Source organism: Xanthomonas nasturtii (assembly GCF_023337365.3).
In the GTDB taxonomy this organism is placed as follows: Bacteria; Pseudomonadota; Gammaproteobacteria; order Xanthomonadales; family Xanthomonadaceae; genus Xanthomonas; species Xanthomonas nasturtii.
Map to the genome: position 1 here is coordinate 1 of NZ_CP142084.2, position 461,373 is coordinate 461,373.

At 65.1% G+C, this 461,373-nt stretch carries 367 protein-coding genes, 1 tRNA gene, 4 other RNA genes and 24 pseudogenes (1 of these 396 only partly in view); 213 read left to right on the forward strand and 183 right to left on the reverse strand.

Going from position 1 to position 461,373, the window contains the following annotated elements; translation table 11 throughout:
* The 12 genes and pseudogenes from dnaA to M3O59_RS00060 form a co-directional block, all read left to right on the forward strand.
* The gene (dnaA, locus tag M3O59_RS00005) at positions 1–1,326 is read left to right on the forward strand and encodes a chromosomal replication initiator protein DnaA (protein WP_220375937.1); all 1,326 of its coding nucleotides are present in this window, start codon (positions 1–3) and stop codon (positions 1,324–1,326) included.
* Positions 1,327–1,603: 277 nt separating this feature from the next.
* On the forward strand, positions 1,604–2,704 hold the full coding sequence (gene dnaN, locus M3O59_RS00010; protein WP_064629571.1) for a DNA polymerase III subunit beta: 1,101 nt from the start codon (positions 1,604–1,606) through the stop codon (positions 2,702–2,704).
* A 1,059-nt stretch (positions 2,705–3,763) separates the two neighbouring features.
* Entirely contained in the window at positions 3,764–4,870 is a 1,107-nt protein-coding gene (recF, locus tag M3O59_RS00015; RefSeq protein WP_116906012.1) for a DNA replication/repair protein RecF, read from the forward strand.
* Between the two features lie 114 nt (positions 4,871–4,984).
* Positions 4,985–7,429 (forward strand): DNA topoisomerase (ATP-hydrolyzing) subunit B, encoded by a 2,445-nt coding sequence (gene gyrB / locus M3O59_RS00020; protein ID WP_064629567.1) that lies wholly within the window; start codon positions 4,985–4,987, stop codon positions 7,427–7,429.
* 64 nt (positions 7,430–7,493) lie between these two features.
* Positions 7,494–8,333 (forward strand): CPBP family intramembrane glutamic endopeptidase, encoded by an 840-nt coding sequence (locus M3O59_RS00025; protein WP_116906013.1) that lies wholly within the window; start codon positions 7,494–7,496, stop codon positions 8,331–8,333.
* Positions 8,334–8,535: 202 nt separating this feature from the next.
* A complete protein-coding gene (locus tag M3O59_RS00030; protein WP_064629563.1) occupies positions 8,536–9,342 on the forward strand; it encodes a M48 family metallopeptidase in 807 nt (268 codons plus the stop codon).
* Positions 9,343–9,619: 277 nt separating this feature from the next.
* Positions 9,620–10,816: a tetratricopeptide repeat protein gene (locus tag M3O59_RS00035; protein WP_064629561.1), complete on the forward strand. Its 1,197-nt coding sequence runs from the start codon at positions 9,620–9,622 to the stop codon at positions 10,814–10,816.
* 151 nt (positions 10,817–10,967) lie between these two features.
* A complete protein-coding gene (locus M3O59_RS00040; protein WP_039518127.1) occupies positions 10,968–11,639 on the forward strand; it encodes an energy transducer TonB in 672 nt (223 codons plus the stop codon).
* Positions 11,640–11,724: 85 nt separating this feature from the next.
* On the forward strand, positions 11,725–12,486 hold the full coding sequence (exbB, locus tag M3O59_RS00045; RefSeq protein ID WP_005912445.1) for a TonB-system energizer ExbB: 762 nt from the start codon (positions 11,725–11,727) through the stop codon (positions 12,484–12,486).
* A 59-nt stretch (positions 12,487–12,545) separates the two neighbouring features.
* Complete coding sequence (locus tag M3O59_RS00050; protein WP_005912447.1) at positions 12,546–12,968, forward strand: ExbD/TolR family protein; 423 nt, start codon at positions 12,546–12,548, stop codon at positions 12,966–12,968.
* Positions 12,969–12,971: 3 nt separating this feature from the next.
* Positions 12,972–13,385, forward strand: coding sequence for an ExbD/TolR family protein (locus M3O59_RS00055; RefSeq protein WP_039411682.1), 414 nt, complete (start codon positions 12,972–12,974; stop codon positions 13,383–13,385).
* Between the two features lie 133 nt (positions 13,386–13,518).
* Positions 13,519–13,617, forward strand: a pseudogene (locus tag M3O59_RS00060) (biopolymer transporter ExbD); the annotation flags it as partial.
* 274 nt (positions 13,618–13,891) lie between these two features.
* Here the strand turns inward: M3O59_RS00060 and M3O59_RS00065 are convergent.
* From M3O59_RS00065 to cls, 3 genes are all read right to left on the reverse strand, one after another.
* Positions 13,892–14,659, reverse strand: a complete 768-nt coding sequence (locus tag M3O59_RS00065) for a pyridoxine 5'-phosphate synthase (protein ID WP_116906822.1) — start codon at positions 14,657–14,659, stop codon at positions 13,892–13,894.
* A gap of 10 nt (positions 14,660–14,669) precedes the next feature.
* Entirely contained in the window at positions 14,670–14,939 is a 270-nt protein-coding gene (locus M3O59_RS00070) for a hypothetical protein (protein WP_116906823.1), read from the reverse strand.
* Positions 14,940–15,014: 75 nt separating this feature from the next.
* Entirely contained in the window at positions 15,015–16,475 is a 1,461-nt protein-coding gene (gene cls, locus M3O59_RS00075; RefSeq protein WP_064629555.1) for a cardiolipin synthase, read from the reverse strand.
* Positions 16,476–16,507: 32 nt separating this feature from the next.
* Between cls and M3O59_RS00080 the strand changes: the two are divergent.
* Positions 16,508–17,146: pseudogene (locus M3O59_RS00080) on the forward strand (radical SAM protein); the annotation flags it as partial.
* 68 nt (positions 17,147–17,214) lie between these two features.
* Here the strand turns inward: M3O59_RS00080 and M3O59_RS00085 are convergent.
* Together M3O59_RS00085 and M3O59_RS00090 are read right to left on the reverse strand one after the other, a co-directional pair.
* A pseudogene (locus M3O59_RS00085) lies at positions 17,215–17,936 on the reverse strand (2OG-Fe(II) oxygenase).
* 280 nt (positions 17,937–18,216) lie between these two features.
* Positions 18,217–19,557, reverse strand: coding sequence for an outer membrane protein transport protein (locus M3O59_RS00090; RefSeq protein ID WP_064629532.1), 1,341 nt, complete (start codon positions 19,555–19,557; stop codon positions 18,217–18,219).
* Positions 19,558–19,775: 218 nt separating this feature from the next.
* On the opposite strand from M3O59_RS00090, the gene M3O59_RS00095 reads away from it, so the two are divergent.
* Complete coding sequence (locus tag M3O59_RS00095; protein WP_064629529.1) at positions 19,776–20,468, forward strand: rhomboid family intramembrane serine protease; 693 nt, start codon at positions 19,776–19,778, stop codon at positions 20,466–20,468.
* 110 nt (positions 20,469–20,578) lie between these two features.
* Positions 20,579–20,899: a DUF1820 family protein gene (locus M3O59_RS00100; protein WP_116906824.1), complete on the forward strand. Its 321-nt coding sequence runs from the start codon at positions 20,579–20,581 to the stop codon at positions 20,897–20,899.
* A gap of 359 nt (positions 20,900–21,258) precedes the next feature.
* Here M3O59_RS00100 and M3O59_RS00105 read toward each other — a convergent pair whose 3' ends face one another.
* Positions 21,259–22,767, reverse strand: a complete 1,509-nt coding sequence (locus M3O59_RS00105) for a S41 family peptidase (protein WP_116906825.1) — start codon at positions 22,765–22,767, stop codon at positions 21,259–21,261.
* Positions 22,768–22,945: 178 nt separating this feature from the next.
* Positions 22,946–24,244: a murein hydrolase activator EnvC family protein gene (locus M3O59_RS00110; protein ID WP_181920666.1), complete on the reverse strand. Its 1,299-nt coding sequence runs from the start codon at positions 24,242–24,244 to the stop codon at positions 22,946–22,948.
* A 97-nt stretch (positions 24,245–24,341) separates the two neighbouring features.
* Here M3O59_RS00110 and M3O59_RS00115 point away from each other — a divergent pair, with 97 nt between their 5' ends.
* Together M3O59_RS00115 and M3O59_RS00120 are read left to right on the forward strand one after the other, a co-directional pair.
* Positions 24,342–24,941 carry a DUF4097 family beta strand repeat-containing protein gene (locus tag M3O59_RS00115; RefSeq protein ID WP_116906826.1) on the forward strand — a complete coding sequence of 200 codons (600 nt, stop codon included), beginning with the start codon at positions 24,342–24,344 and terminating at the stop codon, positions 24,939–24,941.
* 145 nt (positions 24,942–25,086) lie between these two features.
* Positions 25,087–26,895 (forward strand): M28 family metallopeptidase, encoded by a 1,809-nt coding sequence (locus M3O59_RS00120; protein ID WP_116906827.1) that lies wholly within the window; start codon positions 25,087–25,089, stop codon positions 26,893–26,895.
* Here M3O59_RS00120 and M3O59_RS00125 read toward each other — a convergent pair.
* From M3O59_RS00125 to M3O59_RS00150, 6 genes are all read right to left on the reverse strand, one after another.
* Positions 26,890–26,966: non-coding RNA, sX9 sRNA (locus M3O59_RS00125), on the reverse strand. The two genes, M3O59_RS00120 and M3O59_RS00125, sit on opposite strands and share 6 nt — an antisense overlap.
* Before the next feature lie 405 nt (positions 26,967–27,371).
* Positions 27,372–27,818: a PepSY domain-containing protein gene (locus M3O59_RS00130; protein WP_147308585.1), complete on the reverse strand. Its 447-nt coding sequence runs from the start codon at positions 27,816–27,818 to the stop codon at positions 27,372–27,374.
* Positions 27,819–28,074: 256 nt separating this feature from the next.
* Positions 28,075–29,433 carry an IS5 family transposase gene (locus M3O59_RS00135; RefSeq protein WP_330462279.1) on the reverse strand — a complete coding sequence of 453 codons (1,359 nt, stop codon included), beginning with the start codon at positions 29,431–29,433 and terminating at the stop codon, positions 28,075–28,077.
* A gap of 188 nt (positions 29,434–29,621) precedes the next feature.
* The gene (locus tag M3O59_RS00140; RefSeq protein WP_116906725.1) at positions 29,622–30,737 is read right to left on the reverse strand and encodes a glycoside hydrolase family 5 protein; all 1,116 of its coding nucleotides are present in this window, start codon (positions 30,735–30,737) and stop codon (positions 29,622–29,624) included.
* 448 nt (positions 30,738–31,185) lie between these two features.
* The gene (locus M3O59_RS00145) at positions 31,186–32,181 is read right to left on the reverse strand and encodes a glycoside hydrolase family 5 protein (protein ID WP_181920658.1); all 996 of its coding nucleotides are present in this window, start codon (positions 32,179–32,181) and stop codon (positions 31,186–31,188) included.
* A gap of 557 nt (positions 32,182–32,738) precedes the next feature.
* On the reverse strand, positions 32,739–33,812 hold the full coding sequence (locus M3O59_RS00150; RefSeq protein ID WP_064629512.1) for a glycoside hydrolase family 5 protein: 1,074 nt from the start codon (positions 33,810–33,812) through the stop codon (positions 32,739–32,741).
* Between the two features lie 309 nt (positions 33,813–34,121).
* Here M3O59_RS00150 and M3O59_RS00155 point away from each other — a divergent pair, with 309 nt between their 5' ends.
* Positions 34,122–35,180, forward strand: coding sequence for an NAD(P)-dependent alcohol dehydrogenase (locus tag M3O59_RS00155; protein ID WP_116906727.1), 1,059 nt, complete (start codon positions 34,122–34,124; stop codon positions 35,178–35,180).
* An 83-nt stretch (positions 35,181–35,263) separates the two neighbouring features.
* Here the strand turns inward: M3O59_RS00155 and M3O59_RS00160 are convergent, their stop codons facing one another.
* The 4 genes from M3O59_RS00160 to M3O59_RS00175 form a co-directional block, all read right to left on the reverse strand.
* Positions 35,264–35,803, reverse strand: coding sequence for a hypothetical protein (locus M3O59_RS00160; protein ID WP_349756894.1), 540 nt, complete (start codon positions 35,801–35,803; stop codon positions 35,264–35,266).
* A gap of 111 nt (positions 35,804–35,914) precedes the next feature.
* Positions 35,915–37,396 carry an FAD-dependent oxidoreductase gene (locus tag M3O59_RS00165; protein WP_116906729.1) on the reverse strand — a complete coding sequence of 494 codons (1,482 nt, stop codon included), beginning with the start codon at positions 37,394–37,396 and terminating at the stop codon, positions 35,915–35,917.
* Between the two features lie 127 nt (positions 37,397–37,523).
* A complete protein-coding gene (gene gltB, locus M3O59_RS00170; protein WP_116906730.1) occupies positions 37,524–41,996 on the reverse strand; it encodes a glutamate synthase large subunit in 4,473 nt (1,490 codons plus the stop codon).
* A 202-nt stretch (positions 41,997–42,198) separates the two neighbouring features.
* Complete coding sequence (locus M3O59_RS00175) at positions 42,199–42,579, reverse strand: I78 family peptidase inhibitor (RefSeq protein ID WP_064629503.1); 381 nt, start codon at positions 42,577–42,579, stop codon at positions 42,199–42,201.
* A 56-nt stretch (positions 42,580–42,635) separates the two neighbouring features.
* Between M3O59_RS00175 and M3O59_RS00180 the strand changes: the two genes are divergently transcribed.
* On the forward strand, positions 42,636–43,907 hold the full coding sequence (locus M3O59_RS00180) for a DNA topoisomerase IB (RefSeq protein WP_181920659.1): 1,272 nt from the start codon (positions 42,636–42,638) through the stop codon (positions 43,905–43,907).
* Between the two features lie 100 nt (positions 43,908–44,007).
* Here M3O59_RS00180 and M3O59_RS00185 read toward each other — a convergent pair whose 3' ends face one another.
* Complete coding sequence (locus M3O59_RS00185) at positions 44,008–44,352, reverse strand: hypothetical protein (RefSeq protein ID WP_064629499.1); 345 nt, start codon at positions 44,350–44,352, stop codon at positions 44,008–44,010.
* 434 nt (positions 44,353–44,786) lie between these two features.
* Between M3O59_RS00185 and M3O59_RS00190 the strand changes: the two genes are divergently transcribed.
* Positions 44,787–45,026, forward strand: coding sequence for a pirin family protein (locus M3O59_RS00190; RefSeq protein WP_249047131.1), 240 nt, complete (start codon positions 44,787–44,789; stop codon positions 45,024–45,026).
* Positions 44,954–45,489, forward strand: a pseudogene (locus tag M3O59_RS00195) (ROK family protein); the annotation flags it as partial. The gene M3O59_RS00190 and the pseudogene M3O59_RS00195, both read left to right, overlap by 73 nt.
* 203 nt (positions 45,490–45,692) lie before the next feature.
* On the opposite strand, the gene M3O59_RS00200 reads toward M3O59_RS00195, so the two are convergent.
* Together M3O59_RS00200 and M3O59_RS00205 are read right to left on the reverse strand one after the other, a co-directional pair.
* On the reverse strand, positions 45,693–47,153 hold the full coding sequence (locus tag M3O59_RS00200) for a ribonuclease H-like domain-containing protein (RefSeq protein ID WP_116906732.1): 1,461 nt from the start codon (positions 47,151–47,153) through the stop codon (positions 45,693–45,695).
* Positions 47,150–49,645 carry a DEAD/DEAH box helicase gene (locus M3O59_RS00205; protein ID WP_181920657.1) on the reverse strand — a complete coding sequence of 832 codons (2,496 nt, stop codon included), beginning with the start codon at positions 49,643–49,645 and terminating at the stop codon, positions 47,150–47,152. Before M3O59_RS00205 ends, M3O59_RS00200 begins: the two co-directional genes overlap by 4 nt.
* A gap of 177 nt (positions 49,646–49,822) precedes the next feature.
* Between M3O59_RS00205 and trhA the strand changes: the two genes are divergently transcribed.
* Together trhA and M3O59_RS00215 are read left to right on the forward strand one after the other, a co-directional pair.
* The gene (gene trhA, locus M3O59_RS00210; RefSeq protein WP_116906733.1) at positions 49,823–50,485 is read left to right on the forward strand and encodes a PAQR family membrane homeostasis protein TrhA; all 663 of its coding nucleotides are present in this window, start codon (positions 49,823–49,825) and stop codon (positions 50,483–50,485) included.
* 338 nt (positions 50,486–50,823) lie between these two features.
* Positions 50,824–51,772 (forward strand): annotated as a pseudogene (locus tag M3O59_RS00215) (IS481 family transposase).
* An 81-nt stretch (positions 51,773–51,853) separates the two neighbouring features.
* On the opposite strand, the gene M3O59_RS00220 reads toward M3O59_RS00215, so the two are convergent.
* The 3 genes from M3O59_RS00220 to M3O59_RS00230 form a co-directional block, all read right to left on the reverse strand.
* Complete coding sequence (locus tag M3O59_RS00220) at positions 51,854–53,035, reverse strand: MFS transporter (protein WP_064630137.1); 1,182 nt, start codon at positions 53,033–53,035, stop codon at positions 51,854–51,856.
* Positions 53,036–53,673: 638 nt separating this feature from the next.
* Positions 53,674–53,853: a CsbD family protein gene (locus tag M3O59_RS00225; RefSeq protein ID WP_047693228.1), complete on the reverse strand. Its 180-nt coding sequence runs from the start codon at positions 53,851–53,853 to the stop codon at positions 53,674–53,676.
* 132 nt (positions 53,854–53,985) lie between these two features.
* Positions 53,986–55,506 carry a helix-turn-helix transcriptional regulator gene (locus tag M3O59_RS00230; RefSeq protein WP_116905804.1) on the reverse strand — a complete coding sequence of 507 codons (1,521 nt, stop codon included), beginning with the start codon at positions 55,504–55,506 and terminating at the stop codon, positions 53,986–53,988.
* 162 nt (positions 55,507–55,668) lie between these two features.
* On the opposite strand from M3O59_RS00230, the gene M3O59_RS00235 reads away from it, so the two are divergent.
* Positions 55,669–56,637, forward strand: a complete 969-nt coding sequence (locus tag M3O59_RS00235) for a hypothetical protein (RefSeq protein ID WP_116905805.1) — start codon at positions 55,669–55,671, stop codon at positions 56,635–56,637.
* A gap of 294 nt (positions 56,638–56,931) precedes the next feature.
* Here M3O59_RS00235 and M3O59_RS00240 read toward each other — a convergent pair whose 3' ends face one another.
* The 3 genes from M3O59_RS00240 to M3O59_RS00250 form a co-directional block, all read right to left on the reverse strand.
* Positions 56,932–58,053 carry an XVIPCD domain-containing protein gene (locus M3O59_RS00240; RefSeq protein ID WP_147308488.1) on the reverse strand — a complete coding sequence of 374 codons (1,122 nt, stop codon included), beginning with the start codon at positions 58,051–58,053 and terminating at the stop codon, positions 56,932–56,934.
* 14 nt (positions 58,054–58,067) lie between these two features.
* Positions 58,068–58,523 (reverse strand): hypothetical protein, encoded by a 456-nt coding sequence (locus M3O59_RS00245; RefSeq protein WP_147308489.1) that lies wholly within the window; start codon positions 58,521–58,523, stop codon positions 58,068–58,070.
* Between the two features lie 124 nt (positions 58,524–58,647).
* Positions 58,648–59,817: an HDOD domain-containing protein gene (locus tag M3O59_RS00250; RefSeq protein WP_147308490.1), complete on the reverse strand. Its 1,170-nt coding sequence runs from the start codon at positions 59,815–59,817 to the stop codon at positions 58,648–58,650.
* Positions 59,818–60,021: 204 nt separating this feature from the next.
* On the opposite strand from M3O59_RS00250, the pseudogene M3O59_RS00255 reads away from it, so the two are divergent.
* Positions 60,022–60,291: pseudogene (locus M3O59_RS00255) on the forward strand (SRPBCC domain-containing protein); the annotation flags it as partial.
* A 318-nt stretch (positions 60,292–60,609) separates the two neighbouring features.
* On the opposite strand, the gene M3O59_RS00260 reads toward M3O59_RS00255, so the two are convergent.
* The 3 genes from M3O59_RS00260 to M3O59_RS00270 form a co-directional block, all read right to left on the reverse strand.
* Positions 60,610–60,921, reverse strand: coding sequence for a protealysin inhibitor emfourin (locus M3O59_RS00260; RefSeq protein ID WP_064630146.1), 312 nt, complete (start codon positions 60,919–60,921; stop codon positions 60,610–60,612).
* Positions 60,918–61,979 (reverse strand): M4 family metallopeptidase, encoded by a 1,062-nt coding sequence (locus M3O59_RS00265; protein ID WP_116905808.1) that lies wholly within the window; start codon positions 61,977–61,979, stop codon positions 60,918–60,920. The genes M3O59_RS00260 and M3O59_RS00265 overlap by 4 nt, the downstream gene beginning before the upstream one ends.
* A gap of 109 nt (positions 61,980–62,088) precedes the next feature.
* Positions 62,089–62,745, reverse strand: a complete 657-nt coding sequence (locus M3O59_RS00270) for an SDR family oxidoreductase (RefSeq protein WP_116905809.1) — start codon at positions 62,743–62,745, stop codon at positions 62,089–62,091.
* A 258-nt stretch (positions 62,746–63,003) separates the two neighbouring features.
* Between M3O59_RS00270 and M3O59_RS00275 the strand changes: the two genes are divergently transcribed.
* From M3O59_RS00275 to proP, 4 genes are all read left to right on the forward strand, one after another.
* Positions 63,004–63,447: an NUDIX domain-containing protein gene (locus tag M3O59_RS00275; RefSeq protein WP_116905810.1), complete on the forward strand. Its 444-nt coding sequence runs from the start codon at positions 63,004–63,006 to the stop codon at positions 63,445–63,447.
* A 787-nt stretch (positions 63,448–64,234) separates the two neighbouring features.
* On the forward strand, positions 64,235–64,633 hold the full coding sequence (locus M3O59_RS00280; RefSeq protein WP_064630151.1) for a host attachment family protein: 399 nt from the start codon (positions 64,235–64,237) through the stop codon (positions 64,631–64,633).
* Positions 64,634–64,778: 145 nt separating this feature from the next.
* Positions 64,779–65,108, forward strand: coding sequence for a thioredoxin family protein (locus tag M3O59_RS00285; RefSeq protein ID WP_064630360.1), 330 nt, complete (start codon positions 64,779–64,781; stop codon positions 65,106–65,108).
* A 408-nt stretch (positions 65,109–65,516) separates the two neighbouring features.
* Positions 65,517–67,007, forward strand: a complete 1,491-nt coding sequence (gene proP / locus M3O59_RS00290; RefSeq protein ID WP_116905811.1) for a glycine betaine/L-proline transporter ProP — start codon at positions 65,517–65,519, stop codon at positions 67,005–67,007.
* A 22-nt stretch (positions 67,008–67,029) separates the two neighbouring features.
* On the opposite strand, the gene M3O59_RS00295 is transcribed toward proP, so the two are convergent.
* Entirely contained in the window at positions 67,030–67,503 is a 474-nt protein-coding gene (locus M3O59_RS00295; protein ID WP_064630362.1) for an SRPBCC family protein, read from the reverse strand.
* A 172-nt stretch (positions 67,504–67,675) separates the two neighbouring features.
* Between M3O59_RS00295 and M3O59_RS00300 the strand changes: the two genes are divergently transcribed.
* Entirely contained in the window at positions 67,676–68,470 is a 795-nt protein-coding gene (locus M3O59_RS00300; protein WP_064630155.1) for an EcsC family protein, read from the forward strand.
* 191 nt (positions 68,471–68,661) lie between these two features.
* A complete protein-coding gene (locus tag M3O59_RS00305; protein ID WP_064630157.1) occupies positions 68,662–69,309 on the forward strand; it encodes a DUF938 domain-containing protein in 648 nt (215 codons plus the stop codon).
* A gap of 183 nt (positions 69,310–69,492) precedes the next feature.
* Here the strand turns inward: M3O59_RS00305 and M3O59_RS00310 are convergent, their stop codons facing one another.
* From M3O59_RS00310 to M3O59_RS00350, 9 genes are all read right to left on the reverse strand, one after another.
* On the reverse strand, positions 69,493–71,286 hold the full coding sequence (locus M3O59_RS00310) for a hypothetical protein (RefSeq protein ID WP_064630160.1): 1,794 nt from the start codon (positions 71,284–71,286) through the stop codon (positions 69,493–69,495).
* Positions 71,283–71,447: a hypothetical protein gene (locus M3O59_RS00315; protein WP_161945018.1), complete on the reverse strand. Its 165-nt coding sequence runs from the start codon at positions 71,445–71,447 to the stop codon at positions 71,283–71,285. The genes M3O59_RS00310 and M3O59_RS00315 overlap by 4 nt, the downstream gene beginning before the upstream one ends.
* A complete protein-coding gene (locus tag M3O59_RS00320) occupies positions 71,444–73,726 on the reverse strand; it encodes a hypothetical protein (RefSeq protein ID WP_181920543.1) in 2,283 nt (760 codons plus the stop codon). The genes M3O59_RS00315 and M3O59_RS00320 overlap by 4 nt, the downstream gene beginning before the upstream one ends.
* A complete protein-coding gene (locus tag M3O59_RS00325) occupies positions 73,723–74,922 on the reverse strand; it encodes a BatA domain-containing protein (RefSeq protein ID WP_116905813.1) in 1,200 nt (399 codons plus the stop codon). Before M3O59_RS00325 ends, M3O59_RS00320 begins: the two co-directional genes overlap by 4 nt.
* 145 nt (positions 74,923–75,067) lie before the next feature.
* Positions 75,068–75,958: a DUF58 domain-containing protein gene (locus tag M3O59_RS00330; protein WP_283160917.1), complete on the reverse strand. Its 891-nt coding sequence runs from the start codon at positions 75,956–75,958 to the stop codon at positions 75,068–75,070.
* A gap of 19 nt (positions 75,959–75,977) precedes the next feature.
* Positions 75,978–76,970 carry an AAA family ATPase gene (locus M3O59_RS00335; RefSeq protein ID WP_064630170.1) on the reverse strand — a complete coding sequence of 331 codons (993 nt, stop codon included), beginning with the start codon at positions 76,968–76,970 and terminating at the stop codon, positions 75,978–75,980.
* 106 nt (positions 76,971–77,076) lie between these two features.
* The gene (locus tag M3O59_RS00340) at positions 77,077–77,904 is read right to left on the reverse strand and encodes a DUF4159 domain-containing protein (RefSeq protein WP_116905814.1); all 828 of its coding nucleotides are present in this window, start codon (positions 77,902–77,904) and stop codon (positions 77,077–77,079) included.
* The gene (locus M3O59_RS00345) at positions 77,901–79,235 is read right to left on the reverse strand and encodes a TldD/PmbA family protein (RefSeq protein WP_116905815.1); all 1,335 of its coding nucleotides are present in this window, start codon (positions 79,233–79,235) and stop codon (positions 77,901–77,903) included. The genes M3O59_RS00340 and M3O59_RS00345 overlap by 4 nt, the downstream gene beginning before the upstream one ends.
* Before the next feature lie 14 nt (positions 79,236–79,249).
* The gene (locus tag M3O59_RS00350; protein WP_181920544.1) at positions 79,250–80,884 is read right to left on the reverse strand and encodes a TldD/PmbA family protein; all 1,635 of its coding nucleotides are present in this window, start codon (positions 80,882–80,884) and stop codon (positions 79,250–79,252) included.
* 198 nt (positions 80,885–81,082) lie between these two features.
* Between M3O59_RS00350 and M3O59_RS00355 the strand changes: the two genes are divergently transcribed.
* Positions 81,083–82,185 (forward strand): IS3 family transposase gene (locus tag M3O59_RS00355; RefSeq protein ID WP_373418987.1). Its coding sequence is split into 2 segments (ribosomal slippage): positions 81,083–81,332 and positions 81,332–82,185, totalling 1,104 coding nucleotides; the frame shifts between segments, so codons are not numbered across the junction.
* Positions 82,186–82,237: 52 nt separating this feature from the next.
* Here the strand turns inward: M3O59_RS00355 and M3O59_RS00360 are convergent.
* The 5 genes from M3O59_RS00360 to M3O59_RS00380 all read right to left on the reverse strand — a co-directional run bounded on the left by M3O59_RS00360 (position 82,238) and on the right by M3O59_RS00380 (position 88,345).
* Complete coding sequence (locus M3O59_RS00360; RefSeq protein ID WP_181920620.1) at positions 82,238–83,866, reverse strand: TldD/PmbA family protein; 1,629 nt, start codon at positions 83,864–83,866, stop codon at positions 82,238–82,240.
* A 468-nt stretch (positions 83,867–84,334) separates the two neighbouring features.
* On the reverse strand, positions 84,335–84,862 hold the full coding sequence (locus M3O59_RS00365; protein WP_064630368.1) for a hypothetical protein: 528 nt from the start codon (positions 84,860–84,862) through the stop codon (positions 84,335–84,337).
* Positions 84,863–85,102: 240 nt separating this feature from the next.
* Positions 85,103–85,555: a hypothetical protein gene (locus tag M3O59_RS00370; RefSeq protein WP_147308539.1), complete on the reverse strand. Its 453-nt coding sequence runs from the start codon at positions 85,553–85,555 to the stop codon at positions 85,103–85,105.
* A 310-nt stretch (positions 85,556–85,865) separates the two neighbouring features.
* Positions 85,866–86,876, reverse strand: coding sequence for a class 1 fructose-bisphosphatase (locus M3O59_RS00375; RefSeq protein ID WP_064630175.1), 1,011 nt, complete (start codon positions 86,874–86,876; stop codon positions 85,866–85,868).
* Between the two features lie 266 nt (positions 86,877–87,142).
* On the reverse strand, positions 87,143–88,345 hold the full coding sequence (locus tag M3O59_RS00380) for an amino acid aminotransferase (protein ID WP_116906417.1): 1,203 nt from the start codon (positions 88,343–88,345) through the stop codon (positions 87,143–87,145).
* Between the two features lie 156 nt (positions 88,346–88,501).
* On the opposite strand from M3O59_RS00380, the gene M3O59_RS00385 reads away from it, so the two are divergent.
* Together M3O59_RS00385 and M3O59_RS00390 are read left to right on the forward strand one after the other, a co-directional pair.
* The gene (locus tag M3O59_RS00385; RefSeq protein ID WP_181920621.1) at positions 88,502–90,640 is read left to right on the forward strand and encodes a TonB-dependent receptor family protein; all 2,139 of its coding nucleotides are present in this window, start codon (positions 88,502–88,504) and stop codon (positions 90,638–90,640) included.
* 278 nt (positions 90,641–90,918) lie between these two features.
* Positions 90,919–91,353 carry a hypothetical protein gene (locus M3O59_RS00390; RefSeq protein WP_330462253.1) on the forward strand — a complete coding sequence of 145 codons (435 nt, stop codon included), beginning with the start codon at positions 90,919–90,921 and terminating at the stop codon, positions 91,351–91,353.
* Between the two features lie 32 nt (positions 91,354–91,385).
* On the opposite strand, the gene M3O59_RS00395 is transcribed toward M3O59_RS00390, so the two are convergent.
* Positions 91,386–91,453: non-coding RNA, sX9 sRNA (locus M3O59_RS00395), on the reverse strand.
* A gap of 63 nt (positions 91,454–91,516) precedes the next feature.
* Between M3O59_RS00395 and adh the strand changes: the two are divergent.
* Both adh and M3O59_RS00405 read left to right on the forward strand, forming a co-directional pair.
* Positions 91,517–92,140, forward strand: a pseudogene (gene adh, locus M3O59_RS00400) (aldehyde dehydrogenase); the annotation flags it as partial.
* Positions 92,141–92,284: 144 nt separating this feature from the next.
* Positions 92,285–92,680 (forward strand): DUF779 domain-containing protein, encoded by a 396-nt coding sequence (locus M3O59_RS00405; RefSeq protein WP_116906433.1) that lies wholly within the window; start codon positions 92,285–92,287, stop codon positions 92,678–92,680.
* 240 nt (positions 92,681–92,920) lie between these two features.
* Here M3O59_RS00405 and M3O59_RS00410 read toward each other — a convergent pair whose 3' ends face one another.
* Positions 92,921–93,100, reverse strand: coding sequence for a hypothetical protein (locus M3O59_RS00410; RefSeq protein ID WP_116906434.1), 180 nt, complete (start codon positions 93,098–93,100; stop codon positions 92,921–92,923).
* Positions 93,101–93,248: 148 nt separating this feature from the next.
* Between M3O59_RS00410 and M3O59_RS00415 the strand changes: the two genes are divergently transcribed.
* On the forward strand, positions 93,249–93,647 hold the full coding sequence (locus M3O59_RS00415; RefSeq protein ID WP_064630185.1) for a hypothetical protein: 399 nt from the start codon (positions 93,249–93,251) through the stop codon (positions 93,645–93,647).
* On the forward strand, positions 93,647–94,606 hold the full coding sequence (ku, locus tag M3O59_RS00420) for a non-homologous end joining protein Ku (RefSeq protein WP_116906420.1): 960 nt from the start codon (positions 93,647–93,649) through the stop codon (positions 94,604–94,606). Before M3O59_RS00415 ends, ku begins: the two co-directional genes overlap by 1 nt.
* Before the next feature lie 142 nt (positions 94,607–94,748).
* Here ku and lldD read toward each other — a convergent pair whose 3' ends face one another.
* A complete protein-coding gene (gene lldD, locus M3O59_RS00425) occupies positions 94,749–95,915 on the reverse strand; it encodes an FMN-dependent L-lactate dehydrogenase LldD (protein ID WP_064630190.1) in 1,167 nt (388 codons plus the stop codon).
* Between the two features lie 134 nt (positions 95,916–96,049).
* On the reverse strand, positions 96,050–96,616 hold the full coding sequence (locus M3O59_RS00430) for a methyltransferase family protein (protein WP_116906421.1): 567 nt from the start codon (positions 96,614–96,616) through the stop codon (positions 96,050–96,052).
* Between the two features lie 60 nt (positions 96,617–96,676).
* On the opposite strand from M3O59_RS00430, the gene M3O59_RS00435 reads away from it, so the two are divergent.
* Together M3O59_RS00435 and M3O59_RS00440 are read left to right on the forward strand one after the other, a co-directional pair.
* The gene (locus tag M3O59_RS00435; protein WP_116906422.1) at positions 96,677–97,876 is read left to right on the forward strand and encodes a sensor histidine kinase; all 1,200 of its coding nucleotides are present in this window, start codon (positions 96,677–96,679) and stop codon (positions 97,874–97,876) included.
* Positions 97,873–98,505 (forward strand): response regulator transcription factor, encoded by a 633-nt coding sequence (locus M3O59_RS00440; RefSeq protein WP_116906423.1) that lies wholly within the window; start codon positions 97,873–97,875, stop codon positions 98,503–98,505. The genes M3O59_RS00435 and M3O59_RS00440 overlap by 4 nt, the downstream gene beginning before the upstream one ends.
* Before the next feature lie 96 nt (positions 98,506–98,601).
* Here the strand turns inward: M3O59_RS00440 and M3O59_RS00445 are convergent, their stop codons facing one another.
* On the reverse strand, positions 98,602–99,975 hold the full coding sequence (locus M3O59_RS00445; RefSeq protein WP_064630198.1) for a hypothetical protein: 1,374 nt from the start codon (positions 99,973–99,975) through the stop codon (positions 98,602–98,604).
* Between the two features lie 388 nt (positions 99,976–100,363).
* Here M3O59_RS00445 and M3O59_RS00450 point away from each other — a divergent pair, with 388 nt between their 5' ends.
* Positions 100,364–100,861 (forward strand): hypothetical protein, encoded by a 498-nt coding sequence (locus M3O59_RS00450; RefSeq protein ID WP_239686945.1) that lies wholly within the window; start codon positions 100,364–100,366, stop codon positions 100,859–100,861.
* Positions 100,862–101,095: 234 nt separating this feature from the next.
* On the opposite strand, the gene M3O59_RS00455 is transcribed toward M3O59_RS00450, so the two are convergent.
* Positions 101,096–101,326 carry a hypothetical protein gene (locus M3O59_RS00455; protein ID WP_249047090.1) on the reverse strand — a complete coding sequence of 77 codons (231 nt, stop codon included), beginning with the start codon at positions 101,324–101,326 and terminating at the stop codon, positions 101,096–101,098.
* Between M3O59_RS00455 and M3O59_RS00460 the strand changes: the two are divergent.
* Both M3O59_RS00460 and M3O59_RS00465 read left to right on the forward strand, forming a co-directional pair.
* Positions 101,214–101,519: pseudogene (locus M3O59_RS00460) on the forward strand (hypothetical protein); the annotation flags it as partial. The gene M3O59_RS00455 and the pseudogene M3O59_RS00460 sit on opposite strands and share 113 nt — an antisense overlap.
* Positions 101,404–101,667, forward strand: a complete 264-nt coding sequence (locus M3O59_RS00465) for a hypothetical protein (protein WP_116906424.1) — start codon at positions 101,404–101,406, stop codon at positions 101,665–101,667. The pseudogene M3O59_RS00460 and the gene M3O59_RS00465, both read left to right, overlap by 116 nt.
* Positions 101,668–101,843: 176 nt before the next feature.
* On the opposite strand, the gene M3O59_RS00470 is transcribed toward M3O59_RS00465, so the two are convergent.
* Together M3O59_RS00470 and M3O59_RS00475 are read right to left on the reverse strand one after the other, a co-directional pair.
* Positions 101,844–102,242: a hypothetical protein gene (locus M3O59_RS00470; protein ID WP_064630204.1), complete on the reverse strand. Its 399-nt coding sequence runs from the start codon at positions 102,240–102,242 to the stop codon at positions 101,844–101,846.
* Entirely contained in the window at positions 102,239–105,586 is a 3,348-nt protein-coding gene (locus tag M3O59_RS00475) for an nSTAND1 domain-containing NTPase (protein WP_249047091.1), read from the reverse strand. The genes M3O59_RS00470 and M3O59_RS00475 overlap by 4 nt, the downstream gene beginning before the upstream one ends.
* Before the next feature lie 306 nt (positions 105,587–105,892).
* On the opposite strand from M3O59_RS00475, the gene fabV reads away from it, so the two are divergent.
* The gene (fabV, locus tag M3O59_RS00480; RefSeq protein WP_249047092.1) at positions 105,893–107,101 is read left to right on the forward strand and encodes an enoyl-ACP reductase FabV; all 1,209 of its coding nucleotides are present in this window, start codon (positions 105,893–105,895) and stop codon (positions 107,099–107,101) included.
* Between the two features lie 394 nt (positions 107,102–107,495).
* Here the strand turns inward: fabV and M3O59_RS00485 are convergent, their stop codons facing one another.
* Positions 107,496–108,518, reverse strand: coding sequence for a sugar kinase (locus M3O59_RS00485; protein ID WP_064630210.1), 1,023 nt, complete (start codon positions 108,516–108,518; stop codon positions 107,496–107,498).
* A 285-nt stretch (positions 108,519–108,803) separates the two neighbouring features.
* Between M3O59_RS00485 and M3O59_RS00490 the strand changes: the two genes are divergently transcribed.
* From M3O59_RS00490 to M3O59_RS00535, 10 genes and pseudogenes are all read left to right on the forward strand, one after another.
* Complete coding sequence (locus tag M3O59_RS00490; protein ID WP_116906428.1) at positions 108,804–111,572, forward strand: TonB-dependent receptor; 2,769 nt, start codon at positions 108,804–108,806, stop codon at positions 111,570–111,572.
* A gap of 244 nt (positions 111,573–111,816) precedes the next feature.
* Complete coding sequence (locus tag M3O59_RS00495) at positions 111,817–115,017, forward strand: TonB-dependent receptor (protein ID WP_116906429.1); 3,201 nt, start codon at positions 111,817–111,819, stop codon at positions 115,015–115,017.
* Positions 115,018–115,029: 12 nt separating this feature from the next.
* Complete coding sequence (locus M3O59_RS00500) at positions 115,030–116,007, forward strand: pectinesterase family protein (protein ID WP_064630215.1); 978 nt, start codon at positions 115,030–115,032, stop codon at positions 116,005–116,007.
* Complete coding sequence (gene pelA / locus M3O59_RS00505; RefSeq protein ID WP_116906430.1) at positions 116,007–117,035, forward strand: pectate lyase; 1,029 nt, start codon at positions 116,007–116,009, stop codon at positions 117,033–117,035. Before M3O59_RS00500 ends, pelA begins: the two co-directional genes overlap by 1 nt.
* 220 nt (positions 117,036–117,255) lie before the next feature.
* On the forward strand, positions 117,256–121,119 hold the full coding sequence (locus M3O59_RS00510; protein WP_181920622.1) for a LamG-like jellyroll fold domain-containing protein: 3,864 nt from the start codon (positions 117,256–117,258) through the stop codon (positions 121,117–121,119).
* 437 nt (positions 121,120–121,556) lie between these two features.
* Positions 121,557–122,399, forward strand: a complete 843-nt coding sequence (locus tag M3O59_RS00515) for a hypothetical protein (protein WP_147308540.1) — start codon at positions 121,557–121,559, stop codon at positions 122,397–122,399.
* Between the two features lie 293 nt (positions 122,400–122,692).
* A complete protein-coding gene (locus tag M3O59_RS00520; RefSeq protein WP_249054692.1) occupies positions 122,693–123,907 on the forward strand; it encodes an IS4 family transposase in 1,215 nt (404 codons plus the stop codon).
* 210 nt (positions 123,908–124,117) lie between these two features.
* Positions 124,118–125,080: pseudogene (locus tag M3O59_RS00525) on the forward strand (IS1595 family transposase).
* Between the two features lie 26 nt (positions 125,081–125,106).
* A pseudogene (locus M3O59_RS00530) lies at positions 125,107–125,322 on the forward strand (hypothetical protein); the annotation flags it as partial.
* A gap of 640 nt (positions 125,323–125,962) precedes the next feature.
* Complete coding sequence (locus M3O59_RS00535) at positions 125,963–126,319, forward strand: bleomycin resistance protein (protein ID WP_116907057.1); 357 nt, start codon at positions 125,963–125,965, stop codon at positions 126,317–126,319.
* 275 nt (positions 126,320–126,594) lie between these two features.
* On the opposite strand, the gene M3O59_RS00540 is transcribed toward M3O59_RS00535, so the two are convergent.
* From M3O59_RS00540 to M3O59_RS00570, 7 genes are all read right to left on the reverse strand, one after another.
* Positions 126,595–127,953: an IS5 family transposase gene (locus M3O59_RS00540; protein WP_330462196.1), complete on the reverse strand. Its 1,359-nt coding sequence runs from the start codon at positions 127,951–127,953 to the stop codon at positions 126,595–126,597.
* Between the two features lie 105 nt (positions 127,954–128,058).
* Positions 128,059–129,522 carry a mannitol dehydrogenase family protein gene (locus M3O59_RS00545; RefSeq protein ID WP_116906798.1) on the reverse strand — a complete coding sequence of 488 codons (1,464 nt, stop codon included), beginning with the start codon at positions 129,520–129,522 and terminating at the stop codon, positions 128,059–128,061.
* A 109-nt stretch (positions 129,523–129,631) separates the two neighbouring features.
* A complete protein-coding gene (locus M3O59_RS00550) occupies positions 129,632–132,307 on the reverse strand; it encodes a glycoside hydrolase family 3 protein (RefSeq protein ID WP_116906797.1) in 2,676 nt (891 codons plus the stop codon).
* A gap of 2 nt (positions 132,308–132,309) precedes the next feature.
* Entirely contained in the window at positions 132,310–134,004 is a 1,695-nt protein-coding gene (locus tag M3O59_RS00555; protein ID WP_116906801.1) for a glycoside hydrolase family 43 protein, read from the reverse strand.
* Positions 134,004–135,263 carry a D-mannonate dehydratase ManD gene (gene manD / locus M3O59_RS00560; RefSeq protein WP_116906796.1) on the reverse strand — a complete coding sequence of 420 codons (1,260 nt, stop codon included), beginning with the start codon at positions 135,261–135,263 and terminating at the stop codon, positions 134,004–134,006. Before manD ends, M3O59_RS00555 begins: the two co-directional genes overlap by 1 nt.
* An 11-nt stretch (positions 135,264–135,274) precedes the next feature.
* On the reverse strand, positions 135,275–137,239 hold the full coding sequence (locus M3O59_RS00565; RefSeq protein WP_116906795.1) for a sialate O-acetylesterase: 1,965 nt from the start codon (positions 137,237–137,239) through the stop codon (positions 135,275–135,277).
* Positions 137,236–139,446: an alpha-glucuronidase family glycosyl hydrolase gene (locus tag M3O59_RS00570; protein WP_283161300.1), complete on the reverse strand. Its 2,211-nt coding sequence runs from the start codon at positions 139,444–139,446 to the stop codon at positions 137,236–137,238. Before M3O59_RS00570 ends, M3O59_RS00565 begins: the two co-directional genes overlap by 4 nt.
* A gap of 161 nt (positions 139,447–139,607) precedes the next feature.
* Here M3O59_RS00570 and M3O59_RS00575 point away from each other — a divergent pair, with 161 nt between their 5' ends.
* A complete protein-coding gene (locus M3O59_RS00575) occupies positions 139,608–140,675 on the forward strand; it encodes a LacI family DNA-binding transcriptional regulator (RefSeq protein WP_064631152.1) in 1,068 nt (355 codons plus the stop codon).
* Between the two features lie 218 nt (positions 140,676–140,893).
* Here M3O59_RS00575 and xylA read toward each other — a convergent pair whose 3' ends face one another.
* Positions 140,894–142,231, reverse strand: coding sequence for a xylose isomerase (xylA, locus tag M3O59_RS00580; RefSeq protein ID WP_116906793.1), 1,338 nt, complete (start codon positions 142,229–142,231; stop codon positions 140,894–140,896).
* 624 nt (positions 142,232–142,855) lie between these two features.
* On the opposite strand from xylA, the gene ttcA reads away from it, so the two are divergent.
* The 3 genes from ttcA to M3O59_RS00595 all read left to right on the forward strand — a co-directional run bounded on the left by ttcA (position 142,856) and on the right by M3O59_RS00595 (position 146,045).
* Positions 142,856–143,773, forward strand: a complete 918-nt coding sequence (gene ttcA / locus M3O59_RS00585) for a tRNA 2-thiocytidine(32) synthetase TtcA (RefSeq protein ID WP_116906799.1) — start codon at positions 142,856–142,858, stop codon at positions 143,771–143,773.
* Positions 143,774–143,836: 63 nt separating this feature from the next.
* Positions 143,837–144,742 (forward strand): recombination-associated protein RdgC, encoded by a 906-nt coding sequence (locus M3O59_RS00590; protein WP_116906792.1) that lies wholly within the window; start codon positions 143,837–143,839, stop codon positions 144,740–144,742.
* Between the two features lie 517 nt (positions 144,743–145,259).
* Positions 145,260–146,045: a YgjP family zinc-dependent metalloprotease gene (locus tag M3O59_RS00595; protein ID WP_147308578.1), complete on the forward strand. Its 786-nt coding sequence runs from the start codon at positions 145,260–145,262 to the stop codon at positions 146,043–146,045.
* 422 nt (positions 146,046–146,467) lie between these two features.
* On the opposite strand, the pseudogene M3O59_RS00600 reads toward M3O59_RS00595, so the two are convergent.
* The 3 genes and pseudogenes from M3O59_RS00600 to M3O59_RS00610 all read right to left on the reverse strand — a co-directional run.
* A pseudogene (locus tag M3O59_RS00600) lies at positions 146,468–146,692 on the reverse strand (IS5-like element ISCARN85 family transposase); the annotation flags it as partial.
* Positions 146,689–147,750 (reverse strand): IS630 family transposase, encoded by a 1,062-nt coding sequence (locus tag M3O59_RS00605; RefSeq protein WP_330462187.1) that lies wholly within the window; start codon positions 147,748–147,750, stop codon positions 146,689–146,691. The pseudogene M3O59_RS00600 and the gene M3O59_RS00605, both read right to left, overlap by 4 nt.
* A 45-nt stretch (positions 147,751–147,795) precedes the next feature.
* Positions 147,796–148,340: pseudogene (locus M3O59_RS00610) on the reverse strand (IS5 family transposase); the annotation flags it as partial.
* 46 nt (positions 148,341–148,386) lie between these two features.
* On the opposite strand from M3O59_RS00610, the pseudogene M3O59_RS00615 reads away from it, so the two are divergent.
* Both M3O59_RS00615 and M3O59_RS00620 read left to right on the forward strand, forming a co-directional pair.
* A pseudogene (locus M3O59_RS00615) lies at positions 148,387–148,596 on the forward strand (integrase core domain-containing protein); the annotation flags it as partial.
* A 555-nt stretch (positions 148,597–149,151) separates the two neighbouring features.
* Entirely contained in the window at positions 149,152–149,643 is a 492-nt protein-coding gene (locus M3O59_RS00620) for a hypothetical protein (protein WP_147308623.1), read from the forward strand.
* Positions 149,644–149,882: 239 nt separating this feature from the next.
* On the opposite strand, the gene M3O59_RS00625 is transcribed toward M3O59_RS00620, so the two are convergent.
* A protein-coding gene (locus M3O59_RS00625) for an IS5 family transposase (RefSeq protein WP_373419007.1) occupies positions 149,883–150,681 on the reverse strand; the annotation gives its coding sequence in 2 pieces (ribosomal slippage) (positions 149,883–150,411 and positions 150,410–150,681; 801 coding nt in all).
* A gap of 58 nt (positions 150,682–150,739) precedes the next feature.
* Here M3O59_RS00625 and M3O59_RS00630 point away from each other — a divergent pair.
* Entirely contained in the window at positions 150,740–151,528 is a 789-nt protein-coding gene (locus M3O59_RS00630) for an XVIPCD domain-containing protein (RefSeq protein ID WP_116907027.1), read from the forward strand.
* 195 nt (positions 151,529–151,723) lie between these two features.
* Here the strand turns inward: M3O59_RS00630 and M3O59_RS00635 are convergent, their stop codons facing one another.
* Together M3O59_RS00635 and M3O59_RS00640 are read right to left on the reverse strand one after the other, a co-directional pair.
* A complete protein-coding gene (locus tag M3O59_RS00635; protein ID WP_116907026.1) occupies positions 151,724–152,581 on the reverse strand; it encodes an SDR family oxidoreductase in 858 nt (285 codons plus the stop codon).
* Between the two features lie 7 nt (positions 152,582–152,588).
* Positions 152,589–153,077 (reverse strand): MarR family winged helix-turn-helix transcriptional regulator, encoded by a 489-nt coding sequence (locus M3O59_RS00640; RefSeq protein WP_116907029.1) that lies wholly within the window; start codon positions 153,075–153,077, stop codon positions 152,589–152,591.
* A gap of 381 nt (positions 153,078–153,458) precedes the next feature.
* Here M3O59_RS00640 and M3O59_RS00645 point away from each other — a divergent pair, with 381 nt between their 5' ends.
* Positions 153,459–153,758 (forward strand): hypothetical protein, encoded by a 300-nt coding sequence (locus M3O59_RS00645; protein WP_116907025.1) that lies wholly within the window; start codon positions 153,459–153,461, stop codon positions 153,756–153,758.
* Between the two features lie 687 nt (positions 153,759–154,445).
* On the opposite strand, the gene M3O59_RS00650 is transcribed toward M3O59_RS00645, so the two are convergent.
* Positions 154,446–155,660, reverse strand: a complete 1,215-nt coding sequence (locus M3O59_RS00650) for an IS4 family transposase (protein ID WP_330462256.1) — start codon at positions 155,658–155,660, stop codon at positions 154,446–154,448.
* A 24-nt stretch (positions 155,661–155,684) separates the two neighbouring features.
* The gene (locus M3O59_RS00655) at positions 155,685–159,143 is read right to left on the reverse strand and encodes a hemagglutinin repeat-containing protein (RefSeq protein ID WP_249047117.1); all 3,459 of its coding nucleotides are present in this window, start codon (positions 159,141–159,143) and stop codon (positions 155,685–155,687) included.
* A 12-nt stretch (positions 159,144–159,155) separates the two neighbouring features.
* Here M3O59_RS00655 and M3O59_RS00660 point away from each other — a divergent pair, with 12 nt between their 5' ends.
* A complete protein-coding gene (locus M3O59_RS00660) occupies positions 159,156–159,803 on the forward strand; it encodes a DUF799 domain-containing protein (protein WP_064634110.1) in 648 nt (215 codons plus the stop codon).
* A gap of 199 nt (positions 159,804–160,002) precedes the next feature.
* On the opposite strand, the gene M3O59_RS00665 is transcribed toward M3O59_RS00660, so the two are convergent.
* Positions 160,003–160,170: a hypothetical protein gene (locus M3O59_RS00665; RefSeq protein ID WP_330462258.1), complete on the reverse strand. Its 168-nt coding sequence runs from the start codon at positions 160,168–160,170 to the stop codon at positions 160,003–160,005.
* Between the two features lie 220 nt (positions 160,171–160,390).
* Here M3O59_RS00665 and M3O59_RS00670 point away from each other — a divergent pair, with 220 nt between their 5' ends.
* The 9 genes from M3O59_RS00670 (at position 160,391) to M3O59_RS00710 (ending at position 173,640) form a co-directional block, all read left to right on the forward strand.
* Positions 160,391–163,507 carry a maltotransferase domain-containing protein gene (locus M3O59_RS00670; RefSeq protein ID WP_249054732.1) on the forward strand — a complete coding sequence of 1,039 codons (3,117 nt, stop codon included), beginning with the start codon at positions 160,391–160,393 and terminating at the stop codon, positions 163,505–163,507.
* Positions 163,504–166,854, forward strand: a complete 3,351-nt coding sequence (treS, locus tag M3O59_RS00675; protein ID WP_249054727.1) for a maltose alpha-D-glucosyltransferase — start codon at positions 163,504–163,506, stop codon at positions 166,852–166,854. The genes M3O59_RS00670 and treS overlap by 4 nt, the downstream gene beginning before the upstream one ends.
* A gap of 11 nt (positions 166,855–166,865) precedes the next feature.
* Entirely contained in the window at positions 166,866–169,049 is a 2,184-nt protein-coding gene (glgB, locus tag M3O59_RS00680; protein ID WP_116906553.1) for a 1,4-alpha-glucan branching protein GlgB, read from the forward strand.
* A 459-nt stretch (positions 169,050–169,508) separates the two neighbouring features.
* Complete coding sequence (locus tag M3O59_RS00685) at positions 169,509–169,808, forward strand: hypothetical protein (protein WP_064634076.1); 300 nt, start codon at positions 169,509–169,511, stop codon at positions 169,806–169,808.
* Positions 169,798–170,070: a hypothetical protein gene (locus M3O59_RS00690; protein WP_116906552.1), complete on the forward strand. Its 273-nt coding sequence runs from the start codon at positions 169,798–169,800 to the stop codon at positions 170,068–170,070. The genes M3O59_RS00685 and M3O59_RS00690 overlap by 11 nt, the downstream gene beginning before the upstream one ends.
* A complete protein-coding gene (locus tag M3O59_RS00695; protein ID WP_116906551.1) occupies positions 170,067–171,620 on the forward strand; it encodes a PepSY-associated TM helix domain-containing protein in 1,554 nt (517 codons plus the stop codon). The genes M3O59_RS00690 and M3O59_RS00695 overlap by 4 nt, the downstream gene beginning before the upstream one ends.
* A 60-nt stretch (positions 171,621–171,680) precedes the next feature.
* Positions 171,681–171,757: non-coding RNA, sX9 sRNA (locus M3O59_RS00700), on the forward strand.
* Positions 171,758–171,959: 202 nt separating this feature from the next.
* Positions 171,960–172,424, forward strand: coding sequence for a metallophosphoesterase family protein (locus M3O59_RS00705; RefSeq protein ID WP_064634083.1), 465 nt, complete (start codon positions 171,960–171,962; stop codon positions 172,422–172,424).
* A 67-nt stretch (positions 172,425–172,491) separates the two neighbouring features.
* Entirely contained in the window at positions 172,492–173,640 is a 1,149-nt protein-coding gene (locus M3O59_RS00710) for an aldo/keto reductase (RefSeq protein WP_116906550.1), read from the forward strand.
* A gap of 302 nt (positions 173,641–173,942) precedes the next feature.
* Here M3O59_RS00710 and M3O59_RS00715 read toward each other — a convergent pair whose 3' ends face one another.
* The 3 genes from M3O59_RS00715 to M3O59_RS00725 all read right to left on the reverse strand — a co-directional run bounded on the left by M3O59_RS00715 (position 173,943) and on the right by M3O59_RS00725 (position 177,778).
* On the reverse strand, positions 173,943–174,923 hold the full coding sequence (locus tag M3O59_RS00715; protein WP_116906549.1) for a rhamnogalacturonan acetylesterase: 981 nt from the start codon (positions 174,921–174,923) through the stop codon (positions 173,943–173,945).
* 165 nt (positions 174,924–175,088) lie between these two features.
* On the reverse strand, positions 175,089–176,708 hold the full coding sequence (locus M3O59_RS00720; RefSeq protein WP_147308552.1) for a carboxylesterase/lipase family protein: 1,620 nt from the start codon (positions 176,706–176,708) through the stop codon (positions 175,089–175,091).
* Positions 176,705–177,778: an alpha/beta hydrolase gene (locus tag M3O59_RS00725; RefSeq protein ID WP_249047115.1), complete on the reverse strand. Its 1,074-nt coding sequence runs from the start codon at positions 177,776–177,778 to the stop codon at positions 176,705–176,707. Before M3O59_RS00725 ends, M3O59_RS00720 begins: the two co-directional genes overlap by 4 nt.
* Positions 177,779–177,917: 139 nt before the next feature.
* Between M3O59_RS00725 and M3O59_RS00730 the strand changes: the two genes are divergently transcribed.
* The 12 genes and pseudogenes from M3O59_RS00730 (at position 177,918) to M3O59_RS00785 (ending at position 191,570) form a co-directional block, all read left to right on the forward strand.
* Entirely contained in the window at positions 177,918–178,739 is an 822-nt protein-coding gene (locus M3O59_RS00730; RefSeq protein ID WP_064634095.1) for a 2-keto-4-pentenoate hydratase, read from the forward strand.
* Positions 178,740–178,775: 36 nt separating this feature from the next.
* Positions 178,776–179,774 (forward strand): TRAP transporter substrate-binding protein, encoded by a 999-nt coding sequence (locus M3O59_RS00735; RefSeq protein ID WP_064634097.1) that lies wholly within the window; start codon positions 178,776–178,778, stop codon positions 179,772–179,774.
* 10 nt (positions 179,775–179,784) lie between these two features.
* The gene (locus M3O59_RS00740; protein ID WP_064634099.1) at positions 179,785–180,306 is read left to right on the forward strand and encodes a TRAP transporter small permease; all 522 of its coding nucleotides are present in this window, start codon (positions 179,785–179,787) and stop codon (positions 180,304–180,306) included.
* The gene (locus M3O59_RS00745; RefSeq protein ID WP_064507995.1) at positions 180,306–181,589 is read left to right on the forward strand and encodes a TRAP transporter large permease; all 1,284 of its coding nucleotides are present in this window, start codon (positions 180,306–180,308) and stop codon (positions 181,587–181,589) included. Before M3O59_RS00740 ends, M3O59_RS00745 begins: the two co-directional genes overlap by 1 nt.
* Before the next feature lie 216 nt (positions 181,590–181,805).
* A complete protein-coding gene (locus tag M3O59_RS00750; RefSeq protein ID WP_116906547.1) occupies positions 181,806–183,389 on the forward strand; it encodes a family 43 glycosylhydrolase in 1,584 nt (527 codons plus the stop codon).
* A 141-nt stretch (positions 183,390–183,530) separates the two neighbouring features.
* Positions 183,531–184,589: a LacI family DNA-binding transcriptional regulator gene (locus M3O59_RS00755; protein WP_029218312.1), complete on the forward strand. Its 1,059-nt coding sequence runs from the start codon at positions 183,531–183,533 to the stop codon at positions 184,587–184,589.
* Between the two features lie 1,128 nt (positions 184,590–185,717).
* Positions 185,718–186,572 carry a 5-dehydro-4-deoxy-D-glucuronate isomerase gene (gene kduI / locus M3O59_RS00760; protein WP_064634104.1) on the forward strand — a complete coding sequence of 285 codons (855 nt, stop codon included), beginning with the start codon at positions 185,718–185,720 and terminating at the stop codon, positions 186,570–186,572.
* 168 nt (positions 186,573–186,740) lie between these two features.
* Complete coding sequence (gene kduD, locus M3O59_RS00765; RefSeq protein ID WP_064634106.1) at positions 186,741–187,496, forward strand: 2-dehydro-3-deoxy-D-gluconate 5-dehydrogenase KduD; 756 nt, start codon at positions 186,741–186,743, stop codon at positions 187,494–187,496.
* Between the two features lie 272 nt (positions 187,497–187,768).
* Complete coding sequence (locus M3O59_RS00770) at positions 187,769–188,431, forward strand: RpiB/LacA/LacB family sugar-phosphate isomerase (RefSeq protein WP_039566719.1); 663 nt, start codon at positions 187,769–187,771, stop codon at positions 188,429–188,431.
* 245 nt (positions 188,432–188,676) lie between these two features.
* Positions 188,677–189,795, forward strand: coding sequence for a GDSL-type esterase/lipase family protein (locus M3O59_RS00775; protein ID WP_147308551.1), 1,119 nt, complete (start codon positions 188,677–188,679; stop codon positions 189,793–189,795).
* A gap of 268 nt (positions 189,796–190,063) precedes the next feature.
* Positions 190,064–190,402, forward strand: a pseudogene (locus M3O59_RS00780) (transposase); the annotation flags it as partial.
* A gap of 65 nt (positions 190,403–190,467) precedes the next feature.
* A protein-coding gene (locus M3O59_RS00785) for an IS3 family transposase (protein WP_373418988.1) occupies positions 190,468–191,570 on the forward strand; the annotation gives its coding sequence in 2 pieces (ribosomal slippage) (positions 190,468–190,717 and positions 190,717–191,570; 1,104 coding nt in all).
* Positions 191,571–191,743: 173 nt separating this feature from the next.
* Here the strand turns inward: M3O59_RS00785 and M3O59_RS00790 are convergent.
* The 6 genes and pseudogenes from M3O59_RS00790 to phhA form a co-directional block, all read right to left on the reverse strand.
* Entirely contained in the window at positions 191,744–193,450 is a 1,707-nt protein-coding gene (locus M3O59_RS00790; protein ID WP_249046781.1) for an XVIPCD domain-containing protein, read from the reverse strand.
* A gap of 30 nt (positions 193,451–193,480) precedes the next feature.
* Complete coding sequence (locus M3O59_RS00795) at positions 193,481–194,293, reverse strand: hypothetical protein (RefSeq protein WP_147308613.1); 813 nt, start codon at positions 194,291–194,293, stop codon at positions 193,481–193,483.
* A gap of 203 nt (positions 194,294–194,496) precedes the next feature.
* A pseudogene (locus tag M3O59_RS00800) lies at positions 194,497–194,923 on the reverse strand (SymE family type I addiction module toxin).
* 563 nt (positions 194,924–195,486) lie between these two features.
* Positions 195,487–196,250 (reverse strand): IS5 family transposase gene (locus tag M3O59_RS00810; RefSeq protein ID WP_116906511.1). Its coding sequence is split into 2 segments (ribosomal slippage): positions 195,487–195,935 and positions 195,935–196,250, totalling 765 coding nucleotides; the frame shifts between segments, so codons are not numbered across the junction.
* A gap of 172 nt (positions 196,251–196,422) precedes the next feature.
* Positions 196,423–197,067, reverse strand: coding sequence for a DMP19 family protein (locus M3O59_RS00815; protein WP_064630533.1), 645 nt, complete (start codon positions 197,065–197,067; stop codon positions 196,423–196,425).
* Between the two features lie 140 nt (positions 197,068–197,207).
* Positions 197,208–198,098, reverse strand: coding sequence for a phenylalanine 4-monooxygenase (phhA, locus tag M3O59_RS00820; protein WP_116906967.1), 891 nt, complete (start codon positions 198,096–198,098; stop codon positions 197,208–197,210).
* A gap of 127 nt (positions 198,099–198,225) precedes the next feature.
* On the opposite strand from phhA, the gene M3O59_RS00825 reads away from it, so the two are divergent.
* Both M3O59_RS00825 and M3O59_RS00830 read left to right on the forward strand, forming a co-directional pair.
* On the forward strand, positions 198,226–198,708 hold the full coding sequence (locus tag M3O59_RS00825) for an Lrp/AsnC family transcriptional regulator (RefSeq protein WP_116906968.1): 483 nt from the start codon (positions 198,226–198,228) through the stop codon (positions 198,706–198,708).
* Between the two features lie 293 nt (positions 198,709–199,001).
* Positions 199,002–201,215: a TonB-dependent siderophore receptor gene (locus tag M3O59_RS00830; protein WP_116906969.1), complete on the forward strand. Its 2,214-nt coding sequence runs from the start codon at positions 199,002–199,004 to the stop codon at positions 201,213–201,215.
* A gap of 328 nt (positions 201,216–201,543) precedes the next feature.
* On the opposite strand, the gene M3O59_RS00835 is transcribed toward M3O59_RS00830, so the two are convergent.
* Positions 201,544–202,581, reverse strand: coding sequence for a patatin-like phospholipase family protein (locus M3O59_RS00835; protein WP_064630527.1), 1,038 nt, complete (start codon positions 202,579–202,581; stop codon positions 201,544–201,546).
* A 458-nt stretch (positions 202,582–203,039) separates the two neighbouring features.
* Here M3O59_RS00835 and M3O59_RS00840 point away from each other — a divergent pair, with 458 nt between their 5' ends.
* A complete protein-coding gene (locus M3O59_RS00840; RefSeq protein WP_249061058.1) occupies positions 203,040–203,960 on the forward strand; it encodes an IS110 family RNA-guided transposase in 921 nt (306 codons plus the stop codon).
* Positions 203,961–204,361: 401 nt separating this feature from the next.
* Here the strand turns inward: M3O59_RS00840 and M3O59_RS00845 are convergent, their stop codons facing one another.
* Both M3O59_RS00845 and M3O59_RS00850 read right to left on the reverse strand, forming a co-directional pair.
* Positions 204,362–205,372 (reverse strand): TIGR00266 family protein, encoded by a 1,011-nt coding sequence (locus M3O59_RS00845; protein WP_116906691.1) that lies wholly within the window; start codon positions 205,370–205,372, stop codon positions 204,362–204,364.
* A gap of 198 nt (positions 205,373–205,570) precedes the next feature.
* Positions 205,571–206,416, reverse strand: a complete 846-nt coding sequence (locus M3O59_RS00850) for an ABC transporter ATP-binding protein (protein WP_116906692.1) — start codon at positions 206,414–206,416, stop codon at positions 205,571–205,573.
* Between the two features lie 148 nt (positions 206,417–206,564).
* Between M3O59_RS00850 and M3O59_RS00855 the strand changes: the two genes are divergently transcribed.
* Genes M3O59_RS00855 through M3O59_RS00870 form a run of 4 tightly spaced genes read left to right on the forward strand, consistent with a single transcriptional unit; the run spans position 206,565 to position 210,428 of the window.
* Positions 206,565–207,770 (forward strand): DesA family fatty acid desaturase, encoded by a 1,206-nt coding sequence (locus M3O59_RS00855; protein ID WP_064630549.1) that lies wholly within the window; start codon positions 206,565–206,567, stop codon positions 207,768–207,770.
* Positions 207,760–208,155, forward strand: coding sequence for an EF-hand domain-containing protein (locus M3O59_RS00860; RefSeq protein WP_116906693.1), 396 nt, complete (start codon positions 207,760–207,762; stop codon positions 208,153–208,155). Before M3O59_RS00855 ends, M3O59_RS00860 begins: the two co-directional genes overlap by 11 nt.
* A gap of 48 nt (positions 208,156–208,203) precedes the next feature.
* The gene (locus M3O59_RS00865; protein WP_116906694.1) at positions 208,204–208,941 is read left to right on the forward strand and encodes an ATP-binding cassette domain-containing protein; all 738 of its coding nucleotides are present in this window, start codon (positions 208,204–208,206) and stop codon (positions 208,939–208,941) included.
* The gene (locus M3O59_RS00870) at positions 208,938–210,428 is read left to right on the forward strand and encodes an ABC transporter permease/substrate-binding protein (protein WP_116906695.1); all 1,491 of its coding nucleotides are present in this window, start codon (positions 208,938–208,940) and stop codon (positions 210,426–210,428) included. The genes M3O59_RS00865 and M3O59_RS00870 overlap by 4 nt, the downstream gene beginning before the upstream one ends.
* A gap of 144 nt (positions 210,429–210,572) precedes the next feature.
* Here the strand turns inward: M3O59_RS00870 and M3O59_RS00875 are convergent, their stop codons facing one another.
* Positions 210,573–211,754, reverse strand: coding sequence for an aminotransferase class V-fold PLP-dependent enzyme (locus M3O59_RS00875; RefSeq protein ID WP_064630515.1), 1,182 nt, complete (start codon positions 211,752–211,754; stop codon positions 210,573–210,575).
* Positions 211,755–211,819: 65 nt separating this feature from the next.
* Here M3O59_RS00875 and egtB point away from each other — a divergent pair, with 65 nt between their 5' ends.
* Complete coding sequence (gene egtB / locus M3O59_RS00880; RefSeq protein ID WP_147308567.1) at positions 211,820–213,109, forward strand: ergothioneine biosynthesis protein EgtB; 1,290 nt, start codon at positions 211,820–211,822, stop codon at positions 213,107–213,109.
* Positions 213,106–214,092: an L-histidine N(alpha)-methyltransferase gene (gene egtD / locus M3O59_RS00885; protein ID WP_064630510.1), complete on the forward strand. Its 987-nt coding sequence runs from the start codon at positions 213,106–213,108 to the stop codon at positions 214,090–214,092. Before egtB ends, egtD begins: the two co-directional genes overlap by 4 nt.
* 58 nt (positions 214,093–214,150) lie before the next feature.
* On the opposite strand, the gene M3O59_RS00890 is transcribed toward egtD, so the two are convergent.
* The 3 genes from M3O59_RS00890 to M3O59_RS00900 form a co-directional block, all read right to left on the reverse strand.
* Positions 214,151–215,428, reverse strand: coding sequence for a type II toxin-antitoxin system HipA family toxin (locus M3O59_RS00890; RefSeq protein ID WP_116906696.1), 1,278 nt, complete (start codon positions 215,426–215,428; stop codon positions 214,151–214,153).
* Complete coding sequence (locus M3O59_RS00895; RefSeq protein WP_116906701.1) at positions 215,425–216,078, reverse strand: helix-turn-helix transcriptional regulator; 654 nt, start codon at positions 216,076–216,078, stop codon at positions 215,425–215,427. Before M3O59_RS00895 ends, M3O59_RS00890 begins: the two co-directional genes overlap by 4 nt.
* 145 nt (positions 216,079–216,223) lie before the next feature.
* Positions 216,224–219,931, reverse strand: a complete 3,708-nt coding sequence (locus tag M3O59_RS00900; RefSeq protein ID WP_116906697.1) for an indolepyruvate ferredoxin oxidoreductase family protein — start codon at positions 219,929–219,931, stop codon at positions 216,224–216,226.
* Positions 219,932–220,126: 195 nt separating this feature from the next.
* On the opposite strand from M3O59_RS00900, the gene M3O59_RS00905 reads away from it, so the two are divergent.
* The 11 genes from M3O59_RS00905 to M3O59_RS00955 all read left to right on the forward strand — a co-directional run bounded on the left by M3O59_RS00905 (position 220,127) and on the right by M3O59_RS00955 (position 232,245).
* A complete protein-coding gene (locus M3O59_RS00905; protein ID WP_116906698.1) occupies positions 220,127–220,762 on the forward strand; it encodes a tetratricopeptide repeat protein in 636 nt (211 codons plus the stop codon).
* Between the two features lie 576 nt (positions 220,763–221,338).
* Positions 221,339–222,256 carry an AEC family transporter gene (locus tag M3O59_RS00910; protein ID WP_064630502.1) on the forward strand — a complete coding sequence of 306 codons (918 nt, stop codon included), beginning with the start codon at positions 221,339–221,341 and terminating at the stop codon, positions 222,254–222,256.
* Between the two features lie 364 nt (positions 222,257–222,620).
* Entirely contained in the window at positions 222,621–223,253 is a 633-nt protein-coding gene (locus M3O59_RS00915; protein WP_116906699.1) for a ParA family protein, read from the forward strand.
* 15 nt (positions 223,254–223,268) lie between these two features.
* Entirely contained in the window at positions 223,269–223,745 is a 477-nt protein-coding gene (locus M3O59_RS00920; RefSeq protein ID WP_064630496.1) for a SixA phosphatase family protein, read from the forward strand.
* Between the two features lie 3 nt (positions 223,746–223,748).
* Positions 223,749–224,321, forward strand: coding sequence for a YceI family protein (locus tag M3O59_RS00925; RefSeq protein WP_064630494.1), 573 nt, complete (start codon positions 223,749–223,751; stop codon positions 224,319–224,321).
* The gene (locus tag M3O59_RS00930; protein WP_064630491.1) at positions 224,318–226,333 is read left to right on the forward strand and encodes a phospholipase D family protein; all 2,016 of its coding nucleotides are present in this window, start codon (positions 224,318–224,320) and stop codon (positions 226,331–226,333) included. The genes M3O59_RS00925 and M3O59_RS00930 overlap by 4 nt, the downstream gene beginning before the upstream one ends.
* A 294-nt stretch (positions 226,334–226,627) precedes the next feature.
* Positions 226,628–227,056 carry a hotdog fold thioesterase gene (locus M3O59_RS00935; protein ID WP_064630488.1) on the forward strand — a complete coding sequence of 143 codons (429 nt, stop codon included), beginning with the start codon at positions 226,628–226,630 and terminating at the stop codon, positions 227,054–227,056.
* 21 nt (positions 227,057–227,077) lie between these two features.
* On the forward strand, positions 227,078–227,977 hold the full coding sequence (locus M3O59_RS00940) for a lysophospholipid acyltransferase family protein (RefSeq protein ID WP_181920461.1): 900 nt from the start codon (positions 227,078–227,080) through the stop codon (positions 227,975–227,977).
* A gap of 62 nt (positions 227,978–228,039) precedes the next feature.
* Positions 228,040–229,026, forward strand: coding sequence for a YheT family hydrolase (locus M3O59_RS00945; RefSeq protein WP_064630482.1), 987 nt, complete (start codon positions 228,040–228,042; stop codon positions 229,024–229,026).
* A 140-nt stretch (positions 229,027–229,166) separates the two neighbouring features.
* Positions 229,167–231,239 (forward strand): tetratricopeptide repeat protein, encoded by a 2,073-nt coding sequence (locus tag M3O59_RS00950; protein WP_116905170.1) that lies wholly within the window; start codon positions 229,167–229,169, stop codon positions 231,237–231,239.
* 394 nt (positions 231,240–231,633) lie between these two features.
* Positions 231,634–232,245, forward strand: a complete 612-nt coding sequence (locus M3O59_RS00955; RefSeq protein ID WP_064630476.1) for a YbhB/YbcL family Raf kinase inhibitor-like protein — start codon at positions 231,634–231,636, stop codon at positions 232,243–232,245.
* 365 nt (positions 232,246–232,610) lie between these two features.
* On the opposite strand, the gene M3O59_RS00960 is transcribed toward M3O59_RS00955, so the two are convergent.
* Together M3O59_RS00960 and M3O59_RS00965 are read right to left on the reverse strand one after the other, a co-directional pair.
* Positions 232,611–233,420 (reverse strand): META domain-containing protein, encoded by an 810-nt coding sequence (locus M3O59_RS00960; RefSeq protein ID WP_064630473.1) that lies wholly within the window; start codon positions 233,418–233,420, stop codon positions 232,611–232,613.
* Between the two features lie 136 nt (positions 233,421–233,556).
* A complete protein-coding gene (locus M3O59_RS00965) occupies positions 233,557–234,351 on the reverse strand; it encodes an undecaprenyl-diphosphate phosphatase (RefSeq protein WP_116905169.1) in 795 nt (264 codons plus the stop codon).
* A 221-nt stretch (positions 234,352–234,572) separates the two neighbouring features.
* Between M3O59_RS00965 and glnA the strand changes: the two genes are divergently transcribed.
* The 7 genes from glnA (at position 234,573) to M3O59_RS01000 (ending at position 242,597) form a co-directional block, all read left to right on the forward strand.
* Positions 234,573–235,982 (forward strand): type I glutamate--ammonia ligase, encoded by a 1,410-nt coding sequence (gene glnA / locus M3O59_RS00970; protein WP_014509464.1) that lies wholly within the window; start codon positions 234,573–234,575, stop codon positions 235,980–235,982.
* 276 nt (positions 235,983–236,258) lie between these two features.
* Entirely contained in the window at positions 236,259–236,597 is a 339-nt protein-coding gene (locus M3O59_RS00975; protein WP_002808480.1) for a P-II family nitrogen regulator, read from the forward strand.
* A gap of 22 nt (positions 236,598–236,619) precedes the next feature.
* Complete coding sequence (locus M3O59_RS00980; protein ID WP_064630468.1) at positions 236,620–238,062, forward strand: ammonium transporter; 1,443 nt, start codon at positions 236,620–236,622, stop codon at positions 238,060–238,062.
* A gap of 264 nt (positions 238,063–238,326) precedes the next feature.
* Positions 238,327–239,382 carry a two-component system sensor histidine kinase NtrB gene (locus M3O59_RS00985; protein WP_064630465.1) on the forward strand — a complete coding sequence of 352 codons (1,056 nt, stop codon included), beginning with the start codon at positions 238,327–238,329 and terminating at the stop codon, positions 239,380–239,382.
* Positions 239,375–240,805 carry a nitrogen regulation protein NR(I) gene (gene ntrC / locus M3O59_RS00990; protein WP_064630462.1) on the forward strand — a complete coding sequence of 477 codons (1,431 nt, stop codon included), beginning with the start codon at positions 239,375–239,377 and terminating at the stop codon, positions 240,803–240,805. Before M3O59_RS00985 ends, ntrC begins: the two co-directional genes overlap by 8 nt.
* A 493-nt stretch (positions 240,806–241,298) precedes the next feature.
* Positions 241,299–241,901: a superoxide dismutase family protein gene (locus tag M3O59_RS00995; RefSeq protein WP_064630459.1), complete on the forward strand. Its 603-nt coding sequence runs from the start codon at positions 241,299–241,301 to the stop codon at positions 241,899–241,901.
* Between the two features lie 48 nt (positions 241,902–241,949).
* On the forward strand, positions 241,950–242,597 hold the full coding sequence (locus M3O59_RS01000) for a superoxide dismutase family protein (RefSeq protein WP_064630547.1): 648 nt from the start codon (positions 241,950–241,952) through the stop codon (positions 242,595–242,597).
* 131 nt (positions 242,598–242,728) lie between these two features.
* On the opposite strand, the gene xopAG is transcribed toward M3O59_RS01000, so the two are convergent.
* Both xopAG and M3O59_RS01010 read right to left on the reverse strand, forming a co-directional pair.
* Entirely contained in the window at positions 242,729–244,246 is a 1,518-nt protein-coding gene (xopAG, locus tag M3O59_RS01005; RefSeq protein ID WP_283161164.1) for a XopAG/AvrGf1 family type III secretion system effector, read from the reverse strand.
* A gap of 1,327 nt (positions 244,247–245,573) precedes the next feature.
* Positions 245,574–246,458, reverse strand: coding sequence for a hypothetical protein (locus M3O59_RS01010; RefSeq protein WP_064630456.1), 885 nt, complete (start codon positions 246,456–246,458; stop codon positions 245,574–245,576).
* 88 nt (positions 246,459–246,546) lie between these two features.
* Between M3O59_RS01010 and M3O59_RS01015 the strand changes: the two genes are divergently transcribed.
* Both M3O59_RS01015 and M3O59_RS01020 read left to right on the forward strand, forming a co-directional pair.
* A complete protein-coding gene (locus M3O59_RS01015; RefSeq protein WP_116905167.1) occupies positions 246,547–247,842 on the forward strand; it encodes an acetyl-CoA C-acetyltransferase in 1,296 nt (431 codons plus the stop codon).
* A 107-nt stretch (positions 247,843–247,949) separates the two neighbouring features.
* A complete protein-coding gene (locus M3O59_RS01020) occupies positions 247,950–248,492 on the forward strand; it encodes a hypothetical protein (RefSeq protein WP_116905166.1) in 543 nt (180 codons plus the stop codon).
* Between the two features lie 192 nt (positions 248,493–248,684).
* Here the strand turns inward: M3O59_RS01020 and M3O59_RS01025 are convergent, their stop codons facing one another.
* From M3O59_RS01025 to M3O59_RS01035, 3 genes are all read right to left on the reverse strand, one after another.
* Complete coding sequence (locus M3O59_RS01025) at positions 248,685–249,950, reverse strand: heme biosynthesis protein HemY (RefSeq protein ID WP_116905165.1); 1,266 nt, start codon at positions 249,948–249,950, stop codon at positions 248,685–248,687.
* Positions 249,947–250,924, reverse strand: a complete 978-nt coding sequence (locus tag M3O59_RS01030; protein WP_064630448.1) for a uroporphyrinogen-III C-methyltransferase — start codon at positions 250,922–250,924, stop codon at positions 249,947–249,949. Before M3O59_RS01030 ends, M3O59_RS01025 begins: the two co-directional genes overlap by 4 nt.
* Before the next feature lie 103 nt (positions 250,925–251,027).
* Positions 251,028–251,804, reverse strand: coding sequence for a uroporphyrinogen-III synthase (locus tag M3O59_RS01035; protein WP_116905164.1), 777 nt, complete (start codon positions 251,802–251,804; stop codon positions 251,028–251,030).
* A gap of 207 nt (positions 251,805–252,011) precedes the next feature.
* On the opposite strand from M3O59_RS01035, the pseudogene M3O59_RS01040 reads away from it, so the two are divergent.
* The 6 genes and pseudogenes from M3O59_RS01040 to M3O59_RS01065 form a co-directional block, all read left to right on the forward strand.
* Positions 252,012–252,398: pseudogene (locus M3O59_RS01040) on the forward strand (glycosyltransferase family 25 protein); the annotation flags it as partial.
* A 130-nt stretch (positions 252,399–252,528) separates the two neighbouring features.
* The gene (locus M3O59_RS01045; protein ID WP_064630444.1) at positions 252,529–252,999 is read left to right on the forward strand and encodes a YiiD C-terminal domain-containing protein; all 471 of its coding nucleotides are present in this window, start codon (positions 252,529–252,531) and stop codon (positions 252,997–252,999) included.
* A 29-nt stretch (positions 253,000–253,028) separates the two neighbouring features.
* Entirely contained in the window at positions 253,029–253,451 is a 423-nt protein-coding gene (locus M3O59_RS01050; protein WP_116905163.1) for a hypothetical protein, read from the forward strand.
* A 75-nt stretch (positions 253,452–253,526) separates the two neighbouring features.
* Positions 253,527–253,961, forward strand: a complete 435-nt coding sequence (locus M3O59_RS01055; protein WP_064630438.1) for a rhodanese-like domain-containing protein — start codon at positions 253,527–253,529, stop codon at positions 253,959–253,961.
* 109 nt (positions 253,962–254,070) lie between these two features.
* A complete protein-coding gene (gene secB, locus M3O59_RS01060; protein ID WP_039565876.1) occupies positions 254,071–254,583 on the forward strand; it encodes a protein-export chaperone SecB in 513 nt (170 codons plus the stop codon).
* A gap of 15 nt (positions 254,584–254,598) precedes the next feature.
* Positions 254,599–255,624 carry an NAD(P)H-dependent glycerol-3-phosphate dehydrogenase gene (locus M3O59_RS01065; protein ID WP_116905181.1) on the forward strand — a complete coding sequence of 342 codons (1,026 nt, stop codon included), beginning with the start codon at positions 254,599–254,601 and terminating at the stop codon, positions 255,622–255,624.
* Positions 255,625–255,899: 275 nt separating this feature from the next.
* On the opposite strand, the gene M3O59_RS01070 is transcribed toward M3O59_RS01065, so the two are convergent.
* On the reverse strand, positions 255,900–256,496 hold the full coding sequence (locus tag M3O59_RS01070; RefSeq protein ID WP_064630436.1) for an OmpO family porin: 597 nt from the start codon (positions 256,494–256,496) through the stop codon (positions 255,900–255,902).
* Between the two features lie 373 nt (positions 256,497–256,869).
* Between M3O59_RS01070 and poxB the strand changes: the two genes are divergently transcribed.
* The 6 genes from poxB (at position 256,870) to M3O59_RS01100 (ending at position 264,567) form a co-directional block, all read left to right on the forward strand.
* Positions 256,870–258,579, forward strand: coding sequence for a ubiquinone-dependent pyruvate dehydrogenase (gene poxB / locus M3O59_RS01075; RefSeq protein ID WP_181920463.1), 1,710 nt, complete (start codon positions 256,870–256,872; stop codon positions 258,577–258,579).
* Positions 258,580–258,624: 45 nt separating this feature from the next.
* Positions 258,625–260,067, forward strand: a complete 1,443-nt coding sequence (locus M3O59_RS01080; protein ID WP_116905162.1) for a sensor histidine kinase — start codon at positions 258,625–258,627, stop codon at positions 260,065–260,067.
* Positions 260,052–261,395, forward strand: a complete 1,344-nt coding sequence (locus tag M3O59_RS01085) for a sigma-54-dependent transcriptional regulator (RefSeq protein ID WP_116905161.1) — start codon at positions 260,052–260,054, stop codon at positions 261,393–261,395. The genes M3O59_RS01080 and M3O59_RS01085 overlap by 16 nt, the downstream gene beginning before the upstream one ends.
* A gap of 298 nt (positions 261,396–261,693) precedes the next feature.
* Positions 261,694–262,473 carry a hypothetical protein gene (locus tag M3O59_RS01090; protein WP_064630428.1) on the forward strand — a complete coding sequence of 260 codons (780 nt, stop codon included), beginning with the start codon at positions 261,694–261,696 and terminating at the stop codon, positions 262,471–262,473.
* A gap of 148 nt (positions 262,474–262,621) precedes the next feature.
* Complete coding sequence (locus M3O59_RS01095; protein ID WP_116905160.1) at positions 262,622–263,239, forward strand: hypothetical protein; 618 nt, start codon at positions 262,622–262,624, stop codon at positions 263,237–263,239.
* A 104-nt stretch (positions 263,240–263,343) separates the two neighbouring features.
* Positions 263,344–264,567: an MFS transporter gene (locus M3O59_RS01100; protein ID WP_116905159.1), complete on the forward strand. Its 1,224-nt coding sequence runs from the start codon at positions 263,344–263,346 to the stop codon at positions 264,565–264,567.
* Between the two features lie 37 nt (positions 264,568–264,604).
* Here M3O59_RS01100 and M3O59_RS01105 read toward each other — a convergent pair whose 3' ends face one another.
* Both M3O59_RS01105 and M3O59_RS01110 read right to left on the reverse strand, forming a co-directional pair.
* Entirely contained in the window at positions 264,605–265,081 is a 477-nt protein-coding gene (locus M3O59_RS01105) for a tRNA (cytidine(34)-2'-O)-methyltransferase (protein WP_116905158.1), read from the reverse strand.
* Positions 265,082–265,107: 26 nt separating this feature from the next.
* Positions 265,108–265,569: an XAC0231 family protein gene (locus tag M3O59_RS01110; protein ID WP_116905157.1), complete on the reverse strand. Its 462-nt coding sequence runs from the start codon at positions 265,567–265,569 to the stop codon at positions 265,108–265,110.
* A gap of 384 nt (positions 265,570–265,953) precedes the next feature.
* Here M3O59_RS01110 and M3O59_RS01115 point away from each other — a divergent pair, with 384 nt between their 5' ends.
* The 6 genes from M3O59_RS01115 to M3O59_RS01140 all read left to right on the forward strand — a co-directional run bounded on the left by M3O59_RS01115 (position 265,954) and on the right by M3O59_RS01140 (position 273,718).
* Positions 265,954–266,274: a DUF4156 domain-containing protein gene (locus M3O59_RS01115; protein ID WP_116905156.1), complete on the forward strand. Its 321-nt coding sequence runs from the start codon at positions 265,954–265,956 to the stop codon at positions 266,272–266,274.
* A 101-nt stretch (positions 266,275–266,375) separates the two neighbouring features.
* Positions 266,376–267,392, forward strand: a complete 1,017-nt coding sequence (locus M3O59_RS01120; RefSeq protein ID WP_064630417.1) for a 3-oxoacyl-ACP synthase III — start codon at positions 266,376–266,378, stop codon at positions 267,390–267,392.
* Positions 267,393–267,464: 72 nt separating this feature from the next.
* Entirely contained in the window at positions 267,465–268,628 is a 1,164-nt protein-coding gene (gene fic / locus M3O59_RS01125; protein WP_116905155.1) for a protein adenylyltransferase Fic, read from the forward strand.
* Entirely contained in the window at positions 268,625–270,313 is a 1,689-nt protein-coding gene (locus M3O59_RS01130) for a site-specific DNA-methyltransferase (protein ID WP_116905154.1), read from the forward strand. The genes fic and M3O59_RS01130 overlap by 4 nt, the downstream gene beginning before the upstream one ends.
* Before the next feature lie 7 nt (positions 270,314–270,320).
* Entirely contained in the window at positions 270,321–272,816 is a 2,496-nt protein-coding gene (locus tag M3O59_RS01135; RefSeq protein WP_181920460.1) for a DEAD/DEAH box helicase, read from the forward strand.
* Positions 272,813–273,718: an alpha/beta fold hydrolase gene (locus M3O59_RS01140; RefSeq protein WP_116905152.1), complete on the forward strand. Its 906-nt coding sequence runs from the start codon at positions 272,813–272,815 to the stop codon at positions 273,716–273,718. The genes M3O59_RS01135 and M3O59_RS01140 overlap by 4 nt, the downstream gene beginning before the upstream one ends.
* A gap of 152 nt (positions 273,719–273,870) precedes the next feature.
* Here the strand turns inward: M3O59_RS01140 and M3O59_RS01145 are convergent, their stop codons facing one another.
* Positions 273,871–274,254, reverse strand: a complete 384-nt coding sequence (locus M3O59_RS01145; RefSeq protein ID WP_064630411.1) for a YkgJ family cysteine cluster protein — start codon at positions 274,252–274,254, stop codon at positions 273,871–273,873.
* A gap of 328 nt (positions 274,255–274,582) precedes the next feature.
* Here M3O59_RS01145 and oleC point away from each other — a divergent pair, with 328 nt between their 5' ends.
* From oleC to M3O59_RS01160, 3 genes are all read left to right on the forward strand, one after another.
* Positions 274,583–276,250 carry an olefin beta-lactone synthetase gene (oleC, locus tag M3O59_RS01150; RefSeq protein ID WP_116905180.1) on the forward strand — a complete coding sequence of 556 codons (1,668 nt, stop codon included), beginning with the start codon at positions 274,583–274,585 and terminating at the stop codon, positions 276,248–276,250.
* A gap of 75 nt (positions 276,251–276,325) precedes the next feature.
* Positions 276,326–277,336: a 2-alkyl-3-oxoalkanoate reductase gene (gene oleD, locus M3O59_RS01155; protein ID WP_064630409.1), complete on the forward strand. Its 1,011-nt coding sequence runs from the start codon at positions 276,326–276,328 to the stop codon at positions 277,334–277,336.
* Between the two features lie 65 nt (positions 277,337–277,401).
* A complete protein-coding gene (locus tag M3O59_RS01160; protein ID WP_003468167.1) occupies positions 277,402–277,560 on the forward strand; it encodes a DUF1328 domain-containing protein in 159 nt (52 codons plus the stop codon).
* A gap of 231 nt (positions 277,561–277,791) precedes the next feature.
* On the opposite strand, the gene ddlA is transcribed toward M3O59_RS01160, so the two are convergent.
* Entirely contained in the window at positions 277,792–278,895 is a 1,104-nt protein-coding gene (gene ddlA / locus M3O59_RS01165) for a D-alanine--D-alanine ligase (RefSeq protein WP_116905151.1), read from the reverse strand.
* 286 nt (positions 278,896–279,181) lie between these two features.
* Here ddlA and M3O59_RS01170 point away from each other — a divergent pair, with 286 nt between their 5' ends.
* The 3 genes from M3O59_RS01170 (at position 279,182) to M3O59_RS01180 (ending at position 282,340) form a co-directional block, all read left to right on the forward strand.
* The gene (locus tag M3O59_RS01170) at positions 279,182–279,826 is read left to right on the forward strand and encodes a ubiquinone biosynthesis accessory factor UbiJ (protein ID WP_116905150.1); all 645 of its coding nucleotides are present in this window, start codon (positions 279,182–279,184) and stop codon (positions 279,824–279,826) included.
* Positions 279,823–281,496, forward strand: a complete 1,674-nt coding sequence (ubiB, locus tag M3O59_RS01175; protein ID WP_116905149.1) for a ubiquinone biosynthesis regulatory protein kinase UbiB — start codon at positions 279,823–279,825, stop codon at positions 281,494–281,496. Before M3O59_RS01170 ends, ubiB begins: the two co-directional genes overlap by 4 nt.
* A 106-nt stretch (positions 281,497–281,602) precedes the next feature.
* The gene (locus tag M3O59_RS01180) at positions 281,603–282,340 is read left to right on the forward strand and encodes a pseudouridine synthase (protein ID WP_116905179.1); all 738 of its coding nucleotides are present in this window, start codon (positions 281,603–281,605) and stop codon (positions 282,338–282,340) included.
* 714 nt (positions 282,341–283,054) lie between these two features.
* Here M3O59_RS01180 and M3O59_RS01185 read toward each other — a convergent pair.
* The gene (locus M3O59_RS01185) at positions 283,055–283,597 is read right to left on the reverse strand and encodes a DUF2059 domain-containing protein (RefSeq protein WP_064630399.1); all 543 of its coding nucleotides are present in this window, start codon (positions 283,595–283,597) and stop codon (positions 283,055–283,057) included.
* A 92-nt stretch (positions 283,598–283,689) separates the two neighbouring features.
* Here M3O59_RS01185 and arfB point away from each other — a divergent pair, with 92 nt between their 5' ends.
* The 4 genes from arfB to dcp all read left to right on the forward strand — a co-directional run bounded on the left by arfB (position 283,690) and on the right by dcp (position 288,189).
* Complete coding sequence (arfB, locus tag M3O59_RS01190) at positions 283,690–284,121, forward strand: alternative ribosome rescue aminoacyl-tRNA hydrolase ArfB (RefSeq protein WP_019301089.1); 432 nt, start codon at positions 283,690–283,692, stop codon at positions 284,119–284,121.
* A gap of 2 nt (positions 284,122–284,123) precedes the next feature.
* Entirely contained in the window at positions 284,124–284,753 is a 630-nt protein-coding gene (locus M3O59_RS01195) for a lysophosphatidylcholine acyltransferase (protein WP_064630397.1), read from the forward strand.
* A 90-nt stretch (positions 284,754–284,843) separates the two neighbouring features.
* Positions 284,844–285,860: an isoaspartyl peptidase/L-asparaginase family protein gene (locus tag M3O59_RS01200; protein ID WP_181920459.1), complete on the forward strand. Its 1,017-nt coding sequence runs from the start codon at positions 284,844–284,846 to the stop codon at positions 285,858–285,860.
* Positions 285,861–286,020: 160 nt separating this feature from the next.
* A complete protein-coding gene (dcp, locus tag M3O59_RS01205; protein WP_116905146.1) occupies positions 286,021–288,189 on the forward strand; it encodes a peptidyl-dipeptidase Dcp in 2,169 nt (722 codons plus the stop codon).
* 135 nt (positions 288,190–288,324) lie between these two features.
* Here dcp and xopN read toward each other — a convergent pair whose 3' ends face one another.
* Complete coding sequence (gene xopN / locus M3O59_RS01210; RefSeq protein ID WP_064630391.1) at positions 288,325–290,466, reverse strand: type III secretion system effector XopN; 2,142 nt, start codon at positions 290,464–290,466, stop codon at positions 288,325–288,327.
* Positions 290,467–290,819: 353 nt separating this feature from the next.
* On the opposite strand from xopN, the pseudogene M3O59_RS01215 reads away from it, so the two are divergent.
* The 4 genes and pseudogenes from M3O59_RS01215 to M3O59_RS01230 all read left to right on the forward strand — a co-directional run.
* Positions 290,820–291,164: pseudogene (locus tag M3O59_RS01215) on the forward strand (M3 family metallopeptidase); the annotation flags it as partial.
* A gap of 264 nt (positions 291,165–291,428) precedes the next feature.
* The gene (locus M3O59_RS01220) at positions 291,429–293,597 is read left to right on the forward strand and encodes a M3 family metallopeptidase (protein ID WP_116905145.1); all 2,169 of its coding nucleotides are present in this window, start codon (positions 291,429–291,431) and stop codon (positions 293,595–293,597) included.
* Positions 293,598–293,779: 182 nt separating this feature from the next.
* A pseudogene (locus tag M3O59_RS01225) lies at positions 293,780–293,911 on the forward strand (S26 family signal peptidase); the annotation flags it as partial.
* Between the two features lie 94 nt (positions 293,912–294,005).
* Positions 294,006–294,574: pseudogene (locus tag M3O59_RS01230) on the forward strand (TetR/AcrR family transcriptional regulator).
* A 320-nt stretch (positions 294,575–294,894) separates the two neighbouring features.
* Here M3O59_RS01230 and M3O59_RS01235 read toward each other — a convergent pair.
* Together M3O59_RS01235 and M3O59_RS01240 are read right to left on the reverse strand one after the other, a co-directional pair.
* Positions 294,895–296,145, reverse strand: a pseudogene (locus tag M3O59_RS01235) (cation:proton antiporter).
* A 361-nt stretch (positions 296,146–296,506) separates the two neighbouring features.
* The gene (locus tag M3O59_RS01240) at positions 296,507–297,463 is read right to left on the reverse strand and encodes a LysR family transcriptional regulator (RefSeq protein WP_064631680.1); all 957 of its coding nucleotides are present in this window, start codon (positions 297,461–297,463) and stop codon (positions 296,507–296,509) included.
* Between the two features lie 118 nt (positions 297,464–297,581).
* Here M3O59_RS01240 and aceB point away from each other — a divergent pair, with 118 nt between their 5' ends.
* The 4 genes from aceB (at position 297,582) to M3O59_RS01260 (ending at position 304,694) form a co-directional block, all read left to right on the forward strand.
* Positions 297,582–299,198 carry a malate synthase A gene (aceB, locus tag M3O59_RS01245; protein WP_249054662.1) on the forward strand — a complete coding sequence of 539 codons (1,617 nt, stop codon included), beginning with the start codon at positions 297,582–297,584 and terminating at the stop codon, positions 299,196–299,198.
* A 172-nt stretch (positions 299,199–299,370) separates the two neighbouring features.
* Entirely contained in the window at positions 299,371–300,666 is a 1,296-nt protein-coding gene (gene aceA, locus M3O59_RS01250; RefSeq protein ID WP_116905140.1) for an isocitrate lyase, read from the forward strand.
* Between the two features lie 305 nt (positions 300,667–300,971).
* Entirely contained in the window at positions 300,972–302,030 is a 1,059-nt protein-coding gene (locus tag M3O59_RS01255; protein ID WP_064631686.1) for a GGDEF domain-containing protein, read from the forward strand.
* 3 nt (positions 302,031–302,033) lie between these two features.
* Positions 302,034–304,694: a putative peptide modification system cyclase gene (locus M3O59_RS01260; protein WP_249045953.1), complete on the forward strand. Its 2,661-nt coding sequence runs from the start codon at positions 302,034–302,036 to the stop codon at positions 304,692–304,694.
* Here M3O59_RS01260 and M3O59_RS01265 read toward each other — a convergent pair.
* A complete protein-coding gene (locus tag M3O59_RS01265) occupies positions 304,634–304,972 on the reverse strand; it encodes an NHLP-related RiPP peptide (RefSeq protein WP_064631778.1) in 339 nt (112 codons plus the stop codon). The genes M3O59_RS01260 and M3O59_RS01265 overlap by 61 nt on opposite strands.
* Positions 304,973–305,064: 92 nt before the next feature.
* On the opposite strand from M3O59_RS01265, the gene M3O59_RS01270 reads away from it, so the two are divergent.
* Positions 305,065–306,270, forward strand: coding sequence for a putative peptide maturation dehydrogenase (locus tag M3O59_RS01270; protein ID WP_116905138.1), 1,206 nt, complete (start codon positions 305,065–305,067; stop codon positions 306,268–306,270).
* A gap of 261 nt (positions 306,271–306,531) precedes the next feature.
* On the opposite strand, the gene M3O59_RS01275 is transcribed toward M3O59_RS01270, so the two are convergent.
* From M3O59_RS01275 to M3O59_RS01290, 4 genes are all read right to left on the reverse strand, one after another.
* Positions 306,532–308,616 carry a S9 family peptidase gene (locus M3O59_RS01275; protein ID WP_116905137.1) on the reverse strand — a complete coding sequence of 695 codons (2,085 nt, stop codon included), beginning with the start codon at positions 308,614–308,616 and terminating at the stop codon, positions 306,532–306,534.
* A 100-nt stretch (positions 308,617–308,716) separates the two neighbouring features.
* The gene (locus tag M3O59_RS01280) at positions 308,717–310,744 is read right to left on the reverse strand and encodes an acetyl/propionyl/methylcrotonyl-CoA carboxylase subunit alpha (RefSeq protein WP_116905136.1); all 2,028 of its coding nucleotides are present in this window, start codon (positions 310,742–310,744) and stop codon (positions 308,717–308,719) included.
* Between the two features lie 240 nt (positions 310,745–310,984).
* On the reverse strand, positions 310,985–312,595 hold the full coding sequence (locus M3O59_RS01285) for a carboxyl transferase domain-containing protein (RefSeq protein WP_249054664.1): 1,611 nt from the start codon (positions 312,593–312,595) through the stop codon (positions 310,985–310,987).
* Positions 312,596–312,605: 10 nt separating this feature from the next.
* Positions 312,606–313,769: an isovaleryl-CoA dehydrogenase gene (locus M3O59_RS01290; RefSeq protein WP_064631698.1), complete on the reverse strand. Its 1,164-nt coding sequence runs from the start codon at positions 313,767–313,769 to the stop codon at positions 312,606–312,608.
* A 128-nt stretch (positions 313,770–313,897) separates the two neighbouring features.
* On the opposite strand from M3O59_RS01290, the gene M3O59_RS01295 reads away from it, so the two are divergent.
* The 3 genes from M3O59_RS01295 (at position 313,898) to M3O59_RS01305 (ending at position 315,499) form a co-directional block, all read left to right on the forward strand.
* A complete protein-coding gene (locus M3O59_RS01295) occupies positions 313,898–314,518 on the forward strand; it encodes a TetR/AcrR family transcriptional regulator (RefSeq protein ID WP_064631700.1) in 621 nt (206 codons plus the stop codon).
* Between the two features lie 82 nt (positions 314,519–314,600).
* On the forward strand, positions 314,601–314,975 hold the full coding sequence (locus tag M3O59_RS01300) for a DNA-binding protein (RefSeq protein WP_116905134.1): 375 nt from the start codon (positions 314,601–314,603) through the stop codon (positions 314,973–314,975).
* Positions 314,972–315,499: an RES family NAD+ phosphorylase gene (locus M3O59_RS01305; RefSeq protein ID WP_116905133.1), complete on the forward strand. Its 528-nt coding sequence runs from the start codon at positions 314,972–314,974 to the stop codon at positions 315,497–315,499. The genes M3O59_RS01300 and M3O59_RS01305 overlap by 4 nt, the downstream gene beginning before the upstream one ends.
* 39 nt (positions 315,500–315,538) lie before the next feature.
* On the opposite strand, the gene M3O59_RS01310 is transcribed toward M3O59_RS01305, so the two are convergent.
* Genes M3O59_RS01310 through M3O59_RS01325 form a run of 4 tightly spaced genes read right to left on the reverse strand, consistent with a single transcriptional unit; the run spans position 315,539 to position 318,465 of the window.
* Positions 315,539–315,874: a DUF3325 domain-containing protein gene (locus tag M3O59_RS01310; protein WP_116905132.1), complete on the reverse strand. Its 336-nt coding sequence runs from the start codon at positions 315,872–315,874 to the stop codon at positions 315,539–315,541.
* Complete coding sequence (locus M3O59_RS01315; RefSeq protein WP_116905131.1) at positions 315,871–317,487, reverse strand: PepSY-associated TM helix domain-containing protein; 1,617 nt, start codon at positions 317,485–317,487, stop codon at positions 315,871–315,873. The genes M3O59_RS01310 and M3O59_RS01315 overlap by 4 nt, the downstream gene beginning before the upstream one ends.
* On the reverse strand, positions 317,484–317,795 hold the full coding sequence (locus tag M3O59_RS01320; RefSeq protein WP_064631710.1) for a DUF3649 domain-containing protein: 312 nt from the start codon (positions 317,793–317,795) through the stop codon (positions 317,484–317,486). Before M3O59_RS01320 ends, M3O59_RS01315 begins: the two co-directional genes overlap by 4 nt.
* Positions 317,796–317,820: 25 nt before the next feature.
* Positions 317,821–318,465 (reverse strand): DUF4198 domain-containing protein, encoded by a 645-nt coding sequence (locus M3O59_RS01325; protein WP_116905130.1) that lies wholly within the window; start codon positions 318,463–318,465, stop codon positions 317,821–317,823.
* Positions 318,466–318,744: 279 nt separating this feature from the next.
* Between M3O59_RS01325 and M3O59_RS01330 the strand changes: the two genes are divergently transcribed.
* Positions 318,745–319,263, forward strand: a complete 519-nt coding sequence (locus M3O59_RS01330; RefSeq protein WP_064631780.1) for a c-type cytochrome — start codon at positions 318,745–318,747, stop codon at positions 319,261–319,263.
* Between the two features lie 395 nt (positions 319,264–319,658).
* Complete coding sequence (locus tag M3O59_RS01335) at positions 319,659–321,377, forward strand: ExeM/NucH family extracellular endonuclease (RefSeq protein WP_116905129.1); 1,719 nt, start codon at positions 319,659–319,661, stop codon at positions 321,375–321,377.
* A 69-nt stretch (positions 321,378–321,446) separates the two neighbouring features.
* On the opposite strand, the gene M3O59_RS01340 is transcribed toward M3O59_RS01335, so the two are convergent.
* Positions 321,447–322,247: a hypothetical protein gene (locus M3O59_RS01340; RefSeq protein ID WP_249046860.1), complete on the reverse strand. Its 801-nt coding sequence runs from the start codon at positions 322,245–322,247 to the stop codon at positions 321,447–321,449.
* A 624-nt stretch (positions 322,248–322,871) separates the two neighbouring features.
* On the opposite strand from M3O59_RS01340, the gene M3O59_RS01345 reads away from it, so the two are divergent.
* Positions 322,872–322,947, forward strand: a non-coding RNA gene (locus M3O59_RS01345) — sX9 sRNA.
* Between the two features lie 60 nt (positions 322,948–323,007).
* Here the strand turns inward: M3O59_RS01345 and M3O59_RS01350 are convergent.
* Positions 323,008–323,394 carry a MerC family mercury resistance protein gene (locus M3O59_RS01350; RefSeq protein ID WP_064631715.1) on the reverse strand — a complete coding sequence of 129 codons (387 nt, stop codon included), beginning with the start codon at positions 323,392–323,394 and terminating at the stop codon, positions 323,008–323,010.
* A 64-nt stretch (positions 323,395–323,458) separates the two neighbouring features.
* On the opposite strand from M3O59_RS01350, the gene M3O59_RS01355 reads away from it, so the two are divergent.
* Positions 323,459–324,784 (forward strand): GTP-binding protein, encoded by a 1,326-nt coding sequence (locus M3O59_RS01355; RefSeq protein WP_064631718.1) that lies wholly within the window; start codon positions 323,459–323,461, stop codon positions 324,782–324,784.
* 132 nt (positions 324,785–324,916) lie between these two features.
* On the opposite strand, the gene xopR is transcribed toward M3O59_RS01355, so the two are convergent.
* Positions 324,917–326,116, reverse strand: a complete 1,200-nt coding sequence (gene xopR / locus M3O59_RS01360; RefSeq protein WP_283161166.1) for a type III secretion system effector protein XopR — start codon at positions 326,114–326,116, stop codon at positions 324,917–324,919.
* A 98-nt stretch (positions 326,117–326,214) separates the two neighbouring features.
* Positions 326,215–327,090: an EamA/RhaT family transporter gene (locus M3O59_RS01365; RefSeq protein ID WP_116905127.1), complete on the reverse strand. Its 876-nt coding sequence runs from the start codon at positions 327,088–327,090 to the stop codon at positions 326,215–326,217.
* A gap of 66 nt (positions 327,091–327,156) precedes the next feature.
* Between M3O59_RS01365 and M3O59_RS01370 the strand changes: the two genes are divergently transcribed.
* The 4 genes from M3O59_RS01370 (at position 327,157) to M3O59_RS01385 (ending at position 330,169) form a co-directional block, all read left to right on the forward strand.
* The gene (locus M3O59_RS01370) at positions 327,157–327,819 is read left to right on the forward strand and encodes an alpha/beta hydrolase (RefSeq protein ID WP_064631785.1); all 663 of its coding nucleotides are present in this window, start codon (positions 327,157–327,159) and stop codon (positions 327,817–327,819) included.
* Positions 327,820–327,897: 78 nt separating this feature from the next.
* Positions 327,898–328,992, forward strand: coding sequence for a cell division protein ZapE (zapE, locus tag M3O59_RS01375; protein WP_064631726.1), 1,095 nt, complete (start codon positions 327,898–327,900; stop codon positions 328,990–328,992).
* Positions 328,993–329,174: 182 nt separating this feature from the next.
* Positions 329,175–329,636 carry a MarR family winged helix-turn-helix transcriptional regulator gene (locus tag M3O59_RS01380; RefSeq protein WP_064631728.1) on the forward strand — a complete coding sequence of 154 codons (462 nt, stop codon included), beginning with the start codon at positions 329,175–329,177 and terminating at the stop codon, positions 329,634–329,636.
* A 104-nt stretch (positions 329,637–329,740) separates the two neighbouring features.
* Entirely contained in the window at positions 329,741–330,169 is a 429-nt protein-coding gene (locus M3O59_RS01385) for an organic hydroperoxide resistance protein (protein ID WP_064631730.1), read from the forward strand.
* Positions 330,170–330,419: 250 nt separating this feature from the next.
* Here the strand turns inward: M3O59_RS01385 and M3O59_RS01390 are convergent, their stop codons facing one another.
* Positions 330,420–331,286, reverse strand: a complete 867-nt coding sequence (locus M3O59_RS01390) for a DUF2884 family protein (RefSeq protein WP_116905126.1) — start codon at positions 331,284–331,286, stop codon at positions 330,420–330,422.
* A 163-nt stretch (positions 331,287–331,449) separates the two neighbouring features.
* Between M3O59_RS01390 and M3O59_RS01395 the strand changes: the two genes are divergently transcribed.
* Entirely contained in the window at positions 331,450–331,866 is a 417-nt protein-coding gene (locus M3O59_RS01395) for a hypothetical protein (RefSeq protein ID WP_181920458.1), read from the forward strand.
* 315 nt (positions 331,867–332,181) lie between these two features.
* Here the strand turns inward: M3O59_RS01395 and M3O59_RS01400 are convergent, their stop codons facing one another.
* The 4 genes from M3O59_RS01400 to M3O59_RS01415 form a co-directional block, all read right to left on the reverse strand.
* Positions 332,182–332,484, reverse strand: a complete 303-nt coding sequence (locus tag M3O59_RS01400) for a hypothetical protein (protein ID WP_064631736.1) — start codon at positions 332,482–332,484, stop codon at positions 332,182–332,184.
* A 369-nt stretch (positions 332,485–332,853) separates the two neighbouring features.
* On the reverse strand, positions 332,854–333,657 hold the full coding sequence (gene dkgB, locus M3O59_RS01405; RefSeq protein ID WP_116905124.1) for a 2,5-didehydrogluconate reductase DkgB: 804 nt from the start codon (positions 333,655–333,657) through the stop codon (positions 332,854–332,856).
* A gap of 69 nt (positions 333,658–333,726) precedes the next feature.
* On the reverse strand, positions 333,727–334,755 hold the full coding sequence (locus tag M3O59_RS01410) for an NADP-dependent oxidoreductase (protein ID WP_116905123.1): 1,029 nt from the start codon (positions 334,753–334,755) through the stop codon (positions 333,727–333,729).
* Positions 334,756–334,886: 131 nt separating this feature from the next.
* A complete protein-coding gene (locus M3O59_RS01415) occupies positions 334,887–335,858 on the reverse strand; it encodes an aldo/keto reductase (protein WP_116905122.1) in 972 nt (323 codons plus the stop codon).
* Positions 335,859–336,090: 232 nt separating this feature from the next.
* Here M3O59_RS01415 and M3O59_RS01420 point away from each other — a divergent pair, with 232 nt between their 5' ends.
* Both M3O59_RS01420 and M3O59_RS01425 read left to right on the forward strand, forming a co-directional pair.
* A complete protein-coding gene (locus tag M3O59_RS01420) occupies positions 336,091–336,945 on the forward strand; it encodes a class I SAM-dependent methyltransferase (protein WP_064631744.1) in 855 nt (284 codons plus the stop codon).
* A gap of 140 nt (positions 336,946–337,085) precedes the next feature.
* Positions 337,086–337,658: a pseudouridine synthase gene (locus M3O59_RS01425; RefSeq protein WP_116905121.1), complete on the forward strand. Its 573-nt coding sequence runs from the start codon at positions 337,086–337,088 to the stop codon at positions 337,656–337,658.
* Positions 337,659–337,767: 109 nt separating this feature from the next.
* Here the strand turns inward: M3O59_RS01425 and M3O59_RS01430 are convergent, their stop codons facing one another.
* The 12 genes from M3O59_RS01430 to M3O59_RS01485 all read right to left on the reverse strand — a co-directional run bounded on the left by M3O59_RS01430 (position 337,768) and on the right by M3O59_RS01485 (position 351,442).
* The gene (locus M3O59_RS01430) at positions 337,768–338,199 is read right to left on the reverse strand and encodes a hypothetical protein (RefSeq protein WP_064631748.1); all 432 of its coding nucleotides are present in this window, start codon (positions 338,197–338,199) and stop codon (positions 337,768–337,770) included.
* A gap of 381 nt (positions 338,200–338,580) precedes the next feature.
* Positions 338,581–341,082 carry an ATP-dependent helicase HrpB gene (hrpB, locus tag M3O59_RS01435; protein ID WP_116905120.1) on the reverse strand — a complete coding sequence of 834 codons (2,502 nt, stop codon included), beginning with the start codon at positions 341,080–341,082 and terminating at the stop codon, positions 338,581–338,583.
* Between the two features lie 884 nt (positions 341,083–341,966).
* On the reverse strand, positions 341,967–342,440 hold the full coding sequence (locus M3O59_RS01440) for a YehS family protein (RefSeq protein WP_064631752.1): 474 nt from the start codon (positions 342,438–342,440) through the stop codon (positions 341,967–341,969).
* Between the two features lie 103 nt (positions 342,441–342,543).
* The gene (gene uraH, locus M3O59_RS01445) at positions 342,544–342,903 is read right to left on the reverse strand and encodes a hydroxyisourate hydrolase (RefSeq protein WP_116905119.1); all 360 of its coding nucleotides are present in this window, start codon (positions 342,901–342,903) and stop codon (positions 342,544–342,546) included.
* Positions 342,873–344,294 carry an FAD-dependent urate hydroxylase HpyO gene (gene hpyO / locus M3O59_RS01450; protein WP_116905118.1) on the reverse strand — a complete coding sequence of 474 codons (1,422 nt, stop codon included), beginning with the start codon at positions 344,292–344,294 and terminating at the stop codon, positions 342,873–342,875. The genes uraH and hpyO overlap by 31 nt, the downstream gene beginning before the upstream one ends.
* Positions 344,291–344,782 carry a 2-oxo-4-hydroxy-4-carboxy-5-ureidoimidazoline decarboxylase gene (gene uraD / locus M3O59_RS01455; protein ID WP_116905117.1) on the reverse strand — a complete coding sequence of 164 codons (492 nt, stop codon included), beginning with the start codon at positions 344,780–344,782 and terminating at the stop codon, positions 344,291–344,293. Before uraD ends, hpyO begins: the two co-directional genes overlap by 4 nt.
* Complete coding sequence (hpxZ, locus tag M3O59_RS01460; RefSeq protein ID WP_116905116.1) at positions 344,779–345,174, reverse strand: oxalurate catabolism protein HpxZ; 396 nt, start codon at positions 345,172–345,174, stop codon at positions 344,779–344,781. Before hpxZ ends, uraD begins: the two co-directional genes overlap by 4 nt.
* Entirely contained in the window at positions 345,171–346,061 is an 891-nt protein-coding gene (gene puuE / locus M3O59_RS01465) for an allantoinase PuuE (protein WP_116905115.1), read from the reverse strand. The genes hpxZ and puuE overlap by 4 nt, the downstream gene beginning before the upstream one ends.
* A complete protein-coding gene (locus M3O59_RS01470) occupies positions 346,058–347,314 on the reverse strand; it encodes a pyridoxal-phosphate-dependent aminotransferase family protein (protein ID WP_116905114.1) in 1,257 nt (418 codons plus the stop codon). The genes puuE and M3O59_RS01470 overlap by 4 nt, the downstream gene beginning before the upstream one ends.
* Positions 347,304–348,590: an allantoate amidohydrolase gene (locus M3O59_RS01475; protein WP_116905113.1), complete on the reverse strand. Its 1,287-nt coding sequence runs from the start codon at positions 348,588–348,590 to the stop codon at positions 347,304–347,306. The genes M3O59_RS01470 and M3O59_RS01475 overlap by 11 nt, the downstream gene beginning before the upstream one ends.
* Positions 348,591–348,807: 217 nt before the next feature.
* A complete protein-coding gene (locus tag M3O59_RS01480; RefSeq protein ID WP_064631766.1) occupies positions 348,808–350,841 on the reverse strand; it encodes a TonB-dependent receptor in 2,034 nt (677 codons plus the stop codon).
* A gap of 148 nt (positions 350,842–350,989) precedes the next feature.
* Positions 350,990–351,442 (reverse strand): hypothetical protein, encoded by a 453-nt coding sequence (locus M3O59_RS01485; RefSeq protein WP_249046855.1) that lies wholly within the window; start codon positions 351,440–351,442, stop codon positions 350,990–350,992.
* Between the two features lie 44 nt (positions 351,443–351,486).
* Between M3O59_RS01485 and M3O59_RS01490 the strand changes: the two are divergent.
* Positions 351,487–351,681, forward strand: a pseudogene (locus tag M3O59_RS01490) (MFS transporter); the annotation flags it as partial.
* Positions 351,682–351,840: 159 nt separating this feature from the next.
* Positions 351,841–352,065 (forward strand): annotated as a pseudogene (locus M3O59_RS01495) (alpha/beta hydrolase family protein); the annotation flags it as partial.
* A gap of 300 nt (positions 352,066–352,365) precedes the next feature.
* Here M3O59_RS01495 and gvpU read toward each other — a convergent pair.
* From gvpU to M3O59_RS01535, 8 genes are all read right to left on the reverse strand, one after another.
* Positions 352,366–352,824: a gas vesicle accessory protein GvpU gene (gvpU, locus tag M3O59_RS01500; RefSeq protein ID WP_064631772.1), complete on the reverse strand. Its 459-nt coding sequence runs from the start codon at positions 352,822–352,824 to the stop codon at positions 352,366–352,368.
* Positions 352,825–353,052: 228 nt separating this feature from the next.
* Positions 353,053–354,633, reverse strand: coding sequence for a gamma-glutamyltransferase family protein (locus M3O59_RS01505; protein WP_249046602.1), 1,581 nt, complete (start codon positions 354,631–354,633; stop codon positions 353,053–353,055).
* The gene (locus tag M3O59_RS01510) at positions 354,633–356,093 is read right to left on the reverse strand and encodes an AtzE family amidohydrolase (protein ID WP_116905110.1); all 1,461 of its coding nucleotides are present in this window, start codon (positions 356,091–356,093) and stop codon (positions 354,633–354,635) included. Before M3O59_RS01510 ends, M3O59_RS01505 begins: the two co-directional genes overlap by 1 nt.
* Before the next feature lie 125 nt (positions 356,094–356,218).
* The gene (locus M3O59_RS01515) at positions 356,219–357,403 is read right to left on the reverse strand and encodes a nucleoside hydrolase (RefSeq protein ID WP_116905109.1); all 1,185 of its coding nucleotides are present in this window, start codon (positions 357,401–357,403) and stop codon (positions 356,219–356,221) included.
* Between the two features lie 87 nt (positions 357,404–357,490).
* On the reverse strand, positions 357,491–359,086 hold the full coding sequence (locus M3O59_RS01520) for an adenosine deaminase family protein (protein WP_116905108.1): 1,596 nt from the start codon (positions 359,084–359,086) through the stop codon (positions 357,491–357,493).
* A gap of 128 nt (positions 359,087–359,214) precedes the next feature.
* Positions 359,215–360,528 carry an NCS2 family permease gene (locus M3O59_RS01525; RefSeq protein WP_064634053.1) on the reverse strand — a complete coding sequence of 438 codons (1,314 nt, stop codon included), beginning with the start codon at positions 360,526–360,528 and terminating at the stop codon, positions 359,215–359,217.
* A gap of 267 nt (positions 360,529–360,795) precedes the next feature.
* Complete coding sequence (locus M3O59_RS01530) at positions 360,796–361,755, reverse strand: PDR/VanB family oxidoreductase (RefSeq protein ID WP_181920457.1); 960 nt, start codon at positions 361,753–361,755, stop codon at positions 360,796–360,798.
* Positions 361,756–361,772: 17 nt separating this feature from the next.
* Complete coding sequence (locus M3O59_RS01535) at positions 361,773–362,825, reverse strand: aromatic ring-hydroxylating oxygenase subunit alpha (RefSeq protein WP_116905106.1); 1,053 nt, start codon at positions 362,823–362,825, stop codon at positions 361,773–361,775.
* 126 nt (positions 362,826–362,951) lie between these two features.
* Here M3O59_RS01535 and M3O59_RS01540 point away from each other — a divergent pair, with 126 nt between their 5' ends.
* Both M3O59_RS01540 and M3O59_RS01545 read left to right on the forward strand, forming a co-directional pair.
* Entirely contained in the window at positions 362,952–363,869 is a 918-nt protein-coding gene (locus M3O59_RS01540; RefSeq protein WP_064634048.1) for a LysR family transcriptional regulator, read from the forward strand.
* Positions 363,870–364,263: 394 nt separating this feature from the next.
* Positions 364,264–365,070 carry a TatD family hydrolase gene (locus tag M3O59_RS01545; RefSeq protein WP_116905105.1) on the forward strand — a complete coding sequence of 269 codons (807 nt, stop codon included), beginning with the start codon at positions 364,264–364,266 and terminating at the stop codon, positions 365,068–365,070.
* Positions 365,071–365,088: 18 nt separating this feature from the next.
* Here the strand turns inward: M3O59_RS01545 and M3O59_RS01550 are convergent, their stop codons facing one another.
* Both M3O59_RS01550 and M3O59_RS01555 read right to left on the reverse strand, forming a co-directional pair.
* Entirely contained in the window at positions 365,089–365,754 is a 666-nt protein-coding gene (locus tag M3O59_RS01550; protein ID WP_116905104.1) for a VOC family protein, read from the reverse strand.
* A gap of 135 nt (positions 365,755–365,889) precedes the next feature.
* Complete coding sequence (locus M3O59_RS01555; protein WP_116905103.1) at positions 365,890–366,777, reverse strand: LysR family transcriptional regulator; 888 nt, start codon at positions 366,775–366,777, stop codon at positions 365,890–365,892.
* 96 nt (positions 366,778–366,873) lie between these two features.
* On the opposite strand from M3O59_RS01555, the gene M3O59_RS01560 reads away from it, so the two are divergent.
* The 7 genes from M3O59_RS01560 to purU all read left to right on the forward strand — a co-directional run bounded on the left by M3O59_RS01560 (position 366,874) and on the right by purU (position 373,568).
* Positions 366,874–368,154: an MFS transporter gene (locus M3O59_RS01560; protein ID WP_373418989.1), complete on the forward strand. Its 1,281-nt coding sequence runs from the start codon at positions 366,874–366,876 to the stop codon at positions 368,152–368,154.
* Positions 368,154–368,534, forward strand: a complete 381-nt coding sequence (locus M3O59_RS01565; protein WP_116905101.1) for a VOC family protein — start codon at positions 368,154–368,156, stop codon at positions 368,532–368,534. Before M3O59_RS01560 ends, M3O59_RS01565 begins: the two co-directional genes overlap by 1 nt.
* Before the next feature lie 312 nt (positions 368,535–368,846).
* The gene (locus tag M3O59_RS01570; protein ID WP_116905100.1) at positions 368,847–369,728 is read left to right on the forward strand and encodes an NAD-dependent protein deacetylase; all 882 of its coding nucleotides are present in this window, start codon (positions 368,847–368,849) and stop codon (positions 369,726–369,728) included.
* Positions 369,729–369,788: 60 nt separating this feature from the next.
* Positions 369,789–370,907 (forward strand): NADH:flavin oxidoreductase/NADH oxidase, encoded by a 1,119-nt coding sequence (locus tag M3O59_RS01575; RefSeq protein ID WP_181920456.1) that lies wholly within the window; start codon positions 369,789–369,791, stop codon positions 370,905–370,907.
* Positions 370,908–370,944: 37 nt separating this feature from the next.
* Positions 370,945–371,823 (forward strand): NAD(P)-dependent oxidoreductase, encoded by an 879-nt coding sequence (locus M3O59_RS01580; RefSeq protein ID WP_116905099.1) that lies wholly within the window; start codon positions 370,945–370,947, stop codon positions 371,821–371,823.
* A 216-nt stretch (positions 371,824–372,039) separates the two neighbouring features.
* A complete protein-coding gene (locus tag M3O59_RS01585) occupies positions 372,040–372,432 on the forward strand; it encodes an XVIPCD domain-containing protein (RefSeq protein WP_064634025.1) in 393 nt (130 codons plus the stop codon).
* A 284-nt stretch (positions 372,433–372,716) separates the two neighbouring features.
* A complete protein-coding gene (purU, locus tag M3O59_RS01590) occupies positions 372,717–373,568 on the forward strand; it encodes a formyltetrahydrofolate deformylase (RefSeq protein ID WP_064634060.1) in 852 nt (283 codons plus the stop codon).
* A gap of 151 nt (positions 373,569–373,719) precedes the next feature.
* On the opposite strand, the gene M3O59_RS01595 is transcribed toward purU, so the two are convergent.
* The 3 genes from M3O59_RS01595 to M3O59_RS01605 form a co-directional block, all read right to left on the reverse strand.
* On the reverse strand, positions 373,720–375,678 hold the full coding sequence (locus M3O59_RS01595; protein WP_147308442.1) for a choice-of-anchor X domain-containing protein: 1,959 nt from the start codon (positions 375,676–375,678) through the stop codon (positions 373,720–373,722).
* Between the two features lie 288 nt (positions 375,679–375,966).
* On the reverse strand, positions 375,967–376,881 hold the full coding sequence (locus M3O59_RS01600; RefSeq protein WP_249046854.1) for a methylenetetrahydrofolate reductase: 915 nt from the start codon (positions 376,879–376,881) through the stop codon (positions 375,967–375,969).
* Positions 376,882–377,062: 181 nt separating this feature from the next.
* Positions 377,063–377,989 (reverse strand): LysR family transcriptional regulator, encoded by a 927-nt coding sequence (locus M3O59_RS01605; RefSeq protein WP_249046853.1) that lies wholly within the window; start codon positions 377,987–377,989, stop codon positions 377,063–377,065.
* 180 nt (positions 377,990–378,169) lie between these two features.
* On the opposite strand from M3O59_RS01605, the gene msuE reads away from it, so the two are divergent.
* The 3 genes from msuE to M3O59_RS01620 all read left to right on the forward strand — a co-directional run bounded on the left by msuE (position 378,170) and on the right by M3O59_RS01620 (position 380,947).
* A complete protein-coding gene (msuE, locus tag M3O59_RS01610) occupies positions 378,170–378,763 on the forward strand; it encodes an FMN reductase (RefSeq protein ID WP_064634016.1) in 594 nt (197 codons plus the stop codon).
* A 144-nt stretch (positions 378,764–378,907) separates the two neighbouring features.
* Positions 378,908–379,891, forward strand: a complete 984-nt coding sequence (locus M3O59_RS01615) for a DUF1852 domain-containing protein (RefSeq protein ID WP_064634014.1) — start codon at positions 378,908–378,910, stop codon at positions 379,889–379,891.
* Between the two features lie 27 nt (positions 379,892–379,918).
* The gene (locus M3O59_RS01620; protein WP_249046852.1) at positions 379,919–380,947 is read left to right on the forward strand and encodes a methionine synthase; all 1,029 of its coding nucleotides are present in this window, start codon (positions 379,919–379,921) and stop codon (positions 380,945–380,947) included.
* A 65-nt stretch (positions 380,948–381,012) separates the two neighbouring features.
* Here the strand turns inward: M3O59_RS01620 and M3O59_RS01625 are convergent, their stop codons facing one another.
* Positions 381,013–382,464: an OprO/OprP family phosphate-selective porin gene (locus M3O59_RS01625; RefSeq protein WP_249046851.1), complete on the reverse strand. Its 1,452-nt coding sequence runs from the start codon at positions 382,462–382,464 to the stop codon at positions 381,013–381,015.
* A gap of 754 nt (positions 382,465–383,218) precedes the next feature.
* A complete protein-coding gene (locus tag M3O59_RS01630; protein WP_064634006.1) occupies positions 383,219–384,097 on the reverse strand; it encodes an SDR family oxidoreductase in 879 nt (292 codons plus the stop codon).
* Between the two features lie 134 nt (positions 384,098–384,231).
* On the opposite strand from M3O59_RS01630, the gene M3O59_RS01635 reads away from it, so the two are divergent.
* From M3O59_RS01635 to M3O59_RS01645, 3 genes are all read left to right on the forward strand, one after another.
* Positions 384,232–384,663, forward strand: coding sequence for a winged helix-turn-helix transcriptional regulator (locus tag M3O59_RS01635; RefSeq protein ID WP_064634004.1), 432 nt, complete (start codon positions 384,232–384,234; stop codon positions 384,661–384,663).
* Positions 384,664–385,192: 529 nt separating this feature from the next.
* Complete coding sequence (locus tag M3O59_RS01640) at positions 385,193–385,690, forward strand: hypothetical protein (RefSeq protein WP_116905094.1); 498 nt, start codon at positions 385,193–385,195, stop codon at positions 385,688–385,690.
* Positions 385,687–387,786, forward strand: a complete 2,100-nt coding sequence (locus M3O59_RS01645; protein ID WP_249046850.1) for a methyl-accepting chemotaxis protein — start codon at positions 385,687–385,689, stop codon at positions 387,784–387,786. Before M3O59_RS01640 ends, M3O59_RS01645 begins: the two co-directional genes overlap by 4 nt.
* A gap of 209 nt (positions 387,787–387,995) precedes the next feature.
* Here the strand turns inward: M3O59_RS01645 and M3O59_RS01650 are convergent, their stop codons facing one another.
* From M3O59_RS01650 to M3O59_RS01670, 5 genes are all read right to left on the reverse strand, one after another.
* The gene (locus M3O59_RS01650; RefSeq protein WP_249045551.1) at positions 387,996–388,382 is read right to left on the reverse strand and encodes a YfeK family protein; all 387 of its coding nucleotides are present in this window, start codon (positions 388,380–388,382) and stop codon (positions 387,996–387,998) included.
* 69 nt (positions 388,383–388,451) lie between these two features.
* The gene (locus tag M3O59_RS01655) at positions 388,452–389,243 is read right to left on the reverse strand and encodes a hypothetical protein (RefSeq protein WP_116905092.1); all 792 of its coding nucleotides are present in this window, start codon (positions 389,241–389,243) and stop codon (positions 388,452–388,454) included.
* A 440-nt stretch (positions 389,244–389,683) separates the two neighbouring features.
* Positions 389,684–389,941, reverse strand: coding sequence for a hypothetical protein (locus tag M3O59_RS01660; protein WP_116905172.1), 258 nt, complete (start codon positions 389,939–389,941; stop codon positions 389,684–389,686).
* A gap of 619 nt (positions 389,942–390,560) precedes the next feature.
* Complete coding sequence (locus M3O59_RS01665) at positions 390,561–390,809, reverse strand: hypothetical protein (protein WP_116905091.1); 249 nt, start codon at positions 390,807–390,809, stop codon at positions 390,561–390,563.
* Positions 390,810–390,916: 107 nt separating this feature from the next.
* The gene (locus M3O59_RS01670) at positions 390,917–391,267 is read right to left on the reverse strand and encodes a SymE family type I addiction module toxin (protein ID WP_249046849.1); all 351 of its coding nucleotides are present in this window, start codon (positions 391,265–391,267) and stop codon (positions 390,917–390,919) included.
* Between the two features lie 459 nt (positions 391,268–391,726).
* Here M3O59_RS01670 and M3O59_RS01675 point away from each other — a divergent pair, with 459 nt between their 5' ends.
* Entirely contained in the window at positions 391,727–392,389 is a 663-nt protein-coding gene (locus tag M3O59_RS01675) for a hypothetical protein (RefSeq protein WP_116905826.1), read from the forward strand.
* Positions 392,386–393,741 carry a DUF6792 domain-containing protein gene (locus M3O59_RS01680; RefSeq protein ID WP_116905827.1) on the forward strand — a complete coding sequence of 452 codons (1,356 nt, stop codon included), beginning with the start codon at positions 392,386–392,388 and terminating at the stop codon, positions 393,739–393,741. Before M3O59_RS01675 ends, M3O59_RS01680 begins: the two co-directional genes overlap by 4 nt.
* Before the next feature lie 38 nt (positions 393,742–393,779).
* On the opposite strand, the gene M3O59_RS01685 is transcribed toward M3O59_RS01680, so the two are convergent.
* The 6 genes from M3O59_RS01685 to M3O59_RS01710 form a co-directional block, all read right to left on the reverse strand.
* Entirely contained in the window at positions 393,780–394,409 is a 630-nt protein-coding gene (locus M3O59_RS01685) for a hypothetical protein (RefSeq protein WP_064632849.1), read from the reverse strand.
* Between the two features lie 63 nt (positions 394,410–394,472).
* A complete protein-coding gene (locus M3O59_RS01690; protein WP_082925784.1) occupies positions 394,473–394,814 on the reverse strand; it encodes a hypothetical protein in 342 nt (113 codons plus the stop codon).
* 57 nt (positions 394,815–394,871) lie between these two features.
* Complete coding sequence (locus M3O59_RS01695) at positions 394,872–395,156, reverse strand: DUF6959 family protein (protein WP_147308491.1); 285 nt, start codon at positions 395,154–395,156, stop codon at positions 394,872–394,874.
* A gap of 62 nt (positions 395,157–395,218) precedes the next feature.
* Complete coding sequence (locus M3O59_RS01700; protein ID WP_064632854.1) at positions 395,219–395,848, reverse strand: hypothetical protein; 630 nt, start codon at positions 395,846–395,848, stop codon at positions 395,219–395,221.
* Positions 395,849–395,919: 71 nt separating this feature from the next.
* On the reverse strand, positions 395,920–396,213 hold the full coding sequence (locus M3O59_RS01705) for a hypothetical protein (protein WP_147308492.1): 294 nt from the start codon (positions 396,211–396,213) through the stop codon (positions 395,920–395,922).
* An 81-nt stretch (positions 396,214–396,294) separates the two neighbouring features.
* Entirely contained in the window at positions 396,295–396,684 is a 390-nt protein-coding gene (locus tag M3O59_RS01710) for a hypothetical protein (protein WP_147308493.1), read from the reverse strand.
* Between the two features lie 226 nt (positions 396,685–396,910).
* Here M3O59_RS01710 and M3O59_RS01715 point away from each other — a divergent pair.
* Positions 396,911–397,263 (forward strand): annotated as a pseudogene (locus tag M3O59_RS01715) (phage integrase N-terminal SAM-like domain-containing protein); the annotation flags it as partial.
* Here M3O59_RS01715 and ilvD read toward each other — a convergent pair.
* Positions 397,256–399,094 carry a dihydroxy-acid dehydratase gene (gene ilvD, locus M3O59_RS01720; protein WP_116905828.1) on the reverse strand — a complete coding sequence of 613 codons (1,839 nt, stop codon included), beginning with the start codon at positions 399,092–399,094 and terminating at the stop codon, positions 397,256–397,258. The pseudogene M3O59_RS01715 and the gene ilvD sit on opposite strands and share 8 nt — an antisense overlap.
* 421 nt (positions 399,095–399,515) lie before the next feature.
* Here ilvD and M3O59_RS01725 point away from each other — a divergent pair, with 421 nt between their 5' ends.
* Entirely contained in the window at positions 399,516–399,782 is a 267-nt protein-coding gene (locus M3O59_RS01725; RefSeq protein WP_116905829.1) for a YkgJ family cysteine cluster protein, read from the forward strand.
* Between the two features lie 22 nt (positions 399,783–399,804).
* Here the strand turns inward: M3O59_RS01725 and M3O59_RS01730 are convergent, their stop codons facing one another.
* Positions 399,805–400,350 carry a gamma carbonic anhydrase family protein gene (locus tag M3O59_RS01730; protein WP_181920548.1) on the reverse strand — a complete coding sequence of 182 codons (546 nt, stop codon included), beginning with the start codon at positions 400,348–400,350 and terminating at the stop codon, positions 399,805–399,807.
* Positions 400,351–400,805: 455 nt separating this feature from the next.
* Here M3O59_RS01730 and M3O59_RS01735 point away from each other — a divergent pair, with 455 nt between their 5' ends.
* The 5 genes from M3O59_RS01735 (at position 400,806) to M3O59_RS01755 (ending at position 407,313) form a co-directional block, all read left to right on the forward strand.
* Positions 400,806–402,119, forward strand: coding sequence for an MFS transporter (locus M3O59_RS01735; RefSeq protein ID WP_116905832.1), 1,314 nt, complete (start codon positions 400,806–400,808; stop codon positions 402,117–402,119).
* Positions 402,120–402,267: 148 nt separating this feature from the next.
* A complete protein-coding gene (locus M3O59_RS01740) occupies positions 402,268–403,536 on the forward strand; it encodes an HD-GYP domain-containing protein (protein ID WP_116905869.1) in 1,269 nt (422 codons plus the stop codon).
* Between the two features lie 452 nt (positions 403,537–403,988).
* Positions 403,989–404,519 (forward strand): MarR family winged helix-turn-helix transcriptional regulator, encoded by a 531-nt coding sequence (locus M3O59_RS01745; protein WP_147308494.1) that lies wholly within the window; start codon positions 403,989–403,991, stop codon positions 404,517–404,519.
* Positions 404,520–405,030: 511 nt separating this feature from the next.
* On the forward strand, positions 405,031–405,798 hold the full coding sequence (locus tag M3O59_RS01750; protein ID WP_116905871.1) for a coniferyl-alcohol dehydrogenase: 768 nt from the start codon (positions 405,031–405,033) through the stop codon (positions 405,796–405,798).
* A 33-nt stretch (positions 405,799–405,831) separates the two neighbouring features.
* Positions 405,832–407,313 (forward strand): benzaldehyde dehydrogenase, encoded by a 1,482-nt coding sequence (locus M3O59_RS01755; RefSeq protein ID WP_116905833.1) that lies wholly within the window; start codon positions 405,832–405,834, stop codon positions 407,311–407,313.
* A gap of 421 nt (positions 407,314–407,734) precedes the next feature.
* Here M3O59_RS01755 and M3O59_RS01760 read toward each other — a convergent pair whose 3' ends face one another.
* The gene (locus tag M3O59_RS01760) at positions 407,735–408,640 is read right to left on the reverse strand and encodes a helix-turn-helix domain-containing protein (protein WP_116905835.1); all 906 of its coding nucleotides are present in this window, start codon (positions 408,638–408,640) and stop codon (positions 407,735–407,737) included.
* A gap of 96 nt (positions 408,641–408,736) precedes the next feature.
* Here M3O59_RS01760 and pobA point away from each other — a divergent pair, with 96 nt between their 5' ends.
* Positions 408,737–409,921, forward strand: coding sequence for a 4-hydroxybenzoate 3-monooxygenase (pobA, locus tag M3O59_RS01765; RefSeq protein WP_116905836.1), 1,185 nt, complete (start codon positions 408,737–408,739; stop codon positions 409,919–409,921).
* A 459-nt stretch (positions 409,922–410,380) separates the two neighbouring features.
* Positions 410,381–410,893 carry a nuclear transport factor 2 family protein gene (locus M3O59_RS01770; RefSeq protein WP_116905837.1) on the forward strand — a complete coding sequence of 171 codons (513 nt, stop codon included), beginning with the start codon at positions 410,381–410,383 and terminating at the stop codon, positions 410,891–410,893.
* 114 nt (positions 410,894–411,007) lie between these two features.
* On the opposite strand, the gene glpK is transcribed toward M3O59_RS01770, so the two are convergent.
* The 6 genes from glpK to M3O59_RS01800 form a co-directional block, all read right to left on the reverse strand.
* Positions 411,008–412,507 (reverse strand): glycerol kinase GlpK, encoded by a 1,500-nt coding sequence (glpK, locus tag M3O59_RS01775; RefSeq protein WP_064632958.1) that lies wholly within the window; start codon positions 412,505–412,507, stop codon positions 411,008–411,010.
* A 139-nt stretch (positions 412,508–412,646) separates the two neighbouring features.
* Positions 412,647–413,471, reverse strand: coding sequence for an MIP/aquaporin family protein (locus M3O59_RS01780; RefSeq protein WP_116905838.1), 825 nt, complete (start codon positions 413,469–413,471; stop codon positions 412,647–412,649).
* 175 nt (positions 413,472–413,646) lie between these two features.
* On the reverse strand, positions 413,647–415,161 hold the full coding sequence (gene glpD / locus M3O59_RS01785; protein ID WP_116905839.1) for a glycerol-3-phosphate dehydrogenase: 1,515 nt from the start codon (positions 415,159–415,161) through the stop codon (positions 413,647–413,649).
* Positions 415,162–415,402: 241 nt separating this feature from the next.
* Complete coding sequence (locus tag M3O59_RS01790; RefSeq protein ID WP_064632886.1) at positions 415,403–416,230, reverse strand: DeoR/GlpR family DNA-binding transcription regulator; 828 nt, start codon at positions 416,228–416,230, stop codon at positions 415,403–415,405.
* A gap of 45 nt (positions 416,231–416,275) precedes the next feature.
* Positions 416,276–417,259 carry a PDR/VanB family oxidoreductase gene (locus M3O59_RS01795; protein ID WP_116905840.1) on the reverse strand — a complete coding sequence of 328 codons (984 nt, stop codon included), beginning with the start codon at positions 417,257–417,259 and terminating at the stop codon, positions 416,276–416,278.
* Between the two features lie 100 nt (positions 417,260–417,359).
* Entirely contained in the window at positions 417,360–418,436 is a 1,077-nt protein-coding gene (locus M3O59_RS01800) for an aromatic ring-hydroxylating dioxygenase subunit alpha (RefSeq protein WP_116905841.1), read from the reverse strand.
* Between the two features lie 250 nt (positions 418,437–418,686).
* On the opposite strand from M3O59_RS01800, the gene M3O59_RS01805 reads away from it, so the two are divergent.
* From M3O59_RS01805 to M3O59_RS01845, 9 genes are all read left to right on the forward strand, one after another.
* Positions 418,687–419,550 carry a CoA transferase subunit A gene (locus M3O59_RS01805; RefSeq protein WP_116905842.1) on the forward strand — a complete coding sequence of 288 codons (864 nt, stop codon included), beginning with the start codon at positions 418,687–418,689 and terminating at the stop codon, positions 419,548–419,550.
* Positions 419,547–420,335: a CoA-transferase subunit beta gene (locus M3O59_RS01810; RefSeq protein WP_116905843.1), complete on the forward strand. Its 789-nt coding sequence runs from the start codon at positions 419,547–419,549 to the stop codon at positions 420,333–420,335. The genes M3O59_RS01805 and M3O59_RS01810 overlap by 4 nt, the downstream gene beginning before the upstream one ends.
* A complete protein-coding gene (gene pcaF, locus M3O59_RS01815; RefSeq protein ID WP_116905844.1) occupies positions 420,332–421,540 on the forward strand; it encodes a 3-oxoadipyl-CoA thiolase in 1,209 nt (402 codons plus the stop codon). The genes M3O59_RS01810 and pcaF overlap by 4 nt, the downstream gene beginning before the upstream one ends.
* A gap of 114 nt (positions 421,541–421,654) precedes the next feature.
* Positions 421,655–422,383, forward strand: coding sequence for a protocatechuate 3,4-dioxygenase subunit beta (pcaH, locus tag M3O59_RS01820; RefSeq protein ID WP_064632901.1), 729 nt, complete (start codon positions 421,655–421,657; stop codon positions 422,381–422,383).
* A 4-nt stretch (positions 422,384–422,387) separates the two neighbouring features.
* A complete protein-coding gene (gene pcaG / locus M3O59_RS01825; RefSeq protein ID WP_064632904.1) occupies positions 422,388–422,951 on the forward strand; it encodes a protocatechuate 3,4-dioxygenase subunit alpha in 564 nt (187 codons plus the stop codon).
* A 350-nt stretch (positions 422,952–423,301) separates the two neighbouring features.
* Positions 423,302–424,654 carry a 3-carboxy-cis,cis-muconate cycloisomerase gene (locus tag M3O59_RS01830; protein WP_116905845.1) on the forward strand — a complete coding sequence of 451 codons (1,353 nt, stop codon included), beginning with the start codon at positions 423,302–423,304 and terminating at the stop codon, positions 424,652–424,654.
* A gap of 10 nt (positions 424,655–424,664) precedes the next feature.
* Positions 424,665–425,447 carry a 3-oxoadipate enol-lactonase gene (gene pcaD, locus M3O59_RS01835; protein WP_116905846.1) on the forward strand — a complete coding sequence of 261 codons (783 nt, stop codon included), beginning with the start codon at positions 424,665–424,667 and terminating at the stop codon, positions 425,445–425,447.
* Positions 425,448–425,474: 27 nt separating this feature from the next.
* Positions 425,475–425,900 carry a 4-carboxymuconolactone decarboxylase gene (gene pcaC / locus M3O59_RS01840; protein ID WP_116905847.1) on the forward strand — a complete coding sequence of 142 codons (426 nt, stop codon included), beginning with the start codon at positions 425,475–425,477 and terminating at the stop codon, positions 425,898–425,900.
* Between the two features lie 158 nt (positions 425,901–426,058).
* Positions 426,059–426,985 (forward strand): alpha/beta hydrolase, encoded by a 927-nt coding sequence (locus M3O59_RS01845; RefSeq protein WP_147308497.1) that lies wholly within the window; start codon positions 426,059–426,061, stop codon positions 426,983–426,985.
* A 229-nt stretch (positions 426,986–427,214) separates the two neighbouring features.
* On the opposite strand, the gene M3O59_RS01850 is transcribed toward M3O59_RS01845, so the two are convergent.
* Entirely contained in the window at positions 427,215–428,075 is an 861-nt protein-coding gene (locus M3O59_RS01850) for an IclR family transcriptional regulator domain-containing protein (RefSeq protein ID WP_064632914.1), read from the reverse strand.
* Positions 428,076–428,223: 148 nt separating this feature from the next.
* On the opposite strand from M3O59_RS01850, the gene M3O59_RS01855 reads away from it, so the two are divergent.
* On the forward strand, positions 428,224–429,084 hold the full coding sequence (locus M3O59_RS01855) for a PA4780 family RIO1-like protein kinase (RefSeq protein WP_064632916.1): 861 nt from the start codon (positions 428,224–428,226) through the stop codon (positions 429,082–429,084).
* Positions 429,085–429,733: 649 nt separating this feature from the next.
* Positions 429,734–430,472 (forward strand): annotated as a pseudogene (locus M3O59_RS01860) (alpha/beta hydrolase).
* A gap of 290 nt (positions 430,473–430,762) precedes the next feature.
* Here M3O59_RS01860 and M3O59_RS01865 read toward each other — a convergent pair.
* The 3 genes from M3O59_RS01865 to M3O59_RS01875 all read right to left on the reverse strand — a co-directional run bounded on the left by M3O59_RS01865 (position 430,763) and on the right by M3O59_RS01875 (position 434,627).
* Positions 430,763–431,473, reverse strand: coding sequence for a DUF2490 domain-containing protein (locus M3O59_RS01865; protein WP_116905848.1), 711 nt, complete (start codon positions 431,471–431,473; stop codon positions 430,763–430,765).
* A 206-nt stretch (positions 431,474–431,679) separates the two neighbouring features.
* Positions 431,680–433,584 carry a tRNA uridine-5-carboxymethylaminomethyl(34) synthesis enzyme MnmG gene (gene mnmG, locus M3O59_RS01870; RefSeq protein WP_116905849.1) on the reverse strand — a complete coding sequence of 635 codons (1,905 nt, stop codon included), beginning with the start codon at positions 433,582–433,584 and terminating at the stop codon, positions 431,680–431,682.
* Positions 433,585–434,153: 569 nt separating this feature from the next.
* The gene (locus M3O59_RS01875) at positions 434,154–434,627 is read right to left on the reverse strand and encodes a hypothetical protein (protein ID WP_064632924.1); all 474 of its coding nucleotides are present in this window, start codon (positions 434,625–434,627) and stop codon (positions 434,154–434,156) included.
* Between the two features lie 156 nt (positions 434,628–434,783).
* On the opposite strand from M3O59_RS01875, the gene M3O59_RS01880 reads away from it, so the two are divergent.
* The 3 genes from M3O59_RS01880 to M3O59_RS01890 are packed head-to-tail and all read left to right on the forward strand — an operon-like array spanning position 434,784 to position 436,807.
* Positions 434,784–435,743: a pyridoxal-phosphate dependent enzyme gene (locus M3O59_RS01880; protein ID WP_064632926.1), complete on the forward strand. Its 960-nt coding sequence runs from the start codon at positions 434,784–434,786 to the stop codon at positions 435,741–435,743.
* Entirely contained in the window at positions 435,728–436,345 is a 618-nt protein-coding gene (locus M3O59_RS01885) for a YdcF family protein (RefSeq protein WP_116905850.1), read from the forward strand. The genes M3O59_RS01880 and M3O59_RS01885 overlap by 16 nt, the downstream gene beginning before the upstream one ends.
* A gap of 42 nt (positions 436,346–436,387) precedes the next feature.
* Complete coding sequence (locus M3O59_RS01890; RefSeq protein WP_116905851.1) at positions 436,388–436,807, forward strand: nuclear transport factor 2 family protein; 420 nt, start codon at positions 436,388–436,390, stop codon at positions 436,805–436,807.
* Between the two features lie 94 nt (positions 436,808–436,901).
* Here the strand turns inward: M3O59_RS01890 and lpxO are convergent, their stop codons facing one another.
* From lpxO to bioB, 7 genes are all read right to left on the reverse strand, one after another.
* Positions 436,902–437,807 (reverse strand): lipid A hydroxylase LpxO, encoded by a 906-nt coding sequence (gene lpxO, locus M3O59_RS01895; RefSeq protein ID WP_064632934.1) that lies wholly within the window; start codon positions 437,805–437,807, stop codon positions 436,902–436,904.
* 245 nt (positions 437,808–438,052) lie between these two features.
* Positions 438,053–438,937 (reverse strand): malonyl-ACP O-methyltransferase BioC, encoded by an 885-nt coding sequence (gene bioC / locus M3O59_RS01900; protein WP_116905852.1) that lies wholly within the window; start codon positions 438,935–438,937, stop codon positions 438,053–438,055.
* 83 nt (positions 438,938–439,020) lie between these two features.
* The gene (locus tag M3O59_RS01905) at positions 439,021–439,803 is read right to left on the reverse strand and encodes an SDR family oxidoreductase (protein WP_064632938.1); all 783 of its coding nucleotides are present in this window, start codon (positions 439,801–439,803) and stop codon (positions 439,021–439,023) included.
* Positions 439,804–439,846: 43 nt separating this feature from the next.
* Positions 439,847–440,608, reverse strand: a complete 762-nt coding sequence (gene bioH, locus M3O59_RS01910; protein ID WP_116905873.1) for a pimeloyl-ACP methyl ester esterase BioH — start codon at positions 440,606–440,608, stop codon at positions 439,847–439,849.
* A 164-nt stretch (positions 440,609–440,772) separates the two neighbouring features.
* Entirely contained in the window at positions 440,773–441,147 is a 375-nt protein-coding gene (locus tag M3O59_RS01915; protein WP_116905853.1) for a DUF7079 family protein, read from the reverse strand.
* Between the two features lie 190 nt (positions 441,148–441,337).
* Positions 441,338–442,543 carry an 8-amino-7-oxononanoate synthase gene (gene bioF / locus M3O59_RS01920; RefSeq protein ID WP_116905854.1) on the reverse strand — a complete coding sequence of 402 codons (1,206 nt, stop codon included), beginning with the start codon at positions 442,541–442,543 and terminating at the stop codon, positions 441,338–441,340.
* Positions 442,544–442,744: 201 nt separating this feature from the next.
* A complete protein-coding gene (gene bioB, locus M3O59_RS01925; RefSeq protein ID WP_116905855.1) occupies positions 442,745–443,779 on the reverse strand; it encodes a biotin synthase BioB in 1,035 nt (344 codons plus the stop codon).
* A gap of 49 nt (positions 443,780–443,828) precedes the next feature.
* Here bioB and M3O59_RS01930 point away from each other — a divergent pair, with 49 nt between their 5' ends.
* Positions 443,829–444,554, forward strand: coding sequence for a ComF family protein (locus M3O59_RS01930; RefSeq protein WP_181920549.1), 726 nt, complete (start codon positions 443,829–443,831; stop codon positions 444,552–444,554).
* 376 nt (positions 444,555–444,930) lie between these two features.
* On the opposite strand, the gene ubiA is transcribed toward M3O59_RS01930, so the two are convergent.
* On the reverse strand, positions 444,931–445,830 hold the full coding sequence (ubiA, locus tag M3O59_RS01935; protein ID WP_116905857.1) for a 4-hydroxybenzoate octaprenyltransferase: 900 nt from the start codon (positions 445,828–445,830) through the stop codon (positions 444,931–444,933).
* Positions 445,831–446,000: 170 nt separating this feature from the next.
* Here ubiA and M3O59_RS01940 point away from each other — a divergent pair.
* Positions 446,001–446,077, forward strand: a tRNA-Arg gene (locus M3O59_RS01940).
* Positions 446,078–446,242: 165 nt separating this feature from the next.
* Here the strand turns inward: M3O59_RS01940 and M3O59_RS01945 are convergent.
* Positions 446,243–446,584, reverse strand: coding sequence for an HPF/RaiA family ribosome-associated protein (locus M3O59_RS01945; RefSeq protein ID WP_116905858.1), 342 nt, complete (start codon positions 446,582–446,584; stop codon positions 446,243–446,245).
* 263 nt (positions 446,585–446,847) lie between these two features.
* Between M3O59_RS01945 and M3O59_RS01950 the strand changes: the two genes are divergently transcribed.
* The gene (locus M3O59_RS01950) at positions 446,848–449,295 is read left to right on the forward strand and encodes a DUF3772 domain-containing protein (RefSeq protein ID WP_249046848.1); all 2,448 of its coding nucleotides are present in this window, start codon (positions 446,848–446,850) and stop codon (positions 449,293–449,295) included.
* A 127-nt stretch (positions 449,296–449,422) separates the two neighbouring features.
* Here M3O59_RS01950 and M3O59_RS01955 read toward each other — a convergent pair whose 3' ends face one another.
* Together M3O59_RS01955 and M3O59_RS01960 are read right to left on the reverse strand one after the other, a co-directional pair.
* Complete coding sequence (locus tag M3O59_RS01955; RefSeq protein ID WP_116905860.1) at positions 449,423–451,531, reverse strand: phosphoglycerol transferase I; 2,109 nt, start codon at positions 451,529–451,531, stop codon at positions 449,423–449,425.
* Between the two features lie 380 nt (positions 451,532–451,911).
* On the reverse strand, positions 451,912–453,558 hold the full coding sequence (locus M3O59_RS01960) for an ABC1 kinase family protein (RefSeq protein ID WP_239686996.1): 1,647 nt from the start codon (positions 453,556–453,558) through the stop codon (positions 451,912–451,914).
* A 321-nt stretch (positions 453,559–453,879) separates the two neighbouring features.
* On the opposite strand from M3O59_RS01960, the gene M3O59_RS01965 reads away from it, so the two are divergent.
* Positions 453,880–454,821, forward strand: a complete 942-nt coding sequence (locus M3O59_RS01965) for a DUF808 domain-containing protein (RefSeq protein ID WP_116905861.1) — start codon at positions 453,880–453,882, stop codon at positions 454,819–454,821.
* A 146-nt stretch (positions 454,822–454,967) separates the two neighbouring features.
* On the opposite strand, the gene M3O59_RS01970 is transcribed toward M3O59_RS01965, so the two are convergent.
* Complete coding sequence (locus M3O59_RS01970; protein WP_064633129.1) at positions 454,968–456,596, reverse strand: GGDEF domain-containing protein; 1,629 nt, start codon at positions 456,594–456,596, stop codon at positions 454,968–454,970.
* 488 nt (positions 456,597–457,084) lie between these two features.
* On the opposite strand from M3O59_RS01970, the gene glgA reads away from it, so the two are divergent.
* The 3 genes in view from glgA to treZ are tightly spaced (at most 2 nt apart) and all read left to right on the forward strand, a layout consistent with a single transcriptional unit that may run on beyond the window.
* The gene (gene glgA / locus M3O59_RS01975) at positions 457,085–458,668 is read left to right on the forward strand and encodes a glycogen synthase GlgA (RefSeq protein ID WP_064633131.1); all 1,584 of its coding nucleotides are present in this window, start codon (positions 457,085–457,087) and stop codon (positions 458,666–458,668) included.
* Complete coding sequence (locus M3O59_RS01980) at positions 458,665–460,896, forward strand: 1,4-alpha-glucan branching enzyme (RefSeq protein WP_116905862.1); 2,232 nt, start codon at positions 458,665–458,667, stop codon at positions 460,894–460,896. Before glgA ends, M3O59_RS01980 begins: the two co-directional genes overlap by 4 nt.
* A gap of 2 nt (positions 460,897–460,898) precedes the next feature.
* On the forward strand, positions 460,899–461,373 hold the 5' portion of the coding sequence (treZ, locus tag M3O59_RS01985) for a malto-oligosyltrehalose trehalohydrolase (protein WP_116905863.1). 1,283 nt of this gene lie beyond the right edge of the window; only the first 475 of its 1,758 coding nucleotides appear in the window; it begins with the start codon at positions 460,899–460,901; its stop codon lies off the right edge, out of view.

The window sequence follows — 461,373 nt, forward strand, 5'->3', positions numbered from 1 at the left end:
ATGGATGCTTGGCCCCGCTGTCTGGAACGTCTCGAAGCCGAATTCCCGCCCGAAGATGTCCACACCTGGTTGAAACCCCTGCAAGCCGAAGACCGCGGCGACAGCATCGTGCTGTACGCCCCGAATGCCTTCATCGTCGACCAGGTCCGCGAACGCTACCTGCCGCGCATTCGCGAGTTGCTGGCGTATTTCGCCGGCAATGGCGAGGTGGCGCTGGCAGTGGGCTCGCGCCCACGTGCGCCCGAGCCGGCTCCCGCGGTGGCGGTGCCCAATGCGCCGGTGGCCGCGCCGATCGTGCCCTTCGCCGGCAACCTGGATTCGCACTACACCTTTGCCAACTTCGTGGAAGGCCGCAGTAACCAGCTGGGTCTTGCGGCCGCGATCCAGGCGGCGCAGAAACCCGGCGACCGTGCGCACAACCCATTGCTGCTGTACGGCAGCACCGGCCTGGGCAAGACCCACCTGATGTTCGCCGCCGGTAACGCCCTGCGTCAGGCCAACCCCGCCGCCAAGGTGATGTACCTGCGCTCGGAACAGTTCTTCAGCGCAATGATCCGGGCGCTGCAGGACAAGGCCATGGACCAGTTCAAGCGCCAGTTCCAGCAGATCGATGCGCTGCTGATCGACGATATCCAGTTCTTCGCCGGCAAGGACCGTACGCAGGAGGAGTTCTTCCACACCTTCAACGCACTGTTCGACGGCCGCCAGCAGATCATCCTGACCTGCGACCGCTACCCGCGCGAAGTCGAAGGCCTGGAGCCGCGGCTGAAGTCGCGCCTGGCCTGGGGCTTGTCGGTGGCGATCGATCCGCCGGATTTCGAGACCCGCGCAGCCATCGTGCTGGCCAAGGCACGCGAGCGCGGCGCCGACATTCCGGACGACGTGGCGTTCCTGATCGCCAAGAAGATGCGCTCGAACGTGCGCGACCTGGAAGGCGCACTCAACACGCTGGTGGCGCGTGCCAACTTCACCGGTCGCGCGATCACGGTGGAATTCGCCCAGGAGACGCTGCGTGACCTGCTGCGTGCCCAGCAGCAGGCGATCGGCATCCCCAACATCCAGAAGACGGTGGCGGACTACTACGGCCTGCAGATGAAGGATCTGCTCTCCAAGCGGCGCACGCGCTCGCTGGCTCGCCCGCGCCAGGTGGCGATGGCGCTGGCCAAGGAACTCACCGAACACAGCCTGCCGGAGATCGGCGACGCCTTCGCCGGCCGCGACCACACCACCGTGCTGCACGCCTGCCGGCAGATCCGCACGCTGATGGAGGCCGACGGCAAGCTGCGCGAGGACTGGGAAAAGCTGATTCGCAAGCTCAGCGAGTAGGCCATTGACCTCCAGCGCGGCCCACTTGGAAAAAAGCGTGGAAACGTTGGGGTCAAATGCGGGAGAATCTGTGGATAACGTTGCGCTGCAATTTGGCCAGAAAACTATCCACAGGTTTTCCCACCAGACCAGGCGTACTAGTCCAACGAGTTTCAGGCGCTGAAATGTCCTTGGAAACAAATAGTTATGGTGGTTATCCGCTGAAAACGGCCCTACCATCACCACCAAGCTTTTGATTTATTCCATTATCTTTTAAAGCATAGGGGCACGGAACCACATGCGTTTTACACTGCAGCGCGAAGCCTTCCTCAAACCGTTGGCCCAAGTGGTCAATGTGGTCGAACGCCGTCAAACCCTGCCTGTGCTGGCCAACCTGCTGGTGCAGGTCAAGGACGGACAGGTGTCGTTGACCGGCACGGACCTGGAAGTTGAAATGATCTCGCGCACGATGGTGGAGGACGCGCAGGACGGCGAAACCACAATTCCGGCGCGCAAGTTGTTCGACATTTTGCGCGCCCTGCCTGATGGCAGCCGCGTCACCATCTCGCAGACCGGTGACAAGGTCACCGTGCAGGCCGGGCGCAGCCGCTTCACCTTGGCAACGCTGCCGGCCAACGACTTCCCGTCCGTGGACGAAGTCGAAGCGACCGAGCGCGTGGTGGTACCCGAAGCCGGGCTGAAAGAGCTGATCGAGCGGACTGCGTTTGCCATGGCGCAGCAGGACGTGCGGTATTACCTCAACGGCTTGTTGTTCGACCTGCGCGATGGCTTGCTGCGCTGTGTTGCGACCGATGGTCACCGTCTGGCGCTATGCGAGATCGAGCTGGAGAAGGCCGGCGGCGCCAAGCGCCAGATCATCGTGCCGCGCAAGGGTGTCACTGAGTTGTTGCGCCTGCTGGAAGCGGCAGACCGCGAGGTCGAGCTGGAAGTCGGCCGCAGCCATATCCGCGTCAAGCGTGGCGATGTGACCTTCACCTCCAAGCTGATCGACGGCCGGTTCCCGGATTACGAAGCAGTGATTCCGATTGGCGCCGATCGTGAGGTCAAGGTGGACCGCGAGGCGTTGCGGGCGTCGCTGCAGCGTGCGGCCATTCTGTCCAACGAGAAGTACCGCGGCGTGCGCGTGGAAGTGTCGCCGGGCCAGCTCAAAATCAGTGCGCATAACCCTGAGCAGGAAGAAGCCCAGGAAGAGATCGAGGCCGACACCAAGGTTGATGATCTGGCGATTGGCTTCAACGTCAATTACCTGCTGGACGCATTATCGGCGTTGCGCGACGAACACGTGGTGATCCAGCTGCGCGATGCGAATTCGTCGGCGTTGGTGCGTGAAGCCAGCAGCGAAAAGTCGCGTCATGTGGTGATGCCGTTGCGTCTCTGACGCTTCGTTCCACGTGGAACACGAGAAGCCCGGCGAATGCCGGGCTTCTTGTTTTGGGGTCGGAGCTGATGAATTTCCGGGTTTGAGGCGAACTGCTCGGTCAGTTTGGGCAAGGACCCGCGACGGCGTGTCTGCCTGCGGTGGTCAACCTGCTTGATTTTAGGCCGGGGATCTCGTTCGACGGTGTGTGTCCCCCTGAATGATGCAGCCTGGACCAGGTGTGGCAGAGGTGCTGGCAGTTTTAGTCACAGCAAACTCGTAGGCGCGTATGGGTCACGCTATCGCGCCTCTGTGAGACGGCGTTTCTATCACGCGTGAGTCCGGGACCTGGGATCGGTAAGCGTCTAGGGCCGGGCCATGACGTCGCAAAGGTGCAGGCCAATTGATCGTTGAGTTTTAGCCGAGCCAGCAGAAACGCAAGCCGAGAAGGACGGCCGTACGCGTCCTATGCTCGCAAGTACTGTTCGGGGCCCGGAAGTTGCGTTCCAACGTCGCGGGCGGTGGCGCCCCTCTCCGGGCTTTGGTTCCTAATGGTCCGGGCCAGCGAGAAATAAGCGTCCTTGCACGGTGTCAACCCAACGAGACCTGGTCTCACTTGAGTAGATGCATATTCCCTCACGTCTGATCTTCCAAACGACTGAATCTGTTCATTGCGCTCTACGCATTCCCCCGAGTTCGATATCTTCCGCTGTGTCCGGCAACGGGTTCATCGAGACCGGGCAAGACACCCGTTTTGACTTATGCACATCTAGCTTTGCTTTTAAATCTAGAAATAACTTAAGAGCTTGGTGGTGATGGTAGACGCAGATTTCGCCGAAAAGTAGGTTAAGCTCCTGTTTTTAATGGGTTTTATTGCATCGAAACCCTGTGTTTATCGCCTTGTTTTCGTACCCACAAGCTGTGGATAAGAGAAAATGCCACTTCGGAAGCTCTTTTTGTCCACAGGTTACCCCCAGGGTGCCCCGGGGCCATCTTCACGCAAGACGACACGGGTTCCACGCCGATCACGTATCCTCCGACGCGACCGGCATGCCGGACTCAGCCCAGAGCCACCGATCGATGCATGTAGTGCGGTTGTCCATTCATCGGCTTCGTCGTTTTCAGACGGTCGACCTTCATCCCACGCGCGGCTTGAACTTGTTGACCGGCGACAATGGTGCGGGAAAGACAAGCGTGCTCGAAGCCTTGCATCTGATGGCGTATGGGCGCAGCTTCCGTGGCCGGGTTCGCGACGGCCTTATCCAGCAGGGCGCAAACGAGCTGGAAGTGTTTGTGGAGTGGCGCGAAGGTGGCAGTGCCAGCGGCGAGCGGACGCGTCGGGCTGGTCTGCGCCATAGCGGGCAGGAGTGGACCGGTCGTTTGGACGGCGAGGATGTGGCACAGCTGGGGTCGCTCTGTGCAGCATTGGCCGTGGTGACGTTCGAGCCTGGCAGCCACGTGTTGATCAGTGGCGGCGGCGAGCCCCGCCGACGCTTTCTGGATTGGGGTTTGTTCCACGTGGAACCAGACTTCCTGGCCCTATGGCGTCGCTACGCGCGTGCGCTCAAGCAGCGCAACGCCCTGCTGAAGCAAGGTGCCCAGCCGCGCATGCTCGATGCCTGGGACCACGAGCTCGCCGAATCCGGCGAAATGTTGACCTCCCGGCGCATGCGCTACCTCGAACGACTGCAAGACAGGCTGGTCCCGGTCGCAAACACGATCGCGCCATCGCTGGGCTTGTCCGCGCTGACGTTTGCGCCAGGCTGGAAGCGCCACGAAGTGTCACTGGCCGACGCACTCCTGCTTGCCCGCGAGCGTGACCGCCAGAACGGCTACACCTCGCAAGGCCCGCACCGCGCCGATTGGATGCCCAGCTTTGACGTGCTCCAGGGCAAAGACGCCCTGTCTCGGGGGCAGGCGAAGCTCACTGCCCTCGCCTGCCTGCTCGCACAGGCCGAAGACTTTGCATTCGAGCGCAACGAATGGCCTGTCATCGCACTGGACGACCTGGGGTCTGAGCTGGACCGGCATCATCAGGCACGGGTTCTGCAGCGGCTGGCGTCCGCACCGGCTCAGGTGCTGATCACCGCTACCGAAATCCCGCCAGGTCTCGCTGATGCTGGCGCATTGTTGCAGCAGTTCCACGTGGAACACGGCCAGATTACCCCGCAGTCTTTTTCAGCCTGAGCTGCAACGGCCGGTGCGGGCCGACTGGTATAATCGACCCGCTATCCCCCTTTTCCCACGGTGCGATGCGGCTCCTGCCGCCTTCGCCCGTGTTGTGGAGCTAACGGCACGCGCATGACCGAAGATCAAAACACCCCGACCACACCGAACAGCACCTACGATTCCAGCAAGATCACCGTGCTGCGTGGCCTGGAAGCCGTCCGCAAGCGCCCTGGCATGTACATCGGCGACGTCCATGACGGCACCGGCCTGCATCACATGGTGTTCGAGGTGGTCGACAACTCCGTCGACGAGGCCCTGGCCGGCCATGCCGACGACATCGTGGTGAAGATCCTGGTCGATGGCTCGGTGGCGGTGTCAGACAACGGCCGCGGCGTGCCGGTCGACATCCACAAGGAAGAAGGCGTGTCGGCGGCCGAGGTGATCCTCACCGTGCTGCATGCCGGCGGCAAGTTCGACGACAACAGCTACAAAGTCTCCGGCGGCCTGCACGGCGTGGGCGTGTCGGTGGTCAACGCCCTGTCCGAGCACCTGTGGCTGGACATCTGGCGCGATGGCTTCCACTACCAGCAGGAATACGCGCTGGGCGAACCGCAATACCCGCTCAAGCAGTTGGAAGCCTCGACCAAGCGCGGCACCACGCTGCGGTTCAAGCCGGCGGTGGCCATCTTCAGCGATGTCGAATTTCATTACGACATCCTGGCGCGGCGCCTGCGCGAACTGTCCTTCCTCAATTCCGGCGTCAAGATCACCCTGATCGACGAACGTGGCGAAGGCCGTCGCGACGATTTCCATTACGAGGGCGGCATCCGTAGTTTCGTGGAGCATCTGGCGCAGCTGAAGTCGCCGCTGCACCCGAACGTGATCTCGGTGACCGGCGAGCACAACGGCATCGTGGTGGACGTGGCCCTGCAATGGACCGACGCCTATCAGGAAACCATGTACTGCTTCACCAACAACATCCCGCAGAAAGATGGCGGCACCCACTTGGCCGGCTTCCGCGCAGCGCTGACGCGGGTGCTGAGCACCTATATCGAACAGAACGGCATCGCCAAGCAGGCCAAGGTCGCGCTGACCGGCGACGACATGCGCGAAGGCATGATCGCAGTGCTGTCAGTCAAGGTGCCCGACCCCAGCTTCTCCTCGCAAACCAAGGAAAAGCTGGTCAGCTCGGACGTGCGCCCGGCGGTGGAAAATGCCTTCGGTGCGCGTCTGCAGGAGTTCCTGCAGGAGAATCCGAACGAAGCCAAGGCCATCACCGGCAAGATCGTCGACGCCGCTCGTGCGCGCGAAGCTGCGCGCAAGGCGCGCGACCTGACCCGCCGCAAGGGTGCGCTGGATATCGCCGGCCTGCCCGGCAAGCTGGCCGACTGCCAGGAAAAGGATCCGGCGCTGTCGGAACTGTTTATCGTCGAGGGTGACTCGGCAGGTGGTTCGGCCAAGCAGGGCCGTAACCGCAAGAACCAGGCGGTGTTGCCGTTGCGCGGCAAAATCCTTAACGTCGAACGCGCGCGTTTCGACCGCATGCTGGCGTCCGACCAGGTCGGCACGTTGATCACCGCGCTGGGCACCGGCATCGGCCGCGACGAATACAACCCGGACAAGCTGCGCTACCACCGCATCATCTTGATGACTGACGCCGATGTGGACGGCTCGCACATCCGCACCCTGCTGCTGACGTTCTTCTACCGGCAGATGCCGGAGCTGATCGAGCGCGGCTACATCTACATCGGCCTGCCGCCGCTGTACAAGCTCAAGCAAGGCAAGAGCGAGCTGTACCTGAAGGACGACGCGGCGCTCAACGCCTACCTGGCCAGCAATGCCGTCGAAGGCGCAGCGCTGATTCCGGCCACTGACGAGCCGCCGATCACCGGCGAGGCGTTGGAAAAACTGTTGATGCTGTTCACCAGTGCCAACGAGGCGATCGCGCGCAATGCGCACCGCTACGACCCGGCGCTGATGACCGCGCTGATCGACCTGCCGCCGCTGGATGTGGAAAAGCTGCAGGCCGAAGGCGACCAGCATCCGACCCTGGATGCGCTGCAGGCGGTGCTCAACCGCGGCACCCTGGGCACTGCGCGCTACCAGCTGCGCTTCGACCCGGCGACCGAGAACTCGGCGGCAACCTTGGTGGCCATCCGCCGCCATATGGGCGAGGAATTCACCCAGGTGCTGCCGATGGGGGCGTTCGAAAGCGGCGAGCTGCGTCCGTTGCGGGAAGTGTCGCTGGCGCTGCACGACCTGGTGCGCGAAGGCGCGCAGATCGTGCGCGGCAACAAGAGCCACCCGATCACCAGCTTTGCGCAGGCGCACGCCTGGTTGCTGGACGAAGCCAAGAAGGGCCGCCAGGTGCAGCGCTTCAAGGGCTTGGGCGAAATGAACGCCGAGCAGCTGTGGGAAACCACGGTCAACCCCGACACCCGCCGCTTGTTGCAGGTGCGGATCGAGGATGCGGTGGCCGCCGACCAGATCTTCAGCACCCTGATGGGCGATGTGGTGGAGCCGCGCCGCGACTTCATCGAAGACAACGCGCTGAAGGTGTCCAACCTGGATATCTGAGCCGCCTGTGTCCCGGCGCAGCGCCACCGCGCTGTGCCGCTGAGCCGGTATTGGCAGGACGACGATGCGCACAGATCTAACACCACCTCCGGCGGCGGCGCCCGGCGCTGCCGCCCGGCCAGCATTGCTGCCTGTCCTGATCGGCTTCGGGATCGATGTACTGATCGCCGTCGGTCTGTTGCTGACCCTGAGCGTGGCGGGTTTTGCAATCTGGGGCGCCATCCGTGGCGTTGGCTACGTGCAGGCAGCCAAGGCACAGGGCCTGACGCCCTCCTCTGCCGAGGTGATGGCCGCGGTCGGCCAACCTGGGGTGATGGTGCAGTTGCTCACCGCCTTGGTCAGCACCGCGACGCCCGCTGTTCTGCTGTATTTCTGGCGCCGCCGTGCCACTGCCGGCGAACAGGCGTCCTCACGCGCCGCCGCGCGTCGTGCGTCCACCTGGGGTTGGACCGCGCTGATCGCCGTGACCGTGTTCCTGCTCAGCAATCTGGTCAGCGTCGCGGCCTCGGCGTTGGGCATCAAACCGGTGCCGACCAATTTGCCGCTGATGGAAGAAGCCATCAAGCACTGGCCGTTGGCGCTGGCGCTGTTCGCGGTGGTGATTGCTCCGGCCTACGAAGAACTGCTGTTCCGCCGCGTGTTGTTCGGTCGCCTGCTGGCCGCAGGCCGCCCGTGGCTGGGGATCGTGCTCAGTGGCGCGCTGTTCGCCCTGGTGCACGAGGTGCCTGGCGTGAGCGGCAATGGCCCGGCCGCCATCGCCCAGCTTTGGCTGGTCTACGGCAGCATGGGCGCGGCCTTCGCCTGGCTGTATTGGCGCACCGGCACGCTGTGGGCGCCCATCGCCGCACATGGCATCAACAACGCCACCGCCCTGGCGGCGCTGTACTTTTTCGGCATCGGCTAGCAAGACCGACTGACGCAGCTGGGTTTCCGGCGCGCCCAATGGCACGCCGTCCGCATTGCGCACTGGCGCAGATGCCTCCATCCGCGCGCACGATCAACGCTCAGCACGTCCGGCTCGCTGCGTTTTACCGCTCGATCCAGGCGGTTTGACGAAAAGTTAAGCCGAGCCTGCCAAAATGTCCGCTTGGTTCTAGGGGGATCGAATGAAAGCCAGGCTGTTGATCGTTGTTGCCGTCCTTGCACTGACGGCGTGTGCCACCACAACTTCGCCAACCGGCCGCCGACAGGTGGTGGGAGGCGTCTCGCAACAGCAGTTGGACCAGCTGGGGGCGCAGTCCTTTGCGCAGACCAAGGCCAAGGAAAAAGTCAGCACCGACGGCAAGCAGAACGCCTACGTGCAATGCGTGGTCAACGCGCTGGTGGCGCAACTGCCGCCGCAATGGCGCGAAACCCGCTGGGAAACCGCGCTGTTCGTCGATGACGAGGCCAACGCCTTCGCCCTGCCCGGCGGGAAGGTCGGCGTAAACACTGGCATTTTCACCGTCGCCAAGACCCAGGATCAACTTGCCGCCGTGCTCGGGCACGAGATCGGGCATGTGATTTCGCGCCACCACGAAGAACGCATCACCCGCCAGCTCGGCGCCCAGACCGGTCTGGGCATCATCGGCGCGCTCGCCGGGGCCGCCTACGGCGACGGCGCGGCCAGCGCGGTCAATCAGGTTGGCGGTATGACCGCCCAGACAGTGTTCCTGCTGCCTGGCTCGCGTACCCAGGAAAGCGAGGCCGATGTGGTCGGGCAGCGCCTGATGGCGCAGGCCGGGTTCGATCCGGCCCAGGCGGTGACGCTGTGGCAGAACATGATGGCCGCCAGCGGGAACCGTCAACCGCAATGGCTTTCCACCCATCCCGACCCGACCAACCGCATCCGCGAGCTGCAGGCCGACGTCAACCAGCTCGAACCGGTGTATCAGCAGGCCAAGCAGAGCGGGCGCGTGCCGCGTTGTGGCTAGAGCCGCTAACAGCAACTGCTCGGCCTTCCTTGGCGCATGCCGACACTGACCTGGAATCAACGCATCGGCCACTACACTGCGGGCGCTGGAGTCAGCGGCCGGTCACTCGCTGTTAGCGGTGCTAAGACCTTTTCTCGCAACTCCCGATTGCCGCACCACAACATGGAAACCGTTTTCGGGAACTGAGACTTTCTGCTAAGTTTGCCGGCTCAGATTTTTCGTACAGCGTCCATTCCGCTTTTCGCACCGCCCAACGGCGGCTCGTCCGAGGTGAAACATGAAACTGCTCAACCGCAAGCAAGCCCTGTTGTCCCTGTTCATCGCAGCATCCCTGGGCGGGGCTGTCGTCACCGATGCGGTCGCGCAGTCGGAGCGTTCTTCCGAGCGTGCCGCGCGTAAGTCCAAGGGCAACGGCAAGGCCGAAGAGCTGTACCCGCAGTCGACCCGTCAGGCGCCGACGATCAAGCCCTCGTCCAAGTTGAGCAGCAAGCTGCAGAAGCTGATCGAAACCTTCAACAAGGGTGAAGACTATCCGGGCGTGCGCACCCAGGCCGACGAGATTCTGGCCAACAGCGCTGCCAACGAAGCCGACAAGGCGCTCGCCGCCCAGCTCGCTGCGCAGGCCGCCTATAACCTGGACGACACTGCGGGTGCCAAGAAGTATCTGCAGCAGGCCATCGGCCTGAACGCGCTGGACAACAACGGCCAGTTCCAGTCGATGCTGATGCTGGCGCAGTTGCAGATGCAGGACGAGCAGCAGGCCGAAGGGCTGGCCACGCTGGACAAGTATCTGGACGAGAGCAAGTCGCAGCGCCCGGAAGATCTGATTCTCAAGGGCCAGGCGCTGTATCAGGCCGAGCGCTACAAAGAGGCCATTCCGGTGCTGAAGCAGGCCATCGCCGCCTCGCCCGAACCCAAGGACACCTGGAACCAGTTGCTGATGGCGTCCTACGCCGAAGCCGGCCAGACCGGTGAGGCGGTCGCTGCTGCCGAAGCGCTTGCCGCCAAGACGCCGAACGACAAGAAGGCCCAGCTCAACCTGGCCAGCATGTATATGCAGGCAGACCAGATGGACAAGGCCGCAGGCGTAATGGACAAGCTGCGTGCTGCCGGGCAGTTGACCGAAGAAAAAGAATACAAGCAGTTGTATTCCATCTACGCCAACACCGAGAACAAGGAAAAGGACGTCATCGCGGTCATCAATGAAGGTATGCAAAAAGGCATCCTCAAGCCTGATTATCAGACATACCTTGCGTTGGCGCAGTCGTATTACTACAGCGAGGATGCGCCGAAGGCGATCGAAAACTGGCAGAAGGCCGCACCGCTTTCCAAGGACGGCGAGACCTATTTGAATCTGGCCAAGGTGCTGCATTCGGAAGGTCGTATCCCGGAGGCCAAGCAGGCCGCACAGCAGGCCATCGCCAAGGGCGTCAAAAAGCCTGAAGACGCGAAGAAGATCATCAACCTGAAGTAAAAAGAAAATAAACCCCCGAAATCCCTGTGTTTTTAGTGGTTACAGGACTCGGGATTGGTATAAGCTTGGGAGTTCCTGCGGTGTCAAAGCCGTCCGAAAACCTGGGGATCATCACAGTGATCCGGGCCCCCACTGAAAGAGCCATTGGCGCATGACGGAACAACTCGTTATCCACAGGCATGACTATGATGCCGGGAACCAGGGTCTGAGCTGGGCCCGCATTATCGGCATTGCTTTCGTAATTGCTTTGCACCTCACTGCACTGATGATGTTGCTGATCCCTGCAGTGGCGCCGAAGGCTCCGGCAGAGAAGGAGCGCACCACCATGGTCACCCTGGTGGATGCACCGCCTCCTCCCCCGCCGCCGCCGCCGCCGCCGCCGCCGGAAGACAAGCCGCCGCCGCCGGTCAAGAATCTGTCGCCGCCGAAGCCGTCACCGGTTCCGCCGCCGCCGGAAGCTCCGGTGGTCGACGTTCCCGAACCGCGTCCGAGCGATATCGTCACGCCGCCGAGCCCACCGGCTCCACCGCAGCCGCCGAGCGACATCGGCGCCAGTGTCGATATCTCGTCCAAGAACATGAACCCGCCGAAGTACCCGCCGGCTGCATTCCGTGCCGGTGTCCAAGGTGAGGTCATCCTGATCGTGGATGTGGATGCCAGCGGCAACGTGACCAATGTGTCGGTCGAAAAGTCCAGCCGCAACCGCGACCTTGACCGTGCCGCGATGGACGCAGCACGCAAGTGGAAGTTCAACGCTTCCACTGTCAACGGGCAGAAAGCCGCCGGACGTGTCCGCGTCCCGGTCAACTTTGCTCTGAACTGATCCCACGGGCCGGCTACGGCCGGCCCAGGATCCTGTCTTCCTTTCGCTCCACCCTTCATCACCACACACAACAAAGGTAAGCGTCATGCTGCAGGAATTCTTTATCGCCGCCGCTGCAGGGGGCTCCAATCCGTCGGCCGCTCTCTCGCAGATGGGCTTCGAGCACTTGATCACCGAAATGACCTCCAGCCCCGGCGATTTCGCCGTGTCGTGGGTCGTGTTGATCACCCTGATCGCCATGTCCGCTGCCTCCTGGTACTGGACGGTCATCAACATCTTCCGCGCCACCCGCCTGAAGAGCGCGGCTGACCGCGTCACCACCGCGTTCTGGGATGCCCCGAATGCACAGGACGCCATCCGCGCCATGGAAGAACAGCCGGCTTCCGAGCCGTTCTCCAAGATCGCACTGGACGCAGCGCAGGCTGCTGCTCACCACCAGCGCGCCGAAGGCAGCACCGGTGGCCTGGGCGAGAGCCTGAGCCGTTCGGAGTTCGTCGACCGCGCCCTGCGTCAGGCCGTGACCCGCGAAAGCACCAAGCTGCAGTCGGGCATGACCCTGCTGGCCACCGTCGGTGCGACCGCGCCGTTCGTCGGTCTGCTCGGTACGGTGTGGGGCATCTACGGCGCGCTGATCAAGATCGGTGCAACCGGTTCGGCCTCCATCGACGCCGTTGCCGGCCCGGTGGGTGAAGCGCTGATCATGACCGCGATCGGTCTGTTCGTCGCCATCCCGGCCGTGTTTGCGTTCAACTTCTTCTCCAAGGTCAACAGCTCGGTGATCGCCAAGTTCGACACCTTTGCCCACGACCTGCACGACTTCTTCGCCACCGGTTCGCGCGTTCGCTAATCGCGTCGCAAGATCTGGCAGTAAAGAACGCCTTCGCAACGATTTAGACGGAGCCCGTTATGGCCTTCAGTAGTGGAAACAGCGGTGGCCCGATGGCCGACATCAACGTGACGCCCCTCGTGGACGTGATGCTGGTGCTGCTGATCATCTTCATCATTACGGCACCGCTGATGTCCCATAAGGTCAAGGTGGAGCTGCCAGAGGCCAACTTGATCCAGAAGGAAGATGCGGAGAAACGTGCCGCGCCGATCACTCTGGCCGTCAAGGAAGATGGGTCGCTGTACTGGAACGACGAGCCGATTTCCAAGGAAGCCCTGGAGTCGCGCCTGTCCACCGCTGCACAGCAGACCCCGCAGCCGCCGCTCAACCTGCGTGGCGACCGCACGACCAAGATGCGTACGATCAACGAGATCACCAAGATCGCGCAGGGTCAGGGCATGCTGGACGTCGGTTTCGTTGCAACCAAAGTGAAGGGGCAGTAAGCCATGGCATTTAGTACTGGTGGAAGCCGTGGGCCGATGGCCGACATCAACGTCACGCCCCTGGTGGACGTGATGCTGGTGCTGCTGATCATCTTCATCGTGACCGCGCCGATCATGACCTACCCGATCGCCGTGGATCTGCCGCAGCGGGTGCTCAACCCGCCACCGCAGACGACCGAACCGCCGCCGCCGATCGAATTGCGTATCGACGCCAGCAACCAGGTGTTCTGGAACAACAGCCCGACGCCGGTCGATCAGTTGCAGCAGAAGATGGAAGAAGTGGTGCAGGCCGATCCGACCAATCAGCCGGAACTGCGCATCGATGCGAATCAGGATGCGGAGTACGAGGTGATGGCCAAGGTGCTGGCCGCTGCGAAGAACTCGCAGATGAAAAAAATCGGCTTCATGCAGCAGTAAACGTATCTGCAAGACCGCAACACAACAGTCATGACGCGACTGCAACGCCATCGGAAACGGTGGCGTTTTTTTATGCCTGGTGCCTGGCGTGGTGGCTTTGAACGCAACTGTGACGCAGCGATGTTGATTGCATCGCATCGCCGACAGTGCAGAGGCCGAGTACGCAGTGATGGCCGGCGTACTGGCAGCAGCAAAGAACGCGCAGGTGCAGCACATCGCGTTCGTGCAGTAATGGTGTGCTGCCTCGCTATCGACGCAGAGCAGTCAGTGCGACACCGCGCGATGCGGTTGCCCTAGCGCCGCATCGCGTCTCGGATGCTTAGGCGCAAAAGGCGGGAGACCAACGTCAGTACTCGTCGATAGCGGCTTGAAGTGGCAAATGAGACGATACGTCGTCAATCTCTTGAGCGACGCGCACCTCACGCTCAGGTGAGGTGTCGCCAACACAGCGGATTGCCAGCTGATCGAGCCGGACGGTGATCGAACGCGGGCATTCGCCCGCAAACTCAGGTGGTGACGCGACCACCGCGCAGAATGTCGACGTAGGCACGCACGGTCGCATCCAGTCCTTGATACAAGGCTTCGCTGATCAAGGCGTGGCCGATCGACACTTCCAGCACGCCCGGGACAGTGGCGAGAAAATCGCCAAGGTTGGTTTGCGCTAAATCATGCCCGGCATTGATGCCCAGGCCGGCGGCGCTGGCGCGCTGTGCGGCAGCGGCGAACAGTGCGAGCGCTGCATCCGCTTGCCCGCTCGCATGCGCATCTGCATAGGGGCCGGTGTACAACTCGATGCGGTTTGCACCGAGTGCGGCTGCATGGGCGATGTCCGGGTTACCCGCGTCGACGAACAGGCTGACACGGCTACCGTGATCCTTGAACGCGGCGATCAACACGGCAAGTTGCGTGGTGTCCTGCGCGAAATCGAAGCCGTGGTCGGAGGTCAGCTGCCCGTCGCCATCGGGCACCAGGGTGACCTGTTGCGGGCGCGTGGCCCGGCACAACTCCAGCAGCCCCGGGTAACCGGCGCGCGGCGGTGCGAACGGGTTGCCTTCGATGTTGAATTCGACCGCGTGCGCGCGCGTCAGCGCACTCAGTGCCAGCACGTCGCCGGCACGGATATGCCGCTGGTCCGGTCGCGGGTGCACGGTGATGCCGTGCGCACCGGCCGCGATGCAGGTCCGTGCGGCCTGCACCACATCCGGGTCGGTCCCGCCGCGCGAATTGCGCAGGACCGCGATCTTGTTGACGTTGACGCTGAGCTGGGTGGTCATACGCTTGTGGTCAAGCCTGCGGCTCGCCGTCACGTGCTGCGGCCACGGCGGCCGACTTGCGCGCTTCGGCCAGCGCGCGCAGGCGGCGCAGCTCGGCCGGGTCGATCATGCTGCTGGTATCGCGCTGCGTATCGTCCATGCGCGAGGCGAACCAGCCGCGCGTCCACAACAGCAGCAGCAGCAGCGCGACCACCAGCGACACCACCAGCAACCACACGTGCGGCGTACTGAAGGCCAGCACCAGCGCGCCCAGTGCCATAAGCAGAAACAGCCAGTGCATGACGAGCTCCCCCGTTGAGTGGCGGCAGTGTAGCGCCGGGCACGGCGCGGTTCCACGTGTGCGCCGCGCCGCTGGTCAGAGCAGCGGCGACAACAGCCGCGCGAACGCCTCCGGCAGGCGTGACCGCAACAACGGCCGGTGCCGCACGAAGCGGACTTCGCGCGCCTGTTGCAGATCGGTGCCGATCAGCCCGGCCATCTCTGCCGCCACTGCCTGGTCGCGGAACAGCATCGACAATTCGAAATTCAGCCGGAAGCTGCGGCTGTCGAAATTGGCGCTGCCGACGATGCAGACCTCGTCATCGGCCAGCAGCGCCTTGGTGTGCAGCATGCGCGGGCCGTATTCGTAGATGCGCACACCGGCTTCGAGCAGCTCGTCGAAATACGAACGCGCCGCATAGGTGACCAGGCGCGAGTCGCTCACCCGTGGCACCAGCAGGCGCACGTCCAGCCCGCCGAGCGCGGCCGAGGTCAGCGCCATGCGCGCCGCTTCGCCGGGAACAAAGTACGGGGTGACCAGCCACACCCGGTGCTTGGCCTCGTGGATGGCCGCGACCATCAGGCGATGGATGGCTTCCCACGACGAATCAGGTCCGGACACCAGCACCTGTGCATCCACCGTGCCTTGCGCGCGTGTGGGGACATCGTCCGGCCACAGCTGCTGGCCCTGGAAGGCCGTGCGTCCCTGGCCGGTGGCGTAGAGCCAGTCTTCCAGAAACACCAGCTGCAGGCTGCGCACCACATGACCCTGCAGGCGCACGTGCAGATCGCGGTAGGCATCGCTGCGCACCTGCTCGTTCTCGTCGTCGGTGACGTTGATGCCGCCGGTGAAGCCGATCCGGCCATCGATGACGATCACCTTGCGGTGGGTGCGCAGGTTCAACCACGGCCGCTTGAACGGTTTGAGAAATTGCGAGGGGTGGAACCAGGCGGTTTCCACGCCTGCCGCGCGCAGCGTGCGCAACGCGCGCCGCGTCATCGCCGAGGAGCCCACCGCATCCATCAGCAGGCGCACCTTGACCCCGGCGCGGGCACGTTCCATCAGCGCATCGCAGATCGCGGTACCGCTGTGGTCGGGCTGGAAGATGTAGTACTCCAGATGGATATGATCGCGTGCATGCCGGATCGCTTCGACGATTGCGGCATAGGTCGCAGCGCCATCCACCAGCCAGTGCACTTCGGTGGCAGTGCTGGGCGCCAGGCCGGTGGTGGACTGGGCGATCTTGGCCAGCTCGGTGCAGTCGGCGTCGGGTGGGCAGACGCTGCTGTAACTCTCCATGCCCGAACGCGAGCGGCCGCGGCGCAGGCGCTGCCGTTTCACCTTTTGCGGGCCGAGCCAGTAATAGATCAGCAAGCCCAGGTAGGGCAACGCGGCCAGCGACAACACCCAACTGAGCGTGGCCACCGGCTCGCGCTTTTGCAGCACGATCCAGCCGGCGATCCACAGCAGGTACAGCACGTAGGCGGCGAGAAGGAGCGCTTCGAGATGGGGAGTGTTGGCCAGCCACTCCCACGCGCCCTGAGCAAATGCGAGCATGCGCGGATTCTACGGGCCGCACGCGCCGCTGCGTGCTATGGGAGGCGCGGCACCCGTTCACGCTGATCACCAAGAACGCGCTGGTGACGCGCGACCTGGACCTGCTCGCCCCGCTGGCCCGCGAGAACCTGGTCAACGTGCATTTTTCGGTGACCACGCTGGACCCGCATCTGTCGGCCAAGCTCGAGCCGCGCGCCTCCGCCCCGCACGCACGCCTGCGCGCAATGCGTGCCCTGCACGAGGCCGGCGTGCCGGTCGGGGTGATGGCCGCGCCGGTGATCCCATGGATCAACGACCATGAACTGGAAGCGATCCTGCAGGCCGCTGCCGCTGCCGGCGCGCACAGTGCCGGTTACGTACTGCTGCGCTTGCCGCATGAAGTGGCGCCTCTGTTTCGCGACTGGTTGCAGACCCATCACCCCCAGCGCGCCGAACACGTGATGAGCACGATCCAGCAACTACGCGGCGCCAAGGACTACGACAGCGCCTTTGGCGCACGCATGCGCGGACAAGGCGTGTATGCAGATCTATTGGCGCGCCGCTTCGCCCTCGCCCACCGCCGCGCAGGATTCGGTGCGCGCGACATGCCGACGCTGGACTGCAGCGCATTCCGCCGCCCGGCCCCGCCGGCCAAGCCGGTGGCGGATTCGCCGCAGGGCGTGCTGTTTTAGAGCGGGGAATCGAGAATTGGCAATGGGGAATCGCAACAGCAACACCAACGCGTTGCCGTTGCGTTTGCCTATTCCCCATTCCCTACTCCCGATTCCCCGCCGTACAGCGCCTGCGCCGACTGAAACAGGATCCAGCTGGTGGCAATGAACTTGTCGCCGCCAACCGGGCGGTTGCCGCAGTGGGTGTGGGTGAAGGCGGTGGGAGCGATCAACAGGCTGCCAGTGCGCGGGCGCGCCTTGCGTTGCTGGAACAGGAATTCGGTCTCGCCTTGCTCGAGCTCATCGTTGAGATACAGCGTCCACAGCAGATGGCGGTGCAGCGTGTCGGCACTCGCATCGCGTGGGTACAGCTCGCAATGCCAGTACGGGTAGCCGCCCTGGTCGGCGGCATACCACTGCAGATTGATCGCGCCCTGACGCAGGCAGGTGCGTGCCTGGTCGCCCAGCGCCTGGTCGCTCATCTGCGCGATGTCTTCGGCGACCAGACGATGCGGTGTGCCATCGGCGGTGGTCACCTGCAACATCAATGGACAAATCAGCGCCTGCGGGTACTGCCGTAGATAGGTGAGCACGCCGTCGAACACGGCCTGTTGCAGCCGGCTTTCCACCGCAGCCACTCGGCCACCCCGCTGATGCGCAGATCACGGCTGTGTTTGAGGTCGGGAAACACGCCGCCGCCGATGCGGCCGGGATGCAGCTGCTGACTGTCGCGCATGCGCTGCACGATGGCCGCGCAATCGGCGGCCGAGACGGCGTTGTCGGTGATCTGGATAAAGTCGGGTTGGTTCATGCGCACGACCATCACAATCTGCAGTGCGGCCTGCACAGCCCGCTCGGCATGCCGCAGCAAAGCGCCATGCAGGGAATCAATGCGCGTGCGCGACGCGTTGTTTCAACGGCATCGCATGAGTCCTAAAGCGCGCGTTCTATGCGCCGCATGTGATTGATCGCATCTGCTTGCGGCGAAGGATGCCGTCGATGGATGGCGACGCGGTTGGCCGTGCAACGGCACGCCAAAGAAAAACCCCGCCGAAGCGGGGTTTCTGATCACACGATGCGGAGTGCGACGATCAGAACTTGTAGTTGATCGAAGCGGCCAGGATGTTGCCCTGCACATCGTAGCTACCCGCCAGACGATCGCCGGTGGCGCTGCGGCTGTCGGTGGTTGGGTCGCTGACAAACAGATGGGTGTAACCGAAGTTGTATTCGGCCTGCTGCGACGGACGCCAGCTCAAACCCAGCGAGACCCACTTGCGGCTGGCATCGGGCACGCGCACGTCGCGGTGCTCGGCGGTGGTCGGGGTCTGGTCGTAGGCCAGGCCGCCACGCAGGGTCAGCGTCTCGCTCATGCGGTAGTCGGCACCGATCGAGGCGAAGGTGGTGTCGCGGTAGGAGAAGTCCAGCACGCTGTCGGGCTGATTGGAGGCGAAGTCCACGGTCACCTGGTCGAACTTGCTCCAGGCGGTGCGGGTGACGTCGGCCATGATCGACCACTGCTCGTTCACGTTATGCGTGAAGCTGGCGGTGGCGCTAGCCGGCAGCGTGACGGTGGCACGGCCCTTGGTGTCGATGAAGGTGCCCGGTGCGGCGACGCTCAGCACGGCAGCGGCGTTAGGCGGGGTGGTGAAGTCGGCATCGCCGTCGGTGATCTTGTGTTCCACTTCCGAGCGGTAGCTGAAGCCGATGTGGGTGTTCTCGTCGATGCTGAACAAGCCACCCAGGGTAAAGCCCACTTCGGTGCTGTTGCCCTTGATGCGCGAGTAACCGTCAGCGCTGCCCGGTGCGAAGCCCGGCGCGCGGCGCGCGGCCAGAATGCTGCCGAAATCCACCGCGTTGGCAAGGTCGATATCCAGACGCTCGGCGAATACCGAGGCGCCAAAGGACACATACGGGTTCACGTCGTAGGAGAACGCGACATTGAAGTCGATCGCCTGCAGCTCGGTCTTGGTGCCGTGGTAGCGGCCCACCCAGTCACGGCCGTAGTCGGTCTTGAAGCCGAACGGCACGGTGAGCGAGGTGCCCAGGTGCATGTTGTCGTTCTCGCCGAACGGCAGGTGGAAATACATCGCCGGAACCGGCGCAATCATGCCGGCGTCGCCGCCGTCGCCGCCGGAGACCGGGGCGCCGTTGGCATAGGTGCCGCTCTCGGGCTTGAACTTGGCCGAGAAATGGATGGCGCTGACGTCGGCCTGGAACATGCGACCGTCCAGCTGGCGCATGCCGGCCGGGTTGTTGACGATAATCGAGGCATCGTCCGGGGCGCTGCCCGCACCTGCGAATGCGCGGCCGAGGCCCTTGGCGCTGTTTTCCTTCAGCTGGAATGCGGCGCCGTGCGCCTGGCCAACGGCCAGAACGCCAGCGATACCAACGGCCAACAGGGTGGCGCGGCTCAGAGTGGAAGCGGTAGACATGAGTTGTAGCTCTCCGGATAAAGACTGCAATGGTCGGTTCAGCGCCCGCGCCCAGCACCAATCCAGTGCCTGGGGCGCGCCGGAGACCCCCCCCCGACATACGACGCCGTACGCAGTATACCCACCTCGATTAACCGAACAATAACGACTTTCGTCCTGAACACGCGGTTGAGTTGGGGTTGGGTTCAGTCCCGTGGACCAGCTATTGTGCGACTCCGATGTTCGTCTCCCTCCCCTCCCGCAAGAAGCCCACCCGGCGCTGGGCGGTGCCGCTGTTGTTCACCACGGTGTGGCTGGCCTACCTGTGGTCGATCAGCCGGCCCGGCGAAGCGCGCAATACGCTGTGGCTGGACTGGGGCGCGCTGTCCAGCGGCGTCTCCAACCTGGGCGACTGGTGGGCGACCTTGCGCGATGGCAGCGTGCTGCGCTTGTTCACGGCGCTGTTCCTGCATGCCGACTGGTCGCATCTGCTCGGCAATCTGGTGTTTTTGCTGATCTTCGGGCTGCCGGCCGAGCGCATCCTGGGCCCGTGGCGCCTGCTGCTGCTGTTTCTGGTCGGCGGTGCGGCCTCTAACCTGGCGGCGATCTTTGCGATCGGCACGCCGGACCGGGTGATCATCGGTGCCTCGGGCGCGGTGTCGGCGTTGATCGGCACCTATCTGGCGTTGTTTCCCGGCGCCAAGCTGGGCGTGGTGCTGCCGCTGGGCGTATTTCTGGAATTTATCCGCGTCCCGGCGCCGTTGCTGATCGGCGCCTGGGCGATCCTGCAGGTGGTGTTCGCCTATATCGGCCCGGCCTTCGGCATGGTGGCGTGGTCGGCGCACATCGCCGGCTTCCTGTTCGGCATCGTCTACGGGCTGTATGTGCGCGCGGCCATCGCGCGACGGCTGCGCAAGCGCCACGGGTTCTGAGGAACACAGCGCGCCTCGCCGAGCAAGCAGGTTTTGATCGATACGCGCCGCGGCACCAGCGCACGCATGTTCGGGCGACGGCGGTCAGGCGCGCGCCTATAATCGGGCGCATGTCCAAGCCTCTGTACAAAGTCACCTTCCTCAATCACGGCAAGGTGTACGAGCTCTACGCGCGTGAGGTCACCGGCAGCCATCTGTGGGGCTTCAACCAGATCGGCGAGCTGGTGTTCGACGTGCACGACGGGCTGGTGGTGGACCCCACCGAAGAACGCCTGCGCGAAGAGTTCGGCAACACCAAGACCTTGTACCTGCCGATGCAGAGCATCGTGCGCATCGAAGAAGTCGAGAAAAAAGGCCAGTCGGTGATTCGCGATGCCACCACCGGCGACAAGGTGGTGACGCCGTTCCCCCCGCCGATCAAGCCACGCTGATGCGCATTGTGGTGCCCGACGACTATCAGCGCGCCGTCGCGCAGCTGCCCTGCCTGCAGCGGATGCAGGACCATCAGGTGTAGGGCGTTGGGTGAGGATCCCGACGCGCGCGATGCGCTACCGGTGCACGTTGTGGCGATTCGGGAAGGCATTCGCAACCGCGCCCTTTCCTGCAGCGCAGAGCCTTGGATGATCGAAGCGCGTGTGACCGATAATGCGATGAGCGAAGCGGCGCGTCTGCACCGACCGCCGCGATCGCTGTGCAGGCACATGAGGCCTAGGACTGCCTGCCCGTGCTCACGCAGCGGGTGAGATTCACCCGCTGCGTGGACGCCGATCATTCCGCGGTGCTGAGGTGATCATTTGGCTGGTTCGGCCGGCTTGGGCTTGGCTGCCGGCGACGCCGGCTGTGCCGGTTCGGCTGGTGCGGCGTTGCCCGCAGGTTCGGCCGCTTTGGGCTTGTCGGTGGCTGCCGGGCGCGCGGTTGCCGGCTTCGGCTCGGCTGCGGCCTTGGCCGCCCTCGCCTTCTGTGCGGCCTGGGCCTTGGCCTTGCGTGCGGCTTGCGCCTTGGCCGCCGAGCCGGGCTGCTTGAGTTCGGCCAGGGCCGCGGCGATCGGGCCATCGCCCGGCAGCACGTCGCCGGCGCTATAGCCCTCTTCGCCTTCGGCATCGCCACGCAGATGGCCCGGCAAGGTGGCTTCGCTGTAGTCGGTCAGGCTGGCCGGCAGATCGGTATCGCCAGGCTGCGATTCGGGGGTGAGCAGCACTTCCGGCACGATGCCGCTGGCCTGGATCGACTTGCCGCTGGGCGTGTAATAACGCGCGGTGGTGAGCTTGACCGAATCGCCGTTATCCAGCGGCAGCACGGTCTGCACCGAGCCCTTGCCGAAGGTGCGGCTGCCGATGATGCGTGCGCGCTGGTTGTCGCGTAGCGCGCCGGCCAGCACCTCGGAGGCGCTGGCCGAGCCGGCGTCCACCAGCACGACCACCGGCACGCTCCCGAGCAGATCGCCCGGTGTGGCATCGAACTTGGCATCGCTGATCGAGATGCGGCCGCGGGTGCTGACGATGTTGCCCTTGTCGAGCAGATCGTCTGCCACCTGCACCGCCGAAGTCAGCAGACCGCCGGGGTTGCTGCGCAGATCCAGCACCAGCCCGCGCAGTTTTCCGCCGGACTGCAGCTGTTTGAGGTTTTTCTGGAAATCGGCACCGGTGTCGGCCTGGAAGGTGCTGATGCGGATGTAGCCGTAGCCCGGTTCCAGCAGCTTGCTGCGCACGCTGGCCACGCGGATGGTCTCGCGCTGCAGGGTGACGTCGAACGGCTTGGGCGTCTTCTCGCGCAGGATTGTCAGGGTGACCTTGCTGCCGGATTCGCCACGCAGCGGCTCCATCGCCTTGCTGGCATCGATCGGCTTGCCGTCGATGGCCACGATGACATCGCCTGCGCGAATGCCGGCGCGTGCGGCCGGGGTGTCGTCGATCGGCGCGATCACCTTGAGCGTGTTGTCCTGTTGCTGCAGCAGCTCCACGCCGATGCCGTCGTAGGCGCCGTTGGCCTGTTCGTCGAAGGCTTCGGCATCTTCCTTGTCGAAATAGGTGCTGTGCGGGTCCAGGTCCGAGAGCAGCCCGCGTACTGCGGCGTGCATCAGCTTCTTGTCTTCGACCGGGTCCACGTAAGCCTGCTTGACCGCGTTGTACACCGCCACGAAGCGGCGGATCTCGTCCAGCGGCACCTTGGAGACAGCGGCTTCATTGGCTTCCGGATCGTCCGCGGTGGCCTGGACGGCAGCGGGGCCGGCCTTTTGCGCCCAAACGGGCGACGCGAACAGGGCCAGCGACAGGGCAACGGACAGGACGGCTACGCGCATGAAGCACTCCGACAAAGAGATAAGGCGCCCCGCACCGCGGAGCTGACCGGATTATGCGCGAAGCTGCGGTAAATCCGCGTTGAATCGCGGGCGTGCCACGCAGGCAGTTCGATGGTGGCCAGCTGGCAAGGCAGGGCAGAGCCGCAGGGCGGTGAGCGCAGTCGTTTTGTCTGCCGCTCTAACGCCGCTGCAACCAGCTCGATGGATCCACCGGTTGCCCGTTGCGACGCAATTCGAAATACAGCGCCGGCACGCCCTGCCCGCCCGAACTGCCGACCTTGGCCACCGCTTCGCCACGTTTGATGGCCGCACCGGCATCGCGCAACAAGGTGTCGTTGTGCGCGTACAGGCTCATATAGCCGTTGCCGTGGTCCACGATCAGGATCATGCCGTAGCCGGTCATCCAGTCGGAAAACACCACCGTGCCATCGGCCACTGCGGTGACCGTGGTGCCCTTGGGCGCGCCGATCAGCACGCCCTTGCTGGTGTGGCCATCGGGCAAGGTGGCATTGAAGCGTGCCAGCAGATTGCCCGACACCGGCCAGCTCAGCCCACCGACCTTGGGCGCCGGTGCAGTGGCGACCACTCTGGGCGGCGTCTTGCCGGGGCGCTCGGGGCGCTCGGTTTTGCCGCGTTTTGCCTGCGCGGCGGCTTCGGCAGCGGTGCGTTTGGCGGCGGCGCGACGTTCGGCCTCGGCCTTGGCCGCAGCCGCACGCAGATTGGCGAGCAGCCGCTCCAGCGACTTGGCATCCTGGCCCAGCGCCTTTTCGCGTTCGGCGCGTTGTTTGTAGCGGTCGTCCAGTTGCGCGACGGTGGCCGCCTGCTGCGAGCGATCCTTCTGCAACGTCGCGGCCTGCGCCTTTTGCTGCGCGCGCGCCGCATCCAGCGCCTGGCGCCGCGTGGCGATGTCCTGTTCCACTTTCGCCAGGGCATCCAGTTGCGTGGTCAAGGCGTGGATGCGCTGCGCACGCGCGTTCTGCACGTAGCGGTGGTCGGCCAGCATGCGCGTGGCATCGCCCACCGTGTCCTGCGACAGCAGCACCTTCAACGGCGCATTGCGGCCTACCTGGTCGGCAGCGCGCAACAACGCCGCCAGCTGCGTGCGCTGGCGCTGCAGGCCGCGCTGCAATTGCGCGCGCTCCTGCTGCAGGGTGGAAAGGTGGGCTTCCTGGGTGCGCATCGCAGTTTCGGTCTCGCTCAACGCGCGTGCGGTCTTGGCCACTTTCTCGTCGGCCTGGCGCAACTGCTGCGCAGCGGTGCCGCGCTTGCCTTCCAGGTCGCGCCGATCGGCGCTGATGGTCTTGAGCTCATCGCGCAGCTGCTGCAATTTGCGCTCGGTCTCGCGCTGGCTTTGCGCGCTGGCGCTGGCGCTGCCCAGCAGCGTGCAGGCCAGCACACCCGCTGCCAGCCACATCCGTCCACGGCCGGTGGACGGAGCGAGCGGCAGGCGCGGCAGCGGTGCGGACGAAGGGGGCAACGAAAGATCCAGTGACTTCAGGCAGGTGCGCGATTGTAGCCAAGCATGGTGTGATCGCCGCCACGCCCCAGAAAACCGCCGCCGCGCGAGGTTCAGCATGAAGTCCCAACTTCTTCTCCTGGCACTGTCCCTGGTCTGCACGAGCGCCTGGGCCGACGAGGGCATCAGCAAGGTCAACGGCCGCATCAGTGCCGAGGCCGGCAAGACCTATGGTTCCCTGGACACGGTCAACGGCTCGATCGAAATCGGCGCCGGTGCGCAGACCAATACCGTGGAAACCGTCAACGGCGGTATCCGCATCGGCGACAACGCGCGTACCGGCGGGCTGGAAACCGTCAACGGCAGCATCCTCGCCGAGCGCGGCAGCCAGATCAGTGGCGGGATGGAAACCGTCAACGGCAGCATCGGCCTGGTGGGAACCGAGCTCGGCAAGGGCATCGAGACGGTCAATGGCGACATCACGGTGGGGGTCGACTCGCACGTGCGTGGCGGCATCGAAGTGACCAAGCCGAACTTCGGTTTTTCGTTCCAGCCCTCGCGCAAGCCGCGCGTGGTGATCGGCCCGGATGCGGTGGTGGATGGACCGCTGCGGTTCGAGCGCGAGGTCAACCTGTACGTGCATCGCAGCGCCAAGATCGGCGCGGTGAGCGGTGCTACCGCGCGCAGCTTCGACAGCGACGTGGCGCCGAAGGACTGACGCATCCGGCACGCGCGGGTGTGCGTCGAGGGCGTTTGCTCCGGCGCCCTGGCCGGCGTGCAGGAAGCAGCGCGTGCTGCCGCGCGCTCACCTCAACCTCCCGCGCACGCTCTAAGATCGGAATTCCGCCACCCGAGGAGTTCCGATGCCCCGCAAGATCCTGTTGTGCCTGGCCGCGACGCTGGCCCTGGCCGGCTGCAAACGCGAACCCGCCGATGCGCCCCGCGTGGCTGACACGCAGACGCCGGCCGATAGCGCGCCCAGCGCGCCGGTCAGCCGGCATGCCTTCTCGCCGGAGCTGACCAGCGGCGACTTCGCCGAACTGGTCAAGACGCTGGCCTCGGACGATTTTGAAGGGCGCGGCCCGGGCACGCCGGGCGAAGAAAAGACCGTGACCTACATCCGCGACCAGATGCAGCGCATCGGCTTGCAGCCGGGCAATGGCGACAGCTGGTTCCAGGATGTGCCGATGGTGGAAACCACCGCCGATGCGGCCACCGCACCGAGCCTGCGCAGCGGCGAGCAGACCCGCACCCTGGCCTTCGGCACCGACATCGTGGTCGGCACCCGCACCGGCCAGCCGGAGGTCAAGCTGGACAACAGCGAGCTGGTGTTCGTCGGCTATGGCGTGGATGCGCCCGAGCAGCAATGGAACGATTACGCCGGCCAGGACTGGAAAGGCAAGACGGTGGTGATGTTCGTCAACGACCCCGGCTTCCACACCGGCGATGGCAAGCTGTTCGACGGCAAGCGCATGACCTATTACGGGCGCTGGACCTATAAGTTCGAGGAAGCTGCACGCAAGGGCGCGGTTGCCGCATTGATCGTGCACGACACGCCCGGCGCAAGCTACGGCTGGGACGTGGTGAAAAATTCCTGGGCCGGCCCGCAATACGATCTGCCGGCCAAGGACGACCCGGACCCGCGCCTGCCGGTGCAGGGCTGGATCAGCGCCGACACTGCCAAGCAGTTGTTCGCCAATGCCGGGCTGGATCTGGCGCAGGCCTACAAGGACGCCAGCAAGCGCGGCTTCAAGCCGGTGCCGTTGAAGGCCAACTGGTCGGTGGACCTGAAGAGCGCCATCGCGCAAAAGACCTCGCGCAACGTGGTCGGCGTGTTGCCCGGCAGCAGCCACGCCGACGAGGCGGTGCTGTACATGGCGCACTGGGACCACCTGGGCAAGCATCCGGGCGAGACCGGCGACAATATCTACAACGGCGCGGTGGACAACGCCACCGGTGTGGCCGGCATCCTGGAAATTGCCGATGCCTTTGCGCACCAGGACCCCAAGCCGGCGCGCTCGGTGGTGTTTGTGGCGGTGACGCTGGAAGAATCCGGCTTGCTTGGTTCCAAGTACTACGTGGCCAACCCGAGCTTCCCGCTGGACAAGATTGCCGCGGTGATCAACCTGGATGCGATGTCGGTGGCCGGGCGCGCGCGCGATGTTACCGTGGTCGGCATGGGCAGCTCGGAACTGGAAGACATCCTCAAGCCGATCGCCGCGATGCAAGGCCGCACCCTGCATGCCGAAGCCACACCGCAAAGCGGCTCGTACTTCCGCTCGGACCACTTCAACTTCGCCAAGGCCGGTGTGCCGGCGCTGTATGCCGATGGCGGCGAAGACCTGCGCGAGGGCGGCACTGCCGCCGGACGTGCCGCCGCCGAGGACTATGGACGCCACCGCTATCACGCCCCTGGCGACGAATACGACGCGGCCACCTGGAAGCTTGATGGCACCATCGAAGACCTGCAGGTGGTGTACGGCGTGGGCAAGGAGGTCGCAGCCGGCGAACGTTGGCCCAACTGGTACCCCGGCAACCCGTTCAAGGCCGCGCGCGACCGCATGATGGCCGGCAAGCCTGCAGCCACCGCGGCGAGTGCGCCTTCGGCCGATGCCGCGCCTGGCGACACAGGCACGGCGCCCACGGGTGCGAAGAAGGCCAAGAGCGACTGACCACACGTAGCGAGCCGTCGTCAGCTGGGCGCGGACGGCGCGCGCAGACCCGGAGGGTGTGCGTGGTGTCTGAGGCTTCCGAGCACTGGCCACGAGTGGCTGGTAGCTCCAGTCGTTTGATGAGCCGCTCCACGTCCACACGCGCAAGCCCATCGCTGCGGCCTGCTGCTGCAGTACTGACGCGTGGTGGGCGATGCAGCCGCAGCGTGAGGGCATTGCGGGGAATGCGGGACCACCTATCGCACAAAGGGCCTCCAAGCGGAGGCCCTTTGCGTTGCTGGGTCAGGTGAGGCACTTGGCTGATCGCCAGCTTGTGCAATGCCGACGCGATTTCGCGCTACCGGCGATTGGCGGCATCTGCCGCGACGCGCCAGCCTACCAAATGGCAGCCCGGTAACCGCCGCGTCTGCGCATGCACCTGCAACGACCGACCTGCCCTACCCGCTTGTCAGCGTACAGACGCGAGGCGTGCGCCCTCAATCGCCATCGACGCTCACCACGTGTCCGTCTTCCGGATCGACATGCAGCTCGACTTTTTGCGCATTGCGCTTGGCATCGGCCTTCCATAGGCCGTCCTTGAACTTGAGGTCGTGCACATCGCTATAGCCCCCCGTGGACAGCGACGCGCGGACGTCGGCTTCGCTGAACTTGGACGTGGTCTGGTCGCCGTAGACGCGGCCGGTGACCGGGTCGATGTGCACATCCACATCCTTGCCATCGCCGCTACGCGCGTCCGCCGTCCACACGCCATGCTCGAACTTGACGTCGTGCACCTTGGTGTAGCCCTTTGCGGTGAGCATGCTGGTGACCTCGACGGAGGTCAGCGCCTTGGCCGGTTTGTCGGCCGCCGCCTGAGCAAACGCGCCCTGCGCTGCCAGTGCCAGTGCGCCGATCAGTGCGGTCTTCATCAATCGATGTGCCATGAGAATGCTCCTGCAGTGAAGTGCGCTCATGCTGGCGGGCGTGCTATCGCTATCAGGTGAAAACACCCAAGCAATCGGGAGAAAAGTTCAGTTAGCTGAAATGCCAGGGCGCGCATTCACCTGCGATGCACGCTTTCTTTACATTGCGAATCGTTGTCATGGTCGAGCACGCATCGACAATCTTCTGCCCGCAACTGGCCTACCGGGCAATGGTCGCTGACGATCTCGCGCATTAGTCGCCCCTGAAAAACCCCCTTCAAGCACCAAAGGTCAGCGGCGACCGGTGCGCCAGGCTCAAGGATGCCCCTGCCATCGCCTGCAACCAGGCACGCAAAAAGGCGATCCAGCGCATCAGCCAGCGCAGGTTGTAGCCGGCGGCGCAGCCGAGCACGTGCAGTGCATCGCCTTGGGCACCCTTTAGATAACAGCGATTCAAGCGGCAGTCCTGTTTCAGATGTCCAATCACCGGCTCCACCGCTTGCCGGCGTTTGATCCAGCTCCATTGCCGTCGTGTCAGCGTCTTGGCCTTGCCGCGATGCAGGATCTGCACGCCATCTACCTCACGTCCGCGATACCCCAGGTCCACGATCGCTACCTGCGGGGTTACATTCACATCCTGCAGCAACCCACGCGTCTGCTCCAGCTGCTCGGCCAACGTATCGCCGTCGTAAGGATTGCCGGGAAAACTGCGCGCGCCCACGATCAAGCCTTTGCGCGCACTCACCGCAATGCCGACCTTGACGCCAAATTCGTAAGGTGTCCGTGCCTTGCCCTTGCTCATGCATTCCACTTCCGGCGCATGCAGGGCGTAGAGCTTTTGCTTGTCCTTGGGGCGTTGTGTCAACACCCGTTGTGCGCGTTCCAGCCAGACACTGATGCGCTCACGCACCAAGGGGTCCAGCTTGCGTTGCAGATCGCGTAATACGCGTCCCAGGAGCGTGCGTTGGCGTCGCAGCACCTTGTGCATGCGCTTGAACTGGCGCGCATGCGCATAGCGCCCGGCCTTGCGGCTCAAGACCGGGCCTTGCCGCGCATAGGTCTGTCGTAGTGCGATGCCGTGGCGCTTGGCCAGCAGCACCAGCTTCTTGCGCGCCACCTCCAGCAGCCGGCTGTCGGTGGGATGGGCGATCGCCTTTTCCTGCACGGTGGTGTCCACGATCACCCGCGACAACTCGCGTGCATCCACCGCCTTCATCGCATGCGCGGTGTTGATCGTGTGCGCCAATAGCTCTTCCATGCCCGCTTCGCCCAGACGCTGTCGCCAACGTGTCAGGGAACTGGGATCGCACGGCAAGCAGGTCTGGAATACCACCTCGCCGGTGAAGAACTGCCAGTACGGATTTTCCAGCCAGCGCTCGCATACGGCCTCGTCGGACAGGTCGTAGGCGTGCTTGAGGTAGAGCAGCCCGGCGATCAGACGCATCGGCAGGCCGGGCCGTCCGCCGCTGGCAGTTGTGGCCGGCAATCGCGGCAATAGCGCCTGCTCCAACGCACTCCACGGCAGCCGATGGCTCAGCTGAACCAGTGGATGGCGCAGGTCGATCTGGTTTTCCAGACGCGAACGAAACAACTCATCGGCAGGCAACTGCTCGGCGGCAGGACGGCGTGTACGCATGGGCGAAAACTGCCAGAAACCAGCGCGTACAGTAACGAAAACTGGCAGTTCCAGCACGCCGAAAATGCGGGGGACGCCCTGCAATGGATGTGGTTTGGGGGTTTTTCAGGGGCGACGCATTACTCGCAGCACGCATACGAAATGCGTCCAACAAAAAAAGCCGCCTTGTGGCGGCTTGGTGCTTTGCATCAGCGTGCAGTGCGTGCAGTGGCTTTACTTGCGGCAGCGGTACGCGCTGCTGCGGCAACCGGTGCACGCGTGGCGCGTGCGGCCTGCGGCGAGAGGATCGACATCTGTGGCTTGTCGGTGCCGTCCTTGTTGGGATGCACGTTGTACGAATAGGTGATGTTCCACCACGAGCCAGCGGCCCACCAGGTCCAGCCCAGCCACACATCGGCGTTGGTTTCCATGTGCGCCAGCATGCCTTGCAACGCCTCGTTACAGACCGGGTTATTGGCGGTGCCGAATTCGGCCAGGAACCCGCGCTTGTGGTTGGTGCGCAGCCACGCGGTGAAGTTGCGCAGCCGATCGGCGCCAATCGTGGCGCTGACACAGGTGCTGTTGGTGCCGCTGGAATCGGCATCCAGATACTGATGCACTTCGAATGCGTAGCGATTGAGCGGGTCGTCAATGGACGCCAGCGCAGTGGCGTTGGAATACCCGTCGGTGGTAGTGGAATACCAACTGTGCGCGCCGGTCCACAATGCGCCGGGGACCAGAATCAGGTTGTTGGCACCGGTCCTGCGGATTGCATCGATGGCGGCCTGGGCCGCGCCGGCCCACTCGCTGGCGGAGATGTTGTTGGGCTCATTCATCAGCCCGAAAATCACTGCATTGTCGCCGTTGAAGGCCAGTGCGAGACGACGCCACACATCGGTAAACGTCGACACCGGCACTTCCGGGCTGCCGATCTTGTAGCCGTAATATTTGGCGTAATTGTGGATGTCGATCACCAGATACATGCCGGCTGCTTTGGCGCGCGCCGCCGCCTGCTGCACCAACGCCAGCTGCGCCGGATCCAGCTCTCCGCGCGCGCTGGGTTGCAGCCGTTCCCACAGGATCGGCAGGCGAATCGTGTTCATGCCGACGCCGGCGAAATAGGTGTAATCGCTGGCCGCAGCGTACATATAGTCCTTGTTGAGGACGCCAGGCTTCTTGGAGGAGGCGAATTCGGCGCCCGACAGATTGACCCCGGCGTAGGTCAGCGCGCGCGTTTGCGCGTGGGCGAGCGGCAGGCTGCCGATCACGAGGAAGAGCAGCGCAGATCGCACAAGCGTGCGCAGCGAAAAAGACATAGCAGACATGAAACAACTCCTTCAACGACGGGGGAGATGCATGCACTGCCTGCGCGTTGTGCGCGATAATGCTGCACTCGCCTGAGTTAATGCATGTGCTGTGCCCAATCATTGCGCATAGCGAACGAAGCGCCAATCTGAGACGTGTATCGCAGTCGCATCGAATAAATACGCTCTTACGTCGGATATACCGCCCAGATGCACGCAGAAAGACGCAGCATTACCGCGCTAGCGCCGAGTTCGTTGCCGCACTGTCGACTTTGTGGCGTATGGAAGTGCTCGCCGTCAGTGGCATGACGTCATCTCTATGACGCCATGCCGTTTTGAATCACCGGGAAAGCGATAGGTAATAGCCAGGTGGATGCCGATCGCTTGGCTGGAACCGGTATACGAACAATGTGTTCAAATCGATCTGCAGTCGCGCCCGCCTGGGTTTCGCGTCGTGATGGTGCCGCGCTTAATCGGTAATTCGTCGTGCGCGTGGGCTCAATATCGACATCTGCGGCTTGTCGCGCCCTTGCGCATCCGGGTGCACGTTGAATGGATACGCCCCGTTCCACCATGCGCCTGCTGCCCACCAGGACCAGCCCAGCCAGACGTCGCTGTTGGATTCGATGTAACCCAGCATGCCGTTGAGTGCACGATTGCAGGTGGCGCTGTTGCCGGTGCCGAATTCGCCCAGAAACCCGCGTTTTTTGTTCAACCGCAGCCATTCGGTGAAGCTGCGCAACCGCTCGGCGCCGACGGTGGCGCTGACGCAATCGCCGCTGGTGCCGCTGGAATCGCTATCCAGGTACTGATGCGCTTCGATGGCATAGCGATCGAGTGGGTCGCGAATGGAGGCAAGCGCGACCGCATTGGATTGCCCGGCCACCGTGGAGTACCAGCTGTGCGCGCCCGTCCATAACGCACCGGGCACCAGAATCAGATTAGTGGCGCCGGTTTTGCGAATCGTGTCGATCGATGCTTGTGCAGCCGTTGCCCACGATTGCGGATTGATGTCGTAAGGCTCGTTCATCAGCCCGAAGATCACGGCGTTGTCGCTCTTGAAGGCGATCGCCAGCCGTCGCCACAGATCGTTGAAGGTACTGATTGGCACTTTTCTGCTGCCGATGGTGTGGCCGTAATACTTGGCGTAGTTATGCACATCCACAATCAGGTACATCTTCGCCGCCTTGGCATTGGCGACCGCCTGCCGGATCAACGCCAGCTGTGCCGGGTCCAGCTCGCCGCCGGCCTTGGGCTGCAGGCGTTCCCACAGGATCGGCAAGCGAATGGTGTTCATGTGTTTGCCGGCGAAGTACGTGTATTCATTGGCCGCCGGATAGCGATAGTCGCTATTGAGCACGCCGGGTTTTTGCGAGGATTTGATTTCGGCGCCGGAGAGATTGACGCCTGCATACTTCAGGCCGGTTGTAGTTTGCGCCTGTGCCAGCGGCAGGACGCCGAGCAATAGCAAGGACAGCGCGCGGCGGTGCAGCCGGTGCATCTGCAGGGTGGGGGGCAGCATGGGGACTCCTGAGACTTCTGCGTGCGAGTGACGTGTGCAAGGACAACGCGCCGCCGCTGGCATGAATTCGACCGACATACGACAACAACGCGTCCATCACCAGACTAGGCGTATGCGCGCGTACAAACTACGGATGCAAGGTATCAATGCATCAAGCTGTGCAGTGTCTCGCAGTTATTCAGTCGGTGCGCGCACGCGTGGCGCGAAAGCAACGCGATGTGTTGCGAACGCTTCAATCGAAACGGCAGCGCAGCATGAGGTCATCAATGGCGTACTGCACATGGCGCGAATGCTGCTGTTTGTCTGCGCACTCTCTCTAGCGTTGCAGCGCTCACTTTCAATCGAGATGCGTTGCTTCATTGGAAACGCACATGCGCCATGCGTCGTGAGTCATCGTGGAAAGCACTGCGTAGGCGATCGTCTGCACGCAGACGCGTGGAAACCGCGAAAAAAAAATGGCCGCAACGCGGGTTGCGGCCACTGCATGCCTGCGGCGCAGGTTACTTGCCGGCGCGGCGCGCGTACTTGCTCAGGATCGACATCTGCGGCTTGTCGCTGCCGTCCTTGCCCGGCTGCACGGTGAAGGGGTAGTCCGGCTTCCACCACGCGCCAGCCGCCCACCAGGTCCAGCCCAGCCACACATCGCTGTTCTTTTCCATGTAGCCCAGCATGCCTTCCAGCGCCTTGTCGCAAACGGGATTGTTGGCGGTGCCGAATTCGCCCAGGAAGCCCTTCTGCTTGTTCTCGCGCAGCCACGCGGTGAAGCCGCGCAATTTTTCTTCGCCCACCGAATTGCTGGTGCACACCGGCTTGGTACCGCTGTAGTCGTTGTCCAGGTACTGATGCGCTTCGAAGGCCAGGTTGTTACCGGGGTCGTTGAGGATTTCCAGCGCCTTGGCGTTGGAAACGCCGTAGCTGGTGCTGCGCCAGCTGTGCGCGCCGGTGTACGCGGTGCCCGGCACCAGGATCAGATTCTTCGCGCCGGTCTTGCGGATCGCATTGATCGCGCCTTGTGCGGCAGTGGCCCAGTCCGGTGCGGAGATGCCGTTGGGCTCGTTCATCAGCCCGAAGATCACCGCCTTGTCGTCCTTGAACTCCAGCGCCAGCCGGCGCCACAGATCGGCCAGTGCGGCAGCGGGCACCTCGTCGGTTCCGATGCGCTTGCCGTTGTACTTGGCGTAGTTGTGCAGGTCCAGGATCAGGAACTGCTTGTTGGCCTTTGCCGCCTCCAGCGATTTCTTGATCAGCCCGAGCTGGGCCTTGTCCAGATCGCCTTTGAGCTCAGGCTGCAGGCGTTCCCACAGAAACGGCAGCCGGATCGTATTCATGCCCTTGCCGGCGAAATAGCTGAAATCCGAGGCGGACGGGTAGGTGTAGTCCTTGAACAGGGTGCCGGGCTTCTTGCGCGAATTGAACTCGGCGCCGGACAGATTGACGCCGACGTATTTCAGGCTGCTGGACTCTTTGCCGGGGCGTGCAGGTTCTTTGGCGTGGGCAAGCGGCAGCGCGGCGAGCAAGGTCAGTGCGAGTGCGGCACTGCGCAGGGATGGGAATTTCGGGGGAGAGCGGAACATGGAAGCCTCCTTCGGCATCGACGTAGGCGGCCGCAGGGGGAGGGCACGGCCAGCAGGGATGATGGTGCAGGGCAAGACGATGGCTGGTCAGCGTAGAAGCTCCGACGTTAGCGCGCCATTCACGCCGACAGCATGGATTTGATCGTGCGCAAACACCTGCGCGGCGCACCATGCCGCGCAGGTTGCATTCGCAACGGGCAGGCAAAACGCACTGTCGCAGGTGTGCGACACGCGCCTGTTTTAAGCTAGCGCGCTTACTTTTTGTCTCCTGCACTGTCGCGGGGGACGTCATGCCCCGGAGCCCCTCCCATGAGCCAAGCCCACGCCTATGCCGCCCAGGCCGCCGATCAACCGCTTGCCCCGTTCGTGTTCGAACGCCGCGCGCCCGGCCCCAACGATGTACAGATCGACATCGCCTATTGCGGCGTGTGTCACTCGGATCTGCACACCGCACGCAACGAATGGCACAACACGCTGTATCCCTCGGTACCCGGCCACGAGATCGTCGGCCGCGTCACCGCGGTAGGCGATGCAGTCACCGGCTTCAAGGTCGGCGACCTGGCTGGTGTCGGTTGCATGGTCGACAGCTGCCGCAGCTGCGCCTCCTGCCAGGAGGGCGAAGAGCAGTACTGCGAAGCCGGCTTCACCGGCACCTATAACGGCCCCATGTTCGGTGGCGGCGAAAACACCTACGGCGGTTATTCCGACCATATCGTGGTCGACCAGAAGTATGTGCTGCGCATCTCGCATACCGACAACCTGGCCGCGGTGGCGCCGCTGCTGTGCGCCGGCATCACCACCTACTCGCCGCTGGCGCACTGGAAGGTCGGCCCCGGCCAGAAGGTGGGCGTGGTCGGCCTGGGTGGCCTGGGCCACATGGCGGTGAAGATCGCCAAGGCGATGGGCGCCACCGTGGTGTTGTTCACCACCTCCGAGAGCAAGCGCGCCGACGCGCTGCGCCTGGGCGCCAGCGAAGTGGTGATTTCCAAGGACGAGGCGCAGATGGCCGCGCAGTACAACACCCTGGATTTCATCCTCAACACCGTGGCCGCGCCGCACAACCTGGACCCGTTCCTCAACGCGCTCAAGCGTGATGGCGCCATGGTGCTGGTGGGCGTGCCGGAGCAGTCGCATCCCTCGCCGAGCGTGTTCAACCTGGTGATGAAGCGCCGCACCCTGGCCGGCTCGCTGATCGGCGGCATCCGCCAGACCCAGGAAATGCTGGACTTCTGCGCCAAGCACAACATCGTCTCGGACATCGAAACGATCCGCGCCGACCAGATCAACGCCGCCTACGAGCGCATGCTCAAGAGCGACGTGAAGTACCGCTTCGTGGTCGATATGGCGACGTTGGATAAGGCGGCCTGATTCGCGATTCGGGATTCGCAATCGCACAAGACTACGCCTGCGTCTTGGTCAGACGCAGGCGCTTGGCGGTATGTTGCTCACGACTACTTGCGATTCGTGCCGAGTCCCTGTGCGGCCATAAACTGTTCCGGGTCAGGAGAAGGCAAGCGATGCTCAACGTGCGGCAAGTATCGTGATGAGTCTGGCCCCCAATCGAAGTACAGCCCGACGCCTGGCTCATCCAACTGGCTAGCTAGCGTTGGTGAGATATCAAGCTCTTGAGAAAATAACTGTTTTGCCGCTGAATCGCCGAGTAGACGAGCGTGTACGCGAAGAACATAACGACCTGACGAGAAACGGAAGGCATTACCGTCATCTGGAGTCAGGAAGTGATGGTTTGCAGCTACTCCAGTCTCACCAACATAAAGACCGCTACCTCTAACCAATTTTTCGTCGCCGTGAACCCAAATATTAAAATTTTGGCGTTTCTCAGAACGCTCGAGAGACACATGCATAGATTCGATGACCCTGCCGCGTTTAGATGTAGCGAACAATAGTGTGCGTAGGTAGATCTTGGGCAGCGCAGCGCTGTCCCCTGCGCGAGCTGCATCGGGACCAAAAAATATGACAGTCGACTGAGTCATGCGAATCGTGCCACGCCGAAAAAGCGTTAGCCATGCAGTTACGGCCGATACGGCGAGAGACAGCACTGAGATTGTCAAAGCCACTGGATCGCTCATGTTTTGTGTGGCGCCTCACGCCGCAGCCGGCTCCTTGACCTGCGCCTTCACTCCCAGCAGTTGCACGATGCTTCCTGCCGCATCGCGGCCTTCGGCCACGGCGGTGACCACCAGATCCGCGCCGCGCACGCAGTCGCCGCCGGCGAACAGGCGTGGGTTGCTGGTCTGGTAGGGCAGGCGGCCGTTGCCGTCGGCCGGGGCGACGATGCGGCCGTTGTTGCCGGCTTCCACGCCCTGCGATGCCAGCCAGTCGGGCAGGGTGGGCGAGAAGCCGAAGGCGATGATCACCACGTCCGCTTCCAGTAGCGATTCGCTGCCTTCCACCGGTACCGCATTGCGGCGGCCGCTGGCATCGGGCTCACCCAGCCTGGTTTCCACCACGGTCACGCCGATGGCTTCGTCGTCGGCGCCGGATTCGATCGACAGCGGTTGGCGGTTGAACAGGAAGCGCACGCCTTCTTCGCGCGCGTTGGCCACCTCGCGCGCAGAGCCCGGCATGCTGGCCTCGTCGCGGCGATACGCGCAGGTGACCTTGGCCGCGCCCAGGCGAATGGCGCTGCGCACGCAGTCCATGCCGGTGTCGCCGCCGCCCAGCACCACCACGCGCTTGCCGTTGAGGTCGGGCAGGGCGAGTTGGTCTTCCCAGCCGGCGATCGGCCGGCCGTGCGGGTCGTTGCCGCTGACGATGCGGCTGTTCTGCACCAGAAACGGCAGCGCCGGCAGCACGTTCTTCAGGTCCTGCCCGGGCAGGCCGCCGTCGGTGTAGCGGTACGCACCGGTCCCTAAGAACACCGCGTCGTATTCGCCCAGCAGCTGTTCGATGCTGACGTCCTTGCCGATCTCCACGCCCAGACGGAACTGCACGCCCATGCCCTCGAGAATTTCGCGGCGCTTGCCGATCACCGACTTGTCCAGCTTGAAGCTGGGGATGCCGAACTGCAGCAGGCCGCCGATCTGCTCGTAGCGGTCGTAGACCACCGCCTCGATGCCGGCACGCACCAGGCGGTCCGCGCAGGACAGGCCGGCCGGGCCGGCGCCGATCACCGCCACGCGGTGGCCGCTGGGCTGCACGTTGCCCAGGTCCGGGCGCCAGCCCATTTTGAAGGCGGTATCGACGATGTACTTTTCCACCGCGCCGATGGTGACCGCGCCGAATTCCTCCAGCGTGCAGCTGCCTTCGCACAGGCGGTCCTGCGGACACACCCGCCCGCACACTTCCGGCAGCGGGTTGGTGGAATGGCATAGCGCGGCGGCTTCTTCGATGCGGTTTTCCTGCACCAGCTGCAGCCACTGCGGAATGGCGTTGTGCACCGGGCATTTCCAGCTGCAGTACGGGTTGCCGCAGTCCAGGCAGCGGCCGGACTGGTACTGCGCGTCGGCCTTGTCGAACTTGCCGTACAACTCGCCCCAGTCGCCGGACGTCCGCAGCTCCACCGGAATGCGCGTGGGCATGGTCCGGGGCAGGTCGAGGAATTGGAAGGCTTGCTTGCGGCTCATAAAAGAAATCCGTGGCTGATTCCCTTCTCCCACAGGGAGAAGGTGCCCCGAAGGGGCGGATGAGGGGTAGCCGGGCGAGCGCCCTCACCCCCGACCCCTCTCCCGCGAGCGGGAGAGGGGAGCACGACTAGGCGGCGCGCCGCAGCGACTCAGTGAGCGACTCGATGCTGGCGGCCTTGGGTTTGACCAGCCAGAACTTGCCGATGTAGTCGCGGAACTCGTCCAGAATCTGTTGCGCCCAGATGCTGCCGGTGAGCTCGCGGTGGCGGCTGATCAGGGTGTGCAGGTGCTGGCGATGGTTCTCGAAGCCTTCGGCAGAGACGCGGTGGATGTCGATCAATTCGTGGTTGTAGCGGTCCACGAAGTCGCGTTCGATATCCAGCACGTAGGCCAGGCCGCCAGTGAAGCCCGCGCCGAAGTTCAGGCCCACCTTGCCCAGCACCAGCACCACGCCGTCGGTCATGTATTCGCAGCAGTGGTCGCCTGCGCCTTCCACCACCGCCAATGCGCCGGAGTTGCGCACCGCAAAGCGCTCGCCGGCGCGGCCGGCGGCGAACAGCTCGCCACCGGTGGCGCCGTACAGGCAGGTGTTGCCCACGATCGGCGTGCTGCGCGCCTCGAAGCGCGCGCCGCGCGGCGGACGCACCACCAGCCGGCCGCCGGCCATGCCCTTGCCGACGTAGTCGTTGGCTTCGCCTTCCAGCTCCAGTTGCAGGCCACCGGCATTGAACGCGCCGAAGCTCTGCCCGGCGGTGCCGCGGAAGCGCAGGTTCAACGGCGCATCGCTCATGCCGTGGTTGCCGTGCACGCGTGCGATGGCGCCGGACAGGCGCGCACCGATCGAACGGTCGGTGTTGTGGATCAGGAAGCGATGGTCGCCGCCGCGCTTGTTGGCGATCGCATCGGCCAGCAGGCCGTCCATCTGCGTGGCCAGGCTGTCCGGCGATTCGTACAGGCGCTGGGCGGCGCAGTGGCTGCCGTCGTAGCGCGCATGGGTGAGCAGGCGCGACAGATCGACCTTGACCCCGGCGCGTGGCGAGACCTCCAGCTGTTCAAGCAGGTCGGTGCGGCCGACGATGTCGTCCAGCGAACGCACGCCCAGGTACGACAGCCACTGCCGCACTTCTTCGGCGAGCAGGCGGAAGAAGTGCTCCACCCGCTCCGGCAGGCCGGTGAAGTAGCCGGCACGCAGGCGCTCGTCCTGGGTGGCCACGCCGGTGGCGCAGTTGTTGAGGTGGCAGATGCGCAGGTACTTGCAGCCCAGCACGATCATCGGCGCGGTGCCGAAGCCGAAGCTGTCGGCGCCCAGCAGCGCGGCCTTGACCACGTCCAGGCCGGTCTTCAGGCCGCCGTCGGTCTGCAGGATGGTGCGCTCGCGCAGGTCGTTGGCCACCAGTGCCTGGTGCGACTCGGCCACGCCCAGTTCCCACGGCACGCCGGCATAGCGGATCGAGCTGACCGGGCTGGCACCGGTGCCGCCGTCATGGCCGGACACGGTGATCAGATCGGCGCCGGCCTTGACCACACCGGCGGCAATGGTACCGACGCCGGCATGCGCCACCAGCTTCACCGACACCAGTGCGGTGGGGTTGACCTGCTTGAGGTCATAGATCAGCTGGGCCAGGTCTTCGATGGAATAGATGTCGTGGTGCGGCGGCGGGCTGATCAGGCCGATGCCGGGCTTGGCGTAACGCAGCCGGGCGATCAGTTCGTTGACCTTGTGGCCGGGCAGCTGGCCGCCTTCGCCGGGCTTGGCGCCCTGGGCGACCTTGATTTGCAGCACCTCGGCGTTGACCAGGTATTCCGGGGTCACGCCGAAGCGGCCGGAGGCCACCTGCTTGATCTTGGAGCGCTTCTCGGTGCCGTAGCGGGCCGGGTCTTCGCCGCCTTCGCCGGAATTGCTGCGCCCGCCCAGCCGGTTCATCGCAATGGCCAGCGCTTCGTGCGCTTCGGGCGATAAGGCGCCCAGGCTGATTGCGGCGGTGTCGAAACGGCGCAGGACGTCTTCGGCCGGGGCGACTTCATCCAGCGGGGTGGGGGTGTCGGCACGCTTGAGCTGCACCAGATCGCGCAGCGTCGAGGCCGGGCGCGCATGCACCGCGTCCACGTACTTCTGCCAGTCGCCGGCGTCGCCGGTGCGGGTGGCGCGCTGCAGCGTCATGACCACGTCCGGGTTGTACATGTGGTACTCGCCGCCGTGCACATACTTGAGCAGGCCGCCCACTTCCGGCTTGAGCTGGTCGTTCCAGGCGCGTGCGGTGAGCTCGCGCGCCTCGGTGTCCAGCCGCGCCAGGCCGACGCCGCCGATGCGTGCCGGGGTCTCGGCAAAGCACAGTTCCACCACGTCCGGGTCCAGCCCGACGATTTCGAACAGCTGCGCGCCACGGTAGCTGGCGATGGTGCAGATGCCCATCTTGGAGATGATCTTGGACAGACCCTTGTAGATGCCCTTGCGGTAGCGGCGCCCGATCTGCGACTGCTCGCCGCCCTTGCTCAACTGCAGGATGCCGCGCCGGCCCAGGTCGAACAGGGTCTGGTAGGCCAGGTACGGGTACACCGCAGTGGCGCCGAAACCGAGCAGGCAGGCCATGTGGTGCGCATCGCGCGCGGTGCCGGTTTCGATGATCAGGTTGACGTCGCAGCGCAGGCCCACCTTGCACAGGTGGTGATGCACCGCGCCGGTGGCCAGCAGCGCATGCGCCATCGGCCGGTCCGGCACCGGGTAACGGTCCGAGAGCAGCAGCATCACCGCACCGGCGCGCGCTGCGGCTTCCACGTCCTGGCAGATGCGTTCCAGGCCGGCCTTGAGGCCTTCTTCCACGCTGTAGGACAGGTCGATCAGGCGGTTGCGCTCGACGTACTGCTCCATCTTCAGCAGCTGGCGCAGCTTGCGCTGGCTGAGCACCGGCGAGTTGAGGATGACGTGGTTCACCGTCTCCGCGCCGGCATGGAAGATGTTGGTCTCCTTGCCGAGCTGGGTGGTGAGCGACATCGCAATGCCTTCGCGCAGCGGGTCGATCGGCGGGTTGGTGACCTGCGCGAAGGCCTGGCGGAAGTAGTCGTACAACGGCCGGGTCTGGCGGCTGAGCACCGCCATCGGGGTGTCGTCGCCCATCGAGCCGGTGGCTTCCTGCTCGGTCTCGGCCAGCGGGCGCAGGATCTGCTCCACTTCCTCGGTGCTGAGCTGGAACAGCTTGTGGTAGCTGCGCAGGGTCTGCTCGCTGAAGGGTTCTTCCACCAGCGAGGGGTCGATCAATTCGGTCTGCAGGTAGGTCACGCCCTGCTGCAGCCATTGCTTGTATGGGGCACGCGCACGGTTGATGCGGTCGATGGCGTCCGAATCGAGCAGATCGCCGCGCTTGAGGTCGATGGCCATCATCTCGCCCGGGCCCAGCTTGCCCTTGCGGGTGATGCGCTCGGCCGGCAGTTCCCACACACCGGCTTCGGAGGCCACCAGGAAATGGCGGTCGGAGGTCAGCATCCAGCGGGCAGGGCGCAGCCCGTTGCGGTCCAGCATGCAGGCCGCATAGCGGCTGTCGCAGGCCACGATGCCGGCCGGGCCGTCCCACGGCTCGGTGTTCAGGCCATAGAACTCGTAGAACGCGGCCAGGTCGGCGTCCTTGAACTCCAGCGACTGGGTCGCCGGCGGCACCAGGATGCGCAGCGCCTGCAGCAGGTCCATGCCGCCGGCGATCAGCAGCTCCAGCATGTTGTCCAGGCTCTGCGAATCGGAGCCGTGCATGGAGATCACCGGGTCGAACTGCGCGATATCGAAGCGTGGGGTCTGCCACACCTTGCTGCGCGCCTGCGCCCAGCGCCGGTTGCCTTCGATGGTGTTGATTTCGCCGTTATGCGCGAGCAGGCGGAACGGATGCGCCAGCGGCCAGCGCGGCAGCGTGTTGGTGGAAAAACGCTGGTGAAAGACAATCGCGCTGGACGACAGATCGCTGCGCTGCAGGTCCGGGTAGAACGTGCTCAGCTTGTCCGGCAGCACCATGCCCTTGTAGCTGATGCCATTGGGCGAGAGGGTGGTGACGTAGAAATCTTCGACCGCATGCAGCGCCTGCTCGGCGCGGCGGCGCGCCAAAAACAGCGCCAGGGTGAAGCCGTCTTCGGTGTGTTCGGCGCCGGCATCGACAAAGACCTGTTCGATGCGCGGCAAGGTATCGCGCGCCAGCTGGCCGCACACGCTGTCGTCTGTGGGCACCACGCGCCAACCGCGCAACTGCACGCCAGCGCTGTGCAACTGCGCTTCCAGTTCGGCGCGACAGCGCGCGGCCTCGGCCTCGTCCAGCGGCAGGAACACCACGCCGGCCGCATAGCGCGTGCCCAGGGTGATGCCGGCATCGCGTGCCAGCCCGCGCAAGAACGCATCGGGTTTGCGGATCAACAAGCCGCAGCCATCGCCGGTAAGCCCGTCGGCCGCCACACCGCCGCGGTGGGTCATGCGCGAGAGCGCCGCAATCGCGGTGTCGACCAGCGAGCGGGAAGGTTGGTCGTCCAGCTGAGCAACCATGCCAAAACCACAGGCGTCGCGCTCATCGCGCACGCTGTTGTAGAGACCGTAGTCGTTGAGCCCTTGGCGAGTGCGGGGGGCCATGTGTGCCTCGTTGCGATCTAGGAGAGCGGCGACGACGTTGCAGCGCTCGATCCGTGGAGCGTTTCGAAGAGGTCACCGGATGATCGACTAGACCACAGTTGATGCGGTGCCGCAATACACCGTTACAGCTGCAACGAGAGCGGTTGCAAGCCCTTGTGCCAGTTGGCTTGGCGCCCGTCCGGCGACAGGCGCCAGCGCCTTCTCAGCCGCAGCGCACCGAGGCGATGACGCTCTTGGCGTCCACTTCCAGGTTGAGGCGTTCGCCATTGAACTCCATGGTGGTCATCTGGCCGGGCTTGAGCACGCGCACCGACTTGGCGCCGGCATCGCTGCGTGCCTGTTCGCTCACTGCATCGGTCAGTGCCTGACCCACCAGCGATTGCACCTGGGTGGCATCGCAGCTACCGATCGGCGGCGCTTCCGGTGCGGCATCCGGTGCGGGCGCAGCCGCTTGTTCGGCCGCATGCTGGGCCTTGGCGGCGACGGCTTCCTGCTCATCGGGTTGCGGTTTGTTGCAGGCAGTCAATGCAGTCAGCACAACCAACGTACAAGCCAGGCGGGCAATAGGCAGGACAGCGGGCATCGATGACTCCAGCAAGGGGGGATGCCCAAGCATAAGCACAAAGTTGCGTGATCGGCATCGCTTGCGCACGCGGCGTTGTCGTTGCGTTGACGCGGCCTAGTCTTGCCGCGCTCGACAATCGCCGCCAGTCCTTCGACCTGTGCGCAATGAAAGCCAAACGTGTTCTCCGCAATGCCGCAGTCACCGCCAACACCGCCGGTAAGCTCGCCGCTGCGGCCACCGGCGCCGCCGTCGCCACGGCTGCGGTGGCCAGCGTGGCCGCCGTGGCACAGGCCAAGGCCACCGCGCGCGCGGCCGGGCTGACCTACGTCAACGACCAGCAGCCCGGGATCAGCCGCCGCAAGGCCGGCAAGAGCTTCAGTTACCGCGACGCCGATGGGCAGCGCATCGGCGATGCAGAGACCTTGCAGCGGATCCGTTCGTTGGCCATTCCGCCTGCCTACACCGAGGTGTGGATCTGCGCCAAACCCAACGGCCATCTGCAGGCCACCGGGCGCGATGCGCGGCGGCGCAAGCAATACCGCTATCACGCCGACTGGGCGCAGGTGCGTGGCGAAGGCAAGTTCGAACGCGTGATCGCCTTCGGCACCGCGCTGCCCAAATTGCGCCGGCGCTTGCGGCGCGACCTGGTGCTGCCGGGATTTCCGCGTGAGAAGGTCCTGGCGATCGTCGTTGCACTGCTGGCCGACACCTTGGTGCGCGTAGGCAATGCCGAATACGCGCGCAGCAATCGCTCGTATGGGCTGACCACGCTGCGCAACCGGCACATGGAATTTTTGAAGGGCGGACGCGCGCGGCTCAAGTTCCGCGGCAAGAGCGGCCAGGACCACGACATCGAAGTGGACGACAAGCAGCTGGTCAAACTGATCCGCGAATGTCAGCAATTGCCGGGGCAATCGCTGTTTCAGTACCGCGACGACGATGGCCAGTTGCAGCCGGTGGATTCGGGCGAGGTCAACGACTACCTGCGCGAGGCGATGGGCGAGGACTTCACCGCCAAGGATTTCCGCACCTGGGGCGGCACGTTGGCCGCATTGCAGCGCCTGGCACGGCTGCCCTTACCCGAACGCAGCAGCGAACGTGCGCTCAAGCAGGTGCAGAACGATGTCATCCGCGAGGTGGCCGATGCGCTGGGCAATACGCCGTCGGTGTGCCGCAAGGCCTACATCGACCCGCGCGTGTTCGAAGGCTGGCGTGCCGGCCACCTGCAGGCCATGGCCACCGGCGTGCGTGGCGAGCGGCAATGGGAGGCGGCCACGCTGAAATTCCTGGCCTCCTCGCGCGCCAAGCTCAAAACAGCGGCGAAGACAGCCTCGAAACGCAAGTGAGTGGCGTGACCCGGGACCGAAAAGACGCGAGGCTTTTCGATTCCCGATTCCCGATTCCCGATTCCCGATTCCCGATTCCCGATTCCCGATTCCCGATTCCTCAGCCGCAATACACCGCAGTGATGTTGTTGGTCGGGCCGGTTTCGATGCTCAGGTGATCGCCGCCGCTTTCGCTGGCACCCTGCGCCGGGTCGGCCAGGCCGCTGGCGGTGGTACCGCCGGTGGTGCGCTCGCCGCGGCGCACGCTCACCTGCAGGCTGTCGCTGTCCACGCGCGCGCGTTCGATGGTCTGCGCTGCCGCGGCCAGGCCCACGATGCCGCGCACCTTTTCGATATGGCACTGGCCGGAGATGACGCCATCGATGGGCTGCACCTGCACGACCTGATTGGAAGCACAGGCCGAGAGCAACAGCACGGCAGCGAGCGGGGCGAGGGTGCGAATCATCGTGGGTCTCCAGCGGAAGAATGGCGCAAGCGTGAAGAAACCGTTGTTGGCGTGGCATGAAGACCGTCCGCTGGGGCGAGCACTCCAGCGGGGACATGGCTGTGCGTGCCTGCACCGATGGTTGGGCGGCCAGCATCTGGATCGCTGAGCGAAACGCCCAGTCAGCGCCACCGCCGCAACGAGATTTGTCATGGGCGCACAACTGGCCACCGCCTGAGCCGATCAGCCGCAGCGCGAGACAAGCGTGGAGGCGCCGCCGCGGCCAGTGGTGTTCCGCACCCACGGCACCGCCCGCGGCCCGATCACCCAGCTGATGAGCCAGGGCGATCTGGGCCAGTTGGTCAAGCCGTTCGTGTTCCTGGACCTGTTGACCGTCAAGCCGTCGATCAGCGGGCATGCACCCGCATTCGGGCATTGCCTCGCTCACCTCCCTGATGGAAGGCGAGGTCGGTTACGAAGACAGCACCGGCAAACAGGGCAACGTGCCCACCGGCGGTGTGGAGTGGATGCGCACCGGCAATGGCGTGTGGCACGACCGTGTGCCGGTCGGCCAGTCCTCGGCCAAGGGCTTCCAGCTGTGGGTTGCGTTGCCGGCGGCTACTTGCCTGCGCTGGTGGAGGCGGTGCTGCAAGCCACCGGTGTGGGCCGGCAGCGTATGTTCGGCCTCGGTCTGAGCATGACCGGGCCGCGCATCGGTGATGGGACCCGGGTCAATCCGCCGCTGTCGCTGGAAGCGGAATGGATGCAGGTCGAGCTGGACCGGTTGGTCGCCGACTGCCTGCAGCTGCCGGTCTGGATGGACAACGATGCCCACTGCGTCGCCTTGGCCGAAGCGGTGTACGGGGTGGGCCGGCAATCGCCGGATCTGGTGTATCTCTACATCGCCGATGGCTTTGCCGCGGGCGTGACCGCTGCGGGCAGCGTGCGCCGCGGCGCGCATGCCAATGCGGGCGAACTCGGCCGAATTTCCGCCATCACCGGCATGCCGCGACCGAGCCTATTGGAAAGCCTGCGTCGGGCCCTGTTGCCGACAGGCATGTGTTCCGGACCTGCGTGCCTGTTGCTGCACTACGCGCGCAGTGGCCGCAGATCGACGCCTTGCTGGATCTGGTGCAACCCACCGTGACCCTGCCGATCATGCCCACTAGGCCGGTGATGGCCTGCCACCAGATGGGCCAGATCAAATCAAGCCCCAGCTGGCGCTGATCAAGACGCTGGGCTGCATGGCCGCCAGCCGTACTCCGGTGCGCCTCGTTTTGGATTGGTCTTTCGCACCTGTCCGTCGCGCCCGCGCCGCCGTGCGGCGTTACGGCCGCGCACTGCAACGCGCCTGATTCCAGTCATGGCGCGTCCATCAACGGAATCACCTCGCGGTCCTGCGCCTCCACCGCCACCAGCCGTTGCATCAGTAGCGAGAGCGTCACCACGTCCTGGTGGTTGTGCTCGGCCACGCGGCGCAGGTTGCGCGCGCTGCCGCCACGCAGGTAACTCAGCCAGGCGGCAGGGGCTTCGGAGCCGGGCAGGTCGTCGTCGCGCACCACGCGCAGCAACTGCCGTTCGATGGTGGCCAGCTTGCAGTTCTCCCAGGTGCCGCGGTAGCGGCGGCGGGTGGGGAACAACAGGTCCACGTGGTCCAGTGCAGACAGCGGGTCGCCGCGGCGTGCCAGGCGGTAGCGCGTCTTGAGCAGCGGTGCGTCATAGCAGCGGCCGTTGTAGCTGGACAGCACCGTGCGTGGGCTCAGCCAGGTGCGGAACAGATCGAGCATGGCGCTTTCGGCGGCCATCGTGGACATCATCAGCTGGCGCACGCGCAGGCCGCTGCCTTGCGCGGCATCGGTATACCAATCGGCCGCCCCGATCATGAAGGCGCGCGTGCCGGTACCACCGGCCAGGCCGGTGGTTTCGGTGTCGAAGAACAGCAGATCCCGCGGGTCGACCGCATCGTCGCGTTTGGCGAACGCCAGCGAGAGCGCCTCGCACGGAATCGCCTGTGGCAGAAACGCTTCGATCAGATGCAGGCCGGGTGCGATCTCGGTTCCCGGCAGGTGCCGGTCGTTCGATGGCGCGCGCACGGGTGTGTGCGCTGACACCGCACGTTCGCGCAGGCCGATCATCTTGCGCAGGCCGGCAATGTCGGTGCGTCGTTGCGGCGGCGGTACCGGCGACGTTGATGTTGCCGGTATTGCCGATGGTGTCGTTGTGCTGCGCGCCATTGGCGAATGGCGTGCGATCTCCGTAGCCACAGCGGTGATGGCATCGGCAGCCGATGGCAACGCCGGCTTGTGGCGCACGTCGTGTTCCACCCACGCAAACACCGATGCGTCACGCGCAGGCGGTGCAGGAGTGGCTGACTGCAAGGCGCGGCGTGTGAGTACCGGTGCGGTGCGCACATCGTGCGGGCGAGCTGCCGCAGCGTCATGACGTGCCGCTTCTGAATCGCGCGATGGCAAGCGTGCAGCGGGTGATACGGTGCTGGAGACCGCTGCACGCTGCGCACGTGTCGGCATCACCGCATCGTCCTTGCGCGATGCAGGCGTCAGCCCGCCGACCTGGCGGCGCAGCAGGCGCAGACGTTCCGCGCTGACACGCGGAGCATCAGCGGGCGCAGGCGACCTGCCCTGCGTGGTCGCGCCGGAAGCCGGCTGCGTGACCTCACCGACACGTGCGGCCTCCACTTCCTTCGCATGCAACGCCACTGCAGCTTGCAGCGCATCGCCGTCAGCAACCACCGCGGGCGCACGCACGTCCGCATGCCCAGCCTGCCGGCGCAGCAGGCGCAGCCGGTCCGCACTCACACTCATGCAAGCACGTCCAGCGCCAGGTCGTCGCCCACCTGTGTGGCATGCCGCAGCGGTGCATCCGCATCGAACAACAGTGCAAACACCGTCAATGCCAGCGATTTCGGCGATTCGCCCTTGCCCTCTTCATGTGCAGCCAGCACCGGGCCCACACAGGCCGGGCAACCGGCGCTGCAATCGCAACGCCGCACCAATTCATCGGCGCGCTGCAACAGCTCGGCCTGGCGCAGCCACAGCGGCTCGCTCAGGCCCACGCCGCCGGGGAAGTTGTCGTACAGATACACCGTGGGCACGAATGCCTGCTGCAATTCCACCGCGCCTTCTTCGCCTTCTTCCACCCCGCGCAGCTGCCCGCGCCCGGTCTGGTCGGCCACTGCAAACCACGCACCGTCGCCATTGCCCACGGCTTTTTGCAGGTCGCGCGCATCGGCCATCACCGCCACCGTGGCCACCACGTGCAACGCGTAAGCCGCGCCCAAAAATCCATCCAGTGCATCCTGCTTGGACGCGAACGCCTTGCCCAGGGTCGCCTGCGGCAACTGCCACCACACCGCGGTGGTGTGCAATTCCTGGTCGGGCAGGTTCACCGGCCCGTAGCCGATGTTTTCGTGCGTGTAATAGCGGATTTTCTTGTAGCCGGACACGCGCCGCACCACATGCACTTCGCCATGGTGCGAATCGCCGCGCCCGGCCACGCCGCCGTCGAAGCGGTCCAGCACCTTCAGCTTGGTGTAGTCGATGCTGTCGGTGTAGTAGTCCACGTGCGTGCGCGTCACGTACGCCTTGCGGCCTTCCCAATCCAGCCGCTCCACCTGGTAGGGCGTGCTCTGCACCATGTGGATGGCGCCTTCGTACAAGGTGAGCGCGGCGGCGGAATAATCCACCTCGGCAATGATCTGCTGCTTGCCGTCGGTCTTGTCCACCACCACGAAGTTGCCGTCGGCCACCGAGCGCAGGCTCACCGCATTGGCCGGGTAGCTGTCGGCGATCCATTCCCAGCGGTCGCCTTCCTGGTGGATCACCTCGCTTTCGGCCAATGCTTCCAGGAACACCAGCGGGTCGATCGGCCCGAACGGCTCGCTGGCAATGAACGGCAACTCGAACGCCGCGCAGCGGATGTGGTCGAACAGGATCAACGGTTGATCCGGCGCGGTGCGCGCATGTTCGGGTGAGGCATCGGCGAAGAAATCCGGGTGCCGCACCACATACTGGTCCAGCGGTTGCGAGCTGGCCACCAGCACGCCCAGCGCCGGCTGCTGGCGCCGCCCGGCGCGGCCGAAGCGCTGCCATGTGGCCGCCACGCTGCCGGGGTAGCCATTGAGGATCACCACGTCCAGCGCGCCGATATCCACGCCCAGCTCCAGCGCCGAGGTGGACACGATGCCGTCGATGGTGCCGGCGCGCATTGCGCGTTCCACTTCGCGCCGCTCGGTGGGCAGATACCCACCGCGGTACGCACGGATGCGCGGCGGCTTGCGCGGGTCGTTGTCGAAGATGTCTTTCAGGTATTTGGTCAGCACTTCCACCATCAAGCGCGTCTGCGCGAACACCAGCGTTTTGAGCCCGCTCTTGATCGCGATGCGCGCAATGCGGTTGCTCTGCGAGCGTGCCGATGCACGCAGCCCCAGGTCTGCATTGACCACCGGCGGGTTCCACAGCAGCACGTGCTTGTCGCCGGTGGGCGCGCCCGATTCGGTGATGGCATGCACCTGTTCTTCGATCAGTGCCTGCGCGTGCGCATGCGGGTTGCCGATGGTGGCCGAGCACAGGATGAACTGCGGGTTGGCGCCATAGAACGCGCAGATGCGCTTGAGCCGGCGCAGCACGTTGGTGACGTGGCTGCCGAACACGCCGCGGTAGGTGTGGATCTCGTCGATCACCACATAGCGCAGGTTTTCGAAGAACTGCGCCCACTTGGTGTGATGCGGCAGGATCGCCTGATGCAGCATGTCCGGGTTGCTCACCACGATGTCGCCGTGCAGCCGGATCGCCTGACGTGCGTCGCCGGGCGTATCGCCGTCGAAGGTGAAGGCTTTTACGCCCAACTCGCCGGCGCGGTTCAACTCCAGCAGCTCGGCCACCTGATCCTGTGCCAGCGCCTTGGTCGGGAACAGGTACAGCGCCTTGGCGCCGGCGGTCATCGCCGCGCTCACCACCGGCAGCGTGTAGCACAGCGACTTGCCCGAGGCGGTGGGCGTGACGATCGCCACATGCTCGCCGCGCTGGGTGGCCGCCCACGCATCGGCCTGGTGGCTGTAGAGCTGGCTGATGCCGCGCGCGTGCAGGGCATCGGCCAATGCGCTGGGCACATCGTCGGGGATGGGCGCATAGCGGCCCTCGCGCCCGGGAAGGGTGAAGCTGCCGGTGATGCGGTCGTGGTAACGGCGCTCCAGGCGTTCGGTGAGCAGCGCGCCGTCGCGGCTGGGGCGGCCATCGGTGGTGGCCAGGGCGCGTTCGGCGGTTTCGGTGCGGGGAGCGAGGGCAAACGGAGGCATACGGCAAGGGCTCCCAAAGAGGGAGATCAAACGAAAAGGATGTCTCAGGGTATGAGACCGGCGCCCGCGCGCCCAGCCTGCCTCACTGAGCGGATTCAGCAAGCCGGGTATCCTGTCGCCCCCACTGCGTCATGGCTGTCTGCACGCTAGCGGGCTCCCCCACATCGAAGAATCGCCGTGCCCGTGTCTGCCAACGTCACTGCTCCGCACTACAAGTCTGTTTCTGCCCGCCGTGCCGATGTCGCGGTGCATGCCGCCGGCCTGTTCCTGGCCATTGTTGGCGGCGCCTGGATGGTATGGCGCGCGCGCGCCAACCAGACCATGCTGCCGGCCACCTGCATCTATGCGTTGGGGCTGCTGGTGATGTTCGCCTGCTCGGCCGCCTACAACTTCGCCCCGCCGCAGCGCCAACCGATGCTGCGCAAGTTCGACCATGCCGGCATCTTCGTCATGATTGCCGGTTCGTACACACCGTTCTTCCTGGTCGCGCTCGATGGTACCTGGCGCTGGACCATGATCTTGAGTGTCTGGTGCGTGGCCTTGTTCGGCGTGTTCGCCAAGCTGTGCCTGCCCGGCATCGCCAAGGGTTTCTGGGTGGCGATCTACCTGCTGCTGGGCTGGGCCGGCATTGTGGTGATCAACCAGATGATCGCCGGGCTGGACAGCGCGGTGCTCTGGCTCATCGTCGCCGGCGGCGCGTTCTACACCGTGGGCGTGGCCTTCTATGTGCGCAAATCGCTGGTCTACAACCGCGCCATCTGGCACGCGCACGTGCTGGGCGGGGCGCTATCGCATTGGTATGCCATCTGGCTGTGCTTGCGGCCGGTCGCCGAGGGGTAGGGCGGCTGGCCGCGTCTTGCCAGCAAGCAAAAGAGCAACGCATGCCTGCCACGGCCTGCTGGTGCGGCCACGCCACCCAGCGCTGCGCGCATGTGCTGCACACGGCGGTGCGTCCCAGCAGGTGCCGCGTGCTGATAAGCACCGCAACGCCGCCGGGTGACGCGGCAGCCGCTACCACATGAACTTCATCTCGCAGCCAAGGTAGCGGCTGTGGTGGCCACCCGCCGCGCGCACGCTCTCGCCGGCCTGGTACTGCACCACTTCCAGCGCGGTCTGCAGGTGTGTTTGATCCCAGGCTTTGATGGTGCATTATTTTCCCACGAATGGAAGGAAGCACTATGGGCCAGGTTCTGCATGGGAGCGCCACTACGACAGAGGCGATCCGTCGAGCGATACAAAATAGTCAAGAGAGCCTGAGAGCGCTCTCCAAGCGCTACGGCATCAATCAAAAGACGGTGGCCAAGTGGAAGAAGCGAACCTCGGTTGCCGATCTGCCCACTGGGCCGAGGCAGCCGTGTTCCACCGTGTTATCCGTTGAGGATGAGGCGGCGATCGTCGCCTTCCGCAAGCACACCTTGCTGCCGCTGGACGACTGTCTCTACGCGCTGCAGCCGAGCATCCCGCATCTGACGCGCTCTTCGTTACACCGTTGCCTGCAGCGCCATGGCGTCTCGCGCTTACCCGACATCCAAGGCGAAAAAGCCGTCAAGAAGCGGTTCAAAAGCTATCCGATCGGCTACTTCCATCTCGACATCGCAGAGGTGCACACGGCCGAGGGAAAGCTCTATGTTCGTGGCCATCGACAGGACGTCAAAGTTTGCGCTCACCGAGCTGCATGCCTCGGCCAACAAGATGGTTGAAGCGCAATTGCTGCGCCATGTGATCCAGGCGGTGCCCTACACCCTGCACACGGTTCTGACGGATAACGGCATCCAGTTCACCAACCGCAGTTCCGACCGCCATGCCTGCCCCCATATTTTCGGTCGAGTCTGCGAGGAACACGGCATCGAACACCGCTTGACCAAGGTCAAGCACCCCTGGACCAACGGGCAGGTCGAGCGGATGAATCGGACCATCAAGGAGGCCACTGTCAAACGCTCCCATTACGACGATCACGCACAACTGCAACAGCATTTGGCCGACTTCATCGACGCCTACAACTACGGTCGCAGGCTCAAAGCCCTGAAGGGTCTGACACCGTATGAATTCATCTGCAAACAGTGGACATCCGAACCAGATTTGTTCAAGGTAGACCCGATCCATCTAATGCCGGGACTGAACAGCTAGCGCCATTCTTGTGCCAACAGCGACGGCCTTCCCGGATAGGACATTGCCCCACCGTGCGTGGTTTTCGCTTCTTGCCTCACATCACGCCGATGGTACGGGCCGCCTGCGCCACAACGGCATCAGCGCGACCAACCCAAGCACTGGACCAGGCAGCAGCACCCACGCAACGTACAGCCCCAGCGTTTCCATCAGCCGCGTGGTCAGGCCGATCGCCACCACGGTGATCGCAAAGCCAATGGCGTTCTGCATCGACAACGCGCTGCCCACGATGGCCGGCGGGCACGCGCGCGCGGCCAATGCGGAAAACTGCGGCGAGTCCGCCACCACGCTGGCGCCCCATACCAGCATCAGCGCCAGCGTCGCATACGCCGACAGCGCACCCACCCACGGAAACACCAGGCAACACAATGCCGACACCAGCAACGCCACCGCGGCCACCCGCGCGCTGCCGATGCGTGCACTCCACTGCCCGCCCAGCACGCAGCCCACCGCTCCGGCGGCAATCACCGTAAACGCCAACGTGGCCGTGCTTAGCCCAAGTGCCTGCGCCAACCCGGCACGCGCGATCAGCAGTGGCGTCAGCGTCCACAGCGCATACAGCTCCCACATATGGCCGAAGTAGCCAAACGTGGCCGCGCGAAAGTCCTTCAACGCAAACGCCTGCAACACCGCACCGAATGCCAGCTTGCCGCCAGCACGTTGCGGCGCAGCCGCGCCGTGCCCCAGGCGCAGGATCATCACCGCCGCAATGACCGCCAGTGCCGACGCCACCGCCATCGGCGTTCGCCACGGCAGCGCGCTGCCCAGTGCTTTGATGCCCTGTGGCAATGCCGTGCCCAGCGTCAGCATGCCCACCAGCCACGCCAGCGCTTTGCCTGCATGCTGCGGCGCCCACTGCACCACCAGCTTCATCCCGATCGGGTAGATACCGGCCAGGCTCAGCCCCACTGCAAAACGCCACAACATCCCCGTTGTCACATCGCTGGCAACTACAGCAAAGCCCAGATTGCACGTCGCCCCGGCTACCGCGCAGCAGGCAAAAATGCGGCTGGGCGCAAACCGGTCGGCCACCCCGCTGAGCGCAAAGCTCAATGTGCCCAGGATAAAACCCACCTGCGTGGCCATGGTCAGCAAACCGATCGCCGATGCTCCCACGTCCCACTGCCGCATCAAATCGTCGGCTGCGCTATTGGCAGAAAACCATAACGAGGTGCCCAGCAACTGCGCCACGATGATGACCACGAGTGCGGTACTGGATCGCATGGATGTCTTACCGGCCAGGTGCATCGGGTGAGTTTAATGGATAGCGGTAGGCATCCATACTTGCGGGGACGGGGCGGCCTGACATCGGAGCCAAGCGGCGCCGCAAAGCGGCGTCAGCTTGGACCAATTGTCAGGCATCGCGTACGACGACAGTGTGGGAGGGGTTGCAGCGGTGCACAAGGCTTCACCCGTCCCCTCATCCGGCCCTGCGGGCCACCTTCTCCCGGGGGGGAGAAGGGAGACGCCGCGCAGGGTCTTGGTTGGATCGTCGGATGCGATAAGCAAGGGATGTGCGAAACCGCGCACGTACGCACTCAGACTCAGAAACGTCCGTGCTAAAGGCTGAAAACAACAACGCCCCGAGTTGATCGAGGCGTTGTTGTGTATTTGGTGCGGCATGGCACGTGTCACCTGGTACAGGTTGTTACCGACAACGTCGCACTGCCAATCAGCTGCGGTGCCAGCAACCACGCCAACACAGGGTGGCGCCAATCACGAAGCCAGCCGGCCACAGTGCCTACACCGCAGGCAGCAGTGCCCCTGACGAAGACGCTGCGATGACTGCTTGTGCGCTTTCGACAGCACGCGTCGATCAACCATGCGAACTTGATGCGCCACCCTTCTTCGATACACCATGCTTACTTGGAAGCGTCGCGCACCTTGTCGGCCACTTCGCCGGCCTTGGCCTGCACCTTGCCCACGTTCTTTTCAGCGGCGCCTTCCAACTCGGTGCTCTTGTCGCCGGTAACTCGGCCGATGGCTTCCTTGACCGAGCCCTTGACCTGCTTGGCGGTACCTTCGATACGGTTCTTATCCATGGGATGTCTCTCGTAGTTGGGGAACCGGTCCAGTCTGTGCGGGCCGGTGTGAGCATGATGTGCGCTTGCACCCGGATGTCCCAGTTGCGAATGCACTAGCCGCGTTAGTGCATTCGCGCCAGCGGCACGCAGTTACTTCTTGCGCGTGGCCGGTTTGGCGCTGCGGCCGGCGAAACCGCGTTCACGTGCCCACACGATGGCTTCGCCGCGGCTGTGCACGTCGATCTTGGAATACAGCGCCGCCACATGATTGCGCACCGTATTGGGCGAAACACCGAGCTCCTGTGCGATTTCCTTGTCGGCCATGCCTTCGGCGATGAGCCCGAGCACGTCGCGCTCGCGGCCGGTGAGTTCGGCGATGCCGCAGCCGGTGGTCTGGCTGGGGCGGTTGGCGCGGCGCACGTTGGCGAGCTTTTCCAGCAGGGTCTGGCTGAACCACGAGGCGTCCTGCATCACCGCTTCGATGGCGGTGACCAGTTCCATTTCGGTGCGCTTGCGGTCGGTGATGTCCATCAGCGACAGCAGGTAGCACTGCACGCCGTGGATGCTCACCGTTTCTGCGGAAATCAGGCAATCCAGCTGTTCGCCGTCCTTGCGCGCAATGGCGTATTCCACATTGAGCATGCTGCCGCTTTCCTGCAACGCACGGTAGAACTGCTGATACGCCTGGCGGCTGGGAAACAGGCCGATTTCATCGATGGGCCGGCCGACGATGTCTTCGGTGGCGTATTGGGTGATCTGCGACACCGCGTCGTTGATTTCCACGATCTGCAAGCTTTCGGCATTGCACATCAGCGTGGGCACCGGAGTGATGCGAAATGCCTTGGCGAAGCGCTCTTCGCTCTGGCGCAGCGCCACTTCGGCGCGCCGGCGTGGTTCCAGGTCCATGAAGGTAAACAGCATGCAGGCTTCTTCGCCGATTTCGATCGGCTGGCCTGCCACCACCACCAGTTTGGTGGTGCCGTCGGGCAGGCTGAGCTCGGCCTGCATCTGCGGAATGGTGGCGCCTTCATTGAGGCGCTCCAGCGCCAGCTCGCGGCGGTCGGCCATTTCCATCACATCCACTTCGAACACGCTCTTGCCCACCACCGCTTCGCGCGTGTAGCCGGTCATTTCCAGAAAACCCTGATTGGCCTTGATATAGCGCTTGTCCTCGAGCCGGCAGATGCAGGCCGGGGCGGGGTTGGCGTTGAAAGTGCGTTCGAAGCGCTGCTCGGCACTGGCCCAATCGCTGGCATCGGCCACGATCAGCACCAGGCAATCCGGTTGGCCTTGCGCGTCGGTGAGCACCAGGCTGCGCACGCGGTGCACCCATTGCGCGTCGGTGTCTGCGCGAAACACTTCCACCACCACGTCGTTGAAGACCTCGCCGGCGATGACGCGGTCGATGGGGTAATTGCCGGCGCTCAGGCGATGGTTATTGCGATACCGCAGCTGGAAGCGCGCGCGGTAGTCGCTCACCGTGGCGCCCAGATCCGCCACCTCGGTTGCCCCATGCATGGCCAAGGCTGCGTCGTTGGCCCAGGTGATCGACTGGTCCGGCTCGATCAGGATCACCCCTTCGCTCAGGCCGGTGATGATCTGCTGCAACTGGCGGCGATTGGTGGAACTGGGCGGGCTGCTGGGCGGCGCCGCTTCACTGGCTGACGACATGGGGTTACCTCAGGCAACAACGGCGATGAAAACCAACAGTGGCGACACACCGTAGCGGCTGCCTGACGCGAATGCACTAGTTGCACTGGTGCATTCGGCTCAGGCAGCGCGGTGGCCCGGCTCGCACACTGGCCGCCCCTTCCAATCGCAGTGAGACACTCCATGGCACAGGTCGTTCGCCATTCCTCGCTGGCCCCCAGAATGTCCTGGGGCGCCGTGCTCGCCGGCTGCACGTTCGCGCTGATGACCTATCTGACGCTGAGCGTGCTGGGCACCGCCATCGGCGCATCCACCATCGACCCGCTGCGTGAATCCAACCCGGTCAGCGGCCTGGGCACCGGCGCCGGCATCTGGCTGGCGTTGAGCACCTTGCTCTCGATCGCGGTGGGCGCGTTTGTCGCCGGCCGCCTGGCCACCGTGCGTGGCGGCCTGCACGGCCTGCTCAGCTGGGCGGTGACCTCGCTGATCACCACCTGGCTGGTGGCCGCACTGGCCAGCAGCGCGGTGGGCGCGGTATCGGGTGTGGTCGGCAAGGGCCTGTCGCTGACCGGCCAGGGCATTGCCGCCGCCGCCCCGGCGCTGGGCAATGGCGTGCAGGAAGAACTGAAGCAGCAGGGCATCACGCTGGATTGGGGCGACCTGCGCGGCCAGCTGGACACGGTGCTGCGCCAGACCGGCAAGGCCGAGCTCAATCCCGAGCGCCTGAAGAACCAGGCCGAACACGTGGGCAACGACGGCAAGGCCACCGCCAGCGACGTGGCGCAGACGCCGCAGGCCGCCTCGGATGAACTGGCCGCGTGGTTCGACCGCGTGCGTGCCCAGGCCAAGCCGGCCATCGATGCCGCCGACCGCGATGCCCTGATCAACCTGATCGTGGCGCGCACCGGTAAGTCGCGCGCGGAAGCCGAGCAGATTGCCGACAACTATGCGCAGAGCTACCAGAAGGCGGTGGCGCAGTACGCAGCGCTCAAGCGCACCGCCGAGCAGAAAGCCCGCCAGGCCGGTGATGCGGCCGCCCGTGGCGTCTCGCGCGCTGCCTGGAGCACCCTGGTGTTGCTGCTGCTGGGCGCCGGCATCGCCTTCGCCGCTGGTCGCGCCGGCCGCCGCACCGACCCCGTGCTGGAGGTGTAAGCGTGCTGGAGGTGTAAGCCAGTGCATGCGGCGACGGTGGGGACCGTCGCCTGCTGCACGCAGGTGATCGTCACCGCGTCAACGCGACATGCGCCGCGTTCGCAAGGAGTGGCACTGAGCAAGGCACTGGGGCAACTCTTCCCGGCGACGGATGCCGGGACTCGCTCGGCACCGGGCCATTCTGGGGTGGCCCGGTGTTTTTTATCCGGGAGATGTGCACTTGCAGGTGTGTAGTGCGTGCGCGTGCTTCGAGCAGCTTTCAAGACGTGCGCTAGTCACCCGCAACTCTCGATGCTAAACGCGCTGCGCCTTCACCTGCTCATCGTGTTGCTGCGTAACAGGTTGCTGGCCTTGCAGGGCAAGCGTGCGCTGTTCCATCAGCGCCAGCTCCCGAAACGAGGTGTCGACCGGCGTGGCGATCGCCTGCGCTGCGGGCATCTGCGCACGTAGATGCGCGGGGTCGCTGAGTTCACCCTGGACGATGAAGACATGCTGTGCCTGATTGGTGTGTTTGCCTTGCTCGCTCAGCATCACATGGTCGACGCGCTCAAGACCGTTGGCCACCGCGAGATTGGTCAGGCTTGCCGTCATGCAAGCGTTGTTCTCGGGCGTGTGTCCGAATTGATCGCCTAGAGCGGCGACGCCTGCTTGGCATTGCTGATGTAGCGCGTGACGCGGATGGCCGGGCTGGTCTGGCGTCAGCGCATTGTCTGTCCGGCCAGCAGCGCCGAAAAAATCGGACGTACGCGGCGCAGCAGGGACGACCGCGGGTGTCTGGAGATATGGCTGGATCGTGTCCTCAGGTGATAGACCATGCTGTCCGAATTGCACCTGATCACTCCAAGCAAGATTTCCTTGGTTATCCATGAGGATCAGCTTGCCTTCCTGCATTGCCTCGCCTACGAGCTGTGCAAGCTGTTCTTTGGATGCGCCTGGGTGGGCTGCGGCGATGCCTCTGCCGATCTGGTTGTTGTACAGGTCCATTGCTTCGCGGCTAGCAGGATTGCCCGGCTTCCCCTCGTGCGCGGTGGCGAATGCCTGCGCCCATTCGTTTCCGAATTCCTTGGCAAGCAGTGCATTCCAATAGGTATGACGAAAGGCATCGCGGTGCCCGTCATTGAGTTGCCACTCCTGGGCTTGTTCCTTTGGAATACCGTCGGGAACTGGCTGGTCTGGGACGTGCCGCTTGCTTTCGCGAAAAGCCAAATCGTGTGTTTCCTTGAGTTCGAACAGGCCTTGCAGACCTCTGCTCCAGGTCATCTCGTCCAAGAGTTTCCCCTCGGTTTTGGTGACATCCATCGAAGGCGAAAACGGGATATCCACCTTTCCCGCTAACCGCGGGTGATACTGGATAAGCTCGTCGTCTTGCACCTGAAACTCGCTACGGATCCGATCCAAATCAGGTTTGTCCGACATCCTTGCTGTTCTCCTTAGCCCTGCACAGTGTGGTGGCTGATCAATTTTCCGTTCTGGTATTGGATAGTGTATTTCTCTGTATCAGCCGCGAAGGGCGAGATACCGAGGTAATATGCATCCGTCGAGGTGGTTTCACTCTCTTTCGTATAATCGGGTGGACCCAACAGCGCAATAACGTCTTCCCTGCGCATCCCCACATGGATGACCTGTTTCAGCGCTCCCACCATGTAGATGCGTTTGTTGTCTTCAAAATCAACGCCGCGTTGCGATTTCCACATGGCTGCATCGAAGTCTTGTGTTGTTTGCATGGTGCACGCCGTCAATGGTGTGAGGAATAAAAGGACCGCGAGCGCAATAACGCGCGCCGATTGGATATGCGTGTGCAGTGAGTGCATTTTCCATCCAAGATGTTTGGCAAATGCCAGCCCGTGGAGGTTGCCAGGTGCATCGTCAGGATTCCATTCGCGCATTTTGATCGCTCACAGGCCGTGGGTCGCAGCAGAGTGGGAATGTGCAGGATGGTTGGTCGACACGCAACTCAATTGGCGGATGCTGGCTGTTTCGGTAAAGCCGCTGCAGCTGCATTGCAGCAACTCACTCCACGCTGGCGGCCACCAACCGTTGCCAGAGTGCGGCATTGGCGTCGCGGGCCGGTTCCAGGGTGGCCAGCACGTTGAGGGCATGGTTTTCGTGCTCGGCGCCGTGGCGGGCGAGCATGGCCAGGGCGGCGGCGAGGCGGCCGTAGCGCAGCGCCAGGCCGAGCGGGGTGGCCAGCAGGGTGGTGTCGTGGTCGGGGCGCTGTTCGTCCAGCGCGGTGCCGAGCTGTGGCGCTAGCTCCCAGGCGGTGGCAATGGTCTTGGCCACCGCCGCGGTGTGGCGTTCGACCAGGGCGGCGGCCACCTCCAGGTTGTAGGGCAGGGTGGGGCGCTCGGCGTAGGTGTCGCGCAACACGCGCAGGATCACCACCGCGCCCAGACCCTGCAGCAAGCCGGCCAGTTGTGCCGACAAGGTGTCGCCGCCGCGTTCGCGCACGTAGGCGGCTGCGGCGGTGGCGGTGCGCAGGGCGTAATCCCACACGGCGGCGGGCAGGCGCGAGTACAGGCCGCCATCCAGGCTCAGCACCGGCTGCATGACGGCGGCAGCGACGATCTGGCGCACGCCTTCGGTGCCGATATGCACCACCGCGCGCTCCAGGCTTTCCAGCGGGCCGCCTTGCGGGCGATACAGCGCGCTGTTGGCGATGCGCAACAGGTTGGCGGCCAGTGCCGGGTCCTGCGCGATGATGGCGGCGATGCCGCGACCGGAGGCGTACGGGTCGTTCACCGCACGCATCAGCTGCGGCAACAGGTGCGGGCGGCGCGGCAGCAATTGCGGGCGCAGGTCGACATGTTCCAGCGCAGCGCCGACCGCGGCCAGCACCGCAGCCTGGGCGGGGTCTGTCGGCAGCTTGCCCTCGGCCAGCGATGGCGTGGCCATCACTGCGGCATACATGCGACGCAACAACGCGCGCATCGGCGGCGGCTCGGTCGGCAACGGCTGTGCGCCGGGCGGCTGTGCTGGGTGCTGCAGCGGCGCGGTAGGCGCTTGCTTTGGTGTGATCGACGAAGGCGGCGCGTGCGCGCTGGGCGCGTTGTCGGCAGCGGGCGCGGTGATAGTATCGGCCTCGGCCTCACGACGGCGCGCCAGCAACCACCAGATGCCCCCGGCGAGCGCAACGGCGCCCAGCACTCCGGCAGCGAGCAGCAACACAATCACAAGCATCATGGAAAAATCGTCCGATCAGTGCGGCGACTATCCGCGAAGCCGGTCGCGGCGGCAACGTGAGCCCGCGCTGTGCCGGTTTCGAATGGCCGGCAGATGCACCTGCCGCAGCGCAACCAACGCGGGTTGTAGCGGCCTCGGGCACTGCATCGCAGGGGTCGGGCAGCCGGCCGACGCGTCGCCGACGAGCGCAGCCTGGGCCAGGCATTGCTGCACGTAGCATTGCCTGCCGATGTCTGCACTCCCGCGTTCCTCGGTAGCACGCAGGCACGTCCTCTGCCCAAGCGAGTGCCCATGTCTACCGTCACGCTGCACCGCGTCGTACGCGCCAGCCCAGAGCGGGTCTAGCGTGCCTTCCTCGAAGCCGATGCGGCGGCCAAGTGGCTGCCGCCCAACGGGTTCACCTGCACCGTCGAGCAACTGCATGCGAACGTCGGCGGTACCTTCCGCATGGCCTTGGCCAATTTTGCCAACGGCCACTAGCGGCTCGCGCCGCATGGCGTGGTGACGCCAAGAGGTGGTGCAGTGCAGCGATGAGCGTGGTGTCTTCATACTGACCGCCGCACTGCACGTCACGCTAACGCGGTGGGCCCCACCATGCGTCACCAGCTGTGCAGCCCTAGAGCATCTAGGCAGCTTAAAGGGTGCAGGCATCCGCAGTTGGACCACATTCGCTTTACCGACAGACACCGCGCACCGCGCGGTGTCTTCGTTTGTGCAGCAGGTGCTTGCGGCGCGGTGCGGTGTGCGCTGCTGTGGGGTGATGCGAGCAGACGATGCAGCCGCTGACCTGCGCTACAGCGTGCCTTGCTTCCACAGCCGCACGATCTCGGCCGGCGCATGTTCTTCGGGAATGCGCAGCGGCTCGCTGGCGCCATCCCAGGCGATGCTGAAATAGCGGCGGTCGCCACCGCCGGCCTGCGGGGGCGGCAGCGCGTGCACAAGGCACTGGTCCAGCACGCCGCGCAGCCGCAGCCGCTGCGCATCGTCCAGCGCATCCATCGGCAGCTGGCGCTCGCGGCGCATGGCCGGAAACGCCGCCACGCCACCTTCGCGCGCCAGCCGCAGGGTCACGCCTGCCTCCACCGGTGGTCGCTGCGGGCTCATGCGAGCACGCCCACATCGCGCCAGGCTTGCAGCACCGCTGCGGCTTCGGTGCTGCTGGTACCGTCATCGGCGCTGGCCACGCTGACGGTCAGTGCAGCGAACGTGGCGAAGTCCGCACCGGCAGCCAGTTCGCCGCCGGTGAGTGCGCGGTACCAGATGCGCCCGGCCTTCTCCCAGGCGGCACCGCCGATCGCGACAGCGGCGCGATAAAACGCGTGATTGGGAATGCCGGAGTTGTAGTGCACGCCGCCATCGTCCTCTTGCGTGTCGACATAGCCGGCCATGGTGGCCGGTTGCGGATCCTTGCCCAGGGCCGGGTCATCGTACGCGCTGCCGGGCGCCTGCATCGAACGCAGGCCCACGCCCTGGATGCCGGGCATCAGCATGCCGGCGCCGACGATCCAGTCGGCCTGGTCGGCGCTCTGGCGCAGCGAGTACTGCTTGATCAGCACGCCGAACACGTCCGACACCGATTCGTTCAAGGCACCGGATTGGCCTTGGTAGATCAGGTTGGCGGTGCGCTCGATGACCCCGTGGGTGAGCTCGTGCCCGACCACATCGATGGCGATGGTGAAGCGGTTGAAGACCTCGCCGTCGCCATCGCCGAACACCATCTGCTCGCCGTTCCAGAACGCGTTGTCGTAGCCGCGCTCGTAATGCACGGTGCCGATCAGCGGCATGCCCGCCGCGTCGATCGAATTGCGCCCGTATACCGTCTGGAAGAAGTCGTGGGTGGCGCCCAGGTAGTCGTAGGCCTCGGTCACGGCCACGTCCTGGGTGGCGGCTGCACCTTCGTCGCGCACCAGCGTGCCGGGTAGGGCGGTGCCTTGTCGGGCGTCGTAGATGCGTCGCTGCACCACCTGGGCGGCCTGGGCGTCTGCGGCCGGCGCGTCGGCCCGTGCCAGCAGCCCGAGCGCGCGCTGCCGCCGCAGCTGCGCGGTGATCTGCCGCGACAGCACGGCGCACTGGCGCGCATGCGCGGGCGCCGCCTGCGCCACGTGTTCGAGCAGATACGGCGGCAGGATCCCGGCACGACGCGGGCTGACGAATGCGGACATGAGCGACCTCCACAATGACTGCGCTGGCGACTATGCGGGCGCCGGCTTTAGGAATTCGTTAGCCGGCGCCGCTTGACGCATGCGGTGCGCATTGCGAGGGGTGTTGCGTTCATTCCAGCTGCGCCAGCGCCTGCGCGATCGGCGTCTGGCCGTCGATGAAGCCCACCGTCTTGCCGATGCTGGCCTGCGTGGCCAGTGCGGCGGTGACCACCTGCGCCACGTTGGCGCGCGAGACGCCGCCGTCGGCGTCGCTGCCCGGGTCGCGGGTGATGCGGCCCGATGGCGGATCCAGCGTGAGCCGGCCGGGGCCGAGCACGGTCCAGTCCAGCGTGGTGTTGCGCAGGTGCGCATCGGCAGCGCCCTTGGCCTGCGCATAGGCAAAGAATGCATCGTCCGGCCCGACCCCGTGTTCCAGCCCGGCACCCAGATACGACACCATCACGTAACGGCGTACGCGCGCCTGTTCGGCTGCATGCATCGAGCGGATGGCCGCGTCGCGATCCACCGCATACGTGCGCGCCGCATCGCCGCCGCCCGCGCCGGCCGACCACACCACTGCGTCATGACCGGCCAGTTGCGCAGCGATGGCATCGGTGTCGGCATGTTCGATGTCGAACACCACCGGGGTGGCGCCATCGGCGATTACGTCGCCTTCGTGCGCGGGATTGCGGAACACTGCGGTCACCTGATGCCCACCGCGCACCAGCAGCGGCGTGAGCAGGCGTGCCACCTTGCCGTGGCCGCCGATCACCAGGATTCGAGACATGCACACCTCCGACGAACGCGCGCCAGCACGGCGCGCAGGCCGATCATCCTCGCCAATGCGGCGCTAAGGTGGTGTTATCGCGCATGATCAATGACACGCCGCGATCAGTGCACCCAGCCGCACGGCACGCCGCGGAGATTGCTGCATGCATGATGATCCTCAAACGCCCGAGCGCGTAGCGATCGAACCTGCCTGCCAGCATTCCCCGCAGCCGCGACATCTAGGACACTAAAGCGCCAGAGTCTGCGAGCGTTTGTGATGCCCACGTCCACCGAGTTACGTCCGCGCGTTGGCTGCGGTGCCTTCATCCAGCGTGCCGATGGCCAAGTGCTGCTGGTGCTGCGTGGGCGCGCGCCCGAGCAAGGCCACTGGGGGTTGCCGGGCGGCAAGGTGGACTGGATGGAAACCGTGGAAGCCACGGTGGTGCGCGAGGTGCTGGAAGAAACCGGCCTGCAGGTGCATCCGCAGCGCGTGTTGTGCGTGGTCAGCCACTTCGAGCCGGACATGGACCCGCCGCAACACTGGGTGGCGCCGGTGTATCTGGCCAGCATCCAGGGCTCCGAACACGCCGTGCTGTGCGAGCCGCAGGTGTTGCTGGAGATCGGCTGGTTCGCCCTCGATGCCTTGCCCGCCCCGTTGACCCGCTCGGCCATCCAGGCGGTGCACCAGGTGCAGGCCGAGCGCGCCGCCACGCACGCATGAGGTGATGCGCCGCCTCGTGTGAGCGATGCAGCGCGCTGCGCTCGAATGCTGCCAAACACTGGCTATCCTCCCTCGCTCAAAGCGCCTGGAAGGGCGCTGCATGACAGGTGATTGGCGACAAGGATTGCGCACGCTCGCATTGGTGGCGACTGCGTTTGCGTTCGAAGCGAGCGCGGCAGCGCCGCAAGCACCCGCTGCACCCACATCCGATGGCGTGCGGCATGTCGGCGCGTTCGACCTGCCGGTCTCTGAGTATCTGAGCCCGGCCGCACGCACGCACGTGGCCGCCGACGTCGCACGCGCCGACCCGCTTGCCAAGGCCGACAACGCCACGCTGTTGAAGCAGCTGCCCGGCATTCGCGCCGAGACCGAACGCTGGGCCGCCGGCGTGATTGCGGAGATGCGCACGCGCTACGCGGTCGAGAGCACGCCCGAGCAGTGGAATGGCGTGCCGGTGTTGCGGGTGGAGCCGCGCATGCGCACGTCGGAACAGGCCGAACGGCTGTTGATCCAATTGCTTGGCGGCGGCTTTTCGATGCGTTATTGCCGGACAAGAGCGGCGCGCTGGCGATCATGGAAGACCTGTACTACGGCCAGAACGTGGACTTCCGCGACCTGCTGGTGTCGCCGGCGTTCTCCGATGCGTTGCTGCGCCGGCGCCGCAGTCACCAAGCGCAGCACTAACGCCACGCTGACACCGGCTAGGCGCAACGCTTACATCTTCTCGCCTAGGTTGAGGCCGACTGGCGCTGCACCTGCGGCGTCAACATTGATCAGGAGAAATCAGATGAGTCTGCAAATTCCTCAGGGCGCCTTGGTGGTTGTGGCCGATGGCGGCGAAGCGCGTTGGTTCACCAACACCGGCAACGAGTCCAAGTTGGTGCTGCGCCAGCACGCGCGTACCGACGTGCAGAACGTCGACGACGACGGCCCGGCCGGCAAGGCGCCGCAGGATCTCACCGAGGCAGACCGGGACGAAATGACTTTCGCCAAGCAGCTTTCGCATGCCTTGAACGACGGCGCGCTGAAGCACGAATACACGCACCTGGTGCTGGTGGCCGACCCCACCACGTTGGGCCGCGTGCGACCGTTGCTGCACAAGGAAACCCAGCAGCGTCTGGTGGGCGACCTGGCCAAGGATCTGACCAACCTGCCGTTGGAGGATATCCAGCGCGCGTTGTCCTGAGCCAACGTTGCCGGGTGCCACCGACCGGCAGCGCCGGGTTTGGGATCGATGCGTAGCGTCCCGTACACATCGTTTCCCAGGCCTACCAATGGCGTGATACATAGTGTTCCCTCTGATCGCCACCAACGCACGGGAGAAACCGCCGATGGGGTTTGTTTGCGACTACGCCACGCAGGCACCGGAGCGCAGCGATGTCGATGCGCAGGCCGGGCTGCAGGTGCTGGAATTCGGCACCGACTGGTGCGGGCACTGCATTGCGGCGCAACCGCTGCTGCAGAAACTGCTGGGCGGCTATGAGGCGATCGAGTACCGCAAGCTGGAAGATGGAAAAGGGCGGCCGCTGGGCCGCTCGTTTCGCGTCAAGCTGTGGCCGACCGTGATCCTGTTGCGCGATGGCGAAGAAGTCGCCCGCGCAGTGCGGCCGCAGACGCGCGAGGATCTGCAACCGCTGTTGTCGGTACTCGACGCGGCCTGATACCGCTGTTGTAGGAGCGACCTCGGTCGCGATAGCGCTTCATTGGAATGCGCAGCGCGCGCAAGTGCGCCTGCACGATGTGTGCATGGTGATGAATGCGCGGTTGCGTCTGAAACTCCTGAAAAACACGGCGAATTCAGCGCCGCGCACAGCTGCGCCTGCAGCACATTGCACGCTGGTGTAACATGGCGCGCTGATCAAGCCCCTGGGCACTGCCCATCCCTTGGTCGTCTGTCCCGCAGCGTCGCTGACCTCACGCGGCCGTCCGGGAATGCCTCCGGCGTCATCCAGTGCAATGCGCTGCCGTGCTTGCGTGATGTGCCGTGTCCTGCGCGTTGCCAGGGCGAGCGGGCAGCGATGGCCTGCGCCCGACGAGCAATCGCAAGGCGCCACTTACGGAGACCACACATGCACGATGCCCGCGCGATGCGTTCGCACTTCGGTTGGTTCAAACGCCGCCGCCAACTGCAACTGAATGAGGTGACCGTGGTGGACCGCGGCATGCTGCGCAAGGCCGTGGGCGCGGCCGCGCTGGGCAATGCGATGGAGTGGTTCGACTTCGGCGTGTACGGCTATCTGGCGGTGACGCTGGGCCAGGTGTTCTTCCCGGCCAGCAACCCGACCGCACAGTTGATCGCCACCTTCGCCACCTTCACCGTGGCCTTTCTGGTGCGGCCGATCGGCGGGCTGGTGTTCGGCCCGCTCGGCGACCGTTACGGGCGGCAGAAAGTGCTGGCGGCCACGATGATCCTGATGGCGCTGGGCACCTTCAGCATCGGCCTGATTCCCGCCTACGAGCGCATCGGCCTGTGGGCGCCCGCGCTGCTGTTGCTGGCGCGTTTGCTGCAGGGGTTTTCCACCGGTGGCGAATACGGTGGCGCGGCCACCTTCATTGCCGAATACGCCACCGACCGCAATCGCGGCCTGATGGGCAGCTGGCTGGAATTCGGCACGCTGGGCGGCTATATCGCCGGCGCCGCCACCGTCACTGCATTGCACATGAGCGTGACGCCGGCGCAGATGCTCGACTGGGGCTGGCGCGTGCCGTTCCTGATCGCCGGCCCGCTGGGCCTGCTCGGCTTGTACATGCGCATGAAACTGGAAGAAACCCCGGCATTTCGCGCCTACACCGAACAATCCGAGCAGCGCGAGCGGCAGACCGCCGCGCAGGGGCTGATGACGCTGCTATGCCTGCACTGGCCGCAATTGCTCAAGTGCGTTGGGCTGGTGCTGGTGTTCAACGTCACCGATTACATGCTGCTGACCTACATGCCCAGCTATCTCAGCGTCACCATGGGCTATGCCGAAAGCAAGGGCTTGCTGCTGATCATCCTGGTGATGCTGGTGATGATGCCGCTCAACATCGTCGGCGGCATGTTCAGCGACAAGCTGGGCCGGCGGCCGATGATCATCGGCGCCTGCATTGCGCTGTTTGCGTTGGCGATCCCGTGCCTGCTGCTGATCGGCAGCGGCCACGACGGGCTGATCTTCCTCGGCCTGATGCTGCTGGGTCTGGCGCTGGTGTGCTTTACCAGTTCGATGCCGTCCACCTTGCCGGCATTGTTCTACACACCGGTGCGCTACAGCGCGTTGTCGATCGGCTTCAACGTCTCGGTCTCGTTGTTCGGCGGCACCACGCCATTGGTTACCGCCTGGCTGGTGGAGCGCACCGGCGACCCCTTGGTGCCGGCGTACTACCTGATGGGCGCGGCGGCCATTGGCCTGGTGACCATGCTGTTCGTGCGCGAAACCGCAGGCCTGCCGTTGCGTGGCTCACCGCCGGCGGTGGCCAGCGCTGCCGAAGCGCGCGCGCTGTTGCAGGCCGACAGCCCGGTGACGGTGGATGCACAGTTGCCGGTGAGCACGCCGCCTTCGATGGGCCAGCCGCGTACGGCGTGAGCGATCGGCGTTTCCGCCGTGCTCAACGCGCTACGTGCGGGCGCTGATCGGGCGATTCGGGCAGGGGCATATCGGCCGAAGGCGCGCCTTCGCCGGTTTCCACATAGCGTTTGAGGCTGCTGCCCAGGAAGAACCGCCAGCCGCGCGCGCAGGCCTCCTTGCAGGGCGAATCGCGGTAGCCGGACTGCACGAAATCCACTTGCGTGCCCTGGCTGGTGGGGCGCAGCTCGAAGCGCATCACCGTGCCCTTCCAGGCATCGCTGTCGAGCATGTTGGAGTCGTGGCAGCGCCAGGACACCAGCCGATGATCGGCGCCTTCATCAATCCGCAACTCCACCCGCCAGCCCTGCTGGCGCCAGTCCAGACGCACCAGATCGTCGATCAGGCTCACTTCGCGCGTCCACCAACCGGTGAACTGCCGGGGCTCGGACAGTGCAGCGGACACCACTTCCGGTGCAGCAGCAATGACGACGCTATGGCGGATCTCACGATTCATCATGGTAGGCAATCACTGCGTAGACACCGATGATCGCGCATTTTAACAGCCAATTGCGCCCCAAGCCCAATAGGGTCCCGTTCGCTTGTACGGCGCTCACATGGCGCTGGGTACCATCGGCCCAGGCCCCAACCACGAAGAGCCAGGCATGACGACGCTTCCGATACCGGTGATGGACGCTGCCGCGCAGCGCGATCTGGCCATCGCCCACGCATTGCTGGAAAACCCCGGTGTTGCGGCGCAACTGGCCAATGCGCTGGGCGCCCCGATCGAGAGCCTGATCAGCAAACGGCTGCCCAAGATGGTGACCCGCAGCATCGATGGCGTGACCCGCCGCGCGTTGCAGGTGGCGATGAAATCGGCGTTGCTGAGCCTGCGTGGCAAGGCTGCGGTGCAGCAGCCGGCATCCACCACGCGGCACACGCTGGCGGTGGCGGTTGCCGGGGGCGCGGGCGGCTTTTTCGGCCTGCCGGGGCTGATGGTGGAGCTGCCGGTGACCACCACGGTGATGCTGCGCTCCATCGCTGATATCGCTCGCGCCGAAGGCGAATCGCTGCACGACCCGGAAACCGCGCTGGCCTGCCTGGAAGTGCTGGCGCATGGCGGCCGTAGCGCCAGCGACGATGGTGCCGAATCGGGCTATTTCGCAGTGCGCGCGGCAATGGCGCAGCAATTGAGCGCCGCCGCCAGTTATGTGGCCGCCCACGGCTTCGCCAGCAAAGGCGCACCGGCGTTGGTCTCGCTGGTCTCGCGTGTCGCGGCGAAGTTTTCGGTCAACGTGGGCGAAAAACTTGCCGTGCAGGCAGTGCCGCTGGTTGGCGCGGTCAGTGGCGCCACGCTCAATACCGTGTTCATGCGCCACTTCCAGGCGATGGCGCGCGGGCATTTCATCGTGCGCCGGCTGGAACGGCAGTTCGGCGAAGATGCGGTGCGGCGCGCGTATGAGGCATTGCCACCGCCGCGGTGATGCGAACCACGTGATGCGACGCTGACACTGCGTGGGTCTTTGCTGTGCAAGACGTGTTGCCGGTGCGGCCGAGGTAGTGACATGCGGCGCAGGCCAACTGCAATGAGCCCGTGCGGCATCATGCTGCTGAGTGGTTGCCGCTGAACATTTCTGCTACGCGATAATCGTCTTCACCACGACAGATTTTGATCATGACCAAACCCTTTTCTCCTGCCTCTGCGCGTAACCGCGAGCCAATTCTGGATGTGTTGCGTATGCACTTCGCCGACCGGCAGCACGTGCTGGAAATCGGCGCAGGCACCGGGCAGCACGCCGTGTATTTCGCCGCGGCGATGCCGTGGTTGCAGTGGCAGGCCAGCGACCATGCAGATCACTTGCCGGGCATGCAGCTCTGGCTGGACGAGGCCGCGTTGCCCAATACGCTGCGGCCCATCGCCATGCAGGCGGTGCTGACGCCGACGCCTGGTTTGGCGCCACTGCCGGCCTTGCCCGTACTGCTCGATGGCCAGCATGGTTTCGATGCGATCTACAGCGCCAACACCTTGCACATCATGGGCTGGCCGCAGGTGCAGGCCCTGTTTGCAGGCTTATCCGCAGTGATGGCACCGCAGGCAGTGCTGGTGGTGTACGGGCCGTTCAACCGCGATGGTCAGTTCACCAGCGACAGCAATCGCGCCTTCGATGCGATGCTGCGCGAACGCGACCCTGCATCGGGCATCCGCGATGCCGAAGCGGTGGATGCGCTGGCAGCATCGGTTGGGTTGCAGCTGATCGACGACATTGCAATGCCGGCGAACAATCACTGCCGGGTGTGGCGGCGGATGACGGTTGAGAATTGAATCGCCGGCTCGCCGAGCGCAGCCGATTGAGAAGCGGTTATCGATGCTACGAGCGAACGGTGTGATCGGCAGGGCTATCTGATCTGGACCAGCACACGCTGCGCTTGAGCATGCGTGGCGCTGGTTGCCGCAGCGGGTTAGCTCGCCGGGCAATGCCATCTGCAAGGTTGGCTTGTAGAGCGTTCAAGCGCCTGCCACCGCAACCGGTGGCGAAGGTCGCCGCCGTTCCAGCCACCACAGCGCTGCCGCCACGCTGAGCCAGGCGAGCAGCCACGGCCAGCGCGCGCCGGGTTGGGAGACAGCAGTGGCGATGGGAGCCGAGACGGTGGTTGCCGCCAGGGCGATGGTGGCGGCGCGCAGTTGCTGCGCGTACATGGCCGGGGCGTCGTTGGGCGCGCGGATGTAGAGCCAGCGTTGCGTGGTGCCGTTGTGCAGGCGCTGCCAGCCAGGGGTTGCGGGCCAGTAGCCGGCGCAGGGCGGCGCGTTGCCGTTGCGCTCGGGCAGCAGCGGCTGGCGGGCCTGGTTGGGGTCCGTCACGAAGGCGCCGGCACCGAGGTCGCACAGGGTGATGCGTTGCTGCGCCCAGCCTTGCTGCACCGGGGCGGGGGCGCCGCCGCCGGGGCGGGCGACGGCGCCGGACAACTGCGCCCAGAGCGCGGCATGCAGGTCGCTGCGGCCGGCCAGCACCAGCGCGAAGCTGTCTTCGATCAGGCCGATGCCGATGCGCCCGCGGCCTTGTGCGCGCCACCAGCCCAGGGCGCTGCCGTCGTCGGCACGTGCGGCGATCAGGGCGTCGGTGGCCTGCGGTTGCAGCTCGCGACGTTGCAGCGGCGCCAGCGTCGGGGTGTCGCCGAGGGGGCCGGCCGCTTCGGTGGGCAAGCTTGGCGAGGCCAGCCGCTGCGGTGCGGGCAGCGGGCTGCTGGTGCTGCCGCCGCTGACCGCAAGGCCCAGCTCGGCCAGGGCGGCGCGGGTGGCGGCGTCCAGTGGCCCGTCGGTGCGCACCAGGACGCCCAGGCCGCGCTGGATCGCCGCGTGCACGGTCTGACGCTGCGCGTTGCCCAGTGCGACCAGGCGGCGTGTGTCGACCACCAGCAGGTCGAGCCGGTCCAGGCTGGCCGCATCCAGCGTGGCGCCGTCCCCGAGCTGGATGCCGGGGCCGACCACAATCTGGCTGCGCACCTCCAGCCCGGCATCGCTGGCCCAGCGACGCAGGTATTTCAGTTCCGGCTGCGGCGCGCCCGCCAGCAGCAGCACGCGCGCCGGCGCTACAGCGGCAACCAGCACCGGCACCTGCACGCGGCTGCGTTCGACACCATCGGCATCGCGCGCGCGCGCGGCGAACAGCACCTGGCCGGGCGCGCGGGCCAGGCCACGCAGGCGCACGCGCCCGGCGCGATCGGCCACTGCGCCGTCCACCACCTGGCCGGCCGGATCAAGCAGTTCCACGCGCCCGCCCGGCATGCCCTGCAGCTGCGCACTGACCGTGATGACCTCGCCCGGCGCCACCGGCGGCGCTGTCGACACGGCGACCAACCCGTGCGGCGGCGGATTGAGCGCCAGCCGCAGCGGGACGCGCATGCCTTCGCGGTCGCGCGCGGGCAGGCCGCTGCCATGCACGACGAGCGCGGTGGTGCCGGGCGCGCGGCGCAGCGCAGTGGCCAGATCCGGCACCCGCGTCACGCCAGGTAGCGCGGGCGCCTCGGGCAAGGCGACCCAGTGTGCAGCATCGCTGGTGGGGACCTGCGCGGCGGTGGTGTCGGCGGTGGCGACATGCAGTTCCCCACCGCTGGCGGTGCGCGGCGGTGGTAGCAGCACCGGATAAAGCAATGCGGCGAGCAGCGGTTGGGCAGCAAGCAGCAGCCACAGCCGGGTGCGCGAACGCGGTTGCCGGGCGTGCGCCCGCAGCAGGCGCGTGCAGCCGATGCCGGCGATCAGCAGCAATGCCGCGCCGACCAGCCAGGGCAAGGCGAGCGTCATGCTTGCTGCTCCTGGCGCAGCGCATCCAGAGAGCAGCGGTCGGACACACCTGGCGATGCGGTCTGCGCCCACGCAAGCGGACTGTTTGCTGCCACGCCTGCAAACATCGTCGGGCCGATCGACGGGTGCATCGGAAGAAGCCGGATCAGGCGCGGACTCACGGTTGCGTCTCCTGGCGCAGCGCATCCAGGTAGCGCTGGCCGCGGGCGTCGGGTGCGGCGCGGCGATGCGGCGCTGCCGGCGGGGCGAGCAGGGTGCGCCAGACCTGGGCGCGCAGCTGGGCGCGGCAGCTGGCGCAGCCGGGTTCTGCGCGCAGGGTTTCCACGGCCGCGGCCAGGCTCAGCGGGTCGTGCAGCTGGTCCTGGCGGCTTTGCAGCCATTGCGCGTAGCGGGCCAGGGTGGCGTCGGGCACCGCGGCTGGCTCGCCCAGTGCCTCCCACAGCTGCAACGCCGACGGGTCCGGGTCCGGGCGGGTGTCCAGCCCGGCGGCGCGGTCGCCCAGCCCATCGCGCTTGCCGCTCAGGCGCCGGCTGGGGTCGATCGGCGGTAGCTGTGTGCCGACCCGCGCCAGGTAGATGCGCTCGGCCTGCTGCACCTGCTTGATGAAGCCCAGCGCCTTGTTGGCATAGGGCAGCGCGCGCTCGGGGTGGCCCTGGCGCAGCTCGCCTTCGGATTGCCACATCTGGTCCAGCGCGGCGCGCAGCAGGGCGCGGGTCTGTGGGTCGAGCAGGGTGGCGGCTTCGGCGTGGTCGTGGGTATGGCCGAATTCGGCCAGCACGTTCTGCGCCTGGCCGAAGCTGCTGCGCTCGGGCCGGCCGCTGCCGCTGCCGCTGCCGTGGTCGTGGTCGTGGTCGTCCAGCGCGGCGGCGCCGGGTTCGGCAGCACTGGCGTGAGCGTGATCGTCGTGGTCATGCCCGGCGTGCGCGTGGGTGTCTGCAGGAGCGGCGGGCGTGCTTGGCGCATCGGCAGTGGGCATGTCGGCGGTCGGCAGGTCGTTGGCCGGGGCGTCGCTGGTGGGTGGCGCGTCGGCAGTCGGCGGACCTTGCGGCGCGCCTTCGCTTTCTTCGCCCAGAAACTGGCCGTAGCGCAGCCGCAGCAGGCGCTGGTCCACGCCAATGGCATCGGAGCGCTTGAGGAACGTGGCCGCGTCCAGGCGCGGTTGTTCCTTCAGCAGCGCCTGCGCGTCGATGATGATCTGGCGCTGGCTGCGGAAATAGGCCGGCAAGGTCTGCTTGACGCTGGCGTCCAGGCCGGCGGCCATGGTCTGTTCGGGCGGCGGCCAGCGCAGGATCACGCTGGCGCTGCGGCCTTCCTGCGGGGCGGGCTGGCGGGTGTCGTGGACGATGAGCTGGGCGATCAGGTCGTCGCCGGCCGCCATGCCCAAGGCCTGCGGCTGCAGCGTGGTGGCGAAGCTGCGTTGCCGGGCCGGGCCGCTGCCGGTGAGCGTGCGGCGCTGGGTGGTAAAGGTGATGTTTTCGCCGCTGCCCTGGGCCAGGGTGAGGCGCAGCTCGGCGCTGGCGGCGACGGCGTAATCGTCGCTGGCTTCGAAGCGCAACGCCCAGCTGCCATTGGCCGGCGTCCACAGCACCAGGCTCTGCTCGGGCGCGAGCACGCGCACCTGCGGTGGGCGGTCGGGCAGCACGTCCAGCCGATGCAGCTGGCGGTCCGCCGGGCTGCCGTCGATGAGGACGCGGTACAGGCTGGCGCGCTCGGCGATCCAGTGGCCTTGCCACGTATCGCTGCCGCCTTGCCGGGCCAGTGCGACGGTGCGGCCATCGGTGAGCCGCAGCGCCACGCTGCGCGGCGCCGGGCTGACCTGCAGTTGCCAATCCAGCCGGGTGCCGGCGGGCACCCGCGCATCCAGCCCGGGCAGGCGCGTGGCAGGCAGGCCGGTGTAGCCGGGCGGGCTGCTGCGTAGCTGCGCCTGCCGCAGCGTGGGCGCGCCGCTGCCGGCGCGCGCGGCGGCCACGCGCTCGGCTGGCGGCGTGCGTTGGGTGGCCGGTGATGGCCACAGCAGCAACGTGGCGCAGGCGAGCACACCGACCGCGCTCCACGGCCATGCGCGCCGCCACGGCCAGGCCGGGCGCAGATCGCGCGGGCTGCTGCGCAGGCGCTGCTCCAGGCGTTGCCGTTGCAAGGCCTGTAGCGGGCCGAGCTGGGTGAGCGGGGCGAACAGCAAATCGCTGCTGTCTTCCAGATCGGTCTCGCGGTCCAGCCGGCGGATCAGCCAGGTTTGGTCGAGCCGCCGCGCCGCCAGCGCTGCCACGCCGAGCACTGCCAGCAGGCCCAGGAGCAGCAGCGCAACCACCGCTGCCGGCGCACCGGCCCGCCACGCCAGCGCCGCCGGCACCGCCGCCAGCGGCAGCCCGAACAGCAGCACGCCTGCAGCCTGGCGCCGCCGTGCCGCCTGCCACGCCTGCTGCAGCGCCGGCGTGCTCATGCGGCGTTGGCCCGGCGCGGCGAGGTGGCGAGCCAGCGTTCGAGCGCGAACAGCAGCAGCACCAGGCCGATCAGCCACGGCGCCAGCGGCCAGGGTGCGGTGCTCAGGCGCGTGGCGGCACCGCGCTGCGGTTGCTGGGTCTGCGCCAGCGCGCGCTGTGGTGTGGGCGCCGGCTGCAGGGCGTCGTGCAGGCGGGTGGGGAAATCGGCCTCCAGCAGCGCAGGCAGTTGCTGCGGCTGCAGCGGTGCAGCCCACCGCAGCACGCGCCCGCGGCCGAGTGCGGCGGCATCGATCACTGGTTCGCCGGAGGCGGCCTGTTGCACCGGCTGCAGCGTGGCGGCGAGGTTGGCCGGGAGGGGTGTCTGCGCATCCACCAGCAACTGGCCGCCGGCCGCGACCCAGGCCATCACCGGCGCTGGCGGGGCGCTGTGCGGCAGCCAGGCCACCACCATGCCGGGAGCCCAGCGCGCCGGCTGGGCCGCGGCCGGCGTGCCCACCGGCAGGCTGCCCGGCAGCGCCCAGGCGGCATGCACGGCGCGCAGATAGCGCAGGGCCGGTGCGGCACTATCGTCGGCAATCGCCTGCAGGCGCAGCGGCGCGGCAGCGGCGGGCGCCGTCACCGGCGAACGGCCGGGCACCACGTGCCAGCGCACCTGGCGCGATACCTGCAGGCGTTGCGCATCCAGCGGGCCCCACTGGGCCGGCACGACGACGCTGAGCGCGGCGCCCGGCGGCAGGCTGGCATCGAGTTCGCGCAACAGGCTGGAGACCGGCTGCGGGGCATTGGCGGGCGTGGCGGCTGTGGTCGGGGTATCGGCATCCGCATCTGCATCGACCGGCGGGAAACCCGGTGCCAGCCAGACCCACTGCGCGTTCGCGGCGTGGCCGAGCTGGCGTGCGGCGGCCATATCGACCCCGGGGCTGAGCGCGACGCGCGGCCGTGCATCGTCATGCTCGCGCATGGCCGGCTCGGCCAGCAGCAGCGCCACGGCGGCCAGCAGCAGCAAGCGCACCAGCAGTAGCGGCCATTCGTCGAAACGCACGCGGTGGCGCGGGCGCGGCATTGCACGCAACCAGCGCAACGCAGCGAAGTCGGTCGGCCGGTGTTCGCTGCGCCGGGCCAGATGGATCAGCAGCGGCAGCAGCAGCGCCGCCAGCGCGGCCAGGCCGGCGGGGAAGAGCAGGAGCAGGTTCATTGCCACGCTCCGGCGTTACCGCAACACGGTCGTACCGCGGCTGCGCTGCAGGAGCGTGGACGGCGCCACTGCGAGGCGGGGGTGCCGGCCGCTGACCGGCTGGCCGCCAACCACGCCCGCCGTACGGCGCGCTGCACCCGTGCGCTCATCGCGTCATGCTCCGGGCGAACACCTGGCGCAGGGTGGCGTCGGGCGGTGCATCCAGATAGTGCACGGCATGCGCAATGCCGGCGGCCTGCCAGCGCGCCTGTCGCGCGCGCTGTGCGGCGGCAAAGCGCTGCAGGTAGTCCGCGCGCATCGCTGCGCCATCGCCGAGCAGTTCTTCGCCGGTTTCCGGGTCGCGAAACCGGTGCCCGCCGCTGAAACTGAAATCGCGTTCGTCGCAGGTCAGCACTTGCAGCTGGATCACTTCGCGGCGCGCGGCGGCGAGTTTTTCCAGCGCAGCGTTCAGTTCTTCGTCGAAGCCATCGCCGATGGACAGCACCAGCGCATGCGTGGCGATGCGTTCCCACAGCGGGCGCACCGCGTCCATGCCCGGCCACTGCCCGCCAGCACGCAATCCGTGCAGGGCCAGCCACAGCCGGTCGCGTTGCCGCGGCCCACCACCGGCCGGCACCGCCACCAGGCCGCCGCCATGCACCGCGAACAGGCCGACCTGGTCGCCCTGCTGCAGCGCGATCTCCGCAGCGCAGGCGGCCAGGGTCGCCATCGCCTGCAGGCGCGTGTGGCCGGGGCGCGCGTGGTCGGCCTGGCCGGCAGAGGCGGTGGCATCGAGCAACAGCCACAGCGTGAGCGGGCTTTCGCGCTCGGCTTCGCGCACGAAGAAGCGGTCCGAGCGCGCGTAGAGCTTCCAGTCGATCTGGCGCAGCGCATCGCCCGGTTCGTAAGCGCGATATTGCGCGAATTCCAGCCCGGCGCCGCGGCTGCGGCTGGCATGCTGGCCGATGCCGTGCGCGCCCTGTGCGTGACGCGCACGCAGCTGCAGGCCACGCAGGCGGCTGCGTACGTCCGCAGGAATCAGGGCCGGCACCTGCATGCTCACGCGGGGCTGCGCCTCACGCCGGGAACGGCACGGCGCGCAGCAGCGCGGCGACCACATCGTCGGCTGTGCGTTGTTCGGCTTCGGCGGCGAACGAGAGCAGCAGGCGATGGCGCATCACCGGCGCCGCAAGCGCAATCACATCCTCGCGGGTGGCGGCAAAGCGGCCATGCAGCAATGCGCGCGCCTTGGAGGCCAGCACCAGCGACTGCCCGGCGCGCGGGCCGGCGCCCCATTTGATCCACTGGCGCACTTCTTCGCTGGCCTGCGCGCCGGGACGGCTGGCACGCACCAGACGGTTGATCCAGGTCAGCAACTCCGCGCCCACGTGCACCTGCCGCACATGCTGCTGCAGCGCCTGCACGCTGGCGGCGTCCATCACCTTGGGCACCTGTGCGCTGGCGCTGCCGGTGGTCTGGGTGAGGATGTCGCGCTCTTCCTGCTCGCTGGGATAATCCACCCGCACATGCAGCAGGAAGCGATCCAGCTGCGCTTCCGGCAACGGATAGGTGCCGGCCTGTTCGATCGGGTTCTGCGTGGCCAGCACGAAGAACGGCGCCGGCAGCGCATAGGTGGTGCCGGCATAGCTCACCGTGCGTTCGCTCATCGCTTCCAGCAAAGCGGCCTGGGTCTTGGGCGGGGTGCGATTGAGTTCATCGGCCAGCAGCAGGTTGGTGAAAATCGGCCCCTGCTGAAAACGGAAATGCCGATGCCCGGTGCCATGGTCTTCTTCCAGCAACTCGGTGCCCAGGATGTCGCTGGGCATCAGGTCGGGGGTGAATTGCACACGGCGGAACTGCAGTTCCAATGCCTGGCCCAGCGAGCGCACCAGCAGCGTCTTGCCAAGACCGGGCGCACCTTCCAGCAGGCAATGGCCGCCGGCCAGCAGGCCGATCAACAATTGCTCCACCACCGCGTCCTGGCCGACCACCGCCTGGGCCAAGGCCGCGCGCAGCGCGCCGAGTTGGGAGAGCTGGGCGGTGAGGGTGTCGTCGTTGGGGGAAGTCATGGAAAACGTCTCGTTCTGTGGCTGCTGGCGTCGGAGCGCGCTGGCGCGCGATGTGGCGTTACCGATAAAGCGGCATCGCGCGCCAGCGCGCTCCTACGGATCGATCTCAATTGGTCAATGCATACATCACGATGTTGACGCCGAACTTGGTGTTGTCTTCGGCCAGGAAGCGTTTGTTGCGCCAGTCGTAATCCCATTCGCAGCCGTAATCCTTGTTGCTGTAGAGCACACCGAGGCGGCCATCGATGCTGATGCCCTTGAGATAGTCGTGCACCAGGTCGTCGCCCCAGCCATTGAGCTCGAAACCGGTGGCCGGCGGGCCATCGGGGAACTTGAAGAACGCGTTGTAGAGACGATGGCTGTTGGGCAGTTTCTGCAACGCGGTCTTGCCGAAGAGCGATGCCATCTGCGCTTCGAACGAAGTGGCGAACAAGCCGTCGATATCGTGATTGCAATCGTCCACGAACACGAAGCCGCCGTTGCGCACATAGCGTTCGAAGTTGCGCCGCTCGGCCGGATTGAACTCGACCAGCTTGTGCCCGGACAGATAGCAGAACGGCGCCTGCAACATGCGCGCATCGGCCAGATCCAGCACATGTTCCTGCGGGTCCACGCGCAGCTGGGTGTAGTCGATCAACGAGGTGATCAGGTTGGACGGCATGCGCGCATCCACGTCCCAATCGCCCGAGTCGTAGCGCAGCCGGGTGAACCAGAAATCGTAACTACCGGCCGCACGCGCGCGTTGCGGCAGCGCCAATGTGGCAGCGCTACCGAGCAACAGGCCGAGGAAGTGGCGACGCGCAGGTGAATCCGGGACCGGGGACCGGGGACCCGGGACCCGGAGTGCGAGGATCGGTGAAGCTCCAAGCTGCAGCAACGCGCTCTTGCTTCCCCGGTCCCCGGTCCCTGGTCCCCGGTCCCGGCCCCTACTCACACCGCATCCGACAACGAGGTAAACGTAAAGTCGCGCAGCCGCATCGGCGGAATCATCATCACGAAGTTGGACTCGTCACCGGCCACGCGCACCGGCTTGCCGAGTTCGTCGATGTTGTTGAGCATGATCACCGGCGATTCGTTGAAGCGAAAATTCTTCACCGGGTACTTGATCTGCCCGTTTTCGATGTAGAACGTGCCATCGCGGGTCAGGCCGGTGAGCAGCACGGTCTGCGGGTCGACCATGCGGATGTACCAGGTGCGCGTGACCAGAATGCCCTTCTCGGTGCCACGCACCAGCTCGGCAATGTTCTTGTCGCCACCGGCCATCAGCAGGTTGCCGGGCTCGCCGATCGCGCGCTTGCCGTTCTTCTGCGCCCAGTAGCGCGAATACTGCAGGTTGGCGATCTTGCCGTTTTCCACGATCGACATCTTCTCGCGCGGCAGGCCCTCTTCGTCCCACGGCAACACTGCGGCACGCGCATCCCACGGGTCGGCGGTGATGTTCACGCGCGGATCGTAGACCTGCTCGCCGAGCTTGTTGCCGCCGCCCTTCTTGGACAGGAAGCTGCGGCCTTCATCGGCGCGGCGTGCGTCGAAGAAATTCATCATGAAGGAGATCAGCCCGGCTGCCGCGGCCGGCTCCAGGATCACCGTGTACTTGCCCGGTTCCAGTGCCTTGGCTTCGGCCGAATCGCTGGCCTTGCGCATCGCGATGCGGATGTCCTGCTCGGCCTTGAAGTCGGCGGCATCCTTCAGGTTGCGCCCCACCCAGCCCGAGCCGCGGCCGTCTTCGGTGCGCACGGTGCAGGTGTAGTCGAAGCGTGCGCCGCGCTGGTAGCCAAAGTTGCCCTTGCTGTTGGCGAACGCGGTGAAGCTCTGGCCATCTTCGAGAAAGCCGGCCGCAATCAAGCCCTTGCCCTTGCACGGTGCAATCGAATCGGCGGCCACCTGCGCACGGAACGCCGGGTCGACAGCGGCAGTGGATTCGCTGAAGGTCGGACTGGGCTTGTAGGTCTGCTTGTCGACCGCCGGCATGAACTCCGGGTTTTCCGGCGCCAGCCGCGCCAGGTCTTCGGCACGGCGCACCACCCGTTCCAGCGAAGCGTCGTCGAACTCGTTGATGGTGGCGATGCCCACGCGCTTGCCAAACGCCACCTGCACCTGCAGGTCGGTGTTGTCGACGATGCCGCTGGTGGACACGTTGTTGAGCGCAAAACGGATGTTGCCGTCGATCGAGCCGGTGAGCGTGGCGGTGCACTCGTCGGCCTTGGACAGCTTGATGACCTTGTCCAGAATGGCCTTGGCCTGCGCTTCGGTAAGGATGCTCATGTGGGTTTCTCCTGTCAGCCGAGCGAGCGGGCGGTGCTGATGACGTTGATGCCATCGAAGCGTGCGGTGGACGAACCGTGCGAGACCGCCGAGACCTGGCTCGGCTGGCCCTTGCCGTCGAAGAACGAGCCGCCCAGGCGGTAGTCGCGCTGGTCGGCCACGGCGCTGCAGGCGTTCCAGAATTCCGGCGTGCGGATCTGGTAGGCCACGTCTTCGAGCATGCGGGTGATCGCACCATTCTTGATTTCGTAGAACAGCTGGCCACCGAACTGTGCGTTGTAGCGCTGCTGGTCGATGGAGAATGAGCCATCGCCAATGATGTAGATGCCGTTTTCCACGTTCTTGATCAAATCGCTCACGCTCAGCGGCGTCTTGCCGGCCGCCAGCGACACATTGGCCATGCGCTGGAACTGCACGCTCGACCACGAGTCGGCGTAGCAGCAGCCATCGGAGGCGGTCTTGCCCAGGATATGCGCCTGATCGCGGATGGCCTGGTAATCCACCAGCTTGCCGTCGCGGATCAGATCCCACTGCTTGGTCTTGACGCCTTCATCGTCGTAGCCCACCGCGCCCAGGCTGCCTGCTTGCGTCTTGTCGGCGAGAATGTGCACCTTGTCGCTGCCGTACTGGAAACCGGCCTTGAGCTTGTCCAGCGTAGCGAAGCTGGTGCCGGCGTAGTTGGCCTCGTAGCCGAGCACACGGTCCAGCTCCAGCGGATGGCCGACCGATTCGTGGATGGTGAGCCAGGTGTGCGAGGGGTCCAGCACCAGGTCGTACTTGCCCGGCTTCACCGACGGTGCCTTGAGTTTTTCCTGCGCCTGCTTGGCCGCGGCAATCGCATCTTCCTTCATGTCGTAGGACAGGCCGTAATTCACCACGCCGTTGGGCGAGACGAACTTGCCGGACGCGGCGCCATCCAGATATTCGTAGCCCAGGCCCATCGGGGCGGATAACCCGTCGCGGGTGCGGAACTTGCCGCTGGCCTTGTCGATGGCGGTCACGCTCATCGGCGCCCAGATACGGTGCACGTCCTGATCGATGTAGGAACCATCGGTGCTGGCGAAGTACTTCTGTTCGTTGACCACGAACAGCATCGAATTGACGAAGTTGGCGCCGGCGGCAGTGGCGGCGGCATTGACACCCAGCAGCAGATCTACCTTGTCCTTGATCGGCACTTCCATCGCGTTTTTCTTGATCGGCGTCTTCCAGCTGACTTCGCCAACGCCCGGCGTCGGCGCCAGCTGCACCGGCGTGCCCTGCACCTTGGCGTTGGCCTTGGCAATCGCCGCTGCCTGCGCGGCTGCCCTGGCCACGCCTTGTTCGGTGAGCTCGTTGGTGGCCGCAAAGCCCCACGCACCGCCCACGATGACGCGGATGCCGGCCCCGATGGACTCGGTGTTGACCACGTTCTGCACCTTGTCTTCGCGGGTGATCACGAACTGGCGCAGATAGCGGCCAATGCGCACATCGCAGTAGCTCGCGCCGGCCTGACGCGCGGCATTCAGCCCGGCATCGGCCAGGCGCTTCTTGCGGCCCACATCGAAGGGCGTCAACAACTGCTCGGCGGCGATCGCCTTGCCGAAGTAGGCCGGCACGATCAGCCCGCCCATGGTCAGCCCGGTCAGGGCCAGGAAATCACGTCGCTGCACGGGCAACTCCCCAATAGTCCCGCGCGGCGCGCAGGTGGTGTGGTGACACGCGCATGGCTCTGCGCGCGGTATCCCCGATTCTTGCCGGGCGATGAATGCTGCGTCAAATGACTTTCGGCAGGGGTCGGTGCGACGTCCCCCCGATTTTGAGTAGCGCCGCAGTTTGGAGTCCAATTCCCTACCCGAAGGAGATTGGACGTGAAGAAGCGTTTTACTGACGAGCAGGTCATCGGCTTTCTGCGCGAAGCCGAAAGCGGCGTGGCAATCAAGGATCTGTGCCGGCGCCATGGCTTCAGCGAGGCCTCCTACTACCTGTGGCGCAGCAAGTTTGGCGGGATGAGCGTGCCCGATGCCAAGCGACTCAAGGACCTGGAGGCAGAGAACACGCGCCTGAAGAAGCTGCTCGCCGAGCAGGTGTTCCAGAACGATCTGATCAAGGAGGCACTGCAAAAAAAATGGTGAGCGCACCGGCGCGTCGTGCGCTGGTGCGCGAGTGGATCGGGCGAGGGGCCAGCGAGCGTTGCGCGTTGGCCGCGATCGGCATGAGCGCCAGTGCGCTGCGCTATTGCCCGCGCGAGGACCGCAACGTTGCGCTACGCGAGCGCATCGTGGAACTGGCGCATCGCCACAAGCGCTACGGCGTGGGGATGATCTATCTCAAGCTGCGCCAGGAAGGGCGCCTGGTGAACTACAAGCGTGTGGAGCGCTTGTACCGCGAGCAGCAGCTGCAAGTCCGCCGCCGCAAGCGCAAGAACGTGCCAGTGGGCGAGCGTCAGCCGTTGCTGCGTCCATTGCAGGCCAACCAGGTGTGGTCGATGGACTTTGTGTTCGACCGCACCGCCGACGGCCGGGCGATCAAGTGCCTGGTGATCGTGGACGACGCCACACACGAAGCGGTCGCCATCGAGGTGGAGCGTGCAATCTCGGGCCATGGCGTGACGCGTGTGCTGGAGCGGCTGGCCATCAGCCGCGGCTTGCCGCAGGTGATCCGCACCGACAACGGCAAGGAGTTCTGCGGCAAGGCGATGGTCGCCTGGGCGCATGCGCGTGGCGTGCAGTTGCGACTCATCCAACCCGGCAAGCCGAATCAGAACGCCTATGTCGAATCGTTCAACAGCCGGTTGCGCGATGAATGCCTCAACGAGCACTGGTTCCCGACACTGCTGCACGCACGCACCGAGATCGAGCGCTGGCGACGCGAATACAACGAGGAGCGACCCAAGAAAGCAATTGGCGGCATGACCCCGTCCGCGTATGCCCAACAGCTGGCCAACACCGATATCATCAACCCCGGACTCTAGACCCGGCCGCTACTCAGGATGGGGGGACGTCGGGTGGGCAAACGTTGTCCGCCTAACCCAACGAGCGCGCAGTGTTGATCACGTTGATGCCGTCAAAGCGTGTGGTGGATGACCCATGCGACACCGCAGAGACCTGACTCGGTTGGCCCTTGCCATCGAAGAACGAACCACCCAGACGGAAGTCGCGTTGATCGCATACCGCACTGCAGGCATTCCAGAATTCCGGCGTGCGGATCTGATACGCGCCATCTTCCACCAACCGCGTGACCTGGCCGTTTTCGATTTCGTAGAACAACTGCCCGCCGAACTGCGCGTTGTAGCGCTGCTGGTCGATCGAATACGAACCGCGCCCGTGGATGTACAACCCGCGCTCCACATCCTTGATCATCTCGGCAACGCCGAGCGGTTGCTTGCCTGCCGCCAACGACACGTTGGGCATGCGCTGGAACTGCACACTTGACCACGAATCGGCATAGCTGCAGCCATCGGAGGCCGTCTTGCCGAGCAGGTGCGCCTGATCGCGTGTGCACTGGTAATCGACCAGGATGCCATCGCGCACCAGTTCCCACTGCTTGCTCTTGACGCCCTCATCGTCGTAACCCACCGCCCCCAGGCTACCCGGCTGTGTGCGGTCGGCGACAAAGGTCACCGCCTCGCTGCCCCAGCGGAATCTGGCATCGCGCTTGTCCAGCGTGGCGAAGCTGGTGCCGGCGTAATTGGCCTCGTAACCGAGCACGCGGTCGAGCTCCAGTGGGTGGCCCACCGATTCGTGGATGGTGAGGAACAGATTGCTCGGGTCGATCACCAGATCGTACTTGCCGGCTTTCACCGACGGTGCGGTGAGTTTGGCGCGTGCCTGCTTGGCCGCGGCAATCGCATCTTCGCGCGCGTCGTAACTGTGGCCGTAGCCGACCAGTCCGCCGGGCAGGCGGTGCTTCTGGCTGGCATCGCCGTCAAGATATTCGTAGCCCATGCCCATCGGCGAAGACAGCCCATCGCGGGTGCGGAACTTGCCGCTGGCCTTGTCCACTGCGGTCACAGTGAACGGTAGCCACAAACGATGCACGTCCTGATCGATGTAGGAGCCATCGCTGCTGGCGAAATATTTCTGCTCGTTGATCGCGAACATGCGTGAGGCCACGAAGGTGGCACCGGCGTTGAGCGCCGCAGCGTTGACGTCCATCAACAGCGCCACCTTGTCCTGCAGCGGCACTTCCATGGCGTTCTTCTTGATCGGCGTCTTCCAGCTGACCTGCCCGGCCGGCGTCACCGGCGCCAGTTGCACCGGCGTGCCGCCCAAGCGCGCATTCGCCCTGGCAATGGCGACCGCCTGCCGCGTGGCAGTGGCCACGCCGTCGCTGGTCAACGTATTGGTGGCAGCGAAGCCCCATGCACCATCGGCCAGCACACGCACGCCTACTCCGCTGGATTCGGCGTTGACTACGTTCTCTACCTGCGCCTCGCGGGTGATCACGAACTGGCGCAGATAGCGCCCCACACGCACATCGCAGTAGCTGGCACCGGCGGCCTTGGCGGTGGTGAGCGCGCTGTCGGCCAGGCGCCGGTTGCGCGCCGCATCGGCAGGGGTGAGCAGTTGCTCTGCAGCGATCAGGCGTGTGTGCGGCAGCAGCAACCCGGCGGCACCGATGCCGGAAAGGGTGAGAAAGGTACGACGGTCCACGTGCGGTCTCTCCGATCGATGCGTGCGTGGCCAGTGCCGCACGCCATTGCCCGAGACTTACCGCGCAGGCCCGATTGGTCAAGTGCTGGCTAGCACACACTTAGCTCATCACGCGCGTGCCTATCGGAAGACGGGTTGCGATAACCGAACCGGAGCGCGGTGTCGGCCGCGCCACCATCCAACGGGGCCTCCCACAACGGTTTCGAGACCGACATGGCGCCGCTAGGCGGCGGCACTGGCTTCAAGGCCGGTGGCTTCTGGCGTAACAGCGGCCTCTACCCGTACCCGGTGCCGCGCCATGCAATTGGCTGTCATCCAACGGGACCAATCGCACCCGCGGCATTGCCACGCTGGCGCCGGGCAAGCGTTGATCGACGCCGGTGCCGATAGCGGTGAGGTCTTCAACCGGCACGCCCCGGATCTGGCGCATTTCAGTCGCCGTCACGCTGCGGCACTTATGCAGGTACATCAACGCTGCACAGGCATAAACACCTGCTCGAACTGCTCTGCTGTTTTGTAGAGCCGGCCAGCTTTACGCAAGCGCGTGTAATTCGCGTCGAAGCTGGCCTTGTAGCCTCGCCCCAGGAAAATAGTGTTGAGCAGAAGTCCATCACAGACCACGACGCCTTCGTAGCGGAATAGGCCGGTCTCGACCAAGATCGGAGGAGCCTCAGCGACTGCATTCAGCGGATCGGTCAATGCCCGAACTTCGAATGCATTGTCGGTATCGGTGTCGAGAAAGACCGCATAGCGCGTGGTCTGCCGCAGGTAAATCCACTGCTTCACCTGCATGCTTCGCACAGCGCTGGCGACCGAAGGCGCAAGTGGCTCTTGGGCCGCTTCCATTGCATCGATGGTCTTGCCGAGCAAGCCTGGGTGTTTCGAGGCAAACGTCCGGGCAGAGATCAGGTTGTGGTGGATCGACGTGGTTGTTCGCAGCTTGGCATCGGCCAAGATATGCAACAACACCGCTTTGTACGCTTCGATAAAGCGCATTGCAGAGTCGTATGAGATCAGCATTTCGTTATAGCCTGCGAGCTTCGGTACTGGATCGAATCAGGGAGATAATACCAAGGAATGTTTCCAGCAAGGCAATCGGCTCTCGGCAGAGCGTGCCTGGTTGCGCAGCCTGCTCTGCAGGAACACAAGCAGCTGTTCGCCAACTGGTTGCACCCTCGCAAGAAAGCCGCGACTGGATTTTTGAAACGAGATTGCCGACAGAGCCCGGCACTGCAATCACGCAGCAGATCTCAGTTCTCTGGTGCGCTGATAAATGCAGCTTGCAGTTGCTGCCCAAAGCGATGGAAAAGCGACAAACGAGGCCGATGAGGCCAATGAGTCGAATGGCCCTGAAGACCCGTGCATTACGCGCAAGAGTAGATAGAGGCCGCCCGCAATTGCTGCTCCAGCGACTGCCGCACTGTAGGGATGTGCATGCTTCAGTCCAGGAACAAAGTGCAGCGTTGGGACACCCAATAGAAGAAAGAAAGGTGAGCCAATGCCAAATGCGAAAAAACAGTAATACAGAAAAAATGTAGTCGCCATCCCGCCACTGCCCGACATTGCTACGACAACAGCAATGAGAAAGCCGCTCAGTATCGTCGCGGCGACGCATGACAACAGCACCGAACCCAAGAAGACCAGACTCACTTTTATTGCGCGTGCGGTTGCGAGCAAGGCGTCTCTCACGCGGGTTTCCTCGAAGAAAAAATGATATGCGCGCTCAGCAAGCCGGTTCCGATGAGGGGGCAGTCAGCAGGAGACAGCTGGAAGCTCAGGTCTTGCTTGATGCGCAGCTGTTCGCTGGCACGCGCAAACCGGAGATAGCCACGTATCGCTCCACACTGTGAGGGCACGCACCAGACCGCCGGGATCTTCAACTGCTTCAACCGGCCTCTCCGCCGATGCGTTGTTGGGGTGTCGGGTAAAGAGACACCCGCAGTACGCGGGTGCCTTTGAGGAACACGTGACTGCCGGTTTCTAAGACAAAACCCCAGTCTCAGGCCTTATCTGCCTCCAGGTGATACCGCGTGGCCTCGGCCACTTCGTTCTTCGAGCCCAAAAACACCGGCACGCGCTGATGCAGTTGCGTCGGTTGAATATCCAGAATGCGCTCGCGCCCCGTGGTGGCCGCGCCGCCGGCCTGCTCCACCAGCATGCTCATCGGGTTGGCTTCGTACATCAGGCGCAGCTTGCCGGGCTTGGATGCGTCCTTTTTGTCCCAGGGGTAGATGAAGATGCCGCCGCGGGTGAGGATGCGGTGTACGTCGGCGACCATGCTGGCGATCCAGCGCATGTTGAAGTCCTTGCCGCGGGTGCCGTCCTTGCCGGCCAGCAGGTCGCCCACATAGGCCTGCATCGCCGGTTCCCAGTGGCGCTGGTTGGACATGTTGATGGCGTATTCGGCGGTGTCGTCGGGCACGCGCATGTTGGCCTGGGTCAGCAGGAAGCTGCCTTCCTCGCGCTCCAGGGTGAAGGCGTGGGTGCCGTGGCCGAGCGTGAGCACCAGCATGGTGCTGGGGCCATAGATGCAGTAGCCGGCGGCGACCTGTTGGGTGCCCGGTTGCAGGAAGTGCTCGTCGCCGGGCTTTTCGGTGCCCTTGGGCGCGCGCAGTACCGAGAAGATGGTGCCGACCGAAACGTTGACGTCGATGTTGGAGCTGCCATCCAGCGGGTCGAACAGCAACAGGAAATCGCCGCTGGGATACTGGTCGGGCACCGGCTGGCTATGGTCCATCTCTTCGGACGCGCACGCGGCCAGATGGCCGCCCCAGGCATTGGCTTCGAGCAGGATGTCGTTGCTCAGCACATCGAGCTTTTTCTGTGCCTCGCCCTGTACGTTGCCGGTGCCGGCATCGCCGAGCACGCCGCCCAGGGCGCCCTTGCTCACGGCGATGGAGATGCGCTTGCAGGCACGCGAAACGATGGTGATCAGCTGGCGCAATTCCGCATCGATACGGCCGGCATGTTGTTCTTCGATCAGGAAGCGGGTCAGCGAGGGACGCGACATGGGAACGGGCAGCCTGTTGTAGGAAGTGGGCCGCCATTGTCGCCATTGCGCCGTTAGATTTCGATCACTTGCTGCGCGATTTGCAGCAAAACTGATCGAACATGCGCGCATGTGTTGCCGATCGTGTTGGCCGCTGGCATGCCGCGCCCACCTTGCGCACTGCGCCGCGCCCTAACGCGTGGCACAACGCCATAAAAAAACCGGGAGGCGTGTGCGCTCCCGGTTTTCAGTTGGCCGTTGTGGCCGATGTCAGCTGGCGCGTTGGATCACACCCGGCTGACAGTCGCCACGGCCTGTGCCACGTATTCCAGGTTGCGCTGGCTCAATGCGGCCACGCAGATGCGGCCGGTGCCGACGGCGTAGATCGCGAACTCGTCGCGCAGGCGGTCCACCTGGGTCCTGGTCAGGCCCGAGTACGAGAACATGCCGGCCTGGCGCTGGATGAAGTCGAACTCCGGCGCGCCCAGCGTGGCGAGTTTTTCCACCAGCCCCGCGCGCAGGGCGTGGATACGCTCGCGCATTTCGGTCAGTTCCTGCTCCCACAGATCGCGCAGCTCCGGGCTGGTCAGCACGCCGGCCACCAGGGCGGCGCCGTGCGTGGACGGGCTGGAGTAGATCGTGCGGATGATGCGCTTGACCTGCGACTGCACGGCCTTGGCTTCGGCCGCGGTGGCCGAGACCACCGACAATGCGCCCACGCGCTCGCCATACAGCGAGAACGACTTGGAATAGGAACTGGCCACCACGTAGCTGTCGATGCCTTCGGCCGCCAGCAGACGCACCGCATACGCATCGGCCTCGATGCCCTTGTCGAAGCCCTGGTAGGCGATGTCGACGAAGGGGAACAGGTTGCGCTCTTTCAGCACGCCGGCAACCTGCTTCCACTGGTCCTTGGTCAGGTCCGCGCCGGTGGGGTTGTGGCAGCAGGCGTGCAGCAGCACCACGGTGCCCGGTTCGAGTTTTGCCAGGTCGGCGAGCATGCCGCCAAAGTTCAGGCCATGGCTGGCCGCATCGAAATAGGTGTAATCCACCACCTCGAAGCCGGCCGCGCCGAATACCGCGCGATGGTTTTCCCAGCTTGGGTTGCTGATGGCGATGGTGGCGGTGGGCAGCAGCTTCTTGAGCAGGTCTGCGCCGACGCGCAGCGCACCGCTGCCGCCGACGGTCTGCGAGGTCGCCACGCGCCCGGAGGCCACCAGCCCCGACTCGGCGCCGAACAGCAGCTCCTGGGTAGCCTTGTCGTAGGCGGCCAGGCCGTCGATGGGCAGATAGCCGCGCGGTTTGGCCTCCTGCGCGAGCTGCTGCTCGATCTTGTGCACGGCGCGCAACAGCGGGATGCGCCCGTTTTCGTCGTAATAGATGCCCACGCCCAGGTTGACCTTGTTGGGGCGGCTGTCGGCGTTGTAGGCCTCGGTCAGGCCCAGGATGGGATCGCCTGGAACCTGTTCCACGTTTGCAAAGAAGGACACGGCATGACTCGCTGAAGGACGAAAGAGTGGGGTACTTCCGGATCGTTGGCCGCTGCTGGACCAAACCACTTCATCGTAGCAGCCCATGGCCGGCGTAGCATGCTCCGTTCCGTACGCAACGATGCGGCTACAGTACGGATGAGGGACACTACTCCCATGCTCAGACTCACCTTGTTGGCCGCTGCGTGCGGCCTGTTCGCCGGTGGCTTCGCGCCGCTCGCCCTGGCCGCCGAACCGGCGCTGCCCTTATCCGCACCGAACCAGCGCTTGCCCGCCGTGCAGGTAGACGCCGCCCGTGTGCACGGGGTGGACGATTTCGACCTGCCGGCCTCGTTCACCGTGGTGTCGGCCGACGACGACAACCGGCGCGGCGCGCAGGTGTCCGAGCTGCTGGACGGCATCCCCGGGCTTGTGGCGCGCGACCGCCAGAACTACGCGCAGGACACCCAGCTGTCGATCCGCGGCTTCGGCGCGCGCTCCACCTTCGGCGTGCGCGGGGTACGGCTGCTGGTGGATGGCATCCCGGCCAGCATGCCCGACGGCCAGGGCCAGCTCTCGCACTTCAACGTGCTGGGCGCGCAGCGGGTGGAAGTGCTGCGCGGCCCGTTTTCGGCGTTGTACGGCAACTCGTCCGGCGGCGTGCTGCAGCTGTGGAGTGCGGATGGCGCCCCAAACGACCCATGGCGGCTGCGCGCCACCTATGGCAGCAATGCCACCGTCAACACGGGCGCGCAATTGCTCGGCCAGCAGGGCGCGGTGCACTACAACCTGGCCGCCAATCATTTCGAAACCGATGGCTTTCGCGACCATAGCCGCGCCAGGCGCGAATCGGTCAATGCCAAGCTCGGGTTCGACCTGGCCGAAGGCAGCCGGCTGGACCTGGTGCTCAATTACCTGGACGCACCGGATGCGCAGGACCCGCTCGGCCTGACCCGCGCCCAGTTCAACGCCGACCCGGCGCAAGCCACTTCGGTGGCGACCCAGTTCAACACCCGCAAATCGGTGCGTCAGTCGCAGGCCGGGGCGATCTTCACCCAGCAATTCGACAACCAGACGCTGCGCTTGATGGCCTACGGCGGGCAGCGCAGCGTGGAGCAGTATCTGGCGATCCCGGTCGCGGTGCAGCGCAACCCGCTGCATTCGGGCGGCGTGATCGATCTGGACAGCAATTACGAAGGCGCCGATGCGCGCTGGGCCTGGCAAGGGCAGGCATTGGGCCGGCCATTGCAGCTGACTGTCGGCGCCAATGTCGATCGCCAGCGGCAGCACCGCACCGGTTACGAAAACTTCGTCGGCGACACGCTGGGCGTCAAGGGCGCATTGCGCCGCAACCAGCGCGATCAGGTGGAAAACATCGACCAGTTCGCGCAGCTGTGGTGGCAGTGGAGCGAGCGCTGGTCCGCGCTGCTGGGCGTGCGCCATAGCCAGGTGCGCTTCGATTCGGACGACCACTACATCATTGGGCGCAATCCCGACGACAGCGGCCAACGCGACTATTCGGCCACCACGCCGGTGGCCGGCATCGTGTTCCGTGCCGACGAAGATCTGCGTTTTTATGCCTCGGTCGGTCGCGGTTTCGAAACGCCCACCTTCAACGAGTTGGGCTACCGCAACGATGGCGGCGCCGGCCTGGCGCTGGACCTGGGCGCGGCGACAAGCCGCAACTACGAGGTGGGCAGCAAGTGGCGCGCGCAAAGCGGCGCAGCGGTGGAGTTCGCGTTGTTCCGCGCCGACACCGACGACGAGCTGGCGGTGGCCAGCAACACCAACGGCCGCAGCACCTTCCGCAACATCGGTGCCACCCGCCGCCAGGGCGCGGAGTTGAGTTGGCAGCAACCAATTGGCGACACCCAGCAAGTGCAGTTGGCGTATACGTTTGTCGACGCCACCGTGCGCGATGGCTACCTCACCTGTGCCAGCAGCGGCTGCGCCACCCCCACCGCGTCGGTGGCCAGCGGCGCGCGCCTGCCGGGCGTGCCGCGGCAGCAGCTGTTCGCGCGTTGGCAGTGGCAGCCCGCGCAATGGCAGTTCGCCGCCGAATCGGTGGCCTCCGGCGCCACCGTGGTCAACGACCTGGCCACCGAGCGCGCACCCGGCTATGCCTTGCTCAATCTGGAAGCCTCGCGGCGCTGGACTACCACGTATGGCGCACTGCGCACCTTCGCGCGCATCGACAACGCGCTGGACCGCCAGTACGTCGGCTCGGTGATCGTCAACGACGGCAATGGGCGCTACTACGAGCCGGGTCCTGACCGCACCTACACGGTGGGGCTGCAGTGGGATTATGGTGGGTGAGCAAGCCACCGACGCCCCGCACGACAACACGCACCCTGGCGTTGCAGGAGCGCCCCCGGGCGCGATGAAGCCTTCCCGATAACACATACCACCCTGCCATACCGCACCAGCATGATGGTCGGCCGTGAGACCGGAGACTGTGGAAGCGGCATGCTAAATTCTGCCACTCATTCACGGCATGGAGTGCGACGATGAGGATGTGGAAACGAAAGATGATGGCTTCGGCGATATCGGCCGGCCTGCTGGTCTGCAGCGCAGCGTGGGCAGACCACGTGGATATGCGCATCGTGCGCGACTATCCAGCCGGCTCCCCCGCCATCGCAAAAATACACGCCTGGCTGCAGCAGCAATCCAGACTGAGTACACAGCCCAGGCAAACACCGCCGCCGGCCGCTGCCGCCGCGTTAGGCCCGGTGCGCATCAGCACCGCTCTGTTCGATCGTCCGTTGAGCACGCGTGCCGATACCGCGACTAACACGGCCCCGCTGCCTGTGCGTGGCCAGCCGCGCGACGAGATCAGCATCGACGCCTGCAATGCCGGCCAACGCTATCGCTGGGTCTACGCCTGGGCGCAGGCCGGTGCCAGCGCCGCATGGCAGCTGCGCGCGTACCGGCAGCAAACGGTAGCCGACTGCCAGGTGCCGGCGGAAGAGCCCATACCCATCGAAACAGCCGCAAGGCACGATGCAGTGGGGGTGGCTGACAAGCCGTAGCGCGTGATGGGCAGACCAGCCTGACCATGAGCGGGCAACAACACCTGGCGAGCAGTCGTCAGGCGGTGTGGACGGCGCACAGGAACCGAAGCGTATGCGTGGTAGACGCCATTCCGCGCGCCGTACGCGCGCCTGGGCCGTCCTTTACCCGCTGCTGTAAAGCCTATGTACCTGCCCGTCGCATGCGCTGATCCAGGAATCGATCTACGACAAGTTCATGGAAAAGGCGCTCAAGCGCGTGGCCGCGATCAAGCAGGGCAACCCGCTCGACCCCAACACCATGGTCGGTGCGCAGGCTTCCAGCGAGCAGCTGGAAACGATCCTGTCCTATATCGACATCGGCAAGCAGGAAGGCGCCGAAGTGTTGATCGGCGGCGAGCGCAACACGCTCGACGGCGAGTTGGCCAAGGGCTTCTACGTCAAGCCGACCGTGTTCAAGGGCCACAACAAGATGCGCGTGTTCCAGGAGGAGATCTTCGGCCCGGTGGTCTCGGTGACCACCTTCAAGGATGAAGCCGAGGCGCTGGCGATTGCCGACGACACGCTGTACGGCCTGGGCGCCGGCGTGTGGAGCCGCGACGCATCGCGCCTGTATCGCATGGGCCGCGCAATCCAGGCCGGCCGCGTGTGGACCAACTGCTATCACGCCTATCCGGCACATGCTGCGTTTGGCGGCTACAAGCAGTCGGGCATCGGGCGAGAGAATCACAAGATGATGCTCGACCATTACCAGCAGACCAAGAACCTGTTGGTGAGTTATTCGCCGAAGGCGCTGGGGTTCTTTTGAGCCGACGGCGGGCCGCCTGTTCGGGCGGCACGCCAGACACAATGCAGGCACCGCGTGTCCGCATCGAGGGTGTATGCACGCCGCTACGCGCGCAGGCGTATCGTGCGCGGCATGGCGGCCGCAGCTGGCCGCGGGAATCGGTCCATGCAGGACAGCGACACGCGAGTGGAATTACCGGCGCAGGTGACAGCCACGCTGGCGGCACTGCAGTTGATCGACACGCTGCGCGCGCGGCACGGCGATGTGGTGTTCCATCAATCCGGGGGCTGTTGCGACGGCTCCTCGCCAATGTGTTTTGCAGTCGGCGAGTTCCTCGTCGGCGACCGCGACGTCTTGCTGGGCGAGATTGGCGGCGCGCCGTTCTACATCAGCGCGCCGCAATTCGAATGCTGGAAGCACACCCAGCTGATCATCGATGTCGTGCCGGGGCGCGGCGGCATGTTCTCGCTGGAAAACGGCGAAGGCGTGCGCTTCCTGGTGCGGTCGCGGCTGTTTGACGATGACCAATTCGCTCGCTTGCAGCGCGCCGGCCGGGCGTAGGCAGTGGCCGTGCGATCAGCAATTCTCGCCACGCAGCAGGTTGACGCCAGCTGGTTTGCCTTCGACAACATCCCTCCAACAAGAAACCCGCACACCACGCGCCTGGAGCGGCCGACACAACGATTGCACTCATCGCCATCCGGGCAGGGCAGGTGGTGCCCGGATGATGCGGCATGCAGGGCGGCGCTGCCGCAATGTCTGCCCGCATCTGACGACTGCACCCTACGCGTTGTTGGCGGTTTAGTCCCCCGTCGCCGTCGACGGCGCAGTTCCCGGCTTCTTGGCCGGCGTCTTGCCATCGGCAGGAATCAGGCGCCCGGGTGCGTCGCCGGCACCGCGGTCTTCGTAATGTTCGGCATCGCGCTTGCCATGCTGTTCGCCGGGTTGGGTGGGCTGGTCACGTAGCGGGTCGCGGGACATGGCGTGCTCCTGAAACAAGTAGAAGCCGCAGTTCACCGCGCCTGCGGTGAAGAACACGCAAATCGCAACGTGCATGCGCATTTCTCACGCATGGCTCACGGCGGCGGCGTTACTGATGTCAGCCCCATGCCGCACCGTGGAGCCGCCCATGCGCCCCCTGGACCGCCGTCCCGATCGTCGCCTGTTCAGTGCCCATGTCGACCCGGTACCGCCTACGCGCGCGCATCGGAAATCGCGGGTGCCGGACACGGTGGGTGTGGCGCAGGACTTCCAGTGCTACAGCCTGGCCGACTACCAGCGTCGCCGCCGGCGTGGCGGACCCACCTGGCGTGACTTGTCGCCGGCCTATGCGTTCGCGCGCATCACCCACGCCGCCGACTGGCCGCGCGGTGCGGATGCCGCTTGCGAGCAGGCCCTGGCCGCGCAGTGGGACAGCATGCGTGGCGCCTCGCGGCTGGATTGGCCGCATGTACGCGCCATTGTCGAGGACGCCTGGCTGGCGTTGGACCACATTCCCGATGCAGCAATCCATGGAGCAGCGCACTGATGGCACGACCGATCTGGACCGGAACCCTGTCTTTCGGCTTGCTCAATGTGCCGGTGGCGCTGATGTCGGGCGAACGCAAGGTGGATCTGCATTTCCGCATGCTCGATTCGCGTGACAAGAAGCCGATCCGGTTCGAACGCGTCAATGCCGATACCGGCGATGAAGTGCCGTGGAAGGAGATCGTCAAGGCATTCGAATACGACAAGGGCAGCTACGTCATCGTCGAAGAGCAGGATATTCGCTCGGCCTCGCCGGAAAGCCACGAAACCGTGGAGGTGGAAACCTTCGTCGACGCCGCCGACATCGACCCGCGCTATTTCGAAAAGCCCTACATCCTGGTGCCCGGCAAGAAAGCGGAAAAAGGCTATGTGTTGCTACGCGAGACCTTGCGCGACACCGGCAAGGTGGGCATCGCAAAAGTGGTCATCCGCACCCGCGAATATCTGGCGGCGGTGATGCCGCATGGCGATGCGTTGATCCTGCTGCTGCTGCGCTACCAGCAGGAAGTGGTGGACCCGCAGGATTTCAAGCTGCCGGCCGGTGCAGTGGGCGAGTACCGCATCACGCCCAAGGAACAGGAGATGGCCAAGCAGCTGATCGAATCGATGTCCGGCAGCTGGCAGCCGGAGGATTATCACGATGAGTTCCGCGGCAAGCTGGAAAAGATCCTGCGCAAGCGCATCCAGGACAAGGGCGGCACCACCACGGTGGATGTAGAGCCAACGCAACACGAAGACGCCACCACCAACGTGGTGGATTTCATGTCGCTGCTGCAAAAAAGCCTGCAGGCCAATACGCGTACGCCGGCAAAGAAGGCCAGTACGGCCGAAGCGGCCAGCGCGCCTGCGAAAAAGACCGCAACCAAGAAGGCTGCGAAGAAGGCCGTCAAGAAAACTGCAGGCAAGGCCAGCAAGAAGACCGCCGCCAAGGCCGCTGCGCCGAGGCGCAAGGCAGGGTAGGCGGGCATACGCAGGCATGGATGCCGCCAGCGGTCCCTCATGGACGGGTTGGCGGCGTGTTCCGCGAGCGGTGAGTGAACCGCACGTTCGACCGCTCAGCGTTTTGCCTGCCCTTGCGACAACATCCACCAGGATGCGGCCGCTAGGGCGATACCGAGCCCGCCTGCTCGCGCGTCACCCGGCTCAACGCATCGGCGCTGATCTCGGCAATCGAATGCGTGCCGGTCAGGGTCATCGCCACGCGCATTTCCTTTTCGATCAAGCTCAGCAGGTTTTCCACGCCGGCCTGCCCACCGGCCGCCAGCGCATAGACGAAGGCGCGGCCCAGCAGCACCGCATCGGCACCGAGCGCAAGCATGCGCACCACATCCAGCCCGCTACGGATGCCCGAGTCGGCCAGGATCTTCAGTTCGCCCTTCACTGCATCGGCAATCGCCGGCAACGCGCGCGCACTGGACAGCACGCCGTCGAGCTGGCGCCCACCATGGTTGGAGACCACGATGCCGTCGGCGCCGAAACGCACCGCATCGCGCGCATCGTCCGGGTCCAGGATGCCCTTGATCACCATCGGCCCGGTCCAGAACTCGCGGATCCATTCCAGGTCTTTCCAGGCAATGGACGGGTCGAAGTTGGCGCCCAGCCAGCCGATGTAATCCTGCAGGCCGGTGGGGCTGCCGCGATAAGCGGAAATATTGCCTAAATCATGCGGTTTGCCGAGCAGGCCCACATCCCACGCCCAGCGCGGGTGCGTCACCGCCTGCAACATGCGCCGCAGCGAGGCATTGGGCCCGCTCATGCCCGAGTGCGCATCGCGGTAACGCGCACCGGGCGTGGGCATGTCCACGGTGAACACCAGCGTGGTCACCCCGGCCGCCTTGGCACGCTCCAGCGCATTGCGCATGAAGCCGCGGTCCTTGAGCACGTACAGCTGGAACCACATCGGCCGGCTGATGGCCGGCGCCACTTCTTCGATCGGGCACACCGACACCGTGGACAGGGTGAACGGAATGCCGCGCGCCGCCGCCGCGCGCGCGGCCTGCACCTCGCCGCGCCGCGCGTACATGCCGGTGAGCCCGACCGGCGCCAAGGCCACCGGCATCGCCAGCGTTTCGCCGAACAGCTCGGTGCTCAGGCTCAGGTCCGTCATGTTGCGCAGCACCCGCTGACGCAGCGCGATATCGGCCAGATCCGAGACATTGCGCCGCAAGGTGTGCTCGGCATACGCGCCGCCATCGATGTAATGGAACAGGAAGGGCGGCAGGCGCGCCTGCGCAGCGGCGCGGTAGTCGGAAGCGGCGGAAATGATCATCGAAGACGGGACTGCGGCTGCGAGGGGAGCCGCCGAGTGTAAGGCGATCGGTGCAGCAGGTGGATGGCGCTGCTGCGAAGGTGTGCGAGCCGTCTGGCGAGCAGCATGCTATCGGCTGCATGGCAGCATTGTGCTCACCCCACCAACGGCAGCAACCGATGGCTCTGCTTCGCATGCGCCGGGTGAGCCACCGGGAGGGCGCGCTGCAACGCGGCTTCTTCGATGCGGATGCGGTGCAGGAACACCAGGGTCACCGGCACCACGAGCGCCGCCACCGACAACGCGTTGCCCATGCCCAATGCCAGCCCGTAGAACGCCAGCAGCGCGCCGGTATAGGACGGGTGGCGCAGCCAGCGATACGGGCCGCGGCGCACCAGCTGGTGATCCGGCTGGATGGTCACATCCACCGTGAACCAGCGTGCCAGCACCTGGATGGCGCACACGCGCAACGCCAGCCCGCTGCCGATCAAGGCGCAGCCGGCCCACTGCAGCGAGGCACCCCAGCCCTGCGGCCAATGCGCCAGGCCGCTGTAGGCCAGCACCACCGCAGCCGCCACTGCCGCAGACAGCACCCGCCACAACTGCTGCAGCGTGCCCCGATTGAGCGCGCCGCCATCGCTGGCACGGCGGCGACGGCTGAGCAGCAGCTCATAGCCGCCCCAGACCAGATTGAGCGCAACAAACAGACTGGAAGCAGACATGGCGTAACTCCTTGGCGATGGGGTGGGTTGGTGATGCCGGTGTGCGCACCCGCTGCACCCATGCCAGGGGCCGCAGATCATCGATCCCACCTGCCGGAAGTCACTTTCTACATGCGCGCCATTGCAGAGTGGCCGCGCGGCCGTCAGCATCGCCGCATGAACTCTTCCCTGCCGCATCTTCTGCATCCCCTGCGTTTGGCCGGTGCGTTCACCATTGCTGCAGTGGCGCTGTCGTTCATGCCCGATGCCTCGCCACACGGCGCCTGGCGCTGGGGCGTGCTGGCCGGCTTCACCGCGTTGTTTCTGCTGCACTCCCTGTTGCGGCCGCTGCCTGCGTTGCGCAACGGCGCGCTGCTGCTGCAAGCGGTCATGGCGCTGCTGCTGGTGTGGATGGAGCCGCATGCCGGCACGGCCCCGGTGCTGCTGGTGTTGCTGGTGGCGCAGGCAGGGATGGCCTGGCCGCCGTTGCGCGTGCTGCTGCTGGCACTGGTATTGAATGCGGGCATGTACGCGGTGCTGGTGCACGCAGGCTTCGATCGCGCCTGGTCGATCGTCAGCATCTATGCCGGTTTCCAGGCCTTTGCCGCACTCACCGCGCATTACGCGCGCAGTGCCGAGCGTGCGCGCGACACCTTGGCGTACGTCAACGCCGATCTACTGGCCACCCGCGCGCTGTTGGCCGACAGTGCGCGCGATGCCGAGCGCCTGCGCCTGGCGCGCGAGCTGCACGACGTGGCCGGGCACAAACTCACCGCGATGAGCATCCATCTGCGCTTGCTGCGTGCCGACCCCACGCTGGCGCCGCGCCAGGAGCTGGCGATGCTGGAAGGCCTTGCGCGTAAGTTGCTTGGCGACATCCGCAGCGTGGTGCAGTCGTTGCGCGACGATGCCGGGCTGGATCTGCACACCGCGCTGCATGCCCTGGCTGCGCCATTTCCCAAACCGGTGCTGCAGCTGCAGATCGACCCGGCCGTACGCGTGAGCGACCCGCAAATCGCCGAAGCCCTGCTGCGGCTGGTACAGGAAGCGCTGACCAATGCCGCGCGCCATGGCGAGGCCGACACCGTGCAGGTGTCGCTGCAGACCCATGACGGCCAGCTGCACATCGACATCCAGGACGACGGCCACTGCGCCGAGCAGATCCGCGAGGGCAACGGCATCGCCGGCATGCGCGAGCGGCTGGCGGCCTTGCATGGCCAACTGCAGCTCGGCCGCGCCGCGCACGGCGGCATGCAGTTGACCGCGAGGTTGCCGGCATGAGCGCGCGCCGTATCGCATTGGCCGACGACCAGGTGCTGGTGCGCGCCGGATTGCGCGCGCTGTTGCAGCAGCAGGGCGTGGAGGTGGTCTGCGAGGCCGACGACGGCCAGAGCCTGCTGGACGCGCTCGTCATCAACACGGTGGACGTGGTGCTCAGCGACATCCGCATGCCCGGCCTGGACGGCATCCAGGCGCTGCAACACCTCCGCGACCGTGGCGACCGCACCCCGTTGCTGCTGCTCACCACTTTCGACGACAGCGACCTGCTGCTGCGGGCGACCGAGGCCGGCGCGCAAGGTTTCCTGCTCAAGGACGCCGCCCCGGAAGACCTGCGCGAGGCGATCGAACGCGTGGCCAACGGCGAGACCCTGCTGCAGCCGGTCAGCACCGACCCGGTGCGCGCCCGCTACCAGTTCCGCGACCAGCAGCCCCCGCGCGAGACCTTCAGCGAGCGCGAGGTGGCGATCCTGCGCCTGCTCGCCGGTGGCTATTCCAACAAGGAGATCGCCCGCACCCTGTTCCTGGCCGAAGGCACGGTGAAGAACTACATTTCCACCATTCTGGAAAAGCTCGGCACCCGCGACCGCACCCGGGCGGTGTTGAAGGCGATCACGCTGCGGGTGATTTGAGCCGGCGCGCCCGCCGTTCCATTCCCCGCAGCGCAACCAAAAACGCAAAACGCGGCACCGCAGCTGCGGCGCCGCGCATGCAGCGACGGCCGGCAATTACTCCGGCGGCAGCTTGGAGATTGCAACCCCGACGATCAGCGGCTGCTCGGAGGTTGTGGTCCCGGTGAAGCTTTGCCCGGACTCGCTCAGGCTCCACCCTGCCTTCTCGCTGCCGCCTTCGGCCTCGAAGGTGAACGGCCCTATGCGCAGTCCGGTCGAGGCCTTGAACTTCTCAGAGAACTTGGTGAAGGACGCCTTGCTGGTGGTAATGGTGAAGGTCGGCTTGTAGCCCACATACATACCCGTCTTGAGCAGGCCGAAGAAGCCCTTCTCGCCGAATACGGCCTGGGTGCCGCCTTCGCCGAAGGCGCTGTAGCCCTTCACAAACGGGCCGCTGCGCTTGCTGCGCACGAATGGGCCGTTGTACCAATCGCTGGGCTGGATCTGGATCAGGTCCAGCGCCTCGAACTCCACCGAGACGTTGAGTTCATTGTCGGTCTCGAACTCGTTGATGCGCTCCCACTTGCCGGCCACGCGCACCTCCCAGAACAACTGGCGGATATTGGCCGACCCGCCGGCCCAGGTCTTGCTGTAGTCGTATGAGGCATCGCGGCTGCTGAAGCCCATGGTGGCGCCCGCCGGACCCTGGCCGGCTTGCACGGCATCGACCCATTCGCTGGCGCTCTGCGCGACCGACCAGTTCGGCACCGACGGGAACTTAGACAGAGCCGGGTCGTTGAGCTTTGCGTAGAAGTCTTGGTTGGCCATCTGCTTCTGCGCCTCGCCCAGACCCGGTGTGTTGGCCTGCGCCACCAGTGCGTTGTAGGTCACCTGCGCCTGCAGCATCTTGGTCTGCGTACTGGCGATTTTGGTCTGCCAACCGGCGCCGGCCGGCGACCCCAGCCAATCGGTGAAGGTCGGCGTGTTATCGGCGACCTCGTCCTGGTACACCGACCGCGCCTGGTTGTAGGCGATGGTGTACCCATTGCTGGCGGCGGTCACCGCGTCGTCGGCGGCCTTGATCTGCTGTCGCAGCGAGGCGTCGTCGGTCGCCGCCGGAATCACATTGAGAAATTCCTGGTAAGCCTGGTTGAGGCGGTCGCCGCTGGAGACGAAGGCGCCCACCGCGCTCCATTGCGGCGATGTGGAGCAGAAATCGTACTGCGCGGTGCCGATAAAGCCGGGCTGCTGCAACGGCCAGGCCCAGGTGGTGAACGGATAGACCATCTGGAAGTTATCCGGGCTGGCCCCGATGGCGTCGGTCAGCGCGCGGTATAGCAGGCCCCAGGGCTTCTGGTCGTAGTCCGCGGCCAGCAGCGCGCCGGTATCGGCTTGGCGGCGTTGCAAGGCGGTCTGTCGGAACAGCGACACCGGGGAATCGTGTTCTTCGGTGGCCCGGGTATGGGAAACAGTGTCGGTACGGGTGAGCATGGGTGTGTCTCGGTGGATCGCGACGGTCGCCGCGGCAGGTGCCTGGGGCCGCCGGCATGGCGGTGGCGTCCGGTTGGCACGGAGCCGGACGCCATCCACCGTGCCGGACCCTGCCTCGGCGCCGCCTTACCGCAACCTGCCCGAATGCAAGTAACTGATCCAAAAAGCAATTTGGTGGTGTAGCGGCATTGGGGGCGGCGCCGGCGCCAGCGTGCGAGACGAGCGGCCGAACGCGCGGGCCGCAACCGTAAGCTGCCGGTCAGGTGTGCGCGGCGGGTTGCCGACAGGGTGGCGCGGCGGCCCTTGCGCCGCCCGGAGACCGCATCGCGCACTCCGGCCTCCGACCAGGACCACCGCCATGAGCTCGTTCCGTAAGTTTGTGTTGTTGATGTTGTCGATGCTGTTCGCGGCATGCAGCGCGCCCGTCCCGCGTTCCGCGCCCGCGACGCCGCCGCAGGCGCTGTTCAAGAGCATCGACGTCTCCGAAACCGACGTGATCAGGCGCTCCAAGCTGAAAGGTTGTCAGCTGATCCCTTACGACACCAAGCGCAGCACCTGCGTGGACCAGAATGCGGGCCTGCATGGTCCGACTGCCTGCGATGCGCTGGCGTGCCAGAAGGCGGCCGGCAAAGACGCCAACCGCTTGCGCCTGGCTGCGTGGCAGAACTGCGTGGACCGGCGCACCCTGATCAATGGTGCGTTCGACAGCACGTTCAGGGACCTGAATTCGTTCAAGACGGGGCCGAGCTACAAGAACTGGAAACAGCAGGGCAGGAGCGCCATGGCCGCGCTGATCAAAGAGATCGAGGACGGCCAGCCGGGGCACGCACTCGCGCTGAAAAACGCAACCAGCACCTTGAACGACTGCAAGAAGATCGCGGACTGAACGGCGGTCCCTGGCGGACGCGATCCGCCAGGGACGCTGCGGCGACGGCAACCTCGCCGCAGCGCGGTCCGGGTATCCACAGCGAACGCAGCAGGCGGTACGCCAGTCCGGCGCCACCGCGGCCCGGCCGATCTGTCGGGGCCTGTCGAAACGCCCGTCCAGGTGTAGCAAATTTTTGTTCTGAACGAATTTTTCAAGTTTCGGAGTAGGCGACCAGCAACCGTAAGGTTGCCGTCAGGTCCAGCGCGCGGGCATGCACGAAGGTGATCCGGCGGCCATCAAGGCTGCTCGGGGACGCGCCGCGCTCCGGTCTGCTACGGAGTCCGTCGTGCGCCTGGCCCGGTCGTGGTTCGTGTTGATCGTCGTGCTGTCCACCAGCGCCTCGGGCGCGTCGACCCAGGCCGAATTGTCGATCAGCTGGTCCCGCGCAGCGTTGCCGCCCCAAGCGGTCGCCGAACGCGACATGCGCGTCGTCGTGGGATGCGGGTCGGTTGTGCAGGGAGCTGCTGCCCACGCCTGCGATCGGCCGACCAGGCGCTTGGATGAGGAGGGTTGTCGGCAAGGCTTGGCGCGTCGGCCACGCAAGTTCGGCCAAACCGGTGGCCCTGATTGCGCGGGTACCGGCCCCGGCATGGCCGGTGATCGTGACCGTCGAGGCGCCGATGCTGGAAAAAGGGGCGTGGTCATCCGATTTGCCTTTCAGAAGCGATGCGCCAGACAACTATGCGATATCCAATTTTCCTGCCGGTCGGGTGATTGCCCTGACGCCCAAGGCAATCGATACCTACGTTCGGGACACCAACTGATCGCCCGCATGAAGGCGCATCGCGCGCACAGGACATCCGGTGCAGCGCTACTCTTTTTCTCTTCCTCACCGGCTGTAGCGAGCGGACATGCCGCCAGGTTGCGACTGCGCTATCCGTCGATCGCCCGGCGTGCTCCCGTCCGGCGGGGAACCATCGGACGGGAAGGTGTCTGCCTGTCAGCTACGGCCAAATTCCTGCGGTGAAATTTCTGGATCGTTGCCGACCTGGGGGTCGCAGCTGAAATGCGCGCCGGTGTGGGTGTCTTTCACCACCACGCTGAAAAAGATCAATGTCCGTTCTTTATTGGCATTGACCACCTGCACACCACGACCGTCGGGGTCGATCTGCTGCGGGCCGATCTGCCCCGTCGCATCCGAATTCAGCAGGCTGATGATCTTGAAGTGGTGAGGCACCGACTTGCAGAACGCATAGCGTAGGATCACGCCCTGTTCGCCTTTGCCACAGATGAGCAGATCCGGCGAGAAGCTGTAGAAGTAGGCGCCACTGCCGGTATTGCCGCCGAAGGCCACGTGCGCCACGGTCAGTTCGATGGGGATGATCTTGGAGTCCGTCATGACGTTGGTAATTCCTTGAAGAGCGGGGCATAGAGGGAAACGAATCCCGGGTGGCGGTAGCCCGCTTGATACAGCCATCCGAGCTGTTGCGAAACGGCAGAGCGCTGACCCAGATGGATCTGTGCGCGAATCCATGGGTCGAGCAAGGTCTTGTCGCGACTATTGCCGATATCGACGCCGACCACTGCCACCGCGCGCTGCCAGGCCGCGCGTGCACCAACGTGATCGCCGCTGGCGTCCAGTTGTTCGCCATACCAAACCAGGGCATGCGCCAGCGACGAGACACCTAGCAGATCGGCGGGCCTGGCCCGATGCAAGGCGTCCAGCCGCGCCACGATCGTCGCCAGGCTGGACGTCTGGTTGCTGCCATGCAGCCCCTGCACCTGGTTCAACCGCAGCGCGATGATGGCGTCCAGCCATTGCCACTCCGGCAGCGGCTGGAGCTGTAGCACGCCTGCCAGCGTTTGCCGCGCCTGTGCGAGTTGTTGGGTGGCCGCGTCTGCGTGCCCGTCCAGCGCGGCGACCCAACCGGCCTGCGCGTAGGCATGCGCCAGATCGCGTTGCCACGTCCGGTTGTCCGGCTGCTGCGCGACCAGCGGTTTGAGTATCTGTACGCTGGCTTGCGCGTCTGCCTGCGCCTGCGCAAGCTGGCCGCGCGCCAGCGCCAGATTGGAGGTGCGTAGCAACGAGGTAGCCATGCGCCGTCGCCATGAATCGGCATCCGGATCGTTCTTCACCAACACGCGCAGCACCGCGATCTGCTCGCGGTAGCCTTGTTCTGCTGGCGCCAGCAAGCCCTGATTTTCCTGCGCCAGGCTTAGCCAGGACAGGCTATCGACAAGTTCGTACCGCACGGCCGCGTTATGTGGCGTGCGCGCTAATACTTGACTCTTGAGTGCGATGGAACGCGCAAACAACTCGATCGCCGCAGTTGCGTGACCTTCGCTTTTGGACAATGTGCCCAGATTGTTGAGCGCATACGACAACTCCAGCTGCCAGCGCGGATCCTGCGGAGCTGCGCGTATCAGGTGTTCGCAAGCCGCCAGATACTGCGACCAGTACGTGCGCACCGACGGCAGCTGCTTGGCCTGATACGCCAGATAGCCGAGCCAGTACGCGGCCTGACCGGTTTCCGCATGCGCTTCCAATGCATCTGGCGCCCGCATGCGCGCCTGTTCGGCGGTAGCGGCGGCACGCGTGAACGCGGCATGGGCCTCTTTGACCTTGCCCTGGTTCATCAACACTTCGCCGGTGGTCCGCAGGGCGCGCGCGTGGTTGATCAAATCACCGGTGTGCATGCTGGCGCTAGGCAAATCTTCCAGATAGCGCAGCGACCGGCTGCCCACGCTGTCGAGCAATGTCAGGTTGCCCACGGTCCGCAACTGCTCGGCCAGGTCGCCCAGCATGTAGCCCACCAGTTGCTGCGCCTGGTCGCGGCGTTGTTCGGCCACTTGCTGGGCCTGGCGTGCCTGCCAGCCGAGCAGCAGCGAGGCGCTGGCCAGCACCACCAGCAAGGCGGCGGCGGCGGCGTACAGGCCGCGGCGCTGGCGTTGCGAGCGCTCGCAGGCGTGCAGGAATGCGTGGTCCAGGGTATCCAGGTCCTGCGGCATGCGCCGCGCCGCCTCGCGGGCTTCGCTCAGCGGGCGGCCGCTGTTGAGCAGGTGGTCGGTGCGGCGGCCTTCGGCGGCCCAGCGTTGCGCGGCCAGTTGCAGGCGTTTGCGCGCCTGCAGCAGGCGGCGATTTTCATGGATCCACTCGGCCGCGCGCGGCCATTGCCGCAACACCGCTTCGTGGGCGACCGCAAAGCCCGGGTCTCCGGCCACCAGCTCGCTGACGAACAGGCGCGCATGCACGAACGCATCTACCAGCACGCGCGCTGCGCTGCTTGCCGGCAATGCCGCCCACAGCGCACGCCGCGCGGTCACTGCATCGCTGTCGGGGTGGATCACGCTCAGCAGGGTCAGCACCTCGCCGAGCGAGGCCTGCGCATCGCCGGGCAATGCGCGGAAGGTGTGCTCGGCATGATGCGCCAGTGCGCCTTCCAGCCCGCCCAGGGCGCGATACGCCGCAAACGTCAGCAAGCCGTCGTCGCTGCGTTGTGCGTGCAAGGCATGCAGCAGATGTTGCAGCAACGGCAAGGCATCGGGCTGGCGTGTGGTGGCATCGCGCAGCACATCGTCCAGGCGGCCGGCGCCGTTGCGGTCTTCTTCGAAGCGCAGCCCCGCCATTGCCGCCGGCACGCGGATGATCTGGCCGATCTCGCCATCGCCTGGCGGCAGCAGATCCACATGCCCATCGCCGCGTTTGAGCTCGACGATGTCTGGCAACGCATCGATCAGGCGCGGATAAAAATCGCTGCGGGTGCCCATCAGCACGGCCACATGCGTACTGGCGCACATTGCCTGCAAGGCCGCAGCAAGCGCAGCGCGATCGGCGGTGGTGATGCCGGGCGTGGCCACCATTGCTTCGGCATGGTCGATCACCAGCAGCAGATGGTGCTGGGTCTGTGCGCTGTCGCGCGCTGGGGCGCATTGGCGCACGGCCGCGTCGATGGCCGCATGCAGCCAGGTGGGCTGCTGCAGCCACTCTGGCAGGTGTGCCATCTGCGCCGGCGAAAACACCGCGCGTTCGCCCGGTGTCCATTCGCCCAGTGCGCGCGCGAGCGTGCCCAGCACGTCGCCGCCGCGGCATTGCGCCAGGTTGCAGTACGCCACCGCGACAGCTTCCAGCCCGTCCAGGCCGCCGGGCTGGCACAGCAACGGCACCACGCCGGCGCGCAGCAACGAGGTCTTGCCGCAGCCGCTGGCGCCGCTCACCAGCACCAACCCGCGCCGGCTGTGCAACTGCGCACGCAACGCGCCCACCACCTGCGCAATCGCATGGCTGCGGCCGAAGAACACGTCTGCATGCGCCGGGTCGAATGCCTGCAGCCCCATATACGGGTTGCCGTGCCCCCACGCCTGCGTACCGATCACCGCGCCGCGGTAATCGTCCGGAAACACCACCTTCGGCAGCAGCCGATAGCCGCGTTTGCGGATGGTTTCAATAAAGCGCGGCTGGCGGCTGTCGTCGCCCAGCTTGCGGCGCAGCTGGGCGATGGTCTTGTGCACCGGGTTGTCGCCGTAGAAGCTGCCGTGCCACACCTCGATCAACAACTGCTCGGCGCTGATGACCTCGCCGGCGCGCTCGGCCAGGGCGATCAGCACTTCCATCATGCGCGGTTCCAGCGCGATGGTCTGGCCGTCGTCGATCAGCGTCAGCCGCTCCGGCTCGACCAGCAATGGCCCAAGCCGAAACCGCGGAACGGAGCCTAGCTGCGTGACGCGCTCGCTTCGAAGAGACATCGCTCGGATACCGGTCGCACGGTGGAAGGGGCCTCGACAATCGCCAACAGGCGCGGCCAGGCACGGCACGGCAGGCCGGAAACGTAGCACAGCTGCCTGCCCTGTAATTCGATTGCGGTCGCTGTTCGTGCTGTTCGTGCTGTTCGTGCTATTCGTGCTGCGCGTGCACGCACGTGCTGGCATCGTGCGGCGCCTGCGGCGGCCTTCACGCGCTTCCATACAGCAGCGTGTGTTGCGCATCAGGCTGTTTCGCATGCGATGCACCGATTAAGATGCCGCCAGCATCTTGCTGACCAGGAGTCCACGTTGATCATCCATCCCAAAGTGCGCGGTTTCATCTGCACCACCACGCATCCGCTTGGTTGCGAGCGCAATGTGCTCGAGCAGGTCGCCGCAACGCGTGCACGTGGCGTGCGCAACGACGGCCCCAAGAAGGTGCTGGTGATCGGCGCGTCCAGCGGCTACGGCCTGGCCTCGCGCATCACCGCCGCTTTCGGGTTCGGCGCAGATACGCTGGGCGTGTTCTTCGAAAAGCCCGGCACTGCCACCAAGGCCGGTACCGCCGGCTGGTACAACTCGGCTGCATTCGACAAACATGCCAAGGCCGCCGGGTTGTACAGCAAGTCGATCAATGGCGATGCGTTTTCCGACGCGGCGCGCGAGAAGGTGATCGAACTGATCAAGACCGAAATGGGCGGCAGCGTCGATCTGGTGGTGTATTCGCTGGCTTCGCCGGTGCGCAAGCTGCCGGGCAGCGGCGAAGTGAAGCGCTCGGCGCTCAAGCCGATCGGCAACACCTACACCGCCACCGCCATCGACACCAACAAGGACAGCATCATCCAGGCCTCGATCGAGCCGGCCAGCGCGCAGGAGATCGACGACACCATCACCGTGATGGGCGGGCAGGATTGGGAACTGTGGATCGACGCGCTGGACAGCGCCGGCGTGCTCGCCGACGGCGCGCGCAGCGTGGCCTTCAGCTATATCGGCACCGAAATCACCTGGCCGATCTACTGGCACGGCGCGCTTGGCAAGGCCAAGGTGGATCTGGACCACACTGCGCAGCGCTTGAACGCACGCCTGGCCGCCCGCGGCGGCAGCGCCAATGTGGCGGTGCTCAAGTCGGTGGTCACCCAGGCCAGCGCGGCCATCCCGGTGATGCCGCTGTACATCTCCATGGTCTACAAGATCATGAAAGAGAAAGGCCTGCACGAAGGCACCATCGACCAGCTGGACCGCCTGTTCCGCGAGCGCCTGTACCGCGAAGACGGCCAGCCGGCCGAGGTGGATGAAGAAAACCGCCTGCGCCTGGACGACTGGGAACTGCGCGACGACGTGCAGGACGCCTGCAAGGCGCTATGGCCGCAGGTGACCACCGAGAACCTGTTCGCACTCACCGATTACGCCGGTTACAAGCACGAGTTCCTCAAGCTGTTTGGCTTCGAGCGCGACGATGTGGATTACGACGCCGATGTGGCGACGGATGTCACCTTCGATTGCATCGAGTTGGGGTGAGGAATCGGGAATGGGGAATCGCAAGAGCATGGTTCCCTGATTTCTTTGAATTTCCGGGCGCATAGCGCAATAAAAACGGCCGGCATCACTGCCGGCTGTTTTTTTTAGTGGGGCGGGCAGTGGTGGTTGGCTCCGCGGCGCGATGCGTTATCGACGCGCGCTGATATGACGCGCTGCTGCAGTGCCTGCGTCGCGGCTTTCGGTGAGTTGGTCGACGAATCTGTAACGCCGCCATTGGGTCAACGCGGCAGATGGCGCGACGTCGAGCGGCCGTACCCTCATCCGCCCTTCGGGCACCTTCTCCCCCATAAAGGGGGACAATGTCCCGAGGGGAGAAGGGAGAAACGCGCAGCACGCGCCGCTTTCCCATTCCCGATTCCCGATTCCCGGCGCATCAGCGCCGCACATCAAACCGCGCATCCCCCACGCACGCTTGCACATCGGCCACCGAGAGCGGATTGAAATCGCCTGGAATCGAATGCTTCAAGCAACCTGCCGCCAGGCCGAAGCGCACGGTATCTTCCAGCGGCCAGCCTTCGATCAGGCCGTGCAGCACGCCGGCGGCGAAGGCGTCGCCACCGCCGATACGGTCGATGATGGGGGTGAGTTCTTCGCTGGGCGCGCGCGCCACCGCGCCTTCGCGCGGCACCAGCATCGCGCCCAGGCTGTGGTGGTCCACGTTGTGCGCCACGCGCTGGGTGCAGGCCATCAACTGCAGCTGCGGGAAGGCCGCAAACGCCTGTTGCGCGGCCGCTTCCACGCGTGCTTCCAGCGTGTCCTGCGGGAACTGGCCGCCCAGCACCACGCCGATGTCGCGGTAATCGGCAAACACCACATCCGCACATTCAAAGAGCTGATGCAGGATGCCGCGGGCATCGCCCTGCCAGCGTTGCCATAGTTTGGGCCGGTAATTGCCGTCGAAGGACACCTTGACCCCGGCCGCACGGGCGGCACGCGCCGCTGCCAGCGTGGCCTGCGCCACGTCTGCGCCCAGCGCCGGGCTCACCCCGGACAGGTGCAGCCACTGCACGCCCTCCAGCAGGGCAGGCCAGTCGTAGGCATCGGCCGGCGCCAGCGCGAACGCCGAGTCGGCGCGGTCGTAGACCACTTCGCTGGGGCGATGGATGGCACCGGTGGTCAAGAAGTACAGGCCCATGCGGCCTTCCACCTGCCGTACATGGCGGGTATCGACCGCATGGCGACGCAACTCACCCAGCACCGCCGCACCCAGCGGGTTGTCCGCCACCGTGCTGACCATGGCCACGGCATGGCCGAAATGCGCCAGCGACACGCCGACATTGGCCTCTGCGCCACCGCAGTGCACGTCCAGCCGAGGCTGCTGCAGCAGCAGCCCATGACCAGGCGCCCCCAGGCGCAGCAACAACTCGCCAAAACACAGGATGCGGGCTCGACTCATGCGGTAGTACCTCGGCTGTGTGGTGCGTCACGGGGTGGGGAAGCCGCTGCGCATTAGGATGACCATCGGTGTCATTCTAGCCCTCCAGGAACACGGTGGGTGAGACCCACTATGCGACACGGCGTGACGGCTTGCGCCCCATTTAGGCGAATTCCGGACGCATTTGTGCTGCGCTGCAAGATGTTGAACGACGATTCAGCTGGTAACGTCGTTTTGACCAGCGGTGTCATTGCCGCTCACTACCTGCCATTTCACATTGTTCATGGACCCTTGGGAGGGGAGGACATGCAATTTCGGACCACCAACCGGAAGACACCGGTTACCTTGCTTGCACTGTCGATCGGCCTGGCGCTGAGCGGCCACGTTGCTGCGCAGGACACCACCCAACCACCCGTCGAGCCCGCCGTGGACCTGGATACCGTCACGGTGACCGGCTACCGCGCCTCGGTGGAAAAGGCCCTGGACATCAAGCGCGGCGAAGCCGGCGTGGTCGATGCCATTGTCGCCGAGGACATCGGCAAGTTCCCCGACCTCAACCTGGCCGAGTCGCTGCAGCGCATCCCCGGCGTGGTGATCACCCGTGAGGCCGGCGAAGGCCGCGCCATTTCGGTGCGTGGCCTGGGGCCGGAATTCACCCGCGTGCGCATCAACGGCATGGAGGCGCTCACCACCGTGGGCGCCGGCGACCAGAGCGGCGGCACCAACCGCGGCCGCGGCTTCGACTTCAACGTGTTCGCCTCGGACCTGTTCTCGCAGCTGATCGCGCGCAAGACCGCCTCGGCCGACGTGGAAGAAGGCTCGCTCGGCGCCACCGTCGACCTGCGTACCGCGCGTCCGTTCGATTACAACGGCTTCACCTTCGCCGCCAGCACCCAGGCCGCCTACAACGCCATGGCCGAGAAGGCCAACCCGCGCGTGGCCGGCCTGATCGCCAACACCTGGGCCGACAACACCTTCGGCGCCTTGCTGTCGGTGGCCTACACCGAGCGCGAAGTGCTGGAAGAAGGGTCCAACACCGGCCGCTGGGCCAATGGCCCCAGCAACGGCGGCTTCAGTGCCGCCTCGCCGTTCGCCGCGGCGCGCTCGGCCAATGTCTATCACCCGCGTTTCCCGCGCTACACCCAGCAGATCCACGACCAGCAGCGCCTGGGCGTCACCGGCTCGCTGCAGTGGAAGCCGTCCGACCGCACCACGCTGTCGCTGGACATGCTGTATTCCAAGATCGATGCCAAGCGCGACGAGCACTACATCGAAGCGATCTCCTTCAGCCGCGGCGGCAATGCCCGCCCCGTGCTCGTCGGCAAGCCGGCCACCGTCGTGCGCAACGGCGAGATCCGCAACAACGCACTGGTCTACGGCGAGTTCGACAATGTCGACATCCGCACCGAAAACCGCCACGACGAATGGAACACCGAGTTCAAGCAGATCAGCTTCGACATGGAGCATCGCTTCAACGATGCCTTCAGCGTCAATGCCCGGGTCGGCACCTCGCGCTCTGCGCACGAGAACCCGATCCAGACCACCATCATCATGGACAAGTACGACGTCGACGGGTACAGCTACGACTACCGCGGCAACAACCGCGCGCCGGTGCTGAACTACGGGATCGACCCGACCAATCCCAACGGATGGGAGCTGGCCGAAATCCGCCTGCGTCCGCAGTCGGTGGACAACGACTTCGACACCGGCCAGATCGACTTCAACTGGAACATCAGCCCCGGTTTCCGCCTCAAGGGTGGCGTGCTGGCCAAGAACTACACCTTCAGCACCGTCGAACTGCGCCGCGCCAACGAGCTGGCCGTGCCCACCTTCGCCAATGGCACGCGCATCGTCCCGGCCGCCCTGACCGAACAAGCCGGGCTCAAGGGCATCAACGGCAGCCCGGCCAGCTGGGTGGTCCCCAACCTGGATGCAGTGGCCGATCAGTTCGGCATCTACAGCAACAGCGGCACCTTCGCCGTGGCCCCGCGCGTCAACAACAGCCGCAGCGTCGAAGAAAAAGACCGCGGCGTGTGGTTGATGGGCGAGTTCTCTACCGACCTGGGCGCCATTCCGCTGTCGGGTAACTTCGGCGTGCGCTACGTGGAGACCGAGCAGGAATCCACTGGCTATGCGTTGATCAACAACGCGCCGGCACTGACCACGGTCGGCCGCAAGTACGACAACACGTTGCCCTCGTTCAACCTGGTCGCCGAGCTGGCGCCGGACCTGTTGCTGCGTCTTGGCGCCGCCAAGGTGATGTCGCGTCCCGGCCTGGGCAGCCTCACGCCCGGCGTGACCGTGGCCGTGGCCGGTGGTGCACGCACCGTGGCCGGCGGTAACCCGGACCTGGACCCGATCGAAGCCACCAACGTCGACCTCGGCCTGGAGTGGTACTTCAACGAAGGCGCCTTGCTCGGTGTCGGCCTGTTCTACAAGGACATCGAGAGCTTCATCCAGACCGCGCGCGAAGTGCGTCCGTATTCCAGCAGCGGCCTGCCGGCGTCCTTGCTGGAGGGCACCGGCGCAACGGTGAACGACGACTTCGCCTTCAGCATCCCGCTCAATACGCCTGGCGGCGAATTGAAGGGCGTGGAAGCCAACTACACGCAGCCCTTCACCTTCCTGCCGGGCAAGTGGGCCAACCTGGGCGTGCAGCTCAACTACACCTGGGTCGATTCGAAGATCCAGTACCTGGCCAGCAGCGGCGCGCCGGTGATGAAGAACGACCTGCTCGGGCTGTCGCGCTCGTCGTGGAATGCCACGCTGTTCTATGAAGGCGAATCCTTCGCAGGGCGCGTGTCGGCCACCAACCGCGACGACTACCTGACCCAGGCACCGGGTTCGGAAGCCGGCTTCAACGTCGATGGCGTGCACGGCATGACCGGCACCACCATGATCGACGCCTCGCTGCGCTACAAGATCAGCAAGCAGCTGGAGCTGAGCCTGGAAGGCATCAACCTCACCAACGAAGCTTCAGACGAGTGGGTGTCGTCGCCGCGCACCGGCCAGTTGCCGCTGCAATACGGTGAAACCGGCCGCCAATTCCTGCTGGGTGCCCGCTACAAGTTCTAACGCGTGTCCGCCCGCTGCGCACGCGCAGCGGGCCTGATTCCAACGCCTGATCGCGATGACATCTTGCGCCCGCCGTGCGTGCGCGCATGCAACGCGGTGGGCGTGCCGTTTCAAATCGCAGACATCCAACGCACGCCGCCGCAAGGTCGCGTCGCGGCGATGCGCTAGCGCTATCGAGCGACGCCAGGGGCCTGTGGGGAGGCTGCATGCGTCTTTGCAGCAGTGCCATTGGAGTAAGTGCATCATGCAAGTCTGTTCGCGTCGTCCCGCCGCATTGGCGGCCGCTCGCCTGCCCAGCGCGCGTTTGTCAGTGGCCATTGTTCTGGCACTGCACGCGGCCACTGCTGCCGCGCAAACCGTCGGCCCGCCGACCACGCCTACCGACGCGGTGGATCTGGACCGCGTGCAGGTCAAGGCCACCTACCGCGAAAGCCTGCAGCAATCGCTGGATGCCAAGCGCTACAGCGTGGAGCAGGTGGATGCGATCTATGCCGAAGACATCGGCAAGTTTCCCGATCTGAACCTGGCCGAATCGATGCAGCGCATCGCCGGCGTCTCCATCGACCGTGAAGGCGGCGAGGGCAAGCAGATCTCCGTGCGCGGCCTGGGCTCGGACTTCACCCGCGTGCGCATCAACGGGCTGGAAGCCCTGGCCACCGCCGGCAGCGGCAGCGATGGCGTCAACCGCAGCCGCGGCTTCGACTTCAATACCTTTGCCTCGGAACTCTTCAGCCGCGTCACCATCAGCAAGACCCAGTCGGCGCAGATGGACGAAGGCTCGCTCGGCGCCACCGTCGATCTGCGTGGCTCACGCCCGTTCGATTTCGACGGCTTCGAAGCGGCCGCATCCACGCAGTACGGCTACAACGATCTCTCGCGCGAAAAAGACCCGCGTTTTTCCGGTTTGATCAGCAATATCTGGGCCGATGGTCGCGTGGGCGCGTTGATGTCGGTGTCGTATAGCGAGCGTCACCTGCGCGAGGAAGGCTACAACCCGGTGCGCTGGGAGCACGGCAACTACCGCAACTCCAACCAGAACACCGCCACCAACAACGGCACCTACGGTTTCTGTTCGCCGGTGGGCTACAACCCGCAGACCCCGCGCAACCCGCTGGCCAACGAAACCCCTGCCGGGGTCGGCTCGCAGGCCAACCAGGACCGCAACAACGGCTGGGGCAGCTACGGCATCAGCGCCACCAATTGCGGCACCGGCATCGCGCGCCCGGCCAACTCGCCGGAGAACATCCAGGCCTACGAAACCGCTACTGATGCGTGGATTCCGCGCTACCCGCGCTATATCCGCACCGATCACGAGATCAAACGGCTGGGCGTCACCGGCGCGCTGCAATTCAAGGTCAGCGACGACACCCTGCTGAACGTCGACATGCTGTATTCCAAGCTGGACAAGGACCAGCGCGAAGACTCGGTCGGCGCCAACCTGCACCGCACCGCCAACTTCGGCGGCAAAACCCAGATCGCAGTGCGGCAGGCGCAGGTGGACGAGCAGAACCGCCTCACCTATGGGGTGTTCGACAACGTCGATTTCCGCACCGAATCCAGCAACATCGAAGAATCCACCGAGTTCAAGCAGTTCAGCCTGGACCTGCAGCACCGCTTCAACGACCAGGTGCGCGTCAACGCATTGGTCGGCCATTCGACCTCGGACTACGAACGCCCCGAGTTTTCGATGGTGAGTTTCGACAACACCAATCTGGACGGCTTCGTGCTCGACCGCCGCAATGGTGGCGACTACCCCAGCATGAGTTTCCCCTTCGATGCGGGTAACCCCGACAACTGGCAGTGGCTGGGCTACGGCGCGGTGCCGGTCAACAGCAACGGCACCGCGCGCGGCACCAACATCAGCGAGGTGCGGCTCAACCCGCAGTCGGTGGGCAACACCTTCGACACCGCCAAGGTGGATCTGGAATTCAACATCAGCCCCACCTTCACCTTCCGCACCGGGCTGGCCTACAAGAACTACGACATGGATACGTCGGAGTCGCGCCATGTGTCCTACGGGCGACTGGCGCAGGCCTTGCCGGCCGGTGTGGGCGTGGGTGACTTGAGCACCAATCTGGATGGCTTCGGCCGCAGCTTGAACGGCAGCTTCCCCACCACCTGGGTGATTCCGGATTTCCAGAAGGTCGCCGACCTGCTCAACATCAATTGCAACTGCGATACCGGCGTGCCCGGTGGCGACTACCGCCTGGCCGATGTCGGCCACTTCGGCTCGTCCAACAACAATTTCGCCGTCAACGAAAAGAGCCTGGGCACCTACCTGCAGCTGGATTTCAACACCGACCTGTGGGGCCGCGCGCTGCGCGGCAACCTGGGCGTGCGCTATGTGCAGACGCAGATCGCCGCCAGCGGCTATGCGCCATGCACCGCCACCGCGGCCGGCGCCATCTCGCCCAACTGCGAATCGTTCTTCGGCGTGGCCAGCGCCACCGCCGCAGCCGGCGAGCGCCTGCTGGTGCCCACCACCGTCAATCACAATTACCGCGACATCCTGCCTTCGCTCAACCTCTCGTGGGATGTCAGCGACGAAGTGGTGCTGCGCTTCGGTGCGGCCAAGACCATGGCGCGTCCCACGCTGGCGTATCTGTCGCCCAGCGTCAGCGGCGGCCCCACCCAGTTCTTCGATGACGGGCGCTTCTTCTCGATCAACCTGGGCAACCCCAAGCTCGACCCGTTCCGCTCCACCAACTACGACCTCAGCGCCGAATGGTATTTCCGCGAAGGCTCGCTGTTGTCGGCGGCGGTGTTCTACAAGGACATCGATAGCTACGTGCAGCGCACCCGCGTGCTCAGCACCTGGGAGGCGATGGGCTACTCGCTGGATCTGCTCCCGGCAGGTTTTACGCCGGACACCATCTTCAATGTGCAGAGCTACTTCAACACTCCCGGCGGCCCGCTCAAGGGCTTCGAGCTGACCTACCAGCAGGCCTTCGACTTTTTGCCCGGCTTCTGGCGCAACTTCGGCATCCAGCTCAACTACACCCAGGTCGATTCCAAGATCAATTACCTGTTCAGTACCGCCGGCAACAGCAACACCAGCATCACCACCACCGCCACCGAGCGCGACCTGCTCAATCTCTCGCCGCAGTCCTACAACGCCACCGTCTATTACGACGACGGCCGCTTCAGTGCGCGCGTGTCCACCAGTTATCGCGATGGCTACATCAACAACATCCTCGCCCAGGAAGACGTCTACGACCTGGACGGGCGTCGCCTAGCCACTGCCGATGTCACCGGCAAATACAGCGTTGAAAACGTCGACTTCAACATGTCCTACAAGCTCAACGACCACATCTCGCTGACCTTCGAGGCGATCAACCTGCTCGACACCCCCGACCGCCGCTACGTCGATTCCACGCTGGAACTGCCCGACAAATACACCGTCACCGGGCGTCAGTACTACATCGGCGCGCGCTACAAGTTCTGACAGGAGCAACGCATGCAACCGCATCGCAGGATCGTGTTACGTACTCTCGCTGCCACCGCATTGCTGGCCGGGCTGTCGCTGGGCAGCACCGCGGCCATTGCCGCCGACCCGGTCTACACCGTGGCCAAGCAGGGCAGCGCCGGCTACCGCACCGTACAGGCCGCCATCGACGCCGCCGTGCAGGGCGGCAAACGCGCGCAGATCAACATCGGCGCCGGCACCTACCAGGAACTGATCGTGGTGCCGTCCAACGCACCGGCGCTCAGGCTCACCGGCGCCGGCGCCACCCAGACCGTCATCACCTACGACAACTACGCCTCACGCATCAATCCGGCCACCGGCACCGAATACGGCACCTCCGGTTCGTCCAGCGTCATCATCGCCGGCAACGACTTCACTGCAGAAAAACTCGCCTTCGGCAATCACGCAGGCCCGGTTGGGCAGGCGGTGGCGGTGCGTGTGGATGGCGACCGCGCGGCGTTCCGCAATGTGCGCTTTCTCGGTTATCAAGACACGTTGTATCTGCGCAATCCCAAGCTCTCGTACTTTCTGGATTGCTACGTGGAAGGCACCGTCGATTTCATCTTCGGCGGCGGCACAGCGCTGTTTGAAAACACGCAACTGCATTCGCTGGGCGATGGTTATCTCACCGCCGCCTCCACTCCGCAGGAAAGTGCGCGCGGCTTCGTGTTCCGCAACGCACGCGTCACCGCCGCCAGCGGCGTCAGCCGCGTGCACCTGGGCCGCCCGTGGCGCCCGTATGCCAGCGTCAGCTTCGTCAGCAGCCAGCTCGGCGCGCACATCCTGCCCGAAGGCTGGAACAACTGGGGCAACGCCGCCAACGAGGCCACTGCCCGCTACAGCGAATACCAGAGCAGCGGCAACGGCGCCAACCCGTCGCGCCGCGTGAAGTGGTCGCGCCAGCTCACTGCTGCGCAGGCCGCCGCGCTGGACCGCAACACCATCCTGGGCAGCTGGAGGCCGTTCTGATGATCCGTTTATCGACAATTGCATTCACCACCGCGTTGCTGCTGGCACCGCTGTCGGCCATGGCCGACACCATCGCCGACAACATGCTGCTGCTGCAGACCGCCTCCGGTGGCTGGTCCAAGCAGTACAAGGGCGTGGCAGTGGATTACACGCGCACCTTCACCGCTGCAGAAATTGCCGAACTGCAACAGCCCGGCCGCAAGGACGACGCCACCATCGACAACAAGGCGACCACGTACGAAATCACGTACCTGTCCACCGCCTTCAAGAACGAAAAGAACGCCAAGTACATCGCCGCCGCACGCCGTGGCGTGGACTACCTGCTCAAGGCGCAATACGCCAATGGCGGCTGGCCGCAGTTCTACCCGGACCTGTCGTCCTATCACCATCAGATCACCTACAACGACGACGCGATGGTGCGCGTGCTCAACTTGCTGCAGGACATCGGCGAGGGCAAGGGCGATGCCGGCGCGCAGCTGCGCAGCAGCCATGGCGCACGCGCAGTGCAGGCGGTGACCAAGGGCCTGGAATGCGTGCTTGCCACCCAGGTCAAGATCGGCGGCACGCTCACCGTATGGGGCGCGCAATACGACGAGGTCACGCTCAAGCCGGCCAAGGCGCGCGCGTATGAGCTGGCCTCGTTGTCGTCCAGCGAGTCGGTGAGCATCGCGCGGTTTTTGATGCGCCAGCCCAACCCCTCGGCCAAGATCAAGACTGCGGTGCAAGCGGCCGGTGTCTGGTTCGACACTCACCGCATGCGCGATCTTGTCACCAAGAAAATCGATGACCCCACCCAGGAAACCGGCAAGGACGTGATCCTGGTCGCGCAGCCGGGCGCCTCGCTGTGGGCACGCTTCTACGACCTGCAGAATCAGTGCCCCTTGTATGCCAACCGCGACGGCAAGGCCTTGACCGACTACATGCAGGTGCCCAACGAACGCCGCGTGGGCTATGCCTGGCATGGCACCTGGCCGGACAAGTTGTTGAAGGACGAGATTCCCAAGTGGAAGGCCGCAAACGGGCTGTAGTGGACGCAGCCACCGCACCACCGCACGCGGCGCAGGCTGGCGCGCGCAGCACGCAGGCACCGCATGTACTCTCGTACGTGCCAGCCCGCTTGCTCGCCGCCAACCGTGCGCCGCGTGCCGCGTTGCGTTGGCATGGTGCAGTGTCTGTCGCCCATGCGGTGCGGCAGTGGTTTTGAAGAGTGGTTTTGAACCAGACGAGGTGCGTGTGCTGAAGGTTTGGATGGGTTTGTTGTGTTTGATTGCGCTGCCGGTGAGTGCGGCCACCTCCACGGCCCCGGAGCTGTTGTTCCGGGTTTCGGCCGATCGCAGCCTGGACGCGGACGTCGCCCGCGGCGATGGCGTGCCCAACTTCCGCGACAAGATCGCCCTGGTGCCCACCGGCAAGCGCGGCAACGCCATCGAATGGGCCGACGACGGCGTGCTGTCGTGGAATGCCCCCGGTAACCTCTACACCCAGCGCGGCACGCTCGGCTTCTTCTGGCGTTCGCGCTACCCGGTGGGCGAAGCGCCGTTCGTGATCTTCCGCGTCGGCTACGCCGACCACACCAGCTGGGACATGGCCTGGCTGCGCATCGACTGGAACGGCCACGGCTTCGATGCCTTCGTCACCGACGCCAACCTCGCGCGCACCCGCGTCTCGTTCAAGCTCGACAAACTCCCCAGCGCCAGCGACTGGACCCACATTGCGTTTGCCTGGGACGAAACCCAGGGCGTGCGCCTGTATGTCGATGGCAAGGAAGCCGCACGCGTGGACTGCGGTGCGCCTTGCACCAACGGCGGCGCGCTCGATTACGACACTGCGCTCGACCAGTTCGGCCTGGCCGGCCGCGTGATGTCGCCGCACCAGGTGCAGAGCCGCTACAACTTTTTGCGCGGCAGCGACTTCGATGAGATTCGCATCTACGACCGCATGCTCGATGGCGCAGGCGCCAGCGCGCTCGCCCGCCTGCAAGAACCCACCACCGCCGTCCCCGCCACCAGCGACGCGCAACACACCGCCTTCCTGCACCGCTACGGCTGGGACAACGGCCACGCACCGCCTGCACTCACCGCAGCGGTCACCGGCATCCGCAAGGTGGAATTCACCGACGCGCGCGATCTCAAGCAATGGATGTGGAAGGCCACCGACGGCATTGCCGAAACCACCTGGCCCGGCGTCTACAACCGCTCGCGCCTGCCCGGCCGCAACGATTATTTCCAGCTGCCGGACTGGAACACCTACGTCGAAGGCGGCAAGGCGCTGGACCTCACCCTGCCGGACGAGCCGGTCAACCGCATCGAACTGCGCGGCGCCGCCTACGGCCAGGCCAGCTACACCGCGCCTACTGCTGCCGGTGCAGGCACCGCGCAGGCGCAACCGCTGTTCGCACGCGCACAAGGCGTGGTGCGCAGCGTGGACCAGTTCCCCGAGCGCCGCGGCGGCACCCTGCGCTTTGCCAACACCGCGCAGGAAACCCCCATCCAGGAAATCTGGGCCTACAACGTGCAACCGGGCGATGTGCCCAAAGGCAGCGCGCAACTCAGCTACACCGTGCGCAGCGACATCCAGCCCGACTACGACAATCTCGCCGAACTGCGCGGCGTCATCGCCGGCCGCTACCCGCCGGGCGAGCGCCAGACCGTCATCGCGCTGCCCACCAAGGCGCCGGCGCGCAAGCGCCCCAGCGACAAGACTGCAGCAAGCGCGCAGCAGCCCATCGTGCACATCCTGGTGCCGTCCAGCCTGGGCAACCCGCCGCCGGACCAGGCGCTGATGCGCAGCTGGTCCTACGGCTGGGAAAACATGCACGACGGCCTGGACGGCATCGCCATCACCCTGCCGGCGCTCAACCTGCCGGCCACCCACAACGGCAGCATCCCGCTCAACATCCGCATCAAGGACCCCATCTGGCCCGCACGCGACATGATCGATGTCTCGGTGGCCGTCGCTCCCGGCCAGGCCCGCACGCTGTGGCTGGACCTGCGCGACAGAATCCTCAGCAACGACAGCCTGATGCTCAGCATCGCCGCCGCCGCGCCCGGCTTTAACGCCAACGCGCTCGACGGCACCCAGCTACAGCTGGTGTTCAAGCCGCGCAATGAGGCCATTAAGGAGCACGTCGCCGACCGCTTCAACCAGGTCAAGGACAACTGGGGCTTTCTGGTGGAAGAACACACCACCTCCAAGCGCCAACTGCTCTACAAGCGCCTGGATGCAGACACCACCGACCTGCTGCGCGTCGACCCGGACCACGCCCTCGGCCGCCAGTACTGGAACGACATCAGCTACGCCAACCAGGGCGAGTTGCCTGTGGACATGCCCGCCGCGCCCAAGGGCGTGCCCGCCTGGGCGTTCTGGCAGCTGCAAGACCTCAGCGCCACCCGCCGCTACATCCGCTGGTGGATCGAGCAGCGCCAGGTGGCCTACGGCGATTTCGGCGGCGGCATCTCGGATGATTCGGACCTGGTGCAGCAATGGCCCGGTGTCGCGCTGATGGGCGTGGACCCGGACATGCTCAACGCCTCCATGCTGGCACTGTCGGAGGCCAACTACCGCAACGGCATGTTCACCAACGGCCTGTCCACCATCGAAACCGACGAGCTGCATGCCTATGAAGAGGGCATCAACCTCAACAGCGCCCTGCTGTACCTCAACTGGGGCGACCCGCGCACCGTCGAGCGCCTGATGCAAACCGTCAAAGCCTTCGACACCATCATCCAGGCCAACCCGCAAGGCCACCTGCTGTTTGCCAGCAACTGGTTCGGCGGCCGCAAAGTCTACCGCGAGCCCAACTGGCAATGGCAAAAGCCGTACTCCTTTCCCATCGTGCACCCGGCCATCCTGCTGGGCGGCTATAACGCCGACCCCAACAGCCGCCGCATCGTCACCGGGTTAGCGGATGGCTATCTCGCCCATGCCTATACCAACGCCAAGGGCAACTGGGCCCTGCCCAACGAGATCAACTGGCAAACCGGCAAAACCCGCGGCGGCGAACTGTTCGAAGGCAGCGGCGGCGCCGACACCTTGCACACCTTCTGGGCCGCCTACCGCTTCACCGGCGATGCGCGTTATCTCAAACCCATCGACTACCGCGTCGCCAGCAGCGGCCCCAACGGATTATCCCTGCTCAACGAAAACTTCCTCGACGTCATGGGCAAGCGCAGCGACTGGAGCGGCAAGCTCATTGACGCCGCCAATAAGGACGACGGCAGCGCCCCGGACTTCCCGCACCATGTGGCCTGGGAGCAGACCGGCAACCTCGAGTATCTCGCCGCCATTTACCGCAGCGAGGCGCGGGAGAAACTGCAGAACTTCTACATGAACACCGAAGGCCACTGGTGGAGCGACCGCGTGGAATCCCCCACGGTCAACCTGCAGCGCGCACGCCTTGGCGGCGTGGCCCTCAAACGCAATCAAACCTACCCCGGCCACACCGTCAGCTGGCGCTTCAATAATCCAGAGGCCGCCACCCAAGTGGCCATCGCCATCCCCGCGCCCCGGCAAGACCGCTTCACCGTCATCGCCTACAACACCTCCAGTAAACCTCAGCGCGCCAGCATGACCGGCTGGAACGTCGCCCCAGGCCAATGGCGCATCACTCAAGGAGTGAGCAAAGGCAACGACGGCAAGCTCGACAGCGCAGCCAAGACGCAAGAGGTCGCTTTCGAAAAAAGCGCGGCCATCGACATCGACTTCCCCGCAGGCCGCACCACCGTCCTGCAGCTCGAACGCATTGCAGAAAGCGGCCCAGTCGAACTACGCCCGGACCTGGGGATTGGTCATGGCGATGTGCGCGTGACCGCAGACGCCATCGAAGTGACCGTGCACAGCCTTGGCCATGTCGATGCACCGGCCGGGTCTGTGGTGCTGGAGGATGCGCGTGGCAAAGAGCTGGCGCGGGCGGCGTTTCCGGCACTTGCCGCACCACACAATCTGCAGCCAATCACCACGCAGGTACGCCTGCCACTAACCAACGCGGCAAATCTAAAAACCGCGCAGGTGCGTGTGGTGACCGAAAGCAACGCGCCAGAGATTACCGACCTCAACAATAATCTCGCTCTACCCACCCCAGCCAAGCCGGCAACCGCAGAAAACAGCCAATAACCCAACACACCAATCCCTTCTCCCGCACGCGGGAGAAGGTGCCCGAAGGGCGGATGAGGGCAAAGCCGACAAAACCAGCAATCACTCGCGCAAGCGCATTGACGCAACCCAAAAACTCGGCGAGGATCAAGTCACGCAGTATGTAATGCAGCCGCAAAGCCACACATTTCTTCAGGGGGGAAGAAACAATGTTGAGAAAGGCATGGAGCATCGTGGCACTGACTGTGGCCGCGCTAGGGATGCGGCATAACACCTGGCGTCAGAGGGACATAGCTTAAAAGAGGTGAGCTTCAAGCGCTCGTGGCGATCTACCATTCCCAGAGAGTCGGCGAGTATCACGTTATGCCGCGCTGAGGCCGTCCAATAGTGGTTAGATCAATTCATTGGAGCTATATGGCTACTGCCGAGAGAAAAGCCACAACCACTGAGCTGCCCGTTTGCTTCTTGATCATGCCAATCGCGGATCCAGATGGGTAAAAAAAAGCCACTTCACGCGCGTCTACGAGGACGTATTCAAGCCTGCATGCCAAAAATCGGGATATCAACCCGTAAGGGCAGATGAGGTTAAGCAGACGAACCTCATTCATCTCGATATTCTGCAAAAGCTAATTGAGTCGCCCATGGCTGTTTGCGACTTGAGCTCGCGTAATCCAAATGTTCTCTTCGAACTAGGTTTGCGCCAGGCATTCGACATGCCGACAGTCTTGGTGCAGGAAATCGGCACACCGAAGATTTTCGATATCGCGCCGCTGCGATATACGGAGTACCGCAGCCAGCTCGGCTACCGGGATGTGCTGGAAGACCAAGAGCAGATCGCCGAAACGATCCGGTCGACCGCGACTGCGGCGAAATCTGGAAAGAGCGTTAACTCGATCGTGAAGATTCTTTCGCTTTCCCGTCCTGCCGCGCTTCAGGACGCATCAGAAAACGACATCGGTGAAGTACTGCAAATTGTTCGCGCCGAGATAAATGAACTCCGGTCGGAGTTTCGTCGGACAACTTCGCGAATGACGGGAGTGGCAGCCTCTGCCATCACTGGAATTCCAACTCCTAGAATCCGCAATTTCGAACCGGATATCGAGCAGGTCATGCATAGTCTCAAGCACGGCATGCCACCAGAGGTGGCGCTGGAAGAAATCAACAGGATCAAGAAGAACATTTTGCGTCGAATTGAGCCTGATGTAACAGGTAGTGTGCGAGATAAGGGCTATGACTACTTGATGAAATGCGAAGCAGCCGAAGCCGAGATCTATTCAAAGTTCGGCAGATCATCCGAATGATCTAATAATTCGTCCAAGCCGACGCCGCTTCGCGGCGCGGCCTAACTCGGATGTTAGATTTTTCCCAATCAACACAGGAAGTGTATAAGACAGGTCGGGTCCACTTGATAAGTCACCCCCCCCCTTGTTCCCTAATGAAGAACGGGGCCAGATTCACTGAAAAAGTCAACCTGACCCTGAGGTATCCCCACATTTCTTCCTGCAAGATCAAGCACTTGGTGTGTCAGGATGTGGAAGAAAGTGCGCGCATGGGGCACGCTTCAAGGTGACTAAGCCAAAGAAGAGTACCGACCATGCGCGCCAGCGAAGTATTGCAGAAGTGCTTGTCTAACTCACTCTCCGGGATGCATGCATTACGCCAACGCAGCTTGCTGCGCGCGGTTGAAGCGCTAGTGCATGGAGGTCGGCTGACGTTGATCGATATCGCACGCGCGTGGCCAGGCGCGACGCGGGTACGTGCGCCCCTCAAGGCATGCGACCGCCTGCTGTGCAATCGCGCGTTGTACGCCGAGCGATCCGTGATCGAGCGGGACATGGCGCATTGGCTGTTGCGCGGCACGCAGCCGACGATCGTGATCGATTGGAGCGATCTGAAGCCGGACAAATCGTGGTGCCTGCTGCGTGCAGCCGTCCCGATCGGTGGGCGCACGCTCACCTTGCTGGACATGGTGGTTCCGGGAAAGCAACAAGGCTCTCCTGGCGCGGAGAAGCGTTTCTTGCAGCAACTGCGCGCATTGATTCCAGACGATGTGCGTCCGATCCTGGTCACTGATGCCGGCTTCCGCACGCCATGGTTTCGTGCGGTGTCGGCGATGGGCTGGGATTGGGTCGGGCGACTGCGCGGACACACGCAGGTCAAGCCGCAAGACGTGCCCGATGATGCAACGCAATGGATCGATAGCCGACGCCTGCATGCGCTGGCGTCCAACCGTGCACACGAATTGCCACCGATGCAGGCCAATCGCAGCGATCCGCTCGATTGCCGCCTGGTGCTCTACGCCAAGACACCGCAGGGACGGCAGCAGCGCAATCGACGCTCACCCGCCAAGGTCTCGCGCGCATCATCGAGTTTGAAAGCAGCAGCACGTGAGCGCGAGCCATGGCTGATTGTTGCCTCCCCGCAGTTACAAGCACCCAGCGCGAAGCAATTGGTCAACCTGTATGCACGACGTATGCAGATCGAGCTGGCATTTCGTGATCTGAAGTCACATCGCTACGGCCAGGCGATGGAAGACAGCTTGACCCGACGCGGTGAGCGGCTGCAGATCCTGTTGTTGCTCAATACGCTGGCCACCTTCGCCAGTTGGCTGGCAGGACTGGGCTGCGAAGCCACCGGCATCGCGCAGTGGCTATCGCCGCGCAACAGTACCCGCAAGCTCTATTCGACACTGCGTGTCGGCCGCGAGGCGTTGGTCAGGCGCTGGCCGATGGAACCGGTCTCCCGCTGGCTAGAACGCTTACGCACACTGCCCGACGCAGTGCGCGAGCAGACGACGTTGGTGCTGTAAAACGTGGGGATACCTAAGATCCGGAAGCTATTTAAACGAAACGCGGGGCAGTAGTGGTATCTTCGAAAGATCTGTTGACGGTGCTGACTTGGAAAGATACATAAATTATCAAAAAGGTACCTGATTAGCCCCATCGCTCAGCCGGCAGTTGCAGGATTTGCGACAAGTCAGTTGGACAATGACCCCACGTGAAGACAGTAGGGGTGGGACATGGGTATCAACATCGTGCAGTTTCAGCCTGGATTGTCGATGAGCGAGTTCGTGGATGGCTACGGAACCGAAGCCAAGTGTTACCGGGCGTTGTATCGGTGGCGCTGGCCGACCGGATTTTGCTGCCCGCAGTGCGAGGGGCGCGCGCGTTCGCGCTTTCGACGTGATGGGCTGGTGTACTACCAATGCCGGGCGTGCCGGCATCAAACAACCCTGCGTGCCGGCACGCTGTTCCAGTCCAGCAAGCTGCCCTTGCGCTTGTGGATGCAGGCGATCTACCTGCTGACCTCCAGCAAGACCAACGTGGCAGCGCTGGAGTTGAAGCGGCATCTTGGCGTGAACTACAAGGCGGCCTGGCGCATGAAGCACAAGATCATGCAGGCGATGGTCGAGCGCGAAGAACCGCGAAAACTCAGCGGATTCGTGCAAATCGACGATGCGTATCTGGGTGGGGAACGCACCGGCGGCAAGCGCTGACGAGGGTCGGAGAACAAACAGCCGTTCGTGATCGCGGTGCAAGTGGACCACAACCACGAACATCCTATCTTCGCGGTGATCGAGCCGGTGAAAGCCTTTGACAACGCCTCGCTGAAGGACTGGATCGAACGACGTCTGGAGCCGGAATGCGAGGTCTACAGCGACGGGCTGGCGTGTTTCCGCCGTCTGGAGGAGGCCGGGCATGCCCACACCACCCTGGACACCGGCGGTGGCCGTGCCGCAACCGACGTCCAGGGGGCGCGTTGGTTGAATGTGGTGTTGGCCAACGTCAAACGTGCCATCAGCGGCACCTACCATGCGGTGCGCCAAGCCAAGTATGCGCGGCGCTACCTGGCCGAAGCGGCCTATCGATTCAACCGCAGGTTTCATCTGGAGCAAATGCTGCCGCGACTGGCGACGGCGCTGATGCGCTGCATGCCTTGCCCAGAGCGCGTTTTGCGCATGGCAAGCAACTTCCATGGCTGAGGGATGGGGCTAATCAGGAATTGTATAGAATGGCATCGGGACTGCTGTTTGCGGCCTGCCTGATCGGCATGGACACCTTTCGCGCCACCCGCTATCTAAAAAACGAAGCCGGGCACGAAGTGATCATCGACCAGGTGGGTGCAGCGTTCTACGTCTGGGAGCTGAGCTTTGTGGCCCTGCTGGTCCTTGTGCTGATGCGTCTTTCAGAAATGCGTAGCAGCAAGCAACCGCAAACGATTTGATCCGGCGGCCACCTGCCCGGTTTCTTGATGACGCCTGTGTCGACGAAGTTGCAACCCAAAGGGAATGTAGACATGTGGCGAACAAGGTGGAATCGCAAAATGATCTTCGTTCTGACGGCGGTGGTATTGCATGTCTCGCGTCGAATCCGAAACTTGCAGCGTTGGTGCTGGTGCTGGTCACGATTGGCATCGACGTGTTTGCTTACGTTGTTGGCAGGCCAGTGTGGCGCGGTAGTGATGGGAAGATTCGTGCCGGGCTGGCGCGAGGGTTGCATGCGGTGGGGCGGTCAGCTGTTGCGGGCGTTGGGCTATGCTTTTAGCGCCTATAGTTGCGGCTATTTGCGCCGGCTTGGTATGCCAGGCAATCCGGTTGTGCAGCGATTGTTGCCAGTGTACGCAGCTGGCGCTGTTCCGCTCTGCAGACTGCGGTCTGTTCAAGTGCGACTAACTAAGCGATTGCGTAACCGCCAGTACGTTGTGGCCGACGCATGGAGTTGGCATGTTGCAAGTGTACGGTCCGCCTATTAGCGTGCCGGCCACACGTGCCTCACGACTGCTCGCGAGGTTCGTCGCGACTCTGAAGCCCTGACATCTATTGAGGTTGGTGATGGAAGCCGGCATCAACACGAACGCGTAAACCATTCCAACAGTGCCCAGCCGCTCGATCGCGCAGACCGTGGCGTTCTATCGGCGGCTCGGCTTTGTCGGCGATGCGCATCCGCATGATGCGGGCTACGCAATCCTGCAACGTGGCGATGTGGAGCTACACTTCTTCGCGCATCCGAACCTGGATCCGGCTGCCTGCTATGCAGGCTGTTACATCCGCGTGGGCGATGCGGACGCCCTCCACGCAGCAATGAACGTCGCTACGCTGCCGGCGCTAGGCATTCCCCGGCTCGATCCGGTTGGCGACAAGCCCTGGGGCATGCGCGAATTCGCTATTGTGGATGAGAGCGGCAATCTGATTCGGATCGGGCAGGTGATCGCGTCTGGATGACGTTCGGTTGCGCCAGCAAAACAGATGCAATGCAGAAGCATTCATCGCAGCCCATTGGGTTGCAACGACCGACGAAACGATACGTCTTGTTGAGTGCACTCCGATCAACCCCGATGTGCTGTGGATGCCCGAACCACACAAGGCGCGCTGTAGACCGAAATCCGTCAGCGTTTTCACGCTGCACGTGACCTCTTTGCTTTGTCACCGAACATCGTTGACGGCATGGCCCTACGCGCCATGTAGCGAACCAAGTAGTCGCCCCTGAAAAACCCCCTTCAAGCACCAAAGGTCAGCGGCGACCGGTGCGCCAGGCTCAAGGATGCCCCTGCCATCGCCTGCAACCAGGCACGCAAAAAGGCGATCCAGCGCATCAGCCAGCGCAGGTTGTAGCCGGCGGCGCAGCCGAGCACGTGCAGTGCATCGCCTTGGGCACCCTTTAGATAACAGCGATTCAAGCGGCAGTCCTGTTTCAGATGTCCAATCACCGGCTCCACCGCTTGCCGGCGTTTGATCCAGCTCCATTGCCGTCGTGTCAGCGTCTTGGCCTTGCCGCGATGCAGGATCTGCACGCCATCTACCTCACGTCCGCGATACCCCAGGTCCACGATCGCTACCTGCGGGGTCACATTCACATCCTGCAGCAACCCACGCGTCTGCTCCAGCTGCTCGGCCAACGTATCGCCGTCGTAAGGATTGCCGGGAAAACTGCGCGCGCCCACGATCAAGCCTTTGCGCGCACTCACCGCAATGCCGACCTTGACGCCAAATTCGTAAGGTGTCCTCGCCTTGCCCTTGCTCATGCATTCCACTTCCGGCGCATGCAGGGCGTAGAGCTTTTGCTTGTCCTTGGGGCGTTGTGTCAACACCCGTTGTGCGCGTTCCAGCCAGACACTGATGCGCTCACGCACCAAGGGGTCCAGCTTGCGTTGCAGATCGCGTAATACGCGTCCCAGGAGCGTGCGTTGGCGTCGCAGCACCTTGTGCATGCGCTTGAACTGGCGCGCATGCGCATAGCGCCCGGCCTTGCGGCTCAAGACCGGGCCTTGCCGCGCATAGGTCTGTCGTAGTGCGATGCCGTGGCGCTTGGCCAGCAGCACCAGCTTCTTGCGCGCCACCTCCAGCAGCCGGCTGTCGGTGGGATGGGCGATCGCCTTTTCCTGCACGGTGGTGTCCACGATCACCCGCGACAACTCGCGTGCATCCACCGCCTTCATCGCATGCGCGGTGTTGATCGTGTGCGCCAATAGCTCTTCCATGCCCGCTTCGCCCAGACGCTGTCGCCAACGTGTCAGGGAACTGGGATCGCACGGCAAGCAGGTCTGGAATACCACCTCGCCGGTGAAGAACTGCCAGTACGGATTTTCCAGCCAGCGCGCGCATACGGCCTCGTCGGACAGGTCGTAGGCGTGCTTGAGGTAGAGCAGCCCGGCGATCAGACGCATCGGCAGGCCGGGCCGTCCGCCGCTGGCAGTTGTGGCCGGCAATCGTGGCGATAGCGCCTGCTCCAACACACTCCACGGCAGCCGATGGCTTAGTTGAACCAGTGGATGGCGCAGGTCGATCTGGTTTTCCAGACGCGAACGAAACAACTCATCGGCAGGTAAGTGATCGGCAGCGGGACGGCGTGTGCGCATGGGCGAAAACTGCCAGAAACCAGTGCGTACATTAACGAAAACTGGCAGTTCCAGCACGTCGAAAATGCGGGGAAAGCCCTGCAATGGATGTGGTTTGGGGGTTTTTCAGGGGCGACCAAGTAACTGCGCCACCTCATTCGGGGTCGCAGTGCCAAGGGTCGCGTAAGCCGTCTGCAGCGCCCCGCAGAAGCGCGGGTCTGCGGACAACGATCCGAACACGGCCTCCAGCGTCAGGAATACAGCAACGTCATGGCTTGCGTCGCCGATTGCGGTGCGTCCAAGTGCGCCGAGTGCATCGCGCAACGGGTCGACCAACGGCACGCCCTCGTGTGCCTGCCTGCGAATGAAGTGCAGCCACGCGGCAACCGGCAGGCATAGGCGCTGGATCGGTTGGCCGGCAGCGAGGGCATCGCCGATCGTGCCGAGCAGGCGTACCGGGAGCTTCTGCGAGCCGTCCCAGGCGATCTGGGCGAGCAGGTGGCGGATGGCGGGGTTGCGGAAGCGCGCCAGGATGGCGTCGCTGTAGTGCCGTGGGTCGAAGCCTGGCATCGGCTGCAGGGTGGGCGCGATGTCATCGCGCATCAGCGTCTCGACGAAAGCCGCAAGTTCAGGGTGACCCATGGCGTCGGCCACCGTCTCCAGGTTGAGCAGGCTGCCGAGATACGCCAGCGCGGAATGCGGCGCGTTGAGCAGGCGCAGCTTGGCGCGCGCATAGCCGGCGATGTCCTCGCTCAGGGTGACGCCTGCGCGTTCGAATGCAGGGCGGCCGTTGCAGAAACGATCTTCGATCACCCACTGGCTATAACGCTCGCGCTGGATCGGCCAGGCGTCGTGCACACCGAGCTGGTCTTGCACGTGCGCACGCAGCGCGTCATCGGTGGCGGGCGTGATGCTGTCCACCATCGAGCGCGGGAAGGCTGCGTGTTGCGCGATCCACTGCGCAAGCGCGCGGTCATTTTGTTCTGCGAGCCGCACCACGGCGCGCTGCAGCAGCGTGCCATTGTCGGCCAGGTTGTCGCAGCTGAGCGCAGTGAATGGCGCGGTGCCGTTGCGCATGCGCTGCTGCAGCCCGGCGACGAGGTAGCCGATGGCACTGCGCGGGGCTGCGGGGTGGGCGATGTCGTGGGCGATGTCGGGATGCGCCAGGTCCAGCGTGTCGCCGGCCAGGCAATAGCCTTTTTCGGTGACGGTGAGCGTGACCAGGCGCACTGCAGGGTCGGCCAGGCGTGCGAGCACAGCAGGTTGTTCGTCGGCCGCGCAGAGCAGCTCGCGGATGGCGCCGATGATGCGCAGCTGCGGGTGTTCATCGAGCAAGGCCAGGGTGTAAAGCCCATCTTGTGGACGCAGCGCATCGCGCACGCGCGGGCTATGCAAGGAGACGGCGCAGATGGCCCAGGTGGGGTCTTCGGCGAGTAGGTCGTCGATATAGACGGCCTGGTGGGCACGATGAAAGGCGCCTGCGCCCAGATGCACGATGCCGATGGTGGTGTGTTTTGGGGTGTAGCTTGGGGTGAGAACGGTGGTGGGTAGCTGAGCGAGTGCTGCGATGGAGAGCGTGGGGATTGGCATGGTTTTTTTTAATCGTGGGGTGCTGCGGGTTTGCTTGGTGGCCGTACCCTCACCCCAACCCCTCTCCCGGAGGGAGAGGGGCTTTTCACGGCGGCTTCTGGGGGCGCGATTACTTGTCGGTGACGGTGAAGCGTTGCTTGCTGCGGATGTCGCTGCTGGAGGCGCCGATCTGCACCTCATAGGCGCCCGGATCCACGGTGTACGCCTTGCGCTGGTCGTCATAGATGCGCAGCGCGTCCTGCGCCTTGACGGTGAAGCGCACCTGGCGTTGTTCGCCCGGCTGCAGGGTGATGCGTTGAAAGCCGCGTAGTTCCTTGATGGCGCGTTCGCGTTGTGGCTTCAGCGGCTGCAGATACAGTTGCACCACTTCGTCGCCTGCGCGTTGGCCGGTGTTCTTCAACGTGACCGTGGCCGTGAGCGTGCCGTCGGCAGCCGCGGTTTTGCGATCGAGCTGCACGGTGGAATAAGCAAACTGCGTATACGACAAGCCATGCCCGAATGGATACAGCGGCTTGTCGGCGAAGTAGCGATAGGTACGCCCGCGCATGGCGTAGTCGTCGAAGGCCGGCAGGCGCTCGTCTTCCTTGTAGAAGGTGATCGGCAGGCGGCCACCGGGGCTGGCCTGGCCGAACAGCACATCGCCCACCGCACTGCCGCCGCGCTGGCCGGGGTACCAGGCCAGCAGGATGGCGGGCACGTGTTGCTGGGCCCAGTCGATGGCCAGCGCCGAGCCGGTGGTCAGCACCACCACCACCGGCGTGCCGGTGGCCTGCAGCGCCTGCAGCAGCTCGCGCTGCGGCTTGGGCAAGCGCGTGTCGGTGCGGTCGCCACCGGCAAAGCCGGGGTAATTGACGTCCATTTCTTCGCCCTCGACATCGCCGGTGAGGCCGCCGACGAACACCACCACCTCGGCATCGCGCGCGGCGTCCACCGCTTCCTGCAGCGGCGGTGTGGCGCCGGGCATGCGCCAGGCCAGGCGCACCCCGGCATCGCGGGTGGCTTCGTAATACTCCACACGCAGGTCGTAGGCTTTGCCGCCCTCCAGCGCCACGCTGGCATTGCCGCCGCGCATGCGTGGTGCATCGCTCCATTGATCGATGAGCAACTTACCGTCCAGGTACAAGCGCACGCCATCGTCGGCGGCAATCTGCAGGTCGTACGTGCCCGAAACCGGCGGCAGCAACTGGCCATGCCAGCGCACGCTGAAATCGTCCTTGCCAAGCGCGCGGTCGGGCTGCAGTTCGCCACGGCCAACCGCATCGTCGGTGGGCGCGTTGCGGTCCCAGCGGAAGGCGATGCGCGGGTCGATACGGGTCAGCACCGGCCGGCCGGCCAGGGCGCGGCCATTGAAATAGTCGCCGGTCAGGCCGTTCTGCGTGGCACCGGTCGCCGGGCGCAAATAGCGCGATTCGATCGGTGCGGCAACGTTGGGGTCTTCGCGTCCTTCCACCAGATCGCTGCCGCGCGCATAGACCACCTGCGCCTGCGGTGCGGCATCGCGGATGCCTTGCAGGATGGTGACCGGTGCAGCGGGCGTGCCGTAGTAGTTACCCAGCAGCGACATCGGGTCGTCGGCGGTGGGGCCGACCACGGCAATGCGCTTGAGCGTGGGTTTGAGCGGCAACACGCCGTCGTTTTTCAGCAACACCAGCGATTCGCGCGCAGTGCGGCGCGCCAATGCGTCGTGTTGCGGCGATTGATTCGCCGATGCGGGAATCTGCGCCCACGGCACGCTGGCCGGCGGGTCGAACATGCCTAGGCGCATGCGCGTGGTCATCAGGCGCTTGAGCGAGGTATCGATGCTGGCCTCGTCGATCAAGCCGGCACGCACCGCCGCCGGCAACGCGGCGTAGGTGTCGCCGCAATCCAGGTCGGTGCCGTGCTTGACGCCGAGTGCGGCCGCCGCTTCGGGCGTGGGCACGATCTTGTGGTTCTGCCAGATATCGCGGATTGCCGCGCAGTCGCTGACGATATAGCCATCGAAGCCCCAATCGCGGCGCAGGATGCCTTCCAACCGCGTGCTGGCCGAGGCGGATTCGCCATTGACGCGGTTATAGGCGCCCATCACCGCAGCAACCTTGCCCTCCTGTACCAGGGCCTGAAACGCCGGCAGATAGGTCTCGTAGAGATCACGCTCGCTGGGGTGTACATCGAAGTGATGGCGGTCTGCCTCCGGGCCGCTGTGCACGGCGAAGTGCTTGGCGGTGGCATCGAGCTTGCGGTACGGCCACTGCTGCGCCTGCAGGCCCTGCACGAAGGTCACGCCCATGCGTGCGGTGAGAAACGGGTCTTCGCCGTAGGTTTCCTGCCCGCGGCCCCAGCGCGGGTCGCGGAAGATGTTGATGTTCGGCGACCAGAACGTGAGCCCCTGATAGCGCTTGTGTTCGCCGCGCGCCAGAAATGCATGATGCTTGGCGCGCGCTTCGTCGCCGATGGCGGTGGCCACCTCGGCCATCAACGGGGTGTCGAAGGTGGCCGCCAGCCCGATCGCCTGCGGAAACACCGTGGCACCGCCGGCACGCGCCACGCCGTGCAGCGCTTCGTTCCACCAATCGTAGGCCGGCACCTGCAGGCGCGCGATGGCGGGCGCGGCGTTCTGCATCTGCGCGGCTTTTTCTTCCAGCGTCATGCGCGCCACCAGATCGGCGGCGCGCGCGTCGAAGCTGCGTTGCGTGTCCAGGTACGGCGGTGGTGTGGCGGCCTGGGGAGCGCCTGTGGCGCACGCCAGTACCAGCAGGACGCCGTGCGCAAGCGAGCGGAAACGGGCGGGCGGGTAGGAGGGCATGGTCAGTCCTGTTGGCGGTCGGTGTGCGTTTTGGCGAACGGCCCGATCATGCTGCCGACGAAGCCGCCCGCCTGTTCGGTACTGAGAAAGCCGGCATCGTCGTTGCGGCGGAGCGATTGCCAGCCGCGGCCATCGGCGTCGAAGGCGAAGCTGTACGCGCCGCCATCGCCGCTGATCTGCAGGCGCAGCTGTGCGGTTGCCGGAATGCGGGCCTGTGCAAGCGTGGTGGTGGTGGCGCCATCGCGCTTGTCCAGGAACACCCGCAGCGCATCGCCATCGCGACGCACGCCGAGTGCATACCACGCGTTGGAATGTTGAAACGCGGCCAGCCCCGCACTGACGCCTGCCCGCACGGGCACATCCAGCGCCGTGCTTGCCGTAAAGCGCGTGTGTTGCTGGCGGCGTGCGAGGAAGGCCGGTGTGCCGGCGCTGTCCAGCCCCTGCGTGCCGGCATGCAGCGTCAGCCAGCCTGCACGCGTGCGCAGATCGGCCAGCTCACCCCTGGGCACGCGCACGCTCAGCCACTCGCGCTGCAGCGTGGCGTTGTCGAAGTCGTCATGCCAGGTGAAGTTGCCCGACAACGGCGCCTGCGTGACACGCGCTGTTTTCGCCCCGGTGGGCGCCTTGGCGATGTAGGGAATCGGCTGGCCCGCCGACAAGATCGACGGCCAGCCATCGCGCCACTGCACCGGCAGCAAAAACGTTTCGCGCCCGGTGTTGTAGCGATCGCCAGCGTATGGGCGGCTGGCCAAAAACACCGCCCACCACTGCCCATCGGGCGTGTCCACCAGGTCCACGTGGCCGGCATTGCTGATCGGGTGCGCACGCGCGGCCGGCAGATCGCGTTGGGTCAGGATGGGGTTGTTCGGTGCGGGCGCATACGGCCCCCACACGTTGCGGCTACGCAACACCACCTGTGAGTGCTGCGGCCCGGTGCCGCCCTCGGCGCAGGAAAGGTAGTACCACCCGTCGCGTTGATACAGGTGCGGTCCCTCGATCCAGATCGGCTTGCTGGCCAGATCCACACCGCCATTGAGCAGCACCTTGCGCGGGCCAACCGGTTGCTTGGTGGCGAGGTCGAAACGCTGCATCCAGATCGCACGATGGCCTTCGTACAACGGCGTGCCTTGCGGTGGGCCGTTGTTGAGCAGATACGCGCTGCCATCGGTGTCGAAGAACAAGGACGGGTCGATCCCATCGATGCTGGGCAGCCAGGTCAACGCCGACCACGGGCCCGCCGGGTCGCTGGCACTGGCGATGAAATTGCCCCCGCTATCGACCGAGGTGCCCACCACGTAAAAGCGCCCGGCGTGATGGCGGATGCTGGCGGCGAACATGCCGCGCGACACGCCCAGCCCGTCGTAATCCAGTTGCTCGCGGCGCTCGACCACATTGCCAATCTGCGTCCAGTGCACAAGATCTGTGCTCTCGAACACCGGAATCGCCGGGAAGTACGCAAACGTCGAATTGACCAGGTAATAGCGCTCGCCGACGCGGGTGATGCTGGGGTCCGGATAGAAGCCAGCCAGCACCGGATTGCGGTAATGGCCGGCCGGCAGCGGCGTGGCGAACACCGCATCGTCGCCGCGGTAGTCGAACCAATCGAAGGCGACATCGGCAGACGCTGGCGCCTGCGCACGTGCAGGCGCCGCCAAGGCCATCAGCACTGCCCCCCAGATCGCAGGAAGCGGGCGCATCACCAGTCCCACATCGCGCCGTCTTCCAGCCGCGCCACCGGCAACTGTTTGGGCACATACGGATACTTGGCTGCCAGCTCCTCGTCGATGTCCACGCCATGCCCGGGGGTTTCGCCGCAGTGCAAGCGCCCGTCGCGAAATACGTAGTCGTGCGGGAACACTGCGTTGGCTTCGTCGGAATGGAACATGTATTCCTGGATGCCGAAGTTGGGCACCCAGGTGTCGAAGTGCAACGCCGCGCCCATGCACACCGGCGACAGATCGGTGGCGCCGTGGAAGCCGGTACGCACCTGGTGCAGCGCGGCGAAATCGGCAAGCCGGCGCACGTGGGTGATGCCGCCGGCATGCACAATGGTGGTGCGGATGTAGTCGATCAGTTGCTGCTCGATCAGGTGCTTGCAGTCCCAGATCGAGTTGAACACCTCGCCCACTGCCAGCGGTGTCACGGTGTGCTGGCGAATGATCTCGAATGCGCGCTGGTTTTCCGCCGGGGTGGCGTCTTCCAGCCAGAACAACCGGTATGGCTCCAGGTCGCGGCCCAGGCGCGCGGCTTCGATCGGGGTGAGCCGGTGGTGCGCATCGTGCAGCAGCTCGATCTCGTCGCCGTGATCGCTGCGCAATTGTTCGAACAACTTGGGCACCACACCGAGATAGCGCGGCGTGGACCACACGGTTTCGGTGGGCAGCTCGCTTTCGGCCGGCTCGTAGGGCTTGCCACCGACAGAAATGCCGTAGGTCTTCTTGATGCCGGGCACGCCGCATTGCGCGCGAATGGCGATAAAACCCATCTCGCGGAAGCGGCCCACCTCATCGCTGGTTTCGGCGATATCGCGGCCATTGGCGTGGCCGTACACCAGCGCGCCTTCGCGCGAGCGCCCGCCAAGCAATTGATACAGCGGCATGCCGGCCATCTTGCCCAGGATGTCCCACAACGCCACATCCACCGCGGCAATCGCGCTCATCGTCACCGGCCCGCGCCGCCAGTACGCACCGCGGTAGAAGAACTGCCAGATGTCCTCGATGCGCCCGGCATCGCGGCCGATCAGGTTGGGCACCAGGTGTTCCTGCAGGTACGCCGCCACCGCCAATTCGCGCCCGTTGAGCGTGGCATCGCCCAGCCCGGTGATGCCCGAGCGCGTGCGGATCTTCAAGGTGACGAAATTGCGCCCGGGGCAGCTGACGATGACGCGCGCCTCGACGATCTCGCGGTCGCGGGCAGAACCTTGCAGCGGTGCAGGGGAGTCGGGAGTCTGTGACATCGTGATCTCGCTCAGGGGGAAGGGGTTGCGGTGATGGGACGTTCGAAGGGGCCGGCCGGCAGGCCGCTGCGGTCGTACAGCGTGCACACCGGGCTGTCGGCCCAGCAGTAGCGCACGCGGGTGGCCTGCAGGCCGGCGGGAACATGCAGCTGGATCTCGCGCCCGGACAGCGTGGCGCTGGCATAGCGGCAGGTGCCGGCAGCCTCGCCGCATAGCTCAAAGCCGATCGGCGCGTCGGCGCCATAACTCAGCAGCGTGGTGTCGACAGCGTCGAAGCCGATGCGCACGTCCTCGCCCGCACGATGGGCACTGCGCGGCACCGGGCCGGACGGCGCAATCGCCTCGCCATACACCACATGCCGCGCTGCACGCGCCAGGCGCCGGCCCAGCTCCTGCTTGTTGGCCGGATGGATGTCGTAGCGGTCGCCGATATCGATCGCCACCGCCAAGCCGGCGTGTGCATCGTCGGCAACGAAGCGCCGTTGCGCCTCGCGCAATTGCGCCCAGCCGCTTTCGGCCGGTTGGGTGGGCGGGGTGCCGTAATTGGCCAGCTGCACTACCAGCAGCGGCAATTGCGCACCGAAGCGCTGTCGCCAGTCGCGCTGCCATGCGTTGAGCAAGGCCGGGTAATGTGCCGCATCGCCGGCATTGGATTCGCCCTGGTACCACAGCACCCCACGCAGGCCCAGCTGCCCCAGTGGCGCGATCATGCCGTTGTACAAGGTGGTGAGCCCGGCAGCCGACGACCACGGCGCCCGCGGTGGCGAGCCCACTGCCTGCGGCACGATGCGGTATTGCCAGGGCGCGTCCAGCGCCACTGTGCTGCCATCGGCAAACTGCAGTGCGCGCGATTGCGCATCGCCCAGCAAGCCACCGCGCCGATAGGTATTGAGCACATTGAGCACGACGCTGTTGCGCCCGGCATGCAACCGCCCGCGCGGCAGTGTGTAGCGACGCGGCTGGTCCGCACCGTAGCTGCTGCCCACGCCGCGCCCGTTGACCCAGGTCTGGTCCAGCTCGTCCACCGGGCCCAGTAACAACGTGGCGTCCTGGGCGGCCTGTGCCGGTGTCAGCTCGATGCTGGTGCGGTACCACACCATGCCGTTGAAGCCGACCAGCTGCGGCACGCCCCAGTCGTCCCATGCGCCCAGTGCCGGCGGCGCGTTCTGCCAGTCGCCGGGCGCATCCGGCTGCCACGGTTCGCCTTCGCCATGCGCATGCCACCAGGCTTCCCACAGCGCGGCCCACTGCGGCGCGGCAGCCACCGGGTCGGTTGCGTAACGTGCCAGCACGTCCAGTGCCGGACCATCGTCGCCGGCCGCACGCAATGGCGCGTCGCCGATCCAGGCCTGCAGCTGCGAGCCGCCCCACGAGGCGTTGATCAAGCCCATCGGCACATCGACACGCTTCTGCAACTCACGCGCGAAGTAGTAACACGCGGCCGAAAACTCTTTCACTGTCTCCGGCGTGGTGCGCTGCCACGTTGCAACGCCACCGAAGCCACGTTGCGGGGTGGGGCTGGATTGCGCCGGCACCTTGAACATGCGGATGTTGGGGTGGTCGGCGTCGGCAATCTCGCTGCGCGCATCCAGCGTGCGATGCACCTGCAGCTCCATGTTCGATTGCCCCGAACACAGCCATACATCGCCGATCAAAATATCGTCGACCTGTTGCACCACCCCGTTGGCAGTGCTGGCCTTCAGGCGGTACGGGCCGCCGGCCGCATGCGCGGGCAGGCGCGCCTGCCAATGCCCTTGCCGGTCTGCGCGAACCTGCATCTGCGCCGTCTCCAGTTGCACCGTGACACGCGCGCCCGGCGCCGCATCGCCCCACAGGCGGATCGGCGCATCGCGCTGCAGTACCGCATGGTCCTGGAAAACGGGATGCAGCAGCGATGCATCTGCAGCGCTTCCCAGTTGCGGCAGCAGCAACGCCGATAACGCGGCGATCAACACGTTCAGCCGGCATGCGCTCACTTCGGATTCCCCGGTGCGTACGGAAATGTCAGTGCCTGGTAATACGCCAACGGATGCGCTGGCGGTGCCACGCCGGCAGGCAGCGGGCGCCCGGACACGCTCTGAAAATAAGCAATGCTGGCATCACGCCACCACTGCGCCTCGCGCTGCTGGATCGCCAGGAAAGCGTCCACTTGTTGGTAGCGCGGCGCATCGATCTTGCCGGACAGGCCTTGCCAGGTGGTGCGCATCGCAGCCACCTCGCTCACACCGTGGTCGTACCGCCACACCAACTCGTCCCACAGCGGCCTGCCAGAGGCCATGCGATGGGTCCATGGCACATGATGGAACCACAGCAGCAGCTGCTCGGGCACGCGCTGCACAGCGCCGAACACGCGCGCCACTGGCGGCGCATATTGCGCCACGGCATTGCTGCCGCTGGCGCTGCGGTCGAAGCCAATCCCGTTGCGGTCGGCGCGGTGGTAATACACCGGGTCCCAGTCCGGGCGCTCGCTGCCTGCATCCCACGGCGCCGGGCCGTAATGGTGGCCGCGCGCCATCAGGTGATGCAGGCCGAGCGGGGTCATGTACTCCACCACCGCCTCGCGCGAGCGCAGCAGCATGCCGACCACCGGTTCGACCACCGCCGGCTCGTTGGAAAACGTCATGCGCGCCCAGTCCTGCGCAATCGCCTGTGGCGACAGTTGCGGGTCCCAGGCAAGCCGCCCATAGGCATGCCAATTGGCCTGGTCGAAGATCGAGCCGCTCCAGTTGCGGTCGGCGCCGATATTGGCCACGCCGGCAATGCCGGTCAGCCGTGTGCGTTTTGCATCGTTGAACAGGCTGCCATCCACCGTCTTCGCCACCGTCGAGCCCTTGCCGCGTGCATAGGTGTCGGCCTGCAAGGTTTCGGAAAACAGCGTGCCCAGGTAGGCCAGATGCGTGGAAAAGCCCAGGTATTCCTTGGTGATCTGGAACTCCGGCATCAGCGGTGTCCTGCGCATCGCGCCGAACAACGGGTGAAACGGCTCGCGTGGCTGGAAATCGATGGCGCCGTTTTTCACCTGCACGATCACGTTGCCGCGAAAGGCGCCATCCAGCGGCACGAATTCGCTGTACGCCTGTTTGGCGCGGTCGTCCGGCTGCTCATGCGAATAGACGAAGGCGCGCCACATCACCACCCCGCCATGCGGCGCCAGCGCATCGGCCAGCAGGTTTGCGCCATCGGCGTGGCTGCGTCCATAGTCCTGCGGGCCGGGCTGGCCTTCGGAATTGGCCTTGACCAGAAACCCGCCAAAATCGGGAATGCGCGCATAGATGGCGTCGGCGGTGTCGCGCCACCAGCGCTGCACTTGCGGGTCCAGTGGGTCGGCGGTTTTCAAACCACCGATCTCGATTGGCGCACTGAAGCGCGCACTGAGAAACACACGAATGCCATAGGGACGAAACACCTGTGCCAGTGCCGCAGCCTTGTCCAGATACTGCGGCGTCAAACTCCACGCCTTGGCATTGACGTTGTTGAGCACGGTTCCGTTGATGCCCAGCGAGGCATTGGCGCGCGCGTAGTCGGTGTAACGCGGATCCAGGTAGCCGGGCAGTGTCTGCCAGTTCCACAGCGAGGCGCCGGCATAACCACGTTCCACCACACCATCGAGATTGTCCCAATGATTGAGCATGCGCAGCTGCAGGCGCGGCGATTCGCGCAGATCCAATGCGGCAATCTGCTGGCCGGTCTGCAGCAGACGCAACAGGTGGAACGTGCCGTACAAAACACCGATATCGCTGCCGCCGACGATGACCGTGGCGCGCTTGCCATCCACACGGACACTGCGGATCAGATAGGCCTCGCGGCCCAACTGGCGGGTATCGAGCTGTAAGGCCGCAATCTGCGGCGCGCTGGCGGTGCCCAGCATCAGCGCGCCATCGCGCGTCACTGCGTCCACGCGTGGCGGTGTGCTTCCCACCAATCCCTGCAAGCCACGCTCCAGCTCATGGCGTGCCGCCTGCAGGGTGGGCGACTCACCAACGATGACCAATTCGCTTGCACTGTCGCGCAGTTGCCCGGCATTGGCCAGCGGTTGGTAGCGCAACCATAGGTCGTAGCCGTCCTCTGCACGCGCGCTGGCGGTGGCCAACAGCCCGCCGCACAGCAGCGCCAACCACATCAGCCACTGCAGCGGGAATGCACCGATCCAGGCACCCTGCCGTCTTATTCCAGCCCCGCTCATGCGGCCTGCCTCAGCGTTGCGCTTGCATGCAGGCGCGTATCGCCGCTCTGCCTGCTTCCCGGTACCATGGCTCGCACCGTCATGCCTGCACCCGGCATTCGCGTTATCGCGACAACGCCGCTGCATCCCGCAACGTTCGCACGCACTTGAAGAGGCCACGCTTGGAGAAGGTCAGGAAATCGGTCCGCCGCACCAGTCGCGCGACCACCATCGACGAGGTGGCGGCGCTGGCGAAAGTGTCGCCGATGACGGTCTCGCGCGTGGTCAACAACACCGGCAGCGTGCGCGATGCCACCCGCGAACGGGTCATGCGCGCGGTCGACAAACTCGGTTACACGCCCAACCTTGCCGCCAGCGCATTGGCGGCCGCGCAGAGCACGCGGATTGCGTTGATCTACAGCGACCCCAGTGGCGCGTATTTGCGCGAGTTGCTGCTGGGCGTGTTGCGGGTTGCCTCGCGCACGTCGATCCAGCTGGTGATCGACTGCTGGGACGACCTGGATGCCGAAGCCGAACGCAAGGCGGCACGCAAGCTCGCCAAAGGCGTTGCCGGCGTGATCCTGCCGCCGCCGTTGTGCGAATCCAGGGCCGCGGTTTTGGAGCTGGTACGCGCCAAGGTGCCGGTGGTGGCAGTGGCTTCCAACCATTTCAGCCCGGACGTGGCCTGCGTGCGCATCGACGAATTCGCTGCCGCCAAGGAGATCACCGAACACCTGATCGAACAGGGGCATACGCGCATCGGCTATATCGCCGGGCATCCGAATCTGTCGGCCAGCACGCGACGCTTCGAAGGGTTTCAGGCGGCCTTGGCCGACGCCGGTCTGCGCCTGGATCGGCATCTGGTGCAGCCGGGCGATTACACCTACAAATCCGGCCTGGTTGCCGCCGAAAAATTGCTGGCGCGCAAACGCCGCCCCAGCGCCATCTTCGCCAGTAACGACGACATGGCCGCAGCGGCCATCTCGGTCGCGCACCGGCGCGGGCTGGATGTGCCGCGCGATCTGTCGGTGGTTGGGTTCGACGACACCTCTGCCGCCACTGCGGTGTGGCCCGAACTCACCACTGTGCAGCAGCCCATCGCCGCCATGGCCGACGCCGCGCTGGACATCCTGTTGAAGACGATTCGCGCCAAGGAGCGCACGGCGAAGATGGTCGATCATGTGGTCGCGCACCTGCTGGTCAAGCGGGATTCGGTGGCCGCACCGACACCCGTCGATACGGCCGAGTAAATTCGTCTACCTCGCCACTGCATCGCTACAGGGAAGACGCGGTCAATTGCCAAACCTCTGTCTGTGGTGCGCATGCATCGCTCTCGTCAGCGCACTCCCCTTCCGATGACCGCGCCACCTTGGCAGCCGTTGCAGTTGGTCGCGCCGTTGCAGTGCGCCGCCGCAATGCAGGCATGCATTGCACACGCGCCTCGTGACGAGAGCGCGTGTGGCAACGATCAACGCATCAGATACTGATTGATCAGGTTTTCGTAGGCTTCCTGGCGGCCGCTGAGTTGCTTGGGCGCATTGCCGGCGGCGTGCTTGGCCACATCCACCAGCGTGCTGGTGCCGTTGGCAAAGTCTGCACCGGCGCCGTTGTCGAAGCTGGCGTAACGCTCGGCGCGCCACTGCTCCAACGGCGAAGACGTCAGCAATGCGTTGGCCACCTCCAGCCCGCGTGCGAACGCGTCCATGCCACCGATATGCGCCAGGAACAGATCCTGCGGGTCGGACGATTCGCGCCGCACCTTGGCATCGAAATTCAACCCGCCCGGTGCCAGCCCGCCCTGGCGCAGCACCACCAGCATCGCGCCGACGGTGTCGTACAGGTCGGTCGGGAACTGGTCGGTGTCCCAGCCGTTCTGCGGATTGCCGCGGTTGGCATCGATGCTGCCCAGCAGGCCGGCATCGGAGGCGACCTGCAGGTCGTGCTCGAAGCTATGACCGGACAGCGTGGCGTGGTTGGCTTCGATATTGAGTTTGAAATCCTGGTCCAGGCCATGCTGACGCAGGAAACCGATCACTGTGGCGCTGTCGAAGTCGTACTGGTGCTTCATCGGCTCCATGGGCTTGGGCTCGATCAGGAAGTTGCCGGTGAAGCCGATCGCGCGGCCGTAGTCGCGTGCCAGGGTGAGGAAGCGCGCCATGTTGTCCTGCTCGCGCTTCATCTGGGTGTTGTGCAAACACGCATAGCCTTCGCGGCCACCCCAGAACACGTAGTTTTCGCCGCCCAATTCAACGGTGGCATCGATCGCGGCCTTGACCTGTACGGCAGCACGCGCTACCACGTTGAAGTCCGGGTTGGTGGACGCACCATTCATGTAGCGCGGGTGCGAGAACAGGTTGGCCGTGCCCCACAGCAGCTTGACGCCGGTGTCGGCCTGGCGCTGCTTGGCGATGCCCACCATGTGCTTGAGATTCTTTTCGTACTCGCCGATGTCATCGGCATCCGGTGCCAGATCGATATCGTGGAAGCAGTAATACGGCACGCCGAGCTTGGTGAAGAATTCGAACGCGGCATCGGCCTTGGCTTCGGCACGATCGAGCGCGCTGTTGCCGATATCCCACGGATACGCGCGCGTGCCCGGGCCGAACGGATCGGCACCGTTACCGCAGAAGCTGTGCCAATAAGCCACGGCAAAGCGCAGATGCTCGGCCATGGTCTTGTCGCCGATCTGCTTGTTGGCGTCGTAGACCTTGAACGCGAGCGGGTTGTCGGAGTCGCGGCCTTCGAAGCCGATCTTGCCGATGCCGGGGAAATATTCCTTGGCGCCGATGTAAACGGTGTTGCTCATGGGGTGAACTCCTGCAGCAGGGGAGGGAAGAAGCGATAAGCGTCACACCGGGACATCGGCATCAGCGCAGCCGCGTGTGGGCCATCGCCACGCGCCGGGTGCGCCAGCGCGTGTTGCCGATGCGTCCACGCGATTGCCATCTGCATCACGCCAAAAAATGTTAGCGCTACCACAACTGCGACTGAAAAAAGCCGCGCACCGTAGCGAAGCCGAACATGCCATGCCGATCCCAGGTGAAGCGACCTGCCGACTGTACCCAGCCCGCCGCCGAAAGGCTTGCTGCGCTGCGAGATGCGGACTGTGCTGCGGCACCGGCCGCGCAGGCGTTAGCCGGCGCGCAACCATCGCAAGCATGGCGTGCGGCCGACGCGCCGTGCAGGTATCGGCCGCGTACGCAGGCCATGATGTTGCCAGCGGGTGCGCCAGCCAGGGCAAGTGATTGCGCTGCACCGACCACCGGAGAACGCCCGCAAAAAACAGGTCTGCATCGGCCAGCGCCGTCGCAGCGGCGAGTGCGCCATTCCGCATCTAGGCAAACGCAGTCAGAAGGCCGCCGCCGGCCCGCTGCCCCATGCGCGGCCAACCCGGTCGCCCGCCAGCCCCGGCAGCTACAATGGCCGGCTTATGACCGCTGTCCTGCCGCTGCCACAACCCCTGGCCGACCCTGCGCCGCGCGACCCGCGCCAGCGGCTGCAGCGTGAGCAGCTGCGCCTGGGCAAACGCCTGCAGCGCCAGGTGGGCCAGGCGATTGCGGATTTCGGCATGATCGCCCGCGGCGACAAGATCATGGTCTGCCTGTCCGGCGGCAAGGACAGCTACACCCTGCTGGACATGCTGCTGCAATTGCAGCGCAAGGCGCCGGTGCCGTTCAGCCTGGTGGCGGTCAATCTGGACCAGAAGCAGCCGGACTTTCCCGCCCATGTACTGCCGGCCTACCTGCGCGGGCTGGGCGTGCCGTTCGACATCGTCGAGCAGGACACCTATTCGGTGGTCAGCCGGGTGATTCCGGCCGGCAAGACCATGTGTTCGCTGTGCTCGCGGCTGCGGCGTGGCGCGCTGTATGCCTATGCACAGAAGCATGGCGTGACCAAGATCGCGCTGGGCCATCACCGCGACGACATCGTGGCCACGTTTTTCATGAACCTGTTTCACCATGCGCGGCTGGCGGCGATGGCGCCCGCGCTGCGCAGCGACGACGGTGCGCATGTGGTGATCCGCCCGCTGGCCTACGTGCGCGAAGCCGACATTGCCGCCTATGCGCAGGCACGGCAGTTCCCGATCATTCCGTGCAACCTGTGCGGCAGCCAGGAAAACCTGCAGCGCCAGCAGGTCGGCCGCATGCTGCAGCAGTGGGATCGCGAACAGCCCGGGCGCGTGGAGCAGATTGCGCGCGCCCTGGGCGATGTGCGCCCCGAGCAGCTGGCCGACCGCACGCTGTTCGATTTCCTGGCGCTGGGCCGCAGCGGCGATGCGCCGGCCGTTCCTGATCCCGATTCCACCGCATGGCTGGCCGCCGGCGACGCCACACACGACAGCGACTGACGCGGCCGATCCGGCTGCCGGCAGTCTTCCACCCTCCACGTTTTTCTTCATTCGGTCCAACGCATGTTCTTTCGCAATCTCACCCTGTTCCGCTTTCCCACCACCCTGGATTTTTCGCAGATCGACACCTTGTTGCCGCCCGTGCAGCTCAAGCCGGTCGGCCCGCTGGAAATGAGCTCGCGCGGTTTCATTTCGCCGTTCGGCCGCGACGAGCAGGACGTGCTCTCGCACCGCCTGGAAGATTTCCTGTGGCTCACCGTCGGTGGCGAGGACAAGATCCTGCCCGGCGCGGTGGTCAACGATCTGCTCGAGCGCAAGGTCGCCGAGATCGAAGAAAAAGAGGGCCGCCGCCCCGGTGGCAAGGCCCGCAAGCGCCTCAAGGATGACCTGATTCATGAGCTGCTGCCGCGCGCCTTCGTCAAGAGTTCGTGCACCGACGCCATCCTGGATCTGCAGCACGGTTACATCGCGGTCAACAGCTCCAGCCGCAAGAGCGGCGAGAACGTGATGAGCGAGATCCGCGGCGCGCTCGGCAGCTTCCCGGCGCTGCCGCTCAATGCCGAAGTCGCCCCGCGCGCCATCCTCACCGGCTGGATCGCCGGCGAGCCCTTGCCCGAAGGCCTGAGCCTGGGCGAAGAGTGCGAGATGAAGGACCCCATCGAAGGCGGCGCGGTGGTCAAGTGCCAGCACCAGGAACTGCGCGGCGACGAGATCGACAAGCACCTGGAAGCCGGCAAGCAGGTCACCAAGCTGGCGCTGGTGCTGGACGACAACCTCTCCTTCGTGCTCGGGGACGACCTGGTGATCCGCAAGCTCAAGTTCCTCGACGGCGCCCTGGACCAGCTCGAACACAGCGAAGACGACGGCGCCCGCGCCGAACTCGACGCACGCTTTACGCTGATGAGCGCCGAAATCCGCCGGCTGTTCCTGTTGCTGGAAACCGCGCTGAAGCTCAGCAAGGCGGAGTAACCAGGTTTCGACCTGTGGCGGCATTGTCATCCGGGATTGAATACGCGAGTTAAAAGCGGTGAGTCGAGGGCGAGATGCCTTCATCAGTTACGGGACACACCGTGAACCGTCCATGGCGGCTCGATGGCAGCATCCACGCCGCCAACGGTCCCGCAATCGGCAAGGGCCTCGCAGCAAACGCAAAGACGTCGAGTGCGCGGCCCTTACCGCTCGCGGGACACGCCGTAAAACCCGTCCATGACGGCTCGTTGACTGCATCCGTGCCGCCAACGCTCCCGCAATCGGCGAGGACACCGCACCGGGACGTTCGTCGGCTGCCTTCGTGAAGGATGTACTCGCGGGGTGTCGTGCGGTGGAAGGCAGTGCCACGCAGCCAGGCCGCAGATCCACCCAATTCGGCTGCGCCCATCTGCCAGTGGGCGTGGCCGTTTGGTGAGTCGCTCTAAGTCGCGCCAACATCGAATGCATCACATGCGCCGTCTCACCACCTGACACATCGCAGCGCTATCCTTTGCGCATGTTCAAGCCCGTCCGCCGCCTGATTGCGCCGCCCTCGCAGGTTGTCGAACGCGACTGCGTGCGCGTGCAACTGGAAGGCCGCGACATCGACGTCCTGCGCGTGCGCGACCCGCGTGCGCGACGCATCAAACTCAGCGTCGACGAACGCGGCGCGCGGTTGACCTTGCCGCTGCGCGCAAGCCTGATTTCTGGCGAACGCTTTCTGCATGCGCACCTGGAGTGGCTGAGCACGCAGTTGTCCCGCTATCAACAGGTCGATGCCTTTCCTGCGCTCGTACGCGGCGTGCCGGGGCTGCTGCCGTTGCGCGGTGCACTGCTGCCGTTGAACTGGCACGAAGGGCGCTACGCACGCATCGATATCACCGACGACGGCGCGCAGTTTTATGTGCCCACCCGCCTGGGCGATGTCGGTTTACGCCGTACCCTGAAGGAATTCTATGAAGCGCAGGCCCGCGCCGATGTCGGCCGCTGGTTGCCCACCTACCTGCCCGGCCTGCCGCGCGCACCGGCACGGCTGCGTTTGAAGGTGATGTCCTCGCAGTGGGGCTCGCTCGCCCCGGATGGCTCGATGGCGCTTGACCTGGCACTGGTACTCGGCCGCTCCTCCGCCTTCGAATACGTGCTGGTGCACGAGCTCTGCCACCTGCTGCAGGCCAACCACTCGGCCGCTTTTTGGGCCGAAGTGGAACAGCGCTTCCCCACCTGGCGCGACGAGCGCAGCTACTTCCACGAACACGGCCGCCAGCTCAAGGCGCAGCTGCGGCGGTTGCTGCACGCCGAGTGACGCACCCGTAGCGTGAGCCGTTTCGGTGAGGCGTCTATTCAGCAGTGGCACGCGCTTGAGTGCGGCAGTGGTAATTGACGCGGTAATTCCGCGGCGGCCAGACGCGCGGCGACGGAACGGCTAGCGCCACTCGTACGACGCAGCCCTGGCAAGTTGTCGGCAGGCCAACGGTGACAACCCGGTAAAACCGTTTGCTAAGGCGCTTTCAGCGGCCGCAACGCCCGCATCCGGCGTGCAAGCCGACATCCAGTGGTCTGCGTCACACGCAGCCGCCCATACCTGTTCCAACAGGGCGCGATCATCCGCGTCCAGGTGTGGAGCCGCGCGTACCGCTGCGATAAATGCCCACGGCGCATGCCACGAATCGAACGATTCAAGTGCGATGACGACACGGGCTGCATCTGCCATTGGTCTAGGGCCTGTTAACACATCCGAAGTCCATCAACGACAAGGATGAAGCTTAAGAATCCGAGGAACATGACATCCAGCTTTTCGAAGCGCGAGAAAATCCGGCGGTAGCCCTTCAAGCGACGAAACAGCCTCTCCACTTCGTTGCGCCGCTTGTACATTTCTCGGTCGTACTCCCAGGGCTCGACCCGATTGGCTTTTGGCGGAACCACCGGGACGTAGCCAAGATCAAGCGCTAGTGCACTGAATCCGAGGAATCGGATGTGATGCGTCGAGTTGGATCAGCGAAGGTCCATTTCAGCGGTTTTGGGTTTTTGTTGTACTGGCGGATGTAGCGCATGAGCTTCTTATCGAGGTCTTTGACTGAGGAGAAAACCCCGCGTGTGATGACATCACGCTGGATGCGGGCGAACCAGTTCTCGACCTGGTTCAGCCATGACGAGTAGGTGGGGGTGTAGTGCATATGAACGCGGGGGTACTCGGCCAGGAACGCATGCACGAGCGGCGTCTTGTGGCTGCTGACGTTATCGCAGATGACATGGATGTCCCGGCCGTTGGACTGACTGGCGACAACCTCTTCGAGGAAGGTCACGAACTGCTCGCTGGTGTGACGAGCTGCCGTTTTGCCCAGCACTTCGCCAGTGCCCGTATTGAGCGCGGCGAACAGGCTCAGTGTGCCATTACGCTTGTATTCGAATCCGTGGCTTTGCGCGCGTCCGGGTGCCAATGCAAGCATCCGGTCCTTGCGGTCCAGCGCCTGGATCGCGGTCTTTTCGTCCACGCAGAAGACCACCGCGTGCGCAGGCGGGTCCAGGTACAGGCCGATCACGTCTGCGGCCTTGGTCTCAAACTCCGGGTCGTTGGAGACCATGTGGGTGTCCAACCGATGCGGACGCACGCCGTGTTTGCGCCAAATGCGCTGGACGGCCGAGAACGACACATTGCCCAGCTCGGCAGCCAGCTTGCGACTGCTCCAGTGCGTCGAACCGTCTTTGGGCTTGTGCTTGAGCGTGCGGTTGAGCACACGCGCTTCCAGCTTGGCCGTCGGTATCTTCGGCGCACGCCCAGGATGCACCGACACCAGCCCGGCCAGTCCTTGCGCCTCAAACGCCGCCGTCCACTTCGAGACGAATGCGTCGTTGCAGGCAAGCTTAGTGCGTATGTGGACTCGACGTTCTCCATCGCTCCAAAGCACAACACACCGCGCGCGGCGCACCAAAGCGGCGTTGCCGTGACGCTTGCGCATCACCGCCTCCAATTCAGCACGCTGTTGGATCGTCAGCTTCGTTCTTTGCATGACACACTAACTGGGGATCATGCATCCGATTTCAATGATTCAGTGGACTAGTTGGCGCGTCTCATTGCCTTCGTAAGCACGATCCATCAACAAATGAATCGGTCGCTCCACAGGCCCAAGGTGTTCAAGCAACGTGCGGCCCGCAGGTGCGTCATGGGCGTTGCCAGGCGTCAATCCGAACGTGATCGCTGTTCGAGCATCTGCGGCAACCATATGAATCTTGGTATTCCATCCGCCGCGCGATTTACCGATGGATTGTGGGCCGTTTTTTTTAACGCACCAGTCCCATCCGGATGCACCTTGATGCTGGTAGAGTCCAGCGAGACCGCCTCGATTTTGATGCGCACGATGTGGGACTTCTGCAGTTCAGCGAACATCCGGTCCAGCACACCTGCCTTGGCCCAACGGTTCATGCGTGTGTACACCGTGTGCCAATTGCCAAAGCGCTTGGGCAGGCCGCGCCATTTGCAGCCATGCTCGGCAACATAAAGGATGGCATTGACTACTTGCAGGTTGGTCATGCCGACATTGCCGCGCTGCCTCGGCAGACACTGTTCGATGAGAGAAAATTGTGCGGGTGTGATTTCCATGCGCAATAGTTTAACCGCTCAGATCATTAGTGTTAACAGGCTCTACAACGCCTATGTCGAATCGTTCAACGGCCGGTTGCGCGATGAATGCCTCAACGAGCACTGGTTCCCGACACTGCTGCACGCACGCACCGAGATCGAGCGCTGGCGACGCGAATACAACCAGGAGCGACCCAAGAAAGCAATTGGCGGCATGACCCCGTCCGCGTATGCCCAACAGCTGGCCAACACCGATATCATCAACCCCGGACTCTAGACCCGGCCGCTACTCAGGATGGGGGGACGTCGTCATGGCGACATCATCGCCATGAGCAAACCGGAGTGCCTGTAGGCGCAGACGCTGCCCACGCTCGGGCAAGCCATCTTCGATGCTGCCAATGCCGTGCGCGAGATGCTTGAGCAGCGGGTGGAGCAAGCGTGTGACGCTTCTAAGCGAAATCCCTGAGGCCGCACTCAATCATGTCCTATGGTGACTTTGAATAGCGATGACGCGACACGGCTTGCATTCTGGAGGGGGGCGCCACTGGTGAACTGAATGTGCAACTTCACACAATGTGATGAGACGGAGCGATTGACATGTTCTTGCTGGCGTCACTGCTCCATAGCGCACGCGTTGAAATAGCCTATGCTGTGATCGAAACAATCTCTTCAGGCACAAGGCATGTCACGCTCGCATAAAGTTGTACGCGTATTGCTGCTATTAGTAGCAATGTATACAGCGGTAGGCTGTCATCGGCAGCCACAACAGACCAATGCGCCACAGCCGGACCGGAATAGTGATAGCCGAACGGCTGTACCGTTGGCTCGCTCGTTGGAAGCCCTCCACGATGGCGAAATCCGACTTGATTTTAACGTGCCGGCAACAGTTGGTGGGTCACCTCGCTCCGTCTTCATTGGGGTTCGTCTCGAGGGGCGCGATCCAACCTCCGTGGCTGAGGCTGCCGATGCGCTTAGAAAAGCAAAGATTCCTGCAAAGGTTCAGCTCTATCAAATCGAGCAAGGCCGTACCGTAGAGGTTGAACTTAAGCGCAGCCGGTGGGTGAGTCGTAATGAGGTGGAGTGGCTCACTATCCCTGCGGACGGTACCGTCCCCGGCCTGGAAGCCGCCGATGCAGACCGAGAGTCCTTGTTGGAAGCAGGCTTGGTCGCTCAGGGGGTTGCTTACACTGAACTATCTTTTGCAAGCGCAGATGCGTTGCCATCAGGCCACTATGTCCTTGGCCTTGCGCTGGGCAATGAGCGTCAGTTGTTGATTGACGCCAAGGCGAAGCTCTTGGTTGCGTATCGCGCAAAGAAGAAGTGAGAGGAGCAAAGGAATGAATTCACCAGAAACGCACTACACGGTCACTGTCTATGTAGCCGCGCCCGGCACGCCATTAGCAGGCGGCGGCACATCCGCAGCGGGACACGTCTACTACTCCATCTCAGATGGGCAAAATAACAATAGCTACGGGTTCGCTCCGATAGCGAATGGCCAGTCAAGTGGGCCTGGAGGCGTATCAACAACCGATGCTGCAGACTACAAAGACCCTTAGAACCTGTTCACAATCTTCTGAGTAACAGTGCCAAGAAGGCCAAATGGATGAACTGCAGGCTGGTGTTGAGTTTGCGCTCGCAGTTCTTCCATAGCCTTCGGTTCTTCTCCAGCCAAGCAAAACTACGCTCGACAATCCATCGCTTGGGCATGACCTTGAAGGTGTGCAGTTCGCTGCGCTTGGCAATCTGCACCGTGAGCTGCTCGCCTAAAATCTCTCGCGCGCCGCTGGCAAACGGTACTCCGGTGTAACCGCCGTCGCACAGTAAGCTTTGTACAAGCGTCAGGTTTGACTGACAGCGCTCCAACGCCTGCAGCGCACCTTTGCGGTCGGTCACCTCCGCCGTCGTCACCGCGATTGCGTGGGGCAACCCCTGACTATCAACAGCGATATGCCGTTTGATGCCCGACACCTTCTTGCCTGCGTCATACCCCTTTTGCCCAGCTGTGTCCGTGTTCTTGACGCTCTGCGCGTCCACGATCAAGAACCTGGTGCAAGCGTTGCGCCCCTGTCTCACGCGGGCCACGCCAACCTGATTTTTTGAGCGCCCGCTCCAGCAGGCTCACCCCCTCATCGTCGCACTCGCTCCACTTGGCAAAGTACGAGTGCACGGTCCGCCACTTCGGAAAGTCGCTGGGTAGCGCTCGCCATTGGCAACCGGTTCGCAGCACGTACAACACTGCGCACCACACCTCATATAAATCCACACGGCGTGGCTTGGTGCGCTTGCGCGCTTGTTCCAGGATCGGCAGCACGTGTGCGAACTGCTCCCGGCTCATGTCACTCGGATAGGTCTTTTGGCGCATCCGCATAGTCTGCACTGATCTGCGAAGATCGTGAACAGGTTCTTACTATTCTAGGACGCTGGAGATCAGCAAGGGGCAGTATGAGAAATTGCAGGCCTTCGGCAGAGATGCTGCCGGCCACGGTTTTGACATGCAGTATGAGTGGAAACAAAATAGTTGCATTGATTTTACCTGGAGTGCATTAAACGAGGCCGGCTTGCATCGGCGGAACGTATTTATCATGACGGACAAGGATTTCGAAGGGCAGTTGAAGCCACTTTCTAACGTCGAAGACATCAAGAGCATCAAGGCTCCGTTCCCCGATAGTAAGTTGAATAGTGAGTTGCAGCATCCAATGCCGAAGCAGACTTTCGAGCAGCGCTTTATTTCGGAGCAGCGCGATCCGGAGGGCCATAGTCTGCCGGGTTTAGCGGAGTCAATTGAACGACATCAGATGCCAGCAAGCGACTTAAGTAAGGTGGACCCTCTCTTGTCTCAAGCGGAAACTGCGGTCCGCGATCTCGAGAAAGGGCTTGGTCGCGACTACGACGAGAATAGCGCTCGCCTCGCTGCGAGTAGTGCCTATCTCGCAAAGGAGAATGGGCTATCAAGAATAGATCACATTGCATTGAGTGAGCAGACCGCCTCTGTCCGCCAAGGCGAGAACGTTTTTGTAGTGGAGGGGGCACTGAATGATCCCGCACATAAGATGGCGTATATGAAGACCATGGATGCCATTTCGCAGCCAGTGGAGCAATCATTGGCCCAGCTGCAGACATTGAGCGAGGCGCAGCGGCAGCAACAACCACAGCAGCAGCAAGAGCAGCAACGTGATCAAGCATTAGTGCAGCCGCATCGAACGGTGTGAAATTGATCAGATAGCTCAATCAAGGTGAGCGTGATTTGCGATGCGTTTGTCGCACGACACACCGGTTGCTAGCGCCTTCTAAAACATCCGAAATCCATCAACGACAGGGATGAAGCTCAAGAATCCGAGGAACATGACATCCAGCTTTTCGAAGCGCGATAGTCACCTGGCTCGTTCCCAGCGGTCTCCTAACAACTAACCCACAAACGACTGCCTGTGGTCGCGAATAAAGTCATCGAATGTATGTGGTGGCATTCCGGTGAGCCGCTCGATCTCGAAGGTGGGGTCGATATCGTGATGGCCTGCCACCACGTCTGCGAACTGCACCGTAAGGCCCTTGGCCATCCAGGGCGAGTTGCCCGTTGCGCGCCTCAGCACGCGGAACACCGGTGTGGGCAGGTTGAGATAACGCACCTTGCGGCCAATGCCCTGCGACAGGCGCGCGGTTGCCGCCTGCATGTCGAGTGTCTCCGGCCCGGTGAGGAAATAGGTTGCGCCTGCGTGGCCTTCTTCGGTCAGTACCGTCGCGGCCACGCGCGCGATGTCGCGTGTGTCGATCCAGGGCACGCTGCCGCGGCCGGCCGCCATCGGGAACACGCCCTTGGCAATCGGATCCTTGACCCACAGAAAGTTCTGCATGTACGCGGTGGGCTTGAGGATGGTCCACGCGATGCCGGACGCACGCAGGTGGTGGTCGATGAGCGCATGGGATTTCGCCCACGGTACCGGTGAGCGCACGTTGCAATCCGATGCTGAGACTTTCACGATCCGGCCAATGCCAGCGCGCTTGGCCGCATCAATCGCGGCCGTCTCCTGCGCCACCTGCCCGGGTGTGGGCGGGGTGATAAGAAAAAGCGTGCTGCACCCCTGCATCGCGCGTTGCAGCGTGCCGGGTGTGTCGAAGTCGCCCAGCACGGCGTCGAAGCCCTTGCGTTGCAGGTCATCCACCTGCTGCTGCTTGCGGCACATTGCGCGGAACGGCGTACCTGCTTCTTTTAAAAGCCTGCACAGCTCGCCGCCGATACCACCCGTGGCACCTGACACCAACATCATGACTGCGTTACTCCTGCGGTTTGGCGGTGGAACTGGAAGCGCTGGACGCATCGCCCAGCCACTCGGAGATGACAGTGCTCATCTCCTCGAGCGTGCGGATGGCATCGCGGATACGCTCGAGACCGATCCTGTCGGCAATCGCCTGGTCGACCGGCGCAGCCGCGTTCTCGGCGCCATTCACCGCTTTACTGCCTGCCCGAGTAAGCGCTACGAGCTTGGCGCGAGGGTGATGTGGATTCGGTTGGAACTCGACCAGCCCCTGCTCGGCAAGCACATCGACAATGCGCTGCACCGCCTGCCGGGAGAGGCCCATGGTGCGTGCGATCGAGGCGGCGGGAAGCGGGGCGGGTGCGTACCGCAGCGCGGCCAGCACCTGCCACCACGCACTGGTGAGCCCGAGATGGGCAACCAGCTCGTTGCCCGCGCTCACCAAGCGGCCATTGGCCGCAAACACCGTTAGCGCCAACGCGCGTACGTGTGCGTTATCTGTCTGCATGCAATCGCCGTCATTCAATTCGACAGCATGTCGTCAATCTGGCGGTGAGTGATATGTGATGCGGGTTTTGCAGCAAGCCCGTAGGGCATCGCGGGATCGCGATAAGTGAACGCGGCGCCAGGTGGGCGTGGATCGTATGCATCGCGCATTTCGACACGAGCGACCTATTTACCTTTCAGCAGCACGGAGACAGCTTCGCCTATTGAATAGATCGTGTGTTCATTGGCAGTCATTTCGGCGGCGCGAGCCTGCTCATGGTTGCCGCTGATGGATCACAACTTGCCCAAGCCGAAGCAGTCTCGCGGCGCGGCTTAATTCAAGCGCCGGCGATAAGATCATGGTCGAAAAGGTGTTGAAGTTTTCTCATCAAACACTGGAGCATTGATCTCCGCCACCATGGTCGACGCTATCCGGGTGCACTTCTCCATGGCGACTCATTGGAAAGAGCTCGCTCTTCAAGCGCCATCCGTAATGGAAATAATATTTGCAGATTCACATGAAGCAATCGACGAAGCAGGGTATCTCAGCGCCAAGTTTGAGCATCTCGTTAGGGAGTTTGAGCGAGCTCTCGCAGCCCACCAGATCGAACTTCCTTATGCTCCATCACTTGCCGGCTACCAATTCATTCAAGCTGACGCTGCTCTGCCCACCTTCGCCCGGTGGCTAGCCGGCAAGGCCTGATCCTCACACCCCACGCGGTGGGCATGGTACCCTGCGCACCGCCATTCTGGCGAAGACGGAAATCAGGTGACCCACCGACACCACCGTAAACGGTGCCGGGCTGTCTGGAGTAGGCCACGCTCATCGCAAGGCGCCCAGACACAAGCACGTCATTTCAACCGCTACCAGGGAGGTATTGATCATGAAGCCACGCACTATTGGCACCACCTTTGCACTAGCTGCGGCTTTATGCATTGGCTTGGGCGCCCCAGCTCGCGCCCAGGCGGCAGATCCTTGCTCGGTTTTTCTTTGCATGGCTGCCGTGTCCGGATTCGGTAAACCGAGTGCTGAATGTGCAGCACCTATAGCAGCCTTCCATGCCATACAGATATGGGACCCGCACTTCGACTCGCCGGCTACGGCGGCTGCACGCCGGACATATCTGATGACATGTCCAGGCGTGGTCCCGGTGAATCAAGCCACCTTGGAAGCCATCATTGGGCAGTGGGGCTACACACCTTGACGGGGATCGTTCACTGATCCACAAAAGCACTTGGTTCTGAGACTTTGGGGAATATCGCTACGCCCCTGTTTGCCATGTGCCTTGTGAGCTGTCTTTCTGTATTAACGGGCCCTACACATCGGCCAGTAGTGAAACAGCCTTAAGAATGAGGTCAGATCAACCTGGTCCTGAGGTATCCCCACGTTTTACAGCACCAACGTCATCTGCTCACGCACTGCGTCGGGCAATGTGCGTAAGCGTTCTAGCCAGCGTGAGACCGGTTCCATCGGCCAGCGCCTGACTAACGCCTCGCGGCCGACACGCAGTGTCGAATGGAGCTTGCGGGTGCTGTTGCGCGGCGACAGCCACTGCGCGATGCCGGTGGCTTCGCATCCCAGTCCTGCCAGCCAACTGGCGAAGGTGGCCAGCGTATGGAGTAACAACAGGATCTGCAGGCGCTCACCGGGCCGGGTCAAACTGTCTTCCATTGCCTGGCCGTAGCGGTGCGATTTCAGATCACGAAATGCCAGCTCGATCTGCATCCGCCGTGCGTACAGGTTGACCAGCTGCGTTGCGCTGGGTGCGTGCAACTGCGGTGATGCAACGATCAACCACGGCTCGCGCTCACGCGCTGCTGCTTTCAGGCTCGATGATGCACGCGAGACGTTGGCAGGTGAGCGCCGGTTGCGGTGCTGACGCCCTTTTCGTGCTTTGGCATAGAGCACCAGGCGGCAATTGAGTGGATCGCTGCGATTGATCTGCATCGGTGGTAATTCGTTTGCACGGTTGGAAGCCAATGCATGCAGGTTCCGGCTATCGATCCATTGCGTTACATCATCGGGCACGGCTTGCGGCTTGACCTGCGTGTGTCCGCGCAGTCGCCCGACCCAATCCCAGCCCATCGCCGACACCGCACGAAACCATGGCGTGCGGAAGCCGGCATCAGTGACCAGGATCGGACGCACATCGTCTGGAATCAATGCGCGCAGTTGCTGCAAGAAACGCTTCTCCGCGCCAGGAGAGCCTTGTTGCTTTCCCGGAACCACCATGTCCAGCAAGGTGAGCGTGCGCCCACCGATCGGGACGGCCGCACGCAGCAGGCACCACGATTTGTCCGGCTTCAGATCGCTCCAATCGATGATGATCACCGGCTGCGTGCCGCGCAACAGCCAATGCGCCATGTCCCGCTCGATGGCGGATCGCTCGGCGTACAACGCGCGATTGCACAGCAGGCGGTCGCATGCCTTGAGGGGCGCACGTACCCGCGTCGCGCCTGGCCACGCGCGTGCGATGTCGATCAACGTCAGCCGGCCTCCATGCACTAGCGCTTCAACCGCGCGCAGCAAGCTGCGTTGGCGTAATGCATGCATCCCGGAGAGTGAGTTAGACAAGCATTTCTGCAATACTTCGCTGGCGCGCATGGTCGGTACTCTTCTTTGGCTTAGTCACCTTGAAGCGTGCCCCATGCGCGCACTTTCTTCCACATCCTGGCACACCAAGTGCTTGATCTTGCAGGAAGAAATGTGGGGATACCTCAGAACCTGGTCCCGTTCCTGCCACAGGCCGGTGTTGCCACCCACGCGGAGGTTGAAGCCGCCGTCGCCGGCCTGGATGCCGCTTTGCTCGGTGACGCTGGCAAAGTCGCCGTTGACCTTATTACTGCTGTAGCTGGCGCTGGCACTGAAGCCGACCCCGAAGGTCACGCTGCCACCCACCGCCTTGTCCTTGCTGGCATAGGTGCTGGTGTCTTGCAGGCTCTCGATGTTGAGGTCGCCGCCGATGTCGGCCAGCACCGTGTTGGCCGAGAGCACCGCACCCTTCAGGTTGGTGTCGTTGCCGCTGATGATGGTGGCGGTATTGCCTGCCGACAGGTGGCTGTTGCGCTGGGTGACATCCATGCCATCGGCCTTGCCACGCGAGCCGCTGGCGCTTGCAGTAATGCCGGCAGCGAGGCCGTCTGCACCGTAGATGATGGCGACACCGACCGCCGCACTCTTGCTCTTGCTGGTGCTGTGTTGCTCGAAGGTGTCCTGCGCCGCTTCCAGGGTGATGTTGTTGTCGGCCGCCAGCAGCAGGTTATTGCCGGCCTTGATGTCGCTGCCGCGTACCAGGATGTTGCTGTCTTGGCCACCACCGGTGGCGATCAGGTTGACGTTGTTGCCGGCCTGCAAGGTGGAGCCCTTGGAGGTGGAGCTGCGTTGCTCGCTCTCGCTCTGGCTGCCGCCCACGGTGACTGCGACGCTGACATTGGCCGCTTGCGCTGCGCCCTTGGCGGTGTCGGCGTTCATGAGACTGCTGGCGACCTGGCCTGCACCGTAGGCGCTGTAAGCGGCTGACGCACCGGCCAGGGCCTGCATGCGCGTGTCGCCTTCGGCCTTCTTGCCGGCCTCGCCACTGTTGACCGCTGCCTGGGCCAGGTTGAGCGCGGCCGCGCTCAAGGTGACCGACAAACCGCCTTGCTTGAACTCGGTACGCCGCTCGCTGCTCGAGGTGTCATGCACCTCGGTGATTGCGATGTCCTTGGCCTTGGCGGTGATATCGCCCTGCAAGGCCATCACGTCGCTCCCGGTGATGGCCAGTTTATTGCCGGCGACCAGGGTGACGTTGCCCTCTAGGCTGCCGACCGTGGTGCCGGTGGGACTGAGATCGGCGATATCGGCCTCGGTCTTGACGGTCTGCTTGCCGATGGTGAAGCCGATGCCGCCACTACCGAACAGGCCGGTCTTGACCGTTTTCTTGTCGTGCGACTCGTTATGCGTGCTCTGCGCCGTCTCAAGTGTCAGGTTATTACCTGCGGGCAGCACCACGTCGCCGGTGCCGACGATCTGGGTACCTTGCGAGAGCAGATCGCTGCCGGCTGCAATCGAAATCTGCTCGCCACTGAGCGAACTGGTGATGGCCAGGCTGTCGTGGCTTTCGTCGTGGGTGGTGACGGTCTTGCCGGACAGCGCGCTCTTCTTGCGCGTCTCCTTATCGACCACTGCATCATGCTGCTCCTGCGTGCTCAGCAACTTTATGTCGTTGCCTGCAGCAAGTGCGATGCCACAGGTCTGGCTGGCGACTGCGGTGGAGGCCAGGATGAGGTCGCGGCCTGCCTGCATCACGATGTTGTCGCCTGCGCCGAGCTGGGTGCCGCGCAGGGTCTCGTCGTAGCTCGAGCTGGCCAGCGAATTGCTCTTGGTGACGGTGCTGCGGTCGGTGGCGCTGCTGTCTACCGCCGCTGTGCTGTTGATGTCGCGCCCGGCCTGCAAGGCTATGGCCTTGCCCGCGCCCACTTGCGCGGCCGTTAGATTCAGATCGTTGCCCGCTGCCAGCACCACGTCGCCTGCGCCCTGGATGGTCGTGCCGGCCTGGGTAGTCTCGCTGCTGCGCTGGAAGTTGCGGTCGTTGGCGGTGGTATCGGTGCTGCGCGAGAGCGTCTGCGTGCCGACGTTGAGGTTATTGCCTGCCACCAGCTGGGTGACGCCATCAGTGCCGGCGTTGCGAATCTGCGCCGCCTGCAGGTTGACGTCGCGGCCAGCCACCACCGACAACACGCCGTTGCCGTTGGTGCCGGTGACATACAGGCCAGCCACGCGCTCGAGCTGGGTGGTGCTGTACTGGTGGAAGCCGCCGCCTTCGAGCGTCTCCACGGTGGAAGCCACCGTGACATCGCCGACCGCCTGCACGCTCAGCGCATCCACGGCGGTGACGGTGGCACCTGCAATGCGGATGTCGCTGGCAGAGCGCAGCCCCACTTGGTCGCCGCTGATGCTGCCGCCCAGGTGCTCGATGCGGCCGGCATCGATGGATACCAGCTGACGGCCGGCAATGGTGCCGGTGTTCTTCAAGCCACCGGCCAGGGTGACGTCGACGTTGGCACCGGCCAGCAAGGCACCGCCGGTTTCCAGATCGCCGGGGCGCAATCGCAGGTACACCTGCGGCACGAGCGCGGTGGTGGTGCTGCCATCGGGCAGGGTGACGGTCTGCTCCACCAGCCAGACGATGTCGCTGGTGAGCTGGGCCATCTGCGCGTCGGTCAGCGCTACGCCGGGGCGCAGATTCCATGCTTTGCCGATGGTGGCACCGACATCCAGCAACGCCTGGTATTGGGCTTCGTCGCTCTTGTAGCCTTCCAGAAAACGCCGGCCGGTGAGTTGGCCGATCTGCTCGCGCACCAGCTTCTGCTCGTAATAGCCATCGCCCAGGCGTTCTTGCAGGCTATCTGCGGAGTAGCCCATCTGGTTGAGCAGATAGTCCGAGCCCAACCAGCTGCGGTAGTCGGTGAACTGCGGGTCGGTTTCGACCAGATAGTTGCCTGCAGACGGTCTCACCGTAAACAGGCTGCCGGTGGGCGCACGCGTATCGGGCGTGCCCATGACAATTCGATCTGGCGAGCCGCCGACCGCAGTGACCACGCGCGCGCCGCTGACCGGCCCGCTGCCGCCCACGTTGCCAACGGCACCGGCACTGCCACCGCTGGCCGCTTGCGTGACCGCCGCAAGTGCGCGATCGGCAGCATTGGCCGACACGCTGCCCGGACCACGCACAGTGCCGTTACCGGAGCCGCCAGGCGCTGTCTGCGGCCCCTGCAGGTTGAAGTTGGCGACCGCTGCGCCGTTCTGGACGTTGGGCGCGCGGCGCCCCTGATTGAGGTTGCTCAGGTCGCCGACATCGATGCTCAGCGTGCCGCCACTGGTGATCGCGCCACCCACCTGGCCGATCTGCTCGGAGATGGACGGGTTGCTCCAACTGCGCGTGGTGCCGTTATAGGCCGTGGTGACGTTGCTGAAGCTGTGGGTGCGGAACAACGTGTAGGCGAGGTTGGTGACATCGGCATTGCGGGTGAGCCCGCTGATGCCCAGGTCTCCGCCGGCGGCGATGCGGGCGTATTCGTTACGCAAGGCGTCGGTGCCAATGCGCATTGCGCCACCTGCATGGATCACTGCTTCAGGGCCCGCGCCCGGCTGCAATACGTCTTCGACCACAGTGCGCGTGGCCATGCGCGCGATTACACTGCGTACAAGGCAAGCAAACCACGCTCGATTCTCGTGCTGCCTCCGGTGAGCAATGCGCCTGACGTAGATGCGAGCTTGAGTGTGCTGTCGGTGACCACGTTACCGCTCGCTGAGGCCGGCTACTATGTGATGCCGGTGGCACCGGTATACGAGACGTTCAAGCAGAACGGCATTACCGTGGCCGATGACGCGCAGAATGTCGCTCCCGAGAAATTGCGTGAAATCTTCGGCGCAGATGCGGCGCTGTATATCACCGTCGACAAGTACGGCTCGGTGTATCAGGTGATCAATAGCGTGGTGATCGTGTCTGCCAAAGCGAAGTTGGTTGACCTGCGTAGCGGAACGACTCTGTGGCAGGGTCAGGCACAGGCATCGAGTGGCGAAAATCAGAACAGTGGTGGTGGCTTGATTGGAATGCTGGTCACGGCAGCGGTGAACCAAGTGATCAATCAGGTGACTGATCGGAGCCATGAGATTGGCAATGTAGCAAGCCAGCGTCTGCTTTCGACAGGGCATCCTTGTGGGCTGTTGTACGGCCCGTATAATCCGAAGTACGGCACGGATTGACCCGTGTGAGCGCGCTGCCGCGACCGCGCGGCAGCGCGTCGCTCTGCGAGCGCTTAGTGATCGTGGCGCAAACGCATTGAAGCGGCCACTGCAGTGGTCGCTCTACAGCAACGTAGTTCTACTCATACTGTCGCTTATATGTAGCTTCAGGCGACCCACTTGGCCTTTGCGGCTACGGCCACTGCGCCATCGTATCCAGTCACTTGTCTTCCGGCACCAGGTTGCGACGCAAGCTGGTGGATTCGCGTGCGTCAGTGTCCGGGGTCCACAGCCGCGCTTGTTTGATTTTCGTCAATTCGACCGACACATGAAATTCGCAGTGGGGATGCTTGACTGCATGGGTCAAGAACGTTGCGGAGTTGCGCATGAGTGCAGTCACGGTAGGCAGGGTCGACCAGGCGTTGAGCGGGCGGGCATCAGTGCAGCAGGCGGCGGCGCAGCATGCGTCGCTGCTGCTCGCATCGGTCCGAGCTGGCGGAGGGCCGGCGCGTTGGCAGCGAGCGCTTGCAGCGGCATGGAGCGGCATGTGCCGCGTGGCGTCCACCGTGATGGTGCGTTCGCGCGCCGTTGCCTGCTGAGGGGCGGTCATGCGGATCTGTGTACTCAATGAAACGACACCGAGCGCCACCGGGCTGGAGCAGCGCTGCGTAGCGGCGCGTGAGGCCGGGTGCGATTACGTGGTGATGGCTGCGCCGTTCGAGCGTGATGCGGATGGCCGGCTGATCGAGCCGGCCGCTGCTGCCGATGCGCAGCACGGCCCGTTGCGTGAGGCGGCGCAGGCCGGGCATCGCGCTGGGGTGAAGCTGCTGATTGATCTGCGGCTGGATGAAGTGGGCGGGGCCAGCGCGGTGGTACGCGAAAACCCGCAATGGTTCCGCGCACGCAGTACGGCGGTGCCGGACCCGCGTCAGCCGCGCGCCACGCCGGAAGTGGCCGAGGCGCGCTTCAGCTATGCGCAAGAGGGCGCTGCACTGGTGGAGTGGTGGAGCGCACGTTTGCTGGAGTGGGCAGGGCAGGGTGTGGCTGGGTTCCGGCTATTGCAGCCGCAGCAGGTGCCGGCGCAGCGCTGGCGCGAGTTGATCGCCCGCGTGCATGCGCAGGTGCCGGAAGTGGTGTTTGCGGCGTGGACGCCCGGGCTGGGGCTGGAGGCATTGCAGCAGCTGTCCGGCGCCGGCTTCGATGCGGCGTTCTCGTCGCTGGCATGGTGGGATGGCCGCGGCAGCTGGTTCTTCGACGAAGACACTGCGCTGCGTGCATTGGCGTCACAGGTGATTGCCGTGCTGGATGCGCCCGATGGCAAGCGTGCCGCCGCGCCCGAGCAGCACTGGCAGCTGGCGCTGGCCCTGGGTGGCGCGTGGTTGCTGGACGATGCGCACCTGGCCGCGTTGCCGCTATCGATTCGCGCTACCGATGGTTTGCCCACCAGCAACGCGGGCATGCGGTTGCGGCCGCTGCTGCGCGAAGCCACCGGCCTGACCGCGGTGGCAGTGGAGCCGCTGGGCGGCTTGCCCTCCTTGTTATTGATCAATGGCGATACGCGGCATGTGGTACCGGTGCCGGCATCGGATCTGTTGCGCTTGCTCGGCGACGCCGAAGCGCTGGTGGCCGAAGACGGCCGTACTTTGTCCGGCGCAACGCTCGACGCGCTGGAGCCGGGCGAGGTGCGCGTGTATCGCAGCGTGCCGGCGCGCCACGTGCTGGCGGTGCCGCGTATGCGCCCGCGTGCACAGACTGCCGCCACCTGGCCGCGGGTCTGCATCGAATCGGTGACACCGTCGGTGGACAACGGCCGTTTCCCGGTCAAGCGCACGGTGGGCGACCGTATCTGTGTGGAAGCCGATGCGTTCTGCGACGGGCACGACCGCATCGCGGTAGCGGTGCTGTGGCGCCCGGCCGATGCCAAGACCTGGGCCAGCGCACCGATGCGTGCACTGGGCAACGACCGCTGGCGTGCGGAATTCCCGCTGGAGCGCATCGGCACCTATGAGTTCCGCGTGGAAGGCTGGCGCGACGTATTCGCCACCTTGCATGCGGACCTGGAAAAGAAGCGCGCGGCCAACACGGTGCTGCCGGTGGACGTGCAGGAAGCCGTCGCCGTGGTGCAGGCCGCGCATGCGCGTAGCAGTGGCGCGCTGGCCGAGCGCCTGCAGGCGGTGCTTACCCGTATCGGCGCGCAGAGCGAGCCCTTGCAGCAGTTGGCCATTGTGCTGGAGCCGGACACCGCGCAGGCCATGGCGCTGGCCGACGACAAGCCGTTCCGCTCCGAAACGCCGGTGACCTACCGGGTGGAGTCGGAGCGCCGCGCGGCGCACTTTGCCAGCTGGTACGAATTGTTCCCGCGTTCGCAAAGCGGCGACCCGCAGCGGCACGGCACCTTCGACGATGTGATCAAGCGGCTGGCGCACATCCGCGCGATGAACTTCGATGTGCTGTACATGCCGCCGATCCACCCGATCGGCTTGAACAACCGCAAGGGCCGCAATAACTCGGTCACCGCAGTCGAGGGCGAACCGGGCAGCCCGTATGCGATTGGTGCCAGCGATGGCGGGCACACCGAGGTGCATGCCGAACTCGGCGGGCTGGAAGGTTTCCGTCGCCTGATCCAGGCCGCGCGTGCGCACGGGCTGGAGGTGGCATTGGATTTCGCAATCCAGTGCGCGCCCGACCATCCGTGGTTGAAGGACCACAAGGACTGGTTCACCTGGCGCGCGGATGGGTCCATCCCGTATGCGGAGAACCCGCCGAAGAAATACCAGGACATCGTCAACGTCGATTTCTACGCCAGCGGTGCGGTGCCGGACCTGTGGAACACGCTGCGCGATGCGGTGCTGTTCTGGGTCAACGAAGGCGTCACGCTGTTCCGCGTGGACAACCCGCACACCAAGCCGTTCCCGTTCTGGGAATGGTTGATTGCCGATATCCGCGGGCGTCGGCCGGACGTGGTGTTTTTGTCGGAGGCCTTCACCCGTCCGAAGATGATGTACCGGCTGGCCAAGTGCGGCTTTTCGCAGTCCTACACCTACTTCACCTGGCGCAACCACAAGCACGAGCTGCAGGAGTACGTGGAAGAGTTGAACGAAGGCGTGCCGCGCGAATGCTTCCGCCCGCATTTCTTCGTCAACACACCGGACATCAACCCCACGTTCCTGCAACACAGCGGGCGCAACGGGCACCTGATCCGTGCCGCGCTGGCGACCACCTTGTCCGGGCTGTGGGGCATGTACCAAGGCTTCGAATTGTGCGAAGCCACGCCGCTGGCGCCGGGCAAGGAAGAGTATCTGGACTCGGAAAAATTCCAGCTGCGCGCGTGGCCCGAGCGTGCGCCCGGCGACATCGTCGATGAGATCACCCGCTTCAATCAGCTGCGCCGCATGCATCCGGAGCTGCAGTCTCACCTGGGCACGCGCTTCTACCAGGCGCACAACGATCAGGTGCTGTACTTCGGCAAGTTCCTGGATGCCGGTTACCTCTCGCGCAGCCGCAGCATGGTGCTGGTGGCGGTCAATCTGGACCCGCATGCCGGGCAGGATGCGGATATCGAAATCCCGTTGTGGGAGCTGGGCCTGCCCGATCACGCCACCGTTGCGGTGGAAGATCTGTGGGACGGGCATCGGTTCGAGTGGCAAGGCAAATACCAACACATCCGTCTAGAAGCAACGCGACCGTTCGCGTTATGGCGCATCCGCGCAGGAGAGGTCGCATGAATGCAGTTCCCGCTTTACAAGCCGATGCAGAACAGTCGGCAGTTGTCGCCGACCAGCTCTGGTACAAGGACGCCATCATCTATCAGGTGCACGTCAAGTCGTTTTTCGACTCCAACGACGATGGCATCGGCGATTTTCCGGGGCTGATTTCCAAGCTGGACTACATTGCCGAACTGGGCGTGGACACCATCTGGTTGCTGCCGTTCTACCCCAGCCCGCGCCGCGATGACGGCTACGACATCGCCGAATACATGGCGGTGCACCCGGACTACGGCAGCATCGAGGATTTCGAACAGCTGGTGGCGCAAGCGCATGCACGCGGCATCCGTATCGTCACCGAGCTGGTGATCAACCACACCTCCGACCAGCACCCGTGGTTCCAGCGTGCACGCAATGCGCCAGCGGGTTCGCCCGAGCGCGACTTCTATGTGTGGTCGGACACCGACCAGGAATACGAAGGCACGCGCATCATCTTCTGCGACACCGAAAAGTCCAACTGGACCTGGGACCCGGTGGCCGGGCAGTACTTCTGGCACCGCTTCTACTCGCATCAGCCAGACCTCAACTTCGACAACCCCGCGGTGCTGGAAGCGGTGCTGGAAGTGATGCGCTTCTGGCTGGACCGCGGTGTGGATGGCCTGCGTCTGGATGCGGTGCCGTACCTGATCGAGCGCTCCGGCACCTCCAACGAAAACCTGCCCGAAACCCACGCGATCCTGCGCAAGATCCGCGCCACGCTGGATGCCGAATACCCGGACCGCATGCTGCTGGCCGAGGCCAACATGTGGCCGGAAGATACCCAGCAGTACTTTGGCCAGAACGCCGACGAATGCCATATGGCATTCCACTTCCCGCTGATGCCGCGCATGTACATGGCCATCGCGCGCGAAGACCGCTTCCCCATCACCGACATCATGCGCCAGACCCCGGAGATTCCGGAGAGCTGCCAGTGGGCGATCTTCCTGCGCAACCACGACGAGTTGACGTTGGAAATGGTCACCGATTCGGAGCGCGATTATCTGTGGCAAACCTATGCCGCCGACCGCCGCGCGCGCATCAATCTGGGCATCCGCCGCCGCCTGGCACCGTTGCTGGAACGCGACCGTCGCCGCATCGAGTTGATGACCTCGTTGCTGCTGACCATGCCCGGCACGCCGGTGCTGTATTACGGCGATGAAATCGGCATGGGCGACAACATCCATCTGGGTGACCGCGATGGCGTGCGCACGCCGATGCAGTGGTCGATCGACCGCAACGGTGGCTTCTCGCGCGCCGACCCCGCGCAGCTGGTGCTGCCGCCGGTGATGGACCCGCTTTACGGATTCCAGGCAGTGAATGTGGAGGCGCAGATCCGCGACCAGCATTCGCTGCTCACCTGGACCCGCCGCGTGCTCAGCGTGCGCAAGCGCTACCAGGCCTTCGGGCGCGGCAGCCTGCGATTCCTGTACCCGGGCAACCGCCGCATGCTGGCCTACCTGCGCTGCTATCAGGACGAGACCGTGCTGTGCGTGGCCAACCTGTCGCACACGCTGCAGGCGGTGGAGCTGGACCTGTCCGAGTTCGAAGGCCGCGTGCCGGTGGACATCATCGGCGGCGGCAGCTTCCCGCCGATCGGCCGGCTGACCTACCTGCTCACGGTGCCGCCGTTCGGTTTCTACGCGTTCCAGCTGGTGAGCGAAGGCACCTTGCCGGATTGGCATGTGCCCAGCCCGGTGCCGTTGCCGGATTACCGCACGCTGGTGCTGCGCAGCGACACCGCCGAGGCCGCCGCGCTGTTGCCGCATCTGCCCACGCTGGAAGCCGAGATCCTGCCGGCCTGGTTGTCGGCGCGGCGCTGGTTCTCGGCCAAGGACCAGGCGCTGCGTAGCGTGCGCATCGCGCGTCGCACACCGTTGCCGGGCGATGAGCCGATGAGCCTGCTGGAACTGGACGCGGAGCTGGAAGACGGCCGCCACGAGCGCTACATGCTGCCGATCGGCATCGTGTGGGAGCGCGACCACCCCAGCACGCTGGCCGAGCAGCTGGCGTTGGCGCGCGTGCGCCAGGGCCGTGAGGTGGGCTATCTCACCGATGCGTTTGCGCTCAAGCCGATGGTACGTGGCGTGATCGATGCGCTGCGCAGCAATGCGGTGCTGGACGTACGCGATGGCGACGATGCCGCGCAGCAGGGCCAGGTGCGCTTCGAAGCGACGCCTGCACTGGCCAGGCTGGAGATCCCTGCCGACCCGGACATCCGCTGGTTGTCGGCCGAACAGAGCAACAGCTCGCTGGTGGTGGCCGACAAGGCGGTGTTCAAGCTGCTGCGGCATGTGGCCGACGGGGCAAACCCGGAGATCGAGATCGGCCGTCGCCTGACCGAGATGGGCTACGCCAATGCTGCGCCGTTGCTGGGCAGCGTCAGCCGGATCGATGCGCAGGGCACCGTCACCACCATCGCCTTGTTGCAGGGCTTCATCCGCAACCAGGGCGATGCCTGGCGCTGGACGCTGGATCATCTGGCGCGCAGCTTCGACGAATACGCCACTGCGCAAACCGACGAAGCACGCGCCGAAGCCATTGCCGGGTACGACGCCTTCGCTGCGGTGGTCGGCAAGCGCCTGGCCGAGCTGCATGAAGCCTTGTCGCGTGCCAGCGACGATGCCGACTTCGCCCCGCAGCGCATCGACCTGCCCGCCGCCAACGATGTGGTGGCCGGCGTGGCGCGGCAGGTCGAAGAGATGTGGGACACGGTCAATACGCGGCTGGCAGGCACCGACGACGCCATCGAGCGCGAGGCGCTGGAAGCGGTGCTGGCGCAGCGCCCGCAACTGGACAGCCTGTTGGCCAAGGCGCCCAGCGTGCTGGCCGATTCGCTGCTGACCCGCGTGCATGGCGACTTCCACCTGGGCCAGATCCTGGTGGCCTTCGACGATGTGGTGTTGATCGACTTCGAAGGCGAGCCGGCCAAACCGCTGGCCGAACGCCGCGCCAAGGCCAGCCCGCTACGCGATGTAGCCGGCTTCCTGCGCTCGCTCGATTACGCCAGCGAAGTCTCGGCACGTGGCGAAGAGGGCACGGCTGCGCGTGCAGGCGTCGGTGTGGACACGCATCTGGACGGATTTCTGGTGCAGTTCCGCCGCCGCTCCACGCAAGCCTTCCTGGACGCTTACCATGCCGTCCTCGACGCCAGCGCCCACCCGTGGATTGCGCCGGCGGCGTTCAACGCGGCCACCTTGCTGTTCCTGGTGGAGAAGGCCTGTTACGAAGTGCGTTACGAAGCGGCCAATCGCCCAGGCTGGTTGATGGTGCCGATCGAAGGCTTGCGACGCATCCTGCAACGTGCACGTGCCGGTGCAGGAGACACATGATGAGTGGAGTAATGACAGCAGTGACCAATCGATGGGACCCCGGCGTGGTACGCGCGCTGGCCGAATCACGCCACGGCGATGCCTTCGCCGTCTTGGGCGCGCATCCGACCGAGACCGGGCGCGTGTTGCGCACCTATCTGCCGGGCGCCAACCAGGTAAGCGCCGTGCTCGACGACGGCCAGACGATCGCCCTGGAGGCCGGCCCGGAGCCGGGCCTGTTTGCCGGCGACTTGCCGGCGCAGGGCGGCTACCGGCTGCGCATCGGCTGGCCCGGTGGCGAGCAGGAAACCGCAGACCCGTACGCATTCGGCCCGCAGCTCAGCGACTTCGACCTGCACCTGATCAGCGAAGGCCACCATCTGCAGCTGGCCGACGCGCTGGGCGCCAATGTGGTCGAGGTGGATGGCGTGCGCGGCACGCGCTTTGCGGTGTGGGCGCCCAATGCCTCGCGCGTGGCGGTGGTGGGCGACTTCAATAGCTGGGATGCGCGCCGCCACCCGATGCGGCTGCGGCATCAGTCCGGCGTATGGGAGCTGTTCGTACCCGACGTCGGCCCCGGTGCGCACTACAAGTACCAGCTGCGTGGCCCGCATGGGCACGAATTGCCGGCCAAGGCCGACCCGGTGGCGCGGCGCGCCGAACTGGCGCCCGGCACCGCCTCGATCGTGGCCGACCCGGCGCCGTTCCAGTGGAGCGACGATGGCTGGATGGCCACGCGTGCGCGCCGCCAGGCACACGACGCACCGATGAGCATCTACGAGATCCACGCCGGTTCCTGGCTGCGCGAAGAAGGCGTGGACCTGGACTGGGACGGCCTGGCGGATCGGCTGATTCCATACGTGGCCGATATGGGCTTCACCCATGTCGAGTTGATGCCGGTGACCGAGCATCCGTTCGGCGGCTCGTGGGGCTATCAACCGCTGGGTCTGTTCGCGCCCACCGCGCGTTTCGGCTCGCCGGACGGCTTTGCCCGCTTCGTCGACCGTTGTCACCGCGAAGGCATCGGCGTGCTGGTGGATTGGGTGCCGGCGCACTTTCCCACCGACGCGCATGGCCTGGCGCATTTCGACGGCACTGCGCTGTACGAGCATGCCGACCCGCGCGAGGGCTTCCACCGCGACTGGAACACCTTGATCTACAACCATGGCCGCCGCGAGGTGTCCGGCTTTTTGATCGCCAGTGCGATGGAGTTCTTGCAGCGTTACCACGTGGACGGGCTGCGCGTGGATGCGGTGGCTTCGATGCTGTACCGCGATTACAGCCGCAATGCCGGCGAGTGGGTGCCCAACATCCATGGCGGGCGCGAAAACTACGAAACCATCGCCTTCCTGCGCCGGCTCAACGAAGTGGTGCGCGAGCACACACCGGGCGCGGTGATGATTGCCGAAGAATCCACCGCATTTCCCGGTGTCACCGCCGATGTGGCGCACGGTGGCCTGGGCTTCCACTACAAGTGGAACATGGGCTGGATGCACGACACCTTGCACTACGCGGGGCTGGACCCGATCTATCGCCGCTACCACCACGGCGAGCTGACTTTCAGCATGGTCTATGCGTATTCGGAGCGCTTCGTGCTGCCGATTTCCCACGATGAAGTGGTGCACGGCAAGGGTTCCTTGCTGGGCCGCATGCCAGGCGACGAGTGGCAGCGCTTTGCCAACCTGCGCGCGTATCTGGGCTACATGTTCACGCACCCGGGGCGCAAGTTGCTGTTCATGGGCTGCGAGTTCGGCCAGCCCACCGAATGGAACCACGACGCCAGCATTCCGTGGCACCTGCTCGACGACCCGCGCCACCGCGGGGTACAGACCCTGGTGCGCGATCTCAACCGGCTGTACTCGGAATATCCCGCGCTGCATGCGCACGACGACGACCCGGCCGGGTTTGCCTGGGTGGTGGGCGACGATGCCGCCAATAGCGTGCTGGCGTTCCTGCGCAAGGGCAAACGCGGCGATGCACCGGTCCTGGTGGTCATCAACTTCACCCCGGTGGTGCAGCACGGCTACCGCATCGGCGTGCCGCAAGGCGGCCAGTGGCGTGAGGTGTTCAACAGCGACGCCGGCATCTACGGCGGTGCGAACCTGGGCAATGGCGGCATCGTGACGGCAGAGCAGCAGTCCATGCATGGCCATGCGCAGTCGCTGCCATTGCTGTTGCCGCCGCTTGGCGCCATCGTGCTGACGCCGCACGGCTGATGCCTCACGCAGACCGCCGGACAGCTGGTCCGGCGGTGTGCCACCTGTTAGATTGCGCGCCGTAGAGTGGCCAACACAACGTAGCCAGTGTCCGCCTTGCGGGCGTGCAACGGTTTGTTAGCTCATCTTGGAGTGGTCGACACTGCTGTGCATGCCTACCGGGCAGCGCCGCAGGATTGTCTACCGCTTCTTTCAGGCGGCCCGGGGAGGGCTGCCGGGCACAGCCGCCGCCATGCCTTCCGTCGATCCTCTTGCGGGAGTGGTGTGCGTGGGCGTTTTGATCGCTGTGATTGCTTTTCCGCTGCTTGCGGCCGTTCGCTGCGTTTTGGGCGTGCATGGCCGTGCGCAAGCAGGTGTGTGGGCGGTGGCGGTGCCGCTGCACGCGAGGGCGCAACCTCGCCGCGCGCGCTGTGCGCAGCGTGGTGCGCTGCCTTCGCTCACCTCGATGCAGGCTGGCGCATGAGCGTGCTGATGACCGCATTCTATCTGCTTGCCGCTGCCGCCTCGGCCTTGGCGTTTTATCTGGCAACCACGCATCAACGTCTGCTGCTGCAGCGACGCCCGTCGGCGCGCGTGCTGCGCGCCGGTGGCTGCATGGTGTTGGCGTTATCGCTGGCCTGCGCCATGCATGCGCTGGGCGTGTGGGCCGGCATCTTTGCCGCAGTGACGGCGCTGATGCTGGCGGCAGTGGCGCTGCCGGTGCTGGATGTCTGGCGGCAGGTGCGCGTGCAACGCAGGCAGGCACGCCATGTGGGCTAGATGGTTGAGTGCGGTGGTGCTGGGCCTGCCGCTTGCGGTGGGCGTGGTTGGGCTGTGCGCCTTGCTGCTGCCGGGGCCGCAACAGCGCTACACCCTGGCGTGGTTGCTGCTGATGTTTCCGGTCTGGATCGGTGCGATGGCGTTGCCGTTCGTGTTCCGGCGGGCATCGCATGCCTGGAGCATGCTCGGCGGGCTGACGCTGCTGTGCTACCTCGCACTCGCCGCCATCAAGGCCCTGGGCTGGACGGAGCTGAGCGCATGAACGCATCGACCTTGCGCGCGTTTCTGTCCGTGCACAGCTGGATGGGGTTGCTGGCCGGCATGGCCTTGTTCATTGCCTTCTATGCCGGTGCCATCACCGTGTTCACGCATCAGCTCAGCGAGTGGCAGAGTGCGCCGGCGGTTGCCACGAAGGCGCCTGCCAACCCGGTCGCTGCGGCGCAGTCCTTGCTGGACACGGTCATCGCCACGCACCCGCAGGTGGCCGAATCGTTTTTGCTGCTGTTGCCGGGCGAACACGGGCCGATTGCGCGGGTGTATTGGTATGGCGCGCAGGCCGATGCCAGCGGCGGTATGCGCCAGTATCAGGCGGGGCCCGATGGCGGCCTGCTGGAGTTGCCGCAGCGCGTGGGCTTTGCGGATTTTCTCTACGACCTGCACTTCACCGCCGGTCTGCCGCGCGTGGTCGGCACCTATCTGTTCGGGGTGGTGAGCGTGTTGTACGGGCTGGCGTTGGTCAGCGGCGTGGTGCTGTACGCGCCGGTGTTCTTCAAGGACCTGTTCGCGCTGCGCGTGGGCACCAACCTCAAGCGGCTGTGGCAGGACGCGCACAATCTGGTGGGCATGCTGTCGCTGCCGTTCCATGTGATCTTTGCCTGGTCCGGCGCGGTACTGTGCCTTGGCGTGCTGCTGCTGGCGCCGTTCCAGTTCCTGGTGTTCGACGGCAAGCTGATGCAGATCCTGGAGCCGGATTTCGAACTGGCACCGCATGTAGCGCCGGCCAAGCGTGCAGCGCCGTTGCTGCCGGTGGCGGTCCTGTTGGACAAGGCAGTGACAGCCAGCCCCGGCTTCGGGCCGGAAAGCCTAGCCTATCACGATGCCGGCGATGCCCATGCGCGGGTGGAAGTCTACGGCCATCACGACCAGCGCCGGCTCAACACCTTGGGCGGCGTGGCACTGGATGCCAGCACCGGGCAGGTGCTGCGCGTGCTGGAGCCGGCCACGATGTCGCCCGGCACCGCTGCGTTGCGCGGGTTGCAGGCGCTGCACTTCGGCAACTTCGGGCATGTGGCGGTGCAGTGGCTGTACTTCCTGCTCGGCCTCGGCGGCGCGTTCCTGTTCTACAGCGGCAACCTGTTGTGGATCGAAACCCGGCGCAAGCGCCGCGCCATGGCGCAGCCGCGTCGCACGCATGCGATGGCGCGGCTCACCGTCGGTGTCTGCCTGGGGAGTGTGGCCGGGATCTCGGCGCTGTTTATCGCTGCGCGGTACCTGCCGCAGGGCCAGGAGCGCTACGTCTATTACGCAGTGTTCGCCGCAACGCTGCTGTGGGCCCTGGTCCGCCCCACCGCACGCGGTGCGTATGAGGTCTTGCTGGCCTGCGCTGTGTTGACGGCGCTGATTCCGCTGGCCAGCTGCGTTGGCGCACATGGCGCAACCGCGCCGTGGCAGAGTGCGAGCGTGCTCGGTGTCGATCTGATCGCATTGCTGATGGCCTGGGCGTATTGGCGCATGGCGCTTGCGAGCAGACGCCGTGGCATGCAGGGCGATCCCAATAGCGTGTGGGCATGGCCGGCGCGCGGGGTCGCTTAGCAGCGGCGAACAGATGACTGCGCTCACCGCCAGGCGGGCGCGGTCGCTGCCCGATGCGGCATGCACCACGCGTACGCAGTGGTTCTAAGCGCGCCGCCCGCACCCATCTGACGGCCGCTCGCTACGTTTTTTTCTCACTCTCCGCTGCGGGTGATTGCCGGTGCAGGCATGTAGTAGTGAACGCCGCAGGTGATTGCTGGTGCAGGCGTGTAGCAGTGAACGTAGTAGTACCTGCACGGCGTTGAGCTGCAACGTGCCGACCTCTGCACGCGCTGACCTCACGTCCGGCGCACTTGCAGTGCGTAGCATGCGCAGCTTCTGTCTGCGCAAGAGGACGCCATGCCCGCCGGCACACGCATCGGCCTGATCTCCGACACCCACGGGTTGTTGCGACCCGAAGCAGTGGCCGCGCTCGTGGGAAGCGATGCGATCATCCATGCCGGCGATGTCGGCAAGCCGGAGATTCTCGCCGCGTTGCAGGCGCTGGCGCCGCTGCATGTCATTGCCGGCAATATCGACAACAAGCCCTGGGCAGCAGGCTTGCCGCAGACGCTGGATGTGCTGATTGGTGGCGTACGCATCCATGTGCTGCACGATCTGAAAACGTTGGCGCCGGGCGTTGCAGCAGACGTGGTCATCAGCGGGCATTCGCACAAGCCGGCGATCCAGACACGCGATGGCGTGTTGTACGTCAATCCCGGCAGCGCCGGGCCACGTCGCTTCAGTCTGCCGATCAGCGTGGCCACGCTGTGGCTGGGCGATGGCGCGCCACGCGCACAGGTGCATCCGCTAGCACTGGGCTGAGTTCGCTGACCTGGCATGCACACGCGCGGGGCCATCCTCGTGGGCCACGTTGTTGCAAGGAATCCCAATGAATACACGTCGCCAATTTCTTTCCGCGGCCGCTGCGGGCACTGCGGCATTGGCCGCTGCACCGCTGCTGGCACACGCTTCTGCGCCTGGCAGTGTGATGCCGACGCGTGGGAAAATCGCTGCGAACGCATTGCCGACCAATCCCGTCGTCAAGGGCGCACGCTACCGGCCGCGCAGTCGCCTGGGCTTTGGCGGCGTGGCGATCGGCAATGGCTTTGCGCCCACCAGCGACGCACAAAGCGAGCAGACGCTCGCAGCGGTGTGGGAGTCGGGGGTGCGTTATTTCGATACCTCGCCATGGTACGGGCTGGGCTTGTCGGAGCGGCGCACCGGCCATCATCTGCACAATCACGCGGCCGACGATTACGTGGTGTCGACCAAGGTCGGGCGCTTGCTCACCGCCACCGACAAGCCGCCCAAGACGATGTGGGTGCAGCCCTCGCCATTCGACTATCGCTACGACTACAGCGCTGCCGGTGTGCGGCGTTCGATCGAAGACAGCCTGCAGCGTCTGGGCGTGTCGCAAATCGACATCGCCTATATCCACGACCTGTCGCCGGAGAACGAAAAAGACCTGGGCATGCCATGGGAGCAGCGTTTTGCCGAAGCGGTGAAGGGCGCGATGCCGGAGCTGACCAAGATGCGCAAGGAGGGCCTGATCAAGGCCTGGGGCTTTGGCGTCAATCGCCCGGAGCCTGCGTTGCGCGCAATCGAAGAGGCCGACCCGGATATCTTCCTGCTGGCCTGCCAGTACTCGCTGCTCGATCATGCGCAGGCCTTGCATGACACCTTCCCGAAGATCGCAAAACACGGCGCCTCGGTGGTGGTGGGTGCGCCCTTGCTGGCCGGGTATCTGGCCGGCCGCGAGCGTTATCTGTACGACGGCACCGTGCCGGAATGGGCACCGGTCAAGCGGCAGAAAGCGCTGGCCGTTTGCGAGCGGCATGGCATGGATCTACGCACCGTATCGCTGCAATTTGCTGCTGCTCCGCAGGTCGTGTCGTCGGTGATTCCTGGCGCGCGCACGGCCGAGCAGGCGCACGCCAATGCGGCATCGATGCGGGTGGCGATTCCTGCAGCGGTGTGGGAAGAACTCAAGCGCGAAGGCGTGATCGAGGCGGATGCGCCGGTGCCTGGTATGCGTTGAGGAATGATGCGTGGACGGCCTGATCAAATATCTGCGTGGCGTCCGGGGCGGGCGCGGTCGGTGCTCGTGCGATGCGTCCAACAAAGCGCAGCCACGCTGCGTTTCCTTCTCCCGCCGGGACATTGTGCTCCTTCATGGGGGAGAAGGTGCCCCGAAGGGGCGGATGAGGGTACGGAACAAGCGACCACTTCCCCCGTAAGCAGTTGATTGCGCCAACCCCGCGCTGCACGTGTGGGAACGACTTCAGCGTCATTGCGCGCGGCAAGCTCCCGACCGTGCCAGGCGCAGTTGCCGTCAACGCATCACGGAATCAACAGCGGCCGCAAAGCAGGCACTTGTCTTGCCAACTCGTCGGCGACGATCGCCGCAAAGATATCCGCGCCCTCGGGGCCAAGATGGGTGTAGTCGAACGCAAGTCTGGCCTGGCCCATCGGTTCTGCACTGGCATTGTCCTGTGCAGTGGCAACCGCGCCAGCTGCAGTCACGCTGGTGTTCTCAGGCGTTTTCGACGATGACGATGACGACGGCAGCGTCTGCGCCGGCGTCTTGCCGATGGTGGTACCCGATTGCGCAGCGATCACCTGCTGCGGATCTGCCGGGCGCTGCGCAAGCCGCATTGCCAGCACCGGCCCCATGCCCTGCACCAATGCACGGCTGCGCGCGTGCAGATCGACCACCGGCACCTGCAACTCGTGTGCGACCGCACGTGTGGCCTGCGCCCATGGGGCCAGGTCGTCCAGCAGTTGGCCGCGCTCGAACTGCCGCCGCGTCAATGGCGTCACCAGCACCGGAACTGCGCCTGCGGCACGCGCTTCGGCCACATAGCGACGCAGGTTGGCCAGGAACTCTGTTGCCAGGTCGGTGAAGCGCCCCGGTTTGCCGGGCTGGTCGTTATGGCCGAACTGGATCAATACCACCACCTGCCGGTAACCGCCGCTACGCAACTCCTTCAGCGCGATGTCCCACGACCCTTCCGCACGATAGTTGGAGGTACTGCGCCCGCCGCGCGCCAGATTGAGGCAACTCAGAAACGAGGTCACATGCTGCGCGCAGAAACTCGGCCCCCAGCCACCTTGCACGGCGGTGGTGGAATCGCCGACCAGCACGATCTTGCTGGCGGCCAACACGGGTGGCGGGGCCGGCGCGTTGCTGGTTGAGGTGCTGGCGGTGGGTGCCCCGGACACGAGCGAAGTCTCGACGAGCGCGGTGGCATCGGCGAATGGAAGGCATGCGACTGCCAGCGCAGCCAGCAGCAGCGATGGGAGTGCGAAGCGATGACGCATGGATGACCTCAGGATCGAATCAACACGGCTGCGTGATCGCAGCCAGCGCGTGGCCAATGCGTCAAGCGGCATGTGGCGCTCAGCCCCTGCCATTGCGTGCAGGCGTTCCGAACGCGGATGGCGACTGCCTTCGACGCTTTGGTTGTGGCTCAACAAAACACGCATTCAGAACGTGCCGCGTTGAATGAAGGGCGCTTGCTGATACAGGCGTCGCTCGCCACCGCGCGGATCGTGTTCCAACCGGCTCGGCGTATCGAATACCAGCGTTTCGCGCCGCTGCAGCGAATACGGCTGCCAGCGCGGCGCACCACGACGATTGGGGTCGCCATGGCGTGCAAACGCGATCAGCGCGCCGCTCATCTGCTCGGCCACGCGCTGTGCCTCGGCACTTTCGCCGGTACGCGAACCTGGCTGGCGCACGTTATCGAACACCAGCGGAATATCCAGCGTGTGGAAGGCGCCGAACTTGCCGCCTTCCAGCGGCGAGCCCCAATCCAGTTGATAGACCCAGGTGGGCGCGCCCTGACGCGCACGCGCTTCGGCTTCTTCGACCGCACCGCGCCACGAGCGGCCGGCCGTGGTGGCGGCAAAGAACACCTGCGAAGGCGAGTACTGCGGATACAGCCGCCGGTATTCGGCAATCACCACCTGCGGCAACAGGTCCACGTACTGCTGCGCTTCCAGCTTGGCCGGCAACGCGTCCCAGCTCAGCGCAAAGTTGTTTGCATCGTTGCCGAGAAAGCCGCGCGTCTCATCGCGGGTGTTGCCGATCACCATCGGAATGCGCGCCGATTGCAGCGGCGCGGTGGGCCAGAACGGATGCACAGGCACGTTGCGCGCATCCAGCACCGGGCCGAAATACAGTGCGCTGTTTTCCACCCGCGACGGGTCGCGCACCTGTGCGGCGGCCAGCAGGTCCGCCACCGGCACAGTGCGCAGCCGCGCCAGATCGCCTGGCGCAATCTTCAATGCGTCCAGCAACAGCTGCGCGCGCTGGGTGGCCGCGCGCGGGCCGGCCACGGTGACCTGCTGCCCGCTCATGGTCCAGGCGCGATGGAACAGCCCGCGCGCGGCCGGCATCGCCATCAGCGTGGCGATCTTGGCGCCGCCGCCGGATTGCCCAAACACCGTGACGTTGCCGGCATCGCCACCGAATTCGACTGCATGCTGGCGCACCCACTGCAAGGCCTGGATCAGGTCCAACTGCCCGGCATTGCCGGAGTCGGCGAAGCTGGCATCGCCCAATTGCGCCAGCGACAGATAGCCGAACAGGTTGAGCCGGTGATTGACCGTGATCACCACCACATCGCCGCGCGTGCACAGCCGCACGCCGTCGTAGAGCGGGTCGCTGCCGGAGCCGGTGGTGTAGCCGCCGCCGTGGATATAGAACAGCACCGGCCGCTTGCCGCCATCGCGCAGGCCGGGCGTCCACACGTTGAGGAACAGGCAGTCCTCGCTGGTGGGCTCGCTGGCTTTGAGTTGTGGCGCAGCCGCACCGAAATGGCTGGCGTCGCGCACGTCCTGCCACGGCGTTTCCTGCAGCGGCGCCTGGAAGCGCCGCACCGCGGTATCGCCGCCATACGGGATGCCCTTGAATACGCAGATGCCCTGGTCGCGGTAGCCGCGCACCGCACCGCCACGCACGCGTGCCAGTGGCGCGCTGTCGTTGCGTTGGGGTGGCAGTGCTGCGGCAGCGACGCCCGGCAGCATTGCCGCCGCAGTGGCGAGCAGCCCGCCGCGCAGCAGCGTGCGGCGTCGCGCGTCCGGCGCGGTTTGCGCCGTCATCGCGCGGCATCCTTCGACGCTGCAGATGCAGATGCAGATGTGGATGTCTGCGTCTTGACGACATGCGCAATCCACGCCTGCGCCAGTTGCGGCCATACGGCCACGGTGAGGCCGGTGCCGCTGGCCGTGCCGAAGCCGTGGCCGCCCTGCGGAAACACATGCAGTTCGCTGGGTACCCCGGCGCGCAGCAGGGCGTCGTGCATCAGCAGGCTGTTGCGTACCGACACCACGGTGTCGTCCTGCGCATGCAGCAGAAAAGTGGGCGGCGTGCGTGCCTCCACGTGCAACTGCGGCGAGTACGCACGCACCTGCGCCGCGCTCGGAGCGCTGCCTATCAGGCGTTCGCGCGAGCCCCTGTGTGAGTTGGCGCTGTCCATATCGATGACCGGATAGATCAACAGCTGGAAATCCGGCCGCGCGCTCAGCGCATCGGCCGCATCCACCGGTGGATACACCTGCGCGGCGTAGCGCGTGCCCAGGCTGGCGGCGACATGGCCGCCGGCCGAAAAGCCCATCGCCCCCACGCGCTGCGTATCGATGCCGTAGCGCGCCGCGTTGGCGCGGATCAGCCGCAACGCACGTTGCGCATCGGCCAGCGGCACGTCGGCGCCGTTCGGGTGGCCTTCGCCCGGTAGCCGGTAGCGCAGTACGAATACGGTGATGCCGGCGGCGTCGACGAAGCCGGGCACCAGGTCGCTGCCTTCGTTGTCCAGCACGATGCGCTGGTAACCACCGCCGGGGGTGACCAGCAGCGCGGTGCCATTGGGCCGCTTGGGCCGGTAGACCACCAGATAGGGCTGGCTGATGTGCTGGATGTAGCGGTCCGGGTGCGCCGGGTCGCCGCTGCGGTCGACAATGCGTTGCGGCTGCGGCAGGGCGGTGTCTCCCGGTGCCAATGGCGTCGGCCACAGGGCGATCCGGCTGGCCTGTTCGGCTGCGGTGTCGGCGCTGGGCCGCTCGGCGGCCGGTGCCGGGCCGGCCAGCAACGTTCCCAGCACGATCACCGCCAGGCCGCGCCACGCGGCGCTCGAAAACGCCGTCAAAACGCGCGTTGGGCGTGTCTGTTTCATTCACCTCTCCCAGGGCCACTTCGTTACGGCGGCCACAATTGCCGCACTGCACATTGCCAATGACACCGGTTTACCATATACAGCACACCGTGCCGCTGTCGATTGGCAGTGCAACAAAACACCTATCGGGGAGACACCCTTGAGCAACGACGCCGCCACTTCGCCATCGTCCACATCCACGCTGTCCGACATCGCCCAGCGCTTTGTGGAGGCACGCCGTGCAGGGGCCTCGCTTCCCGACTTTCCCGGGCAAATCCCCGACGATCTGGTCACTGCGTACCAGGTGCAGGACATCGCCATTAGCCAGTGGCACGACCACGTGGTCGGCTGGAAGGTAGGTTATATCGCCGCCGAGCGCCGCGATGCCTCCGGCGACGAGCGTCTGCTCGGCCCGATCTTCTCTCAGAAGCTCTGGAATGCTACCGGTGGAACAACCGAGTTCCCGATCTATGTCGGCGGCTTTGGTGCAGTGGAAGCCGAGTACGTACTGCGTCTGGAGGCCGATGCACCCAGCGGCAAGGCGCATTACACCGCCGACGAGGCCGCCGCATTGCCGGCAAGGTTATTCATCGGCGTGGAAATCGCCAGCAGCCCCTTGGCCACCATCAACAAGCTGGGTCCGCGGGTGGTGGTTTCCGACTTCGGCAACAACAACGGCCTGATTCTGGGGCCGGAAGTGACCAACTGGCTGGGCCGCGAGGAGACTGCGCTGACCGCCGAAACGCTGATCGACGACCAGGTGGTCGGCACCGGCGGTGCCACCACGCTACCGGGCGGATTGCGCGCGGCCTACGCATTTGCGCTCAGCCGTTCGGCCCAGCGCGGGCGTCCGCTCAAGCGCGGTGATCTCATTGCCACGGGCAATGCCACCGGTATCCATGACATCGAAGTGGGGCAGCGTGCCCTGATTCGCTTCGCCGGCATCGGCGACATTTCCTGTACAGCTGTGTCCGCTGCCTGATTCGGACCCAGTGACCAGACGCTTGGGAGGGCGCCAATGATCACACGCAGACATTTCCTCGGTGCCGGGCTTGGCGCCGCCGCTGCCGCACCCTGGTTGGGTGCCGGCGCCACCACGCCGATTCCCGGTGGGCAGCTGCTCACCGCCACCGACGTGCACGTCGGCGACTACCCCACCGTGGAAGCGGTGCGGTGGTTCGGCAAACAGCTCGAGGCGCGCACCAACGGCCGGCTCAAGCTGCGCCAGTACCACTCCGGCCAGCTGGGCCGCGAGTCCGAGGCGATCGACATGGCGCGCTTTGGCGCCATCGACATCACCCGCGTGTATTCGGGCGCGTTGAACAACACCTTTCCGCTCACCCAGGCGCTGTGCCTGCCGTACGTGTTCGACTCGGTGCCGCATCTGCGCCGCGTCATCGACGGCCATGTCGGCGACAGCATCCTGCGCAGCTTCGAACAGCGCGATCTGGTGGGCTTGGCGATCTATGACTCCGGTGCGCGCTGCTTCTACAACACCAAGCATCCGCTGCACCGCCCGGAAGATCTCAAGGGCCTGAAGCTACGCGTGGCTTCGTCGGACATCTTTCTCAAGCTGATGCGGATGCTGGGCGCCAACCCCACCCCGATGTCGCTGGGTGAGACGTTTTCGGCGATGGAAACGCACATGATCGACGGTGCGGAAAACAATATGCGCAGCTTCCAGTCCAGCCGCCATTTCGAAGCCGCGCATTACTGGTCGCAGAGCGAGCATTCGTACGCGCCGGACATCCTGGTGATGTCGCGGCAGAGTTTCGAATCGCTGAGCCCGGCCGATCGCGGCCTGGTGGTGGAACTGGCGCGCGCCTCGGTGGCGGTGATGCGCAACTTGTGGGATGCGTCCGAGACGGTCGCGCGCAAGCAGGTGATCGACTACGGCGTGAAGCTCAACCAGGTCGACATGCCGGCGTTCCGCGCCGCCGCCGCCCCACTGCTGGCCGAATACCGCAAGCAGCCGGAGATCGAAGCGCTGTACCGCCGCATCCGCGATTTTGCATAGAGGTATCCCGATGACCGAACCCGAGACTCTCGCCGTCCCGGTCGCGCCGTTGCAGCGCGCGCTGGACCGCGTTTCCGATATTGCCGTTGGCGTGGCATCGCTGGCACTGCTGGGCCTGGTGGTCGTGCAGGGCTGGCAGGTGTTCACCCGCTACGTGCTCAACGACTCGCCCAGCTGGACCGAGCCGGTGACGCTGTTGCTGCTGAGTACCGCGCTGAGTCTGGGCGCCGCCGCCGGTGTGCACACCAATCGCCACTTTGGCTTCTACCTGCTGGGCGAACACGTGCCGCCGCTGGTGCGCAAGATATTCGACCTGATCCGTCCGCTGATGATCATGGCCATCGGTGCCGTGCTGGCGTGGTGGAGCGCGGCGCTGCTGGTCGATGGGCTGGACATCAAGATGGCCGGCGCGCAGATGCCGCAGAGCATCAACTACCTGCCGCTGTCGATCGGCGGCGCGCTGATGGTGCTGTTTGCCTTGTTCAAGTTGTGGCGTGTGCTGCGCCCGATCCACACCGGAGGAGTGCGCTGATGGGCATCGCCATGTTGTTGGGAACCTTCGTGGTGCTGCTGCTGATCGGCGTGCCGGTGGCCTACGCCTTGGGCGCGGCTGCACTGGCCACGCTGCTGTATCTGGACCTGCCCACAGTGGTGCTGGTGCAGCAGATTTCCGCCGGTAGCGGCTCGGCGTCGTTGATTGCGATCCCGCTGTTCATCTTTGCCGGCGAGTTGATGTTGCGCGGCGGTATTTCCGAACGCTTGATCGCGTTGGCGTCATCGTTGGTGGGGCGCGTGCGTGGCGGCCTGGGGCAGGTCAGCGTGCTGTCGTCGCTGTTCTTTGGCGGTGTGTCCGGTTCTGCCATCGCCGACGTCTCGGCGGTGGGCGGCACCATGATTCCGCAGATGATCAAGCGCGGTTACGACCGCGACTACGCGGTCAACGTGAGCATGACCGCCGCACTGGTGGCCTTGCTGGTGCCGCCCTCGCATAACCTGATCCTGTTTTCGGCCGCGGCCGGCGGCGGCCTGTCGATTGCCGATCTGTTCGCGGCCGGCATCGTGCCCGCGTTGTTGATGACCGCGGCGATGATGGTCACCGGCTATGCGGTGGCGCGCCATCGTGGCTACGGCACCGAGCCGTTCCCGGGCTGGCGTGCGGTGGCCTTGCGCCTGTTCGGTGCGTTGCCGGGCCTGGGCCTGGTGGCGTTGATCTTCATCGGTATCCGCGCCGGCATTTTCACCGCGGTGGAGAGTGCGGCGATCGCAGTGGTGTATGCGTTGATCGTCACCGCGCTGCTGTATCGCCAGCTGCGTTGGGCCGAGTTCTTTGCCGCCGTCACGCATGCCGCGCGCACCACCGGCGTGATCCTGTTCGTGATCGCCACCGCGGCGGTGTTCGGTTGGTTGCTGGCGTATCTGCAGGTGCCCGCGGCCGCGGTGAAGTTCCTGCAGGCCATTGCCGACAGCAAGAACACCGTGTTGCTGATGATCGTGGTGATGCTGCTGTTGCTGGGCATGTTCATGGACCTGGCACCGAAAATCCTGATCTGCACGCCGATCTTCCTGCCGGTGGTCAAGGCCTATGGCATCGACCCGATCCACTTCGGTCTGGTGATGGTGCTGGCCGGCGGTATCGGCCTGATCACCCCGCCGATCGGCTCGGTGCTGTTCATCGGCACCTCGATCGGGCAGATCACCGTTGCCCAGAGCATGCGCACCATCTGGCCGTTCTGGCTGGCGGCGCTGTGCGTACTGCTGATCGTGGCGTTTTTCCCGGAGCTGTCGTTGTGGCTGCCACGCGCGCTGCGCGCGTGAGGCCATGACGCACTGAGCGATCGGGTGCCTGGTGGACGGGCGTGATCGATACGGCAGGTGATGCCGCATCGATCCCTCGCTTGCCGGGCGCGTGCAACGCCTTGCCGAAGGTGCAGGACGTTGCTGCTGGCGGGAGGTTTCCGCCTCATTCGGTTAACCGGTGGCATTGCCCACTGGCAACCGTATCGCCCCGCACCGCGGGGACCAGGAGAAAGCATGCGTATGCGTATCACCTCACCCCGTCTGCGTTGGCTGCTGGCCGGCGGACTGTTGCTGTGTACCGGGCTAAGCGCCGCGGCCGACTGGAAGCGCGGCATCGAGCATCAGCGCATTGCCGATCAGGGCAACGGCACCTTCCTCAACCCGGTCCTGGCCGGCGATCATCCCGACCCGTCGGTGCTCAAGGACGGCGACGATTACTACCTCACGCTGTCGTCGTTCGATGCCTACCCGGGCCTGCCGATCTGGCATTCGCGCGATCTGGTCAACTGGCAGCCGCTAGGCCACGCCATCAGCCAGAACGTTGGCGCGATCTGGGCGCCGGACCTGATCAAGCACGGCAAGCGCTATTACATCTATTTCCCGGCACGCCGCGGCGACCAGGGCGAGCGCAGCAACTTCGTGGTCTGGGCCGACGACATCAAGGGCCCGTGGAGCGCGCCGATCGACATCGGTCTGGGCAAGTACATCGACCCCGGCCATGCAGTGGGCGAAGACGGCAAGCGCTACCTGTTTCTGAGCGGCGGCGATTACGTGCAGCTCTCCGACGACGGCTTCAAAGTGGTCGGCACGCCCAAGCATGTCTACGACGGCTGGAAGTACCCGGAAAGCTGGGACGTGGAAGGCTATGCCCAGGAAGGCCCCAAGATCACCCGCCACAACGGCTGGTACTACATGACCACCGCCGTGGGCGGCACCGCCGGCCCGCCGACCGGGCACATGGTGATCACCGCGCGCTCGCGCTCGATCCACGGCCCCTGGCAGAACGCGCCCAACAACCCGATCACCCGCACCAAGAGCGCGGATGAGCCGTGGTGGTCGCGCGGCCACGCCACCCTGGTGGAAGGCACCGACAAGCGCTGGTGGATGCTCTACCACGGCTACGAACACGGCTTCTGGACGCTGGGCCGGCAGGCGCTGCTGGACCCGATCGAATGGACCGCGGACGGCTGGTTCGTCGCCAAGGGTGGCGACCTGGGCACCCCGCTGAAAAAGCCCAGCGGGCAGGCCTTGCCGCATGGCCTGAGGTTGTCGGACGACTTCCGCGCGGCCACGCTCGGCCCGCAGTGGGCGTTCTTCAACCCGGCCGCCGACGAGGCCAAGCGCCTGCAGGTGGGCGATGGCGTGTTGCGCCTGCAGGGCAAGGGCAGCGCCCCGCGCAATGCCTCGCCGCTGACGGTGATCGCCACCGACCAGGCCTACCAGTTCGAGGTGCAGATGACCGTGGCGCCGGGCGGGCAGGGCGGGGCACTGCTGTTCTACAGCGACAAGCTCTATGCCGGCGTGGGCAGCAATGGCGAGAACTTCGTCATGCACCGCTACGGCGAAGAACGGCCCGGTACGCTGGCGCCTAGCGCAAAGGGCGGCACGCTGTGGCTGCGGGTCACCAACAACCGCCACATCGTCACCATCCACAGCAGCACCGACGGCAAGGCGTGGACCAAGTACCCGGTGCAGATGGAAGTGTCCGGCTACCACCACAACGTGGCCGGCAAGTTCCTGGCCTTGAAGCCGGCGCTGTATGCCGCAGGCGATGGCCAGGTGGAGTTCCGCAACTTCCGCTACCGCGCCCTGGACTGACCGTTCTGCATCGCCGGGGATGCCGCCGCGATGCCAGCTGCGGCCTGTCTTGCGCGGCGGGTTCGGGGTGGCGGCAGGCTTCGCTCAGGTCTGCCGGCCGTCTGGCCGGTAGAATCCAATCAACTTCACTGGTTGACCGCTATGCCCGCCCGCAAGATGCCTGAAGAGGGAATGCCCGGCCTGCCGAAGGGCAAGGTAGCCACGATCAACGACATCGCCCGGATGTCGGGCGTGTCCAAGAAGACCGTGTCGCGGATCATCAACAACTCGCCACTGGTGCGCCAGGACACCCGCGAAAAGGTCGAAGCGCTGATGCGCGAGGTCGGCTACGCGCCCGACCCGCTGGCGCGCGGGCTGGCGTTCCGGCGCTCGTTCCTGATCGGCATGGTCTACGACAACCCCACCGCGCAATACATCGTGGACATGCAGTACGGCGCGCTGGACGCGCTGCGCGGCTCCAGTTTCGAGCTGGTGGTGCACCCCTGCGACAGCCGCAGCCCTGGCTACATCGAGGGCGTGCGCCGGTTTGCGCAGGCGCAGAAGCTGCACGGGGTGATCCTGGTGCCGCGCGCCTCCGAGGACCAGGCGCTGGCCGACATGCTGGCCGAAATCGGCTGCCGCTACACCCGCATCGCCTCGATCGCGCTGGACGCCACCTCGCAGACGGTGATCACCCACGACCGCGACGGTGCGGCCGAAGCGGCCGATTACCTGCTCTCGCTCGGCCACCGCGACATCGCCCTGGTCACCGGCCCCAGCGCCTACCGCTCCTCGATCGAACGCACTTCGGGCTTTGCCGACGCGCTGACCCGGCGCGGCATCGAATTGCCGCCCGAGCGCATCGTGGAAGCCGGCTACACCTTCGAATCCGGCGTGGCCGCGGCCGAAAAGCTGCTGCTGGGCAAGAAGCGCCCCACTGCCATCTTCACCGGTAACGACGAAATGGCCGCCGGTATCTACAAAGTGGCCCTGCGCGCCGGCATCAGTATCCCGCGCCAGCTCTCGGTGATCGGCTACGACGACAGCTCGCTGGCCTCGCGCCTGTGGCCACCACTGACCTCGGTGCGCCGCCACACCCGCGACACCGGCCGCACCGCCGCCGCCATGCTGATCCAGCCCGACAACGCCCCGCAGCTGCCCACCGCCAGCGTGCGCCCGCACCTGATCGTGCGCGACTCCTGCCAACCGCCGGAAGATTGAGGGAAGTCAAGCGCAGGCGAGTGGACCCCAAGCAAAGCGCTTGCGATTCACTGGAGCCGGCGCGTGGCGACGCGTTGGGCATGGCGGGCATTGGCAATTCTCTGGGGCGCAATAAGCCTCTACCCGACCAACCAAACTACGCGCCCAAACACCACGCGCAGCCTCATACCCTCATCCGGCGCTACGCGCCACCTTCTCCCGACGGAGAAGGGCTCAAAGCCCCTCTCCCTGCGGGAGAGGGGGTGGGGTGAGGGTACGGCGGAAGACAGCCATCCGAGAAAGCTCAGTCATGCGTTGAGGGAGATGAGTGCCCATAAGGCTCTCCCGACCAACCAAAAACCGCGCGCCCAAACACCGCGCGCAGCCTCGTACCCTCATCCGGCGCTGCGCGCCACCTTCTCCCGACGGAGAAGGGCTCAAAGCCCCTCTCCCTGCGGGAGAGGGGGTGAGGGTACGGCGGCAGACAGCCATCCGAGAAAGCTCAGTCATGCGTTGAGGGAGATGAGTGCCCATAAGGCTCTCCCGACCAACCAAAAACCGCGCGCCCAAACACCGCGCGCAGCCTCGTACCCTCATCCGGCGCTGCGCGCCACCTTCTCCCGACGGAGAAGGGCTCAAAGCCCCTCTCCCTGCGGGAGAGGGGGTGAGGGTACGGCGGCAGACAGCCATCCGAGAAAGCTCAGTCATGCGTTGAGGGAGATGAGTGCCCATAAGGCTCTCCCGACCAACCAAAAACCGCGCACCCGAACACCGCGCGCAGCCTCGTACCCTCATCCGGCGCTACGCGCCACCTTCTCCCGACGGGAGAAGGGCTCAAAGCCCCTCTCCCTGCGGGAGAGGGGTTGGGGTGAGGGTGCGGCGGAAGACAGCCATCCGAGAAAGCTCAGTCATGCATTGAGGGAGATGAGTGCCCATAAGGCTCTCCCGACCAACCAAAAACCGCGCACCCAAACACCACGCGCAGCCTCGCACCCTCATCCGGCGCTACGCGCCACCTTCTCCCGACGGAGAAGGGGTCCCATTCCGGCACACCTCCATCTTGCACTGCGCAATGACACCGGTTAACCAGAGCCGGTAGACTACCCCGGTGCAAGCCCTCTTTCCCCCTGCTTGCCACGGAGATCGCGCATGTCCCTGTACTGCAAGACCCACTACGCCACCCACCCGGACGCCATCAAGGGCGCCAGCAACGACGATCTGCGCGAGCTGTATCTGCTCGACGGCCTGTTCGTCGACGGTGCGGTGACCCTCAAATACACCCACTACGAGCGCTTCGTGCTCGGTGGCGCCGCACCGCTGGGCACCGCGCTGGAGCTGCCCAAGCAGACCGAGCCGGCGTCGGCCGCCGGTCATGCCTTTCTGGAGCGCCGCGAACTGGGCGTGATCAACGTCGGCGCGGGTGCCGGCACCGTGACCGTGGACGGCACCGCCTACACGCTGGGGCCGAAGGACGGCCTGTACGTGGCGATGGGCAGTACCGGTGTCAGCTTCGCCTCGGACGATGCCGCCAACCCGGCCAAGTTCTATCTGGCCTCGACACCGGCGCATGCGCGCTTCGAGACCAAGCAGCTGTCGATCAAGGATGCGGTGGCACTGGACCGTGGCGCGCTGGAAACCAGCAACGAGCGCACCATCTACCAGTACATCGTGCCGGCCACCTGCCAGTCCTCGCAGCTGCTGCTGGGCCTGACCGTGCTCAAGCCGGGCAGCGTCTGGAACACCATGCCGCCGCATCTGCACGACCGCCGCAGCGAGGTGTATTTCTATTTCGACCTCGGCGCCAATGACCGCGTGTACCACTTCATGGGCGAGCCCGACGCGCAGCGCCACATCGTGATCCAGAACAACGAAGCGGTGGTGTCGCCGCCGTGGTCCATCCACATGGGCGCCGGTACCAGCAATTACGCCTTCATCTGGGCGATGGGCGGCGAAAACCTGGATTACACCGACATGCACGTGCTGGACATCTGCCAGCTCAAGTAAGCCTGCGTTTCAGCAAGGCCGGCACCACAGCGTCGTCTTGATTGCGCCAGGCGCCGGCAGCGGTAGCCCCTCCATCAGGCGCTGGCAACGTTTCAAACCATGCAATCGGCCGCGCATCGCGCGGTTCACTCATCACATCACGGCACATCCAGCAGGAGCGATAAGGTAATGAGCAATCCGTTCAGTCTCGAAGGCAAGGTCGCACTGGTCACCGGTGCCAACACGGGCTTGGGCCAGGGCATCGCGCTGGCACTGGCGCAGGCCGGCGCCGACATCGCCGCCGCCGGCATCCAGGCGCCCACCGAGACCGAACAGAAGGTCAAGGCGCTGGGCCGTCGCTTCCTCGCCATCGAAGCCAACCTGATCAGCATCGAGCCGGTGCAGCGCATCGTCGAGGAGACCATCGCCGGGCTGGGCGGGCTGGACATCCTGGTCAACAACGCTGGCCTGATCCGCCGCACCGACGCGGTCGATTTCAGCGAGCAGGATTGGGACGACGTGCTCAACGTCAACCTGAAGTCGGCGTTCTTCATGGCGCAGGCCGCCGGCCGCCACTTCATCGCCCAGGGCCGCGGCAAGATCATCAACATCGCCTCGATGCTGTCGTTCCAGGGCGGCATCCGGGTGCCGTCCTACACCGCCAGCAAGTCCGGCATTGCCGGCATCACCCGCCTGCTCGCCAACGAATGGGCCAGCAAGGGCGTGACCACCAATGCCATTGCACCGGGCTACATGGCCACCGACAACACCGCGCAGCTGCGTGCGGACGCCGATCGCAACAAGTCCATCTTGGACCGCATCCCGGCCGCGCGCTGGGGCGAACCGTCCGACCTCGGCGGCACCGCCGTGTTCCTGGCCAGCAGCGCCTCGGATTACGTCAACGGCGCCATCATCCCGGTCGACGGCGGCTGGCTGGCACGCTGATTCAAGCGCGTTTCCCGGCTGACATTGCGTCATTCCTTCTCCCTCCGGGAGAAGGTGCCCGAAGGGCGGATGAGGGTCGGTAACTACGCATCAGCCAGATGCGCACTGCCTCTCCTGCAATCGCTCTTCCGTTCTGCACCAGCGCGTTGTTTTCATCGACAAAGACGAACGACGCGCGCGCAGTCAAGAAAGGCCGGCAACCAAACGCCCTTATCACTACTTTCCAAAAACAATGTCTTAAAAAACTTCCCCAAACCAATCGGAGCATCCCCATGAAAATCGCACTCATGAATGAGTTCAGCCAGGCCGCCAAGAACCCGGTGATCCTGCAGCAGCTCAACGACGTCGCCAGCGAGCAGGGCCACAGCGTGTTCAACGTCGGCATGGACGGCGACAACGACCACCGCCTGACCTACATCCACCTGGGCATCGTCGCCAGCCTGCTGCTGAACTCCAAGGCCGTGGACTTTGTGGTCGCCGGCTGCGGCACCGGCCAGGGCGCGATGATGTCGCTCAATGCGCATCCGGGCGTGTTCTGCGGCTACTGCATCGAGCCGACCGACGCCTACCTGTTCGCCCAGGTCAACAACGGCAACGCGCTGTCGCTGGCATTCGCCAAGGGCTACGGCTGGGGCGCGGAAATCAACGTGCGCTACATCTTCGAGAAGGCCTTCAGCGGCGAGCGTGGTCTGGGCTACCCGGCCGAGCGTCGCGAATCGCAGGCCGCCAATGCCGGCATCCTGACCCAGGTCAAGCAGGCCACCGCCAAGTCCTACCTCGACGGCCTGCGCGCCATCGACCCGGAGCTGATCAAGCAGGCCATCGGCGGCGAGCGTTTCCAGCAGTGCTTCTTCGACAATGCGCAGGATGCGGAAATCCGCAACTTCGTCGCCGGTGTGCTGGGCAAGCCAGAAGCGGCTGCAGCCGCCGCGTAACTAGCAAACGCGCTTGAGCCCCGCTCCGCGCCCCTGCCCGTGCTGCTAGCGCGGGCAGGGGCGCGGAGCGGGGGGTGGGGTGAGGGTACGGCGGCAGACAGCAACCCCAAATTGCGAAGGCTTGGACAACAGCAGCACCGTCCAATAGTTCCGATGCAGTCGCACCCTCATCCGCCCTTCGGGCACCTTTTCCCGACGGGAGAAGGAACAGCGTCGTGTACTTGGCATTTCTCCCGGAGCCCACCATGCGTCTGCTGCTGTTCGCAGTGCTGCTGCTCTTTGCAAACCTCGCCCACGCCGCGCCACACCGCATCTTCATCGCTGGCGACTCCACCGCCGCCGACTACGGCCCGGAGCGCGCGCCACAAGCAGGCTGGGGCCAACAGTTGCAAGACTGGTTCGACCCGGCGCAGTGGCAGGTGCGCAACCACGCCAAGGGCGGCCGCAGCACGCGCAGTTTCATCGCCGAAGGGCGCCTGGATGCCATCGCACAAGAACTGCAACGTGGCGACATCCTGCTGATCCAGTTCGGCCATAACGACGCCAAGCGCGAAGATCCCACGCGCTACACCGATCCGACCACCGACTACGTGCAGTTCCTGCGCCGCTTTATTGCCGCAGCGCGCGACACCGGCGCCACCCCGATCCTGATCACCCCGGCCGCACGCCTGCTCTACGACTTCGGCGCGCTGCTCGACACGCACGGCCGTTACACCCTGGCGATGCAGCAACTGGCCGCGCAAGAACATGTGGCCCTGATCGATCTCAACGCCAGTTCCAGCGACTGGATCCGTGCACTCGGCGAACAAGCCGCCAAACCGTATTTCCTGTTCGTGCCCGAACAACACAAGGCCGACGGCACCCACTTCAGCCGCGCCGGTGCCACCGCCATTGCCTGCCTGGTCGTGCACGGCTGGGTGAAACTGCAGCCAGCGCTGAAACCGCAACTCCGCCGTGACGCCGATTGCGGCGCAGCCCCCGACACCGCCGCACAACGCGCCGCGCAAGCGCATCCCTCGCTGGTGGTGCATGAGCGCGACCTCGCCCGCGAACAACCCGGCCCGCACGGCGGCGCCGGTCCCACCACGGCCTACCCGTTCTTCGCAGACGCGCCGGAGCTGAAGTTCGTGCTACGCAAGCGCGTGCTGCATAAAGGCGCCGGCATCGGCCTGCACCTGCACGACAAGGACGAGATCTATTACATCGTCAGCGGCCGTGGGTTGTATGCATTGGATGGCAAACAGTACGACGTCAGTGCCGGCGACGCACTGCTGACGCGGCCGGGGAGTACGCATGCGCTACAGCAAACCGGCGACGAACCGCTGGTGTTGCTGCTGGCGTATATGACGGCGCCGAAAATGTAAGGTAGAGGTTAGAAATTTTCATAAGAATTGAGTGTGTTATCTGAAAAAACTACTAGCCAAGTTGGTCTTGTCGACATTGGGATAAGTAAATTTCATATTGATAATCGGTATAGTTTTTGCTTAAAATGGGTATCGCCATACGTTCAGCATCCTCATGTGTGTCACCTGAAATTAGAGTCTTGAACCAAATTTCTCCGTATTTAAGGAAGCTCTGAACAAAGCAGCATGATCTGCGACAATCGATCAACGAACCGAGCGGACGATTTCGATGCAGCTGACCTTCGGCGATGCGGAGTACAACGGCAAGCGCAAGCAGACGCGGCGCGAGGTATTTCTGGCCGAGATGGATCAGGTGGTGCCGTGGAAAGACCTGCTGGCGCTGATCGAGCCGCATTATCCAAAGTCGGGGCAGCCGGGGCGACAGCCGTATCGGCTGGAGACGATGCTGCGCATCCACTTTTTGCAGCAGTGGTACGCATTGAGCGATCCATCGGCGGAAGAAGCCCTGTACGACACGGTGTCGATGCGGCGTTTTGCAAAGATCGGCGGCCTGGATGAGGTGCCGGACGAGACGACGATACTCAACTTCCGCCACTTGCTGGAGCGACGTCCCCCCGATTTTGAGTAGCGCCGCAGTTTGGAGTCCAATTCCCTACCCGAAGGAGATTGGACGTGAAGAAGCGTTTTACTGACGAGCAGGTCATCGGCTTTCTGCGTGAGGCCGAAAGCGGCGTGGCGATCAAGGATCTGTGCCGGCGCCATGGCTTCAGCGAGGCCTCCTACTCCCTGTGGCGCAGCAAGTTTGGCGGGATGAGCGTGCCCGATGCCAAGCGACTCAAGGACCTGGAGGCAGAGAACACGCGCCTGAAGAAGCTGCTCGCCGAGCAGGTGTTCCAGAACGATCTGATCAAGGAGGCGCTGCAAAAAAAATGGTGAGCGCACCGGCGCGTCGTGCGCTGGTGCGCGAGTGGATGGGGCGAGGGGCCAGCGAGCGTTGCGCGTTGGCCGCGATCGGCATGAGCGCCAGTGCGCTGCGCTATTGCCCGCGCGAGGACCGCAACGTTGCGCTACGCGAGCGCATCGTGGAACTGGCGCATCGCCACAAGCGCTACGGCGTGGGGATGATCTATCTCAAGCTGCGCCAGGAAGGGCGCCTGGTGAACTACAAGCGTGTGGAGCGCTTGTACCGCGAGCAGCAGCTGCAAGTCCGCCGCCGCAAGCGCAAGAAAGTGCCAGTGGGCGAGCGTCAGCCGCTGCTGCGGCCATTGCAGGCAAACCAGGTGTGGTCGATGGACTTTGTGTTCGACCGCACCGCCGACGGCCGGGCGATCAAGTGCCTGGTGATCGTGGACGACGCCACACATGAGGCGGTCGCCATCGAGGTGGAGCGTGCAATCTCGGGCTATGGCGTGACGCGTGTGCTGGAGCGGCTGGCCATCAGCCGCGGCTTGCCGCAGGTGATCCGCACCGACAACGGCAAGGAGTTCTGCGGCAAGGCGATGGTCGCTTGGGCGCATGCGCATGGGGTGCAGCTGCGGCTGATCCAACCCGGCAAGCCAAACCAGAACGCCTATGTCGAATCGTTCAACGGCCGGTTGCGCGATGAATGCCTCAACGAGCACTGGTTCCCGACACTGCTGCACGCACGCACCGAGATCGAGCGCTGGCGACGCGAATACAACGAGGAGCGACCCAAGAAAGCAATTGGCGGCATGACGCCCTCCGCGTATGCCCAACAGCTGGCCAACAACGATATCATCAACCCCGGACTCTAGACCCGCCTGCTACTCAGGATGGGGGGACGTCGCTGCAAATATGGCAACAACCACTGCGGTTGCTGCCGAAACGTAGAGGCGGAAGACAGCGACTGACATACGGCGCGGCTCCTTCCTGCGATAAAGCGATGCTTTATCAGAAGTGTGATGCATAAGGACTGGCGTATCAGACCTCACACCATCCGGTGCTGTGGAGTAATCGAATGCTCCCGTTGCTGTTCTTGTTGCTGGGACTGCTGCTGACGCTGCGTCTCGCCCAAGACCTGAAGCTGCGCCAGAGACTGCTCGACCGGCTGTGCGATCGCGTCGTTGGTCTTCATATGCGCCATCTTATGAGCGGGATCGTTCAACGCGCCTTCCACCACGAAGACGTTCTCGCCCTGTCGCACGGATTTTGTGTTCTCACTCAGTACGACGTGATCGATCCGCGATAGCCCGTTTTCCTTCGCCAGATACGCGCTGCTGGCTGCAAGGCGGGCGCTGTTATCGTCGTAATCTCGACCGAGGCCTTGCTCAAGGCGGCGCACGGCTTCTTCTGCCTGGCGATGTAGGGGATCTTGCAATTGACCGAGAGAGCCATGCGTCGGCTTTACAGGCCGCGCTTCATGCCGCTCAGGCTGACCGACCTCACCTGGTACACGCAATGGAATTGCATGCGGATCGACATGGAGCAGGCGTTCGTGCGAGCCATCCGAATTCGTGCGATTGATATCAGTCGTTCCATCCTGGTGCCGCTCACGGTTCAGACTACCGCGTAAAGCATCCGACCATACACCACCAACAACTGCATGGCCCTGACCGTCACGATTCCATACGACAACATCGTTGCCAGAAGAGTAAAGGCCTGCGGTTGGACCGCTCTTTCCCTCAGCTTGTGGGCGCCCCCATGCGTGACTTGCGCCTTGATCCACTGACTGGATAAACGCTGGGGCTTCGCCGTTTTGCAAGAAGAGTGTTTTAACCACACCGTAGTGATGAGATACATCAGCAGCGCCATGGCCATTGCGTGCATCAGTTGGATTGATGAGTGGATCGGCCACCACGCTACCGTATGCAGCAGAGAGTGGGCTTGCTTGGTTTGCCTCACGCAACGCATTGAAGACTGCGGTACCCTTAAGTGCATGCTCTACACCGCTTTCGATGTAGTCCGCCTGCTCGTGACCTTTGACGATCTTGTTGGGAAGCATGCCATCGATTCTCGTCTTTACATCGTCGACACTCTGTAACGTCCCATCGTTGATACCCTGTAGCACGCCAGGGTAGCGACCACGTCCAGCCTGATTTTCGAGCTTCATGATCATCGTTGCCAACTTTGCTTGATCATTCAGACCTGACTCTGCATATAGATCCGTCTTGCGTAGCTGCTGCACTGCGCTGCCCAGATCTTTTGCGCCATCGCCCGGTCGCATCAGCTGCTCGACCTGAGTTCGGTCGTGCTCATGTACAAAAGCGACTCCCGCGTCAGAAGCAAGGAAACGATCAATGTTTGATTTGACCGTTCCATCAAGTGCTCTTCCATTCTCCGCCTTGATGGCATGACCATCCCGCTGTAAGTCGTGGATGGTTTGCGTGCGCTGCTGCTCTGAAAGAGCTACAGCCGGTGTTTGTTGCCTAGCCCACTCCTGATAGGCGTCAACTAGGCCGGTCGCGACATCTGGATGTTGCCCGAGATCGGTTTGCAGCGTCCCGATAGAAAATCCACTATTGCCGATGGGCGTCATCACACCATCATTGATGGACCCCGCAAATGAAAGCTGGTAGGCAACGTTTTTGCCCGCCATGCTTCCCTCTGATGCGACGCCGATCGCAAAATAAGCAAGTGTTTTGAGTTCGTTGTCACTCAGCTGCGGCCGCGCTGGTTGTCCTGTTTCTTGTGGCATTTCCTTCTCCTTGGCTGACAAATCAATCAACTAACGGCTGCAAAGCGCTATGTTCGTGCGGGCAGCGTGGATGACGGTCAAATACTCATCAACGACCGCTGGCGCCATCCCTTCGGAAATCTGGTCATCCGTGCGAGCAGCATCTTGCTTGTATTTGGATAAAGCCGACAGGCAACCTGGCTTGTCTTTCAACTTGTAGAGCGTGAGCGCGTAATCGTTCCGTAGTGCGCCCTCATCGGCCAAACTCATAGTCGGGACGCAGCTTTGATAAATGGGCGCAAGTACACCCTTGGCTTCGACATATTTCTTTTTATCGTAGAAGGATTTGAAGTCGTGACGCGCCTTCTCGATCGCATCGGTGGCACAGCTTGAAGACAGACGCTTATAGATTCCCTCGAAGCTGCCGTTGCTTCCGCAATAGGCCTGGCACTGCTCTTTGGTCGAAGTGCTAATGGCTACACCATTCGCCTCCATCTTTAGAACAAGCGAGCATTGACTTGCCTCTGCACCTTCATAAACAACCGCGTGGCCGCTTTTATCCAACTGACCAGAAAGCGTACATCCGCTGTCGACATTCTCTGTGTCCAACGAGAACTTCGAAAGTTCTTGGCCCTTGGGTGCATCAATGATCAGGCGCCCCCACCCACCTTCGGTGACATAGGTACCGATCCCAACCTGGGGAGGTCGCGGTGGATCGACATCTGTGATTGGAGTAGACGCGGGCATCGCAGCGGTGGCCGCCGCTTGCTGGCTACCAGGTTCCGGCTGTGCTTTACCGCACCCAGGCAGCAGAAGGACTCCGGCAAAGATTAGTGCATAACAACTATTCCCAATGCCTTTCATGGCCGTGTACCTTAAATGTGTCCAGGCTGGACAAGTTACATCACGCAACCAGTTCGGGCACGTTCCGGCCAGTACAGTGGCCGCGGATCTCTTCGCTTCATAGGCTAGCAACGGAATACGCTGGGGCACCAACTCACGTAGGTGAAGGGTTTTCCCGCGCCTCTGGCCAAGTCTGGTGTCAGCTCAGGCCGTCGGCCCCCAGCCTAGCGCCGCGCCCTGCTCGACGCTACCGGCACCTCCACCGGCACCTCCACCGGCGGCAACACCTCCATCAGTAGCTGCCCCGCGCTGGCGGTGATGCGCAGCTTGGTGCCGATGGCAAAGCCCAGTTGTTCCAGCCATAGGCCACTGAGGCGAACGTGGGGCACGTGCTGGTCGCCGGCGTGGTCGTGGGCGCCGGGGTAGTGGGTGTAGCTGACAGTGCATTGGTGCGGGCGGCGGGCGCGGCGGGGGGCGCGTAGCGTGCCGGGGCCTTGCGGGGAGGCGTCCGGGTCGGGCGGCAGCATCGGTGGCAGCTTGGTGCGGTCGGGTTCCACAACAACCCACTGCACCCGCTTGGGCGGCGCGGGGCGCGTACGCGTGCGGGGGGCGTGCGCTGGAAGACACCGTGGGTGGGCGGCGGCGTGTCATGTCGCCTCCGGGTGGTGGTTGATGGATGCGGCAACGCGCTGCTGCAACGGCACAGCCCTGCGTGCCGACAGGCGGCGCGAGGTGTGCGGCAACACAGCGGGCTGGCAACTCAGCGGATGCGCGGGATGCTCGCTCGCCTGCTCAACAGCCGCGCGTGCGACGCGTCGGCGCCGTGCCTCGCCCACATCCCACAGAAGGTAGCGAGCGGAAGCTGGCAACAGATTAACCGACACAGATGCCGGCCTGGATGGTGCGGTAGACATGGCAACGCCCTCCTGGAACAACCAAGAACCGCCGCCAACGGCGACGGGATCTCGGGAGGTTCGAAACCGTACATAGTCGCCCCTGAAAAACCCCAGCACCCCATCCATTGCAAGGCTTTCCCCGCGTTTTCGGCGTGCGGGAACTGCCAGTTTTCGTTAATGTATGCGCTGGTTTCTGGCAGTTTTCGCCCATGCGCACACGCCGTCCCGCTGCCGAGCACTTACCTGCCGATGAGTTGTTTCGTTCGCGTCTGGAAAACCAGATCGACCTGCGCCATCCACTGGTTCAACTAGGGCCTGTTAACACATCCGAAGTCCATCAACGACAAGGATGAAGCTTAAGAATCCGAGGAACATGACATCCAGCTTTTCGAAGCGCGAGAAAATCCGGCGGTAGCCCTTCAAGCGACGAAACAGCCTCTCCACTTCGTTGCGCCGCTTGTACATTTCTCGGTCGTACTCCCAGGGCTCGACCCGATTGGCTTTTGGCGGGACCACCGGGACGTAGCCAAGATCAAGCGCTAGTTGGCGCGTCTCATTGCCTTCGTAAGCACGATCCATCAACAAATGAATCGGTCGCTCCACAGGCCCAAGGTGTTCAAGCAACGTGCGGCCCGCAGGTGCGTCATGGGCGTTGCCAGGCGTCAATCCGAACGTGATCGCTGTTCGAGCATCTGCGGCAACCATATGAATCTTGGTATTCCATCCGCCGCGCGATTTACCGATAGATTGTGGGCCGTTTTTTTTAACGCACCAGTCCCATCCGGATGCACCTTGATGCTGGTGGAGTCCAGCGAGACCGCCTCGATTTTGATGCGCACGATTTGGGACTTCTGCAGTTCAGCGAACATCCGGTCCAGCACACCTGCCTTGGCCCAACGGTTCATGCGTGTGTACACCGTGTGCCAATTGCCAAAGCGCTTGGGCAGGCCGCGCCATTTGCAGCCATGCTCGGCAACATAAAGGATGGCATTGACCACTTGCAGGTTGGTCATGCCGACATTGCCGCGCTGCCTCGGCAGACACTGTTCGATGAGAGAAAATTGTGCGGGTGTGATTTCCATGCGCAATAGTTTAACCGCTCAGATCATTAGTGTTAACAGGCTCTAGATTGATTTTTTCAAACGTGTGTCCGCCACAGATCTTTCACCGTCAGGCTCAGGCCACGGCATATCAACAGCCCGACAAGGCAGCCCCCCGCAAGCGACGGATCCAAGCCACGAAGCGAACCGCAGCTCAGGCCTTATCCACCCCGTAATGCGTCAGCCCCAGGCGCGCCAGTTCGCTCGAGCGGCGGTAATAGACCTCTTCCCAGCCATCCACGCGCTGGCGGTCGGCTTCGCTCATGGCATCGAGAATGTCCTCGATGCTGAGCAGGTTGGGGTCTTCTTCCAACCGTTCGAACACCGCGCCCAGGCCCTCGATGGCCTGCCGCGTCTGCGCCGCACCCATCGCGGCCAGGCCGCGCAGTGCGTCGCTGCGGGTGGCCGCATCCCAGCGATCGAAGTAGCGCGCGTAGCCGCTTTCGCTCATTTCCGCATCCAGGCGCGCGAGTGCGACCAGCTCGCGTTCGCCCGGCGTCAGCGCATCCAGGCGCCCGCGCAACGTGGCCAGCTTTGCCAGCGCACGCGCGGCGCGCCGGCGCCACAGCAGCTCGGGCATGTGCAGCAGGCCTTCCGGTGTGGGGGGCGCGATCGCGGGCCAGTTCACCCCGAAGCCGTCTTCGGTGAGTTGCCACTGCGCGCGCTGCGGCGGCGATGCCTTGAGCAATAACCGATGCGCCTGGATGGGCTCGTCGATGCGGATGCCATTTGCCAGGGTGAACAGCAGGCGGGTGTCGTCCAGCTCCAAGCGCCGGATGCGCAGATGCGTCAGGTCCATTGAGCGAAGGCGGTGTGGGGAGGTTTGACCTTAGTCCGCAGTGGCAGCGGTGTCGAGTCGGTGTGCCTCACATCGCAGCTTCCCCACCCTGTGTCGCCTCATGCCGCCGCAGCGGGCAGCACGTGATGTCAGCTGGTGCCTCACACGTCGCCGTCGCGGCTCCAGCCCTCGCCGGTGCCGCGCTGGATCGCCCGGTCGCCCGGCAGCACATCGCCGGCCGGCACCTGCGCCTGCTGGGCAAGAGCGGCGTAGATCGGGGTGAAATCGGGCGCGGTGGCGTCCATCAACTGCGCAAAGCTGTCGATGACGAAATAGGTCTTCTGGAAGCTGTCGATGCGGTAGCGCGTGCGCATGATGCGTTGCAGGTCGAAGACGATGCGGTTGGGTGCGGCCGATTCCAGCGAGTGCAGCGATTCGCCTTTGGACGAGACGATGCCGGCGCCGTAGATGCGCAGGCCCTGTGGCGTGTCGATCAGGCCGAATTCCACCGTGTACCAGTACAGCCGGGTGAGGTTCTGCAGCGCGTCCGGGCCGATGCCGTGCGCCTTGACCCCGCCACGGCCATAGGCCTGCATGAAATCGGCAAACAGCGGGTTCATCAACAACGGCACGTGCCCGAACAGGTCATGGAACAGATCCGGTTCGGCGATGTAATCGATCTGCTCGGGGCGGCGGATCCACCACGTCACCGGGAAGCGCTTGTTGGCCAGGTGATCGAAAAAATCCAGTTCCGGCAACAGGCCCTGCACGCCGACCAGGGTCCAGCCGGTGGCCGTCTCCAGCACGCGATTGAGCGCGTCGAAGCGCGGAATATGGGTGTCGCCCATGCCCATTGCGTCCTGCGCCTGCAGGAACTCGTCGCAGGCGCGGCCCACCAGCAGGGCGCGCTGGCGGCGGTACAGGGTGCCCCAGGTGGCGTGATCGTCGGCGCTGTAGCCGTCCCACGGCTGCTCGATCACCGCGGTGGTGTAGACCGGCACATAGCCCTTGTCGGTGAGCTGGTTTTCGACGCGTTGCGGCGCAGTGTTCATGCAGCGGCATTTCCGGGTGATCAGGCCTCACCTTAGCCGGATGCCTGCGCAAGGGGATTGCGAATCTTGCGTGCCGCAAGCGGGTTGGCGCAAGATTCGTGCGTCATCATCTGCTGCTGCGCAACATATGGATCAGCCCATCGCTTTGGACCGCACCGATTTGCGCCTGCTCGCGCTGCTGCAGACGCAAGGGCGCAGCAGCAATGCGGAGCTGGCCGTGCAGGTCAATCTGTCGGCATCTGCGTGCCTGCGACGTACCCAGCGCCTGGAGTCGGCCGGGATCATCGCCGGCTATGGCGCGCGCCTGGACGCGCGTGCGCTGGGGCTTGGCTTGCAGGCTTTCGTACGCGTGCAGCTGGAGCAGCACGGGCAGGCCGATATCGAACATTTCGCCGAGGGCGTGCGCGGCTGGGACGAGGTAGTGGCGTGCTGGGCGCTGACCGGCGACATGGATTACCTGCTGCAGGTGCAGGTACGCGACCTGGAGCATTTTTCCCGGTTTCTGCTCGATCGCCTGCTCAACGCCACCGGCGTGTCGGACGTGAATTCCAGCTTCGTGCTGCGCACGGTAAAAGCGCCGGAGGGTCTGCCGCTGTCGCATCTGGCATGACGCGCGAGCACGTGGATGACGCCCGCGCGGTCGCCTTGCTCGCATGACCTGACGCAGCAGCCTGCACCAGCGCGAGCTGCATTCTCACGGCGCATGGATGTCCCGCGCGCTTGCCTCGCAAACGATAACGATTTACATTTATATAACATATTGGCCGCGTCCGGCCATGTCGTTCGTGTCGCATCGCCAGCCCATGCAGGGTCAGCCAGCCGGTTCGAGTGGACGCCCGCGTGTGCCTGTGCCTTTCCTGTTGCGTGACGCACTGCGTCCGCAGCGAACGACGAGAACGCCTCATGTCTGCTGCCATCGCCCCCCTTGGCCTGTTGTCTGCCGCGCTGCTGTTTGCGCTGTCGAGCCAGGCCACCCTTGCACATGCCGCCGAGGCCGCCGACGCGAGCAATGCCAAGACGCTCGACCAGGTCAGCGTCAACGGCACGGTGAGCCGCGCGCAGCCTGCCACCACCACGCGGCTGCCGCTGACCGTGCAGGAAACGCCGCAGTCGGTGAGCGTGATCGGCCTGCAGCGGCTGGAAGACGAATCGCTGTTCAGCATCGACGATGTGATGCGCAATGTGACTGGCGTCAACGTGTCGTTCTACGACACCCAGCGCCCGCTGTACTTTGCGCGCGGCTTCCAGATCACCGATTTCCAGGTCGACGGCCTGCCGACCTACAGCGGCGCGACCAATCAGGAGTACGACACGGTCTTTTACGACCGCGTCGAAGTGATCCGCGGCGCCAATGGCCTGCTCACCGGCGCGGGCATTCCCTCGGCCACGGTGAACCTGCTGCGCAAGCGCCCGGGCAAGGACTTCGACGCCGCGTTTGCGGTGAGTGCGGGCACCTGGGATTTCCGTCGCATGCAGGCCGACGTCAACGCACCGCTGACCGAAGACGGGCGTTTTCGCAGCCGCGTGGTGGCCGCCTGGCAGGACCGCGATTACTACTACGACCGCTACCACGACAACAAGATGTCCGGCATGGCGGTGCTGGAAGGCGACCTGACCGAGAGCACCACGCTCACCGTGGGCTACCAGCGCCAGGACAACAGCCCGGTCGGTTCGACCTGGGGCACGGTGCCGTTCTTCGCCGCAGACGGCTCCTTCGCCAACCTGTCGCGCTCGACCAACATGGCGCCGGAATGGACGCGCTGGCAGCGCGAAACCAGCACCGCCTTCGCGAACCTGGAACAGCGCTTCGGGCAGGACTGGCTACTGCGCGTCAACACTGCCCACACCAAGGGCACGGTGCAGAGTCTGCGCGTGTACGGCACCGGTTACCCGGCCGCCGATGGCAGCGGCGTGTTTCTGCGCACCGGCGCCGGCGAGACACAGGACACGCGCGACAGCGTGGACGTGTATCTGTCCGGCGGGTTCGCGTTGTTCGGCCGCCAGCACGACGTGGTGATCGGCGGCAGCTGGCAGGATCTGCAATCCACCACCTACAGCGTGGCGCAGACCTATCCCACCGATTGGGCGAGCTGCCCCAACGCCTTCGGCCCACCCGAGCGCTGCTATTTCATTCCCAACATCCGCAACTGGAATGGCGACGCGTCCGAAGTGACGTACACCCGCACCGGCGCGCGCCGCGACGCACGCACCACACAGCGCGGTGTGTATGCATCCACGCGCTTCCGGCTGGCCGACCCGTTGTCGTTGATCGCCGGCGCACGCCTGAGCTCATGGGAAACCCGCACCCAGGCCTTCGATGCCAGCGGCAGCTACACCGGCACCAGCGGCCGCTATGAAGTGAGCGACGAAGTCACCCCGTATGTCGGCCTGGTGTACGACATCGTGCCGGACGTGTCGGTCTATGCCAGCTACACCGAAATCTTCAACCCGCAGAACTACCGCGACAAGGACAACAACCTGCTCGCGCCGGTGGAAGGGTCCAACCTGGAAGCCGGGATCAAGGCGCAGTTGTTCGATGGCCATGCGATGGCCACCGCCGCCGTATTCGAGGCCAAGCAGGACAACTACGCCGTGCGCGACATGACCCAGCCGGACGCCTCGTTGCCGGACGCCAGCTCGGCCTACATCGGCGTGGACGGCACCAAGAGCCGCGGTTGGGAAGTGGATTTCAACGGCGAGATTCTGCCGGGCTGGACGGTCAACGCCGGCTACACGCACGTCAAGGTCACGCGCGCGCCGACCGATGCGATTTACGCCAATCTGCCGGAGGATTATCTGCAGCTGTCCACCCAGGTGCGCCTGCCGGGTGCGTGGGACCGCCTGAGCATCGGTGGTGGCCTCAGCTGGCAGAGCGCGGTGCGCGGCTTCAATATCGAACGCCCCATCGGCGACGGCAGCGGCGCCACCACGCCGGTCACCGTGATGCAGAACCCGTACGCGCTGGTGCATTTCAACGCCAACTACCGCATCAGTAACCAGTGGACCGCATCGCTTGCGGTGCGCAATGCGTTCGATAAAACCTATTGGGCGAATCTGGATTACCAGAACTACGGCGAACCGCGCTTTGTCAGCGTGTCGTTGCGCTGGCGGTATTGATGTCGCGGCGACTCACGTTCCGATAACGGTGCCAGGACGGTGGCGTTGTTATCGGCGCGGCATCGCGGCCAAGGCCGCTCCTACGGCAATGGCCTCTGCAAAGCGCCGCTGGTTTTTGTCGGCGCTTGATGGCATGCGCATGATGCCGAGCGAAACAACGCCGTTGTAGGAGCGGCCTTGGCCGCGACGCCGTCCCGACACACGCCACGACGTCAAACGCAGCAACCCCCAACGCGAACGCCTAACCTCCCGGCTCTACAATTCCCGCGTCCAACCACCTGCGCAACACGCCTGTCACACCGCCAGAGTGCAACGCACGGCACTCGCATCACGGGGCCACGCATTCCTCGTCCTTGCCGCGCAATTTCTGCCAGCGCGAACGCTGTTCCAGGCAGCGCTGATACGCCTGTTGCTTTGCCGCTGCAGCCTGATCGGCCGCGTTGCGCGTGGCGCTGCTGCGCGCGGCCTGCAGCTGCGCGATCCTGGCGCGGATCTGCGGCATCACCGCCATTGCGGCGCGCTCGCCTTCCAGAATCGCCGCACCGCGTTGATTGAAATCGGCCGAGCCGATCTCGTTGACCTTGGGGCGAATGACGACGTCGGCGCGTTTGAGTTCGGCTTCGCCCAGGCGCTGGCCCATGATCGAAATCGACTGGTTCACCGTGCCCAACAGGTCGCCCGGATTCTTGCCGCTGGCCTTGCTGGAAATATCCACCGCCACCACGAATTCGGCACCCAGCTGGCGCGCCGCATCCACCGGCACCGGGCTGACCACACCGCCATCGACGAAGTGGTACTTGCCGATGGTCACCGGTTCGAACACGCCCGGAATGCTGCTGGACGCACGCACCGCCTGGCCGGCGTTGCCGCGCACGAATACGGTGCGTTCGCCATCTTCAAGACGGGTGGCGACTGCCGCGAACGGCTTGCGCAACTTGTCGATCGGCTTGCCGCCGAGCTGCTCGTTGACATAGTCCTGCAGCTTCTGGCCCTGCACCAGCCCGCCGGAAAACAGCCGCACATCGCGGATGCTGGTCTGGTCGAGCGCAACGGCCTTTTCCTGCATTTCGAACGCATCCATGCCGCTGGCATACAGCGCGCCCACCACGCTGCCGGCACTGGTGCCGGACACCACCACCGGCGCAAACCCGTTGGCTTCGAGCATCTTGATCACCCCGATATGCGCAAAGCCCTTGGCCGCACCGCCACCGAGCGCGACACCGATCTTGACCGGTTTGGGAGCCGCGGCCGAAGGCGCCTGCACGACCGGCGCCGGCGTCGCCGGACGCGGCTCGCCCCCGCAGGCGCCAAGCAGACCGAGCATGGACAACAGGGCAAGCGAGCGGGAGCAGCGGGGCGCGGTCATGGCGAAAACGTCGATGGGAAAGGCGAGGGAGAATACACGCGCGCTGCCACTGCTGCTGCGGTGATTGGCGTGGGTGGAGCTCGTTCAAAACGGCATCATCTGCAGGCCTTGCATTCCCTTCTCCCACCGGGACATTGTCCCCCTTCATGGGGGGAGACGGTGGCGCGTAGCGCCAGACGAGGGGACGGGAGAAGCCTCGCACTCCCCACCTACAGAATGTGGCTTGGCCCCGTACCCTCACCCCAATCCCTTATCTCTTGGCGATCTGCCAGATTAGGTGTCGAGAGCCGGCGTGGTCGACCGATAACCCACAGGTCTAAACAACCGCGGGAGAGCGAGGTCGCCACGCCGGGATCTCCTGGCAAACGCCCGAACAGTTGCTGGAGTTGGCACTCGTAACGATCAGGCTGGGCAGCCCAGGAGAGCTCTCGACCCTTCGAGCATAGCGGAGTTTTTCCATGGCATACGGCGTAGGTATCGATGTCAGCAAGCAGTGGTTGGATGTGCATGTGCATGGCTGCAAAGGCGAACGGCGCTTCCCCAACACGGCGGCAGGTCTGCGCCAGCTGCGCAGCTGGCTGGGACACATGGAGCTGCACCAGGTGGTACTGGAAGCCACGGGCGGCTACGAACTGGCAGCGTTGGATGCGCTGCATGCGGCCGGCCTGCCGGTGGCGCGTGTGAACCCTCGCCAAGCGCGTGACTTTGCCAAGGCCATCGGCCAACTGGCCAAGACCGACACCTTGGATGCGCGTGTGCTGGCGCAGATGGCGATGGTGGTATCACTCACGCCCTACCAGCCGCTGGAAGGCTGGCGCCGTCAGCTGCGCGAGTACCAGCAGCGCCGCACGCAGGTGTTGGCGACGGTGCAGCAGGAGCGCCAGCGGCTGTCTCAACTGACCGATGTGTGGCTGCGCAAGCGGGCGCAGGCCGGCGTGCGGCAATGGCAAAAAGAGCTGGCGGAGTTGGATGCGCGCATCGCCCAACAGGTGGCTGCACGTGCCGAGCTGGAGGTGCTGGTCCAGGTCAAGGGCGTCGGCCCGGTGCTGGTCGCGACCTTGGCGGCGCAGCTGCCCGAGCTGGGCCGTCTCACCGGCAAGGCGATCGCCAAACTGGTCGGGGTGGCGCCGCTGGCACGCGACAGCGGCACGTTGCGCGGTGCCCGCAGCATCTGGGGAGGACGCGCCTGCGTGCGGCAAGTGCTGTACATGGCGGCGCTGGTGGCGGTGCGCTTCAACCCGGCCCTGCGCGAGTTTTACCAGCGGCTACGCACGCAGGGCAAAGCGGGCAAGGTCGCCCTCGTGGCGGCGATGCGCAAATTATTGGTCATCCTCAACGCCAAGATGCGAGATCAACTGGCGGCTAGCGCCGCCAGTTGATCAAGACAGTTGCTCTCCCGCAGGAGAGGGGCTTTGATTCCCTTCTGCCGCCGGGACATTGTCCCCCTTCATGGGGGGAGACGGTGGCGCGTAGCGCCAGACGAGGGGACGGGAGAAGCCTCGCACTCCCCACCCACCAGAATGTGGCTTCGCCCCGTACCCTCACCCCAACCCCTCTCCCGCGGGAGAGGGGCTTTGATTCCCTTCTGCCGCCGGGACATTGTCCCCCTCATGGGGGAGAAGGGGGCGCGTAGCGCCGGATGAGGGTACGCCTTAGGCACCTGCCAGGGCCTGGAATGACAAACGCGTCGCCACGCGCCTTGAGAAGTGACACGACGACTGCTTCGCCCCGCACCCTCACTCTCTAAATCACCACCACGCCAACCCGCCGCATCACCCACTCAAAACCGGTTATCCCCATCCAGCAGCCGGCCCAATCCGCCCAGCACCGAGCCTTCGCCGCGTTGTTGGCCGCCGGCTTGCGGGGCGGCCTGCAGCATGCGGCCGGCCATGCGTGAGAACGGCAGCGATTGCAGCCAGACCTTGCCCGGGCCGGTGAGGGTGGCCAGGAACACCCCTTCGCCGCCGAAGAACATGCTCTTCAACCCGGCCACGCGGCGCACGTCCATGTCCACGCCAGCGTGATAAGCGACCACGCAGCCGGTGTCCACGTCGATGCGCTCGCCGGGGCCAAGCTCACGTTCGACAACCGTGCCCCCGGCATGCACGAACACCCAGCCGTCGCCTTCGAGTTTCTGCATGATGAAACCCTCGCCGCCGAACAGGCCGGTGAGGATCTTGCGCTGGAAGGCGATGCCCAACGACACGCCACGTGCCCCGGCCAGAAAGCTGTCTTTCTGGCAGATCAGCTGGCCGCCATGCTCGGACAGCCGCAGCGCCAGCACCGTGCCCGGGTAAGGCGCGGCGAACGCCACCTTGGCCTTGCCGCTGCCGGCATGCGTGAACACGGTGGTGAACATGCTCTCGCCGGTGACCACGCGTTTGCCGGCCGACAGCAGCTTGCCCATCAGCCCGCCGCCGCCGCTCTGGCCGGCATGCGAGCCGTCGCCGAACACGGTATCCATCTGCACCGCCGAATCCTTGTACATCAGCGCACCGGCCTCGGCGATGGCGCTTTCGCCGGGGTCCAGTTCCACTTCGACGAACTGCATGTCGTTGCCGACGATGCGGTAGTCGATCTCATCGGCGCGCCCGGCCGCGCCGGTCAACGGTGGCGGCGCGCTGCTGGCGCCGTGCAGCTCGGCGAGCTGACGGGCCGGGGTCCAGCCATCGTGCCCCTCGCGCCAGGCCAGCGCGTCGGGTTGGCGCTGCGCCTGCGCGCGGGCACTGGCGTCGTCGAGCGGACCGATGCGGTCGGCCTGTCCGGGAACATGGAAATACCACTGGGCCATCGCGACGACTCCGGTCTGTAGGTACGGCGAGTCTAAGCGCAACCGCAGCGGGGCTGTCCCGTGTCCAAGGTCACGTCTGGAGAGCGCGGTTGCGACGCGGTTGCGGCCCGCCCGGAGCGCTTGGCCGTCGCGATGCCGAGCGTCGTCGGGCAGCGCGTGCAAGGACGCAGCTGCGCGAGCTGCGGGCGGGCGTAGCCCTCAGTCGCCCACCGTTGCCCAATAACGCTCGCCATCGCGCTGCACCCGCACCGGGCCATCGAACACCGCCGAGAGGCTGGCATCGGTGAGCAGCGTATCGCGCGGGCCGTCGGCCACCACCTTGCCGGCGCGCAACAGCACCACCCGTGCGATCTCCGGCACGATTTCTTCGATGTGATGGGTCACCAGCACCAGCGTGATGCCTTGCCGGGCGAGGTGCCGCATCGTGTCGAGCAGGTGCTGGCGCGCCACCAGGTCCAGACCGGTGGACGGCTCGTCCAGCAGCAGCGCCTGCGGGCGGTTGACCAGCGCACGCGCAATCAGCACGCGGCGTGTTTCGCCGGCCGACAACTCGGCAAATTGCCGGTCCAGCAGCGGCAATGCCTGTGCCAGGGCAAGCGCTTCGCGTGCACGTGCACGCATGTCGTCGTCGATCTCGCGATGCGGCGGCACCACGTAACTGGCGAAGAACCCCGACAGCACCGCGCTTTCCACATCCAGCCCCGGCATGTCGGCCAGGTTGACGCTCAGATCGCCGGTGACGATGCCCAATTGCGAGCGCAGGCGATCCACCTGCCAGCGCGTTTGTCCCAGCACTTTCACGGCCGGCAGGCCATCGGCGCGCGCCAGCGGATACAGCTCGCGCGTGATCAATTTGATGAAGGAGGATTTGCCGCAGCCATTGGGACCCAGCAGGGCGGTGTGCTGCCCCAGCGCAATGCGCAGACGCAACGCATGCAGCACCCGGACCTGGCCGCGCATCACGCTGGCCTGGTCGAGTTCGATCAGCGGGGACGCGTTCGCAAAAGAGGCGCAATCGGCAGCAATATCGGTGGCAACAGTCATACGGGTGAGATCAGGCGCAGTGGGGGGGAAGAGGGTCTGAACCGCTTTAGAAATGTAGATGCAACCCTACGCATCCGAAGGGTGAAGTTTGCCGCGATCGCCCCCATCATGTCTGCATCAAGCCGAAAGCGCTGCTGTGGAGATGCCGATGTTGTCCGACCCGATCATCGACTTTCTGACCTCCGGTGTCGCGGGGCTGGGCGTGTGGGGCATGCTGGCGGTGCTGCTGGTGTTTACCCAGCTCACCATCTTCGCGGTGACCTTGTACCTGCATCGCAGCCAGGCGCATCGCGGTGTGGATTTCCATCCGGTCATCGCGCATTTCTTCCGCTTCTGGACCTGGTTGACCACCTCGATGATTACCCGCGAATGGGTGGCGATCCATCGCAAGCATCACGCCAAGGTCGAGACCGAGGAAGACCCGCACAGCCCGCAGACCAAGGGCATCTCGCAGGTATTCTGGCGCGGCGTGGAGCTGTACCGCGAAGCACGCACACAGCGCGCCGATATCGAGCAGTACGGCAAGGGCGCACCGACCGACTGGATCGAACGGCATCTGTACACCCCGCATGCCAACGCCGGCCCGGTCGCCTTGCTGGTGATCAACGCGGTGCTGTTCGGCTTGCCCGGCATCGCACTGTGGGCGATCCAGATGGCGTGGATCCCGTTCTGGGCCGCCGGCGTGGTCAATGGCCTGGGCCACTGGTGGGGCTACCGCAATTTCGAATCGGCCGACACTTCCACCAACCTCACCCCGTGGGCGTTGTGGATCGGTGGCGAAGAACTGCACAACAACCATCACGCGTTTCCGAGTTCGGCGCGGTTTTCGATGCGGCGCTGGGAGCTGGATATCGGTTGGGTCGCGATTCGCGGCCTGCAGGCGCTGGGCCTTGCCAAGGTATTGCGGGTGGCGCCATCGCTGGACATCCGCCCCAATATCGCCGTGCCCGATGCCGATACGCTCAAGGCGCTGTTGTCGCACCGCTTCCAGGCGATGACCGATTACCAGCGCAATGTGCTCAAGCCGGCGTTGCGCGAAGAGGCCGCTGCCACCGGCGCCAAGCTGCGCGAACTGCTGCCGCGCCGCCTGCGCAAGGGTCTGGTCGATGACGGCCGCTGGCTCAAGCCGGACGCGCGTGCGCAATTGCAGGCGTGGGTGGCGCAACGCCCGCGCATGCGTACGCTGGTCGAGTACCGTGCGCGGCTGACGGCCGTGCTGGAAGCGCGCAGCCATGACGCCTCCGAACGGCTCAGGCAATTGCAGCAGTGGTGTCACGAGGCCGAAGCCAGCGGTAACGCTGCCTTGCAGGCCTACGCAGTGCGGCTGAAAGGGTATGCGCTGAGTGGTGCGTGATGCCGGCAGTAAGCGCGCTGGGCCGCGTGCACGCGCAGCCAGTGGTGTGATTGTGCGTGGCGCGCTGGTCGCATGGTTTGCCAGCCTGCCTGCAGCCGCTGTGCAGGCCCAGGTGCAGGACAGCCAGCAATATCTGCAGCGCATGGACACCGATGGCGACGGGCGCGTGAGCCGCGACGAGTATCTGGCCTGGATGAGCTATGCCTTCGATCAGCGCGATACCGATCACGATGGCGTGTTGCAAGGCGATGAACTGCCCGGCCGCCGCGGCAAGCCGATCACCCGCGCGGCGCATCGCGCCACCTTGATCGAGCGCTTCGCGCGGCAGGATGCCAATGGCGACGGCACGCTGAGCGCGCGCGAATTGCTGGCGCCGCCACGCTGATGCCTGCCTTCGCGCGCGTCTGACGTTGCGTTCGGCAAGCTCGGCCGCATGTTCACTCTCGATCAGGTCAGCCGCCGCTACGGCCAGGCCATTGCGCTCGACGCGGTCTCGCTGGATTTCGCCGGCGGCATCACCACCGCGTTGATCGGCCCCAGCGGCGCCGGCAAATCCACGGTGCTGCGCATGCTGGTCGGGCTGGAGTGGCCCGACAGCGGCACGGTCGCCTTCGACGGTACGCCGTTGCGGCGCGCCACCCTGCAGGCGCAGCGCCAACGCATCGGCTACGTGATCCAGGAGGGCGGGTTGTTTCCGCATCTGGACGCACGCAGCAACGTGACCTTGCTGGCACAGACGGTGGGCTGGACGCGTGAGCGCATCGCCGCGCGTTTGGAGACGCTGTGCGCGTTGTGCCAATTGCCGGCCGACTTGCTGGCACGCTACCCGGCCGAACTCTCCGGTGGGCAACGTCAGCGCGTGGGGCTGATTCGCGCCTTGATGCTGGATCCACCGGCCCTGCTGCTGGACGAGCCACTGGGCGCGCTCGACCCGATCGTGCGTTACGACCTGCAGGCGCAGATGCGCGAACTGTTCACCCAGCTTGGCAAGACCGTGGTGCTGGTCACCCACGACGTTGCCGAAGCCGCGTATCTGGCAGACACCTTGGTGCTGATGCGCGCCGGCCGTGTTGTGCAGCAAGGCACTGCGCGCGACCTGCTGGAGCAGCCAGCCGACGCATTCGTCCAGCGCTTTCTCACCGCGCAGCGCAGCATCGGTGATGCCGCATGATGGCGCGTGCGCTGATCGCCGCAGTCTTGCTGATCTGCAGCCTTGGCGCGCACGCCGCGCACGCCGCGCAGGCCGCGCAGTTCACCATTGGCTCGAAGAACTTCACCGAAGCGGTGATCCTGGGCGAAATCGCCACCGCCGCCGGCAAGCGCGACGGTGTGGATGTGCAGCACCGCGCGCAACTGGGTGGCACGCGCATCGTGTGGCGCGCGCTGGAGACCGGGCAGATCGATGCGTATGCCGAATACACCGGCACGCTGGCGCAGGAACTGCTGCAACTGCCCACCGCCAGCCAGGCCGAACTGCGCGCGGCGCTGGACGCGCGCGGGCTGGCGATGACCGATTCGCTGGGCTTCCAGAACACCTATGCGTTCGGTATGCGGCGCGAACGCGCGCAGGCGCTGGGCATCGGCTCGTTATCGGATCTGGCACGGCATCCCACGCTCAAGATCGGTCTGAGCAACGAGTTCATGCAGCGTGCCGATGGCTGGCCGGGGGTGCGTGGCGCGTACGCATTGCCGCAAGCTGCGACCGGGCTGGATCACGACCTGGCCTACCGCGCCTTGCAGAGCGGCGCCATCGAGGTCACCGATCTGTACAGCACCGATGCGGAAATTCCGTATTACCAGCTGCAGGTGCTGCGCGACGACCGCCACTATTTCCCGGACTATCAGGCGATTTTTCTGTATCGCAAGGATCTGGCGCAGCGCTCTCCAGCGATGCTGCACACACTGCAGGGGCTGCAGGGACGCATCGACGAAGCGACCATGCAGCGGCTCAATGCGCAGGTGAAACTGGAGCGGCAATCCGAAGCGACGGTTGCCGCGCGCTGGTTGGGCGCCACTGCGGCATCGGAGGCGGACTCGCGGGTGACGCGTTTGCTGCGGCATACACGCGCGCATCTGGCGTTGGTCGGTATCTCGTTGGGTCTCGCGTTGCTGCTTGCGCTGCCGCTGGGCGTGCTGGCAGCGCGGCGTCCCCGTCTGGGGCAGGTGGTGTTGTCGTTGACGGGCGTGCTGCAGACGCTGCCGTCGCTGGCGGTCTTCGTGTTCATGATTCCGCTGTTCGGCATCGGCGCCAAGCCGGCAATTGCCGCGTTGTTTCTGTATAGCTTGCTGCCGATCGTGCGCAACACGCACGCCGGGCTGACCTCGATTCCGCGCGAGCTGCGCCAGACCGCGCACGCCATCGGATTACCGACGTGGACACGCCTGTGGCGTGTGGAACTGCCGTTGGCCCGCCGCACGATCGTGGCCGGCATCCAGACCGCTGCGGTGATCAACGTGGGCACCGCCACGCTGGGCGCGCTGATCGGCGCCGGCGGCTACGGCCAACCGATTCTCACCGGCATCCGCCTGGACGACATCGGCCTGATTCTGGAAGGCGCCATTCCCGCCGCCGTGCTGGCGCTGTTGGTGCAGGCCGTGTTCGAAGGACTGGAGCGCTGGGCAACGCCGCGTGGGTTACGGATCAGCCAGCGCGGTTGAGCGGCTGTGCACCCCTGTTTACGACTACATCAATGTGGCTCACGACCACATCGATACGTAAGGAGCGGACCTGGCCGCGATGAGGCATTCCCGATAGCGCCATGGCGCGGCCAGGTCTGCTCCTCCACGCACCTGCGTGCCGCTTCATGCGCCTGGCAGCGCCGCAATCACCCGTGACAGCGCGTCTTCGGTGACGCTTAGATGCGGCGCAATCCGCAGACGCCCGTGCCGCCGGGTACAGATCACACCGAGCGTGTTGAGGGTTGTCGCCACTGCGTCCAGCGTCTCTGCCGGTGGCTGCAGCGCGGTGAGATGCGGTGCGTGACCAGGCGTGCACCAGTTGCCCAGGCCGCGCGCCTGCAGGGCTGTGTCCCATTGCGTGGTCAACTCGCCCAACGCGGCCGCAATGCGCGCCGGCTGCCACGCATTGATCTGCTGCAATGCCACCGTGGCCATTGCGATCCGCGACGGATCGGTCACGCCGCCGGCATCGAAGCGGCGTGCACCGCTGCGATAGTGCGGCGCGGTGGCAATCGGAAATTCCCAGCTGCTGCCAGCATCGCGGCCGACCCAGTGTTCCTCGATCGGCACCCCGTGCGCACGCCACTGCGGTGCTGCCCACAGCCAGGCCAATCCCGTTGGCCCGAGCAACCATTTATGCCCCACGCTGACCACGAAATCCGGCTGCCAGCGCGGTAGATCGGGCGTCAACACGCCCAGGCTCTGGCTCAGATCCAGCACCAGCGCTGCCCCGCGCGCATGCACGGCGGCGCCGATGCGGTCCAGATCCAGCACCCGCCCGTCCAGCCAGTACGCCTGCGGCAGGCTCGCGATACGCAGCGCAGGCGTGTCGGCAATGGTCTGCAGCACCGCATCGGTCAAGCCGTTGCCGGCGCGTGTGGGTACCGCTAGCAGATGCGCACCCACCTGCGCGCAGCGCCGCTGCCAGATCAGCAGATTGGAGGGGAATTGCCCTTCCAGCACCAGCACCGCCTCGCCGCGTTGCAAGGGCACATTGCCTGCAGCCGTGGCCAGGCCATGCGCGGCCGATGGCACCATCGCCAGCGCATCGGCATCGCCATCGAACAACGCGGCGGCGAGCCCGCGCAACTGCTCGATCTGCTGCAACCAGGTATCGAATGGCAACCGCCACGGTGCGGCCATCGCATCGACCGCGTGATGCGCCACCGTCTGTACGGCGCGCAGCAACGGACCGCGCGAAGCCGCATCCAGATAGGTGACCCCGGCAGGCAGCGCAAATGCCTGATGGCGCTGGGCCCAATCGAGGGGCGCAGGAAGCGTGCTGGACAGAGAAGGCAATGACATGCAAACAGCTTACCGCTGGCTGCCACGCTGCCGACACGGCACGTTCACGGCCGCTGCCCAAGCATATGGCGATGTCTGCACTCTCCCCTCTGCTGGGCCACCACCAGCAACAGCAGTTGACGCTGCTGGAACGCTACGCGCAGACCCGCGCGCTGAGCGACCGTCTCGCCGCACCCCTGAGCGCCGAAGACGCGATGGTGCAGAGCATGCCCGATGCGAGCCCGAGCAAATGGCATCTGGCGCATACCACCTGGTTTTTCGAGCGCTTCGTGTTGCAGGCCGACCCGGCATACCGCGTGTTCGACCCGGCCTGGGATTTCCTGTTCAACAGCTACTACCAAAGCGTCGGCCCGATGCATGCGCGCGCGCGCCGTGGGGTGCTGTCGCGTCCCTCGTTGCAGCAGGTGCGCGATTACCGCGCCGCGGTGGATGCACACATGCAGCAGCGCCTGCGCGAGGGCCTGCTCGACGCGCAGGCCTGCACCATCGTGCAGCTGGGCATCCAGCACGAGCAGCAACATCAGGAGCTGCTGCTCACCGACATCAAGCACGCGCTGTGGAGCAATCCATTGCAGCCGGCCTACCGTGACGCAGCTGCGCCGCCCGCGGCGGTGGCCAGCACGCTGCGCTGGCATGCACGCGAAGAACAGATCGTCGAGATGGGTGCCGCGGCATGGCCACAGTCCGACACCTTTGCCTACGACAACGAGTCGCCGCGCCACCGTGTGCTGGTCGGCGCGCATGCGTTGGCACACCGCGTGGTGACCAACGCGGAGTTTCAGGAATTCATCGATGCCGGCGGTTACCGCAGCGCAGGTGCCTGGCTCAGCGATGGCTGGGCAATGGTGCAGGCGCAAGGCTGGCAACACCCCATGTATTGGGACGACACTGGCCGCGAATTCACGCTGGATGGCTGGCGCGTGCGCGATCCGCATGCACCGGTGTGCCATCTGAGCCTGTTCGAAGCCGATGCCTTCGCACGCTGGGCCGGCGCGCGCCTGCCCACCGAAGTCGAGTGGGAACAGGCCGCGACCGGCGTGCCGGTGCAGGGCAATTTCGTCGACGCCGATGCGCTGCATCCGCGTGGCGCTGAAGCAGTGGACACCGGCATCCAGCAGCTGTTCGGCGATGTCTGGGAATGGACCGGCAGCGCGTATCTGCCGTATCCCGGCTTTGCGCCGTGGCCCGGCTCGCTGGGCGAATACAACGGCAAATTCATGAATGCGCAATGGGTGCTGCGCGGCGGCAGTTGCGCCAGCCCCGCCAATCATCTGCGTGCCAGTTACCGCAACTTTTTCCCATCCGATGCGCGTTGGCAATTTGCCGGCGTGCGCCTTGCCAAGGATCTGCCTTGAACGCCGCCGCCCATGCCATGCAACGCGCGCACGCCGCACTGACCGACCTGCGCCCGCAGCCGGATGACATCACCGCCGATGCATTGGCGGGGTTGTCGCAAACGCCCAAGACGCTGCCGTCGAAATACTTCTACGACGCGCGTGGCTCGCAGCTGTTCGAAGCCATCACGCAGCAGCCGGAGTACTACCTCACCGGCACCGAACTGGGTCTGCTGGAAGCCAGCATGGCCTCTATCGCGCAGGCGATCGGCGCCGGCGTGCATGTGGTCGAATACGGCAGCGGCAGCGGACGTAAGACCGAGCTGCTGCTGCAGGGCCTGCGCGATGTGGTGGCCTATACGCCGCTGGAAATCTCGCGCACCGCACTGCTGGAAAGCACGGCGCGGCTGACCCAGCAATTCCCGCAGATCCAGATGCTGCCGGTCTGCACCGACTTCACCAAGCCGCTGCGTCTGCCTGACGCGCAACGCCCGGCGCGGCGCCACGTGGTGTTTTTCCCCGGCTCCACGCTGGGTAATTTCACCGACACCGCCGCCATCGAATTGCTGGATGCGATGCGCCAGACCATGGGCAGCGACGGCTGCGCCTTGATCGGTATCGATCTGGACAAGGACGCCGGGCTGATCGAAGCCGCCTACAACGATGCGGCCGGTGTCACTGCCGAGTTCACCTTAAACCTGCTGGCGCGGCTCAACCGCGAGATCGGCAGCGATTTCGATCTGGACGGCTTCCGTCACCATGCGGTTTACGCGCGCGAACGCGGCCGTATCGAAACCTTCCTGATCAGCCAGCGCGCGCAGCGCGTGCGGGTTGGCGGCAAGGATGTGGAATTTGCCGAAGGCGAAGCGATGCAGGTCGAATACAGCTACAAGTACACCGACGCACGCTTCGCCGAACTCGCGGCCGCTGCCGGGCTGAAAGTCACGCACGGTTGGAACGATGCGAAAGACTGGTTCGGTTTGCGGCTGCTGCGCCCCCTCTAAGCGCACTGGATTGCTGCCACGGCCGAGAGCGGCGTAGCGGTATGGTCCCAACTGCGGATCAGTGCGATTGCAACAGTGTGCGCATGCGTTGGCACGATGCGGCGATGGCATCCACCAGTGCATCCAGGACCGGATGCGCGACGCCTTCCTGTTGCAGGACGACGGCAAGGTCGCGCGCCCGATCCGGCAGATCGCTTGCGGCCACGGCCATCCATGCGAGGCAGGCAGCCGCGTCCAGACGCAGCGTTTCGGCCAGCTGCCGCCAGTCGCCTGGACGAATATCCCACCAGCGATAGTGGCTGCCAACCTTCATTGCCATCTTGATTTTGCGCTGTTGCAGTTGCGGATACGGCAGGGCGCTGGAGATGTCGTACAACGGTGCCAGCCGGACCTGCCGGTGTTGGCCGAGCAGCAGCGAATAGTTCTTAGCGTGCGCATCGGTACCGCCGATCAGGTGGTTGAAGACCAGCGCCTGGAACAGGGTTTCGACGTCCTGCCGTGCCTGTGAGGAGTGCGTCCACAGCAGCTGCGACAGCGCAGCCGGTCCCGGGCCGCCCTGGCTCTGGTACTTGAGCTGCGGCATCACGCCCAGCGCTTGGCAGATGTCTTCCTGATGGATGCGCAGCAGCCTGCCGTCGATGGCGATGCGGTCGTAGCGCTCGACGCAAATTGCAGTTTCATCGCCAACGCGCAGCGCCTGGGCGGTGGCTGTCGGCAGGCCGATGCTGTGCGCCAGGCGTAGGCAGAACAACTCGTTTTCGACGAACCCGTCGTATTCCTCGCTCGGTGGTTTGAGGATATGCGTGGTGGGGATGCGCCCGGCCGGGATGGCCCATTGCACGCCGTCGTGCAGCAATGCGATCTTGGCCTGCGCGCCGGCCAGGCTGAACTGTCCGACGTCATCGACCTGGCGCGCCGCACCGACATCCTGGCGCAGCCTGCGCAAGCGTGCCTCCAGTTCGCCATCGGTGAGTGGTTCAATGCCATCGCCAGCCCCGGACAGCACATCCTGGAGCCGGGCCTCGGTGACGAACTGCACCGCACCAGCGCAATCCTCGCCGACGTGCGACAACAGGGCGAGCGGATTGCGCGGCGAAACCTGGAACCTGGATGCCCAGCGTTGCAAGGTGGCTTCGTTGTCTGGCAGCAGGCCCCACAGCACTGCATTGACTGCCTCGGTCGGGTGATCTTCCTTGCTGAGGGGAAGGTTCAATGACAGCGGTATCGCACTTTTCGACTGCCGCCAGTCCGGCGTATAGGTGAAGCGTGGATGCCCATGCGGGTCGGACGCCAGATGCCCGATCACCTGGTTTTCAATCAGGGCGATCAGTCTCATCGATCGCGCTTCTTTTTAGGGGAGGCCGAAATGCTGTTGGATATTTTCGCTGCCTCGCCAATCTTCAGACTATCAAGTACTGATGACTGTTTCTGCACGAGTTCATTCGCTGATTTTTTTTTTACGATTGAATCGATAATCGATTTATGTCTATTCGAGCTTGCTAAGGCTGCTTGCACTGGAGAATGTATTGGAGCATCTAATGCTGCTTGCGCCGGAGACTGTTTTAGAGCATCCAATGTCGGGAATGGTCCGTGCACGCCAGTGTTTTGCAGCCTGTCGAACGGCGAGAATTGATTCTTGAGGACGTTGTTGTTCAACGCATTGAAAAAGGCTGTTCCCAATGATGGATTGGCCCGGTTATGTTCAATGATCGCGTCGAGATCAATCGGCGTTACGGTCTCGCGATCGGGCGTGCGCACCGCCGAAACCTGAGCGAGGTCTGGGCCCAACATCAACTCCAGCCCCAGTGCGTGCAGCGCTCGCAGGATCAATTGAAGCTCCGCGCGCGGCTTGCCTTTCTCGATATCGACGACCCATTGCCGGCTCACGCCGATTTCATTGGCTAGGCGAGCCTGATCCCAGCTCAGGTGCTTGCGTCTGGCGCGGATGATGTTGCCGATATCGGAAGGCGTGCGGACGGTATCCATGGATGCAATGTAAGCGATCGACGACATTGCCGCAATGTCGTCGATCGCTTACATCGACGTAACGGTTTCCCGCCGAAGCAGCCAGTCATCTCCAACGAAATGTCGCCGATCGACTACAACAGAAAAATGTCATCGTTCGCCGACATCAAGCCGCCTGCACCACATGCAGTGCCTTCGGATTCCGCCACTGCAGCAGCAGCGCGGCTTCGCGCGCCTTGGCTTCCTGCAGGTGCGCATGCTTGACGTGGCCATAGCCGCGAATGTGTTCCGGGATGCTGGCGATCTGCGCGGCCAGGCCGACGTTATCGGCATCCAGCCGCTCCAGAAGCGTTTCCATCGTTGCAACGTAATCGACGATCAGCTGACGCTCGCCACGCCGCTCGTCGCTATAGCCGAACACATCGAGCGTGCCGCCACGCAGGAATTTCAGCCGCGCAAGCAGCTTGAAGGCGGTGAACATCCACGGCCCGTATTCGCGCTTGATCAGATGGCCGTGCGCATCTTTTTTTGCCAGCAAGGGCGGCGCCAGGTGGAAGCGCAACGTGTAGTCGCCTTCGAACTGTTGCTGCAACCGGCGCTGAAAATCGCCACGCGTGTACAGCCGCGCCACTTCGTATTCGTCCTTGTAGGCCATCAGCTTGAAGGCGTAGCGCGCCACCGCTTCGGTGAGTGCACTGCTGCCGGGCACACGCTGCAGCTCGTGCGTGCGGACGCGCTCGACCAGGCTGCGGTAACGCTGCGCATAAGCGGCGTCCTGGTAGTCGGTGAGAAACGCCACGCGGCGCGCGATGGCCTCGTCCAGCGATTGCGCAAGCTGCTCATCGTCGAGTGGATGCGTCGGTGCGTCGACATCGCCGTGCAGCGTGCTGCCATCGGTTTGCGCCAACGCGCGCGGTGCGCTCTGGCCGCTCAGATCGTGATCTTCCCAGCTGCCCGGCCCCCGCGCCTGCGGTATGTTGCCGTGTGTCGCTGCAGGCGTGCCAACCTGCGCAAGACCGGCAGCGCGCTGCACCGCCGGCAGATCGATCGCGGCCAGCCGGCCCCACGCAAAGGCCTGCTGATTCATCGCCACGGCCGCGCCATTGAGTTCGATCGCGCGCATCAGCGCCGCATGCGACAACGGCACCAGCCCGTGCTGCCAGGCATAGCCCAGCACGAACAGATTGCTGGCGATGGCATTGCCCAGCAGCGCAGTGGCCAGTTGCGTGGCATCCAGCAACAACGGCTCCTGCCCACCAAGCGCAGTGCGCACGCCAGCGATGATCTCGGCTGCCGGAAATTGCAGGTCCGGCTGGGTGGTGAAGCTGCCCGGCATCGCTTCGTAGGTGTTGAGCACCACCTGGGTGCGGCCATCGCGCACCTTGGATAGCGCCCAATAATCGTTGACCACCACCATGTCGCAGCCCAGCACCAGGTCGGCTTCGCCCGCAGCGATACGCACTGCATGGATGTCGTCGGGGGTGCGTGCAATGCGGATATGCGTGGTGACCGCGCCGCCCTTTTGCGCCAGGCCGGTCTGGTCCAGCACGGTGGCGCCCTTGCCTTCCAGATGCCCGGCCATGCCCAGCAGTGCGCCGATGGTGACCACCCCGGTGCCACCGACGCCGGTGATCAGGATGTTCCAGGGCTGCTGCAGCAAGGTGCGTTGCGGCGGTGCGGGCAAGTTGTCCAGCAGCGCGCTGGCGTCGCGTTTTTTGCCCTTGCGCGGCGCACCGCCATGCACGGTGACAAAGCTCGGGCAAAAGCCCGACACGCAGGAATAATCCTTGTTGCAGTTGGACTGATCGATCTGCCGCTTGCGCCCGAACTCGGTCTCCTTCGGCAGCACCGACACGCAGAAACTCTTTTCGCCGCAATCGCCGCAGCCTTCGCACACCAGCGAATTGATCATGACGCGCTTGGGCGGGTCGATCAGCTTGCCGCGCTTGCGGCGGCGGCGTTTTTCGGTGGCGCAGGTCTGGTCGAAGATCAGGATCGACACGCCCTTGACGGTGCGCAGATGCTGCTGCACCGCATCCAGCTCGCCACGATCATGAAACGCGACGTCGGCAGGAAACAGGTCGCGTCGGCGTGTCCACTTGCCGATGTCGTCGCTGACGATGGCGATCTCGTGGATGCCTTCGGCGCGCAGCTGATGCGCGATGTCGGGCACGGTGAGCGTGCCGTCCACCGGCTGGCCGCCGGTCATCGCCACCGCATCGTTGTAGAGAATCTTGTAGGTGATGTTGACGCCGGTGGCCACCGACTGCCGGATCGCCAGCGAGCCGCTGTGGAAATACGTACCATCGCCCAGGTTCTGGAACACGTGCGGCGTCTCGGTGAACGGCGCTTGGCCCGACCAGGTCACGCCTTCGCCGCCCATGTGGGTGAAGGTGTCGGTGGAGCGGTTCATCCAGGTCACCATGTAATGGCAGCCGATGCCGCCCAGCGCGCGCGAGCCTTCCGGCACCACCGTGGAGGTGTTGTGCGGGCAACCGGAGCAGTAATGCGGCACGCGCGGGAACTGCGCGCGCGGCAAGGCCATCTCCGCTTCCTTGCTCTCCATCCAGCGCAGCCGCTGCTCGATCGAATCGGCAGTGATCGCGCTCGACTGCAGCAAGTGCTGGATGCGCTTGCCGATCACCGCCGCGATCGTGGCCGGGGTCAGCTCGCCGGTGGAGGGCAGAATCCATTGCCCCTGTTCGTCGTACTTGCCGACGATGCTCGGCCGCGCACCCGCACTGGCCGGCCAGTTGTAGAACAGCTCCTTCATCTGGCGCTCGATGAAGGCCTTCTTCTCTTCCACCACCACGATGTCTTCGAGCCCGCGCGCAAACGCGCTGATGCCTACCGGCTCCAGCGGCCAGGTCATGCCGACCTTGTACACGCGGATGCCGATCTGCGCGCAGGCCTGCGCATCCAGGCCCAGGTATTCCAGCGCCTGCAACACATCGAGATAGCTCTTGCCGGTGGTCACGATGCCCAGCCGCGCGTGCGGCGAATCCAGCACCACCTTGTCGATGCGGTTTGCCCGTGCGAAGGCCTGCGCCGCGGCGATCGCATAGCGGTGCAGACGCATTTCCTGATCCACCGGCGGGTCTGGCCAGCGGATGCTCAACCCGCCCGGCGGCAGCGCGAAATCCTCCGGCAGCACGATCGTGCGTGCGAATGGATCCACCTGCACCGACGCGGACGATTCCACCGTTTCGGCAATTGTCTTGAAGCCGATCCAGCGCCCGGTGTAGCGGCTCATCGCCCAACCGAGCAGACCCATGTCCAGGATGTCCTGCACCCCGGCCGGGTTGAGGATCGGCATCATCGCGCTGACGAACTCGTCTTCCGAGCCGTGCGGCAGGGTCGAACTGCGGCAGGCATGGTCGTCGGCGGCCAGCGCCAGCACGCCGCCGAAGGGCGAGGTGCCGGCGGCATTGCCGTGCTTGAACACGTCGCCGCTGCGATCCACGCCCGGGCCCTTGCCGTACCACATGCCGTACACGCCCTGCACCTTGGCGCCGGGGAACAGGTTGGTCTGCTGGGTGCCCCACACCATGGTGGCGGCCAGGTCCTCGTTGAGGCCGGGGGTGAAGGTCACCCGGGCTGCGTCCAGATGCTTGCGTGCGCGCCACAGTTCCAGGTCCAGCCCGCCCAGGGGGCTGCCGCGGTAGCCGCTGATGAAGCCGGCGGTGTCCAGCCCGGCAGCGTCGTCGCGCAGGCGTTGCAGCAACGGCAGCCGCACCAGGGCCTGCACGCCGGACAGATAGATGCGCCCATCGGTGCGCGTGTATTTGTGGTCCAGGGTGTAGTCCGCATCCACCCGGCCGAGCTCCGGCGTGTTGGCAGCGTCGGGAGAAGAGAGTGCAGCGGTACTGGTCATGGCGTGCCCGGAAAGGGTGGCTGGGACCCGGTGCGTGTCATCTGGAACCAGATGATCCGCCCGACGGATTCCAAAACGGCGGCGCAAAGTGTAACAGTCAGCTTTCACGCGCCCGTCCGCATGCGGATGCGCAGCCGTCGCGCTGCGGTTAGGATGGGGGCGGGAAGGGGCCGTTTGCTGTCAGGGGAAAACACAGTGAAAAGGAAATACGCATGGGCCGCCTTGGCCCTGCTCGGAGGCGTGTGGTCGTTGGCGCAGGCGCAGAGCCTGCCCAAGCCCAAGGAGTTCTATTTCGACGAAGACCGCAGCACCACCAAAGCCGTGGTCGCGGTGCAGGGGCAGGGCGATGCCGTGGTCGACCGTCTCGCGGCGATGGTGCAGCGCGATGCTCGCGCGGCCGATCCGCGCGCGCAGCTGGCATCGCTGGCCTATGCCGGTGGACGCACCCAGTTGGGCGATGAGCTCTATCAGGGCGCGTTGGCACTGGTGCCCAACGGCAGCCAGCAGTACCGGGCCATCACCTGGAACTACGGCTGGGACCTGCTGCGCGCCGACAAGCCGGACAAGGCACTGCAGCAGTGGGCCGCCCTGGCCAATGGCCGCCCGGCCACGCCGGCATGGCTGCCGACCACGGCCGCACTGGCGCTGTGGCGCGCCGGGCGCAAGCAGGAGGCGGTCGAGTGGTATGCGGCAGCCGTGCGCACCTGGCCGGATCGTTGGAGCAGCTCTGCCAACTACGCCAGCCTGTTGCCGGACTGGCGCGAGCCAGAGCGCGCCACCCTGGCCGAGGTCTTCGCTGCCTGGCAGGCCAACCCGCCCGCGTTTCCGTAAGCGCATCGCCGTGCTGCGGGGAGCTCCCGCAGCACGGGCCGTGCACTGGGTCGATGCTGCGTCAGGCACCTTCACCTGAGCGCTCACGATTGATCGGGCGGGCCTGCCGCTTTCCGAAATTAAGGACTCACACTTCGATGCCGCTCTATCGGTGAAAGGCCGCTCACGTTTTTGCGCCAGAGCGCCACCACGGTTGAGCGCTGGGCTTCCGATGTTAGTGCGATCGATGCAAGAGATGCAGCGCGTTGGTCTGCGGCTTTTCTGCAGGGCCCTTGCCCGCCCACCATCGCAGGACACGCGCAAGTACGTCCCTGTAGCTCTGGCGCGGCATCCATGCCACTCCAAGGTCCCGCGACGGTGAGCAGGCAAGGACCAATGGAGTTGGCCGGTGCCCAGAGTTTTCAAGCAACCGGCAAACTGCGCCCTCGACACACTAGCTTCGAGATACGAAAACCGATGCGCTAACTGAAACTTCGTTGCGTACGCCGCGCGCCAAGCCCGGCCAACTCTCACGCGATGCGCGCGCCGCGCGCTATGCGATCCTGTGCATCGCTTTCCAACGGACACGATCACGCCATGGCGGTGGATGCATTTGCCTTGATTCTGGCGATGTTGGGGCTGGGCCTGCTGTTCGCCCGCCTGCGGGCGTTGCCCGACAACAGCGCCGATGTGCTCAACCGCATCGTGCTGTACATCTGCCTGCCGGCGTCGGTGCTGACCTATGTCCCGCGCCTGCACCTGGACGCCTCGCTGGGCGGGGTAATCGCCACGCCGTGGCTGCTGACCGCCATCATCGTGCCGATGCTGTGGGGCTGCAGTCGTTTGTTACGCTTTGGCCGTGCCGAATACGCCGCGCTGCTGATGTGCGTGGTGTTCACCAACTCCAGCTTTATCGGCTTCCCGATGGTGCGCGCGCTGATTGGCGACCACGCCCTTCCGTACGCGGTGGTCTACGACCAGTTCGGTACCTTCGTGCTGTTGTCCACGTTCGGCCTGTATGTATTGGCCCGCTACAGCGGCGATACGCCACCCACTGCGACGATGATCCTGGCCCGGGTGCTCAAGTTCCCTCCGTTATGGGCGCTGCTGTTTGCGCTCACGCTGATGCCAGAGCAGCCGCCGGCCTGGATCGGCTCGGGCCTCAAGAGCCTGGCCGACGCGATGTTGCCCCTGGTGATGCTGGCGGTGGGTTTTTCGCTGCAGCTGCGCCTGCCCGCGGACGAACTCAAACCGCTGGCGGTGGGCCTGGTGTTCAAGCTGCTGATCATGCCGATCCTGGCATTGCCGCTGTCCTGGGCGCTCGGCCTGCACGGACAGATGCTGCAGACCAATGTGCTCGAATCGGCCATGCCCACCATGATCACCGCCGCCGCGCTGGCGATCTCCCACCGGCTGGCCCCGCGTCTGGCGGCAGCGATGGTCGGCTACAGCATCTTGCTGTCGTTGCTCACGCTGCCCGCGTGGGCCTGGCTGCTGGCGCAGCTGGTGGCGTAAGACGGAAGGGCTGCCGTTGCAGGTTTCTGCCGTAGCAGGACGCCACTTGCTGCAGTGTATGCGCTCGCGTCCGCTCGCTACACCAGATGCCAGGCGGCCCGACGTTGCCGCAATGCTGCATTGCGATGCCGTCATTGCAATGCAATGCAGCGCCGCATTTGAGTAACGCGCGCAGATCATCTTGCGATCGGTAATGACCGCGCGGTGATTGCCACGCGCGGCTGCGGCAGAAGGCGTTGCGCGCATCGCCTGCAGGTCTGCGCGGTGTTCGTCTGTACGCCATCCGCGCGTTTAACGCCTTTCGACTACTTCCTCACCCTGCTGCGGTGTACGCTGCCGGCTTGCTCCCGGAAGCGAGGCGTGCATGAAGACAGTCCTGGTGGCCGCCTCCAAAGGCGGCGTCGGCAAGACCACGATCGCCACCAATCTGGCCGCACATGCGGCGTTGCAAGGCCAGCGCACCGTGCTGGCGGATGCCGATCCGCAAGGCTCATCCACCCGTTGGGCACAGCGCCGCGCCAGCCTGGAAAGTGCGGTGCTGCCGATCGACGCCACCAGGCGCCGCAACTGGCAGGCGGCGGTGCCGGACGGCACTGATACCTTGATCATCGATGCACCGGCCGGGGCAATGGCCGACGATCTGGGCGGATTCCTCGACCACGTCGACGCCATCGTGGTACCGGTGCTGTCCTCGGCGCTGGATATCGAAGCGGTGGTCGGCTTTCTCAACACGCTGGCCAAGGTGCCACGCGTGCACCAGCGCAAGCTGCCGGTGGGCCTGGTGCTCAACCGCGCACGTCCCTGGACCCAGACCTCGCAGCAGGCCGCCGAGATGATCGGCACCTGGCCGTATCCGCTGGTGACGCAACTGCGCGACACCCAGGCCTATGTGGTCATGGCCGGGCTGGGGCGCAGCTTGTTCGATTACCGTTCGGCGCAGGTGCGCGACCATCAACAGGACTGGGAGCCGCTGTTCAAGTGGCTCAAGAAGTCCTAGAACCGGAAAGTTCCTATGCGCGAATTGATCTTGTTGCGACACGCCCACGCCGAGCCAGCCGACACCGGTCAGGCCGATTTCGACCGCCCGCTGTCTCCGCATGGCATCGCCGAAGCCGAATCTGCCGGGCGCTGGCTGCGCGAACAGCGGCTGGTCCCGGACCGGGTGCTGTGCTCACCGGCGCGGCGTGCCCGCGAGACCCTGGAGGCGGTGCTCGAGCTCACCGGCTACATCGAACAACGTCTGGACGAACGCATCTACGAAGCAACCCCGGGCACCCTGGCCAGCCTGGTGGACGAACACCGCGAGGCCGAGCGCCTGTTGCTGGTCGGCCACAACCCCGGCCTGGAGCGGCTGGCCGCACTGATGCATAGCGGGCAGACCGGCGACTATCGCGGCATGCCGACCGCTTCGATCGCCTTGCTGGCGCTGCCGCTTGATGCCGCCATCGAGCCGGGAATCGCCCGCCTGACCGCCTTCTGGTGGCCTTGATCCGTGTCATCGTCGCTGCGCTGGTTCGCCTGGCTCGCGCTCTGGGTCGCGCTCCCCTGCCTTGCGCAGCAGAAGGTGCACCTCATCGATCCGGTGCAGTCGCGCTTCGGGTTCGAGATCAAGACCCGCTTCGGCATGAAACTGGAGGGATTCTTCCCGCGTTTTCGCGGTGAGCTGGTGGAGTTGCCGGACCGGCGCATGCAGGTGCGCTTCCGGCTGGATGCCACTCAGGTAGAGATTCCGGGCAAGGACCGGTACACCAGCTGGATGCGGGGCGAAGATTTTTTCGACGTGGCGCGCTACCCGGTGGTGGAATTCGAGTCGCTGCCCTACGCCGAAGAAGTGGTCAAGGGCGGCGGCGACATCATCGGCAACCTGACCATCCGCGGAATCACCCACATCGAGACCCTGCATGTGGCACCAGCTGAATGCGCGCGGCCGGGCTATGATTGCGACGTGATCAGCCGAGGTACGGTCCTGCGTGGACGTTACGGAATGAATGCGTGGCAGATGGCCCTGGGCGACAGGGTGACGTTCATTCTGCGTGGGCGCTTGCAGGAGGCGCGGCGCCCGTGAGGTTCCTGTTGAGGTTGCTTGTGCTGGCAACGCTGTTGCTCGGCACTGGATGCGCCGGCCTGTCGCAAATCGAACGCAACCGCGCCGCCGGCGTGGCCGCGGCGGCGCGCAGCACCGTGGTGAGCTGCAGCCAGGCCAATCACTGCGCCCAGCCCTCGCCACTGCGCGCGCTGGGTGGCGAGGCCATCACCGCCTCCACACCGGCGGCACCGCGGCACTACGCCACCATCGTCGACCACGGCGAAGAATCGCTGGTGGCGCGGCTCAACCTGATCCGCAGCGCCACCCGCAGCGTCGACCTGCAGACCTACATCTTCGACAAGGACGACAGTGCGCGCATGATCCTGGACGCGCTGACCGACGCCGCCCGGCGCGGGGTCAAGGTGCGGATCCTGATCGATCAGCTTTCGGCCATTGCCGACCTGCAGATTCTCGGCGCGCTCGCCAGCAGCCACGAAAACCTGCAGCTGCGCATCTACAACCCTACCTTCGGCAAGGTCAAACTCAATTATTTCGATTACGCCGGCAGCGTGGTGTGCTGTTTCCGCCGCTTCAACCAGCGCATGCACAACAAGCTGCTGGTGGTGGACGACGTGCTCGGGGTGGTCGGCGGGCGCAACTACCAGGACGACTATTACGACTGGGACAGCGAATACAACTTCCGCGACCGCGATGTGATTCTGGCCGGCCCGGAAGTGCGTGCGATGGCCGCCAATTTCGATGCGTTCTGGCGCGCCCAGCGCAGCGTGCCGGCCGAGCGTCTGAACGATGTGGGCAGGCTATTGCTGGAGCAGGGCGCTCCGCAGATGCCGCCCGCACAGTTCCGGCGCCCGGATCGGGTGGCGCGGGTGGACCGCGAAGCGCGCGATCCGCAGTTCGTGCGCGATGCCTTCGTCACGCCGGCGATGCCGGTGCAGCGCGTGCTGTACGTGGCCGACCTGCCGCAAAAACATCGTAGGGAACATGCCGCCAAGGCGGTATCGACGGCGCCGGAGCTGGATGGGCTGATCGCCAATGCACAGCAGGAAGTGCTGCTGCAAACGCCATATCTGGTGTTGTCCGACGAGGCCCAGGCGATCTTCCGTGAGCTGCGCAAACGCCCGCAGCCGCCGCGCATCGTGGTGTCGACCAACAGCCTGGCAGCCACCGACAATCCCATCGTGTATGCGCTGTCGTACAAGTTCAAACGCCGCAACATGCGCGAGCTGGGCTTCAACCTGTACGAGTTCAAGCCGTTTCCGCTGGATGCGCCGGTGGATTACGCCAACCTGGTGCCGGACCCGCTCAATCCTGCCTCCGAGATCAACGAAGACAGCCGTGACAATCGCCTGATCGGTGGCAGTGCGGCCGGCAATGCGGTGCGTGGCAGCAGCGGTGCAGATTCCCGCAGCACCGGCGGCAGCGTGATTCGCGGCAGCAGTGGCGCCGGCCGCGCGCCCGGCGGCAGCGAGGTCGATCGCCGCGTGCTGCGTACCGAAACCCGGCCGTCGTTTCTGGGCACGCGCGCAGTCAACAAGCCGCTGCCGGTGACCCGCGCCGGTGCGCGCATGGGCCTGCACGCCAAGTCGCTGGTGGTGGACCGCCGCATCGGCGTGATCGGCACGCACAACTTCGACCCGCGCAGCGAAAACTACAACACCGAAGCGGCCGTGGTGATCGACGATGCGCGCTTTGCGCAAGCGCTGGCGGCCAGCATCGAGCGCGATATTGCTCCGGAAAATGCCTGGACAGTGGCCTCGCGCGAAAAGCCGCCGGTGTTGAGCGGGTTGAACTACAGCGTGGGCAAGGTGTCCGAGGCGCTGCCGGTGCTGGATTTCTGGCCGTGGCGCTACGCCACCAATTACGAGTTCCAGCCCGGCCCGGATTGCCCATTCCCGCTCAAGCGGCAGGATCCGCAATTCCGGCAGTGTTATGTGGCAGTGGGCGACTTCCCGGAGGTCAACGTCGGCCCCAAATGGCTGCTGGTGCGCATGCTCACCGCCTTCGGCGCCGGGCTGGTGCCGATTCTCTGATCGGCTGACGCACTGCGCTGGTCGTCCAGCAGGTGCCTGCTGGTGCAGCGCGTTGTGGGGAGATGGACGCGGTTGGCGACGGATCGGCACGTACACGCCGGATATCGCTGAAGACGCTGCGCGTGCCGCCGGCGACCGCCGCGTACCGCATCGGCGCCGCCTCGGCCGCCGGCATCACTGCCCAGTTGCATTGCACTCCAGGCGCCGGGATGCTCTTGCGATTCCCGATTCCCGATTCCCGATTCCCGATTCCCGATTCCCAATCCCCAATCCCCAATCCCCAATCCCCAGCCTATGACCTTCCGCGACCCCGTCGATCTAAACGCCCTCAATGCCTCCAGCCGCGACACCTTGATCGAACATCTGGGCATCGTGTTCACCGAAGCCGGTGAGGATTGGCTGCGCGCCACCATGCCGGTGGATGCGCGCACCAAACAGCCATATGGCCTGCTGCACGGCGGCGCCTCGGTGGTGCTGGCCGAGACGCTGGGCAGCAGCGCCGGCAACCTGTGCGTGGATATGACGACCCAGATGTGCGTGGGCCTGGAGATCAATGCCAATCACCTGCGCGCTGCCACCCAGGGGCTGGTGACCGGCACTGCACGGGCGGTGCACGTGGGGCGCAGCACCCAGGTATGGGACATCACCATCGAAAACCCGGCCGGCAAACGCGTTTGCGTGTCGCGGCTGACCCTGGCGGTGGTACCGCGCGGCAATGGCTGAGCCCGCCCGGCGACCGCATGGGTGGAACAGCGCCATCCGCTGCCGGCACTGCGCCGCGGCCACGCTGCTGTCACAATGGTCGCGCCTCCTTCCCCTGTTACCGGTTCCGTTCGTCGAATGAGCGAGTCATCCCTGGACGCCACGCGCGACGCTGGCGGCGCGTTGCGTTGGTTCCGGTACCTGTATCGGGTGCCCTTGGTGTTGCTGCACCTGTGCATCTGCCTGCCGGTCACCATGTTGTGCGTGGTGGCGCCGCCGCTGGCGCGGATCCGCACCGGGCACGACGACACCCTGGACGAGCTGATGATCCGCTGGTGGCAGGGCAACCTGATGCGCATCTTCGGCTTCCGGCTGCGCCGCTTCGGCACGCCGCTGCCGGGCGCCACCCTGTTCGTGGCCAATCACGTCAGCTGGGTGGACATCTCCATGCTGCACAGCCAGCGCGTGATGGGCTTTGTGGCCAAGCGTGAAATCGCCGGCTGGCCGCTGGTGGGCTGGCTGGCGACCAAGGGCCAGACCATTTTCCATCAGCGCGGTAATACCGAATCGCTGGGCGGGGTGCTGCAGGAAATGTTGCTGCGCCTGCAAAGCGGCAAGCCGGTCGGGGTCTTCCCGGAAGGGCGCACCCGCGGTGGTACCGAGGTCGGCCCGTTCCATGCGCGCATCTTCCAGGCGGCGGTCGAAGCCGGCGTGCCGGTACAGCCGGTGGCGCTGCGTTATGGCGTGCGCGGCAATGCGCAGGCGGTGGTGGCTTTTGGCGAGCGCGAAAGTTTCTTCGCCAATATCGTGCGTGTGCTCGGTGAGCCGTCGCGGCTGGCCGAAGTGCATTTTCTTGAGCCGATTCGCGCCTTCGACATCGAAGGCAGGCGCCGCCTGGCCGATACCTCGCGGCAACGCATCATCGCGGCGATGGAGACCTAGCCGCCGATGCGTATGCGCATCCTCCAGGCGGCCGGCGCGACAGCATGCGGCGCGTTGAGCGCATGAACGCCTCCGACTATTCGCCGCCGCGCTGGCTGCGCAATCCGCATGTGCAATCGGTGCTCGGCAGCAGCGCCTTGCGGCGCATCCGCAGCCGCCAGTTGCTGGCCGCCAGCGGCGCAGTCACCAGCGAACACATTCTCGATGGCGGCGACGGTGTGCGCCTGCAGGGCTGGATGAGCATCCCGCCCGGCGATGCGCCGCTGCGCGGCAGCGTGCTGTTGCTGCACGGCTGGGAAGGCAGCGCCGATTCCAACTACATGCGCCTGACCGCTGCGCGCCTGCTTGGGCTGGGCTATCAGGTGTTCCGGCTGAATTTCCGCGACCACGGCGGCACCCACCATCTCAACGTCGATCTGTTCCATTCCGATCGCATCGAAGAAGTGGTCAATGCCGCGGGCGATCTGTGGCGGCGTTTTCCTGCGCCGCAGTTGCTGGCCGCAGGCTATTCGCTGGGTGGCAACTTCGCGCTGCGGCTGGCGTTGCGTGCGCCGGCCGCGGGCCTGCCGCTGGCACGGGTGGCAGCGGTATGCCCACTATTGGACCCGGCCGCCACCATGACCCAGCTGGAAAAGGGCCCGCAGTTCTACGACTGGTATTTCCGCCGCAAATGGCGCGAATCGCTGCTGCGCAAGCGCAAGCTGTTTCCCGACCAGCACGGCTACGACGACGCCACCCTGGCGCTGGACATGCGCGAGCTGATGGCCTGGCTGGCCGTGCAGCACACCGGGCACGGCTCGCTGGAAGCGTATTTCGACAGCTATTCGATTGCCGGCGAGCGCCTGGCCGGCCTGCAGGTACCGGTCGACATCCTGATGGCCGAAGACGACCCGGTGATTCCGTTCGAGGATTTCGCCGGCTGGCAGTTGCCGGCACATGCGCATCTGGAAATCGCGCGCTGGGGCGGGCATTGCGGCTTTCTGGAAAATGCCCGCGGCGACGGCTTTGCCGAACGCTGGGTGGCCGAACGGCTGACCTCACGCGCCTAGAGCGCGTTGCACCTGCCCAGATGCAGGCAAGGCGTGCGACGACGCGCGTCACCGCCGCTGGCGTTGTGGATGCGCCGCGCAAGGGCGGCGCTACCCCGCGCATCGTTACAATAGGCGTTTGTCCGGGACCCACCGCCGCCATGCAAGACGCCATTCTTCAAGCCCTGCGCCGCAATGCGGCCGACGATGCGGTGGCGCTGGCCCGCGAGTGGGCAACCACCGCGCCCGACAACGCTGCCGCGCACCGCTGGCTGGCGCTTGCGCTGCAGCAGCAAGGGCAGCCTGCGCTGGCGCTGGCCAGCATCGATACCGCGCTGACGCTGACGCCCGAAGATGCCGACCTGCATCTGCTGCACGCCGGCGCGTTGCTGGCCACGCGTGATCTGCCTGCGGCCGATGCCGCGCTGTCGCGCACCACCGCGCTGGACCCCAACCAGTTCAATGCCTACGTGATGCAGGCGCATCTGGCGGTGGCACGCGGCGATCTGGATGAGGCCGAGCGGCTGAGCCGTACCGCCGCGCGGCTGGCGCCGGAACATCCGCAATTGCTGGCCGTCGATGGCGTGGTCGAACTGCGCCGCGGGCAGCACGACCGCGCGCTGTCGTTGCTCACCCGTGCCGCCGAGCAGCTGCCGGACGATGCGCGCGTGCTGTTTTCGCTGGGCTTTGCGTATCTGCAGAAACAGCATTTTGCGTTTGCCGAGCGCGCCTTCGAGCGCGTGATCGAGCTCAATCCGCCCGGTACCGCGTTGCGCGCCTTCATCGCCCAGCTCGCCCAGCGCCAGGGCCGTCTGGACGATGCATTGGCGGCCATGCAGGGCGTGCTTGCCCAGCCCGACGGCGATCTGCCGGCCATGCGCCGGCTCACCGGCGAGATGGAACTGCAGGCCGGTCGTCCCGATCAGGCTGCCGCGCATCTGCGCCTGGCGCTGGCGCACTGGCCGGACGACCGCCGCACGCTGCACGCGTTGCTCACCGCCTGGGAGCGGTTGGGCGCGGTGGACGACGCGCGCGACACCCTGGACGCAGCGCTGGCCACCTCGGCCAACGCGCACGACCTGTGGCTGGCCCGTCTGGCGGTCGAGCCGGTCGGCGGGCCGCAGGCACAGGCGGTGATCGAGCGCTGGCTGCTGGCCATGCCCGAGCACCTGCCGGCACTGGAAGCGCTGATGCGCGTGCACGACATGCAGGGGCACGCCGACGAAGCGGAAATGGTGGCGCGCCAGATCGTGGCGGTGGAGCCGGGCCGCATCAGCGGCGAGCAGCGCATCGTCGAGGCCTTGCTGGAACGCGACCCGCCAGCGGCGATCGCCTGCGTCGAATCGTTGATCGAGTCGTTGCCGGCGCCACAGCAGACCGTGCTGCGGCCGTGGCTGGGCAATGTGCAGGACCGCGCCGGCCAGCCCGATGCCGCCGTGGGCACCTGGATGCAGTTCCACCGCGAACAGGCCCAGCACCGCTTGCCGTTGCCGCCGCAGGCAGCCAAGCAGCCGATGCAGTGGCCGGCGCTGGGCAGCATTCCCGACAGCGTCACCGCGCGCCCGCTGTTCGTGTGGGGCACGCCCGGCTCGCATGTCGAACGTCTGATTGCGGTGATGGACGCAGCCACCCCGCTGGTACGCGGCGACCGTTACGGCACCACCCCGCCGGCGGACGCGTTGCAGAGCTACCGCACGGTCGAACAGCTGGCCTCCGGCGAACTGGCACCGACGGCGCTGGTGGAAGGCTGGAAGGCGCAACTGCCGCGCCGTGGCATCGACGATGGCAACGTCATCGACTGGCTGCTGTGGTGGGACAACACCCTGCTCACCGCGCTGCGCCCGCACCTGCCCGAGGGCCGCTTGGCGATTGCGCTGCGCGACCCGCGCGACATGCTGCTGGACTGGCTCTCGGCCGGTGCGCCCGCGCCGCTGGCGTTGCAGTCGCCGCAGCAGGCCACCGACTGGCTGCTGATTGCGCTGGAACAGCTGGCCGTGCTGCACGAACGCGATCTCTACCCGCACCGCATCATCCGCCTGGACGGCATCGAGAGCGACCCGCAGGGCATTTCCACTGCCCTGGAACAGGCCTTCGGCCTGAGCTTCCCGCTGGTCGAACCGCGCGGCCCGGCGCGGCTGGCATCGGGTCGCTGGCGCAACTACCGCAGCGTGCTCGGCGCGCAGTTCGACCTGCTCACCCTGATTGCGGTGCGCTTCGGGTATCCGCAGGAATGAGCGCGGCCTGCCGCATATCCCGCAAGCGCGACGCCGTCGTAGGAGCGGACCCGGCCGCGACGAGGCGTTACCGATACCGGTGAAGCCCGTCGCGGCCAGGTCCGGTCCTACGGAGATCCAGAGACCCGGACGGCGCGGCGCGCATGGACACCGATGGCGTTCAACGATGCCTGCAATCCGTGCCCGGGGATAGTGCAGCTTGCTGTTTGGCGTGTTGCTCGCCTTGGTTGGCGCATCGCGCGCTCCACTCTCGCTGTGCTCTGCCGCACGCTGAATTGGCGACAACACGCGCACACCAAACGCGCCTGCTGTGCCACACAAGGTTCCACTGCGACGGCTTCCGTTGCGGTGCCAATCCAGGCAGGCTGGGTGCTTGGATCCACGGAGACTTTGCATGCGTCTGACCAGCAACAGCATCGAAAACGGCAAGCCCATCGCAGTGGAATTTGCCGCCGGCACCCCGGACGGCTTCGCACCCAACCGCAATCCGCACCTGGCCTGGAACGACGTGCCGGCCGGCACGCAGTCGTTTGCGTTGCTGTGCCTGGACCCGGACGTGCCCACCGTGCCGGAGACCGTCGGCCGCGACGATATCCAAATCCCGGTGGACCAGCCACGCACCGATTTCGTGCATTGGGCCATGGCCGATATCCCCGCCGACGTGCATGAAATTGCGGCAGGCAGTTGCAGCGACGGTTTCGTGGCCAAGGGCAAGCAGCAGCCAGCCGGCCCGGCCGGTGCGCGCCAGGGCCTGAATTCGTACACGCAGTGGTTTGCCGGCAATCCCGACATGGCGGGCAATTATCTGGGGTACGACGGCCCGTACCCGCCGTTCAACGACCTGCGCGTGCACCGCTATTTCTTCCGCGTGTTCGCGCTGGACGTGGCCACGCTCAGCCTGCCCGAGACCTTCACCGCCACCGATGTGCTGTCGGCGATCCAGGGCCATGTGCTGGCGGAAGCGGCATTGCACGGCACCTACACGCTGAACCCGTCGCTGGGCTGAGTGCGTTCATCGCTGACGACGCGGCCAGCGACGCGGCGTCGTCGGGAGTTTGCCAATGGATGGCCCGCATGCGCGCCGGTGACCCGACAGCCGCATTGAATGAAGACGGCGATCCCCGTGCGCGGCAAGGCTCACACCGGGAGCGCGCGCTTGCAGTGCAGGCGGGTGCGCCGCTCTCCTGGCGCGCATGGCGCCTGCATGGATGGCTGCCGTTGTCCGCATGGCATGCACGGTTCGCGCGAGCTGCGCAGCGATCGTGTGACCGGGAAGGCATGCAGGCGGGCCTGGGTTCGCGGTGCACTACCGCATGGCGAACGTTTGCACCGGCGCTCATGGCCGCAAGCCACACCCGAAAGACGTCTCCGCTAACCGCTGGCTTCGATCATCTGCTCAAGCACATACACCGGTGCGCCAGCGCTGCCGGCAGCGGCGGGGTAACGCGTCACCCGCAGCACGTTGCCGATGCCGGCCTCGTGCTCGAAGCCATCGATGGTGCCTTCGAAGGGTTGCCAGGTCTGGCTGACGGGCCGCCCAGCCGCATCCTGCTCGCGTAGCTGCAGGCATTGGCGCGCCGGGTCAGAGGTGCAAGGCACGGTGTCTGCAGCCACTTCGATCAACAGCGTCTGCCCCGGACCGCCGTAGCGGGTGTCCGCGGTGGCGACGCCGCCGAAGATCAGCCGGGTGCCGTCGCTGCGGGTCAGGGTCAGCCGGGGCGTGGCCGCGGCGGTGTCCAGCAGCACTGCGAAGCGGCCGGACAGCAGGTCGCTGGCGGCGCGTTCCTGCGCCATCCGGCGGGATTCGGCACATAGCCGCTTGCTCGACACTACCCGGCCGATCTGCAGTTGCGTCTGCGCCACGGCGTAGTTGGCGCCCAGTGCGTTGCAGGTCTGGCTGACCTGGATGCGCTGATCGCTGAAATCCAGTTGCAATGGCGGCAGGCCGTCGACGAACAGGCTGCGCAACGCCGTGCCATGCGCATCGTTGGCCTGCTGCAAGTGCCAGTGCTGTGCGCGCAGGGCCACCCGCAGCGGGGCGTTGTCGGCCGCCGGCGCGGCAATCGCATCGGCTTGCGCAGCAGCGTCGGAGGAGGAGCCGGGCACCTCCGGCGAAGCGCCCGACCCGCAGGCCGTCACGCCCGCCGCCAGCAGTGCAGGGGCGAAGAACACTGCACGCATGCGCGGCTCCCGGTGATCGATGCGTCAGTGATACCGCCAGCACGCGGCCAGGGCAATGACCGGCGTCACTGCCCTGGCATCCGGCCAGCGCGCCGCAGTGGCTGCGAGCCGCAGGCCAATTGGGTGCGGTGCCGCCTCAGGCCGCGACCGGCAGCCACAACAGCAGCGCAGCGCCGAGCACGATGCGGTACACCGCAAACACCGTGAAGCGGTGCTTCTTGATGTAGCCCAGCAGCCACTTCACCACCACAAAGCCGGTGATGGTGGCCGCCACGAAGGCCACTGCCACGTCGGCCCAGTTTTCGCTGCCGAAGCCGCCTTCCTTGTACATCTCCAGCAGCGCGTAACCGCTGGCCGCGAACATGGTCGGAATGCCCACCATGAACACGAAATCCGCCGCCGCCGAGCGCTTGCTCAGGCCCAGCAACATGGCCAGGAAGATCGCCGAGGCCGAGCGCGACGTGCCGGGAAACACGCCCGCCACCACCTGCGCCAGGCCCACAGCAATGGCCACCTTCCAGGTCACCACGTCGCGCTCGGGCAACTTGTCGGCAAAGTGCTCGGCCACCAGCATCCAGAGCCCGCCGATCAGCAGCGCCCAGGCCACCGGATGCACGGTTTCCGGCAGCTGCCAGCCGGCCTTGCGCACGATCAGGCCCACCACCGCGGTGACCAGAAAGGCCACGCCGATCTTGAGGACGTAGTCGCGGTTGGCGCGCTCGCCCAGGCCGGTGGTCAGGGTCCACAGCTTCTGTCGCAGCGCCAGGCAGATGGCCAGGATGGCGCCGGCCTGGATGACGATATTGAAGAAGTCAGAACGGCGTCCGAGCCATTGTTCGGCGATCAACAGGTGGCCGGTGCTGGAGATCGGCAGAAATTCGGTCAGGCCTTCGAGAATGCCCAACAGCAGGGCGGAAATCAGATCGGACATCGGACTGGAGAGGGGGCGGGGGAGGCGTCAGGATAGTGCATTGCGGCATGCACCATATCGGTGCAAAATGGATTCGCTTAGCACCATAAAAGTGCTTTCCTCGTGTGAGCGGTCTCAAGTGATGCAAGTAAAATCAGCAACTTGTGAAAATCTACGGCTTGGCATGGTCCCTGCAGTAGTACCCCCACGAGCCACTTAACTCCTGCCTGAGGTTTCTTCCGATGTCCGTGGAAAACGTTGAAAAGCTGATCAAGGACAACAAGGTCGAGTTCGTCGACCTGCGCTTCGTCGATATGCGTGGTGTACAGCAGCACATCACCTTTCCGGCCAATATCATTGAGCCGGCGCTGTTTGAAGAAGGCAAGATGTTCGACGGCAGTTCGATCGCGGGTTGGAAGGGCATCAACGAGTCGGACATGGTGCTGCTCCCGGACGCCGGCACCGCGTACCTGGATCCGTTCTTCGCCGATCCGACCATCGTGCTGACCTGCGACATCCTCGACCCGGCCACCATGCAGAGCTATGAGCGCGACCCGCGCGGCATCGCCAAGCGCGCCGAGGCCTACCTGAAGTCCTCCGGCACTGCCGACCAGGCGTTCTTCGGCCCGGAGCCGGAATTCTTCATCTTCGATTCGGTGCGTTTCGCCAACGACATGGGCCACACCTTCTTCCAGGTGGGTTCGGAAGAAGCGGCCTGGAACACCGGCGCCAAGTACGACGGCGGCAACAGCGGCTACCGTCCGGGCGTGAAGGGCGGTTACTTCCCGGTGCCGCCGACCGACACCCTGCACGACCTGCGCGCGGAAATGATCAAGACGCTGGAACAGGTCGGCATCGAAACCGAAGTGCACCACCACGAAGTGGCCACCGCCGGCCAGTGCGAGATCGGCACCAAGTTCAGCTCGCTGGTGCAGAAGGCCGACGAACTGCTGACGATGAAGTACATCATCAAGAACGTCGCCTACCGTAACGGCAAGACCGCGACCTTCATGCCCAAGCCCATCGTGGGCGACAACGGCTCGGGCATGCACGTGCACCAGTCGCTCACCAAGGGCGGCGTCAACCTGTTCTCCGGTGACGGCTACGGTGGCCTGTCGCAGATGGCGCTGTGGTACATCGGCGGCATCTTCAAGCACGCCCGTGCCATCAATGCCTTCGCCAACTCCGGCACCAACAGCTACAAGCGTCTGGTTCCCGGTTATGAAGCACCGGTGATGCTGGCCTATTCGGCGCGTAACCGTTCGGCCTCGTGCCGCATTCCGTGGGTCACCAACCCGAAGGCGCGCCGCATCGAAATGCGCTTCCCCGATCCGTTGCAGTCCGGCTACCTGACCTTCACCGCGCTGATGATGGCCGGCCTGGACGGCATCAAGAACCAGATCGACCCGGGCGCACCGAGCGACAAGGATCTGTACGACCTGCCGCCGGAAGAAGAAAAGCTGATCCCGCAGGTGTGTTCCAGCCTGGACCAGGCCTTGGAAGCGCTGGACAAGGACCGCGAATTCCTCAAGGCCGGCGGCGTGATGAGCGACGACTTCATCGACGGCTACATCGCACTGAAGATGCAGGAAGTCACCAAGTTCCGTGCTGCGACCCACCCGTTGGAGTACCAGCTGTACTACGGCAACTGAGTTCCATCGCGGTGATGGCGGAGGCCCCCCCTCCCACCTCCGCCATCGCCGCCCATGTTCGATCGGTCCTCGGCACCGGCCGTGGATCGCAGGGGGTATTGAGAGAGCACACAGTTCGCGGCGCGCGGGCCTGACCTCTCCCACGAGGCGGATGCATGGCATCGGCTGGGGTCCGCGTGATCGCGAACGATCGGATGCCGGGGTTGGCATCCAGGTGAATGACACCGCCGGGCGGCGCAATGCCGGCCGGTTCTTTCCACCATTCGGGGTATGCGCATGAAATTGATCACCGCCATCATCCGGCCGTTCAAGCTCGACGAGGTCCGCGAGGCCTTGTCCGCAGCGGGCGTGTCGGGCATCACCGTCACCGAGGTCAAGGGCTTCGGGAGGCAGAAAGGCCACACCGAACTGTACCGCGGCGCCGAGTACGTCGTCGATTTCCTGCCCAAGATCAAGATCGAGACGGTGGTGACCGACGACCGCCTGGACGCCGTGGTCGAAGCGATCCAGAACGCCGCCGGCACCGGCAAGATCGGCGACGGCAAGATTTTCGTGACCGCGATCGAGCAGGTGGTGCGCATCCGCACCGGCGAGATCGGCGCCGATGCGCTCTGACCCCACCAGCCCCGGAGTTCGTATGAAGACAGCTCTTTTTGCCGGGTGGAAAGCCCGGTTCTACAGCGTATGCATGCTGATGCTGTTCAGCGCGCTGGTGGTGGGCGGCATGGGCAGCGCGCAGGCGCAGTCCACCCCGCAGGTCACCCCGCTCCCGACCGAGCCGGTCACCACAGAACCGCTGCCGTCCGCGCAGCCGGCCGCCGCGCCGGTGGCTGCCGCCGAGGCCGCACCGGTGGTGGACAAGGGCGACGTCGCCTGGATGCTCACCTCCACCTTGCTGGTGCTGCTGATGGTGGTGCCGGGCCTGGCGCTGTTCTACGGCGGCATGGTGCGCGCCAAGAACGTGTTGTCGGTGCTGATCCAGGTCGCCACGGTCTTTTCGCTGCTCACCATCCTGTGGGTGCTGTACGGCTACAGCCTGGCGTTTTCCGGTGAAGGCCCGTGGATCGGCAATCTGGACAAGGCGCTGCTCAAAGGCGTGACCATCGAGAGCCTGTCGGCCACCTTCACCAAGGGTGTGAGCCTGCCGGAATACGTGTTTATCGGCTTCCAGGCGACCTTTGCCGGCATCACCGGCGCGCTGATCGTCGGCGCCTTTGCCGAACGCGCCAAGTTCGCTGCGGTGCTGCTGTTCTCGGTGATCTGGTTCACCTTCGGCTACCTGCCGCTGGCGCACATGGTCTGGGCCACCGGTGGGTACCTGTTTGGCCTGGGCGCGCTGGATTTTGCCGGCGGCACCGTGGTGCACATCAATGCCGGTATCGCCGGCCTGGTGGGCGCCTACTTCGTCGGCAAGCGTGCCGGGCTGGGACGTGAGGCAATCAAGCCGCATAACGTGACCCTGACCTTCGTCGGTGCCTCGCTCCTGTGGGTGGGCTGGTTCGGCTTCAATGCCGGCTCCAACCTGGAAGCCAGTGCCGGTGCGGCGCTGGCCTTCCTCAACACCTTGCTGGCCACCGCAGCCGCCATCCTGGGCTGGTCGCTCACCGAGAAGATCATCAAGGGCAAGTCCTCCGCCCTGGGTGTGGCCTCGGGCATGGTCGCCGGCCTGGTCGGCATCACCCCGGCCTGCGGCACCGTGGGTCCGTTCGGCGCGATCGTCATCGGCCTGGCGGCCGGCGTGCTGTGCGTCTGGGGTGTCACCGGTCTGAAGCGCCTGCTCGGTGCCGACGACAGCCTGGACGTGTTCGGCGTACATGGCCTGGGCGGCATCATCGGCGCGATCCTCACCGGCGTGTTCTCGGCGGCCTCGCTGGGCGGCCAGAAGGGTGGCGATTACGACATCGTCCACCAGGTCGGCATCCAGGCGCTGGGCGTTGGCATCACCGTGGTGTGGATCGGCGTGGTGTCGGTGGTGGGCTTTGTGGTCGCAAAGCTGGTGTTCGGGCTGCGCGTCACCGAAGAAGCCGAGCGCGAGGGGTTGGACATCACCTCGCACGGCGAAGCCGCCTACGAGTCCTGAGCATGCACACCCGCGGCCACGCTGCCGCGGGTGGCGCAACGACCCGGCCGGCAATGTCCAGCCGGGTCCGTTTTCCCCGTCGCCCGGTTGGGCGCGGACCAACTGCCGAGGTGCCTGCATGACCAGCCCCACGCCCGTGATTGCCGGCGCGGATGCACGCTGGATCGGTGCGACCCGCCGCCGTCCGGCCAGCTTTTTCTCTAGGCACGCTTCGTTCGGCGCGACATTCGCGCGAGGCGATGCTGCTTGCACTAAATTGGTGCAATGGTGACGTCGTCTTCCATGCCATCGCTGGATAGCCTGGGCACGCCGGTGGCCTGGGCCGATCGCGAGGGCCGCCTGCTGGGCGTCAACCCGGCGTTCGCGCGCTGGCTCGGGGTCAGTGCGCGGCGGTTGGTCGACCAGCCGTTGGCCGCGCTGGAGGTGCAGGGCGACGCGCTGGCGCGCTTTCTGCTCAACGACGAACGCGACGTGCTGCGCCTGCACCGGCTGGCCCTGGGCCTGCCCAACGACGCGCCGCGCTTTGCCGAGGGCTGGCTGTCGCGGCTGGACGACGGCGGCTGGCTGCTGGAAACCCACCCGGTCGACGAATTCCCTGCGCTCGATCCTACCCACGCCTTGCCCAACGCCTTGAGCGCAGCACTCAAGGGCCTGGCGCACGAACTGCGTAACCCATTGGCCGGGCTCAAGGGCGCCGCCCAGCTACTCGCGCGCCGCTCGGCCGGGCGCGACGAAGACGAGCGTGAGCTGATCGAGCTGATCGGCACCGAGATCGAACGCCTCAACACCTTGCTGGAACGGTTGTTGTCGCCGACCCCGCTGCGCCCGCACGACCGCCTCAATATCCATGTGGTGCTCGAACGCGTGCTGCGCCTGGCCGAAGCCGAAGGTGGCTGGTCGGTGCAGGTGCAGCGCGATTACGACCCCAGCATTCCCGACATCCTCGGCGATGGCGACCGCCTGACCCAGGCAGTGTGGAACCTGGTGCGCAACGCCTTCCAGGCCGGCGCCACCCGCGTGACCCTGCGCACCCGCGTCGAGCATGGCCAGCGCATCCGCGACCGCGTGCATGCAATGTCGCTCCGCCTGGAAATCATCGACGACGGCGGCGGCGTGCCGGAAGAACTGGCCGAGCACCTGTTCCTGCCACTGGTCAGCGGCCGCGCCGAAGGTAGCGGGCTGGGCCTGGCGCTGGCCCAGCAGGTCTCGCGCGAACACCACGGCACGCTGACCTATCGCTCGCGTCCGGGCCATACCGTTTTCACCCTGCTGCTGCCCGAGCTGGCCGGCGATCATGACAAGGAGCATCTGCATGGCTGAGGCCGCCGCCGCATCCCACCACATCTGGGTGGTCGACGACGACCGTTCGGTCCGCTTCGTGCTGTCTACCGCGTTGCGCGATGCCGGCTATGCGGTGGACGGCTTCGACAGTGCCGCCGCCGCGCTGCAGGCGCTCGCCATGCGGCCCACCCCGGACCTGCTGTTCACCGACGTGCGCATGCCCGGCGAAGACGGCCTGACCCTGCTGGACAAGCTCAAATCCAAACACCCGCAGCTGCCGGTGATCGTGATGTCGGCCTACACCGACGTTGCCAGCACTGCCGGCGCCTTCCGCGGCGGCGCGCACGAGTTCCTGTCCAAGCCCTTCGACCTGGACGATGCCGTGGCCCTGGCCGCGCGCGCGCTGCCGGATGCCGACGCCGGGGTCGACGCCTTGGTCGGGGTGCCGCTGGCGCAGGGCTCGGCCGCGCTGATCGGCGATACCCCGGCGATGCAGGCCTTGTTCCGCGCCATCGGGCGCCTGGCGCAGGCGCCGCTGTCGGTGTTGATCAACGGCGAAACCGGCACCGGCAAGGAACTGGTCGCGCGCGCGCTGCACAATGAATCGCCGCGCGCGCGCAAACCCTTCGTCGCGCTCAACACCGCCGCCATTCCGGCCGAGCTGCTGGAAAGCGAGTTGTTCGGTCACGAAACCGGCGCCTTCACCGGCGCCACCAAACGGCACATCGGCCGCTTCGAACAAGCCGATGGCGGCACGCTGTTTCTGGACGAGATCGGCGACATGCCGTTACCGCTGCAGACGCGCCTGTTGCGCGTGTTGGCAGAGAACGAATTCTTCCGCGTCGGCGGGCGCGAGTTGATCCGCGTCGATGTGCGCGTGATCGCGGCGACGCACCAAGACCTGGAGGCGCTGGTCGAACAAGGGCGCTTCCGCGCCGATTTGCTGCATCGCCTGGATGTGGTGCGGCTGCAACTGCCGCCGTTGCGCGAACGGCGCGGCGACATCGCGCAGCTGGCCGAAAACTTCCTGGCCATGGCCGGGCGCAAGCTCGACATGCTGCCCAAACGGCTGTCGTCGGCCGCGCTGGAAGACCTGCGTCAGTACGACTGGCCCGGCAATGTGCGCGAACTGGAAAACGTGTGCTGGCGCCTGGCCGCGCTGGCCACCGCCGACATCATCGACGTGGTCGATGTGGAGGCCGCATTGGCGCGCGGCGGGCGTCGTCACCGCAGCGGCCGCAGCGACGGGCAGTGGGACGACATGCTCTCCAGCTGGGCCGCGCAGCGCCTGAGCGAAGGCGCCCAGGGCCTGCACGCCGAAGCCCGCGAACGCCTGGACAAGACCCTGCTCGAAGCCGCGCTGCAACTCACACAGGGTCGCCGCGCCGAAGCCGCCGCCCGCCTGGGCCTGGGCCGCAACACCGTCACCCGCAAACTCGGCCCCGGGCGCAAACGCCGCTGATGTCTCACATTTCTGAAGGTATGGCAGCGCGTTTGTCTAGCAGATGCTCGAGGCGCACCCTCATCCGCCCCTGCGGGGCACCTTCTCCCGATGGGAGAAGGACAAATGCACAGGCATGGGCAGGCTCACCGCAATCGCGTATCAGATCACACGCAGCGTTGAGCTCCTCTCCCGTCGGGAGAGGGGTTGGGGTGAGGGTCCGTGTGCAATAACACCTCCATCGCAAGCACATGCAGCTTGAATGCGTGCAGCTTGAAGGCGTGTCAACGCCAGGCATCGCTCGTACAGCACTACAAGGATCAGTACAGCGTCCGCGCGACGCCATCCTTGCCTCGTTGGCATGCACAGCGCCTCCGCAGCGCGGGCCGCGACGGGTCGCGCTGCCGCGGGCGCCCACACCAACCCCGTAAACTCCTGCACTAGCCGCGCGCGCATTTCATGACACGTGAACATGCGCCCGCATAGGTTTCAGCCTGATCAGGAGAACTGCTCGATGCGTTACCGGTCGCCCACGATCGTTGCCATTACCGCTGTAGCGCTGGCCGCCTGCAGCAGCACGCCGCCGCCGCCGAAGGCTCCGCCGCCGCCGGTGGCCCGGGTGGTGCCTGCTCGCCCGGTGCAGCAGGCCGAAGCCGTGCTGGCCTCGGCCTCGGGCAGCCTGGTCAGTGGCCGGGTGGTGCTGGTGCCGGCATTGCAAGGCATCCGCCTCACCGGCACCGTCGGCGGCTTGCGCCCGGGCGGGGTCTCCGGCTTCCATGTCCACGAACGTGGCGACTGCAGCGCAGCCGATGCCAGCAGCGCCGGCGCGCATTTCAACCCCAGCGGGGCACCGCACGGGCGTGCCGGCAATGGCGCGCACCATCTTGGCGATATGGACAATCTGCGCGCCGATGCCGAAGGCGTGGTGCATCTGGACATGATCCTGTCCGGCATCAGCCTGGGCGATGGCGCGCCCAGCGATGTCATCGGCAAGTCACTGATCGTGCACGCCAATGCCGACGACTATCGCAGCCAGCCCAGCGGCAACGCCGGCGCACGTCTGGCCTGTGGCGTCATTCGCGTCACCCAATGGCGCACACCCCCTTCGCAGCCCTGAGTCAGGGCATCCATGGCCGCAGCCGCGGCCTATCTTCAGGAGTACTCCATGCGCATTCTTCCGACCACCTTGTTTCTGGCCACCGCCCTGGTGCTGACCGCGTGCAAGCGCGACGAGCCGGCACCGGCCGACCCGGCACCCGCACCGCAGGCCAGCACCCCGGCCGAAGCGGCGCATGGTGGCGAACACGCCGCCTCCATGGTCACCGAAGCGGCGGCCACCACCACGGCTACCGCCGAGCTCAAGCCGACCAAGGGCAATGACGTCAAAGGCACGGTGACCTTCAAGACCGTCGACGGTGTGCTGCGCGTCACCGGCCAGCTCAGCGGCCTCAAGCCCAACACCGAGCACGGCTTCCATATCCACGAAAAGGGCGATTGCAGTGCCCCTGACGGCAGCAGCGCCGGTGGCCACTTCAACCCGGCCCAGTCCGATCACGGCAACGTCAGCGCCGCCCCGCACCACGGTGGCGACATGCCCAACATCACCGCCGATGCGCAGGGCAATGCCAGTATCGACGGCCCGGTGTCGAGCAACGTCAATCTGGGCAAGGCCGACCAGTTCGATATCGCCGGCCACGCGGTAATCGTGCATGCCGATGCCGACGACTACAAAACCCAGCCCACCGGCAACGCTGGTGGCCGTCTGGCCTGCGGCGTGATCACTACCGAGAACGCGCAGGCTGCCACCAAGTAAGCGCACGCGTTGCGCCGCAGTCCACGCCGCGGCGCAACGCGTCAGTGCACACCATCGCGAATGTGGAATGCGCCCCCGGTGCTGTGTCGCGCCCAGTGCCGAGGAGGTGGGCAGAGCTTGGCTAACTAGCTCTAGTCGCTGCTGATCATCGATTTTCCCGCATAGAAAGCCTGCGCAGCATCTTTGCAAATCCGCTCATAAAACGTATCGGCGTCCTCGGTGGAATAGCCAGCGCCCACGAAGCATCCGCGTGCGATTTCATGCAGCGAATGCCGGATGCTGCTTGCGTCGTCGTAGACGGCATTGAGACAGGCAACCACCACCGCGACATCCTGTTTCGAAAGGCGTGGCTCGCCGCTCATCAAGCGCGCATGGTTGATGCACGCAACGGCATTTGCACTGGTGAACGAGTCGCCCAAACCGGAGCAGTCTTCAAAGCCGGTGCCTTCGGCGTTGAGTTTGAAGTGCGCGATCGGCAGGCCTTCCATGTTTTTCTGCTTTGCCATCTCCGTGAAGTCCGCAAGCGCTTCGGGTTGATCCCGTAGGCGCCTGGACTGAATCTTCGTTTCCAGTTTTTGAAGAAACGGCCCGGCGATGCTGGTGTTTCTCTTCAGGACACTGATGGAGGGATCTTCGAACATCAAGGTCGCATCGATCCTGTCGGTTTGCTCCTGAGACAGCAGCCCGTTTGCGATCAGGGTCTTCATGATGACTTTCTCCGGGTGGCCCCAATGCTCGTCGGCCGCATAGACCTGCCGGAAATTCAGGATTGTCTGGCCGGCTGCGTGCTGTGCTTGTGTGCCGAGCGTGTCATTGCCATCTAATGCGCGTTGAAGCGACTCCATGCATTGTTTGAGAGACAGCGCCGCATCGCTATTCGAAGCCTGCTTGAAATGCTGCATGCCGCGGTTGATGAAGGGTTGGGTGATGGAGCGCGAGGTATAACCGCTTGCTCCGGTTCTGGCGTTGGGTACGCCGGCCAGCGAGTACTTGTTTTTCTTGTCGTAGAGTTCGCTCTTGCTCAGGTCCGGGTCGGCCGGGACGTTCGCAGGCGCATATTTGGCGATGCACTCCTGCTTGATCCGCTCGCCCTTGAGACAGCTGAGGTTGGTCAGCAGCGATTCCCGTGCATTCTTGGTGTCGAACAGATGGCCGACATGGACCTTGGTTGCCGCGCGATAATCGCTCATGGTGGCGAACTGGTTGGACCCGCATGTCTTGATTGGGACGAAAGGACGGCCATGGGATGCGCGTTCTTCCTCGGTGGCGCTGTGGTACCGAGCGTGATATTCCTCCGCTTTTGCACATGCCTTTTCCAGGCGATCATTGCTGGTAAACCCGGCTTTGCCATCGACCAGTGCGGTCGTGGACAAGAAAAAGTTGTCTGCAACATAGCCGGCGCCCGCCATTCCCAGCGCGTATTTGGCGACCCGAGAGGCCCAGTTTCTCCCGCGTCCGCCGTTTTCCTGATGTGGGCCTTCTTGCACTGCTTGCCTGGCTTTTCGGGCGGGTAAGGCCCCCAGCAAACCGGTCGTTTCGTTGGCGCCCGGCGATGTTAGCGACGACGCAGACGGGTGCTGCGTTGGCGAGGGGGTGGAGGCAAGATGTCGTTGAATGGTGGTCAATGTTTGTGTGGTCTTGGTGCGCATGATGTGTCCTCTCAATGCAGAATAGAGACCAGTTGTACTGGTTGAGTCGAGACTCGGCGAAGCGTCGCGGCGAAAAGGCGGTTGGTCGAGTAGCGGAGTGTCGCGATGTGTGGTTGCGTGTTCCCGATCACGTTGATTCGCGCTGGGTCATCAGTAGAGAACGGCGGCCAATCAGCTTGCGGTTACGTCATGGTTTGGCTAGTCGCGCGCGTCGTTGCGGAGTGCTGAAACCGTTTCGATATGTCTGCCGGCAATGTCGATGCTGGACGCAGTGGTGATCGCAGCAGCCGAAGTCCGAGCGTGGCGCCATGCGGGCTGCTTCCGTCGAATCGCGCCACGACTGTGCCTGATGCCTAGGCGCGCATCCATTTCGACCGCGAAGACGTGGTGTCATAAACGAGCGGGTGCGCTGAGCGGCATCTATCGCATCCGGTCGATCGATCCACTGCGGCTCGGCAAAGCCATGCACGCGTAATATTGACCAAGACATGCAGGTAGGGGGATTGAAGATCAGGATGGGTATTGCCCCATCTGGAATCGTTCGATGGCTAAGAGCAGCTAACAACTACTCTGCAGGCGCCAGAAGGGCATGCCGGTGCTCGGAATCGGCATGTGCCACGTGTCTACTTCGATCCCTGCGCGCCGTCCGCCCCAGCACTGACGACTGCTTGCTGACGGGTCATGCGCCGCGCTGGAGATGGCAAGCGTCGAAGTGCGCTGCCGAGGTCGTCGCAATGCGCGCGGGCGCCCCAGGCGGGGAGAGTTGCAGAGCGCGGTTTGCGACGCCTGTCTGCAACTTCACGTGCCACGTGCCACGCGCGGCGATCGCGGTGCAGCCGTGTCGGCGGGCGAGTCTGGCCATGCTTCCATGACGTCATGAATAGATGCAGCATGGCGAGCAACCAGCGTTGCAACGCGCGATATCACCGTCATCGTTTGCGCGAACGCTCAGCCGTTTGGCCCGCGCCTGGCGTCGCCAATGCGACTAGGGGCCGATTGGGTAGTGGAAATACACGCCATCGCCATCACCGGGCGACCGTGTGCAGGCCCCGATGGGTACTTTGCGGGCCTGCGAATACGCTTCCCGTGCAGGCAAGGCATCGGTGGACGCCGCCCAGCCCGTCCTGCGTACATCCTGGCTGATCCTGTGGGGGAATCGTGCCGCCGCGCGAAGTGACGATGCCAGCGCTGCTGGCCTGCACGAAAGCTGCAATGCCTTGCCAGGCCCAACCGCGAAGGCGGCCATGCGTGCATCGCGCTGCATCGGCCATGTAAATCCCACCTCCCGAATCACGCAATGCAGGAGCGGTGACGCGGGTCGTCGGGCTTATGCAGCCAGCGCCTGCCGCGGATCCTGATCCGGCTCCACATGCACGTACAGCACCGGCAACCCGTGCGCTTCCAGTACCGCAGCCATCTGCCGCTGACGCGAGAGGAATTGCTCGTACACGCCGCGCAGGCGTTCGCAATTCTCGCGGTCGTGCGCGTAGTAATCGCACCAGCCGGCCGGGTCGAACAATGCGATACGCACTTCGCCATCGACATAGCGCAACACTGGCTCGGGCGATTGCTGCAGCCATTCTTCGCTGTCGGGGGCGAGCAGGGCGGCTTCGATCAGCGGCCACAGCGGTGCAAGGCCCTGGTTGTCGTACTGCATCGACATCATGGCCGCCAGATCGTGCGCGGTGAGATAGCGGGCGTGCTCGATGCGTGCGCCGAAGCTCTCCTGCGCCAGCAGTGCGGTGTCGGCCTGGGCCATGCCCTGGGCCAGCAGCACTTCTTCCATCGCATCGGCAACGCTCGCCACGATCTCCGCATCGCCGGACAGCAGGAACGGCAGCACGCGCAAACCGCCACCGGTCAGTTGCGCATCGGCCTGGAACGGCAGCGGAATCTCGCCCTGCGCGTCGGCACCAAAGGCCAACACACGCGGGCCCTGGTTGCGGCCTGGTGCGCGCGCCTGCAGCTCTTCCAGGCGCCGGTGCAGCGGCCAGCCGGGCCGCAGCACTTCGGCCGGGTCGAAATGCGCCAGCGCCACGCTCAGTTCCAGCTCGCGGATGTCGGGAATCCACTGCGCCAGGTCGCGGCCAATGCGTTCGGCCAGCATGCCGGCCTGTTCGGGCGCCAATGCGCCGCGCTCGGGCGCGCTTCCGCCGCTCAATTCCAGCGCCATTACACCCATGGCGGTTACGCCGTGTTCGGTCTTGCTCATGATTCGCGGTTGGCCCATCACGGGGTCGAAGCTACACTGCGGCCATTATGCCTGCCGGCCCTGTGCAGGCCATGTCCCCGAGTCCTCCATGCCAGGTCAACCGATGCCCGCAGCCCGTCCCGTCGCCATCTTGGGTGGCGTTCGTATCCCGTTCTGTCGTCAGAACACCGCATACGCGGACGTGGGCAACCTGGGCATGTCGGTGCGCACGCTGGGCGCGCTGGTCGAGCGCTTCGGGCTGCATGGCCAGCAATTGGGCGAAGTGGCGATGGGCGCGGTGATCAAGCACTCCTCGGACTGGAACCTGGCACGCGAGGCGGCGCTGTCGTCTGGCCTGTCGCCGCTGACCCCGGGCATCACCCTGCAGCGCGCCTGCGGCACCAGCCTGGATTCGGTGATTACCATCGCCAACAAGATTGCGCTGGGGCAGATCGACTCAGGCATCGGCGGCGGCTCGGACACCACCTCCGAGGTGCCGATCGTCTACGGCAAGAAGCTGCGCGCGCGGCTGCTTGCCGCCAACCGTGCCAAGGCCACCGGCGACAAGCTCAAAGCGCTGCTGCGCGGTTTCAAGCTCGGCGAGCTCAAGCCCGAATTCCCCGGCGTGGCCGAACCGCGCACCGGCAAGAGCATGGGCGAGCACTGCGAGGACATGGCCAAGGAATGGAACATCTCGCGCGATTCGCAGGACGAATGGGCAGTGGCATCGCACCACAAGCTGGCGGCAGCGTATGAGCGCGGTTTCTTCGATTCGCTGATCGCCCCGTTTCGCGGCGTCTCGCGCGACAACATCCTGCGTGCCGACACCTCGCTGGAAAAACTCGCCACCCTGCGCCCGGCATTCGACAAGATCTCCGGCCGCGGCACACTCACCGCCGCCAATTCCACTCCGCTCACCGATGGCGCCGCCGCCGTGCTGCTGTCCAGCGAAGCCTGGGCGCTGGCGCACGGCCACACCCCGATGGCCTATCTGCGCGACGCGCAGGTGGCGGCGGTGGATTTCGTGCATGGCGAAGGCCTGCTGATGGCGCCGACCATCGCGGTGCCGCAGATGCTGGCGCGCCAGGGCCTGACCCTGCAGGACTTCGATATCTACGAAATCCACGAAGCCTTCGCCGCGCAGGTGCTGTGCACGTTGCGCGCGTGGGAAAGCGAGGACTACTGCCGCAACCGGCTGGGCCTGGATGCGCCGCTGGGCCGCATCGACCCGGACAAGATCAACCCGCTCGGCTCGTCGCTGGCCGCCGGCCACCCGTTCGCCGCCACCGGCGCGCGCGTGGTGGCCACCGCTGCCAAACAGCTGGAAGAACGTGGCGGTGGACGCGCGCTGATCTCGATCTGCACCGCCGGCGGCATGGGCGTGGTGGCCATCGTCGAGCGCTAGGTTGCTGCCGCGACGGGATTTGGGATTCGGGATTGCGGGATTCGCAAAAGCGAAACCCGCTCTTTCGAATCCCCAATCCCCAATCCCCACCCTGCAAGGACGCATGGATGTTGAACGTCGAGTCACGCGAACCACCCACGCTCTACCTGCCTCCGGCGCATGGCGCTGTGTGGCGCGAGGGCGATGTACTGGTGTGCATGCCGGGCGCCAATCTGCCGCAGCATTGCGTCAAGTGCAATGCGCCGGCCGACAACTCGCCGCGTCGCCATATCTTTCACTGGCATCACCCGGCGATCTATCTGGCGCTGCTGATGGGGGTGTTGCCGTATGTGATCCTGGCCATCGTGCTGCGCAAGCGCAGCGCGCATGTGCTGACCGTGTGCACCCGGCACGAGCGGCGCCGAGTCCGCTATGTCGTGATCACGAGGGCATCGGTCGTGCCATTACTGGCAGGCGGCCTGGCGCTGGACGGCGCGATCGGCTGGCTGACCGGCGCTGTAGTGATGGCGGTCATGCTGTTGATCGGCAGGCTCGGCTCGCGCGTTTTATCGCCGCAATCGGTCGACCACGAACAGGCGCGTTTCCTGGGTGCCTGCGATGCGTTCCTGCAGGCGCTGCCAGCGCCACCGTGGGGATCGCGCAATTGGTGATTTGCGGTGCGCATCTGCAGAGACATTCGTAGCGTCTTTGGGACGTTGCCATCGCTGCAGATGTCCTGACAGGCAGGGGGCAGTGAGGCAGCGCCCCGATCAGGCCCGGACCGACAAAACGCCCCGGACATGCCGGGGCTCTCAGTGACTCCACGCAACGCCGCAGAATCGATACTGATCACAGGCGATCGATTACAGCACGCGGTCATCCGGCGCGCGCGGATCAACCTGCGGGGAGTCGTACGCCGCCACCATCGGCTCGCGCAGCGGTTGCTGCGGCATGCCCTCCAGTACCGGCTCGCCACGTGCAGCGCGCAAGGCATTGGCGTAGCAATGCTGTGCCGACAGCAGATCGCCGGATGCGGCAAACCCGTGCCCCAGCTCTTCCCAGGCCTCGCTGCCGGCGCCATTGGCCACCGCGCGATGCAGGAATTCCTCGGCCTGCGACCACTGCTGCTGGTGACGTGCCAGGCGTGCCAGGGTCAGCAACAGGCCCGGGCTGTCCGGATACTGGGTCAGCCAGCGCTGCGCACTGGCGCGGCGCGAATCGTATTTTTCCAGCGGCAGCACGCCGTACAAACGCACCAGCGATTCATCCCAGTGCGCGTCCAGCGCCTGTTCCAGGCTGTGCACGGCCGCATCGTCCCAATGCAGCACGGCCGCGCGCTGCGCATAGGCGCCGACCACCGCCGGCGTGGTGCGTAATGCTTTGGGCAATGCTTCCCAGCGCTCGGCCAGTGCGTTGGCATCGCCGGCCTGCAACAGGGTCTGCTCGGCCAACGTGGCTTCCAGCGTGCTGTAGGCATCGGGCGCCAGCACCGCCTGCTGACGCAGGGCACCGAGCTGGCCGTAGGCTTCATCGGCGCGACCGATCTGGGTCAGCGCATGCGTGCGCAGCAGCAGGCCGCGTGCCGGCAATGGCTGCGCGTTGGCGCTATCCAGTGCATTGATCGCTTCCACCGGGCGCTGCCGCGCCAGATAGCGTTCGCCTTGCAGCAGCGCATGTGCGGTGGGGTCACGTTCGGCCAGTTGCTGTGCAAGCGCGTTGGCCGACGCCTCGTCGCCGCGTGCATCGGCCACGCGGACTGCGCTCGCCAGTGCAATGCCGCTGACTTCGTCGTCTTCGCTGGCAGTGACCAGCAGCCGCTCGGCGCGCTGCCATTGGCCATGATCGGCAGCGCGCAGGCCTTCGATCAACCGCGCGCGGCCCTTCTTGCGGCGGTATTTGCCCCACACGCGGAACGGCAGGCTGATCAAGGTCCACAGCAACCACAGCACCAGCAGGGCGATCACCAGGATCAGCAGCGCCTGCGGCATGGCGGCGTGGTAGTCGTTACCGCCCACACTGACCGCCACGTTGCCCAGGTCGTAACTGCTCTGGTGCGATAGCCACTGCGCGCCAAGCACGCCCAGCGCCACGGCAACCAACAGGATCAAGACGGTACGCAACACTTTCATTGGGTGGATCTCCCTTCACGCATGGCCTGCAGTTGCAGCAGGGTGGTGCCCAGTTCCGGCAGGCGCGGACGCAGTGGCGCTTGTTGCAGGCTGCGCAGGCGTGCACGCAGCTGACGGCGTTGCGGCGACTCCGGCCATAGCCGGGTCGTCCAGGTATCCACGCGGCGCAGCGATTGCGCCAGGCCAACGGCATCGCCACGTTCGACTGCGGCGCGTGCCAGGCTGATTTCAATCTGCAACGCATCGCGCGCGGCATGCCGGTCGCCGCCGCTGAGCAAGGCATCGCCGCGGCTGGGGCGGATGTCCACCAACGGCGCCAGCACTTTCTGCCACCACGGCTGCGCCGCATCGCTGTCCTGTGCGGTCTGCTCCGGCAGGCGCTGCAACTCGGCAGCCAAGCTATCCAGGCTCTGGCCGACCTGCGCCTGCGGGCCGGCACCGAGGCGGTCCAGGGCGTCGCGCTCCTGCACCAGTGCCTGACGCAGATTGAGGTAGCCGGGATCGTCGACGCCGTTGAGCGCGCCGTTGGCCAGTGCGTAGGCACGGCGTGCACCATCGGCATCGCCGGCGATGCTCAGCCGCTGCTGGCCAAGCCGCAGCAGCAGTTCCACTTCGTCCAGGCGCAGCGCCTGTGCGCCGTGACGGTTGGGGTCGGCCAGCTTTTGCACGGTGTCTTCAAGCAGCGCACTGCGCTGACTCAGGCCGAGCATTTCATCGCGCAGCACGCGATTGGTGGCCGCCGCATCCTGCAGGCGCTCGTTGGCCAGGCGTTGATCGCGGCGCAAGGTTTCCAGCATCTGCTGGGTGCCGTCCCAGCGTTGCTGCTGCGCCTGCGCGGCCTGCAGTTGTGCGGCCTGATAGCCCTGCCATGCGCGCCAGCCCAGAAACAGCGCCACGCCGGTGGCCACCACGGCAACCGCGAGCAGCGGCCATGCCAAGGGAAAGCGTCGCGTGGGAGCGGGCATTTCGGTCATTCGGGCATCCTCGGGCGGTCACGACCGGCGCAGGCGCCGCAGTCATCTGATACAGCATGGCGTGCAGCGGCTGACACCTGCAAGCTGTGCTTGAGTTCGCAGTTCAGCAAGGTCGCGGTGGTGTCATGACCGAGGCCGCAGCAGCGGCGAGCTGCACGGGTAACGGGCCATCCGCGCGCGTGATATGCACGAAGCCGGCCGCGTGTGCGGCATCCAGCATGCGATCGCTGGACGCGACCACCGGACGCGGTTGCCACGCGATCACTGCTTCGGCAGGCAGCTGTTGCAGGACCAGCGTCAGTGCCTCGGCGCTGCTCAATGCCAGCACGCTGCGCGGCAGTGCAAGCGACAACGCCTGTATTGCCGATGCGCGCAGGCGCAGCGGAACGCGTTGATAGACATCGGCGCGCAGGATGCGTGCACCGCGCTGTTGCAGCGTCGGTGCCAGCATGCCGCGTCCGCCGGGCGCAGTAATCAGCCCGACCGCCTGCAGTGGCGCCTGCAGCAGCGGCAACGCAAGCAGTCCTTCGCTGTCCATGCGCGCGGGGCGCACCACGCTGTCGATGCCACAGGCGTGCAATGCGCGCGCGGTGCCGTCGCCCACGCTGACCCAGTGCGCCTGCGCCGGCCGATGCAGCGGCGCAAGACGATGCGCCGCCTGCACCGCCGCCGGGCTGGTGAAAACCGCGATCGGCGCTGCCAGCGCCTGCCGCAAGGCGTCCCGCGCCTGCGCGGTGTCGTTGGTCTGCAAGCGCCACGGCGACAGTGCGAGTACACGCCCGCCATGCCGCGCAACCGCGCGCCGCAATGGCGCATGGTCGCCGCTGGGGCGCAGCGAGATCAGGGTCCAGGCATCGGCAGCTGCGGGGTGGGGTGTCATTTAGTGATTATGCGAGAGCCGTGACGTATCGGGCGGGCATTGCCCCCCGATCGCGCTGACACCGTGTTGATCCTCGCGCCTCGTGTGACCTTGCGAGCCTGCTCAGCCTGATGCCTGCGTTTGTGCGGCCAGAACCTCGTGCCGGGGTCTTTGCCACTGACTGCTTGTGCCCACGATCCGCCACGAGAATCGAGCTGGAGTGGCAGCGTGATCAAGTCCTACCTCATCAATATGCAGCGCAGCAGCGACCGGCTGCAGGCCATGTCGGCACGCTTCCATGCGTTAGGTATGCCGTTCGAGCGCATTGCCGCCGTCGACGGCGCAACGTTGTCGGCCGAGCAGATCGCAGACTTCGTGCGTGATCGCCCACTGGAAGGTTCCGTCGATGCCTTCAGCACCGGCCCGCGCAAGTGGACAGCATCCAATATCGGATGTTTTCTCAGTCACCAGGTGGCATGGCGCATCGCGGCCGACTCCGATGACGCCTACACCGCCATTTTCGAAGACGACATGCATCTGTCCGATGCGTTGCCGGCGCTGCTGCGCAGCACCGACTGGCTGCCGGGCGGCAACGGCATCGTGCGGCTGGAGCCATACCGGCCCATGTGCAGCACACCGGCGGTGTCGCGTTCACCATGCGGTACCGCATGTCATGCGAGTGCACAAGACGCTCGCAGAACATTGCGGCATGATGCCGCCCTTCGCCGTCTTTCAGTCTTTGCCGATGACTCCTTCTTGCACGCTCGCATCCGCCCTGCAGTCGCTGCAGCAGCAGTTCATCGCCATGCCGCCGGTGCTGTCGATGGGCATCGCCGTCGACGGCTTGCACGATGGTGCGCTGCGCCTGCGCGCGCCGCTGCAGGCCAACGTCAACGACAAGGCCAATGCGTTCGGCGGCAGCCTGGCCTCGTTGATGACCCTGGCCAGCTGGGGCTGGCTGACCCTGCAACTACAGTTGGCCGGACATAGCGCCGATGTCTATGTCGCCGACAGCCAGCTGCGCTATGTCGCGCCGGTCTACGAAGACCTGGTGGCCAATGCCGAGCCATCCGACCTGGGAAGTTGGGAGGCGTTTCTGGCCACCTTCCGGCAGCGCGGCAAGGCGCGTATCGGCATGCGCGCGCAGATCGCGCTGGGCTCGGGTGCCGCGGCGGCTACCTTGAGCGGGCGCTTCGTGGCGTTTCCAAAGCGGTAGGATGCGGGCTGGATCTGGGGGGAATACGCATGCGTGCAGTCATCACAACGGTCGTGCTGCTTGGGCTGGCGATGATCAGCGGGGTGGTCCACGCCGGCAGCCGTGCCCAGGCGCGCGCGCTGGAAACCACCCAGGCCGCCTATACGGCCGCCGTGCGCTGGAACGATTTCGACGCCGCGCTGGGCTTCGTGGAACCGGCCTACGCCCAGGCGCATCCGCTCAGCGACCTGGAACGTTCGCGCTACGAACAGGTGCAGATCTCCGGCTACCGCGAGCTGCGCGTGGGCGAAGACGCCAACGGCGACCTGCGCCGCGAGGTCGAGCTGCGGGTGATCAACCGCAATACCCAGGCCGAACGGCTGGTGCGCAGCATCGAGATCTGGCGCTGGAACCCCGAACACAAGCGCTGGTGGCTGACCAGCGGCCTGCCCGATCTGTGGAGGGGCCAGTAGCCCGGCCCCTGCGCGCTGGGCGTCGCGTACGCCAGCTGTGCGACAATTCCCGCCCGCTCGCCTGACCCTGACCCCGTGAATTTCGAAGAGCTGCAGGCCTTTGTCGGCCGCAACCCCATGCTGTCGCTGGCCCTGGTGGGCCTGACCATTGCCCTGATCGTCACCGAGGTCGCGCGCCTGTTCCGCGGCTATCGCGCGCTCAAGCCGGCCGAGCTGACCCGTCTGATCAACAGCGAAAACGCGCTGGTGATCGACCTGTCGCCCACCGCCGATTTCGAAAAAGGCCATATCGCCGGCAGCCGCAATGTGGCGCTGGCCAAGTTCGACCCGGCCAGCAAGCTGCTGGTCAATGCCAAGGCCTCGCCGGTGGTGGTGGTCTGCCGCAGCGGCAACACCTCTGCAGGCGCAGCCAAGACGCTGAAGAAAGCCGGCTTCGAACAGGTGTACTGGCTCGAAGGCGGCGTTGCCGCCTGGCAAATGGCCGAGCTGCCACTGATCAAGGGCCGCTGATCCGCCTTGTGCGGCGCCCGGCAAGCCCCCACTGCTGGCGTGAGAGACTCGCACTTTCACGTCTGCATCACTCAACGCTGCATCCACCGAACCGTTTTTGGAGTTAGGAATGTCCGACGAAATCCTCAACGGCGCCGCTGCGCCGGCCGACGCCGCTGCTGGCCCCGCTTTCACCATCGAAAAGATTTACGTCAAGGACGTTTCTTTCGAATCGCCGAATGCCCCGGCCGTCTTCAATGACGCCAACCAGCCCGAGCTGCAGCTGAACCTCAACCAGAAGGTCCAGCGCCTTAACGACAACGCCTTCGAAGTCGTGCTGGCCGTGACCCTGACCTGCACCGCTGGTGGCAAGACCGCCTACGTGGCCGAAGTGCAGCAGGCCGGCGTGTTCGGCCTGGTCGGCCTGGAGCCGCAGGCGATCGACGTGCTGCTCGGCACCCAGTGCCCGAACATCCTGTTCCCGTACGTGCGCACCCTGGTCAGCGACCTGATCCAGGCCGGCGGTTTCCCGCCGTTCTACCTGCAGCCGATCAACTTCGAAGCGCTGTATGCAGAAACCCTGCGTCAGCGTCAGGGCGAAGGCACCTCGCTGGCCGATTCCGAGCCGGCTGGCAACGCCTAAGCGTTGATCGCGCCGATGAGCGATTCGAAACAGAAGATCGCCGTCCTCGGCGCCGGCTCCTGGGGCACTGCCCTGGCCGCGCTGCTGGCCAGACACGGTCACCCGACCGTGCTCTGGGGGCGCGATGCGGCGATGGTGGACACCATCGACCGCACGCATGAGAACGCGCGCTATCTGCCGGGCATTCCACTGCCCGACAGCCTGCGTGCCAGCACCGACCTGCCGGCAGCGGTTGCCGATGCCGCCTGGATCCTGGTGGTGGTGCCCTCGCATGCGTTCACCGAGACGATCCGGCTGATCGCACCGCTGCGCCCGTCGGGTGCCGGCGTTGCCTGGGCAACCAAAGGCTTCGAACCCGGTTCCGGGCGGTTCCTGCATGAAGTGGCGCGCGACATTCTCGGCCCCAGCGTTCCGCTGGCCGTGGTGACCGGGCCGTCCTTCGCCAAGGAAGTCACGCTCGGCCTGCCGACCGCCATCACCGTGCACGGCGACGATGCGGCGTTTGCGCAAGTGGTGGCAGACGCCATGCACGGGCCCACCTTTCGCGCCTACACCGGCGACGACATGGTGGGCGCCGAGCTGGGCGGCGCGATGAAGAACGTATTGGCGGTGGCCACCGGTGTGGCCGATGGCATGCAACTCGGTCTCAATGCACGCGCCGGCCTGATCACGCGTGGCTTGAACGAGATGCTGCGCCTGGCGGCGGTGATTGGCGCGCGTCCGGAAACCTTGATGGGCCTGGCTGGTCTGGGCGACCTGGTACTCACCTGTACCGGCGATCTGTCGCGCAACCGTCGCCTGGGCCTGGCGTTGGGGCGCGGGCAGAGCTTGAACGATGCGATCCGTGAGATCGGCCAGGTGGTCGAATCGGTGCAAACGGCCGATGAGGTCATGCGCCAGGCCGAGCACCACGGCATCGAGCTACCGATCTCCAACGCCGTGCGCGCGGTATTGCACGGCGAAATCACTCCGGAAGCAGGCCTGAAGGAATTGCTGGCACGCGAGCGCAAGCCCGAGTATCCGCAGACCTTGTTTACCTGACCACGCGGCAGCGCGTTGGCGCCTATGGCGAAGATGCATAACAAAACGCCCGGCAATGCCGGGCGTTTGTTTGCTGACTGTTGTGCGTACACATGCCGTTGCGGCGGATCTGCGGCAGGTATTCGTGCCTGCCAAACTCCATCCTGGGCAGATGCGACATGACGCATCTGCCGCACCGAACCGTCACCCGGTCGCCCAAAAGAAAGAAGCCCGGTCGTGGGACCGGGCTTCCGATGCAGCGCGGGAGAGAGTCGCGCTGCAGTCAAACGTGCGGCTTACCAGCTGAAGCGCGGGCCGACCGACCATTCCTTGTTGCCGTCGCCATCCATACGGATGTCGCCGTTGATGCCCCAGTTCTGGTTCAACTTCACCTGGGCGCCAAGGCGGCCGTAGAAGGTGTCATCGAGATCGATGCCGCGCTTCTCCGAAAAATCTTCGTAGCCAGCCAGGGCATAGACTTCAATATGCTCGCCGAAGGAGGTGCGCAGGCCGGTTTCAACGCTGAAGCCGTCGAAGTTGATGTTCGGGGTGTCCAGATCCAGCCGGCGATAGGACACGCGTGCCAGGAAGTCGGTGGCGGTTGCGATTTCGTGGTTGTAACCCGCACCGATGCCCCACTGCTGGAAGTCGGAATTAGTGCTCTGGAACACGCCGTTGTTGTCATCAGCGGTCTGCTTGCTGTAATCGCCGAACACGTGGAAGTTCGGAGCGACGGCGTAGGAGGCTTTCACGCCCCAACCGTCCGCGTCGCGGCCTTCGGTCGGAGTGCGCACGTAGTTGCCTTCGACGAAGTTGTAGGAGATGTTTTCAGCAGCGGAGGCCGCAAACGGCAGGGCTGCGAGGAGGCCGAGGGCCAGCAGTGAGTTCTTCATGATCGATACCTGTACTTATGGTTTGGGCCGGCGCTGAGGCGGATGCCGTTCGCTGCCGAGATGTAAATTCTCCGTTATTCGATGGAACGCGACATGAATTCTGGACTGACCGGTTGATGAATCATCGCGCCAGATTCAGCTGCGCTTTTGTGTGGCGCAGAGACGAGCGCATAGCGCACGTGCAAAGCGTGACGGCCTAGCGATTGCCCAGCAATGGTGCGAGGCACGTGCAGAAAGACAAAATAAAGAGCAGCATTTACAGCTTTTTCGCCCTCACAGCTGGCGCAAGCACATTGTACTGACACGACCGCTGGGAGCATTGCGCTCCTGTTGAACAGACCTGTGGAGCTGCATCGTGGCGAAGAAAAAGACAGTGGCGCGGTTTCTGGCCGAGACGCTGCAGAGCGCAGGGGTGGAGCGGATCTGGGGTGTGACCGGCGACAGCCTCAATGGCTTGACCGACGCCTTGCGCGAGATGCAAACCATTGAGTGGATGCATGTGCGTCACGAGGAAGTAGCTGCGTTCGCGGCGGGTGCCGAGGCAGCGGTGACCGGTCAGCTGGCGGTATGTGCAGGCAGTTGTGGGCCGGGCAATCTGCATCTGATCAACGGGCTGTTCGATTGTCATCGCAGCCGACAGCCCGTACTTGCGATCGCCGCGCACATTCCGTCCTCGGAGATCGGCCTGAATTATTTCCAGGAGACCCATCCGCAGGAACTGTTCCGCGAGTGCAGCCATTTCGTGGAGTTGGTGACCAACCCGGCGCAGTTGCCGGAAGTGCTGCATCGGGCCATGCGCTCGGCGATCCTGCAGCAAGGTGTGGCGGTGGTGGTGATCCCGGGTGATATCGCGTTGCTGGAGATGGGCAAGCAGGTGTCTACCGCCTGGCCGCCGCTGCGCCAGCCGCGCGTGCTGCCTGCCGCCGCGGATGTACAGCAGTTGGCCGAGTTGTTGCAGCAAAGCAAGGCGGTGACCTTGTTGTGCGGCAGTGGTTGCGCCGGCGCGCATGACGCGGTGGTAGCCCTGGCCGATACGCTGGGTGCGCCCATCGTGCATGCGCTGCGCGGCAAGGAACACGTGGAGTGGGAAAACCCGTTCGACGTCGGCATGACCGGCTTGATCGGTTTCAGTTCCGGCTATCACGCGATGCTCAATTGCGACACCTTGATCATGCTGGGCACGGATTTCCCGTACCGGCAGTTCTATCCGAAGGACGCGACCATCGTGCAGGTGGACCGCGACCCGAGCGCGCTTGGGCGGCGCACGCCATTGCAGCTGGGCATTGCGGCGGATGTGGGCGAAACCATCGCCGCGTTGCTGCCGCAGTTGCAGCGCCGCGAAGAACGTGGGTTCCTCGAAAAATCGCTTGCGCACTATCGCAAGGCGCGCGAAGGACTGGATGACCTGGCGGTGCCGGCAGACCCGGGCGAGCCGTTGCATCCGCAGTTCGTCACCCGGCTGATCAGCCAGATTGCCGACCAGGATGCGGTGTTCACCTGCGATGTCGGCACGCCGACGGTGTGGGCTGCACGCTACCTGCGCATGAACGGCAAGCGTCGCTTGCTGGGGTCGTTCAATCACGGCTCGATGGCCAACGCGATGCCGCAGGCGCTGGGTGCACAGGCGGCGTTTCCAGGGCGCCAGGTGATCTCGCTCTCCGGCGATGGCGGGTTCGCGATGCTGATGGGCGATTTCATTTCGCTGGCGCAGTTGAACCTGCCGGTGAAGATCGTGGTGTTCAACAATGCGTCGCTGGGATTCGTGGCGATGGAGATGAAGGCCGCCGGCTACCTGGATACCGGCACTGAATTGCGCAACCCGGACTTTGCCGCGATGAGCAATGCGATGGGCATCTTGGGCATTCGCGTGGATGAGTCATCGCAGCTGGAACGTGCATTGCGGCAAGCCTTTGCGCATTCCGGCCCGGCGTTGGTGGATGTGCGCATCGCCACGCAGGAACTGGCGGTGCCGCCGGCGATCAAGCTCGAACAGGCCAAGGGCATGGGCCTGTATTTGCTCAAGGCGGTGATGAGCGGGCGCGGCGATGAGGTGATCGAACTGGTCAAGACCAACCTGCGCTGACGCGGCGAGCTCTATCATCGGCCGACCTTCTTCGGATCGCCTGTCATGCCACGTTCGTTGCTGCGACAACTGCTGCTGATCTGGGTGGTGATCGTGGCCGCTTGCGTGGGCGTGACCACGATGTTGTATGGCCTGTACCGGCAGACCGAGGGCGTGCGGCTGGAACAGGCGCGCCAGCAGCTGACCGACCAGTGCACGCGCATCGTGCAGCGCTATGCCGGCGCAAGCGAAGCGGCGCGCAGTGGCGACAACGGTGCAGGGTTGGCGGCAGTGGTGGTGCAACTCGTGTTAACCGATGCGCCCGGGGTGGAAGGCGGCGTGTGGAATGTCGACAAGGGTTTCATTGCCTACGCCTATCCCACCTACGACGGCAGCGACCACAAGACCGATATCCCTGCGGCCGAGTGGACCAGCATCGTGGGGACCGCGCGGCAAAGTGCAGTGGGCAACACGCCGGTGCAGTTCCGTCGCGATGGCAGCCGCGAAGTGGTGTTGATCAGCGCCTGCCCGCTGGCCGCGGGAACTGCTGCATGGACCATGTCGCGGGTGCCGGCCAGCACTTCGGATGCGTGGCGGCCATTGGCCATCGGCATGCTGCTGATCTTTGCGATGGTGGTGGTGTCTGCGATTGCGTTGGGTGTGGTGGTGCGGCGTTGGAGCCAGCGCTTGCAGCGCATCCAGCAGGCGCTGGCCGCCGATACCGAAACGCCGCAGATCCCGGTGACCGGTGCGCCGGAGCTTGACCGCCTGGGCGCCGCGGTCACCGACTATGCGCAGCGCAATGCGCAGGCGCTTGCACAAACACGCAGGCTCGCAGAGGAGCTGTCGCGGCACGAGCGGCTTGCTGCACTCGGGCGCATGACGGCCACGGTCGCGCATGAAATCCGAAACCCCATCGCCACCATGCGGCTGGCGGTGGAAAACGAGATCGCGCGCCGCGATGCCACGCCGGACGATGCTGCGCATGGCGAGTTGATGCTGGGGCAGATTCGCCGGCTGGATGGGGTGGTCGAAAGCCTGCTCGGCATGGTGCAGCCGATCCGGCTGCAGCTGGAGACGGTGCTGGTGCAGGACTGGTTGGCGCGCGTGCTGGAGCCGGGCCTGCCAGCGCCGGGCCTGCCAGCGCCGCAGTTGAAGGTGCCGGACACGCCGCTGCAGTGGACCTTCGACCCGCAACAGCTTGAGCGCGCCGTGCATAACCTGCTGCGCAACGCGCTGCAGCACGCGGCCGCAGGTACACGCGTGCGGTTGGAGGCCACCGCCAGCGAACACTCGTTGCGCTTGCAGGTGTCCAATCGCGGCGAGGCGATTGCCGCGCCGATCGCCGCACAGCTGTTCGAGCCGTTCGTCAGCGGGCGCAGCGACGGCAATGGGCTTGGCCTGGCGCTGGTGCGCGAGATCGCGCGCGCGCACGGCGGCCAGGTGCACTACACGCATGCCGATGGCGTGACCCATTTCATTCTGGAGCTGCCATGGCGCGCATCCTGATCATCGATGACGACGCAGCGTTTCTGGCGACCTTGCAGGCGACCTTGCGCTCGCTCGGGCACACCGTGATTGCGGTCGATAACGGACCAGATGGCGTGGCGCGCTTGAACGAGGGCGGGCTGGAGCTGGCGTTCGTGGATTTCCGCATGCCCGGCATGGATGGCATCGAGGTGCTGCGCGCACGCCTGGACAATGCGCACGCGCGCAAGGTGCCGTTGGTGATGCTGACCGCGTATGCGTCCAGCGGCAACACCATCGAAGCGATGACGCTGGGGGCCTTCGATCACCTGGTCAAGCCGGTGGGGCGTGCCGATATCGTCGATGTGGTGGAGCGTGCGTTGGCGAGCCGCGCAGATGCGCCGTTTGCCGATGATGACAAGATGCCGGCGCCCGAAGACGACGATGCGCTGGTTGGCCAGAGCCCGGCCATGCGCATGGTGCATAAGCGTATCGGGCTGGCAGCCGGCGCGGAGTTGCCGGTGCTGATCACCGGCGAAACCGGTACCGGCAAGGAGCTGGCTGCACGTGCCTTGCATCGCGCCAGTGCGCGCGCGCAGGCGGCTTTTGTCGCGGTGAACTGCGCGGCGATTCCGCTGGAGTTGATGGAAAGCGAATTGTTCGGTCATCGCAAGGGCGCCTTTTCCGGTGCGACCAGCGACCGCATCGGTCTGATTCGCGAAGCCGACGGCGGCACCTTGTTTCTGGACGAAATCGGCGACATGCCGCTGCCGATGCAGGCAAAGCTGCTGCGCTTTCTACAGGAAGGCGAAGTGACGCCGCTCGGTGGGCGCGGCGCGCAGAAGGTGGATGTGCGCGTGCTGGCCGCCACCCATCGCGATCTGGCAGCGTGGGTGGCGGCCGGGCAATTCCGCAGCGATCTGCGCTACCGCTTGAATGTGGTGCCGATCGAGCTGCCGCCGCTGCGCGAGCGCGGGCAGGACATCGTGCTGCTGGCGCACTACTTTTTGCGTGGTGGCCATGGCAGCGCGCGTGCACTGTCGCCGGCGGCGCAGGCACGCCTGTTGGCGCATCCGTGGCCAGGCAACGTGCGCGAGTTGCGCAACGTCATGCAACGCAGCCAGCTGCTGGTGCGCGGCCACCGGATCGAGGCCGAGGATCTGGACGAAGCACTCGGCGAGACGGCCACCCGGCACGCCGCACCAGTGCCCAGCGATGTCAGCCTGCCCGAGGCCGTGGCGCGCCTGGAGAAACAGATGATCCAGGCCGCGCTGGCGCACAGCGGCGGCAATCGCGCCGAAGCGGCGCGCAGGCTCGGCATTCACCGGCAGTTGCTGTATCGCAAGCTCGATGAGCATGGGTTGCAGTAACGGCCGGGCGCTGCATGCGGCGCGTGGCGTCGCGCTTGGTCATCCCTGCTGCCTGGCCGCTGAGGAGTGAGGTCATCCAGATGCGGCGTCGTGGCGCTGCGCAATGCGTCCAGATCACGACACCGATGGGTAGTGCGGCCCACATGTGTCTTCAAAGCGGACAACCTGTCTGGAATGCAGACGCCTATGTGCCGTTCCAGCAACACAAACCCCTTGAAACCAAAGGATTTCGACGTTGGCACAGTTACTGCTTTGTAGTTACCGCAAGCGGCGCTCCTGCCGCTCTGGAGAACACCTGATGATGCGTCAGACCGCACTTGCTTTTGCATTGGCCTGCAGCGTGGCAACGGCCGCCGCGCAGGTGCCTGCAGCACCCGCCGCAGCGATTGCACCGCCTCCGCCGGTCGGCGCCCCGCCACCGCCGCCAATGCCACCCGCACCGCCAGCGCCCGTGGCCGCCACGCCGGTGCAGGTAAACGGTACCGTCGAGCGTTTCATGCTCAATCCCAATGGCGAGGTCGATGGCCTGTGGCTGCGCGACGGCACCCAGGTGGCGTTTGCGCCGCATCTGTCCAGCGAGCTGCAGGCCGCCGTGCGCCGTGGCGATGCGGTGGCCGTGCAGGGCTATCGCCTGGGCAGCCTGCCGGTGCTGCGTGCCAGCAGCATCCGTTCCACCCGCGGCGGGCGCGAGGTGGTAGACCGTCCGCCCAGCGCTGCCCTGCCGCCCGCACCGCCGGCGCCTGCCGCGTTGACGCCCTTGCAGGCGGAGGGCCGCATCGAGCGGCTGGTGTATGGGCCGGGTGGCGAAACCAATGGTGCGCTGTTGAGCGATGGCACCGTGGTGCGCATGCCGCCGCATCTGGCATTGCAACTTGGCGACCTGTTGCGCACCGGCGCGCCATTGAGCGTGCGCGGCTTCGGTGTCGCCACCACCGCAGGGCGCGCGATCGAAGCCACCCAGGTGGGCCGCGACCGCGCCTCGCAACGGGCGTTGTTCAACCCGCCGCGTCCGGATGGCCCGCTGCCACCCGCACCGCCGGCACCGCCGGTGCCACCGGCTGCGCCGCCGCCGCGCTGATCCGCGCACTGCGTTGATCCAGCCACCGTCGCCTGCGCGTCGGTGGCGCTGACACCGAAGTTGTCTACGTGCCCTCACCGCGCCGCATGCGTGGTGCCGGGCGCGGATTGCCGGCATTGGCCGGTCCTTACCTTGTTGGAGTAACACCATGCATTGGGTCGACCCTGATTTCCTCCCCGCCACCCGCGGCACCCTGGCGCGTTTCCTGCTCAATCCCAAGGCCGATATCGATGGCCTGCTGCTTACCGATGGCACCGAAGTGCACACGCCGCCGCATCTGTCGGCTGCGCTGCTGAAGGCGCTCAAGCCCGGCAGCGCGCTCACCGTGCGCGGCCTCAAGCCGCGCGATGTGGACATGCTGGTGGCCCTGGCGATCGACCCGGAAGGCGGCAAGCGCATCCTCGATGAAGGCCCGCATGGGCCACATGCCAAGCCCAAGCCCAAGCCGCCAGGCAAACCGCCCAAGCCGGAAGTGGCCCAGCACAGCGGCACCATCACCCGGCTGCTGCACGGCCCGCACGGGCAGGTGCACGGGGTGCTGCTGGACGATGCGGTGACGGTGCGGTTTGCGCCGCATGCCGGTGCCGATTTCGCCAAACAGCTGGTGGTCGGCAAGCCACTGGTAGCCGAAGGCACTACCAAGGCCACCCCGCACGGCGTGCTGATCCATGCCCACGCCTTGGGCAGCAAGGCGGCGACGCTGAAGCAGATCGCGCATCCGCCGCACGGCTCCGCACACAAACCCAAGCCCAAGCCCAAGTATTAGGAGCCGGACATGCAGCCACCGCGTGCGGTTTAGATGGTTGCCCTCCGGTCTGTCACGCACGCCGGCCTGTGTGCCGGCGTTGCATCGCATGGCCGAGCACTGCCATGCCGATGACCAGGGCCAGGCCGCGCGGTACGCGCGCGCTGGAAGCACTGCACTTCAGCGTGGCCGATGTGCAGGACGGGCTGGGGCCGTTCCTCAGTGTGTTCCTGCAGTCGAAGGGCTGGTCGGTGGCGGCGATCGGCACGGTGATGAGTGTGGGCGGCATTGCCGGCATGCTCGCCACCACGCCAGCCGGCGCGCTGGTCGATGCCACCCGGCGCAAGCGCGCCGTGGTGGTGATCGGCTGCCTGGCGATCCTGCTTGCCACCGCGTTGATCTGGCTGCATCCCACCTCTTCCGGGGTGGTTGCCGCGCAGGTGGCCTCGGCACTCGCAGCGGCCGGCATCGCCCCGGCATTGACCGGTATCACCCTGGGGCTGGTGCACGCGCGCGGCTTCGACCATCAACTGGCGCGCAATCAGGTTGCCAACCATGCCGGCAACATGCTGGCGGCGGTGCTGGCCGGCTGGTTGGGGTGGCGCTACGGGTTTGCGGCGGTGTTCCTGCTCACCGCAGTTTTCGGCGTGCTGGCGCTGGTGGCCGTGCTGGCGATTCCGGCGGCGGCCATCGACCACCGCGCAGCGCGTGGTCTGGGAACCCGCGACGGTGGCGATGCGCTGCGTGGCTGGCGGGTGTTGCTGACCTGCCGCCCACTGGCGTTGCTGGCGGCCACGCTGGGGCTGTTCCATCTGGGCAATGCGGCGATGCTGCCGCTGTACGGCATGGCGATTGTGGCGGCGCATGCCGGCGACCCGAGTGCGCTGACCGCCACCACCATCGTGGTGGCACAGGCCACCATGATGGTGGTCGCATTGCTGGCGATGCGCTGGATCCGCGTGCACGGGCATTGGTGGGTGTTGCTGGTGGCCTTCATGGCCTTGCCATTGCGCGCGCTGGTGGCGGCATCGGTGATCCATGGCTGGGGCGTGTTTCCGGTACAGATCCTCGATGGGCTCGGCGCCGGCCTGCAAAGCGTGGTGGTGCCGGCGCTGGTTGCGCGGTTGTTGCAAGGCACCGGGCGCGTGAACGTCGGCCAGGGCGCGGTGATGACGGTGCAGGGCATCGGTGCAGCGCTGAGCCCGGCGCTTGGCGGCTGGCTGGCGCATGCCTTCGGCTATCGCATCGCGTTTCTGACGTTAGGTGCGATCGCGCTGCTGGCGGTGGCCTTATGGGCTGGCTGTCGCGGCATGTTGCAGGCCACTGGCGATGTGCAGGCTGCGCGGTGATCGACGCGCTGTCGCGTGTCGCTGCGTTCGGCAATGGCTAGTTGCCGCCAGCGAAGTTCCACTGCCGCCAGGCTTCGAACACCATCACGGCAACCGTGTTGGACAGATTGAGGCTGCGGTTGTCCGGGCGCATCGGCAAACGTAGCCGGTGCTGCGGCGGGATCGATTCCAGCACCTCGGCCGGCAGGCCGCGGGTTTCCGGGCCGAACAAGAACGCGTCGCCATCGGCGAATTGCGGTGTGTCGTAGCGCACCGTGCTGCGGGTGCTCAGTGCAAACACGCGCTTGGGCGCGATCGCGGCCAGTGCGCTTGGCAGGTCGGCGTGCACCTGTAGCGGTGCGTATTCGTGATAGTCCAGGCCGGCGCGCTTGAGCTGCTTGTCGCTGAGGTCGAAGCCGAGCGGCTCGATCAGGTGCAGACGCGCGCCGGTGTTGGCGCACAAGCGAATCACATTGCCCGTATTGGGCGGAATTTCGGGCTGAAACAGGATGACATCGAGGACGGGGGCTGACATGCGCGCAAGTGTAGCTGCGCGCGTGCTTAAAGGCTGATGGCGGCGTTGACCAGCGCTTCCAGCTCGACCGGCGAGGGCTGCATCTGCGGTGCCGGCAGGTTGACGATGACCTGGCCCATCAGCGCACCGATCGCGGTGGCGGCCTGGCCAGTGGCGGTCTGCGTGCTGGCGGCGGAGTTGCGCACCACCCGATCGGCGCGCTGTTCGGCCGAAGGACGCACCTGCACCGCAGCCAGGGTGACGATGCGCGGGCCAGCCTGTTCGGCAGCCAGCGCAGCCAGCTGCTCGGCCGACGGGCGTACCTGTACGGCGCTCAGGGTGCGGATGTCGCCGCTGCGCTCCAGCGTTTGCTGGGCGATCTGATCGGCGGCCGGGCGGACCTGGACGGTGTCCAGGGTGGTCAGGCTGGCGGCCTGGGCACATCCGGCCAGGCTGGCGCCAGCAAACAGGGCGGCGGAGAGGGCGATGCGCAGGGTCTGGGTCTTCATGGCGAGGTCTCTTGGTGTTGTTAGTCAGTGGTGTGGTAGTAATGTAGTACACCATTTCGGTATACACAAGAACTTTCGCTGCATTGTTTTTTCATTCAGCTGGAGGTCAGCTTCGAGTGCGAGCGGTGTTGCGAGAGATATCAGAGCAAACCGCGTGCAACCGCAGGCCATTGTTTTAAATAGGTTTTTGTGCGGGCGGCAGTGTCCGTGTCCGACACCCGGACGGATCGCAGGACGGTGGACACGGCGCCAGGCCTGTCATCGCAGCTGGAACGCTGGCGATTCAGCGCGCTGAATGGGGCAGGTGCAGGCGCCGGTACGCGCCTGATGGCCGGCAGGCAACTGCGGCACAATCCCGGCCTTGTCCCTTAGGTGTGATGACTCATGCGCGTGCTGATGCTGTCTGTTCTGGTTGCCACCACCACCGCGGCCTGCACCTGGGTGCCGATCGAACAAAGCGGCAAAAGCGTGCAGGTCCTGCCCAAAGGCCCTGTGCCAGCTGGGTGTCAGCAGCAGGGTGAAGTGGTGGTGACGGTCAAGAGCAAGGTCGGTTTCTACAACCGCAACCCGCTGCGCGTGCAGGAAGAGCTGGAAACGCTGGCGCGCAACGAGGCGCCGGGTGCCAATGCCAATGCGGTGCAGGCGCAGGGTGAGCCGGCCGATGGCAGCCAGCGTTTCAACGCGTTTCGCTGCCCGCCGCGCTGAACCGTTGGGCTGGGACAGAGGCTGTTCAATTGTAAAGATGCGGTAAAACCGGCCAGCAGCTAGACTGACGCCCCCTCGCCTGACGCCATGGCGCTATTTCGATGCTCTTCCAGAATGTCTCCATCGCGGGACTGGCGCACATTGATGCGCCGCACACGCTGACTTCCAAGGAAATCAACGAGCGCCTGCAACCGACCTACGACCGCCTCGGGATCAAGACCGACGTGTTGGGCGACGTTGCCGGTATCCATGCACGGCGCCTGTGGGACCAGGATGTCCAGGCATCGGACGCCGCCACGCTGGCCGCACGCAAGGCCCTGATCGACGCCGGCATCGGCATCGAAAAGATCGGCCTGCTGGTCAACACCTCGGTGAGCCGCGACTACCTGGAGCCGTCCACGGCCTCCATCGTGTCCGGCAATCTGGGCGTCGGCGACCACTGCGTGACCTTCGACGTGGCCAACGCCTGCCTTGCCTTCATCAACGGCATGGATATCGCCGCGCGCATGCTCGAGCGCGGCGAGATCGACTACGCGCTGGTCGTGGATGGCGAGACCGCCAACCTGGTGTACGAGAAGACCCTCGAGCGTATGACCTCGCCGGACGTCACCGAGGAAGAGTTCCGCAACGAACTCGCCGCGTTGACCCTGGGCTGCGGTGCTGCGGCCATGGTGATGGCGCGCACCGAGCTGGTGCCCGACGCGCCGCGCTACAAGGGCGGCGTGACCCGCTCGGCCACCGAGTGGAACAAGCTGTGCCGGGGCAACCTGGACCGCATGGTCACCGACACCCGGTTGCTGCTGATCGAAGGCATCAAGCTGGCGCAGAAGACCTTCGTGGCCGCGCGTCAGGTGCTGGGCTGGGCGGTGGACGAACTGGACCAGTTCGTCATCCACCAGGTCAGCCGCCCGCACACCGCCGCGTTCGTGAAGTCGTTCGGCATCGACCCGTCCAAGGTCATGACCATCTTCGGCGAGCACGGCAACATCGGCCCGGCCTCGGTGCCGATCGTGCTGAGCAAGCTGAAGGAGCTTGGCCGCCTGAAGAAGGGCGACCGGATCGCGCTGCTGGGCATCGGCTCGGGCTTGAACTGCTCGATGGCGGAAGTGGTTTGGTGAGTTGCACCTAGTGACGTGTTAAAAAAAATAGATTTTTAGTACACGTTCCATCATCATGTTCGTTCTAAGAACATGAGTGAGGCAGGCATGGAAAGCGTGTCGAAGTTCATCGCTGAGCTCCCCTACAACGATCTCCCGCTGCTTCCACCAGCGGGAGATATCGAAACGCGGAGTCTGCTCAAGGCTTGCATCAATGCGCGAACTGCACTGGCCGAACTGAAACAGGCAACAGCGTTGCTGCCAAATCCTACGGTGCTGATCAATACAATTCCGATGCTTGAGGCTCAGGCCAGTTCTGAGATCGAGAACATCGTGACGACGACGGACGAACTGTTCCGCTACGCCGAAGATCAGGACAAGGCACAAAAGCCTGCCACTAAGGAAGCGTTGCGTTACCGCAGTGCGCTCTACGAAGGATTTCAGTCGCTACAGCAGCGGCCTTTGTGTACGGACACCTCTGTTGTCGTCTGCAGCCGTATCAAGGCGGTGCAAATGCAGATCCGTCGCGTGCCCGGGACTGCTCTGGCCAACGACCAAACCCAGCAGGTCATCTACACGCCGCCGGTTGGCGAGACGCTGCTGCGCGATAAACTGGCCAACTGGGAACGCTTCATCCATGACAACACCGACGTCGATCCATTGATTCGTATGGCTGTCGCGCACTATCAGTTTGAAGCGATCCACCCGTTTACCGACGGCAACGGACGTACGGGGCGGGTGCTGAATCTGCTGATGCTGATCGAGCAGGGCCTGCTCGATCTGCCAGTGCTCTATCTCTCCCGTTACATCATCCGCCACCGCAGTGACTATTATCGCCTGCTACTGGATGTGACGAGGCATGGGCATTGGGCCGAATGGATTCACTACATGCTGGCTGCGGTTGCCGAAACCGCTGCATGGACGACGGCGAAGATCCAGGCGATTCGAGGACTGGAGGCGCAGGCCCGCGACTACATTCGTGACCACGCTCCCAAGGCATATAGCCGGGAGTTGGTGGACGTGATTTTCAACCAGCCTTATTGCCGTATCCAGAATGTCGTCGACATGGTGGGGGTCACGCGCCAGACCGCCGCACGGCATCTCAAAGAGCTTGCGGATATTGGCGTGCTGCACGACCAGCGCCAGGGCAAGGAGAAGCTATTTCTACACCCGGCGTTCCTGCGCTTGCTGTCCAATGACGACAACCAGTTACCCGCCTACCGCATGCCTGCGAGGAACGTGGAACCGAACACATGACCAAAAAATACGACCATCTCGACCGTCAAACCTTGATCGGTCTACTGCAACGGCGCGATGCCGAGCGGCAGCTGGGTTTGGTATGGGAGCGCGACGAGATTGAGGCCGACCAGGCACTCAACGACGAATTTGTCGCGTTGTCGTTGGACGCTGGTTTGAGCCATGGCGAGGCGCCGTGGGACAACCTGATCATCGAAGGCGACAATTACGACGCGCTGCGTGCACTTCGCATGACTCACAAAGGCGCGATCCGCTGCATTTATATTGACCCGCCTTACAACACAGGTAATAAGGACTTCGTTTACAACGACCGTTTCGTCGATAAGAGTCACCGGTTCCGCCACTCGCTTTGGCTGGAGTTCATGTATCGGCGCCTGCAGCTGGCGAAAGAGTTGCTGGCTGACGATGGGGTTATTTTTGTCAGCATAGATGATAACGAGATTTTCCGGCTTGGGATGTTGATGGATCGTATTTTTGGGGAGGATAGGAAGCTCGCCTGCTTGACTTGGCAGACCAATGGAAATTTTGATAACCAAGCTAAGATAAAGATAGCGCATGAATATGTGCTGGCTTATGTCAAAGACCCTGAGAATTTTCCGATGCCAGCTGTGGTTGATCCCAATGTTCCAGATACGAGCAAGCTTTTTCGCTCTGAAATAAGAAACACTATTGTCAAAAATGGGCCCAAGAATCCAGTCTCGGAAATTTTTCTTCCTGTGGGGTTTCCGGCCTCTTTTAATGAGGGCGTAGTACATAAGCGAAATGACGAGCGCTGGCCGAAGATCGAGAGGGATATTTGCGTAGTTAACGGTTGCCTAGAATCAGGTGTTGTTGTCAGGAGTGGTTGGGCAAATAAGGAACTCTGCCAAAAATTCATTGCCGGTGGATTCGAGAACATCAAAGATAGTAAGGGCCAAGATACGCGTTTTGAACTAACGCCTACAGGAGCGATTGAGAACATCAAGGTGCGCAGTGCTTCACACGTAATTTCGGTTTTACGGAACATGGGAAGTACTCAGGCGGATAGCTCTTTGCTTGCAGATATGGATATACAGTTCACATACCCAAAGCCCGTTAATTTGATCCAGTACCTTATTTCAATAACCAGCGATGAAGAAGCTACTGTGCTGGACTTCTTCGCTGGATCAGGTACCACGGCCCATGCAGTTGCGAAACTTAACTCGGAAGATGGCGGCAGCCGTAAGTTCATCCTGGTGAGTAGCGCCGAAGCCACTGAAGAGACGCCCGATAAGAACCTCTGCCGTGATGTTTGCGCCGAGCGCGTACGCCGTGTTCTGGGTGGCTACACCAATACCAAAGGTCAACCAGTTGAGGGTCTGGGTGGCGGCTTCGCCTACTTGCGTACCCGCCGTATCCCGAAGCATCGGTTGGCGCTGAAGTTGGACCATGCGGAGGTGTGGCATGCGCTGCAGCTATTGCACAGCCGGCCATTGTCGCCCTGGTCTGGCGGCGGTTTTGCCAGTGATGGCGAACTGGCCTATTTGGCGGATTTCCAGGCCGCACATTTAGAGCAGTTACGGGAGTGGCTGCGGATCCGCACAGCGGCAGTCGCTGTCGTCTATACCTGGTCGACGGAACGGCTGAAGGGATTGCTGGGAGAGGCAGCGGCCGACTTGGCTCTGCTGCCTTTGCCGCACCACCTGCGCGCACGCTTCGGACGTTGATATGCCCATGCCATTGAAAGAGTTTCAGAACGTTATCTGCGACGGCATCGTCGCCCAGTTTGGTGAAGTGCGTGCGCTATATCGACAGATTGCCGCCGCAGCGCCCGAACGCATTGACGAGGCGCGTCGCAAGGACGCTGTCATCGTCTTGCAGGCGCCGACTGGCTCTGGCAAGACGCGTATTGCGATCGAGGTGATGTGCCGCGTGTCGGTTGAGGAACGGGTGTTGTGGTTCTGGTTCGCGCCCTTCACCGGGCTGGTCGAGCAATCGCGCAAAGTCCTGACTCATCAAGCGCCAGAGCTGGCAATGCTGGATCTGGATGCGGACCGGCAGCTGGATGCCGTGCGCGGCGGCGGCGTGTTCGTGGTCACATGGGCGTCGTTGGCGGCACGCAAGGCCGAGAGTCGGCGCGCGCGCCAGCGCGGCGATGCCGGCATGGCGATCGATGACGTGATCGCAATAGCGCGCGAGCAAGGCCTGCGTATCGGCTGCGTGGTGGACGAGGCGCATCACGGATTTCAGCGTGACACCCAGGCACGGGCATTCTTCTGCGATGTGCTTAAGCCCGATTACGCACTGCTGATGACCGCCACGCCGCGCGACGCTGATATGAAGGCCTTCGAACGTGCGACAGGCTATTTCGTCGGAGAGCCGGCGGACTGGGCCTCGGTTAGCCGTGCCGACGCAGTTGATGCCGGCCTGCTCAAGCGCGGCGTGCGGATGGTGCGTTTTATCGCCCGCGATGGCGATACCGCGCAGTTGGTGGATTTCGAACATCTCGCATTGCGCGAGTGCACACAGATGCATCGGACCATTCGCAAGAACTTGGCAGATGCGGATATTGCACTGACGCCATTGATGCTGGTGCAGGTGCCGGATGGCAAGGTTGCGCAGGAGGCGGCACGGACATATCTGGTGGAGCAGCTGGGATTCGATGCGACCGCAGTGCGTGTACATACCGCCGCCGAACCTGATCCGGATCTACTGTCGTTGGCGCAAGATCCCACAGTGGAAGTGCTGATCTTCAAGATGGCTGTGGCACTAGGGTTCGATGCGCCACGTGCGTTCACCCTGGCGGCATTGCGCGGTGCGCGCGACCCGAGCTTCGGGGTGCAAGTGATCGGCCGCATCATGCGCCGCCATGCGCTGCTACAGTCGCAGACGGATGTGATGCCCGTTCTGGATCACGGATATGTATTTCTTGCCAATTCCGAGTCACAAGAAGGTTTGCTGCTAGCCGGCGCCCAGATCAACACACTCACAACGCAAGCGCCCGAACTGGGGACGCAGACGGTTGTCACCATGATCGGCGATGGTGCCTCGCTGCAGGTCGTGCGCAGCGGAGAGCCTCTGAGCCTGCTGGTATCGCGCGCAGGGGTGCACGTGTTGGACGCCGAAGCCGAGAGAGATGCTGTCTCCTCTGCGGGCACTACGAGTGAGGTGGCTGATGTGCTGGTGGGGACCCCGTTCGCTGGGATGGCGAATGCGACCCAAGCCGCGCTGGAAATGTTTGGGGGCGAGGGTGCTTGGCCTGATCGGGCCACAAGTGTCGCTGGTGCATTTGTGTTGGCTCGGGAGAGCGTGTATCGGTATTCGCGTCGTCCTGATGCTCCGGAGCGCTTGCGTGGAGAACAGCTACCGCCGGTGTCAGCTGATTTCGAGGCAGGCCTGGCTGCGCACGTCGATTTCTCACCGGAATTGCTGGCCGATCGCCTACGTGGGAAGGTGCAGATCCAGCGATTGGACACAGACCTGTTTGCTGGTAATCGGGTCGCAGAAGATGGAAGCGACCTTTGGGCCAATCTTTCGCCGCAAGCTGTCGCCGAAAAAGCCGAACAGATCCGATTGCGGCTCGTAGAAGCCAACGACCGCGAGCTATACCGCAGACTATTGGAGCGTTTCGTTCGCGCGATCGAAGCGTCAGGCGCGGAAGTGCCTGAAGACGAAGAACTGCAAATGCGCCAGTTGGACCTCTTGCTGGTTAGACGCCCACGTTTGCTGCGAGATGCATTCAAAAGCCTGCGTCAGGGCCAAGTGCTTGATGTCGATGTGCTACTGCCGGCCGAGTTACTCAGCGATCAACCACTGCGCTCCGCCAATCGCGGGCTTTATGGCGTCTTTCCCCCTGGTTTGAACCAGGATGAGCTAGCCATTGCGGAGCGCTTGGATGCCAGTACCCAAGTGAGGTGGTGGCATCGCAATCAACCCAAATCAGGCATCGGTCTCTATCGATGGGATGAGGGGGACGGCTTCTACCCTGATTTCGTGGTGTCTGTCGCAGAACGCTCTGCTCCAGGTATCGCGCTGCTGGAGTTGAAGGGCGACCACTTGTGGGGCAAGCCCAGTGAAGTGGACAAGAGTGCGGCAATCCATCGCGAGTATGGTGCCGTTTTCATGGTCGGCCGTAAGCGCGGCGAGCGTGATTTCTTCTATCTGCGCGAGTTGGGTGGACGCCTGCAACGCGCGGGCTCCTTTGATTTGGATCGGATGCGATTTACATGAAATACCCCGGCTATCCCTTCACTCCCAAGCGCCTTGAGGTGCGTCCCGGCATTGCGATGTCGTATCTGGACGAAGGTCCGCGCGATGGAGAAGTCGTCGTGATGCTGCACGGCAATCCGTCGTGGAGTTATCTGTGGCGGCACCTGGTGAGCGGGCTGTCCGATCGCTACCGCTGCATCGTGCCCGACCACATCGGCATGGGTTTGTCCGACAAGCCGGACGATGCGCCTGATGCGCAGCCGCGTTACGCGTACACGCTGCAGTCGCGCGTGGACGATCTGGACACGCTGTTGCGGCATTTGGGTATCAGCGGGCCGGTCACGCTGGCGGTGCACGATTGGGGCGGCATGATCGGCTTTGGCTGGGCGTTGTCGCATCACGCGCAGGTCAGGCGGCTGGTGATCACCAACACCGCCGCATTCCCGTTGCCGCCGGAAAAGCCGATGCCGTGGCAGATCGCGATGGGCCGGCATTGGCGGCCGGGCGAGTGGTTTATCCGCACCTTCAATGCGTTTTCGTCCGGCGCTTCGTGGTTTGGCGTATCGCGGCGGATGCCGGCCGATGTGCGTCGCGCCTACGTGGCGCCGTACAACACCTGGCGCAATCGCATCTCCACCATCCGCTTCATGCAGGACATCCCGCTGTCGCCGGCCGACAAGGGCTGGTCGTTACTGGAGCGCTCGGCGCAGGCGTTGCCCGCGTTCGCCGATCGCCCGGCCTTCATCGCCTGGGGCTTGCGCGATATCTGCTTCGACAAGCACTTCCTGGCCGGCTTTCGCAAGGCGCTGCCGAATGCCGAAGTCACCGCGTTCGAGGATGCCAATCACTACGTGCTGGAAGACAAGCACGAGGTGCTGGTGCCGGCGATCCGTACGTTTCTGGAGCGCAATCCGCTGATGTAACGCGCTACCGCCGGCATTAGATCGCACGTGCTCGCCAGCTGCGAGCCGTGCCAAGCAGATGCGGGCCGTGCAAGGCGACGCAGCGGAGCGGTCGTGCAGGCTATGCGTCGGCGGTCTTCAGGGACGCATTGCGTGCGTGTTGCGCTGACGCGTTACAGCACCGGCAACGGATTGCGTTGCGCATCGTCCACGCCAGCCCAGTCGGCCTCGGTCAGTGCATGCAGGCCATGCGCCAGGCGCGATTTATCGCACTGTGCACTACGCAGCCCGAATTCCAGCGAGGCCGGGACGGCGGCGCAGGACGACGGGCGCCGGTCATGGATGCTGCAGCGGCTATACCGGCCGATGTCGGCATCCAGGGCGATGCAGCGTGGCTGCGATTGCGAGGTGCCGCGCATCACGCGCTCATGCGTGCGCAACGATTCGGTCAACTCGATCGGCACCCTGCCACCCAATGCGGGGTCGGCTTCGCTCCAGTGGAAACTGACGCGGAAATAGGCGCAGCAGGCGCCGCAGGTAAGGCAGGGGTGTGCCATGGAATGCCGGGCCTGGCGCGGCGAAATCGCGTGGGGAGCGCGGCATTCTGACCGAACCACGGCGCGAAACAAGGGGCGCGCGATGACGGCCGGTTAGCGATTCAGATGTGGTCTGCGCCGCATGGACGTCCCACGGCCAGCGCGTGATGTGTTGGGTGCGCCATGCGATGCATGCGCACTGCGATAGCGTGTGCGGCGGCGGCTGCGCATCAACGCGCCACGGACCTGTGCGATGTGGCGGCCCGCGCGCGCGCCTTGCGTTCTCGCAATTCCCGCAAGCAGCCCCGCAAGCGACCGGTGCCATTGGCGCATGGGTGATAATGCGCAGATGACGACTCTCTGCAATATCGCGGCCACCTTGCCGCAACTGGCGCGCGAGCGCCCCGATCAAATCGCCATTCGCTGCCCGGGTGCCCGTGGCGCCAATGGATTCGCGGCCTACGATGTGACCTTGAGCTATGCCGAACTGGACGCGCGCAGCGATGCGATTGCCGCAGGCCTGGCGCTGCACGGCATCGGGCGCGGCGCGCGCGCGGTGGTGATGGTGCGGCCGTCGCCGGAATTCTTCCTGCTGATGTTCGCCCTGTTCAAGGCTGGCGCGGTGCCGGTGCTGGTGGATCCAGGCATCGACAAGCGTGCGCTCAAGCAATGCCTGGACGAAGCGCAGCCGCAGGCATTTATCGGCATTCCGCTGGCGCAGCTGGCGCGCCGCTTGCTGCGCTGGGCGCGCTCGGCCAAACAGATTGTTACCGTCGGCGGACGTTACGGCTGGGGCGGGGTGACGCTGGCGCACGTGGAGCGCGATGGCGCCGGCGCCGGTAGCCAGCTGGCCGACACCGCGCCCGACGATGTGGCCGCGATCCTGTTCACCAGCGGCTCGACCGGTGTGCCCAAGGGGGTGGTGTACCGCCACCGGCACTTTGTCGGCCAGATCGAATTGCTGCGCAACGCGTTCGACATGCAGCCCGGCGGCGTGGATCTGCCGACGTTTCCGCCATTCGCCTTGTTCGACCCGGCGCTGGGGCTGACCTCGGTGATTCCGGACATGGACCCGACGCGCCCGGCCACCGCCGACCCGCGCAAGTTGCACGATGCCATCGCGCGCTTCGGTGTCACCCAGTTGTTCGGCTCGCCTGCGCTGATGCGCGTGTTGGCCGACTATGGGCAGCCGCTTCCCAACGTGCGCCTGGCCACCTCGGCCGGTGCGCCGGTGCCACCGGACGTGGTGGCGAAGATCCGCGCGCTGTTGCCGGCCGATGCGCAATTCTGGACGCCGTACGGCGCCACCGAATGCCTGCCGGTGGCGGCGATCGAAGGCCGCACCCTGGACGCCACACGCGCGGCCACCGAAGCCGGTGCCGGCACCTGCGTGGGGCAGGTGGTTGCGCCCAATGAGGTGCGCATCATCGCCATCGACGATGCGGCCATTCCCGACTGGCGCGGCGTGCGCGTGCTGGCGCCGGGCGAGGTCGGCGAGATCACCGTCGCCGGTCCCACTACCACCGATACCTATTTCAATCGCGATGCGGCCACGCGCATTGCCAAGATCCGCGAGCGCCGCAGTGATGGCAGCGAGCGCATCGTGCACCGCATGGGCGATGTGGGTTACTTCGATGCCGAAGGGCGGCTGTGGTTCTGCGGGCGCAAGACCCACCGCGTGGAAACCGCCAGCGCTGCGCTGTACACCGAACAGGTGGAGCCGGTGTTCAACGTACATCCGCAGGTGCGCCGCACCGCGCTGGTGGGCGTGGGCGCACTCGGTCACCAGCAGCCGGTGCTGTGCGTGGAGTTGCAGCCGGGCGTGGCGGCGTCGGCATTTGCGCAGGTGCAACCCGACTTGCGCGCGCTGGGGGCGGCACATCCGCATACCGCAGGCATCGCGCGTTTCCTGCGTCATCCCGGCTTCCCTGTGGATATTCGGCATAACGCCAAGATCGGCCGGGAAACGCTGGCGGTCTGGGCGGCGCAGCAGCGTGCGTCATCGGCTGCTGCGTAACGGCGCTGCGTCGGCGTGTAGCGCCACGCGCGCGGGTGGCCGTTCTTTTTTAGGTTCTTGCAAGGGAGGTGGTGCGTGCGGATTCTGGTGACCGGTGGTGGTGGCTTTCTTGGCCAGGCGTTGTGCCGCGGTTTGCGCGCGCGTGGGCACGAGGTGGTGAGCTTCCAGCGCGGCGATTATCCGGTGCTGCAGACGCTGGGCGTGGGCCAGATCCGTGGCGACCTGGCCGACCCGCAAGCGGTGCAGCATGCCTTCGCCGGCATCGATGCGGTGTTTCATAACGCCGCCAAGGCCGGTGCGTGGGGCAGTTACGACAGCTATCACCAGGCCAACGTGGTGGGCACGCAGAACGTGATCGATGCCTGCCGCGCCAACGGCGTGCCACGGTTGATCTACACCTCCACGCCCAGCGTGACCCATCGCGCCACCAACCCGGTGGAAGGGCTCGGCGCCGACGAAGTGCCGTATGGCGAAGATCTGCGCGCGGCTTACGCGGCAACCAAGGCGATTGCCGAGCGTGCGGTGCTGGCAGCCAACGATGCGCAACTGGCAACCATCGCCTTGCGTCCGCGGCTGATCTGGGGGCCGGGCGACAATCACTTGCTGCCGCGCCTGGCAGCGCGTGCCCGTGCCGGCCGTCTGCGCATGGTCGGCGATGGCAGCAATCTGGTCGACAGCACGTACATCGACAATGCTGCGCAGGCGCATTTCGATGCGCTCGACCACCTTGCCGCAGGCGCTGCCTGCGCAGGCAAGGCGTACTTCATTTCCAACGGCGAACCGTTGCCGATGCGCGAGTTGCTCAATCGTTTGCTGGCTGCCGTGGATGCACCGGCGGTGACGCGCTCGCTGTCGTTCAAGACCGCGTACCGCATCGGTGCCGTATGCGAAACGCTGTGGCCACTGTTGCGTCTGCCAGGCGAGATGCCGTTGACGCGGTTTCTGGTGGAGCAGCTGTGCACGCCACATTGGTACAGCATGGAGCCGGCGCGTCGCGACTTCGGCTATGTGCCGCGCATCAGCATCGATGAAGGGCTCAATCGGCTGCGATCCTCATCTTCCAACGACATCGCCATCACTCGATAAAGACCGGCACATCCACAAGATACGTCTGCGCCGATTCGGCACGACAACTTTTTGGAACCATTGCCATGCTGCATTACGCCATCATCTTTTTCGTCATCGCCATCATTGCTGCCGTGCTGGGCTTCAGTGGTATCGCCGGTGCGGCGACCAATATCGCCTGGATCCTGTTCGTGGTGTTCCTGATCCTGGCAGTGATCTCGATGTTCCGTCGCGGCAAGGTATAACGCTTAAACGCGACACGTCACGGCAGCGGCGCTGCCGATCGGCGCTCACATGGCCCGCTTCCGCAAGGAGGCGGGCCATGTGCGTTTATGGCCGCATGTATGCAGGTTTCAGCTGAAGACAGCCGCTTTGCATAGCTGCACCCGCATGCAGCACAGACAACGCAGTGCGATGCGCAGTGCCGAATGCGAGCGATGCAGCGGTTAATGCGCGGTGTCGCGGCGGCATCGCCATCAGTGCGGTTCGACCGCGCTACGCAACAACTGGTCGTCGGCGTGCCGTTGCAATGCCAGCTCGATCAACTGCGTGATCAGGCTTGTGTAGTCCAGCCCGCTTGCCTGCCACAATTTCGGATACATGCTGATACGGGTGAAGCCCGGCAACGTGTTGACCTCGTTGATCACGATGCGCCCATCGGCGCACAGGAAGACATCCACACGCGCCATGCCGGCGCAGTCCAGCGCCTGGTAGGCCTGCACCGCAATATGCTGGATGCGCTGCTGGGTCTGCGCATCGATGTCGGCCGGAATCACGATCTCGGCACCGTGTTCGCTGATGTATTTGGTCTGGTACGAATAGAACGCGTCGTGCACCACCACTTCGCCGCAGACGCTGGCCTGGGGCGCGGCATTGCCCAGGACGGCGCATTCGATTTCGCGGCCGGCAATCGCCGACTCCACCAACACCTTGTGGTCGTACGCCAGGGCCAATGCGAGTGCGGCGGCGAACTCGTCGGCCGTGCGCACCTGGCTGACGCCAACCGACGAGCCCTGGTTGGCCGGCTTGACGAACAGCGGCAGGCCCAGCTGCGCGATCAATGCCGCCACATCGGCCTGCGCAGCGGTGTGGCGGTTGAAGCAGACGAACGGCGCCACCGCCAGGCCGGCATCGCGCAGCACGCGCTTGGCCATGTCCTTGTCCATCGCCACTGCCGAGCCGAGCACGCCGGAGCCGACAAAGGGCAGGTTGGCCATGCGCAGCAACCCCTGCAGCGAGCCGTCTTCACCCAGGGTGCCGTGCACGATGGGAAACACCACATCGATCTGCGCCAGTGCCTGCCCCGGCTGGATGGGCTGCAATTGCTGCTGTTGCGCGCCCGGTAGCAGCGCCACCCCGCGACCGCTGCGATGCAGTGCAATGCGTGCCGGGTCGTCGGCATGGAGCAGGAAGCTGTCGGGGTCGTTGACGTGCCAGTGGCCTTGCTTGTCGATGCCGATCAGCACCGGCTCGAAGCGCTGCGGGTCCAGCGCATCCAGGATGTTGCGCGCCGACTGTAGCGAGACCTCGTGCTCGGCAGACTTGCCGCCGAAGATGAGACCGACCCGAATCTTGCGCATTGCCTGCTCCTGCTACCGCCGAATGAGGGCGCCAGGATGCCTGTGCGGTAGGCGCCAGCGAAAGTGCGCCTGGCACTCGTGCGGGTCGTGCGAGGCAGACGCACTGCCGAGCACGCTCGAATACCGCCGTGACACGCGCCGCCTCACGCGGGGCTGGCAAGACGCGCGGCCGCCTGGTGCCAGCGCTAACCCCGTTGCCGTTGTCATGACCACGCGCCGAACCAAGGGGCATGCGCCGTTCGCATCGTCAGCCAGCTGCGACATGCAGGGACGGTAGAATGCGGGCATGCCCGGATCACTCTTCAATTCCCTCAAGCCGCTCGCCGGCCAGGCCCTGCAGGCAGCGCTCAACCGCGCGCTGGCGCTGGACCCGGACACCCGCGAGGCCCTGCTGCCGCTGGAAGGCCAGCGCATCGCACTGACCCTGGACGCGCCCGCGCTGGCCCTGCAGATCCGCGTGCATGAGCGCCGGTTGCTGGTCGGCCCGGTCGACCAGGCGCAGGAACCGGATCTGGCGGTGCGCAGCAGCCTGGCCGGCTTGCTCGGGCAGCTGCCGTTCCTGGCCAACGCGCGCCGCAGCGGTGCGCCGGCGGGGCGGCTCAAGGTCTCCGGCGATGCGGAGCTGGCGCGTCAGTTGCAGCAGCTGGCCGGCCGTTTCGACCCGGATTGGCAACTGCCGTTCGTGGCGGTGTTCGGCGAGATCCTGGGCGTGCAGATCGCCGGCGCGGTGCGCACCGCGTTGCAGCAGGCACGTCGTAGCGCGGCGGATCTGGCGCACAGCGCGGCCGAATTCGTCACCGAAGAATCGCGCGATGTGGTGCCGCGCGCCGAGCTCGAAGCCTTCCACGACGACGTGGACGAGCTACGCGACGATGTCGAACGGCTGGCCGCGCGCGTGAGCCGGCTGCGTGCGAGCGGAGGCGCGGCATGAAGGCGATCCTGCGGGCAAGCCGCATCGGCCGGGTGATCCTGCGCTACCGCCTGGATGCCTTGCTGGAAGGCACCCCGGCCGAGCGCTGGCTGCGGCTGGCCAAGCCGTTCGTGCCGCGGGCCAGTGCCGAAATCGCGGCGCAATCGCGTGGTGCGCGGCTGCGCCTGGCGCTGCAGGAGCTGGGCCCGATCTTCGTCAAGTTCGGGCAGATTCTCTCCACCCGTCGCGATCTGATCCCCGCCGATGTGGCCGAAGAACTCACCCTGCTGCAGGACCGGGTCAAGCCGTTCGACGGCGAGGCCGCGCGGCTGATCGTGGAAGGCGCGCTCGGCCTGCCGGTGAGCGTGGCGTTTGCCAGCTTCGACACCGTGCCGCTGGCGTCGGCCTCGATCGCGCAGGTACACGCCGCCACGTTGCCGCCGGATGCCAACGGCGTGCGCCGCGAGGTGGTGGTCAAGGTGCTGCGCCCGGATATCGAGCGCCAGATCGATGCCGACATCGCGCTGCTGCACTCGCTGGCCACCCTGGTCGAACGCACCCATCCGCGCGCCGACAAGATCCGTCCGCGCGAAGTGGTGGCCGAGATCGAAGGCACCTTGACGGCCGAACTGGATCTGCAGCGCGAAGGCGCCAATGCCAGCGTATTGCGCCGGTTCTGGGAAGGCTCGGACGATCTGTACGTGCCGGAAGTGATCTGGTCGCACACCGCCGAGCGCGCGCTCACGCTGGAGCGTGTGTACGGCATTCCCTCCGACGACATCGCCAAGCTCGATGCCGCCGGCATCGACCGCAAGGCGCTTGCGGCCAAGGGCGTGCGCGTGTTCTACACGCAGGTGTTCCGCGACAACTTTTTCCACGCCGATGCGCACGCCGGCAACATCTGGGTCGATTCGGACCCGGAGCGGCGGCTCAATCCGCGTTTCATCGCGCTGGATTTCGGCATCATGGGCCAGCTCTCGCAGGAAGATCAGTACTACCTGGCCGAGAACTTCATGGCGATCTTCCACAAGGATTACCGCCGCATGGCCGAGTTGCACGTCGAGGCGGGCTGGATGCCGAACAACGTGCGCATCGACGAACTGGAAGCGGCCGCACGCTCGGTGTGCGAGCCGTATTTCACCCGGCCGTTGTCGGAGATTTCGCTGGCGCAGGTGCTGATCAAATTGTTCCGTGTGGCGCAGCGCTATGAGCTGACGCTGCAGCCGCAGCTGATCCTGCTGCAGAAAACGCTGCTCAATATCGAAGGCGTGGGCCGGCAACTCGATCCCAGACTGGACATCTGGGCGGTAGCGCGGCCGGTACTCGAACGCATCCTGCGCGAGCGTTACAGCCCGCGCCGTGCGTTGCGCGAACTGGGCAAGCGGTTGCCGGAAATCATGACCCATGCGCCGGACATGCCGCGGTTGGTGCACAGCTGGTTGAAGCAGCAGGTGGAAGGCCGCCATCAGCTCGATATCCGCTCGGCGGAGTTGCGCGCGCTGGATGTGAGCCTGCGCAAGTTGCAGACGCGCGTGGTCACCGCCATCACCGGCAGCGGGCTGCTGGTGGTGGCCGCCGTGCTCTACGGCCTGCATCCGGATGGCTGGTATCTGGGCACGGTGCCGGTCTGGAGCTGGATCAGCGGCGGCGCGGGTTCGGTTGCCCTGCTGGTGGCCTGGCTGCGTCGTTAGTCCGCAGTTTCGACTCCCGCTCGCGCGCCTGCTTGGACGGTTTGATGCGGTCAGCGGCTGCGCGTGTGGCGGCGCAGTGGGACGCGGTGTCGGCGATAATCCGCCGGTGAGCATATCCCCCAAGCAGTTGCAGATTCTCCACCAGGACGCTGTCCTGGCCGTCGTCGACAAACCCGCGGGCCTGATGGTCCACGACAGCAAGCTGGCGCGCGGGGAGGACGACTTCCTGGCCGACCGCCTGCGCGAGCAGTTGGGCAAGCCGATCTTTCTGGTGCACCGGCTCGACCGCGCCACCAGCGGTTGCCTGCTGTTGGCGTTCGACCGCGACAGCGCCAGTGCGCTGGGCAAGGCCCTGATGGCGGGCGAGGTGGATAAAAATTATCTCACCGTCTGCCGCGGCTGGCCGGCCGAGGAGCGCTTCATCGTCGATCACGCTCTGGATGGTGGCCCCGGCAAGCCGGTCAAGAAGCCGGCGGTGACGCATTTCCAGCGTCTGGCCACCGGCGAGCTGGAGATTCCCTCCACCGGTTTCACCACCTCACGCTATGCACTGCTGCGCTGCCAGCCGCAGACCGGCCGCTTCCGGCAGATTCGCCGGCACATGAAGCATCTGTCGCATCACATGATCGGCGACACCAGCCACGGCGACGGTCGCCACAACCGCAGCTTCCGCATGCTCGGCATCCACCGCATGTTGCTGCATGCCGAACGGCTTGAATTTCCGCATCCGGCCGATGGCAGGCGCATCAGCGTCACCGCGCCGCTGGATGCGGAATTCACCAAGGCGTGTGCGTTGTTTGGGTGGGATGTGGCGGGGTTGCAGGCGATGTCACTCGCGCAGTGATGCAGGGGTGCCCAGCGGTCTGTCGATGCCGCAGTGGCCGGCGGCAACGCGTCCGGGCAAGCGTACCCTCACCCCAACCCCCGCTGCGCGCTCCGGCCCGCGCCCCGGCCCGCGCCAGCAGCGCGGGCGCTCCAAGACACTTCCGTCAATGGCGTGCAAGCAGTGCCTTCTCGTCCAGCAGGGACGTACATGCACGAGCCGCTGTCGTCCACCACAAGCTCGGCCGCGCAAGCCGACGCTTCCCTTCTCCCGCCGGGAGAAGGTGCCCCGCAGGGGCGGATGAGGGTACGGGCGAAGCCTCGTGCAGTTGAACAACGCGAGGGCTTCGCCCCGTACCCTCACCCCAACCCCTCTCCCGCAGGGAGAGGGGCTTTGCATGCGTACCGTATTGCGCCTGCAGAAGAAGCTCACGCGTGTGGAATGCTTCCTTCTCCCGCCGGGAGAAGGTGCCCCGCAGGGGCGGATGAGGGTACGGGCGAAGCCTCGTGCAGTTGAACAACGCGAGGGCTTCGCACCGTACCCTCACCCCAATCCCTCTCCCGCAGGGAGAGGGGCGTTGCATGCGTACCGTATTGCTCCTGCAGAAGAAGCTCACGCGTGTGGAATGCTTCCTTCTCCCGCCGGGAGAAGGTGCCCCGCAGGGGCGGATGAGGGTACGGGCGAAGCCTCGTGCAGTTGACCACTCCCCAATCTCGAAACCCCAATCCCCGCCCCTCAGGGCTTCTTCGCCGGCGCCGGCTCGTTGACGATCTTCTCCAGATCCTTCTGCAGGTCGGCAAACAGCGGCAGCATCTTCTGCTGGATCGCGCCCATCAGGTTCTGCGTCAGGGCCGGGGTCTTGTCGAGCAGGCTCTGGCCGGCCGAGCTCTCGTAGAACTCGGCCATGGCCAGCACGTCCTCGCGCGAGAACGAGCGCTTGTAGATGTCCACATACATCGGCCGCAGCTCCGACCACGACAGCGCCTTGCGCACCGTCTGGCGGGTGCGCTCCTGGATGCGTTGCAGCTGCGCCTGTTGGTCGGCGTCGAGCTGGCGTTGCGCGGTGAGCTGGGCAAATTGCTGCTGCTGCATGGCTTCGATCTGCGGCAGCATCGTGTCCAGCATGGTCTGCGCGCGCGAGGCGGCTAGCAGGCGGTTGATGTCGGCATCGCTGGGCGCTTGCGCCAGGGCAGCCGGGGCGGCCACCGCCAGCAGGGTCGACAGCAGCAGCCGGCGGGCAAGGCCGCGCGCGGCAGCGAGCGAAAAAGAAGGTGTCATCGGAGCATCCTGCAAGCGGGGGAACCGGCCGCAGCATACGGGAAGCCGGCGTTCGCGCGCGCGTCCACGCCGCTGCCGATACAATCGGCGCAATGGCCAGCGACCCGATCCAGATCACCCCCAGCCTGACGATTCCGCCCAGCGAACTCGTCGAACGCTTCGTGCGTGCCAGCGGCGCAGGTGGGCAGAACGTCAACAAGGTGTCCACTGCGGTGGAGCTGCGTTTCGACGTGGCCGGGTCGCCGTCGCTGCCCGAACCCTTGCGCGAACGCCTGCTGTCGCGGCGCGACCGCCGCATGACCGCCGAGGGCGTGCTGGTGATCGACGCGCAGCGCTTCCGTACCCAGGACCGCAACCGCGACGATGCGCGCGAGCGGCTGGCCGAAATCATCAGTGCGTGCCTGTCGGTGCCCAAGCGCCGGGTCGCCACCAAGCCGAGTCACGGTGCCAAGCTGCGGCGGCTGGATGCCAAGCGTGAGCGCAGCCATATCAAGCGTGGACGCTCTGCGTCCCACTGGGAGTAAGCGTGAGTCAACCCGACCCGTCGTTGCCACCGGTAACACAGGCCAATATCCTGCTGCAGCCATCCCCGCCCAGAATGCCGCGTGCGCACGGCCGTTTCGGCCGCTGGCTGGGCCGCACCGCGTTGCGCCTGACCGGTTGGCGCCTGCTTGGGCGGCTGCCCGACGAACCCAAGCTGGTGATGATCGTAGCCCCGCATTCGTCCAACTGGGACGGCTTTGTGGGCTTTGCGGCCAAGTTTGCGCTGGGCTTCGATGTGCGTGTGCTCGGTAAATCGCAGTTGTTCTGGTGGCCGCTCGGCCCGCTGCTGCGCAAGCTTGGCGCCATCCCGCTGGACCGCAGCTCGCCGCAGGGAACCATCGGCCAGGCGGTGCGGCTGATCCGCAACTCCGAGCAGATGTGGTACGTAATCACACCAGAAGGCACGCGCAAGCGCGTGGAAAACTGGAAAGCCGGTTTCTGGAAGATCGCCTCCGATTCCCAGGTGCCGATCCTGCCGGTGTATTTCGACTACCCCAGCAAGACCGTGGGCATCGGCGAGCCGTTCTGGACCGGTAACGACATGGCCGCCGATATCTCCGCCATTCGCACCTGGTACCGGCCGTGGCGCGGCAAGCATCGCGACACGTTGTGAGGGATCCGGTGCACGGCTGACGGATCGCTGGCTGTGGGTTGCTGAGCGCGGTGCGTCTTTCGTCGAACGTTCACTCCATCGAGAAACTCCATGATTGCCTCTTCCGCACGCGCGTTGTGTCTGTCGCTCTCTCTATTGCTTGCTACCGGCCCGGTGCTCGCAGCCACACCCATGCTGGTGATCCATGGCGGCGCGGGCGTGGAGAAATCCAGCCTCTCGCCCGACGAACAAACCCAGGCACGCGAAGCCATGCAACGCGCGCTGCGCGCCGGGCATGCGGTGTTGACGCGTGGCGGCAGCGCGGTGGATGCAGTGGCCGCCACCATCACCGTGCTGGAGGATGCGCCGCAGTTCAACGCCGGGCGCGGTGCGGTGTTCACCCATGACGGCAAGAACGAACTGGATGCGGCCATCATGGATGGCGCCAGCGGCAAGGCCGGGGCGATTGCCGGCGTGCACACGGTCAAGAATCCGATCCAGCTGGCGCGCAGCGTCATGGACCATTCCAAACACGTGATGCTGGTCGGCGATGGCGCTGAAGCGTTCGCACGCGAGCAAGGCATCACCCTGGTCGACCCGAGCTATTTCCGCACCGACAAGCGCTGGCAGCAATTGCAAAAAGCGCGCAAGGCCGAAGCCGGCGACCGCACGGCGCAGGCCGCGCTGGATCTGGAAACCGCCAAGCACTTCGGCACCGTCGGCGCGCTGGCGCTGGATCGCGACGGGCATCTGGCCGCCGGTACCTCAACCGGCGGCATGACCAACAAGCGCTATGGCCGCGTCGGCGATGCGCCCATCATCGGCGCCGGCACCTATGCCAACCGCCAATGCGCAGTGTCGGGCACCGGCTGGGGCGAGTTCTACATCCGCGCCGTGGCCGCCTACGATATCTGCGCACGCATGAAATACGCCGGCCAGTCGTTGCAACAGGCGGCCGAAACGGTGATCGACCAGGAGATTCCCAGCGCCGGCGGCGACGGCGGCGCCATTGCGCTGGACGCGCAGGGCAACATCGCCTTCCCGTTCAATACGCAGGGCATGTACCGCGGCTGGATCGGTGCCGACGGCACCCCGCACGTGGCGATTTTCAAGGACGAGACGCTTTGAAGGCTGGGCCGGCGTAGTGCCGGCCCGCCACCGGCGCACCGCGCAATCGGGAGTGAACGCCGCGCATTCAGGCATCGATCCCCCAGCCAACGGCACATGCCGGCGCCGCATAAACCCGCTAGCGTGGCCGGCTGCCGTACCCACTCAGGAATCACACGCCATGTCGCGTACCGTCGTTCTGGCCGCTGCCATCACCCTGGCACTGGCTGCTTGTTCTGGAAAAGAGTCGTCCGGCCAGGAGCCCACCACCGTGCCCGCAAACACCGCCACTGCCCCGGCCGCAGACGCTGCTTCGAACCCGCTGCTGACCGCCAGCACGCTGCCGTTCCAGGCGCCGCCGTTCGACAAGATCAAGGACAGCGATTATCTGCCCGCGTTCGAAGAAGGCATGCGCCTGCATCTGGCCGACATCCGCAAGATCGCCGACAACCCCGAAGCGCCCACCTTCGACAACACCATCGAAGCGATGGAACGCGGTGGCGAAACGCTCACGCGCGTGTCGCGCATCTTCTTCGGGCTGGTGCAGGCCGACACCAGCAACGCACGCCAGAAGATCCAGGAAGAGATCGCGCCCAAGCTGGCAGCGCATCAGGACGAAATCAATCTCGACCCCAAGCTCTTTGCGCGCGTCAAAACCATCTATGACCAGCGCGACACGCTGAACCTGGAGCCGGAGCAGCAGCGTCTGGTCGAGCGCCATTACGAAGAACTGGTACGCGCCGGTGCGCAGCTCTCAGATGCCGACAAGGACAGCCTGCGCAAGCTCAATGTCGAAGAAACCACGCTCTCCACCCAGTTCCATACGCGTCTGGTGGCCGCATCGGCCGCCGGTGCGGTGGTGGTGGACGACAAGACCAAACTCGATGGCCTGAGCGAGGGCGACATTGCCGCCGCCGCCGATGCCGCCAAGGCACGCAAGCTCGATGGCAAGTATCTGCTCACCTTGCAGAACACCACCCAGCAGCCGGTGCTGGCGTCGCTGAAGGATCGCGCGCTGCGCGCCGAGGTATTGAAGGCTTCCGAAACCCGTGCAGAAAAGGGCGATGCCAACGACACCCGCCAGACCATCCAACGCCTGGCCCAGCTGCGTGCGCAAAAAGCCAAGTTGCTTGGCTTCGACAATTACGCCGCCTACAGCCTGGGCGACCAGATGGCCAAGACCCCGGCCGCCGCGCTCAAGCTGTTGACCGACACCGTGCCGGCCGCCACCGCCAAGGCGCGCCGCGAAGTGGGCGAGATGCAGAAGGTCATCGATGCTCAGAAGGGCGACTTCAAGCTCGCCGCCTCCGATTGGGACTTTTACGCCGAGCAGGTGCGCAAGGCCAAGTACGACCTGGACGAGTCGCAGATCAAGCCGTATTTCGAACTGGACAACGTGCTGCAGAACGGCGTTTTCTATGCCGCCACGCAGTTGTTCGGCATCACCTTCAAGCAGCGCACCGACATCCCCACCTATCACGCCGACATGAAGGTGTATGAAGTCTTCGATGCCGACGGCACCTCGATGGCGCTGTTCTATACCGACTACTTCAAGCGCGACAGCAAGTCCGGTGGTGCGTGGATGGACGTGTTCGTCGAGCAGGACGGCCTCACAGGTGCCAAGCCGGTGGTCTACAACGTGTGCAACTTCACCAAGCCGGCCGCCGGCCAGCCCGCCTTGCTCAGCTTCGACGACGTCACCACGCTGTTCCATGAGTTCGGCCACGCGCTGCACGGCATGTTCTCCAAGGTGAAGTACCCCTCGATCGCCGGCACCAGCACCTCGCGCGATTTTGTGGAATTCCCCTCGCAGTTCAACGAGCACTGGGCCTCCGACCCCAAGGTCTTCGCCAACTACGCCAAGCACTACCAGACCGGCGCGGCAATGCCGGCCGAGCTGGTGGAGAAGATCAAGAAGGCCAAGACCTTCAACAGCGGCTACGCCACCACCGAATACCTGTCGGCGGCGCTGCTGGATCTGGCCTGGCACACCCAGCCGGCCGACGCGCCATTGCAGGATGTGAGCAAGTTCGAAGCCGACGCGCTGAAGCGCTTCAAGGTGGACCTGGCCGAAGTGCCGCCGCGCTACCGCAGCAGCTATTTCGACCACATCTGGGGCGGCGGTTATTCGGCCGGGTACTACGCGTATTTCTGGTCGGAAGTACTCGACGACGATGCGTTCGAATGGTTCAAGGAAAACGGCGGTTTGACCCGCAAGAACGGCGACACCTTCCGCGCCAAGATTCTTTCGCGCGGCAACACGGTCGATCTGGCGACGTTGTACCGCGATTTCCGCGGCAAGGATCCCGGCGTCAAGGCACTGCTGGAAAACCGTGGCCTGACCGAGTGAGCCAACCCGCGTGCATCACGCGCGCGGATACCGACGATGATCGAAACGGGATGGCTTGCGGCCATCCCGCTTTTGTTGCGTCGCTTTTGATGTATCGCCGCGACAGGCGCCGCATCATCTCGCTTGCGGTGGTGCCTACTCGTCCCCGATCTGCACGCTCACTTCGTGCGACTGCGACGTGGGCGGCATTCCCGGACGCAGCTGTTCCACCGCCTGCGGCAGGGTCAGCGTTGCAGCGGCCTGCGCTGCGGATGACGTGGCACCGGACTGCTGGACGAGCGCCCTGGCCTGACCCAACAAATCCTCCACATCGTTGTGCTGCAGAAGCGCGTTGATCGCTCGACTCGCCTTGGTTGCCCGACGCTGGGAGAGCGCTTCGTTGGCGCCCCCCATCACGCCGCGAATGACTTGCTGCTTCAATCCGATGTCGGTGCCGCCCTCGCGGCGATTGTTCTTGACAGTGATGGCGGTGTGCTGATTCAGCGCGCCGACCGCAGCCATGGCTCCCGACAGTGCGGAGATCGCCAGAGTCTGCGCGGTCGGTACGTTGCGTGTGCCGCCCTGCGCTGCGGAGCTGGCCTTGCCGATCACCGAGGACGCCGCGCTGCCCAGCACGCCGAGATGGAACATTTGGCCAATGCGTTGGGCGGTCTGCGCCGAGAACTCGCGCGAGGTATATTTCTTGACGATATCGCCGATCAGTTGGTCCGACACCACCGACTTCTCGGCGCCGAGGAGCAACGTTGCAGCGACGCCGTCGGGGTCGAGTTCGTCCAACCTGCCATCGCGCAAGGATTGTAGATCCTGGCTCAGCAGTTTCAGAGCCTTCGCCGGGCCGGCACCGTGACCAGATTCCAGATCCAGATCGTCGGTGTCTGGCGTCCCCTGTGGTGAGGGCGATGCGGCGAGCTCAGCCTTGAGCGCTTTTTCCAGGGAGACCAGACCTGTGATGACGCGTTTCACTAGAGCCTGCGTTGGAGACTGGATCAGTCCGCGGAGTTTGCTCTGATCGATCTCCTCTGCCGCAACCGGTTCGCCACGTGCAAGTTTCGACTTGCCTGTTTCGGTCAGTACATCGGCGTAGAGCAGATTGAGCTTGTTGTTGTAGTCCTGTTTTGCCTGTTCGTCGAAGCCAGCGGCCACATGCTGCGCAGCTGTCATCAGCAGGGCGCCGACGGTCTGCGCGGTCGGCGACAGCGCCCGCATTGCCCCGGTCTTGCTGAGCAGGCCCAGCGTGCCCGCCACTGGCGAACGCAGGATGCGCGGGATGGCTTGCCAGCGATTGCCCTTCCATTGCCGGTCGTGCGCACCCTGGGTCATGACAAAGTCGTGCTGGGCCTGATGCAGGCGCGCTTCGGCTTGCAGCAATTGGTGGGCAGCGTCGGTGAGGTCGGCAGTTGCCGTCGCCGCGGGGCTCTGGCCTGCGGCGGCCTTGAGTGCACGGAACCTGTCGCAACACCCGCTGAATTCCTGGATATGGCTTTCCAGCGCCTTCGCAAGGTCCGGTAGCCAGTGCTTATCGTTGATCTGATTCTTGTCCGGCACGATGACGTGACCGCCATGCTCGCGGATGGACTCGCACAGGCTGACCACCGCCGACTGCTGGGCGGCATTCATCGGTGCGGCGATGGCCGCTGTCGCAAAGCCGAATCCTGCGCCTGCCCAGGGCTGACGAGTTGCGTAGCTGATCCAGGGCGAGACGATGTACTGCATTGCATTGTTGAGGAAGCTGCCGGTGGGGTTGGGCATGCCGGACAGCAACGCGGTGCGTCGCAAGTTGGAAACCTCGCTTTCGCTCAATCCCTGCGCCCTGTACCAAGCCATCGCATCCGTCTCGCGGATGCGGCCCAACAGATCTGCATGTGTTGCTGCGCGTGCCTGCGGGCCGCTGGCGTCTGGCAATTTCATCGGCCGCATCTTGTTGATGAGTGCGGCCGCCAGTTGCGGCTCGACCGGGCGCAGTTTGTCGGCAGCCAGTTGCTCTTTGAGTCGCATCAGCGATGCTCTGCCGGGATCTGGCGACATTGCAGGCTGCGAAACCTGCAGACCAACCGATTGCAAGTGGCTGGCCGACTGCGAGGCAGGTGCAGTGACCTCTGCGGTCTCCTTGCCGCGCTTGCTCGGGCGACGCGAGAGCATGGTCAACGCGCCATCGGGCTGGGTAGGCGAATGGCTGGGAGATGCGTGCGGGGATGGTACCTCTTCAATCTCATGGATGCCCGCAAGCGATGCTGGCACAGTGGGATTGAGCGCAGTGGCGGATGCAGCAGGTTTCATCAGATTTCTCCTGGCGCTTGATGCAATGGCGACATCGACCAGTGGCCGGTGCCGAGGAATGCGATCGTCAACCAGCCTGAGCTAGACGCATTGTCCAGGGGCGGCGTGGTCGCCATGGAGCGACGAGAGCACCGCGTTCAATCACCCGGCGCAACCGTTGCAGCGATGAAGGCCAAGCGGTGGACCGCATTGTGCGCGGATTGAATCAAACTGCCGGGGCCATCTTTGCCGGACAACAGAACTGACGTCGCTGCATCCGAATTCCCCCGTCGGTGCTGGCCGATGCCGGTGCGCCGCAGGGGTTGGAGAAGCCGTCATGCGCAACGGGCGCCGCGCGCAGCTGCGTGCGTGGTGCGCAGTTGCAGGACGTGAGCACGTTCGAAGCCGATGCGCTCAAGCGCTTCAAGGTGGACCTGGCCGAAGTGCCGCCGCGCTACCGCAGCAGCTATTTCGACCACATCTGGGGCGGCGGTTATTCGGCCGGGTATTACGCGTACTTTTGGTCGGAAGTACGCGACGACGATGCGTTCGAATGGTTCAAGGAAAGCGGCGGTTTGACCCGCAAGAACGGCGACACCTTCCGCGCCAAGATTCTTTCGCGCGGCAACATGGTCGATCTGGCGCCGTTGTACTGCGATTTCCGCGGCAAGGATCCCGGCGTCAAGGCACTGCTGGAGAACCGTGGGTTGACCGACTAAATCGGCGTGGTGCATGGGTGAACGGGAACGGGATGGCGGTGCCATCCCGTTTCGTATGCGCGGTCAAATAATCGCTTCCACTAGGGTCGTCCGACTGTGAGCATCGGGCCTGTCCGGTTATGGTGACCACGTGCGGCGATCGCATCTTCCGAGCAACGGGCGCGATGCTTAACACAATCATTCCGATCGGTCCGGCAGCACATACACGATGCCGGAAAACCGATTAACGTTGCCGGCCGCTACCATCACGCAGGAACTTACTCCATGTCGCGTCCCCTTATTCTGGTAGCTGCCATTTCCCTGGCGCTGGCTGCCTGTCCCGGAAAGGATCCTACAGGTACGCAGTCCGCGACCGCAACCGACAACACTGCCGTCGGCCAGTCTCCTGCCGCCAGGCCCAACCCGTTGTTGATCACCAGCACGCTGCCATTCAAGGCGCCACCATTCGACAAAATCCAGGATAGCGATTATTTGCCCGCATTCGAGGAAGGCATGCGGCTGGAACTTGCGGATGCACGCAAGATCGCTGCGAACCCCGAGCCGGCGACCTTTGAAAACACCATCGAAGCATTCGATCGCGGCGGCGAGGTGCTATCGCGCGTGTCGGATATCTTTTCCGGGGTGATCTCTGCCGATACCAACCCGGCGCGGCAGAAAATTCAGGAGGAGCTCGGCCCCAAGCTGTCTGCGCATGGTGATGAGATTCTTCTGGATCCCAAGCTGTTTGCGCGCATCAAAGCGGTCCATGACCAATCCGATGCGATGAAGCTCAATCCGGAGCAAAAGCGTCTGGTCGAGATCACATACAGAGGTTTCATTACATCCGGCGCGCTGTTGTCCGATGCCGACAAGATCACCTTGCGCAAGCTCAACGTAGAAGAAGCCACGCTTTCCACACAGTTCCACGCAAAGCTGGTGGCTGCGACGGCCGCCGCTGCGGTGGTGGTGGACGACAAAGCCCGGCTGGATGGCTTGAGCGAGGGCGATATCGCCGCTGCTGCCGAAGCTGCCAGGCAGCGCAAGCTCGACGGCAAGTATCTGCTGACCTTGCAGAACACCACCCAGCAGCCCATCCTGGCCTCGCTGAAGGATCGCGCGTTGCGTGCGCAGATCATGCAGGCCTCGCAGATGCGCACCGAACAGGGCGATGACAACGACACCCGACAGGCGGTCCAGCGACTGGCGCAGTTGCGCGCGCAACGCGCCAAGCTGTTCGGCTACGACAGCTATGCCGCTTACGAACTGCAAGACATGATGGCCAAGACGCCGGACGCTGCTCTCAAGCTGCTGACCGACACCGTGCCGGCGGCCGCGGCCAAGGCTCGCCGTGAAGCGGCCGAGATTCAGAAAGTCATCGATGCCCAGAAGGGCGGTTTCAAGTTGGCCGCCTCTGACTGGGACTTCTATGCCGAGCAGGTGCGCAAGGCCAAGTATGACCTGGAAGAGTCACAGATCCGGCCCTACTTCGAACTGGATAATGTGCTGCAGAACGGCGTGTTTTACGCCGCCACGCAACTCTATGGCATCACCTTCAAACAGCGTACCGACATCCCCACCTACCATCCGGACGTGAAGGTGTACGAGGTGTTCGATGTGGACGGTACCTCGATGGCGCTGTTCTATGCAGACTATTTCAAACGCGACAGCAAGTCCGGTGGCGCGTGGATGGGCTCCTTCGTCGGGCAGAGCGGCCTGACCGGGGCCAAGCCGGTGGTCTATAACGTGTGCAACTTCACCAAGCCGGCCGCAGGTGAACCGGCGCTGCTGAGCTTCGATGACGTCACCAGCATGTTTCATGAGTTTGGCCACGCGTTGCATGGCATGTTCTCCAAGGTGACCTATTCGGCGGTTGCCGGAACCAAGACGTCGCGCGACTTCATGGAATTTCCATCGCAGTTCAACGAGCATTGGGCCTCCGATCCCACCGTGTTCGCGCATTACGCACTGCATTATCAGACCGGTGCTGCAATGCCGGGGGATCTGGTAAAAAAGATCAGGAAAGCCAAGACCTTCAACAGCGGCTATACCACTACCGAAACCCTGTCGGCATCGCTGCTCGATCTGGCTTGGCACACCCTGCCGGCCGATGCACCCTTGCAGGATGTGGGCAAATTCGAAACCGATGCGCTCAAGCGCTTCAAGCTAGACATGGCTGAAGTGCCGCCGCGTTATCGCAGCAGCTATTTCAACCATATCTGGGAGATGGGCTATGCCGCCAGCTATTACGCTTACCTTTGGGCGGAAGTGCTCGACGACGATGCCTTCGAATGGTTCGAGCAACATGGCGGTTTGAACCGCAAGAACGGCGATATCTTCCGCGCCAGGATCCTCTCGCGCGGTAACTCCGTCGATCCGGCCACGCTGTACCGCGAGTTTCGCGGTAGGGATCCCAGCGTCAAGGCGCTGCTGGAAGATCGTGGGCTGACCGAGTGAGTGACCGGGTGATGCGTGTGCAACGCTGGCGCATGCGTGTGGAGTCGCTGCAGGCAGCAATCGAAACGGGATAGCCGCCTGCTATCCCGCTTCTATTTGTGGGTGTATCGGGCTATTCACATCAGTAGGTGCCCCATGAACCAACCCAGCCCACCGCCAGTCGCACACGAGTCGCGCAAGGAATGTTGCCGCTATTGGTGCTGCTGGTACTGATGACCGCAGCGCGTTCCGCGTTCGGCAACCATTACCAGGTGCCCAGCGGTTCGATGCAGCCCACCCTGGAACCGGGCGGTCGCGTGGTGGTGGACATGCGCCTATGCACATCCGGCCACAGTTGGTCGTAAGCGCCATTTTCGATCAGCGCCACATCGAACAACCCAGCCGTTCGCCGACCGCAAGCGCCACGCCATTGTCGAAGCGGCCATCGCGCAGTTTCGCCAGCACGGTTACAAGGCCACCAGCATGGACCGCGTGGCAGCCGCCGCAGGCGTGTCCAGGCGCACCGTCTATAACCACTTCCCCAGCAAGGATGCGTTGTTTGGAGAGATCCTGCGCGGCTTGTGGCAACGCAGCGCCGAGGTGGTGAGCCTGGCCTATCGCACCGACCAAGGATTGCGCACGCAGTTGACGCAATTGCTGCAGCAAAATTACGCTTGCTCGACGATGCGGCCTTCATCGACCTGTCGCGCGTGGCGATTGCCGAAGTCATCCATTCCCCCGAACGCGCACGCGCGTTGCTGGCCCAACTGGGCAGCAAGGAAGAGGGCACCACCACCTGGCTGCGTGCCGCGCCGGCCGATGGCCGCCTGGCGCCGGTGGACCCGGACCTCGCCTCGCAGCAGTTTCAGGCGCTGGTCAAGGGATTTGCGTTCTGGCCGCAGCTTGCGTTGGGGCAGCCGCCACTGTCGGACGCCCAGCAGGCGCAGGTCGTCGAATCGGCGGTGGAGATGTTTCTGGGGCTTTACGGGCGCGAGTGAGCGCACTGCCCGGACGTTTTACAAGACAAGCGTTACATGCCGCTGCGGGTGGGAAAACGCCGGAGATTGCTGAGCGCTCAGTGCCGGCAGCGCTGCAGCGTAGTGTCGCCGGCTCCGTGGTCTGGAAGCTGCACAGCCCAACCGGCGAGAAAGGCGCAGCAGCAGGCGAGCGGACCGAATTGGCGTATGCGCCTGCCGCGTCCTGCGACCACACTGCCAACGCATTCCCGTGTGGGCGGTGAGCAGAATCGGCAAGCACGATCCTGCACCCGTGGCGCGTGCTGTCGTGCATGCCCCAACAGCAGCGCGGTACGCGCGACTCAGGGAGCGGGGTGGTCAGTCTCCAGGCCAACGCCAGCAGCCGTGTGTCGCCGTCCGTGAAACCAGGCCACCATCGGCGAGGCCATCACCGTGGTCACCAATGTCATGCCGAACAACAACGTAAACAGGTCCGGCCGATCACGCCGCTGTCCAGGCCGATCTTGATCACCACCAGTTCTATCAGCCCGCGTGCATTCATCAGCGAGCCCACGGTGAGGCTGTCGCGCCAATCGTGCCCGCTCAGACGCGCGCCCAACGTGCAGCCGAGCAGCTTGCCGCTCACCGCTACGCCAATCACCAGCACAAAGCCGCTCAAGCCGGCACCAGCGAATACGCCGGGGCTGGTGGCCCGGCCGGCAACGGCAACAGCACCGGCATCAGCAAGGTGATCGCCAGCGGCTCGATGCGCCCGGCCAGGGGTTCCAGCAAACTGTCTTCGCGCGGCAGGCAGATGCCGAACAGGAATGCGCCGAAAATCGCATGCAGGCCAATCCACTCGGCCACCGCCGCACGAGCCAGCAAGCCGATCAGCACCCATACCGGTGCGGTCGGCGCATAGCGGCCGTCGTGCGCGCATGGGCAAAGCAGCCGCGCATATGCGGGCTTGAGCACGCCGAACACGCCGGCGACCAACAGCAAGGCGCCAATGGCGGTAAACGCCACGCCGCCATGCGCCGTATTGCCGGTGAGCGTGAGCACGATCGCCAGGAAGATCCATACCGTGGCGTCGTCGATGACCGCCGCGCCCAGTGCCAGGCGGCCAGCCGGGGTGCGGGTCATGTTGCGGTCCTTGAGGATGCGCGCCAGCACCGGAAACGCAGTGACCGACATCGCTGCCGCAATGAACAGCGCAAACGGCCAGAAGCCGATTCCCTGCGGTGCGAAGCGCGGGAATAGCCATGGCGCAGCGGCCACGCCCAGCGCCAGCGGCAACACAATGCCCGACACCCCAACCAGCACCGACGCGCGCACCTGCGCCTTGGTGCCTTCCGGTGCGAGCAGCTCCACGCCGACGACGAACATGAAAAGCACCACGCGCAGATTGGCCAGCCGCCGACAACGGCGGCAAACTCTTCGCGGCGCACAGTGCGTCATGCAGCTCCGGAAGCCATGCACCGAAGGCGATCGGGCCAAGCAACAGGCCTGCGGCCATTTCACCGATGACCGGCGGCGGCCCGACCCGTTGCAACAACGCACCGCACAGGCGCGCCGCGCCCAGGATCACCGAGCAACAACGTGGTCGGATTCATAGCGTCAACGTTCCATTGGTTGAGTCGGCTCGGCGTGTGGGTCGAGCGCGCTGCATGCGGTCCGTCGTTCCCTTGGAAAGACCACTCGGCGACTGCGCTGCATGCTGCGCAGTCACCGAGTGTATGTCGAAGTCGTTGCCGTCGTGCTTCGCGCGATCACGCATCGCGTGCAATGTGGCCTGGAACGGTGCGTAAGAGCCACACCCCCCGCATCGCCGTCTTGTCGCGTTTGCTGGTTTTGGTGCACAGCACACGGCGCCTGCGCAATCGACATGCAATGCGTGGCACCTCGACGGCGACGCGCGCTCACATTGCGTGGTGCGGCAGCGAACCCAGGCGATCGCGTCGATCACGTGACGGCTCAACGCTCCGAATCGCCACTTTCGTCATACCCGCGCTGGGTAAATAGATCCGGCTGGATCAACTCGATAAACGCGCGTGCCTGCGGCGACAGATACTTGCCCTTGCGCACCACCACGCCGTAGCTGCGGGTGGGGAAAAAATCCTTCAGCGAGCGGGTGGCGAGCTTGTCGCGGTCGGCTTCGGTCACGCAGATCGCGGTGACGATGGAAATGCCCATGCCCATCGCCACGTACTGTTTGATCACCTCCCAGCCGCCCACTTCCAGCGCCACGGTGTAGGGCACGCGCGCCTGCTGAAAGATCAGATCGACCAGACGGTAAGTGACCTGCCGGCGTGGCGGCAGGATCAATGGATACGGCGACAGATCCTGCAGCGAGACCTCCGCCTTGCCGGCCAACGGGTGGTCGGGCGGGGTGATCAGCAGTTGCTCGAACCGGTAGACCGGTGCGTAGTTGAGGTCGGCCGGCACGTCCAGCATCGAGCCGATCGCCAGATCCACCGCGTCTTCGCGCAGCAAATCGGTGCCGTCGGCGCTGATGGCGTTGTGCAGGGTCAGCCGCACATCCGGATGCCGCGCGCGGAAGTTGGCCACGATGCGCGGCAGCAGGTACAGGATGGTGGAGCTGTTGGCGGCGATATTGAGCTCGCCTGCATCCAGCCCACGCACCTTTTCGCGAAAGCTGGCCTCCAGCCCGTCCAGGCTTTCCACCAGCGGCAGCGCCATGTCGTACAGCAGTTGGCCTTCGCGGCTGGGCGCCATGCGCCGCCCGGAGCGCTCGAACAAGGCCACGCCCAGGTCGCGCTCCAGCGCCTGCAGTTGCAACGTCACCGCTGGCTGGCTGACGTATAGCGCCTCAGCTGCCCTTGAGACGGAGCCCAGTCGTACGGTCTGGCAGAACGCGCGCAGTGGCTTGAGGCGGTCGGATTTGTAGGAAAATCGAGGGGTTGGCGCCATGAGGATGCGTTGTAACCAATCAATATAAGTCCAGCTTATTTACAACATTGATAAAACTGCTTTGTCAAATAGTTGCGGTGGGCGCACGGTGCAGGTCCGGATGCACAAGGACCTCCACATGGCTGCCACTGCGTTTGCTCCCCGTCCCACCGACCACCCCACCCCCGGCATTTCGCTGACCACCCAGGTTGCCGGTCAGTCCGAACTGCTGCCCGCGGCCGCGCTGGCCTTGCTGGTCTCGTTGCACCGGGCGATCGAGCCCGGCCGCCAGCAGCGGTTGGCGCAGCGGCGCGAGCGCCAGGCCGCCTTCGATGCCGGCCAGCTGCCGGACTTCCGCACCGATACGCGCGCCATCCGTGCCGGTGATTGGCGCGTGGCCGCGCTGCCGGCGGCGCTGCAGGACCGCCGCGTCGAAATCACCGGCCCCACCGACCCGAAGATGGTCATCAACGCGCTGAACTCCGGCGCCAAGGTGTTCATGGCCGACTTCGAAGATTCCACCGCCCCGACCTGGCGCAACCTGCTGGCCGGCCAGCGCACCCTGGCTGCGGCGGTGCGCGGCGATCTCAGTTTCGATGCTCCCAACGGCAAGCACTACGCACTGCGCCCGGAAGCCGAACGTGCGGTACTGATCGTGCGCCCGCGCGGTTGGCACCTGGACGAAAAGCATGTGCTGATCGACGGCCAGCCGCTGGCCGGCGGCCTGTTCGATGCGGCGCTATTTGCCTTCCACAATGGCCGCGCGCTGCTGGCCAAGGACCGCGGCCCGTATCTGTATCTGCCCAAGCTGCAGAGCATGGAAGAAGCTGCGTTGTGGGACACCGCGCTGGCGCATATCGAAGCGATGCTGGGCCTGCCGCATGGTCAGATCAAGGTCACCGTGCTGATCGAAACGCTGCCGGCGGTGTTCGAGATGGACGAGATTCTGCACGCGCTGCGCGAACGCATCGTGGGCCTGAATTGCGGGCGCTGGGATTACATTTTTTCGTATCTGAAAACCTTCCGTGCGCACCGCGACCGCGTACTGCCCGAACGCGGCCAGGTCACCATGACCCAGCCATTACTGAAGGCGTATTCGGAGCTGTTGATCAAGACCTGCCATCGCCGCGGCGCGCATGCGATGGGCGGCATGGCCGCGCAGATTCCGATCAATCACGATGACGCCGCCAACGAACAGGCCATGGCCCGCGTCCGTGCCGACAAGCTGCGCGAAGTCAGCGCCGGCCACGATGGCACCTGGGTGGCGCACCCGGCGCTGATCCCGGTGGCAATGAAACTGTTCGACGAACACATGCCCACCGCGCATCAGCAACATGTGCTGCGCAACGACGTGCAGGTGACGCGCGAGATGTTGATCGCCCCGTCGCCGGGCACCATCACCCGCGCCGGCTTCGAAGGCAATGTCGAAGTGTGCGTGCGTTATCTGGCCGCCTGGCTGGACGGCAATGGCTGTGTGCCGATCCACAACCTGATGGAAGATGCCGCCACTGCCGAAATCAGCCGCGCGCAATTGTGGCAGTGGCTGCATCACGGCCAGCATCTGGACGATGGCACCGCCATCGATCAACACCTGTTGCAGGCCACGCTGCGCGCGCTGCCGGCGCGGTTGGGGACAGCCACCGCACTGCCTGGCGCGGCACGAATCAATGAAGCGATTGGCTTGCTGGAAACGTTGAGCGGCGCCGATGAACTGGCGGACTTTCTCACCGTGCCGGCGTACCGCCTGATCGACTGATCGCACCGCTGCGGTGGCGCCCGGCCACAGGCGTCCCCCGCAGCGCTGATTTCATTGCACTACCCCGCCCGCTGCGCACAGACGCGCAACGACGGCTTCGCCATGCCGCATGCCTTGGCATGCCCGCCATTCTTTCTCGTTCCATCCGTCGTACCTCTCAGGAGAACGCAAGATGAGCACCACACTGCAAAGCGCCGAACAACTGCAGCAGGACTGGGCCAGCAACCCGCGCTGGAACGGCATCACCCGCAATTACAGCGCCGCCGACGTGGTGCGCCTGCGCGGCACCGTGCATGTCGAGCATTCGCTGGCACGGTTGGGGGCCGAAAAATTGTGGACCTCATTGCACGCCACGCCGTTCGTCAACGCACTGGGTGCGTTGACCGGCAATCAGGCGATGCAGCAGGTCAAGGCCGGCCTGAAGGCGATCTACCTGAGCGGTTGGCAGGTGGCGGCAGATGCCAATCTGGCCGGGCAGATGTATCCGGATCAATCGTTGTACCCGGCCGATTCGGTGCCGGCGGTGGTCAAGCGCATCAACAACACCTTGCTGCGCGCAGATCAGTTGCATCACGCCGAAGGCAACGATGACATCGACTTCCTGCAACCGATCGTGGCCGATGCCGAAGCCGGTTTTGGTGGGGTGCTCAACGCCTTCGAATTGATGAAGGCGATGATCGAAGCCGGCGCTGCCGGTGTGCATTTCGAAGATCAGCTGGCCTCGGTCAAGAAGTGCGGCCACATGGGCGGCAAGGTGCTGGTGCCAACGCGTGAGGCGATCGAAAAATTGAATGCCGCGCGTCTGGCCGCCGATGTGCTGGGTGTGCCCACAGTATTGATTGCACGCACCGACGCCGAAGCCGCCGACCTGATCACCAGCGATGTGGATGCCAACGATCAGCCGTTCACCACCGGGCAGCGCACCGTCGAAGGCTTTTTCAAGACCCGCAACGGGCTGGACCAGGCCATCAGCCGCGGCCTGGCCTATGCCCCGTATGCCGATCTGATCTGGTGTGAAACCGGCAAGCCGGATCTGGAATTTGCGCGAGCGTTTGCGCAGGCCATCCATGCCAAGTTTCCCGGCAAATTGCTGGCCTACAACTGCTCGCCGAGCTTCAACTGGAAGAAGAATCTGGACGACGCCACCATCGCCAAGTTCCAGACCGAGCTGGCAAGCTATGGCTACAAATTCCAGTTCATCACCCTGGCCGGTTTCCACGCCTTGAACTACGGCATGTTCCATCTGGCGCACGGTTATGCGCGCCGTCAGATGAGCGCGTTCGTGGAACTGCAGCAGGCCGAATTCGAAGCGGCGCAGATGGGGTTTACTGCGGTCAAGCATCAGCGCGAAGTCGGCACCGGTTACTTCGACGCGGTGACGCAGGCCATCCAGCAGGGGCAATCGTCCACCACTGCGCTGCGTGGCTCGACCGAGGAAGAGCAGTTCCATGGCGAGAAGGCGGCCTGACCGCTGGTCACGCGGCAAAGCCCAAGCAGGTGGGCGTGCGGGCCCTGCAGTGGCGCGGTGCCTGGGTGCTTCGAGCGTAACGCCTGCCTCTACGGCACCGAATGACCACACCCGCTGCAACAGGCGCGGGCTTGCGCCACCCTGGGAGGGGACGAGGGCTCGGGAAACCGAGCCCTCTTTTTTGGCGCAATACCCGTCATTTCGTCTCTTCACCCGTGAGAAATAGTGTGACCTGGTGCTGAACAAAGGGGTCCTGTAGGATTTGTCCATGGGCTAGCGTTGCAGGCTGGCCTAAGGAAAGATCGATGACTTGCCACAACACCGCAGGCGCAGTCGAGCCAACGGGGAGCGTTGCCAAAACGCTCTCCGACGGGCTGCATGCGTTGATGAACGCTGAGGAGCTGGCGTTCTTCGCCCGTTTCGGCCGTTCGCGCGAATTGTCCGCGGGCCAGTCGCTGTTCGAGCGCGGTGCGGTGGGCACGCAGATGTACATCGTGGTCAGCGGCCAGATCGACCTGGATTTCGGCGAGGATCTGATGCTCAAGCATCTGGGCCCTGGCGAATTCTTCGGCGAGCTTGGCCTGTTGATCGGCGACCACGCGCGCAGTGCCGGCGCCAGCGCCTCCACCGATAGCCGCCTGATCGAGCTGGCGCACGACGATTTCCAGCGCCTGGTGGATCACGACCCCTCGATGGTTGCGCACTTCCTGCGCCGCTCCATCGTGCGGGTGGTCAACAACGAGCAGCTGCTGATCCGCCAGCTGCGCCGTCGCAACCACGACCTGGAAGCGGCGCTGGACAACCTCTACGTCACCTCGCACCAGCTCAACCACACCGAAGAACTGAGCCGCACCGACGAGCTCACCGGCCTGCACAACCGGCGCGGGCTGGCGTTGCATCTGCAGGAATGCCGACGTGCCGGGCAGGTGCCGGGGGTGGGCCTGATCCTGATCGACTGCGACCGGTTCAAGCGCATCAACGACGAATTCGGGCATTTGGCCGGCGACCGCGTGTTGCAGAACGTGGCGCATGCCTTGCGCTCGGTGATCGCAGATGGCGACCTTGCCTGCCGTCTTGGCGGCGACGAGTTCTGCGTGCTCGTCGCGCAAGGCACCAGCGAGTTGGTGCATCACATCGGCGAATGCATCGTGCGGGCAGTGGAAGCGCGTCTGGGCAATGGCCAGAACGAACAGGGCTGCTCGGTCAGCGTGGGCCTGTGCATGATCGATGGGGACGCGGCCTGGAACGACTGGTACACGCTGGCCGACAGCGCCTTGTACGAGGCCAAGCGGCAGGGCGGCAATGTCTTGTGCATGCAGGAGTCGCTGGCCCTGGATCAACCGCCTGCGTCGGGTCAGCGCTAAGCGATGAGCGCACGCGCCCACGCACGCAAGGATGCGTCGTCGGAAGCGATCCAGGCGCCGCGTCTGCGTACCTTGCTGTTGACCGATCTGTGCGATTCGACCGCACTGGTCGAACGCATCGGCGACAACGCCGCTGCCGCATTGTTTCGCGAGCACGACCGCCTGGTGGTCAAACTGCAGCAGCACTGGCGCGGCCGCCTGATCGATCGTTCCGATGGGCTGTTGTTGTTGTTCGATCGCCCCATCGACGGCCTGGGCTTCGCGCTGGACTACGCGCGCGGGCTCAAGGCGATGGGCGACGCCCACACGCTCACGTTGTGCGCGCGCCAGGGCCTGCATGTCGGCGAAGTGCTGACCTGGCGCAACAGCGACGAAGCGGTCAGCATCGGTGCCAAGCCGCTGGAAGTCGAAGGGCTGGCCAAGCCCACTGCCGCACGCCTGATGTCGATGGCCCGGCCTGGGCAGATCCTGATCTCGGCGGTGGCCGAATCGTTGACCCACCGCGCCGCACGCGAGCTCGGCGACCGCGCCGAACGGCTGTTGTGGAAATCGCACGGGCGCTGGCGCTTCAAGGGCATGCCCACCGCGATGGAGATCTACGAAGTCGGCGAAGTCGGCCTGACCCCGCTGCGCATGCCGAAAAACTCGGCAAAGGCCTGGCGCGACGTGCCGCTCTGGCGCAGGCCGGCGGCGCTGGTGGCTGAGCTCGCATTGATCTTCGTCACCGCAAGCATTCTTTGGTTCTTTGGCCGTCCAGAACCCGCAATCGCATTCGCCGAACGAGATTGGGTCGTGGTCGGCGATGTGCGAAACCTTACTGGCAATACGGTGCTGGATGGCACGCTGGAACAGGCGCTACGCATCAGCCTGGAGCAGTCGCGGTATGTCAATGTATTGAGTGACCTGAAGGTGCGCGACACCGTTGCGCGAATGAAGCGCGATCCCAACACGATTGTTCTCGATCGCAGCGTAGCCTCGGAAGTGGCCTTGCGTGACGGTGCCAGGGCAGTCCTTCTGCCCACGGTAGCCGAAGTCGGGGGGAAGCTACGCTTCAGCGTGGAGCTGGTGGACCCGCGTACGCAAACGACTGTGTATTCTGAGTTTGTGCAAGGCGATGGCTTGCCATCTGCTCTGTCCTCGGTGGATCAGGTCACTCGCAAGCTCCGGCTTGGGTTGGGCGAGATGGTCGCCTCGATCGACAAGAATTCGGTGCCGTTACCAGCTGTCACAACATCGAGCCTGGACGCGTTACGCGCGTATGCACTTGGCGTGGACGCCACTGCAAAAGGTCGTTGGCGTGAGGGTCTGGAGCTGTTTGATCGAGCGGTCGGGATTGACCCGACGTTCGCGTTGGCCTACCTGGGCGCGGCGCGCATAAAGGTCGCAGTGTCCGACCGCAACGGCGCGCTTCCGTATCTGGACATTGCGGTTCGGTTCCGCCAGCGTTTGCCAGCGCGTGATCAACTCTATCTGGATGCTTGGGTTGCCGAGTTGCGGGCAGTGAATACCGCACTTCCACTGTGGCGAACCTTGGCTTCGCTCTACCCGGACAATTTTGCCGGTGCTGCCAATACATCGTGGCACCTGTTTGTGGCCAATCGCTTTGTGGATGCTCTGCCATATGCGCAGGCCGCCGACGTCATACAGGATCCGTTGCGCTCCATTGCGTCCGATCGGATTGGACGCATCCTGCTGGCACAGGGGAAGGTCGACGCCGCGTTGCAGCGCTTCGAAAATTCAGGTGATGGTGATCGCGCAGGACCATTGCGACGCAAAGCCAATGCCTTGGCAGTGTTGGGTCGTTATGCCGATGCACAGCGAGCGCTCGACCGGATTGTAGAGAACGGCTACGCCAATGACGACGTGGTGCCGCTGATTGACCGCACCAGCCTCGCCCTGGATCAGGCCAATTGGGCAGATGCGAATGCCGCCATGGCACAAGCGCTGGCACGCAGCAAGCACAGCGATGATTTCAGCTACCGGCAGTTCCTGGTGATCGGGGTTACAACAGCCGCCATCACCGGTGATGCGACACGCGCAAGTGCGATGGTGAATTCGGCTTTTGATGAGTTAGTGGCTGCGATAACGACTAATGGCTCGGCCGGACCAAACCTGCAGGATGACGCCGCGATGGTGCTCACGCTGGTCAGCCAGGCCCAGCGAAATGGTGACGATCACTTCACCGCACGCGCGCTTTCCGCGATCAAACCTGCGCTCGCACATGAAACCCCTGTCCTTGCCGAATTACGTGCGATCGTCGAAGCCCAGCATCTGGCACTGTCCGGCGATCGTGCAGGAGCCATCGCCCGCCTGCCTGCCTGCCCCGACGATCTGTTGCAAACGCGCGTGACCTTGTACACGTTGTTGCATGACAGTGGACGGCATGCGGAAGCACTGCAACAGGCGCGCTGGCTTTCTCTTCAGCGTGGGCGCGCCTACATCGAAGCAAACGCCTCGCAGACGCTACAGCCGCTCAATGTGGCACACACGCGGTTGGCCCAGCTATGGGCCGCCGAGTCCTTGTATGCACTGGGGCGTACCCAGGAAGCCCGTGAGCAAGCGCAGGCGTTCGTACGCGCCTGGCCTGCATCGCGTCTTCCCGCCTACTTGCGAAGCAGGGTGGAGCGAATACTTTCGGATTCGAAAGCGAAGATGACGGTGTGATTGGTCTTTTCGGTCAGATAGCTCTGTAGTTCTGCACGCGCAAGCGCAATGTCCTCCTTGGAAGCGAGCTGGCTGGTGGTCATGCAGTAATACGGCTGTCCTGCAGTGGGCACGCTGTTGTCAGCGCTCACTCCGGCGATGCCGATCTGCGCAAGCGCCTGCGTGGGGTTGCATTGAAAGCAGTCGCGAAAATCGTCGTCGTTAGACAGCAGCTCCAGCAGCCTGTCGGCAGTGGATACATCGAACGGAAGGTGCGCGTTTTCGGCTGAGTCGGTCATGGTCTTGTCCACAGGATGAGGGGGCTGGTGCATGGAATGACGGGAGAACTGAGACAATATCGACCGTGCTCATGTGTCCTTGAGATGTCTCCATGCAGATTCGTCGCTGTGCCACACTGTTCTTCGAGCTTCGCGACGATGCGACGTTCGATCTTGCCCAGTTGCTTGCCGGTGGCGATGGTCTGCGTCGCGGTACACGCTGGCTGGCACTCGCCCCCCACCTCGATGCAGAAGTCGAGGTCACTACTGCCGAACGAGATTGGCTGAGTCAGCTCAGTCCTACGCGCTGGCAGCCATTCGATCCACTACAACCGCCGCCCTGCTTAGAGCGTCTGATCGAGCAGGGTCTTGCAATCAGCGATCAACCTGAGCACGCAACGCATCGGCAGCACGACGAGCGGGTTCAGCAACAGCGCTGGTGGCCACTTGCCGCGCTTTGGCATCGCTTTGCGCGCTGGAAGGGCGAGGACAGCGTAGCAACGATGGAGAAACACGGCCTGACGACCGCCGAAGGCATGGTGGAGCGACTCGGTGCACCGCCAACAGAAGTGGTGGAGCGCGGCGTAGGAGGCGTTAGCGCACGTATCACGCTGCCGCGAGCGACCCCCGGCAGCTTCGACGACCTGTTGTCACGTCGCGTGACCTGCCGCAACTTCGACACGCAGCGCGCACTGTCAGGTGAGGTGTTGAGCCATATGCTCCAACGTAGTGTCATGGCGAATGCACGCGTTGCTGTGGGACAAGACACTGCATTCTTGAAGAAGCCGGTGCCTTCGGGAGGAAGTCTGCACCCCACCGAGACGTATCTGCTGATTCAACGCGTCGAAGGCATGTCGAGCGGCTTGTATCACTATCGTCCGATCGACCACGCACTGCAGCCCCTGGCGCTGCCGCCTGAGCCGCTGCCGGTTGTCGCACGTCGGGCGCTCTCTGGACAGCACTGGTTTGCCGAAGCGCCGGTGCTGCTGATTCTGGTGCCTCGTTTCTTGCGTAGTTTCTGGAAGTACCGAAACCATGCCAAGGCCTATCGCGCGATGATTCTCGACGTCGGCCATATCGCGCAAACGCTTTATCTGAGTGCGACCGACCTGGGGCTGGGGGCGTTTGTGACGTCAGCCATCAATGAGGTGGACATCGAGCAGGCACTGGGCCTGGATGGACTGCAGGACGGTCCACTGGCCATCTGCGGATTCGGCTGGCGTGCCGAGGAGATGACAAATACCGAGCTGGATCCTGATGGAGCCGTGTGGTCGTCCGTTCGCGATCAGGAGATATCCAAGGATCTTGAGCAGCACTGACCGAGTCCGCAATCTTGCGACGCATGGACACGACAAAGAGGCTGTTTTCGAGCTGGGAGTTGTTACGTCGTCGGCAGCAGTAAAGCAGCCATTTAACGTAGCTGCTTTGGTGCTGGCTCGACATGTCGGCTTCGGTAGGTAGGCCGGCGATGGCACTGCCTGGTCACGATGCAACGATCACGACCTACAGTGCTCGCCGTAACCGGCGAGCACTGTCTTGGATGGCGTGTTCTCTCAAGGCATCGCGCCAACGGAGGTGACCTACTTCCGAATCGCTTGCGTATGCGTCTTCAAGGCATCGCTGAGCCCGTTGATCTTGTCGGCGCCTTCCGGGACGGTGATGCTGGAGCCTTCCAGATCCGCGCCGATCGGTTGCACGCGGCCGCCCAGGCACTGGCTCAGGAAACTTTCGGTCACTGCGTTGAAGGCCTTGCTGTTTTCCGGGCGGCGGAAGCCGTGGCCTTCGTCGGGGAACAGCACGTAGGTGACCGGGATGTTCTTGGCCTTCATGGCGTTGACGATCTGATCGCTTTCGGCCTGCTTGACGCGTGGGTCGTTGGCGCCCTGGCCGATCAGCAGCGGTTTGCTGATCTTGTCGACATGGGTGAGCGGGGAGCGTTCGGTCAGCCACTGCTTGCCGGCCTCGGTGGCCGGGTCGCCCATGCGCCGGGTCAGCTGCTTGTAGAAGCTGGCCCAATACGGCGGTACGGTGCCGAGCAAGGTGTTGAGATTGGCCGGGCCGACGATATCCACGCCGCATTTGAAGGCGTCCGGGGTAAAGGTCATGCCCACCAGGGTGGCGTAGCCGCCGTAGCTGCCGCCCATGATGGCAACGTCTTCGGGCTTGGTGACGCCTTGCTTGACCGCCCATTGCACCGCATCGAGCAGGTCGTCGTGCATCTTGCCGGCCCACTCGCCGTTGCCGGCGTTGGTGAATGCCTTGCCGAAGCCGGTGGAGCCGCGGAAGTTCACCGACAGCACCGCATAGCCGCGGTTGGCCAGCCATTGCTCGTACGGGCCGTAGCCGTAGCTGTCGCGTGCCCACGGGCCGCCGTGCACGAACAGCACCAGCGGTAGCGGCTTGTCGGCCTTGCCGTCGTGATTGGCGTCGGCTTCGGCGGGCAGGGTGAGGTAGCTGACCAGCTTGAGGCCGTCGCGTGCAGTCAGTTCCTGCGGCCACATCGGTACCAGCGGCTTGCCATCCAGCGCCGGCCGTGCGGAGAACAGCTTGGTCAGCTTGCCGCCATCGGCGCGATCGTAGCGGTAGTACGTCAGCGGTGTTTCTGCTGCCGAATAGCCGACGATCCAGATGCGGTCGTCGAGCGTGCGTGCGGCAACGGTGGCATCGCCGCTGCCGAGCGATTTGAGTTTTTGCAGATCCGCGGCAATGCCGGTGTCCAGCGGCTTCCACTGTTCGCGCAGGTAGTCGGTGGACACGGCCTGCACCACGCCGGTCCTGGGGTCATTCAAGGTGGCACCGACATCGGCGCGCGGGTTTTCGAACAGCAGCGTGCGGGCGTTGCTGGCGGTGTCGATGGCATACAGCGCTGCGGTATCGCGGTTGCGCGAATCCTGCATGTACAGCGTCTTGCCGTCATCGGTCAGGCCATCCGGAGCGGTGTTGGTGACATCCTCGAACGGGATGCGGTCCACGCTCTTCCAGCGTTTGCCATCGGGCACCAGCAGCTCTCTGCCGGCATCGTCGGTGGCGCGCGTGACGTAGCGCAGCTGGTAGTCGCCATCGAACAAATAGGAGTCCAGGCTGTCGGTGTTCTTCTGTACCAGCGTGCGCGTGCCGGAGGCCAGGTCCACGCGATACACATCGTGCCACTTGGCATCGCGGTCGTTCATGCCGACCATGATCGATTCGGGATGCTGCGCGCTGACCCGATACACCTCGGCGTTGGTCTTCTTGAACGGGGTGAGGTCCTTGCTGCTGCCATCGGCCAGATTGACCGAGTACAGGTGGAAGTCTTCGTCGCCACCGTTATCGCGCAGGTACAGCAGCGTATCGGCCCGATGGGTCCAGAAATAATTGCGGATGCCGCGCGCGGTGTCCTTGGTGATTGCCCGCGCCTGATCGGGCGCATCCACTGGCGCAACCCAGACGTTGAGCACGCCCTCCAGCGGCGCGACCCAGCTCAGATACTTGCCGTCCGGGCTGATGCTGACACTGGCACGCTCGGGGTTGCCAAACAGTGCGTCGCGGGTGATCAGCTCGGGCGGCGCCGCAGGCGCTGCTGCCGCCGGTGCAGGCATTGCCGCTTTGTCGGGTGTGGGCGCGGTTTTGTCGCTGCAGGCAGACAGCGCGAGCAGCATGCTGGAAACAAGAAGCAGGCGTTGCATGGGGCCTCCGGTGGCAATGCGGCCGAACCGGCCGATTTGCCACGCTAGCGGCAGGGCCTGCGCAGGCGAACGTGCCGTTGGTCACGCCGGCATTGCGCCGCTACGCAGACGCGGACACAAATTCCACCAGCGCCACGCCGTCGGCCACCAGATCGCCTTCGGCCACCAGATACGCCTGGACGGTGCCGTCGCTGGGCGCGTGCAAGGTGTGCTCCATTTTCATGGCTTCCAGCACCACCAGCGCCTGTCCACGGCTGACCGGCTGGCCCACCGCTGCGGCCAGGGACACGATGCGGCCGGGCATCGGCGCGGTCAGCCCGCCCGCGTCCTGCGCCGGTTGATCAGCTTCCGCCAGCACATCGTGGTGACGGAAGGCCGCGCGCTGCGTGGCGCCGATCAGGGTCAGCATGCTGCCATCGCGCAACACCTGCGCACGCCATTGCCGGCCCTCCACTTCCACCCGCAAGCCAGCATCGTGCCGGTGGTAACGCAACGTGTGCGTCTCGCCCGCACAGCCGACCTGCCAGCCATCGGCATCTCGGCGCACATCGAGCTGGCGGCGCTCGCCATTTGCCTCCAGCATGACGCGCCGGGTTGCATGCGCACCGATGCGCCAACCATCGCCGTGCTGCCACGGCGAGTGCGGATCGGCCGGATCAACGGCAGCGGCTGGCGCTCCGTCGGCAATCAACACCGCCGCCAGGCACCACCACGCGCTGTCCGGGCTGCGCGCCTCGGGAAACAGCACGGCGTGTTCGCGCTCGATCAGGGCGGTGTCCAGATTGGCCGATGCGAAGGAGTCGGTGGCAATCAGGCGCGCAAGAAACGCGCTGTTGGTGGTGACCCCCACCGCATGGAACTGCGCCAACGCAGCGCGCATGCGTGCCAGCGCTGCGGGGCGGTCGGTATCCCAGACGATCAGCTTGGCGATCATCGGGTCGTAGTAAGGGCTGATGGTGTCGCCTTGCTCCACGCCGGCATCGATGCGCACATGCGCGCTGGTGGCGGGCAAGTGCAGCTGGCGCAGCGTGCCGGTCGACGGCAGAAAGCCGCGCTCGGCATCTTCGGCATAAAGGCGTGCTTCGAGTGCATGGCCTTCAATGCGCAGCTCGTGCTGACGACGCGGCAAGCGCGCGCCCGCGGCGACCCGCAATTGCCATTCGACCAGATCGGTGCCGGTGATCAGCTCGGTCACCGGGTGCTCCACCTGCAGCCGGGTGTTCATTTCCATGAAATAGAAATCGCCATCCGGGCCGGCAATGAATTCCACCGTGCCGGCACCGACGTAGCCCACGGCTTGCGCTGCGTCCACGGCCGCTTTGCCCATCGCCGCGCGCCGCGTCTGGCTCATGCCGGGCGCAGGCGCTTCTTCCAGCACTTTTTGGTGGCGGCGCTGCACCGAGCAGTCGCGCTCGAACAGGTACACCACCTCGCCATGCGCATCGCCGAACACCTGGATTTCGATATGCCGCGGTCGCTCGACATATTTCTCCACCAGCACCTGCGCATTGCCGAAGGCCGATTGCGCTTCGCGCTGACAGCTGGCCAATGCTTCTTCGAAGGCTGCGCTGGCATCCACCCGGCGCATGCCCTTGCCGCCGCCGCCGGCGCTGGCCTTGATCAGCACCGGATAGCCGATTGCGTCGGCTTGCGCGCGCAAGAATGCAGGTGCCTGCTCGTCGCCGTGATAGCCCGGCGTCAGCGGTACGCCGGCACGTTGCATCAGCGCCTTGGCGGCGCTCTTGTCGCCCATCGCGCGAATCGCCGCTGCCGGCGGGCCGATAAACACCACGCCGGCGTGCGCGCAGGCCTCGGCAAATGCCGCGTTTTCCGACAGAAACCCATAACCGGGGTGGATCGCCTGCGCACCGGTTGCGCGCGCCGCGTGCAGAATCGCCTCGCCACGCAGATAACTCTGCTGCGCCGGAGATGCGCCAATGTGGACCGCCTCGTCGGCCAGACGTACATGCCGTGCATCGCGGTCTGCATCCGAGTACACCGCCACCGTGGCGATACCGAGTTTGCGGCAGGTGGCGATCACCCGGCAGGCGATCTCGCCGCGATTGGCGATCAGGATCTTGTCGAAGGGCGGCTGCGTTGCTGCGGCGATAGGGTCGCGCTGGGTCATCGGGTCAGTCTCTGCACGTCGCCGTAGCGGCGGGTCGTCCTACGAAGAAAAAACGGCTAGTTGTGTGTATCACGACTGCAGCAAGCGCAAGGCAGGCGATTGCCGCAAGGCGCTGAGTGCATCCAGACCAGCACAGCGAACGCTTGCCGGCACGTACACACCACATCTCACTGCAACGTGCCTGCCACCAGCATCCGCCACCGCAGCGCGCATGGAGCGCCCGCAGCGCACTCAATCCCCTCACATACGAAACACGCCAAAGCGGGTCGGCTCGATCGGTGCATTCAAGGCCGCCGACAACCCCAGGCCCAGCACACGGCGCGTATCGGCCGGGTCGATAATGCCGTCGTCCCAGAGCCGTGCGCTGGCGTAATACGGGTGGCCTTGTTGCTCGAACTGCGCGCGGATCGGAGCCTTGAACGCTTCTTCTTCCTGGCCCGACCACGCGCCGCCCTTGGCTTGGATGCCGTCGCGGCGCACGGTGGCCAACACGCTGGCAGCCTGCTCGCCGCCCATCACGCCAATGCGCGCGTTCGGCCACATCCACAAAAAGTTCGGCGAATAGGCGCGGCCGCACATGCCGTAGTTGCCGGCACCGAACGAGCCGCCGATGACCACGGTGAACTTGGGCACCTTGGCGCAGGCCACCGCCATCACCAACTTGGCCCCATCCTTGGCGATGCCGCCATGTTCGTATTTGCGCCCGACCATGAAGCCGGTGATGTTCTGCAGAAATACCAGCGGGATGCCGCGCTGCGTGCAGAGCTCGATGAAATGCGCACCCTTGAGCGCCGACTCCGAGAACAGGATGCCGTTGTTGGCAATGATGCCAACCGGGTAGCCGTGCAGATGCGCAAACCCGGTAACCAGGGTGCTGCCGTAGCGCGGCTTGAATTCGTCCAGCCGCGAGTCGTCGACGATGCGCACGATCACTTCGCGCACGTCGAACGGCTTGCGCGTATCGGCAGGGATCACGCCGTATAGTTCGTCGGCGGCGTAACGCGGCGGCAGCGGCGGTTGCAGCGCCAACGATGCAGGCGGCTTGCGCCAGTTGCGCTGCGCGATGATGGCGCGCACGCGTGCCAGCGCCTGCAGATCGTTGTCGGCAAAATGATCGGCCACGCCGGAAATGCGCGTATGCACGTCCGCGCCGCCCAGCTCTTCAGCGCTGACTTCTTCGCCGGTGGCTGCCTTCACCAACGGCGGGCCGCCCAGAAAGATGGTGCCTTGCTCGCGCACGATCACCGTTTCATCGCTCATCGCCGGCACATACGCACCGCCAGCGGTGCACGAGCCCATCACGCAGGCAATCTGCGGAATGCCGTTGGCCGAGAGGTTGGCCTGGTTGTAGAAGATGCGCCCGAAGTGGTCGCGGTCCGGAAATACCTCATCCTGCAACGGCAAAAACGCACCGCCGGAATCGACCAGGTAGATGCACGGCAGCCGGTTCTGCTGCGCGATTTCCTGCGCGCGCAAATGCTTTTTCACCGTCATCGGGTAATAGGTGCCGCCCTTGACGGTGGCATCGTTGGCCACGATCACGCATTCCACGCCGGACACGCGGCCGATGCCGGCCACAACGCCCGCGCACGGCACTTGGTCGTCGTACATGCCGTGCGCCGCGAGCGGTGCGATTTCCAGCAAGGCGCTGCCCGGATCCAGCAGCGCATCGATGCGCTCGCGCACCAGTAATTTGCCGCGCGCGGTGTGCTTGGCGCGTGCAGCGTCGCTGCCGCCGCGTGCCGTTTGCGCCAGGGTGTGGCGCAGGTCCTCGATCACCGCACGCATCGCGGCGGCGTTGTGTTGAAAGTTTTCGCCGCTGACCTGCAGCTGGCTGTCGATCACGCTCATGGTGGCTCCGTCAGGCGGTGCGTTCGAACAGCTCGCGGCCGATCAACATGCGTCGGATTTCCGAGGTGCCCGCGCCGATCTCGTACAACTTGGCATCGCGCCACAAGCGCCCGGTGGGGTAGTCGTTGATGTAGCCGTTGCCGCCCAGCACCTGGATCGCCTGGCCGGTGAGCCAGGTCGCCTTTTCGGCGGCATACAGAATGGCGCCGGCAGCGTCCTGGCGCGTGGTACGCCCGGCATCGCAGGCGCGTGCCACTGCGTACACGTACGCGCGGCAGGCATTGAGCCCCACATACATGTCGGCCAGCTTGGCCTGCATCAACTGGAAGGTGCCGATCGGCTCGCCGAACTGCTTGCGCTCATGCACGTACGGCAACACCACATCCATCGCGGCCGCCATCAATCCAAGCGGGCCGCCGGCCAGCACCACGCGTTCGAAATCCAGCCCGGACATCAGCACGCGCACGCCGCCGTTGAGCGTGCCAAGCACATTTTCCGCGGGCACTTCGCAATCGGTGAACACCAGCTCGCAGGTGTTGGAGCCGCGCATGCCCAGCTTGTCGAGCTTCTGTGCGGTGGAAAACCCCGGCATGCCCTTTTCGACGATGAAGGCGGTGATGCCGCGCGCACCGGCGTCCGGGTCGGTCTTGGCGTACACCACCAACACATCGGCGTCCGGGCCGTTGGTGATCCACATCTTGCTGCCGTTGAGCACGTAGCGGTCGCCGCGTGCATCGGCGCGCAGCTTCATCGACACCACGTCCGAGCCAGAGCCGGCTTCGCTCATCGCCAGCGCGCCCACATGCTCGCCGCTGCACAGTTTGGGCAGGTAGCGCTGTTTCTGTTCGGGCGTGGCGTTCTTGCGCAGCTGGTTGAGGCACAAGTTGGAGTGCGCGCCGTACGACAGCCCGATCGCGCCACCGGCGCGCGAGATCTCTTCCATCGCCACCACATGCGCCAGGTAACCCATGCCGCTGCCGCCGTATTCTTCTTCCACGGTCAGCCCCAGCAGGCCTTGCTCACCGAACAGGCGCCACAGTTGCGATGGAAAGACATTGTCGTGATCGGCCGCCGCGGCGAGCGGGGCGATATGGTGGCTGGCGAACGCCGCGACGCTTTCGCGCAGCAGATCGATCTCTTCGCCTAACTCGAAATTCAAGGACGGCACATGCATGGAGCGACTCCGCAAGGATCGGGACGTGCCGGGTGGGAGCGGGCGGGCCGCGCGGCGTTAGCGGGCAGCCTAGCGGTCCGCGACAAAAAAGTGAACTAAAATTCAACTATTGAACCCAGAATCACACCATGGCTTACCGACGCTCCGCCCTGATGGAAGAACGCCTGGCCGGCAACCGCGAACGCATCCTGCACGCGGCTCGCGGCCTGATCGCCGAAGGCGGCTACCGCAACGCCCCGATCACCGCCGTGGCCGCCGCTGCTGGAGTCTCTACCGGGCAGATTTATCGGCATTTCCCGTCCAAAGCCGATCTTTTCGTGGAGGTTCTGAACGAGGCCGTGCAGCGCGAGATGACCATCCTGCGCGCCATCGCCACCACCGGGGCCAGCGCGGCCGAGCGCCTGCGCAGCGCGATCGCCACCTTCGTGCGGCGCGCCTTGGCTGGTCCGGCGCTGGCGTACGCCTTCATCGCCGAGCCGGTGGAGAGCGAAGTGGATGCCGAGCGCATCCGCGGCCGACGTCTGTTCGGTGAAGTGTTCCGCCAGCTGCTCGCCGAAGGCGTGGTGGCCGGCGAGTTCCCCGAGCAGTCGCTGGACGCGGCAGCGGCCTGCATCGTCGGTGCCTTCACCGAGGCCCTGGTGGGGCCGATCGCCCCCAGCCGCGGCGACCCGCAGCAGGGTGAGCAGTTGGTCGAGGCGATCTGCGGCTTCTGCCTGCGCGCGGTAGGAGCGCAACAGCCAACGTGCTGAGTACGCGCTGACCCGCGGTGACTGTGCTTCACGAAAGCGCATTACTGTGCATATACTGTGCATCACCTACCGGAGTCGCGCGATGGTCGCCGTTCTCAATCCCCTGGCCCTGACCGAACGCCTGCGCGTGCCGGACCGGACCATCCTGTCGCCCTTGGCCATGGCTGGCCTGCTGGATCTGTCGCAGCAGGAGCTGGCCGAACTGGCCGGCGTGCATCGCAACAGCCTGCGGGTGCATCCGGAAAGCCCGCGCGTGCAGGACCTGCTGCGCAATCTGTCGCGTCTGCTGGTGGCGATGGCACAGGTGCAGCCGGACGAACGCCAGGTGGTGTTCCACCTCAAGAACACCCCCATCCCCGCGTTCGAATTCGCCACCTTGCTGGAGGTGGTCAAACAGGGCCGTACCGACGATGCGTTGACCTACCTGCGCGCCGTCGCGTCGGGGGCCGCCGGTTGAAGCTGAGCGCCCCGGCGCATTGCACGCTGTATCGCGCCTTCACTCCGCGCTGGGCCGCCGAACCGCTGAGCGGTGCCGGTGCGGCGCGCTCGGGCGGGCGCTTCAATCGGTTCGGTCAGCCGGCGCTGTACCTGTCGCTGCAACTGGAAACCGCCACGGCCGAATATGCGCAGGCCGCGCCGTTCCTGCCGCCATTGACGCTGGTCAGCTACGCCGCCGATCTGCCGGCGCTGGCAGATCTGCGCCTGCTCGATGCGAGCTGGGATGCAGTGTGGGCCGACTGGGCCGACGACTGGCGCAAGGCGCTGGTCAACAAGATCGAACCGGTGAGCTGGGTGCTTGGCGACTTGCTACGTGAGGCGGAGATCCCCGGCGTGATCTTCCCCAGCATGGCGCGGCCCGAAGGCGTCAACGTGGTGCTGTTCCTGGACCTGCTGCAGCCCAAGCGCGTGCTGCAGGTACTCGACGATGGCCGTCTGCCGCGCGATGGCCGCAGCTGGGGCGACCCGCCGATGGCGGTGTAGCGGCATGCGTGCGGGATGATCGCGGCAAACGGTCGCGCTTCAACCCATTAGCACCTGCATCACGCCGACCAGCACCGGTGCGGCCAGGGCTGCCGGCACGATCGCACCACGCCGATACGGCAACAACCACAGCGACAACACCGCTGCAGCCCCGGTCAACGTGCCCAGCCACAGCACCGGGCCGATGCCCCAGCCCTGCGCATGCACTGCCAGGCCAAAGGTGAGCAATATCAACACCCACCCCAGCACCCGCAGTTGCCGTGAACGGGCGGCGCCCAGCAGGCGGCCACGCAACTCCTGCTGATGCTTGTCCATCGCCAGGCATAGCGCAGCAAAGCCGGAAAAATTCAGTGCCAGCAACAGCAGCACGCTCATGCGCTTTCCTGGATCGGCGCGGCGTGCTGCACAGGCGTTGCGGCAGCGGCGCGCGCGCGACGCGCAGAGGCGGGCTGCGGTGCCTTCCAGCGCTGCAGGCGAAAGCCGGCAACGCCCAGGCAGACGCCCAGCAACAGACAGACCAGATCGACACCGGCCAGCGCCCATTGCCCGGCTGGCAACGTCACGCCCAGATGCATGTCGGTGGTGATAGCGTTCAGCACCGGCACCAGCGCGAACAACGCCGCGCCCAGATACAACTGCCAGCTCCACATCGCACGCCGCGGCCATACGAAGGCGGCCAGCAACGCGGTGGCCCACGCCGCGAAAAACAGATTGGCTTCCATCGCTGCACGCGCTTCCAGGCCCACCGGCAACACGCGGTTGGCCCATAAGAAACTGGCGAAGGCGATCGGCAAGCCGGCCACGGTGCCGATATTGAGTGCGTCCACCAGCCGCAGGCCGAAGCCGATGCGCCCGGCCTTCAGATGTTTGGGGCGTTCCTTCACTGCCCACATCACCACGCCGCTGGCCACCATCAAACAACCGAGCAAACCGGAGCCGAAAAACAGCGCGCGCATCCAGGGCCCGGCAAAATGGGCGGTGTGCAGGCCCACCATCACCCCGCGCGTCTGGCTGGCATCGCCGGGCGGCCCGCTGCGTTGCAGGCGCTCGCCATTCACTGCATCGAACAGGATGGACGGCGCATCGGTCGAGAGATTGTCGGCCAGCTGGCTCACGCCCACGGCGGCATGTGCATCGTTGGGAAAGGACACCGCCACGCTGCCCACCTCGCCGCCGCGCCAGTCACTGCGCGCGCGCGTCACGAACTGCTCCAGCGGCAGCATGCGCGCCGGTGTGCCGGCTGCCTGCCGCGTGTCGGCCACCCGGTTGGCTGCCTCTTCGTAGAAACGCATTTCGTTATCGGCGTACTGCGCCTTGATGCCCCACGGCAGGTACATGAACATCAAGGTCACGATGCCGGTGTAGGTGATCATCGCGTGGTATGGCAGCGCGGTCACCGCGCTGACGTTGTGGAAATCCAGCCACGAACGCAGTCCCTTGCCCGGGCGGAAGGTGAAAAAGTCCTTGAAGATCTTCTTGTGCGTGATCACCCCGCTGATGATCGCCACCAGCATGAACATCGCGCAGAAACCCACGATATAACGCGCCCACACCACCGGCAGATAATGCAGGTCGAAGTGCAGCCGGTAGAAGAATTCGCCGCCCAGGGTGTCGCGTGCGGCGATGTTCTTGCCGGTGGCCGGGTCGATGATGGCGTTGCCGTACATCTCGCGCCGGCTGGCAGGTTTGCCGTTGGCCGGCGCAGGGTTTTGCCAGTACATGCTCACTACCGGAGTGCGCGCGTCCGGCAAGGTGATGTTCCAGCTCACGGCTTCCGCGGCGTGCGTCTGCAGGTACTGCTCGGCGCTGCGCAGCGCAGTGGCGTCGCTCACCGTGGTGATGGGCAATTCCGGACGCATCCAGCGGCTGATTTCGTCGCGGTAATAACTCGCGGTACCGCCCATGAAGATCAGCAGCAGTACCCAGCCAACCAGTAATCCGGTCCAGGTATGCAGCCACGCCATCGACTGGCGAAACCCCTGCTTCATGCCGCGCTCCGCTGCAGCCACTCGGCCAGCGCGAACATCAGCGCCGCCGGTACCGCAATGCCGGCCCACGCACGCCACACGCTGGCGGTGGCAAAGGCCCACAGCGGCGCACAGGCGCACACCACGATGCCGACCAGCATGCTGGTCAACACCGCTTCACTGCGCGGCAGCGGCAACACCAGCGCCAGCAACAGATTGGTGGCGCTGGCGAGCGCATAACCACCGAAGATCGCCGCCAGCGTGCGCACAAGCACGCCCAGCCAGGGGCGCTTGAGCCAGGAGCGCGGCAGGGACGGTGCGGTAGACATCGGCGCGACTACAGGCGTGGCCGACTCACTCGGCCAGGAAAGTCAGCGTGCTGATGTGATGCACCATCGACACCTGCTTGCCGGCAACCTCGCGCTTCACCGGTTCCTTGTTGGTGGCCACCAGGATGTGGCGGCCGGCACGCAGCTTGGGCAGGGTCACCTGGCCCTTGGCATCGGAGATCAGCGTCTTCTGCCACTTCTGCGGGTCGATCACCGTCACTTCGACCTTGGGCAGCGGCGTGTTGCGATAAAGCACGGTCAGCGTGTTGCTGTCGGCGGCAGTGGGCACCAGCTCGAAATCCAGCTTGGCTGCGGGCGTGGCGCGGCCGGCGCGGGCGTAATAGCTCACCGTCTCGAAACCGCCGGCTTCGCCCTTCCACGGCTCGAACACGCTGTCGTCGCTCAGCCAGGCATCGCCGCTGCCGGCCAACGGCGCGGTCATAAACTCGGTGCCACGTTGCAGTGCGCCGGCCTTGCCGGCAGTGCCGAACACGCGCGGCTTGACCACGCGCTTGATCTCGTCCTGGCCGTGATCGAGGGTTTCCTGCGCCGGCTCGCCGAAGAAGATGCGCACCGGGCCGCTGCCGTCGCGCTCGATCCAGATTTCATGGGCCTGGGCAGACAGGCTGATGCTGGCCAAGGCCAGGCAGGACAGCAGGAAAGACTTCATCGCGGCGACTCCTCAAGACAGGACCGGGCGAGGCGAGAACCGCGTCACCGTGGATTGATGGGAATGATACGCAATCCCTTCAATGAGACCAACGTGCCATGCGGCATTGCGGCAATTCATCGGCGGGTGCGCGCCTGAGCCGGCATTGGGGCGACAGCGCGTCAAGGCGCAGCGCGCAAGCCGGCGAAAACTGTCACGCAGGCTGGTCAGACTGGCGCGAAGTGTGCTCTATACTCCGGCGCTAGCAGAGGTCTTCGACCAACAGCCATGGGTGAGCGCGTGCGGAATTACGACCTCGAGTTCCTGAAAAAATTCTCGATGGTGATCGGATTACTGGTAGTGATCACCCTGGGCCTGATCGCCCTGGCAGCCTATTTGCAACGCGCTATCCCCGACGAAGTCTCACCCACTGCCGTCAAACGCGTGCAGCAACGCATCGCGCCTGCCGGTGCGGTCTATGCCGGCGCCACCGGCGCGTCCGCCCAGGCCGCAGCCCAGGCCGCAGCGCTGGCCAAGGCCGCCTCGCAATCCGCTTACGGCGGCAGCACCGACGGCAAGACCATCTTCGACAACCTGTGCACCGCCTGCCACACCACGGGGGTGGGCAAGGCGCCGACGCTGGATCGTTCGCATTGGGATGCGCGCATCGCCCAGGGCAAGGACACCTTGTACAAGCACGCCATCGAGGGCTACACCGGCCCGGACGGCGGCATCATGCCGCCCAAGGGCGGCAACCCGGCGCTGACCGAAGAACAGGTGCGCGCCACCGTCGACTGGATGCTTGCCAATCTGAAGTAAGCGCCTGACCTAGCACCGCGCCCGCAACACGCGGCTGGCTTCCAGTGGCTGGTGTGCGGACAGGTCGTCGGATGTGCCGTGCGGATGCGTCGAGCGGGCCAAGTGCGAGGCTGTGCGCGCTGCCGTTCGCTTTTTGTTTTACAGGCAGCAGGCATCGCGCGTGCGGTGGGCCTGGCTGCAACGCTCTTTTCAGGCAATCGCGGCCTTGCACGATCATGCAGTGCCACTGCAAAGGCTGTTGCGTGCACCTGCAAAGGCTAACGATGTACCGGCTACTTCACGCGCCAGCTGGTCGCCACGCGTAGCGTATTGTTAGCCTCTCACAACGCCTTGTCTCCACGCGCTGCCTTCGGGGTGGCGCTTGCAGGTGGTCTACGTCTTTCCGGAGTGTGTCGATGTCGCGTTGCTCGCTGGTTGTGCTCGGTGTGATCGGTCTGTTGGCTCCGCTGCTCGGCAGTGCCGCCGAGGGGGCGCCGCAACGCCTGTCGATCGCCGACGTGCAGGGCGAAGACAGCCGCAGTCCCTACGATGACCGCATGGTCGAGGTGGAAGGCATCGTCACCGCCGATACGCGCACGGGCCTGGCCGGCCTGTTCGTGCAGCAGCCCGGCTTCGAGCCGCGGCGCTCGCATGGCCTGTTCGTCACCGGTGCCGGTAATGCCGAGGTCGCGGTGGGCGACCGCGTGCGCCTCGTCGGTCGCGTGCGCGAGGTCTCGGCAGGCGGCGAGGCGAGCCTGACCACGGTGGACGCCAGCACCATCGAGCGGCTCGCCAGCGGCCAGCCGGTGCCGGTGCGCATGCTCAGTGGCCCGCCGGCCAATTGGGAAGCGCTGGAAGGCGAGCATGTGCGCATCGCCGCGCTCACGCTCAACGGCAGCGACCGCCTGGACACGTACGGCGAACTGGTCGCTGCGTTCGGTGGACGCCTGTGGCAGCCGAGCGAGGTGGCCGCTGCCGGCACGCCGGCGTTCGCGCAAGTGGACGCCGATAACGCACGCCGTCGCGTGCTGCTGGACGATGCGCGCAACGGCCGCAGCCCCAAGACGGTGTCGTATCTGCCGGCCGAGCCGGTGTTGCGCAGCGGCAGCCTGCTCAAATCGGTCGATGGCATCGTCGATCAACGCTACGACGGCAACTACCGCATCCAGGTACTCACTCCGCTGACCTTGCCGGCGATGCCTACCGCAGTGGCGCCGCAGGTGGGCGGCGATCTGCGCATCGCCTCGTTCAACCTGGAGAATTTCTTCAACGGCAATGGCCGTGGCGGTGGTTTTCCGACCAAGCGCGGCGCACGTACGCACGAACAGTTCCAGGCGCAGCTGGCCAAGCTGGTCGCCACCATCGTGCCGTTGCGCGCCGATGTGGCCGCGTTGATGGAAGTGGAAAACGACGGCACCGGCGCCGATGCGGCGGTGGCACAGCTGGTGGCCGCGCTCAATGCCGCCGGCACGGACAAGGATTGGCAGTTCGTCGATACCGGCAGCGGCCCGGGCGACGATGCGATCCGGGTCGGCATCGTGTACCGCAGCTCGCAGGTGACCCCGGTCGGCAAGCCGGCCACGCTGACCGGCGGGCCGTTCGAGAACCACAGCCGCGTGCCGCTGGCGCAGGCGTTCCGTAGCACGCGCGGGGCGACGTTCGTGGTGGTCGCCAATCACTTCAAATCCAAGGGCTGCGGCACGGCCAGCGGTGCCGATGCCGACCAGCAGGACGGCCAGGCCTGCTGGAACGCCACCCGCACCGAATCGGCCAAGCGCCTGCACCAGTGGTTGCAGACCGACCCCACCGGCGCGCAGACCAAGCTCGCCGTGCTGCTGGGCGACTTCAATGCCTACGCGATGGAAACCCCGATGCGCAGCCTGCGCGCCAGCGGCTGGCAGGACGCGTTTGTGGTGGCCGGGGTAAAACAGCCTTACAGCTACGTCTACGATGGCATGAGCGGGCGGCTGGATCATGCCCTGCTCAGCCCGGCGATGGCCAAGCAACTGCGTGGCGCGGTGGAATGGCACATCAATGCCGATGTCATGGACGAGGCCGGCTACGCCAAGCGCAATCTGCCCGGTCCGTGGCGCAGCTCCGATCACGACCCGGTAGTGCTGGGCTTTTCGCTGTAGCAAGCGCGATGAGGCGGCGTGTGCGGGTAGCTGCTGGACCGGGCGCCGATGGGCAAGCGCATGCGCGCGTCAGTCCGACCGCTCGCGCTGCGTAATGGCCTCGCCGAGCCGCCGCTGCAGGGTCAGCGTCCTGTAGTCATGCATGAGGCAGTGCAGTTGCTGGATCAGCGCACAGGGCGCGGCGCTGTCTTGCAGGATGTCCAGCTGTTCCAGTGCGTCCCGGTACGCCTGGGCCAAGCAGGTCGACTGGGTGCTTGTTTCCTGTCCCGGTGTGTATGCATCGTCGTGGCGTATCCGAGCCTGCGAGTCGGTTAGCGGTGCGGTGCCGCGTGCGGCCCCCTGCGCACGCACACGCTGCAGCGGTGAGAGCGCTGCGAGCAGGGCATGCAGCTGGAGATCGCGTAGCCGATTGCGTTGCGCCAACAGCTCATTGCGCTGATCGAGCGCGCGTTGTTCCTGCGGCAGCGCGTCGCGATCCTCCAGGAACAGACGGGTGCTGAGGGCGTGATACTGCGGGTTCAATTCGAGTAGGCGGCGATTCATGGCCTTCAGCCGCAAAGGCGCATGCGTAGGCGCCTGCGATGTGTCCTGCGCCTCCGACTTCGATGCGATGACGAGCGTGCAGACAGGCAAATCCGCACGCCGCTGCAGTACCCGCTGCTGCGAGTTCTGTCCGCACGATGACGTGCGCGTGCAAGCACCCTTCTGCTGCGCTGGTGCGACAGTACAGCACGGGTCTGCTGGTCGCGCCGGCATCAGCTGTGTCGGCGGTTGGGACGGCCAGCACCTTGTCACGACGTGGGATGCACCGACTGCAGCCCAGAGATCGGGCACCCGTTGAATACTGTTCGACACCGATTTCAGGCGCATGCTCGCTCCAACCGGGCAAAGCGCCCTGCTCATGCGTCTACGCTAACGGCTTTGTTTGACCGAACGCCGTGCGCTGCGAACGCAGGGCGCGTGAACCGAACACACGATCGCTCACACGTGGGACATCTTCCCAAGTGATGAAGACGATCGCCGATAATGCGAGCAGAAGAACGCGCGCGATGCATGCGTCGCGTCACTCACATCAGCGCGAAGGCATGGCGAAGCGATGTGGGCGTCGGCTGCCAAGTACATGACCGCCTGGCACTCGATTGGTCATCGCTGTGTCAGTGTTCAGGCATGGCCTGATACTCCGAGCACCGAGTGTGGGGGGAAACGTCTTTCAGGATTCACGGTTCAGTCAAACCACTGACGCCACCACCATGCCGGAGAGTGCGTATTGGATTCGATGCGCTGCGACAGTCTCACCCAGCAGAAGACAGCCCCCGGAGTCGCGCTACATCCTGATGGACGTGGATCGAGGACGATGACAATGCCTTGGTCGTTGGCGTCGCGTGCTCGGGTTGGGTTGGTATCGGGTGTAGATCCGATCCATCTAATGCCGGGACTGAACAACTAGACGACTGTGCTCACCGCCAGGCGGACGCGGCCGGCGCTCGGTGCCGCATGGACCACGTGTACGCTCAGGTTCCTCCGCGCCGTCCACACCGATCTGACGACTGCTCGCTACGTGTTGTTAGCCGCTCCTGGCCGCGTTGCTGCCCACACCCGACAGCCTGATCGGTGTGCGCGGTGCACGTGACTATCCAGCGCAGCTGCCACGACGGCGGCGCAGCCCCAGGTTGAGCAAGTGCGCGCTGGCCAGCATCAGGCTGGCGGTCACTGTGATCGGTGTTTCCAGGTGTTCGCCGACGACACCGCTGGCGCCCAGCACCAAGCCGGCCAGCCCGCAGCCTGCCAAGGCCCACACTGCTGGCGGCAGCGCATGGCGCCGATGCGTGCTCCACAGCGCGTAGCTGCTCAGCGGCACCGCCGCAGCGGCAAACATGACGTGCACCCACTCGGCGCGGCTCCACGCTGCCAGCAGCGGCAGCGCAACGGACAGCAAGGGAAGGGCCAGGCAATGCAGCAGGCACAGACTGGACAGCGCGATGGCCGAGGTGTCCAACACGGAAGCCGTTGTACGCATGGACGCGGTCTCGTCGAGTAAGTGTTATATAGTAACACTTCATCTCCCCAGCAAGGTTGCCTGGATGTCCCTGTCTCCCGTTCGCGATCTGCGGCTTCCCGTCACCGTGTTGTCCGGTTTTCTGGGTGCCGGCAAGACCACCTTGCTAAACCGGATCCTGCACAACCGCGACGGCCTGCGCGTTGCGGTGATCGTCAACGACATGAGCGAGGTCAACATCGATGCGCAGCTGGTACGCGACGGCGGTGCAGCGTTGCGGCGGACCGAAGAAACGCTGGTGGAGTTCAGCAACGGCTGCATCTGCTGCACGCTGCGCGACGATTTGCTGCAGGAAGTGCGCAGGCTGGCCGAACAGAAGCGCTACGACTATCTGCTGATCGAATCGACCGGCATCGCCGAGCCGATGCCGGTGGCGGCCACCTTTGCCGTGCGCGATGCGGACGGCTTCAGCCTGTCGGATATCGCCCGCCTGGACACCATGGTGACGGTGGTGGACGGCAACCGGTTTCTTCAGGATTTCGGCTCGGCTGCCACGCTGGCCGAGCTGGGCCAGCAAGCCGGTCCGGACGACACGCGCGGGCTGGTGCAGCTGCTGGGCGAGCAGGTGGAGTTCGCCGATGTGCTGGTGATCAGCAAGTGCGACCGTATCGATGCATCGCAGCTGCAGCGTCTGCGCGCGGTGTTGCGTGCACTCAATCGCGACGCAGCGATCGTGGATGCGGCGCATGGCGAGGTGCCGTTGCAGCAGTTGCTTGACACCGGGCGCTTCGATTTCACCCGTGCGCAGTTGGCGCCGGGCTGGATGCAGGAACTGCGCGGCCAGCACACACCGGAGACCGAGGAATACGGCATCAGCAGCTTCGTGTATCGCGCGCGCCGGCCATTCCACCCGCAGCGCTTTGCGCACATGGTGCACAACGGGTTGCCGCAGGTGATCCGCAGCAAGGGTTTCTTCTGGCTGGCCAGTCGCATGGATTGGGTCGGCGAACTGTCCAGCGTGGGCGGCGCCACCCAGACCAGTGCAGCCGGTTTCTGGTTCGCTGCGCGCCACCGCGTGGATGCGCAATCGGTCGGCCAACCATTGCAAACCAGCATCACGCCGCTGCCCTACACCGATATCGGTTGGCAGCGGCAACAGACGCATTGCTGGACCGCGCCGCTGCCGCACCTGCACGAGGTTGGCGATGCCAGCGAATACGCCGCGATGCAGCGGCTGTGGCATCCGCTGTGGGGCGACCGTCGCCAGGAGCTGGCGGTGATCGGCGTGGACATGGACGCACCGCGCACGCGCGCTGCGCTGGACGCGTGCTTGCTCAGCGACCAGGAACTACGTCAGGGACCGGCGCACTGGCAGCTGCTGGACGACCCGTTTCCGCATTGGGAGCGGTGACGGCAGTACTGCCTCCGCTTGCCAGGCAAGTCGCCACTATCGCCAGCCCCATCGAGCTGGCGGCACCGCAGTTTGAGGTCGGTGGTGCATCGTGTCGCGCATGCTTGCGCGACACGATGAAGTGCTCAATCCTCAGTAATAGCCGTTGTCGATCGCCTCCTGATGGGCATCACGTTCGCTTTGCTCGGACCGCGCACGCTCCCGCGCGGTCGTGGGGATGCTGTCCATCAAGCGTGGCGCTCCCATCCGATGCAACTGGTCGTCGGTGCGCTTGACGATCTCTTCCAGTGCCAGCACGTTGGTGTAGCCCTGCATCATGCGTTCCAGGCGTTTGATCTTGTCGGCCGGAGCACCGCTCTCCTTCAAAGACTCCAGGCGCCGCTGTGCGCGTGCGTAATGCGTTGCCATCTTGGTCATGTCGATATTCTCGCGACGGACCGCACGCAACGCACGGTGATTGGAATGCATCACATCCTGTTGGACCATGGCCAGCCGACTGCTGGTGGTTTTCGGCGCGGCGATCTTTTCCAATGGCGCCAGCGCCGCCAACATTCCGTCAAGCTGCAGATCGCGCACTGCGTCGCGCTCGGCGATCAGGGCCGCACGCATCTCGAACACCGATCTCTCGTCCGTGCTAGGGGCGCGGCCCTCTTTGTAGAGACGCTGGTCGATGCGGTGGCACTGCTCGTTCAGCGCGGCCAATTCCACATTCATGTTGCGCACGGGGCGTAGTCGCCTGGACGACGAGGGCGGAGCCGGTGTCGCCACTCTCGGGGACGCAGCCGGTGCCGGCCGCGAGGAGAGGGTTGGCTGCTGCGGCTGCCGTAGCTGTTGGCGCCTGGGTGAGCCTGGAGCATGCTGCTGCCGCTGTTGCTCGGGGGCGCCCTGACGTTGCTGGAAGCGGTCTGCCGTGCGTGGCGCCGACGGCGGTTGCTGCGGTGGCGGCGCTGTGTGCAACGGCGCACGACTGCGCCGCTGAGGCACCGCATCGCCACCAGCCTGCGGTACCTGTGGGCGCTGGTTCGCGTGTTGCCTGGCGGCGCTCGGTGCGGGTGTGGCCAGCCCAGGGTGGCTGTGCGCTGCTTTTGTGGCTGGCGCTCCCATGCACATCGGCGGCAACTGTTTGCGCAGCGTCTTCAGCGACTTGCGCGCCGATGCCATCATGCCTTGCCGGGATCTGGACGTGCCCTGCGCGGTGCCGGCCTTGGGCGCGTGAGACAGTGAGTGTGGCGACGGCGAACCTGCAGCGGTCGCTGTCGCATCGGTGGTTGCCGGATTGGACGGCTCGGGGGCAACCGGATGAGTGCTTCGAAAGAGCGAAATCAGGCGCATCACAAACTCCCGCGGGAATGCAGGCTCATGCTAGCGACCGCCAACCGGCGCGGGAGGCGGATGGCGAACCGGCGTCGCGTAGGCCGAAAGCAGGAGCATCAACCCAGACGTATTCCCCAGGCGATCGCTGCGATGGCCGGTGCAGCCAATGCCAGCCCCAACCAGCCACGCAGGCCTAGGCGTTCGGAAAATCCCAACTTGCCGACCAGCGCCCCCAATACGACCACGCCCAGATTCATGCTGGCAAAAACGGTCGCCGGGCTGTGCGGCAGCAGCTGGTGCGCACGCACGTAACACAGGATGTTGCCGAAATTGAGCGCACCCAACAGCACGCCGGCAAGCATGCTGCGGGTGCTCAGGCGTACGCCACGTGCCCAACGCACGCTCTGCACGCCAAGCATCAGCAAGAAGGCCAGCGCAAAACACAACGTCAACGAGGTCAGCGATGGTGTTCCGGCCTGCGCAATGTGCTTGAGCAGCAGGTCGATAAGCGCAAAGCCCATCCAGACGCCAATCAGCCAGGGCAGGCCGATTGTGCTCGGTAGCGGATCGGTCGCGACGTGGTGACGGGGGCGTCGCACGATGCACATGATGGCCACCATGCCTAGCGCCAGCCCTGCCAGTTTCCAGCCATTGACCGGTTCGCCGAAAACGGTGAAGGCGGCGGCCAACGGGAGCACCAACGACAAACGTTGCGCAACATCGGTGCGCACGATGCCGGCCACCGCGACCGACCGCGCCAGCACCAGGAAGATGGAGGGCAGCGCCACGGCCAACAGCAGCAACGCCAACCAGGGCGCGGCCGTGGAGTGCAGTGTTTCCAGCGCAGGATGCAGGATCAGCCAGGCCAGGAGTGCAGCGCTGGCGTAGTTCCAGGTGATTGCCTGAAAGACGTCGATGTTGTGGCGTGGCGCCAGCTTCAGCAGCACCGACACCAGGACACTGCAGACAACGGCAAACAGCAGAAAATGCATGGGCAACGCAACGAAGTGTGCAGGCAGGGCGATGAACGCGGCCGGCGGGGCGGCTATTATGCAGGCATGTCCAATCCACTATTCCCCACCGAATCGGCTGCGTTGACGCTGGAGGGGCCGGTCGGCCCGCTGGATGTCGCGGTCGATCTGCCCGAGCCGGACGTCACCGCGCAAGCGGTCACCGCCATCCTTTGTCATCCGCTCTCCACCGAGGGCGGCAGCATGCACAACAAGGTCGTCACCATGGCCGCGCGCGCGCTGCGCGAGCTGGGCATCACCGTGGTGCGCTTCAATTTCCGCAGCGTCGGCAACTCGGCTGGCGCGTTCGACCATGGCGATGGCGAGCAGGACGATCTACGTGCGGTCGCCAACTGGGTGCGCACGCAGCGGCCGGGCGACACGCTGTGGCTGGGCGGTTTCAGCTTCGGTGCGTATGTGTCGTTGCGCGCTGCCGGCGCGCTCGCACCGCAGGTGCTGATCTCGATCGCGCCGCCGGCCGGGCGCTGGGATTTCAGCGCGATCCAGCCGCCTGCGCAGTGGTTGGTGATCCAGGGCGATGCCGACGAGATCGTCGACCCGCAAGCGGTCTACGACTGGCTGGACACCCTGGAGCAGCAGCCCGAGCTGGTGCGCATGCCCGACACCAGCCACTTCTTCCACCGCAAATTGATCGACCTGCGCGGTGCGATCCAGCATGGTGTCCGGCGCTGGTTGCCGGCCGCAGTCTGACCGCGGCACGGCCCACGCGTATCGCCCGGCGATGCGCCGTTGAGCGGGTCAGGCAGCAGCCGGCCCGCGGAGAATGCAATGAGTGAGATGACCCCGTCGCAGCGCTACGCCGCCGGCGTACAACGCGGCGACTGGCGTGCCGACCCTGCGCAGCAGGCGGCCCTGGCGGAGCTGGACCGTATCCACGACGCACTGGTGGACAGTGCGCAGGACGGCTGGCTGGACCGGCTGTCGGCGTTCTGGAAGAAACCCGAGCCGGTACGCGGCTTGTACTTCTGGGGCGGAGTGGGGCGCGGCAAGACCTTTCTGGTCGATCTGTTTTACGACGGCCTGCCGATCAAGCAGAAATACCGCACCCACTTCCACCGCTTCATGCGCGGCGTGCACGAGCAGTTGCGCGAGCATGCCGGGCAAAGCGATCCACTGGCCCGGATCGCCCAGCAATGGCGCGAGAATCTGCGCGTGCTGGTACTGGACGAATTCTTCGTCACCGATATCGGCGATGCGATGTTGCTGGCGCGCCTGCTCGAACGGCTGTTCGCCGAAGGCGTGACGCTGGTGACCACCTCCAACACCGCGCCGGAAAATCTCTATGCCAACGGATTGCAGCGCGACAGCTTCATGCCGGCGATCGGCTTGCTGCAGAAGTTCTGCGTGGAGCTCTATGCAGAAGGCACCGAGGATTACCGCATGCGCGCATTGACGCGCTCGCCGGTGTACCGCGCGCCGCTGGACGCGCAGGCCGATGACTGGCTTGCGCAGCGGTGGGGCGAGTTGAGCGGCAATGCCGAGGCGCGCGCGGGCACTATCGAAATCGAATCGCGCAAGATTCCAGTGCGCGCACGCGGCAAGAGCATCGCCTGGTTCGATTTTGCCGCGCTGTGCGAAGGCCCGCGCGGACCCGGCGACTACATCGAGATTGCACGCGAATTCACCACCGTGTTGCTGGGCGGCATCCCGCACTTCGACCGCATGAACGAAGATGCCGCGCGCCGCTTTGTCAACCTGATCGACGAGCTGTACGACCGCCACGTCAATCTGGTCTGCACCGCACAGGACGCCCCGCCCGCGTTGTACAGCGGCCAACGCCTGGCCGGTGCCTTTGAACGTACCGCCTCGCGCCTGATCGAGATGCAGAGCGCGGACTATCTGGCGGCTGCGCATCGAGCCTAAGTGCACGCGTCCTGGGTCGAAACGCGACGGCCATTGTTCGAATCGGCATGGCCGTCAGTACGGTCACTGTCGATGATGTTGTGTCACTCAGGAGTTCAGCTATCCCTGACCACCGCAGCGGATCATGGCGCCTCAACTTAAAATCGCTTGCAATTAAATTGCGCGCTATGTAAATTGCAGCCATGCACACTGCCACGGCCACCACCGCCCGCACCGACGCACTGCTCAAGCTGGATAACCAGCTGTGCTTTGCGCTGTATTCGGCCAACCTGGCGATGCACAAGCTCTACCGCGGGCTGCTGAAGGACCTTGACCTCACGTATCCGCAATACCTGGCAATGCTGGTGTTGTGGGAGACCGACGAACGCAGCGTGTCGGAGATCGGCGAGCGGCTGTATCTGGATTCGGCCACGCTGACGCCGTTGCTCAAGCGCCTGCAGGCGGCCGGCCTGGTCACCCGCACCCGTGCGGCCAGCGACGAGCGTCAGGTGATCATTGCGCTGACCGAAGCCGGCCGCGCGTTGCGCAGCAGGGCAGGTGCGGTGCCGGAGCAGGTGTTTTGCGCGTCGGCCTGTTCGTTGGATGAACTGCGTCAACTCAAGCAGGAATTGGAGAAGTTACGCTCCAGCCTCGGCACCGGGTAACTGCAGCAGCGCCACCTCCCTTATTTTGCAACATGTCGTACACGATTCAATCGTCAACTATTCAATCCCTCATGCGCTGACCGCGCTCACCCAGGAGAATCACCATGGCCTCACCCGAAAACGTCCTCTACACCGCCCATGCCACCGCCACTGGCGGCCGCGAAGGGCGTGCCGTGTCCTCGGACAAGGCGCTGGACGCCAAGCTGTCCACCCCGCGCGAACTCGGAGGCGCTGGCGGCGACGGCACCAACCCGGAACAGTTGTTCGCAGCCGGTTACGCCGCCTGTTTCATCGGTGCGATGAAGGCCGTGGCCGCACAGGACAAGCTCAAGCTGCCGGGCGAAGTGAGCATCGACAGCAGCGTCGGCATCGGCCAGATCCCGGGCGGCTTCGGCATTGCGGTGGAACTGCGCATCGCCGTGCCGGGCATGGATCAGGCCGAGCTGCAGACGCTGGTCGACAAGGCCCACCAGGTCTGCCCGTACTCCAATGCCACCCGCGGCAATATCGACGTCACCCTGACCCTGGCGTAATGCCGGCCTGACCGTCGTGCGCATTGCGCGCGACGGTGTCAGCAACGGCCCGGCGCATGCGTCGGGCCGTTGTTCGTTGTGGCTTGAAAAGATTTCCAAAATCCCGGCATACGCCTTGCGCGATGACTCGACCGCCGGCACCGGCATCGGCTGTCCGCGGCGTGCACTGTCTGCAACGCAGGCAACGCAGGCAACGCAGTTTGCGCGACGAACGCATCGACTGGACGCGCGCATTGCGATAGCTGTTGTCTCAGCGCGTCGCTGTCGCCACGACGCTGTTGGAAACCGTTGCATCCTCCGGTGGCGTCTGCGGATGCGTATTGCGTTCCAGCATCTGCAGGCGCTCGCCATTGAAGCGGTACTCCAGCGCCTGCTGCACCGCGAAGAGCGCCTGCGCCTGCACACACAGGGTGCGGGCCTGCGCTTCCAGCACGTGGCTACGGCCTTGCAGTTGCTGCTCCATCTGCGCGTCCAGTGCTGCGCCACGGCGCTCCAGCTGCGCGGCGCGTCCGGTCATCACCGTCCACAGCACGCTGCGGGCCAGGCTGCCGGCCAGCTCCTCGGCCGCGTCCTCGACGCTGGCTTCGAAGCGCTCGTCGAAGGCATCCTGCTCCCAGCGCCCACGCCCGAGGCTGCCATCGACCTGCGCACGTGCGGCGGTACGCAACTGCCCGACCTTGCGTTGCTGGCGCGCGCTGCCCGACAGCACGTGCACCACGCCACCCAGCGCATCGAAGGAGATGTCGACCACCGACTGGGCGATGGACGTCACTGCCGGCATCAACGCGCGGGTGCTCTGTTCGAGCTCGCGCAACCGTTGCGCGTCGGCGGCGCTGACCGGTTGCGGCTGGCGATCCACGTTGAGCTCGCCACCGTGGAAGAAGATCTCGCGCGGCACGCCCTGCCTGCGGCGCAGCCAGATGCCACCGCTGTCTGCCAGTACGTCGTAGGAGGTGCTGACATCGCATTGCTGCGACGACAGCTTGGGTGTCGCGGTCTCGGCATGCGCAGCGCAGGCGGCCACCAGCAGCAGCGGTGCCAGAAAGAGGGTGCCGCGCATGGCAGTGGCCTTGGAATCGGGGCCTGCAGCATTGCGCAGTGCGGTGGACGCCGCCATGGGAAGAAAGTCAGGGTGCCGCAGGTCGTCGCCGACGGGCGGTTGCCGCAAAGCGTGAACCGGGTCGTGCATCGGCACATGGACCGCGTTTAAACGATTAGCTCACTTGATTCTCACGGCAGATGGTGTGAATTATGTTGCACAGCAGCATCGGAGCTCCGCAATGCTCGACCCACGCATCGAAAAGGTAGACCTAGCGCTGACCGAGATCGCCCAGGACCCATCGGAGAAGGTGGCGCTGTGGCAATGGGCGTGCCGCGAGATGCTGCACGAGACCTTGATCGGCATGCACCAGCTGTCGCACCTGGCCGGCATCGCCCGGCAGGTGGCCAACGACTGGCGCGCGCCAGTCGACGTCATCGCACCGGCAAAGCCCTACCTGGCTGCATCCGCATTGGCCGACCGCCGCCTGCCGCAGGTGCTCGACGGCCTGGGCAATACGCACGACGACGACGACCGTGCCACGTTGTGGCGGCTGCGCTACGCCAGCCTGATCGCCTCGACCTTGCAAGGCATGCAGGCACTGGCCGAAAAGCACCGTATCGACCGCCAGGCAATGGCGACCGGTCAGCTCAACTAGCGCGGCTATCGGGGTGACGCGCCGGTTGTAGGGCGAGTTGTGCTGCAACGCACGGTGAGCTTGGCCGCGTCTGCTGATCCGGCTTGGCACGCTATGGTGAATGCTCCCACGAGCGAGAAAACGCTGCCGGCGCAACACTGCGCCGCTGCCTGATTCGCACTGCAATGGAATGGCTGCTTGGTGGAGTCGAGTCCAGGCAGCACATCATCGTGTGCAGGCTTTGCAGCGCCGCCGAATTAGGGGCAGGTACGAAGTAGCGCAGCGTTTTACGGGTGCGCTCTACGCCGATTGCTCAGCAAATTCTCTGTAACCGGCTCAATGCCGGACGGCTGCATCTTCCAGATGCCGCCAAGCGTGCCGCACGATCCAGCGCGCCTGATCCCATGGCACCGACAGCATCGGCAGGCACTGGTAATAGCCATCCTGCAGCACGCGATAGAGCTGTGCTTCGGTGGCGCGCGGGTAGGCCAAGTAGATGTCGTAGCCGAGGGTGAGCAGCCGGGTGTAGTCGGCGAAGGCATAGCCACCCAGATGCCCTTCGGCGTGCACGTCGCGCCAATAGGCGATCTCGGCGTCGAGATTGACGCTGCGGCGGGTCAAGACGGATGCGCTGTGCATGGGTAGGACTCCGTGACCGGGACTACCCCCCTGTGCGGGCACCGTAGCAGCGGCTGCGCAGGTGGGCCAGCCTGCGACGACGAGCGGTCGTGATGCAGTGGCTGCCACTGACCGAGCGATGCGGCTGGAGCTTTCAACCGCGGAGCTGCAGCGACTGCGGCGCCCCGCAGTCGTCGTGCCGCAGATATTTCAGGCCGATGATCGATGCGCGGGCCTGGCCGCAGAGAACCTCAGCAATAAGCGACGCGGTGACGTGTGGGCGACGCGCCCGCCTGCGCGGGAGTCAGAAAGATTCCTGAAGCAACCTGTCGATGTCGCTTGCCGGCAGCGCTCGCCTGATGCCGAGCGCTGCCGGCATGCATCAGACAATCAATCCCACTCGGGCGCGATGGCCTTGGGGTTGGCCAGGCGATGCCCGCGGTCGAGTGCGGCGATGTCGCGCATGTCCTGCTCGCTCAACTGCAGCGTCTGCGCCTTGAGGTTGCTCTCCAGATTCTCGCGCTTGGTCGAGGATGGAATCACCGAGTAGCCCTGCCGCAATGCCCAGGCCAGGGTGACCTGCGCCGGGGTGGCAGCATGGCGTGCGGCGATCGCCTGGATCACCGGATCCTTGAGCACTTCGCCCACGGCCAACGTCATGTACGAGGTGACATGGATGCCTTGCTCGCGCAGGAACTCGGTCAAGGCACGATTCTGCAGGTAGGGATGCACTTCGATCTGGTTGGTGGCGATGGCGTCGGCGCCCAGGATCTCGATGGCCTGCCTGGTCAGCGCGATGGTGAAGTTGGACACGCCGATCGCGCCGGTCAGGCCCTGCTGTTTGGCCTGCGCCAGCGCTTCCAGATACGCGCGCATCGGCACCTGATCGTTCGGCGAAGGCCAATGGATCAACGTGAGATCGACATGCGCGGTGCCGAGCTTGCGCAGGCTTTCCTGCAGGCTCGGCAGCAAGGCGCCGTCACCGAACTTGTCGACCCAGATCTTGGTGGTCAGATAGAGCTGGTCGCGCGGCACGCCGGAAGCTGCGATCGCTGCGCCGACCTGCTCTTCGTTGTCGTAGATCTGCGCGGTATCGACAGCGCGATAGCCCAGCTCCAGTGCGTTGCGCACCGAGTCGATGACCACTTGGTCTTTGAGGCGAAAGGTGCCGAGGCCGAATGCGGGGACAGTCATTGTGTTCCTTTGGGAATGGGGAATGGGGAATCGCAAGAGCGAAGGGTGTGCAAAGCACCATGAGTTTGGTTAGTCGAGGGCGACGACGGCTTTTCCGAAATTCTTGCCGCGCAGGACGTCGATCAGGCCCTGCGGTGCGCTGTCCAGACCGTGCAGCACATGCTCGCGGTGTTGAATCTTGTCCTCGCGCAGCCACTGGCCCATCTCGCGCAGGAAGGCCGGCATCAGGCGGATGAAATCGTGCTGGATGAAGCCGCGCACCGTGAGGCGCTTGCGCAGCACCTGGCCCATGAACCCGGGCAGGCGATCCGGGCCGGGCAGCGCTTGCCCACGGCTGTTGTAGGTGGCAATCACGCCGCAGACCGGGATGCGGGCGAAGTCGTTGAGCTGCGGCAACACCGCATCGAAGACCTTGCCGCCGACGTTTTCGAAATAGATATCGATGCCGTCCGGCGTGGCGGCGCGCAGCTGCTCGGCAAAGTCGTCGGCACGGTGGTCCAGCGCCGCATCCACCAGCAGCGTGTCGCGCAGGTAACGCACCTTGTCTTCGCCGCCGGCGATGGCCACCACACGCAGGCCTTGCAGGCGTGCCAGCTGCGCCACGGTGGCACCGACCGGGCCGCTGGCGGCGGCCACCACCAGCGTTTCGCCGGGCTGCGGCTTGCCGATTTCATGCAGGCCGGCATACGCGGTAAAGCCGGGCATGCCATACACGCCGAGCGCGGTGCTCAGCGGCAGGCTGTCGTCCTTGGGCAGCTTGCGCAGCGGCGTCGTCGGGGTGAGCAGGCTATGCGTCTGCCAGCCGCCGGGCAGCACCAGCAGATCGCCAGGGTGATAGTCGGCGTTGTGTGAGTGGATGACTTCGCCGACGGTGCCGCCTTCCATCACCGCATCGATGGCGACCGGCGCGGCATAGGAGGGGCCTTCGTCCATGCGTCCGCGCATGTAGGGATCCAACGACAGGAAACGGTTGCGTACCAGGATCTGATCGTGGCCGGTGGGTGCGACGGCCACCTCTTCGAGACGGAAGTTGTCGGCGCTGGGTTCACCGTGCGGGCGCGAAGCCAGCACGATGCGGCGGTTGGTAATCGATGGCATGGGGATTTCCTCGCAAGGAGGCCGCGCGTGCGCGGTCGAGGGAGCACAGCCGCCGGGGCAGCTGCGCGAGGGAGGGAAGAGGGGCGACAGGGCGCGTGCGCGGCAAGGAACACGACGTCGCTACGGCTGCATTACGCGGCTGCCGATGGCTCCGGGGCGCTGGCGCTGTCGAGCTGGGCAATCTGCTCGGCACTCAGCGACACGCGTGCAGCGGCCAGCACGTCGTGCAGCTGGGTCACGCTGGTGGCGCTGACGATCGGCGCGGTCAAGCCGGGGCGTGCGATCAGCCAGGCCAGTGCGATCTGTGCAGGCGTGGCGTTGTGCGTGACGGCCAGATCGTCCAGCGCCTGCAGGATGCGCAGACCACGCGGGTTGACGTATTGCTTGACCACCGACGCACCACGTGCGCTGCTCTTGCCGGCATCGTCGGCGCTGCGGTACTTGCCGGTGAGGAACCCGCTGGCCAGCGAGTAGTAGCTGATCAGGCCAAGCTCCCGCTCGCGTACCAGCGGTTCGAGTTCGGCTTCGTAGCCGGCGCGGTCGTAGAGGTTGTATTCCGGCTGCAGGCTTTCGTAACGCGGCAGTGTGTATTGCTCGGAAATGTCCAGCGCGTCGCGCAGGCGTGCAGCGCTGTAATTGGACGCGCCGATCGCGCGCACCTTGCCTTGCTCGATCAGCCGGCCGAACGCGGCCAGCGTGGCTTCCAGCGGAATCGATTCGTCGTCTTCGTGGGCCTGGTACAGATCGATCACATCGGTCTGCAGACGCGTCAGCGAGCCTTCCACCGCCGCGGCGATGTTGTCCGGCGACAGGCCCGGGTGCTCGCTCCACTTGGCCACCTTGGTGGCGATCAGCACCTTGTCGCGCTTGCCGCTGCGCGCAAGCCAGCGCCCGATGATGGTTTCCGATTCGCCGCCGCGATTGCCCGGCACCCAGCCCGAGTACGCATCGGCGGTATCGATCAGATTGAAGCCGGCATCGACGAAGGCATCGAGCAAGGCGAACGAGGTCGCTTCATCGGCGCTCCAGCCAAACACATTGCCGCCAAAGACGATCGGTTGAACCTGCAGGCCGGAGCGGCCGAGTGCACGGGCTTGGGTCATCGTGGATGCTCCTGATGCGAACTGCGCACAGGATAGTCACGCCTACCGATGTTGCGTGTGACACCTGCGTGGATTCAGCGTTCCGCCGATCGTCCTCGGCGGCTCACAGGATCTGAACATGCCGATGGCAGGGCGCGCCGCAACACGTCCAGCCCCACGCCGCTGCGGGCACATGGCAGGCTCAGGAACGCATGCTAGGCTCGCGCTACTTTTTCCCGGAGAGGGCGCTGCGATGATCCGCAACAAGCTGGCCTGTGCATGTGTGATGAGTGTGGTGGTGGCGCTGAGCGCACCGCTGGCGATGGCCGTGAAGCCTGCCGATAGCGCGACGTTGCCGGCGCCCGATACCGCGTTGCAGGCGGCCATCGACGGCAACTGGCGCGACCGCGTGTACGTGCAGCGCGACCAGTATCGCCACCCCGGGCAGACGCTGGCGTTCTTCGGCATCAAGCCGACCCAGACCGTCATCGAGATCACCCCGGGCGGCGGCTGGTATTCGGAAATCCTGGCGCCGTACCTGCGCGAGAAGGGCAAGTACGTGGCTGCGGTGGTCGACCCGGCGTCGGCACCCGAAGGCCGTAGCCGCGACTACGCGCAGCGCGCGCGCGACGAGCTGGAGAAGAAGTTCCAGGCCAAGCCCGAGTTGTATGGCAAGCCCGCGTTCGTGTCGTATGTGCCCAAATCGCCATCGTTCGGCGTGGATAACTCGGCCGACCTGGTGCTGACCTTCCGCAATGTGCACAACTGGCGCATGGCTGGCAATGCCGAGGCGATGTTTGCCGGCTTCTACAAGGTGCTCAAGCCCGGCGGCGTGCTCGGCGTGGTCGAGCATCGTGCCAAGACCGACGTCCCGGCCGACGACAAGAGCGGCTATGTCGGCCAGGCGCAGGTGATTGCGATGGCCGAAGCGGCCGGCTTCACCTTGGCCGGCAAGAGCGAGGTCAATGCCAACCCGCGCGACACCAAGGATTACCCGGGTGGTGTGTGGACGCTGCCGCCGAGCAACAGCCATGACAAGGCCGACGATGCCAAATACAAGGCGATCGGCGAGAGCGACCGCATGACCTTGAAGTTCGTCAAGCAGTGATAGGGAGTGCGTGCATGCCGGCGCGCAGTGCGCGTTAGGCATGCACGCAGTTGTCAGCGCTGCATTGACGATGGTGTGGATGCACAGGGAGTGACTGTGCGGCATGCGGGCACTGCTCGCTTTTACGCAACAGGATTGGCATGTTGGTGCTGTTGAACAAACCCTACGGCGTGCTGTCGCAATTCAGCGACCGCTCGCAGCCGCCCAAGCGCACGCTGGCCGAATTCGGATTGCCGGCCGATGTGTATGCGGCAGGCCGACTGGACCATGACAGTGAAGGACTGTTGTTGCTGACCGATGACGGCGCATTGGCGCATCGGCTGACCGACCCGCGCCACAAGCAGCCCAAAACCTACTGGGTGCAGGTGGAAGGCGAACCGCAAGCCGAGCAATTGCAGTCCTTGCGCGAGGGTGTGCTGCTCAACGACGGCCCGACCCGGCCGGCCCAGGTGCGCAGGCTCGACCCGGCACCGCAGCTGTGGCCGCGCGATCCGCCGGTGCGCGTGCGCAAGACCGTGCCCGATGCCTGGCTGGAACTGCAGATCACCGAAGGCCGCAACCGCCAGGTGCGGCGCATGACCGCAGCGGTAGGCTTGCCCACCTTGCGTTTGGTGCGCGTGGCGATCGGCCATTGGCAGCTGGACACGCTTGCACCGGGCCAGTGGCGCGTTGAAGACACGCCCAACGCGCGGCCGGGGCGGAGCCGGCGTTGAGGCGTTACGTGGGTCGCATGCAGTTACATGCAACGCATTGCGTAGATGCCATAAACGACAACGCCACGGCGCAGGGCCGTGGCGCTTAGGTCTTGCCTGAAGCGGTGGCTTATTCGATGCCGTCGCTCGGGGTCACTGCACCGCGACGCTGATAGGCCGCGCGGCGTGCGTTGGCATTGCTGGCGTGTTCGCGGTCCAGACGATGCACATTGCCGCCGAGCACCTGCTGATCGCGCTGGCGCTTGCGGTACACCGCATAGCCGATCAGGCCCAGGCCTGCGACCGCTGCGGCAACCGTGACGGCCGGATTGCGCTTGACCAGCTTGCTGGCCACCTTGCCACCGGTGCGCACTGCACCGAGCGCGGCGCCGGTCTTGAGCCATTCGCTGGCGCCAGGGCCGAAGTGGCGCAGGCTGCTGCCGGCGTGACGTGCCTGATCGCCCGCACTGGACGCGGCGTGACGCAACTGGTCGCCCGCAGTGCCGGCCAGTTCCAGGGCACGCTCCAGGGCGCGTTCGGTGATCACAGTCAGCTTGCTCATTGGAGGCGTTTCCTTTCTCAGTACGTGGTGCGCAGTCTGTGGGTTGGTGCGTATAGACGGTGTTAGCGGGTTCGGGGGCTGTTTGGCTGACGGTTAAGTAGTGCCACGCTGCGTTGGGGCACGCGAGTAGGTGGTAGCGATGAAAACGGATCCGAAGGGCACGTGCTGCGCTTCCTTCTTCCGTCGGGAGCAGGTGCCCGCAGGGCGGATGAGGGTGCGTGCGAAGCCTGGTGTGGTTGAACAACGCGATGGCTTCGCCCATACCCTCACTCCAACCCCCGCTTCGCGCCACGACCCGCGCTTGCGGCGCAGGCGCTCCAAGGCACGCGCGCCCGTGGCGCCGCCAGCCGTGCCTTCTCGCCTCGCAGGAAGAAGGAGCTATTACGTGCCACGTGGTTTTGCTCTGTGCGTTGCCGCTGCGGTCCACGGATCGTCCGGCCACGGATGCCGCGGATACCGCCCCTTCATCTCTTTTTTGACATCCGGATAGGTATTGGCCCAGAAGCTCTTCAGGTCTTGGGTCACCTGCAACGGGCGCCCGCCCGGCGAGAGCAGATGCAAGGTCAACGGGATGCGGCCATCGGCAATGCGCGGGGTTTCGGTCAGGCCGAACAGTTCCTGCAATTTGACCGCCAGCACCGGCGGCAACGGTTGGCCGGCATGGTCGAGGGCGTAGCTGATCTGCCGCTCCATGCCGGAGGGCACGCTGATGCGGGTGGGCGCGTGGCGGTCGATGGCCTGGCGGCGCTCCCACGGGAGCGCGGCCTTGAGCGCCTCGCCCAGGCTGGCTTCGTCCAGCGCGTCCAGGCGGGTCTTGCCGGCGAAGGCCGGGCGTAGCCAGCTGTCCAGCGTGTCCAGCAGCGTGCTGTCGGAAAGATCGGGCAAGGCGAGCTCCGGCATCCACACGCGCAGCGACTGCACGCGTGCGCGCCACTGCTGCAGGTTGTCAGTCCATGGCAAGGCGTCCAGACCGAGTTGACGGACCGCCTCGGTGAGCGCGCCGGCCGCATGCGCGGGGTCGACGCGGCCGGCCGGGCGACTGTCGAGCACGATGCGGTCGAAACTGGATTGCCGGCGCGCGACCAGGGCGCGCTTGTCCGCGTCCCACTGCACTACGTCCTGCTGCACGAAGCGCTCGGGCACGCTGCGGCGCAGATAGCCTTCGTCCACCGGTGCGACGCGCAGCAGCAACGCATCCTTGGCTTCGTAGCGTAGTTCGCTGGCGACCAGCCATGGTTCGCCGCGTAGATCGCTGTGGTCGAACAGGCGCGCGCTGCGGCCGTTGGCGAGCAGGTAACGCAGCGGGTCGGCCGGGTGGCGTGCGGCGATGCGGTCGGGGAAGGCGTGCGAAAGCAGGTCGCCGAGCGCGTGCGCTTCCACGCTGGCGGGTGGGGCGCTGTCGCAACGCAAGCGGCGGCGCCATTGTCTGGCGGCGCTGTCGATCGCGGCCAGGCCACCGCGATTGGCATCGGCGGCGCTGCGGCCCTGCCGAAATGCCGCCAGCGCGCGCCAACGCGCGGCCAGTCCGTCGCCGCCCTGACGCAGCGGGTCGCGTGCTTCCAGCAACGCGGCCAGGTCGCAGGCCAGCGCCACACGCGGCGCATCGCCAGCTTGCGCCAGCATCGCGGCCAGACGCGGATGCGTGCCCAGCGCGAGCATGCGCCGGCCGAGTGCGGTGATGCTGCCGCTCGCGGTGAGCGCGCCCAGCCGCTGCAGCAGCTCGTGCGCAGCGGCCAGCGCACCGCTCGGTGGCGCATCGACAAAGCGCAGCGCAGCGCTGCCCCAGGCGGCCAGTTCCAGCGCCAGTCCGGCCAGTTCCACCTGGGTGATTTCGGCGCGGCGCTGCGGCTCCAGCCGCTGCGATTGCGGCCACAACCGGTAGGCCCAGCCACTGGCCACACGCCCGGCGCGGCCGGCGCGTTGGTCGGCCGAGGCCTGCGCGATGGTGGCTACGTCCAGCCGCGAAAAGCCGCTGTTGGGGTCGTAGTGCGGCTCGCGCGCCAGGCCGCTGTCGATCACCACGCGCACGCCGGGCAAGGTCACCGACGATTCGGCGACATTGGTGGCCAGCACCACGCGCCGGCGTCCCTGCGGGTCGGGCTGCAGCACTTGGCTTTGCGCCTCCACCGACAGCTCGCCATGCAGCGGCAGCACCTGCACGGCCGGGTCCAGGGCTTCCTGCAGCGCGGCATGCACGCGTGCGATCTCGCGCTGGCCAGGCAGGAACACCAGCACATCGCCGGGGTGGGTGGACAGCGCGTGCTCCACGGCGCGCCGCGTCTGCGGTTCCAGCGCTTCGTCGCGGCGTGCGGCAAAGTGCGTCACTTCCACCGGGAAGCTGCGCCCGGCGCTGCTCAGGCGCGGCGCCTCCAGAAAGCCGGCCAGCCGCTCGCCATCCAGGGTGGCCGACATCGCCACGATGCGCAGGTCCTCGCGTACCTGGGCCTGCACGTCCAGCGCCAGCGCCAGGCCGAGGTCGCCGGCCAGATGGCGTTCGTGGAATTCGTCGAACAACAGCGCACCGATGCTTTCCAGCATCGGGTCGTCCTGGATCAGCCGGGTCAGGATGCCCTCGGTGACCACTTCGATACGGGTGCGCGCGGAGGTCTTGTTCTCGAAGCGGATGCGGTAGCCCACCGTCTCGCCGACCGGTTCGCCGAGCTGGCGCGCCATGAACGTCGCTGCGCTGCGGGCGGCCACACGGCGCGGTTCGAGCATCACGATCTTGCGGCCTGCCAACCACGGCGCATCCAGCAGCGCCAACGGCACCTGGGTGGTCTTGCCGGCGCCGGGCGGCGCTTCCAGCACCAGCCGCGGATGGGCGGCAAGACTGTCGCGAATCTGCGGCAACAACGGAGAGATCGGAAAAGCGGGGTCGGTCATGCGCGGGAAGGATACGGGGTGCGGCAGGCTGCGGCGACGACGTGCGGTACGGCCGGGTGGCAACGCGAGACTGTGTGACGTGCGATAGGGCGCAGCCAGCGGACCGGTGCGGTTACGTCAAGCAGATGCACTACAGGTCGCCGGTGCAGTGGTAGGCGGGCGAGGGCCCTGCCGCCAACGCGTGCGCTAAAGCTCTGTAATTGATTTACTGCACTGTCCGACACTTCAAAGTAATCGGGATGCGAGTCGTAGCATCTTCTAGATGCAGGCAAAATTAGATGCAGTCAAAAGCCCGATTGGTCGAGGGCGCGGTGCCCTCACCGCTCGCGGGACACGCCGTTAACCCGTCCATGGGGGCTCGTTGGCGGCATCCATGCCGCCAACGGTCCCGCAATCGGCGAGGACACAGCACCAGACAGTTTGCTGGTGGTTTGTTGAAGAGCAAAGACACCGCGTCGCCAGTTAGCTAATCGCTTGTTGAAGACTGTGCGCACCGACCAACTTACTGGTCCTTGCCCGCTCACCGTCGCGGGACCTTGAGCGGCACGGATGCCGCGCCAGAGCCTCCGGGGACGGATTCACGGCGTGTCCTGCGATGGTGGACGGGCAAGGGCCTTGCAGCACACGCAAAGACGTCGAGTGCGCGATGCCTCACCGCTCGCGGGACGCACTGGGAACTCATCCATGGGGCTCGAGGGTGGCGTCCATGCCGCCAACGGGCCCGCGACTCGGTGAGGGCGCCGCGCCAGAATGTTTCGCGCGACTTCGTTGAAGAACGGAATCGCCGCACCAGGGAGTTTGCTGGTGGCTCTGTTGAAGAACGACGACATCGCGTCGCGGTGTCGTCAGACCGGCTGCGTCAGGCCGATCTCAACATCCACACTTCAACCGGCTTCGCGCATGCGGGCGGTCAGGCCCTTGAGGAAGGCGCGCAGCAGCTGGTCGCCGCAGGGACGGAAATTCTTGTGCCCGGGCTGGCGGAACAGTGCGGAGAGTTCCGGCTTGGACAGGGGGAAGCCGGCGCTGGCGAAGATGGCGTGCATGTCGACGTCCTTCAATTCGAAAGCCACGCGCAGCTTCTTCAACACCAGGTTGTTGCCGACGCGCGTTTCCAGCGGGCGTGCCGGCTGGGTCTCGTCGCGGCCGCGGAAGCGCAGCACCAGGCCGTCGAGAAAACGCGCCAGCATCGCATCGGTGCAGGGCTCGAAACCGGGCTCGTCTTCCTTCTTCAGCCAGGCCTGTACCTGCGGCTTGTCGAGCGCGAACTCGGGGTCGGCCAGGTGGGCGATGTCCACCACCTTGTCGTCGCTGAGGTCGAGCATGTAGCGGATGCTACGCAGTACATCGTTGTGGATCATGACCGTTCCGGTGCCCCGGCCTGTCGCCGGAAAGGCGTCATTCTACGGGGCCGATGCGCAACGCGGCATATGCCGACCCTGTCCGTTGCGGACCTGAAGTCGCTCAGCTGCCGCGATAAGTGGAATACCCGTACGGCGAGAGCAGCAGCGGCACGTGGTAGTGGCCGTCGTTGGCGATGCCGAAAGCGATGGGCACCTGCTCCAGGAACGGCGGGTCGGTCAGGGCGACGCCGGCTGTGCGCCAATAGCCGGCGACCTCGAACTCCAGCCGATAGCGGCCGGGCGGCAGCGTGAGTGCGGCCAGTTCCGGGCAGCGCCCGTCCTGGTTGGTGACACCGTCGAAGTGCAAGCTGTCGCCTGCGAACAGGCGCAGCGGCACGCCGGAAGCGGGGCGGCCGCTGGCGGTGTCCAGCACATGCGTGGACAGCGTGCTCATGCCACCGCCTGGGTGGGTTGCGGCCATTGGCCGACGAACTCGGGTTGGTCGTAGGCCAGATAGGTCTCGACGATGGCCTGGCGGTCGTCCAGAAACAGCTGGTCGGCGACCGCGCGGGCCAGCCGTGGCAGGGCGACCTTGAGCCCGGACAACGCCGCAGCCGAGGGGCCGTGGTTGATCAGCGCCGAGTAGTTGAAGGCGAACAGCCCATGCAGCAGCGCTGCGTCGCCGGGCGTGCGTGGCAGCAGTTCGAAACCCGGCCCCAGGTAGGGGTGCGCGTCCAGCACCGGGTTGGCCTGGCCTGGCGGTGGTTGGTAGCGGTCGCTCCAGCAGGCGATACGCCCGGACAATGCGGCCAGCTCGGGGCGCAGCTGCGGGTCGGTGACCAGGCCAGTGGCCACCGCCAGAAAATCGAAGCGGTGTTCGCCCTGCGGCGTGCGCACCACAATTTCGCCATCGCGCTCGGCCACCTCCAGCCACGGCGCGCCCAGATGCAGGGCGAAGCCGGCGTGCGCGCAGGCACGTTGGAAGGTGTCGTTGGTGGGCGGTTGGTTGTGCGCGAAGAAGCTCGCCATCATGCGGTACTTGTCCGCATCTGGGAGGGTGAGAAAGCGCGGAATGATGCCGGCCTGTTCCATGTGGCGGAACGGGTTGATGCGCGGTAATTCGCTGCGGCGCACGAACACTTCCGCGCTGGCGACGCCTTGTTCCAGCGCAAAACAGGCATTGTCGAAGGCCGAGGCACCGCCGCCCAGGATGCCCACGCGCTTGCCTGCCAGTGCGGCGAAATCGATGTGGCTGGAGCTGTGCGCGTAGCGCTGTGCGGGCAGGGCGCGGCTGATCCAGTCGGGCACCACCCACTGGCCGCCGCCCTGGATGCCGGTGGCCAGGATCAGTTTGCGCGTCAGCAGCGGTGCGCCCATCGCCAGATGCAGGCGATGGATGCCCGGCGCCACCTCCGGCTCAACGCGCACCAGCTGGGTGGCGTTGCGCACCGGCAAGCGCAGCGCTGCGCGATACCAGCGCAGATAGTCCATCCAGCAGCCGCGCGGAATCTTGTCCAGCGCGTCCCATGCGGCGCTGCCGTGCTGGGCTTCCCACCAGGCGCGGAAGGTGAGCGATGGCACGCCCAGGTCGATCGAGGTGATGTGCTTGGGCGTGCGCAAGGTCTGCATGCGCGCATAGGTCACCCACGGGCCTTCCTGCCCTGCCGGGTTTTCGTCGATGACCAGCACGTTGTGCACGCGCTCGCGTTGCAGCGCGAACGCTGCACCCAGCCCGCTCTGGCCGGCGCCGACAATCACCACATCAAAGACCTGCCCGGCCGGATGTACGCGCGGTTGTACCCAGGCATCGCCGCCATGGGCCAGGCATTGCAGGTCGCGGGCGAGCGCGCGTTCGAGTTGGGCCAGGCTCATGGCAGTGCCTCCAGGCGCAGGTGAACGATCTTGCCGATTTCGGCGATGGCGGTGGCGATCTCTGCGTTGCGCGATGCGTCCAGCCGCCGCTCCAGTGCGGCCAGAATGCCGGCCTTGTCGTGCAGCCGCACGCAGATCACGAACGGAAATCCGAAACGGTGGCGATAGGCCTGATTGAGCGCGTGGAAGCGCTTGAATTCGTCTTCGCTGAGCCGGTCCAGCCCGGCCGAGGCCTGCTCTGCGGCCGATGCGGCCGTGAGCGTGCGGTCGATGGCCGCCTTGCCGGCCAGCTCGGGGTGCGCACGGATGAGTGCGACCTGATCGTCCGGCGATGCGTCTTGGACAACCTGCATCAGGCCGCGATGCACATCCTCGAACGGCCGCCGCCGCACTGCACGCTCCACCACCCACGGCGAGTGCTCGAACAGCTCCCGGTAGCGCGCCACGAAGGCGGCATCGTCCAGCATGCGGTCGTCGCCCACGCTCATGCGTGCGTGCCTTGTAGCGAGACATGTGCGGCCACCACTTTCCAGCCGTCGGCAAAGCGCGCCCAGCTCTGGCTTTGCCGCCCACGCGCGCTGCTGCCTTCACGGATGAATTCTGCATGCGTGGTGGCGAAGTCGCGGCCGAAGCCATGGACGTCCACATGCGCAAGCTGGCGTTGCGGCGAGCCACCGCGGCCGATGCGAAATGCGCGAATCGCCTCGATGCCGTACAACACCTCGCCCACGCCGTAACGCACGGTGCTGGGCGCTGCATGAAACAGCGCGTCCATCGCGGCGATGTCGTTGCGCATCAGCGCTGCTTCGTAGGCATGGAAGGCGGCAGTCACTTGCGCGATCACCTCGGGCAGGTCGATATCGGAAGCTGCAATGCTCATGCCGGGTGCACCTGCAGCCAATGGCGCGCAATATCGATGCGGCGCGCAATCCAGGCATCGCCACTGGCCAGCACATGGTCGACAAAACGCGCCAGGGCTGCCGCGCGCGCCGGCTTGCCGACGATGCGCCCGTGCAGGCCAACTGACAGCATGCGCCCGCCTTCGCTGCGCAATTGTTCGAAGCTGTCGCACAGATAGCGGAAGAACGGTTCGCCATCGGCAAAGCCATTGTAGGCGACGAATTTCATGTCGTTGGCATCCAGCGTGTAAGGCACGATCAACTGCGCGCGGCCGTGGCGGTTGTCGTAGTACGGCACATCGTCTGCATAGCTGTCGGCGTCGTAGATGAAGCCGCCTTCTTCGGCAACCAGGCGCGCGGTGTTGGGGCTGGTGCGGCCCTGGTACCAGCCCAGCGGGCGGCTGCCGGTGACGCGCGTATGCACGGCGATGGCCTGGGCGATGTGCGCACGCTCGGTGGCTTCATCCACCTGTTGATAGTCGATCCAGCGCAGGCCATGGCTGGCGATTTCCCAGCTGGCCGCCTGCATCGCGGCGACCGCGTCGGGATTGGCTGCCAACGCCTGCGCCACACCGAACACCGTCACCGGTACGTTGCGCGTGGTGAACAGCCGGTGCAGCCGCCAGAAACCGGCGCGGCTGCCGTATTCGTACAGGCTTTCCATCGCCATGGCGCGTGCGCCGGGTTGCGCTTGCGCACCGACCATTTCCGACAGAAACGCCTCGGAACCGGCATCGCCGTTGAGCACGCAGTTTTCCGCGCCTTCTTCGTAATTGATGACGAATTGCACCGCGATGCGCGCGCCGCCCGGCCACTGCACCGCAGGCGGCGTGGCGCCATAGCCGACCAGGTCGCGCGCCGCGTTCATGCCTGCGGGCCCGCGTGCCAGGCGGCCAGTGCCGCTTCCACCGCCAGGCCTTGTGTGCAGGCATAGCCTTCGGCGCGCAGCACCGCTTCCAGCGCGGCCAGGGTGATCAGCACCTTGTGCTTCATCGCGTTGTAGCCCATCGCGCCGATGCGCCAGATCCTGCCCTGTAGTGGCCCGAACGCCGTACCGATCTCGATCTCGAAATCTTCGCGCATGCGGCGGCGCACCGCATCGCTGTCGATGCCGGGCGGAATCACCACGCCGGTGACGTTGGTCATGCGGTGCGCATCGTCGCCGAACACCTCCAGCCCCAGTGCGCGGATGCCGGAACTCACTGCGCGCCCTGCCGCTGCGTGGCGTGCGAAGCGGGCGTCCAGGCCTTCCTGCAGGGCAACGCGTGCGCATTCGCGCGCGCCGTACAGCATGGTGGTGGCTTCGGTATGGTGGTTGAGGCGCTTGTCCGACCAGTAATCCATGATCATCGCCAGATCGAAATAATTGGAGGCGATACGCGGGCCGCTGCCGTTGAGGATGTCGGCGCGCACGATGCCGCGTTCGACATGGCGGCGCGCGAAGATCGCCTCGGCCGCACGCTCGGACACGGTGATCGGGGCCGAGCCGGACGGCCCGCCCAGACACTTCTGCAAGCCGCCGGTGACCACGTCCATCTCCCAGCGGTCGCTGGCGATGGGCATGCCGCCGATGGTGGCGGTGGCGTCCACATAACTCAGTGCGCCGGCCGCGCGGCAGAGTGCGCCGACGCCGTCGAGCGGCTGCGCCATGGTGGTGGATGTGTCGCCGTGCACGGTAGCCACCAGTTTTGGCGCCACGCGTTCGATCGCCTCGGCAATGGCGCTCAGTGGCAGCACTTCGCCCCACGGCGCCTCCACGGTGTGCACCTCGGCGCCGAGCCGGCCCAGGATTTCGGTGAGCAACAAGCCGAAGCGGCCGAAGTTGAGCACCAGCACGCGCTCGCCCGGGCTCACCAGCGAGACCAGCGCCGCTTCGATACCGGCACGCGCGGTGCCATCGACCAGAAACGTCCAGCGGTTTTCGGTGCCGAACAACGGCCGATAAAGTGCCATCACCTCGTTCATGTAGGTGGTCATTTCCGGGTCGAACTGGCCCAGCAGATCGGCCGCCATCGCGCGCAGCACGCGCGGATGCGCATTGACCGGGCCCGGGCCCATCAACAGGCGCTGCGGGGGATCGAGTTCGCCGAAGGTATGCAGGTGGCGCAAATCAGGTGACAAGGGAATCTCCCAGGTGTTCGATGAAGTGGCGCATGACCGCCAGTGCGAGCTCGGCATCGTCCGGGTCGACATGTTCGTCCGGATGATGGCTGATGCCGCTGGCGCAGCGCACGAACAGCATCGCGGTGGGGCACAGCGATGCCATCACCATGGCGTCGTGGCCGGCACCGGAGACCAGTTGCCGCGGTGCGACGCCCTGCGCGGCAACTGCATGTTCCAGGCGCGTGATCAGGGCCGGGGCGCAGGGGCAGGCGGCCAGTGTCTGTAGCGGCTCGATGGCGATGGCGATACCGCGCTGCGTGCCGATCTGCGCGAGCGCGTGTTCGATTTCGCGCACGGCCGCATCGCGGGTTGCATCGCTGCCGGCGCGCACATCCAGCGTGCAGTCCACACGGCCTGGCACCACGTTGGTGGCGCCCGGTGCGACCTGCAGTTTGCCGACGGTGGCGACCAGGTCGCTGCTGAGCGCGCGCGCGATGCGTTCGATGGCCAGCAGCGCCTCGGCGGCGGCGCTCAATGCGTCGCGGCGCAGCGTCATGGTGGTGGTGCCGGCGTGCCCGGCACGGCCGTCGAAGCGCAGCGCAAAGCGGCGCTGCGCGGCAATCGCGCTGACGATGCCAACGGGCAGGCCTTCGGCTTCCAGTACCGGGCCTTGTTCGATATGGGTTTCCAGATACGCCAGCACGCTGCCCGGGGCGCGTGCGGCGTGCTGGATCTGCGCGATATCCAGGTCCCAGTTCGCCAACGCGGCTGCGACATCGATGCCTGCTGCATCGGTGACGTGCAGCGTGGCGGGGTCGAGCGCGCCGGCGACTGCGCGGCTGCAGAACATCGAGGCAGGAAAGCGCGAGCCTTCTTCGTCGCCGAAGGCGATGACCTCGATAGGGAACGGCAGGCGTCGTCCCTGTGCATGTAAAGCTGCCACGCATTCGATGCCCAGCAGGATGCCGAGCGGGCCATCGTAGCGGCCGGCATCGCGCACGCTGTCCAGGTGGCTGCCGATCAGCAGTGCGGGCGCATCTGGCTGCGTACCGGCGTAGTGGCCGACCAGGCTGCCGAGCGGATCGATCCGCACCTGCATGCCGGCCGCTGCCATCCAGGTGCTGACCTGTTGCACCGTGGCGCGATGGGCAGGGCTGAGCCAACCGCGGAACAACCCGGTGTCGCTGTCGCTATAAGGCGCAACGCCCAGGGCGTCGCAGCGTGCTACTGCCCGCGCACCGCCGGGAGCGGTGGGGTTGGCGGTAGCTTGGCGGAAGGGCGGGGCAGCGGGCATCGACAGGACCAAGGCGGCCCGCGGAGCCTTCGGCAGCAGTCCGGGAGCAGGCGGGAGAGGTGACGCTTCGACTATAGGGAGCCAGCCCTGTCGCCATCAAAGAATTTTTTCGCGGGTTTGCGCTGCAAAAAATGCAACGCAGTGCAATGCTGGCGCCTGCCGACTGCGTTGGAGGCGCCGGCGGATCGCTGCCGGCGACGCCCCCCATTGGCCGGTGTCAGAACGACACGTTCCAGCTGGCGTACACGCCGCGACCATCGGCTGGGGTGAAGCCGGAGATGCCGCTGTCGAAAAAGCCATACACGTACAGCTTGTCGGTGACGTTCTTGAGTTGCAGCGAGACCTCGTTACGCGGGTTCACCTGCCAGGTGGCGCTGACATTTGCGATGACATAGCCGCCGTACCGCCCCAGCGTGTTGGCGCGGTCGATGTAGTAGTCGCCCTGCCCGTTGCCCCACAGGCTGAACTTGAGATGGTCGCTGGCCTGGTAGTCCACGCCGCCTGTGAGCAGCCAGTTGGGCACGTTTTCCACCTCTTTGCCGCGCGTGTCCGGTGCGCTGGGGTCGGCTACCACGATCTGTGCCTTCTGCCGCGAGTAGGCCAGCCATGCGCGCCAGTGTTCGCTCGGCTGCAGGTTGAGTTGTGCGTCCCAGCCGCGGCGCAGGGTGCGGCCGACATTGCTGACCTCATCCACCGCCACCGCGCCGTTGACGCCGATCACGCGCGCCACCTCGCCCGACGCGCGCTGTTCCCAGTAGGCCAGGCGCGCATCGGCCCAGGACCAGGGCTGGAATTTCAGGCCGCTCTCCCAGCCGTCATTGATCGAAGGCCGCAGATTGCGTGCCTGGGTGCGGTAGGCGCCGTTGCCGCCGCCGATCTGCCAGGTGCGGCCCCAGTTGGCGTACGCGGTGGCGCGATCGCTCAGGCTGTAGGCGGCGCTGAACTTGGGTTGCAGGATGCTGCCGAAATCGTAGGTCGAAAACCGCGCGCCGCTGAGCGCATCCAGAAAGCTGCCGCGCACCTGGTCGATGCGATACGCCGGCACCAGCTTCAGCCGCTCGGTCGGGCGCATCACCACCTGCACATAGGCGCCGCGCGTATCCAGGCTGTAATCCCAATCGCGCAATGGGCGCACACGCTCGCGTTCGACGGTGCGATAGCGTTGCGACACGTTGTCTTGCCACTGCGCATCCACGCCGGCTTCCAGCGCGAATTCGCTGAAGCCCACCAGCTCCGGCCGCCAGGTGGTGCTGGCGATCACGCCGTGGTGGGTTTCGTTGGTCACGCGCTCCTGCTGCGGGTTGCGTTCGACAAAGCGCACGAAGCGCTCGTTCTGGTAGCGGTTGACGTAGGTCTTGGCGGTCCAGCTCCAGTCCTCGCGCAGCGTGCCGTCGGCATGCAGCACGGTCTGGATCAGCTGACGCTCGCTCTGATCGGTATTGGAAAATGCCGGCGAGCTGCGCGGCGCCTGCTGCGCCTGCTGGAAGGTGAGAAAGCCGGCCTCCTGCGCGGTGGCGTGATAGAAGCGCGTACTCAGTCCCGCGCGCCAGCGGGCGTCCGGGTCGGTGTACAGCCACTTGGCGGCGAAGTTGCGCTTGATCGCCAGCGCATGGTCGCGATAGCCCTCCGAACTGCGCCAGCCGACAAAATAATTCTGGCTCCAGCCGCCTTGCTCGAAACCTTTGGCTGCCTGCACGTCGTAGGTGCCGAAGCTGCCGGCGGTGAGGCTGAGCGTGCCGTCGTTGCCACCGCTGCGGGTGACCACATTGACGTCGCCGGCAATTGCGTTGAGCCCGTAGCGCGGGTCGTTGGTGCCGCGCACGATTTCGATCGCTTCGATGTCCAGCGGCGAAATCATGTCCATATACGGCATGCCGCCGAGATTGTCGTTGCCGGGCACCCCGTCGATCAGCAGCTTGACCGCGTTGACGCGGCCTTCGGCATTGAAGCCGCGGAACGAAAACCGCCCGGCTTCGGTGCCGACCTTGAACTGGGTGACCTGCACGCCGGGTGCGCGCGCGAACAGCTCCCAGCTGAAATCCACCTTCTGGTTTTGCAGCAGGTCGGCGCCCAGCACGTCCACCGACGAGAACACGCTGTGCGCGGCGAGCGTGCCATTGGAGACGGCCGTGGCCTGCACCTTGCCCAGGGTGAGAACCGAATCGTCGCTGGGGGCGTCGGCGGCGGATGCGGTCTGCACGCAGACGAGGGCGACCGCCAACGCGGCGGTGAGACGGTGAAGCGTGTGCATGACGAAACTCCGTGCGGCCTTGTGCAGGCCGCGACAGTAAAAAGCGTGAGCGCGTGGCGTGCTGCCGCGGCGGCCAGGGCTGGCCGGGCGTGGTCAGTGCCCGCGAAGACTGGCGCGATGCAGGTGATCGAGCGCTGATGCGAAGCGGTTAGCCAATGGCCGCCAGCGGTGGCCCGCGTGGCGGATGCGCTTCGCGTTGGCTGCTGGCTGACAGGCCCGCTAGCGCTGGCCGGCCGCGCACACTGGAGCGCATTGCGGGCAGCAGGATGAGCGCTGCCACCAGCAGCACGAGCAGCACGCGCTCGGCGGGCTGACACGCCTCGCAAGTGGACGCGGTTCCCTCATCTGCAGGCGCGGAGTGGTCGCTGCCGCGTTCCGTCGATGCGTCGCCACCTGCATTGGCGCTGTGTGCGAACGGCAGGCCGGCGGCTGCACCGCTTGGCTGCACACGTGCACTTACTGGTGCGGTGGTCGCAAGCTCGGGCGCTTGATTGTGCCGCTGCGAGCGCGACAGGTGACTCAATACCTGCGACAACACCAACAGCAACGCCGCCAGGATGGCGAGGCTGCGCAGCAGGCGGGCGGAGCGGGTACGTATCATCGTTACACTATAACAAGTGTGATGCACGTTCGCTCTGGATCGTTGCGCCGCTGGGCAGCTACCTGGGCGCAAGCATCGGCTGGCGCGGGGTGTTCTGGGGCATGCTGCCGCTGGTTGTGCTGACCATTGCCTGGCAGTGGCGCAGCCTGCCGTCGATGCCGGCACAGAACGCCGGCCAGCGCAGCAGCATCGTCAGCCTGTTGAAGCGCCGCTACGTTGCGCGCGCGATGCTGGCGATTCGGTGGCCGAGTAATAGGCACTGAAGGGCGCCGGGATGAATCCCAGCGCCGAACCGACAGTGAGAATGCGTCCGCCGCCTTATGGCTCTGCCACGGCGGTAATGGGCCGGCACGACCAGCGGGCGTTTCATCAGTGCTGAGGGCACACAGCCGGGCCGCATGGACGACGCCAACCCCGGGACCGAAACCACCCAGGCACCCCGCCTGTTCCAGGCGATCCGCGGCAACGGCGGCACCGCACGGCTGGTGCTGCTGCCGTTCGAGCCGCACTGGTACACCGCCCGCGAATCCAACGAAGACGTGGTGGCCGAGATGCTGGAGTGGTTCGACCGCTACGTGAAAAACGCGCCGCCGCGCGATGCGGGCAACAAGCCCAAGCAGTAAGTCCTGTGCTGATGCCGCGTCTTGGTGAAACGGGCGTTGGCATCAGCGCAGAGTGGGAGCGTTCTTTGCAGGCAGATGCTGTCGGGTAAAGCGCACTCCGGCCCCGTCTGGGGAGTGGCGGCATTGGCGGCCACATCGCTATGCACGCATCACGCAAACAGGCTATGCACGTATCGGCATCCTGCTGGCCATCGGAGTTGCGCACGGTGCGATCGGAGGCCAGGTTCAGCCTCCGCTGTGCCAGCGCGTTGACCAGTGTGAGATGACGCGCACCTCACACCAGGGCGGAGCTTGCCGGGCTCAATCAGCCGACAACGATCCCAGGGTGAAGCCGGAAACAGCATTGACCTTGCCACGCCACAGCACGCCACGGTTGCTGGGCAGCGGCTGGCCGCCGGGTGAGAAGCAACGCGCATCGATCAGGTGGATGAACTGCGGAGGCGTGCTGCTTTGCTGCGCATCGTCCTCGGTGTCGTAGATGCTGGCGTGGCTGGCAAATGCGCGACGGATATCTTCTTTTTCTTCGGCGTCGCCGGGGCATGCAGCAGAAAATTCCTGCGCAAACGCCTCGAAATACTGTTTGCCGCTGACCAGCTGGCCAGAAATGACGATGCCTTCGACAAACAGCGTGATGCCGAACTGCGCATTCGAAAAGTTGGCAATGCCGACCAGCTTCTGGAGATACCAGTCCACGCTCTGGCCATCGAACGCCAGCTTGACGTCTTCCAGGCTTGGTTGATGTTGCTCTTGCTCTGTCATGTTGCTCTCCCTGAGTGGATCCAACGACGCGTCAGAAGTAACGCTAATGCGGATGTCCCGCATGGCGTGCGCAAGCATGGCATATGCCGTGCCGAAGTTGCCGCGGTTGGGTTCGCTAGGACCTTTCCGAAAGACGGTCTTGCGATGTGTGAACGCTTTTACCCTGATGCGCGCGCCATCGCTCGGGCGGGCTGAGGCGTTGCTGCAGTCGCGAAAGAACCGCGGTGATCACCAAGCCGAAACCGCACCATCCGAGCGCGGATCGCTTGCCCCACTGAGTACGCCATCCGCCTCGCGTACCAATGCACCGGCATGGCCCATCACCGAGGTGTAAGCGGGCAGCACTTCCACCGCATGCCCGGCGTGGCGTAGTGCTTGCACCACTGCCGGATCGAAGCGGTCTTCCAGCTTCAACGAGGTGCTGTCTTCGCCCCAGGTGCGGCCGAGCAGCCAGCGCGGTGCGGTGATCGCCTGTTGCAGCGGCATGCCGAAGCGGGCGTAGCGGGAGAACAGGGCGGCCTGGGTCTGTGGTTGGCCTTCGCCGCCCATGGTGCCGTAGGCCATGACGCGGCCGTCGTCGAAGGTGGCCAGTGCGGGGTTGAGGGTGTGGAAGGGTTTGCGCCCGGGGGCGAGTGCGTTCCAGCCGTCGGCGGCAAGGCGGAAGCTGCAGCCGCGGTTTTGCCAGGTGATGCCGGTGCGCGGCAGCACCAGGCCGGAGCCGAATTCGAAATAGGTCGACTGGATGCAGCTGACTGCGCGCCCGTGCGCGTCGATGGCGCCGAACCACACGGTGTCGCCGGCTTGCGAGGGCTGCGGCCAGGGCAGTGCAGTGGTCATGTCGATGCGCGCGGCGAGCGCATCGAGTGCGTCGCTATCGTCGAGCAGGGCTTGTGCGTTCAGTGTCATCCAGGCCGGGTCGCCGACCTGCGCGTCGCGGATCAGGAAGGCCTGTTTGGTTGCTTCGATCAGGCCGTGCAAGTGCGCGTAGCTGTCGGGGTGTTCGGCATGCAGGCGGTCGAACAAGGCAAGGATCAGCAGCGAGGCCAGCCCTTGCGTGGGCGGTGCGTGGTTATAAAGCCGCGCGCCGTGAATGGCGACCGAGAGCGGCACGCTGGCGTCGGCGGTGTGTGCGGCCAGGTCGTCTGCATGCAGCGGGCTGCCGAGCGCCTGCAGGTCGGCGGCGATGTCGTCGGCGAGGGCGCCGCGATAGAAACTCTCCAGGCCGTGGTCGGCCAACCGCTGCAGGGTGTGTGCGAGCTGCGGTTGCTGCAGCAGCGCGCCTTCGTGCAGGGGCGCGCCGTGGTGTTCGAAGATGCTGGCGTAGGCGCCGGGTTGCACGCGCAGTTCGGCGCTCTTGCTGGCAGCGATCCGGGCACCGCCCAAGGTCACCGGCACGCCGTCGCTGGCGTGGTGGATGGCCTCTTGCAACAGGCGTTGCAGCGGCAAGGTGCCGCCCGCGTGGTGCAGGGCCAGCGCCCAGCCGGAGACGGTGCCGGCCACGGTATTGGCCGCGCCGGGGCCGCGCCACGGGATGCTGCCGTGGCCCCGATAGAAATCCAGCGTTGCCGCCTGTGCAGCGCGGCCGCAGGCATCGATGGCGTGCACGCGGCCATCGGGTTCGTGGATGAGCCAGAAGCCATCGCCGCCGATGCCGGTCATGTGCGGGTACACCACCGCCAGGCAGGCGGCGGTGGCCACGGCGGCTTCGATGGCATTGCCGCCGTCGCGCAACACATCGCGCCCGGCCTGCGCCGCGAGGTGATGCGGGGCCACCACCATGCCGCGGCGCGCGCGCAGGGTCTGCAGCATCAGCGTGTCTCCGGCGGCGGGCTGAAGGCGAGCAGGCCGTCGCGTTCGAGTTGCGCGGCGAGCGTAAACAGGCGGTCTTCGCGGCCGGGCGCGGCAATCAGCTGCACGCCGAGCGGCAGCCGCCCGGGACGCGGCAACGGTGCGGCCAGCACCGGGCAGGCGGCCAGCCCCAGCGGTTGGGTGAAGATGCCCAGATTGGCGCGTGCCGAGACCGGCAGGCCGTCGATCTGGATGGTGTCCTGGTCGATACGCGGTGCCACGCACGGGGTGGCCGGCGCGATGAGCACATCCACATCGTCCCATAGCGCGTGCATGGCGCCGGCAAACCAGCGGGCGAAGCGGTGTGCGTCGGCCACGGCGCTGGCGGGCAGCTGCAGGCCGGCGAGCAGGCGGTCGCGCGTGGCGGGGTCGAACTGCGCGGCGTGCGTGGCCAGTGCGTTGCGGTGCCGATGTCCGCCTTCGGCAGCGGTGAGGACGAAGGCGGCTGCGCGCGCGCACTCGGCCTCCGGCAGTTCGATCGAGGCAGTGCTGTTGCAGGCGGCCAGCACTGCCGCCAGCCCGGCATCGAGGTCTGGATCCAGGTTGCGTTGAAACCAGCCGCCCAGGCGTGCGATGCGCAACTTGCCGGGAGTGGCCGAGGGCAGCGCGTGTGCGCGCATCACCTCATAAACAACGCGCAGATCGGCCACCGAGGTTGCGAACGGGCCGACCACATCCAATGCATCCACAAACGGAAACACGCCATCCAGCGGCAACGCGCCATGCGTCGGGCGCAGGCCGTAGACACCGCAGAGCGCGGCCGGCACGCGGATGGAGCCATTGGTGTCCGAGCCGAGCGCGAACGGCACCAGCCCGGCGGCCACTGCCGCGGCCGAGCCGCCCGACGAGCCGCCGGCCAGATGCTGGTGGTCATGCGGGTTGGCGGTGGTGCCGTAGTGCGCGTTGACGGTGGCAAAGCCGTAGGCGAATTCGTCCATGTTGGCAGTGCCGACCAGCACCGCGCCGGCATCGCTGAGCCGTTGCACCACGGCCGCATCGCGCGCAGCAAGCGGGCAGTGGGCACGAACCGCAGCACCGGCGGTGGTGACCTGCCCGGCGACGTCGAACAGATCCTTGACCACGAACGGCACGCCAGCCAATGCGCCGCCGTCGCTGCCACCGGCCAGCGCGGCCTGCACGCGCGCGGCATCGGCGGCGGCGCGCGCCGGCAGCAGGCGGGTGATGGCGCCCAGGCTGTCGTTGGCCTGGTTGATGCGCGTCAGCGTCAGGGTGGCCAGCCGCGCGGCCAGCGTGGGCTGGCGGCGCGTGCTGCTGACGATGGACGCGATCTGGCCGCGTGGGCCGCTGCCGTCACGCGCCGCCGCGGGGGGCGGGTTGAAGGTGGCCAGCAGCTGGGCATGGCCTCGCAGCACTTCGGTATTGCGATCGACGCCGGCCTGCCACTGCGCTGGGAGTTGCATGGGTCACCTTGGGTTGCTGGAGCTGCGGGTGTTCGGGTGCGGGCAGGTGGTGTGATTCACGCCCCTCTCCAGCGGGAGAGGGATTGGGGTGAGGGTGCCCCGCGCGTTGGTGGTGTGTCAGTTGCTCATTTAGCTGGCTCGTTTTCATACTCGACTGGCATCCCATCTTTCTGGGCTGGCGTACCCTCATCCGCCCTTCGGGCACCTTCTCCCGGTGGGAGAAGGGGGAGCGGCAACCCGACTGCCGGCGGCTGCGGCGCAGTGAGGCGGTCGATCAATAACTGCTCGAATGCCTGCATATCCACCGCACGCACCACCGTCTGCGCCTGTTCGCCCAGCCCGGGCTGGTACCCCGGCGCCCACGACAAACTATCGCCATACCCGGCATCGAAAGCGGTGTTGGTGTCGACGTAGAGCGTTTCGGTGTGCGTCGCCAACGCCGGGCGCAGCCATACGGCCGTGGCCAGTTCGTCCCACATCGGAAAGCCCGGCTCGCGGCGGCGCAGTGCGTGGCCAATGGTGGTGTCGGCCGCACTCATGCGCGCCAGCAACCCAGGCGTGAGCTCGGTGGCGGTGGAGGGGTCCACCGGCACCATGGTGATCTGGCGCCACGGTGCGCGCATGACGATGCTGGCCGCTTCCGGGTCCCAGCGCAGATTGAATTCGCGCCGCGGCGAGTTGACGAATTCGCGCGCGAATTGCCGAGCGCTCAGGCTGTCGCGCTGCTGCCGCGGGTTGAGGCTGCCGCCCATGTAGACCAGCTCGCGCGCCAGGGTGGCGAAGGCCGGGTCCAGCGAGTGCGCCAGCGCCAGATTGGTCAACGGGCCGGTGGCAATGATGCTCACCTCGCCCGGGTATTGGCGCACCATGCGCAGCATGAACAACGCGGCCGGCTCGTCGGAGGCGCGCACCACGCTGGGATTGCCCAGTGCCAGATCCGGCACCACATCGTGCGCGTGATAGCGCGGCGCGCTTTGCACGGTGTCGCCCTCCACCCAATGCTTGGTCCACGCACCTTTCCAGACCAGCTTGCCGTACAGCGCTTCCCAGCGTTCGGTGGCCAGCTCGCTGTTGAGCAGCGGATGCACCGGGCCGGGCAGCACCGGAATCTGCGGATGGCCGGCCAGCTCCAGCAGGCGGCAGGTGTGCGCCAGCACTTCGTCGCGCCAGATGTTGCCGCTCACCGCGCTGATGCCCAGCACCTCGACGTCGGGCGATTGCAACAGCAGCAGCTGCGCAGGCGTGAAGCCGTCGATATCGTCTTCAAGAATGACGCGGCGTTTGGAAGGGGCGGTATGTGGTGAAGTCATTGCGCGTTGGTCGTAAGGGTTGAGTGCATTGCAGCGGAGAGGAGCGGGACGTTGCCTGTGCAGGAGCGCGCTTGCGCGCGGATGGCGTTACCGGTAACGCTTCATCGCGCGCGAGCGCGCTCTCACCTGGCATGCGCCAGCGTGTTGTTGCGCCAACAGCATGCGTTCGTACTGCGCCAGGTCGGATTCCAGCTGCCATTGCAGCCGTGCCTTCTCGCTGCCTTGGCGAAACGCCTGGCATGCGGCGTCATCGGTGTCGCGTTGCAGTGCAGTGGCGCAGGCGTGCGCAGCTTTACCGTTGGCGCTCCACAAGCTGGTGCCCGGCAAAAAACTGTAAGTCAGACCATTGCGGGCCAGCTGCTTGAGCGTGGGGTAATCGATGCCTTGTTCCTGCATCGCGCGCTGGTATTCGTGGGTCATGTCCGCACGCGAGACGCCGGCATCGTCGGTGGACAACACCACCGGCACGCCGGCACGCAGATACAGCGCCAGCGGATGCGTGGCGCCCTTGACGCCCAGGATCACATCGTTGCTGGTGAGATTGATCTCCACCGCAACCTGTTCGCGCCGCATGCGTTGCAGCAGTGCATCCGCATCGTCTTCATAGGGCAGATCCACGCCATGGCCGATGCGGCGTGCACCTGCATCCACGGCCTGGCGAATATGCGAGCGCAGCTGCACCGGCGGCACCAGCCCCAGCGCCAGCTCGCCGGCATGCAGCGACAGCGGCACACCGGGGTAGCGCGTTGCGAAGAAGCGGAACATCGCCATATGCCGCGCGTAATCGGCCAGCGCCACCGGGTTGTCTTCCGGCGCGACGATGTTCAGTGCCACCGCGCGGCTGCCGCCGGCAGCAATCAACGCATGCGCCAATGCCATCTGCCCGAACACCATCGGCTGCGGCAGCACACGCAACACGTAGGGTACATAGCGGTAAACGACCGAGCAGCCCGGGCGCGCGTCGGCCTGGTCGCAACGCAGCACACGGCGCACCTGGGCGTCGGTGTCGGCAAGCGCGTGTTGCGCGGCCAGCACCAGCGGCGGCAAGTCGGCCTGCAAGGCGCGCAGATTGGCCGCGTCGTCCTCGCCCTTCCAGGGCAATGCCTGCATGCGCGTTGCGGCCTGATCCATCTGCGGCGGGTTGGCGATGATTTCCACATACGGCACGCGGTCGCGCGCAGCCTGGTCCAGTACTGCGGCCACAGTGTCGGCAACGCGGGCACGCACCACGGCATCGAACTTGCCGAACGTGCTGAAGAACTGACCGTGGCCGGTGGGTTGCGCCGGGCTGGGCAGGAACTTGCGCATCGACAGCGAATCCACCACCCGGCCGTACAGCGCAGCGTTGCGTGCTGCCAGGCCGCTTGCCGGTTCCTGGCCGGCACCGCACGGTGGCGCGCGCAGGCTCAGGTCGTCCAGCTGCACGCAGGCGCCATCGTCGCTGGCCCACTGCAGATACTCCTCCGCATACACCGAGCCGGAGAGGTGGTTGTGTAGATCGCCACCTTTCGGCATGGCCTGCAGCCAGGTGCGTAATTGCGCAGGTTGCCCGGCAGCCTCACGGAACAAGTGCGCCACCTGTTGCTCGCGTTGCTGCGCAGCTGTGGATGCCGGGCGGGCCTGCGCGATGGCAGGCAACACGACGCACATGCTCAGGATCAGGCAGCGGTGAAGAAGGGGCATGCGGAAAGCTCGGTCAAAAGTGCGGTGGCGGCGTACAAGCGCCGGTGATGGTGTAGCTTGCCTGCCAGCACGCCGCGCGGCCAGCCGATGACGCGCCTGCACGCAGACGTCGCGCGCGCAGGCGCGCGTCAGTCAAGCGCATAGCGCAGCACGAATAAGCCGGCGATCGCCCAGGTTGCCGGGTGCACGCCGCGCCAGCGCCCACTGCCGAGTTTGAGGGCTGCGTAGGTGATGAAGCCGAACGCCAGCCCGGTGGCAATGGAATAGGTGAGCGGCATGGCCAGCATGCAGATGGCCGCCGGCAACGCGTCGCCCACGTCGTCCCACTGGACCTGCGTGCATTCGCGCAGCATCACCGAGGCCAGGTAGATCAGTGCCGGTGCGGTGGCATAGGCCGGCACCATGGCGGCCAGCGGCGAGAACAGCAGCGCAAGCAAGAACAGCGCGGCAACCACCAGCGCGGTCAGGCCGGTGCGCCCACCCACCTGCACGCCGGCGGCGCTTTCCACATACGCGGTGGTGCTGGAGGTGCCGAGCAGCGAGCCGGCCAGGATGGCGGTGCTGTCGGCAAGCAGGGCGCGGTCGAACTGGCGGCGCTGCGCAGGCGTGTGCAGCAGGCCGGCGCGTTGTGCCACGCCCATCAGCGTGCCGGTGGCGTCGAACATTTCCACCAGCACGAACACCAGCACCACGTGCAGCACGGCGGTGAGCGCGCCGCTGCCGCCATGGCCGTGCAAGGCGCCCACGATATCCAGCTGCAACACGGTGGGCGCCAGGCTCGGCGGCAGCGACAGCACGCCGGTGTACTGCACCAGCCCCAACGCCAACGCCGCCACGGTGATGGCCAGAATGCCGAGCAGCATGGCGCCCCGCACGCGGCGCAGCTCCAGCACGCCGATCAGCAGCAACCCGGCCAAGGCAAGCAGCGGCTCGGGCCGATGCAGATCGCCCAGCGTCAGCAAGGTTTGCGGGTGCGCCACCACCAACCCGGCCTTCTGCAGCCCGATCAAGGCCAGAAACAGGCCGATACCCACCGCAATGGCGCTGCGCAAGGCCGGTGGAATGCCGTCCACCAACCAGCGCCGCGCACCGGTGATGGTGAGCAGCAGGAAGACGCAGCCGGACACGAACACCAGCCCCAGGGTCTGCTGCCAGCTGTAGCCCAATGTGCCGACCACGCTGAAGGCGAAGAACGCGTTCAAGCCCATGCCCGGTGCCATGCCGATGGGGTAGTTGGCCAGCACGCCCATCAACAGCGAGCCGAGTGCGGCGGCCAGGCAGGTGGCCACGAACACCGCACCGTGATCCATGCCGGTGGTGGCCAGGATGTCGGGGTTGACGAAGACGATGTAGGCCATCGTCAGGAAAGTGGTGGCACCGGCCAGTACTTCGGTGCGCACGGTGCTGCCGTTGGCAGCGAGCGAAAACCCCGGCCAGCGCATCAGCGTGCGCTCTGGGTGTGGCGCCGGGCGACGGCAAGACAAACGAACATCGGCAGGCATCTCATCGTGACGGGACGGCGCGTGGTGGCTGCGCACCCAAGCGGGCCGCCCATCTTGCCCTGCTGCGCTGCGCTTGCCACGGACATCGGGCACGGAATGCGCTTGCGAAGCGGTCAACAGACAACAGGCAGTCCTGGGCCGGGCACGCACAGCCACCGGCCCGCGCGATGTCATGGCAGACGCGCACGTGCACCCCAATGACCGCGTTCAAAGATCCAGCACCAACCGCTGCGAGCGGCTACGCGAGCAGCACACGGTCATCTGCCGATTGCTGGCACGTTCGGCGTCGCTGAGTACGCTGTCGCGGTGATCCGGCAGCCCGGCAACCACGCCGGTCAGGCAGGCGCCGCACATGCCTTGTTCGCACGACAGCGGCACCGCGATGCCGGCGTCCAGCAAGGCGCTGGCAATGCTGCAAGCGGCCGGCACCTGCACCACGCGGCCGCTGGCAGCCAGCTCCACTTCGAAGGCGCTGTCTGCATCATGGGCAGGGCTGGGCGCGGCAGCGGCGAAGTGTTCGCGATGCAGCTGCGCCGCCGTCCAGCCATGCGCCTTTGCCAGCGCGGTGAAGTGGTCCATGAACGCCGCTGGCCCGCACAAATACAGCTGGTCTTGCGCACGCGCCTGGCCCAATTCCGCGGGCACATGTACGCGTGGGCTCTGCCCGCCGTCGCTCAGATGGACTTCCACCTGCCCATGCGTAAAACCTTGTTGCAGGCGCTGCACGAATGCCACATCGGCATGCCGGCGCGCGTAGTAATGCAGCGCGAACGCCTCGCCGCGTGCTTCCAGTGCTTCGGCCATCGACAGCAGCGGCGTGATGCCGATGCCGGCGGCCAGCAACACATGACGTTCGCCCGGGTGCAGCGGGAACAGATTGCGCGGTGTGGAAATACGCAGGCGGTCGCCGGGGGCGAGCTGCTCGCACAGATGCCGTGAGCCGCCGCGCGAGGCGTCGGCCAGCTTGACGCACAACAGATAGTGGTCGCGCACATGCGGCGCGCTGGCGATGGAATATTGGCGAATCAAGCCATCCGGCAGGTGCAGGTCCACATGCGCACCGGCCTCGAACGCCGGCAACTGCGCGCCCACCGGTTCCAGCCGGATCGCGCGTTGGCGGTGGCCTTGATCGACGACGTCGGCAACGCGGACTTCGTGCAATTGCATGGTGTCGTCCTCGGCCGTCAACGCAGGAAAAAGTCGCTGTAGCCCTGGCTACGCAGGCCGCGGCGGTAAGCGATCGAACTGCGGTCGGCCGGGATGTGCACTTCCAGCAAGGGGTCCAGCGGCAGATATTCCGGCCGCTGCGCTTCGACCATGGCACGGTCTTCTTCGAACACGCGCAGGTTGAAGGCATGCACGTCTTCCACCGGCAGATGGGTGTCGAAGTTACGCGCGATCGGCACCAGCAGCCGGGTCTTGTGCTTTGAGACCGGGCTGGCCGCGTTCATGATCACCAGCCGCTTGCCCGGCACCGGGAAGTGGATGGTGAGCGTGGCGGTGAATGGCAGGTGCACCTCGAAATGGCGCAGCCACTGGAAGTTGGGGTCTACGTCCGGCAACGGCATGTCCACCGAATAATTGGCCATGCTGCTGAGGTAGTCGGCATTGAAGCCGGTCGGCGTTTCGGTGGTGGTGTAGGCCGGCACTTCGCGCTTGTCCGGCTGGGCGAAGGTGGCGGTGTGCACGAAGGCGAAATGCGCCACGTCGATGAAGCCTTCCAGCTGGCGTGCGGCGCTGCCGCCGATGTCGAAGGCCGGGCACACGATCTGCTGAAAGCCGTCTTCGTCCCAACCGGGCATTGGCGGAATCTGGATTTCCGCATCGCTCACTCCGGCCGGTTTGGACAGGCACACCCAGATCAACCCGTAGCGCTCGGCCACCGCATAGGTATGCAGGCGCATCTTGGCCGGGATGTTCTGGCTGGGGCTGGCCGGGATGTGGTTGCAGCGCCCACCGCTTCCGAAACGGAGCCCGTGATAGGCGCACACCACGCCGCCGCCATCGGCCGTGCCCATGCTCAGCGGCACGCCGCGGTGCGGGCAGACGTCGCGCGCGGCCACCAGCTCGCTGCCCAGCCGGTACAGCACCAGCGGCTCGTCCAGCAGGGTGGCCTTGAACGGCGCCTCGCTGACCTCGCTGCTCAGCGCCACCGCATGCCAGTGCTGGGCCAGGCGCTGCCAATCGGCGGTGGCGAAGGTGCAATGCAGCGGCAGGGCGGGGACGGCGACATCCATGGGGCGGTCTCTGGCGGCAGGCGGGAGCGGTGCCGAATTGACTCTAGGAAGCCGGGGGTGTGTTATCAAACATCGATTTTCAGCCAAGCCATTGCAAAAAATGCAACGCCAACCGAGCCCAGCCGCATGCTGACCTTCTCCCGCTTCACCCGTTACTTCATCGAAGTGGCCCGCTGCGGCAGCATCCGCAAGGCCTCCGACGTGCTGCACGTGTCGGCCTCGGCGATCGACCGGCAGATCCTCAAGGCCGAGGAAGAGCTGGGCGCGCAGTTGTTCGAGCGCCTGCCGGGCCGGCTGCGGCTCACCGCCGCCGGCGAGCTGCTGCTGGTGGACGTGCGCGGCTGGGAGAAGGCCTACGCACGCACGCTGGAGCGCTTCGACGAGCTCAAGGGGCTGCGCCGCGGGCATGTGGAGATCGCCATGATCGATGCGCTCAGCGAAGGCGTGGTGCCGGCGGCGGTCGCCGCGCTGGTGCAGGAGTACCCCGGCATCACCTTCAACCTGTCCACCGCGCGTAACCAGCGGGTGATGGAAATGGTGACCTCGGCCGACGTGGATATCGGCTTGCTGCTGGACCCGGTGAGCAGCGTGGACCTGGAAGTGCGCGCGTTTGCCGATATCCCGTTAGGGATTGCAATGCCGGTGGGCCACCCGTTGAGCACCCGCACCGAGCTGCAGCTGAGCGAGACGCTGGAACATCGCCTGCTGCTGCCGGCCGCCCCGCTGATCGTCGGCGAGCATGCCAAGGTGCTGTACCAGCGCCAGCATATCGACGTGAAGCGGCTCACCCACTGCAACGACGTGCGCACCCTGCGCGGCCTGGTGCGCGCCGGTGCCGGCGTGGGCCTGATGTCGTGGCTGGACGCTGCCCCGGATGTGGCCGACGGACGCCTGGCCTTCGTGCCGTTCCGCCAGCACCTGACCAAGCCGATGACGCTGGCCTTGTGCGTGGCCCCACAGCGGCAACTCTCGCGCTCGGCGCAGCTGGCGATCCAGGCACTGGCAGCGAAGATCGATGCGATGGCGGTGCCGACGGTGGGGTGAGCGCACTCCCTCTGGAAGAGAAGTGAACGTATGGGTGTAGCAGCCGGTGCATCACTTCTCCAGGCGCGTGGCGACGCGTTTGTCATTGCGGGCACTGGCAGCTGCATGAGGCGCCATCGGGCGCTACGCGCCACCTTCTCCCCCATGAAGGGGGACAATGTCCCGACGGGAGAAGGGAGGCAAAGCCCCTCTCCTGCGGGAGAGGGGTTGGGGTGAGGGTACGGGGCAAAGCCACATCGTGTGGGCGGGGAGTGCGAGGCTTCGCCCGTACCCTCATCCGGTGCTACGCGCCACCTTCTCCCGACGGGAGAAGGGAAGCTGAGCACCAAGCACCAAGCGCAGCTAATCCCCGCTCGTTACACTTGCCCGGTTCACCCCACACGACACCCGCAGCATGCAATTGATCGATATCGGCGCCAACCTCACCCACGACTCATTCGACCGCGATCGCGATGCCGTGCTGCAACGTGCACGCGATGCCGGTGTGGCGCAGCTGGTGATCACCGGCGCCAGCCGCGAGCATTCGCCCCTCGCCCTGCAACTGGCGCAACAACACCCCGGATTTCTCTACGCCACCGCCGGTGTGCACCCGCATCACGCAGTGGAATTCACCGCCGAATGCGAAGCGGAAATGCGCACCCTGCAGGCGCATCCGCAGGTGGTGGCGGTAGGCGAATGCGGGCTTGACTACTTCCGCGATTTCGCGCCGCGCCCGGCCCAGCACAAGGCGTTCGAGCGCCAATTGCAACTGGCTGCCGATAACGGCAAACCGCTGTTCCTGCACCAGCGCGATGCGCACGAAGATTTCCTGTCCATCATGCGCGGCTTCGAAGGCCGCCTGGGCACAGCGGTGGTGCACTGCTTCACCGGCACGCGCGGCGAATTGTTTGCGTATCTGGACCGCGACTACTACATCGGCATCACCGGCTGGCTGTGCGATGAGCGCCGCGGTGCGCACCTGCGCGAGCTGGTGCGCAACATTCCGGCCAACCGCTTGATGATCGAAACCGATGCGCCCTACCTGCTGCCGCGCACGCTCAAGCCGATGCCCAAGGACCGCCGCAACGAGCCGATGTTCCTGTCGCATATCGTCGAAGAACTGGCGCGCGATCGTGGCGAAGAGGTGGCCGTGACCGCCGCCAACAGCACCGCGGCGGCGCGTGCGTTCTTCGGTTTGCCGGCGCCTACCAGCGCTGCATGAGTGAGGCGGCGCGTCGGCTTATGCCGCCAGCAATTCCCACCCTTGCGCATCGCGCAGGCGCAGGCCCGGTTGTGGCGCGTCCACGCTGATGCGCAGGCCGTCGGCCCAGGGCAACTGCCGCTGTTGCGGAAACCAGCGCCGGCGCTGGTCGACCACGATCAGCAAGCCGTGGTCATCGCCCAACGCGGCAAAGCCTTCCAGCGGTGGGGCGAAGGGCTGCAGGCCGAAGTGATGCGCAACGCTGCACGTCACCACCTCGACATTGCCGCTGGGTAACCCGATTTCGCTCAGGCACAGCAGCTCTTCGCCGTGGAACTGGCCGGTGCCGGTTGGCGCATCCTGCAAGGCATTGCGTGCAATCAATTCCAGCACCGCGCCATCGGGGCCGGCGAAATACACCGAGTGCGATTGCCACGCGCCGTCCAGCGCGAAATGCGCGCGACCTTGCGGGTCGCGCAACAGGATGGCGCGTGCGCCAATCCACTGCGCAGCCGCCTCGAAACGCGACGGGGCCACATTGAAGGCCAGATGCACGCTGCCCACCGGGTGCTGGGCCTGCATGCACTCCAGCGTGCTCCAGCCGACGCGCACGGCATTGCCATGCTCGGGCAGCTGCAGCACATCGCGGTAGAAACGCAGTGTCAGGTCGGGGTCCAGGCAGGGCAGCAGATGACGGAGATGCATGGCAATGAGGTCGGTGGAAAGACCGCCATTGAGCGACCTCAATCGCAGTCGAGGTCAAGCCGATGCTGCAGGTGGCTTGAAAAGTAGTGCGCCAACATCACGCACGCAGCCTTTGTCATCTGCTGCCAGCCATGCTCAGATCAGCTTCGCCAACGCCCACAAATGCCGCACCAACGGCGTGCTCTCCAACGCGGCCGGGGCTGCGGCCAGGGCCAGCCGCGCCAGCGGCATGTGGCCTTCGATATCCAGATAGCGCACGCCTGGCCGCTGCAACTGCGCGGTGGAGGCGGGCACTACCGAGACACCCAGTTCGGCGGCGACCAGATTGATGATCGACGACATTTGCGGCGCTTCCTGGGTGATGCGTAAGGTCACGCCGGAGTCGCGGCAGGCGGCCAGGATTTCGTCGTAAAGGCTCGAGCCGAAGCTGCGCGGAAACAGGATGAAGGGCTCGCCCGCCAGCGCCGCCAGCGGTGCGCTGTTGCGCGTGGCCAGGCGGTGCGCGGCGGGCACGGCGATCTTCATCGGCTCGTCGGCAAAGCGCAGCAGCTGCAGGTCCGGTGGCGTGCTCAGCCCATAGCGCACGAACGCCGCATCCAGCCGGCCCTCGGCCAGCCCCACCAGCAGGCTGGCGGTGTTGGTCTCTTCCAGCAGCAACTCCACTTGCGGCCACTTGCGGCGGAAATCGCGAATCAACCGCGGCACCACCGGGCTGAAGGCAGCCGAGGCGGTAAACCCCAAGCGCAGCCGCCCGGATTCGCCACGCGCCACCCGGCGTGCGGTTTCGGCGGCGCGCTCCACATCGGCGAGCACGCGGCGCACTTCGCCCAGGAATGCCTCGCCGGCCGGCGTGAGCTCGGCGCCGCTGTGGGTGCGCCGGAACAGCGGCGTGCCCAGTTCGCGTTCCAGGGTCTGGATCTGCTGGCTCAACGGTGGCTGGCCAATGCCCACGCGCGCGGCAGCGCGGGTGAAGTTGCCTTCTTCGGCAACTGCCAGGAAATAGCGCAGGTGACGCAGTTCCATCCATCTGTTCCACATATGGCAACTGCCACCATCATATATTGGACAGGGGGTGGTGACAGGCGAATACTCGCCGTCCCACGTCTCAGGTGCGCTCCCGTGTCTTGCTCCGATCGCCACCCTGGAATGCCGCCCGACCCCGCACCCATTGTCGGAACAGACGCCGGCGCACCCGCAACGCTGCGCATTCGCCTGGCGCTGTTCCTGGCCGGTTTTGCCACCTTCTCGCTGCTGTACAGCGTGCAGCCGGTGCTGCCCGAATTCGCGCGCGCCTTCGGTGTGGATGCGGCCACCGCCTCGCTGCCGTTGTCGCTGGCGACCGGCGCGCTGGCAGTGGCGATCTTCTGCGCCGGCGCGGTGTCGGAAAACCTGGGCCGGCGCGGGCTGATGTTCGTGTCGATCGCGCTGGCGGCGGTGCTCAACCTGATTGCCGCGTTCCTGCCGCACTGGGGCGCGTTGGTGGCGGTGCGCACCTTGTCCGGCATCGCGCTGGGCGGCGTGCCGGCGGTGGCGATGGTGTACCTGGGCGAAGAACTGCCGGCCAGCAAGATGGGGGCCGCCACCGGGTTGTATGTGGCTGGCAACGCCTTCGGCGGCATGAGCGGGCGCATCGTGATGAGCGTGCTCACCGATCACTACGATTGGCGCACTGCGTTGGCGTTGCTGAGCGGGTTCGACCTGCTGTGTGCGCTGGCGTTCGTGTGGCTGCTGCCGCCATCGCGCCACTTCGTGCGCCGGCATGGCATCAACCTGCGCTTCCATCTGCGTGCCTGGGCCGGGCATCTGCGCGACCGCAACCTGCCGTTCCTGTTCGCGTTGCCGTTTCTGTTGATGGGCGTGTTCGTGTGTCTCTACAACTACGCCGGATTCCGTCTGGGCGGGCCGGAATTCGGCTTGAGCCAGAGCCAGATCGGCCTGATCTTCAGCGCGTATGTGTTCGGCATCGTCAGCTCGTCGGTGGCCGGCGCGGCCTCGGACCGGTTCGGGCGCGGCCCGGTGGTCACCGCTGGCATCGTGTTGTGCGTGCTCGGCGTGGCGCTGACGCTGGCGCATGTGCTGGCGGTGGTGGTGGCCGGCATCGTGTTGTTGACCATCGGCTTTTTCATCGCGCATTCGGCGGCCAGTGCGTGGGTGAGCCGGCTGGGTGGCGCCCATCGCAGTCACGCCGCATCGTTGTATCTGCTGGCGTATTACGCCGGCTCCAGCATGATCGGTGCGCTGGGCGGCTGGTTCTGGCAGCACGGCGGCTGGGGCGCGTTGGTCGGCATGTGTCTGACGCTATTGGCGCTGGCCTTTGCTGCCGCGCATGTCTTGCGACAACGCGCAGATGATGCGCGACCCTACGGGCGCTTTGCGCCGCATCCTGCACGAGGTGAGTGATGCAGATCGAGCGACTCGATCACCTGGTATTGACCGTGGCCGACGTGGACGCCACCTGCGCGTTCTACGCACGCGTGCTCGGCATGCAGGTGATCACCTTCGGGGAAGGGCGGCGTGCATTGGGATTCGGGCAACAAAAAATCAATCTGCATGCGGCCGGGCGCAAGTTCGAACCGAAGGCGCAGCGACCGACGCCCGGCTCGGCCGATCTGTGCCTGATCACAGCCACTCCATTGCCGCAGGCACAGGCAGAGCTGGCTGCCGCCGGCGTGCGCATCGAGCAGGGCCCGATCCAGCGCACAGGCGCCACCGGGCCCTTGCGATCGGTGTATTTCCGCGACCCTGACGGCAACCTGATCGAGGTCAGCAACCTGCTGTAACGGCGCTGCCGCGTGATGCGCGCAGCGTGTGGCGGGGGATTACCGCTATACCCTGCGCGGGCACGGGCCGTCGCTTGGAATCGGCCAACGCCACCCCACCGTTGTGGATCGCGCAGACCGGTAGGTGTGGGGCGTCCGGATGCATCCATCGTCTTCGGCGGTGCGTACTAGACGCTGCGCTGTGCCCGATGACGACGCGCGCTGCAACACGCAACCTGCGTTGCATGTTCTGGCAAGAATGCGCTGAAATCTGTCCGGTAGAGCTTGCAGCGTGCTTTCGCAAGGTGATCCCATGGCTATTGGAGGTGTTCGATGACCGCTGTCCTTGCCCACGCCGACGACGCACTGCAGGACTTCATCGAGCGCCACCAGCGCCTGTTCGTGCTCACCGGTGCCGGCTGCAGCACCGATTCGGGCATTCCCGACTACCGCGATCTGCAAGGCGGTTGGAAGCGTCCGCAACCGGTGACCGTCCAGGCCTTCATGGGCGAGCTGTCCACGCGTCAGCGCTATTGGGCGCGCAGCCTGGTCGGCTGGCCGCGTTTCGGGCTGGCGCAACCCAATGCCACCCATCACGCGCTCGCTGCCCTGGAAGCGCGTGGGCAGCTGGAAGTGCTGCTTACCCAGAACGTGGACCGCCTGCACCAGGCCGCCGGCAGCCAGGCAGTGATCGATCTGCATGGCCGGCTCGATGTGGTGCGCTGCATGGGTTGCGAGCGTCGCATGCCACGCACCGATTTCCAGCTGCTGCTGGAGCAGGCCAACCCCGGCTGGGTCGACCTCGACGCCACGCAGGCACCAGACGGCGACGCCGATCTGGACGATGTCGCCTTCGACACGTTCGTGGTGCCGCCGTGCCCGGTGTGCGGCGGCGTGCTCAAGCCGGACGTGGTGTTCTTCGGCGAGAACGTGCCGCGCGAGCGCGTGGAGCGCGCCTTTGCGCACTTGCAGGCGGCCGCTGCGGTGCTGGTGGTGGGCTCGTCGCTGATGGTGTATTCGGGCTTTCGTTTCGTGCAGACCGCTGCGCGCAATGGTCTGCCGATCGCCGCACTCAACTTCGGCCGGACGCGCGCCGATGAGCTGCTCACGCTGAAAGTGGAGCAGTCGTGCGCGCAGGCGCTGGCGTTCCTGCATGCGCCGCCGGACCTGCCGCGTGCACGCAGCGTCAATGACGTCAGTGCGCGCTCTGCATGACGCAGTGATCCATCGCAGCGGTTGCGCCGGCGCGCCCGGCGCAGTGCAATAAGCGTCCCCGTGTCAGCTGTGGATGCCGCCTTGAGCCAGTTGTTCTCTCCCATCACCTTCGGTCCGCTTGCGCTCGCCAACCGCATTGTCATCGCGCCGATGTGCCAGTACTCGGCGCAGGACGGCCGCGCCAGCGATTGGCATCGCATCCATCTGGGCACGTTGTCGCAATCCGGCGCCGGCCTGTTGATTCTCGAAGCCGCTGCGGTGGTGCCGGAAGGGCGCATCAGCTACGCCGATCTGGGCCTGTACGACGACGCCACCGAGCAGGCGCTGGATGAGGTGCTGCAATCGGTACGGCGCTGGTCGCCGATGCCGATCGGCATCCAGCTGGCGCATGCCGGCCGCAAGGCCTCCACCGACCTGCCGTGGAACGGCGGCGAGGCCATCGCACCCGATCACGCGCACGGCTGGCAAACGGTGTCTGCATCGGCGCTCGCGTTCCGGGAAGGTCAGCCGTTGCCGCAGGCACTGGACGAAGCTGGAATCGATGCGGTGGTGGATGCCTTCGTCGCATCGGCGAAACGTGCCGAACGATTGGATCTGCAGTTGATCGAATTGCACGCCGCACATGGCTACCTGATGCATCAGTTCCTGTCGCCGCTGAGCAACCAGCGCAGCGATACGTACGGCGGGTCGCTGGAGAATCGCATGCGGCTGACGCTGCGCATCTTCGACGCAGTGCGTGCGGCGGTGTCCGAACACATCGCCATCGGTGTGCGCATCTCCGCCACCGATTGGGTCGAAGGCGGTTGGGATGTGCAACAGAGCATCGCCTTGTCGAAGGCGCTGGATGCACGCGGCGCGCATTACATCCACGTTTCCAGTGGCGGGCTCGATCCACGCCAGCAGATTCCGCTGCAGGCGGGCTATCAGATTCCGTTTGCACAGCAGATCAAGGCGCAGGTCGACACGCCGGTGATCGGCGTGGGCCTGATCACCGAGCCAGCGCAGGCCGAGGCGATTCTGCAGGACGGCCAGGCCGATGCGATCGCGTTGGCGCGCGGCATCCTGTACGACCCGCGCTGGCCGTGGCATGCCGCCGCTGCACTGGGCGCATCGCTCACCCCGGCGCCGCAATACCTGCGCTGCGAACCGCGCGATGCGCGCGGCGTCTTCGCCAGCTGACCCGCATCACCGACCTCATACCGGACAAGGACAACGCATGCCGATAGGATTTCTGGGCTTGGGCACGATGGGCCTGCCGATGGCGCACAACCTGCTGCGCGGCGGATTCGAACTGAGTGTCTGGAACCGCTCGCCCGAACGTGCCCATTCGCTGCGCGAGGGCGGCGCAAGCGTGGTGGAGCAACCGCGCGATGCCGCGCACGGGCCGCTGCTGTTTTCGATGCTGGCCGACGACACCGCAGTGCGCCAGACCCTGCTGGAGCGCGGCGTGCTGGACGCGCTGCCGGCGGGCAGCGTGCACGTCAACATGGCCACCATCTCGGTGGCGCTGGCGCATGAGTTGACTGCACTGCATGCCGAACGCGGTGTGGCCTACGTGGCCGCGCCGGTGCTCGGGCGCGTGGATGTGGCCGAAGCCGGCAAGCTCAATATCCTGGCCGCCGGCGATGAGGCAGCAGTGGCGCGGGTGCAGCCGATGTTCGATGCGCTGGGGCAGAAAACCTGGCATATCGGCAGCGCGCCGGAGCAGGCCAATGCAGTGAAGCTGGCTGCCAACTTCTGCCTGGCCAGCGCCATCGGTGCCATGGCCGAAGCCAGTGCGCTGGCACGCGGCCACGGCGTGGATGCCACGCAGTTTCTGGGCATGCTCACCAGCACCTTGTTCGCCGCGCCTGCCTACCAGGGCTACGGCCGCCTGATCATGCAACGCGAGTACCTGCCAGCCGGCTTCACTGCCACGCTCGGTCGCAAGGATGTGGATCTGGCCATCCAGGCCGGCGCCGACAAACAGGTGCCGATGCCGTTGGGCGAATTGCTGCGCGCCGGCCTGGACGAGGCCATCGCCCACGGCGATGGCAGCGCAGACTGGGCAGTGCTGGCGGAAGTCTCGGCACGGCGGGCGGGGCAGGTTGCCTGACCACAGCATCCATAAGGCGGGAGCCAGCCCTGCGCAAGGCACTTCGCTTTAAAGCGCGACGCCCACCGCGTTGCTCACCTAAACATGCAGCAGACCTTCTAAAATGCCGGCTCGTTACAGCCGCCGCTCCAGGGAGGATGCGATGCGACACCTGCATATCACGCTCGGTTCGACCGAGCGCACACTGCGTGCACTGGCCTGCGCCGGTGCCGCGCGATGACCAGCGCCCCGGTCATCGACCAAGGCCCGGTCGGCCCCGATCATCCCGAGCACCCGGACCATTATCTGTTCGCACAGATCCGCGAAGCGGTCAGCGTGCTCGATGCCGAGTTGCACAAGCCCGCCGACGAGGCCAGCGAGCGCATGGCTGCGCGTCTGCTGCCGCTGGCCAAGCAGCATGGTTTCGATCAGGTGGACTACGTGGTGCTCAGTCGCCATCTGGGCGAAGTGGGCGAGAACGTGTTCCTGGTGCGTGGCGAGCTTTCCGACCCCGCGCATCTGCGGGCGCACATCACCACGCAGCAAGCCATGGAAACATCGGTGGACGCCTCGCTTGCATTGCTGGACGAGATCAACCGGCGGCTGATGCTGCGTCTGCCGCCGCGCTGAGCGCTGTAGCCGGGATCGCCGATGGTCCAGCGCCGTGGGCGTCACCGCAGCACGGCTCCGAACGGCCAGCAAGACACGCCCCGAGTTCGCGCTGGAGCTGCCCGCACGAGGCATGGCGATAGGTGTCTGCGGTGGCGGCTGTGCAGCACGGAAGCAATGCAGTGACGATGGATCGTGCAAATCCTGCGGCGCCGCACTCCAGGCATCGGTGCCTGTTCGCACTGCAAAAGTTACCGACGCAAGTACTGCGCCGGCAGCGTCATGCATTGGCTATCATTGCGCCGATGCGCTCCGACTACATCCTCACCCTGTCCTGCCCCGACCGCACCGGTATCGTCTATCGCGTCACCGGCTTGCTGTTCGATCTGGCCTGCAACATCCTCGACGCACAACAATTCGGCGACGACGAAAGCGGGCGGTTTTTCCTGCGTGTGCATTTCGACAAGCCGGCAAAGACCGACATCGCCGCCCTGCAACAGCGCTTTGCGCTGCTGGCCGACGAATTCCAGATGGCGTGGCAACTGCACGATGCACGCCGCCGCGCGCGCCTGCTGGTGCTGGTGAGCAAACAGGGCCATTGCCTCAACGACCTGCTGTTCCGCATGCATAGCCGGCAATTGCCGGTGGAGATCGCGGCGGTGGTGTCCAACCATACCGATTTCGCAGCGCTGGCTGCCTCGTATGGCATCGCCTTCCATCATCTGCCGGTGAGCGCCGACACGCGCGCTGCACAGGAAGCGCAACTGCTCGCCTTGGTGGACGAACTGCAGATCGATCTGGTGGTGCTGGCGCGCTACATGCAGATCCTGTCGCCGGCGCTGTGCCGTGCACTGGCCGGGCGTGCGATCAATATCCATCACAGCTTCCTGCCCAGCTTCAAGGGCGCGCAGCCGTATCATCAGGCGCACGCGCGCGGGGTCAAGATCATCGGCGCCACCGCGCACTACGTCACCGAAGACCTGGACGAAGGCCCGATCATCGAGCAGGACGTCGCCCGCGTCGACCACGCCATGACCCCGCGCGATCTGGTGCGCCTGGGCAGCGACACCGAATCGCTGGTGCTCGCGCGCGCAGTGCGCCGCCACGTCGAGCACCGCATCGTGCTCAACGGACATCGTACGGTGGTGTTTCGCTAGGCAGCAATCTATGCGAAGGAGGGATGCAGTGAAACGCGATTTGGCGTGAGGAACGAGCGCTCACTCGGCGTCATTCTCGAAATCCGCAAGGCCTGAAACATTGCAGGGGCCGGTGCAGATGCACCGACCCCCAGACGCCCTTACATCGGCATCATCTCGCCGCATTCGCATTCATCACCGCATTGCGGTTGGCATCCAGATACTGCGCCGGGTCGCGCATGCCGGTGGTGTGGCATTGCCCGGTAGTGTGGCCGCGGTTCACGCCGCCCGGCAGCTGCGCGTTGACCTGCTCCACGGTGCCGTCTTCCGGGTCGTTCAAGACCAGGTCCGAGGCCGCATTGCAGTAGTCGTTGGTGTACCAGTTGGTCTTGGCGAACGAGGTCGTGTAGTAGTTGACCTTGGCGCGCGCATCGGCGGGAATGCCGGCCAGCCAGGCCTTGGCACCGTCGTAGGTCATGTCAGCGTTGGTGCCGCAGCCCACGCCGAACCACGATCCCACCGCGGCCAATACGCCGGATAGATTGGTGCCCTGATACGGCGTGCCCACCGACTGCATCACCCGCCCGCCGCTGGCGTTATCCAGCCCGCTCCAGTAGTAGGTATACAGGTGCAGCGCGGCCATGCCGCCCTGGCTGTGCGCCACCGTGGCGAACGAGGACCACTGGCTGGCGAACTGCGCAATGCGCTGCGCGAACTGGTCGTTGCTGCGGTTCTGTTTGGCATCCAGAAACGTCGACGCATGGGTGAACCGCGCCTGCGGCCACACCCCGTTGGAGCAATAGCCATGCACCAGCACCAGTTGCGAACCTGCGGCCTGCGGTTGCGCCATGGCAGTGGCACTGGCCAGCGCGGTCGGGCGCGGGCCCATGCGCATGCTTTCGTCGATGGCACCGGTAGCGCGCGCGATGCTGGCGCGTCGCAACGCGGGCAGTTGCAACGGCAGCGTGCCGGCCTGCACCAGCGGGATGTAATGGTCCGGGTCTTCGATACGCAAGCTGCGCAAGCTAAACGGCGCACGCGCACCGGCGCGCGCAATCCAGCGTTCGTCCAGGCTCAGCGGCAGCTGGCCTTGCTGCGGCGTCAGCATGCCGCCGATCCACGCCACCGGCACGTCCTTGCCCTTGGCATCGGTGCCCCATACCTGGCCGAAGACGCGGTAATGCGACGGCGCCTTGCCACGTGCGGCGATGGGCAACGCAATGCTGAGCCGCGTGCCTTCTGCAGTGCGTGCGCTCAGTGCATTGCCGAGCAGACGTAACGAGGTATCCAGCACCGGTAACACATGCTCGCTGGTGCGCACGAACGGCTGCCCGGCCTGGTCATGGCCGCGCACGATCACCTGCGCAATCCAGGTGCCTTCGGCGCTTGGTTGGAATGTGCCCCCGTAGACACCATCGCCGGCAGCACCATCGTCGTGTTGCCCGTCATCGGCCATCGGCAGCGTGCGGCTTCCACCTTGCGGATCGATCACACGCAGGCTGGCGGTCGCGATCTTCCCGGCCTGTGCGGCAAGCAAGGTTGCGCCGCGTGCATCGTTGCCGCTGAGCAGTGCGTTGAGCGTCAGCGATTGCCCAACCTGCTGCCGACGATTGCGCGTGTAAGAGGCCAGCTGCGTGCGCGCATCGCCTTCCATCAGCACATAGCCGCGTTGGGCCACCGGCGATGCCGATTGCAGGGTCAGCGACCAGGCGCCGTTCTGTGCAGATTCCACCGCGTAGCGCATGCCGCTGGCGCCGCTCTCGGCGATGCCCAGCACGGTGCGCTGTGCCTGCAGTTGCGGTTCCACGGCGGCGGCACGTGCGCCGGCAATGCGCGGTGCAGTTACCGAAGCATCCCAGGCCTGGTCGCCGGCCAACACCATGAAACGCAGGTGGCCGTTTTCCACCGGCAAGCTGCCTTGCCAACGCGCAGATTGACCGGCCGGCGCCAGTTCCACCGGCAGCAAGGCGCTCTTGGAAAGGATCGCCGACCCGGCCGGATCGGGCGCGCGCATCTGCGCGAACTCTTCCGGTGGGCCAGCCAGTTGTTTGGGCTGCAACTGGGCCGCGGCAAGCGGCGTGGAGAGCAGCGAGAAGGAGCACAGAAACGACAAGAGCGAAGGCTTCGGCATGGCGATATCTCTCCGTGAGCGTTGCAGAAGCGATGCCGCTGCGCATGGCAACGACGTCGGATGCAGCGCCCCGTCGCCGCGATTCGCCGATGGTTATACCGCGCTCTTATGACAGGTCTGCTGTGCGCTGCAGCACCTCACGCGCAGCAAACAAACCGCCAGAACTAAATAGTACGGACTGTGATCGAGGTCGTGGACAGGTCGGCTCCGCGCACTCACGCGCCAGCGCGAGAGCAGCCTAGCGCTGCTCTCGCGATGCCGACATGCGCAGGAGTTCTTGCTGCCAGCCTACCGTTCGAAATCGGGTGTGATCGTCGCGCTGCCGGGCCCGATGAGGTGTGCTGATGCAGTGCGCGCGCGATACTGCTCAACCCAGGCGACAGACTGTGCGATACCCCCAAAGGGGAACACGTGCAGGCGCACATCTCCATGCGCTGGCGTGAGGCCAGTGGCGAGGCGATCCACAAAACGGTCCGGCCGCGCGGTGCCGAACAGCTTGCCGAGCGAGATGCCGTACTTGGACAGCATCGATGCGCTTGCGCCAACACCACAGCGGGCTGCATAGCGTGCCAGCACCGCAACGCCAGCAGGGCCCGGCACGCCCACACGCACCGGATATGCAAGGCCACGCGTGCGCAGCGCCTGCAACCACGTCAGTACGATGTCGGCATCGAATGCGAATTGCGTGACGATCAGCGGCGCCATGCCGCGCGCTGCGATGCTGCGGCACTTGCGTTCCAGCGCATCCCAGCGCTCGCTTGCATGCATGTTCGGATGTTCTTCCGGGTGTCCCGCAACGGCGATGGTCTGGATGCCCGCGCGCTCGAACACACCTGTCGAAATCAGCGAGAGGCTATCCGGAAAAGGCCCGCGCGGCGAAGACGCATCGCCCGCGATGACCAGGCAGTGCGCAACGCCGGCGTCATCGGCCGCGCGCCGGACGAACCCTTGCAGCGCGTCGAGCGAGGCGATGCGGCGTGCGGAAAGGTGCGGCATCGGCGAAAAGCCGAGTGTGCGCACCCGCTGTGCGGCGGCCAGACGCGCGCTGTCGTCCTGCCCGGGCAGGTAGGGGATGAACATGGTTGTGCCACGCAGGATTCCAGGCGCTGCTGCGGTCAACGCGGGCATGTCGTTTGCGCTGACCTCCAACGAATAGGCATCGGTGAGCGTGCCGGCAAGGCTGGGCGTTCCCGGATGACTCAAGGGTTATGCCGCTCTATAGGGGTGATGGGATGGCTTGAGCATGTCAGCTGTGATCGAACAACGCTGAAAGCCGGCATGGCTTCCAGAACGTCCCCAGAGCACGGCGTGCCGCAGCAACGCCGCAACAGCCTGTCATGGCCCGCAGGCAGTGCACGTGGCATTCGCCTGAAAGTGCTGCCCATCAGTTGGCGCCTGCAGTGTTGGCGGTGGAGGCGGCAATGGCCTTGGCAGGCTGGCGCGCCAGTTCGATAAAGGCGCGCAAGTAATCGACGGCGATATCGGCCTCGCGTGCGCCCAGATAGATCTGCTTGGGGATGCCGCGCGCACCCAGCCGCACCGGCACCACCTCCATCCTGGCCGCGTATTCCTCCACCAGCCAGCGCGGCATGGCGGCCACGCCGCGGCCGCTGGCCACCATCTGCATCATGATGTCGGTGGTTTCGATGGCCTTGTGGCGCCGCGGCGTGACACCGGCCGGCAGCAGGAACTGGCTGTAGATGTCCAGCCGCTCCAGGTCCACCGGGTAGCTGATGAGCACCTCGCGGGTCAGCTGCTGCGGTTTGACGTAGGCCGCCGACGCCAGCGCATGGTCCTTGGCCACGACCAGTACCTGCTCGTAGTCGAACACCGGCTCGAACCGCAGCCCGGGCTTGAACAGCGGGTCGGGCGTGACCAGCAGATCGATCTCGTAGCCGAACAGCGCGCCGATGCCGCCGAACTGGAATTTCTGCTTCACATCCACATCCACATCCGGCCAGGTAGCCAGATACGGCGCCACCAGCTTGAGCAGCCACTGGTAGCAGGGATGGCACTCCATGCCGATGCGCAGCGCACCGCGTTCGCCCTGCGCAAACTGGCCCAGGCGCTCTTCGGCCAGATCCAGTTGCGGTAGCACCCGGTTCGCCACCGCCAGCAGGTACTGGCCAGCCTGGGTCAGGCGCAGGCTGCGCCCCTCGCGCAGCCACACATCGGTGCCCAGCTGCTGTTCCAGCTTTTTCATACTGTGGCTCAACGCCGACTGGGTCAGGTTCAACACGCCCGCCGCGGCGGTCAGCGAGCCCTGCTGCTCGACCTGCTGGACGATGGTGAGATGGATGCGCTCAAGCATTCAGATGATCCGAATTCATGGATTGTTGAAATAACACCATTTTACTTCATTGAAGGCGAACCCTAGCATCGGGGTCGTCGTCGTTCGCCCGCCTCGGAACACGCCCGCAGCCATATGTCGGCACAAGCGGGCCCACCGTAGGCGGCGCCGCGCGCCTCCCCACTGCTCAGGTCACCCCGCATGACTGCACACCCGCCACATCCGCTCCGCGTCGTTGCCGTTTCCGGTGGACTGCAACGCCCCTCCAAGGCCGCTGCCCTGGCGCAGCACCTGATGGCCCTGATCGGCGAAGCGGTGCCATGCGAGCAACATCTGGTCGAACTCGGGGCCTTGGCGCCGCATTTTGCCGGCGCGCTCTGGCGCGCGCAGTTGCATGACACGGTAGAGCAGGAACTTGCCGCCGTGGAGCAGGCCGATGTGCTGGTGGTGGCAACGCCGGTGTATCGCGGCTCGTTCACCGGGCTGTTCAAGCATTTCTTCGATTTCATCCAGCAGGATGCCCTGGTCGACACCCCGGTGCTGCTGGCGGCCACCGGCGGCAGCGAACGCCATGCGCTGGTGATCGACCACCAACTGCGGCCGCTTTTCAGTTTCTTCCAGGCACGCACGTTGCCGCTGGGCGTCTACGCCACCGACCGCGACTTTCTGGATTACCGCGTGCACAACGAGGCGCTGGCCGAGCGCGCCAGGCTGGCGGTGCAGCGCGCACTGCCACTGATCGCACTGACGCGGCCCGCAAGCACCGGCGCCGCAACTACGGTGGCCGCCGCCTGAGCGGCATTCGCTCCACGGCGGGTCATCTGCGGCAGGAGCCATTGGCGCCTGCCCGCTGATCCACAGGCCGGGCGCCTCCATCCCACACCCACCGCTGCGCCGCAAAGCGTGCGTCTCACCCAACGAATCAAGGCGTCAGTTGCAATGACTCAGGAATTTACCTTCACCATCAAGAGCCTCTGGTTCGACGAGCACTACCAACCCGCGGCCAATACGCGCAACACCACCAACTTCGCCAACCTGGCCCGGGGGCAGCGTCGTCAGGAGAATCTGCGCAACACGCTGGCGATGATCAACAACCGCTTCAACGACCTGGCGCATTGGGATAACCCCACGCGTGGCCGCTATGGTGTCGCGCTGGAAATCATTTCTGCCGAGATGCACATCGACAGCAACGCAGCGGGCGATGCGTTTCCCTTGATCGAAATCTTGAAGCCCACCATCGTCGATCAACACACCGGCGCGCATATCGACGGCATTGCGGGGAACAATTTTTCGTCCTACGTGCGCGATTACGATTTCAGCGTGCTGCTGCCTGCGCACAATCAGGACAGTTCCGGCTTCCACATCCCGGAGGATTTCGGCAGCCTGCACGGCACGCTGTTCAAGCATTTCGTGAACTCTCAGGCGTACAAGGCGCGCTTCGATAAACCACCGGTCATCTGCATCAGCGTCTCCAGCAGCAGGACCTACCATCGCACCGGAAACCGGCACCCCATCCTGGGCATCGAATACAGCCAGGACGAGGGTTCGTTGACGGACCGGTATTTCGAAAAGATGGGCCTGAAAGTGCGCTATTTCATGCCGCCCGACAGCGTCGCACCCTTGGCGTTCTATTTTGTCGGCGACCTGCTGAGCGACTACAGCAACCTGGAGCTGATCGGCACCATCAGCACCATGGAAACCTTCCAGAAGATCTACCGGCCGGAAATCTACAACGCCAATTCCGCGGCGGGGGCGACCTATCAGCCGAGCCTGAAGCATCAGGATTATTCGTCCACCCAGATCGTCTACGACCGCGAAGAGCGCAGCCGCCTCGCCGTCACGCAGGGCAGGTTCACCCAGGAGCACTTCATCCGGCCCTACGGCAACCTGCTCGCGCAATGGGCCTCCCGCCACGCCTCCTGATCACCACGCCTACAAGACATCAACATCATGACGAAGCTGCTCCCCACCTCAACCGCCGGTAGCCTGCCCAAGCCGTCCTGGCTTGCGCAGCCGGAAACACTCTGGTCGCCCTGGAAGCTGCAGGACGCCGCACTGACCGAAGGCAAGCAGGACGCCTTGCGCCTGTCGCTGCAGGAACAGCAGCACGCCGGCATCGATATCGTGAGCGACGGCGAACAGACCCGTCAGCATTTCGTCACCACCTTCATCGAACACCTCAGTGGTGTCGATTTCCAGAAGCGCGAGACGGTCAGGATTCGCGACCGCTACGATGCGAGCGTGCCGACCGTCGTTGGCGCGGTGAGCCGGCCCAACTCCGTGTTCGTGGACGATGCCAGATTCCTGCGCCAGCAAACCCGCCAGCCCATCAAGTGGGCGCTGCCCGGCCCCATGACCATGATCGACACGCTCTTTGATGCGCACTACAAGAGCCGCGAAAAACTGGCATGGGAATTTGCCAAGATCCTCAACCAGGAAGCCAGGGAACTGCAAGCGGCCGGGGTGGACATCATCCAGTTCGACGAGCCGGCCTTCAATGTGTTCTTCGACGAGGTCAACGACTGGGGTGTCGCCACCCTGGAGCGTGCGGTCGAAGGGCTCACCTGCGAGACTGCCGTGCACATCTGTTACGGCTACGGCATCAAGGCCAATACCGACTGGAAGCAGACCCTGGGGTCGGAGTGGCGCCAGTACGAAGAGTCGTTTCCCAAGCTGCAGGCCTCCTCGCTCGACATCATTTCGCTGGAGTGCCACAACTCGCACGTGCCGATCGATCTGATCGAACTGGTGCGCGGCAAGAAGGTGATGGTCGGCGCCATCGACGTGGCAAGCACCACGATCGAAACGCCGCAGGAAGTGGCCGAGACCTTGCGCAAGGCGCTGCGGTTCGTCGATGCCGACAAGCTCTACCCGTCTACCAACTGCGGCATGGCGCCGCTCGCCCGGGATGTCGCGCGCGGCAAACTCAGTGCGCTTAGCGCAGGCGCGCAGATCGTGCGTGCAGAGTTGTCGGCCTAGAGACTGGAGCCACCAGGAAGCCCCCGCAAGCGGGGGCTTTTTCGTTTTCCATCACGTTGCAGCGATCAGTAATTGATCTGCAACTGCAGCCGCAGCAGATCGCCTTCCACCACCGGGTACGGCGCGGTGGTGACGTCGGTGCGCTTCATCTTCGAATAGGCGAACACCAGTTCCAGCGCATCCATCGGCTGCCATTCGACACCGGCTTCCACTTCGTCCAGACGCATGCGCGGCGCATTGGTGTCGAACTTGGAGCCGCCGCGGTAGGTCTGCCATTTCAGGTAGGGCAGCAAGGTGCCGTAGTTGAAGTCGTGCTTGAACATCGCCTGCACATAACCGCCGCTCAGCGAGCGGGTGCGGATGCGGCGCTGCTCCACATCCAGTTCCGGGCCGCGTCCCACCGTCCACTCGGCCTGCAGACCGAACGGCTGCGGGTAATAAATGATGTGCGCGGCCACGCGCTGGTCGGTGTAGCCGTTGGGGTCGGTGATGGTCGGGGTGAAGCTGCGGCCGCCGATATTCACCGCTGCAGCCGTCGGCACGAAACGCCCGCTGTACGCATCGGCGCCCACTTCCAGGTACTGCCCGTTGGCGAACTTGAACGGGTAGGTGGCGTGCACCACCGCGTGCATGCCGTCGTTACGCTCGGCGCGGTTGGCGCCCTGGCCGTTGTACACGCCCACGCCCAGCACGCCGTAATCGCCCGACCCCTTCAGACCGGATTTGACCAGGTCCTGGAAGCGGCCCTTGGCCACGGTGGGGCTGTAATAGAACACCGCACCGATATCGCGTTCGTCGCGCAGGCCGGAGTTGAGCGCGTCGGCACGATCCAACGTGAGGCGGTTCTGGCTGGACTGCAGGTTTTCCCAGCCGTACGGCATCTTCGATTGGCCCACGCGCACGCGGTATTCGCGCTTCTTGTCGAAGTAGATGTCGGCATACGCATCGCGCAGCTGGGCGAAGTTGGAGGTGGTCGAACCGGTCGGCGTGCTGGCGAAATCCGGCTGGAAGTACAGCGACACGTGATCGTTGAGATCGCCGCTCAGCACCAGACGCGCACGCCGGATGCCCAGGCTCTGGTCTTTGCCGATGAAGCGGTCGCCGGGCGCACGCAGGTCCTGCGCATCGCCGCCGATGCCCTGGTTGTAGCGGATCTGGGTGTAGCCGCGCAGGCTGAGTTTGTCGTACCACTTCTTGCCGGCATCGCTGGCCTTGGCCGGTGCGGGCGCCGGGACCGGGGCCGGCGCGGCCTGGGCCACGGCGGTATCGGCCGGCGTGGTGGCGCCCGGCGCGGGCGGCAGCGGCTGTGCCGGCGCGGCGGGCATCGCCGAGGCCGGCAGCTTGCCGTTTTCGTCCACCTGCACGAATTTACCCAACTTGTCGCGGCCCGGTGCCGGCTCGGCGAAGATCTGCTTGGTCTTGCGGTCGACGTACAGCTCCAGCTCGGCGGCCAGCGTGCTGCCGCTGGCGGTCGCGCTTAGGGCGCACAGGACGGTGGCGAGATTGCGTTTTTTCATTGGTCCGGCTCGTGCAAGGGAAACGGGTCGGCGGCTGCGTCGTGCCGGCGCTGCCCGAAAGGCGCTGCGCGGCATGGAAGCGCCTGCCAGGGCGCCGGTCATCCTGACGTAGCGGCAAGGGCAGCAGTTATATTTAGATTTGATGTCAGTTTGGTGACACGGCAGGCCTGCCCACGGAGGCCCTTGTGTCACTGTCGTGTCGGAGCGATGGCAGTTCTGCGACCGGCGTGAGACGAGCCCAACTGCGCGCGGCGTTACCGGAGGTGGGCCGGGCAGGGGCGTGTACGAGTCCGCCAGAACGGCATACTGGCGACCACGCGCGGCCAGACGACGTCTTAGGCGGCTGTGCGGCCGATGGCTGCGCGATGCCGCGCACAGAACGCGCCGGGGCAGCTGGTGGGGACGAGGGAGGGTGCCTGCGCCGTCATCGCGCAGCGGCGAGCAGGGCCAGCAGAGAAGCGCGTCATCGGTACGGTGCTGCCGCTCCGCGCAATGCCACAATTGCAGCACGCCCGTTGTCCGGGCTGTGCATTGCCGGGAACCTTCAGGTAAGCAGTGCCGCTTCGGCACGATCACAGCAAGATGTCGCCGGGCAAGACGCGCACGGGAGTGCACTGGCTGCCCACCGAACCAGGGCAAGCCGTGAAGACCACTCAGCTCGCCGTGATCGCGAACGATCATGGCGACCACCATCGGCACGGAGCGAACCACCGCGTGCCGAGACCGTCGGCAACGCAGTGGCCGCCAGCGCGACTCAGCGCGCGGCGAGCGCCGCCGCCACTGCGTCGCGCAGCGGGGTGGTGGGGCGGCCGATCAGGCGGCTCAGGGTGTGGCTGTCGTCGAACAGGCTGCCGCCACGTGAGGACGCAGAGCACTGCGCCAGCACCTGGGCGAAGCCGGCCGGCACGCCGATCTGCACCAGCGCCGCCGCGTAATCGGCTTCCGGCAGGTCGTGGTAGGCCACCGGCTTGCCCGACTGCTGCGCCACTTCGGCGGCGTACTCGGCCATGCTGAAGGCGGTATCGCCCGCCAGCTCGTAAACCTGCCCGGCCTGCGGCGCCTCCGAGGCCAGCACCGCTGCCGCTGCCGCCGCATAGTCGGCACGCGTGGCGGCGCTGATCTTGCCCTCGCCGGAGCTGCCGATCACCGCGCCGTGCTCCACTTCGGCCGCAATCGAGCCGGTGTAGTTCTCGGTGTACCAGCCGTTGCGCAGCAGCACATGCGGCACGCCGCTCTCGCGCAGCAGGGCTTCGGTGGCCACGTGCTCATCGGCCAGCGACAGCGTGCTGGTTTCGGCATGCAACACGCTGGTATAGGCCAGCAATTCCACCCCGGCGCGCTTGGCCGCCTCGATCACGTTGCGATGCTGCGGCACGCGCTGGCCGACCGCGTTGGACGACACAAGCAACACCCGGCCGACGCCGGCAAAGGCCGCATCCAGGCTCTGCGGGTCTGCATAGCCGGCCCGACGCACCGCGATGTCGCGTTTTGCGAACTCGGCAAGTGACGCGGTATCGCGGGCCGTTGCTACGATGCGGTGTGCGGGCACGCGCTCAAGCAGCGCTTCGACAACCAGCGCACCCAGCTGCCCGCTGGCGCCGGTGACAAGAATCAGGGGGGATGCAGATGCCATGGCGCGCTCCTACAGGGTTGCATAAGAGATTTGGTCTATTATTTAGACCGTTTTGTCCGCCAGCATAGTGTCAGCGCCGCCCGGACCTCCGCAAGGAGGCAGTTTTCTTCCCCCTGGTTACTGAGAGATATCCCGTGAATGCGATTGCCTTGTTCCCGCCACCGCCCTCCCTGGAAGGTCCCTTCGATGCCACCAAGTGCCCCGTGCGCGATGTGCTCGACCAGATCGGCGACAAGTGGACCCTGCTGATCCTGCTGACGCTGATCCCCGGTCCGTCGCGCTTCAGCGCTATCCAGCGTGCCGTACCGGACATCTCCAAGCGGATGCTGACCCAGACCCTGCGCAACCTCGAGCGCAACGGCATGATCTCCCGCAAGGTCTACGCCACCAAGCCGCCCAGCGTGGAATACGCACTGTCCAAGCTCGGCGTCGCCTTGCTCGGCCCGGTCTCGCAACTGCTCAACTGGGCAGGCGACAACCACGCCGCCATCCGCGCCGCCCGCGAGCGCTTCGATCGCGCGCAACAGACGCTCGTGGCATTGGATCCCGAAGAAGCGATGGCGTAGGCGCAGCAGCGTGCGCGGCACTATGCGTCGATGCACTGATGTGATCCAGCGGCGCCTGGCATGCGCACTGCTGCACGCCTCAAATGCACACATGCGCTGGGCCGGTCGGTCGATCACCTATCGTCGATTGTCAGCGCAATAACCGGCACGGCTGCGTGTTGGTAAGACGGCCTGGCGATTGATGACATCGCGCGCGGCGTCCTTCTCGACATCTTGCAACGTTTTTGCTGCCGCGCACCTAGCCGTTTATCGACGCTCCGTTGAGAGCTCGAAGCGCGCATGTCGCTACAGGCGATCGACCCGGCGATGCCAATCCATGCGTCGCGCGAGGCGTGAAAGCCCACTCACAAATACTCGTGCTGGCTAAACACATCGCGGCGTGCGCATAGCGTCTGCGGCTCGTAAACCCTTGCTGTGCAACGCCGGTATCTCAAGCTATCGCTGCCATCGCAAATTTCAATCGCAAGCCGCCTCAAGCACAGTAGCCCGCATCCGATAAGGGCTCACCTTCCCTCGTGAACCCCGCGCCATGCCCTTGTTCGGCAGCATCTCTCCTGCATCGCGACGCACCCTGGGCGCCGCCCTGCTTGCGTTGTGGTGTGGCTGGATCGCGGTGGCGTGGACAACGCCACGCGCGCATGCAGGTGATCTGGCCAGCGCCTGGGCGCAGGTCCAGGCCCGCCTGCCAGCGGCCCAGCCGGCGCCGATGCTTATCGGCGTCGCAGGGGCCTGCGCCTGCGCGGATCTTGCAAGCGATCGCGCCTGGGTCATGCTCAGCAGCGCAGTGCGCGCTCGCGGCGGCCAGGTGCGCCTGCTCGACAACCCCGCACTACGCGGTAGCGGCTATTCGGTGTGGTTGCTCGGCGCTGACGGCCAACCGCGCTACGCCGGCCCGGCCGATGGCGGCGCCGTGTGTGGCACGGCCGGTGCGGCGGATTGGTCGCGCTGGCTTCCCAACGTACTGGCGCGCACCCCAAGTGGCGCGTTGGCCTTCCCTTGTCCATGTGCCGTGGAGTCGCTGTCATGATGGAACTGCCCGCATCGGCGCCGCCGAGCTCCAACTACGCCACGCGCCTGGCGATCAAGGCCGACCGTCTGTTTCTGTGGCTTGCCGTGCTGCAGAGCGCCGGCTCGCTGGCATTGGCATGGAACCAGGGCCAATGGACCACGTTCCTGGCAGTGACGCTGCCCAGCCTGGTGCTGATGGCCTGGCAAGTGCACGCCAACCCCGGCACGCGCCTGACCCGTATCACCAACGCGCTGGTGCTGATGGCCCTGGTCGCGGCCACCATCCAGCAGGCGCATGGCTTGGTGGAAATGCACTTCGGCGTTTTCGTGATCCTGGCGCTGCTGCTCTATTACCGCGACTGGCTGCCAGTGGTGGTCGCCGCCGGCGCCATCGCCGTGCATCACCTGGGGTTCTATTGGCTGCAATCGCGCGGCATGCCGGTGCAGGCGTTCACCGTGGGCAGCGGCTTCGGCATCGTGGTGGTGCACGCCGGCTATGTGATCGTGGAAACCGCCTTTGTCTGCGTCATGGCGGTCCAGTTGCGGCGCCAGGTCGATGCGCTCGATCACGAAGCCGAAGCGCTGGCCGAACTGGCCGACACGCTGGCAGCCGGCGCCACCTTGCCACCGGCGATCCTGCGGCAGACCTTCCGCAGCGGATCGCTGGCGCAGGCATTGGTGCGCATGAGCGTGCAGGTGGAAGAACGCATCGCACAGCAACAGCACCTGCTGCTGGAAAACCGACGCATCCGTCTGGCGCTGGATGCATCAGCCATGGCCGTGGCCATCGTCGACGGGCAGGGCACCGCCATCTACCGCAATCAATCGTTCCAGCAACTGAACACGCAGGTCGACAGCAACGCGCTGCACACCGCGCTCGCCGATGCCGTGCAGTTGCGGCATGACGCCGGCACCAGCAGAACGCGCGCGCTGGCTGCGTTGCAGCTGCAGGAAAACATCACCCCCGTCCGCGATCACGACGGCGCCTCGCTGGGCGTGGTGGTGGAGTGGCAAGACCGCACCCAGGAGCTGGCGTTGGAAGAACAGCTGGCCACCGTCATTGCACAGGCCACGCGTGGCGAGCTTGGTGCCCGTCTGCAGGGGCACGCCAAGGGCGGCACGCTCGGCCAGCTGGCCGATGGCGTCAATCAATTTCTCGCCATCACCGACGACAGCCTGCAGGACATGCGCCAGATGCTGGCCGCGATGTCGCGCGGCGATCTCTCGCAACGCATCGATCGCCAGTGCGATGGCGTGTTCGAACAGATGAAGCGCGATGCCAATGCCACCGCCGACGACCTCGCCCGCATCATTGCGCAGATCCGCAGCTCGAGCACCGCCATCAATCACGCCGCCGGCCATATTCTCACCCGCAACGATGCGCTGGAACGGCAAGTGCAGCGCCAGTCGGCCACCCTGGCCCGCACCGCCACCCAGATGCAGGCAGTGCTCGGCACCATGCAGCAACACACCGCACAGGCCGCGGATGCGGACAAACTCACCGCCGCCGCATCGGAGGCCGCACGCACTGGCGGCGACACCATGCATCAGGCGATGGGCACCATGCAGCAGATGGAGCAGGCCTCGCGGCGTATCCAGGACATCGTCTCGGTCATCGACGGCCTCGCCTTCCAGACCAACATCCTCGCCTTGAACGCCGCCGTCGAAGCCGCACGCGCTGGCCACGAAGGTCGCGGCTTTGCCGTTGTGGCCAGCGAAGTGCGCGCGCTGGCGCTACGCTCGTCCACCGCCGCCAGCCAGATCAAGACACTCATCGGCGAATCGGTCACGCATATGCAAGCCGGCGTGCAACAGGTCCGCCACGCAGGTGAAGGCATGCAGCACATCGTCAGCACCATCGGCCAGGTCAGCAGCACGCTCAGCAAGATCGCCGTCGCCTCGCAACAAGAGGCCGGCAGCATCGCGCAGGTGCATCACACCCTCGCCGGCGTGGACACCGACATGCGCGAGGGCGTCACCCGCATGCAGGACGCCAGCGCCGCCGCACGCGCCATGGGCGACCATGCCGCGCAGCTGGAAGATGCGGTGAGTGCGTTTGTGGCGGATGGGTGTAATGGCAGCGCTGATGCAGTACAGAGGCTGCGCGTTGCCTGATCGACGCTGGCGCATCTTTGGCGCGCGATAGTGCCAAGGTGATCTTGCCTGATCGCTTGAGCTGACGCCGAGCTTTCACTGCCGCTCGTGCAACCATCGCTTTCGGTCGGCCGCGTCGCAGAAGCGATCCAGCGGCCATGCCAGCGCCTACATCAAGCGACGCTGCGAGGCGGATGCGGCAGCGCAGACCTGGTGCTGACGTCTGCCGATTATTTGCGCAGCTCGCGCAGCTTGCCAGTGAACCAGGACTGGCTCGATACCGGCGCAGCGTTGCCGCAACGCACCTGATACGGCGTGCCCGACATGCTGCTCTTGGTGGCGGCAAGTTCGATGAATGACTCGGTGGATGTCACCAGCCCCTTCTTCTGCAGGTACTCGTACTTGCGCTGCAAATGTTCGCTGGCTTTCGGCGCCGCATACCACGACCCATTGCGCGAAAATTCGCAGTTGGAGTGCGCAAGGACTTTGAAAAGCTGACCAACCTCACGCGTCGTAGCCGGCGAAACACCTTGCGCCGATGCAGAGGCGCTCAGCAGGAGTGCAATCAGAAAAAATTTAGCGTTCATCAGCCGAATCTTAGCGCAACAGGCCACCATCTCAGCAAGTGCGCAGGCCGGTTGAAATGACAGTGGCCGATCTTCCTTTCAAGGCTCGGTCAACTGACGCTAAACAGGCTCAGGGTCGTAGCGCAACAGCGTCGAACCCTCAAAGTAGTTCCCGTAATACTCGCCCGCCCGCGAACCCGGATTCGCCTCAAAATCGATGTAAGGCTCGGAACAGTGCGGGCAGCGAAAGGGATTGAGGCAGGCGTAGCGAGACCCATCCGGTGCCAATGGCAGTGCGTCTTCCAGCGCAGCAAGCGCTTCGGCATCGGGCTCGGACAGCGCTGCAGGGCTACCCGGCAGATGGCTATCGACCGTGATGGTGTAGTTGCCAGACCCCGAGTAGAAGTATCCCGCGTTGCTAAAACCCGCGTGATAGGAGCGGATCAGGAACGAACGCTTGCAGTGGTCGCATTCACAAGAAAGCAGCACGTTGCCACCGGTGACTAATCCGCTGAAGTGCAGGCCCCTGGCAAAGAGCCCCTTGCCTGCAAGTGCGGAACTACTGACGCTGGCACCCGGCAGAAAGAACGGCTGAAACCTGATCCCGGATGCTTGGCCATTCGCAAACGCGTCTGGATCGAGCTGCTCGGTCTGCGAAATGACGCAGTCTGCCTGGCACCCAAGGTTGGGATGCACACGAACGGAAAAGTGGAACCACCCAGTTGCAGCACCAAGTTCATGCCGATGCACCTCTCCCGCCGAGTCGACAAATTCCAGGACGCTATTGGCCTTCAACCATGCGCAAGGCTTGATCTCGCACGGGACATCGCTCTGGCTAACGCGACACAACTCTTGCCCATCGGCTCGAACGATCAGTAACGGAGCGGCTTTCTTCTTGAAGATGGAGAGCATGCTTTCCTTGGCGGTAATGCGTGAGTGGCAGATTGGAGCGCTGAGCGATTGGATACATTTTAAGGCTTTAGCTTCGCTTGCGGCGAGTCAAGGACCATCCCCATGAAAAGAGCAAGCAGACGCCAAAGAGCGTAGACAAAAAAGTGGCGAGCCCGGCCCAGGACGTGCCGAACAGCCAAGGGCCAGAATGACACGCGACCGGGTCTCTTGAGATCGAGCCAGAAGTGGCGCAGGGCGAGAGAGTTCTGGTGTGATGCCACCAAGTGAGCGTGAAGGAAAGACCGAAGAAGACGAGTAGTACACCGAATAGCCGAAGAGCGCGATCTACAACGGATGTCGTTGATGATTTCGGATAGGTGCGCATTTGTAGAGCGGCGTAACGCCGAATTAAGCAAACTCGCGAAGCGGGTTCCGCTTGAATGAATTGTCAGGCAGTTGTGTCACTGGCGCTGACTTCCGCTGGGCTGGCCAATGAGAGACGCAATGCCATCTTCTCGGATTGTGCGCAGCCCCTCGTCTAGAGCAGCCTGATCTGTCGCGAACAGATCATCCCAGACGGTTGAGTTGTTGAACGAGTCAACAGCTTCAAGCGTCCAGTCGCTATCTGGCCCACGATAGATCTCGAAGCGAACCGTCTGCCCTTTTTCAGTGACCGACTGGCAAAGTGGTGACATTACAAGCTGGTATTCCTCTTCCATCATTACCTCGGTTTGCAATGTTGTTGTTTAGGCGAGGCCACTAGTCACTGCTCCCGGCGCAGCCAGAGTCCCCGGCATCGCAGCCAGAGAACCCAAGGTTTTGACCTTCCGATGCGCCACCATCGGATGATGGATAGAGCGGGTCGATTGTACTGGACGATGTGGGGCCAAGTGCCTGAGAAGAGGCAAACGCCGCACAAACGACCGCGCCAATGACTGGAACAAGCCAGATGAGGGCAAGTTGCATTACGCGTTGTGATGGCGAGAGTACCGAAACGCGAAGTACTGCAACCGATGCAACGATATTGCCAAGAGCAAGCACCGCACCCAATAGAAGCATCAACTCCATCGAAACCTCCAAGCCGCCTGGCTATCATTGGGCCGCCTGAGCGCGGTGTAACACGATCCTCGCCGAGGCGTTGACGGCCGTCAATCGTTGCAAGCCTGTGAATCGGACGGCCTTCCCCGCAGTGCGGCTGCCCATCGTCATGGGCTATGCCGCATCTTTGCAGGGACAACGCGTTACGTTCGACGACGTGCGGCGTAACGAGGCAAGCCATTGAGATTTCAAGATGCCGTCATGCGACAGCAATTTAGCCATCAGTAGGTTCAAACCAACCTAACCGCCATCTTCGGCGTGCAGATACGACCTGCCCGGCCTTTGCTCCACCCGCTGCTCAAGCATCTCGCGCACGGCATGGGCCGCATCGAAGATGGCTTGTCCCAACGTTGGCAGCGTCTGCGCCTCCAGGCACTCCGGTTTGCTCATGGCGATCACGTCGCCATGAGCGATGAGGCTGCGTAGCAGGCGGTCGAGCTGGTCGCGTTGGTCCAGCGTGAGATGCAAGACGACGGCGGGGTGGTCCATCGGTGTCCTCCTCTGCGCGGTGAGCGGGAGCGCGCACGGTGTACGACATGCGCGTTGAGCTCGATGCGAGCGCGCACGTGCGTACTACGCGTGCGCGGCACGCCAGCTCAGTCGGCGGGTGCCACACTAACGACCAGCTCGCCGTTGCGCAGGCGGATGTTGAGTTTGCTGCCGATGGCAAAGCCCAGTTGTTCCAGCCAGCGGCCACGCAGGCGTAGCGTGGGGATGCGTAGGTTGCTGGCGGGGTAGTAGCCGTAGCCGACGGTGCAGTGTTGCGGGGCACGCGGGTGGCCGGGGCGAGGGGGGCGGGCCTCGGTGCGGGGTTGGGGGATGGGGGTACGCTCGACATAGGGCCGCGGCTTGATCGAGGGGTCGAGCGAGTGCCAGCCGATCTCGCGGGGCGGCGGCTCCGTGCCGCGCTTGCGTGCTGATGTGGGACGGGACGTGGGTCGACGCATGGCAAAGCCCTCCTTGACGAACAGGCTCCGCCGCCGGATGGCGACGGGATGTCGGGAGGTTAGAAACCGCTAACAGTCGGCGGGCGTATTTCCCCAGAAGGGTGTTGTATTAGCCGCCCTCCCGACGCAGGCATCGCGTCGGTTGCACCCACAAGAATCTGCAGGCACAAAAAACCCACCGGTTTGACGGAGGTGGGTACCGCTGTTAGGGGAGTTTCTACGCTCCTTGCCGAGGAGACTGCTACGCGCTGCGTGACATGTCAACCGGTTGATGCTGGCGGTCTGGATAGCGTCGATAGAAGATCTGCGCGTTGGCGTTTCACCCGGCAAAGTCAGAGCTGGGCATTGGTCAAGAGCGGATTAGTCAATGCACATTCGCTACACTCACTGCGACTCAGGCCGTACCGCACCGGCAGGCCGTTCGCTCCCAACTTTAAACACGCAGGGCACCGAGGTGGCATGAACGTGTATTTCAAAATCAAGATTGTCGGATGTCTTTTCCTAGTCCTTTTGACGGGGTGCAACCCAATGAATGCTGCGTCTGAGAAGTACGAAAAAAACGGCGAGACCACGGCTGACGGAGACCCGGTCTATCGGAAAAATCAACATCCGACGGAAGCTTACAAGCTCACCATGACGATCGAGGATGCGCCGGGTCCGTTTGAGTGGATATCGGGCACCGCCTTTTATCAAATGACGAACCATGAGCAATGCACGCCGATAGAGCCTATTGCGGGTGTTTGGAATAAGTCAAAAGAAGATGGGATACCCATCAATTTTAAAAAAATAGATCCGACGACATACGTGGCGACTATCTATGCAGATGGCATGGTCGATGCGGATTATTACGGAAAGGGTGTGTGTAATTTTGAACTCAATGGTGTTGGTATCTCGCTAAAGGCGACCGGTAAAAAAGAGGAGACGCGTTTCCAGCCGGCGCTCTTTAAAGCGCAAATATACGATTCAGTGCCTGTTAAATTTTATTTTTGGAAAGGAGGCTATCCGCGAAGCCGGATGGATAACTATCCCGACACTGGCGAATATAGTGTGGATAAATATGCTGAGTCAAATCGCGGAAGTTTATTTCAGGTAACGCTAAAATCTGAGAAGGTGTCCAAATGAGCCTGACCGAACAGCAAAATGCCTTTCTCGCAAATGATGTGTATGCGCGACCTGGCGAGACTGGGTCCGACAGTAAGCCAGTCAATATGGGTGGCGTCTCTTTCAGGCGTCTGGAATACATGGATCGTCCGTCCGGCTATCAGGGCATCATCTACGAAGAAATAGAAACAGGCGAAATTATCGTCGCTCATCGCGGTACCGAGTTTGATCGTCAACCGAAGCAAGATGGTGCTTATGCTGACGGCGGCATGGTTGCAGCACGTTACAATCGTCAGATCGATGATGCGATCGAATTGACTCAGCATGCATTGAAGTACGCAGAACAAAAGCACCTCAAAACCGGCCAACCTGCTCCCGATGTCACCGTCACCGGTCATTCTCTGGGCGGCAACCTCGCCCAGGTCACTGCGCACCACTTCGGCCTCAAGGGAGAGACTTTTAACGCCTATGGTACGGTCAGCCTGGACCGGCGCATTCCGGAAGGTGGCAACGACGTGATCAATCACGTGATGGCAGGCGATGCCGTGAGTGCTGCAAGTAAGCACTATGGGCAGGTGAAGGTATACGCCGCGTCGCATGAGATCACTGCATTGGATAGGGCTGGTTACGCCAACGACAGCAGTCTTTTGGATGCACGCAATCCGATGGTCGCAACGGACTTGGGTGATTCGCATCGGATCCACAACTTCCTGCCGTTGGACGCCAACGGCAAACCGGACCGCTCGGTGTTGGAAGACCCTCAAACGCAGCTGCTGGCCCGGCAACATGCGCCGATGATCGACAAGTATCGCGGTGATGTTGAGACGTTGAGGATGGGCGTGACCTTCAATGCGAGGGTCATTCAAGGGATGAGCCTGGCGGATGGCATCGATCACTTGCGCGACCCGCTTCTCCCAGGTGCTGGACGCGCGGAAATGGCTGCGACCCGGTGGCAGGAGGTGCAACAGCGCATGCAAAGCGAGGATGCGCCAGCGTATGTGCCACCGGGCTGGAAGATGCCAATTGGTGAGTCGTTGGAGCGCTGCGTTGCGCCTGCCCCTGCGATGGTCTCAAACGACCCTCTGTATCGATCGATTCACAGCAAGCTACCAGAGGGCACCTCTGATGAGGTTGCAATGCACGCCACCGTCGAAGCCAAGCGCGCGGGCATCCTTCGTGACGATCAGCTGCAGAGCGTGACCCTACACCAAGGAAGCATTTTTATTCTTGGCCAGACGCCGGGCTTCAGGGCCAAGGTAGATCTGTCTGAGGCCGTGCCTCCACTGCAGGAAAGCGTCCGCCAGTCTCAGGCCTTGGATGCGCAGCGGTCGCAGCAGGATACGGTTGAGCAAGCACCTACACGATCGATGTAAGAGTCGAGTCGCGAAGTGGCTTCGGCTTGAATGAATTGTTATGCATCTAGGCAGAAACTGTGGAAGCGCTTGCCAAACGACGAGACCTGCACGATTTCTTGGAGCGAGTTATCCGCCCCGCCGCCAATGGCAAAGGAGCCTTGGGAGGCAGTGAGGAAACCTCTTGCCTTGAGCCGCCCAATGGCGCCAACCATTGCGTACTGCTCAGTGCCTGGCTTTTGTATGCTCCCGACCTGTACCTGACCAGAGCCATTAATGAAGGCAAGAAGTTCGCATTCTAGAAGGCTCATTTCATCTAGGGTAGTGAGAAAGTACTTGCGCTCATCGAAGTTTCCCGAGACTGGCTGGAGCAGAGTGTGCTTGAGGTAGTTCAAAAAGAACTGGCGCTTTTCAGCGGTGGGCTCCGCCTCAACCTTGTCGTGCAATGACTCCATGATCGCCTCAAGGGCAGGAGCGTCTTGCTTCTCGACGGGAGGAATGGCCCCCTTAACCTGTTTCAGCTCTTCTGCCAGCTCAGCATAAAACGACTCTATGCGCTTAAAACGCTTCTCCTGCTTTGTTCCGAAATAGAGCGTGCAGAGGGAGCCGCCGACATACGGAATCAGCTGCAACCCAGTCTGGATAGCGAGATCGCGCTTCTCTGCGCCTTTCAAACCATCATCTGCCATTGCACTCTCCTCTGAGGCGTAACGCTTGAATTAAGCCGCGCCGCGAAGCGGCATCGGCTTGAATTAATTTTTAGGTTCATTATGCGGTTTGCGAGGTAAAGCGACAACGTTGCCAGAAGACGAATGCTTAGTGCCCTTTATTGATGCTGGACGTAGAAGACCAGGCGCTACATTCCAACGCTGACCATCATCCGTAAGCACGGAGACCGATTTTTTGTTGTAGCGAACGATAACGCCATAAACCGGGCCTCGCATGTCCGGCTCAAACGTGACGCGTTCACCAATGCTGAAGCGGAGCATAGTTGCGTGAGCTCGCGCATGCTGCATGAAGCGAAGTCTCTCAACAATCCGATGATTGAGGTCGATGAGCTCGGCCTCGGTCAGTTTGTCGATGTCGATAGTCATGAGGTCTAACACCTGAGTTAAGCCGCGCCGCGAAGCAGTGCCGGATTGAATGAATTGTTAGGCACCAGCCGACTCTCTGAAAGGCAACGGCACCTTATGCTCACCGAGCACAGCTTTGTAGTGGTTGAGGTAATCCCAAAGCCTATTGCGCAGATCATTGAGCTCATCATAGTTGTCGGAATTGATCAGTTGCTTGGCGTTGGCACAAGCAGCGTCAGCTTGAAGACACATTGCATACAGGGAGTCACCCTGAACAAGGACTCCAGGAAAGCGACGATCAGGATGACGCATCACCGACGCGTTGGCTTGGTCGGAGAAAATTTCGACGATGGTTGAGCGCATGATCTGGTGCCTAACGCCTGAATTAAGCCGACCCGCGAAGAGGGTTCGGCTTGAATGAATTGTTAGCCAGACCCGTGAAGAACCAGGTCTCGCTCGTTGATCTCTTTCTTGGCGATTGAAACAGCATCACCACTAACCTGCTTAATCTCACTTGCAAGTTCATTGAGGTCTTTCAGGTTTGAACGAAACTCTTCTTCAGACGTGGAGTCTTGCAAGGCAAGAAACTGCTCTCGAAGTGAAGCTAGTGCCCGACTGATCATTAGCACGTCCAATGAAAGCTGCCACTCAGGGATGTCAAACACTGGCAATGCCATCAGTGCGTGATGCGTGTCGGCCATGAGTGGCGGCGTTATCTGGTCTATATCTTCCTGTTCATTCGATTCATAGGCTTTGCATACGTCAATGGCCAAGCGATGCGAGCGGGCCATAAGTGCCATGATCACTTCCAGTTTTTGCTTGTCCGCTTTTGCTTGCTTGTACTCTTCAAGTGTGCGGGCATGCACATTCTGCTGCTTGGCTATCCAAGCGGCCGCCACGATTGCGAGGATGCTGCCAATGGCCTGGATCCAGGCGGGTGCGGAATCTTTAGAAAGGTCGAATCTGTAGCCCTGCATATATGCAACGCATGTGACTGCCATGGCGACTAGCGCGATAGCGGCAAGCGGGAGCGCTTTGTTCTTCGTGCCGAGCATGGATGCCTAATAGGTCTGGCTAACGCCCGAAATATGCCGATTGGCGAGGCCAGTTCGGCTTGATTAAGTTGTTAGCCCTGTCGGTCAGGATCGTGCACCAAGCTATAGTCAATGTCCGTGACCAAAGTGATGCCATCGGGAACATGGGTGTCGCTGTGATTTTCGACGCCTACGGGATACTCCCAAATGCTCCAGGTTACCGTGTGCCCCGCAATATCAAAGTCTGCTGTATGGATAAGCTCAGGGCCCATGTCGCGCTCGCCGTCCCCCTGACAATCCCAGTCTAGATCAGAAGCAGAAACAGAAACGTTCTGACCTGTTGCATTGACCCTGAATGTTGCAACTCCGCTCGCTTCTATGTGCATATAAGTCTCCTTGTTGCTTGATGACAGGGCTAACGCCTGAATTAAGCCGCGCCGCGAAGCGGTGTCGGCTTGAATGAATTGTTAGGCCTCATTGTCGACTTTCCATTGCATCACGCACATCGCTGCCGATAACGTAAGAATTCTCTCATTCTTGATCTTGGCGTTTTTCTCGGGCGAACTGGTTTCAACAATGGATTCCATCACTTTCCTAGCTGTGACGACATGATCAGCCTGCGGCGTTAAGTGATCGGGAAGGCCCTTGGAATTGATCTCTTCATGCATCGTAAAGATCAGATTGCTCCTCAAGCTCTCACTCAACGGGAAATTTTCCGCAGCCCTAGAAACAAGTCGAGCTGCTTCTGAGCATTGCTGAACAACTAAGAATTCCGCTTGTGAAGTGTTCTTCGATTGTGCGTGACCGCTAAAGAGCGTGAGGATAAAGAGTGTGGTAAGTGAGGCTTTGCTTTCCATCAGGTGCTGTCCATATTCACGATAAAAGGTATGAGGCCTAACTACTATTGGACCGCCGAAATGCGGTGTTGTGGCGAGTATCTTCGATCGCGGACGCTTTGTGAATGGGGGAACTCTTAGCCCAAGTCACGGGATCGCACGATAGTAAGCGGCCGCGACAATGCGGATGCTTGCGGTGTTATCCAGCAAGGACGCAGGCGTATGAGACACCCCCAGACACGACGGCATAACATCACGTCCACCGGTCCGGTTGCTCGATCAGGTGAGCGACCGCCTGCGGGTACGGCATTACAGCCTGCGAACCGAGCAGGCCTATCTCAGTTGGATACGGTGCTTCATCCTCGCCAGCGGCAAGCGCGATCCGGCGCAGATGGGCAGGCGGAGGTCGAGGCGTTCCTGACGCGGCTGGCCACCGATGGGCAGGTGTCTGCGGGCACACAGAACCAGGCGTTGGCAGCGTTGTTGTTTCTCTACCGCGAGGTTTTGCGCATCGAGCTGCCGTGCATGGAAAACCTGGTGCGCGCTAAGCGGCCCATAAAGGAGCCGACGCTGCTGCAATCGCTGCAACAGCTCAGCCGTCCAACATCGCCTTGTCGCGCACCGCGCCTTTGTCCGCGCTGGTCGCCAGCAACGCATACGCCTTCAGCGCCGTGGTGACCTTGCGCGGGCGCACTTCCACCGGCTTCCAGTCCTTGGCATCTTGCTCTGCGCGGCGGCCGGCGAGTTCCTCGTCGGAGATCAACAGATTGATCGAGCGATTGGGGATATCGATCAAGATATTGTCGCCATCGCGTACCAGGCCGATCGCGCCGCCTGCGGCGGCTTCCGGCGAGGCGTGGCCGATCGACAGGCCCGAGGTGCCGCCGGAGAAGCGGCCGTCGGTGAGCAGGGCGCATTGCTTGCCCAGGCCCTTGGATTTGAGGTAGCTGGTGGGGTAGAGCATTTCCTGCATGCCGGGGCCGCCCTTGGGGCCTTCGTAGCGGATCACCACGATATCGCCGGCCTTCACTTCGTCGGCGAGAATGCCTTTGACCGCCGAATCCTGGCTCTCAAAGACGCGGGCGTTGCCTTCGAACACGTGGATGGATTCGTCCACGCCTGCGGTCTTCACCACGCAGCCGTCGCGGGCGATATTGCCGTACAGCACGGCCAGGCCGCCTTCCTGCGAGAACGCGTGCGCGACATCGCGAATGCAGCCTTCGCTGCGATCGGTGTCCAGGGTGTCCCAACGCGTGGCTTGGCTGAAGGCAATCTGGGTGGGGATGCCGGCCGGGCCGGCCTTGTAGAACGTGTGCACGGTTTCCGCATCGGTCTGGGTGACGTCCCACTGCGCGATGGCGTCGGCCAGCGTGCGTGCGTGCACCGTGGCCGCGTTGGTGTGCAGCAGGCCGCCACGTGCCAGTTCGCCAAGGATGGCCATGATGCCGCCGGCGCGATGCACGTCTTCGATGTGGTACTTCGGCGTGTTCGGCGCGACCTTGCACAGCTGCGGCACGCGCTTGGATAGGCGGTCGATATCCTGCATGCCGAACGGCACGTCGCCTTCCTGCGCGGCAGCGAGCAGATGCAGGATGGTGTTGGTCGAGCCACCCATCGCGATATCCAGCGTCATCGCATTTTCGAATGCTTCGAAGGTGGCGATACCGCGCGGCAGGGCAGTAGGGTCTTCGCCGCCGTACCAGCGGTGACACAGCTCCACCGCCACGCGCCCGGCGCGCAGGAACAACTGCTCGCGGTCGGCGTGCGTGGCCACCACGGTGCCGTTGCCGGGCAACGACAGGCCCAGCGCTTCGGTCAGGCAGTTCATCGAGTTGGCGGTGAACATGCCCGAGCAGGAGCCGCAGGTGGGGCAGGCGCTGCGTTCGAACTCGGCCACCTTTTCATCGGAGGCGCTGTCGTCGGCGGCAATGACCATTGCGTCGATCAAATCGAGTTTATGTTCGGACAACTTGGTCTTGCCGGCTTCCATCGGGCCGCCGGAGACGAACACGGTGGGGATATTGAGCCGCAGCGCGGCCATCAACATGCCGGGGGTGATCTTGTCGCAGTTGGAAATGCACACCAGCGCGTCGGCGCAATGCGCGTTGACCATGTATTCCACCGAGTCGGCGATGATCTCGCGGCTGGGCAGCGAATACAGCATGCCGTCGTGGCCCATCGCGATGCCGTCGTCCACGGCGATGGTGTCGAACTCCTTGGCCACGCCGCCGACGCGTTCGATCTCGCGCGCGACCAGCTGGCCCAGATCCTTCAGGTGCACATGCCCGGGCACGAACTGCGTGAACGAATTGGCGATGGCGATGATGGGCTTGTGGAAGTCGCCATCCTTCATGCCGGTGGCGCGCCACAGTGCGCGCGCGCCGGCCATGTTGCGGCCGTGGGTGGAGGTCTTGGAACGGTACTCGGGCATGGCGAATTCGACGGCTGATTAGCGAGCGGTGGCTGGCAATTAGAGCGCGTCGCGACTGTTGCTGCTGCAACCGTCGCAGGCGCGTTCCGGTGATCTGGCACGTTAGCACGCAGCGCTGTGCGCGGCTGCGGCGAGGTCGGGTGTCCCAAGGCCGACCATTGCATGCCGCCACTGCAAACCGTTGGATTTCATGCGGATGCGCGCTTGCCCGGTGTTGGCCCCGGCATTGACGTCTCGGCGGGATGGTCTGCCGCAGGGCTGAAAACTTCCCGAGTATGCGCTGCCGCAACGCGCATCAACCTGAGCAGCGTGCTCACTGCCCTTGCAATCAGACCGCTGGCCGAGACGATGCACGTCGCGCCTTGCGCGCGCGGCGCGACACTGCCAGGAACACGCGCGACGGCGCCGCTACACTAGGCCGATGTCTTCGCAACTTTCGTGCCGCCTGGGCTGCGCTGCCTGCTGCATCGCGCGGTCGATCAGTTCGCCCATTCCCGGCATGCCCGACGGCAAGCCGGCCGGGGTGGCGTGCGTGCAACTGGATGCGCAGCTGGGCTGCCGGTTGTTCGGTTCGCCACTGCGTCCGGCGGTGTGCGGCAACCTGCGGCCGTCGCTGGAGATGTGCGGAACATCGCGCGCGCAGGCCTTGTCGATGCTTACGGCACTGGAGCGCGCAACTCAGCCGTAAGCGGCGGCGCGCATCGTGGCGATCAGCTGCCGCTGGGCACGCCCAGGTACTGATCCTTGAGCCGCACATAATGTTGCGCGGAGTAATGCAGGCTCTCGATTTCCTTGTCGCTGAGCGTGCGCGCCAGGCGTGCGGGGTTGCCCAGCCACAACTCGGCCTGCCCGACCACCTTGCCCGGGCCAACCACCGCGCCGGCACCGACGAACCCGTAGCGTTTGACCGTGGCGCCATCGAGCACGCAGGCGCCCATGCCGATCAGGCACAGGTCCTCGATGGTGCAGGCATGCAGGATGGTGCCGTGGCCCAAGGTGACGTCTTCGCCGATCACGGTCGGGTAGCCGGCCTTGTTGAACGGGCTGTGGTGGCTGACGTGGATGATGGTGCCGTCCTGCACGTTGGTGCGTGCGCCGATCTGCACGTGATTGACATCGCCGCGGATCACCGTGCCCGGCCACACCGACACGTCATCGCCCAGGCTCACCTTGCCGATGATGGTGCAGGCCGGGTCGATGTAGACGCGCGCGCCCAGCTGCGGGGTGTGCTCCAGGAAGGGGCGAATCGGGGTCACGGCACTCTCCGGCAAGTCAGCGTGCCGCCAGCTGCGGGCACGCCACAGATGATACCCGCGCAGCGGTTGCGGTTGCGGCAGTGCCGTGGCGGCAGGCGAGAGGCAATCAACGCGCGAATGCCCTGCACGCAGGGTTGCCGACTGGCTTGGCTGGCTTGGTCATGGGCGAGTGTCCGTGGCGCAGCGAGGTTTGCCTGGCTGCAGGCCATGCTGCCTGCAACGCACCGAACGCAGTGCGGTGCAGGCGAAGACACGGCGCCGTGTCGTCCGATAAGCGCACATCGCTGCGGTAATCGGTCTTGAACGGCGTCTGCAATCGGCCTAGCGTGCAAGTGGTTGCCACGCCCTGCGCACAGCGCGTCGCACGCAGCAGTGCGCTCTGCTCGGCGCCGTGCGTTCGCACGCTTCGCAGCGCCATTGCTCGCCCCCGCCCCCACACACCACAGGACACGCCGATGCTTCACAACCCCGCGCCGTCTGGGACCTTCGTGCTGGAGCGCATGACGCCATTTCAATGGAGGGCGGTGGCGGTCTGCGTGCTGCTGACGATGCTCGACGGGTTCGACGTGATGGCCATGGCCTTCACCGCACCGCACGTGTCGGCGGACTGGCAGCTGTCGGGCAAGCTGCTGGGTGTGCTGTTCAGTGCCGGGCTGGTCGGCATGGCGCTGGGGTCGTTGCTGCTGGCACCGTTGGCCGACCGCATCGGCCGCCGTGCGCTGACATTGATCTGCCTGGCAATCCTGACCGTCGGCATGGGGGCTTCAGCCCTGGCACACAATGCCTGGCAACTCGGCGCCTTGCGGGCATTCACCGGGATCGGCATCGGCGGCATGCTCGCCTGCGTTGCGGTCACCGCTGCCGAGTACGCGACCGTGCGCTGGCGCAGCACCGCTACGGTGCTGCAGGCCACCGGCTACCCGGTTGGCGCCACGCTCGGAGGCGCACTCGCTGCATTGCTGGTGCAGCACTGGTCATGGCCGTCGGTGTTCTGGCTGGGCGCGCTCGGTTCGTTGCTGTGCGTGCCGCTGGTGCTCGCCTTTCTGCCGGAATCATTGGAATTCCTGATCGCGCGCCGGCCGCCCGATGCGCACGCGCGCTTCAATGCGGTGCTGGCGCGCATGGGCATGCCGGCGCAGCGCGAATTGCCGCTGCCACCTGCAGTGCTGGCAGCCGGGCAGGTCAAGGGCTATGCGTCGTTGTTCGTGGGCGGGTTGCGGCGGCAATCGCTGCTGATCGCGCTGGCCTTTTTCCTGCTGATGTTCGGGTTCTATTTTGTGCTCAGCTGGACGCCCAAGTTGCTGGTGACGGCAGGGTTGTCGGCTGGCCAGGGCCTCACCGGCGGGGTGCTGTTGAATCTGGGCGGCATCGTCGGCGGTACGTTATTCAGTTGGCTGGCCCTGCGCGCGCGCCTGTCACGGCTGACGGCCGGGGCACTGGTCATCGTCGCAGTGGCAATGCTCGCATTCGGGTTGAGCAGTACGGTGCTCGGCTGGGCATTTGTGTTCGCGCTACTGACCGGTGCGGCGCTGACCGCGGCGATGGGCGGGCTGTATGCGGTGGCCCCGGTGGTCTATGCCGCCTCGGTGCGCTCCACCGGCATGGGGTGGGCAATCGGCGTGGGACGCCTTGGCGCCATCCTGTCGCCGCTGTGCGCCGGGGTGCTGCTGGACGCCGGGTGGTCGCCGGCGATGTTGTATCTGGCCTGCAGCGTGCCGCTGCTGTGTGCCGCGGGCGCCGTGCTGGCGATGCGGCTGCCGGATCGCTGAATTGCTCGGCCACAACGGTGCCCGGCGTCGCGGACACGTTCGCGTGGAGGGTTCGCTGACCAAAGAAATCGTGCGCGTTGCCGATAACGACGATGACCGCCAAGTCATGGCGGACTCTTCCGTGGACATCGTGCAGACCAGCGCCGGCATGCTCAGAACCATCGACTCAGACCAACTCCGCCCCGGCATGTATGTCTGCAAGCTGCTGGGCGCGTGGGTGCACCATCCGTTCTGGAAGACGTCGTTTCTGGTCGATTCCGAGGACGTGGACAAGATCCACGACAGCCGCATCGCGCAGTTGGTGATCGACACTGCGCGCGGGCTGGATGTGGAAGTGGCCGCAACCTGTGGCACGCAGGCCGAGTCGGTCGTACCGGGTGCGCCGCCGAGCCAGGAGCCTGCCGCGGAGCCACCCGCGCCGGAGCCGCCGGAGCCTGCCGACAAGCCGCGGAAGGTGCGCACCACTAGCGTCACTGCACAGGTCGGCATCGAAGCCGAGGTGGTGCGCGCGCGTCGTATTTTCGAAGACGGCCGCGACATGGTCGAGGCGATGTTCCGCAATGTGCGGCTGGGCCGTACCGTCGATACCGAGGCGGCGATGCCGCTGGTGGAAGCCATCAACGACTCGGTGCTGCGGCATCCGCAGGCCTTGATCAGCGTGGCACGGCTCAAGACCGCCGACGATTACACCTATCTGCACTCGATGGCGGTGGCCGGTTTGATGAGCGGGCTGGCGCGTCAGCTCGGTCTGCCCGAGGCGCAGGTGGTGGAAGCGGCGATGGGTGGCCTGCTGCACGACATGGGCAAGGCGGTGACGCCGCTGGAGATTCTCAACAAGCCCGGCCGGCTCACCAACGAAGAAATGGACGTCATGCGCCAGCATCCGCTGGATGGCCATCGGCTGCTGGTGGCCGGCGGCGTGCAGAACGCGGTGGTGCTGGAAATCGCGCTGCATCACCACGAAAAAATGGATGGCAGCGGCTACCCGAATCAATTGGTGGGCGAGAATATTTCGTTGATGTCGCGGATGGGCGCGGTCTGCGATGTCTACGACGCCATCAGCTCCGACCGCCCGTACAAACGCGGCTGGGATCCGGCCGAATCGCTCAAGCAGATGGCCTCCTGGAACGGCCATTTCGATCCGGCGATTTTCCAGGCCTTCGTGCGCCGGCTGGGCATCTATCCGGTCGGCTCGCTGGTGCGGCTGGAGTCGCAAAAACTCGCGGTGGTGATCGAACAGACCCCCGATTCGCTGCTCAAGCCCAAGGTGCGCGTGTTCTATTCGGCCAAATTGCGCAGCCACGTGCTGGTGCAGGACATCGACCTGTCGCGCCCGGACTGCCAGGACCGTATCGCGCAGATGGAAAGCCCCACCGAGTGGGGCTTCCGCGATCTCGAGAAGCTCTGGCTGCCGTAAGCGGGCTGCGCACGTGCTGTGTGGGCAGGCGCTGCGAAGCGGTGTGCGGCGCCGTGTGCTCCTTGTCGTGCCGAGATCAGCCTGGACAGATGAGCCGACGACACGCCTGGCAGCGTGCCTGCCGGCTGGTTACCTGCCGGCGGGCACTTCAGGCTGCAAGACACGCGCCGGCTAGCGGACGCGACCATGCTGCGCTGCAGCTTGGCAATATAGTTATGATGAATAACTATTCTCGAACGCAATCACTTGCCGACCGGATCACATGTCCAAGCCGTGCCTGGATCACCGCCGTCCCACGCCAGCCGCAGCACAACGTCGCTGTTGCCGGGCGCGTGCGTGCAAGGGCAGTGGGGTGTACGTGCGAACAGCGCGCACGCCGGCAGCGTACCCGTCCACATCGGCAGGCCTGGCCGCGTCTACAATGCGCTGCACGCCGGGGATCGGCGTTGCGGATGGGTCGCATCGCGCGCACCGGTCCGCCTGCTGCCTTTGTCGCGAGAACCGCCATGCCCGTCACCGCCCTTGCTGCGCCCTTGCCCGATGCCGTCACCACGGTGGATCAGGCGCGTCTGCTGCGGTTGCTGGGCTATCGCATCACCCGCACCGAGTTGTTGGTGCGGCGGATGTTCCAGGACTGCGTGGCCGCCTTCGACCTCAAGCCGGTGGATTTCTCGCTGCTGATGCTGGTGGATGGCAACCCGGGCATCAACCAACGCCAGATCGGCGATGTGCTGCACGTGTCGCCGCCCAACCTGGCGATCGTGGTGGCGCGGCTGGTCAAGCGTCGCCTGCTGCGGCAGGTGCGCGGGCGGCAGGACCGGCGCATGCAGCATCTGTCGCTGACCGCGGCCGGGGTCGCGCTGTTGACCGCCGCCGAAGCCGAAGTGCTGCGCATGGAACAGCAACTCAGTGCAGTGCTCGGTTCCAGCGAAGCGCCGCTGTTGCGCGCACTGGATCGTCTGGACCGGCTGGATACGCTGTAACGCGCTTCTGTCGGCCCGCCGCACGGCACCGGGTCTCAACCAACGTTTTCATCGCACGCGCTGTGTGCAGCGCGGGGCCTGCCCCTGCCTGAGATTTGCTACGTAACACGTACCGCTGTTTCCTCCCAACGCTGGAGATGTCTGCAGTGATTCGATCATCGGTGATGCGTGGTGGCAGGATGCAAGCGGCGTGGCGGGCTCGCGTGCTGCTCGGCGTTTTGGGAGTGCTGGGAGTGCTGGCGGCAGGCGCGGCCTTCGCACAAGGCGTGCCGCAGAGCGCAGCGTTGACCAATGGCCTCAACACCTGCGGCACCGGCGCGTGGCGGACAGCCGTCAGCGCGTGTTCTATGCAGGCCCGGGCGGCGTGTGGCGGTTCGATGCCAGCAACATCCTGTGCGCCAATGTGTATCTGCCGGCGGACGTCGGGAACCCGGCGTCCGGCAATAACGTCAACCTGCAGTACGTCCATGTGTTCCAGCGCCGGCACAGCCGGCTCCTTCGGAGGGTGACAATGAATTTGCAGAACAAGACGATCGTGGTGACCGGTGTGGCCTCGGGCATCGGCGCGGAGGTCGCACGGCTGGCACGGTTTCATGGCGCCACCGTGATCGGTGTCGACCGCACGCCGGTGCAGATGACCCTGCACGGCTTCCATCAGGCGGATCTTGGCGACCCGGCATCCATCGATGCGTTGGTGAAGGCCTTGCCGGAGCGCATTGATGCTTTGGCCAATGTGGCCGGTGTGCCCGGCACCGCGCCGCTGGATGTGGTGGCACGCGTCAACTATCTGGGCCTGCGCCACCTGAGCCAGGCGCTGCTGCCGCGCATCGTGTCGGGCGGTTCCATCATCAATGTGGCCTCGATCCTGGGCGCCGAATGGCCGCAGCGTCTGGACCTGCATAAACAACTCGCTGCGACCGACAGTTTCGAAAGCGGCAGCGCGTGGCTGGCGGCGCACCCGGTGGCGCACGACACCTGCTATCAATATTTCAAGGAAGCGCTGATCGTGTGGACCCTGCTGCAATCGCGGCCCTGGTTCGCCGATCACGGTGTACGCGTCAACAACGTCTCGCCGGGCCCGGTGTTTACGCCGATTCTGGGCGATTTCGCTGCCATGCTGGGCGAGGCGCGCGTCAAGGAAGATGCCAAGCGCATGACCCGCCCGGCGTATGCCGACGAAGTGGCCGAGGCGATTGTCTTTCTTGCATCCGATGCCGCGCGCTGGATCAACGGCATCACCCTGCCCGTTGATGGCGGGCTGGCATCCACCACGCTGTAATCCCCCACACCCGTTTTAGCAGGAGGCTAGACCATGAATGCTCTTCCCAGCGCAGCGGTCGCTGCGACCGCTACACCCGCGTGGCACGGCTGCATCTTCAATGGCGAGTGGGTGCCCGGTCACGGCGGTACCTTGCCGATCTATGAGCCGGCAACCGGCGGCCTGTTGCATGAGGTCAGCAAGGCCGACCTGGCCGACGTCGCTGCCGCCGTTGCACAAGCCAAACAGGCGCAGCGCGCCTGGGTGGCGACATCGCCGCGCGAACGTGCTGCCGTCTTCCATCGCGCTGCGCAGGTGATGCAGGCGTGCAGTGCCGAAGCCACCTTGCTGATTGCGCGCGAAACCGGCGGCATCCTGCCCAAGGCGCAGCGCGAGGTCGACGAATCGGTGGTGTTCTACCAGCAGGCCGCGGGCCTGCCGCTGCAGGCCATGGGCCAGATGTTGCCGACCGGCGCCGGCCAACTCAGCCTTGCCCGCCATCTGCCCTTAGGCGTGATCGCGGTGATTTCGCCTTTCAACTTCCCGCTGATTCTGTCGCTGCGCTCGGTGGCGCCGGCATTGGCGATGGGCAATGCGGTGATCCTCAAGCCGGACCCGCGCACGCCGTACACCGGTGGCGTGATCATCGCCCAGGTGCTGGAAGAGGCGGGTTTGCCGAAGGGCCTGCTGCACGTGCTGCACGGCGATGCGCAAATTGGCCAGGCGTTGGTCGAATCGCCGGATATCCCGATGATCGCCTTCACCGGCTCCACCACTGCGGGCCGCCGCATCGGCGAGATTGCAGGCCGTCACTTGAAGAAGGTCGCGCTGGAACTGGGCGGCAACAATGCGGTGATCGTGCTCGACGATGCGGATCTGGACAAGGCGGCCTCGGCCATCGCGTTCGGTGCCTACATGCATCAGGGCCAGATCTGCATGGCCACCGGGCGTGTGCTGGTTCAACGCAGCGTGGCAAAAGCGCTGACCCAGCGGCTGGCCGACAAGGCACGCCATTTGCCGGTTGGCGACCCGGTCAGCGGCACCGTGGCACTGGGCCCGATCATCGACCAACGCCAGCTGCAGCGCGTCATCGACATCGTCACCGACAGCGTCGCGGCCGGTGCGGTGGTGGAAGCCGGCGCGACCAACGACGGCCTGTTCTATGCGGCAACGGTGTTGTCCAACGTGCGCCCCGGCATGCGTGTGTTCGACGAAGAAGTGTTCGGCCCGGTGATCAACATCGCGGTGTTCGATACCGACGAAGAGGCTGCCGAGATGGCCAACCAAGGCGAGTACGGGCTGGCGGCCGGCATCCTGTCGGCGTCGGTGTCGCGCGCAATGGCGTTGGGCGATCTGTTGCACACCGGTATGCTGCATATCAATGACCAGACCGTGGCCGATGAGGTCATCAACCCGTTCGGCGGCACCGGTGCGTCAGGCAACGGCACCAGCGTGGGCGGCCCGGCCGATTGGGAGCAGTACACGCACTGGCAATGGCTGACGATCAAGAACGAAGTGCCGCAGTATCCGTTCTGATCGGCCTGGTGCAGCCGAGCGGGGTGGCTGGCATCACCCTCTCGAACGCTGTCTCACCGGCGGCCGCATGTTGTTCGCACTCGCCATCGTTGCTGGAGGTACCGTGGTGTCGTTTTTGTGAGTGCCGTTAGCTGCAGCCAAAAGCTCCGGGCAGTCGAGTGTGCGGCGCCCTCACCGCTCGCGGGGCACGCCGTAGACCCGTCCACGGGGGCTCGGTGGCGGCATCCATGCCGCCAACGGTCCCGCAATCGGTGAGGACACCGCGCCAGACAGGTGGCTGGTGGTTTTGTTGAAGAGCGAAGACGGCGCGTCGCTACTTGCCGGTTCACGGCGTGTCCTGCGAGGGTAGGGTGGGTGGGCAAGGGCCCTGCAGCTACGTCGCAGATCAACCGCTCTAGGAACGACCAAGCGGGGGGCATCGTCATTCTGTCAGCCGCTCTTCATCCCGTTCCCGAAAGCGCGTCGGCGAGCAGCCGGCGTGCCGTGCGAAGTAGCGGCTGAAATATGCAGCGTCGAAAAATCCAAGGCCGGCGGCGATCTGTTGCACGCTCAGGCTGGTGTAGCGCAGCGTGCGGCGTGCTTCCAGCATGATCCTGCGGTGCAGCAGCTGCAGTGCGGATGCGCCGGCCAATCGTTGGCACAACGCGTTGAGATGACCTGGGGTCAACCCAAGTTGACCGGCATAGCGGGAGATCGGCCAATGAGCGCGGTAGTGGTTGTCGATCAATCCTTGATACGCACGTAAATGGCGCAATGCGCGATCCGCCTGCGGGCTGACCGCAGCGGCGTCCTGGGCGCGTTCCAACGCGGTGCGCGCGGTCCAGATCACCAGCTGCACCGCCGCGGCCTGCGCCGCCAGGTCATGGCCAACCCGCCGACGCGCATGGTCCTCGGCAATGCTGCCGTACAGCATATCCAGCCATTTACGCGCCTGGTGTACCTGCAGTACCGCCGGCGTGGTCAGTGCCTGTTGCAGCAACGGCGCAGCGCTCAGCGCGGTGCGTATCAGTGGCATGCACAGGGTGATGACGTGTCCGCGCACCGCCGGATCGAATGCAAAGCCATGCACGCAAAGCGGCGGCAGCCACACCACGCAAGCGCCCCGCAAACGGTGCGTGCGCCCGTCCAGCTGCAAGGTCGCCGGCCCGCGTTGCATGTACAGAAGTTGCGCCAGACCCTCGTGTCGATGCGGCGCGATCTGCCAGTCGTGCAGCCGGCTGCGTGCGGCAATCGATTCCCAATGCAGTAGTTCTGCTGCATCGGCCTGTTGCTCGCCGTACAGCCCAAAGGCCGGGACGGCAGCGGTATCTGGTGCACGTGTGGGCATCGTCGAAAAGTCCAAGGACTGCACGCAATCATCCCTTCAATGCAGGTGTTTGGCTACCGACACTGCATGCCTCGCCATCCGGGCCAGGAGCAGTGCATGCGAACGCAGGTCGCGATCATCGGCGCCGGTCCATCCGGCTTGTTGCTGGGTGAGCTGTTGCTGCGTGCCGGCATCGACAACGTCATCGTCGAACGACAAACGCCGCAGCATGTGCTGGCGCGCATCCGCGCCGGCGTATTGGAGCAGGGCAGCGTGGAGCTGCTGCAGCGCGCCGGTGTTGGCGAGCGTTTGCAGCGCGAAGGCTTGCTGCATCACGGCTTTGAGTTGACTCTCGATGGCCGCCGCGAGCGCATCGACCTGCTGCGTGGCTGCGGACGCGGCGTCACCGTGTATGGCCAGACGGAGGTCACCGCCGACCTGATGCAGGCCCGCCAGCGTAGCGGTGCACCGACGCATTACAGCGCGCAGGACGTGACCCTGTGCGATGTGCAAGGCAATGCGCCCGCCGTGGAGTTGACCCAGGACGGCCAGCGCAAACGCATCGCCTGCGACTACATCGTCGGCTGCGACGGGTTTCATGGCGTCAGCCGCGCCAGTATTCCTGCCGAACGCCTGCGTCTGTTCGAGCGTGTGTATCCGTTCGGTTGGCTGGGCGTGCTTGCCGATACACCGCCCGTGCACGAGGAGCTGATCTACGCGCGCCACTCACGCGGGTTTGCGCTGTGCTCGATGCGTTCGCCCACCCGCACGCGCTATTACATCCAGGTGCCTGCGGACGCACAGGTGGGCGCCTGGAGCGATCAGGCTTTCTGGGACGAGTTGCGTGCGCGGCTGCCGCCTGCATTAGCGGCGCAGCTGGTCACCGGTGCATCGATCGAAAAGAGCATCGCGCCGCTACGGAGTTTCGTTGCCGAGCCGATGCAGTATGGCCGCCTGTTCCTGGCCGGCGATGCGGCGCACATCGTGCCGCCCACCGGCGCCAAGGGACTGAATCTGGCCCTGGGCGATGTCGGCCTGCTGGCGCAGTTGTTCGCGCGTTGGAAGACAGGTGGCGATGCCGGCGTGCTGCAGCAGTATTCGGCGTTGGCCTTGCAGCGGGTGTGGAAGGCCGAGCGCTTCTCGTGGTGGATGACCATGCTGCTGCACCGCTTCGACGACGAAGATGCATTCACCGCGCGGCTGCGCGTAGCGGAACTCGATTACCTGCTCGGTAGTAAGGCAGGCCGCGCAACGCTGGCAGAAAACTATGCGGGCCTGCCGCTGGCCAGGCTGCCCGATTGACGCTGGATCGATTGCATTGGCGATGGTTGGTGCGTGTAGCGGGAGGCATCCGCTGTGCGAGTGGCAGGGCCATCGGGTTTCCCTGTGGCCTGCACCTTGTGCACGCGATGGAAGTGCGTTGCGGTGCATACACAAAACCACTGACGCCGCATGCATCAATCATGCATCCGTCGCTTCACAGCGGTGGTCTGGTGATCAGCGCAGGTATCTTGTGCAACCTGCTGGCGCGGCAACGGGCCCTCGACCATCTGCATTGTGGTGATGTTTTTCTCACCATTTATTCCACAAGTGCCCAGGTGCACTTTCAGGCGTCTAGCGGACAAGCAAACGCCGCCGTTAGGGTGGCGATGACGCGTAGACGTGGCTGTGTGCAGGGACGCGTCATTCCCCCGTTCAACGGAGCATCGTGCTGGCGTCCCCCTGACGAGCGCAGTGCCCGTCTCCACCCAGGAGTACCCCATGAAAAAGCTGTTCTCCCGTGCCTTGCTGTTGGTCATGCTGGTAGCGCCGGTGGCTGCGTTCGCGCAGACCGCGGTCACCGAAAACACCAATCACCAGAAGATGCTGATCGGCTCCAACTGGCTGGAAACTGCCAACAAGCGCCTGGTCTACGATTTCTGGCGCATCGTGTTCGAAGCCGGCCAAGTGGATTACGCCCCGTTCTACATGGACAAGAACTACATTCAGCACAACCCGAATGTGGCCAACGGGCGCGATGCGTTCATCAGGTTTTTGACCGCGTTCGTTCCCAAAAGCCCGGTGCAGGAGCGGGTGCAGTTGCCGTTGGTCGCCATCACCGCCGATGGCGATCTGGTGACGCTGGTGTCGGTGCGCACGCTGCCGGATCCGCGTGATCCGAGCAAGACCTACACCACCACCTGGTTCGACATGTTCCGCATCGAAAAGGGCCTGATCAAGGAACATTGGGATCCGGACACGATTGCCGGACGCGCCAATACCGGCGGCCAGTAAGCGTTGCGGCACACAGGGCTGCATTGCGCAGCCCTGCACTTGCCTCGTGAATACAGATACCCGGCCAATCCCAGCGCCCGCCTGACGGTGGGCGCTGCTGCGTGATGGCACCGCTTAGCTGATGCGGAAACCCATCGTCGCTTCCACCGCCTGCTGCCAACCGGCGTAGAGCGCTTCGCGCTTGTCCTCGGCCATGTCCGGTTCGAAGCGGCGATCCACTGCCCACTGTTTGGCGATTTCTTCGCGGCTGCTCCAGAACCCTGTTGCAAGCCCTGCCAGATACGCCGCACCCAGTGCCGTGGTTTCGGCCACCTCCGGGCGCAGCACCGGCACATTGAGCATGTCGCTCTGGAATTGCGCCATGAAGTCGTTGGCAATCGCGCCGCCATCGGCACGCAGTTCCTTCAGTTCGATGCCCGAATCGCTCTGCATCGCGGTGAGCACGTCGCGGGTCTGGTAAGCCATCGACTCGACCGCCGCACGCACGAAGTGCTCCTTCGTCGTGCCACGCGTCAGCCCGAACACGGCACCGCGAATGTCGCTGCGCCAGTACGGCGCGCCCAGGCCGACGAAGGCCGGCACGATGTAGACGCCATCGTTGTCGCCGGCGCGTTCGGCGTAGGCCTGCGAGTCGCTGGCCTTGCCCAGCATCCGCAAGCCGTCGCGCAACCACTGCACCACCGAGCCGGCCACGAAGATGGCCCCTTCCAGCGCGTATTCGACCTTGCCGTCGATACCCCAGGCGATTGTGGTCAACAAGCCGGCCTTGGACGCCACCGCCTTGTCGCCGGTGTTCATCAGCATGAAACAACCCGTGCCATAGGTATTTTTCGCCATGCCCGGCTCGAAGCAGGCCTGGCCGAACAATGCGGCTTGCTGGTCGCCGGCGATACCGGCGATGGGCACCTGTTCGCCGTAGAAATACTGGGTTTGGGTCATGCCATAGACTTCGCTGGAGGAGCGCACTTCCGGCAGCATTTCCTTCGGCACGTCGAGCATCGCCAGCAGCTCGGCGTCCCATTCCAGCGTGTGGATGTTGAACATCATGGTGCGCGAGGCATTGGTGTAGTCGGTGACGTGCACCTTGCCGCCGGTGAGGTTCCAGATCAGCCAGCTGTCGATGGTGCCGAACGCCAGCTCGCCGTTTTGCGCGCGTTCGCGGGCGCCTTCCACGTGGTCGAGGATCCACTTGACCTTGGTGCCGGAAAAATAGGCATCGATCAACAGGCCGGTCTTGTCGCGCACCATCTGCTCATGGCCGGCGTCCTTGAGCTGGGCGCAGATGTCCTTGGTCTGCCGCGATTGCCATACGATGGCGTTGTAGATCGGCTGTCCGGTGGCCTTGTCCCACACCACCGCGGTCTCGCGCTGGTTGGTGATGCCGATGCCGGCAATCGAGCGCGCATCGATCTGCGCATTGTTGAGCAGCTCGGTAATGGTGGTGTAGACGCTGGTCATGATCTCGCGCGGGTTGTGTTCCACCCAGCCCGGCTGCGGAAAGATCTGGCCGAATTCGCGCTGCGCTACACCGGCCACCTTGCCCTGGCGATCGAACAACATCGCACGCGAGCTGGTGGTGCCTTGATCGATCGCAAGGACGTACTGCTTTTCCATTGGAGATTCCTCGAACAATGCCGGCGCTGGCGCACGGCGAGAATGGTCGGTGCAGGCGGGCGATACGCATGACCGAAGTAGCTCGGTCACTGCGGACGCCACGCGTTGTCGTACTGATGCCGGGCTTGGCGCAACACCATCACTGCTGCGGATCGACTGGCTTGGCGCCGCCCTGAAGATGGCGCACACGCGCCGGCAGGAAGGGCAGGATCAGCCACTGATACGCCAGCGCGCCGATCGGCCCACCAATCAATGGCCCAACGATCGGGATCCACCAGTAGTTGTCCTTGGCCGGTAGTGCTGCCTCGCCCCAGCCGGCGAAGTAAGCGAACAGGCGCGGGCCGAAGTCGCGTGCAGGGTTCATCGCCCAGGCTTCCAGATAGCCCATCGACGCGCCCAGCGTGGCCACCAGCAAGCCGATCATCAGCGCACCGGAGTTGGCGGTGGGTGCAGCCTCGTTGAACTGCTCGGTGATGGCGAAGATGCCGAAGATCAGGAACGCGGTGATGATGATCTGGTCGACCAGCGCATGCATCGGCGTAACCGCCAGACCAGGTGCGGTGAAGAACACACCGGCCGCGCCGCCGGCTTCGCGGGTGAGCTGCTGCACCTGGTTGAAGTGGTCGATCACCGGCCCGTACAGCTGGTAGACGATGGCCGCACCCAGGAACGCGCCGATGACCTGGGCAATCCAGTACGGCACGACTTTTTTCCAGGAGAAATCGCGGAACAGTGCCAGTGCCAGCGTGACTGCCGGGTTGGCATGCGTGCCGGAGACCGAGCCGGTGACATAGATCGCCAGCGTCACTGCCAGGCCCCAGGCGATACACACGCCCCAATACGCGTTCTGGTAGGGACTGGGGTCGTAGAGGATGTACATCGCCGCGACCGAATCGCCGAGCGCGATGATGATGAACATCGCGATCGCTTCGGAGATCAGTTCCCCTATCAGTTGCCGGCTCATGCGCGCAGGCCTGCAAGGTCAGTGACGCAAACAAGATGGTGCAGCGCGCTGATTGGTGCGCAGCGGTGGTCGGTGATGCTCATTTGGTGTGCCCTCCACGTGACTCGGAATGATGCTGGCTGATGCACCAGAATACGTTGCCGGACGACCCGTCCTCGCCGGCAACGCGGTGTGTTCAAGCAGAGACGATATCCGCTTGCTGGACCGACTGCGCCTGCAGATAGTCTTCCAGGCGCTGCCGCCCGGCTGCATCGATTCGCAGGCCCAGCTTGCTGCGCCGCCACAGAATATCGTCGGCGGTCTGCGCCCATTCGTGCTGGCGCAGGTAATCCACCTCGGCCTGATACAGGTCCGCGCCGAAGCGCGTGCCCAGCCCGGCCAGCGTGTGTGCGTCACCCAGCAATTGCTCCGCGCAGGTGCCGTAGTTGCGCACCAGCCGCTGCGCGGTGGCCGCCGGCAACCAGGGGCGCGCGCTGCTGACGCGCTCCAGCAGGCTGGCGATATCGCGCTGCTCGCCGCCGGGCAATGCCTCGCCGCGCGCGGTCCATGCGGGCTTGCGTGCGCCCAGCGCGTGGGTGAGCCGGTCCACGGCCTCTTCGGCGAGCTTGCGATAGGTGGTCAGCTTGCCGCCGAACACGTTGAGCAACGGCGCGCCGTCGGTGAGCACTTCCAGCTGGTAGTCGCGGGTGACTTCGGCGGCATTGTCTTCGGCGTCGTCCAGCAACGGCCGCACGCCGCTGTAGTTCCACACCACATCGGCGGGGCTGATCTGCTGCTGGAAATACAGGTTTACCGCATCGCACAGGTACTGCACCTCGGCCGCGTCGATCTTGGGCGCGGCAGGGTCGGCTTCGTAATCCACGTCGGTGGTGCCGATCAAGGTGAAGTCGTGCTCATACGGGATGGCGAACACGATGCGCCGGTCCGGTTGCTGGAAGATGTACGCATGGTCGTGATCGAACAGCTTGGGCACCACGATATGGCTGCCCTTGACCAGCCGCAGCGCGTGCTGATGCGGCACCGCGGCGACCTTGTCCAGGAACGACACTGCCCACGGGCCGGCCGCATTGGCCAGTGCGCGCGCCCGCACGGTGCGGCGGCGCCCGTCGCGGCCTTCGAGCTCGGCATACCAGAAGCCGGCATCGCGCCAGGCACCGACACAGCGCGTGCGCGTATGGATACTGGCGCCGCGCTTGGCGGCGTCCATCGCATTGAGCACCACCAGCCGCGCGTCCTGCACCCAGGCATCGGAATACACGAAGCCGGTGCGCAGCGACTCCTGCAGCGGCGCGCCGACCGGGTGGGTGCGCAAGGAGAGCCGGCGCGAGCGCGGCAGGCTGCGCTTGCTGCCGCCCAGATGGTCGTACAGGAACAGCCCGGCGCGGATCATCCATGCCGGGCGCAGATGCGGTTGGTGGGGCAGCAGGAAGCGCAGCGGCCAGATGATGTGCGGGGCAAGCCGCAGCAGCACTTCGCGCTCGGCCAGCGCCTTGCCGACCAGTGCGAACTCGTACTGCTCCAGATAGCGCAGGCCGCCGTGAATCAGCTTGGTGCTGGCGCTGCTGGTGTGCGCGGCCAGATCGTCCTGCTCGCACAGGCACACCGACAACCCGCGCCCGGCCGCATCGCGGGCGATGCCGACCCCATTGATGCCGCCGCCTATCACCAGAAGATCGTACGTTTCGCCCATTGGTGTCTCCGTCCGGGCGCGCTACCTCAGCGAACCCATGTTTTCATGTTCGAACATATTCGAACATGAAACCTTGCGGAAACGTGAAGAAGTGAAACCGCAGGGCAGGCTGTGGAGCTCAAAGAAACTGATGGTTGATCCGCCAGGACCCATCTTCGGAGGCTATTGGCCTAGATGCCGATTCTTATCCCTCATTGCATAAACGCACAGAAACGAACATGAGTCTCTCGCCCGTCCAGTCTCAGCCGGCGTCGTTGGCATCCGCCAGATGCACCCGGGTGCCGGCCTCGGCCAGTACCGCGGCCAGTTCCTGCGGCGGCGGCCGGTCGGTGAACCAATCGTGCACCTGGGCAATCGCGCCCAGCCGCACCATCGCATTGCGGCCGAACTTGCTGTGGTCGGCGGCCAGCAGCACCTGCCGCGAGTGCTCGATGATGGCCTGGGCCACGCGCACTTCCTGGTAGTCGAAATCCAGCAAGGTGCCGTCCACGTCGATGCCGGAGATGCCGATCACCCCGAAGTCCACCTTGAACTGGCGGATCAGCTCCACCGTTGCCTCGCCGGTCACGCCCTGGTCGCGCCCACGCACCACGCCACCGGCCACGATCACCTCGAAGCTGGGGTTGGCGCTGAGCATCACCGCCACATTGAGGTTGTTGGTGATCACGCGCAGGCCGCGATGCTGCAGCAACGCACGCGCGACTTCCTCGTTGGTGGTGCCGAGGTTGATGAACAGCGAGGCATCGTCGGGAATGAAGCGTGCGACACGTGCCGCGATGTGCTGCTTTTCGCTGGCCTGCAGCGCCTTGCGCGCGGTATAGGCCAGATTTTCCACACTGGAGGGCATGCTGACGCCGCCGTGATAACGGCGCAGCACGCCGGCATCGCAGAGCAGTGTCAGATCGCGCCGGATGGTCTGCGGCGTCACCTCGAAACGCGTGGCCAGGCCTTCCACATCGGCAAAGCCCTGCTGCCGCACCAGTGCCACCAATTGCTCCTGGCGCGGGTTCAAGGCCGGCGCCGGGACAGTCCTGTAGTGAGTCGACTCCATGCGCAGATGATCGCGCATACGCGTGAGGATGCAAACGGTGGGCGCGGTCGTGGTCGGTGCTGCTTAGCCCAGTTCGCTGCGATAGCCGGTATCGATGCTGATGCTGCCGCCCACCGCGCGCGACACGCAGGCGCACAGCTTGCGATTCTCGCGGCGCTGTTCGTCGCTGAAGAACACGTCGCGGTGATCGATATCGGCGGCGCTGTCCAGCACTTCCACCGCGCACAGGCCGCATTCGCCACGCCGGCATTCGGCGATCAGCTCCACTCCGGCATTGGCCAACGCATCCAGCATCGATTCGTTTTCCGCCACCGGCACTTCCAGGCCCAACCCCGGCAACTTCACCACGAACGCCTGCGCCGGCACGCGCCCGCTGTTGCCGAAGGTTTCGAAGTGCAGCCGCGCACGCGTCCGCCCGGCAGCGTGCCAGTGCTGGCGCACCGCTTCGAGCATGCCCAGCGGGCCGCACACATAGACCTCGGCATTGGGCGAGAGCCGCGCCAGCTCGGCAGCCAGGTCGAGCTGGCCGGCACTGTCGTCGCATTGCAGTTGCAGACGTTCGCCCAGCAGCGCTTCCAGGGTGTCGACATAGGCCATGGCGTTGCGCGAGCGGCCGGCATACAGCAGGCGAAACGCGGGGTGACGACGCGCCAGCCGCTGCGCCATGCCGATGATCGGCGTGATGCCGATGCCGCCGGCAATCAGCAGGATTTCCTCACCGCTTTCATCCAGCGGGAAGTTGTTGCTGGGCGGCGACATTTCCACCACATCGCCCGGCGCCAGCGTCCACATGTGCAGCGAGCCGCCGCGGCTGTCGGGCATCTGCCGTACCGCAATCTGGTAGTACCCATCGGCGCGCGGCTCGCCCACCAGCGAGTACGAGCGCACATCCTCGCGCCCATGCAGCTGCACGCGAAAATCCACATGGCTGCCGACCTCGAAGCTGCGCGCGGCGGTGCCGGGATCGAGCACGATTTCGCGCACGCCCGGGCAGGCGTCGGCGATGCTGACGACGTGGGCGCGATGCCACTGGGTGTCTTTACGCATGAGGGGCTCCAGGCAATGAGGCGTGCCGGCCGGCGCCGGCGGTGATGGCGGTGCGGTGAATCGCTGTGGTCGATGACATGGCTGGCGGCATGCGACGTACTCAGCCCACCATGCGCAGCGACAGATCCTGCGCGCGCTGCTCCTGCGCGATCAGGCGGTCGATCACCCGCCGCGCCCACATGCCGCCGGCATCCACGTTGAGGTTGTAGAAGGTGTGATCCGGGTGCGCATCGATCGCGCGTTGCTGCGCCTCCAGCACCGCTTCGTCTTCGCCGAAGACGCCTGTCACGCCTTCGCGCGTGAGCGTGGTCAGCGATTGGTCGTGCAGCGCGTAGTTACGCATGAACGCCCAGAAGTAATGGCAGGTGGTGTCGGTTTCGGGCGTGATGGTGTTGAGCACGTAGCCGTTGACGCCCTGGCTGCGGTCGCCCTCCGGCGCACCGGTGCCGGCGATGGCCACGCCCACATCGATGGCAATGGTGCCGGGCGCCTCGAAATGGATGATCTGCCAGCGATCGACCTTGCCCCGGTAATCCAGATGACGGGCGATCTGCCCGGCCCAGAACGGCGGCGGGTCGATGTTGTGCATCCAGCGCGACACGGTGACGCCACGATCGCCATGTACCACATCGAACGGTGCTTCGGCCACTTCGTCCTGGCCGATGCTGGAGCCGTGGACGAAGGTCTCGTGGGTCAGGTCCATCAGGTTGTCCAGCACCAGCCGGTAGTCGCACTTGGCGTAGATGGTGCGGCCGTCGCCGGCCCAGGCCGGGTCGTGCGACCAGTGCAGATCCGGGATCAGGCGCGTGTCGGCCTTGGCCGGGTCGCCCGGCCAGATCCACACGTAGCGGTGCTTCTCGGCAACCGGAAAGCTGCGCACGCAGGCCGAGGGGTTGATGGTTTCCTGCGAGGGCATGTGCACGCAGCGCCCCTGCGTGTTGTAGACCAACCCGTGATAGCCACACACCACATCGTCGCCGCGCAGCTTGCCCATCGACAACGGCACCAGCCGGTGCCAGCACGCGTCTTCGAGCGCGACCACCGCACCGGCGGTGGTGCGGTACACCACCACATCCAGGTTGCAGATCTTGCGCGGGCTGAGCACGTGCTTGATCTCGTGGTCCCAGGCAACGGCGTACCACGCATTGAGGGGAAACAGCGGTTTGGACTGCGACATGACCGTGACTCCTGGGTGAGTAGGCAACCTGGGTGCGACGCGGCATGCGCCGGCCGGCAACCAGTGAACGCGCATGGCAACGCTGGCGTCTGCTTGCAAGCGAAGTTATGTATACACCGGAGACAATGTGGGCGCGTTACCGCCCCATCGAAATTGTGCGATTATCGATTTAATGCACCGATTATCGGATTGACCGGCGCACCGGCTGCGCCTACCGTGACCCCACGCTCGCTGCACTGGAAGGTAAGCAATGGCCGAAATCGTCTCTCTTGCGGACGCGGTGTCGCAGTTGATCGCCGATGGCGATTGCGTGGCGATGGAAGGCTTCACCCATCTGATTCCGCATGCAGCCGGGCACGAGGTGATCCGCCAGCACAAGCGTGCGCTGCGCTTGGTGCGCATGACGCCCGACCTGATCTACGACCAGTTGATCGGCGCCGGTTGCGCTGCGGCGCTGCGGTTTTCCTGGGGCGGCAACCCGGGCGTGGGCTCGCTGCATCGGCTGCGCGATGCGGTCGAACACGCCTGGCCGCAACCGCTGCAGATCCGTGAACACAGCCACGCCGACATGGCCAATGCCTACGTGGCCGGTGCCTCGGGGTTGCCGTTTGCGGTCTTGCGCGGCTACGTGGGCTCGGACCTGCCGCGCGTCAACGACAGCATCAGGTTCCTGCAATGCCCCTACACCGGCGAAACGCTGGCAACCACGCCGGCGGTCACTCCCGATGTCACGGTGATCCACGCCCAGCAGGCCGACCGCCGCGGCAATGTGTTGCTGTGGGGCATTCTGGGCGTGCAGAAAGAAGCCGCGCTGGCGGCGCGCAAGGTGATCGTGACGGTGGAAGAGATCGTCGACACCCTCGACGCGCTACCCAACGCCTGCATTCTGCCGCGCTGGGTCGTCGATGCGGTCTGCGTCGTTCCCGGTGGTGCCGCGCCTTCGTACGCACATGGCTATTACGCACGCGACAACCGCTTCTATCTGGCCTGGGATGCGCTCGCACGCGACCGTGCGCGCTTTCAGGCCTGGATCCAGGCGCATATTCTCGATACCGACGATTTTGCCGGGTTTCAGCGCGTCTACGCGCACTCGCAGCAGCAGGTGGCCGCATGAGCGCCTACAGCACCAACGAGATGATGACGGTGGCCGCTGCGCGCCGCCTGCCCGATGGCGCGGTGTGTTTTGTCGGCATCGGGTTGCCCTCCACCGCGGCCAATCTGGCCCGGCTCACGCATGCGCCGGATGTCACGCTGATCTATGAATCCGGCCCGATCGGTGCGCGCCCGCAGGTGCTGCCGTTGTCGATCGGCGACGGCGAGCTGGCCGAGACTGCCGACACCGTGGTGTCCACGCCGGAGATCTTCCGCTACTGGCTGCAGGGCGGGCGCGTGGACGTGGGCTTTCTGGGCGCGGCGCAGATCGACCGCCACGCCAACCTCAACACCACCGTAATCGGCCCCTACGACGCGCCGAAAACGCGCCTTCCCGGCGCCGGTGGCGCGCCGGAGATTGCCGCCAGCGCCAAACAGGTGTTCATCATCATTCGCCAATCCAGACGCAGTTTCGTGCCGGCGCTGGACTTCATCACCACGGTCGGACATCTGGATGGTGGCGACGCGCGTGCGCGTGCCGGCCTGCGCGGCGCCGGCCCCACCGTGGTCGTCACCGACCTGTGCGTGATGGAGCCCGACCCCGTGACCCGCGAACTCACCGTCACCTCGCTGCACCCCGGAACGACCCGCGAGCAGGTCAGCGCGGCCACCGGTTGGCCAATCCGGTTTGCCGCAGACCTCGCGCAGACCACGCCGCCCAGCCCCACCGAACTGGACGCATTGCGCGCACTGCAGGCGCGTACCGATGCGGCGCACGGTGCCCAGGCAGCGGGAGCGGAGGCATGAGCGAGGTGTATCTGATCGATGGCATCCGCACGCCGATCGGCCGTTATGGCGGCGCCTTGTCCAGCGTGCGCGCCGACGACCTGGCCGCGGTGCCGATCGCCGCGTTGCTGGCCCGGCATCCGCAGCTGGACCCGACCGCCATCGACGATGTCTACCTGGGCTGCGCAAACCAGGCCGGCGAGGACAATCGCAATGTCGCGCGCATGAGCCTTCTGTTGGCAGGCCTGCCGTCTTCGGTGCCGGGCAGCACGCTCAACCGCCTGTGCGGTTCGGGGCTGGATGCGATCGGCACGGTGGCGCGCGGCATCCGTGCCGACGAACTGGGCCTTGCGATTGCCGGCGGTGTCGAATCGATGTCGCGTGCGCCGTGGGTGATGGGCAAGGCCGAGAGCGCCTTCGCCCGCACCCAGCAGCTGGAGGACACCACCATGGGCTGGCGCTTCATCAATCCGCGCCTGCAGGCCGCCTATGGCACCGAATCGATGGGCGAAACCGCAGAAAACGTGGCCCAGCGTCATGCCATTGCGCGCGAGGATCAGGACGCCTTCGCGCTGCGCAGCCAGCAACGCGTCGCCGCCGCCCAGGCGGCCGGCTTCTTCGATGCGGAAATCACCTCGGTGCCGGTGGCCGCGCGCAAGGGCGGCGATGCCGTTACCGTGGAATACGACGAAGCGCCACGCCCGAACACCACCGCCGAAATGCTGGCCAAGCTCAAGCCGGTCTTCCGCCAGCCCGGCACCGTGACCGCCGGCAATGCCTCCGGCCTCAACGACGGCGCCGCCGCCTTGCTGCTGGCCTCTGCGCAGGCCGTGCAGACGCATCGGCTGACCCCGCGCGCGCGGGTGCTGGGGTTCGCATCGGCGGGGGGGGAGCCGGCGTACATGGGGATCGGCCCGGTACCGGCCACGCAGCGCCTGCTGGCACGATTGAATTTGCGTCTGGAGCAATTCGATGCGATCGAACTCAACGAAGCGTTCGCCGCGCAGGCACTGGCCTGCACACGTGCATTCGGGTTGGCCGACGATGCCGCGCACGTCAATGCCAACGGTGGCGCCATCGCGCTCGGTCACCCCTTGGGCATGAGCGGCGCGCGGCTGGCGTTGACCCTGCTGCGCCAGCTGGAAGCCAGCAACGGGCGGTTCGGCTTGGCCAGCATGTGTATTGGTGTTGGCCAGGGCGTGGCGCTGGCGATCGAGCGCCTGTGATGTGCCCGTTGCAACCACGGCTGCCGTTGCCGCGCACCCATGAGGTTTTCGACATGCGCAGTGTCGACGCCAGCATTCTCAACCCCGCCGTAGCGCAACCGATGGAGATGCAGCATGCGCGACTCCGCTTCTGAGCCACCAATCGATCCGCTGCTCGGCTACCGCCGCAGCCGGCTTGGCACGCAGCCGGCCTACCTGCATCCGGCGTACGCCTCGACCGCCTTGCGCGGGCCCACGCGTGCGCCGATCGATCTGCCGGTCACGCTGTCGGAAGTCACCGGCCCGCGCCTGGATCGGCTCACCCTGGGCGAGCACGCCGCCGATCTCACTGCAGGTTTCAGCGGCGCACCGCTGGGCGAACGCATCATCGTTTCAGGCCGCGTGCTCGACGAAAACGGCAGGCCGGTGCGCAACAGCGTGGTGGAAGTGTGGCAATGCAACGCCGCCGGCCGCTACCAGCACGCAGGCGATCAGCACGACGCACCGCTGGACCCCAACTTCCGTGGCACCGGCCAGGTGCTCACCGACGCCCACGGCCGCTACAGCTTCAAGACCATCAAGCCGGGCGCCTACCCGTGGCGCAATCACTACAATGCCTGGCGGCCGGCGCATATCCATTTTTCGTTGCATGGCGACGGCATCGGGCAGCGGCTGATCACCCAGATGTATTTCCCCGGCGACCCGTTGCTGGCGCACGACCCCATCTACAACTGCGTCGACGATGCGCTGGCGCGTGAACGCATGGTGTCCAGTTTCGATTGGGAAAATGCCATCAGCGAATACGCGCTGGCCTACCGCTTCGACATCGTCTTGCGCGGTCGCAAGCAAACGGTCTGGGAGTGACGCGATGAGCCTGCACGCAACGCCGTCGCAAACCGTCGGCCCGTATTACCGGCTTGGGCTGGAGCCGCTGTATCGCACGCAGATTGCATCCACGCAGGCCGCCGGAACGCCGGTGCAGATCAGCGGCTGCATCTTCGATGGCGCCGGCGCGCCAGTGGCCGATGCCGTGCTGGAAGTGTGGCAAGCCGATGCGGCCGGCATCTATGCGCATGCGGCCGATGCCCGCTGCGCTGCGCATGACGCCAGCTTCGACGGCTGGGGCCGCGTGCCCACCGACGCGAGCGGGCGGTTTTCCTTCAGCACCATCAAGCCGGGCCGGGTGGCCGGCCCGGACGGCACGCTGCAGGCGGCGCATCTGAGCGTACTGGTGTTCATGCGTGGCCTGTTGCGTGGGGTCTCGACGCGGCTGTATTTCGCCGACGACCCGCAGTTGGGCAGCGACCCGATCCTGGCGCTGGTGCCGGCCGAGCGGCGCGCCACCTTGCTCGCCCAGCCGCGCGAACGCGGCGCCTACGCCTGGGACATCCACATGCAGGGCGCTGCGGAGACGGTGTTCTTCCGGTATTGATCCGTACCTGGATGGTGAAGCGTGCGCGTGTCGGATCCGTGCGGCGTTACGCCGGCAGGTCTTTATCCAACGAGGATCCGGTCGCCTCTTGCAGGCATACACGCTGCTTGGGGAATGCCAAGCCGCGTGCGGGCAGGCGACGCACGATGGCGCCTCACGCGTCCAGCGACGCCGGTGTGCGCCTTGGCAAGCACACGCGTACGTGCCCGGTCGCACGCGCATGCGAGGCACGTGCGGCGTCACCTACCTCGACCGGGCAGTGGCAGGCGCACCCGGCGCATTGCCCTTTCGTCTAGTTGGCACCTCCGCACATCGATGCGATGCTGCCGCCACGCCTAGAGATGCAATGCATGAGTGCGACATCTTCGCTGTTGGAATCCTTGTTCGGTGAGCCTGCGTGCGACGCGTTGTTCGACGATGCGGCGCGTGTGCAGGCAATGCTGGACTTCGAATCGGCGCTTGCGCGTGCGCAGGCGCAGTGTGGTGTCATTCCCGCCGACGCCGCGCAGGCCATTGCCGCTGCCTGCGCTGTGCAGCACTACGATATGGCCGGCTTGGCGCAGGCCACGGCGCTGGCCGGCAACCCTGCCATTCCGCTGGTCAAGGCCCTCACCGCGCGGGTGGCCGAACACGACAGCGCCGCCGCGCGCTGGGTGCATTGGGGCGCCACCAGCCAGGACGTCATCGATACCGGCACGGTGCTGCAGCTGCACGCCGCACTCGATCTGCTGCTGCCGCGTCTGCAGCACCTGTGCGCCGACCTGGCGGCGCTGGCCGCACGCGAACGCGACACCGGCCTGCCTGGGCGCACCCTGCTGCAGCAGGCGGTGCCGGTGACCTTCGGGCTCAAGGTGGCCGGCTGGTTGGACGCGCTGCAGCGCGCGCAACAACGACTGCAGGCGCTGCGCGAGGATGCGCTGGTGCTGCAGTTCGGCGGCGCCGCCGGCACCCTGGCTTCGCTGCAGGAGCGTGGCCTGCAGGTGGCGCAGGCACTGGCGAGCACCTTGGAGCTGCCATTGCCGGCGTTGCCCTGGCACACCGCGCGCGACCGCATCGTCGAGGTCGGCTGCGCGTTCGGCCTGCTTGCCGGCACGCTGGGCAAGATCGGTGGCGATGTGGTGTTGCTGATGCAGTCGGAAGTGGGCGAAGTGTTCGAGCCTGCCGCTGCAGGCAAGGGCGGTTCATCGGCGATGCCGCACAAGCGCAATCCGGTGTCCAGCGTGGCGGCGATTGCCGCAGCCACCCGCGTGCCGGGCCTGGTCGCCACCTTGTTCAGCGCCATGGCGCAGCCACATGAGCGCGCGGCCGGGCAATGGCATGCCGAGTGGGAGACCTTGCCGCAGATTGTCTGCCTGACCGCCGGCAGCCTGGCGCAGATGCAGCTGTGCCTGTCCGCTCTGGAACTGGACCGCGCGCGCATGCATGCACATCTGGATAGCCACGGCGGGCTGCTCTACGCCGAGGCGGCGGTGTTCGCGCTCGCGCCGCAGCTGGGCAAACCGCAGGCGCACGCGTTGGTGGAGCAGGCGGTGCTACGCGCGCAGGCGCAGCAGCGGCATTTGCGCGAGGTGCTTGGCGAAGACGCGCAGGTAAGCGCGGTGCTCACGCACGCGCAACTGCAGGCGGTGTTCGATAACGACAGTTGGCGCGGCATGTCCTCGGTCTGGATCGACCGCGTGCTGGCTGGATCTTCTTCCTGTTGACGGTGCTTCGATGGCTTATCTCCAGTTGCCCACGCATCGCCTGCATTACCGCCTGGACGGCACCGAAGGACGCCCCTGGCTGACCTTCTGCAATTCGCTCGGCACCGACCTGCACATGTGGGACGTGCAGATCGAAGCCTTCGCCCCGCACTACCGCATCCTGCGCTACGACCGCCGCGGCCATGGCTATTCGGATGCGCCGCCTGGCCCGTACAGCGTCGCCGACCTGGGCCAGGACGTCCTGGCGCTGTGGGACGCGCTGGGTGTTGCGCAAAGCGATTTCTGTGGCCTGTCGATCGGCGGCCTCACCGGGCAATGGCTGGGCCTGCATGCACCACGGCGCCTGCGCCGGCTGGTGGTGTGCGCCACCGCGCAGAAGATCGGCAGCACCGCCACCTGGGAAACCCGCATCGAGCAGGTCCGCAGCGAAGGCCTGCCGATGCTGATCGATGCCACCCTGCAACGCTGGTTTACGCCGGAATTTGCCATCAGCCACGCACAGCGTCTGGACATGATCGCCGCCGCGTTCGTGTCCACCTCGCCGGCCGGGTATATCGCCTGCTGTCAGGCGGTGGCCGAGGCAGATTTCCGCGGCGCATTGGACGGGCTGAATCTGCCGCTGCTGGCCCTGGCCGGCGACGACGACCCGGTGTGCCCGCCGCCGAACCTGCGCGAGATCGCCTACGCCGCACCGGACGGTCACTACGCGCAGGTGCCCGGCCGCCACATCTGCAACCTGGAATCGCCGGCTGCGTTCAACGACGCAGTGCTGGGCTTTCTTCAGGCCGGCTGAGCTTCCCCCACCATGCAAGGACACACCATGCACGAAGACGAGCGTTATCAGGCCGGCCTGCGTGAGCGCCGGCGCGTCCTTGGCGATGCGCATGTCGACCGCGCCCTGGCCGCCCGCAGCGACCTCACCGACGAATTCCAGGACCTGATCACCCGTTACGCCTGGGGCAGCATCTGGACCCGCGACGGCCTACCGGCGCACACCCGTTCGCTGATCACCTTGTCGATGATGGTCGCGCTGGGCCACGACGAGGAATTCAAGTTGCACGTGCGTGCGGCGCGCAACAACGGCGTCACGCCTGCGCAGATCAAGGAAGTGCTGCTCCAGGCAGCGATCTACTGCGGCGTACCGGCCGCCAACCACGCCTTTGCGCTCGCCAGGCCAATCCTGGAAGAGCAGGCCGCCAAGCCCGGCACAGCGGCAGCGGAGCAACCCGGGGAAGGTCGGACTTGAAGCGGATGACAAACGACTGGGTTCACTAACGCCGGGCGCGGCGGGTGTTCGATGCGGCATGTGTACTCGTTGCGGTTCCGGGCGCGCGTCCGCATCCGCCTGACATCTGCGCGCTACGTGTCGTTAGCGCTCTTACCCACCGCATCCCGAGCCATCGCATGCCGCATCGATTTCCCTGCCTGCTGCTGTTGCTGCTGACCACCGCAACGCTGCACGCACAACCGCAGCCCGGCCCCGGCACCGCGTTGTCGCAGGTGCGCGCCGATGATGGCCAGCCGCTGGCGGTGTGGTCGCGGGTGCCCGCGCAGCCGCGTGGCACGATCGTGCTGGTGCATGGCCGCACCTGGAGCGCGCTGCCCAATTTCGACTTGCAGGTGCCCGGCGAGCCGCGCGATGCGCGCTCTGTCCTGGCAGCGCTTGCGCAGGCCGGTTATGCCGCCTACGCGGTGGACCTGCGCGGCTACGGCGGCAGCGCGCGCGACCGCACTGGCTGGAATACGCCCGCCCGCGCCGTGGCCGATGTCCGCAACGTGCTGGCCTGGGTCGCACGCACCCATCCCGGCCTGCCGCCGCCGGCAGTGCTGGGCTATTCCAACGGCGCACGGGTGGCGTTACTGCTCGCGCAGCAGCAGCCGCAGGCGATGTCTGCGCTGGTGCTGTTCGGCTTTCCGGACGATGTGGATGCGCCGCCCGCACCAGCGGTATCGGCAGATCGGCCGTTGCGTGCACCCACCACGGCGGCGGCAGCCGGCGAAGATTTCATCACCGTCAACGCGGCGCCGCCGGGCGTGCGTGCGGCCTATGTTGCGCAGGCCCTCGCAGCAGACCCGGTACGCACCGACTGGCGCGCGATGGAGCAGTTCGCCTTCCGGCCCGAGCAGGTCGCGGCATTGCCGGTGTTGCTGTTGCGCGGCGTCGACGACCCGATCGCTACCCAGGCCGACAACGCCCATCTGTACGCGCGCCTGCGTAGCGAAGACCGCAGTTGGGTGACCCTGCCGCACGCCGACCATGTGGCGCAGGTCGAAGACAGTCACGCCGCGTGGGTGGACGCAGTGGTGAGCTTCCTGCGTCGTCCGCGCTGAAGCCGGTGTGCCCGCGCAGCAGTGCGCGGTGGAGGCGTGTGGCTAGCGTCGGCGTCGGCCACGCACAGGTGATCCACCCGCGCTGATGCAATGCAGGCGTCGGTCATGCGCTGCTCGAACATGACCACGCGCGCGCCGATCGTCGTCGCCTGCGTTGCAGCGGACCGAGTGCGTGGACCGTCTCCCGGATATCGAACACCACGCATTGCACGCACCGTGCAGGCCCGCACTAGCTCAACAACGCCCCCAACCGCTGCGCCGCCTGCTTCAGCGGTTCCAGCAGCTGCGTCTGCATCGTCTGCAGGCTCACGCGTCCGGCCTGCGCGCCGATGTTGAGCGCGGCGATCACCTCGCCGCGCAGGTTACGCACCGGCACGGCGATCGAGCGCAGGCCGATTTCCAGTTCCTGATCGGTCAGGCACATGCCTTCGCGGCGCGTGCGCGCCAGCACGTCCAGCAGTGCCGAGGCCTGGGTCACGGTGCGATCGGTGCGCGGACGCAAGGTGGTGCGTTCCAGATACGCCTGCAAGGTGTCGCCGGGCAGGGCGGCCAGCAGCACCCGGCCCATCGAGGTGCAATAGGCCGGCAGCCGCGTGCCCGGGCGCAGCCCGATCGACATGATGCGTACCGTTTCCGCACGTGCCACATACAGCAGGTCGTCGCCATCCAGCACGCCGAGTGAGCACGATTCGTGCAGTTGGTCGCGCAGCCCGTCCAGCACCGGCTGCGCTGCTGCGGTCATCGACGAAGACGCCGCGTAGGCCCCGCCGATGCCCAGCACGCGCGGCAGCAACACATAGCCACGCCCTTGCTCGCCGACATAGCCCAGCTTGGCCAGCGTATGCAGCACCCGCCGCACCGCCGCGCGCGAGATACCGGTTTCCAGGCTGATCTGCGACATCGTCACTTCGCGCGCGTGCTGGGCGAACACGCTCAGTACCACCAGCCCGCGGCCCAGCGAGGTCATGAAGTCCGGGTCGCCCTGGGCGGCGGCGATCTGCTGCATCAGCTCGTGCGGCAGACCGCGCTCGCTACCGGCCGCAACGGCGGGGGCGGGACGTTTGCGGCGGTTGGAGGCGGGCTCGGGCATAGGAGTACGGTGCTGACAGGTCCTGTGCATGGTAAGCGCTCGCGCCACTGCATGCCCCCGCTCACAGTCTGTGCGTGGGCATGTAAGCGCTTCACCCTGCTTGCCGCATAATCGTGGCTGGTTTGTTCCGGATCGGTGCGCTTAGTCCATGAAAACCCCCAAGGGCCTGCAACCGCTGATCGACGATGGCGTCATCGACGAAGTGTTGCGACCACTGAAGAGCGGCAAGGAAGCATCCGTCTACGTGGTCAGCGCAGGCGCCGACATCCTGTGCGCCAAGGTCTACAAGGACATGGCGCAACGCAGTTTCCAGGCGCGCGTGCAATACCAGGAAGGCCGCAAGGTGCGTGGCAGCCGTCAGGCGCGTGCGATGGGCAAGGCCACCAAGTTCGGCCGCAAGGAAGCCGAGACCGCCTGGAAGAACACCGAAGCCGATGCGCTCTACCAGCTGGTGGACGCCGGCGTGCACGTGCCCAAGCCGCGCGGCTACTTCCACGGCGTGCTGCTCATGGACCTGGTCACCGACGAAGCCGGCCACAGCGCACCGCGGCTGGGCGAAGTGGAACTGGAGCCGGAGCAGGCGCGCGACTTCCACACCAGCCTGATCGGCGACGTGGTCAAGATGCTGTCGCTGGGCCTGGTGCACGGCGATCTGTCCGAATACAACGTGCTGGTCTCGCCCGAGGGCCCGGTGGTGATCGACTTCCCGCAGGTGGTCAGCGCGGCCGGCAACAATGCCGCGCGCGACATGCTACTGCGCGACGTGCACAACCTGCGCGACTGCCTGGGCCGCTTCGCACCGGAGCTGCTGGACACCTATTACGGCGAAGAAATGTGGGCGCTGTTCGAGAAGGGCGAGTTGCGCCCGGACAGTACGCTCACCGGCCGCTTCAAGTTCGACACCAAGCGCGCCGACGTGCGCGCCATCCGCGCTTCGATCGAAGACGCACGCCAGGAAAATCTCATCCGCCAGCAAGGCCGCGAGGCAGCTGCCGAAGACAATGACTGATAACTGCAAACACCTCTGCTAGGCGTACCGCCAGGCGCGCGTGGTCGGTGTGTTCGACGCGGTCTGCCTCGCTGCGGACATGGCGGTTATCAGCGCGCTATGCGCAGTCGGCTGTTGAGTGCTCGCGACGTGTGATCAGCCGCTCTGGCGGGGTGTGGTGCAGGCGATGGCGCACGCGCATGTCATGCGCCGAACAGACGACAGGCGCGACGCTTGAGTAGCCACGTCTTACGCCGGGCGCCGCCACTGCACGCTGCATGTCGCTTGCTGTATGTCGCTCGCCGCACCAACTTCACCAACCCCCGCTGCACCTGCCTGATGCGCAGCGCCGTGCTTCCGGCCCTGCGTCGTCCCTTGGTGCGATCTCACCAGCGCGCGCTGTCGCGTGTCGCTGCGGCCTGCGGGTAGGCCCTGCATCAGTGCACCGGTTGCGATGCAGCGCAGCAAACCCTCGCCCCTCGCGCTGGATCGCATCCACGCTCGCCAACCGCGCAGGCTGTCTCGGCGCGACGACATGGCCGGGCAGCACCAGGGTTGCGCCGGTCTATGCAGCCATGCCACTACGCCAGGCAAAAACCGTTCGCGACTGAGATAGTGATGGGTCGTAACTCTCTGGCAGGCTCGGCCCCTGTCTTCCGGAGAGTTCGTCATGTCGTTTGATCCCGATGTCGCGCGTCTGTTCGCCCAGCTGCAAGAGGCAGCGCAACCGCCCATGGAAACCCTGCCGGTCGAAGGCGCGCGCCCGCTGCCAGCTGCTGGCCATCCATTATCGGCTCGCCCCGGAACACCCCGCACCCGCAGGCGTGGAAGATGTCATCGCCACCCTGCGATGGGTGGTCGCCCAGCCCGCCGCGGTGGGTGCCGATGTGCAGCGGCTGGCGATCTTCGGCGACAGCAACGGTGGCGCCATGGCCGCCGTTGCGGCGCTGGCCGCGCGCGATGCCGGAATCGCCTTGCGCTGTCAGTTGCTGGTATATCCGCTCACCGACGCACGCCAGGACAGCGGTCCGTATCCATCGCGTTCGCTCAATGCCGGCTTGCCGCCGCTGACCGCAGTGGCGGTGCACTTCTTCAACCGTCACCTGCTGCCCGACATGGCAGTCGCCAATGATTGGCGCGTCTCGCCGATACTGGTGCCGGCCGTTGCCGGCGTTGCGCCTGCACTGGTCGTCGTGGGCGACCGCGACATGCTCTACGACGAAGGCCGCGCCTATGCCGAACGTCTGCGTGCCTGCGGCGTGGAAGTCACGCTGCACAGCTTTCCCGGCATGATCCACGGCTTCATCGACATGGGCGGCGTCCTGCGCGCGGCGGACGAAACGCTGGAGCTGGCGGCGTTGACGCTACGCCAGCGCCTGCTGCCCGCGATCGAACGCAGGGCTGCATGACACCGAGCGGCAGCCGTGTCGCTACACGTGTTGCCGCAGCGGCGGCGAGCGATCGGACTTTGCCCTGCGCCAGTCACTCACTGCGCGCGCGCGATGCGACAACTGCCTGCAACCATCGCGTCGGTGCAGTGCCCGGCGCCACCCGATCGCTGCCCGCAACGATGGCTGCGGCGACATTCTCGGTCGCGCGCAGCCGTGGCCGGCAAGCGCGCCGGCTTCACGCGTTTGAGTGTCGAAGACACGCAGCGACTCGACGTTGCGATGCAACGCTGCCTATCGGCAATTGCCGATCAGAAATTGAACCGGAATGTGGTCATCAACACGTGGTTCTCGCGATCTACCGCACGCGTGTTGACGAACTGATTCAGATAACCGATATCGGCGTTGGCAATGGCATTGAATTTCCAGTTGATGCCGACAAAGGCGCGGTTCTGGTCGAGACCGCGGCGCGCCCCCCATTGCGTCTGATCCAGATTGACGAACAGTTCGTTGAACGCCACCCAGGACAGTTGCGGACTGAACCGGCTCGGGCGTACCGCCCGGATCATCTGCCGCACGCGATAGCCTTCATCGCTGAAGTCTTCGCGGTGGCGCTGTTCCAGACGCGTCCGGCTGGTAATGGAGATATTGGCAATCGGGTCGAACTGGTATTGAAATTGCCCCCACCAGCGATTTTCGCGATTGGACGGCTGCCCGGCCGGATGACTGATGATGGTGTCGTAGCCCATCCAGACACTGGCCTTGGCATTGAGTCGATAGAACACCGCAGGGCGCAAAATCAGCTGGTCGAACTGCTCGCCTTCCTCGCGCCAGCGCGGGTGCACATCCATGCTCCAGTACAGGTTTTCGACCGGCAGCTTGCCCTGCGCATAAATGCTCAGCCAGTAACGCCCGTCTTCTTCGGTATTGGCCTGCGCCGGCGAAATACTCGCCAGTGTCAGCAACAGGAAGGGGCAGGCGAAGCGAAATGTTGCCGTCAGTAACGTGCCAAATGCGTTCATTTAGTGAAATGTGTCGGCGTTGGCAAATCATAGCAACAACTTTTGAGTTTGCTTCGACCGTTTGGTTGGCTCAAATCGCCTTTGCTCGCCCGGGTCTTCGTGAATCGGGCCATTCCATCGTTTTGTGCTGAAGCAGCGGTGACTGCGGTCTTCAAAACAGGTGTGACCGGCCGATCGCCGACGACGGACAGCGACCGGCGTGTCGATTACGCCACCTGGCTGCGCCGCGCGCGCTCCAGATGCACCAGCAGCAGCGAGATCGCCGCCGGCGTCATGCCGGGAATGCGTTGCGCCTGGCCAATATGCTGCGGGCGCACGCGTTCGAGCTTCTGTTGCACTTCGATCGACAGGCCGCGCACGCCGGCATAATCGAAGCCGTCGGGGATCGGCGTGGTTTCGTGACGTTGCTGCCGCGCGATATCGTCGCGCTGGCGATCCAGATAACCGGCGTACTTGACGCTGATTTCGACCTGCTCGGCCACCTGCGCATCGTCCACGCCCGGTCCCAGCGACGGCACCCGCATCAAGCTGGCGTAGTTGAGCTCGGGGCGCTTGATCAGATCCAGCACGTTGGTCTCGCGGCTGACCGCCACGCCCAGCGCGACGGCCACCTCGCGGCCGAGGGCATTGCCCGGCGTCGCCCAGAGCGCCGACAAGCGCGCCGTTTCGCGCTGCACCGCCTCCTGCTTGTGCGCGAACCGCGCCCAGCGTGCGTCGTCGACCAAGCCCATCTCCCGACCGACCCCGGTCAGGCGCGCATCGGCGTTGTCCTCGCGCAGCTGCAGCCGGTATTCGGCCCGGCTGGTGAACATGCGGTACGGCTCGGTGGTGCCGTGGGTGATCAGATCGTCGACCAGCACGCCCAGGTACGCCTCGTCGCGGCGCGGCGACCACGCCGGCAGGCCCTGCACGCGGCGCGCCGCATTGAGCCCGGCCAGCAGGCCCTGCGCGGCGGCTTCTTCGTAACCGGTGGTGCCGTTGATCTGCCCGGCGAAGAACAGCCCGCCCACCGCCTTGGTTTCCAACGAGGCCTTGAGCCCGCGCGGGTCGAAGAAGTCGTACTCGATGGCGTAGCCGGGGCGGGTGATATGCGCGTTTGCAAAGCCGCGAATCGAGCGCACCAGCGCCAGCTGCACATCGAAAGGCAGCGAGGTGGAAATGCCGTTGGGATAGATCTCGGTGACTTCCAGGCCTTCGGGCTCGACGAAGATCTGGTGGCTGGTCTTCTCTGCGAAGCGCACCACCTTGTCTTCGATCGACGGGCAGTAGCGTGGGCCGATGCCTTCGATCTGCCCCGAATACAGCGGCGAGCGATGCAGCGCGCTGCGGATGATGTCGTGGGTCTGCTCGGTGGTGTGGGTGATCCAGCAGCTGACCTGGCGCGGATGGTCGCTGCGCTGGCCCATGAACGACATCACCGGCAGCGGGTCGTCGCCGGGTTGTTCGGTCATCACGCCGTAGTCGAGCGTGCGCCCATCGATGCGCGGCGGCGTGCCGGTTTTGAGCCGGTCGATCAAGAACGGCCGCTCGCGCAGGCGTGCGGCCAGCGTGGTGGCCGGTGGGTCACCCATGCGCCCGGCCGCGTACTGGGTTTCGCCGACATGGATCTTGCCGGCCAAAAACGTCCCGGCGGTCAGCACCACCGCCGGGGCCTCGAAGCGCAGCCCGGTCTGAGTGATGACCCCGCGCACGCTGTCTGCTTCGGTGGCGCCGTTGTGGATGATCAGATCGTCCACCGCCGCCTGGAACACGGTCAGGTTGGGCTGGGCTTCGACGATGCGGCGGATCGCGTTGCGATAGAGGTTGCGGTCGGCCTGGCAGCGGGTGGCCCGCACCGCCGGCCCCTTGGAGGCATTGAGCGTGCGCCACTGGATGCCGGCCAGATCCGCTGCGCGGGCCATCGCGCCGCCGAGCGCGTCGATCTCCTTGACCAGGTGCCCCTTGCCGATCCCGCCGATGGCCGGGTTGCAGCTCATCGCGCCCACCGTCTCGATGTTGTGGGTGAGCAGCAAGGTGCGCGTACCGGCGCGGGCAGACGCCAGTGCGGCCTCGGTGCCGGCGTGGCCGCCGCCGATCACGATGACGTCGTAGCGATAGAAAGAGTCGGACATGGGTGTGGACTGAGAGCGGAAAGGGGAAAACGGCCGCGGAAGTATCGGCTGAAGGGCAGTGGAGGTCATCAATTCATAAAAAATGTGACTAAAGTCACATTTCGCAACAGTGATCCTCAAGTTGGCATGTTTCGTGCGGATATCCCTACTGCACCTGTCGTGGCATTGCGACATGGGCGCAAAGGCTGGAATTGGAACAGGGGCCAGCCGCGCGTGCGATGGGGTAGCGTAAGGGTCGGTAGTCGGGGGACTGCCGACCCTTATTTTTTTCCGCGTAGGGGCCGCGGCTGGGCCTTGCCACGCTGCAGCGCTTGCAGAGCATCATCCAGACAAAAACAGAAAGCCCCGGCGTGCCGGGGCTTTCTGCGTTGTAGGCGCCGATATCCGACAGGGCCGGAACAGGGGGGATCCAGATTTCCCTGTCGGACATCGACATGAGTCGGTCAGTGAGGCGGGCCCGGTCAGAAGATGACGTGGCGGGTCACACAGAGCACCCAGCTTGCGGCCAATCGCTGGCTGAACGCAAGCCCCCAATGTCTTCAATTGTGGGCCGTGTCGCAGTCAGCAGCTCAAGGAATCTGCCCGCGTGTGTTACGTGGTGCGGTTTGCCGTTGGATCTCACGGATCACCCGTGGCGGTGCGCCGATCCGCGGCGGTGGCCGCGATGGCGGTGCACCGGTGGCCGGTGGCCGGTTGGGCCGCTGCGGACGTGAGCCGCCGGGGCGCGGACCGTTGTTGAACGAGCCGTTCGGACGTGGCGGGCGGTACTGCGGGCGGCGATCGTTCTGCCGGTAGTAGTAACCGCCGCCGCCGCGATAGACCGGGTACACCGGATAGTCGTACAGGCCGATCGACCCGGCGCCATAGCCATACGGCACACCGTACGGGCTGCCGTACCAGTAAGGCGAGTAGCCGGGTGGATAGCGATACTGCACGGCAGGGGCACCACGGTAATAGCCGCCCGACCCACCGCCGGTGTAGTCGTACGTTGCGCAGCCACCCAGGGCCAGCAGCCCGGCGGCAAAGATCAGACGGAATTTCATGAATGGTGCCCTCCTGCAACCATGGTGTCACTTTCGAACCGATGCATTGAATCGGTCCTTAATTGTGCGGCAACGCGGCGCTTCGTCATCGATCCAGCATGCGCGGCGGCAGTGCGTGCGACCCGTGAAGAGGGGGCATACGTTAATCTTGCAGGCATGATCGATCCGGTCCCTCTTGCCCATTCCGACGTCCTGCAAGCCGCTGCGCGGATCGCGCCGCACTGCGCGCCGACACCGTTGCTGACCTCGCATAGCCTGGATGCGCTCAGCGGCGCGCAGTTGTTCTTCAAGGCCGAGCATCTGCAGCGCAGTGGCGCATTCAAGTTCCGCGGCGCCTGTAATGCGGTGTGGTCGCTGCCGGACGCGCTGGCAGCGCGCGGTGTGGTGACCCATTCGTCCGGCAATCATGGCGCGGCACTGGCGCTCGCCGCACGCACGCGTGGCATTGGCTGCCACGTGGTGGTGCCCGAAGGCGCGGTGGCGGCCAAGCTGGCCAATATCTCCCGCCACGGTGCCACGCTGTGGCGTTGCGCACCGACCATCGCCGCACGCGAGCAGCTGTGCGCGCAGGTGCAGGCCAGCAGCGGCGCCACGCTGGTGCACCCGTACACCGATCCGGCCGTGATTGCCGGGCAGGGCACCGCCACGCTGGAGCTGCTGCATCAAAGCGATGGGCTGGACGTGCTGGTGGCGCCGGTCGGCGGTGGCGGGCTGGCGGCCGGGGCCGCGCTGGCGCTGGGTAACGCTCCGGGCTGCGCGCTGGTGCTGGCCGAGCCGGCTGGCGCGGCCGACACCGCGCGCTCGTTGGCGGCCGGGCAGCGGCTGGTCGATTTCGTTCCGGAGACCGTCTGCGACGGCCTGCGCGGCAGCCTGGGCGTGCCCAACTTCGCGCTGCTGCAGCAGGCCGGTGCACAGGTGATCACCGTCGACGATGCCGCGGTGGTGCAGGCGATGCGGTTGCTCTGGCAGGTGCTCAAGCAGGTGGTCGAGCCGTCGTCGGCGATCACCCTGGCCGCGGTATTGGCCGAACCGGCACGCTTCGCCGGGCGGCGGGTAGGGCTGATCCTGTCCGGCGGCAATGTGGATCTGGATGCCTTGCCATGGGCTGCGGCGTGAGCAGGCGCTCGCGCGGGCTCGGCCTGTGGGGCTGGGGTTGGCGGTTGTGCATGCTGGCGCTGATCTGGCTGGTGGCGGTGGCAGGCTGGATCGTGTGGGTTGGCGACCGCGATCAGGCCGCGCCGGCCGATGTGATCATCGTGCTGGGTGCGGCCGCCTACGATGCGCGCCCTTCGCCGGTGTTCGAAGAACGCATCCGGCATGCGCTGGATCTATACGCGCAGGGCTATGCGCCACGGCTGTTGTTCACCGGCGGCTTCGGCAATGGTGCGCGCTTTGCCGAATCGCAGGTGGCCCGGCGCTATGCGCTGCGCCACGGCATCCCGCCGGAAGCCATCGTGATCGAAACCGCTTCACGCACCACCCGGCAGAATCTGGAACAGGCGCGCACGCTGATGGAGCGGCACGGCATGCATCGGGCGATCATCGTCAGCGACCCGTTGCACATGGCGCGCGCGCTGCGGCTGAGCCAGGAGCTGGGCGTGGATGCGCTGGCCTCGTCCACGCCCAGCACGCGCTTTCGCAGCTTCCACACCAGTTGGCGCTTCCTGTTGCAGGAGGTCTATTACTTCCACCGCGATCTGGTGGTGCAAGGGCCGTGACTGCGAGCCTATGATGCGGCTTTCCCAGCGGCAGGTTCGAGCATGAGCGAGAGCAACCGGCAACGCGCCATCGGCCTGGTCCAGGCCTATTACGATGCCTTCAACCGCGGCGATTGGGATGCCATGCTGGTGTTCCTGGCCGACGACGTGGCCCACGACCTCAATCAGGGTGCGCGCGAAATCGGGCGTGCGGAATTTGCCGCCTTCCTGCAGCGCATGAACGACAGTTACCGCGAACAGCTGCGCGATGTGGTGATCATTGCCAACGACGATGGCACCCGCGTAGGTGCCGAGTACGTGGTGCACGGCGTCTACCACACCACCGACGAAGGCCTGCCGGAAGCCACCGGGCAGACCTATGTGCTGCCGGGCGGTGCGTTCTTCGACGTGCAGGGCGACAAGATCACCCGTGTCACCAACTACTACAACCTGCAGGAATGGATCGCGCAGGTATCGCGCTGAGTGTCAGCGCTGTGTAGGAGCGCGCTTGCGCGCGACGAGGCATTCCCGGTAACGCGTCATCGCGCGCAAGCGCGCTCCCAGGCGGTGGTCCGGGTTACAGCAACACGATGCCGGCCACCACCAGCACGAAGATGCTCCACTTGAGCACCTGGTACAGCGGGTTGTTGCGTTCCTTCAGCGCCTTGGCCTTCAGGCGCGCGGCGTAGAAATAACGGAACACGCGGTTGATGCCGCCGGTCTTGTCGCCTTCCTGATTGGGCGAGGCGCCGGCCGAGAGCAGGCTGCGGCCGACGAAACGGTTCGCCGCCGCTGCCCAGCGCCAGCGCATCGGGCGCTCGATGTCGCAGAACAGGATGATGCGGTCCTGGTCGGTGTCGTTGCGCGCGTAGTGGATGTAGGTCTCGTCGAACATGGTCCATTCGCCATCGCGCCAGCTGTGGCGCTGGCCGTCGACATCGATGAAGCAACGGTCGTCGTTGGGCGTGGCCAGGCCAAGATGCAGGCGCATGGAGCCTGCGAACGGATCGCGGTGCGGGCGCAGTTCGCTGCCCGGCGGCAGTTCGGCAAACATCGCCGCCTTCACCGTGGGAATGGATTTCAGCAACGCGGTGGTCTGCGGGCACAGCTCGGCCGCCGACGGGTGGGCGGTGCCGTACCACTTCAGATAGAAGCGCTTCCAGCCACGGCGGAAGAACGAATTGAAGCCGATGTCGGTATAGCCGTCGGCGGCGCGGATCTTCTGCATCTGCTGCAGCGCCACCGCTTCGTCGCGGATCAGCGACCAGTTGGCGCGTAGCGGCACCAGTTCCGGAAATTCCTTGCCCGGGTCGATGAACGGCGTGGTCGGCACCCGCGAACACAGGTACATCAGCGTGTTGACGGGGGCCATGAAGGTGGAATGGTCCAGCAGCTGCCGGCTGAGCCGGTGCCGCACGCGACCGCGGTAATGGATATAGAGCGCCGATGCGATGAACAGCGCGATGAGAAGCCACTTCAACATGGGGGAGGCCGATTGGGGGGCGGAGGCCGCAAACGTAAGAGTGGCTGCCAACAAGCGCGCGCAGTGCTGCGCCGTGTCGGTAGACACCATCGAACAGTGTGGGCCGCAGCAGGAAACCGTGGCCGATCATTTCAGAATTCTAGCAAGTGTGGCCGCCTCGCCTGGCACCTGGGCATCAGCGTGGGCGCAATACTCTGTGTCTCACCGGCAGTGGCTGCGCGGCGAGCGGCCTTCTGTACCGCCGCTCAGTCGATGCGGCGGCGGATCGGGATTGCGCTCACCGGCACGCTGGCGATGTCGTGCCCATGTTCGCGGATGGGTGCGCCCGGCGCCGGCGCCCAGGCATGCGCGTAGATCACTTCCCAGGAGCTGGGCAGGGTGCCGTCCGGCCGTCGCAGCGGTTCGTAGGCAGCGCTGGCGGCAGCGAAGCGGCCGCGTCCGGTCAGGGTGGCGCGGCGGTTGCTGAGCGCATTGGTGGCGCCCATCGCACGCAGTTCGCGCATCAGCGCGGGCAGGTCGTTGTAGGTCAGGGTGAACAGGTCGCGGTCCAGCACCGGGTCGCGGAAGCCGGACATCAGCAGCGCATCGCCGAACTGGGCGATTGGCGGAAAACGGCTGACATGCGGGGCCGGGTCGGTTTGCGCAAAGGCTTCGCGCAATTCGATCAGCGTATCCGGGCCGAAGGTGGAGCACAGCAGCAGCCCGCCCGGCCGCAACGCGCGGCGGAAACCGGCGAACACGGCCGGCAGGTCTTCCACCCACTGCAGGCACAGATTGCTGAAGATCACATCCACGCTGCCGTCGGCGACGGGCAGCGCGCGCGCATCGGCGCAGACCTGCGCGAACGGCTTCCACCAGCCGGCTGCCTTGCGCGCCTGGCGCAGCATCGGCATGGCCTGATCCAGCGCGATGACCTGCGCCTTGGGCCAGCGCTTCTTGATCGCGCCGCTGGCATGGCCGGGCCCGGCGCCGACATCCAGCACCACCTTGGGCACCTGCGCGCCCAGGTAGTCGAGCGATTCGAGCAGGCGCGTTTCTGCTTCGCGTTGCAGCGCGGCGGCGGCGGCATAACTGCTGGCGGCACGCGCAAAGGCGCGCCGGACGTGGCGGGGGTCGAAGGTACTGTTCATGGCGCCGCTATTGTCGCCGCTGGCCGGGGCGGAGGGAATCGTGTGTGGTGCGTACCGGCGATGGGCCGGGCAGGTTCGTTGCGCTAGAACGTGCCGGGATAGCTGCCGCCATCGATGAGCAGGTTCTGCCCGGTGATGTAGCCGGCCTGCGCGCTGCACAGAAACGCGCAGGCTGCGCCGAACTCGTCCGGCTCGCCAAACCGTGCGGCCGGGATGCCCGCACGCTTGCGCTCGGCGACTTCGTCGGCGCTGCTGCCCTGTCGTTGCGCGATGGCGGCGAAATTGCCGCGCAGGCGGTCGGTGGCGAACTGCCCGGGCAACAGGTTGTTGATGGTGACGTTGTCGGCGACGGTGCTGCGCGCCAACCCGGCGACGAAGCCGGTGAGGCCGGCACGCGCACCGTTGGACAGGCCCAGGATATCGATCGGCGCCTTCACCGCGCTGGAGGTGATGTTGACGATGCGGCCGAAGCGGCGTGCGCGCATGCCATCGACGGTGGCGCGGATCAGTTCGATCGGCGCGAGCATGTTGGCGTCCAGCGCGCGTAGCCAGTCTTCGCGTTCCCACTGACGGAAATCGCCCGGCGGCGGGCCGCCCGCGTTGTTGATCAGGATGTCGACCTGCGGGCAGGCCGCGAGCGCGGCGCTGCGTCCTGCCGGCGTTGCGATATCGGCGACCACGCTGCGCACCTCGCCAGCACCGGGGCGTGCGCGCAGTGCGTCGGCGGCCTGTTCCAGTGCGGCGCTGCCACGCGCCGCAATCACCACATTGACGCCTTCGCTGACCAGCGCACCTGCGCAGCCCAACCCCAGGCCTTTGCTGGCGGCGCATACCAGGGCCCAGCGGCCGGCGATTCCCAGATCCATGCGATGTGTCCTCGATCAGCGATAGCGCATGCTCGGCGACCGCTCATGGCACGGACGCAACGAAGCGTTGCAGCGCCTCGCTTACCTGATCGGCGTGACCGAGAAAAGGGGCATGGCCACCGCCGGCGATGGTGAGCGCCTGCGCCTGCGGGGTGAGCGCAGCGGCGGCATGCATGCCGGCGGCAGGCACCAGGCGATCGCGTTGCCCGGCGATCCACAGGCTGGGGCGTGCCAGTTGCGGCAAGGCGCGGCGCAGGTCGGTGCGCTCGAGCAGGGCAAGCCCTTGCTGCAACGCATCGGGCGCCGGTTCGCCACGCGCGGTGAGCGTTTCGCGCAGGCTGCGCAGCTCGCTGCGCGCATGCGCCGAGCCGAGTGTGTCGAGCGCAAGAAACCGCTCCAGCGTGCCGCGATAGTCACGCGACAACTCGGTGCCGAACTGCACGAACACCTCGCGCTGCACTGCATCGGGCCAGTCGTTGCCGCGCACGAAACGCGGTGTGGCGGCGATCATCGCGAGCCCGCGCACCTGCGGTTGGGTGGCCGCCGCATGCAGCGCAAACAACCCGCCCAGCGACCAGCCAAGCCACACCGCCGGCGGTGTGGCTGCCGCAATCTCTGCGACCACGTACGGCAATGCCAGCGGTGTGCGGTCGTCGCGACTGAAGCCGTGCCCGGGCAGGTCGACCAGATGCAGTTGATAGTGCGACGACAGGCGCTCCACCAGCGGCGCGAACACCCCGCCGTGCAGTGCCCAACCGTGCAGAAGAACCAGCGCAGGCCCGTGGCCGATGACGTCGATATGCATGCGCGTATTGTCGCCGATTGTTGCGTGCCCATACGCGTTGATCGAGGCGCGTTGGTGCTGCGACAGGGTCCAGAAATACTGGATGGTGGTGGCCTTGTCGCCGCTTGCAGTTTGCCGATTGGCGCTTGGGTGTTTAGGTATGGCGCTGTTGCGGCGCGCCGGCGTCAGTGCGAGACGGCTGCACGCAGCGCACTGATCTTCGGGGCCAGCAACGCCCATTGCGTGCGCGCATGCCCGCGCCAGCACCAACGCGCCGGCCAGCGCCAGCGCCGTGCACGCCGCGCCTGGATCGTGGCCGCCAACCAGTCGGGGTCGAATCCACCCCAGACGCCGGCCACGCTGCGCAGATTGCCGATCAGCACCGGATGTACCTCGTGCAACAGCATCGTGCGTAACTGTTCCAGGGTGAATGGTGAGACGGCTAAAGCGTGCGCAATGCTGTTGTCGTCGCGACTGTCGGTGTCCAGATACAGCAGCGACAACGCTTCCCACACGCGGCGCTGCGCCGCTGTGGCTGTACCCGGCGTCGCCAGCGGCATGTCAGTGACCAGATGCCATGGGTGGCTAGTACGCATGCACCGCAAAACCGGTGCAATGCACACAGAGCAGGTCGCAACGAAACGTCAGCGCGCGGGTGCCGCCTGCCACGCGCGCGCGTTGTGCAGTCAATGCGTTGGCTGGGTGGGCCCTGCCACTTTCAGTACAGGCCACGCATGCAGGGCGGCGCCCTCAGGCAGATGCACGCAGCGGCTGCCGGCTCACCACATCGCGCGCCTGCACGATGGCGTCGATCAGCGCCTGCACCTGCTGCGGGGTGTGCAGCGCAGACAGCGTCACGCGCAGGCGCGCCTTGCCTTCGGGCACGGTGGGTGGACGGATGGCGCCGACCATGAAACCAGCCTGTTCGAGCGCGGCCGACATTGCCATGACGGTGGCTTCTTCGCCGCACAGCAACGGCTGGATCGGTGTGTCGGAGGCCATCAGTTCGAAGCCATGCTTGCGCGCGCCATCGCGGAAAGTGCCGATCAATTCGACCAGGCGCGTACGCCGCCAATCGTCGCGGCGCGCCAGGCGGACTGCGGCCAGGGTGGCGGCCACCTGCGCCGGCGGCAACGCGGTGGTGTAGATGTACGGCCGCGCGGTTTCGGCCAGATGGCGGATCAATGCTTCTTCGCCGACCACGACCGCGCCGTAGCCGCCGAGCGCCTTGCCCAGCGTCACCAATTGCAGCGGTACTTCGGCCACGCCCAAACCGGCATCGGCCACGCAACCGCGCCCCTGCGGGCCCAACACGCCCACACCGTGCGCGTCGTCGACATAGAACAACGCTTCCTGCATGCGCGCCACCAGGCTCAACGCACGCAGCGGCGCCACATCGCCATCCATGCTGAAAACGCCGTCGCTGGCCAGCATCGCCGCACCGTCGGGTGCGCCCTTGAGCTGGCGCATCGCACCTTCCACGTCCAGGTGCGGATAGCGCCGCAGCCGGCAGCCGGCCAGGCGGGTGGCGTCGAGCAGGCTGGCGTGGTTGAGCCGGTCCTGCACGCAGACATCGTCTTCTTCGCTGAGCAAGGCCTGCTGCACGGCCAGGTTGGCGATGAAGCCGCTGCCGAACAGCAACGCCGACGGGTAGCCCAACCACTCGGCGATCTCGCGTTCCAGCGTTTCGTGCGCGGTGTGGTGGCCGCAGATCAGATGCGAGGCGGTGGCGCCGGCACCATCGCGCGCGGCGGCGTCCTGCAAGGCGGCGACCACTTCGAACTGTTGCGACAGGCCCAGATAGTCGTTGGAGCAGAAACCGGTCAGCCAGCGGCCGTCGATCTCCAGCCGCACGCCATCGCGGCGCCCCACCAACCGCCGCACCCGCACCCGTTCCTGGGCCACACGCAATTTACGCAGCGACGAAATCCGTTCGTGCAGATCGGGGCGAGCCATGGGGGCGTTCGACAACGAAAGAAGGGCCGCTAGCGTAGCGTGCCGCGCTCATCTCGCCCAGCTGGCACCGACGGCCGGTGGCAGCGGGGTGGGCTTGAGGTGCATGGGCTGCCGGCGATGCCTGTTGAACGCTGCAGCCCGCCCTTCTCGGCTCTGAAGAACTGGACGTAGTGCGGGGTCACGCCGGAACGGCGTGCTCCGTCATGCGGCGTGTTCGCACGCCGCGCCGCGGGTGATGTCCGCATGCACGGTGCCGGGGTGGTCGTGCTCGGCGGCATCGACGGTGACCTGCATCGGGCGCAGGCCCAGGCGCTGGAACAGGGCCTGGTCGCGCTCGGTGTCGGGGTTGCCGGTGGTCAGCAGTTTCTCGCCGTAGAAGATCGAGTTGGCGCCGGCCAGGAAGCACAGCGCCTGCAGTTCGTCGCTCATCGCTTCGCGGCCGGCGGACAGGCGCACCATCGACTTGGGCATGGCGATGCGCGCGACCGCGATCATGCGCACGAACTCGAACGGGTCCAGCTGCTGGGTACCGTGCAGCGGGGTGCCGGGCACCTGCACCAGCTGGTTGATCGGTACCGAATCCGGATGCGCCGGCAGCGTGGCCAGCGCCAGCAGCAGACCGATGCGGTGTTCGCGGGTTTCGCCCATGCCGACGATACCGCCGCAGCAGGTCTTCAAACCCACATCGCGCACATGTTCCAGGGTGTTCAAACGGTCCTGGTAGTGGCGGGTATGGATGATGGAATCGTAGTAATCCGGCGCGGTGTCCAGATTGTGGTTGTAGTAGTCCAGCCCGGCGTCTTTCAGCGCGCGCGCCTGGCCTGCGTCGAGCATACCCAGCGTGGCGCAGGTCTCCAGGCCCATGGCCTTGACCTCGCGGATCATCGCGGCCACCTTGGGGATGTCGCGCTCCTTGGGCGAGCGCCAGGCGGCGCCCATGCAGAAACGCGAGGCGCCGGCAGCCTTGGCCTGGCGCGCCTTGGCCACGACTTCTTCGGTCTCCATCAGCTTCTGCGCGGTCACGCCGGTGTCGTAGCGCTGCGCCTGCGGGCAGTACGCGCAATCTTCCGGGCAGCCGCCGGTCTTGACCGACAACAGCGTGGAGACCTGCACTTCCGTCGGATCGAAATGGGCGCGGTGCACGCTGGCCGCACGGTGCAGCAACTCCGGAAACGGCAGATCGAACAACGACTGCAGCTCTTTGCGATCCCAGTCATGGCGTACGGCAACAGACATCGGAGTTTCCTGACAGTCAGCGGCTTGGAAGCCAGGCAGTCTGGTGAGCATGGAAGAAGCTGTCAACTTTGAAGAAGTGGGATCGGTTTACAGGTGGCCGCACCGGGTGTTGCGGCTGCTGTTGCCGAGTCTGTGTCTGGTCTGCGCGGAAGCGGGCATGGCCGATTGCGACCTATGTCCGTCGTGCCGGGCCGCATTGCCGGAGCATGGCCATGCCTGTCTGTGCTGCGCTACCCAGTTGTTCGCCTCCGATGGGGCGGCGCTGTGCGGGCAGTGCCTGCAACAGGCCCCGCCCCTGCAGCGCGTACATGCCTGTTTTACCTATCGCTGGCCGGTGGACGGGCTGCTGCGGCGCTTCAAGTTCCATCAGGACCTGGCGGCGGGCCGCCTGCTCAGCGAGTTGATGGCCCGGCGCTGCGCCAGCCTGCCGCGACCGCAGGCATTGGTGCCGGTGAGCCTGCACCGGCAGCGCCTGCGCCAGCGTGGGTACGACCAGGCGCTTGAGTTGGCCAGGCCGCTGGGCCGCGCGCTGCGGCTGCCGTGTCTGCCGGTGCTGCGACGCGTCCGTGCCACCGCGCCGCAATCCGAGCTGGACGCAATCGAGCGGCAGCGCAATGTACGCGATGCGTTCTTGGCACGCGGGGCGTTGCCGGCACATGTGGCGCTGGTGGACGACGTGATGACCACCGGCGCCACGTTGCATGCGGCGGCCAGGGCCTTGCGGCGCGCGGGCGTGCAGCGGGTGGATGCGTGGGTGTGCGCGCGGGTGCCGTGATGGGGGTGGATGCGGTTTCTGTGTGAGGTGGCTCTGTCATAGCCCAAAGACACTTCAGCGCGGGCTGCAGGCGTTGCTTGGTCCCGTACCCTCACCCCAACCCCTCTCCCGTAGGAGAGGGGCTTGTTGCCTGCGGAGTGGTTCTCTGTGGCGCAGGCTTTACGTTGGAGAGGCCAACGCTTGTTGCGAGGGAGCAAATGTTTCAACAGGACCTTGTCTGTCGAACGCTGCCGCCTGCCAACCCCGGATCCCAAATGCCAGATCCCGGATCCACGGACCCTAATTCCCAAATCCCAAATCCCAATTCCCAATTCCCAATTCCCAATTCCCAATTCCCGAATCCCAATTCCCAATTCCCAATTCCCGAATCCCGCCCCTAACGCACTGCCACTGCGATGCCGACAAAGATCGCCAGACCTACCCAGTTGTTGTGCAGGAAGGCCCGGAAGCAGGGGCCGCGTTCGCGGTGGCGGGCGATGCGGAATTGGTAGATGACCAGCAGAGCCGCCACGCCCAGGCCTGCCCAGTAGGCCGTGCCGAGATCGGCCCGCAGGCCGACCGCCGCCAGGGTGGCGAACATCAGCGCATAGAGCGCGCTTTGCGCCAGCAGATCGTACGTGCCGAACAGGATGGCGGTGGACTTGCTGCCCATGCGGATGTCGTCGTCGCGGTCGACCATGGCGTACCAGGTGTCGTAGGCGGTGGCCCACAGGATGTTGGCTGCGTACAGCAGCCAGCCCAGCAGCGGCACGCTGCCTTGCACGGCGGCGAAGGCCATCGGGATGCCCCAGCCGAACGCCATGCCCAGATAGACCTGGGGCAGATGGGTGTGGCGCTTGAGGTAGGGGTAGCTGGCGGCCAGGAACACACCAGGCACGCTCAGCGCCACGGTGAGCCAGTTCAGCGTGAGCACCAGCCCGAACGCCACCAGCATCAGCACCACGAACACCCACAGCGCATCGCGGCCGGAGACCGCACCGGTGGCCAGCGGGCGCGACTTGGTGCGCTCGACGTGCGGGTCCAGCCAGCGGTCGGCGTAGTCGTTGATCACGCAGCCGGCCGAGCGGGTCAGCCACACCCCGGCGGTGAACACGCACAGCGTCCACAGCGGCGGCAGGCCGTCGGCGGCCAGCCACAACGCCCACCAGGCAGGCCACAGCAGCAACAGGCTGCCGATCGGGCGATCGCCACGGACCAGTTTCCAGTACTGCCCCAGTCGCTGCGGCCACGTCAGCGCGCGCGCTGCCGGCAGTTGTTCGACACCGTGCTTGCTCATGTTGCGAAGGGTAGCAGCGCGGCTTGGCCGTGGTCATGCGGGCGCGCAAGGCATGCCCTCCATCCACCCGGTCAGAGTGTCGATTGGTTGCGGCCTGGCATAGCGGCAGGTCACGTCTTGCCAGGCCCCGTCACGCGCGAGGCGGCTGTTCTGGCATAATGCGCGGCCAGGCGCTCGTAGCTCAGCCGGATAGAGTAGTGGCTTCCGAAGCCATTGGTCGGGGGTTCGAATCCCTCCGGGCGCACCAGATCCAAACCAGTCGGCCCGCCGCAGTGTCACTGCAGCGGGCCGATGTCGTTTCTGGATCAGCATGTGGCCGGCGCTTCGAGTGTTGCGACCTGGTGGCACTGCGACACCATCGCTGCGCCGGTTGGCAGGGTGGCCGAGGCCATCCTGCCAGGCGCATCTCAGGTCACAGCATTTCCGGCGGCGGAACGGTGGCCTTGGACTGCTGCTTGCCGCGTGCGTGCTCGATGGCGGTGCGCAGCTTGCGCGCGGCACCGGTGACGGCGGAGGCGGTGGTTTCGGCGCTGTTGGTGGCCGCAATCGGTGGCAGGCCGGCGACATGCGCTTCGATGCTGCAGGTTCGATCCGCCGCGCCGCCGCGCTGACCGTTCTCATCGCGCAGATGCACTTCCACGCGGGTGATGTCGCTGGCGAAATGCGCCAACTGGGCGGTGCAGGTCTTTTCGACATGCGCCACAACAGACGGATCGTGCGGCACGTGCTTGTCGGTCTGGATCTGAATCTGCATAGAGTGTCTCCTTCGCGGTCATCCGCTACGTCTGCGTAGCGGTGGCTTGATTCTGCGTCAGCTCGGTGTTGCCGCAAGGTGACAAGCCACTGCATGTTCATGCAGTGGTTGGCTGGCCCGTCGCATTCCCCCGGACGCTGCGCTTTCGTCCGCATGAATCGCCGCCCTAGCGGTGGGCGGCAGGGTGGGGGCGGTGGCTTAAGATGCCGGCACCGCGCGGTCCTGCGCCCGTCCGATGCCTGCCTGTGTCCCGATTTCGTTCTATGTCGTCTGCCCGTTCGAGCAAGGTGTTGCGCGTGCTGCTGTGCTGCGGCCTATGGCTGGTCTGTGCAGGCGCGGTGCTCGCCCAGGATGAGGACAGCTTGCTGGAGACCGCGCAAACACAGTTGGACAGTGCGCAAAAGGTACTGGATCAGGGGGAGGCCGGGCTGGAGAAGGCCGATACCGAACTGCTGCGCTCTTTGACAGACCAGGTAACGCTGGCGCAGCGGCAGGCGCAGGATCTGGCGCGACAGCTGGATCCACCGCTCAAGCAAATCAGTTCGCAGCTAGCCGGCTTGGGTGATGCGCAGCTAGGCGAGGCGGCCGATCTCAAAAAGCAGCGCGAAGCGTTAAAGAAAGAAAAAAACGCCTTGGATGCAGAATTCAAGCGCGCCAATCTGCTGGACTCGCAAGCCCGTGAGCTCGCCGATCGCCTGGAACAAAAGCGCGCGCAGCTTTTCAGCGTGCAGCTGTCCACGCGCGTTGCCTCGCCGCTATCGCCGGCGTTCTGGAACCAGATTGCGCAGCAATGGCCGGATGATCGCACCCGTCTGCGCGGCTTGTACGACGATGCTGTCCAGGCGGTGCGCGCCGGCACGGCGGCCAACGGCGTTGGCCGCCTGGTGACGGGTGTGGCCATCGCGCTGCTGCTGGCCTTCCCGCTACGCATTTTTCTGCGTCATCTGGGGCGGCGTTATGCAGCGTCGCGTGCCCCGGGCGGGCGGTTGCGACGCTCCGGCTTGGCGCTGTGGTTCCTGCTGGTCGGCACGCTCAGTCTTGGGATGGCTGCCTGGGTGCTGGCCGAAAGCATGCGTGCGACTGTCAAGGTGCCGGCCGATCTGGACGAGTTGCTGGGTGCGTTCGTCTTCATCAGCTTCATCGCCGCCTTTGTCGGCTCGCTCAGTGCCAGCCTGCTGATGAAGCACCAACCCACCTGGCGGCTGTTCCCGCTGGACGACGCCACCGTCGATCGGCTGCGCGTGCATTGCCTGGCCACCGCCGCGGTGAGCTGGCTCAGCGGCATGGCGATGAAGCTCAACGAAGTGGCGCGCACCAGTGCCGTCGCTACCACCGCGACCGATGCGGTGGCTGCGTTGTTGTATGCCGGGTTGATCCTTTCTGCACTGGCCGGCCTGAGCCTGTCGTTGCGCGCGCGTGCCGCAAGCGCCGGGGCCGCCAGTGCCGATAGCAGCGAGCCGCCGCCGGTGGTGTCGCGTGGCGGCGGAGTCATCGTGCTGATCCGCCTGCTGGGGCATGTGGCGGTGATCGTATCGCTGCTGGCGGCGTTGTTTGGCTATATCAATCTGTCGCTGTTTATCGCACGTCAGATCATCTGGATCACGCTGATCTGCAGCCTGCTCGGTTTGTTGGTGGTATTTGCCGACGACCTGCTGACCTGGATCTTCAATCCAGAGGGGCGCTTCAACCGTGCGTTGTCGCATGCTTCGGGCATAGGCAGCGGACGTCTTGTGCAACTGGGTCTGCTGCTGTCAGCCGTCGTCCGTGTCGTGTTGATCCTGCTGGGAATCGCGGCGCTGATCACGCCGTATGGCGCCAATCTCTCTGCGGTCACCGGCTGGGCCGAGAACGTCTCGCACGGCCTCTATCTCAGCGACGAGCTCACCATCACACCGGTTGCGGTCGTGCGTGCATTGCTGGTGTTCGTGCTGGGCCTGGGTGTGGTGCACGTGGTGCAGCAGTGGCTGCTCAACACCTACTTGCCCAAGACCGAGCTCGATGCCGGCGCGCGCAATTCGATCAGCACGGTGGCGCGTTATCTGGGCTGGTTGGTGGTGGTGGTATGGGGGCTGACTGCCCTGGGTCTGGACTTGAAACGCTTGGCGCTGGTGTTGAGTGCCTTGTCGGTGGGTATCGGTTTCGGTCTGCAGGCGATCACGCAGAACTTCGTGTCCGGGCTGATCCTTCTGGCCGAGCGGCCGGTGAAGATCGGCGACTGGGTGCGCATTGGCGACCAGGAGGGCGATGTGCGCAAGATCAGCGTGCGTGCCACCGAAATCCAGGTAGGCGACTGCTCCACCTTGATCGTGCCCAACTCGGAGTTGATCACCAAGAGCGTGCGCAACATGACGCTGTCCAATCCAATGGGCCGTGTGCAATTGCAGTTCTCGGTGCCGCTGGAAACCGACGTGGCGAAGGTGCGCGACATGCTGCTGGCCTTGTTCGCCGAGCATGCCAGGGTATTGGCCGAGCCGGCGCCATCGGTCTTCATCGATTCGCTGGCGGGCGGGCATGTCAATTTCAATTCGTTTGCCTACGTCAGCAGTCCGCGCGATTCCTATGGCGTGCGCAGTGAGCTGTTCTTCGCGCTGCTGCAGCGCATGGAAACGGTAGGTATTGCGCTGCAATCGCCGCAGGAAATCCGCTTCAGCCGTGCAGGTGCAGCGGTGGCGCGCGAGACCGGGGATGGCACGCCTGCTTCGGAAGATTGAGGCGGCGAATTTGGCGTGGCTGTGTAGCGCTGGATAGAACGTGAGCGTGCTGCGGACGCGGCCATCTTGGGCCGTCCCCGTTGATGCAGTAGCAGCGCCAGACCTCATGGCGGTGCAGCGGCTCACATCAGGAGCGATCAGCCACCGGGGTGTCCTTGACCAAGGCCAGATCGTCCACGCTGACGTCTTCGGTGTAATCCAGCCAGGCGCGGATCTCCAGGTCTTCCACCGCATGCTCCAGGCCCACCGGCATGCGGATGCGTCCAGCGGCGTCGGGCACCACCCATTGCTGTGCCAATACCACCTTGCGCTCGGAGGACACCGCTTCGACCCAGAACGCGCGCGTAGGCCGGCGCTTGGCGTAGAGCTCGAGCATGTAACTGCCCGCATCGGTCTTGCGCGCGGCCTGGGTGAGCATGATGGGCTGGCGCACGCGCGGGCGCGGGGCTTGCGGGGTAGCGTGCAACGGCGCATCGACGGCAATGCCGCGGGTCAGGTCCGGGTCGCGATACAGCTTCATGTTCTGCTGGCGATCGACCACCAACGCGCACCAGTCGCCATCGGCTGAGCCGTCTTCGAACGCGGTGCAGCGGTCCACGTAGGCCAACGGGCCGTCGGAATGGGTGCGGTCGAACTGGCGCGAAGTGTTTTCCAGATACACCGTTTTCAGATTGGTGTCTTCGTCGTATTCGAGCAGCACCGGTGGGCGCACCTGTTGTACGCCTACCACTACGTCGCCATTGCCATTGACGCGCAGCATGCGGGTGCTTTGCCCGGTCCACAGCGTGCGCGCGAAGGCGAGGTAGCGCGGGTACTCCTTGCCGCTGTCGCGGCTGGCGGCAACGCTGGCGCTGGGCGGTGCATCGCTGGCCAGCAGCGAGCGGCCGAAGCCCAGCGTGCGCATCCCTGGTTCCAGCAATTGCAGCAGCGTGGCACCGGAATCGAGCGTGCTGCCTGCATGCGTGACGACCTGTTGTGGCGCGATGCCCTTGCCGAGGAACAACAGCAGGTTTTCGCGCTTCTGCTTGGCGAGCACATCGCTCAGATCGTTCGGCATGGCCAGATGATCGGACGCGATCACGATGATGGTGTTGTTGCCGTAGCGGCTGTTGCGAATGCGTGCAACCAGCTCGCCGATCAGCCGGTCGCTGCACTTGATCGCATGCAACAGACCGATGTCGCCCAGGGCGCTGTCGTAGTGCTGGCCCTTGCACGCCAGCGGCAGGTGTCCGGCCGGGTGATGGGTGTCCATGGTCAGCGTGGTCAGCATGAACGGTTGGCCGGCCCGCGATAACGTCTGAAAACTGTCCCAGGCATCGTCCAGCAACACGTCGTCGTGCACGCCCCAGGCGGAAAAGTGCTTCGGCGCGACGCCCTTGTCCTGGAAATAGTGCACGTCATGTACCACATCGAAGCCGTGGCTGGACAGAAAACGGCCTTTGCCGGCGAAGCTGGCATCGGCACCGCCCACGTAGTGATTGCGGTAGCCCTGGTCCTTGAGGTAATCGCCCAGGCAGCGTGCTTCGGGCAGGAACATGCCCATGCGGTCCATGCTGTTTTCATCGCCCGGCGCGGTGGTGAGCGGCACGCCGCACATCGAGGCCACCATGCCGGCAATGGTCCAGCCGCTGCCTTCGGTGGAGGTGATGTTGCGCACATCCACCGCTTCGGTGGCCAGCGCACGCAAGTTGGGCGTCAGGCCAGGGAACACGTCTTCGTCGAAGTAGGTGCGTTCCAGGCTTTCGCCGTAGATCCAGACGATGTTCTTGCGTTTCTGCAGCGGTTGCTGCGGCACCTGGTATTCCGGCACCACGGTGGCGTAATCGACCGGGCGCAACTGGTAGTAGAGACGCTTGCCATCGCGATACAGCGGGCTGACTGCAATGCTGATGAGCAACATGCCCACGAACGCCGCAAACACCGCACCGCCACCGCGCGGGCGCCGAAAGCGTCGTACCCGTACCAGTATCAGCGGGCTAAGCGAGAGCAGCAGCATGCCGATGAAGACCGCGATGTAGCCGGAGAAATCGCTGACGCCGGCGCCGTCCATGTCCGCACGCAGGTGATAGAGCGTTGCGGCATTGATGCCGTCGCCACTGAGCCGGTCGACCAATCCCCAGGCGCTGAGCACTAGCAACAGCAGCGACAGCAGGCCAGCCTTGAGCCACGCCAGACGAGGCGAGGCGACCAACAGCCACAGCAACAGCAACAACGAAACCAACAACATCCAATGCATGCGCAGCGTCCGTGGGAGAATGATGCGAGCGCGTGCCGGACGCCTTGCTCGCCATGTCCTGTTTGTCACCTGAATCATGACACCCGGATGACGGACTATGCCGCGCTGAAGCTGACTGAAATGTTTGTTGCGTTGTGGGGTATGGGGTTGATGCGTTGGTCGATGCGGGTGTGCACGCGCCGGGGCCACTTGAGATCGTGTTGCGTCGTGCGGTCGATGCACGGATGAGTGGCTCCGCCTCGTACCCTCACCCCAACCCCTCTCCCGCGGGGAGAGGGGCTTGTTGGCTGCTTGTTTCTCTATGTGGGTGTGCATCTAGCGCACGCGGATGGACCAACGTTGCTAAAGACACGCAGCAGCGCGACGTGATCGACCGCGCGCTAGCGATGCCCGCGCTCTTCGCGCGCGCGCACGCGGCGGTCGAAGAACAACGCGCTGAGCACGATGCCCAGGCCCAAGAAAACGCCGAGCAGGAACAGCACCATCGCAATGGCCGGGTAGCCCCACAGCTTCAGGCCGGTTTCGATGCGCATCATCTGCGCCGAGGCCATGATGAGCGCGGCAGTCACGATGCCGGCCGCAACGCGGTTGGCGATCTTCTGCAGGCTTTCCATCAGATGCGATTCCTCCAGCCCGGTGACGCGCATCTGCAGGCGGTTTTCCGCGGCCAGCGAGAGAATTTCGGACATGCGGCGCGGGCCTTCGCGCACCAGATGCTGCAGTTCCATCGCCTCGCTGGCCAGGTTGGCTGCAGAGAGGGACTTTTTCAGCCGCGCCCGCATCACGTGCTGCAGATGGCGCTCGACGATGCGGCGTGTATCCAGGTTGGGCGACAGCGCGCGGCACACGCCTTCCAGATTCAGCAGCGTCTTGCCGAGCAGGCTCAGTTCCGGCGGCGTGCGCAGGCCGTTCGCTGTGGCGATGCGCACCAGATCCAGCACCACGCGGCCTTCGGAGGTGGTGTCGTGCGCGGCGTAGCGGGCGATCATCTGCCCGGTTTCGCGCTGATAGCGGTCCTCGTCGTAATCCTCCAGGCGCGTGCTGAGCGCGATGGTCTCTTCGGCCACTTCCTCGCCACGCCCATCGACAGCGGCAAACAACAGCTTGAGCAGGCGCTCGCGCAGGCGCGGCGGCACGTGCGCGACCATGCCCAGGTCGAAGATGGCCAGGCGCCCGTCCTGCAGCACGCGCAGGTTGCCCGGATGCGGGTCGGCATGGATCTCGCCATGCACGAACATCTGGTCCAGATAACCCTTCACCAGCTCGGCGGCCAGGTTGTCCATCGGCTGTTCGGTGCGGCGCAGGCCGGAGATCTTGTCCACGCGCACGCCTTCGGCCAGCTGCATGGTCAGCACCTTGCGGCTGCTCAGGTCCCACACCGGCTGCGGAATCCACAGCAGCGGGAAGGGCTTGAGATGCTTGCCGAAGCGCACCAGGGTTTCGGCCTCGTCTTCGTAATTGAGCTCGGCGCGCAGGGTCTTGCCGAATTCGCCCAGCCAGTCGGCAAAGCGCACGCGGCGGCCGATGCCGGTCAGCCGGTCGGCGGCGGTGGCAAAGCTCTTGAGCACGTCCAGGTCCGAGCGCACCTGCGCGGCCACCTCGGGCTTTTGCACCTTGATTGCGACCGGGGTGCCGTCGCGCAACGCGGCGCGGTGCACCTGTGCCAGCGAGGCGCAGCCCAGCGGCACCGGGTCGAAAAACGAGAACGCCTTGTTGACCGAGACCCCGAGTTCTTCCTCGATGATCTGGCGGATGCGCTCCACCGGCACCGAGCTGGTGTTCTCCTGCATGCGCTCCAGCGCGGTGGCGAACTCCGGCGGCACGATGTCCGGGCGCGTGGACAGCATCTGGCCCAGTTTGACGAAGGTGGGGCCGAGCGATTCCAGGTCCGAGACAAACTGGTCCGGGGTGCCTTCGGCAGGCACTTCGTACTCGTTGATGGCGGCCGGGTCCAGGTTCATGCCGGCAAACACGCCCGACCCGCGATAGCGCAGCAGCAGCCGCAGGATCTGCGTGCGCCGGCTCATGCCGCCCACCACGGCGTGGTCGGCCGGGGTCGCGGCAGAGGCCGATGTGCGGTGCGGATCGTTGGGACTCAAAGGCCATCTCCGGGCGTCATGCAGGCGGCGAGTGTGGCCAGCGCCGGGTCGTCGCCTGGTGAATCCAGGCACGCCATGGCCGTGGTGCGCGCGCTGCCTGGCCCAGGCGCGGCGCAGGCTGACGATGCAGCCGTAGTGCCGGCATCGGCCCGCAATGACCGCGCGACCGTCTGCCATCACCCCACGCGGCGGCGGGATCGGCGAGAATTCACGCCCACTCACGCATGACCACCACGAAGGACCTTGCGCATGGCCGGTGCCAGCCTGTTCACCCTGCTCGACGACATCGCCACGCTGCTGGACGACGTTTCCATCCTGACCAAGGTCGCGGCCAAGAAGACCGCCGGCGTGCTGGGCGACGACCTGGCGCTCAACGCGCAGCAGGTGACCGGCGTCACCGCCGACCGCGAACTGCCGGTGGTGTGGGCGGTGGCCAAGGGCTCGCTGGTCAACAAGGTGATCCTGGTGCCGGCAGCGCTGGCGATCAGTGCGTTGGAGGCCTGGCTGCGCGGGCGCGGCTACAACATCCCGCTGGTGATGCCGCTGATGATGATCGGCGGTGCCTACCTGTGCTTCGAGGGCGTGGAAAAGCTGGCGCACAAGTTCCTGCACGACGAAGCGGAAGAAGCGCAGCGGCACGCCGAGCGCACTCGCGCGCTGGCCGATGAGAAGGTCGATGTGGTGGCGCTGGAGAAGGACAAGGTCAAGGGCGCGATCCGCACCGACTTCATCCTCTCGGCCGAAATCATCGTGCTCACGCTTGGCTCGGTACAGGAAGCGCCTTTTGAACAGCAGGTTTTGACCGTGATGGCGATCGCATTGGTCATGACCGTCGGCGTATACGGCTTAGTCGCCGCCATCGTAAAGCTGGACGACCTAGGCTTGTATCTCAGCAAGAAGGGCACGGCGTTGGCTGCGTTTGGCCGCGGCATCTTGATCGGTGCGCCATGGCTGATGAAGTTTCTATCGGTGGCTGGCACGGTTGCGATGTTTTTAGTGGGAGGCCACATTTTGGTAAAGGACATCCCCATCCTTCACCACACAGTGATGGACCTGGCCACGTCGGCCGGTGGCCTGGGCTGGCTGGTCGAAGCGCTGGGCAACATGATGGTCGGCGTGGTCGCCGGCGCGGTGGTGCTGGCGGCGGTCATCGGGTTCCAGAAGCTGCGCGGGACCAAGGCGGCCCATTGATGCCTGGCGCCGGCGTTGATCGGGCGCCGCAGCGGCGTCCTGACCAATGCCGTATTGCCCGGGCCGACCTGGTCACCGCGCCGGGCATTCGCGCTTGAACGCGCCCGGCCTGCCACGCCAGCGATGCACACGCCGGGTGTTGAGCATCAGTCCGCGCTGATCACCCGGTTCTTGCCGGCCGCCTTGGCGTCGTACATGGCGCGGTCGGCGCGGCGGATCACATCGTCCTGGGTTTCGTCGGTGTGGCGCAGCGCCACGCCTGCGCTGAAGCTGATGAAGATCCGCACGTCTTCATGCAGCAAGGAGCGTTGCGCCAGGGCGCGTTGCAGGCGGATGACCGCGGCGCTGGCTTCGAAAATGGTCGAGTCCGGCAGCAGCAGCACGAATTCTTCGCCGCCGAAGCGGGCAATGGCATCGGTGGTGCGCAACACTGCCTTGGCCACGTCCACGGTGTGGCGCAGCGCGGCGTCGCCGCCGGCGTGGCCGTGTGCCTCGTTGAGCCGGCGGAAGTCGTCCAGATCCAGCATCGCCACGCACAGCGGCTGGCCGCTGCGTTGGGTGCGCGCCGCCTCGCGCTGGAACAGTTCTTCAAAGCCGCGCCGGTTGAGCGCGCCGGTCAGTTGGTCTTCGCGTACCAGCCCGGCGACGGCGTTGAGCTCCTGTTCGAGCGAGGCGATGCGTTGTTCGGCGTCTTCGACCTGGCGGCGTGCGGACAGTAGCTCGTCGCGCGCGGCCAGCGCCTGCGCCTGCACCCCGGCGGTGTCCTGCAGCACGTCCTGCAGCAGGCGATTAAGATCTGGAATGCTGCGAGCGTCGCCGATCGCCTGCGAATAGCCGGCAACGCGGTCATGGTACTCGCCGGTGCTGGTGGCCATGCCGTCGAGCTGGTCGACGAAGGACACCATCATCTCGCGCATGGCGGTCTTGGAATCGGCGATGCCCTGTTTGAGCAGGCCCTGTTTGTAGATCACCTCGCGCAGGGTGCCGCGCGCCTGCTCGATCGATTCCACGTCCAGCGGCCCGGCCAGCAGCTGCCGCACCACCGAGATCTGGCCCTGCAACCAGCTGCGATCGTCGAGGAGTTCGCCGACGTTCTCCAGCAATAGGTCAAACAAGCCCAACAACAGGTTCTGCTGCTCGCTGGCATCGTCGGCGCGCAGGCCGATCTGGTGGCTCAGTTCGCGCAGGCGCTGTTCCAGCGTGATCAGTTCATGCCCCGGACGCCAGTGACGCAGCGCCGAGGCCAATGTCTGGGCCTCTTCGGCCAGCTCGGGGCTGCGTTGCAATAGGGTGGCCAGGGCATTGCCCAGCGCATGCCGCAGCAGGTCGCGCAGCTGTTCGGCTTCGGTGCGGCCTTCGGCCAGCGAATCGCCGATATCGATGGTGCGGATGTATTTGTCGATCAGCTGGCGCAGCGTGCGGCCGTAGCCGGGCCAATCGCCGGCCGCATACGCCGCGCTCAGGCGCACGCCCATGTCGCCGAGTTCGCCATGCAGGCTGGCGATGCCTTCGGCGAACGCGAGCAGCAGCGCCTCTGGATGCGCGGCATGCGAGAACAGCCGCATCAGCAAGGCAGTGGCGGCGGCGGGGTCGTGCGCGCCGGACTTGGCCTTGGCCGGCACCAGCTGATGTGCGGACAGGCCCTGCCCGCCGCGCTCGCCGTTGATCACTGCGGGCAAGGCAGCGGCGGGGCGCGCAGTATCCGCGCCGCCCCAGGGCAACAGACGGCGCAGCCCGCCACGCGGGCGGCTTGAGGGGTCGGGCTGGTCTGCCATGCGCCGGGGTCTCGAAAGGTCTTTTACTAACGCTCGTTATCGGCGCGGGCACGGGCCGCTTGAGCAAGCCGGGCCGTAGCGCGCAGCAACAGCATGCAGGCAATGCGCGAAGCGCCGTCGCGACAAGTGACGCGGACGCGTCGATGAACAAGTTATCCAGGTGACGACGAACGCGGCAGAGTTCTCCCGCACCGGGTGCATCTCACTGCGTATGCACCGATACGGGGATGTCATCGCACTGCAATGACGTGCTTATGCCTGCGCGTATGCGCAGCTGTGCGCAAAGAAATGTAGCCTGTCGCAGAAAAGTCAGCACGTGTTCACGCATATTTTATTTGGTCGGGGTGTAAATTCGTCGGCAAGGACACCGTGGAGTACGCGCGTTGGCCCCGCTCCTCATTCGTAGCAAGTCGTCTGGCTGAATCGGCAGACGGTGGTTTCCGCTTCGCCGTTTTTCCGTCTCACCCCACATTACGACGGATGTTTAGATGGTTGCTATGATGCCGCTTCACGCTACCACCGCACGCTTAGAGCGCAGCACGATGCTCCCTACTCTGAAGAAGAGCGGGCGACCGCGTGATGCGCGCGGCCGCTTCATCCGTCACCACGAGCGCCTGCCGGTGTCGCTGGCGGACACGCGCGGGGCCTTGTTCGTGGTGTCGGAGATGGCGGACTTCATCAAGGCCGGCGGTCTGGGCGATGTAGCGGCCGCACTGCCGCGCGCGTTGCGCCATCGCTACGACGTGCGCGTACTGATCCCGGGCTACCGCGCGGTGCTCGAGCGCGCCGGCAAGGTGGAAATCGTCGGCCGCGTGTTGGCGCATGCCGCGCTACCGGCCTGCGACATCGGCCGCATCGTGCAGTCCGACGGGCTGCCCATCTATATCCTGCTGTCCAAGGAACTGTTCGAACGCGACGGCTCGCCGTATGTGAGCGCCAGCGGTTCGGAGTTCGAAGACAACGCAATCCGCTTCGCCACCCTGTCGCATGCCGCCGCGGAAATTGCCGCCGGCCATGCCGGGCTGGGCTGGAAGCCGCGCCTGCTGCACCTGAACGACTGGCCGTGTGCGCTGGCCGCCGGCTATGTGCGCTGGTCCGGCGGCACCACGCCGTGCCTGCTGACCATCCATAACCTGGCCTACCAGGGGCTGGTGCCGTATTCGATGGCGGCTGCGCTGGGCATCCCCGCCGAGCGCGTGGCCGAGCTGGAGTTCTACGGGCAGATGTCGTTCCTGCGCGGCGGTATTGTGAATGCCGACCACGTCAACACCGTCAGCGTCAGCTACGCCAAGCAGATCACCGGCCCGGCCCAGGGCTGTGGCCTGGACCGGCTGCTGGCCGGTCGCGCCGCCAAGGGCGCGCTGACCGGCATCGTCAACGGTATCGACGCCAGCTGGGACCCGCGCACCGACGAATACCTGGATTCGCACTTCAGCGTGAACCAGTGGCAGGGCCGTCAGGCCAACGCCACGCAGGTGCGCAAGGCGTTCGGGCTGCGCGAGAGCACCGGCCCGCTGTTTGCGGTGGTGTCGCGGTTGGTGCACCAAAAGGGCCTGGACCTGATCTGCGAGGTCGCCCCGCAGATCGTGGCCGCCGGCGGCCAGATCGCAGTGATCGGCGGCGGCGAGCCGGAGATCGAGCGCCAGGTGGCCGAGCTGACCCGGCGCTATCCCGGCCAGATCGGCGCTTTCATCGGCTTCGAGGAAGGGCTGGCGCGGCGCATGTTCGCCGGTGCCGACTTTCTGCTCATGCCCTCGCGCTTCGAGCCCTGTGGCCTGAGCCAGATGTACGCGCAGCGCTTTGGCTGCCTGCCGATTGCGCACGCCACCGGCGGGCTGATCGACACCGTGGACGATGGCGTCACCGGCTTCCTGTTCCAGCACGCCAGCGTGGAAGCGTTGCGCCGCTGCCTGGAGCGCGCCTTCCGCACCTTCCGCTTGCCCAGCCTGCTGTCGGCGATGCGCCGCGCGGCCATGCTGCGGCCCAGCGGTTGGGACGTGGCCGGCAAGAAATACCTGTCTCTCTACGAACGCACCGCTGCAACCGCGCCCGCGCTTGCGACGGTGTCATGAGCGAACGGCAGGGCGTGCAGGAGCAGGATACGGAAGCAGACGGCGTGACCACGGAAGGGCTCTCGGAAATGTCGCAGACCCTGCAGGCGCTGGCCGATGGATTGCCGGCCGACGCATTTGCGTTGCTTGGGCCGCACCCGCTGGCCGATGGCCGCCGTCAGGTGCGCGTGTTGGCGCCGGGCGCCGAGGCGATGGGGTTGATCGACCCGCGCGGCAAGTTGCTGGCGCGCATGCAGGCCAGCCCGATCGACGGCGTATTCGAAGGCACGCTTGCCCTCGAAGGGCCATACCGGCTGCGGATCGTGTGGCCGGACGTGGTGCAGGAGATCGAAGACCCGTACGCGTTCGCGGCCACGCTGGACGAATCGTTGTTGCTGCAGATCGCTGCCGGCGACGGCCAGGCCTTGCGCCGTGCGCTGGGCGCGCAGCACGTGCAGTGCGGTGATGTGCCGGGCGTGCGCTTTGCAGTGTGGGCGCCGCATGCGCAACGCGTGGCGGTGGTTGGCGACTTCAATGGCTGGGACGTGCGGCGCCACCCGATGCGGCAGCGTACCGGCGGCTTCTGGGAACTGTTCCTGCCGCGCGTGGAAGCCGGCACGCGCTACAAATACGCCGTCACTGCGGCCGATGCGCGGGTGCTGCTCAAGGCCGACCCGGTCGCGCGGCAGACCGAATTGCCCCCGGCCACGGCGTCGGTGGTGCCTGGCACCGGCACCTTTGCGTGGACCGACGCGGCGTGGATGGCCAAGCGCGACCCCAGCGCCGTGCCGGCGCCGCTGTCGATCTACGAGGTGCACGCCGCCTCCTGGCGCCGCGATGGCCACAACCAGCCGCTGGACTGGCCAACGCTGGCCGAGCAGCTGATTCCTTACGTGCAGCAGCTCGGCTTCACCCATATCGAATTGCTGCCGATCACCGAGCACCCGTTCGGCGGTTCCTGGGGGTATCAGCCACTGGGCCTGTATGCGCCCACCGCGCGTCACGGCAGCCCGGACGGGTTTGCGCAGTTTGTGGATGCCTGCCACCGCGCCGGCATCGGCGTGATCCTGGATTGGGTCAGCGCACATTTCCCCGACGATGCGCATGGGTTGGCGCAGTTCGACGGCGCCGCGCTGTACGAGCATGCCGACCCACGCGAAGGCATGCATCGCGACTGGAATACGCTGATCTACAACTACGGCCGGCCGGAAGTGACCGCCTACCTGCTCGGCAGCGCGCTGGAGTGGATCGACCACTACCACCTCGACGGCCTGCGCGTGGATGCGGTGGCCTCGATGCTGTATCGCGACTACGGCCGTGCCGAAGGCGAGTGGGTGCCCAATGCGCATGGCGGCCGCGAGAACCTGGAAGCGGTGGCGTTCCTGCGCCAGCTCAACCGCGAGATCGCCACGCAGTTTCCCGGCGTGCTCAGCATTGCCGAAGAATCCACCGCCTGGCCGGGGGTCACCGCCGCGATCAGCGATGGCGGCCTGGGCTTCACGCACAAGTGGAACATGGGCTGGATGCACGACACGCTGAGCTACATGCAGCGCGATCCGGCCGAACGTGCGCAGCACCACAGCCAGCTCACCTTCGGGCTGGTGTACGCGTTCGACGAGCGCTTCGTGCTGCCCATCTCGCACGATGAAGTGGTGCACGGCACCGGTGGGCTGCTTGGGCAGATGCCGGGCGACGACTGGCGCCGCTTCGCCAACCTGCGCGCGTATCTGGCGCTGATGTGGGCGCACCCGGGCGACAAACTGCTGTTCATGGGCGCCGAATTCGGCCAATGGGCCGGCTGGAATCACGATCAGTCGCTGGACTGGCACCTGCTCGACGGCGCGCCGCATCGTGGCGTGCAGCACCTGGTGGGCGACCTCAACGCTGCGCTGCGCCGCACCCCGGCGCTGTATCGCGGCACCCATCGCGCCGAAGGCTTCGACTGGAGCGTGGCCGACGATGCGCGCAACAGCGTGCTGGCATTCATCCGCCACGATCCCGATGGCGGTGCACCGTTGCTGGCGGTGAGCAACCTCACCCCGCAACCGCTTCACCATTATCGCGTGGGGGTACCGCGTGCCGGCCACTGGCGCGAAATCCTCAACACCGACGGTGCCCATTACGGCGGCAGCAACCTCGGCAACAGCGGTCGTCTTGCGACCGAGCCGATGGGCATGCACGGGCATGCGCAACGTCTGCGCCTGACGCTGCCGCCGCTAGCCACGATCTATCTGCAAGCGGAGAAATAACCATGAACCAGCGCAACGACATCACCCCGGCCTGGGGCGCCTGGCCGGCGGGTGAGGGACAGGTGCGCTTCGCACTCTGGGCACCGCAGGCCAACACCGTGGAGGTGGTCTTCGACGACGGCACGCGCGGCGCGCTGCAGGCGGCGCAGGATGGCTTCTTCAGCGCCGTGATCGACTGCGCCCCCGATGCGCGCTACCGCTACAGCGTCGACGGCGGCGAGCCGGTGCCGGACCCTGCCTCGCGCTGGCAGCCCGAGGGCGTGCACGGCCCCAGCGCGGTCCAGCCAACCGATGGCTACGCCTGGCAGAACACCCAGTGGCAGGGGCGGCGGTGGGACGAAGCGGTGATCTATGAGTTGCACGTGGGCACCTGCGGTGGCTATGCCGGGGTGCAGGCGCAGTTGCCGCAGCTGGCGGCAATGGGCATCACCGCCATCGAGCTGATGCCGGTGAGCGCGTTCCCCGGTGCGCACAACT

Bases quoted from the DNA above. Each gene is read 5' to 3' on its own strand.
- dnaA (WP_220375937.1), top strand. From the start codon at position 1: ATGGATGCTTGGCCCCGCTGTCTGGAACGTCTCGAAGCCGAATTCCCG.
- dnaN (WP_064629571.1), top strand. From the start codon at position 1,604: ATGCGTTTTACACTGCAGCGCGAAGCCTTCCTCAAACCGTTGGCCCAA.
- recF (WP_116906012.1), top strand. From the start codon at position 3,764: ATGCATGTAGTGCGGTTGTCCATTCATCGGCTTCGTCGTTTTCAGACG.
- gyrB (WP_064629567.1), top strand. From the start codon at position 4,985: ATGACCGAAGATCAAAACACCCCGACCACACCGAACAGCACCTACGAT.
- M3O59_RS00025 (WP_116906013.1), top strand. From the start codon at position 7,494: ATGCGCACAGATCTAACACCACCTCCGGCGGCGGCGCCCGGCGCTGCC.
- M3O59_RS00030 (WP_064629563.1), top strand. From the start codon at position 8,536: ATGAAAGCCAGGCTGTTGATCGTTGTTGCCGTCCTTGCACTGACGGCG.
- M3O59_RS00035 (WP_064629561.1), top strand. From the start codon at position 9,620: ATGAAACTGCTCAACCGCAAGCAAGCCCTGTTGTCCCTGTTCATCGCA.
- M3O59_RS00040 (WP_039518127.1), top strand. From the start codon at position 10,968: ATGACGGAACAACTCGTTATCCACAGGCATGACTATGATGCCGGGAAC.
- exbB (WP_005912445.1), top strand. From the start codon at position 11,725: ATGCTGCAGGAATTCTTTATCGCCGCCGCTGCAGGGGGCTCCAATCCG.
- M3O59_RS00050 (WP_005912447.1), top strand. From the start codon at position 12,546: ATGGCCTTCAGTAGTGGAAACAGCGGTGGCCCGATGGCCGACATCAAC.
- M3O59_RS00055 (WP_039411682.1), top strand. From the start codon at position 12,972: ATGGCATTTAGTACTGGTGGAAGCCGTGGGCCGATGGCCGACATCAAC.
- M3O59_RS00065 (WP_116906822.1), bottom strand. From the start codon at position 14,659: ATGACCACCCAGCTCAGCGTCAACGTCAACAAGATCGCGGTCCTGCGC.
- M3O59_RS00070 (WP_116906823.1), bottom strand. From the start codon at position 14,939: ATGCACTGGCTGTTTCTGCTTATGGCACTGGGCGCGCTGGTGCTGGCC.
- cls (WP_064629555.1), bottom strand. From the start codon at position 16,475: ATGCTCGCATTTGCTCAGGGCGCGTGGGAGTGGCTGGCCAACACTCCC.
- M3O59_RS00090 (WP_064629532.1), bottom strand. From the start codon at position 19,557: ATGTCTACCGCTTCCACTCTGAGCCGCGCCACCCTGTTGGCCGTTGGT.
- M3O59_RS00095 (WP_064629529.1), top strand. From the start codon at position 19,776: ATGTTCGTCTCCCTCCCCTCCCGCAAGAAGCCCACCCGGCGCTGGGCG.
- M3O59_RS00100 (WP_116906824.1), top strand. From the start codon at position 20,579: ATGTCCAAGCCTCTGTACAAAGTCACCTTCCTCAATCACGGCAAGGTG.
- M3O59_RS00105 (WP_116906825.1), bottom strand. From the start codon at position 22,767: ATGCGCGTAGCCGTCCTGTCCGTTGCCCTGTCGCTGGCCCTGTTCGCG.
- M3O59_RS00115 (WP_116906826.1), top strand. From the start codon at position 24,342: ATGAAGTCCCAACTTCTTCTCCTGGCACTGTCCCTGGTCTGCACGAGC.
- M3O59_RS00120 (WP_116906827.1), top strand. From the start codon at position 25,087: ATGCCCCGCAAGATCCTGTTGTGCCTGGCCGCGACGCTGGCCCTGGCC.
- M3O59_RS00130 (WP_147308585.1), bottom strand. From the start codon at position 27,818: ATGGCACATCGATTGATGAAGACCGCACTGATCGGCGCACTGGCACTG.
- M3O59_RS00135 (WP_330462279.1), bottom strand. From the start codon at position 29,433: ATGCGTACACGCCGTCCTGCCGCCGAGCAGTTGCCTGCCGATGAGTTG.
- M3O59_RS00140 (WP_116906725.1), bottom strand. From the start codon at position 30,737: ATGTCTGCTATGTCTTTTTCGCTGCGCACGCTTGTGCGATCTGCGCTG.
- M3O59_RS00150 (WP_064629512.1), bottom strand. From the start codon at position 33,812: ATGTTCCGCTCTCCCCCGAAATTCCCATCCCTGCGCAGTGCCGCACTC.
- M3O59_RS00155 (WP_116906727.1), top strand. From the start codon at position 34,122: ATGAGCCAAGCCCACGCCTATGCCGCCCAGGCCGCCGATCAACCGCTT.
- M3O59_RS00160 (WP_349756894.1), bottom strand. From the start codon at position 35,803: ATGACTCAGTCGACTGTCATATTTTTTGGTCCCGATGCAGCTCGCGCA.
- M3O59_RS00165 (WP_116906729.1), bottom strand. From the start codon at position 37,396: ATGAGCCGCAAGCAAGCCTTCCAATTCCTCGACCTGCCCCGGACCATG.
- gltB (WP_116906730.1), bottom strand. From the start codon at position 41,996: ATGGCCCCCCGCACTCGCCAAGGGCTCAACGACTACGGTCTCTACAAC.
- M3O59_RS00175 (WP_064629503.1), bottom strand. From the start codon at position 42,579: ATGCCCGCTGTCCTGCCTATTGCCCGCCTGGCTTGTACGTTGGTTGTG.
- M3O59_RS00185 (WP_064629499.1), bottom strand. From the start codon at position 44,352: ATGATTCGCACCCTCGCCCCGCTCGCTGCCGTGCTGTTGCTCTCGGCC.
- M3O59_RS00190 (WP_249047131.1), top strand. From the start codon at position 44,787: ATGGAAGGCGAGGTCGGTTACGAAGACAGCACCGGCAAACAGGGCAAC.
- M3O59_RS00200 (WP_116906732.1), bottom strand. From the start codon at position 47,153: ATGAGTGTGAGTGCGGACCGGCTGCGCCTGCTGCGCCGGCAGGCTGGG.
- M3O59_RS00205 (WP_181920657.1), bottom strand. From the start codon at position 49,645: ATGCCTCCGTTTGCCCTCGCTCCCCGCACCGAAACCGCCGAACGCGCC.
- M3O59_RS00220 (WP_064630137.1), bottom strand. From the start codon at position 53,035: ATGCGATCCAGTACCGCACTCGTGGTCATCATCGTGGCGCAGTTGCTG.
- M3O59_RS00225 (WP_047693228.1), bottom strand. From the start codon at position 53,853: ATGGATAAGAACCGTATCGAAGGTACCGCCAAGCAGGTCAAGGGCTCG.
- M3O59_RS00230 (WP_116905804.1), bottom strand. From the start codon at position 55,506: ATGTCGTCAGCCAGTGAAGCGGCGCCGCCCAGCAGCCCGCCCAGTTCC.
- M3O59_RS00235 (WP_116905805.1), top strand. From the start codon at position 55,669: ATGGCACAGGTCGTTCGCCATTCCTCGCTGGCCCCCAGAATGTCCTGG.
- M3O59_RS00240 (WP_147308488.1), bottom strand. From the start codon at position 58,053: ATGTCGGACAAACCTGATTTGGATCGGATCCGTAGCGAGTTTCAGGTG.
- M3O59_RS00245 (WP_147308489.1), bottom strand. From the start codon at position 58,523: ATGCGCGAATGGAATCCTGACGATGCACCTGGCAACCTCCACGGGCTG.
- M3O59_RS00250 (WP_147308490.1), bottom strand. From the start codon at position 59,817: ATGATGCTTGTGATTGTGTTGCTGCTCGCTGCCGGAGTGCTGGGCGCC.
- M3O59_RS00260 (WP_064630146.1), bottom strand. From the start codon at position 60,921: ATGAGCCCGCAGCGACCACCGGTGGAGGCAGGCGTGACCCTGCGGCTG.
- M3O59_RS00265 (WP_116905808.1), bottom strand. From the start codon at position 61,979: ATGTCCGCATTCGTCAGCCCGCGTCGTGCCGGGATCCTGCCGCCGTAT.
- M3O59_RS00270 (WP_116905809.1), bottom strand. From the start codon at position 62,745: ATGTCTCGAATCCTGGTGATCGGCGGCCACGGCAAGGTGGCACGCCTG.
- M3O59_RS00275 (WP_116905810.1), top strand. From the start codon at position 63,004: ATGCCCACGTCCACCGAGTTACGTCCGCGCGTTGGCTGCGGTGCCTTC.
- M3O59_RS00280 (WP_064630151.1), top strand. From the start codon at position 64,235: ATGAGTCTGCAAATTCCTCAGGGCGCCTTGGTGGTTGTGGCCGATGGC.
- M3O59_RS00285 (WP_064630360.1), top strand. From the start codon at position 64,779: ATGGGGTTTGTTTGCGACTACGCCACGCAGGCACCGGAGCGCAGCGAT.
- proP (WP_116905811.1), top strand. From the start codon at position 65,517: ATGCACGATGCCCGCGCGATGCGTTCGCACTTCGGTTGGTTCAAACGC.
- M3O59_RS00295 (WP_064630362.1), bottom strand. From the start codon at position 67,503: ATGAATCGTGAGATCCGCCATAGCGTCGTCATTGCTGCTGCACCGGAA.
- M3O59_RS00300 (WP_064630155.1), top strand. From the start codon at position 67,676: ATGGACGCTGCCGCGCAGCGCGATCTGGCCATCGCCCACGCATTGCTG.
- M3O59_RS00305 (WP_064630157.1), top strand. From the start codon at position 68,662: ATGACCAAACCCTTTTCTCCTGCCTCTGCGCGTAACCGCGAGCCAATT.
- M3O59_RS00310 (WP_064630160.1), bottom strand. From the start codon at position 71,286: ATGACGCTCGCCTTGCCCTGGCTGGTCGGCGCGGCATTGCTGCTGATC.
- M3O59_RS00320 (WP_181920543.1), bottom strand. From the start codon at position 73,726: ATGAGCACGCCGGCGCTGCAGCAGGCGTGGCAGGCGGCACGGCGGCGC.
- M3O59_RS00325 (WP_116905813.1), bottom strand. From the start codon at position 74,922: ATGAACCTGCTCCTGCTCTTCCCCGCCGGCCTGGCCGCGCTGGCGGCG.
- M3O59_RS00330 (WP_283160917.1), bottom strand. From the start codon at position 75,958: ATGCAGGTGCCGGCCCTGATTCCTGCGGACGTACGCAGCCGCCTGCGT.
- M3O59_RS00335 (WP_064630170.1), bottom strand. From the start codon at position 76,970: ATGACTTCCCCCAACGACGACACCCTCACCGCCCAGCTCTCCCAACTC.
- M3O59_RS00345 (WP_116905815.1), bottom strand. From the start codon at position 79,235: ATGAGCATCCTTACCGAAGCGCAGGCCAAGGCCATTCTGGACAAGGTC.
- M3O59_RS00365 (WP_064630368.1), bottom strand. From the start codon at position 84,862: ATGCGCTTTATCGAAGCGTACAAAGCGGTGTTGTTGCATATCTTGGCC.
- M3O59_RS00375 (WP_064630175.1), bottom strand. From the start codon at position 86,876: ATGTCGCGTCCCTCGCTGACCCGCTTCCTGATCGAAGAACAACATGCC.
- M3O59_RS00385 (WP_181920621.1), top strand. From the start codon at position 88,502: ATGCTCAGACTCACCTTGTTGGCCGCTGCGTGCGGCCTGTTCGCCGGT.
- M3O59_RS00390 (WP_330462253.1), top strand. From the start codon at position 90,919: ATGCGCATCGTGCGCGACTATCCAGCCGGCTCCCCCGCCATCGCAAAA.
- M3O59_RS00405 (WP_116906433.1), top strand. From the start codon at position 92,285: ATGCAGGACAGCGACACGCGAGTGGAATTACCGGCGCAGGTGACAGCC.
- M3O59_RS00410 (WP_116906434.1), bottom strand. From the start codon at position 93,100: ATGTCCCGCGACCCGCTACGTGACCAGCCCACCCAACCCGGCGAACAG.
- M3O59_RS00415 (WP_064630185.1), top strand. From the start codon at position 93,249: ATGCGCCCCCTGGACCGCCGTCCCGATCGTCGCCTGTTCAGTGCCCAT.
- ku (WP_116906420.1), top strand. From the start codon at position 93,647: ATGGCACGACCGATCTGGACCGGAACCCTGTCTTTCGGCTTGCTCAAT.
- lldD (WP_064630190.1), bottom strand. From the start codon at position 95,915: ATGATCATTTCCGCCGCTTCCGACTACCGCGCCGCTGCGCAGGCGCGC.
- M3O59_RS00430 (WP_116906421.1), bottom strand. From the start codon at position 96,616: ATGTCTGCTTCCAGTCTGTTTGTTGCGCTCAATCTGGTCTGGGGCGGC.
- M3O59_RS00435 (WP_116906422.1), top strand. From the start codon at position 96,677: ATGCCAGGGGCCGCAGATCATCGATCCCACCTGCCGGAAGTCACTTTC.
- M3O59_RS00440 (WP_116906423.1), top strand. From the start codon at position 97,873: ATGAGCGCGCGCCGTATCGCATTGGCCGACGACCAGGTGCTGGTGCGC.
- M3O59_RS00445 (WP_064630198.1), bottom strand. From the start codon at position 99,975: ATGCTCACCCGTACCGACACTGTTTCCCATACCCGGGCCACCGAAGAA.
- M3O59_RS00450 (WP_239686945.1), top strand. From the start codon at position 100,364: ATGTTGTCGATGCTGTTCGCGGCATGCAGCGCGCCCGTCCCGCGTTCC.
- M3O59_RS00455 (WP_249047090.1), bottom strand. From the start codon at position 101,326: ATGTCGCGTTCGGCGACCGCTTGGGGCGGCAACGCTGCGCGGGACCAG.
- M3O59_RS00465 (WP_116906424.1), top strand. From the start codon at position 101,404: ATGAGGAGGGTTGTCGGCAAGGCTTGGCGCGTCGGCCACGCAAGTTCG.
- M3O59_RS00470 (WP_064630204.1), bottom strand. From the start codon at position 102,242: ATGACGGACTCCAAGATCATCCCCATCGAACTGACCGTGGCGCACGTG.
- M3O59_RS00475 (WP_249047091.1), bottom strand. From the start codon at position 105,586: ATGTCTCTTCGAAGCGAGCGCGTCACGCAGCTAGGCTCCGTTCCGCGG.
- M3O59_RS00485 (WP_064630210.1), bottom strand. From the start codon at position 108,518: ATGAGTCGAGCCCGCATCCTGTGTTTTGGCGAGTTGTTGCTGCGCCTG.
- M3O59_RS00490 (WP_116906428.1), top strand. From the start codon at position 108,804: ATGCAATTTCGGACCACCAACCGGAAGACACCGGTTACCTTGCTTGCA.
- M3O59_RS00495 (WP_116906429.1), top strand. From the start codon at position 111,817: ATGCAAGTCTGTTCGCGTCGTCCCGCCGCATTGGCGGCCGCTCGCCTG.
- M3O59_RS00500 (WP_064630215.1), top strand. From the start codon at position 115,030: ATGCAACCGCATCGCAGGATCGTGTTACGTACTCTCGCTGCCACCGCA.
- pelA (WP_116906430.1), top strand. From the start codon at position 116,007: ATGATCCGTTTATCGACAATTGCATTCACCACCGCGTTGCTGCTGGCA.
- M3O59_RS00510 (WP_181920622.1), top strand. From the start codon at position 117,256: ATGGGTTTGTTGTGTTTGATTGCGCTGCCGGTGAGTGCGGCCACCTCC.
- M3O59_RS00520 (WP_249054692.1), top strand. From the start codon at position 122,693: ATGCGCGCCAGCGAAGTATTGCAGAAGTGCTTGTCTAACTCACTCTCC.
- M3O59_RS00540 (WP_330462196.1), bottom strand. From the start codon at position 127,953: ATGCGCACACGCCGTCCCGCTGCCGATCACTTACCTGCCGATGAGTTG.
- M3O59_RS00545 (WP_116906798.1), bottom strand. From the start codon at position 129,522: ATGCCAATCCCCACGCTCTCCATCGCAGCACTCGCTCAGCTACCCACC.
- M3O59_RS00550 (WP_116906797.1), bottom strand. From the start codon at position 132,307: ATGCCCTCCTACCCGCCCGCCCGTTTCCGCTCGCTTGCGCACGGCGTC.
- M3O59_RS00555 (WP_116906801.1), bottom strand. From the start codon at position 134,004: ATGCGCCCGCTTCCTGCGATCTGGGGGGCAGTGCTGATGGCCTTGGCG.
- manD (WP_116906796.1), bottom strand. From the start codon at position 135,263: ATGTCACAGACTCCCGACTCCCCTGCACCGCTGCAAGGTTCTGCCCGC.
- M3O59_RS00570 (WP_283161300.1), bottom strand. From the start codon at position 139,446: ATGAGCGGGGCTGGAATAAGACGGCAGGGTGCCTGGATCGGTGCATTC.
- xylA (WP_116906793.1), bottom strand. From the start codon at position 142,231: ATGAGCAACACCGTTTACATCGGCGCCAAGGAATATTTCCCCGGCATC.
- ttcA (WP_116906799.1), top strand. From the start codon at position 142,856: ATGACCGCTGTCCTGCCGCTGCCACAACCCCTGGCCGACCCTGCGCCG.
- M3O59_RS00590 (WP_116906792.1), top strand. From the start codon at position 143,837: ATGTTCTTTCGCAATCTCACCCTGTTCCGCTTTCCCACCACCCTGGAT.
- M3O59_RS00595 (WP_147308578.1), top strand. From the start codon at position 145,260: ATGTTCAAGCCCGTCCGCCGCCTGATTGCGCCGCCCTCGCAGGTTGTC.
- M3O59_RS00605 (WP_330462187.1), bottom strand. From the start codon at position 147,750: ATGCAAAGAACGAAGCTGACGATCCAACAGCGTGCTGAATTGGAGGCG.
- M3O59_RS00635 (WP_116907026.1), bottom strand. From the start codon at position 152,581: ATGATGTTGGTGTCAGGTGCCACGGGTGGTATCGGCGGCGAGCTGTGC.
- M3O59_RS00640 (WP_116907029.1), bottom strand. From the start codon at position 153,077: ATGCAGACAGATAACGCACACGTACGCGCGTTGGCGCTAACGGTGTTT.
- M3O59_RS00650 (WP_330462256.1), bottom strand. From the start codon at position 155,660: ATGCGCGCCAGCGAAGTATTGCAGAAATGCTTGTCTAACTCACTCTCC.
- M3O59_RS00655 (WP_249047117.1), bottom strand. From the start codon at position 159,143: ATGCGCATTGGCACCGACGCCTTGCGTAACGAATACGCCCGCATCGCC.
- M3O59_RS00660 (WP_064634110.1), top strand. From the start codon at position 159,156: ATGGATCACTGCTTCAGGGCCCGCGCCCGGCTGCAATACGTCTTCGAC.
- M3O59_RS00665 (WP_330462258.1), bottom strand. From the start codon at position 160,170: ATGCGCAACTCCGCAACGTTCTTGACCCATGCAGTCAAGCATCCCCAC.
- M3O59_RS00670 (WP_249054732.1), top strand. From the start codon at position 160,391: ATGCGGATCTGTGTACTCAATGAAACGACACCGAGCGCCACCGGGCTG.
- treS (WP_249054727.1), top strand. From the start codon at position 163,504: ATGAATGCAGTTCCCGCTTTACAAGCCGATGCAGAACAGTCGGCAGTT.
- glgB (WP_116906553.1), top strand. From the start codon at position 166,866: ATGACAGCAGTGACCAATCGATGGGACCCCGGCGTGGTACGCGCGCTG.
- M3O59_RS00685 (WP_064634076.1), top strand. From the start codon at position 169,509: ATGAGCGTGCTGATGACCGCATTCTATCTGCTTGCCGCTGCCGCCTCG.
- M3O59_RS00690 (WP_116906552.1), top strand. From the start codon at position 169,798: ATGTGGGCTAGATGGTTGAGTGCGGTGGTGCTGGGCCTGCCGCTTGCG.
- M3O59_RS00695 (WP_116906551.1), top strand. From the start codon at position 170,067: ATGAACGCATCGACCTTGCGCGCGTTTCTGTCCGTGCACAGCTGGATG.
- M3O59_RS00705 (WP_064634083.1), top strand. From the start codon at position 171,960: ATGCCCGCCGGCACACGCATCGGCCTGATCTCCGACACCCACGGGTTG.
- M3O59_RS00710 (WP_116906550.1), top strand. From the start codon at position 172,492: ATGAATACACGTCGCCAATTTCTTTCCGCGGCCGCTGCGGGCACTGCG.
- M3O59_RS00715 (WP_116906549.1), bottom strand. From the start codon at position 174,923: ATGCGTCATCGCTTCGCACTCCCATCGCTGCTGCTGGCTGCGCTGGCA.
- M3O59_RS00720 (WP_147308552.1), bottom strand. From the start codon at position 176,708: ATGACGGCGCAAACCGCGCCGGACGCGCGACGCCGCACGCTGCTGCGC.
- M3O59_RS00725 (WP_249047115.1), bottom strand. From the start codon at position 177,778: ATGAAACAGACACGCCCAACGCGCGTTTTGACGGCGTTTTCGAGCGCC.
- M3O59_RS00735 (WP_064634097.1), top strand. From the start codon at position 178,776: ATGATCACACGCAGACATTTCCTCGGTGCCGGGCTTGGCGCCGCCGCT.
- M3O59_RS00740 (WP_064634099.1), top strand. From the start codon at position 179,785: ATGACCGAACCCGAGACTCTCGCCGTCCCGGTCGCGCCGTTGCAGCGC.
- M3O59_RS00745 (WP_064507995.1), top strand. From the start codon at position 180,306: ATGGGCATCGCCATGTTGTTGGGAACCTTCGTGGTGCTGCTGCTGATC.
- M3O59_RS00750 (WP_116906547.1), top strand. From the start codon at position 181,806: ATGCGTATGCGTATCACCTCACCCCGTCTGCGTTGGCTGCTGGCCGGC.
- M3O59_RS00755 (WP_029218312.1), top strand. From the start codon at position 183,531: ATGCCCGCCCGCAAGATGCCTGAAGAGGGAATGCCCGGCCTGCCGAAG.
- kduI (WP_064634104.1), top strand. From the start codon at position 185,718: ATGTCCCTGTACTGCAAGACCCACTACGCCACCCACCCGGACGCCATC.
- kduD (WP_064634106.1), top strand. From the start codon at position 186,741: ATGAGCAATCCGTTCAGTCTCGAAGGCAAGGTCGCACTGGTCACCGGT.
- M3O59_RS00770 (WP_039566719.1), top strand. From the start codon at position 187,769: ATGAAAATCGCACTCATGAATGAGTTCAGCCAGGCCGCCAAGAACCCG.
- M3O59_RS00775 (WP_147308551.1), top strand. From the start codon at position 188,677: ATGCGTCTGCTGCTGTTCGCAGTGCTGCTGCTCTTTGCAAACCTCGCC.
- M3O59_RS00790 (WP_249046781.1), bottom strand. From the start codon at position 193,450: ATGCCACAAGAAACAGGACAACCAGCGCGGCCGCAGCTGAGTGACAAC.
- M3O59_RS00795 (WP_147308613.1), bottom strand. From the start codon at position 194,293: ATGAAAGGCATTGGGAATAGTTGTTATGCACTAATCTTTGCCGGAGTC.
- M3O59_RS00815 (WP_064630533.1), bottom strand. From the start codon at position 197,067: ATGGACCTGACGCATCTGCGCATCCGGCGCTTGGAGCTGGACGACACC.
- phhA (WP_116906967.1), bottom strand. From the start codon at position 198,098: ATGAACACTGCGCCGCAACGCGTCGAAAACCAGCTCACCGACAAGGGC.
- M3O59_RS00825 (WP_116906968.1), top strand. From the start codon at position 198,226: ATGGATCAGCCCATCGCTTTGGACCGCACCGATTTGCGCCTGCTCGCG.
- M3O59_RS00830 (WP_116906969.1), top strand. From the start codon at position 199,002: ATGTCTGCTGCCATCGCCCCCCTTGGCCTGTTGTCTGCCGCGCTGCTG.
- M3O59_RS00835 (WP_064630527.1), bottom strand. From the start codon at position 202,581: ATGACCGCGCCCCGCTGCTCCCGCTCGCTTGCCCTGTTGTCCATGCTC.
- M3O59_RS00840 (WP_249061058.1), top strand. From the start codon at position 203,040: ATGGCATACGGCGTAGGTATCGATGTCAGCAAGCAGTGGTTGGATGTG.
- M3O59_RS00845 (WP_116906691.1), bottom strand. From the start codon at position 205,372: ATGGCCCAGTGGTATTTCCATGTTCCCGGACAGGCCGACCGCATCGGT.
- M3O59_RS00850 (WP_116906692.1), bottom strand. From the start codon at position 206,416: ATGACTGTTGCCACCGATATTGCTGCCGATTGCGCCTCTTTTGCGAAC.
- M3O59_RS00855 (WP_064630549.1), top strand. From the start codon at position 206,565: ATGTTGTCCGACCCGATCATCGACTTTCTGACCTCCGGTGTCGCGGGG.
- M3O59_RS00865 (WP_116906694.1), top strand. From the start codon at position 208,204: ATGTTCACTCTCGATCAGGTCAGCCGCCGCTACGGCCAGGCCATTGCG.
- M3O59_RS00870 (WP_116906695.1), top strand. From the start codon at position 208,938: ATGATGGCGCGTGCGCTGATCGCCGCAGTCTTGCTGATCTGCAGCCTT.
- M3O59_RS00875 (WP_064630515.1), bottom strand. From the start codon at position 211,754: ATGTCATTGCCTTCTCTGTCCAGCACGCTTCCTGCGCCCCTCGATTGG.
- egtB (WP_147308567.1), top strand. From the start codon at position 211,820: ATGGCGATGTCTGCACTCTCCCCTCTGCTGGGCCACCACCAGCAACAG.
- M3O59_RS00890 (WP_116906696.1), bottom strand. From the start codon at position 215,428: ATGAGACTGATCGCCCTGATTGAAAACCAGGTGATCGGGCATCTGGCG.
- M3O59_RS00895 (WP_116906701.1), bottom strand. From the start codon at position 216,078: ATGGATACCGTCCGCACGCCTTCCGATATCGGCAACATCATCCGCGCC.
- M3O59_RS00900 (WP_116906697.1), bottom strand. From the start codon at position 219,931: ATGACCAGTACCGCTGCACTCTCTTCTCCCGACGCTGCCAACACGCCG.
- M3O59_RS00910 (WP_064630502.1), top strand. From the start codon at position 221,339: ATGGCGGTGGATGCATTTGCCTTGATTCTGGCGATGTTGGGGCTGGGC.
- M3O59_RS00915 (WP_116906699.1), top strand. From the start codon at position 222,621: ATGAAGACAGTCCTGGTGGCCGCCTCCAAAGGCGGCGTCGGCAAGACC.
- M3O59_RS00920 (WP_064630496.1), top strand. From the start codon at position 223,269: ATGCGCGAATTGATCTTGTTGCGACACGCCCACGCCGAGCCAGCCGAC.
- M3O59_RS00935 (WP_064630488.1), top strand. From the start codon at position 226,628: ATGACCTTCCGCGACCCCGTCGATCTAAACGCCCTCAATGCCTCCAGC.
- M3O59_RS00945 (WP_064630482.1), top strand. From the start codon at position 228,040: ATGAACGCCTCCGACTATTCGCCGCCGCGCTGGCTGCGCAATCCGCAT.
- M3O59_RS00950 (WP_116905170.1), top strand. From the start codon at position 229,167: ATGCAAGACGCCATTCTTCAAGCCCTGCGCCGCAATGCGGCCGACGAT.
- M3O59_RS00955 (WP_064630476.1), top strand. From the start codon at position 231,634: ATGCGTCTGACCAGCAACAGCATCGAAAACGGCAAGCCCATCGCAGTG.
- M3O59_RS00960 (WP_064630473.1), bottom strand. From the start codon at position 233,420: ATGCGTGCAGTGTTCTTCGCCCCTGCACTGCTGGCGGCGGGCGTGACG.
- M3O59_RS00965 (WP_116905169.1), bottom strand. From the start codon at position 234,351: ATGTCCGATCTGATTTCCGCCCTGCTGTTGGGCATTCTCGAAGGCCTG.
- glnA (WP_014509464.1), top strand. From the start codon at position 234,573: ATGTCCGTGGAAAACGTTGAAAAGCTGATCAAGGACAACAAGGTCGAG.
- M3O59_RS00975 (WP_002808480.1), top strand. From the start codon at position 236,259: ATGAAATTGATCACCGCCATCATCCGGCCGTTCAAGCTCGACGAGGTC.
- M3O59_RS00980 (WP_064630468.1), top strand. From the start codon at position 236,620: ATGAAGACAGCTCTTTTTGCCGGGTGGAAAGCCCGGTTCTACAGCGTA.
- M3O59_RS00985 (WP_064630465.1), top strand. From the start codon at position 238,327: ATGGTGACGTCGTCTTCCATGCCATCGCTGGATAGCCTGGGCACGCCG.
- ntrC (WP_064630462.1), top strand. From the start codon at position 239,375: ATGGCTGAGGCCGCCGCCGCATCCCACCACATCTGGGTGGTCGACGAC.
- M3O59_RS00995 (WP_064630459.1), top strand. From the start codon at position 241,299: ATGCGTTACCGGTCGCCCACGATCGTTGCCATTACCGCTGTAGCGCTG.
- M3O59_RS01000 (WP_064630547.1), top strand. From the start codon at position 241,950: ATGCGCATTCTTCCGACCACCTTGTTTCTGGCCACCGCCCTGGTGCTG.
- xopAG (WP_283161164.1), bottom strand. From the start codon at position 244,246: ATGCGCACCAAGACCACACAAACATTGACCACCATTCAACGACATCTT.
- M3O59_RS01010 (WP_064630456.1), bottom strand. From the start codon at position 246,458: ATGAGCAAGACCGAACACGGCGTAACCGCCATGGGTGTAATGGCGCTG.
- M3O59_RS01015 (WP_116905167.1), top strand. From the start codon at position 246,547: ATGCCAGGTCAACCGATGCCCGCAGCCCGTCCCGTCGCCATCTTGGGT.
- M3O59_RS01020 (WP_116905166.1), top strand. From the start codon at position 247,950: ATGTTGAACGTCGAGTCACGCGAACCACCCACGCTCTACCTGCCTCCG.
- M3O59_RS01025 (WP_116905165.1), bottom strand. From the start codon at position 249,950: ATGAAAGTGTTGCGTACCGTCTTGATCCTGTTGGTTGCCGTGGCGCTG.
- M3O59_RS01030 (WP_064630448.1), bottom strand. From the start codon at position 250,924: ATGACCGAAATGCCCGCTCCCACGCGACGCTTTCCCTTGGCATGGCCG.
- M3O59_RS01035 (WP_116905164.1), bottom strand. From the start codon at position 251,804: ATGACACCCCACCCCGCAGCTGCCGATGCCTGGACCCTGATCTCGCTG.
- M3O59_RS01045 (WP_064630444.1), top strand. From the start codon at position 252,529: ATGACTCCTTCTTGCACGCTCGCATCCGCCCTGCAGTCGCTGCAGCAG.
- M3O59_RS01050 (WP_116905163.1), top strand. From the start codon at position 253,029: ATGCGTGCAGTCATCACAACGGTCGTGCTGCTTGGGCTGGCGATGATC.
- secB (WP_039565876.1), top strand. From the start codon at position 254,071: ATGTCCGACGAAATCCTCAACGGCGCCGCTGCGCCGGCCGACGCCGCT.
- M3O59_RS01065 (WP_116905181.1), top strand. From the start codon at position 254,599: ATGAGCGATTCGAAACAGAAGATCGCCGTCCTCGGCGCCGGCTCCTGG.
- M3O59_RS01070 (WP_064630436.1), bottom strand. From the start codon at position 256,496: ATGAAGAACTCACTGCTGGCCCTCGGCCTCCTCGCAGCCCTGCCGTTT.
- M3O59_RS01080 (WP_116905162.1), top strand. From the start codon at position 258,625: ATGCCACGTTCGTTGCTGCGACAACTGCTGCTGATCTGGGTGGTGATC.
- M3O59_RS01085 (WP_116905161.1), top strand. From the start codon at position 260,052: ATGGCGCGCATCCTGATCATCGATGACGACGCAGCGTTTCTGGCGACC.
- M3O59_RS01090 (WP_064630428.1), top strand. From the start codon at position 261,694: ATGATGCGTCAGACCGCACTTGCTTTTGCATTGGCCTGCAGCGTGGCA.
- M3O59_RS01095 (WP_116905160.1), top strand. From the start codon at position 262,622: ATGCATTGGGTCGACCCTGATTTCCTCCCCGCCACCCGCGGCACCCTG.
- M3O59_RS01100 (WP_116905159.1), top strand. From the start codon at position 263,344: ATGCCGATGACCAGGGCCAGGCCGCGCGGTACGCGCGCGCTGGAAGCA.
- M3O59_RS01105 (WP_116905158.1), bottom strand. From the start codon at position 265,081: ATGTCAGCCCCCGTCCTCGATGTCATCCTGTTTCAGCCCGAAATTCCG.
- M3O59_RS01110 (WP_116905157.1), bottom strand. From the start codon at position 265,569: ATGAAGACCCAGACCCTGCGCATCGCCCTCTCCGCCGCCCTGTTTGCT.
- M3O59_RS01115 (WP_116905156.1), top strand. From the start codon at position 265,954: ATGCGCGTGCTGATGCTGTCTGTTCTGGTTGCCACCACCACCGCGGCC.
- M3O59_RS01120 (WP_064630417.1), top strand. From the start codon at position 266,376: ATGCTCTTCCAGAATGTCTCCATCGCGGGACTGGCGCACATTGATGCG.
- fic (WP_116905155.1), top strand. From the start codon at position 267,465: ATGAGTGAGGCAGGCATGGAAAGCGTGTCGAAGTTCATCGCTGAGCTC.
- M3O59_RS01130 (WP_116905154.1), top strand. From the start codon at position 268,625: ATGACCAAAAAATACGACCATCTCGACCGTCAAACCTTGATCGGTCTA.
- M3O59_RS01135 (WP_181920460.1), top strand. From the start codon at position 270,321: ATGCCATTGAAAGAGTTTCAGAACGTTATCTGCGACGGCATCGTCGCC.
- M3O59_RS01140 (WP_116905152.1), top strand. From the start codon at position 272,813: ATGAAATACCCCGGCTATCCCTTCACTCCCAAGCGCCTTGAGGTGCGT.
- M3O59_RS01145 (WP_064630411.1), bottom strand. From the start codon at position 274,254: ATGGCACACCCCTGCCTTACCTGCGGCGCCTGCTGCGCCTATTTCCGC.
- oleC (WP_116905180.1), top strand. From the start codon at position 274,583: ATGACGACTCTCTGCAATATCGCGGCCACCTTGCCGCAACTGGCGCGC.
- M3O59_RS01160 (WP_003468167.1), top strand. From the start codon at position 277,402: ATGCTGCATTACGCCATCATCTTTTTCGTCATCGCCATCATTGCTGCC.
- ddlA (WP_116905151.1), bottom strand. From the start codon at position 278,895: ATGCGCAAGATTCGGGTCGGTCTCATCTTCGGCGGCAAGTCTGCCGAG.
- M3O59_RS01170 (WP_116905150.1), top strand. From the start codon at position 279,182: ATGCCCGGATCACTCTTCAATTCCCTCAAGCCGCTCGCCGGCCAGGCC.
- ubiB (WP_116905149.1), top strand. From the start codon at position 279,823: ATGAAGGCGATCCTGCGGGCAAGCCGCATCGGCCGGGTGATCCTGCGC.
- M3O59_RS01185 (WP_064630399.1), bottom strand. From the start codon at position 283,597: ATGACACCTTCTTTTTCGCTCGCTGCCGCGCGCGGCCTTGCCCGCCGG.
- arfB (WP_019301089.1), top strand. From the start codon at position 283,690: ATGGCCAGCGACCCGATCCAGATCACCCCCAGCCTGACGATTCCGCCC.
- M3O59_RS01200 (WP_181920459.1), top strand. From the start codon at position 284,844: ATGATTGCCTCTTCCGCACGCGCGTTGTGTCTGTCGCTCTCTCTATTG.
- dcp (WP_116905146.1), top strand. From the start codon at position 286,021: ATGTCGCGTACCGTCGTTCTGGCCGCTGCCATCACCCTGGCACTGGCT.
- xopN (WP_064630391.1), bottom strand. From the start codon at position 290,466: ATGAAACCTGCTGCATCCGCCACTGCGCTCAATCCCACTGTGCCAGCA.
- M3O59_RS01220 (WP_116905145.1), top strand. From the start codon at position 291,429: ATGTCGCGTCCCCTTATTCTGGTAGCTGCCATTTCCCTGGCGCTGGCT.
- M3O59_RS01240 (WP_064631680.1), bottom strand. From the start codon at position 297,463: ATGGCGCCAACCCCTCGATTTTCCTACAAATCCGACCGCCTCAAGCCA.
- aceB (WP_249054662.1), top strand. From the start codon at position 297,582: ATGGCTGCCACTGCGTTTGCTCCCCGTCCCACCGACCACCCCACCCCC.
- aceA (WP_116905140.1), top strand. From the start codon at position 299,371: ATGAGCACCACACTGCAAAGCGCCGAACAACTGCAGCAGGACTGGGCC.
- M3O59_RS01255 (WP_064631686.1), top strand. From the start codon at position 300,972: ATGACTTGCCACAACACCGCAGGCGCAGTCGAGCCAACGGGGAGCGTT.
- M3O59_RS01260 (WP_249045953.1), top strand. From the start codon at position 302,034: ATGAGCGCACGCGCCCACGCACGCAAGGATGCGTCGTCGGAAGCGATC.
- M3O59_RS01265 (WP_064631778.1), bottom strand. From the start codon at position 304,972: ATGACCGACTCAGCCGAAAACGCGCACCTTCCGTTCGATGTATCCACT.
- M3O59_RS01270 (WP_116905138.1), top strand. From the start codon at position 305,065: ATGCAGATTCGTCGCTGTGCCACACTGTTCTTCGAGCTTCGCGACGAT.
- M3O59_RS01275 (WP_116905137.1), bottom strand. From the start codon at position 308,616: ATGCAACGCCTGCTTCTTGTTTCCAGCATGCTGCTCGCGCTGTCTGCC.
- M3O59_RS01280 (WP_116905136.1), bottom strand. From the start codon at position 310,744: ATGACCCAGCGCGACCCTATCGCCGCAGCAACGCAGCCGCCCTTCGAC.
- M3O59_RS01285 (WP_249054664.1), bottom strand. From the start codon at position 312,595: ATGAGCGTGATCGACAGCCAGCTGCAGGTCAGCGGCGAAAACTTTCAA.
- M3O59_RS01290 (WP_064631698.1), bottom strand. From the start codon at position 313,769: ATGCATGTGCCGTCCTTGAATTTCGAGTTAGGCGAAGAGATCGATCTG.
- M3O59_RS01295 (WP_064631700.1), top strand. From the start codon at position 313,898: ATGGCTTACCGACGCTCCGCCCTGATGGAAGAACGCCTGGCCGGCAAC.
- M3O59_RS01300 (WP_116905134.1), top strand. From the start codon at position 314,601: ATGGTCGCCGTTCTCAATCCCCTGGCCCTGACCGAACGCCTGCGCGTG.
- M3O59_RS01310 (WP_116905132.1), bottom strand. From the start codon at position 315,874: ATGAGCGTGCTGCTGTTGCTGGCACTGAATTTTTCCGGCTTTGCTGCG.
- M3O59_RS01315 (WP_116905131.1), bottom strand. From the start codon at position 317,487: ATGAAGCAGGGGTTTCGCCAGTCGATGGCGTGGCTGCATACCTGGACC.
- M3O59_RS01320 (WP_064631710.1), bottom strand. From the start codon at position 317,795: ATGTCTACCGCACCGTCCCTGCCGCGCTCCTGGCTCAAGCGCCCCTGG.
- M3O59_RS01325 (WP_116905130.1), bottom strand. From the start codon at position 318,465: ATGAAGTCTTTCCTGCTGTCCTGCCTGGCCTTGGCCAGCATCAGCCTG.
- M3O59_RS01335 (WP_116905129.1), top strand. From the start codon at position 319,659: ATGTCGCGTTGCTCGCTGGTTGTGCTCGGTGTGATCGGTCTGTTGGCT.
- M3O59_RS01340 (WP_249046860.1), bottom strand. From the start codon at position 322,247: ATGCGCCTGAAATCGGTGTCGAACAGTATTCAACGGGTGCCCGATCTC.
- M3O59_RS01350 (WP_064631715.1), bottom strand. From the start codon at position 323,394: ATGCGTACAACGGCTTCCGTGTTGGACACCTCGGCCATCGCGCTGTCC.
- M3O59_RS01355 (WP_064631718.1), top strand. From the start codon at position 323,459: ATGTCCCTGTCTCCCGTTCGCGATCTGCGGCTTCCCGTCACCGTGTTG.
- xopR (WP_283161166.1), bottom strand. From the start codon at position 326,116: ATGCGCCTGATTTCGCTCTTTCGAAGCACTCATCCGGTTGCCCCCGAG.
- M3O59_RS01365 (WP_116905127.1), bottom strand. From the start codon at position 327,090: ATGCATTTTCTGCTGTTTGCCGTTGTCTGCAGTGTCCTGGTGTCGGTG.
- M3O59_RS01370 (WP_064631785.1), top strand. From the start codon at position 327,157: ATGTCCAATCCACTATTCCCCACCGAATCGGCTGCGTTGACGCTGGAG.
- zapE (WP_064631726.1), top strand. From the start codon at position 327,898: ATGAGTGAGATGACCCCGTCGCAGCGCTACGCCGCCGGCGTACAACGC.
- M3O59_RS01380 (WP_064631728.1), top strand. From the start codon at position 329,175: ATGCACACTGCCACGGCCACCACCGCCCGCACCGACGCACTGCTCAAG.
- M3O59_RS01385 (WP_064631730.1), top strand. From the start codon at position 329,741: ATGGCCTCACCCGAAAACGTCCTCTACACCGCCCATGCCACCGCCACT.
- M3O59_RS01390 (WP_116905126.1), bottom strand. From the start codon at position 331,286: ATGGCGGCGTCCACCGCACTGCGCAATGCTGCAGGCCCCGATTCCAAG.
- M3O59_RS01395 (WP_181920458.1), top strand. From the start codon at position 331,450: ATGCTCGACCCACGCATCGAAAAGGTAGACCTAGCGCTGACCGAGATC.
- M3O59_RS01400 (WP_064631736.1), bottom strand. From the start codon at position 332,484: ATGCACAGCGCATCCGTCTTGACCCGCCGCAGCGTCAATCTCGACGCC.
- dkgB (WP_116905124.1), bottom strand. From the start codon at position 333,657: ATGACTGTCCCCGCATTCGGCCTCGGCACCTTTCGCCTCAAAGACCAA.
- M3O59_RS01410 (WP_116905123.1), bottom strand. From the start codon at position 334,755: ATGCCATCGATTACCAACCGCCGCATCGTGCTGGCTTCGCGCCCGCAC.
- M3O59_RS01415 (WP_116905122.1), bottom strand. From the start codon at position 335,858: ATGACCCAAGCCCGTGCACTCGGCCGCTCCGGCCTGCAGGTTCAACCG.
- M3O59_RS01420 (WP_064631744.1), top strand. From the start codon at position 336,091: ATGATCCGCAACAAGCTGGCCTGTGCATGTGTGATGAGTGTGGTGGTG.
- M3O59_RS01425 (WP_116905121.1), top strand. From the start codon at position 337,086: ATGTTGGTGCTGTTGAACAAACCCTACGGCGTGCTGTCGCAATTCAGC.
- M3O59_RS01430 (WP_064631748.1), bottom strand. From the start codon at position 338,199: ATGAGCAAGCTGACTGTGATCACCGAACGCGCCCTGGAGCGTGCCCTG.
- hrpB (WP_116905120.1), bottom strand. From the start codon at position 341,082: ATGACCGACCCCGCTTTTCCGATCTCTCCGTTGTTGCCGCAGATTCGC.
- M3O59_RS01440 (WP_064631752.1), bottom strand. From the start codon at position 342,440: ATGATCCACAACGATGTACTGCGTAGCATCCGCTACATGCTCGACCTC.
- uraH (WP_116905119.1), bottom strand. From the start codon at position 342,903: ATGGCCGCAACCCACCCAGGCGGTGGCATGAGCACGCTGTCCACGCAT.
- hpyO (WP_116905118.1), bottom strand. From the start codon at position 344,294: ATGAGCCTGGCCCAACTCGAACGCGCGCTCGCCCGCGACCTGCAATGC.
- uraD (WP_116905117.1), bottom strand. From the start codon at position 344,782: ATGAGCGTGGGCGACGACCGCATGCTGGACGATGCCGCCTTCGTGGCG.
- hpxZ (WP_116905116.1), bottom strand. From the start codon at position 345,174: ATGAGCATTGCAGCTTCCGATATCGACCTGCCCGAGGTGATCGCGCAA.
- puuE (WP_116905115.1), bottom strand. From the start codon at position 346,061: ATGAACGCGGCGCGCGACCTGGTCGGCTATGGCGCCACGCCGCCTGCG.
- M3O59_RS01475 (WP_116905113.1), bottom strand. From the start codon at position 348,590: ATGCCCGCTGCCCCGCCCTTCCGCCAAGCTACCGCCAACCCCACCGCT.
- M3O59_RS01480 (WP_064631766.1), bottom strand. From the start codon at position 350,841: ATGCACACGCTTCACCGTCTCACCGCCGCGTTGGCGGTCGCCCTCGTC.
- M3O59_RS01485 (WP_249046855.1), bottom strand. From the start codon at position 351,442: ATGATACGTACCCGCTCCGCCCGCCTGCTGCGCAGCCTCGCCATCCTG.
- gvpU (WP_064631772.1), bottom strand. From the start codon at position 352,824: ATGACAGAGCAAGAGCAACATCAACCAAGCCTGGAAGACGTCAAGCTG.
- M3O59_RS01505 (WP_249046602.1), bottom strand. From the start codon at position 354,633: ATGCTGCAGACCCTGCGCGCGCGCCGCGGCATGGTGGTGGCCCCGCAT.
- M3O59_RS01510 (WP_116905110.1), bottom strand. From the start codon at position 356,093: ATGCAACTCCCAGCGCAGTGGCAGGCCGGCGTCGATCGCAATACCGAA.
- M3O59_RS01515 (WP_116905109.1), bottom strand. From the start codon at position 357,403: ATGACTTCACCACATACCGCCCCTTCCAAACGCCGCGTCATTCTTGAA.
- M3O59_RS01520 (WP_116905108.1), bottom strand. From the start codon at position 359,086: ATGCCCCTTCTTCACCGCTGCCTGATCCTGAGCATGTGCGTCGTGTTG.
- M3O59_RS01525 (WP_064634053.1), bottom strand. From the start codon at position 360,528: ATGCGCTGGCCGGGGTTTTCGCTCGCTGCCAACGGCAGCACCGTGCGC.
- M3O59_RS01530 (WP_181920457.1), bottom strand. From the start codon at position 361,755: ATGCAATTGCACGAAGTCCGCGTTGCCGACGTCGTCGATCAAGGCCAC.
- M3O59_RS01535 (WP_116905106.1), bottom strand. From the start codon at position 362,825: ATGGATGTCGCCGTCCCCGCCCTGCCGCTGCATTGCACCTTCGCCACC.
- M3O59_RS01540 (WP_064634048.1), top strand. From the start codon at position 362,952: ATGCTGACCTTCTCCCGCTTCACCCGTTACTTCATCGAAGTGGCCCGC.
- M3O59_RS01545 (WP_116905105.1), top strand. From the start codon at position 364,264: ATGCAATTGATCGATATCGGCGCCAACCTCACCCACGACTCATTCGAC.
- M3O59_RS01550 (WP_116905104.1), bottom strand. From the start codon at position 365,754: ATGCATCTCCGTCATCTGCTGCCCTGCCTGGACCCCGACCTGACACTG.
- M3O59_RS01555 (WP_116905103.1), bottom strand. From the start codon at position 366,777: ATGGAACTGCGTCACCTGCGCTATTTCCTGGCAGTTGCCGAAGAAGGC.
- M3O59_RS01565 (WP_116905101.1), top strand. From the start codon at position 368,154: ATGCAGATCGAGCGACTCGATCACCTGGTATTGACCGTGGCCGACGTG.
- M3O59_RS01570 (WP_116905100.1), top strand. From the start codon at position 368,847: ATGACCGCTGTCCTTGCCCACGCCGACGACGCACTGCAGGACTTCATC.
- M3O59_RS01580 (WP_116905099.1), top strand. From the start codon at position 370,945: ATGCCGATAGGATTTCTGGGCTTGGGCACGATGGGCCTGCCGATGGCG.
- M3O59_RS01585 (WP_064634025.1), top strand. From the start codon at position 372,040: ATGACCAGCGCCCCGGTCATCGACCAAGGCCCGGTCGGCCCCGATCAT.
- purU (WP_064634060.1), top strand. From the start codon at position 372,717: ATGCGCTCCGACTACATCCTCACCCTGTCCTGCCCCGACCGCACCGGT.
- M3O59_RS01595 (WP_147308442.1), bottom strand. From the start codon at position 375,678: ATGCCGAAGCCTTCGCTCTTGTCGTTTCTGTGCTCCTTCTCGCTGCTC.
- M3O59_RS01605 (WP_249046853.1), bottom strand. From the start codon at position 377,989: ATGCTTGAGCGCATCCATCTCACCATCGTCCAGCAGGTCGAGCAGCAG.
- msuE (WP_064634016.1), top strand. From the start codon at position 378,170: ATGACTGCACACCCGCCACATCCGCTCCGCGTCGTTGCCGTTTCCGGT.
- M3O59_RS01615 (WP_064634014.1), top strand. From the start codon at position 378,908: ATGACTCAGGAATTTACCTTCACCATCAAGAGCCTCTGGTTCGACGAG.
- M3O59_RS01620 (WP_249046852.1), top strand. From the start codon at position 379,919: ATGACGAAGCTGCTCCCCACCTCAACCGCCGGTAGCCTGCCCAAGCCG.
- M3O59_RS01625 (WP_249046851.1), bottom strand. From the start codon at position 382,464: ATGAAAAAACGCAATCTCGCCACCGTCCTGTGCGCCCTAAGCGCGACC.
- M3O59_RS01630 (WP_064634006.1), bottom strand. From the start codon at position 384,097: ATGGCATCTGCATCCCCCCTGATTCTTGTCACCGGCGCCAGCGGGCAG.
- M3O59_RS01640 (WP_116905094.1), top strand. From the start codon at position 385,193: ATGCCCTTGTTCGGCAGCATCTCTCCTGCATCGCGACGCACCCTGGGC.
- M3O59_RS01645 (WP_249046850.1), top strand. From the start codon at position 385,687: ATGATGGAACTGCCCGCATCGGCGCCGCCGAGCTCCAACTACGCCACG.
- M3O59_RS01650 (WP_249045551.1), bottom strand. From the start codon at position 388,382: ATGGTGGCCTGTTGCGCTAAGATTCGGCTGATGAACGCTAAATTTTTT.
- M3O59_RS01655 (WP_116905092.1), bottom strand. From the start codon at position 389,243: ATGCTCTCCATCTTCAAGAAGAAAGCCGCTCCGTTACTGATCGTTCGA.
- M3O59_RS01660 (WP_116905172.1), bottom strand. From the start codon at position 389,941: ATGGAAGAGGAATACCAGCTTGTAATGTCACCACTTTGCCAGTCGGTC.
- M3O59_RS01665 (WP_116905091.1), bottom strand. From the start codon at position 390,809: ATGGACCACCCCGCCGTCGTCTTGCATCTCACGCTGGACCAACGCGAC.
- M3O59_RS01670 (WP_249046849.1), bottom strand. From the start codon at position 391,267: ATGCGTCGACCCACGTCCCGTCCCACATCAGCACGCAAGCGCGGCACG.
- M3O59_RS01675 (WP_116905826.1), top strand. From the start codon at position 391,727: ATGAACGTGTATTTCAAAATCAAGATTGTCGGATGTCTTTTCCTAGTC.
- M3O59_RS01680 (WP_116905827.1), top strand. From the start codon at position 392,386: ATGAGCCTGACCGAACAGCAAAATGCCTTTCTCGCAAATGATGTGTAT.
- M3O59_RS01685 (WP_064632849.1), bottom strand. From the start codon at position 394,409: ATGGCAGATGATGGTTTGAAAGGCGCAGAGAAGCGCGATCTCGCTATC.
- M3O59_RS01690 (WP_082925784.1), bottom strand. From the start codon at position 394,814: ATGACTATCGACATCGACAAACTGACCGAGGCCGAGCTCATCGACCTC.
- M3O59_RS01695 (WP_147308491.1), bottom strand. From the start codon at position 395,156: ATGCGCTCAACCATCGTCGAAATTTTCTCCGACCAAGCCAACGCGTCG.
- M3O59_RS01700 (WP_064632854.1), bottom strand. From the start codon at position 395,848: ATGCTCGGCACGAAGAACAAAGCGCTCCCGCTTGCCGCTATCGCGCTA.
- M3O59_RS01705 (WP_147308492.1), bottom strand. From the start codon at position 396,213: ATGCACATAGAAGCGAGCGGAGTTGCAACATTCAGGGTCAATGCAACA.
- M3O59_RS01710 (WP_147308493.1), bottom strand. From the start codon at position 396,684: ATGGAAAGCAAAGCCTCACTTACCACACTCTTTATCCTCACGCTCTTT.
- ilvD (WP_116905828.1), bottom strand. From the start codon at position 399,094: ATGCCCGAGTACCGTTCCAAGACCTCCACCCACGGCCGCAACATGGCC.
- M3O59_RS01725 (WP_116905829.1), top strand. From the start codon at position 399,516: ATGTCTTCGCAACTTTCGTGCCGCCTGGGCTGCGCTGCCTGCTGCATC.
- M3O59_RS01735 (WP_116905832.1), top strand. From the start codon at position 400,806: ATGCTTCACAACCCCGCGCCGTCTGGGACCTTCGTGCTGGAGCGCATG.
- M3O59_RS01740 (WP_116905869.1), top strand. From the start codon at position 402,268: ATGCTCAGAACCATCGACTCAGACCAACTCCGCCCCGGCATGTATGTC.
- M3O59_RS01745 (WP_147308494.1), top strand. From the start codon at position 403,989: ATGGGTCGCATCGCGCGCACCGGTCCGCCTGCTGCCTTTGTCGCGAGA.
- M3O59_RS01750 (WP_116905871.1), top strand. From the start codon at position 405,031: ATGAATTTGCAGAACAAGACGATCGTGGTGACCGGTGTGGCCTCGGGC.
- M3O59_RS01755 (WP_116905833.1), top strand. From the start codon at position 405,832: ATGAATGCTCTTCCCAGCGCAGCGGTCGCTGCGACCGCTACACCCGCG.
- M3O59_RS01760 (WP_116905835.1), bottom strand. From the start codon at position 408,640: ATGCCCACACGTGCACCAGATACCGCTGCCGTCCCGGCCTTTGGGCTG.
- pobA (WP_116905836.1), top strand. From the start codon at position 408,737: ATGCGAACGCAGGTCGCGATCATCGGCGCCGGTCCATCCGGCTTGTTG.
- M3O59_RS01770 (WP_116905837.1), top strand. From the start codon at position 410,381: ATGAAAAAGCTGTTCTCCCGTGCCTTGCTGTTGGTCATGCTGGTAGCG.
- glpK (WP_064632958.1), bottom strand. From the start codon at position 412,507: ATGGAAAAGCAGTACGTCCTTGCGATCGATCAAGGCACCACCAGCTCG.
- M3O59_RS01780 (WP_116905838.1), bottom strand. From the start codon at position 413,471: ATGAGCCGGCAACTGATAGGGGAACTGATCTCCGAAGCGATCGCGATG.
- glpD (WP_116905839.1), bottom strand. From the start codon at position 415,161: ATGGGCGAAACGTACGATCTTCTGGTGATAGGCGGCGGCATCAATGGG.
- M3O59_RS01790 (WP_064632886.1), bottom strand. From the start codon at position 416,230: ATGCGCGATCATCTGCGCATGGAGTCGACTCACTACAGGACTGTCCCG.
- M3O59_RS01795 (WP_116905840.1), bottom strand. From the start codon at position 417,259: ATGCGTAAAGACACCCAGTGGCATCGCGCCCACGTCGTCAGCATCGCC.
- M3O59_RS01800 (WP_116905841.1), bottom strand. From the start codon at position 418,436: ATGTCGCAGTCCAAACCGCTGTTTCCCCTCAATGCGTGGTACGCCGTT.
- M3O59_RS01805 (WP_116905842.1), top strand. From the start codon at position 418,687: ATGGCCGAAATCGTCTCTCTTGCGGACGCGGTGTCGCAGTTGATCGCC.
- M3O59_RS01810 (WP_116905843.1), top strand. From the start codon at position 419,547: ATGAGCGCCTACAGCACCAACGAGATGATGACGGTGGCCGCTGCGCGC.
- pcaF (WP_116905844.1), top strand. From the start codon at position 420,332: ATGAGCGAGGTGTATCTGATCGATGGCATCCGCACGCCGATCGGCCGT.
- pcaH (WP_064632901.1), top strand. From the start codon at position 421,655: ATGCGCGACTCCGCTTCTGAGCCACCAATCGATCCGCTGCTCGGCTAC.
- pcaG (WP_064632904.1), top strand. From the start codon at position 422,388: ATGAGCCTGCACGCAACGCCGTCGCAAACCGTCGGCCCGTATTACCGG.
- M3O59_RS01830 (WP_116905845.1), top strand. From the start codon at position 423,302: ATGAGTGCGACATCTTCGCTGTTGGAATCCTTGTTCGGTGAGCCTGCG.
- pcaD (WP_116905846.1), top strand. From the start codon at position 424,665: ATGGCTTATCTCCAGTTGCCCACGCATCGCCTGCATTACCGCCTGGAC.
- pcaC (WP_116905847.1), top strand. From the start codon at position 425,475: ATGCACGAAGACGAGCGTTATCAGGCCGGCCTGCGTGAGCGCCGGCGC.
- M3O59_RS01845 (WP_147308497.1), top strand. From the start codon at position 426,059: ATGCCGCATCGATTTCCCTGCCTGCTGCTGTTGCTGCTGACCACCGCA.
- M3O59_RS01850 (WP_064632914.1), bottom strand. From the start codon at position 428,075: ATGCCCGAGCCCGCCTCCAACCGCCGCAAACGTCCCGCCCCCGCCGTT.
- M3O59_RS01855 (WP_064632916.1), top strand. From the start codon at position 428,224: ATGAAAACCCCCAAGGGCCTGCAACCGCTGATCGACGATGGCGTCATC.
- M3O59_RS01865 (WP_116905848.1), bottom strand. From the start codon at position 431,473: ATGAACGCATTTGGCACGTTACTGACGGCAACATTTCGCTTCGCCTGC.
- mnmG (WP_116905849.1), bottom strand. From the start codon at position 433,584: ATGTCCGACTCTTTCTATCGCTACGACGTCATCGTGATCGGCGGCGGC.
- M3O59_RS01875 (WP_064632924.1), bottom strand. From the start codon at position 434,627: ATGAAATTCCGTCTGATCTTTGCCGCCGGGCTGCTGGCCCTGGGTGGC.
- M3O59_RS01880 (WP_064632926.1), top strand. From the start codon at position 434,784: ATGATCGATCCGGTCCCTCTTGCCCATTCCGACGTCCTGCAAGCCGCT.
- M3O59_RS01885 (WP_116905850.1), top strand. From the start codon at position 435,728: ATGGGCTGCGGCGTGAGCAGGCGCTCGCGCGGGCTCGGCCTGTGGGGC.
- M3O59_RS01890 (WP_116905851.1), top strand. From the start codon at position 436,388: ATGAGCGAGAGCAACCGGCAACGCGCCATCGGCCTGGTCCAGGCCTAT.
- lpxO (WP_064632934.1), bottom strand. From the start codon at position 437,807: ATGTTGAAGTGGCTTCTCATCGCGCTGTTCATCGCATCGGCGCTCTAT.
- bioC (WP_116905852.1), bottom strand. From the start codon at position 438,937: ATGAACAGTACCTTCGACCCCCGCCACGTCCGGCGCGCCTTTGCGCGT.
- M3O59_RS01905 (WP_064632938.1), bottom strand. From the start codon at position 439,803: ATGGATCTGGGAATCGCCGGCCGCTGGGCCCTGGTATGCGCCGCCAGC.
- bioH (WP_116905873.1), bottom strand. From the start codon at position 440,608: ATGCATATCGACGTCATCGGCCACGGGCCTGCGCTGGTTCTTCTGCAC.
- M3O59_RS01915 (WP_116905853.1), bottom strand. From the start codon at position 441,147: ATGCCGCTGGCGACGCCGGGTACAGCCACAGCGGCGCAGCGCCGCGTG.
- bioF (WP_116905854.1), bottom strand. From the start codon at position 442,543: ATGGCTCGCCCCGATCTGCACGAACGGATTTCGTCGCTGCGTAAATTG.
- bioB (WP_116905855.1), bottom strand. From the start codon at position 443,779: ATGTCTGTTGCCGTACGCCATGACTGGGATCGCAAAGAGCTGCAGTCG.
- M3O59_RS01930 (WP_181920549.1), top strand. From the start codon at position 443,829: ATGGAAGAAGCTGTCAACTTTGAAGAAGTGGGATCGGTTTACAGGTGG.
- ubiA (WP_116905857.1), bottom strand. From the start codon at position 445,830: ATGAGCAAGCACGGTGTCGAACAACTGCCGGCAGCGCGCGCGCTGACG.
- M3O59_RS01945 (WP_116905858.1), bottom strand. From the start codon at position 446,584: ATGCAGATTCAGATCCAGACCGACAAGCACGTGCCGCACGATCCGTCT.
- M3O59_RS01950 (WP_249046848.1), top strand. From the start codon at position 446,848: ATGTCGTCTGCCCGTTCGAGCAAGGTGTTGCGCGTGCTGCTGTGCTGC.
- M3O59_RS01955 (WP_116905860.1), bottom strand. From the start codon at position 451,531: ATGCATTGGATGTTGTTGGTTTCGTTGTTGCTGTTGCTGTGGCTGTTG.
- M3O59_RS01960 (WP_239686996.1), bottom strand. From the start codon at position 453,558: ATGAGCCGGCGCACGCAGATCCTGCGGCTGCTGCTGCGCTATCGCGGG.
- M3O59_RS01965 (WP_116905861.1), top strand. From the start codon at position 453,880: ATGGCCGGTGCCAGCCTGTTCACCCTGCTCGACGACATCGCCACGCTG.
- M3O59_RS01970 (WP_064633129.1), bottom strand. From the start codon at position 456,596: ATGGCAGACCAGCCCGACCCCTCAAGCCGCCCGCGTGGCGGGCTGCGC.
- glgA (WP_064633131.1), top strand. From the start codon at position 457,085: ATGGTTGCTATGATGCCGCTTCACGCTACCACCGCACGCTTAGAGCGC.
- M3O59_RS01980 (WP_116905862.1), top strand. From the start codon at position 458,665: ATGAGCGAACGGCAGGGCGTGCAGGAGCAGGATACGGAAGCAGACGGC.